Source organism: Mycobacterium novum (genome assembly GCF_010726505.1).
Taxonomy (GTDB): Bacteria; Actinomycetota; Actinomycetes; order Mycobacteriales; family Mycobacteriaceae; genus Mycobacterium; species Mycobacterium algericum.
Window position 1 is genome coordinate 1 of the sequence record NZ_AP022562.1, and the last position, 461,373, is coordinate 461,373.

Consider the following 461,373-nt stretch of genomic DNA (forward strand, 5'->3'; position numbering starts at 1 on the left):
AGGCGAACGCGGAAACCGGTGGCGGCCGTTTCGGTGTCGGTCTGGGCGTCGGTACTCACGCGCCGAATCGGTCGATGACTTCGCGGGCCAGCGCGCGGTAGGCCTGTGCGCCTCCGGACTTCGGGGCCCAGGTGGTGATGGGCTCCCCGGCCACGGTGGTCTCGGGAAACCGGACCGTGCGGGTGATCACCGTGTCGAACACCAGGTCGCCGAAGCGCTCCACCACCCGCGCCATCACCTCCCGGGAGTTGACCGTGCGCGGGTCGCGGGTCAGCAGGATGCCGCTGATCTCCAGCTTCGGGTTCAGCCGGTCGCGGACCTTCTCGACGGTGTCGGTCAGCAACGCCAGCCCGCGCAGCGAGAAGTACTCGCATTCGGTCGGGATCACCACCCCGTCAGCGCAGGCCAGCCCGTTGACGGTGAGCAGCCCCAACGACGGCTGACAGTCCACCAGCAGGTAGTCGTAGCGGTCCAGCACCGGGCGCAGCGCACGGGCCAGCGAGTGCTCCCGCCCACCTCGTTGACGAGCTGGATCTCGGCGGCCGACAGGTCGATGTTGGAGGGCACCAGGTCCAGGTTCTCGACGCGGGTCTGCATCAGCACGTCGTCGATCTCGACCCGCGGCTCCACCAGCAGGTTGTGGACGGTATGCGCCAGTTCGTAGTGCGGCACCCCCAGGCCGGCCGACAGCGCGCCCTGCGGGTCCAGGTCCACCAGCAGCACCTTGCGGCCGTACTCGGCCAGCGCCGCGCCGAGGTTGATGGTCGAAGTGGTCTTGCCGACGCCGCCCTTCTGGTTGCACATCGCGATGACCTTGGCGGGGCCGTGTGTGGAGCAGGGCTGCGGCTCGGGATGTTGCGCGGGGACGCCCGGTCAAGCCGACGGCGGAGCTGTCGTCGTCGCTCATGGCCGAGTCGGCGTGGTCGTGGCGAACATCCGAAGAAGTCTAACCGGTGACCGACGCCCACACCTGCTACATGAACAGTCCGCCGCGGCGTGCCGAGCGCCATAAGATCGCAGCCATGAGCCTGAAACGACGCCTCCCTTCCTGCGGTGGTCGTTCCTGCGGATGGCGACCGGCGGCCGCAACATCACCACCACCGGCCAGATCGGCGACGGCCGCGAAGCCGCCGCCGTCGACTACGTGCTGGCCCATGCCCGAGCGGCGATATCGACGACGTGCTGGCCCGCATCGACGAGTTCGCCTACGAGAAGTCGCTGCTGATCAATATCGGCGACGAGAAGGGCGCCCTGCTCGACGCCGCGGTGCAACGGGTCCAGCCGGCCCTGGCCCTGGAGCTGGGCACCTACTGCGGCTACAGCGCCCTGCGTATCGCCCGCTCCGCACCGGCGGCCCGGATCTATTCGATTGAGCTGGCCGAGGCCAACGCCGACAACGCCCGGCAGATCTGGGCGCACGCCGGGGTGGCCGACCGGATCACCTGCGTGGTGGGCACCATCGGTGACGGCGGGCGCACCCTGGACGTACTGACCGCGCGGCACGGCTTCGCCGCCGGCACGCTGGATTTCCTGTTCCTCGACCACGACAAGGACGCCTACCTGTCGGATCTCCAGAGCATTTTGGACCGGGGCTGGCTGCATCCGGGGTCGGTCGTGGTCGCCGACAATGTCAAGGTGCCGGGAGCGCCGCGCTACCGCGAATACATGCGGGCTCAACAGGGGACGCACTGGGACACCGTCGAACACAAGACCCACGTGGAGTATCAGCGTCTGTTGTCCGACCTGGTGCTCGAGTCGACGTACCTGGGGTAATTCCCTCCGCCGAGCAGTCGCGAAAGCCCCCTCCGCGGGGTGCTTTTGGGGGCTTACGGGTCTGCTCGCGCAGGAGAAACCGCGCGAAAGACCAGAAGAAACTAGCGGGCGCGGGGGTGGGCGCCGGCCCAGACCTCACGCAACGCGTTCACCGTGACCAGCGTGTAGATCTGGGTGGTGCTCACCGAGGCGTGACCGAGCAGTTCCTGCACCACCCGCACGTCCGCGCCACCGTCGAGCAGATGGGTCGCGAACGAGTGCCGCAGCGTGTGCGGTGACACCTTCGCGGTGATCCCGGCGCGTTCGGCGGCGTCCTGCAGCACCTGCCAGGCACTCTGCCGCGACAGCCGGCCTCCGCGGGCGTTGAGGAATACCGCCGCGGTACCGCGCCCGCGCCTCGCCAGGTCCGGGCGGCCGCGCACCAGGTAGGCGTCCAGCGCGGCCACCGCCGGCCGGCCCACCGGCACCAGCCGCTGCTTGCCGCCCTTGCCGCGCAACAGTACCGACCGATCACTGACGTCGACGTCGTCGAGGTCCAGTCCGACGGCTTCCGAGATCCGCGACCCGGTGGAGTACAGCATCTCCAGCAACGCCCGGTTGCGCAGTGTCAGTGGACCGTCCGAGACGCTTTCTCCGCCGGCGCCGGCCAGCAGCGCCGACACCTCGTCGATGGTCAGGCTCTTGGGCAGTCGCCGCCCCGGCGTCGGCGGCTTGACGCCGCGCGCCACATCCATCGGCGCCATGCCCTCGGCGGCGGCGAACCGGTGCAGGCCCGCACCGCGATCAGGGCGCCGGCCGAGACCGCCGACAGCGCCGGTATGCCGTTCTCCGGGTCGCCGCGCCGCAGCACACCAGGAAGTCGGTGACGTCGCTCTCGCCGGCACGTGCCAGGTCGTCGACGCCGCGGGCCAGCAGGTGCTCGCTGTAGCGGCGCAGATCCCGCCGGTAGGAGCTCAAGGTGTTGGCGGCGACCCCCCGCTCGACCGTCAGATGATCCAGGTAGCCCTGCAGCTGCCCGCTCAGCGGATCGACCGGCTGCGCCGCCGCCGTCATGACGGGTTCTTCCTGGCGGCGAACGCGGTAGGCCGGTCGACCCACTCGGCGTCGGGCGCAACGTCGTGAATCCCTGATGATGCAGATAGGCCGCCAGGATCCCTGCCACCGCAAGGGCGTTGACGATCTCACCGCTGAACACCAGCTTGGCGGCCTCGGCGATCGGATACCAGCGCAGCGTGAGATCCGCCTCCTCGTCGTGCGCCTCCGGGCGGTCGACCTCCGAGAGGCCGGTGGCCAGATACACCCGCACCGACTCGTCGCTGAACCCCGGCGTGGAGTCGAGGTCGACGAGCACCTGCCAGGTGGTCGCCGTCAATCCGGCCTCTTCGACCAGTTCGCGGCCGGCGGTCAGGTGCGCCGCCTCACCGCCGAGATCCAGCAGTCCGGCGGGCAGTTCCCACAGCCGCCGGCCGAACGCGTGGCGGTACTGGTAGATCAGCGGGATGTTGCGGCATCGTCCATGGCGACGACGCCGACGGCGCCGTAGTGTTCCACCACGTCGCGGGTGGCCGTAGTGCCGCCCGGCATCCGCACCTCGTCACGGCGCAGCGCGAAAATCTTGCCGCTGTGCAGCAGCGCGACGAGGTGGTCTCGAAGACGTGGTCAGCCACGGGTTACATGTTCCGGCAGGGCTTCTTGCAGCGGGTCGGCCAACGGCTGGGCGCTGCCGCCTCGCCCGTCTGCCCGGTGTTGGAGGTCGGCGGGTTGTTCGTGGTGCTGTTCGGGGATCTCCACCGGCAGCCGCTCGGCGGCCTTGTAATCCATGGCCGCACCGACGAACGCCGCGAACAGCGGGTGCGCCCGGGTCGGTCTGCTCTTGAGCTCCGGGTGTGCCTGGGTGCCCACCAGGAACGGGTGCATCTCGCGCGGGTACTCGACGAACTCCACCAGTTTGCCGTCCGGGGAGGTGCCGGAGAACCGCAGTCCGCTCTGCGCGATCCGGTCCCGGTAGGCGTTGTTGACCTCGAACCGGTGGCGGTGCCGCTCGGAGACCTCGGTGGCCTGATAGGCCTCGGCCACAATCGAATCCGCTTCCAGCACCGCCGGATAGGCGCCAGGCGCATGGTGCCGCCGAGGTCGGCCGTCCCGGCGACCGCGTCCTGCTGGTCGGCCATGGTCGCGATCACGGGGTCGGGGTGTCGGATCGAACTCCGCCGAGCTGGCTTGCGCGATCCCGGCGGTACGGGCGGCGTCGATCACGATGCACTGCAGGCCCAGGCACAATCCGAGCACCGGCAGCCCGTGGGTGCGGGCGTAGGCGATGGCGCCGATCTTGCCCTCGATGCCCCGGATCCCGAAGCCGCCCGGAATCAGCACGCCGTGCATCTCACCGAGCGCGGCAGCCGCCCGGCGGGGTGTCGCACTGATCGGAGGCGATCCAGTTGATCTCGACCTTCGCGTAGTGGGTGAAGCCACCGGCGCGCAACGCCTCGGTCACCGACAGGTAGGCGTCGGACAAGTCGATGTATTTGCCCACCAACGCGATTCGCACCGTCTCGTGGGGCTCGTGGACGCGGCGCAGCAGTTCGTCCCACTCGGTCCAGTCGACATCCTTGAACGGCAGGTTGAGCCGGCGTACCACGTAGGCATCTAGTTCCTCGCGGTGCAGCACCTTGGGGATGTCATAGATCGACGCCGCGTCCGGGGTGGAGATCACCCCGTCGACGTCGACGTCGCACATCAACGCGATCTTGTTCTTCAGCGGTTCGGGTACTTCGCGGTCACAGCGCAGGATCAGTGCGTCGGGGGTGATACCGATGCTGCGCAGCGCAGCCACCGAGTGCTGGGTGGGCTTGGTTTTGAGCTCGCCCGAGGGGGCAAGGTAGGGCACCAGCGACACGTGCAGGAAGAACACGTTGTCCCGGCCGACATCGTGGCGGACCTGGCGGGCAGCCTCCAGGAACGGCTGCGACTCGATGTCGCCGACGGTGCCGCCGATCTCGGTGATGACGACGTCGGGGCGCCGGCCGTCGGCGTCCGGATCGGACATCGCCAGGATGCGCCGCTTGATCTCATCGGTGATGTGCGGGATCACCTGCACGGTGTCGCCGAGGTATTCGCCGCGGCGTTCCTTCGCGATCACCGTCGAATAGACCTGTCCGGTGGTCACATTCGCCGACCCGGACAGGTCGCGGTCGAGGAATCGCTCATAGTGGCCGACGTCGAGGTCGGTCTCGGCGCCGTCCTCGGTGACGAAGACCTCCCCGTGCTGGAACGGGTTCATCGTCCCGGGATCGACGTTGAGGTAGGGGTCGAGCTTCTGCATGGTGACCTGCAACCCGCGGGCGATCAGCAACTGTCCGAGGCTGCTCGCGGTCAATCCCTTACCCAGTGAGGAGGCAACTCCACCGGTGACGAAGAGGTGCTTCGGCTCGGTTTGCGGGTGCTTTCGCAGTGGTGGCAACACCAACCTCCGTGACGACGGCGCAGGGATTGAGGGCCTGCCGACCCACGGAATCTCACCCTAACATCGACGGCGCACCCCGGCCGCTGACACGCCCGGCTCCACCGACCGCGGCCGGCCCGCTACTGCGCAATGGTGACCGAGCCGGCGCCGTGCCCGATGCCGTACTGACCCGAGTGGCCGCCCTCGATGAGGCTGCTCACCGCCATCACCGTGGTGATCCGGCCCGACTCGACGTCGACGTCGTCGACCGTGCTGACCGCCGCGGCCACCGAGTCGGTGCGGGCCATCGCGACCGCCGCAGTACCTGACGCGCAGCCGTCCCGGCCGGCCAGCACCGTCGCCGAGCCGTGCGGGGCCAACGCCGCGGCGAACCGGGCGACGCTCACCCCGGCGCTGCCGGCATCGTCGGGCAGGGCGCCACCGGTGATGACGACGGCCGCGTTGGCCGGCCCGAATCGCTGCTCACGGTAGGTGATGAAGCCGGTGTCGCGCAGCGCGGCCAGCACCGTCGCGCTGCGGGTCATCAACGGGCCCGACGGCCGGGTCGCGATTGATCAGCAGCGCGATACCGAGCAGATCGCCGGCCTGGGCGCCCGAGTCGATGAGGTTGCTGCTCAGCTGGGCACCGGCGGCACGATCCCGGACTCCATCACCGCGCGCAGTTTCTCCTCGGCGTTGCCGTCGACGAACTGCGTCGTCAACGCGACCGTTCCGGTGACGGTTCCGCCGGCCTGGCCGATGATCCGCGCCACCGCGTCGACGTCTTCGTCGGCGGCGTCGGAGTCCGGAAGACGACCGCGGACTTGCCCTGCAGCGCGTCGCGCACGATGCGTGGTGCCATGGCCGCGTCGAAATCGTTTGCGTTGCTGAGCCGCTCACCGAGTGCGTTCTGCTGTTGGTGCAGCGTGTCGATCTGGGCGCGCAACTCCTGCTTGTCGGACTGCAGGCCGCCCATCAGCGGGCCCGACAGCAGCCCGGAGCCCAGCACGACACAACACCAGCGCCAGCAGCACGGCGGTCAGCGACATCGCGTGGTAACGAGGGGTGATCATCGCGGTACCCCGATCCCGTTACGTCACCCAGTGCCGCAGCCACTGCGACAGGTCGTGCCAGTAGTTGCTGAGCCATTCGAGCACCAGGGCGTCGGTCTGCGACACCCAGAGCGCGACGATGACCGCCAGCAGCATCGACAGCACCAGCAGCGCGATCGCGCCGGCGGAGATCCGGCTGCGGTATAGCGTGGCGACCGCGCGGGCGGCCACCAGCTTCTCGCCGACCTTGAGGCGGGTCAAAAACATCGACGGATTCGTCAGCTGACGGGTCCGGTCGAAGAACGTCTCGATGTTGGCGGTGTGCCCGGCCGTCACGAGCAGCGCCGCGCCGTGATGATCGGCCAGCAGCAACGCCAGGTCCATCGCGGACCCGGCCGCCGGGAACGTCATCGCGCCGACACCGAGGTCCTGGATGCGCTCGAGCCCCGGCGCGTGACCGTCGGCGTCAGCGGGCAGCACCACCTGCGATCCGCACCGCAGCACTTCGGCGCTCATCTGATCGGGGTCGCCGACGATCAGCTGCGGCCGGTAGCGGCCTTGCGCAGCATCGGCTCCGGGCCGATGCCGATCAGCACCGGCTGGTACTCCTTGATGAAGGGCTTGAGGCATTTCAGGTCGTCGGCGGCGTCGGGTTCGTCACCGACCAGCACCACGTGCCGACGCCGCAGATCCACATCGATCTCGGGGATCCCGATCCCGTCGATGAGCAGCGGGCTCTCGCTGCGGATGAACTCGATGGTGTTGCCGGCGAAGGACTCCAGGTGCGCCACCAGCCCGCTCTTGGCCTCCAGCATCAGGTCGGCGATCTCGACGTCGCTGCGCTCGACGCCTCGTGCCAGCCGCCGGTCACCGGTAGACGGCGCCGTTGTGCAGCCGGATTTTGGCGCCGTCGCGGATCTTCTTGAACACCGTGGGTCCGGCTTCATCGATCAGCGTGACGCCGTTGGCGACCAGCACCTCGGGCCCGAGGTTGGGGTAGCGACCGGAGATGGACGCCGAGGCGTTGACGACACCGGCGATCTCGGCCTCCACCAAGGCGTCGGCGGTGATCCGGTCCAGATCGAGAATGTCGAGCACCACGATGTCGCCCGGGCCGACCCGCCGCAGCAGTCGGTCGATGTCGTGATCAACCCGGGCCGTGCCGATGACACCGGGCCGGGAGGTGTTACGAGACAGCAGCGCAGACATCTTCATGGCGGCGATTCTGTCCTCGAAACAGCTCAAAACCCGGGAGGCGCGCCGCAACAATAGCCTCAGAAGTTCAATTACGTCACAGTTGTCACACGGTCTTGGCGGCTTATCCGCCGCGGTCTACGTCCCGATCATCCCGGGCGGCGTCGAGCAATTCCGCGCGTGCGCCCGGGCGGTGTCGGTCTCCCCAGCCCGGCCAGCATCCTGGCCAGTTCGCCGACCCGGTCCTCATCCGTCAGCCGCCGCACCGCTGGCGCCGTCACTGCCGGTGGGCTCCACCATCAGGTGCACATCGGCGTAGGCCGCCACCTGCGGCAGGTGCGTCACCACGATGACCTGGTGGGTGCGGGCCAGCCGCGCCAGCCGCCGCCCGATCTGCACCGCCGCGCGCGCGCCGACGCCGGCGTCGACCTCGTCGAACACCATCGTGGTGCCGGCCGAGTCGCGCGACGACGCCGACAAGGACGAGGTGGCCAGCACCACCTCCAGTGCCAGCATCACCCGGGACAGCTCACCTCCGGGCGCTCTTGGCCAGCGGCAGCCCGTCATGCCCCGATGCGCGGCCAGCCCGAACTCGACGTCGTCGATGCCGTCGGCGCCGGCGTGCACCACCTGCGAGGGCAGCCGCAGGGCGGCCGGGTCGTCGTCGGCGGCCGGGCTGTGGTGCACGCCGACGCTGAACTCGGCGTCGGCCATCGCCAGCCCGGACAGCTCTGCGCTGACCGCCTTGGCCAGCGAGCCGGCCGCCTTGCCGCGCGCGGCGCTGAGATCGGTGGCGGTCTTGACCACCCGCTGCCCGAGCTCCTCGGCGCGATCGGACAGCGCCGCCAGGGCTTCTTCGGAGACGTCGAGTTGGGCCAGCCGCTCGCGCGACTCGGCCGCCCATGCCAGCACCTCGTCGACGTCGGCGGCGTACTTGCGGGTCAGCGAGCGCAGCTCGGCCTGCCGCGCCAGCTTGGCGTCCAGCGCGTCGGTGCCGGTGGGCAGTTCGTCGAGGTAACCGCCCAGTTCGCGGGCCACGTCGCCGACCACCGTGAGCGCCTCGCCGAGTTGGTCGCCCAGCGCCTGCAGAGCGCCGTCGTCGGTGCCGGTCAACGCCGTCCTTGCCTGCCCGAGCCGGTCGGTGGCCGAGGTGGGCGCGGTGGCCGCGTCATCGTCGGCGCCGCCTGCCAGGGCCGCCCGCGCGCCGGCCGCCGCGGCGCGCAGTGCGTCGAGTTCGGAGAGCCGGCGAATCTCGACGGTCAGCGCGTCGTCCTCACCGGGGCACGGGTCGACGTCGTCGATCTCGCGCAGCGCGAAGGTGAGCCGGTCGGCTTCCTGAGCCAGTTCCCGGGCGCGGTTGCGGCGGTCGATGAGGTCACGCCGCGCCGACAGCCAGGCCTCCCGCGCGCTGCGGTAGCGCTCCAGCCGGGCGCCGACCGCGGCGAACCGGTCCAGCGCACCGCGCTGTTCGTCGGGGCGCATCAGCCGCAGTTGGTCGTTCTGGCCGTGCAGCGTCAGCAGCCCGCCGGTGAAGCCGCTCAGCGATTTGGCGGGCACCCCGCGGCCACCCAGGTAGGCGCGCGACGGCCCATCGCGGCTGACCGAACGGGCCGCGATCACGCTGCCGTCCTCGTCGCGCTCGGCCCCGGAGGACTCCAGGAGCTCGTCGATCTGCGCGGCCGAGGCCGGTGCCAGGTCAGCGGTGCAGAACCGGCCTTCCACCACGGCGCGGGTGGCCCCCGAGCGCACCCGGTTGGCGTCGGCGCGCGCACCGCCGAGCAGGTGCAGGCCGGTGACGACCATCGTCTTGCCGGTGCCGGTCTCCCCGGTGAGCACGGTCAGGCCGCGGTCGAATTCGGCGGTCGCCGCCTGGATCGCGCCCAGCGACTCGATGCGGATCTCAGTAAGCAACGGCCGGCACCGTCGTCACTGTCCCCGCCAGCCGGTCACCGGCAGCCGGAATTTGCGCACCAGCCGGTCGGTGAACGGGGAGCTGCCCAGCCGCGCCCACTTGACCGGTCTACCGCCGCGCTGCACCTCGAGCCGACCGCCGGCGGCACCAACATCTTGCGGCGGCCGTCGCAGAACACCAGCGCGTTGTGTCCGTCGCTTTCAACCTCGATCGCGATCGTCGAGTCGGGGCTGGTCACCATCGGCCGGGCGAACAGCGCGTGAGCGTTGTTGGGCACCACCAGGATGGCGTCCAGGTCGGGCCAGAGCACCGGCCCACCCGCGGAGAACGCGTAGGCGGTGGACCCGGTCGGCGTCGACACCAGCACGCCGTCGCAGCCGAACGTCGACACCGGCCTGCCGTCGACCTCGAGGACGACACCGAGGACGCCCAGCCGGGGACCCTTCTCCATGCTGGCCTCGTTGAGCGCCCATCCGCGGTCGACGATCTCTCCCGTCGGCGCGCACCACGACGTCGAGCGTCATCCGGTCCTCGACTCGGTAATCGCGGGCGATGACGTGGTCGAGGACCCCGTCGATGTGGTCGGCCTCGGCCTCGGCCAGGAACCCGATCCGGCCGAGGTTGACCCCCAGCACCGGGATGTCGGCGGTGCGGGCCAGTTCGGCGGCCCGCAGGAAGCTGCCGTCGCCGCCGAGCACCAGCACCAGCTCGCAGCCCTCGGCGGCCCGGTTGTCCGGGTCCACCACGTCGATCTCGACTCCGAGGTCGCGCATGTCGTCGGGCGCCAGATGCAGCGAGCCTTTGTCGACGGCCTCGGCGGTCAGCACCCGCAGCGTGATGCCGTGGTCGCCCAACACCTTCTCGACACGGCGGGCGGTGTCGGTGGCTTCTTCCCGCCCGGTGTGCACCACCAACAGGACGGTGCGCTCGCCGTTCCCGCTATTCACTGGGGTCCCTTCGCGACGGCATCCTGGACAGCTGCATCCAGTGCGTCACCGCTTCGCGGTGCGGCGGCGGCGCGCAGGTGCAGAAAGTACTCGACGTTGCCCGACGGCCCCGGCAGCGGACTGGCGGTGACCGCGACGGTGCCCCAGCCGAGCTCAGCCGCGCGGTGCGCCACCGACAGCACCGCGTCGGCCCGCAGCCGCGGGTCCGACACCACCCCGCCGGCGCCCACCTGCGCTCGTCCCACCTCGAACTGCGGCTTCACCATCGGAACCATATCGGCGTCGGGTGACGCGCAGCCAGCCAGCGCGGGTAACACGGTGGCCAGCGAGATGAACGACAGGTCGGCGACGATCAGCTCGGCGAGCCCACCGATGATCTGCGGCGTCAGCCCGCGGACATTGGTGCGTTCGACCACCACGACGCGCGGATCGGTGCGCAGCGACCAGGCCAACTGGCCATAGCCGACATCGACGGCGACCACCCGGGCCGCGCCGCGGTCCAGCAGCACTTCGGTGAACCCGCCGGTCGAGGCGCCCGCGTCCAGGCACTGCCGGTCGGCGACGTCGATCCCGAAGGTGTCCAGCGCGCCGATCAGCTTGTGCGCCCGCGCGACAGCCGCGTTCGCCGTCGCCCGCGACGGCCAGGGCCGCCGAGAGCGTCACGGCGGTCGCCGGTTTCACGGCGGGGATGCCGTCGATGGTGACCTTGCCGGCGCCGATCAATTCGGCGGCCTGCTGGCGGGATCGCGCCAGTCCGCGCCGGACCAGTTCGGCGTCAACACGCGCGCGCCGCGACATCGATGCCCTCAGCCCTTCTCCACCGACTCCAGCGCGGCGACCAACACCTCGTGGGCCGCTTCGAGCCGCTGCGCCAAGGCGTTGAGATCGCTGTGAGCCGGTAGTTCGGCCAGCTCCGCTTCCCCGGGCAGCTCGGCCAGCAAGGCCGCGATACGTTCCCGGACATCATCAATCTCACTGTTCATGGGTGCCACCAACGCTAGACGATGTCAGTTTGAGCCGGTGCGTGCCCCTCAGGGCCAGGTGCCGAGCAAGGACCAGTGTTGCAGGGCCTGCGCGGCGGTGTCATCGGCGGACTCAACGGTGAACGGGCGCCCGGCCAGCTCGGCCTCCGCGACCGCCCCGGCCAGGGCCCGCACGATCGACAGGCCATCGGAGTCGTCTTCCTCGGGCTGCGCCCCGGCCACGGTGAGCGTCGTGCCGTCCACGCTGATCTGCCATTGCGGCTGCGGACCGATCGCCAGCCCGTCGGCGTCGAGAAGTAAGGCCCGCAGGTCGTGGCCGATGTAGGTGGGCCGCTGCTCGGCGACCGCGCCGACCGCGTCGCGCGCCGAGTTGACGCCGGTGAGCACCATCAGGCTGGGCAGCGCGGCGGCGTTGGCGGCGGCGATGTCGGTGTCCAGCCGGTCACCGACCACCAGCGGCGCGTAGAACTCGCCGCGGGTCAGCGCCTCGGTGAGCAGCGCCGGACCGGGTTTGCCGGCCACCTGCGGTTCGGCGTCGGTCGCGGCCCGCAACGCGGCCACCATCGAGCCGTTGCCGGGCAGCAGGCCGCGTTCCGACGGCAGTGTCTTGTCGACGTTGGTGGTCATCCACATGGCGCCGGCCCTGATCGCCAGCGCCGCCTCGGCCAGCTGCGCCCAGCCGGTCTCGGTGGAGAGCCCCTGCACCACCGCAGCCGGCTCATCGGAGGCCAGCCGCACCGGTTCCAGTCCGGCGGCGGCGATCTCAGCGGCCAGCGATTCGGTACCCACCACCAGCACTCGTGATCCGGCGGGAAGCTGCTCGGCCAGCAGATGCGCGGCGATCTGGGCGCTGGTGGCGACATCCTCGGCGGCGGCGGTGAAGCCCAGCCGGTTCAGGTGTGCCGCGACCTCATCGGCGCCACGCGAGGGTGTTGGTGATGAACAGGGCGCGGCTCGGTAGCTCCGCGAGGGTCTCGACGGCGCCGACGGTGGGTTCACCGCCGCGAAACACCGTGCCGTCGAGATCCAGCAGCAGACAGTCGTATTCGTCTGCCAGGGCCGCGCTGCCGCCGAGCTCGGCGATACGGTCCTCGACGTCGGTGACCCCGTCGACGTCGGCGGCGGCGGCCGCAGGAACCATTCCACCGCCTCGGACTCGCGGCCTGGCGCCACCAGCGTCTCGGCATGCGCATAGTGCAGCCGCGCCACCGTCGACCCGGTGCGGTCGGGATCGACTGCCGGGGTCGAGAGCACCGTCAGCGCCTGCTCCAGCTGGCCCAGGTCGGCGCGCGCCCCGGCGACGACGATCCGCAGTTCGTCGGCCTCGTCGCCCTCCAGCTGGGCGGCCTCGTCGCCGGCGGCCAGCTCGATCGCCCGCTGCGGCCGGCCCATGCCGCGCTCACAGTCGGCGATCAGCGGCAACAGCGCGGACTTACTGCCCATGCGGCGTGCCGCCCGCAACTCGGCCAGCGCCTGTGCCCAGTCGCCGCAGTGATAGGCGGCGATGCCGACCGCTTCGCGGACCGCGGTGATCCGCGTCGAGCGGGACCGGGCGGCCCGGCGTGCCGAAGAGCCGCCGGCGGGTCGTCGTCCAGCAGCATCCCGGCGGCCACCAGATGACAGGCGACACCGTCCGCGGTGGCCCGGTTCAGCGTGCTCAGTTCCCGACGCACCTCCGGAGCCAATTGCCTGGGTTCGATCCCGGGGGGAAGCGGTGGATCGTCGTAGCGCGCAGCCGGTTCCGCAGCGGCGGTATGCGGCGGCCGTGAGCCGCCGTCGTGGTCGCGCCGCGGTTGGCTGCGCCGATCCCGATCCCGATCCGGTCCGCCGCCTCGGGTCGTGCGCCGCTGATCGCCGGTGGGTGTGCGCCGCTGGTCGCCAGCTCCCGCCGTTGCGTTGCTGCGGACCGCGTTGGTCGTCCGGCGCCCCGCGCGACTGCCCACGTCCGCCACTTGCTCTGTTGTCGACCACGGAAACCTTTCACCGTAAAACCTCATGTAAGGATACGGCCCGCCGCTAATAGTCCGGCTACTGCACCGACCCGCGCTCTGGTCACGCGTTTCGGCTCGGGCTGTTGGAAATGCCTGTGGCCCCAATTGTTTTGGGGCCACAGGGCTATATTGTGTTCGGCGGTGTCCTACTTTTCCACCCGGTTGGGCAGTATCATCGGCGCTGACAGGCTTAGCTTCCGGGTTCGGGATGGGACCGGGCGTTTCCCTGTCGCTATGTCCGCCGTAACTCTATTTTTTTGTGTGGGTGCGGGCTGGTGGCCGGCACCTGGTGTCACCATTGTTTGTGTTTGGTGGTGGGGTGTGGGTTCTCTATGTTTTGTGGTGTGTGGTTGCGGGCAACACGACAATTATTTTGTTTGTTGTGTGTTGGTAAGTTTTCGGCCGGTTAGTGCCAGTTCCTGCACACCTTGCGGTGCTTCCAGGTCTGGTCTATCGATCCCGTGGTCTGCGGGGGGCCTTATCCCACTGAAATGGGTGAGAATCCTGGTCTTGGAGTGGGTTTCCCGCTTAGATGCTTTCAGCGGTTATCCTGTCCGAACGTGGCCATCCAGCCGTGCTCCTGGTGGAACAACTGGTATACCAGAGGTTCGTCCGTCCCGGTCCTCTCGTACTAGGGACAGGTTTCCTCAAGATTCTGACGCGCGCGGCGGATAGAGACCGAACTGTCTCACGACGTTCTAAACCCAGCTCGCGTGCCGCTTTAATGGGCGAACAGCCCAACCCTTGGGACCTGCTCCAGCCCCAGGATGCGACGAGCCGACATCGAGGTGCCAAACCATCCCGTCGATATGGACTCTTGGGGAAGATCAGCCTGTTATCCCCGGGGTACCTTTTATCCGTTGAGCGACACCCCTTCCACTCGGGGGTGCCGGATCACTAGTCCCGACTTTCGTCCCTGTTTGACGTGTCAGTCTTACAGTCAAGCTCCCTTGTGCACTTACACTCAACACCTGATTGCCGTCCAGGTTGAGGGAACCTTTGGGCGCCTCCGTTACATTTTAGGAGGCAACCGCCCCAGTTAAACTACCCACCAGGCACTGTCCCTGAACCAGCTTCATGGTTCGAGGTTAGAGGTCCAATACGATCAGAGTGGTATTTCAACAACGACTCCACCCACACTGGCGTGCGGGTTTCACAGTCTCCCACCTATCCTACACAAACCGCATCGAACATCAATACCAAGCTATAGTGAAGGTCCCGGGGTCTTTTCGTCCTGCCGCGCGTAACGAGCATCTTTACTCGTAATGCAATTTCGCCGAGTCTATGGTTGAGACAGTTGAGAAGTCGTTACGCCATTCGTGCAGGTCGGAACTTACCCGACAAGGAATTTCGCTACCTTAGGATGGTTATAGTTACCACCGCCGTTTACTGGGGCTTAAATTCTCAGCTTCACCCCCGAAGGGGTTAACCGGTCCTCTTAACCTTCCAGCACCGGGCAGGCGTCAGTCCGTATACATCGTCTTGCGACTTCGCACGGACCTGTGTTTTTAGTAAACAGTCGCTTCTCACTGGTTTCTGCGACCCCCTCCCGCTGCCGGCCGCGAAGGCCATGACGGTATGAGGGTCCCCCTTCTCCCGAAGTTACGGGGGTATTTTGCCGAGTTCCTTAACCATAGTTCACTCGTACGCCTTGGTATTCTCTACCTGACCACCTGTGTTGGTTTGGGGTACGGGCCGTGTGCGTGCTCGCTAGAGGCTTTTCTCGACAGCATAGGATCACCGAATTCGCCACATTTGGCTATGCATCACCTCTCGGAATATATGAGACCCGGATTTGCCTAGATCTCTTCCTACCGGCTTACCCCAGTATTACCACTGACTGGTACGGCTACCTTCCTGCGTCACCCCATCGCTTGACTACTACCAACGAAGGTCCCGCAGCCCCCGCCGCTTCTCTCCCGAAGGATCGAAGTCAGCGAGGTTTTGGGTGGTTAGTACCGCTGATTCATCAGGGACGCCCACACACGGGTACGGGAATATCAACCCGTTGTCCATCGACTACGCCTGTCGGCCTCGCCTTAGGTCCCGACTCACCCTGGGAGGACTGGCCTGGCCCAGGAACCCTTGGTCTTTCGGCGGGCAAGGTTCTCACTTGCCTCATCGCTACTCATGCCTGCATTCTCGCTCCCACACCCTCCACCACTAGATCACTCTGTGGCTTCACCGGATGCAGGACGCTCCCCTACCCAATCCTTGACGGATTGCCGCGGCTTCGGCGGTGTGCTTGAGCCCCGCTACATTATCGGCGCACAATCACTTGACCAGTGAGCTATTACGCACTCTTTCAAGGGTGGCTGCTTCTAAGCCAACCTCCTGGTTGTCTTCGCGACTGCACATCCTTTTCCACTTAGCACACGCTTAGGGGCCTTAGCCGGCGATCTGGGCTGTTTCCCTCTCGACGCACGGAGCTTATCCCCCGCCGTCTCACTGCCACGCTTTGACTCACCGGCATTCGGAGTTTGGCTGACGTCAGTAACCTAGTAGGGCCCATCGGCCATCCAGTAGCTCTACCTCCAGTGAGAAACACGCAACGCTGCACCTAAATGCATTTCGGGGAGAACCAGCTATCACGGAGTTTGATTGGCCTTTCACCCCTACCCACAACTCATCCCCTCAGTCTTCAACCTAAGTGGGTTCGGGCCTCCACGCGGTCTTACCCGCGCTTCACCCTGGCCATGGGTAGATCACTCCGCTTCGGGTCCACAACACGCCACTACACACACCCCAACGGATGCGATACGCCCTATTCAGACTCGCTTTCGCTACGGCTACCCCACCCGGGTTAACCTCGCGACGTGCCGGTGACTCGCAGGCTCATTCTTCAAAAGGCACGCCATCACCCCACCCCAAAAGGGAAGGCTCTGACGGATTGTAGGCACATGGTTTCAGGTACTATTTCACTCCCCTCCCGGGGTACTTTTCACCATTCCCTCACGGTACTCGTCCGCTATCGGTCATCGAGAAGTATTCAGGCTTACCGGGTGGTCCCGGCAGATTCACAGCAGATTCCACGGGCCCGCTGCTACTCGGGAAATCATTGCAAGGCAGGTATCGGGTTTTCACGTACCGGGCTCTCACCGTCTACGGCAGACCATCCCAGGCCACTTCCGCTAACCACAACACTTTCTCACTGCCCTCCAGGCAAGGTAGACCCGGACACAACACTCCCACAACCCCGCACACACAACCCCTACCCGGTATCACATGCATACGGTTTAGCCATCCTCCGCTTTCGCTCGCCACTACTCACGGAATCACAATTGTTTTCTCTTCCTACGGGTACTGAGATGTTTCACTTCCCCGCGTTACCTCCCCACCGGCTATACATTCACCGGAGGGTGACACCACATCACTGATGCCGGGTTTCCCCATTCGGACATCCTCGGATCCACGCTCGGTTGACAGCTCCCCGAGGCATATCGCAGCCTCCCACGTCCTTCATCGGCTCTCGATGCCAAGGCATCCACCATGCGCCCTTACACACTTACAAACACAAAAACCAAGAAACAAAAAATTGCAAAACAAACAGACCACAAGGCCTGCTTGCTAGATGCTCGCAACCACTATCCACAAAACAAACACCACACCCCACCACCAAGATGGAGCGACAACACACCCACCCCCACACGGGGGCACAAACAGGCCTGTTGCCTCAGGACCCAACAGTGTGCCCAACCCGAAAGCCGGCCACCAGAAGCACAAGGCTGCTGGCGGTTGGTGTCTTCACTTGTTGTTGTTCGTAATTCCACTGCACCACCGACCACCCACTACAGGCGCCGGCACAAACTCTCCCAACCGCATCACCCTCACCCCTGTGAGGTACGGGGGAATCATGGTGCTCCTTAGAAAGGAGGTGATCCAGCCGCACCTTCCGGTACGGCTACCTTGTTACGACTTCGTCCCAATCGCCGATCCCACCTTCGACGGCTCCCTCCCAAGGGTTAGGCCACCGGCTTCGGGTGTTACCGACTTTCATGACGTGACGGGCGGTGTGTACAAGGCCCGGAACGTATTCACCGCAGCGTTGCTGATCTGCGATTACTAGCGACTCCGACTTCACGGGGTCGAGTTGCAGACCCCGATCCGAACTGAGACCGGCTTTAAAGGATTCGCTAAACCTCACGGCATCGCAGCCCTTTGTACCGGCCATTGTAGCATGTGTGAAGCCCTGGACATAAGGGGCATGATGACTTGACGTCATCCCCACCTTCCTCCGAGTTGACCCCGGCAGTCTCTCACGAGTCCCCACCATCACGTGCTGGCAACATGAGACAAGGGTTGCGCTCGTTGCGGGACTTAACCCAACATCTCACGACACGAGCTGACGACAGCCATGCACCACCTGCACACAGGCCACAAGGGAAACCACATCTCTGCAGTCGTCCTGTGCATGTCAAACCCAGGTAAGGTTCTTCGCGTTGCATCGAATTAATCCACATGCTCCGCCGCTTGTGCGGGCCCCCGTCAATTCCTTTGAGTTTTAGCCTTGCGGCCGTACTCCCCAGGCGGGGTACCAATGCGTTAGCTACGGCACGGATCCCTAAAGGAAGGAAACCCACACCTAGTACCCACCGTTTACGGCGTGGACTACCAGGGTATCTAATCCTGTTCGCTCCCCACGCTTTCGCTCCTCAGCGTCAGTTACTGCCCAGAGACCCGCCTTCGCCACCGGTGTTCCTCCTGATATCTGCGCATTCCACCGCTACACCAGGAATTCCAGTCTCCCTACAGTACTCCAGTCTGCCCGTATCGCCCGCACGCCCACAGTTGAGCTGTGAGTTTTCACGGACAACGCGACAAACCACCTACGAGCTCTTTACGCCCAGTAATTCCGGACAACGCTCGCACCCTACGTATTACCGCGGCTGCTGGCACGTAGTTGGCCGGTGCTTCTTCTGTACCTACCGTCACCCCGCAGAAAACCACGGAGCTTCGCCGATACTGAAAGAGGTTTACAACCCGAAGGCCGTCATCCCCCACGCGGCGTCGCTGCATCAGGCTTGCGCCCATTGTGCAATATTCCCCACTGCTGCCTCCCGTAGGAGTCTGGGCCGTATCTCAGTCCCAGTGTGGCCGGACACCCTCTCAGGCCGGCTACCCGTCGTCGCCTTGGTAGGCCATCACCCCACCAACAAGCTGATAGGCCGCGGGCCCATCCCACACCGCAAAGCTTTCCACCACAGAACATGCATCCCATGGTCCTATCCGGTATTAGACCCAGTTTCCCAGGCTTATCCCAGAGTGCAGGGCAGATCACCCACGTGTTACTCACCCGTTCGCCACTCGAGTACCCCCGAAAGGGCCTTTCCGTTCGACTTGCATGTGTTAAGCACGCCGCCAGCGTTCGTCCTGAGCCAGGATCAAACTCTCCAAACAAAAAACGTTCAGAACAATCCTGAAAACATCAGTTCCGAAAAACCGACAAAAACAACACCACACCCCCAACACGGGGCGCCGAGAGCATGGCAAAAACAACAACAAACAAAAACCACCAAACACACTATTGAGTTCTCAAACAACACGCCCCACCCGGACGCGCAGTCAACCCGCGGCTAAAAGCCGCGCATCGGCAGTGCGGACAGATGAGATGCCCCCGGAATCGCTCGGTGAATCTCGTCGATTCCGTGGGCTTGTCGCGCTGACCGGGTCTGGCCTGGTCGCGGCGACGTGCACTAAGTTACGCGAGGTGAAACTGGGAGTCAAATCCGCTGCTAGCAGGGGTATTTCGGCGCCTTCAAGATCAACTTCGCGCGGCGCCTGCCCCGTCGGGCTGGCCGGCTCGAGTCCTCGCTAACCACCCTGGACTCGTTGGACGCCGGCCACGTTGCGCTTGCCGCGGCGCACCACCAGCCACCGGCCGTGCAGGAAGTCCCCCGGCTGCGGCGACCATTCCTCGCTGTCGACGCGGACGTTGTTCACCGAGACTCCCCCCTCGCCGATGGTGCGGCGGGCCGCGCCGCGACTGGCCGACAGCCCGGTGGCGACCAGCAGATCGACGATGCCGTCCGGGCTGCCCGGCGCCAGCTGGGCCACCGGCGTCTCCTGCAGCGCCGCGGTCAGCGTTGCCTCGTCCAGCCGGGCCAGCTCCCCCCGACCGAAGAGGGCCTGACTGGCCAGCTCGACGGCTTCGGTGGCCGCCTCACCATGGACCAGGGTGGTGAATTCGCGGGCTAGCCGGCGCTGCGCGGACCGCTCGTGCGGTCGCTCGGCGGTGGCCTTCTCCAGCTCTTCGAGCTCGTCGGCGGACAGGAAGGTGAACCAGCGCAGGTAGCGAACCACGTCGGCGTCGGCGGTATTGAAGAAGTACTGGTACCAGGCGTACGGGCTGGTCATCTCCGGATCCAGCCAGAGGCTGCCGCCGCCGGTGGACTTGCCGAACTTGGTGCCGTCGGCCGCGGTCACCAGCGGCACGGTCAGCGCGTGCACGGTCGCACCCAGCTTCTGACGCACCAGCCGGACACCGGCGATGATGTTGCCCACTGGTCGGAGCCGCCGATCTGCAGTGCGCAGCCGTACCGCCGGTACAGCTCCACATAGTCGTTGGCCTGCAGCAGCATGTAGCTGAACTCGGTGTAGGAGATGCCCTCGGAGTCCAGCCGGCGCCGGATGGTGTCGCGGTCGAGCATCACGTTGACAGAGAAGTGTTTGCCCACGTCACGCAGGAATTCGACCGCCGACAGCGGCGCGGTCCAGTCCAGGTTGTTGACCACCACCGCGCCGGTGGGGCCGTTGTCGAAGTCGACGAAGCGCTCCAGTTGGCCCCGGATCCGCCGGACCACTCGGCCACGGTGTCGGCGCTGTTCAGGCTGCGTTCGCCGGTGTCGCGGGGATCGCCGATCAGGCCGGTGGCCCCGCCGCCAGCACGATGGGCCGGTGGCGGCCCGCTGGAATCGGCGCAACGCCAGTAGCGGCACCAGGTTTCCGGCGTGCAGGCTGGGCGCGGTGGGATCGAATCCGGCATAGACGGTGATCGGCCCGCCGGTCACTTCGGCGGTCAGCGCATCCAGGTCGGTGGATTGGGCGATCAGGCCGCGCCAGCCCAGCTCGTCGAGAATCGTCGTCGGCATGCGTCGATTTTCCCGGATCAGTCGCTGGCGCCGGGCGCCGGTGCCCGCGGGCTTCGTCGGTAGGCCGAAACCTCGGGCTTCCCGGGCGCCCACAATCGCCACGGCCGGTCGGCGGCCTGGCTGACGCCCACCCGTGGCCCGGCCTGCGCCGCCAGCGGCGCACCGAGCCGCAGTTGCACCGGACTGCGTGCGTCAAACAGATCGATTCCGTTGTCCGCCATGGCGATTCCCAGAGCAGAGCAGAGGTTGCCCGGGCCGCGCGCCAAACCGGTGCTCGGCACCGCTTCGCCGCGTCGCGACCGCGCCACCGCCGATCCCTCGTCGATCACCGCCGCCCGCAGCAGCACCGCCGCCGCCGTGCCGTCCGGCCCGCAGGCCACATTGGCGCAGACGTGCATGCCGTAGCTGCGGTAGGTGTACAACCGGCCGGCCGGGCCGAACATCACGGTGTTGCGCCCGGTGGGACCGCGATAAGAATGCGCCGCCGGGTCCGGCCACGGCCCGTCGGGCACGCCGCCATAGGCCTCTACCTCGACGATCGTCGCGCGCACCCCGCGGGCGGTAAGGGTGGCGCCGAGCAGCAGGCGGGCGGCCGCGAGCGGATCGACCGCCAGCTGGGCTGCACTCACCGCCCAGATTCTGCCCGAGCCCCGATTGGGCCTTGACAACGCATCGCAACCGGTCGATATTCATCACATGATGATTTCATCGCGTGATGAATTATCGGGGGCGCGTCCCATCCCGGCCGTCGACATCGAGCACCTGCGGGTGATCCGGGGTAAGCGCCCGGTCCTGCACGATCTGTCGGTGCGGATCGCCCCGGGCACCATCACCGGCCTGCTCGGCCCGTCGGGCTGCGGCAAGACCACGCTGATGCGCTGCATCGTGGGCACCCAGGTCATCACCGGCGGACAGGTCACCGTGCTGGGCGACGCGGCCGGCTCCGCGGCGCTGCGTCGCCGCGTCGGCTACATGCCCCAGCAGGCCACGATCTACGACGACCTGCGGGTCATCGACAACGTCCGCTACTTCGCGTCGCTTGCCGGCGTCGACGCCTCGGCCGCCGACGACGCGGTCGACTCGGTGGATCTGCAGCGGCATCGCGGCGACTACTGCGCGAACCTGTCCGGCGGGCAACGCGCCCGGGTGTCGCTGGCCTGTGCGCTGGTCGGCCGGCCGGACCTGCTGGTGCTCGACGAACCGACGATCGGCCTGGACCCGGTGTTGCGGGCCGAGCTCTGGCACCAGTTCCAGGCGCTGGCCCGGCGCGGCACCACGCTGCTGGTGTCCAGCCATGTCATGGACGAGGCCGACCATTGCGGCGACCTGTTGCTGATGCGCCAGGGCAGGCTGCTGGCGCGCACCACACCGCGACGACTGCGAGAGGAGACCGGATGTACGTCTATGGAGGAAGCGTTCCTGTCCGTCATCCGGCGCAGCACCGCGCCCCGAGCCGCTGACCCGCACCCTGCAGCTGCGGCCGTTCCTGGCCACCACGCAGCGGATCCTGCGGCAACTGGCCGGTGACCATCGCAGCGTCGCGATGGTCCTGCTGGTGCCCAGCCTGATCATCACGTTGATGTACTTCATGTTCGCCAACGTCCCGCATCCGCCGGGTACCCCATCGCCGTTCAACGCCGCGTGCCTGATTCTGCTCGGCCTGTTCCCGCTGTTTCTGATGTTCGTCATCACCGCGATCACGATGCAGCGCGAACGCGCGTCGGGGACGCTGGAGCGCATCCTGACCAGCCCGCTGCGCAGGCTGGACCTGCTCGCCGCCTACGGCACGGCGTTCTCGGTCGCGGCGGCCGCCCAGGCCAGCCTGGCCTGTGTGGTCGCGTTCTGGCTGCTCGGTTTCGAGACCGCCGGCAGCCCGGCGTGGGTGTTTGTGATCGCGATCGTCAACGCGGTGCTCGGCGTCGGCCTGGGGCTGCTGTGCAGCGCCTTCGCCCGCACCGAATTCCAGGCGGTGCAGTTCATCCCGCTGGTGATGGTGCCGCAACTGCTGCTGGCCGGGATCATCGTGCCCCGCGCGACGATGCCCGAGTGGCTGCAGTGGATCAGCAACGCGTTGCCGGCCAGCTACGCGCTGGAGGCACTGCAGCAAGTGGGCGCACATCCGCAACTGACCGGTATCGCGGTACGCGACATGGTCATCGTGCTGGTATTCGCGGCCGCCGCGCTGGCCCTGGCCGCGGTGACACTGCGACGACAGACGCCGTGATGTCCACTGAGGCCAGCAACCGGCGGCCGGGCCGGCCCTCCGGATCCTCGGACACCAGGGAGCGGATCTTGAGCTCGGCCCGGGAGCTCTTCGCCCACAACGGGTTCCAGAACACCTCGATCCGCGCGGTGGCCGCCGATGCCGGCGTCGACGCGGCGCTGGTGCACCACTATTACGGCACCAAACAACAACTGTTCGCCGCGGCGACCGAGCTGCCGGTGGACCCGATGGTCGTGTTGGGACCGTTGCGGGACGCGCCCGTCGAACAGCTCGGCCGCATCCTGCCCGAACTGCTGCTGCCGCTGTGGGATTCGCAGGCCGGTACCGGGCTGATCGCAGCGATGCGCTCCATGCTCACCGGGACCGAAGTTCCGCTGGCGCGTTCGTTTTTCCGCGATATCGTGGTCGCCGAACTCGCCAGTCGCATCGATGTACCGGCCGGAACCGGCGTGTTGCGCGCCGAGTTCACCGCGAGCCAGTTGATGGGCATCGTGGTCGCCCGCTACATCGTCGGCCTGGAACCGCTCGCGTCGCTGCCCGGCGACCAGGTCGTGGCGATGGTCGCCCCGACGCTGCAGCGTTATCTCACCGGGGATCTGCCGGACCGGCTCGGCCGATGAGGCGGGCATGTTCGTCGTCGCCGACGTCGGTGGCCTCGTCGATCAGCAGCACCGGGATACCGTCCTCGATGCGGTAGGCGCGACGCAGCCGCGGGTTGTAGAGCACCTCATCCGCGGAACGTTTCACCCGCAGCAATGGTCCGCGGTCGGCCGGACAGACCAGGATGGCCAACAGCTCGTCGTCGATCACTGGCGGCCCCCGGCCAATTCGGCGCGTACCGCGGCGGTCAACCGCTTGAACTGTCCACTCGCCGCGTCGAAGTACCAGGCGTTGCGCCCGGCCTTGGGCAGCCCGGCTTCGCGCAGCTCACCCAGCGTCGGGCGGTAGACGGCACTCAGCGGCAGATCCGGCACGACATGCACGACATCGGGCCCGGCGCCGACGGGCAATACCGCCACCGCCTCGCTAAGGTCCGCGGCGGTGACGGTCGCCCCCGGCCGCACCGTCACCGCGGACACGACCAGGTCGTCCCCGGAGCCGGCCGTCACCCGATACGTCACCGCCAGATCGACGCCGGTGACGATGCCCAGCGCGTCGGTGATCAGCACCGGATAGGCCATGCCGCGGCCGGTGTGGATGCTCGAACCGCGTCCGCCGGCCAGCCAGTAGTCGCCGTCGGCGTCGCGCCGGAAGAGGTACTCGGTGGAGATCCAGGTGTCGGCGGGCGCGAACACGCCGCGCTTGACCGATGCCGACGGGTCGATCGGCCCGCGTGGCTTGGCCAGCAGCACCCCGACTTCGTTGGTCTCGGCTTTCCGCACGAAGCCCCGCTCGTCCTCGAGGATCAGGTCCTGGTCGGGGTCGTAGGCGGCCAACTCCACCTCCACCGCTCCGGGCAGCGGGCGGCCCTTGCTGCCGACCTTGGCGCCGGAGACGTTGGCCAGCACCGCCTGGCCGTCGGTGGTGGCGAAGAACTCGACGACCTGGGCCGGCGCGAACGCCTCGGTGACCCGGCGCCACAGCCCCACGGGCATGCCGGAACCGATGAACAACCGCACCGGATGGTTGCCCTGCAGCACGAAATTCGGGTCGTCGATGACCTCGCGCAGCATCGCCCAGGTGTAGGACACCACGCTCACCCCGTACTGGCGCACCTCGGCGACGAAGCGATCCGGGTTCAGGCCGCGCGACAGCGCGATGCGGGCCCCACCGACCACGGCGCCGCCGAGGCTGACCAACAGCCCGGACTCGTGGTGCAGCGGCGTCAGGCAGTACAGCGTGTCGGTGGGCCCCAAGGCGGCGGTCGACGCGGTGCCGAACGCCGAGAGCGCCCACCGGTAGTTGGTGATCTGCTTGGCCACCAGTTCGCCGGCCACCGTGCTGAAGGCGACGAACGCCAGATCGCGGGCGAATCCCGGGTTGGGCCGGTACCAGCCCGGCAGGTCGACGGCGTCGGGGTCGATCTGCTCCATGTCGATGACGGCTTCAGCGTCGGCCGGCAAGTCCAGATCACGGGTCTCACCGCCACCGAGGACCAGCACCTGGCAGCCCAGGTCGCGGACGGCGGCCAGCGCCAGGTCGAGGTTGCCGGGGTCGGTGATGATCTCGGAGATGCCACCCAGGCGTGCCGCCGCGCCCAGATCCCCATCCGGCGGCATCAGCACCGCGACCGCGCCCAGGCGCGACAACGCGGCGATCGCGACCATGGCGCTGGGGCGGGTGGCCATCAGCACGCCGACGTGAACACCTTGCCGCACACCGACATCGATCAATCCGCGGACGACGTTGTCGATGCGCTTGTTGACCGCCTCATAGGTGTGCACCCGGCCGTCGAACAGCAGGAATTCGCCGTGGGGCGACTCGGCGGCCTGCTCACCGATGATGCGGCCCAGCGAGATCCGGGTGTGGTCGTTGATCTGTCCGAGCCGGGCCAGCCGGGGCAGGGTGCGTGCGGTCTCGATCGCCATGGTGCGCATCGACTTCTGTGCGGCGACCATGGCGTCGGCGGCGCCGCGGGCCAGCGTCAGCGCGACACCGGAGGCCTCCCCCAGCCCGTGCGCGATCCGCGAGGTCATCGCCACCCCGCCCTTGCTGTCCTCGGGGGCCTGCTCGGCCATCAGCGCCACCCCGGGGGGCTGCGGGCCCTGGCCCTCCTGCCACAGCACCCAGTCGGCGACCGTCGGCCAGGTCAGTTCGGCCGCCTTGGAACCGACCACCAGCCCGAAGTGCCCGGCGCGCAGCAGGTACTCGAAGACCTTGGCGTCGGGCGCCGCGCGCCGGATACCGCGCACCGCGGCCGGCTGGCCGATGTCGTCGACCTCGCCGACGAAGGCCAGCACCGGGCAGGTGATGTCGGTCAGCGTGACGAGTTGGCCGTTGATCGCGAAACCACCGGTCATCATCCGGTTGTGCGCGATGAACTGCTTGAGCAGCTCCGAGATCGCCGGACCCGACCAGGCGATCCAGCCCTCCGACTCCAGGAAACGCCGCTGCGCCTCCCGCGGCAGCAGGGCTTCCCGGTCGTGCAGTTGGCGCAGGAAGTCCATGCGGGCCTTGGCGGTCTTGAGCGGATCCATCATCTGGAAGCCCACGCGCGCCTGCCACCCCGAGATGTCCAGCCGGTTGAAGACGTGGTCGGCCATGAACCCCGCGACGCTGGAGGCGATGTTGGGCGGCACGCCCATCGGTAGCGCGGCCAGGGTGTCCACCGGGGAGCCGAACGCGATGATGGACGCGATGCTCTTCGAATGCCGGTAGGCCCCTGCCTGATAGGCGAACATGCCGCCCTGGGAGTAGCCGGCCAGGTGCACGTCGCGTCCGGCCGTCTCGGCGATGGTGTCGATCGCCTGGCTGAGCCCGACGATGTGGTCGGCCAGGTTGCGTCGCATCCCGCCCTCGACCTCGTCGGGTGAACCGAAGTCGATCACCCAGGGGTCCACTCCCGCCCCGTGCAGGATGCCGACCGCGCCGTCCTCGCGGGTGACGTCCCACATGTTCGCCGACATCATCATCGGGTGCACCAGCAGCACCGGCGGCCCGGGCTGCGGCTGGCCGGGCCGGTTGTCGGGCGGGAAGTAGCGCCGCAGCTTGTACATCGGGGTGCTCTCGACGATCTGGTAGGGCGACGGCACGGTCCCGGTCTCCAGGCCGCCCCAACGCAGCACCTCCAGGCCGTTCTGCGCGGTGGCCATCAGCCACTCGACCGGCCGGGTGATGGCCGACAGATTCAGATCCACGCTGCTCCCCTACGTCGCGTTCGATCGTCAATGACGTGCACATTCTGGCACATCAGCGTGCTTGGTCCGGCTCGTTCAGTCGTCGGCGACCGGCAGGCAGTAGCGTTCTGGCAGTGGCACACCTGCTCGGCGCCGAAGCCCTTCACCTGCGCTATCCCACCGGTGTGGTGCTCGACTCGGTCACCCTCGGGGTGAACGACGGCGCCCGCATCGGCATCGTGGGCCGCAACGGCGACGGCAAATCCTCGCTGCTGCGGCTGCTCACCGGCGCCGCCACACCGGACTCCGGCCGGGTCACCCGCCGCAGCGGCCTGCGGGTCGGGCTGCTCGACCAGGCCGACACCCTCGATTCGGGCCGCACCCTGGGGGCGACGCTGGTCGGCGAGCAGGCCGACCACGAGTGGGCGTCCAACCCGCGGATTCGTGACGTGGTCGACGGCCTGGTCGCCGACATCGCCTGGGATGCCACCATCTCGGAATTGTCGGGCGGGCAGCGCCGGCGGGCGCAGCTGGCCGCGCTGCTGATCGGCGAGTGGGACGTGATCGGCCTCGACGAGCCCACCAACCACCTCGATGTGGAGGGAATCACCTGGCTGGCCGGCCACCTGCAGCGGCGCTGGGCCCGCAACACCGGCGGCCTGTTGGTGGTCACCCACGACCGCTGGTTTCTCGACGAGGTGGCCACCACCACCTGGGAGGTGCACGACCGCATCGTGGAGCCCTTCCAGGGCGGCTACGCGGCCTACGTGCTGCAGCGGGTGGAGCGCGACCGGATGGCCGCGGCCAGTGAAGCCAAGCGGCAGAACGTGTTACGCAAGGAGCTGGCCTGGCTGCGCCGCGGCGCCCCGGCCCGCACCTCCAAACCCAAGTTCCGCATCGAAGCGGCCAACGCGCTGATCGCCGACGTCCCGCCGTTGCGCAACGAGGTCGAGCTGGTGAAGCTGGCCACGGCACGGCTGGGCAAGGACGTCATCGACCTGCTCGACGTGTCGGTCTCCTTTGACGGCAAGCCGGTGCTGCGCGACATCGAGTGGCGGATCGGTCCCGGGGAACGCACCGGGATCCTCGGCGCCAACGGCGCCGGCAAGTCCACGCTGCTGGGGCTGATCGCCGGGACCGTGACGCCCGATGCCGGGCGGGTCAAACGCGGCAAGACGGTTCGGCTGGGCATGCTCGATCAGCAGTCCGGGGAGCTGGCCTCGCTCGCCGAGGACCGGGTCGCCGACGTGCTGGGCCGGCTGCGCAACGACTACCAGGTCGACGGCAAGGAGATGACGCCCGCGCAACTGCTGGAGCGGCTCGGCTTCGGCAGGGCGCAACTGTCGGCCCGGGTCGGCGAGCTGTCCGGCGGGCAGCACCGCCGGCTGCAGTTGATGCTCACCCTGCTGGCCGAACCGAACGTGCTGGTGCTCGACGAGCCGACCAACGACGTCGACACCGACATGCTCACCGCCACCGAGGATCTGCTGGACTCCTGGCCGGGCACGCTGATCGTCGTCTCCCACGACCGGTACCTGCTGGAGCGGGTCACCGATCAGCAGTACGCGATCCTGGACGGTCGGCTGCGGCATCTGCCCGGCGGCGTCGAGGAGTATCTGCAGCTGGCCGCCGAGGCGCGCCGCACGCCGGCCTCGCGCCCGGCGCCGGCTGTTGCCGATTCCGGGACGCTCTCGGGCGCGGAACTGCGTGCGGCACAGAAGGATCTGGCTGCGGTCGAGCGCCGGCTGACGCGGCTCGCCGAACAGATCGAGGCCAAGCATCATGAGCTCGCCGCTCACGACCAGGCCGATCACGTGGGCCTGGCGACACTCACCGGCGAGCTGCGCGCGCTGGAGGACGAGGTGGCCGAGCAGGAGGGCCGCTGGCTGGAGCTGTCGGAGGCCGTCGAATAGCCGGTGCGCCGCCGACTGCCGTCTGCTCAGCGGCGCTCGAAGTGCTGGTAATCCACCGGCGATTTCCAATCGCCGCCCCAGCGCCAGCCGGCGTCGGTGAAGGCGCGCACCGCCGGGTCGCCGGGATGCAGTAAGCCCGGCTCGATGCGGCGGCGGTCCAGATAGACCGCGGCGTTCTTGGGTTCGAATCCGTGGCGGGTGACCGACGGGTTCAGCAACGGGTTGATGTCGATGGCCCGGCCGTAGGCGTGCTGCGCCCAGTTGCCCGATCCCGGGATGCGGCGGCAGTTGAACGCCGAGGTGTTGTTGTCCGCCATCGACAGTTCGTCGTCGCCGCCGCGGTAGTGGGCCGCCGGGCGCATCTTCTCGATCGGGAAATCCAGCCGGTACAGCCGCTCGAAGATCGCGATGACCTGCGGAACCAGTTCTTGGTGCACGATCAGCTCGCCGCGGTGCGGCCGGGCATCGAAACCCAGGTGGGTCAGCGTGACCCGCCGCAGTTGCGCCGGGGCGACCGGGCAGCCGGGGCGCCAGGTGGCGCCGAGGTCGGCTGAAGTGACGGAGGCGACGGCGGCCGGTTCGGGTTGGGTGACGGCAGCTGACGACGGTGTTGGCTCGGGGGCGCCCGTGCATTGCGGCAACAGCCCGCAGACCACGAGGGCCGTCAGCAGGCGCCACATCCTCGGGTTGGTCCGGCGGCCGTTGATCTGCTCACGCTAGCGCAGCACGAGATCCGTTCCGCCGAAGCATGGTTAAGTCGTGGCGAACCCGGCTATCCGTCATCTCATCCCCGGAAAGAGAGGAGGACGTCATGAAGGTTCGTGGGATGACGAAGACGGCCCTGGCGGCAATGGCCATGGCGGTGATCCCGATGACGGTCGCGCCGACCGCGACAGCGGCCTATCCGATCGTCGGCAAGCTGGGCAGCACCCTGCAAGCCACCGACACCGTTGGTCAGGTCGTGTACTCCTGGCGGGTGAGCGGCCTGCAGCCGAGCTCCGACACCATGCCGGGCTACCCGGTCGCGGGCAAGGTGTGGGAGTCCACCGCGACGGTGAACGCGATCCGGGGCAGCGTGACTCCGGCGATCTCCCAGTTCAACGCCGTCGCCCCGGATCGGGCGGCTTACCGGGTGCTGTGGCAGGTGGCAGCTCCGAAGGCGATCAGCGGGGCGACGATCCCGCAGGGCGCACAGTCCACCGGCAAGATCTACTTCGACGTCACTGGCCCGCCGCCCACCACGGTGACGATGAACAACGGCATGGAGGACCTGATGGTCTGGGGACCGTAGTCCCCGGGATGCTCAGCCGCCGACCCACCGGCGCTGACGCGCGGCATGTTCGCGCAGGCCCGCCAGCTGCTCGGCAACCCGTGCTGGCGCGGTGCCACCGCGGGCGTCGCGGGATGCCACCGAACCCGCCACGGTGAGCACCTCGCGCACCTGCGGGGTCAGGTCGGGACTGATGGCCGCCAGTTCGGCGTCGGTGAGTTCGTCGAGGCCGACGCCGCGCTGCTCGGCTGCTCGCACCGCCGCACCTGCTGCTTCATGGGCGATCCGGAACGGAACACCTTGGCGCACCAGCCATTCGGCGATATCTGTGGCCAGCGTGTAACCGGCCGGCGCCAGCACGGCCATCCGTTCGGTGTCGAAGGCCAGGGTGCCGACCAGTCCGGCCATCGCCGGCAGCAGCAGTTCCAGCTGCGCCGCTGAATCGAATACCGGCTCCTTGTCCTCTTGTAGGTCCCGGTTATAGGCCAGCGGCTGGGCCTTCAGGGTGGCCAGCAGGCCGGTCAGGTTGCCGATCAGCCGGCCGGACTTGCCGCGGGCCAGCTCGGCGATGTCGGGGTTCTTCTTCTGCGGCATGATCGAGCTGCCGGTCGACCAGGAGTCGTGCAACACCGCGTAGCCGAACTCCGTTGAGCTCCACAAGATGATGTCTTCGGCCAGCCGCGACAGGTCGACGGCGATCATCGCGAACACAAATGCGGCTTCGGCGGCGAAATCGCGTGCCGCGGTGGCGTCGATCGAGTTGTCCGCGGCGGCGTCGAAGCCGAGTTCGGCGGCGATGGCGTCCGGGTTCAGGCCCAGCGACGAACCGGCCAGCGCGCCCGATCCGTACGGCGAGACCGCGGCGCGGGCGTCGAAGTCGACGATGCGCCCCACATCGCGCAGCAGCGGGTGGGCGTGGGCGAGCAGGTGATGCGCCAGCAGCACCGGTTGCGCGGACTGCAGGTGCGTCTTGCCGGGCATGACGGCGTCCGGGTGGGCGGCGGCCTGGTGGGCCAGCGCGTCGACCACGTCGAGCACCCCGGCGGCGACACGGCGCACGGCATCGCGCAGCCACATCCGAAACAGCGTGGCCACCTGGTCGTTTCGCGACCGCCCAGCTCGCAGCCGGCCACCCAGTTCGGCGCCGACCCGGTCGATCAGGCCGCGTTCCAGCGCGCCGTGGACGTCCTCGTCGGTGACCAGCGGGCCGAAGCTGCCGTCGGCGACGTCCTCGCCGAGGCTGTCCAGGCCGGCCAGCAGCCCGTCACGCTGCTCATCGGTGAGCAACCCGGCGCCGTGCAGCACCTTGGCGTGCGCTTTGGACGCGGCGATGTCGTAGGGGGCCAGCACCCAGTCGAAGTGGGTGGATTTGCTCAGCGCGGCCAGCGCGTCGGACGGACCTTCGGCGAACCGCCCGCCCCACAGCGAGCCTTCGTTGGTGCTCACCGTGCACCCCCGCCGAGTGGGAATTCCACGACGTCACACCGGCGTGTTGCGCCGTGGAATTCCCACTCGCGGCGAAGAAAGCGGAGATTCACGAGCCCAGGTCCCGGCGGGCGGAGATCTTCGAGCTCAACCCGTGGATCTCGACGAAGCCACGCGCGGCGGACTGGTCGAAGGTGTCGCCCTCGTCGTAGGTGGCCAGGTTGAAGTCGTACAGCGACTCACTGCTGCGCCGGCCGTTGACCGCGATGTGGCCGCCGTGCAGCACCAGTCGCACCTCGCCGCTCACGTGCTGCTGGGTGTGGGCGACGAAAGACTCCAGCGCGGCCTTCAGCGGCGAATACCACAGCCCGTCGTAGACCAGCTCGGCCCACTTCTGGTCGGTGTGCCGCTTGAACCGGCCCAGCTCGCGCTCCAGGGTGACGTGCTCGAGTTCGGTGTGGGCGCTGATCAGCACCATCGCGCCGGGGGCCTCGTAGATCTCGCGGCTCTTGATGCCCACCAGCCGGTCCTCGACCACATCGAGGCGTCCCACGCCCTGGGCGCCGGCCCGCCGGTTGAGCTCGACGATGGCCTCCAGCACCGACACTTCCCGTCCGTCGATCGACACCGGAACCCCGCGTTCGAAGCCGATGATCACCTCATCGGGGGTGTTCCAGTTGACGGTCGGGTCCTCGGTGTAGTCGTAGACGTCCTTGGTCGGCGCGTTCCACAGGTGCTCCAGGAACCCGGTCTCCACCGCGCGGCCCCACACGTTCTGGTCGATGGAGAACGGTGAGCGCTTGGTGACGTTGATCGGGATGTCGTTCTGCTCGGCGAACGCGATCGCCTTCTCCCGGGTCCAGGCGTAGTCGCGGACCGGGGCCAGCACCTTGAGATCCGGTGCCAACGAGGCGAATCCGACCTCGAACCGGACCTGGTCGTTGCCCTTGCCGGTGCAGCCGTGCGCGACGGTGCCGCCGCCGTACTCGCGGGCCGCGGCCACCAGGTGTTTGACGATCAGCGGCCGGCTGATCGCCGAGACCAGCGGGTAGCGGTCCATGTAGAGCGCGTTGGACTGGATGGTGGGCAGGCAGTAGCCCTCGGCGAACTCGTCGCGGGCGTCGACCACGACGGATTCGACGGCCCCGCAGTCCAGGGCCCGCTGGCGCACCACGTCCATGTCCTCGCCGCCCTGGCCGAGGTCGATGGCGACGGCCACGACTTCGCGCCCGGTCTCCTTGCCGATCCAGCTGATCGCCACCGAGGTGTCCAGGCCACCGGAATACGCCAGGATGACGCGTTCGGACATCGAGTTCTCCTTGCTGTGTGCTGTATCTACTGCAGGTCGTTGAGGGCGGCGGCGAGCTCGGCGCCGGTCATCGGCTCGCGCGCTGCCACGAAGATGGTGTCATCCCCGGCGATGGTGCCGACGACGTACGGTAGCGCGGCCCGGTCGATGGCACTGGCCAGGTAGTCCGCCGCGCCGGGCGGGGTGCGCAGCACCGCGAGGTTTCCGGTGGCGTCGGTGGACACCAGCAGCTCCCCCAGCAGCCGGCACAGCCGGTCGGTGCCGCCGGCCATACGCAGCGGGTTGCCGTCTTCGGGAATGACGTACCCGCCGACTCCCCCATCGGGGCCCCGCAGTTTCACCGCGCCCAGTTCCTCCAGGTCGCGTGACAGGGTGGCCTGGGTGACCTCGATGCCGTCGGCGGCCAGCAGCGCGGCCAGCTCGGTCTGGCTGCGTACCGGTTCCGCCGACAGCACCTCGACGATGCGGGCCTGGCGGCCCACCCGGGTGATGGGGCTGTCGGCTCGGCTCATCGTGACCGTTCCAGCAACCACACCAACAGCGCCTTCTGTGCGTGCAGCCGGTTCTCGGCCTCGTCCCAGACCGCGCTGCGCGGCCCGTCGATCACCGCGTCGGTGATCTCGTCGCCGCGGTGTGCCGGAAGGCAGTGCAGCACAGTGACGTCCGGGTCGGCCAGTGCAACCAATTCGTCGTTGATCTGATAAGGCCGAAACGGCGCGACCCGGTCCAGGCCGTCGTCTTCCTGGCCCATCGAAGTCCAGGTGTCGGTGACCAGCACGTCGGCGCCGCCGGCCGCCTTGGCCGGGTCGGCGGTGAGGCTGACCGAGGCGCCGGTGTCGGCGGCGCGCTGCTGCGCGGCGGCGACGACGGCCGGATCGGGGGTGAAACCGTCCGGGGCGGCCACAGTGACGTGGATGCCGGCGGTGACGCCGCCGAGCATCAGCGAGTGCGCCATATTGTTGGCGCCGTCACCGAGGTAGGTCATTCTGAGCCCTTTGAGCCCCTTCGGGCCTCCTTTGCGCTCGGCGATGGTCTGCAGGTCGGCCAGCACCTGGCACGGATGGAACTCGTCGGAGAGCGCGTTGATGATCGGCACCGTGGCGGTGGCGGCCATGGCGGTCAGTCGGTCCTGGGCGAAGGTGCGCCACACGATGGCGTCGACATAGCGCGACAGCACCCGCCCGGTGTCCTCCAGGGTCTCGTCGCGGCCCAGTTGGGTGGAACGGCCGTCGACGACGACGGCGTGCCCGCCGAGTTGGGCGATGCCGACCTCGAAGGAGAACCTGGTGCGGGTGGAATTCTTGTCGAAGATCACCGCGACCCCGCGCGGGCCCTCCAGTGGCCGGCGGCTGTGCGGTGCGGCCTTGAGTTCAGCTGCCAGCGCCAGGATTTCGGCCTGCTCGGCGGGGGTGACGTCGTCGTCGCGCAGAAAGTTCCTAAGCATGTGCGGCCTCCTGCGCGGTGTCCAGCACGCCGGGCAGCGCCGTCAGGAAACCGTCGAGCTGTGCTTCGCTGATGATCAGTGGTGGCGCCAGCCGGACGACGTCCGGCGCGGCGGCGTTGACCAGGAACCCGGCCTCGCGTGCGGCCAGCTCGACGTCTTTGGCCTTCGGCGCGGTCAGCACCACACCCAGCAGCAGGCCCTTGCCGCGGACGTGGTCGATCAGCGGGTGATGCAGTTCCTCGATGCCGTGGCTGAGCGTCTTGCCGAGCACCCCGGCCCGGGCGACCAGGTCGCCGTCGGCCAGCGCCCGCAGCACCGCCAGCGCGGCCGCGGTGCAGACCGGGTTGCCGCCGAAGGTGCTGCCGTGGCTGCCGGGGGTCAACAGGTCAGCGGCCGCGCCGACGGCCAGGCACGCCCCGATCGGCAGGCCGCCGCTGAGTCCCTTGGCCAGCGTGACGATGTCGGGGGTGATGCCGTCGTGCTGGTGGGCGTAGAACGCCCCGGTGCGGCCGACGCCGGTCTGCACCTCGTCGAACACCAGCAGTGCGCCGTAGGCCGCGGTGATGCCGCGAGCCTCGGCCAAATAGCCGGCGGGCGGGACGACGACACCGCCCTCCCCCATGATCGGCTCCAGGAAGACCGCCGCGGTCGCCGAGTCGACAGCCTCGGCAAGCGCTTTGGTGTCTCCGTAGGGCACGTGGGTGATGTCGCCGGGCAGCGGTTCGAACGGCGCCCGCTTATCGGGTTGACCGGTCAACGCCAGCGACCCCATCGTCCGGCCGTGGAACGCGCCGTCGGCCGCTACGATCTTCGTCTTGCCGGTGAGCCGGGTCAGTTTGAACGCCGCCTCGTTGGCCTCGGCGCCGGAGTTGCAGAAGAACACTCGCGCCGGTGCGCCCAGCTGGTCGACGAGGCCTTCGGCCAGCGCGACGCCCGGCTCGGTGGCGTACAGGTTCGAGGTGTGGCCCAGGGTGTTCAACTGGGTGGTGACGGCTTCGATCACCGCGGGGTGGCGGTGGCCGAGCAGGTTGACGGCGATGCCGCCGAGCAGATCGAGATAGTCCTTACCCGCTTCGTCGGTCACCACCGCGCCCTGGCCGCTGACCAAAGCCAGCGGCGGGGTGCCATAGTTGTTCATCATCACCGCGGACCAGCGGTCTTGCAGGCTCATGGGTTCACCACCTTGGTTCCGGTGCCGGCGTCGGTGAACAATTCGACGAGCACGCAGTGCTTGACCCGGCCGTCGATGATGTGGGCGCTGGGCACCCCGCCGCGCACGGCGCGCAGGCAGGCTTCGACTTTGGGGATCATGCCCGATTCCAGCGTCGGCAACAGCTGCGCCAGTGTCGCGGTGTCGATCTCGCTGACCAGCGAATCGGTGTCGGGCCAGTCGGTGTAGAGGCCGTCGACGTCGGTGAGCATCAGCAGTTTCTCGGCTTGCAGGGCTTCGGCCAGCGCTGCCGCGGCGGTGTCGGCGTTGATGTTGTGCACCACGCCGTCCGCATCGGGGGCAAGGGTGGAGACCACCGGGATCCGGCCTGCGGCAATGAGATCGCGCACCGCGGCGGTGTTGACCTGGTCGACGTCGCCGACCAGTCCGATGTCGGTGGCGACGCCGTCGACGGTGACACTGCGCCGCACCGCGGTGAACAGCGCGGCGTCCTCACCGGTGATGCCGACGGCATAGGGGCCGTGGGCGTTGATCAGCCCGACGAGTTCGCGGCCGACCTGGCCGAACAGCACCATGCGCGCAACGTCGAGCACTTCCGGTGTGGTGACCCGGAATCCGCCCTTGAAGTCGCCTTCGATCCCGAGCCGGGAGAGCATGGTGCTGATCTGCGGTCCGCCGCCGTGGACCACCACCGGCTGGATACCGCAGTTGCGCAGGAACGCCATGTCGGCGGCGAACGCGTGCTTGAGGGTGTCGTCGGTCATGGCGTTGCCGCCGTATTTGACGACGACGATCTTGCCGTGCAGCTGCTTGAGCCAGGGCAGTGCTTCGGCCAGAACTTGGGCTTTGGTCGCGGTGCTGGTCATGAGCTGTACGCGGAGTTCTCTTCGACGTAGGCGTGGGACAGGTCGGTGGTGCGCACCGTGGCCTGCCCGCTGCCCTGGTTCAGCTCGACGGTGACGTCGATGTCGGGGCCGGACAGGTCGACTTCGCGGGCTCCCGGCATCGGCAGGCCGTCGCTGAATACCGGTGACCCGTTGAATGCCACCGTGATCCGGTCCGGGTCGATGGCGAACGGCACCATCCCGACGGCGGCCAGCACCCGGCCCCAGTTGGGGTCGGAGCCGAACAGCGCGGTCTTGACCAGGCTGTCGCGGGCGACGAGCCGGGCCGCCAGCAGCGCGTCGTCGTCGTTGCCGGCGCCGGTGACGGTGATCGTGACCCGTTTGGTGACGCCTTCGGCGTCGGCCTGCAGCTGGGCGCACAAGTCCTCGCAGGCGGCCAGCACCGCGGCGTCGAGTTCGTCCTGGCTGGGCGTGATCTCGCTGGCACCCGAGGACAGCAACAGCACCGTGTCGTTGGTGGAGCAGCTGCCGTCGATGTCGAGGCGGTCGAAGGTCAGGGCGGCGGCGCGGCGCAGCGCGGTATCGAGTGCGGCCGCGTCGGCTTTGGCGTCGGTGGTGAGCACCACCAGCATGGTGGCCAGCGACGGGGCCAGCATGCCGGCACCTTTGGCCATCCCGCCCAGCGTCCAGTTGTCATCGTGGTGCAGCGCAACCTGTTTGGCCACGGTGTCGGTCGTCATGATCGCGCGGGCGGCCTCGTCGCCACCGACCAGTCCCCCGGCCATCTCCTGCACCACGTCGGTGACTCCGGCCAGCAGCTTGTCCATCGGCAGCCGGTCGCCGATCAGTCCGGTGGAGCAGACCGCCACCTCGACGGCTCCGGTCTCGGTGCCCCACTCCGACAACGCGGCAGCGACGGCCTCGGCGGTGGCGTGGGTGTCTTGGAATCCGCCCGGGCCGGTGCAGGCGTTGGCGCCGCCGGAGTTGAGGATCACCGCCCGCAGCCGGCAGCTTTTGAGCACCTGTTGGCTCCACAGCACCGGGGCCGCCTTGACCTGGTTGCTGGTGAACACTCCGGCGGCCGCGTAGTCGGGCCCCTCGTTGAACACCAGCGCCAGGTCCGGCGCCCCGGAAGCCTTGATGCCGGCGGCGATTCCGGCCGCCCGGAAGCCCGCCGGCGCTGTCACCCCTTGTTCGCGCAGGATCCGTGTCACGGGGCGACACCCACTGTCGAAAGCCCTTCGGACTCCGGCCAGCCCAGTGCCAGGTTCATCGCCTGCACCGCGGCGCCGCCGGTGCCTTTGACCAGGTTGTCGATGGCGGCGATCGCGATGAACGTCGAGGCGTCCTCGTCGACGGCCACCGCCAGGTGCGCGGCGTTACTGCCGATCACCGATCCGGTCTTGGGCAGCTGGCCCTCCGGTAGCAGCCGTACGAACGGCTCTGCCTGGTAGGCCTTTTCGTAGGCGGCGCGCAGCTTGGGCAGCGGCGTGGTGGTTTTGGCGGTGCAGGTGGCCAGGATGCCCCGCGACGCCGGGATCAGCACCGGGATGAAGGAGACGGTGACGTCACGGTGGGTGACCGCCCGCAGGCCCTGGCCGATCTCCGGAGTGTGCCGGTGCGCGCCGGCGATGTTGTAGGCCCGCGCCGAGCCGATCACCTCCGAGCCGAGCAGGTCGACCTTGGCGGCCTTGCCGGCGCCGGAGGTGCCGCTGACCGCGACCACGGAGACGTCCGGCTCGATCAGGCCGGCGGCGACGGCCGGGAACAGCGCCAGCAGCGCCGCCGTCGGGTAGCAGCCCGGCACTGCGATCCGGCGGGCGTCCTTGAGCTGTTCGCGCGCCCCGGGCAGTTCCGGCAGGCCGTAGGGCCAGGTGCCCGCGTGCGACGTGCCGTAGAAGCGTTCCCAGTCGGTCGGGTCGTCCAGCCGGAAGTCCGCGCCGCAGTCCACCACCAGGGTGTCGTCGCCGAGCTGTTCGGCCAGTACCGCCGAATGTCCGTGCGGCAGGCCGAGAAACACCACGTCGTGGCCGGCGAGGACGTCGACCTCGGTGGGCTGGAGGACCCGGTCGGCCAGCGGCATGAGATGCGGGTGCTGTTCGCCCATGGTGCTGCCGGCGTTACCGGCGGCGGTCAGCGCCCCGATCGTCAACCGGCCGTCCGCGTAAGCTGGGTGCCCCAGTAACAGCCGCAGAATCTCACCGCCGGCGTACCCACTGGCACCGGCTACCGCCACAGAAACCATGCGACCAGTGTTGCATTGTTATGCATCAATGCGCAAACCCATTACGTTTATTTCCGGCCAGCGTGCGGGTCCCCGGCCGACACGCCGTGGCCAGAACCGTTTTTGCGCACGCCCGCCGACGGTATCTGAGGCTCAGACCGACACTCAGCTCGGCGCTTGGACCGATGCGGAATCGCGGTAGGCCTCCAGCAGCCGCAGCCAGACCTCGCTGATCGTCGGAAAACACGGCACGGCGTGCCAGAGCCGACTCACCGGCACCCGCCCGGCGACGGCGATGGTGGCCGAGTGCAGCAGGTCGGCGACACCGGGGCCGACGAACGTGGCACCGAGCAGGTACTCATGCTCGGCGTCGACCACCATGCGGGCGCGCCCACGGTAGCCGTCGGCGTGCAGTTTGGCCCCGGTCACCGCCTCGCCGATCTCCACATCCACCACCTGCACCCGCTGCCCGGCCTGTTGCGCCTGCTCGGCGGTGAGCCCCACGGCGGCAGCCTCCGGGTCGGTGAAGAACACCTGCGGCACCGCGTGGTGGTCAGCGGTGGCGGCATGGGCGCCCCAGTCCGCGGTGTCCAGCGGGGCGCCGGTGGCTCGCGCGCCGATGGCGTCGCCTGTAATGCGTGCCTGGTATTTGCCCTCGTGGGTCAGCAGCGCCCGGTGATTGACGTCGCCGCACGCGTACAGCCACCCGTCGTCGACGGCCTGCACCCGGCAGGTGTCATCGACCTGCAGCCAGTCCCCGGGATTCAGGCCGACGGTGTCCAGGCCGATGTCGCCGGTAGCCGGGCTGCGGCCCGTCGCGAACAGCACCTCGTCGACTTCGAGTTCGCCGCCGTCGGTCAACTCCAAACGCACCGGCCCATCACCGTCGCGCCCGAGCCGGGCCACCGAAACACCCGTGCGCACATCGACTCCCGCCTCGGCCAACCCGCGCGCGACGTACTCGCCGACGAACGGCTCCATCCGCGCCAATAACCCCGATCCGCGCACCAGCATCGTCACGGCCGAGCCCAAACACTGCCAGGCGGTGGCCATTTCGACGCCCACACCGCCGGCGCCGACGACCGCGATCCGGCCGGGAACCGACATGGCTTCGGTGGCTTCGCGATTGGTCCACGGCCGGGCCTCGGCGATACCGGGCAGTTCCGGGAGTGCCGCGCGGGTTCCGGTGCAGATCACCACCGCATGGCGGGCGGCCAGCTCCACGGTGTCGTCGCCGGGCGTGGTGACCACCACCCGCCGCGGCCCGTCGAGACGTCCGTGCCCGCGCACCAGCGTCGCGCCGATGCCGTTGATCCAGTCCACCTGGCCGGTGTCGTCCCAGTCGCCCACGAAGTCGTTGCGGCGGCCGAACACTCCGGCGGCGTCGATCGGGGAGCTGACGGCTTCGCGCGCGCCGGCCACGCGGCGGGCGTCGGCCAGCGCGAGCACCGGCCGCAGCAGCGCCTTGCTGGGCACGCAGGCCCAATAGGAGCATTCGCCGCCGGCGAGTTCGCGCTCCACGATCGCCACCGTCAGCCCGGCGGCCCGGGCGCGGTCGGCGACGTTCTCACCGACCGGTCCGGCTCCGAGTACGACGACGTCAAAGGTTTCGGGTTCGTTCATAGCGTTGAACTCCCATCGAGCTTCCCGCTCGGTGACGCGTGGCGCTTCTCAGCATGCCGGAGTACCCGGGGCTCGCGATAGGCCGCGAGAGTGCATAGTTGTACGCCTGACCGCGGCGTGTCGTGTGCAAACACGCCCGCTCGCGCAAAATGAGCAAGGGCCTAGCGCAGGGTGGCGCCGACGCGCTCGGCGGCGCAGGCCACCGCGGCGTCGCGGGCCGCACTCGCCTCGTCCTCGGTCAGGGTGCGATCGGCGGCGCGGAAGCGCAGCGCGAACGCCAGCGACTTGCGGCCGTCGGCGACCTGCGGGCCGGTGTAGACGTCGAACAGGGCGATGTCTTCCAGCAGCGCGCCGGCGCCGGCGCGCACCGCATCGGCCACCGATTGGGCGGTCACCTTCTCATCGACCACCAGCGCGACGTCCTGGAACACCGCCGGGAACGGCGACACCCGCGGCGCCGGCAGCGACGACGCGATGGGCATGGCGTCCAGGTTCAACTCGACCGCGCAGGTGCCCTTGGGCAGCCCGGAGCGTTCGACGACGGCCGGGTGCAGCTGCCCGGCGTAACCGATCACGGTCTCGCCGACGAGCACCTCGGCGCAGCGGCCCGGATGCCACGGCAGGTATGCACCGGCCCGCAGGGTGATCTCGACGCCGGCGGCGCGGGCGATGGTGCGGGCGGCCTCGATGGCGTCGGCGGCCTCGACCGGCCGGCCCGGCCCCCACGGGCCGCGCGGCTCGGCAAGGCCGGTCAGCGCCACCGCGATGTGCTGCGGCTGGCGCGGCAATGCGGCGTCGATCCCGGCGATCTCCGCATCGGTGGGCCGCCGGGCGGGCGTGACGGCCGGGAATTCGGCAGGCCCCACCGACTGCACCACCTGGGCGATGGCAAACAGTGCGACATCGTTGATACCGCGGGACACGTTGCGCCCCAATGCTTCCAGCAGGCCCGGCAGCAGCGTGCTGGCCAGCTGCGGCCGGTCGGCCTCCAGCGGGTTGAGCACGGCGACGGTGGCGCGGCGCGGGTCGTGGTCGGCCAGGCCCCAGGCGTCGAACACCCCGGCGGGCAAAAACGGGCTGGTGAGCACCTCGACGTAGCCGGCCAGCGCCAGCGACTTGCCGATCGCGCGCCGGCGCCGCTGGGTGTCGGTCAGGCCTCGCCCGGCCGGCGCCGTGGGCAGCACCGACGGGATGGACTCCAGGCCTTCGAGCCGCAGCACCTCCTCGACCAGGTCGGCGGGCAGGCGCAGGTCCGGCCGCCAGCTCGGCGGGGTGACGGTCAGTGTCGCGCCGTGAGCCGCCACGGTGCAGCCGACCTGGGTCAGCCGCCGGGCGGTGGTGCCCTCGGGGTAGCTCACCCCGGCGGTGCGGTCCGGCAGGTCGGCGGCGATCTCGATGGGTGCCGGGTTCCAGTTCTCGACGGGCGGGTCACCGCGCCAGTCGGTCAGTGTGGGTTCGACGGCTCCCCCGGCGATCTCGGCGAGCAGCGTCGCACACCGGTCCAGCACGGCCACCGAGATGGCCGGGTCCACGGCGCGCTCGTAGCGGCGGGCGGCCTCGCTGGGCAGGTGCAGCCGCCGCGCGGTCCGCGACACCGCTGCGGGATCCCAGATCGCGGCCTCCAACAGCACGTCGGTCGAGTCGTCGCGCATCTCGGTGCTGCCCGAGCCCATCACGCCGCCGATCGCGGCGGTCGCGACGTCGTCGACGATCAGCACATCGGCCGGGTCCAGCTTGCGTTCGATGTCATCGAGGGTGGTGACGGTCTCGCCGGGCGCCGCGAAGCGCACGCCGAATCCGCCGGTGATGCGAGACCGGTCGTGGGCGTGCATCGGGTGGCCGAGTTCGACCATCACGTAGTTGGTGGCGTCGACGGCCGGCGAGATCGCCCGGATACCGCAGAGCAGCAGTCGGCGCTGCAGCCACCACGGCGACACCGCCGCCGGGTCGATGCCGGTGACGCCGCGTAGCGCGAAGCGGCGCACGCCGGTGTCGGGTTGCACGGTCAGCGGCCAGGCCTCGCCGTCGGCGGGCAGCGGCGGAACGGCGGCCGGATCGGCGAAGTTCAGGTCCAGCGCGCACGCCAGATCCCGTGCCAGGCCCCGCACCGACATGCAGTAGCCGCGGTCGGGGGTGATGGCCAGCTCGTAGACCACGTCGTCGAGGCCGAGGACCTCGGCGGCGTCGGCACCGGGGTCGGCGGTGCCAGCCGGTAGTACCAGGATGCCCGAATGGTCGGTGCTCAGCCGGATTTCGGACGCCGAGCAGATCATCCCATCGCTGGTGCGGCCGTAGGTCTTGCGGGTGGCGATGACGAAGTCGCCGGGCAGCACCGCACCCGGCAGTGCCACCACCACCAGGTCGTCAATCGCGAAATTGGTGGCGCCGCAGACGATCTCACGTGGCTCATCCTCGCCGACGTCGACGCGGCAGGCTCGGATCGGTTTCTTGAACTCGGTGAGCTCCTCGATCTCGACGACCCGGCCGACCTTGAACGGTCCGGTGACCGGACCCAGGGTGTGCACGTCCTCGACCTCGTGGCCGACGCGCAGCAGCGCCTGCTCCATGTCGTGTGCGGTGATGTCCAAGTCGGGCGCGCCTGCGGTCAGGGCCTCACGCAGCCAGCTGTGGGGAATGCGCATCAGGCACCCACTCCGAACGGCAGCGAGAACCGGACATCGCCCTCGACCATGTCGCGCATGTCGGGGATTCCGTTGCGGAACTGCAGGGTTCGCTCCAGGCCCATACCGAACGCGAAGCCGGAGTACTCGTCGGCGTCGATGCCCACGGCGCGCAGCACGTTGGGGTGCACCATGCCGCAGCCGCCCCATTCCACCCAGCCGGGGCCGCCCTTTTTGCCCTCGAACCAGATGTCGACCTCGGCGGAGGGCTCGGTGAAGGGGAAGAAGTGCGGCCGGAACCGGGTGCGCGTCGCCGGCCCGAACTCCGATTGCGCGAACGCGTCCAGGGTGCCGCGCAGGTGTGCCATGGTCAGCCCGCGGTCCACCGCCAGCCCCTCGACCTGGTGGAATACCGGGGTGTGGGTGGCGTCGAGTTCGTCGGTGCGGAAGGTGCGGCCGATCGAGACGACGTAGACCGGCAGCTCGCGGGCCAGCAGGGCGCGGATCTGCACCGGGGAGGTGTGGGTGCGCAGCAGTTGGCGCGAGCCGGGCGGGGCGATGTGGAAGGTGTCCTGGTCGCTGCGTGCCGGGTGGTCGACGGGGAAGTTCAGCGCGTCGAAGTTGAAGTGCTCAGCTTCGACCTCGGGGCCTTCGACCACCTCCCAGCCCATCGCGACGAAGGTGTCGGCGACGTGTTCGGCCAGTTGGGTGATCGGGTGGCGGGCCCCGACGAGTCGCCGCGCTGATGGCAGCGTGACGTCGATGCTCTCGGCGGCCAGCACGGCGGCGTCGCGTTCGGCACGCAACGCCGCCAGCCGCTCGTCGTAGGCCTGCTGGGCTTGGGTGCGGGCGGCGTTGACGCGCTTGCCGGCGTCGGCCCGGTCGGCCTTGTCCAGTTTGGCCAGCGCCTGGCGGGCCAGCGCCAGCGGCGCCTTGTCACCGAGGTGCTCGGTTTTGGCGTGGGCCAGCGCATCCAGGTCGGCGGCGGCGGTGAAGCCGTGCTGCGCTGCTTGCAGTGCCGCGTTCAGGGTCGCGTCGGAGACGACGGACGGGTCGAACTGTTCAGCAGGCTGATTGCCCACGGACGAGACTCCCCCTATTGGCTGTGACTTGGGTTGGGACGCAAGCGTCGATCCTATCGACCCCACGGCGAAAGCCCCGCACGCGGTGTGCGGGGCTTTCGGCCGTTGGGTTAGCTATCGGCGTCCGGGTCCGGGTCCGGGGTCTTGGGCTCAGCGCCCGCGCCGCCGGTGGTGCCTTCGCCTCCAGTGGTTCCGGTGGGCGCGGTTGGCGCGTCAGCGGTCTCGCCGGCTTCGCCGCCGGCCTTGCCGCCGGTACCGCCGGTGCCACCGATGCCGCCCTTGGTGCTGCCGACTCCGCTGCCGCCGTTACCGCCCCGACCGCCGTCGCCGCCGTGGCCCTCGGTGTCGGTATCGGTGCTGCTGCCGCCATTGCCGCCGTTGCCACCCGCGCCGACGGTAACTGCCTGGCCGTTGGTCGGAGCGGTGCCGCCGCCGGTCAGGGACCCGCCGGCACCGCCGTCGCCGCCCTTACCGCCGTTGCCCTCCGTGCTGTTGCCGCCGGCGCCGCCGGCGCCGCCGTTGTGGGCGCGCCAGGTCGCATCGCCGCTGTCACCGCCCTTGCCGCCGTCGCCGCCGTCGCCGGTGGTGCCGGTGCCGCCGGCCCCGCCCGCGCCGCCGGCGCCGGCGGAGCTGAAGACGTTGCCGCCGGTCAGGCCCTTCGCGCCGTCACCGCCGTTACCGCCGTTGCCGCCGTCCACGCCGTTGCCGCCGGCCCCGCCGGCGCCGCCGCTGCCGCCGAAGTTGAGGATCTGGCCCTTGCCGGCCAGATTGCCGTTGGCGTCGTTCCAGCCGGTGCCTCCGGCGCCGGTGCCGCCGTTACCGCCGTTACCGCCGTCGCCGTCGTCGCTGGCGCCGCCGGCGCCACCGGCGCCACCGCTGCCGCCGGTGATGGTGCCCGCACCGCCTTTACCACCGTTGCCGCCATTCCCGCCATTGCCGGATTCGATGGCCGGGGCCTCGGTGTCATCGCCATCGTTCTCGCCGCCGGTGCCACCGTCGCCTTCGCCGCCGTCACCGCTGCCATCGCCGTCGCCGTCATCGGCCGGGACGGTGGCGGCACCACCGGCGCCACCCTTACCACCGGCACCACCCCAGATCACTCGGGTACCGGCGTCGCTGGCGGCGGCACCACCGTCGCCACCGGTGCCGCCGTCACCGCCATTGCCGGTGATGGCGGTGCCACCGGCGCCGCCGTTTCCGCCGGCGCCGGAGACGCCCAGGATGGTGCCGGAGCCGAACTTGCCGCTGAACCCGTCGATGCCCCAGGTGCCGTCGGACCGCCAGCCGCTCGCGGTGCCGCCGTCACCGCCGGCGCCGCCCTTACCACCGTTGTCTTCAATGCCCGTGGCGGTGGCTGCACCGCCCGCACCGCCAGCACCGCCGGTGCCGCCGTACTGGCTGCCCGTGCCGCCGTCACCACCGGCGCCACCCTCTCCACCGCTGCCCGACTCCGTGCCTCCTGCGCCGCCCTTGCCGCCCGCGCCACCATTGCCGCCAGTAGTCGCGAGGCCGGTGTCAGGCGGGGTGACATTGGGCTCAGAAAGGTCGGAAAGATACGCATGGCCGCCGGCGCCGCCCTTGCCGCCATCGCCATGGACACCGCCCGTGCCACCGTCACCGCCGGCGCCGCCGTTCCAGTGGATTTCGTCGCCAGCCGCGCCGGCTCCGCCGTTGCCGCCGCGGACCTCGTCGGTGCTGGCCTCACCTGCGATTCCATCGGTACCAGCTTCGCCACCGATGCCACCGGTGCCCGCGGCGCCCCCGGCGCCGCCGTTGCCTGCCGAGCCGGCATCGCCGGCGTTACCGCCTGTGCCGCCGGAGCCGTAGCCGTACTGGCCCTTCTCATTCCAGTCGCCGTCAGCGCCGTCGCCGCCGTTGCCACCCGCACCGGCGTTGCCGCCGTCGCCGCCCTTGCCGCCGTCGCCGTTGGCGCCGGACTCGGATGCGCCGCCGGCACCGCCGGCGCCGCCATTGCCGCCGCTGTAGCCGTCGCCGCCGTTGCCGCCATTACCGGTGCCGTTTTCGAAGTCGCCGGCTGCGCCCGCCACGCCGTGGCCGCCGTCGCCACCCTTGCCGCCGTCGCCGCCCGTGCCGCCGTTCCCGGTGCCGGCGCCCTTACCGCCGGCACCACCGTCGCCGCCGTTGCCGCCGTCGCTGGTCTTGGCGCCTTCGGCCTCGGCACTGTCGGCTCCCTCGCCGCCCTTACCGCCGTTACCACCGTTGCCATTGCTGCCTTCGAACGCGTCACCGCCGTTACCGCCGCGGCCGCCGTCGCCACCGTAGGCGCCGTCGCCGCCCTTACCGCCGTTGCCGCCGCTGTTGTGCTCCGCGGTGCCGTCGGCGCCATTACCGCCGTTGCCGCCCTTGCTCGCTTCGGAGGGATCGGTGGCGCCCTGGGCGCCCGTAGCACCCTCGGCATCGGAGTTCTCACCCTCGCCGCCCCACTGGCCACCGGCGCCACCATTGCCGGCGAGCTCGCCGTTGGCCCCGGCCTTACCGCCGTCGCCGCCGTTGCCAGTCCCGTCGTCCCAGGTGCCGTTCGCCCCGTTGCCGCCGTCGCCGCCCGCACCGACGGCACCGCCGGCGCCGCCGGCGCCACCGTCACCGGCGGTGCCGTCGGTCCCGGTGTCGGTCTGCGCCTTACCGCCTACGCCGCCCTTACCGCCCTGACCGCCGTCGAAGCCGTTGCCACCCTGGCCGCCATTGCCACCGCTGTCCCCCGTACCGGGGTCAGCGTCATCGCCGGCCTCGCCCTTGAGCCCGTCGTGTCCGGCGCCGCCGACACCGCCGGTGCCGCCGTTGCCGCCATTGCCCGCCTCGGTACCACCGTCACCGCCGGCACCTCCGACACCGCCGGTGCCTCCGACCGTGACCTGATTGCCGTCCTCGTCGACGAGCGGGTTTCCATGCTCGTCGACGGCGGTAGCACTGACACCACCGGCACCACCGGTACCGCCCGTGCCACCGTTGCCGATCTTGCCGCCGTCTCCACCGAGGCCGCCGTCACCGCCCTTGCCGGCGTCATGCCAAGTAGTGGCGCCCGGACCGACCTCTTGACCAGCACCGCCCGCACCACCGGTGCCGCCCTGACCGCCGTTACCGGCGTCACCGCCGCTGCCGCCGTTGCCACCGACACCGCCGGTGCCCGCAGCGTGGTCGGCGGTGGCGTCCACGCCGGCACCACCGGTGCCGCCCTTGCCGCCATCACCGTTGACCGTGCTGGCCTCGCCGGCCGCACCCTTGCTGCCGAACATGCCGCCGTTGCCGCCCGCGCCGCCGGAACCGCCCGAGCCGCCTTCACCGCCGTCGCCGCCCGCGCCGCCGTTGAGGTGCTCGGCATCGCCCGCAGCACCGGTACCGCCCTGGCCGCCGGCGCCACCGGCCCCGCCAGCACCGCCCGCACCACCGCCGCCGAACATTGATCGCGTCGCGTTGCCGCCGGTGCCACCGGAGCCACCGGCGTTGCCGTCACCACCGACACCGCCGACCCCGCCGTCAACCACCCACGCTCCGTCCGCACCATCCTCGCCGGCCGTGCCCGCGCCACCGGCGCCGCCGACACCGCCGATGCCGAACAGCCAGCCCATGGCGTCGCCGCCGTTGCCACCGTTGGCACCCATGCCACCGGCACCACCGGCACCGCCGATGCCCATGATGGTGCCGCCGGCACCACCGTTACCGCCGACCTGGTCGTCCCAGCCGGCACCGCCGGCACCGCCATTGCCGAACAATCCGGCGGCGCCGCCGTCACCAGGCTCGACACCCTCCGAACCGGCGTAGCCGGCGCCGCCGTCGCCGAACCAGATGCCGCCGGCACCGCCATTGACGCTGTCCGCGGTGCCGTCGGCCCCGTCGCCGAGATAGAACTGACCCTCGGGAGCCCAGCCGTTGACCATGTCGACGAGCCAGGAGTTGGCCGGGTTCTCGATAAAGGCGTCGATCGACGAATACAGCGGCTGGTAGAAGAACGTGTTGAACAGCGACGTCATGTCGAATGCGCTGGTGTCGACCGCGATGCCCGGGTCCGCCGACGAGGTGAACCAGGAGCTGATGTCCCAGGTGCTGGTGTCCCAGTCGCTGGTGTCCCAACCCCACGCCGAGTCCGACACCGGCGCGAACAGGTCGGTCAGCCAGTCGAAGTCGAGGTCGGCGTGCGCCGTGGGGGCCGCGGCCAGCGGAGCCATACCGAACGCCAGGAACGCCGCCACCGTGCTGCCGGCACCGACCACCCGACGACGAACCCGGCGGTCGTTCCCGCGGCGCTGCTCCCGACCTGACATGATTTCCCCGCTTCTGCGCTGAAGGCGACCTGTGTAGAACTGCACAATTAGGTGACTTGTTCACGCAGACTATTCCAAGGAACGGGGTTCCTCCACTCGTGTGCGGGAATTCGACCGGCTCACAAGTAAGTTAACGCCACGCTCAGTCGGAAGCGGGGGGCTCGCGGCGAACCGCCTTGAGCCGATACATCATCAGATCGGCCGGGACACCGCTGGTCTTGGCCGACAGCACCTGTCGGCGGGCCCGCTTGGCCGTCACTCCCAACTCCTCGAGGTCCCCGGGCTCGATGCGCTCCAGCGTCGCCCCGGACACCACGATGCCGCCCTTGACGGCCCGCTCCATCACCCGCGCGGCGATGTTGACGTCCACGCCCAGCCAATCATCGGCCAGCCGCTGCGGCCGCCCGGTGTGGATACCGGCCCGCATCCGCGGCGTGAAGCCGTTGACCTCGACCGTCGCGATCGCATCCTGGGCTTCCAGCACCGCGCCGACCGCGATCAGCGGCTCGCGGAACACCGCCATGATCCCGTCGCCCATCCGTTTGACGATGCGGCCGCCGGCGTCCAGCAGCGGCGGTTCGACCGCCTGCGACACCCGCCGCAGCAGGGTGAGGGTGGCGTCGTCGCCGGACCGCAGCGACCACGTCGAGAAGCCGACCAGGTCGGTGAAGACCAGCGTCGCCTCGGCATTGGTGGGGGCGCGGGAAATCCGCTCGGTCAACGCCTGCCATATCTGCAAGGCCCCCAGACTGACCTCGCGCGACGCCGCGGAGCGGTCACCCATCAGCCGACCGGCCGCCCGGGCCGCGGCCTGCGGTCCCCCGTCGCCCGCGGTCGAGAGCGGATCGCCGAACTCGGGGTCGCCGGGTAGCGCCCGGCGCACCCGCCGGACCAAGTCGACCACCCGCACGTCGTTGGTCGTGCGGTTCAACCAGGCCGCGGCGTCGTCGAGGGAGAACGAACGGCGGCGGCTCGACGGGGCATGCTCCGGTATCTCCACCACCTCCTCGAGCTCGTCAGCCTGCCGACCGACCGGCTCGAGGTCCATGCGCCTCAGCGTAGGTGGCGGTTGCGGCCACCGGCAACGGCAGAGACACGTGGCACACGCCACGGTCGGCGATCCCGTCGCGACTCGCCCCCGATAATGTAGACAACATGTGTTGTCACAATTATGGTTGTGTCAGGTTCGCCAGACAGGAGACGTGATGACCGTTACGCCGACCACGTCCGCCGAGCGGGCAGCTGAGCCCGCGGAGCAGAGTGCCCCCGTACCGACCCCGCCCAAACCCGCGGCGGCCGTGGAGCCGTTGAACGCCGAATCGCTGACCTGGAAGTACTTCGGGGATATCCGCACCGGCGTGATGGGCATGTGGATCGGCACCATCGAGAACATGTACCCCGGCCTGGGCGCCGGCGTGGAAGAGCACTCCAGCCTGTGGCGTGAACCGCTGCAGCGGGTGACGCGGTCGGTGTACCCGATCATGGGCGTGGTCTACGACGGCATGCGCTCCCAGGCCACCGGTGCGGCGATCCGCGACTACCACCGCGACATCAAGGGCACCGATGCGCAGGGCCGGCGCTATCACGCGTTGGATCCTGAGACTTTCTATTGGGCGCATGCGACGTTCTTCATGTTGATCATCAAGCTGGCCGAGTACTTCTGCGGCGGGCTGACCGAGGCCGAGAAGCACCAACTCTTCGACGAACACGTGCAGTGGTACCGGATGTACGGCATGAGCATGCGCCCGGTGCCGAAGTCCTGGGACGAGTTCTGTGAGTACTGGGACCGGGTCTGCGAGGAAGAGCTGGAGATGACGCCGGCCGCGCAGGGCATCCTGGACATGCGCATCCCCAAGCCGTGGTTCGTGATGATGCCCACCGGCGTGTGGGATCAGCTGTTCAAGCCGGCACTGGCCGCCCAGCGCTGGGTGGCCGCCGGGCTGTTCGAACCGGTGGTTCGGGAGAAGGCCGGGCTGCGCTGGTCAGAAGGCGACGAGGTGCTGTTCCGGCTGTTGGGCAAGGCCGCCCACCTGGTGTTCAGCGTGGTCCCCGAGGAGATCCGGCTGCATCCGCGTGCGCTGGCCGGCTACAAGCGCGAACAGGGCAAGCTCCCCGCCGACGCACCGCTCATCGAAGCGCCCTGGTTCAGCGGACCGCCCAAGGACCGGCGCGCCAGCGGGATGCACTACGTGCCGCGGGTCAGCCGGGGCATGAAGCTGGTCGAGCGGGCCGGGGCGTTCGTGCACAGCACCTTCTCACTGGCCGCCGGCGGCGGCCTGGCGCCGCGCCCGCCACGCCGTAAGGCCGCCTAGGACCGGGCGCCGCGCTGCGCCCGCGCGCTCTGATACAGGCAGATCGCTGCTGCGGCAGCCACATTCAGGCTCTCCGCGCCGCCGGACATCGGGATGTGCACCCGATGGTCCGCGGCGGCCGCGACGGCAGCCGGCAAGCCGTGGGATTCCGGGCCGAACAGCCACGCGGTAGGCGCGGTCAGCACCGGATCGGCGTCGTCGAGACTCAGGTCGCCGTCCAGCGCCGTGGCCAGCAGCTGCAGCCCCGATTCGCGCAGCGCCGCAAGGACCGCATCGGTGTCGGCGGCCACCACGACCGGAACGTTGAAGACGCTGCCCGCCGAGGCGCGCAGGCACTTTCCGTTGTAGGGGTCGACGCTGTTGCCGGTCAACACCACCAGGGAAGCCCCGGTGGCGTCGGCGATACGGATCAGGGTGCCGGCGTTACCCGGCTCGCCGATGCCCACCGCGACCGCCACCAGGTGCGGCGCGTCGGCCAGCAACCCGCCCAGGTCCGGTTCCGGAACCGTGCATACGGCGACCAATCCGGCCGGGGTGACGGTGTCCGACAAGGCTTTAGCCGCCCGGTCGCTGATCTGGTGCACCGGCGCCCGGACCGACGCCAGCAGCTCGCCGTGCCGTTGCGCCGCCGATTCGGTGGCGAAGACCTCGACGGCCAGCCCGCGACGGATCGCAGCCTCGACCAGATTGGGACCCTCCGCCAGGAAGCGCTGTTCACGCTTCCTGACGACGTGCCGGTGCAGCTTGACCGCCGCGACCACGCGGGCCGAGCGTTCGGTCAGCATCCCAGAAAGACCCAGCAGGGTCAGGCGGCCTCGCCGGAGGGCGCGTTGACATCCTCGGGCAGCGCGGCCTTGGCGACCTCGACCAGCGCGGTGAACGCTGCCGCGTCACTGACGGCGATCTCGGCGAGGTTCTTGCGGTCCACCTCGACACCGGCCGCCTTGAGGCCCTGGATCAGGCGGTTGTAGGTGACGCCGTTGGCGCGGGCCGCCGCGTTGATCCGGGTGATCCACAACTTGCGGAAGTCGCCCTTGCGGGCGCGACGGTCACGGTAGGCGTAGGTCAGCGAGTGCAGCTGCTGCTCTTTGGCCTTGCGGTACAGCCGCGACCGCTGGCCACGGTAGCCTTTCGAGGCCTTCAGGATGGTGCGACGCTTCTTCTGGGCGTTGACTGCCCGCTTCACGCGTGCCATGGGGTGTTCCTACTCTCGTTGGGACGTAAGGGATTTGCGTAGCGCGGAGCGGCTGTCAGCCGTTCAGCATCTTGTTGACGCGCTTGGCGTCGGCAGCAGCCACCTCGGTGCGCCCGGCCAGCCGGCGAGTGCGGGTGCTCGGCTTGTGCTCGAGCAGGTGGCGACGGTTGGCCTTCTGCCGCACGATCTTGCCGGTGCCGGTGCGACGGAACCGCTTCGAAGCGCCACTGTGGGTTTTCGCCTTGGGCATGTTTCCTCAGTTCTGGTATTCGGTGTCAGTTTTCGGGTTTGGGCTCGGCCGCCTCGGCCGCGTTGTCCGGGGCCGAGGCGGGGGGCTTTGCGCCCGCACCGGCATCTTCTGCGGCCTTGGCCCGGGTCTTCGCGCCGCGGTGCGGTGCCAGCACCATCGTCATGTTGCGTCCGTCCTGCTTGGCGGAGGTCTCGACGAACCCGTACTCGGCGACATCGGCGCCCAGTCGCTGCAGCAGCCGGTAGCCCAGCTCGGGCCGGGACTGCTCACGTCCGCGGAACATGATCGTCACCTTGACCTTCGCCCCGGCTTCGAGGAAGCGGACCACGTGGCCCTTCTTCGTCTCGTAGTCGTGGGGGTCGATCTTGGGGCGCAGCTTCTGTTCCTTGACGACGGTCTGCTGCTGGTTCTTGCGAGACTCGCGCTCCTTCTGGGCCGCCTCGTACTTGTACTTGCCGTAGTCCATGATCTTGCAGACCGGCGGTTTCGCGGTCGGGGCTACTTCGACAAGGTCGAGATCGGCATCCGCGGCGACGCGAAGCGCATCCTCGATGCGCACGATGCCTACCTGCTCCCCTCCCGGGCCGATCAAACGGACCTCAGGTACGCGAATGCGCTCGTTGACGCGGATCTCAGTGCTGATGGGACCTCCCTGGGTAGTCTTCCGGTCGCGGCCGCCGCAGTGCTCGTCCGGACGCAGCGGCGCTGAAACCACCCACCAGCAAAAAAGCCCTGCACGAAGCAGGGCCCGATGCCGACCGGTCGCGGCCCGATTACCATCGGGGCGCCTGCGCGCGCTGCGCAGAGCAGGCGGTTCGCACCGCCTGCGACCGGACCACTAGACCTACGGATCGCTCCGCGGCTAGAGGTGGGAGGGAACTCCACTTGCAGTCCTGGCGTACGCCGGGACGGTCGCGGCACACAGTCTAGCAGCAGTTCGGCATTCCTCCAGCCCGGACATTTCGTCCCCGGCGGCGCCCAGCTTGACTGCCTATCCTCGCGGGTTGTGACTCTCGCCGGTATCCGCCGCGCCGTGTTCGCCCGGCACGCCAACCCGTGGAGCGCCTGGAGCCGCTGGGCGACGACGCCGTTGATCCTGGTGCCGGTGTGGCGGCGCTCCTGGCGGGATGCCGCGTGGGTGTCGGTGTGGTTGGCACTGAACCCGGTGATCTTCGGCGAGCCCACCGATCAGGCGGCCTGGTCGACGCGCGCGATGCTCGGTGAGGAGCAGTGGGTCACCGACCGGCCCCGAGACGCCGCCCTGCTGGTGAACCTCGCCGGTAGCGCCGCGACCACATGGGCGCTGCTGAGCGCCCGCCGGCGGCGACTGCTGCCGACGGTGGCGGCCACCGCCGCGGCGATGACGCTGACCATGGGCTACTGGGCGCTGATGGTCCGCTACTTCGATCGCCGGCGGTACCGTGGCGAACATGGGTGACGATCCGGGCGACCCGCAGCCCGACACCGGTTACGACGACACCGGCGTGCCGACCTTCGAATCGGTGCGCGAGAAGATCGAGAACCGGTTCGAGACCTCGATCGGTGCGCAGGAACTGGACGCGGAGACCCCGGAGGGCCGCACCGTCGAGAAGCAGTACCAGGACCGGCAGCGCGCCGCCGCCGACCGGTTGGAGCAGATCCGCGCCTCGATGCGCGATGACGAACACTGACAGGTGCGGGCCTTCACCATCGCCGAACGGCGAAACCGCTTGGCACGCCGGCATTTCCTGGCCCCGGAGACCGCGACCGAGCCGATCACGCAGATAGCGGCCACGCTCATCGGCCTGCACGCCACCGATCCGGCCACCCCGTACCTGTCGCTGTGGGCGCGATCATCGCCGTTCAGCGTCGCCGACCTGGACAGTGCGTTGTATGAGAAGCGGTCGCTGATCAAGCAGCTGGCGATGCGCCGCACGCTGTGGGTGGTCGACCCCGCCGAGCTGCCTGCTGTGCAGGCCGCCGCCGGCGACCGGGTGGCCGACACCGAACGCCGCCGACTCATCGCCGACGTGGCCAAAGCCGGTGTCGCCGACGACGGAGCACGCTGGCTGGCCCGGGCCGGCGCGGCGGTGCTGCGACATCTCGAAGAGCACGGCCCGGCCAGCAGCACCGAACTGCGTGCCGCACTACCCGAACTGGCCGGAACCTACGACCCCGCACCCGGCAAGGCCTACGGCGGCCAGACCCACCTCGCCCCGCGCGCCTTGACCGTGCTCGGCGCCCAGGGCGACATCGTGCGCGGACCCAACGACGCCAGCTGGACCTCGTCGCGGCCCCGGTGGGCGGCCGCCGCCGACTGGCTCGGCGAACCGGGCGAACCGATCTCCGCCGAGGAGGCGCAGGCGCGCCTGGTCGCCACTTGGCTGCGGGCCTTCGGCCCGGCCACCGCCGACGACATCAAGTGGTGGTTCGGCACCACCAAGACGGCGGCCCGAAAAGCGTTGAGCGGCATCGGCGCCGTCGACGTCGACCTGCACGGCACCCCCGGGTACGCGCTGCCCGACGACCTGGAGCCCGAGCCCGAACCCGAGCCGTGGGGTGCGCTGCTGCCCGGACTCGACGTCACCACGATGGGCTGGTATCACCGCGACTGGTACCTCGGCGAGCACCGCGGCCAGCTCTTCGACAACTACGGCAACGCCGGACCCACGGTGTGGTGGAACGGCCGGATCGTGGGCGGCTGGTGTCAGAACGCCGCCGCCGCGGTGCAGCTGCAGCTGCTGGAGGACCCGGGCCGGCCGGCGCGTCAGGTGTTGGAACGGCGGGCGAAGCAGCTCACCGCCTGGCTGGACGGCACGCGGATAGCGCCGCGGTTCCCGTCGCCGCTGGTCAAGGCGCTACGGTAACATATGGCACTGGTACCATAACCATATGGCCCTGAAGAAGACGACGGTGATGGTCGACGAGGACGACCTTGCCGTGATCAAAGCAGCGGCCGCCCGGGACGGGCGGCCCGAATCCGAGTACTTTCGCGAGGCATTCCACCTTGCCGCGTTGCGTGCCCGGCGCTGGCCAGGTGAGTGGGACATTCCCACGCTTGACTACGGGCACGCGGTGACTGCCGACGAGATCCACCGGGTGGTCGCTGAGGCTTCCGTCGACAACGCGGGATGATCGTCGTCGCGGACACCTCCGGGTTGGTGGCGGCATTCAACGCAGGCGACCCAGAACATCGGGCAGCCCGAGAGGCGCTGATCGGGGCGGCGCTGACCGTCGTGTCCCCGCTGGTCCTTCTCGAGATCGAGCACGTCACCACCCGCAATGTCAGTAGATCAGCGGCGCTCGCGATCAACGATTGGTTACTTGCACAGGAGCGCACCGGGCGCGTCGTCATCGCCACCGTCACGGCACCCACATTGCGGATCGCTCGAACTGTCCAAAACCGTTACGCCGCTTTGCGGCTCGACCTCACCGACGCTGTCTCCGTCGTGGTGGCCGAACAATACGAAACCGACGCCGTGCTCACACTCGACCGTCGCGATTTTCGGGCCATCGCGCCCCTGAACGGCGCTCCAGCGTTCCGGTTGTTGCCCGACGATAGGTAAGGCCGCCTCCCATGCAAAGGCTTTACGCCTCGCGAATCACGCCAGCCCGGGCCCGCACCCCGCAAGTGCAGGTATTCTCTATGCATCTTCAGCCCACGACTGGCTAAGGGAACCCAGAACATAGAAAGACGCCATCAATTTGAGCCAAATATCGAGAGGCAGCTAGGGTTCCATTCATATGCACCCAGAAAATTCATCTGTAGGTCATGAAAAAGATAATCGTAGGCCGGTAGGCTCGAAGATGGCTTTGGTCACGAAACTGCTGGTCTTGCCAATTTGCACAGGCGTTATAGGTCTATTCTTTGGAGTAGCGCTAGATCAATCCGACAGCTACATATCCCGTGCAGATGATTGCTATGCCAGCCTCTTAGACTACACGTATGGACTGAGTTATGTCGGTACTATCGCAGGTTCGCTTAACAACGCCGATGCCCGTAACGAGCAAATTGGCACCTACAATATAGAGGCCAACGAGAAGTTCTCTGCGCCATCCAGCAAGATCGCTAACAAATGCGACACTGAATATTTTGATGAACAAAACCTTGCACAGTGGCAGGATAATAATCACGAGATATCCTCACGGTGCTTTGCCAACCGTTCGTGCACAGGATCGGAAGCATTGAGCCTAGCCGCGACAGCCCAAAATTTAACCAACAATCTTCTGAATGATGTGCACGCGGTGACCAAATGGGGAACCGCACGCCGTGTGGCATATATGTTCCGGCACCTCTATTGATCCTACGCTCGGAGAATTCCTCGCAGCCGCGTGCCCGCTCAATACTTTGCAGACCGAAAGGAAAACCCGCCACTACGCTTGCATGCATTTTTTTTGCAGCAGACAAACCAACTGTGAATACAGTTCCCGCCATGTACCCGGTGGGGAGCGTGCGCTCACACCAGTGCTAAGCGCTGGCCTTGCGCCGCCGCTTGGCGGGCTTGGCGGGTTTGGCCGGCGGTGCGCTGAGGATCTCGGCGAGGAACTTACCGGTGTAGCTCTCCGGCACGGCCACCACGTCCTCGGGTGTGCCGGTGGCCACCACCGTTCCCCCACCGGCCCCGCCTTCGGGGCCCATGTCGATGATCCAGTCCGCGGTCTTGATCACGTCCAGGTTGTGCTCGATGACGATCACCGTGTTGCCCTTGTCGACCAGCCCGTTGATGACGCCCAGCAGTTTGGCGATGTCCTCGAAGTGCAGGCCGGTGGTGGGCTCGTCAAGGATGTAGACCGTGCGGCCGGTGGAGCGCTTCTGCAGCTCCGAGGCCAGCTTCACCCGCTGCGCCTCCCCGCCGGACAGCGTCGGCGCGGGCTGCCCCAGCCGCACATAGCCCAGGCCGACGTCGACCAGGGTGCGCAGGTAGCGGTGGATGGCGGTGATCGGCTCGAAGAACTCCGCCGCCTCCTCGATGGACATGTCGAGCACCTGAGCGATGGTCTTGCCCTTGTAGTGCACCTCCAGGGTCTCCCGGTTGTAGCGGGCGCCGTGGCAGACCTCGCAGGGCACATAGACATCCGGCAGGAAGTTCATCTCGATCTTGATGGTGCCGTCGCCGGTGCACGCCTCACACCGGCCGCCCTTGACGTTGAACGAGAACCGGCCCGGCTGATAGCCGCGCACCTTGGCCTCGGTGGTGGCGGCGAACAGGGTGCGGATCTTGTCGAACACCCCGGTGTAGGTGGCCGGGTTGGACCGCGGGGTGCGCCCGATCGGTGACTGGTCGACCCGCACCAGCTTGTCCAGGTGGTCCAGGCCGGTGATGCGGGTGTGCCGGCCGGGCACCAGCCGGGCGCCGTTGAGCTTGTTGGCCAGCACCGACGCCAGGATGTCGTTGACCAGCGTCGACTTTCCCGAACCGGACACTCCGGTGACGGCGGTCAGCACCCCGAGCGGGAACGCCACGTCGACGCCGCGCAGGTTGTGTTCGCGGGCGCCGACCACGCCCAGCTGGCGTTTGGCATCCACCATCCGGCGAAGCTGGGGCACCGCAATGCTTTTCGCGCCGGACAGGTAGGCGCCCGTGATCGAGTCGGTGTTGGCCACCAACTCGGCGTAAGGCCCGCTGTGCACGATCCGCCCGCCGTGCTCCCCGGCCGCCGGACCGATGTCGACGATCCAGTCGGCGTGCGCGATGGTGTCCAGGTCGTGCTCGACGACGATCAAGGTGTTGCCCAGGTCGCGCAGCCGCACCAGGGTTTCGATCAGCCGGCGGTTGTCACGCTGATGCAGCCCGATCGACGGCTCATCGAGCACGTAGAGCACCCCGACCAGACCCGAGCCGATCTGGGTGGCCAGCCGGATACGTTGCGCCTCACCACCGGACAGTGTTCCGGCCGCCCGCGACAGCGTCAGATACTCCAGCCCGACGTCGAGCAGAAAGCTCAGCCGCGACTGGATCTCCTTGAGCACCTGGCCGGCGATGGCCTGCTCCCGCGGGCCCAGCGTCAGCGCGTTGAGGAAGTCGGAGCATTCCGCGATCGACAGATCACTGACCTGCGCAATGGATTTGCTGCCGTAGTCGCCGGCGGTCATGGTCACCGCCAAGATCTCCGGCTTGAGGCGGGTGCCGGCGCACTCCGGGCAGGGCACGTCGCGCATGAAGCCGGCGTAGCGTTCCTTCATCTGTTCGGACTCGGTCTGCTCCATCTTGCGCTGCAGGAACGCCATCACACCTTCAAAATCGGTGTAGTAGGAGCGGGTCCGGCCGTAGCGGTTGCGGTAGCGCACATGGACCTGCTCGTCGGAGCCCTCCAGGATGGCCTTGCGGGCCTTGACCGGCAGCTTGCGCCACGGGGTGTCGACGTCGAAACCCATGGCGTCACCGAGACTGGCCATCATCCTGGTGAAGTACTCGCTGGTGGGGCCCATCGACCACGGCGCCACCGCCCCCTCGGCCAGGGTGCGGTCCGGGTCGGGCACCACCAAGTCGGCGTCGACCTCCTTGCGGATGCCCAGCCCGGCGCATTCGGGGCACGCCCCGTAAGGCGAGTTGAACGAGAACGACCGCGGCTCCAGGTCGTCGACCGCCAGCGGGTGACCGTTGGGGCAGGCCAGCTTCTCGGAGAATCGCTGCTCGCGGTGGGGGTGGTCGTCATCGCGGTCGACGAACTCGAGCACCACGATGCCGTCGGCCAACCCCAGCGCCGTCTCGATCGAATCGGTGAGCCGCTGCTTGGCCGTCTCCTTGACCGTCAACCGGTCCACCACGACGTCGACGTCGTGTTTCTCCTGCTTCTTGAGCTTGGGCGGGTCGGTGAGCGGGTGCACCACGCCGTCGACCCGGACCCGGCTGTAGCCCTGGGTGTTGAGCTTCTCGAACAGGTCGGCGAACTCCCCCTTGCGGGTGCGCACCACCGGCGCCAACACCTGAAAGCGCAGCCCCTCATCCATGGCCAGCACCTGATCGACGATCTGCTGCGGGGTCTGGCGGGCGATGCGCTCACCGCAGACCGGGCAGTGCGGGGTGCCGGCGCGGGCGTACAGCAGCCGCAGGTAGTCGTAGACCTCGGTGATGGTGCCGACCGTCGACCGCGGGTTGCGGTTGGTGGACTTCTGGTCGATGGACACCGCCGGCGACAGGCCCTCGATGAAGTCGACATCCGGTTTGTCCATCTGACCCAGGAACTGGCGGGCATACGCCGACAGCGACTCGACGTAACGGCGCTGGCCTTCGGCGAAAATTGTGTCGAAGGCCAGCGAGGACTTGCCGGAGCCGGACAGCCCGGTGAAGACGATCAACGCGTCCCGCGGCAGGTCCAGGTCGACACTGCGCAGGTTGTGTTCACGCGCACCCTTGACGATCAGCCGGTCAGCCACCCGTCCATGCTAGGTGGCGCTACCGACACGCAGCTCACGGCCAGTACGGTGGCGGATATGACCCCGAAGACCTCGGTTGACGACACCTACACCGGCCATGTCGAGCCCGGCACCGCCGCCCGCCGCACCCTGCCCGGGGCCACGATCATCAAGACCTCGGTGGGTCCCATGGATAACAACGCCTACCTGGTGACGTGCACCAACACCGGCAAGACGCTGTTGATCGACGCGGCCAACGACGCCGAGACGCTGCGGGCACTGGTGCGCGACCACGCGCCGGAGGTAGCGCTGATCGTCACCAGTCACCAGCACTTCGACCATTGGCAGGCACTGGCCGAGCTCGTCGCCGCGACCGGGGCGCCGACGGCGGCGCACGCGCTGGACGCCGAGCCGCTTCCGGTGACCCCCGACCGGCTGCTGGCCGATGGCGACACCGTGACGGTGGGTGACCTGACCTTCGACGTGATCCACCTGCAGGGCCACACCGAGGGCTCGGTGGCACTGGCCCTGGACGGCGCGGCCACCGGAGGAATCACCCAGCTGTTCACCGGCGACTGCCTGTTCCCGGGCGGCGTCGGCAAGACCTGGCAGCCCGGCGATTTCGAGCGGCTGCTCGGCGACGTGAGCGCCAAGGTGTTCGACCGGTTCGGCGACGACACCGTCGTCTACCCCGGACACGGCGACGACACCACCCTCGGGACCGAGCGACCGCATCTGGCGGAGTGGCGCGAACGGGGTTGGTGACGGCGCTACCGGCGTGCGCAACGTGCGGCACCGAACCGCGGGAGGACGCGCGGTTCTGCGACGGCTGCGGTTCGCTGATCGCGCCGGCCGGCGACCGCGCCCGCCGAGGAGAACCTGGCGATCCGGGATATCTGGCTGTTACGACTGCGGGCCCTGCTGGCCAGGGCACGCGACGACACCGCGCAGTACGCCGACTTCCGCGACCGCTACCGCGACATGGCCGAAACGCTTGGCTTCCAAGGGCATCTGGCCTGGGCCGAAGCGATGCCCTGACGACAGATGCCGGCCCGGTCAGCCGGTGGTGTGCACGATCAGCACGTCGACCTTGGCGCGCCGCGACACGTTGGCCGGCACCGACCCGAGCAGCCGCCCGGCAATCGTGCTCAGCCCCACGTTGCCGACCACCAGCAGGTCGGCGTTGACCGACTCGGCCAACTCCACCAGCGCGTCCACCGGGGCGCCGACGATCGCGCGCTCCTCCACCTCGTAGGCCCCGGCGGCAATGGCCCGCTCCTTGGCTTCCTTGAGGATGGCGTAGATCGGGGCACTGCCGGAGGCCTTGTAGCTCTCGTCTTTCAGAGCGTCGACGGCCCGCGGGTCGTCGGCGTGCGGCAGGTAGGCGGTGGCGATGACGACCTTCGCACCCTCACCCGACGCCAGGTGACCGGCACGGTCGACGGCACGCAACGAAGAATCCGAGCCGTCCGTGCCGACCACCACCGTCTTGTAGCCGCTCATCCGTAACCCTCCCGGTGAAAAGTTGCAATGCTCGCTAGTAAGCCATGGCGACATTAACGCGTCGGAGGCCCCGATGGGGGCGATTGGCGTCACATGTCGCCTGCGTCGCTGCACACACATCGCCATTGACCGGCACGAAAACCGCATCTCACCGCCGTCGTGACGTGGCTGACACGGCGTGCCGGGCGGTAGCGTGGACTGTCATAACCGTCATCGCTCGCGATAGCAGACGCCGTTGAGCCTGGTACTGGACCGGGCACCGGTGAGCACCGCGGCGGGTTCGCCCCGCCGGCTGGGCCGGCCCCCGGCCGCGGTCCTGATCGCAGTGGTGGCGACGCTGATCAGCGGCATCGGCGCGAGCCGACCGTCACTGTGGTTCGACGAGTCGGCCACGATCTCGGCGTCGACGCATCGATCGCTGCCGGAACTGTGGCAGTTGCTGACCCACATCGACGCGGTGCACGGCCTGTACTACCTGTTCATGCACGGCTGGTTGGCCGTCTTCCCCGCGACGGAATTCTGGGCGCGGGCGCCGAGCTGTCTGGCGGTGGGCACCGGCGCAGCCGGGGTGGTGGTGTTGTGTCGCCGGTTCGCCGGCCGGCAGGTGTCGGTCTGCGCCGGCGTGCTGTATGCGGTGCTGCCGCGGGTGACGTGGGCCGGGGTGGAAGCGCGCCCGTATGCGTTCGCGGCGGCGTCCGCGGTCTGGCTGACGGTGCTGTGGGTGAGCGCGGCGCGCCGTAACACCCCGGCGCTGTGGCTGGGGTACGGCGCGGCGGTGGTGGCCTCAACGCTGCTGAACACCTTCACCGTGCTCATGGTGGCGGTGCATGCGGTAGGACTGCGGGCGTGCGAGTGCGACCGCTCGGTGAAGCGGCGCTTTGCGGGCGCCGCCGGAATCGCGCTGGCCGTGCTGGCCCCCTTCCTGTGGTTCAGCCGGCAGCAGATCTGGCAGGTCGCCTGGATCCGGCCGGTGAACGCGCACACCGTGATCGAGATCGCGCAGCAGCAGTTCTTCGACAACAGCGTGCCGTTCGCGATCTCGGCCTGGTTGCTGATCGCCGGCGCTGCGGTGGCCGTGCGGGCCGGGATCCGCCCGGCACCCGCCGGCGAGCTGCGGCAGCTGGTGTCGCTCTGCGTCGCCTGGCTGGTCATCCCCACCGTGGCCACCGTGGCCTATTCGGTGATGGTGAAACCCGTCTACTATCCGCGCTACCTGATCAGCACGGCGCCCGCCATGGCGATCACGTTGGCCCTCGCGTTGAACATCGCCGTGATCACACTCGCCCGGCCTCGCCGCGCCATCATCGGCGCCCTGACGGTACTGATCATCGCCGCAGCACCGAATTATGTTGCCAATCAACGTGATCGCTACACCAAAGAGGGCTGGGACTACAGTGCGGTGGCCGACGTGATCGACGCGCATGCCCGGCCCGGGGACTGCCTCCTGATCGACAACACCACCAGGTGGTTGCCCGGCCCGATCCGGGCACTGCCGGCCGGTCGGGCCGAGACGTTCGCCAAGCTGCGAGACCCGGGCCGGGGCCCGCACCGGCAGCAGCTGGGCCGGCTGTGGGACGGGCATCTGGCGGTGTGGGCGCTGACCGATCAGCTCGCCGGCTGCCCGACGATCTGGACGATCACCGATCACGACCGATCCCTGCCGGCCCACCAGGTCGCCGTCAAGCTGCCGTCGGGCACCCGGTTCGCCCGCACTCCCGACGGCCAGGTGCTGCGCCAGCTGGGCTTCCACGTCGTCGAACGCTGGCAGTTCACCTTCTCCCAGGTCATCAAGGCCACCCGGTGATCCGGCTGGAAACGCCGCATCAACCCCTCAGACGTGGGGGCCGACCACCGGATCGGCGCCGCGGGCGGCCCGATAGGCCACCACGCAACCCAGGGCGGCCATGACAGCGAAGATCGCGAACAGCCAGCGGGCCGCCGGAAGGCCGGAGCTCATCGCGGTGTTGACCACCAGGCCGGCGATACCCGCGCCGAATGCCCCGCCGATCAGCGCGACGGTGTTGATCGCGGCGGCGGCCGTACCGCCCTCGGCGGGGTCATCGACGCAGCTCATGGCCCACGCCGACAGATGCGGCCAGCCGACACCGACACCGACACCGACGACCAGCAGCGCCAGCGCCCAGATCGCGCCGACCGCGGTCGGGTTGTAACTGCTCATCCGGGCGAACGCGACCACCGCCAGGCCGCCGGACATCACCAGTGGCCCGCTGATCACCAGCCCGATGATCACCCGCACCTTGCTGACCGAGGCGCTGGCGATCTCGCTGATCGTCCAGCCGGTCGACAGGGCGGCACCCAGAAATCCGGCCATCACCGGCGGCAGGTGAGCCAGTCGCTGCCCGAGCAGCGGGATGTACAGGTTGGCCTTCGTGGTGGCCATCAGCACGCCCAGCGTCAGGTAGATCCACTTCTCCCGGCCGGGGTGGAACGCGCTGGGGGGCAGCACAGCCGCCGACGAGCGGCGGTCCACCACCAGGAACACGCCCAACAGCACCGCGCCCGCGATCAGCAGACTGGCGGCCCCGATGAGGCTGTGCGGCAGTTGGGCGGTGCTGACCACCAGCGCGGCGCCCCCCAGCAACAGCAGCGAGCGCACCGGGACCTTCATCGCGTCGTCCTGCTGGCCACCGCGGCTGGCACGCAGCACCACGCTCACCGCCACGGCCATCACTCCGGACAGCACCGCCATGATGGCGAACGCCCACCGCCAGATGCCGAATTGGGCGAACAGGCCACCGGCCGCCGGCCCCACCAGGGTGCCGACACCCCACATCGCCGACACCAGCCCCGATGCGCGGGTCCACAGCCAGCTGGGCAGGACCGCATTGATCAGCGCATAGCCCAGCCCGGCCAACAGGCCGCCGCCCATGCCCTGCAGGGTGCGGCCGACCAGCAGGATCTCCATCTGGGGCGCCATCGTGCACACCACGCCGCCGACACCGAACGCCAGCAGACCCAGTAGGTAGGCGAACCGGGAACCGATGCGAACCAGCACCGGGTTGGCCGCGGCGGCGGCGAGCACCGACCCCACCAGATACAGCGTGGTGGCCCAGGCGTAATACCGTTCGCCGCCGATCTCTTTAATCGTGCTCGGCAGCAGGCTGATCGTCAGGAACTCGTTGGTGGCGTAGAGCGCCACGCCACCGGCCAGCACGGCTGAAGTGCCTAAGTAGCGCCTTCCGAGCAGCTCGCGCCAGCTGCCAGTGTTTATAGCGGATTCGGTCGTCACCGCTTCAGTCAGATCCACCACCGCTTGCAGTCAATCACGGATCGCCATGACACGCGAAAACGGTCCCCATGCTGGCGCGTCACTTGATTCCGGCCGCGTCCATACCCCGCAACTCTTTCTTGAGGTCGGCGATCTCATCGCGGATTCGGGCGGCGAGCTCAAATTGCAGGTCACGGGCGGCGTTCATCATCTGTTCGGTGAGGTCCTTGATCAGGTCGGCCAGTTCGGCGCGCGGCATGCTCTTGGTGTCGCGGCCCTCGAACACCCCGGCGCTGACGGATTGGCCCGCCCGTCCCGGTGCCCCCTGCGCGCGCCGCCCGCGCGAGGCGTTGCGCCCCGAGCCGGCGACCTCGACGGTTTCGCTGTCGGCCGCCTCCCGATACACCTGGTCGAGGATGTCGGCGATCTTCTTGCGCAGCGGCTGCGGGTCGATTCCGTTCGCCTCGTTGTAGGCGATCTGCTTGGCCCGCCGCCGTTCGGTCTCGTCGATGGCCTCGCGCATCGAGTCGGTGATCTTGTCGGCGTACATGTGCACTTCGCCCGAGACGTTGCGAGCCGCCCGGCCGATGGTCTGGATCAGGCTGCGGGTGGAGCGCAGGAAGCCCTCCTTGTCGGCATCCAGGATCGACACCAGCGACACCTCCGGCAGGTCCAGGCCCTCTCGCAGCAGGTTGATCCCGATCAAGACGTCGTAGTCGCCGAGCCGCAGCTGCCGCAGCAGCTCCACCCGGCGCAGCGTGTCGACCTCGGAGTGCAGGTAGCGCACCCGGATCCCCATCTCCAGCAGGTAGTCGGTGAGGTCTTCGGCCATCTTCTTGGTCAGCGTGGTCACCAGCACCCGCTCGTCGGCCTCGGCGCGCTGCCGGATCTCGCCGATCAGGTCGTCGATCTGGCCCTTGGTCGGCTTCACCACCACCTTCGGGTCGACCAGGCCGGTCGGGCGGATCACCTGCTCGACGAACTCACCGGCGGCCTGGCTGAGCTCGTAGGGGCCGGGGGTGGCCGACATGTAGACCGTCTGCCCGATCCGGTCGGCGAACTCCTCCCAGGTCAGCGGCCGGTTGTCGCAGGCCGACGGCAGCCGGAACCCGAACTCCACCAGGTTGCGCTTCCGCGACATGTCGCCCTCGTACATGCCGCCGATCTGCGGCACTGTGACGTGCGACTCGTCGATGATGAGCAGGAAGTCCTCCGGGAAGTAGTCCAGCAGGGTGGCCGGCGGCGAGCCGGCGCCGCGACCGTCGATGTGACGCGAATAGTTCTCGATGCCCGAGCAGAACCCGACCTGGCGCATCATCTCGATGTCGTAGTTGGTGCGCATCCGCAGCCGCTGGGCCTCCAGCAGCTTGCCGTGGCGCTCCAGCTCGTCGAGCCGGACGGCCAGCTCCTCCTCGATGGTGGAGATGGCCTGCGTCATCCGTTCCGGGCCGGCCACGTAGTGGGTGGCCGGGAAGATCCGCAGCGAGTCGACCTTGCGGACCACGTCCCCGGTGAGCGGATGCAGGTAATAGAGCGCCTCGATCTCGTCGCCGAAGTACTCGATGCGGACCGCCAGCTCCTCATACGAGGGGATGATCTCGACGGTGTCGCCGCGCACCCGGAACGAGCCGCGGGTGAACGCCATGTCGTTGCGGGTGTACTGGACGTCGACCAGCAGCCGCAGCAGCCCGTCGCGCGGCACCTCCGAGCCGACCTGCAGTTCAACGGAGCGGTCCAGGTAGGACTGCGGCGTGCCCAGGCCGTAGATGCACGACACCGACGCCACCACCACCACGTCGCGCCGGGACAGCAGGCTCGAGGTCGCCGAGTGGCGCAGCCGCTCCACATCGTCGTTGATGGAGCTGTCCTTCTCGATGTAGGTGTCGGTTTGGGCGATGTAGGCTTCCGGCTGGTAGTAGTCGTAGTACGAGACGAAGTACTCGACGGCGTTGTGCGGCAACATCTCTCGTAGCTCATTGGCGAGCTGAGCGGCCAGCGTCTTGTTCGGCGCCATCACCAGCGTGGGCCGCTGCAGCCGCTCGATCAGCCAGGCCGCGGTGGCCGACTTGCCGGTGCCGGTGGCGCCGAGCAGCACCACGTCCTTCTCCCCCGCGGTGATGCGCCGGTCCAGCTCGGCGATCGCGGTAGGTTGGTCACCGGCGGGCTGGTAGTCGCTGACCACTTCGAAACGGCCGCCGGCCCGCACGATGCCTTCGACGGCGTCGGCGGGAGGCCGGTACTCCGAATGCGCGACGACGGGGTGTTCGGTTGCGAAAGCCACGAACCCAGAGTAGGCCGGGTGTCTGACAACGCGAGCGTGCGTGCTTCCGGTCCCGACGCGGCGCGTCGGACGGGGGACACGCACGTTGGCGGCAAGAAGGAGGCACGGTGCATCCGCCCAAGCACGAGACTTTTGACCTGGTCGCGAACACCAACACCGACCCGAAAGGGGTGGTGCGCGCCGTCGACGTCTACACCGTGCAGCCGTGGGGTCTCTACCTGGCCCGACCCACCCCGGGACGCGCCCAGTTCCGCTACCTGGAGTCGTGGCTGCTACCCGAGCTGGGGCTGCGCGCGACGATCTTCCACTTCAACCCGGGCCACGAACGCGACCAGGACTTCTACCTCGACGTCGGCGACTACACCCCGGGACCGGAGCAGTGGCGCTCCCGGGACCACTATCTGGACCTGGTGGTGCGCACCGGCCGCGGCGTCGAGCTCACCGACGTCGACGAGTTGATGGTCGCCGTGCGGGAGGGCCTGCTCACCCAGGACGACGCCGAGCGGGCGGTGATGCGGGCGGTCGCCGCCATCGACGGCCTGGCCGGCAACGGCTACGACCTGCAGCGCTGGCTGACCGGCCTGGGAATGCCGGTGTCCTGGCCGGTCAGCGACGGTCTCACCGGGTCGCCGCCGGGAGCGCCCTAGTCAACCGCGACAGCGCCGGCCGTTGGTTAGGTAATCTCGAGAAGATGAACGCCAACCTGCGAATCGGTGTCGCCACCGCGACGACCGCGGCCCTGTTGGGGTGCGGTCAGCTGATCCCGGCGACGGCCGCAGCCGACGAGCTGCACAACGTCACCTACATCGCGCGGGTCGACGCGTGGACCACCGGCAGCGTGGTCACCTTCATGCTCAACGACTATCAGACCGCCAGCGGTGACATCGACGGCTTCGGGGCGCCGTTCCAGGCCAACGCGGTGCTGTCCGACCCGAGCAAGGCGGGCATGGTGATCCGGCTGCGCTGGCCGTCGTCGGCGAACGTGCACTGCGAGATCCACGTGGATGACATCGTGGCCGTGAAGAGCGACCGCTTCGTCACCACCTGGAAAGACAGCAGCGACCCGCGCAACGGCGCGATGCTCTGCGGCGCGCTGATCAGCAGTATGGCCTGACCTGGCGGGGATCGCGAGCTCGGCGGGTCACCGCCATCGGCGCTTAGTAGGGACGCCAGCCGGTGTCGTCGGCCCACGCCCATGCCCGCCGGTAGGCGCCTTCGTCGAGATCGTCGGCGTCGGCGAGACGCTCTTCCGGGTTGGCCGCCAGCCAAGCCGGAACCAGCAGGGCGAACCGCTGGTTGGGCCGGCCGTCCACCCGCAGCTGGATGCGGGTGGGCCGTCCCGGGTCAGCGGAAGCGTGAAACCGCTTCTCCCACAACGCTGGATCGTCGTCGGTGAGCGCGCTGTCGGCGGTGACCCCCTCGACCCGGGGGTAGCCGGCCGCCAGCAGCGGCTCGGCGAGCTCGTCGGCTACCGCCAGGGATTCCACGGTCACCTGCATGTCGATGACGTCGCGGGCGTCGCGCCCGGCCACCGCGGTGTCGCCGACGTGGTCGATGCGCAGCGCCCGGTGCCCGCAGGCGGTCTGCAGCCGGGCGATGATGCGCTGCGCCTGATCCGGCCAGGTCGGGTCGGCCGGCACCGGCTGGGACGGCGGCGACACGGTGCGGCGGGCCGCCAGGTTGTGGGCGAACGGCTCGATGCGCTGCTGCCACAACTGCAGCGCCTGGTCCGCCAGATCGTCGGGATCCCCGGAGTTGTCCAGCCAGACGTCGGCGACCGCCCGGCGCTGCGGCTCGGTGGCCTGTGCGGCCACGCGGGCGCGCGCATCCGCCTCGGGCATGCCGCGGTGGGTGCGGAGTCGGGTTACTCGCGTCTCGACGTCCGCGTGCACCACGATCACCAGCGGGAACATCGGCGCCATCTGCGACTCGACCAGCAGCGGGATGTCCTCGACGATGATCGCATCCTCGCCTGCCGCGGCGATCAGCTCGCTGCGGCGCCGCGCCACCAGCGGGTGCACGATGCCGTTGAGGGTCGCCCGCTTGTCGTCGTCGCTGAAGGCGATCGCGGCCAGCGCCGGGCGGTCCAGGGCGCCGTCGGGCAACAGGATCCCCGGCCCGAAGGCCTCGACCAGTGCGGCCAGGCCTTCGGTGCCGGGTTCGACGACTTCACGGGCGATGACGTCGCCGTCGACGACGACGGCGCCGAACCGGCTGAAGGTGGCCGACACCGTCGACTTGCCGGCGCCGATCCCGCCGGTCAGCCCGATACGCAGCATCTGCGTTGCCGCGTGCCTAGGCGCTGTTACCGGCGAGCTTCTCCCGCAGCGCCGCGAGCTGCTCGTCGCTGGCCAGCGAGCCGCCGGCCGGTGCCTCGTCGCGGTGCGACCCGTTGGCACCCGAGCGGGGCTCGGCGTGCTCGGCGGCGGCGAACTTCTCGATCTGCGCGGTGTGCATCTTGTGCCGGCGCTCGGCCTCGGCGTAGCGGGCCTCCCACTCGGCGCGCTGCTTGTCGAAACCCTCGATCCACTCGTTGGTCTCGGCGTCGAAGCCCTCGGGGAAGATGTAGTTGCCCTGCTCGTCGTAGCTGTCGGCCATGCCGTACTTCGAGGGGTCGAACTCCTCGGTGTAGTCCTCGTTGGCCTGCTTGAGGCTCAGCGAGATGCGGCGGCGGTCCAGGTCGATGTCGATGACCTTGACCATGGCGTCGTCGCCGACCGCGACCACCTGGTCGGGCACCTCGACGTGCTGTTCAGCCAGCTCGGAGATGTGCACCAGGCCCTCGATGCCCTCCTCGACGCGGACGAACGCGCCGAACGGCACCAGCTTGGTGACCTTGCCCGGCACGATCTGGCCGATCGCGTGGGTGCGGGCGAAGTGCCGCCACGGGTCTTCCTGGGTGGCCTTGAGCGACAACGAAACCCGCTCGCGGTCCATGTCGACGTCGAGCACCTCGACGGTGACCTCGTCGCCCACCTGAACCACCTCGGACGGGTGGTCGATGTGCTTCCAGGACAGCTCGGAGACGTGCACCAGGCCGTCCACCCCGCCCAGGTCGACGAACGCGCCGAAGTTGACGATCGAGGACACCACGCCCTTGCGGACGGCGCCCTTCTGCAGCTGGTTGAGGAACTCGCTGCGCACCTCGGACTGGGTCTGCTCCAGCCAGGCGCGGCGGCTCAGCACCACGTTGTTGCGGTTCTTGTCCAGCTCGATGATCTTGGCTTCGATCTCGCGACCGATGTAGGGCTGCAGGTCACGGACCCGGCGCATCTCCACCAGCGAGGCGGGCAGGAAGCCGCGCAGCCCGATGTCGAGGATCAGGCCGCCCTTGACGACCTCGATGACGGTGCCCTTGACGGCCTCGTCCTTCTCCTTGAGCTCTTCGATCGTGCCCCAGGCGCGCTCGTACTGGGCGCGCTTCTTGGACAGGATCAGCCGGCCCTCTTTGTCCTCCTTGGTCAGGACCAGGGCCTCGACCTCGTCACCGACGGACACCACCTCGTGGGGGTCGACGTCGTGCTTGATGGACAGCTCGCGGCTGGGAATGACGCCTTCGGTCTTGTAGCCGATGTCGAGCAGGACCTCGTCCCGGTCAACCTTGACGATCGTCCCTTCCACGATGTCGCCATCGTTGAAGTACTTGATCGTTTTGTCGATGGCGGCGAGAAAATCCTCGGCCGAGCCGATGTCGTTGACGGCTACTTGCGGCGAGGTGACGGTGGGACTTGGCATGTGTTGGGTTGCTCCGGACAAGTTGTGGTCGTAGGGACAGGTGATATCACGCATGCCAGGCATGCGGTGGCCGACGACCCTGCTAGAACTGGCCGAGGACTACCTGTCGAGGCTACTCGACGCGTTGCACGCTGGACAAACCGGTGGTCTACGCTGCGTCGCTATGCCCCAGATGCGGAACCGCCGCAAGGTCGGAGCGCCGCTGTACGTCATCGTCCTGCTCAGCGTCCTCACCGCGTTGCTGCTGCTGTTCTTCACCGCGGCCAACCCGGCCGGCACCCTCACCGCGCTGGTGCTGGCCAGCATGTCAATGCTGGTGGTGCTGCTCTGCTACCGCTGGCTGGACCGCTGGGAACCCGAACCACGCCGGTTGCTGCAGCTGGCCTTCCTGTGGGGCGCGTCGGTCGCCGTGGTGCTGGCGGTGGGGCTGGAGACGTTCGGCTCCTCGGTGGCCACGGTGCGGCCGCTGGTGTCGAAGACCTTCGACATGGCCGCGATCCAGGCGCCGTTCATCGAGGAGGCCGCCAAGGGGCTGTTCCTGCTGATCATGCTGACCGGCCGCCGGCGCCATGAGCTCAACTCGCTGACCGACTGCATGGTCTACGCGGGCGTAGCGGCGGTGGGATTCGCCTGGATGGAGGACATCGTCTACATCGCGCCCGCCGACTCGCCGGCCAAGATGGCCGCGGTGGCCATCGCGCGGCTGGTCGTCGGGCCGTTCGCCCACCCGCTGTTCACCACGATGACCGGCATCGGGGTGTTCTTCGCGCTGCGTCGCCGCGGGTTCTGGTCGAAGGCGTTCGTGATCCTGCTCGGGTACCTGGGGGCGGTGGGCATGCACGCCCTGTGGAACGCGTCGCTGGCGATGGGCGGCGCCCGGTACTTCCTGACCACCTACCTGTTCTGGATGGTCCCGGTGTTCCTGCTGATGGTGGTGCTGGGCGCGGTGAGTCGCCGGCACGAGCAACACCTGGTCTCCACCAAGCTGCCCGCCATGGTGATGGGCGGGCTGATCAGCCCGAACGAGGAGACCTGGCTGGGCTCGATCCGGGCGCGCAAGCACGCGATCCGCGAGGCGCGGCGTATCGGCGGCAAGCCCGCCGCCCGCAGCGTCAAGAAGTTCGCCGCCCAGGTGGTCAAGCTGGCGTTCGTGCGGGACCGCATCGACCGCGGCTTCGGTGATCCCGAGGTGTTCGCACTGCAGCACGAGGACGCCCACGGGGTGCTGGCGGCCCGGGCGGCGGCCCCGGTGCTGCAGGTGATGGCCGGCTACCGCTCGCCAGTGCTCGTCCGCCGGTAGCTCCCGCGCAGAAATCCCGGCTCGGGCCACTCAGTGGATGACTCGCAGCTCGTACCGCGCACCTTCGCTGCAGCAGAACCGGACCACTCCCCTGGCCGCGCGGATATCGGCGCTCTCGTCCGCGCAGAAAAAGGGGTCGGTGGGCTGGGCGGCATCAAACCGCTCGAACACGCTGCGAGCTTCGTCGCAGCGTGCGTCATCGCGGACCACCACCAGGTCGAACACCCCGTTGGCGTTGCTGTAGGTGCCACACGGGTGCTCGACGGGCCGGAACTCGGGTTCCGGGGAAGGCGACGCCGCCGGCGCACAGCCTTCCTGGCCCGGGCCGCGGGTGGCCGACCCGCTGCCGTCGGCGACCGGCTCCAACGGAGCGACGATCGGCACCGTGCACGCGTCGTAGCGCTCCGGGCGCAACGGCCGCTCAGGGGCCGCCTGCACCGGCCCAGCCGCCAGCAGGCCGAAGACCAGCACCAAGAGGACTATTCGACCGCGCCGCCCCACAGTGGTACCTCCCGCCGTCAGGTCATCAGTATGTCAGGCCGTCACACCCGATTCGAGAATGAATTTTCCGGTTCGCCACATCGCTCAATGCGCGGCGGCATCCCAACTGCGCCCGTAGCCGACCGCGACCTCGAGCGGGACGCTCAGCTGGTAGGCGCCGCCCATTTGAGTGCGCACCAACTCCTCCAGCTCCTCGCGCTCGCCCTCGGCGACCTCGAACAGCAACTCGTCGTGCACCTGCAGCAGCATCCGCGAGCGCAGGCCGGAAGCCTTCAAGGCCTGGTCGACGTCGATCATCGCCACCTTGATGATGTCGGCCGCACTGCCCTGGATCGGGGCGTTGAGCGCGGCCCGCTCGGCGGACTCGCGGACCTGGCGGTTGCTGCTGTCGAGCTCCGGCAGGTAGCGCCGCCGGCCCAGCACCGTCGAGGTGTAACCGTCCTTGCGGGCCTGCTCGACGACGTCGTGCAGGTAGTCGCGCACCCCGCCGAACCGGTCGAAGTAGGCGTCCATCTGCTCTTTGGCCTCTTCGGTGGAGATCTTGAGCTGCTGAGACAACCCGTAGGAGCTCAGGCCGTAGGCCAAGCCGTAGGACATCGCCTTGACCCGGCGCCGCATGTCCGCGGTCACCTCGCCGATCGGCACGCCGAACGCCCGTGAGCCGACGAACGAGTGCAGGTCCTCGCCGGTGTTGAACGCCTCGATCAGGCCGTCGTCTTTCGACAGATGCGCCATGATGCGCATCTCGATCTGGCTGTAGTCGGCGGTCATCAGCTCGGTGTAGGCCCCGTCGTCGTTTGAGCCGACGACGAAGCCGTTGCGGATCTGCCGGCCTTCCTCGGTGCGGATCGGGATGTTCTGCAGGTTCGGCTCGGTCGAGGAGAGCCGGCCGGTGGCGGCGATGGTCTGATTCAGCGTGGTGTGAATCCGCCCGTCGGAGGCCACCGCCTTGAGCAGCCCGTCGACGGTGACCTTGAGCCGGGTGACGTCGCGGTGGGCCAGCAGGTGTTCCAGGAACGGGTGGCCGGTCTTGTCGAACAGTGACTGCAGCGCGTCGGCGTCGGTGGTGTAGCCGGTCTTGGTCTTCTTGGTCTTGGGCATGCCGAGCTCGTCGAAGAGCACCACCTGCAGCTGTTTGGGCGAACCCAGGTTGATCTGCTTGCCGATCACCGCGTAGGCGGCCTCGGCCGCGTCACGGATCTGGTCGCCGAAGCGGCTCTGCAGCTGTCCGAGGTGGTCGAGGTCGACGGCGATGCCGACGGACTCCATCTCGGCCAGTACCCGCTGCAGCGGCAATTCGATGTCGTCAAGCAGGCCGCCCGAGTCGATGCGGGCCAGTTCGGCATCCAGCGCGTCGGCCAGATCGGTGACGGCGCGGGCCCGCAGGATCGCGGTCTGCACCGCCTGGTCATCGATCCCGTCGGTGTCGTCGAGCAGCGAGAGTTGTTGCTGCTCATCGGATTCGGCACGCAGTTCGCGGCGCAGGTAACGCACCGACAGGTCGTCGAGGCTGAAACTGCGCTGGCCGGGCCGGACCAGGTAGGCGGCCAGCGCGGTGTCGCTGGTGACACCGTCGAGCGTCCAGCCGCGCCCGGCCAGGTCGTGCATGGCCAGCTTCGCCTCGTGCAGCGCCTTGGGTCTAGCCGGGTCGGCCAGCCAGGCGCCCAGCGCCGCCTCGTCGTCGGCGGTCAGGGTGGCGGTGTCGACGTAGCCGCCCTCCCCGTCGGCGGTGGCGATCGCCAAGGCGGTGGCGTCGCTGTCGTAGCTGCGGTGGGTGCCGATCACCGCCAGTCCCGCACGGCGGCCGTCCGCGGCATGCTGTGCCAGCCAGGACGCCACCGTCCCCGGCTCCAGGGCGCCGCCGCGCACCTCGAAGCCCTCCTCCACCTCCGGCTCGGCGGTGGCGAGCGTCTCGAACAGCCGGTCGCGCAGCACCCGGAACTCGAGGTCGTCGAAGAGCTGATGGATCTGTTCGCGGTCCCACGGCAGCAGCCGCAGCGTGTCCGGTGTCTGGGCCAGCGGCACGTTGCGCACCAGGTCGGTGAGCTCCCGGTTGAGGATCACGCTGGACAGGTTGGCGCGCAACGCATCTCCGACCTTGCCCTTGACGGTGTCGACCTTGTCGACCAGTCCTTCCAGGGAGCCGTACTCGGCGATCCATTTGGTGGCGGTCTTCTCCCCCACCCCGGGGATGCCCGGCAGGTTGTCGCTCGGGTCACCGCGCAGCGCCGCGAAATCCGGGTACTGCGCCGGGGTCAGGCCGTACTTCTCCAGCACGGCGTCGGGGGTGAACCGGGTCAGCTCGCTGACCCCCTTGCGGGGGTAGAGCACGGTCACGTTGTCGTTGACCAGTTGCAGTGCGTCGCGGTCGCCGGTGACCACCAGCACCCGGTAGCCCTCGCCGTCGGCCTGGGTGGCCAGCGTGGCGATCAGGTCGTCGGCCTCATAGCCGGGCTCGGACAAGGTGGTGATCCCCAGCGCATTGAGGACCTCCTTGGTGATGTCGATCTGGCCGCGGAACTCGTCGGGCGTCGACGAGCGGGTGGCCTTGTATTCCGGGTAGCGCTCGGAGCGGAACGTCTGCCGTGACACGTCGAACGCGGCGGCGACGTGGCTGGGTGTCTCGTCGCGCAGCAGGTTGATCAACATGGCGGTGAATCCGTAGACGGCGTTGGTGGTCAGGCCGCTGCGGGTCTTGAAGTTCTCCGCGGGAAGGGCGTAGAAGGCCCGGTAGGCCAGCGAGTTTCCGTCCAGCAGCAACAGCGTCGGTTTGGTCTGGGTTTCTTGCGCAGCGTCGGTCGGGGCGGTCTTGGCTGAGCTCACGGAGACAACTCTATGCACCCGGTGGGCGCGGCCGTCGGCGCCGGCGGAATTGCAACACGTTTCAGTTTTGCGGTCGTGGTTCGGTACGCTGACCTGGTGCCAGATGTAGCCTCGCAGCCGGCCATCGACGGGTGGTACGCCACCGACGACGCCGGCCTCCCCCACCTGATCGGCGCCAAATGCCCGCAGTGCGGCACCTATGTGTTCCCGCCGCGTGAGAACAACTGCCCCAGCCCCGCCTGCGACGGCGATGTGCTCGAACCCGTCGCGCTGTCGCGGCGCGGCACCATCTGGAGCTACACCGAGAACCGGTACCTGCCGCCGGCGCCGTACCCGCCGAGCGAGCCGTTCGAGCCGTTCGCGATCGCCGCGGTGGAGCTGGCCGACGAAGGCCTGATCGTGCTGGGCAAGGTCGTCGAGGGAACGCTGGCCGCGGACCTGAAGGTCGGGATGGAGATGGAGCTGACCACCATGCCGCTCTACACCGACGACGACGGCGTGACGCGCACCGTCTATGCGTGGAAGAAGGTGGGCGCATGAGCACTCCCGAGCCGCTCTACATCCTGGGTGCGGGCATGCACCCGTGGGGCAAGTGGGGCCGTGACTTCACCGAGTACGGCGTGGTCGCCGCCCGCGCCGCGCTGGCCGACGCCGGCCTGGACTGGCGCCAGATCCAGCTGGTCGCCGGCGCGGACACCATCCGCAACGGCTATCCCGGTTTCATCGCCGGTTCGACGTTCGCCCAGAAGCTGGGCTGGAACGGCGTTCCGGTGTCGTCGAGCTATGCCGCCTGCGCGTCGGGTTCGCAGGCGCTGCAGAGCGCCCGCGCCCAGATCCTGGCCGGGTTCTGCGACGTCGCGCTGGTGATCGGCGCCGACACCACCCCCAAGGGCGCGTTCGCCCCGGTCGGCGGTGAGCGCAAAAACGACCCGGACTGGCAGCGGTTCCACCTGATCGGCGCGATGAACCCGGTGTACTTCGCGCTGCTGGCGCGCCGCCGGATGGACCTCTACGGCGCCACCTCCGAGGACTTCGCGAGCGTGAAGGTGAAGAACTCCCGGCACGGCTTGTCCAATCCGAATGCCCGCTACCGCAAGGAGTCCGCGGTCGAAGACGTGCTGGCCAGCCCGGTGGTCTCCGACCCGCTGCGCCAGCTCGACATCTGCGCCACCTCCGACGGCGCGGCGGCGCTGATCGTGGCCAGCGCGGAGTTCGCGCGCAAGCACCTGGGGTCGCTCGACGGCGTGCCGTCGGTGCGGGCGGTGTCAACCGTCACCCCGCAGTACCCGCAGCACTTGCCCGAATTGCCGGACATCGCAACGGATTCCACCGCGGTGGTGGCCGCGCCGGAGCGGGTGTTCAAGGACCAGATCCTGGACGCGGCTTACGCCGAGGCCGGTATCGGGCCGGAGGACGTCAGCCTGGCCGAGGTCTACGACCTGTCCACCGCACTGGAGCTGGACTGGTATGAGCACCTGGGCCTGTGCCCCAAGGGCGAGGGCGAGCAGCTGCTGCGCAGCGGCGCCACCACGATCGGTGGTCGCGTCCCGGTGAACCCGTCCGGCGGGCTGGCCTGCTTCGGTGAGGCGATCCCGGCGCAGGCCATCGCCCAGGTGTGCGAGCTGACCTGGCAGCTGCGCGGCACCGCTACCGGCCGGCAGGTCGAGGGCGCCACCGTGGGTGTGACCGCCAATCAGGGGCTGTTCGGGCACGGCTCGTCGGTGATCGTCGCCCGCTAGCGATCGCCATTCGCGCGAGCGTGCGTGTCCCCCATCGACACGCCGACGTTTGGGCCGGATTTACGCACCTTCGCGGTAGGCCTCGCCTACGCCAGGTCGTCGGGCCGATCCCAACGGATCCCGAATCGGCCGAAATCCGCGTCGTAGGAAACGATTCCGCCGCGGTGCTCGATGGCGAGCGCCGCCAGGTGCGCGTCGTTCACCAGGTTTCCCCCGGCGCCGACGCGGGCGAGCAGCCCGGTCAGGATGTCGGCATGTCGAGGCGTGGGATTGACGACTACCGCACTAGATGCCGCGGTCCACTCGGCCACCCGGTCCACCGCGTCCTCCGGCCGCAGCGGATGGGGAAACAAACCCTCCTTGGTGGAGAGCCGGACGAACGCCAGTAGCGGAACCCAGGCGAAGCCAACCGTGTCCGCTCCGGACAGCGCACGGTCGAGCCAGCGCAGCGAGGCGTCATGGTGCTCTGCGGCAGTGTTCACCGCATAGAGCAACACATTGGCGTCGACGATCTTCATGGTCTGCTAGGCACCGCGGCGTTGCCGGCGGATCAGCTCTTCGTCCTCCAGATCCGCAGCAAGCTGCAGTGCCCTGTCCAGATTGACCGACGGGACCCCGAGATCAGCGGTCCGGGTCTGGAATTGCGGTGTTGCGCGGCCGGCCGATCCGTCGCGGATCGCCTCGTTGAGCGCCTGCTTGAACGACAGCTGACGTTCTGCCATCCGGCGACGAATCAACTGCTCGACGTCATCATCCAATGTCACGGTGGTGCGCATATGACAGCATAGCATCAAACCTATTGATAGCATGCTGTCATCATGTCTCAAAGTGAAACCGTCGTCGTCAAGGTCAAACCCGGCAGCCGCAAAGGCCCGCTGGTGGAGACCGACGACGACGGCCAGCTGACGGTCTACGTGCGCGAGCCGGCCGTCGACGGGAAAGCCAATGCAGCGGTGATCCGGCTGCTGGCGCAGTATTTCGAGGTGCCGCGCAGCCGCGTCGAGCTGGCTTCGGGAGCAGCGGCGCGGGTCAAGCGCTTCCGGATCGGCCGGTAGCCGTCACCCTAGCCGGAAGCGTTGCCGGAGTTCTCCCCCGACGAATCTGCCTGCGGCAACAGTTCTTCCAGCGTCGACCGGGCGATACGGCGAAATGCCCGCTTGGGCCGGTTGGCGTCGAGGATGGCCACCTCGAGTGTTCCCGGACCCAGCTCACGCTGCTCGGCACCGTTGCCGGTGTCGGTCTGCTTGAGCGCGTTGACCGCGATGTGCAGTGCGTCGGCAAGCTCGGCGTTCTCGGTGTAGGACTCCTTGAGCGCGGCGATCACCGGCTCGGTGGTGCCACCCATCACCACGAAGTGCGGCTCGTCGGTGATCGACCCGTCGTAGGTGATCCGGTACAGCTCAGGGGCTTTGGTCTGACCCTGGTAGGCCACCCCGGCCACGCACAACTCGACCTCATACGGCTTGGCCTGCTCGGTGAAGATCGTTCCCAGGGTCTGCGCGTAGACGTTGGCCAACTGGCGCGCGGTCACGTCGCGGCGGTCGTAGGCGTAGCCACGGGTGTCGGCGAACTGGATGCCACCGCGGCGTAGGTTCTCGAACTCGTTGATCCGTCCGGCGGCGGCGAACCCGACCCGATCATAGAGTTCGCTGATCTTCTGCAGTGAGCGCGAAGGGTTCTCGGCGACGAACAGCACGCCGTCGGCGTAGGCCAGTGCGATCACGCCGCGGCCGCGGGCGATGCCCTTGCGCGCGAGCTCACCGCGCTCACGCATCGCCTGCTCGGGCGAGATGAAGTACGGGAAGCTCATTTCTTACCCCGCTTGGTCTTCGCTGCCGAATCCCCTCCGCGAGTTCGGCTCTCGATGATCTCACGGGCCAGTTCGGCAATCCGCGACTCGGGGACATCAACGGCGCCGTCAGCGTCGATGGACACCGCCGTCGGGTAGATGCCGCGCACCAGGTCCGGTCCGCCGGTGGCCGAATCGTCGTCGGCGGCGTCGTACAGCGCCTCGACCGCCACTCGCAACGCCGAATCCGCATCGGCCACCTGCGCGTACAGCTTCTTCATCGACGACTTGGCGAACAGCGAACCGGAGCCCACCGCCTGGTAGCCCTCCTCCTCGACGTTCCAGCCGCCGGCCGCGTCGAACGACACGATGCGCCCGGCATGCTGCCCGTCGGGATCGTCGATGTCGTAGGCCACCAGCAGCGGCAGCGCCAGCAACCCCTGCATCGCCGCACCGAGGTTGCCGCGCACCATGATCGCCAGCCGGTTCACCTTCCCGGCGAACGTCAGCGGCACCCCTTCGAGCTTCTCGTAGTGCTCCAGTTCGACGGCGTAGAGCCGGGCGAACTCGACCGCGATCGCGGCGGTGCCGGCGATGCCGGTGGCGGTGTAGTCGTCGGTAATGTAGACCTTCTGCACGTCGCGCCCGGCGATCATGTTGCCCTGCGTGGAACGCCGGTCGCCGGCCATCACCACGCCGCCCGGGTATTTCAGTGCGACGATCGTGGTGCCGTGCGGCAGCTCAGCCCCGGCGCCGGAGGTCAGACTCGCGTTTCCCGTCGGCAACAGATCCGGTGCCTGGCGGCGCAGGAAATCCGAGAACGACGACAGGTCTACCGGGCTGGACGGCATCCCGGGAAGTGCGGAATTGACAGGAAGGCGATCATGGAACGGCCAGCTCACTGGCCGCCCTTTTGGACGTACGCGCGCACGAAGTCCTCTGCGTTCTCTTCCAGCACGTCGTCGATCTCGTCGAGCAGGTCGTCGGTCTCGCCGGTCAGCTTCTCGCGACGCTCCTGGCCGGCCGCCGCGGGACCGGTGGGATCGTCCTCATCGCCACCGCCACCGCCACGTTTGGTCTGCTCTTGAGCCATCGCTGCCTCCTGCATCTCCATCGACCCACGCATGACGTGCAGGCCGGTTTCTCCACCCTACCGGTCCGTGCCGGTGTTGCCCCGGGTGTATTGCGTGTCGAACGACTCCGCACAAGTGTGGGGAACGACCCCGGCGAAACGTCGTCAATGAATAGAGAATGTATGGTTATTGATATAGACTGTATGCATGAGTTCGCTACTTCAGATCCGCAATGTTCCCGACGCGGTTCGTCGGGAACTCAAGGCGCGGGCGGCCATACAGGGCCAGTCACTGAACGCCTACCTGCTCGACCTGATCAGCCGGGAAGTGAACCGCCCCACAGTCGCCGAAGTCCTGCAGCGCGCCGCGCAACGCGCCGAGCATGCCAGCGGGTCGGCGATCGATGTAGTCGACGCCGACCGAATCGAGCGGGATGCGCAATTGGCCGGCCCCCGCAGATGATCGTCGTCGATGCCGCAGCGCTCGTCGACGCGCTCACCGGCGTCGACGGCACCGACGAACTGCGCAGTGAACTCGCCGACGAGGAACTACATGCCCCGGCGTTGTTGGACTTCGAAGTCGTCTCCGCGTTGCGTGGCCTGACCCGCGGCGGGCAGCTCAGCGCGGCACGGGCGCACGACGCCCTGGCCGACTTCGATGCGCTGGCCATCCGGCGGTGGCCCGGTAGCGCGGAACTTCGGCTGCGGGCGTTCACGCTGCGCGACAATCTGACGGCCTACGACGCGGCTTATGTGGCGCTCGCCGAGGCGTTGGAATGCGCTGTGCTGACCCGTGACCGGCGACTGGCGCGCTCGGGTGGTCACAGCGTAGAGATCCGTGTCCGCTGACGACCCCGCGGCGGACGGTGAAAGCTACGACGCCGTCGCCGATTTCACGAACGTCTACGTAGTGAGTTGTTCGACCAGTTCAGCCGCGCTGTCCACCGAGTCCAGCAGCGCCCCGACGTGGGCTTTGCTGCCGCGCAGCGGCTCCAGGGTCGGAATCCGGACCAGCGATTCCCCGCCCAGGTCGAAGATCACCGAGTCCCAGCTGGCGGCGGCGATGTCGGCGCCGAACCGGCGCAGGCACTCGCCGCGGAAGTAGGCGCGGGTGTCGGTCGGCGGATTGTCGACCGCGTCGAGCACCTGCTGCTCGGTGATCAGCCGCTTCATCGACCCGCGGGCCACCAGCCGGTTGTAGAGGCCCTTGTCGAGGCGGACATCGGAGTACTGCAGATCGATCAGGTGCAACCGCGGCGCCGACCAGCTCAGATTCTCCCGCTGCCGGAAACCCTCCAGCAGCCGCAGCTTGGCCGGCCAGTCCAGCAGGTCCGCGCACTCCATCGGGTCGCGTTCCAGCTGGTCGAGGACCCGGGCCCAGGTCTCGATGATGTCGGTGGCTCGCGCGTCCGGATCGCGCGCATCGACGAGCTTCGCCGCCCGGTCGAGGTAGATCCGTTGCAGCGCAAGGCCGGTCATCTCCCGCCCGTCGGCCAGCGCGACGGTCGCCCGCAGCGTCGGGTCGCGGCTGATCACGTGTACGGCGCGCACCGGGCGGGCCAGCGCGAGATCGCTCAGGTCAATCCCGTGCTCGGGCCCCTCCTCGATGAGATCGAGCACCAGCGCGGTCGTCCCCAGCTTCAGATACGTCGATGTCTCGGCGAGGTTGGCGTCGCCGATGATCACGTGCAGGCGGCGATACTTGTCGGCGTCGGCGTGCGGTTCGTCGCGGGTGTTGATGATGCCGCGTTTCAGCGTCGTCTCCAGCCCCACCTCGACCTCGATGTAGTCGGCGCGCTGCGAGAGCTGGAAGCCCGGTTCGTCGCCGGCCGGGCCCAGACCGACGCGGCCGGAGCCGGTGACCACCTGCCGCGACACGAAAAACGGGGTCAGCCCCGCGATGATCGCCGAGAACGGCGTCTGCCGGCTCATCAGGTAGTTCTCGTGGGTGCCGTAGGAGGCGCCCTTGTTGTCGATGTTGTTCTTGTACAGCTGCAGTTTGGCCGCACCCGGCACGCTGGCCACGTGGCGAGCGGCGGCCTCCATCACCCGCTCGCCGGCCTTGTCCCAGATCACCGCGTCCAGCGGGTCGGTCACCTCGGGTGCGGAGTACTCGGGGTGGGCGTGGTCGACGTAGAGCCGCGCCCCGTTGGTCAGAATCATGTTGGCCGCGCCGACCTCGTCGGCGTCGATGATCGGCGGCGGGCCGCTCGATCGGCTCAGGTCGAATCCGCGGGCGTCGCGCAGCGGTGACTCCACCTCGTAGTCCCAGCGGGTGCGCTTGGCGCGCGGGATTCCGGCGGCAGCGGCGTAGGCCAGCACCGCCTGAGTCGAGGTCAGGATCGGGTTCGCGGTCGGATCCGACGGCGAAGCGATGCCGTATTCGACTTCGGTACCGATGATCCGTTGCATGCCTAGAGCCTAGGCGAGGGGTACGAAGGGCTAACGCAGGTGGCGCGAGCGCCAGTTGGCAAGCACGTCCTCGACATGGTCGTGTACCCGGAGTCGAGCTGCTTCCCGACCCACACCTGCCATCAGCAGCACGTCGTAGTCGGTGTCAGTGTGGCGGACCGAGGCCGCAACCGCCAGCCGAACTGCCTGCGGGTCGAACGCTCGACCCGCGGCGCTTCGCCCCACCCGACCGCTGCCGCGCGTCGCCGCATGACGTGCGATCGCGCCGGCCCGGTCGGCGGGACATCCCGGGAACTGACTACGAATGGCGTCAGCGAATTCGGCGGCGAAACGCTCGTCTTCGTCGCCACGGCGGATAGCGTCGCGCGCTCGGCGCCGTTCGCGCACCTCGGCGTCGGAAAGGCACTCCTGTTCGGCGCGCTCGATCGCCCACGGTTCAACGAGGATGCCTTGGCGTTCATAGCGCTTTCGCGATCGGCTCCAGCGGACTACCACCGCCGAGAGCCGACTGGCCTTCTTCGCGCGTCGGGTCATCGCTGCATCACCCGACGGCAGAAATTCGAGATGGCCCAGGTCTGAGCAGGGCAGGCACAGTGGACCCGCATCTTCCATGATCAGCAGATGGCCGGTGCCCGAACATGACGTACACGCCCATTCTTTGAGCGCGGCGACCACCATGAGGTCCGACGAGCGGTTCACCGGCGATCCGCCATCCAGCTGCGGCGGCGCATCGCCGCCTTACGTGCGGCTTTGGCCAGTTTGCGGTCGGTGAGGTGCTCGCCCAGGACGACGTCGTCAAGCAGCGTGTCCCGGACGGCCGAGGAGGCCGCCTCGTCGTCGAACGGGAAAAACCGTAACCGCATCGAGTCGAGGGTAGCCATGGCCGGGCTCTGCCGTGCACAGTTGTACAGCCATAACGGGCGTGCCGGCGTCACAACCACGAATGCTGGGCGAATCTAGTCGTGGGCGGTCCGCAGGGTGCGGTGGACCATCTCCTTGGCCGCAGCGATGACGGTGTCCGCATCCGGTTCGGCCTGCACCAGGTAGGCGGCGTTCAGCAGGCCATCGACGGCGTAATACAACAGCGCGGCGGTGGTGGGCGGATCGGTCACGGTCGCGGCTCCGGCGGCCACCGCCGCGGCAACGGTGTCGGCGAGCAGCGTGACGACTTTTGCATCGGCCTGGCGCAATTGGCGCAGCCCGTCGCCGGATGCTTGGGAGAACACCGCCCGGTGCAGGGCGGCATTGGCCATGTCGTAGCGGATCATCTGCTCGATCAGCGCATCGAGCGCTGCCGGCCAACCCGGTTCCGGGGCCATCGGTGCGGCGAGTTGGTCTTGCACGGTGTGAAGGAAGGAATCGAGGTAGTCGGCCCACAGCCGCGCCAGCAGGTGGTCTTTGGAATCGAAGTACAGGTAGAACGTTCCCTTGGCGACCTGGGCGGCGGCAGTGATCTTGTCCACCGTCAGCTCGGTCGGCCCGTCGGCCAACAGCAGGCCGCGCGCCACCTCCAACAACTGACTTTCGCGCTGCGCCGCCGGCAGCGTCGTCCGCCGCCGGGACCCCTGCTGCGCCACCGCGCCGCTCCCTTCCCCGGGCGTCGCAGTGCGCGGATCGCACGTTTGACAGCGCCGGAAATCCACCGATACGGTAGCATGACTGACGGTCAGTCAGTAATGGACAAGGCCTGAGGAGGCTCGGATGGCAACAACCCAGACCGCTACCGGCCAGAACCTTTCCGTCGCTGCGCGCCGGCCCGGGCCGCTGCAGGTGATGGCGCTCGGCCGGGTGATCCTCGCTGCGGTATCGCTGGCCGCGCCGCGGCAATTCGCCCGGGCACTCGGCGTGACCCCGTCGCCCGAACTGACCTACCTGACCCGCATCTACGGCGCCCGAGCGTTCGCGATGGGTCTGGGATACCTCACCAGTGGCGCCCGGGAACGCTACCGCTGGAAGCGACTCTCGCTGGCGGTGGACACTATCGACACCGTCAACGGGCTCAGCCACCTGGTGCGCGGCGACCTGCCGCTGCGCGCGTCGCTGGGCATGGTCGCCCTCACCGGCTCGTATGCGGCCATCGGCGCAACCAATGTCGCAGCCGAGGTCGCCACATCGAACTAGTCAGGGGCGCCGGCTGGTTTGTACCTGACGCGAGCGTGCGTACTCCCGGTGATTCTGTCGGCGTATCGACCGGGGACGCGCACGCTCGGCGCGCAAACGGGGACTGCTACAGGTACTGACCGAGGTTGGACTCGGTGTCGATCGCCCGGCTGGCGCTCGACGACTTGCCGGTGACCAGGGTGCGGATGTAGACGATCCGCTCCCCCTTCTTGCCCGAGATCCGTGCCCAGTCATCGGGGTTGGTGGTGTTGGGCAGGTCCTCGTTCTCGGCGAACTCGTCGACGATCGAATCCAGCAGGTGCTGGATGCGCAGACCGGGCTGACCGGTCTCGAGCACCGACTTGATGGCGTTCTTCTTCGCCCGGTCGACGACGTTCTGGATCATCGCCCCGGAGTTGAAGTCCTTGAAGTACATGACTTCCTTGTCACCGTTGGCGTAGGTGACCTCCAGGAACCGGTTGTCGTCGATCTCGGCGTACATCCGGTCGACGACCTTCTCGATCATCGCCTTGATGCACGCGGCACGGTCGCCACCGAACTCGGCCAGGTCGTCGGCGTGCACCGGCAACCCCACGGTGAGGTACTTGGAGAAGATGTCCTGGGCAGCTTCGGCGTCGGGACGCTCGATCTTGATCTTGACGTCGAGCCGGCCGGGCCGCAGGATCGCCGGGTCGATCATGTCCTCGCGGTTGGAGGCGCCGATCACGATGACGTTCTCCAGCCCCTCCACGCCGTCGATCTCACTGAGCAGCTGGGGAACCACCGTGGTCTCCACGTCCGAGGAGACACCGGTGCCACGGGTGCGGAAGATCGAGTCCATCTCATCGAAGAACACGATCACGGGAGTGCCCTCGGACGCCTTCTCCCGGGCCCGCTGGAAGATCAGCCGGATGTGGCGTTCGGTCTCGCCGACGAACTTGTTGAGCAGCTCCGGGCCCTTGATGTTGAGGAAGTACGACTTGGCCTCGTGGGCGTCGTCGCCGCGGACCTCGGCCATCTTCTTGGCCAGCGAGTTGGCCACCGCCTTGGCGATCAGCGTCTTACCGCAGCCGGGCGGGCCGTAGAGCAGCACACCCTTGGGCGGGCGCAGCGCGTACTCGCGGTAGAGCTCCTTGTGCAGGAAGGGCAGCTCCACGGCGTCGCGGATCTGCTCGATCTGGCGGCCCAGGCCCCCGATGTCGCCGTAGCTGACGTCGGGCACCTCCTCGAGCACCAGATCTTCCACCTCGGCCTTGGGGATGCGCTCGAAGGCGTAGCCGGCCTTGGTGTCGACCAGCAGGGAGTCGCCGGGGCGCAGCTTGCGGGGCCGCCGGTCGTCCGAGTCGGAGTCCGGGTTGCGTTCGGGCAGATCCGCCGCGACCAGCGGCTCGGCCAGCCACACGATGCGCTCCTCGTCGGCGTGGCCCACCACCAGCGCCCGGTGGCCGTCGGCCAGCACCTCCCGCAGCGTCGAGATCTCCCCGACCGCCTCGAATGTTGTGGCTTCGACCACCGTCAGCGCCTCGTTGAGCCGTACCGTCTGGCCCTTCTTGAGGGTCACGACCTCGATATTGGGCGAGATGTTCAGCCGCATCCGGCGCCCCGAGGTGAACACGTCGACGGTCTCGTCCTCGTGGGTGGCCAGCAGCACGCCATAACCGCTGGGGGGCTGGCCAAGCCGGTCGACTTCCTCACGCAGCGCCAGCAACTGCTGACGTGCGTCCTTGAGGGTGTCCATCAGCTTGGAGTTGCGCGCGGTCAGCGAGTCGATGTGCGCTTCGAGCTGACGGACGTCACGCCCGACGCGGGCGGTGTCCTGCGGGGCGTTGTCGAGTTGTTCGCGCAGCACAGCGGCCTCGCGGCGCAGCTCCTCCAGCTCGGCCAGGTCGTCGCCGGGCGTGCCGGACCCACTGGAAGCGTCGAAGGCCCCAGAACGCGCCGAGTCTCCCATGTTGTCCATGTTGCGCTCCTTTCCCGAACTGGAAGTTGAAGCGACGGATACCTCAACGCTACCGGCCATTGTGCATTCGCGTGCGCTGTGGCAATCCGACACACCGACAAACGCTGTTAGCCTGGGTGACGATTCAAGCCGTCGAAAGGACCTTTGTGACCGTGAAATACCTAGCCACAGGCATCGCAGCCGCCGCGCTCGTGGGGGCAGCCGCAGCAGGTGTGACCTCGGTTGCAACCGTGACCCCGCAGGTGCAGTTGACGGTTTGGGGCGCGCCCCTGCCGCTCGAGCCGCCGGCCGCCATCCCGGCGCCGGAGCAGCTGACCGACGTGCTGAACACCCTGGCCGACCCCGGCATCCCCGCCGCCGGCAAGTCCCACCTCATCGAGGGCGGCCTCGGCCCGGTCGAGAGCAGCGTGATGGACCGCAAGATGGCCAAGGGCGTCGCCAACGGCAAGTTCCCGCTGTCGATCAGCGTGGCCAATATCGCCCCGGCCGGCCCCGGCGCGGCCACCGCGGATGTCACCGCCTCCGGACCGCAGCTGGAGCCGCGTTCGGTCAACCTGATGTTCGTCGACCAGGGCGGCTGGAAGCTGTCCAAGACGTCGCTGATGACGCTGTCGCAGATGACTTCGTCCAACTGACGTCGAACTGATCGCGGATGTCCCGGCAGCGCATCGCCTTGAGCACCGTCAGCACCGCCCTGGCGGCGGTGCTGGCGCTGTCGGGCTGCGCCGGCCACCCGCAACCGGCTGAGCCGCCGGCCGAGGTCCCGGTGACGGCCACGACAACGGTGGCGGCAGAGCCGCCGTCGTCGCCGCTGCCGGCGCCCGAGGCGCTCACGGATGTGCTCTACCGGTTGTCCGATCCGGAGATTCCCGGCGCCGAGAAGGTCAGCCTGATCGAGAGCGCCAAGCCCACCGACGCCGCGACCATCGACAAGTTCGCCACCGCGCTCAAAGACGGCGGGTACCTGCCGCTGACCCTCGATGCCGCCGGCATCACCTGGTCGGATCGCCACCCGGGCAACGTGACCGCCGACGTCACCGTCAATACCGCCAACCCCGACGCCGGTGGGTTTGCGTTCCCGATGGAGTTCACGCCGCGCGACGGCGGCTGGCAACTGTCGCAGGAGACCGCCAAGACGTTGCTGGCGTTCGGCAAGGCACATGCCGGCTCCACAGCGCCTCCCACGCCGACGCCGTAGCCATGTGGGTCGGCTGGTTGGAGTTCGACCTGCTGCTCGGTGACGTGCACTCGCTCAAGCAGAAGCGCTCGGTGGTGCGCCCGATCGTCGCGGAGTTGCGCCGTAAGTTCAATGTGTCAGCGGCCGAGACGGATTCGGTAGATCTGCACCGGCGCAGCGGCATCGGCCTGGCCGCGGTTTCCGGGGAGCGCCGACATGTGGTCGAAGTCCTCGATGCGGCCGAGCGGCTGGTGGCCGCGCGCCCGGAGATCGAGCTGCTGTCGGTGCGGCGGGGGTTGAGCCGCAGCGACGACTGAGATTGTGCCGCAGGCCGATTCAGTTTTCATATGAGGATGCCGAGCCGACAGTGCCGCGGCGATCCGTCGCGGGCCGGCGCTCAGTTGGACCGGTGGTCAGCGATACGACCGGTATCCGGATGGTGACCGGCTACCGTTGAGACCGATCTGACGAGGAGGCGATCAGCGGATGGCGAGCTGGCGCGACACCGTGTCCGAACAGGCGCAGGCGGACCTTGACGGACTCACCGACGCCGCGGTCAACCTCGCGCTGGAGACCATCGCGGCCCGCGGCGAGTTCCTGCCTTTCGCGCTGGCGGTGTCCGTCGACGGCGAACGCCAGGTGATCGCACCCGACTACCCGACGTCAGCGAAGTTGGCCGTCGTCGAACAACTGGCGGCGCATTGGCGGGCCGTGACCGCGCTCAAGGACAGTCTGCGGGCCGCCCTCGTCGCCTTGAACGTCACGTTGACCGATCCGCACCGCGACGGGATCGAGATCAGTGTCGAGCACCGTGAGGGCGCCGCGGTAGGGCTGATCTTCCCCTACACGACCGGTGCGGATGGCGCCGTGGAACTGCAGGCACCGTCGGCGCATGCCATGAATCCGCGCCTCTGGGGGCCGTAAATCCGACCGGACCCGTCTGCTCACACCGGGCGTTTGCGTCCCAGCCGGGTCGGGGTGACCGTGCCGGGCGCCAGCCTGCGGGCGCAGACCAGGAAGGCGGTGTGGCCGCGCATCGCATGTTGTGGGCGCACCGCCAGCCCGACGACGTTCCAGCCGCGCTGCATGGTCTCCCATGATCGCGGCTCGGTCCAGCACTGCTGCTCGCGCAGCGCCTCGTTCACCTGGGAGAGCTGAGTGACGGTGGCCACATAGATCACCAGCACCCCGCCGGGAATCAGCACCCGCGACACGACGTCGAGCACGTCCCACGGCGCCAGCATGTCCAGCACCACCCGGTCGATCGACCCGTCGGGCAGGTCGCAGTCGGCGACATCGCCCATCACCAGCCGCCAGTTGTCGGGCAGCTGCCCGACGAAGGTCTCGACATTGCGGCGGGCGTGCTCGGCGTGGTCATCGCGCAATTCGTAGGAGACCACCCGGCCCTGCGGCCCGACGGCTCGCAGCAACGACAGCGTCAGCGCGCCCGAACCGGCACCGGCCTCCAGCACCCGGGCGCCGGGGAAGATGTCGCCCTCGTGAATGATCTGTGCGGAATCCTTGGGATAGATCACCTGCGCCCCGCGCGGCATCGACATCACATAGTCGACCAGCAGCGGCCGCAGCACCAGGAACGGGTCACCATTGGCGGACTTGACCACGCTGCCGTCCGGCAGCCCGATCACCTCGTCGTGCGGGATGGCGCCCCGATGGGTGTGGAAGTCACCGCCGGGGACCAGCACCGTGGTGTAGCGGCGACCTTTGGCGTCGGTGAACTGGGCCCGGTCGCCTGCTTGGAAGATCCCGGATTCGGACACAGCCGTTCACCCTACGCAGGGTGGAAGGCGCGGGTTGTCGGCGCATGCCCTCGTCGGGCAGCGCGTCGGCCCAGTCGAAGGCGCTGTTCCAGATGAAGTTCTATGCGGTGGCGCTGCTGCGGTCACGCGGGGTGCTTCCGGCACAGCTGCGGCTGATCTACCTGGCCGACGGCCAGTTGCTGGACTACTCACCCGATCACGCGGGGCTGCTGCGCTTCGAGAAGACCCTGATCGCGATCTGGCGTGCCATCCAAACTGCCGGTGCCACCGGTGATTTCCGGCCGAACCCGTCGCGGTTCTGCGATAGGTGCGCGCACCGCGCGTTGTGTCCGGCGTTCGGCGGGACCCCACCGGCCTATCCCGGCTGGCCGATGGACGGCGCGGCGTGAACGGCCGCTCGGTGGTGCAGTGGCGCTGAACGTCTCAGCTCACAGCACCGCGGTGTAGGCCGCGATCGCGATGCCACCCAGCACCGCGACACTGTCTTCCAGCAGCGCGATCGGCAGGTCGCGCCCGCCACTGACGGCGACCAGGCGCTGCCGCACGGCAAAACCGACCAACGTGCCGATCACCGCGCCGATCATGCCCGCGCCCAGTGCCGTCCAGGTGTAGTTCCAGGCTGTGCCGAGCACTGCACCGGCGAACCCGCCCAACACGATCCGAGCGGTGAACTGCAGCGGCACGGTGCGGTTCGGTGTCTTGGGCAATTGATCGGTGACGAGTTCACCAACCGCCAGCACCGTCAGGATGGTGACGGTCGCCGGGTGGCTCAACCACTGAGCCCAGGTGCCGTCCAGGTTGATCCAGTGCAGTGCGGCCGCCCAGGCCATCACGGCCGGCGCGGTCAGCGCACGCAGTCCGGCGACGACACCGATCAACAGCGCGAGGAGCAGCACAAGGAAATGCGTCACGAGAGCCTCCTAGGTTCTCCCGGACGCTAACACGTCAACAACTCCCCGACCTGCACTGATCAAAATCGGCAGAACCTGATGTCCGAGGCGAGGATGGCCTTGGCCCCGATGGCGGCCAGTTCGTCCATGATCGTGTTGACCTGGCGGCGCGGCACCAGCGCGCGGACCGCGATCCAGTCCGGCTCGGCCAGCGGAGCGATGGTCGGTGACTCCAGGCCGGGGGTGATCGCGGCAGCCTGCTCAAGAGCCGCCCGCGGACAGTTGTAGTCCAGCATCAGGTACTGCTGACCGAAGACCACGCCGCGCACCCGGCCCGCCAGCTGATCGCGGGCTGCGGCCGTCTGTTCACTGCGGCCGTTCGGCTTGGCGGCCTCGATGAGCACCGCCTCCGAATCGCACAGTGTCTCACCGAAAGCCACCAGGTCGTGCTGGCGCAAGGTGCGGCCCGACCCGACCACGTCGGCGATCGCGTCGGCCACCCCGAGCTGTATCGAGATCTCCACCGCGCCGTCCAGACGGATGACGGTCGCCTCGATTCCCTTGGCCGCCAGGTCTTTCCGAACGAGATTGGGATAAGCGGTGGCGATCCGCTTTCCGGCCAGATCCGCCACGGTCCAGTCCCGCCCGGCCGGGGCGGCGTAGCGGAACCGCGACGAGCCGAATCCCAACGCCAGCCGTTCGCGCACCGGCGCAGTGGATTCCAGGGCCAGGTCCCGGCCGGTGACCCCCAGGTCCAGCTCCCCCGACCCGACGTAGATGGCGATGTCCTTGGGCCGCAGGAAGAAGAACTCCACCTTGTTCGACGGATCCAGGACCGTCAGGTCCTTGGCGTCGGCGCGGCTGCGGTAGCCGGCCTCCGCCAGCATCGCCGCGGCGGACTCACTGAGCGCTCCCTTGTTGGGAACCGCGACACGCAACATGATCACAACTTCCGGTACACGTCGGACAACGTCAGCCCGCGCGAGATCATCAGCACCTGGGTCCAATACAGCAGCTGACTGATCTCGCCGGCCAGCGCGTCATCGGACTCGTGCTCGGCGGCCAGCCACACCTCGCCGGCCTCCTCCAGAATCTTCTTGCCGATGGTGTGCACCCCGGCGTCCAGCGCGGCCACGGTGGCGCTGCCGGCCGGTCGGGTGGCGGCGCGGTCACCGAGCTCGGCGAACAGCTCCTCGAAGGTCTTCACGAGCAGGGATTGTTTCATGCCCCGTCCTGGGCAGTCACGGCAGTTTCGCCCGTGGTGGTTCCGGTGCCCGGGCGAGCGTGCACAACGGTACAGCCGTTACGGCGTGTCGGCGGGCAGACGCGCCCGCTCGCGGGAGGAAGAGAGCCGGGTGTAGATCTCGTGCAGGTCCGTCAGCCCGAGCCCGGCCAGCGACCCCACCTGGTGACGCATCGCACCGGGCGGCACCGGTATCGCGTTGGGCACCACCAGCACCGCACAACCGGCCAGTTCGGCCGAGGCGGCGCCGGTCGGCGAGTCCTCCACGGCCAGACACTCGCGCGGATCCAGCTCCAGCAACTCGACGGCCCGCAGGTAGGGATCCGGCGCCGGCTTGCCCCGGCCCACCTCGTCACCGCAGACCACCGCGTCGAAATAGTGCCGGCCGATGGTGTTCAGCGCCCGCTCGGCCAGCAGCCGCGGGGTGTTGGTGACCAGCGCCATGGGCAGGGCCGCCGCCGCGAGTCCCTCCAGCAACTCCTGGGCGCCGTCGCACCAGGGCAGGGCCGCATCGAACAACCCGGCGGTGTAGTCGTGCATCCAGGCCGCCGAGTCGGCCATCGCCGCCGGGTCGGGTGTCAGGCCCAGGTCGTCGTAGACGATGCGGATATTGTCGGCCGCGCTGCCACCGACCGTGGCCGCCCGCACCTGCGGCGTCAGCACCCCGCCGAGGCGGTCGTAGAGCGCATCCATCGCGACATCCCAAAGCTTCTCGGAATCGACCAGGGTGCCGTCCATGTCGCACAGCACCGCGCGCAACTCACCCATCAGGGCACCACCTCAGGACTCAGTCCTCCGGGTTATAGCCGAGGTTGGAGCCGAGCCAGCGCTCGGCTTCGGCCAGCGTCCAGCCCTTGCGCTTCGCGTAGTCGGCGACCTGGTCCTGGGCCAACCGGCCGATCACGAAATACTGCGACTGCGGGTGCGAGAAATACAGGCCGCTGACGGCGGCACCGGGCCACATCGCCATCGAGTCGGTCAGCTCGATGCGGGTCCGCTCCTGGACGTCCATCAACTTCCAGATCGTCGCCTTCTCGGTGTGCTCCGGGCAGGCCGGGTAGCCCGGGGCAGGGCGGATCCCCTGATACTTCTCGGCGATCAGGGCGTCATTGTCCAAGGCCTCGTCCGGCTGGAATCCCCAGAACTCCTTGCGAACCCGCTGGTGCATCCGTTCGGCGAACGCCTCCGCCAGCCGGTCGGCGACCGACTCCAGCAGGATCGCGCTGTAGTCGTCGAGCGCCTCCTTGAACTCCGCGATCTTCTCGCCGCTGCCCAGCCCCGCGGTGACGGCGAAGGCGCCGATGTAGTCGGCCAGACCCGTTTCTTTGGGGGCGATGTAGTCGCCCAGCGACCGGTTCGGGATACCCGGCCGGTGCGCGCCCTGCTGGCGCAAGTTGTAGAACATGGTCAACACCTCGGTACGGGTGTCGTCGGTGTAGACCTCGACGTCGTCACCGACCGCGTTGGCCGGGAAGAACCCGATCACCGCGTTGGCCGTCAGCCACTTCTCCTCGATCGCGGTGTCGAGCATCTGCTGGGCCTCGTTGTACAGCTTGCGCGCGGCCTCGCCGGAAGCCGGGTTGTTGAGGATGTCGGGAAAGCGGCCCTTCATCTCCCAGGCGTTGAAGAACGGCTGCCAGTCGATGTACTCGCGCAACTCGGCGAGGTCGTAATCAAGAAATTCCCACACTCCGGTCCCTATAACGGGCACCGGCGGCGTGTAGCCGTCCCACTCGATGGGAGTCCGGTTGGCGCGGGCCTTCTCCAGCGGCACCATCGGCCGCTCGTTCTTCTGGGCGTGCCGTTCCCGCAGCGACGCGTAGTCGGCCGCGGTCGATTCCAACAGCGCCGGGCGTTGCTTGTCGTCGAGCAGCGCCGCAACCACCGGAACCGAGCGCGACGCGTCCTTGACCCAGATGACCGGAGCGCTACGACGCGGCGCGATCTTGACGGCCGTGTGGGCGCTCGAGGTGGTCGCGCCGCCGATCAACAGCGGGATCTCCAGGCCTTCGCGTTCCATCTCGGCGGCGAAGCCGGCCATCTCCTCCAGTGACGGGGTGATCAGGCCGGAGAGGCCGATCATGTCGGCGTCGTACTCCCGGGCCGCGGTCAGGATCTTCTCGGCGGGCACCATCACCCCGAGGTCGACGACGGTGTAGTTGTTGCACTGCAGCACGACCCCGACGATGTTCTTGCCGATGTCGTGGACGTCGCCCTTGACCGTCGCCATCACGATGGTGCCGTTGGTGTGGTCGTCTTCGCCGGGCTGTTTCTCGGCCTCGATGTAGGGCAGCAGGTAGGCCACGGCCTTCTTCATCACCCGGGCCGACTTCACGACCTGGGGCAGGAACATCTTGCCGGCGCCGAAGAGGTCGCCGACGACGTTCATGCCGTCCATCAGCGGGCCCTCGATGACCTCGATCGGCCGGCCGCCGGCGGCGGCGATCTCGGCCCGCAGCTCCTCGGTGTCCTCGTCGACGTGGGCGTCGATACCCTTGACCAGGGCGTGCGTGATCCGCTCGCGGGCCGGGAGGTTGCGCCACTCCGCAAGATCCGCGTCGCGGGTTCCTTCCCCGGAGGAGTTGAACCGTTCGGCGATCTCCAGCAGCCGCTCGGCCGCATCCGGGCGACGGTTCAGCACGACGTCCTCGATGCGCTCCCGCAGCTCGGAGTCGATCGAGTCGTAGGGCACCAGCGCTCCGGCGTTCACGATGCCCATGTCCAGGCCGGCCTTGATCGCGTGGTACAGGAACACCGCATGGATGGCCTCGCGGACCGGGTTGTTGCCCCGGAACGAGAACGACACGTTCGAGATGCCGCCGGAGATGTGCACCCCGGGCAGGTTCTCCTTGATCCAGGCGCAGGCCTCGATGAAGTCGATCCCGTAGGTGGCGTGCTCCTCGATGCCGGTCGCCAACGCGAAGCAGTTCGGGTCGAAGATGATGTCCTCGGCCGGGAAGCCGACCTGCTCGGTCAGCACCCGGTAGGCGCGCCCGCAGATCTCCTTGCGGCGCTCCAGGTTGTCGGCCTGCCCCTGCTCGTCGAAGGCCATCACGACGACGGCGGCGCCGTATTTGCGGCACAGCCGTGCCTCGCGGATGAACTTCTCCTCGCCCTCCTTCATGGAGATCGAGTTGACGATCGGCTTGCCCTGCACGTTCTTCAGGCCCGCCTCGATGACCTCCCACTTGGAGGAGTCGATCATCACCGGGACGCGGCTGATATCCGGTTCGCTGGCGATCAGTTTGGTGAACCGGTCCATCGCGGCGACGCCGTCGATCATGCCCTCGTCCATGTTGATGTCGATGACCTGCGCACCGACCTCGACCTGTTGCAGCGCGACCGACAGCGCGGTGTCGTAGTCCTCGGCCTTGATCAGGTTGCGGAACCGGGCCGAACCGGTGATGTTGGTGCGCTCGCCGATGTTGACGAACAGCGAGTCGTCGGTGATGTTGAGCGGTTCCAGGCCCGCGAGCCGGGTGGCCACCTCGATGGTCGGCAGCTCACGTGGCGGCTTGCCCTCGACGACCTTGGCGATCTCGGCGATATGCTCGGGCGCCGTTCCGCAGCAACCTCCGACCAGGTTGACCAGGCCGGCCTCGGCGAACTCGGCGATGTAGCTGGCCTGACGCTCCGGGTCCTCGTCGTACTCGCCGAAGGCGTTGGGCAGGCCGGCGTTGGGATAGCAGGACACGTGGGTGTCGGCGATCCGCGCCATCTCGGCGATGTAGGGCCGCATCTCCGGCGCGCCCAGGGCGCAGTTGAGGCCCACCGCGATGGGCCTCGCGTGCCGGATCGAGTTCCAGAACGCCTCGGTGACCTGACCCGACAAGGTGCGCCCGGACGCATCGGTGATGGTGCCGGAGATGATGACCGGCCAGCGGCGTCCACGTTCCTCGAACAACGTCTCGACGGCGAACACCGCTGCCTTGGCGTTGAGCGAGTCGAAGATCGTCTCGATGAGGATGATGTCGGCGCCACCGTCGACCAGGCCATTGGCGGCTTCGAGGTAGGCAGCGACCAACTGGTCGTAGGAGACGTTGCGGGCGCCGGGGTCGTTGACGTCCGGCGAGATCGACGCGGTCCGCGTCGTCGGCCCGATGGTGCCGGCCACGTAGCGGGGCTTGTCGCCGGTGCTGTATTCGTCTGCGGCCTTGCGGGCCAGGGCGGCGCCCGCATAGTTCAGCTCATAGCTGAGGTCCGCCATGTCGTAGTCCGACAGCGAGATCGCGTTCGCGTTGAAGGTGTTGGTCTCCAAGATGTCGGCGCCCGCCTCGAGATACTCGCGGTGGATGCCCTCGATGATCTCCGGTTGCGTCAAGGTGAGCAGGTCGTTGTTGCCCTGCAGCGGGGTGGGCCACTCGCTGAACCGCTCGCCGCGGTAACCGGCCTCATCCGGCCGGTCGCGCTGGATCGCCGTGCCCATCGCGCCGTCGATCACCACGATCCGCCGTCGCAGCGCAGCCGTCAGCTCCTCGGTGCAGTCAGGCTGGATGTTGGGCTCAAAGTTAGTCACGCGGGTCCCTTCCATGACGGAAGGCGTCCTTAACTCCGTCGAGCGTGGCGGCCACCGGCGGGAACCGGCGAACCGTTGCAACGCCTCTCGACGCCGAAAAGTCTACTTGCTCACCCGGCATGGGGACGAATCCCCCGACGAACGAGCCGACTCAGCCGCTCCGGTAGGGCCCGTGATCTCCGCACAGGCCTTACCCTGGCGGTGTGACCCGACCGGATGACGGCACCGCGCTTCCCGACCTGCACGACACCATCGTGGTGGCCGCTTTCGAGGGCTGGAATGACGCCGGCGACGCCGCCAGCGACGCGGTGCAGCACCTGCACGACATCTGGGACGCCCGGCTGATCGTCGACATCGACGACGAGGCGTACTACGACTACCAGGTGAATCGGCCGGTGATCCGGCAGCTCGACGGTGTCACCCGTGAACTGGTGTGGCCGACGATGCGGGTCTCGCACTGCCGGCCACCGGGCAGCGACCGCGACATCGTGCTGATGCACGGCGTCGAGCCCAACATGCGCTGGCGGACGTTCTGCGCCCAGCTGCTGGCGGTCATCGAGCAACTCGACGTCGACACCGTGGTGATCCTGGGCGCGCTGCTGGCCGACACCCCGCACACCCGGCCGGTGCCGGTTTCGGGGGCGGCGTACTCGCCGGAGTCGGCTACCCGATTCGGTCTGACCGAGACCCGCTACGAGGGTCCGACCGGGATCACCGGGGTGTTTCAGGACGCGTGCGTGGCGGCCGGGATTCCGGCGGTGACGTTCTGGGCGGCGGTGCCGCACTATGTCTCGCAGCCGCCCAACCCCAAGGCGACGGTCGCACTGCTGCGCCGCGTCGAGGACGCCCTGGACATCGAGGTGCCGCTGGGCGATCTGCCGGCGCAAGCCGAGGAGTGGGAGCTGGCGGTCACCGAAATGGCCAGCGAGGACGAGGAGATCGCCGACTACGTCACGTCGCTGGAGGAGCGCGGCGATGCCGAGGTCGACATGACCGATGCGCTCAACAAGATCGACGGCGACGCGCTGGCCGCGGAGTTCGAGCGCTACCTGCGGCGCCGCCGGCGCTGACCTCCGTCGCGCCTGTTTTTCGGCTATTTCCGCTTACTTTTCGATGGCCTCGTTGTAGGCGCTGGTGGAACGGCCCAGCGCGGCGACCTCGGCGTCCATCCGCGGCAGCATTTCGGCGGCCACCTTGCCGATCTGGCCCTCCGCGACCCCGCTGGACAGCAGCGGCTTGAGCCAGCGGAACAGGCCCACCCAGCGGGGGCAGTACACCCGGGTGCGACGGTTCTCGATCCCGTCGACGAACGCGTCGACGCATTCGGCCACCGACGTGGTCTTGTTCAGCGGCCAGGGCAGCTTGGCCAGCAACTCACCGAAGGTCGACAGGTCGGACTTGGTGTCGCGCACCAGCGCGGTGTCGATCCAGGACATGTGCGCCGAGCCGACGGTCACCCCGAGGTGGGCGACCTCCAGGCGCAACGCGTTGGCCAGGTGCTCGACACCGGCCTTGGATGCGTCGTAGGGGATCATGCCCGGCGCGGCGGCGAACGCCGCCAGTGACGACACGATCAGCACATAGCCGCGGCGCTCGACGATGGCCGGCAACGTGGCCCGCACCGTGTTGAACACCCCCACCAGGTTGACATCGATCACCCGTCGGAACGCCTCGGGATCGACGGCCAGCAGCGAGCCGTAGCTGGCGATACCAGCGTTGGCGACCACAGTGTCGATCCGTCCGAACCGCTCGACGGCCGCATCGGCGGCGGCCTGCATAGCGTCCAGGTCGCGGACATCGGCGGCCACGGTCAGCACCCGGTCACCGCCGAGTTCGTCGGCGAACGCCGTGAGCTGAGCCTGGTCCAGGTCGGTCAGCACCAGTTTGGCGCCCTGGGCGTGCAGCCGGCGGGCCGTATCGGCGCCGATACCGTGCGCACCGCCGGTGATGAAGATGACTTGGGAGTGAATCGCAACCATGCGGCCAAACTACTCCCGGCGCAGGTGGGTCAGAGCGCCACACCCAACAGGGCGTCGACGGCGGTGGCCACCAGCCCCGGGGTGGCGGTGTCGTGGCCGCCGTACTCCAGCGCGTCGGTCGCCCAAGCGTCCAGCGCGGCAAGCGCCTTCACCGTGTCCAGGTCGTCGGCGAGGTAGCGGCGCAGCCTGGCGATCACGTCGTCGGCGGCCGGGCCGGCCGGCAGGGTGGTCGCGGCGCGCCAGCGGGCCAGCCGCGCTTGGGCCTCCTGGAGGATCGCGTCGTCCCAGAACCGGTCGCTGCGGTAGTGGCCGGCCAGCAGACCCAGCCTGATCGCCGCCGGCTCCACGCCCTGGGCACGCAGCTTGGACACCAGCACCAGGTTGCCGCGGCTCTTGGACATCTTGTGCCCATCCCAGCCGATCATCCCGGCGTGCACGTAGTGCCGGGCGAAGCGCCGCTCCCCGGTGAGCGATTCGGCGTGCGCGGCGGAGAACTCGTGGTGCGGGAAGATCAGGTCGGACCCGCCGCCCTGGATGTCGATTCCGCTGCCGATCCGGCTCAACGCGATCGCGGCGCACTCGACGTGCCAGCCGGGCCGTCCGGCGCCGAACGGTGCGGGCCAGCTGGGTTCGTCCGGCCGGGCGGCGCGCCACAGCAGCGCGTCGAGCGGATCGGTCTTGCCGGCCCGATCCGGATCTCCGCCGCGCTCGCCGAACAGTTCCAGCATGGTGGCGCGGTCAAGACCCGATTCGTAGCCGAACTGGTCGGTGGCGTCGGCGCGGAAATAGATGTCCGGGTGTTCGCCGTCGACGACATAGGCCGATCCGGAGGCCAGCATCTTCTCGACCACCTCGACGACCTCGTCGATCGCCTCGCTGGCAGCCACGTAGTGCTGGGGCGGCAGCACCCGCAGCGCGGTCATGTCCGCCGCGAACAGCTCGACCTGGCCGGCCGCCAGGCGCTGCCAGTCCACACCGTCGCGGTCGGCGCGTTCGAGCAGCGGGTCATCGACGTCGGTGACGTTCTGCACGTAGTCCACCCGGTGGCCGGCGTCGAGCCAGAGCCGGTGAATCAGATCGAAGACCAGATAGGTGGCGGCGTGACCCAGATGGGTGGCGTCATAAGGGGTGATGCCGCAGACGTACATGGTGGCCGTCGGGCCCGGCGACACGGGGCGGACCTGGCGGTCGGCGGTGTCATACAGACGCAGCGCCGGGCCGTGCCCGGGCAGGGCCGGAACGGCCGGCGCGGACCACGATTGCATGCCCTCGACTGTAAGGCCCACTAGCTACAGCAGTGTGCGCCGCATGGCGTCGAGTAGCGTCGGCGCCACCTCGGGCCGGCACATCAGCAGGTCGGGCAGGTAGGGGTCGGGGCGGTTGTAGAGCAGCGGCGACCCGTCGAGCCGAGAGGCGTGCAGCCCGGCCGCCCGCACCACACCGGCCGGGGCGGCCGAATCCCACTCCCATTGGCCGCCGGCGTGCAGGTAGGCGTCCACGTCGCCGCGCACCACCGCCATCGCCTTGGCGCCCGCCGAACCCATCAGCACCGGTTCGACCGGCAGCACCTCCCGGATGATGCGCACCACCGCGGGCATCCGGGTTGCGCTGACCGCCACCCGTATCGGGTTCGGGACCCCGGCCGGCGAGGCGTTCGCGGTGACCGTGTCGGTGGCGAAGACGACGTTGCTCCTGTTGTCATAGGCCGGCAGCGACACCGCCGCGTCGGTGATGGCGCCCAGCCCCGAACCGTCCCGCTGCCACAGCGCGATATGCACCGCCCAGTCATCACGTCCGGGGGTGGTGAACTCCCGGGTGCCGTCGAGCGGGTCGATGATCCAGACCCGGTCGGCCTGCAACCGGGCCAGATCGTCGGGCGATTCCTCGCTGAGCACCGCGTCGTCGGGGCGTACCTCCCGCAGCCGGCTGAGGATCAAACGGTTGGCGAGCGCATCCCCGGCGTCGCCGAGGCGCCACGGGTGGCCGAACCCCACCTCGTCGCGGACCTTGAGCAACAGCTTCCCGGCCTCGACGGCCAATTCGGCGGCCAGCGCCGCGTCGGTCAGCGTCACGTCAGGAAGTATCCCCGACCCGGCCGGCGGGCCCCGCCGCGAGTGTGCGGTGCGTCGTCAGAACGCCGGCCAGGGTATCGGGCGATGACTGTTCGGGCCGGGCATCACCGGATGCTCCAGCAGGTCCTCGACGCGCTGCCGCAGGGCCGCGATCTCGGCCGACGTCAGATGTGGCTCCAGGGCGGTGGCCAGCGGGCCGTCCAGCGCGGCGGCCAAGCGGGCCAGCGCCTGCAACTCGGCCGGGTCGTCCAGCGGCATACCGGCCCAGCCCCACAGCACGGTGCGCAACTTGTCGTGGGTGTGCAGGGTCACGCCGTGGTCGACGCCGTAGACCACACCGTCGGTGCCGCACAGGATGTGTCCGCCCTTGCGGTCGGCGTTGTTGATCACCACGTCGAACACCGCCATGCGACGCAACCGGGGGTCATCGGCGTGCACGAGTACGACCGGGTCGCCGGCGTAGTCGTAGGCCCGCAGCACCGACAGGTAGCCGGCCGGGATCTCGCCGACCGGCGCCAGGTCGACCAGCGCGGGCCCGGCCGGCGGGTCGCCGCCGTCGCCGGGTTGGTCCACCCACAGCTGCACCATTCCCGGACCGGCCGGGCCGTCGCGAATAATGGTGTAGGGCACCAGATTCCAGCCCAGCTCGACGGAGATCAGGTGCGCAACGAGCTCGCGGCCGGCCAGCGTGCCGTCCGGGAAGTCCCAGAGCGGCTGCTCACCGGCGATCGGCTTGTACACGCAGTGGGTGCGCCGCTCCCCCATCGTCGCCTCGCACAGGAAAGTGGCGTTGCTCGCCGAGCGGATGCGGCCCAGGATCTCCAGCTCCCCGGAGCGCAGCGCCTCCCTATCGTCAGAGGTCGGAGTCATCGGGCTCATCGTCGGGCCCGAATGCACCCCGCCGATAGCCATTGGTGCGGACGCAGATGTGGCCGGCCGGATCCAGCGGCTCGTCGCACAGCGGGCACGGCGGGCGGCCCGCGGAGATGACCCGGTTCGACCTGGTGGCGAACTGCCGCGCCGACTCCGGCGTCAGGAACACCCGCACCGCGTCCGGGCCCTCCTCGGTGTCGTCGAGCACCACCGACGCGTCGAATTCGGTGTCGCTGACCGCCAGCAGCTCGACCACCACGGTCTGCGCCTCGGAGTCCCAGCCCAATCCCATGGTTCCGACCCGGAACTCGGCGTCCACCGGCGTCACCAGCGGGTTGAGGTCCTCGATCTCGGTGGGCTCCGGTGGTACCGGGGTACCGAATCGGCGGTTGACCTCCAACAACAGTGCACCGATCCGCTCGGCGAGCACCGCTACCTGCTGCTTCTCCAGCACCACCGAGACCACCCGCTCGTCGTGCACCGCCTGCAGGTAGAAGGTGCGGTTCCCGGGTTGGCCGACGGTCCCGGCCACGAAGCGGTCGGGAGTGCGAAAGACGTGGATGGCTCGGGACATGGCATCTCCAAAATACCGGCAGTCGGCGATGACACCGGTATCCCTGTCGACTAGGTGGTGGACCCACCGACAACGGCGTCGCTCGACGAGCCGTCGGCGGGCGGCGAATTCCTGACCGCGGCGGCCAGTGAGTCCCCGGTGTGATTGAGGTGGATGACGAACGGGCGCAACGGCGTGTAGCGGATCACGCTGGCCGACGCCGGGTCAGCGGTGATGCGCTGAAAGCCGTCCAGGTGGACACCGAGCGCGTCGGCGATCACGGCCTTGATGACGTCGCCGTGGGTGCAGGCCAACCACAGCACGTCGGCGCCGTGCCGCTCGGCCAGCTCGCGGTCGTGATCGCGGACCGCGGCCACCGCCCGGGCCTGCACCTGCGCCAGCCCTTCCCCGCCGGGGAACACCGCCGCGCTGGGCTGCGCCTGCACCACCCGCCACAGCGGCTCGCCGGTCAGCTCACTCATCTTGCGACCGGTCCAGGTTCCGTAGTCGACCTCGACGAGCCGATCGTCGATGAGCGGGTCCAGCCCGAGCGCGGCGGCCAGCGGCTCGACGGTGCTGCGGCAGCGCAGCAGCGGGGAGCGCACCAGCGCCTTGATGGGCAGGCCGGCGAGCCGGTCGACGAGTTGTGCGGCCTGCTCGCGGCCCAACGCGTCGAGCGCGACACCTTCGGAACGCCCGGCCAGCACCCCGGCGGTGTTCGCGCTGGACCGGCCGTGCCGGACCAAGATGACCGTCATGACTGGGCCGCCAATACACCGGTGGCCAGCAGGACCAGGATCGTCGTCCCGACGACCACCCGATACCCGACGAACCAGTACATGCTGTGGGACACCAGGAACCGCAGGAACCAGGCCACCGCCGCCCAGCCCACCCCGAAGGCGATCAGGGTGGCTACCAACAATTGCGGCCCGCTGGCACTCATCCCGGTACCGGCCGGGTGAAACGCATCGGGCAACGAGAACAGCCCGGAGGCGAACACCGCCGGGATGGCCAACAGGAAGCCGAAGCGGGCGGCCAGTTCGCGGTCCAGGCCGGCGAACAGCCCGGCGCTGATCGTGGCACCGGAGCGGGACACGCCGGGCACCAGAGCAAGGGTTTGCGCCGACCCCACCAGTACGGCATCGCGCCAGGTCAGCTGTTTGGCGTGGCGAGTCTGGCGGCCGAGGTATTCGGCGGCGGCGATCACCGCCGAGAACACCACCAGCGCGGTCGCCACCACCCACAGGTTGCGCACCCCGGACCGGATCTGGTCGGTGAACACCAGGCCCAGTACGCAAATCGGGATGGTGCCGATGATGACGTACCAGCCCATCCGGTAGTCGACCTGGCGGTCGGCGGCCAGCGGCGTCCTGGTCAGCGCCGACGCCACCCCGGACAGCCACGCGGTGGCGATCCGCGCGATGTCCTTGGCGAAATAGACCAGGACCGCCACCTCGGTGCCGAGCTGGGTCACCGCGGTGAAGGATGCGCCGGCGTCACCGGCGAAGAACGCCCGCGATACCAGCGCAAGATGCCCGGAGGACGAGACCGGCAGGAATTCGGTGAGCCCCTGAACAATCGCCAGGACGATGACCTGCGGCCACGACATCGCGGCCTCGACTACCGACACGACGAAGACCGTACCGCGGGGGTGGCGACGCCCGGCCGGGTGCCGCACACTTGAATTCACCGCTGCCATCGGCGCCGGCGGTGAACGCGGGGGGCGGATCTGCCGTATTTCCCACCGGAAGGCTGTGAATGGACATTCCGGAAGCCGGTGCCATGCGGATGCTCTACGACCAACACGCGGCCGCGTTGAGCCGCTACGCGCTCCGGCTGACCGGCGACCCCTCCCGAGCCGAGGACGTGGTCCAAGAGACGCTGCTGCGCGCCTGGCAGCACCCCGAGGTCGTCGACGACGTCACCCGCTCGGCGCGGGCCTGGCTGTTCACCGTCGCCCGCAACATCGTCATCGACGAGCGCCGCAGCATGCGTTTCCGCTCCGAAAGTCGTCCCGGTCCGGGAACACCCGACCCGCCGGGACCGGACGAAGCCGGGTTGTCGCTGGACCGGATGCTGATCACCGAGGCGATTGCCCGGCTGTCCGCGGACCACCGTGGCGTGGTTCGCCGTTCCTACTATCAAGGCTGGAGCACCGCACAGATCGCCGACGACCTCGGGATCGCCGAAGGCACCGTGAAATCCCGGCTGCATTACGCACTGCGCGCACTGCGCCACACGCTGGACGAGATGGGGATGACGCGATGACGGGCGAGTTCGACGCGGGTGCCAACTGCGACGATCACCCCTACGCCACGTGGGACGCCGCCTACGTGTTGGGTTCGTTGTCGCGTGCCGACCGCCGGGAATTCGAGGGGCACCTCGACCGGTGTTCCTCGTGCCGAAGTGCGGTCGCCGAGCTGGCCCCGATCCCCCGGCTGCTGTCGTTGCTCTCACGCGACGACCTGGCCGCCCTCGAGGCGGGCCGGGCACTGCCTGCCCGCCGGGTCCCGGCGCCGAGCGGCAACGGGTCGCGGCCGCCGGGCACCGGCGAAACGGCTCAACCGGTCGAGACGGTCATGCCGTTCTTCCGGACCCGCAACTACGCCCCGGTGCCCGACGAGCAGACCGCGTTCGGCCTGCCCGTCGAGGGCGCCATCCCGCCCGAGTTGACCGGCTGGTACCTGCGCAACGGCCCGAACCCGCGCACCGCCACGGGTCATTGGTGTATCGGCGACGGCATGGTCCACGGCATCCGGTTGGAGCGCGGCCGGGCCGCCTGGTACCGCAACCGCTGGGTGCACACCGACAGTTTCGAACGCCCGTTCCCGGTGTACGGGGCCGGAGGCCGCCGCAACCTGCGCTCCAGCGTGGCCAACACCCACGTGGTACGACACGCCGGAAAGACCCTGGCCCTGATGGAGACGTCCCTGCCGTACCAGATCACCAACGACCTGAAGACGTTGGGCGCCTACGATTTCGGCGGCAAATTGGCCGACGCCATGAACGCCCATCCCAAAATCTGCCCGGACACCGGGGAGCTGCACTTCTTCGGCTACGGCAGCCTGGTGCAGCCGCACGTCACCTATCACCGTGCCGACGCCGCCGGCGAGCTCATCCTGAGCCGTCCGATCGACGTTCCGGCGCTGACCCTGATGCACGACTTCGCACTGACCGCCCGGCACATCGTGTTCCTGGACCTACCGGTGCTGTTCGATTTGAGCCTGGCCGTGACCATGGACGCCCGCCAGGACCTGCCCTACCGGTGGGACGACTCCTACGGTGCGCGCCTGGGGGTGCTGCGCCGCGACGACCCGTACGGCGCGGTGCGCTGGTTCGAGGTCGACCCCTGCTACGTCTTTCACATCGCCAACGCCTACGACGTGACGTCAGCAGACGGCTATTCCGTTGTGCTGCAAGTGATCCGATACCCCGAGTTGTGGCGCGACGACAGTGCTTTCGATGACGCCGCCACGCTGTGGCGCTGGACGATCGACCTGGCGGACGGCTCCGTCGAGCAGACCCAACTCGACGACCGCGGGGTGGAATTCCCGCGGATCGACGACCGGCGCTCCGGTCGGCGGGCTCGGTACGCCGTCACCGTCGGCACCAACACGCTGGTCCGCTATGACCTCGACAACGGCATCGCCGAGGAACACCGGTTCGTCAGCGACGGTGTGCGCGGCACCGCCGATGAGGCGATCTTCGTCGCGGCCGACGGCGGGCCCGACGACGAGCTGGCCGGGTGGTACCTGAGCTACGTCTACGATCCGGCCCGCGACGCCAGCGACCTGGTGATCATCGACGCCGCCGATTTCGCTGGTGATCCGGTGGCCCGAATCCGGTTGCCGAGACGGGTACCGCACGGGTTCCACGGCAACTGGCTCAGGGACTGACCGCGCGACGGTGAACCAGCCGGCGTCGCCGATCGTGTCATCACCGGGAGGTCTTGTCGCATGGCCGTCGCCGCCGGAACCGTCACCGACCGCAGCCCGAGAGATGCGCTGGTCGGGGTGCTCTACGCCGAGCACGCGGCCGCCCTCCGGCGATATGCACTGCGGTTGACCGGCGACCGGGGCCGCGCCGACGACATCGTCCAGGAGACGCTGTTGCGGGCATGGAAGCACCTCGAGGTCACCGGCAATTCCGCCCGCGCCTGGCTGTTCACCGTCGCCCGCCACCTGATCATCGACCAGAGCCGCAGCGCCCAGGCACGCCACGAGGTCGGCTTGCTCGACGGCGTCCCCGAGCAGGCCGGCCCCGACGAGATCAACGCGACACTGGACCGGATGCTGATCGCCGAAGCGGTCACCCGGTTGTCGCCCGAGCATCGCGAGGTGATCTGCCGGTCGTACTACCACGGCTGGACCACCGCGCTGATCGCCGCCGATCTCGGGATCGCCGAAGGAACCGTGAAGTCGCGGCTGCACTATGCGGTACGCGCACTGCGACGCGCCCTGCAGGAGATGGGAGTGGCCCGGTGACACAGCAAAGGCCCGATGCGGGCCGCGGGGTTGCGCACACCTACGCGATGTGGGACGCCGCCTACGTGTTGGGGGCGTTGTCGACGGCCGAACGGGCCGAGTTCGAGGGCCACCTGGTCGGGTGTCCGTGGTGCCAGAGCGCCGTCGCCGAACTTGAGGGAATGTCCGAGCTGCTGTCGCACCTGGACCTCGACCTGGTGGCGGCTCTGGACCCGGACGACGAGGATGATCAGCTGCCGGCGCCGGTGCCGCCGGCCCGGAACGGGCGCCGGCTGCGGCTGTCCTGGGTGGGCACCGCGGCCGCGGCTGCGGCGGTGGCGGTGGCCGTGTTCGTGGGTGTCGCCGGTCAGTCCGCTCCGCCGCCGGATGCCACCGCGGTGCCGATGCTCCAGGTGCACACCGCGCTGCTGGCCTCCACGGTGTCGGTGAGCGACATGGACTGGGGAACGCTGATCGAGCTGCGCTGCGTCTGCCTGGCCGACAGCAGCGCCCCGCATGACCTGCTGGCGCTGGTCGTGGTGGGCCGCGACGGCAGCCGTAACCGGCTGGCGAGCTGGGTGGCCCATCCCGGGCACACCGCGACACCCAGCGGCAGCATCTCGATGTCGGTCGATCAGATCGCCTCGGTCCAGGTGGTCTCCGCCGACAGCGACGAGGTGCTGCTGCAACGCACGCTGTGAGTAATCTCAGTGCGCCAGGGTGTGCACCATCCCGCCGAAGACACCCGGCAGGGCCGCACATGCGGGCACGATGGCCCGCCGGGTGGCGCGCGGGGCGCTGGCCAGCACCAGGGCGCGGGTCACCAGGCGGTAGTGGCGGGTGAGCCGATGCCAGGCCCGCTCGTAGGACGCCGGGGCGTCGGCGGCGATCGCGTCCACCGCCGCGGCGGCCTGCTTGACGGCCAGGCTGATGCCTTCGCCGGTCAAGGCGTCCTCGTACCCGGCGGCATCGCCGACCAGCAGCACCCGCCCGGCGACGCGGCGGGCAACGACCTGTCGCAGCGGGCCGCAGCCGCGGGCCGGCCCGGCCTCAGCGTCCCGCAGATGGTGCGCCAGCCACGGGAACCAGTCCAGGTCGGGTCGGCGCGAGGACAAGATGGCCACGCCCACCAGATCGGGCTGCACCGGTGTGACATACGCCTCGCCCCACCGCGACCAGTGCACCTCGACGAACTCCGACCACGCCGGGACGGTGTAGTGCCGGCGCACGCCGTAGCGCCGGGGCGAGCCGGCTACCGCCGGGATTCCGACCGCGCGGCGGACCACCGAGTGCAGCCCGTCGGCACCGATCAACCACCGTGCCCGGATCCCGGCCGCCGCCACCCCGCACCGGTCCTGTTCGACATCGGAGATCCGTCGAGCAACCCATTGGGCGCCTTGCGCTTTGACCTGTTCGGTGAGCGCTGCCTGAAGCGTGGTGCGCCGCACTCCCTGCCCCGGTGGACCGGTGAACCGCGCCTCGGCCCGGTGCCGCTGCCCCACGTAGGCGATGCCCGCGAGCGCCATTCCGGCCGGGTTGACCCCGAGAGCGGCCAGCTCGGCCACCCCACCGGGCATCAGCCCCTCGCCGCACGCCTTGTCGATCGGGTCGGGACGTGGCTCGGCCACGATCACCGAAAGTCCTTGCCGGCGCGCGCACAACGCGGCGGCCAGTCCGCCCGGCCCGCCGCCGGCGACCAGCACGTCGGCGTCACAGGTCGTCATGCATACCCCAGCGCGGTGTTCTCCACCCGGATCCGGACCACCAGCAGCACCGCATTGGCCACACCGAAACCGATGGCGGTCAGCCAGGCGGAATGAACCAACGGCAAGGCCAGTCCTTCAACCATCACCGCCACATAATTGGGGTGGCGCAGCCATCGGTAGGGGCCGCGGCGCACCAGCCGGGAGCCCGGGATCACGATCACCCGGGTGTTCCACCGGGGCCCGAGCGTGCCGATACACCACCAGCGCAGCGCCTGGCCGGCGGCCACCACCGCCAGCATCGGCCAGCCGAGCCGCGGGATGAACACCCGATGCGTGGCCCACACCTCGATCAGGCAGCCGGCCAGCAGGGCCCCGTGCAGCACCACCATCACCGGGTAGTGGCCGCGCCCGAACTCTTCACCACCCTGGGAAAACGCCCAACCGGCGTTGCGTCGCGACACCAGCAACTCCACCAACCGTTCGATCCCGACCGCGACGATCAACAGGGTGTACATCGGCGTCACCAGCGCAACAGGACGAGTTCGGAGCAGAACGCCGGACCCATGGCCATGATCAAGCCGACCGACCCCGGCGGCGGCGGATCGTCCAGCGTCTCGCGCAGCACGTCGAGCACCGACACCGACGACAGATTCCCGTTGTCCCGTAACGAGTTCCGGGTCAGATCCAATGCATCGGTATCCAGCCCCAAGCCGTTCTCGACGGCTTCGATCACCCGTGGTCCGCCCGGATGGCAGATCCAGCAGGCGACGTCGGCGACCGACAGTCCGTTGTCGGAGAGGAATTCGCGCACGTCTTCACCGAGGTATTTCTCGGCGACGGTCGCCACGTCGGCGGACAGGATGATCCGGAATCCGTCGCTGCCGATATGCCATCCCATGACGTCCTCGGTGTCGGGGTACAGGTGACTGCGGGTGGCCAGCACCGTCGGCCCTGACGGCGGGCGTCCGGCGCCGGTCGCGATGACCGCCGCGGCGCCGTCGCCGAATAGGCTGGACGCGACCAGATTGGCGACCGAGTGATCGTTGCGCTGAATGGTCAACGAGCACAGTTCAACTGCGAGCAGCGCCGCCACATGACCGGGAAAGGCCCGCAGATAGTCGTGCATGCGGGCCACCCCGGCGGCACCGGCGACACAGCCGAGCCCGAACAGCGGGACCCGCTTCACATCGGGGCGCAGCCCGACCCGCTTGGCCAGCCGCGCCTCCAGTGTCGGGACGGCGAGCCCGGTCACCGTCGTCGAGAAGACGACATCGACCTCGGTCGGCTCGAGACCGGCCGACTCCAGCGCCGACAACAGTGCTCGCTCACCGAGTTCCAGTGCCACGTCGAGATAGACGTCGTTGGCCTCGGTGAACCCGCTCAGCTCGCGGTAGCGCTCCAACGGCAGCGCCAGCCGCCGGGTGACGACCCCGCTGGCGGCACCGAAGCGCCGAAACTCCGGTCCGGCGAGGCCCGCCAGGGCCGCGGTCAGCTCTTCTTGGCGGTAGCGGTGCGGCGGAAACGCGACGGTGGCCGAGGCGATGGCAGGAAATGTAGTCACATCCGGGATTACGCCGTCACCGACTTCAGGGTTCAACGCGGATCTCAAGTGTGAATCGGGTGAACCAAAGTGCCTTGGATTCCGTATGTGACTCAGGGATCGTGTGACTCAGAGATCGGCGACACCTACTCGGAAGGATCGGCGATGCTGCGCGGGATCACTTGGGCTGCACTCTCCGCGCCGCGACGCATGCTCGCCGTGGCCGGCCTGATCCTGATCGCTTCGGCGATCTTCGGCGCACCGGTAGCCGGGAAGCTGTCGGCGGGTGGGTTCAACGATCCCGGCTCGGAGTCGGCCCGAGCGGCCCGGATTCTGGTCGACAAGTTCGGCCAGAGCGACCAGCAGATGCTGATCACCGTCACCGACGCCGACGGCGCGACGAGCGATCGGGCCGCCTCGGTCGGCATCGCGATCGTCGAACAGCTGCGGACCTCGCCGTGGGTTTACGGGACCTCCTCGACGTGGACCAATTCGCCCGGGCTGGTGAGCACCGACGGCAGATCGGGACTGGTGATCGCCGAGTTGAGGGGCGGGGAGAACAACGCTCAGCACTATGCCAAGTCGCTGCTGGAATCGATGACCGCCCTGGGCGTGTACGACCGGGATGGCGTGACCGTCGCAGCCGGCGGCGAAGCGGTGATCTACGCGCAGATCAACGAGCAGAACCAACACGACCTGCTGGTGATGGAAGCCATCGCGGTGCCGTTGAGCTTTCTGGTGCTGGTCTGGGTGTTCGGCGGGCTGGTCGCCGCGGCGCTGCCGCTCGCGGTGGCCGCCGTGGCGATCGTCGGGTCGATGACCATCCTGCGGGTGATCACCGCCTACACCGACGTGTCGATCTTCGCCCTCAACCTGACCACGGCGATGGGCCTGGCTTTGGCGATCGACTACACCCTGCTGATCATCAGCCGCTACCGCGACGAACTCGCCACCGGTGCCGCACCCGACGCCGCGCTGACCCGAACCATGGTCACCGCGGGCCGCACGGTGCTGTTCTCGGCGACCACCGTGGCGTTGTCCATGGCGTTCATGGTGCTGTTCCCGATGTATTTCCTGAAATCGTTCGCCTACGCCGGGGTGGCCACCGTGGCGTTCGTCGCCTGCGCGGCCATTGTGCTGACCCCGGCGCTGATCGTGGTGCTCGGCGCCCGCCTCGACGCGCTGGACATGCACCGGTTGGCTCGCCGACTGCTCAGCCGCGGCGAGCCCGAACCCAAGCCGGTCGAACAGCAGTTCTGGCACCGGTCGACGACCGCGGTGATCCGCCACGCGGTGCCCATCGCAGTGGCCGGGGTCACCGTGCTGGTGCTGCTGGGGACGCCGTTTCTGGGTGTCAAATGGGGCTTCCCCGATGACCGGGCGCTGCCCCGGTCGGCGTCGGCGCACCAGGTCGGCGACCGGCTGCGCACCGGGTTCGCCGACGACTCGTCGGCCACCATCAGCGCGGTCGTACCCGAGGCCGCCGGGCTGGCCCCCGGCGATCTCGAGCGCTATGCGGCCGCCCTGTCGGCGGTGACGCATGTGTCGGCGGTGACCGCGCCGACCGCCACGTTCGTCAACGGGCAGCCGGCGGGGCCGCCGGCGGCACCGACCGGCCTGGTCGACGGCTTCGCGCTGGTGACCATCGCCAGCACCGCCCCGCTGTTCTCGGCCGACTCCGACGACCAGCTCGATCAGCTGCACCAGATCGCCGGCCCGGCCGGGAAGACGGTCCTGTTCGCCGGGCTGGCGCAGAACAACCGCGACAGCGTGGCCGCCATCACGTCCCGCTTGCCGCTGGTACTGGGGCTGATCGCGGCCATCACGTTCGTGCTGCTGTTCCTGCTCACCGGCAGCGTGGTGTTGCCGGTGAAAGCACTGGTGCTCAACGTGCTCTCGTTGACGGCCGCGTTCGGGGCGCTGGTCTGGATCTTCCAGGACGGCCATTTCGGGGCGTTCGGCACGACACCGACCGGGACGCTGGTGGCCAACATGCCGGTGCTGCTGTTCTGCGTCGCATTCGGATTGTCGATGGACTACGAGGTGTTCCTGATCGCCCGGATCCGGGAGTACTGGCTGGCCTCGGGCCGCACCCCGGCGGACAACGACGCCAGCGTGGCGCTCGGCCTGGCCCGCACCGGGCGGGTGATCACCGCCGCGGCGCTGGTGATGTCGATATCGTTCGCGGCGCTGATCGCCGCGCACGTGTCGTTCATGCGGATGTTCGGTGTGGGGCTGACCCTGGCCGTGCTGACCGATGCCACGCTGGTGCGCACGGTGCTGGTGCCGGCCTTCATGCACCTGATGGGCCGGGCGAACTGGTGGGCGCCGGGATTACTCGCCCGGCTTCACGACCGGGTCGGCCTCAGTGAGGACCACACCCCGGAGGCCTCCGCAGCTGAACGGCACCGCCGGTCCGGGCATCCGCCCGACGAGCCGGTGTTCGCCGACGGAGCCGACTATCGCGGCCCGGTCAACGGGCGACCGACACCGCGTCACGCACGGCCGCAGTCAGGCTCCGCTCGTCGCTGAGGTCGATGTCCACCAGGCTGCGACGCGCCCGCGCCACCACGTCCTCCTCATGCGGGACCGGGCACTCCAGCAGGGGCCGGTAGACGTCGACCACCAGCAGCTGCTGCTCGATGCGGAACGAGAAGCTACGGCCGTCACCGACCTGGCCGAACCCGCTCGCGAACGCGCCGGTCCAGATCTCCTCGACGAGAAACTCCGAACACTCCAGCTGCCAGTCTTCGGCCACAGTCATGACGGGCACGTTACACCTAAGCGAACTTATAGTTACCCCGGACATGCCGATGCGGCGCCGGGGCCTTCCTTAGAATCGGTGGTTCGTCCCGGCGTCGACCGTCGACCGCCCCAGAGCTGGAAGAGCTGCCCGTGCCGATGCACTCCCCCCGCCGGCCCCGCTGGCCGTTCTCCGGCCTGCTGTTGTCGCTGCTGCTGGTCACGGCGTGCTCGGCCAATCCCGTCACCGCGCCGCCGCCGACCATCCCGGCGGCGCAGCCCGCCGTCTCACCGGCGGCGTCGCAACGCCCGGCCGGCACGGTGCGGCCGTTGCACGCTCCGGTCACCGGTGCGGTGTTCGACGCCGCGACCGGCCTGCTGGTGGTGCTGTCTCCCGGACCCGACCCGCAGGCACCCGCGAGCGTCAACCTCATCGGCGCGCCCGGCCGCCCGGCGGTGGCGGTGCCCGGCCCGGCGACCGCGCTGACCGGCGACGGCAGCGGGTTGGCCTACCTGTCCGGCCGCGGCGGCTACTTCACGCTCGACCTGAACACCCGCCGCGCCAGCCGGGTTGACCTCGACGACGCCGCCGACGTCGACTTCACCGCGATCGCCCGGCGTGACGACGGCACGTTGGTGCTGGGCAGCGCGGACGGCGCCGTCTACACCCTGACCGCCGATGGCTCCCGGACCGCCGAGCGGACGACGATCTTCGCCCGCGTCGATCAGATTGTGACGCAAGGCAATACCTCGATTGTGCTGGATCGCGGCCAGACCTCGGTGACCACCGTCGGCGCCGACGGGAAGCCGCAGTACGCGCTGCGCGCCGGCCAGGGCGCGACGACACTGGCCGCCGATCCGCACGGACCGGTGCTGGCGGCGGACACCCGCGGTGGTCAGTTGCTGGTCTACGGCAGCGACCCGCTGATGTTGCGGCAGGCCTACCCGGTGCCGGAATCCCCTTACGGGCTGGCCGGCTCGCGCGGGTTCGCGTGGGTGTCGCAGACCGCGACGAATACCGTGGTCGGCTACGATCTGACCACCGGAATCCCTGTGGAAAAGGTTCGATACCCGACCGTGCAGCAACCCAACACCCTGGCTTTCGACGACACGTCGGACACCCTGTACGTGGTGTCGGGCGCCGAGGCCGGAGTCCAGGTGATCGAGCACGCTACGAGGCAACGATGACCGCGCTGCGCCCACGCCGACTGCCCGCGAGCTGGGAATCCGAATTGTCCGATGAGTACGAATGGATCCCGCTGCGGCTGCCACCGGAGGTCACCCGGATAGGCGCCTCGACCCGGCTGGCGATCGAAGCCGAGTATCGCGGCTGGGAGCTGACCCGGGTGCGGCTGTATACCGATGGGAGCAGGCGGGTGCTGTTGCGCCGCAAAAAATCTCAAATGAACGCGATCAGCGGGAACCGCTGCGTCGACCAGCCCGGACTGTAGCCGGATGGGGTTATACGGCGCACTGCGCCGCGCGCTGTTTCTGGCACCGCCCGAACGCAGCCACACGTTCGCGTTCGCCGCGCTGCGCGGGGCCACTGCACTGTCCCCGACGCGCCGGGTGCTGCGGCGTCGGCTGGCGCCGCACGATCCGATACTGGCCAGCACGGTGTTCGGCGTGCGCTTTCCCGGTCCACTCGGGCTGGCGGCCGGTTTCGACAAGGACGGTATCGGGCTGAAATCCTGGGGCGCATTGGGTTTCGGTTACGCCGAGGTCGGCACCGTGACGGCGGCGCCGCAGCCGGGCAACCCGGCGCCGCGGCTGTTCCGGCTGCCCGACGACCGCGCGCTGCTCAACCGGATGGGGTTCAACAATCAGGGCGCCGGCGCGCTGGCCACCCGGCTGGCCCGCCATCACGCCGACGTGCCGATCGGCGTCAACATCGGTAAGACCAAGACCACCCCGGCCGAGGACGCGGTCGCCGACTACCGGACCAGCGCCCGGCTGCTGGCGCCGCTGGCCGACTATCTGGTGGTCAACGTCAGCTCGCCGAACACCCCGGGGCTGCGCGATCTGCAGGCGGTCGAAGCGCTGCGGCCCATCCTGGCCGCGGTGCGTGCCGAGACCACTCGGCCGGTACTGGTCAAGATCGCACCGGACCTGGCCGACACCGACCTGGATGCCGTCGCCGACCTGGCGGTGGAACTGGGCCTGGCCGGCATCGTGGCCACCAACACCACGGTGTCGCGCGCGGGCCTGGCCACCCCGGGGGTGGCAGACCTGGGGCCGGGCGGTATCTCCGGTCCGCCGGTGGCGCGCCGGGCGCTGGAGGTGCTGCGGCGGCTGTACGCCCGCGTCGGTGACCGGCTGGTGCTGATCAGCGTCGGCGGGATCGAGACCGCCGACGACGCCTGGGAACGCATCACCGCCGGCGCCTCGCTGCTGCAGGGCTACACCGGGTTCATCTACGGCGGTGGCCTGTGGGCGCGCAACATCCACCACGGCCTGGCCGACCGATTGCGTGCCGGCGGGTTCGCGTCGCTGACCGAAGCGGTCGGCTCGGCCGCCCGTTAGCGCGAGCAGACACGAAAGCCCCCAAATCGAGGTCGAAATGGGGGCTTTCGCGTCTGCTGGCCGGGGGTGTCGCTACTTCTGCTCGTAGGTGCCGACGATCACCGCGCGGGCAATCGCGTGCATGAACAGGTTGAAGCCCAGGTAGGCCGGGCTGGCGTCCTCGGCAAGGTCCAGCTTCTCGGTGTCGACGGCGTGCACCGCGACGTAGTACCGGTGCGCACCGTGCCCGGCCGGCGGGGCGGCGCCGACGTAGCGGCGCATCCCGGCGTCGTTGACCAGGGTCAGCGCATCACCGGGCAGCAGGCTGCCGTCACCGACGCCCTCGGGCAGCTCTGTGCAGGTGGCCGGCACGTTGGCCACCGCCCAGTGCCAGAAACCGGATGCGGTGGGCGCATCGGGGTCGTAGACGGTGACCGCGAAGCTGCGGGTCTCCTCCGGGAAGCCCGACCAGCTCAGCTGCGGGCTGGCGTCCTCGCCGCCGGCCCCCATGATCCCGCTGACCTGCGGTTTGGCCAGTGTCCCGCCGTCGGTCAGCGACGACGAGGTCAGCGTGAACGTCGGCAGCTGCGGCAGGGCGGCGTACGGGTCGGGGGCGTTGGTCATGGCTTCGTCCTCTCGTCGGGGTCAACAGTGTGTCAGGAAGTGGTGCAGTACGCGGGTGCCGAACTCCAGTGCGTCGACCGGAACCCGCTCGTCGACGCCGTGGAACAACGCGGAGAAATCAAGATCGGGCGGCAGCCGCAGCGGGGTGAACCCGAAGCAGCGAATACCCAATTGGGCGAACGCTTTTGCATCCGTTCCTCCGGACAGCATGTAGGGCACGGTCCGGGCGTCGGGATCGCAGGCCAGCAGCGCGGCATTCATCGCCTCGACCAGATCGCCGTCGAAGGACGTCTGCACCGGCGGCAGGTTGGTGATCCATTCGCGGGTGACGTCCGGGCCGATCAGCGCGTCGACCTCGGCCTCGAACGCCGCCTGACGGCCGGGCAGCACCCGGCAGTCCAGCACCGCCTCGGCCGTCGCGGGGATCACGTTGGCTTTGTAGCCGGCCTGCAGCATGGTCGGGGTCGCGGTGTCACGCAGGGTGGCGTTGACGATGCGGGCGATCGGCCCCAGCTTCTCGATCATCCCCTCCAGGTCCGGTGAATCGACGTCGATGGCATGCCCGGTCTCCTCGGCGACCGCGGCCAGGAACTGCTCGACGGCCTCGGTGAGCACCAACGGGAACCGGTGTCTGCCCAGTCGGGCCACCGCCTCGGTCAGGATGGTGACGGCATTGTCGTCGTTGATCATCGACCCGTGCCCGGCGCGGCCGTGGGCGCGCAACCGCATCCAGCACAGCCCCTTCTCCGCGGTCTCGATCAGATAGAGCCGGCGTTCTCCCCCGTCACGACGCGGCACCGTCAGCGAGAAGCCGCCGACCTCGCCGATGGCCTCGGTGACCCCGGCGAACAAATCCGGCCGGTTCTCCACCAGCCAGTGCGCGCCGTACTTGCCGCCGGCCTCCTCGTCGGCCAGGAACGCGAACACCAGGTCGCGCGGCGGGGTGATGCCGGCGCGGGCCAGGTGGCGGGCCACCGCGATCATCATGCCGACCATGTCCTTCATGTCGACCGCGCCGCGGCCCCACACGTAGCCGTCGGTGATCGCACCGGAGAACGGGTGCACGCTCCACTCGCTCGCCTCTGCGGGCACCACGTCGAGGTGGCCGTGGATCAGCAGCGCCCCGCGGGACGGATCGCTGCCCTTCAGGCGGGTGAAGACGTTTCCCCGGCCCGGCGCTCCGGACTCGAGGTATTCGGTCTCATAACCGGCTTCCTCGAGCTGGGCGGCCACCCACCGGGCGCACTCGGCTTCCCCCTTGGTGGTTTCGGGCTCGCCGGTGTTGGAGGTGTCGAACCGGATGAGCGCACTGACCAGTTCGACCACTTCGTCGGCAGGATCGGGACAGACCGTCACAGTTACCTTTCCTACCACTTCGCCGTAACGCCCACGGATGGCACCGCGCGGGCTGGGTTTGGGTCCGGCGATCGGCATCCGTTAGCCTTAGCTGCCCGGCCCGAGCCGGGTCGGTCCGAGTGGCGGAATGGCAGACGCGCTAGCTTGAGGTGCTAGTGCCCTATTAACGGGCGTGGGGGTTCAAGTCCCCCCTCGGACACCGCTGTGATGAGTCGCGTCATAGGTGACACTTGAGTCGCGTCATCGGTTACAGATTGCCCCGGTTTGTGCCGGGGTTTTTCTGTTTGTTGGGCCAGTAGTTGTGGTCGGGGTCGATGTGGTGGCTGGCGATGACGTGGTGGCCGGTTTTGCTGATGATGGTGACGGTGGTGGCGGCGATCAGGATGAGTACGGGGGTGCCGGTGTGGGCGCGTCCGATGCCGAGGTGGTGCAGGCGGCTGGCGTGGCGCAGGGTGAGTTTGCCGAATTGGTCGACGACGTCGGTGCGTAGCCGGATGACGGCGTCCGGTTGTGCGGTGGGGGTGGCTTTGGGTCGGGCGAGGTAGGCCTGTGGGGGGGTGATGTTGCCGGGATGGGCGCGGTGGGCGCGTTGGGTGTTGTAGACGGTGCGGAAGTCGTCGAGGAGGTCTTGGAGCTCGGCGACGGTTTGTGGGTGGGGTCGTGCGCTTAGCCAGCGTTTGAGGGTTTGGTGGAAGCGTTCGATTTTGCCTTGGGTTTGGGGGTGGCCGGGGTGGCCGTTTTTCTGGGTGATGCCCAGGGCGGCCAGGAGGCGTTCGAAGTCGTTGTGGCCGCCGGTGAATCGGGAGGTGTAGACCGAGCCGTTGTCGGTCAAGGTGGCTGCGGGTAGCCCGAATTCGTCGGTGGTGGCGGTGAAGGTGGCGACGACGTCGGGGCCGGCGACGCGGTGGTGGGCGGTGCACGACAGTAGGTAGCGGGAGTGGTCGTCGAGCCAGTTGAGGATTTCGGTGTCGGTGCCATCAGCCAGGGTCCCGTGGGTGAAGTCGGATTGCCAGCATTCGTTGGGTTGTTCGGCGGCGAAGCGGTGATAGGAGCTGCGGGGGCGTTTGCGTGGTTGTGGGGTGATCAGGCCGTGGTGGTGCAGGATGCGCCGGATCGTGGAGGTGGACGGGACTAGTAGTCCTTGGCGGGCCAGGTGGGCCTGCAGGGTGACTGGTCCGGCGTCAAGGCCTTCGGCGACGAGGTGTTCGCGCATGTGCACGATCGCGGCGATGACCTCATCGGAAATCCTGCGGGGGTTGCTGGCGGGGCGCCTGGAGCGGGGTTCGAGCGCCTCGAGGCCGCCGGTGCGGTAGCGGGCCAGCAGGCGATAGATGTGTTGACGGGAAATCTTGTAGGTCTCGGCTGCAGCAGTCACCGACAGGTTTCCGCTGACGACTTCCAGGACGACCACACGGGCTTTGGACATGAACCACGACTGTCACCTATGACGCGACTCATCAGCTACCCCCGCAGATGTCACCTATGTCGCGACTCATCTGTCACCTATGTCGTGAACTCACACACCCCCTCGGACACCGCGTGCGATGAGTCGCTTCCGCACTTCGATGCCGCCGGCCTCTGCGACGAGGCAGTTGCCCGGCCAGCAGCGACAATGTGTTCAGCGTCGTAGGCTCGATAAGGACATGACTCGTCCAAGCCGCTCGAACCCGGCGTCGGCTCGCACCTTCCGCGACCGCCGTGACGCCGGCCGGGTGCTGGCCGATCGGCTGGCCGACTACCGCGACGCCGACGGACTGCTGGTGCTGGGTCTGGCCCGCGGCGGGGTTCCGGTCGGCTGGGAGGTCGCAGCGGCGCTCAACGCGCCGCTGGACGTGTTCCTGGTCCGCAAGCTCGGTGTGCCGCAGCAGCCCGAGCTGGCGATGGGCGCGCTGGCCGGCGGGCAGGTGGTGATGAACGACCAGGTGCTCAGCAGCCTGGGTATCGGCGGCGCCGAGGTGCAGTCGGTGATCGACCGCGAATCAGCCGAACTGCGCCGCCGCGAACACGCCTACCGCGGCGACCGGCCACCTGCCGACCTGCATGGCCGGGTGGTGATCTTGGTCGACGACGGCATCGCGACCGGAGCAAGCGTGCTGGCGGCGGTGCGGGCGGTGCAGTCGGCCGAACCGGCCCGCACTGTCGTCGCGGTACCGGTCGGCCCGCTCTCGGCGTGCCGCAAGATCGCCCAAGAGGCCGACGACGTCGTGTGCGCGACGATGCCGGACTCGTTCGACGCGGTTGGCCAGGCCTATCTCGACTTCCGTCAGGTCAGCGACGACGAAGTACGGGACCTGCTGGCCACACCGACCACCACTGCGAGTTAGTCCGCAGGGTGCGCGACCGGCTCCTCCTCGGCCGCCTCCTCGTCGTAGTCCGCGACAACCGCCTCGTCAGCTGCTTCGGCCGCCTCGGACGTTTCGGCCGCCGCTTCGTCGTCCTCGTCGACGACGGCGTCCGAATCTTCGGGTTCCTCACCCGGCTCCGGAGCCGGGGGCCGACTGCCGCGGCGACGTTCCCGCAGCGCGTCGACAATCAGCAACAGCACACCCAGCAAGCTCGCGACAATGCATACCCACGCCACCAACGCATTGCTGGTGACCACGGCGAACACCAACGCAGCAAGCCCTATTGCCGCCAATACCAGTGCAATGATCAGCATCGATTCACCTCCCGCCCGAGGAGCAGACTACTCGATTCCCAGGTGCGGCGGTTCGGTTCCGGGGCTCAGTTCGTCCCGCGGTTGAAATGGTTGAACCCGCCGCCGTCGCTGGCTGCGCTGGTGTCGACCGGTGCCGCCGAGCCCCGCTGGCCCAACTCCTCGAGCTGGGATTCCAGGTAGGTCTTGAGCCGGGTGCGGTACTCACGCTCGAAGGTGCGCAACTGCTCCAGGCGGCCTTCCAGCACGGTGCGCTGCTGGTTGATCGTGCCCATGATCTCGGAATGCTTGCGTTCGGCGTCGGCTTGCAGCGCATCGGCCTTCTCCTGGGCTTGGCGCAGCTGGGTCTCGGAACGCGTCTGCGCATCGGCCAGCATGGCGTCAGCGCGCTGCCGGGCGTCGGCGACGGTCGTCTCGGCGGTTTGCCGTGCCTCACTGAGGATCTGGTCGGCGTTGGCACGGGCGTCGGCCATCAGCTTCTCGGACTCGGCCCGGGCGGTACCGGTCAGCCGGTCGGCGGTGTCCTGAGCCAGGCTCAGCACGCGGGCCGCTTTGAGGTGCTGGTCTTCGGTGGGGGGCTCCGGCGCGGCGGCGGCGACCGGCTGCGGCGCCGACGGCTCGGGAGACGGCTCGTAGACCGGGATCGCGGTGGTGGGCTGCTGGCCGCCGCCACCGGCGCGGGCCGCGGCGAGCTCCTGGTCGAGTTCGCTGACGCGCTGGCGCAGGTCTGCGTTCTCCTCGATGAGGCGGGTCAGTTCGCCTTCCACGAGGTCGAGAAAGGCGTCGACCTCGTCCTCGTTGTAGCCGCGCTTCCCGATGGGCGGTTTGCTGAACGCGACGTTGTGCACGTCTGCCGGTGTTAGTGGCATGGTCTGCCCCCTTGAGTCAGGTAGTTAGCACCGATCGGGCAAGTCTAGGTCGACCGGGAATACGCTAGCCGTGTAGTAACTGCCGTCCATCCTGTCACATCAGGAGCTGGGCTCGGCAATGAGAATGATATTAAGAGCGAATTTCAAATTGCTGCCACAGAAATCACGTTTCGGCAAACACAACTGATGACGGCGTTCGCCGATCGCTGCCGGTAGAGCGGTCCCGGATCCGGGTCGTATCCCGGACCCGCGGTCTACCGGGCCGGCCATCCGGGCCGTATTATCTACAAGGCCTACCCGTAAATATTGAAGGTAGGTGGCTTGGAAGGCCGACGCAGGTGACGACCAATCGGAAGGACTCTCGAGGATGACAACCAACGACGTGGTCGTGGCGACCAGCGCGGCGGATTCAGCCGCCGTCGATGACGTACGGTCCGCCTACGCCGAGCTGCTCGGCCGCCAGGCCGCGCTCGGGGCGGCGGTGTTCGCCGCGGTGGGCACGGCCGGTCCGGCATTCGACGACGCCCACCGCACGGTGCAGGCGTTCATCGAGCAAGCGGTGCGGCCACAGCTGCGGGCAGCGGTGGAACTGATCTATCCGGCCGCAGCCGGTGTCGAGCGGTCACGGCTGCTGATCGAGGGGCTGCTCGGCGAGACCCACCTGATCGAGCAGGCCGCGGCGCGCATCGCCCGTGACACCGACCGGGTACAGATCGCCGCGCACGTCGAGGCGCTGCGGGTGCTGCTGGAGGCACTGCTGGGCAAGGTCGCCGACCTGCTGCTGCCCGCGCTCGCGGAGGCCAGCGGCGTCGCGCTGGCCGATCTGGCCGCCCAGCTGCCGGCGATCCCCACCGAGCGGGGCGCCCCCGCTCAGGCCCCCGGGCCGGCCGCCCACGGCCACGGTCACGGCCACGGCGGTTGCGGCTGCGGCGAAGAGGACGAGGAGATGCCCGAGCTCGACGTGCGCGAGATCCCGCACGCGATTCGGCACGCGACGGTGTTCGGGGCCTTCGATGCGGTTCCGGCGGGCGGCTCGATGCTGCTGGTGGCGCCGCACGACCCGATCCCGCTGCTGCACCAGCTCGCCGAGCGCAGCGGTGGCCGGCTGGCCGTCGGTTATGAGGAGCGTGGCCCGGAGGCGTGGCGGTTGCGGCTGACCCGGGTCTGATGACGCCCGGGGTGGCCCGGCACCCGAATCCGGGTCACCCCGGCGCTTGGGCGCCGTTGCTCACGCGGCGTGCTGTAGCGCCAGTTCCATCCCGATGAACGCGATCAGCAACAGCACCATGATCGACAGGTCGATGCGCACCGCCCCGATGGTCAACTGCGGTATCAACCGCCGCAGCAGTTTCACCGGTGGATCGGTGATGCTCATGATCAGCTCCAGGATCACCACGGTGGCGCCGCGCGGGTGCCAGTCCCGGCTGAACGAGCGGACGAACTCGATGACGATCCGAGCGATGAGCAACAGCCAGAAAACGAACAGCGCGATACCGAGAATCGTGAAGAACAGCGCCAACGGAATGCGACCTTACTGACGAGGGTGTGCCCGCATCAGCATCGCGCTGACCGGCCCGACTGTTGCCCCAGCCTACCGATAGGCGTAGAAGCCGGTTTCGGCGATGCGGCGACGCTCCTCGGGCGTCACGTCGACGTCGGCCGGCGACAGCAGGAACACCTTGGTCGCGACCTTGTCGAACGAGCCACGCAGGGCGAATGCCAGACCCGCCGCGAAGTCGACCAACCGCTTGGCGTCGGCGTTGTCCATCGACACCAGATCCATGATCACCGGGGTGCCGTCGCGGAACCGCTCACCGATGGTGCGGGCCTCGCTGTAGTCCTTGGGGCGCAACGTGGTGATCTTCGACAGCGGACTGCTCTCGTCGAACATCATCGCCATCCGGCGCGGGTCCATCGCCAGGGCGCCGCGGGTGGAACCGCGCAGCGAGGCGAACCGTGAACGCTCGAAGTCGCGGGGGCGGTCGAAGTCGCGGCCCCGGTACCGCGGGTCATCGTCGTAGCCGCCCCGGTAGCCCGCCGGCGCCTCGTCGTACTCGCGACCGTCGAATCGTTCGTCGTAGCGACCGTCGGAGCGACCCGCGACCCGGTCGAAGACGTCCTCGGAGAACCGCTCCCCCCGGGGTGCGTAGTCGCGCGACGAGGCGCGCTCATCGCCGTCGTCGTAGTAGTCGTCGTCGTAGTCCTCCATAGGAGCCATCCCGAAGTAGGCCTTGACCTTGTGGAGTGTGCTCATCATTGGACCCTTCTCTGATGACTGTGATGAAGGTGTGACTGAAGTGACTAATTATGGTGACGGTAATGGCCGAGTGCGCCGTGGCGCGGCAACGACACGCGGACAGGCGCAACCGGTTTCACGGTCGCTCCGCCGGCACCCCGGTACCGCCGGCTCATTCCAGCCACACCAGTGACGCGAGCCGGCCGGTGCGGCCGTCCCGCCGGTGACTGAACAACTTCGGGTCGGCCGCCGTGCAGCGGGGGTCGGCGTCGATGGCCTCGACGCCCAATTCCCGTAATTGCCGGGTGATTCCGGCCCGCAGGTCCAGGCCGGGGGTGCCGGCCGAGGTGCGGGTGCGACTACCCGGCAGTGCCGCCTCGACCTCCTCGGCCATCGCCGCGGGCACCTCATAGTGCGGTCCGCTGATCGCCGGGCCGAGCAGCACCGAGATGTCACCGAGCTGCGCCCCCGCCGCGAGCATCCCCTCCAGCGCCCGGGCGACGATGCCGCGCTGGGCGCCGACCCGGCCGGCGTGTACCGCCGCCACCACGCCGGCGCGTGCATCCGCCATCAGCACCGGTACGCAGTCGGCGGTCACCACCACCATCGCCAGCCGGGGCACGCCTGTGATCAGCGCGTCGGTTGCGTCTACCGGGGTGTCGCGCGGTTCGTCGACGACCACCACCTGATCCCCGTGCACCTGGTTCATCCACACCAGGCGGTCGGGACCGAGTCCGGTGGCCTTGGCCAACCGCGCGCGGTTGGTCGCCACCGCCGCCGGATCGTCGCCGACATGATCGCCGAGGTTGAAGCTGTCGAACGGAGCCGCCGAGACGCCACCGGACCGGGTGGTGGTCACCCGCCGGACGCGGAACGTCACCGACTCAGGGCCGAACGCTAGTGGCGCATGAACGGCGGGACGTCGACGTCGTCGTCATCCACGCCGTCATCGCCGTTGCGCCCGCCGACGCTGACCGTCGCACCGTTGGTCGGGGCGGGCACGCTGACGGCGTCGACCGGGTCGAACAGCGACGACGTGACCTTGCCGGCCTGCCCGGGCGCCACGGCGTGCCGTGGTTGGCCCGTTGCGCCGGTCACCGGTTTGCGGCCCGCACCGGCCGAGTCGAAGCCCGCCGCGATCACGGTCACCCGGACCTCGTCGCCGAGCGAATCGTCGATCACGGTGCCGAAGATGATGTTGGCCTCGGGGTGCGCGGCGTCCTGCACCAGCGACGCCGCCTCGTTGATCTCGAACAACCCCAGGTCGCTGCCGCCGGCGACCGACATCAGCACACCCTGGGCGCCCTCCATCGAGGCCTCCAGCAGCGGCGAGTTGATCGCGATCTCAGCGGCCTTGAGCGCCCGGCCGTCGCCGCGAGCCGACCCGATTCCCATCAGCGCGGTGCCCGCGCCGCTCATGATGCCCTTGACGTCGGCGAAGTCGACGTTGATCAGGCCCGGCGTGGTGATCAGGTCGGTGATGCCCTGGACGCCGTTGAGCAGCACCTCGTCGGCGCTGCGGAAGGCGTCCATCAGCGAGACCTGCGCGTCGCCCATCTGCAGCAACCGGTCGTTGGGGATCACGATCAGGGTGTCGCAGCTCTCCCGCAGCGTGTTGATCCCGTTCTCGGCCTGGTTGCTGCGGCGTTTGCCCTCGAAGGAGAACGGCCGGGTGACCACGCCGACGGTCAGCGCCCCGAGCTTGCGCGCGATGGTGGCGACGACCGGCGCGCCACCGGTGCCGGTGCCGCCGCCCTCGCCGGCGGTGACGAACACCATGTCGGCGCCGCGCAGTAGCTCTTCGATCTCGTCCTTGGCGTCTTCGGCGGCCCGGCGCCCGACTTCGGGGTCGGCGCCGGCACCGAGGCCGCGGGTCGAGTCGCGCCCGACGTCGAGCTTGACGTCGGCGTCGCTCATCAACAATGCCTGTGCGTCGGTGTTGATCGCGATGAACTCGACGCCCTTGAGGCCCTGCTCGATCATCCGGTTGACGGCGTTGACGCCGCCACCACCGATACCCACGACTTTGATGACGGCCAGATAGTTGTGCGGTGGGGTCATCGTTCGTCTTCCTCCCTGGTGGGATCTGATCCCTCTCTGGGGCCTGGCTTACCGCTGAACTCCCTGAACTGCCTTTCGAAGAAACTGTGGCAAACCCTCAACCTCAACCAAAGGCTTAGAGTTATGTCAAGTTGTTCCGCGTAACCGCCACAGTAGGGCCGCCCCGCCCGTCCTCGGCTCCGACGCGCCGAGACACACCGGGCGAATTTTCCCGGCTACACCGCACCCGTTCCGGCCCAACCCCGTCGAGCCGGAATATCGCGTCGGTCTGTCACACGCCGCGGGCGCGTCGCCGTATTCCGGCTCGGCAGACAGTACCGACTGCGCTAGCGGACGGTCGGCAGATCCGGACTCGAGACGTCGTAGGTGTGACCGGGCTGGGTGAGCAACGCCGCCAGCTTCTGGGCCTTCTCCGCGGTGCGATCGGTGCTGCCCCAGACCACCACCCGGCCGTCGGCCAACGTCAGGGTGATGGAAGCGACCGACGGGGCGGCCACCCGGCTGACCTGGCCGGCGACCTCGGGGGCCAGCGCGGTCATCACCTGCAGCGCGGCCCGGCTGGCCGGATCCGTCGGGCCGGGGTTCTCGACGTCGAAGACCGGCAGCGGCCCCGGCGGCGGCGCCGTCGCGAAATCGACGCCGTCGCGGTCGAACAGATGCGGGCCGTCCGGAAAATCCTTGAACACCACGGCGACCCGCTCCACCACCGTGATCGACAACACCGAGGGGTACTGCCGCTGCACCCGGGTGCTGGCGACCCGGCGGATCGCCGCGACTCGCTCGGCGACGCTGCCGGTGTCGATTTGCAGCAGCGGGGTGCCGAGCCGCACCTTCGCGACGTCGATGACCTCCTCGCGAGGCACCGCCGCGATCCCGGTGACCTCGATGTCGCGCACCGACATCACCGGCGTGAAATACAGGATGAGGCCGAGCCCGACCACCAGCACCACCGCAAGGAATGTGGCCAGCACCATCTTCAAGCCCCGGATGGCCCCCCGCGGAACGCCCTGCTGCGGCTCGGCGGAACCGGCCCGTAGTCGGCGCTTGGCATCCCGGCGGGCTTGTTCGATCGCCTCGGCGCGCGCCTGTGCCGCACGGCGCTCGGCGCGCTCCCGCCGTGCGCGCCGCCGCGGGCCCTCGGCCTCCGCGGGCTCCTCGGACTCCGCGCCGGCCGCGGCGTCACCGGTGGCCCGGCCGGCTTCGGTGTTCTGGCCGGCTTCGGTGTTCTCGACGTGCTCGGTTTCTTCGATGTCCCGCGCGGCGCCGTCGCCCACCGGGTCTTCCGGTGTCACGTCAGGTTCGTCGGGTGGCGTACTCACAGCGCGCCCGGGCGGCCGGGAAGGGTCCGGTCGGACCGCGCCCGCAGCGCGGTCACGATCTCCGGGCCCAGCACGGTCACGTCGCCGGCGCCCATGGTGACGATCACGTCACCAGGCCCGGCCGCCGCGGCCACCGCCTGCGGCACCGCGGCGAAGTCCGGCAGGTAGTGCACCGGAACGCTGACATGCTCGGCGACACTCGCCCCGCTCACGCCGGGCAACGGCTGCTCACGCGCACCGTAAACGTCAAGCACGAACACCTCATCGGCGCCGTTCAGCGACCGGCCGAACTCGGCAGCGAAAGCCTTTGTCCGCGAGTACAGATGCGGCTGAAACACCACCAGGCTGCGGCCCGTGCCACGCTCGGCGAGCAGGGCGCGGACCGCGGTCAGCGTCGCGGCGATCTCGGTGGGATGGTGTGCGTAGTCGTCGAAGACCCGCACCGACCCCGACGAGCCCGCCGAGCCCACCAATTCGAACCTGCGTCGTACCCCGTCGAAGCCAGCCAGGCCGTCGAGCACGGCCTGCAGCGACGCGCCGACCTCGACCGCAGCCAGCAACGCACCCAGCGCGTTGAGCGCCATGTGCCGGCCCGGCACCGCCAGGCGCATCGCCTCCCGGGAAGCGGATCCCGCCAGCGCGATCTCGGCGACCGCGCCGGTCCCCTGCTGTTCCCAGCTCAACAGCGAACCGGCCAGCTCCTGCTGTCCGGGCCGCTCGGTGCCGTAGCGCAGAACCCGGATGCCCTGTGCCGCAGTGCGATCGGCCAGCTCGGCGGCGCCGGGGTCATCGACGCACACCACCGCCGCGCCGCCCGGCGTGATGCGCTCCATGAACGAGTCGAACACCCGGGTGTAGGCCTCGGCACTGCCGAAGAAGTCCAGGTGGTCGGCTTCGACGTTGGTCACCACCGCGACGTTCGGGGTGTACTCCAGCAGCGAGCCGTCGCTCTCGTCGGCCTCGGCGACGAACAACGGTCCGCTGCCGTGATGGGCGTTGGTGCCGGCCTCGGCACCGGCCGTACCCAATTCGCCACCGACCGCGAACGACGGATCCAGCCCGCAGTGCTGCAACGCGACCACCAGCATCGACGTGGTGGTGGTCTTGCCGTGCGTGCCGGTGACCATCAAGGTGGTGCGCCCGGCCATCAGCATGGCCAGCACCGCCGGCCGCAACACCACCGGAATGCCGCGGCGGCGGGCCTCGACGAGTTCGGGGTTGGTCTTGGGGATCGCCGCGTGGGTGGTCACCACCGTGGTGACACCGCCCGGCAACAGATCCAGCGCCGAGGCGTCGTGGCCGATCCGCACCTGCGCGCCCCGGGCCCGCAGCGCGTGGGTCCCGCGCGACTCCTTGGCGTCGGACCCCGACACCAGGCCGCCCCGGTCCAGCAGGATGCGGGCGATACCGGACATGCCCGCTCCTCCGATGCCGACCATGTGCACCCGGCTCAGCTCCGGCGGCAGCTGATCAGTGCTCATTACGGCTCCGAGACCGCCGGTCGGCCGCCACGTCCAACGCCGCCTGCGCCACCCGCTGCGCCGCTTCCGGGTGCCCGGCCAGCCGGGCGGCGCTGGTCATCGCGGCGAGCCGCGCCCGGTCGGTGAGCAGCCCGGCGACCGTGCCGGCCACGAAGTCCGGGGTCAGCGCGGCGTCGTCGACCAGCTCACCGCCGCCCGCGTCGACGACCGGCAGCGCGTTGAGCCGCTGCTCACCGTTGCCGATCGGCAACGGCACGTACACCGCCGGCAATCCGACCGCCGACACCTCGGCGACCGTCATCGCCCCGGACCGGCAGATCGCCAGATCGGCGGCCGCATATGCCAGGTCCATCCGGTCCAAATAAGGCACCGCGACGTACGGCGGATCGCCCTCGGCGGGCCGCGGCAGATCCAGCGTGTTCTTCGGGCCGTGCGCGTGCAGCACCGAAACCCCGGCCGCAGCAAGATGTTTGGCCGCACCGGCGACCGCCTGGTTGATCGACTGGGCGCCTTGGGAACCGCCGAACACCAGCAGCACCCGAGCGTCGTCGGCGAAGCCGAAGTGGGCGCGGGCCGTTGCCCGCAGCGCCGCCCGGTCCAGCGTGGTGATCGCCGCGCGGACCGGCACCCCGACCACCTCCGGGCGCGACAGGCCGCAATCGCCGACGGCGGAGAGCACCCGCGCGGCGCCGTGGGCGCCGACCCGGTTGGCCAGCCCGGCGCGCGCGTTGGCCTCGTGGATCACCACCGGAATCTGCCGCCGGCCGATACCACGCGCGGCCAGATACGCCGGCAACGCCACGTAGCCGCCGAACCCGATCACCACGTCGGCCCGCACGGCGCGCAGCACCGCCCGGGTCTCGCGAACGGCCCGCACCACCCGGGCCGGCAGCCGAATCAGATCAGCGTTGAGTTTGCGCGGCAACGGCACCGGGGTGATCAACTCCAGGTCATAGCCGCGAGCGGGCACCAGCCGGGTCTCCAGGCCGCGTGCCGTGCCCAGCGCGGTGATGCGGACACCTGCGTCCACGGCGCGCAGCGCGTCGGCGACGGCCATCGCGGGCTCGACGTGGCCTGCGGTACCGCCGCCGGCCAGAACCACCGATATCGGCGCACCGCGGTCCGGCTTGCTGACCGAGTCGTTCACTCCCCTAATGCTGACCTTCCAGTGCGCGTGCGCGCCCGACTGTCGGACGCCGCTCGGCCGACGCCGGTTGTCGGGACGCCGCTTGTACGGACGCCGCCCGGCGACGTCGGCCGGCTCCATTTTGCCCTGCCCGGCCCGTGCCGCGGCTCGCCGCCCGCTTCGTCGGCTGCCCGGCTGCGCGTTGCCGCCCGGCCGACCGGGACGGTGCCCGCCCGGTGCCGCGCTGCCCGCCGGCGGATTGCGGCCGAGACCGCAGCCGGTCACGCAGTGCCTCGATCCGGGTCGGTGCATACGGCTCCGGCAGCGGCAACCGCAGCATCCGGTTCATCCGGTCGTCGGCGCCGGCGCGCAGCGCAGCCACCGCCTCCGGTTCGTGCCGGGCCGCATTGGCCATGATGCCGATCATGAACAACGTTGTCGCCGTGGAGGTTCCACCGGCCGATATCAGCGGTAGCTGAATCCCGGTGACAGGCAGCAGCCCGATCACGTAGCCGACGTTGATGAAGGACTGGCCGATCACCCACATCGTGGTGGTGGCCGCCAGCAGTCGCAGGAACGGGTCGGCGGAGCGCTTCGCGATGCGCATGCCGGTGTAGGCGAACAGGCCGAACAGCGCCAGCAACCCGAACCCGCCGATGAAGCCGAGTTCCTCGCCGATGATGGCGAAGATGAAGTCGTTGTGCGCGTTGGGCAGGTAGTTCCACTTGGCGGTCCCCTGGCCCAGGCCGTCGCCGAAGATGCCGCCGTTGGCCAGTGCGAACTTCGCCTGCCGCGCCTGGTACCCGGCGTTCATCGGGTCGGCATCTGGGTCCAGCCAGGACCGCACCCGGTCGGAACGGTAACCCTCCGAGACGGCCAGGATGCCGGCCGCCACGATCACCGCCGCCAGCGAGCTGGTGAACACCCGCAGCGGCAGGCCGGCGTACCACAGCAGCGCCAGCAGGATGATGCCCAGCGAGACCGTCTGCCCCAGGTCCGGTTGGGCGACGATCAGCGCCAAAGCGACCACCGCGGCCGGCACCAGCGGAATCAGCATCTCGCGCAGCGTCGCGCGTTCCATCCGCCGGGCCGCCAGCAGGTGGGCGCCCCAGATGGCGAACGCGATCTTGGCCAGTTCGGAGGGCTGCATGGAGAATCCGGCGACGACGAACCAGCCCCGGGAGCCGTTGGACAGCGTGCCGATACCGGGGATCAGCACGAGCACCAGCAACACGACGGTGAACGCGAATCCCAGAAAAGCCATGCGGCGCATGAACCGCACCGGCATCCGCAACGCCACATAGCAACCGATGAGCCCGATCACCGTCCAGAGCACCTGCTTGCCGAAGATCCGCCAGGCCGAGCCGTCGACACCGTAGGACTCCACCCCCGACGCGGACAGCACCATGATCAGACCGAGCGTGGTCAGCAACGCGGCAATGGCGATGATGAGGTGAAACGACGTCATGGGCCGGCCCAGCCAGGCCCCGAACCGGGTGCGCGGCTCGGTGTTGGCGGGCTTCGGCGGCGTCGTCTCGTCCTCGGCGGCCGCGGCCCCGGCGTCTCGCCGCAGCCGGGCCAGAATCCCGATCACACCGCCCCTGCCGCGGCGCGCGCGGCGGCCGCGAAGGCATCGCCCCGGGCGCCGTAGCCGGCGAACTGGTCGAAGGACGCCCCCGCCGGGGCCAGCAGCACCGTGTCGCCGGGCCTTGCCAGGTCACGGGCGGCGGCGACCACCGCGGTCATCACTCGCGAGCCCAGCGACTCGTCGGACCCATCAGCTACTCGTGTCACACGAGTAACTGGAGACACAGCAGTCTCACCCATAACTTGCATATCAGCATCCTGACCCGTCTCAACGAAGACGAGGGGGACATCCGGTGCGTGTCGTGATAACGCCTTGGCAACCTCGCCGCGATCGCGGCCGATCAGCACCGCCCCGGCCAGGTGATCGGCGATGCGGGCGACGGTCGCCTCGACCGAGGCGCCCTTGAGCAGACCACCGGCCACCCAGACCACCCGCGGGTAGGCCAGCACCGAGGCTTCGGCGGCGTGCGGGTTGGTGGCCTTGGAGTCGTCGACGTAGCTGATGCCGTCGGCGACGACCACCAGTTCGGCGCGGTGCCGACCGACCTGAAACGATGCCAACGCGGCCGCGATCGCCTCCGGCGGCACCGCCACGCTGCGGGCCAGCGCCGCCGCGGCCAGCGCATCCAGCACGCCGACCGGCCCGGGCACCGAAATCGAGGCCACCGGCGCCAGCGCCACGGCTTCCGCGCCGGCGAACGCGCGGTCGACCAGCATGCCGTCGATGACGCCGAGCTCGCCGGCCGCCGGCTCCCCGAGCCGGAAACCGGCCTTCACCGCCGCGGGCGACCCGCCCAGCAGCGCCGCCGCGCGGGCGTCGTCGAGGCCGACCACCGCCACCCGGCCGGCCAGTGCCCGCGCCTTGTCGGCGGTGTAGGCGGCCATGCTGCCGTGCCAGTCCAGGTGGTCTTCGGCGATGTTGAGCACCGCCCCGGCCTCCGGACGCAGCGACGGCGCCCAGTGCAGCTGGAAACTGGACAGCTCGACGGCCAGCAGTTCGGATTCATGCGGCGGTCCCAGCTTCCGCTCTCCTCCGTCGAGCCTCGCTGAACCGCCGGCGGGCTCGCCGAGCACATCGAGCACCGGGCTGCCGATGTTGCCGCACAATGCGGCGCGCCGGCCCGCGGCGGTCAGCATGGCGTGCAGCATCGACGTCGTGGTGGTCTTGCCGTTGGTGCCGGTCACCACCAGCCAGCGCCGTGGCGGACCGTAACGACCAGCCGCATCGAGCTGCCAGGCCAGTTCCACGTCACCCCAGATCGGCACCCCGGCTTCGGCCGCCGCGGCCAGCACGGGTGTGGTGGGCGCAAACCCGGGGCTGGTGACCACCAGGGTGTAGTCGGCGATCTGGGACCCGGCCTGGGCCGGGCTGCACGTGGTGACCCCGGTGTGGGCACGCAGCGCGGCCGGGTCGTCGTCGCAGAGTGTCAAGTCCAGGCCCAGCGGCGCCAACGCGTTCAGCACCGCCCGGCCGGTCACCCCGGCGCCGGCAACCAGCACCCGGGCGCCGGAGGACAGCACGCCGGTCATGTCAGCCGCCGACGGCGGTGAACCACTCGCCGTAGAACATGGAGACGCCCAGCCCGCAGGCGATGGCCGTCAGCAGCCAGAACCGGATGATCACGGTGGTCTCCGCCCAGCCGGCCAACTCGAAGTGATGATGGAACGGCGCCATCCGGAACACCCGGCGGCCGGTGCTGCGGAACGCCAGGATCTGCACGACGACCGAGGTGATCTCGGCGACGAAGAGCCCGCCGAGCACCACCGCGAGGATCTCGGTGCGGGTGGTGATCGACATCCCGGCGATCACCCCGCCCAGCGCCAGTGATCCGGTGTCGCCCATGAAGATCTTCGCCGGCGCGGCGTTCCACCACAGAAACCCGATGCAGGCGCCCGCCGTGGCGGCGGCGATCAGCGCCAAGTCGAGCGGGTCGCGCACGTTGTAGCAACCCAGTCCGGGCGCGATGGCACAGGCGTTGCGGTGCTGCATCACGGTGATCAGCACGTAGGCGGCACTGACCATCGCCATCGATCCGGCGGCCAGGCCGTCCAGGCCGTCGGTGAAGTTCACCGCGTTCGACCAGGCGCTGACGATCAGGATGACGAACAACACGAAAATCGCCGGTGGCAGTGTGACGGTGGCGATCTCGCGCACGTAGGACAGCTGCTGGGAGCCCGGGGTCAGCCCGGAGCTGTTGCGGAAGTTGAGCACCAGCAGACCGAACAGGGTCGCCGCGGTGACCTGCCCGACGGTCTTGGCGGTCTTGTTCAGGCCGAGATTGCGTGACCGGCGGATCTTGATCAGGTCGTCGATGAATCCGACGCCGCCCAGCGCAGTCGCCAGCCCCAACACCAGTAGCCCGGAGGCCGTCGGTCCGGTGCCGTAGAAGACCAGGCCGGCCAGTTGAGCCGTCAGGTAGCCCGCCCAGATCCCGGCCACGATCGCCACGCCACCCATCGACGGGGTGCCCCGTTTGCTCTGATGGCTGGCCGGGCCGTCCTCGCGGATCTCCTGACCGAAGCCCTGCTTGGTGAACACCCGGATCAGCACCGGGGTCAGCAGGATCGCGACCAACAGCGCGACACCGGCCGCGACGAGGATCATGATCATCGGCGATCTCCCGGGTCGTCGCTGACCAGCGCGTCGGCCAGGGCCGTCAGCCCGGCGGAGTTGGACGCCTTGACCAGCACCACGTCACCCGACCGCAATTCGGCGCGCAGCAGGGCCAGGGCGGCATCGACGTCTTGTACCGCAGTGGCCTCGGCGCCCCAGGATCCCTCCATGACCGCGCCGTGGTGCATCGCCCCCATTGCTCTCCCTACGCCGACGACAATGAGACGAGACACATCTAAGCGCACCGCGAGCCGGCCGATGCGGTCATGCTCAGATATCGCGTCCTCGCCCAGCTCAGCCATCTCGCCGAGCACCGCCCAGCTGTGGCGCTTCGCCCCCGGATTCTCACCGCGGGCGATCCAGGCCAGCGCCTGCAGCGCCGCCCGCATGGAGTCGGGGTTGGCGTTGTAGGAGTCGTCGATCACGGTGACGCCGTCGGCGCGGGTACTGACCTGCATCCGGTGCCCCGAGGCCGGCCCGGCGCCCGCCAGGGCGTCGGCCACCTGCTGCGGCGTAGCACCGCATTCCAAGGCCACGGCAGCGGCGCACAGCGCGTTGCCGACTTGGTGGTCTCCGGACACCCCGAGTGACACCGTGACGTCGGCTTCGCCACCGGCGTGCAGGGCGAACCGCGGGCGGGCCAACTCGTCGAGGACCACGGCATCGGCCCACACGTCGGCGGGCGCGGAGCGGCTGACCCGCACCACCCGTGCGACGGTCTTGTCCGCCATCGCGGCCACCGCGGAATCGTCGACGTTGAGGATCACCACGCCGGACTCCGGAACGGCTTGCACCAGTTCGGCTTTGGTCTCCGCGATCGCCTCGCGGGAGCCGAACTCGCCCAGATGCGCGCTGCCGACGTTGAGCACCACCGCCAGTTGCGGCGGGGCGATGGCAGCCAGTTCCGCGATGTTGCCGCGATGCCGCGCGGACAACTCCAGCACCAGAAAGTCAGTGTGCTCATCGGCCCGCAGCACCGTCCACGGGTGGCCCAGTTCGTTGTTGAACGATCCGGGCGGCGCCACCACCTGACCCAGCGGCGCCAGCACCGTGGCGATCAGGTCTTTGGTGGAGGTTTTGCCCGACGAGCCGGTAACGCCGATGATCCTCAGGCCCTCGGCGACCAGTCGGGCGGCCACCGCGGCGGCGAGTGTGGCCAGCGCGGCCAGCACCGTCGCCCCGGATCCGGACGCGTCGTCGTGCTCGAGCGCACCGGATCTGCTGGCGGCCTTCGGGCCAGGGTCTACCACGATCGCCGGCACCCCGACCGGACGGGCCGCCAGCACCGCCACCGCGCCGGCGGCCACCGCCGACGCCGCGTGGTCGTGGCCGTCGGCACGCGCACCGGGCAGAGCCAGGAACAACGAGCCCGCGGTGATGCGACGGGAGTCGAACTCCACGGTCCCGCTGACCACGGTGCGCGCGGCCTGCTCCGGTGAGATGTCGGCGAGCCGGCCACCCACGATCGCGGCGATCTCCGCGACGGTCAGCGCGATCATCGGTGCTGCTCGCGCGCTTCGAGCGCCTGGGCCAGCTCGATTCGGTCGTCGAAGGGCTGCGTTCGTCCCCCGGCGGTCTGCCCGGTTTCGTGGCCCTTGCCGGCGACGAGCACCACATCGCCGGGCCGCGCCCAGCGCACCGCGTGCTCGATCGCCGCCCGGCGATCACCGATCTCGACCACCGCCGCGCTGCCGTCGGCCGCACCGGCCAGAATCGCGCGCCGGATGTCGGCGGGGTCCTCGCCCCGCGGGTTGTCGTCGGTGATGACCACCAGGTCCGCGGTCTCGGCGGCGATCCGCCCCATCGGCGCACGCTTGCCGTGGTCGCGGTCGCCGCCGGCGCCGAACACCACAGCCAGCCGCCCGGCCGTTTCGCGCAGGTCCTGGCGCAGTGTCTGCAAGACCGCGGCCAGCGCACCCGGCTTGTGCGCGTAGTCGACCAGTGCCAGGAAGTCCTGGCCGCGATCGATCGGCTCCATCCGGCCGGGCACCCGGGCGTCGCGCAGGCCCGGCGCCGCCTGCTCCGGCGACACCCCGACCACGTCGAGAATCGCCAGCGCCACCAGACAATTGGCGACGTTGTAGTCCCCGGGCAGCCCGATTCCGACCGGATGGTGCACCCCGGCGGGGTCCACCGCCACGAACTCCCGGCCACCTGGGCCCGCAGCCGCGCTGACGCCTTCCACACCCCAGCCCGCGGGCCGGCCGGTAACGCTGACGGTGACCGGTGCGCTCGCGCGCGCCGCCATCGCCTCGCCGGCCTCGTCGTCGATACAGACCACCGCCCGGGCGGCGTGCAGCGGTGAGGCCGGATCGAACAGCCGCGCCTTGGCCTCGAAGTAGTCCGCCATGCTCGGGTGGAAGTCCAGGTGGTCACGCGACAGGTTGGTGAACGCGCCCACCGCAAAGCGGGTGCCGTCGGCCCGGCCCAACGTCAGGGCGTGGCTGGACACCTCCATCACCACGGTGTCGACCCCGCGCTGCGCCATCACTGCCAGCAGCGCCTGCAGCGCCGGCGCCTCGGGGGTGGTCAGCGCGCTGGGCAGATCGACCCCGTCGATTCGGACCCCGACGGTGCCGATCAGCCCCGGGGTCCGGCCGGCGGCCCGCAACCCGGCCTCCACCAGGTAGGCGGTGGTGGTCTTGCCCGACGTCCCGGTGACACCGATGACCGTGAGCCGCTCGCAGGGATGCCGGTAGACGGTGGCCGCCACTTCGCCGAGCACCGCGCGAGGAGCCGGATGCACCAGCACCGGTATCCCGGGCGCCACTGCGCCGCTGGTGATCTCGGCGGCCCCGTCGCCATCGGAGAGCACCGCGACCGCGCCGCGCGCCACCGCGTCGGCGACGAACCGCGCCCCGCGGGTGGTCGCGCCGGGCAGCGCCGCGAACAGGTCCCCCGGCTGCGCATCCTGGGCGCGCAGCGTCAGCCCGGTGATCGGCAGCTCCGGCACCACACCGCCGGTCGCGGAGACCGCCCCGACGCGGTCGGCCAGGACGCGCAGCGGCGTACCCGTCCCGACCTCAGGGCGCATTGCGGCAGACACCGCGATCACCTCCATCCGCTGCGGCCAGGTCACCAGAACCGGACCTGAGACTACCCAGGCGGGCACCCATAGCGGGGTGGCCGACCGGCATTTCGCAGTCGGCGCGGGGACGACCGCTACATCGCCTGCAGCACGAGTGGCGGTCCCGGGTCCGGCGACAGCGGAACATTGTGCCGCTGCAACAGCCAGCCGGCGATGTTGTGGAACAGCGGCGCGGCCGACGTGCCCGGCGATCCGTCGGCGGCACGATGGGGGTTGTCCATCATCATTCCGATGACGTAGCGCGGATTGTCCACCGGCGCGATCCCGGCGAAGGTGATCCAGTAGACGTCGTCGTAATAGCAGCCGCAGCCGGGATTGATCTGCTGGGCGGTGCCGGTCTTCCCGGCGATCTGGTAGCCGTCGACGGCGGCCTGCCATCCGGTGCCCTGCTGAACACCGGTCGGGTCGCGCTGGGTCACCGAGCGCAGCATGTTGCGGACGGTCTGCGCGGTCTGCTCCGAGACGACCCGCACCCCGTCCGGGCGGGGTTCCTCGGTGCGGGCGCCGTCGGGGGCGATGGTGGCCTTGATGATTCGCGGCGGAATGCGCAGCCCGTCGTTGGCGATGGCCTGATACATCCCGGCCATCTGCAGCAGCGTCATCGAAAGGCCTTGGCCGATCGGAAGGTTGGCGAACGAGCTGCCCGACCACTGGTCAACCGGCGGAACCAGCCCGGCGCTCTCGCCGGGAAGGGCGACGCCGGTGCGCTGCCCCAGACCGAATTTCTCCAGCATCTCGAACCAACGCTCGGGGCCTACCCGCTGCGCCAGCATCAGGGTGCCGACGTTGGAGGACTTCCCGAAGATCCCGGTAGTGGTGTAGGGCGCCACCCCGTGCTCCCAGGCATCGCTGACGGTGACATCGGCGATGTTGATCGAGCCCGGAACCTGTAGCACCTCATCGGGGTTGCTCAGGCCGTACTCGATGACCGAGGCGGCGGTGATGATCTTGTTCACCGAGCCGGGCTCGAACGGCGACGACACCGCCGGGTTTCCCAGCTGCCGGTCCTCCTGTCGCCCGATGTCCTGGGACGGATCGAAGGTGTTGTCGCCGGCCATCGCCAGCACCTCGCCGCTCTTGGCATCGAGCACCACCGCGGTGACGTTGCGGGCGCCGGAGACGTTCTTGGCCTGCTGAACCTGCTGCTGGACGTAGAACTGGATGTCGTCGTCGAGGGTGAGCTGGATCGTCGAGCCGTTGACGGCCCGGTGCCGGTTGCGGTAGCTGCCCGGGATCACCACGCCGTCGGAGCCGCGGTCGTAGGTGATCGAGCCGTCGGTGCCGGCCAGCACGGCGTCCATCGAGTCTTCCAGCCCCAGCAGGCCGTGGCCGTCCCAGTCGATGCCGCCGATGATGTTGGCGGCCAACGATCCGCCCGGATACTGCCGCAGATCCTGGCGCTCGCTGCCGACCTCCGGGTATTTGTCGGTGATCGCCTCGGCCAGCGCCGGATCGACGGCACGGGCCAGATAGACAAAGGTCTCGTTGCTGCGCAATTTCTTCAACAGCGTCGCCGCATCCGGCTTGTTCCCGAGTCGGCCGGCGACGTCCTTGGCGATCTCCTGAAAGCGCCGCTGGGGATCGGGGGCGGCCGGATCCTTTTTCCGGGCCTCCGCGAGTTGCTTGCCGACCTTGACCGGCTGGAAGGTCAACGCCCGGGCTTCGATGGTGAACGCCAACTTGTCACCGGTGCGGTCGATGATGTCGCCGCGCATGGCCTGCTGGACGTCGGTGACCTTGAGTTGTCCAGCGGCCTCGGCCCGCAATCCCGACGCCCGCGGCACCTGCAGATAAAACAACTGGGCCGCGGACAGCGCCAGCACCAGGAAGATCACGGCGTTGCCGGTGCGGTGCCGGAAGACGAACGATGCGCTGCGCAGCCCCAGGTCGGTGGCCGGCCGGGTACGACGGTCGCGCGCCGAATGTCCCGTCTGCTGGGCCACTTTGGTCGTTTTGGCCGACTTGGCCTGCTTGGTGGGCTTGGCGGATCGGCCGGCCCTGCGCGTGCCCGCCTTGATCGAGCCGTCGGCGCGCCGCGTCGGTCCTGTGCTCCGAGCCGACCTTCTCATCGCGGGGCTCCCGGAAGCACCGGTGGCAGGACGGGCTGCTGCGGCAGCTCCGGTTGCGCCGGCAAGGCGGCCTGCGGTGGAAATACGGCCGCGGGGGGCAGCGCGGCCTCCGGCGGCAGCGCGACGGGCGGGATCTCGAGCGCGGGACCCGGCGGCGGCCCGGACAGCGGCGCACCGGCCGGGCCGGGCATTCCCGGCAGCCCCGGGATGATCAGCGGCGCACCGGGTACAGCGGGCGCCGGCGCGGCCGGGGTGGGCAGATGCCGGCTGTCCAGCTTCGGCCCGGCGGGCGGCACCCGCACCGGAACCTCGGCCGGCGGTGTCGCCGGTTGCTCGTCGGGCAGCTTGGTGTTCAGTGGCGGCGGCGGCACACCCTCGGCCGGTTTCGGTTGGCCGACGACCACCCAGTTGCCGGCCGGGTCCTGGACCAGGTGGGCGGTGTCGCGGGTCGGGATCATGCCCAGTTCGCGGGCCGCCTCGGCCAGCGCCGGCGCCGACTCGGCGGTGAGCACGTCACGCTCCAGCGCCTCCTTCTGCTGCAGCAGCACCCGATTGCGCTCCCGGATGTTGCCCAGCTGATAGGAGCGCTCGGCGGCATCGGTCGACAGCCACAACGTGATGCCCAGCCCGATGCCGAGCGAACCGATGATCAACACCACGAACGGGACCTTGGCCGCCAAGGAGCGCGGTCGCAGATCGATCGACGCCAGTCGGGTGATCAGGCGTTCCCGCAGCGGTACGCGCACCACCTTGGGCGCCTTGGCCTTTCGCGCCTTGGCACGCGCCTTGGCCTGCTTGGTGTTCTTCGGCGGCACCGGCCGGGCATCGGTGCGTGAGAGCACCGCGTTCTGCGGCCCCGACCGCGGCCGCGATTCACGCCCCGGGGCGGGCGCAGTCCCGTGCTGCCGCCGAGAGCGCCGTGCCTGCGGCGCCTCACTCGAACGGCGCGGCCCGGTGCGGGTGGCGCCCTCTGGGCCGCGGCGGCGATCGCCTTGCCTGGCCGCAGGTTTGCGGTTGGTCGCCATCAATCCCCCCTCGCTGTCGAAGCCGGCCCGGCCGCAACGCGCTGCACGGCCCGCAACCGGACCGATCCCGCTCTCGGGTTGTGCTCGACCTCATCCGGTTGGGCACGCTCGGCGCCCCGCGTCAACGTCGTGAACCTCGGTCTGTCACCGGGCAATTCGACCGGCAGATCGACCGGCGTGCGCGACGTGGTCACCGCGGCGAACAACTGCTTGACGATGCGATCCTCCAGTGACTGATAGGACATCACCGCGACGCGCCCACCCACCGCCAGCGCGTCCAGGGCGGCCGGGAGGGCGCTGCGCAGCGACTCGAGCTCGCCGTTGACCGCGATGCGCAGTGCCTGGAACGTCCGCTTGGCCGGATGCCCCCCGGTGCGTCGAGCGGGCGCCGGAATCGCCTCGTAGAGCAGCGCTGTCAGCTGCCCCGTCGAGGTGAACGGTGTCTGCGACCGCCGGCGGACGATATGGGCGGCGATGCGTGACGCGAAGCGCTCCTCGCCGAAACGGCGCAGGATGTCGGTCAGCGCGGCCGCGTCGTAGGTGTTGACGATCTCCGCGGCCGTCAGCTCGGCCTCGGGGTCCATCCGCATGTCCAGTGGGGCGTCCTGGGCGTAGGAGAAGCCCCGCTCCGCCCGGTCGAGCTGCATCGACGAGACGCCGAGATCGAACAGCACCCCGTCGACCGAACCTGTTGGCGCCAACCCCACTTCCGTCAGCGCTGCGCCGATCGCGTCGTAGCGGGTCCGGACGGTGCGCAGCCGATCGGCGAACCGGTCCAACCGGGTGCCGGCGATCTCAAGCGCGGTGGTGTCCCGGTCGAGGCCGATGACCCGCAGGCCGGGGAACTGACTCAGGAACCGTTCGGTATGGCCGCCGGCCCCGAGGGTGGCGTCGACGAGAGTGGCGCCACGGCCGTCGGGTGATTCCCGGGTCAGCGCCGGGGCCAGCAGTTCCACGCAACGCTCCAGCAGTACCGGTACGTGCCCGAATTCGCCCTGCTCGGCCACCGCAACACCTCCCCTCCGATGTGGGCCCCGCCATGCCGACGATCGTCCGGGGATCGCCCCCGCCTCGAGGTCCCTGCCCGACGGCGCGAACCTGACGTTGGGGAAGTACGTCAGGGTCGGTTCGGACAGAGGCCACGAGGCACGGGCGCGCGCCTCAGATGATGTCGCTGAGGGCTTCATCGCTGGCCGCGGAGAAGTTCTCTTCATGGGTCTGCTGGTAGTCGCTCCACGCCTGCGCATCCCAGATCTCGAGGTAGTCGACCGATCCGATGACCACGCAGTCTTTGGAGAGGTTGGCGTAGCGGCGGTGGTCGGGCGACAAGGTGATCCGGCCCTGCCCGTCGGGATGCTGTTCGTCGGTGGCGGCGGCCAGGTTGCGCAGGAATGCCCGCGCTTCGGGATTGCTGCGCGACGCCTTGGCCGCGCGGCGGGCGAGTTGCTCGAACTCGGCCCGCGGGTACACGGCCAGGCTGTAGTCCTGGCTCTTGGTGACCATCAAACCTCCTGCCAGCGCGTCGCGAAACTTCGCGGGCAGTGTCAGCCGCCCCTTGTCGTCGAGCTTGGGCGTATAGGTGCCGAGGAACATCGGCCACCTCCCGCCACCACGTCGACAACGTCAGCCCACAATACCCCACAATCCCCCACTCTGCACCATTTAATGCGCTGCTGTCGCCCCCTTTCCCCACTGAACCGGGGGTTGGTCGGCTCTACTGCGGCAAAATCAGCAAGCTGGATCGGAAAAACCCCAGGTCACACCGTCAGAATTGGAGTGGGGCGAAGTGGGGAATCAGGCCGTTGCCGGACCCGGGACGCGCCGGCGCGACGGCGAACGCACACGAAAAAGGGGCAGCCGATCGGCTGCCCCTGTCACGTCAAACGTGCCGCGCTACGGCTCGAAACGACGGCGGAACCGGTCCTCCATGCGACTGGCGAACGTACCGCTGCCACCCTTGACCCGACGCTGCTGACTCCCGCCCGTCTTGGCCACCCCGTCGCCGACCGCGGTCGCGTGGTTTCCGGTGATGGCGAACACCACGCCGCCAAACATCACCACGAAACCGACCACGCTCAAGATCAGGAATCCGGGGTTGACGGTCGAATAGAACGGAATACCGGAAACCAGCATCACCAGCCCGGTCAGGAACATTGCCATGCCCTGCACCCGCCGCCGCGTGGTGGGAGTGCGCAGCGCACCACCACGGACGCTGGACGCGAACTTGGGGTCCTCCGCGTAGAGGGCGCTCTCGATCTCGTCGAGCATGCGCTGTTCATGATCGGAGAGTGGCATCGTCCCTCCTTGCCGACGGCCGGTCACATCACTGCCCACGGCTGGCTACGGACTGTGCGGGCAACTAACACTGATAATACGAGGTCGGCCTGTGGTGTACCACAGGCTTCGTCAGCCGATTGTAGCCCCGGTCCGGCGATGCCGATCGGTAACCGCCCGACGTCCGGGAACCGAAGCTCCGATAATGGGTGCGCGCGCCCAAAACCATCGACCGGGAGAGGAACCGTTGGCGACATTGCTCATCGACCTGTCGCCGCGCGACATGGCGGACCGGCTCAGCGAGGCATTGCGGGTATACGTCACCGCGATGGGCTACCCGCCCGGCACCGAGAACCAACGAGCCTCGATGTGGCTGGATCACACCCGCCGCCGTGGCTGGCGGGCGGTGGCCGCCCTGCAAGACGGGGCTACCGGGGGCGGCGCCGAACTGCTGGGGATCGCCTATGGCTACTGCGGTGCACCCGACCAGTGGTGGCAGCAGCAGGTGGTGGCGGGTCTGCACCGCCGCGGCATCCCCCGCCCCGACATCCAGCGGCTGACGACCAGCTACTTCGAGCTGACCGAGCTGCACGTGCTGCCGCGTTCACAGGGCAGCGGCTTGGGCGAGGCACTAGCGCGGCGGCTGCTGACCGGACGGGCCGAGGCCAACGTGCTGCTCTCCACACCGGAGATCAGCGGCGAAGGCAACCGCGCCTGGCGGCTCTACCGGCGGCTGGGCTTCGCCGACGTCATCCGCGGGCACCACTTCGCCGGCGATCCCCGGCCGTTCGCCATCCTGGGCCGGGCGCTGCCGCTGGAGCAGCCAACCGCCGCGTCGTCGGCCGACCAGCCCGCCGGTCTGGCACGATGACCTCCGTGCACGTTCGGCGCTCGCTACCGACTTTCCGGCGGTTCACCGCATACCGTCGACTGCTGGCGCTGGTGGTGCTGGTGCTGATCACCGCGCCCATGGTGGCCGGGTGTGTGCGCGTCAAGGCCACCATCACCGTCTCCCCCAACGACCAGGTCTCCGGACAGATCATCGCGGCGGCCAAACCCCGCAACGACAACGACACCGGACCCAAGCTCAGCGCCGACGTGCCGTTCGCGCAGAAGATCGCGATCACCAGCTACAACCGCGACGGCTACGTCGGTTCGCAGGCGGTGTTCTCCGACCTGACCTTCGCCGAACTGCCGCAGCTGGCCGAGATGAACCGCGACGCGGCCGGGGTGAACCTCGCGCTGCGCCGCGCCGGGAACCTGGTGATCCTGGAGGGCCGGGTGGACCTCACCTCGCTGAGCGACCCGACGGCCGACGTCGAGCTGAGCGTCGCGTTCCCCGGGGAGGTGACCTCGACCAACGGCGAGCGACTCGGCGACGATACGGTGCAGTGGCGACTCAAGCCGGGCGTGGTCAGCACCATGAGCGCACAGGCTCATTACACCGACCCCAGCACTCGATCGTTCGCCCGCGCCGCCATGTGGCTGGTGTTGTCGACGTTCGCCGTGGCCGGAGCGGTGGCGCTGATCGCCTGGGGCGGCCGCGACCGCTCACCGCGCTTCAGCTCCCCGCACGACGACGCCGGCTGAGCGCCGAGCCGGCTCAGCGAGCCGCCGGCGACCAGTAGTCGAGCATCTGGGCGAAGGTGGTGAACGCAGCGGCGGACACCCCGTAGGTCGCCTCGAGGTGGATGCTCAACGGAAAGCCCAGGTCGGCGACACCGTCGATGACCCGCTTGTACAGGTCGAGCATCAACTTGCGGCGCTGCTCGGGCTCGCTGTCGGCGAGGGTTCTGACGAAGGCCTGCTCGGCCGCGACCGCCGCGTTGCCGGGGTCTTGGATCAGCCAGTTGATCAGGCCGACCCGGTTCTCGAACGTCGGCACGAAACCGAAGGACAGCAAGATCTCCGGGCGCGCGTCGCTGTGCTGGGCGAACTCGGTCAAGAACGGCACGATCGCATCGGAGTACAGCAGCTGGGTCAGCCCGAAGGTGGCACCCCGGTCGCATTTGAAATCGAACCGGCCGATCTCGTCGGCGCGGGTCGGGATCAGGATGACGCCGCGGTTGGCGACATCGGCGCGGAAGGTCGCCAGCGCGTCGGTGGGCGGCACGCCGGAGCCCTCACCGTCGGCCATGGTGCGCGGCACGCCGACGAACACGACGCCCTCGATACCGGCCCCGGTCAAATCGCCGAGCCGACCACGCAGCGCCGCTTCGTCCGAGAACGCGGTCACCTGGGTGCACAGCCCGGACATGCCCGGCAGCTGCGGCCCGATGGTCTTCCAGAAGTCCAGCACGTCGAGCTTGGGCTTCATCTCCACGGGCCGGTCGTCGTCCTCGGCGATCATCGCGGGCATCAGGATGTGCCGGATGCGGCCCTCGATACCGACCTCGGCCGCAAACCGCCGGACCTTGTCGGCGTCCTCGCAGGCTTTCTCGTGGGCCTGCTCTGGCCCACGATCCAAGTTCGGCGGGACAAGCTCGAGTGCGACGGTGTTCAAGGTCACGGGTTGCTCCTGATCGAAGGCGGTTGCCATGGGGCGGGTCCGCGGGCCGGCTTCGCCGGCTCGCTTCGCCAGAAGCAGCAGCGGCATTGCGGCCGACACGGACGCAATGCCCCGAGCCTATCGAAGCGACCGGTGCCGGCGGGCAATCGGTGTGACCCCACCCGGGCGTCGCCGCCGGTCTGAGCCTCCCCCGGGCGTGGTGGCACACTCTACGCTGAACGCACGCCGGGAGTCCCGGGCCGGCCGAGTGAGGAAGGGGCGCCGAGCTGAGCTTCAAGGCAACAGCAGCAACCGCACCCTCGGCCGTCGAACTGGCCGGTGCGGTAACCGAGCAGCTGCGCTCCTACCTGCGCACCCGCCGTACCGACACCGGCTACATGGGCGAGGACTACCAGGGGCTGATCGCGGGGCTGGAGGAGTTCGTCCTCAGCGGCGGCAAGCGACTCCGTCCGGCGTTCGCCTACTGGGGCTGGCGGGCCATCACCGGTCGGGATGCCGTCGACGACGAGCTGCTGCTGTTCTCGGCACTGGAACTGCTGCACGCCTGCGCGCTGGTGCACGACGACGTGATCGATGCCTCGGCGACCCGGCGCGGCAGCCCCACCACGCACCACAAATTCGCCGATCTGCACCGCGCCCGCGGGTGGCGGGGACCGGCCGACCAATTCGGGATCTCGGCCGCCATTCTGCTCGGCGACCTGGCACTGGTGTGGGCCGACGACATCGTCGCCGGCGCCGGCCTACCGGCGGACGCGCAACGCCGGGTGCGGCGGGTCTGGTCGGACATTCGCACCGAGGTGTTGGGCGGGCAGTACCTCGACATCGTCGCCGAGGCCAGCGGTGACGAGTCGATCGCGGCGGCGATGACGGTCAACACCTACAAGACCGCCTCCTACACGGTGGTGCGGCCGCTGCAACTGGGGGTCGCGGCCGCCGCCGACCGGCCCGACATCCAGGCGCTGTTTCACGAGGTCGGCACCGATCTCGGGGTGGCGTTCCAGCTGCGCGACGATGTGCTGGGCGTGTTCGGCGACCCCGCCGTGACCGGCAAGCCGTCCGGGGACGACCTGCGCTCAGGCAAACGCACCGTGCTGGTCGCCGAGGCCGTCGAGTTGGCCGACAAGTCGGATGCGGCGGCCGCCGAACGGTTGCGCGCATCGCTCGGCTCCGCGTTGACCGACGTGCAGGTCCGCGAATTGTGCGACCTGATCGAGGCGGTGGGCGCGCTCGCCGCCGTCGAGGACCGTATCGACAGCCTGACCCGCCGGGCCATGACGGCGCTGGCGGCCGCCCCGATCGACGAGGCCGCCAAGGACGGACTGACCGACTTGGCCCGACTGGTCGCCGACCGGAAGGCCTGAGGAGCCCCCAGCGCCATGTCCATCCCCAGCACATCGACGGTTCCGGCGGGCCCGACCCGGCCGCTGACCCGGCTGCGCGAGTTCGCCACCAGCGAGCAGGCCGCAGCGGCGTGGCTGGGGTGCGCGGGCGCGATGCTGATCACGGTGGGCGGCCTGGGTGCCGGCAGCACCCGGATCCAGGACCCGGTGCTGGAGGCGGTGCATCTGTCCTGGCTGCGGTTCGGTCACGGGCTGGTGTTGTCGTCGGTGCTGCTGTGGACCGGTGTCGCGGTGATGCTGTTGGCCTGGTTCGGCCTGGGCCGGCGGGTGATCGACGGCGCCGCAACCGAATACACGCTGATAGCCACCACCGGATTCTGGCTGGCGCCGCTGCTGCTGTCGGTTCCGGTGTTCAGCCGCGACACCTACTCCTATCTGGCCCAGGGCGCACTGCTGCGGGACGGTTTGGATCCCTACCAGGTGGGTCCGGTCGAGAACCCCAACCCGCTGCTCGACGACGTCAGCCCGATCTGGGCGGCGACGACGGCACCTTACGGCCCGGCGTTCATCCTGGTCGCCAAACTCGTCACGATCCTGGTGGGCAACAACGTGGTGGTCGGCACCATGGTGTTGCGGTTGTGCATGCTGCCCGGTTTGGCGCTGTTGATCTGGGCGGCACCGCAAGTCGCCCGCCGGGTCGGCGGCAGCGCCCCGGCGGCGCTGTACCTGGCGGTGCTCAACCCGCTGGTCATCATCCACCTGATGGGCGGCGTCCACAACGAGATGCTGATGGTGGGCCTGATGGTCGCCGGGATCGCACTGACGCTGCAGGGCCGGCCGCTGGCGGGCATCAGCCTGGTGGCCCTGGCCGCCGCGGTGAAGGCCACCGCGGTGATCGCGTTGCCGTTTCTGGTGTGGGTGTGGATGCGCCGGCTACGTGAACCTCGCGGTTCAGCGAGGCTCGACGAAGGAGAGCCGAAGCTGGAACCGCGACATGAACGCCGCGGTTCAGCGAGGCTCGACGAAGGAGAGCCGAAGCTGGAACCGCGACATGAACGCCGCGGCTACCCGGCGGCGAAGGCGTTCGCGGTGGCGGCGACCATCTCCGCGGCGATCGTCGTCGCAGCCTTCGCGGCGCTGTCGGCGCTGGCCGGTGTGGGCCTGGGTTGGCTGACCGCGCTGCTGGCCGGCAACGTCAAGATCATCAACTGGCTCACCGTGCCGACCGCCGCGGCCAACCTCGTCCACGCCGTCGGCGGACTGGTCGCGCCGATCAATTTCTATGCCGCACTGCACATCACCCGGATCAGCGGGATCGTGGTGATCGCGCTGGTGCTCCCGGTGCTGTGGTGGCGGTCGCGCCGCGACGACCGGGCGGCGGTGACGGGGATCGCCTGGGGCATGCTGGTCGTGGTGCTGTTCGTGCCGGCGGCGCTGCCCTGGTACTACACCTGGCCGCTGGCGGCCGCGGCCACCCTGGTCCGCTCACCGACGGCGATCGCCGCGATCGCCGCGGCCTCGACCTGGATCATGGTGATCTTCAAACCCGACGGCTCACACGGCATGTACTCCTGGCTGCACGTGATCGGCGCGACCGGTTGCGCCGTGTTCGCCTGGTATCGACTGTCGAAAAGCGCGCCGGAAGTCCCGTCGCCGGCCGGCTGAGCTCAGTACGCCATGGCCTGCGCCCGGCGCATCACTTCACGGGCCTGATGGGCATGCAGCGCGTCGATCGGGCGGGCGTTGGCGACCGACTCGCGCGCACCGTCGCGGGTCAACGACAGCGACGGGTCGTGGGTGAACAGCCAGCGCACGATGTCGGTCTGCTGATAGCCGCCGTCGTGGAGCACCGCCAGCAAACCCGGCAGGCTCTTCACGACCTCCCCGGCCGCGGTGAAGAACACCTGCGGCACCACCAGCACACCGCCGCGTCGCACCGCGAGCAGATGGTTGTCACGCAGGTACTGGTGCACTTTGGTGACCGGCACACCGAGCATTTCGGCGACCGTTGGCAGGTCGAACATCGGTTCGTCGGGTTCCAGGATGTCTTCGGCGGCCGGGATGCTGCTCACCACACGAGTCTAGAACCGCCGGATCGGCGACCCGCCCGCATACCATGACCAGGTGACCGCAGCGTGGGGCCCAGACGCACTCGAGGGCGCCCTGCTCGACGGCCGGTATCGCGTCGGCACCCGGATCGCCACCGGCGGCACCTCCACGGTGTATCGCGGTCTCGACGAACGGCTGGACCGCCCGGTCGCGTGCAAGGTGATGGATCTGCGCTACGCCGGCGACCAGCAGTTCCTCACCCGATTTCAGCTCGAGGCGCGGGCGGTCGCCCGCCTCAAGGACCCGGCTCTGGTCGCGGTGTACGACCAGGGTTTCGGCACGCCGCACGACCCCGGCCAGCCGTTTCTGATCATGGAACTCGTCGAGGGCGGGACGCTGCGCGAACTGCTCAACGAACGCGGCCCGATGCCGCCGCATGCCGTCGTCGCGGTGCTGCGCCCGGTGCTGGGGGCGCTGGGTATCGCACACCGCGCCGGCCTGGTGCACCGCGACGTCAAGCCGGAGAACATCCTGATCTCCGACGACGGCGAGGTGAAGGTGGTCGACTTCGGGCTGGTTCGCGCCCTCGCGGCGGCCGGGATCACCTCGACCAACGTGATTCTGGGCACCGCGGCCTACCTGTCACCCGAGCAGGTCCGCGACGGCAACGCCGGGCCGGCCAGCGACGTCTACGGGGTCGGCATCCTGGCCTACGAGCTGCTGACCGGTCGCACACCGTTCGCCGGTGACTCCCCGCTGACCGTGGCCTACCAGCGGCTGGATCACGATGTTCCGCCGCCCAGCGCCGCCATCGAGGGAGTGCCCACAGAGTTCGACGAATTGGTGGCGCGCGCCACCGCACTCGAGCCGGCTGACCGCTACGCCGACGGCCTCGAGATGGCCCAGGATGTCGCGGCGATCGCCGAACGGTTGGGGCTGCCGGCGTTTCGGGTTCCGGCCCCGCGCAACTCGGCCCAGCACAGCTCGGCGCCGCAGCAGCGCGGACGCGGGCCTGCCGCGCCGCCGCAGCGGCCGACGCTGCACATGACGCGCGGCCCGCAGGATTGGACAGCCGATACCGACACCCAATACCAGGTGGTGACAGGCCAATTCGCCGGAATCGAACTGAGTCAGTTCGTGCTGCAACGTCAGCACGCGCGCCGGATGGTGGCGATCTGGCTGACCGTGGTGTTCGCCCTTACCGGACTGGTCGCCGCGGTGGCGTGGACGCTGGGCAACAACGTCGGCGCGCTGCTGTAGTCACCCGTTACCCGTTGCGCGAGCGTGCGCAGAAACGGTGTTCACCCCGGCGTGTCGGCCGGGGACGCGCACGTTCGCGGCAAAAGACCTAACCGCGGAGCATCTCGGCGACCAGGAAGGCCAACTCCAGGCTCTGCTGGGTGTTGAGCCGCGGGTCGCACGCGGTCTCGTAGCGCCCGCCCAGGTCCGCATCCGAAATGTCTTGCGCGCCACCGAGACACTCGGTGACGTCCTCGCCGGTGAACTCCAGGTGGATGCCGCCGGGGTGGGTGCCCAGCGCGTGGTGCACCTCGAAGAACCCCTGTACCTCGTCGACGATCCGGTCGAAGTGCCGGGTCTTGTGACCGGTGGAGGCCTCATGGGTGTTGCCGTGCATCGGGTCGCACTGCCAGATCACCTGGTGACCGGTGGCCTGCACCTTCTCGATGATGCCCGGCAGCAGATCGCGCACCTTGGAGTTGCCCATCCGGCTGACCAGGGTGAGCCGGCCCGGTTCATTGTTGGGGTCGAGCCGTTCGACGTACTCGACGGCCAGCTCCGGGGAGGTGGTCGGCCCGAGCTTGATGCCGATCGGGTTGGCGATCACCTCGGCCAGGCCGACATGTGCGCCGTCGAGCTGGCGGGTCCGCTCACCGATCCACACGTAGTGCGCCGACAGGTCATAGAGCTTCGGTTCGCCCTCGATGTCGGCCATCCGCAGCATGGCGCGCTCGTAGTCGAGCACCAGTGCCTCGTGGCTGGCGTAGATCTCGGCGGTCTGCAGTTCCCGGTCGGCGACCCCGCAGGCGTTCATGAACCGCAGGCCGCGGTCGATCTCCCCGGCCAGCGCCTCATAGCGCGCACCGGCCGGCGAGGTGCGGACGAACTCCCGGTTCCAGTCGTGCACCAGTTCCAGCGACGCCAGCCCCGACGAGGTCAGTGCCCGCACCAGGTTCATCGCCGCGCTGGCGTTGGCGTAGGCCCGCACCAACCGGGACGGGTCGTGTTCACGCACGGCGGCATCCGGGGCGAATCCGTTGACCATGTCACCGCGGTAGGACTTCAGCCCGAGTGCGTCGATGTCGGCCGAGCGGGGCTTGGCGTACTGGCCGGCGATGCGGGCCAACTTGACCACCGGGGTGGACGCCCCGTAGGTGAGCACCACCGCCATCTGCAGCAGGGTGCGGATGTTGCCCTTGATGTGCGGCTCGGTGTTGTCGGCGAAGGTCTCGGCGCAGTCGCCGCCCTGCAGCAGGAAGGCCTCCCCGCGGGCGACCTCGGCCAGCAGCCCCTTGAGCCGGACGATCTCGGACGCCACCGTGATCGGCGGGACACTCTCGAGCACCGTGCGCATCGCCTTGGCCTGGTCGGCGGGCCAACTCGGCTGCTGAACGGCCGGGCGGGACAGCGCGGCGTCAAGGCGCTCACGCAGGTCCGCGGGCAGCGGCGGCAGCGCCGGCAGCTGGTCGATCGGTACATCAACGGTCCAGTTCACCCGACCATGGTAGCCGGGGAACGACCCGCGCTGATCAGGCCTGTTCGCTCTGGGTGATCACCTGGAAGCGTCGCAACTGGTCGCGGGCGTCCACCAGCGCGTCATGGCTGCCTGCCGACCGCGGTGGCAGCCGCGGCCGGCCCCGGTCCTCCCAGAGTTGACGCAACTCGTGGGTGAAGCGCGGGATCGACTGCGGCAGGTCGGGCATCGTGCCCCACAGCTGGCACAACACCACGTGGTCGTAAGCCGCCAACCAGGCCCACAACTCGATCGACTCGCCGTCGTCGACTGCGAAGAACTCCTCGAGGTCGTCGCGGATCCGGCGCCGTGATCGCCACGCCGGGGATGCCGGGGAGGGCAGCTTGGGCAGCACGTGGGTGCGGACCCACGGACCGGCCCGGCCCGGATCGAATTCGGTGGAGACCGCGTAATATTCGCGCCCGTCCTCGGCGACCACGCCGATCGAGATCAACTCGATGGTGCGGCCGTCCTCGATGAACTCGGTGTCGTAGAAATATCTCACCGCCCGCTCATCTCCCGGGACCGCCGGGGCGCTGTAGCGGATGGGCCGGTAGCGGCGTGGAAAAGGGCACCGTGGGTGCCGACGCATCGGCGACCGCGCGGTTGGGCGCAGACCGCCCGGCCGACGCCGACCGGCCGGGCAGCCGTCCGGGGTAGGCCGGGCGGTCGGAGCCGGCGGCCCGCCCGGCGGGCGGGCGGGCGGGCGATACTCTCGGCCGCCCGATCATGATCGGTTGCGTCGGCGCCGACGCCGCGCGCACCTCGCGGTCGAGCTCGGCGTCAACGACCCGCTCGTCGGGCAGCTGCGGCCGGCCCGCGACGGCGTCCTGCAGCCAGAGCTTGGCCTGGATCACCGGGCGTCGCAGCCGGCGTTCGCGCAGCAACGCGCGGCGCATCCGCTCGCGTTGGGGCAGGTAGCGCCAGCGGGCCCACGGCGCGTGCGGCCGGGACAGCCGGATCGCGCCGACCACCAGCAGCGGAAAGAAGAACATCCCGATCAACCCGGTCCACACCTTGCCCTTCAACAACACCACCACGCCCAGCGGCAGCGACATCACCAGCCCGGCGAAGACCCCGGCGCGGATCAGCGGCGAAGAGGTGTCGTGCCACAGCGACAACAGAAAGGCCAGCGGGTGAAAGCCCAACACCAGCAGGCCGGCCACCGCCGTCGCGGCGAAGACGGCATCCACCGAGGCGCGCCCGTCCTCTTCCCAGTACACGTCGGACAAGTGCAGGATCAGCGCGTACTCGTCGAGCACCAACGCCGCGCCGATGCCGAACGAGATCGCGGCGAGGCTGAACGCCGGTTCGTGCCCATGGGGGCCGGCGGCCACCAGCGTCACCCCGGCGGCCATCACCAGCAGCACCCCGAAGACCACGTGGTGGATGTGCTTCGACCCGATGTGGATGTTGCGCGGCTGCCACCATCGGGGGGCGCCGACGCGACCGGCGGTGCTGCGGATATAGCGGACAACGGAGCGGGTCACCAGAAACGTCGCCAGGAACGCGAGCAGGCAGCACAGCAGCGGCAATCTGCCGCGTCCGATGATGTCGTCGCGGAACCATTCGAGCACCTAATGCAACGTACGCCCTCACCACACTCCGCGCCGGGATCACCACCGGCATGGCCCGGGAAAACCTCACCACCCGATAGGCTGTGCTGCGACATGACTACATCGCGGCCGCCCGAGCCGGGCCGTCGGCACGGGGGCGGTTCCGTCTGGTGGATCTTCGCCCTGCTGGCGATCGGAGCCCTGGGCTACACGACGTGGCGGGCGCTCGGCAGCACGCCGTACCACATCGACGTCGACGTCTACCGGATGGCCGCGCAGGCGTGGCGGGACGGGAAACCGCTCTACGGCGACGCCTGGTTCCCCACCCAGATCGACGGCACGGTGTTGCCGTTCACCTATCCCCCGATCGCGGCCGTGTTGTTCGCCCCGCTGACCTGGGTGTCGCTCGGTTCGGGCACCGCCGCGCTGACGATCGTCTCGACGCTGCTGCTGGTGGTGTCGATCACCGTCGTGCTCGCCGGGTTGGGCGTCGCAGTGGGCCGCGGCAGCGGCCCGCAGTGGTGGCGACGGGGTGTGCTGGCAGCGGCGATCGTCGCGGCGGCCATCTGGCTCGACGCCGAACCGATCTGGTCCAACTTCGATTTCGGCCAGGTCAACGCCGTGCTGATGACGCTGGTGATCGCCGACTGCGTACCGCGCCGCACCTACTGGCCGCGGGGCGCGCTGCTGGGACTGGCGGTGGCACTGAAGCTGACACCGGCGGTGTTTCTGCTGTACTTCCTGCTGCGCCGCGACGGGCGCGCCGCGGTGACCACCGTGGCATCGTTTCTGGTGGCGACCCTGGCGGGCTTCGTGCTGGCCTGGAGCGACTCCTGGCAGTACTGGACGCACACGGTCCGCAACACCGACCGCATCGGCGGGGCAACGCTGAACACCAACCAGAATCTGGCCGGCGCGCTGGCCCGGCTGCCGCTGAGCGACCATCAGCGCTCCGCACTGTGGCTGCTGGGCAGCCTGTTGGTCCTGGCGGTGACGGTGTGGGCGGCCCGCCGACTGCTCAGCCGGGATGTCGGGGAGCCGATTCTGGCGCTGATCTGCGTGGCGCTGTTCGGACTGGTTGTGTCACCGGTGTCATGGTCGCACCACTGGGTGTGGATGCTGCCGACCGTGGTGGTGACCGCCGTGGTGGCCTACCGGCACCGCGCGATCGCGCTGGGCGTGCTCAGCGCGCTGGGTGTGGCGTTGATGATGCGCAGTCCGATCGACCTGCTGCCCGAGCATCACGAGGCGGGCGCGGCGTGGTGGCGCCAGTTGGCCGGCACATCATATGTGTGGTGGGGGCTGGCGGTGATCGTCACGGCCGGCGCGACGCTGCGTCCGGACCGCCGGAGCACTCCGGATCAGCCTGCGGCGGTTTCCGGAAACCGGGCGACCGGCTGAGCCGTTGCCCCATCCTGTTGTGCGGCACCATTTTTGAGGCTCGCCGCGTAGATGTCGACGTACTCCTGGCCGGAGAGCCCCATCAGCTCGTAGATGACCTCGTCGGTGACCGCCCGCTCGATGAAGCGGTTGTCGGCCATCCCCTCGAAGCGGGAGAAGTCCATCGGCTTGCCGAAGCGGACGGTGACCCGGCTGAACCGCAGCATCTTGGTGCCGGGCGGGTTGACGACGTTGGTTCCGATCATCGCGACCGGAATCACCGGGACGCCGGTGTGCAGCGCGAGCCGGGCCAGGCCGGTCTTACCCTTGTACAGCCTGCCGTCGGGTGACCGGGTGCCTTCCGGGTAGATGCCCAACAGCTTGCCGGCGTTCAGGATCCGCTGGGCGGTGGTCAGCGCGGCTTGTGCGGCGTCGGAGTCGCTGCGGTCGATGGGCACCTGCCCGACCGCGGTGTAGAACCAGCGGGTGAACCAGCCTTTGATCCCGGTGCCGGTGAAGTATTCGGACTTGGCCAGAAAGGTGATCCGGCGGCGCACCACCAGCGGCAGGTAGAAGCTGTCCATGACGGCGAGGTGATTACTGGCCAGGATCGCCGCACCGTGCTCGGGGATGTTCTCCAGACCCTCGACTTTCGGCCGTCCGATCAGGGTCAGCAGAGGCCCGAAAAATACGTATTTCACCAGCCAATACCACATGGCCCCTCCCTCCCTGTTGCCCGCGAACACCGGCCGTGTTCGCGCCAACTTTACCGACCAGCGGTGGCTACGGCCACACGGTGATTCGTCACAGCGGAGATTCCGGGGAATTCCTTAGCTTTCCGCGTTCAGTGCTCGATCGTGACGGGGATGTGCTCATAACCGGTCTTGGCCGACGCGCCGCCGGCTCCGCCCGGCGGCGGGCCGTCGGGCGGGCCCGGCCTGTCCCCGGTCTCACCGACCACCGCTCGGATCACCTCGAACAACGCAACGCTGTGCTCGGCGACGACGCTGAGCAACGGGTGCTCCTCCCCCGTCGCCAACGCCGCCAGCGCACACACCGGACACCACACCTGTTGGCACTTACCCGGCGCGTCGGCCGCCGCCAGCATCGCCGCCGCCCGCACCGCCGGGTCGAGGCGATCCAGGATCGCCTGGGCGAGTTTGCGCAACTCCGGCCCCAGCTCACCCAGATCACGGTGCGCGCCAGCGCTCAACGTCGCACCTCCTCGTCACTGCTCACCGGCCACACCTCCGGGTTCGGCCGGAAGCGCACCGTCAGTTCGCTGCCGCGCAGCGTCGCGTCCAAAACCGTGCATCGTCGCAGCACCGACGCCAATCGGACCCGGCGTCTGGTGCCGCCGGCACCGATGACCAAGTCGTCACCGGAGCGGCCCAGGCTGAGCGCACCGGAATCGACCTGGGGCAACTCTAACCGCAACCGGTACACCGCCCCCAGTCCGGAACCCGACTCCCGGTCGACCACCGGCCGCACCGGCCCCGGCGGTGCCGAACCGCCGCGTCGGCGGCTGCCCTCGAGCAGCTCGCCGAGCGCCTTGGGGCCGATCGGTTCGCCGGCCAGGTGCGGGACCAGCACCATCGCCACGTCACCGATGGCGCGGTCCAAGTCCTCCAGAACGCCGTGCTGTTCACGGATCCGCTCGGCGTACCAGTCGAACGCCGGATGAGCGGGCAGATTCGTGTAGACGTACGAATCATCCTGCAACAGAATCTGATTCACGATCAGCTCGTCGACGCGCACCCCGGTCAGCGCCAGCGTCCCCAGGGTCCGGACCGCTTCGGCGGCCACCACGCGCTCGGCGGTCAGCACCAGGTGGGCCCCGACCAGCGCCTCGTCGGTCAGCAGCGTGGCCAGCCGTTCGGCGGCGCCGCTGATCCGCTCGACCAACTCGACCAGTGCGTCCGACGTGCCATCGGGCCCGCTGAGCCTGCGGTGCCGGGGCCAGGACCGCTCGGCATACAGCGCGACCGTGGCGGGCAGTGTCAGCATCCGCATCGCATCGGCGGTGGACGCGCAGTCGACGACCACCCGGTCCCACCGACCGCTGCCGGCCAGCTCGCCGACCTCATGCAGGCCGAGCACCTCCTGGACGCCGGGAAGCGCCGAAAGCTCTTCGGGGGCAACGCTACCCAGATCCGACTCCGGGAATCGCCCGGCCAGCACCTCGACCACCTCGACCCAGTGCGCCTCGAGCAGTGCCAGCGTGTCCAGCGCCAGCACGTCAAGCCCGCCGGGCCCGGCGTCGTCGAGCGCCATCGCCACCGGGTCACGGCCGGCGCCGGGCACCACCGAGACGCCCAGCACGTCACCGACCGAGTGCGCCTGGTCGGTGGAGACCAGCAGCACCCGGTTCCCGGCGCGCGCATCGGCGACGGCGGTCGCCGCCGCCAGCGTGGACTTACCCACGCCGCCCTTGCCTACGAACAGACTGATCGGCGCGACCGGGAGCACTGGGGGCGTTGCTGCCTCAGACGGCGTCACTCAGCCTCGGCTCGCTTCTTCAGGTCCTTCAGCGCGGTGTCGGTCAGTCGCCGCTCCGCCTTGCGCTTGAGCAGTCCGATCATCGGGATCAGCAGATCGACCGACAACTCGTAGACGACTTCCGTGCCGGATCCCTTGGGCGCCAAGCGGTATTCGCCGTCAAGTGCCTTCAACAGCGAACTGGACACCAATGACCAGCGCACGCTGCGACGGTCTTGCGGCCAGTCGTAGGCCAGCACCATGGTGTCCTTGAGCACCGCGGCGTCGAGCACCAGCCGGGCCTGCTTCGGGTATCCGTCGGAGTCGGTTTCGAGCACCTCGGCCTCGGTGTACTCCGACACCCATTCGGGGTAGGCGCCGATGTCGGCGATCACCTTCATCACCGTGTCCGGATCCGCCTCGATGAAGATGGTCTGAGCTGTCTTGTCCGCCACGTGGTTACTTCCCTAACTCATTCGCCTGCCACCAGCCCTCGGCAGAGACGCTACCTCGCCGCGCCCGGCGCCCGCCCCTTCAGCCCGGCTCAGCTCACAGCGGCCGGGGCGACACCCACGGGTCGGGCCTGCTCGAGGCGGGCCTTCACCTCGAAGGCCATCCGTTTGCCCGCCACCCGGCGGCGGTGGTTGAGCTTCGCCAGGTTCATCTTGGCCAGCTGGCGGCCGGTCACCCCGCTGGGTTCGGCGTGCAGGAAATAGTGCAGCAGCACCCCGTCGAGCATCGGATCCAGCCAGATCTCCATGGTTCCGGTCAGCGGCCCGCCCACCGTCCATCGGACGCCCTTCTCGGCGCGGTCTTCGACCAGCTGCAGCTGCAGGTCCGGCCACCACCGTCGCCAGCTCGACCGGTCGCCGACGAGGGCCCCCACCTGTGCGCCGGATGCGGCGATGAAGGTCTCATCGGCAACCTGGATACTGTTCATCGCCCCAGCTTCACATATGACGTCCCCGGGGCGGAACGCCGCCGGTGCACACCGCCGGGCTTCTCCCGCCCGACAGTGAACACCGTCACATCTGCCGGGGCGCGCCTATTAGGCTGGTCGGACACACACCCGGGCTGCCAGAGAGGTCATTCGAATGCGTGAGTTCAGTGTTCCGGCGCCGTTCACCGTCGAGGAGCACGACAACGTCGCCGCGATCGTCTTCGAACACGAGCGCGACAATCCCGACCACGTCATCTACCAGCGTCTCGTGGACGGCGCGTGGACCGACGTCAGCTGCGCCGCCGCCGCCGCGCACATCCGTTCGGCCGCACTGGGTCTGATCGCGCAGGGGGTGGCCGCCGGCGACCGGGTGGTGATCTTCTCGGCGACCCGCTACGAGTGGGCGATCCTGGACTTCGCGATCCTGTCCATCGGCGCGGTGACCGTCCCGATCTATGAGACGTCCTCGGCGGAGCAGGTGCGTTGGGTGATGGAGGACTCCAGCGCGGTGCTGGCGTTCGCCGAGACCGACGCCCACGCCCAACTGGTCAACGAACTCGCCGGTGAGCTGCCCTCGCTGCGGCGGGTGCTGACCATCGACGGGTCGGGCGCCAAGGCCTTCGATGAACTCGCCGAGGCCGGCGCGGGCCAGGACCCGGCGCAGCTCACCGCGCGCGGGGACGCCCTGAAGGCCACCGACCCGGCGACGCTGATCTACACCTCGGGCACCACGGGCCGCCCCAAGGGCTGCCAGCTCACCCACTCCAACCTGCTCCACGAGGTGCGCGGCACCAAAGCGGCCCTGCCGACCCTGCTGGGTCCCGACCAGCGCCTGCTGATCTTCCTGCCGTTGGCTCACGTGCTGGCCCGCGCCCTGACCCTGGCGGCATTCACCAACCGGGTCACGGTCGGATTCACCAGCGACATCAAGAATCTGGTGCCGATGTTCGCGGTCTTCAAGCCGACCGTGGTGGTGTCGGTGCCGCGGGTGTTCGAGAAGGTTTACAACACGGCCGCGCAGAACGCCGCCAACGATGGCAAGGGCCGAATTTTCGAGATGGCCGCCCAGACCGCGGTGGACTGGAGCGAAGCCCTCGACCGTGGCGGCCCCGGTCTGCTGTTGCGGCTCAAGCACGCGGTGTTCGACAAGCTGGTCTACCACAAGCTGCGCGCGGCGCTGGGGGGCGACTGCCGGGCGTCGGTGTCTGGTGGCGCGCCGCTGGGCGAGCGGCTCGGCCACTTCTACCGCGGCGTCGGCCTGTCCATCTACGAGGGCTACGGGCTGACCGAGACGACCGCCGCGGTGACCGTCAACCCGGTCGGCGGCATGAAGGTCGGGACCGTCGGAAAACTGGTGCCGGGCAACAGTATGCGCATCGCCGAGGACGGTGAGTTGCTGGTCCGCGGCGGGGTGGTGTTCAGCGGCTACTGGCGCAACGACCAGGCCACCGCCGAGGCGTTCACCGACGGCTGGTTCAAGACCGGCGACCTGGCCGACATCGACGCCGACGGCTACCTGAAGATCACCGGCCGCAAGAAGGAGATCATCGTCACTGCGGGCGGCAAAAACGTCGCACCCGCGGTGCTCGAGGACCAGCTGCGCGCGCACCCGCTGATCAGCCAGGCGATGGTCGTCGGCGACGCCCAGCCGTTCATCGGGGCGCTGATCACCATCGACCCGGAAGCCCTGGAAGGCTGGAAGCAGCGCAACAGCAAGGCCGACATCGCCACCGCCGCGGACCTGGCCACCGACCCGGACCTGCTGGCCGAGGTGGACGCGGCGGTCAAACAGGCCAACCTGGCAGTCTCACACGCCGAGTCGATCCGCAAGTTCCGGATCCTGCCGGTCGACTTCACCGAGGCCACCGGTGAGCTGACCCCGACGATGAAGGTCAAGCGCAAGGTGGTCGCCGAGAAGTTCGCCGACGCCATCGAGGCGATCTACACCAAGGACTGACCGGCGGTTCCCGGCGCCCAGTGAGCGGTTTGGTCGGCTTTTCGTGGAAAAACGCGACCATTCCGCACCATCGGCGTCCTCACGCCTGCAGCAGGTCGGCCATGCGTCCGGCCAGGGTTTCCCAGCGCCAGTCACTCATCACCCACTCCCGCCCTGCGGCGCCCATCGCGGCGGCGCGGTCGGGGTCGGCCAGCAATCCGCTGACGGCATCACCGATCTGCTCCACGGACCGGCCGTCTACTACCCGCCCGGTCCGGTTGTCCAGCACGGTCTCCGGTGCGCCGCCCGAGTCACCTGCGACCACCGGCACTCCCGCCGCCGACGCCTCCAGGAACACGATGCCCAGCCCCTCGACGTCGAGCCCGGCGCCACGCGTGCGGCATGGCATCGCGAAGACGTCGCCGAGCAGGTAGTAGGCGGGCAGCTCGGCGGCCGGCACGCCACCGGTGAACGTCACCGCATCGGCGACCCCGCACTCGACGGCCAGCCGCCGCAGTGTGTCGGCATACGGGCCGCCGCCGACGATCACCAGCGCGGCGCCGTCGACCCGGCGCCGGATCGCCGGTAACGCGCGGATCAGCATGTCCTGGCCCTTGCGCGGCACCAGCCGCGACACGCACACCACGGTGGGCCGACCGCCCAGCCCGTGGCGGGCCCGCAGTTCGGTGCGGGCGCCGGGGTCGGGGCGGAAGCGGTCGGTGTCCACCCCGGGCGGCAGGTGCTCCAGCGCGGCGTGGGGACCGAACGCCGATGCGAACCGGCCGCGGGTGTAGTGGCTGACGAAGGTGACGGTGTCGCAGGACTCGCCGATCCGGCGCAGCACCGAGCTCGCCACCGGCAGCATCGACCAGCCGACCTCGTGGCCGTGGGTGCTGGCCACCACCCGGCCGGCACCGGCGGCGCGCGCCCGCTGCGCCAGCAGCGCCAGCGGCGCGGCCGCGCCGAACCACACCGTGTCGACGGCCTGTTCGGCGACCAGGCGGCGCATCCGGGTATCGACGGCGCGACCCGGCAACATCAGCGTGCCCGGGTGGCGGACCACCTGGTAGCCGGTGGATTCCGCCGCCTCGTCGAAGGCGTCGGCGCCCTTCCACTGCGGCGCGTACACCGTCACGTCGTGGCGGCCTGAACCGGCAATACGGCGCACCAGCTCTTCCAGATAGCTCTGAATGCCGCCGGGGCGCGGCGGAAAATCGTTGGTAACCAGCAGCACCCGGCTCACTGCAGGGATGCTAGCCGGATGACGATGCGGACCGCCCGCGGCCCGGCGAGGAATCGGGCGATCAGGCTCAGCCGCGCCACTGCTGCCATCCCGCGAGCAGGTCCGGTAGATCCACGCCCAGCACCAGCGGCACGGCGACGGCGGGCTCGACGTGCCCGGGACCACAGGCCGACAGGTAGAGCTCGCGCAGCTTGGCCGGTCCGAACCGGGCGGCGACGAACCGGGCGAAGTGCCACGCCCGGTCGTAGGCCTGGCTCCGCCGCGGCCCCGGTACGACCAGGTCGGCGTCCGACGGCAGGTCGGCCGTGGCCAACGGCGCCGGGGGCGCCCCGGCCGGTTCCCGGGCGGGACGGGCCACGAAATCGGCGACGCCCTCGACCAGCCAGCGCGGCGCGTCGAGAGCGGTGTCGGCGCGGGCCGCGTAGTGGAAAAGCTCGTGGCTCAACACGATTCGCAGCGCCGGAGTGCTCATCGCGGCCGCGCCGGGGGCGAAGACGATCCGCTGACCGGCGGCCACCCGGCGTTCGGGATCCACCCGGTCGGCCACCGCGACCGCCGCGACGTCGGACCACTGCGTGACATCACCGGCTGCGCCGCCGGCCAGCGTGGCGAATTGCCGATCCGAGCCGGTGGCCGTCAGTCGGATGTGGTGCGACCAGTCGGTCCCCCAGAACGCTTCGACCGCCTCGACGGCAGATCCGATGTCAGCGGCCACCCGGGACAGCAACGCCTCACCGGGCGGGCCACCGCGATTCTCCAGGACGACGCTGCGGTGATCCCCGACGATCAGCGGCGCATCCGCCGGCGGCGGTGCCGGGACGGCCAGCATCGCGGCGCCGCCGATCAGCTCGGCCGCCAGCAGCGCGGCCAGCAGGCGGCGGAGTCCGCGGCGCTCAGTAACGGCGCGCGTTGTGGATCGGGCCGGATGAGGTCATCGGCACCACCCGGACCGGCTGGCCGTAGGTGGACGAGTGGATCATCATGCCGTCGCCGACGTAGATGCCGGAGTGGGAGGCATCCGAGTAGAAGGTCAGCACGTCGCCCGGCTGCAGATCCGACAGCGCCACCGGCTGTCCGCCGCTGGCCTGCGCCTGACTGGAGTGCGGCAGGTTGATCCCGGCCTGGTTGAACGCCCACATCACCAGCCCCGAGCAGTCGAACCCACCCGGCGCGGCCCCGCCCCAGACGTACGGGGTGCCGACCTGGGTCAACGCGGCTTGGACGGCGGTCGCGGCACCGCCGCTTCCACCACCGGGCGCGCCCATCTCCATCGGGGGTGGCGCATCGGAGCCGGGGATCGGGAACCCGGGGATTCCGAATCCGGGAGCCGGGGGCTGTCCGTCGGGGCCGGGCTCGCCCGGTGCGGCTTCCGGGACCGGCCCGGGCTCGGCCATCGCGGTGCGCTGCTGCGGCGTGAGCGCGTAGTACTGCGATTTGACCACCGAGATCTGCAGCTGCAGCCGGCTCTGCTTGGCCTGTAGTTCGGCGCGCACCGCGGCGGCCTGCTCGGCCGCGGTCCGGGCCTCCTCGGCCGACTTGGCGGACGCCTGCTCGGCCTGGTCGGCCTGCTCGCTGGCGACCCGGAACCGCTCCAGCTGCACCGACAGGTCGCTGGCAACCACCCGCTGCACGGCGAGCTTGTCGATCAGCTGCTGCGGTGACTCGGCGGTCAGGATGGCGTCCATGCCCCCGACCCGGCCACCCATGTAGGTGGTGGCGGCGAACCTGTTGACCGCCGAACGGTAGCTGGACAGTTGTTCCTTGGCGGCGGCGAGCGCGGCCTGGTCGTCGGAGTGTGCCCGGTCCGCGGCCTGCTGTTCGGCCAGTTTCCGGTCGAGGTTGAGCTGTGCGGTGTGCATCGCCTCGGTGGTCTGCTCGGCCTGGCGGGACAACTCGCTGAGTTTCGCCAGCGCGTCGTCGGCCGGATCGGCATACACGCTGCCGGCCCAGGTGCCGGTCAGAGTCGTAGCGCCGACCACCAGGGCCGTTGCGACACCGAGAGCAGGACGCCTAAAAGCACGCAGATTCCACCGCATACGTTCGAGCTTCAAGATTGCATCCTTAACACTGCCCAGGGAGGTACGTGGCCGTGCCGCCGCCGAAAGTACGTAAGGTCTCGAACAGGTTACGAAATGGCAACGGCGTTGTCCATCGCGAGCTGCCACTTTAACACCCGGCTTCGGCTGAGCCCGAAGCGGTGGGCCCCTGGGGTCAGGCCACGCCGGAGCGGCGCGCCGGGCTGCCGTCCCGGCGGATCGGGACCAGACGCAACCGCGGCGCCATCCCGGCCTCGGCGAGCACGTCCAGGGCCGCCCGCTCGTCCTCCAGCAGCTCGGTGGGCACTCCCAGCAGCACGCTGACCACGCAATCCCGGCAGGCGGGTCCCCGTACCGCGCAGTGGTCACAGTCGATCACCACCAGCTCCGGGTCGACGCGCGGTGCATCAGTGCGCTCCGAGTGGCCCGAGTGGCCCGTGCGCTCTGAGTAGCCCGAGTGGCCCGTGCGCTCCGAGTGGCCCGAGTGGCCCGAGATCTGTCCCATTAGTGATTCCTCTCGATCGGTTGCCGGCACGCTAACCGTGCCCACCGACAGCTGAGTTCCTAACCGGAGTCAAGCCACGTGTTGGCTCGTAGGCTGGGTGTCGGCGGGCCCGGATGTTGGAGCGCTTGGCGACTCCTGTGACTCCTGGCCCGCCGCCTCCTTGCGACGTTCGCGCATTCTCTTGTGCCGGACGTTGTCGCGTCGGCGCGGTTCGAGTTGGTAACGCTGCTGGACGATGATGCGACCTTCGGCCTCGGTGATCACGGTGCCGTCGACATCGCGCAGGACGTAGTGCTCTCCGTTGCGCATGCAGGCCGCGATCCGGGTCAGCATGATCGTTGCCAGGTGGCAGATCGCCGAGGAATGGTGCCGGTCGCCGGCCATCAGGCGCTGGTACTTCGCTGCGATCTGGGGATCGACCTTGCGGGCGTGGTCGGCGGCCGCGAACAGCATCTCACGCAGCAGTGGGTCGCCGGCTTTAGTGATGCTGGACTCGACTTTGCTGACCCCGGATTGGCTGACTCTAGGCACCAGGCCGGAGTAGGCGCGGACCGCGGCCAAGGACGTGAACCGGTGGGGATCGCCGATCCGGCCGGCGATCACGGCGCTGATCGTGGGACCGACGCCGGGTGCTGAGGCGACGATGCCGTCGGGGTCGGCGTCGGCGTAGAGGTTCGCGAGCCGCTCGTCGATCTCTTTGATCTGACCGGTCAGGAACAGCGCCTGTTCGGCCTCGTGGGCGATGTCGGCGGCCAGTTCGGCGAAGTCCATCCCGTCGCCATCCCCGGTGTCCCACAGTGCGAGAGTCTCTTTCGCCGCGAGAATTAGCGCAGCGGCCCGGTCCTCGCGCCAGGCGCCGCGGGAACGGCCGATCAGGAACCGGGACAGGCGGGCCTGGCCGAGCCGGATCACCACGTGCGGGTCGGCGTAGCGGGCCAGGAACTCCAACGCCGCGATGCCATAGCGAGCGTTCATGGCCTCGTACCAGGCCGGGCCGAGAAGCTCGGTCAGCGCATCGAGTCGGGCGAAGACTGCAGTACGGCGTTTCACCATCGTCGAGCGCTGCTTAGTCAGCCGGCGCAACGGATCGGCCGGCCCCTGCCCTGAATACTCGCGCAGCCCTTCGGGATGCAGCAGCGGCAGCCGCGCCAGGAGCTCGGAGTCGATCCGATCGTTCTTGGTGTGCTTGGAGTAGTACTTACGCAGGTCCGACGACTGCGTTGTAGGGACCATCACCACCTTCGTGCCGCGGCGGCGGAACCACTCCGCGACCACGATCCACGCGTTCCTCGTAGGCTCGACCACCACGGTCAGCTCGCCCGGGTCTTCAAGGTCGAGGTCGTTCCAGAGCCGCTCCAAATCCGCCGGCCTGGTCCAGAACTTCCGGCCCCGCCACACCGTCTTCCCGTCAGCGGCGAGGGTCGCCTGATGCGCAGCCCGACAGGCCACGTCGATACCTAACGTCAACGCCATCGTCGTCCTCCTGTCAGTCACTTCGGATTCCCAGGTGACTGACCACCACGGCCACGGCCCAGACATTCTCTAAGCAGGAGTCCCGCACCCAGGCTGGCTCCAAGTTCCCGAACAGGGACACCGCTCGACCAGACACCGGGCCCGCGGGCGGCCACTCAGATGCCAGGGATCACCACGTGTCCCGGTCGGTAGCCTCGACCGCCCACGGACCCACTCAAAGGCTAAATGTCGGTGCGTCGGCCTAGGTTCGGGCCATGACGTCGCGCGCTGACGCCGGGCAGCTGAGTTTTGTGCAACTCCAGGCCCAGCTCGAAGCCACACCGGCCGCCAAGGCACTGCGGGAGACCACCTTCGTGGTGGTGGACCTGGAGACCACCGGCGCGCGCGCCTCCCCCGGCGTCGACGGCGCCGTCGACGCCATCACCGAGATCGGCGCGGTCAAGGTGCGCGGCGGCGTCGTCGAGGGGGAGTTCGCCACCTTGATCAATCCGCAGCGCGGCATCCCGCCGCAGATCGTCCGGTTGACCGGGATCACCACCGCGATGGTGCACGACGCGCCCACGATCGATGCCGTCCTGCCGATGTTTCTGGAGTTCGCCGGGCTCGGCTCGGCCCGCAAGGGCGGCGATGACACCGTGCTGGTCGCTCACAACGCCGGGTTCGACGTCGGGTTCCTGACCGCCGCCGCGCAACGCTGCGGGCTGGGCTGGCCGCGGCCGCCGGTGCTGTGCACGGTCCGGCTGGCACGCCGGGTGCTCAGTCGTGAGGAGGCGCCCAGCGTGCGACTGGCCGAGTTGGCCCGGCTGTTCGCGGTCAGCACCACACCCACCCACCGGGCACTCGATGATGCCCGCGCGACCGTCGACGTCCTGCACGCCCTCATCGAGCGGGTCGGCAACCAGCGGGTGCACACCTTCGCCGACCTGCGCGCCTATCTGTCGCACGCCACCCCGGCCCAGCGCCGCAAACGCACCCTGGCCGAGGCGCTTCCGCACCGGCCGGGTGTCTACCTGTTCCGCGGGCCGTCCGACGAAGTGCTCTACATCGGCACCGCCACCGACCTGCGCCGCCGGGCCGGTGGGTACTTCAACGGATCCGATCGGCGCAGTCGCATCACCGAGATGGTGGCCCTGGCGACGCGGATCGACCACGTCGAATGCGCGCACCCACTGGAGGCCGGGGTACACGAGCTGCGCCTGCTGGCCGCACACGCCCCGCCGTACAACCGGCGGTCGAAGTTTCCGCGGCGGTGGTGGTGGATCACGCTGTCGCAGGAGGCCTTCCCACGGCTGTCGGTGGTGCGCGCACCCCGGCACGACCGGGTGATCGGCCCCTTCCGTTCCCGCGCCGACGCCGCCGCGACCGCCGCGCTGCTGGCACGCTTCACCGGAATCCGAACCTGCACAACGCGGTTGAGCCGTACTGGCCGGCACACCTGCCCGCCGGCCGAAGTCAGCCCGTGCCCCGCCGCGCCCGACATCACCGCCGCGCAGTACGCCGCAACCGTCCAGCGGGCCGCCGCGTTGATCGACGGCGCCGACAACAGCGCGTTACGCTCCGCGGTGCACCAGGTGACCGCGCTGGCCGCTCGGGGCCACTACGAGAGCGCCGCACGACTGCGCGACCATGCGGCGACCACCATTGAGATCCTGTGGCGAAGCCAGCGCGCCCGCGCGCTGGCCGCGCTGCCGGAGTTGGTGGCCGCCGCCCCGGACGGCACCGGCGGGTGGCGGCTCGCGGTGATCCGTCATGGCCGGCTGGCCGCCGCCGGCAACGCGCCGCGCGGCGTGCCGCCGATGCCGGTCGTCGACGCGATCACGCTGGGCGCCCAGGCGGTGAGGCCCGAGCCCGCCCCGGCCGGCGGGGCACTGGTCGAGGAGACCGCGCTCATCGCCCGCTGGCTGGCGGCTCCCGGAGTGCGCATCGTGCGGGTCGAGGGCGCCGCCGAAGGCGGCGGCTGGGCAGAGCCGCTGGCCTCGGCCGGGGCGTGGATGGCGTGGGCGGCCCAGGCCCGCTCGGCCCGACTGGCCTCAGAGCTGAGTGCCGAAGCGGACCCAACGAGCGAGCAGTTGTTCGGCCGCACCGCTGTCTATCGCCGCGACAGCGCGCTGCAGCCCGTCCTCCCAGGCCGGCAGCCATTCAGCGCTGCTGGATAGCCCGGCATACGCCACGATCGCACCGGCGGCATTGAGCACCACGGCGTCGCGTACCGGACCCGGCGCCCCGGCCAGCACCGACCGGGCCTCCTCGGCGTTGGCCTGCGCGTCGCCGCCGAGCAGCTCGTGCACCTCGGCGCGGGCGAACCCGAACCCGGCCGGGTCGAAGGTCAGCCGGTCGATCGTCCCGGCCTGCACCCGCCAGATGGTGCTGGTCGTGGTCGTGGTCAGTTCGTCGAGGCCGTCGTCGCCGTGCACCACCAGCACGCTGGCCCGCCGGGCGGCGAACACCCCCGCCATCACCTCGGCCAGATCACCGAACGCGCAGCCGATCAGGCCGGCCCGCGGCCTGGCCGGGTTGGTCAGCGGGCCCAGCAGGTTGAACACCGTCGGCACGCCGATCTCGCGCCGCGCCAGCGATGCGTTGCGGTAGGACGGCTGGAACTGCGGCGCGAAGCAGAACCCGATGCCGACCTCGGCGACGCTGCGCGCGACGGCGTCGGGGCCCAGATCGATGCGCACCCCCAGCGCCTCGAGCGTGTCGGCGCCGCCGGACAGCGAGCTGGCCGACCGGTTGCCGTGTTTGACCACCGGCACCCCGGCGGCGGCCACCACGATCGCGGCCATCGTGGACAGGTTCACGGTGTTGGCGCCGTCCCCGCCGGTGCCCACCACGTCGACGGTCTCGGTGCCGATCTCCTCGGTGGGAACCTTGCGACCGTGCGCCAACATGACGTCGGCCAGCTCCCCGACCTCGGCAGCGTTGGGGCCCTTCATCTGCATCGCCACACCGAAGGCCGCGATCTGGGCCGACGTGGCGGCACCGGCCATGATCTGCTCCATCGCCCAGGCCGCCTGGCCCCGGGGGAGGTCCGCGCCGGACGTGAGGCACCCCAGCACCTGCCGCCACTGTGCTATCTGCGCTATCGGCTGCGCCTCACCACCGGGCTCGACCACGCGCAGATCGTCGCACGCGGCCCACCGGCCACCAAAGCCGCCCGGAAATACCGCAGGTGACGGCCTACACCACACCATTTCTGATGAATTGCCCGCCCCGGGTGGAGATCTACAACTACATAGCGTCATACTTGCGGATGTGACGAGCGCTGTGGGGTCCTCGGGTACTGCCATCACGTCGCGTGTGCATTCGCTGAACCGTCCCAACATGGTCAGCGTGGGCACCATCGTGTGGCTGTCCAGTGAGTTGATGTTCTTTGCCGGGCTTTTCGCCATGTATTTCACGGCCCGGGCACAGTCCGGTGGCGCCTGGCCGCCACCACCGACTGAGCTGAACCTGTGGCAGTCGGTGCCGGTGACGCTGGTGCTGATCGCCTCGTCGTTCACCTGCCAGATGGGCGTGTTCGCCGCCGAGCGCGGCGACGTGTTCGGACTGCGCCGGTGGTATCTGGTGACATTCCTGATGGGCTTGTTCTTCGTCTGCGGTCAGGGCTACGAGTACTACCACCTGATCTCGCACGGCACCACGATCCCGTCCAGCGCCTACGGCACCGTGTTCTACCTGACCACCGGGTTCCACGGCCTGCACGTCATCGGCGGGTTGATCGCATTCGTCTTCCTGATGCTGCGCACCACGATGAGCAAGTTCACCCCGGCGCAGGCCACCGCGTCGATCGTCGTGTCGTACTACTGGCACTTCGTCGACATCGTGTGGATCGCACTGTTCGCCACGATCTACTTCATCCGATGACCAACCGCCCGATGAACAGGAGTGTCCGGTTGAAGACACTGAGGAAGTGGGCCCGACCTCACCACAACCAAACCGTCGCCCGGCGTCGGCTCCGGCGTCGACTGTCCGGCGGCCTGCTGCTGCTGGTCGCGCTGGCCATGGCCGGTGGACTGGCCGCTGTGGTGACCCCGACCCCGCAGGTGGCCGTCGCCGACGAGTCCGCCTCGGCGCTGCTGCGCACCGGCAAGCAACTGTTCGACACCTCGTGTGTGAGCTGCCACGGCGCCAACCTGCAGGGTGAGCCCGGACGTGGACCGAGCCTGATCGGCGTCGGCGAGGCCGCCGTCTACTTCCAGGTCTCGACCGGGCGGATGCCCGCAGCCCGCGGTGAGGCCCAGGCACCCCGCAAGTACCCGCTCTTCGACGACAACCAGATCGACGCCCTGGGCGCCTACGTGCAGGCCAACGGCGGCGGCCCCACCGTGGTCCGCGACGCCGACGGCAGCATCGCGCAGGCCTCGCTGCGCGGCGACGACCTGGGCCGCGGCGGCGACCTGTTCCGGCTCAACTGCGCGTCCTGCCACAACTTCACCGGCCGGGGCGGCGCACTGTCCTCGGGCAAGTACGCCCCGGACCTGGCACCGGCCAACGAGCAGCAGATCCTGACCGCGATGGTGACCGGCCCGCAGAACATGCCGCGCTTCTCCGACCGGCAGATCTCCATGGAGGAGAAGAAGGACATCATCGCCTACGTCAGAGCCGTCACCGAGGAACATGATCCGGGCGGTTACGGGCTCGGCGGCTTCGGTCCGGCGCCGGAGGGCATGGTGATGTGGATTGTCGGGATGGTCGCCGCCATCGGCGCGGCTTTGTGGATCGGGGCACGCTCATGACCGAGGTCGGCAAGGACACCGCCATTCCCGACGGGGCCGAGCTGGCCGCGATGAACACCGAGGAGCTGCTGGCACTCGGGGGCCGCATCGACGGCGTGGAGACGATCTTCAAGGAGCCGCGCTGGCCGGTCGAGGGCACCCGGGCCGAGAAGCGGGCCGAGCGTAGCGTCGCCGGCTGGTTTCTGGCCGCCGGCGGCTTCGGCCTCGCCCTGCTGCTGATCTTCGTGTTCTGGCCCTGGGAGTACGCCTCGGTGGACTCCGCGGGCGGGTTCGCCTACTCGTTGGCCACTCCGCTCTACGGGCTGACCTTCGGGCTCTCGGTGCTGCTGCTCGGCATCGGCGCGGTGATGTTCGTCAAGAAGTTCATCCCCGAAGAGATCACCATCCAGGAGCGCCACGACGGCAGCTCCGCCGAGCTGGACCGTAAGACGGTCGCGGCACAGCTGACCGACGCATTCGAGGGCTCGACGATCGGGCGGCGCAAGCTGCTCGGGGCGTCGCTGGGCATCGGATTCGGCGCGTTCGGGCTGGGCACCCTGGTGGCCGGGGCCGGCGGCCTGATCAAGAACCCGTGGAAGCCGGTCGTCGACACCGCCGAAGGCAAGAAGGCCATGCTGTGGACCTCGGGATGGACCCCGCGCTACCACGGCGAGACCATCTACCTGGCCCGCGCCACCGGTCACAGCACCAATTCGCCGTTCATCAAGATGCGTCCCGAAGACCTCGACGCCGGCGGCATGGAGACCGTCTTCCCGTGGCGGGAGTCCGACGGCGACGGCACCACCGAGGAGTCGCGCGAGAAGCTCACCGAGATCATGATGGGCGTCCGTAACCCGGTGATGCTGATCCGCATCCGGCCCGACGACATGCCCAACGTGGTCAAGCGTAAGGGCCAGGAGAGCTTCAACTTCGGCGACTTCTTCGCCTACACGAAGATCTGCTCGCACCTCGGCTGCCCGTCATCGCTGTTCGAGCAGCAGACCTACCGGATTCTGTGCCCGTGCCACCAGTCGCAGTTCGATGCGCTGCACTTCGCCAAGCCGGTCTTCGGCCCGGCGGCGCGCGCACTGGCCCAGCTGCCGATCACCATTGACACCAATGGGTATCTGGTCGCCAACGGCGACTTCGTCGAACCTGTCGGACCGGCCTTCTGGGAGCGCACCTCATGAGCCCTGCAATCGGCGATCTGCTCGCCCGCCAAGCAGACGACATCGACACCCGCTACCACCCGGCGGCGGCACTGCGACGCCAGTTCAACAAGGTCTTCCCGACGCATTGGTCGTTCCTGCTCGGCGAGATCGCGTTGTACAGCTTCATCATCCTGTTGCTGTCCGGTGTCTACCTGACACTGTTCTTCGACCCGTCGATGGCCGAGGTCATCTACCACGGCGTCTATCAGCCGCTCAACGGGGTGCAGATGTCGCGCGCCTACGAAACCGCACTGAACATCTCCTTCGAGGTGCGCGGCGGGCTGTTCGTCCGGCAGCTGCACCACTGGGCGGCGCTGATGTTCGCCGCGTCGATCATGGTGCACCTGGCGCGCATCTTCTTCACCGGCGCGTTCCGCCGGCCTCGCGAGGCGAACTGGGTGGTCGGGTCACTGTTGTTGATCCTGGCCATGTTCGAGGGCTACTTCGGCTACTCGCTGCCCGACGACCTGCTGTCCGGTATCGGCATCCGGGCCGCACTGTCGTCGATCACGCTGGGTATGCCGGTCATCGGCACCTGGTTGCACTGGGCGCTGTTCGGCGGCGACTTCCCGGGCACCATCCTGATCCCCCGGCTCTACGCCCTGCACATCCTGCTGCTGCCGGGCATCATCCTGGCCCTGATCGGCGTGCACATGGCGCTGGTGTGGTTCCAGAAGCACACCCAGTTCCCCGGGCCCGGCCGCACCGAGAGCAACGTGGTCGGCGTGCGGGTGCTGCCGGTCTTCGCGATCAAGTCCGGTGCGTTCTTCGCCATCATCACCGGCATCCTCGGCCTGATGGGCGGGCTGCTCCAGATCAACGCGATCTGGAACCTGGGGCCCTACCGGCCATCTCAGGTGTCGGCAGGCAGCCAGCCGGACTTCTACATGATGTGGACCGAAGGGATGGCGCGGCTCTGGCCGGCATGGGAGTTCTACCCCTTCGGGCACACCGTGCCCGGCTCGGTCGGCGTTGCGCTGATCATGGGCGCGGTCTTCATCCTGCTGATCATCTACCCGTTCCTGGAGAAGCGGTTCACCGGGGACTACGCCCACCACAACCTGCTGCAGCGTCCGCGGGACGCTCCGGTCCGGACCGGGATCGGTGCGATGGCGATCAGCTTCTACATGGTGCTGACCCTGGCGGCGATGAACGACATCATCGCGTGGAAGTTCCACATCTCGCTGAATGCGACGACCTGGATCGGACGCATCGGGATGGTGATACTGCCGCCGATCATGTTCTTCGCCACCTACCGGTGGTGCCTCGGGTTGCAGCGCAGTGACCGCGACGTGCTCGAGCACGGTGTCGAGACCGGCATCATCAAGCGGTTGCCGCACGGCGCCTACATCGAATTGCACCAGCCGCTGGGACCGGTCGACGAGCACGGTCACCCGATTCCGCTGGAGTACGCCGGTGCGCCGCTGCCCAAGAGGATGAACAAGCTCGGCTCGGGCGGCGCGCCCGGCCGGGGCAGCTTCCTGACCGCGGACCCGGCTTCCGAGGACGCCGCGCTCAACGAGGCCGCCCATGCCAGCGAACGGCGCGCGCTGACCGCGCTGGCCGAGCGCCAGGACGGCGACGGCAACGGCCAGCAGCACTGACCCCGCGCGATCGGGCGAGCTGCGCGGCCTGCTGCGCGGGCTTCCGGTTCTGACCGGTTCCGCGCCGGAGTTCGATCCGGCGCGGGCACCCGGGGATCCGGTGGAGCTGTTCACCCAGTGGCTGCTGCACGCCGTCGACACCGGTGTCGCTGAGCCGCACGCCATGACAGTGTCGACGGTGTCCGGATCGGCCGGGCCGCGCCCGTCGGCGCGGGTCCTGATCCTCAAGGACGTCGACGGCGCGGGATGGCATTTCGCGGTCAGCTCGGTGAGCCGCAAGGGCGCCGAGCTGGCACGCAATCCCGCTGTGGCGCTGACGTTCTACTGGCCCGCACTGGGCCGGCAGGTCAGGGTCGAGGGAGTTGCGCATGCCGACCCACCGCAGCTGACGGCCGAGGACTTCCGGGCCCGCTCCGAGGGCGCCCGCGCGATGGCGTTGACCGGGCGCCAGAGTCAGCCCTACTGCGATCCCATCGAGATCAGTGAGGCACTGGCGAAGGCCCGCCTGGAGCTGGACCGGTCCCCCACCCTGGTCCCCGGCGACTGGGTCTCCTATGCGGTACGCGCCGACACCGTCGAATTCTGGCAGTCTGACCCGGATCGGCGCCACCGCAGGCTGCGTTACGAGCGCGACGGCGAGAGCTGGGCCACGACGCTGCTGTGGCCGTAAGGGGCGTCAGCCGAACCGGGACGGCAGTTCGAGCACCTCGCCCAGCCGGCGCAGATACAGCCACGGGATCACCGGCATGGCGAGCGTGATCGCGCCGGCCAGCCCGTAGCAGACCCACGAGCCGGTGTCCTTGCCGACCGCCATCAGATAGGTCGCGGCGGCGACCATGGTCAACGCACCGCCGAAGGCGCTGCCGAGTACCGTGACGCCGCGCAGCAGCACCCGGTCCACCTGCGCCTGGTTGGGCAGCAACGCCGGTCGCGTGGCGGCCGACCGGCGACCCGGAGCGTCGAACCCGCGTTGTGGCAGCGGTGCCCCCGGCCGTGGCCGCGGCCCGGCCGCCGCCGGCGGCGCGAAGCCGGCGGATCGCCGCGCCGGCCCGGCCTGCCGGGCTCGCAGCAGCACCGGGATCGCGGCCAGGATGACCAGAGCGGAGACGCCGATGACGATGTACAGCAGACCGGTGTGGGAACTCTCCGTGGGCTGGTCGAAACCCCGCCCGAGGTCGACGAGTGCGACCGTGGCCGCCACGCTCATGCCCAGCAGTGCCAGCCAGATCGCCGCGCAGACACCGAGCAGCACGCGGTCGGTGACCTCCGGGGACTGCCCCGGGTGGCCGAATCGGTCCGCGATGTTTCTGCCGACCATCAGCAGCTCGTCGCCGGTGCGTCGTTGCTGTTGGAGGACAGCACCCTGCCGTCACTGCTGGTGATCGAGCAGTTGAGCTTGCTCAGCCGCAGCATGCTGGACGCCTCCACCGAACCGATCTCCGACTGGGAGATCGGCGTCAACGTCAACGACCACGGAATGTAGGCGTTACGCTGCGTCCGCCGTTGCCCGGATGCGTCGACGTAGGTGATCGTGATCTGGTCGAACGGTGCCTTGGTGCCGGTGACCGAGTAGGTCACCTGCATCGGCTTGGCCTGCGTGGTCGTGGTGGGCTCCGGTGTCGTAGTGGACGGTTCGGGGGCGGGGGTCTCAACCGGCGGGGGCGGCGGTGGCGGCGGCTCCTCGCTCGGCGGCGGCGGGGGCGGCGGCTCCTCACTCGACGGCGGCGGGGGCGGCGGCACGGTGGTGGTCGGGATGCTGGTTTTGGTGATCTCGTCCTGCACCGGCGGCTGCGACACGGTGGTGCTGGTCGTGGCAGGAGTGGCCAGGTCGTGCGTTTCGGTGCGGGCGAACAACAGTGCCACCGACACCACCAGGGAGATCGCGGCGATGATCACGGTGACCCCGACCACCCAGGGCCAGCGCGGCGTCTTGGCGTGCGGGTCCGGCTCGTCGGGCGCGTTGTAGTTGTCGTAGTCGTACAACCGCGGGTCGGCCGGCACGTAAGGGCCGCTCAGGAATTGCTCGGACTCCGGCGCCGAATAAGCCTGCGAGTACGCCGTGTTGTCGGGGGTGGCCGCAACATCGTCGATCGCCGGGATGTCCCTGCCGCCGACCGCGCCCGGGACCGCTTCCGGAGCCGGTTCAGCGACCGGCTGACCGTTGCCGGGGACGTCGTCTCCAGAGCCCGACTCCGGGGGATTCGGCCCGCTCATTCCCGCCTATCCTGTTCCAACCTGTGCGCCCACCCGCGCGCCACCCACCGCGGTCGAATTCGACCGCCGGTGGTCATTGTGCACCGGCAACCCTACCCAAACGGGTCGACACGGCGGCGCGTGCGGACCGGCTCAGTGTTTCTCGGGGCCGATGTAGTACTCGAAGACCAGCCCGGCCACGCTCGATATCACCAGCACCACGCCGGCGGTGATCAGCCACGGCAGCCACAGCGCGATCCCGACGGCGGCCACCGATCCGGACAGCGCGATCAGGATCGGCCACCAGCTGTGGGGGCTGAAGAAACCTAGCTCCCCGGCGCCGTCACTGATCTCGGCCGCCTCGTAGTCCTCGGGACGGGTGTCGAGCCGGCGAGCCACGAACCGGAAGAAGGTGGCCACGATCAGGGCCATCACCCCGGTCAGGATCAGCGCCGTGCTACCGGCCCACTCCACGCCGCCGGTGGCGAACAACGAAGTCAGTACGGCATAGACCACCCCGACCACCACGAAGAAGGTGGCCACGAACTCGAACAGCCTGGATTCGATGCGCATGGATCGTCCCTACTTGTCGCTGGCCTGCGGGGCCAGCAGGCCGCGCCGGCTATCGAACGGTTGCGTGGTGATGGCCAGGGGCTCCTGGTTGATCGCCTCGAGCGCCTCGGCGTTGCTCTTCCCGGCGATGCGCTGGCCGAGGTAGGCCTTGAAGTCGTTGGGCGAGACCACCCGGACCTCGAAGTTCATCATCGCGTGGTAAGTGCCGCACATCTCGGCGCAGTGACCGACGAACGCCCCTTCCTTCTGGATCTCGGAGACCTGGAAGGTGTTCACCTGATTGTTGCGCTCGGGCCAGGCGATCACGTCACGCTTGAACAGGAACTCCGGCACCCAGAAGGAGTGAATGACGTCGGCGGAGTTCAGCACGAACTCGATGCGCTTGCCGCTGGGCACCACCAGCACCGGCACCTCGTTCGTGGTGCCGAGTGTCTCGACCTTGTCGAAGTTGAGGTAACTGCGGTCCTCGGCGTTGAGGCCGCGGATCGGCCCGACCAGCTCCTCGCCGTGCTCGTCGACGCCTTCCGGCTTGGAAATCAGCGCGTCCTTACGCTGCTGGTCCGCGCCGTCGTAGCTCAGCGTGCCGTCGCGGAAGTCGACCTTCTGGTAGCCGAATTTCCAGTTCCACTGGAACGCGGTGACGTTGACGACCACCTCAGGGTCGGGTTCGTGGTGCAGCATCTTCTCCTGCACCACGACGGTGAAGTAGAAGATCACCGCGATGGCCAGGAACGGCAGGACGGTCAGCCCCAGTTCCAGCGGCATGTTGTAGCCGAACTGGCGCGGCAGTTCGGTGTCGGTCGCCTTCTTGCGGTGGAAGAACGCCGACCAGAAGATCATTCCCCAGACGATCCCGCCGATCACCACCGAGGCGATGACCATGCCCAGCCACAGCTTGTAGTTGGCCTCGGCCTCGGGCGTGATGCCTTTGGGCCAGCCGAAACCGACCACGTCGGTCCAGTCGAAGCTGCAGCCGCTGAGTGTCACCGCCAGTAGCCCGAGCACGCCGGCCCCCGCCAGCGGCCGAAGCAGACGGCTGAGCACAACGCCCTGCCCGCGACGTGTCACGTTGGTGCCTCCTCGAGTCACAGACCGGGCCGGCCAAAACCGGCGGAGCAGTCGAATACTACGCAGCGTAGACCACCCGAGTCACCCCGGTTCGGCTGACCTGCCGGTTGGCCGGTCCGGACGGGCCCACCACCGGCCCTGGGCAGGCCTACGCGGCCTGAGACCGATCCCGGTGCGGCATACTGAGACCCGATGTGTGGACTGCTGGCCTTCGTGCGTGCCCCGGCCGGCACCGCCGACCCCGCCGCAGCGGATTCGGGCGACCTCACCGACATCGTCACCTCGGTCGAACGGGCGGCGCACTTGATGCGCCATCGGGGGCCCGACGAATTAGGCACCTGGACCGGCGACGGCGTCGCCCTGGGCTTCAACCGGTTGTCGATCATCGACATCGAGCATTCACATCAGCCGTTGCGCTGGGGGCCCGCTGAACAGACGGACCGCTACGTTCTGGTGTTCAACGGGGAGATCTACAACTACCTCGAGCTGCGCGAGGAGTTGGCCGCAACCCACGGCGCCGCCTTCCACACCGACGGTGACGGGGAGGCGATCGTCGCCGGCTACCACTACTGGGGCGCCGACGTGCTGCCGCGGCTGCGCGGCATGTTCGCCTTCGCACTGTGGGACACCGTGCGCGGCGAACTGTTCTGCGCTCGCGACCCGTTCGGGATCAAGCCGCTGTTCATGGCCAGCGGGTCGGGCGGCACCGTGGTGGGCAGCGAGAAGAAGTCGCTGCTCGACATGGCCGCCCTGGTGGGCTTCGACGTCGGCGATGCCGGCATCGACAGGCGGGCACTGCAGCACTACACCGTGCTGCAGTACGTGCCCGAGCCCGAAACACTGCACCGCGGGGTGCGGCGGCTGGAGTCGGGCTGCTGGGCGCGGATCAGCCCGGACCGGCCGATCCCGGAGATCACCCGCTACTTCAAGCCCCGATTCGACGCCACCCCGATCAGCCGCGACACCGAACAGGCCCGCTACGACGAGATCACCGCGGTGCTGGAGGACTCGGTCGCCAAGCACATGCGGGCCGACGTCACAGTGGGCGCGTTCCTCTCCGGCGGGATCGACTCCACTGCGATCGCCGCGTTGGCGATGCGCCACAACCCGAAGCTGATCACGTTCACCACCGGGTTCGAGCGGGAGGGATTCTCCGAGATCGACGTCGCCGCGGCGTCCGCCGAGGCGATCGGCGCCCGGCACGTGGTCAAGGTGGTCAGCCCGGCCGAGTTCGTCGCCGCCCTGCCCGAGATCGTCTGGTACCTCGACGACCCGGTCGCCGACCCGGCCCTGGTCCCGCTGTACTTCATCGCCGCCGAGGCCCGCAAGCACGTCAAGGTGGTGCTCTCCGGGGAGGGTGCCGACGAGTTGTTCGGCGGCTACACCATCTACCGCGAGCCGCTGTCGCTGCGGCCGTTCAACTACCTGCCCGCACCGGTACGCCGGTCGATGGGCAAGCTGTCCAAGCCGCTTCCGGACGGGATGCGCGGCAAGAGCCTGCTGCACCGCGGGTCGCTGACGCTCGAGGAGCGCTACTACGGCAACGCCCGCAGTTTCTCCGACGAGCAGCTGCGCGCGGTATTGCCCGGCTTCTCCCCCGAGTGGACGCACACCGATGTGACCGCGCCGCTGTATGCCGAATCAGCAGGCTGGGATCCGGTGTCCCGGATGCAGCACATCGACCTGTTCACCTGGCTGCGCGGCGACATCCTGGTCAAGGCGGACAAGATGACCATGGCCAACTCACTGGAGTTGCGGGTGCCGTTCCTGGACCCGGAGGTGTTCGCGGTCGCCTCCCGGCTGCCAGTGTCGGCCAAGATCACCCGTACCACCACCAAGTACGCGCTGCGCCGTGCGCTGGAGCCGATCATCCCCGCGCACGTGCTGCATCGGCCCAAGCTCGGTTTCCCGGTGCCGCTGCGGCACTGGCTGCGCGCCGGTGAACTGCTGGAGTGGGCCTATGCCACGGTGGGCGCCACCGGCGCGGGCCACCTGATCGACGTCGCCGCGGTGCGCACCATGCTCGACGAGCACCGGGCCGGCACCGCCGATCACAGCCGGCGGCTGTGGACCATGCTGATCTTCCTGCTCTGGCACGCGATCTTCGTCGAGCGCTCGGTGATCCCGCAGATCAGCGAGCCGACGTACCCGGTCCAGATTTAAGGCCGAGCGGGCTATTTGAGTGCGGCGCCGATCTCCGCGGCGGGGGCGTCGCCGTAGGCGTCGGCCAGCCGGGCGAGCGCGACGTCGCGGTCCCACGTCCACTCCTGGGTTCCGGTGGATTCGAGCACCAGCACCGCGACGAGGGAACCGAGTTGCGCGGAGCGCTCCAGGCTCAGCCCGGCGCTGCGGCCGGTCAGGAAACCGGCCCGGAAGGCGTCGCCGACCCCGGTCGGGTCGGTCTGCGACTTCTCGGGTACCACGCCGACATGGATCCGCGAACCGTCGGGGTTGACGATGTCCACGCCGTTGCCGCCCAAGGTGGTGATCCGCAGCCCCACCTGCTTCATGACGTCGGCCTCGGTCCAGCCGGTCTTGGACAACAGCAGGTCCCACTCGTAGTCGTTGGTGAACAGGTAGGTGGCACCGTCGATGAGCCGGCGGATCTCCTCGCCGGTCAGGCGGGCCAACTGCTGGGACGGGTCGGCGGCGAACGCCAGGCCCAGCTTGCGGCACTCCTCGGTGTGGCCGAACATCGCCTCGGGGTCGTTGGCCCCGATGATCACCAGTTCGGGGGTGCCGACGCTCTCCACCACCTGGGCCAGCGAGATGTTGCGTGCCTCCGACATGGCCCCCGGATAGAACGAGGCGATCTGGGCCATGTCGATATCCGTGGTGCAGGTGAAGCGCGCGGTGTGCGCCGTCGTGGAGACCAGCACGTTGTCGCAGTTGACGCCGTGGGAGGCCAGCCAGTCGCGGTAGTCGGCGAAGTCGTCGCCGGCCGCGCCGACCAGCGCGGCATCACCGCCGAGCACGCCGATCGCGTACGCGATGTTGCCCGCCACACCGCCGCGGTGCACCACCAGGTCGTCGACCAGGAAGCTCAGCGAGACTTTCTGCAGGTGATCGGCCAGCAACTGTTCGGAGAACCGACCCGGAAAACGCATCAAATGGTCGGTCGCGATCGAACCGGTCACCGCAATCGTCACTGACTATCCCCCTCGTGTTGCCAACGTGGACCTGAATGTGGGTTCCCACGGTAGCGGTCCGTTGAACCTGAGGCATCGGCGGGCAGCACGAAGCCGGACAACGCCAAGCCGTCGGGCCCAGGTGGGGGTGAGCCTGCCGGCGCCCGGCGGTCGCGGGAGCCGGTCGCTGCTAACCGGTCAGTTGAACGAGTCGCCGCACGAGCAGGAGCCGCCGGCGTTGGGGTTCTCGATGGTGAAGCCCTGCTTGTCGATCTGGTCGGCGTAGCCGATCTCCGCGCCCTGCAGGTACGGCGCGCTCATCCGGTCGACGGCCAACTTGACGCCGTTGAACTCCGCGATCACGTCACCGTCGAGAGTGCGGTCGTCGAAGAACAGGTTGTAGCGCAGGCCGGCGCAGCCGCCGGGTTGGACCGAGATGCGCAGCGTCAGGTCGTCACGTCCCTCTTGGGCCAACAGCGATTTCACCTTGGCTGCGGCTTCATCGGTCAAGACCACGCCATGAGACTCGGTGGTCGACTGATCCTGAACAGTCATTGCGTCTCCCTATTGCGGTTGATCACGGGGCGGGCTCCCCCTGTTACCAGCGCCTCGGCTCCGAGGCGTCGAAGCCCACCATCACAACGATACCCTGCGCCGACGTGTTCCCTATTGCGCCGCCGGGCCCTGGGAATCGGCCGGTCGGCTGCCGACCTGGGACGCGAGCACGGTGGTCAGACCGATCAGCTGGTTGGCGGCGTCGACCAGCGCCAGGCCCACCGAGCCGGCGTGGTCGGCGATCGCGCGGGCGGCCACCACACCGGCCGACCGCAGCGCCGGCTCGTCCAGGCTGATCTGGCCGGCCAGCACCAGCACCGGCAGCTGCCGGGTCCGGGCCGCGGCGCACAGCGACCCGATCACCTTGCCGTGCAGGGACTGTTGGTCGAACCGGCCCTCACCGGTGACCAGGACATCGGCGTCGGCGAGGCCAGCCGCCAAATCGGTGTGGCGCGCCACGATGGCGGCGCCCGATTCGGCGACGCCGCCCAGTGCGAGCAGGGCGGCGCCGATCCCGCCGGCGGCGCCGGCCCCCGAGGCGGCGCTGACCTGCCGGCCCGCGGCGCCGTCGAGTTCGGCCGCCCAGGCGGTCAGCCGGGTTTCGAGTACGGCGACCGTGGCAGCGTCGGCGCCCTTCTGCGGACCGAACACCCGTGCCGCGCCCCACGGGCCCAGCAGCGGGTATTCGACGTCGCAGGCCGCGATCAGCTCGACATCGGCGAGCCGCTGCCTGGCGGCGGTCAAGCCGCCCAGTTCATCGACCATGCCCTTTCCGCCGTCGGTGCTGGCGCTTCCCCCGAGCCCCACGACGATGCGCCGGGCCCCGGCGTTCAGCGCCGTGTCGATGAGGTGCCCCACCCCGGCGCTGTGGGCCGCCAGTGCGGTCCGCGGCGACGGTGAACCGTCCAGCAGCGCCAACCCGCACGCCTGGGCACATTCCAGGTAGGCCGTCTCGGCCGCCGCGTCCCAGAACCATTCCGCCTCGACCGGTGTGCCCAACGGCCCAACGACCCGGCACCGCTGCACCGTGCCCGAACCGGCGTCGCCCAGCCGGGCTGCCAGCACCGCGACGAAACCCGGCCCGCCGTCGGACTGCGGGGCGATCGCCAACCGGTCGTGGGGGCGGCTGCGATGCCAGCCGGTCGAGATCGCGGCGGCGGCCTGCACCGCCGTCAGGCTCTCGCCGTAGCAGTCCGGTGCGATCAGCACCCGCAGCCCCGCCGCCCCGGACGAGGAGCCACCAGCACCGGGGTGGTCAGCCATACCGGCAGGGTATAGAGCCACATCGGCGGCCGGGAAGACCGGCCAAGTAATCTGGCGGGCGTGAAGCTGCCGGGACGCAGGAAAGACGAAGCGGGGTCCGCCGGCTCCGCTGACTCCGCCGGCGGTGCCGTCGACCTCGACAGCACCGAATCCGAGGCTGCTGCCCGGTCGGGCCTCACCGCGCCCAAGGGCCGGCCCACGCCCAAGCGCGATGCACGCGGCCGGCGTCGCGGACCGGTGGCGCCGGCTCCGATGACCGCCGCGGAGGCCCGGGCCAGGCGCAGGAGCCTGGCCGGACCGAAGCTCAGCAAGGAGGAGCGCCGCGTCGCGAAGGCCCAACGGCGCGAGCGGATGGCGCAGCGCCGGGAGCGGATGCTCGCCGGTGACGAGTCGGCCCTGCTCGAGCGCGACCGCGGCCCGGTGCGCCGCTACGTCCGGGACATCGTCGACGCCCGCTACAACCTGCTCGGGCTGTTCATGCCGGTGGCGTTGGGATTGATGTTCGTGATGATCGCCGTCCCGCAGGTCCAGTACTACATCTCGCCGGCGATGATGCTGCTGATGATCCTGATGGCCGTCGACGGCGTCCTGCTGGCGCGCAAGGTCGGCAGACTGGTCGACACCAAGTACCCCGACAACACCGAAGCCCGCTGGAAGCTGGGCATCTACGCCGCCAGCAGAGCATCCACGCTGCGCCGGATGCGGGCACCGCGCCCGCAGGTGCGGCGCGGCGAACGCCTCGACTGAGGTCGGCTCGGGGGCCGTCAGCCTTGGATCTGCAGGAATTCCCGCCGGTAAGCCCACCCGATGCGTCGGCGGCTGCCGCCGCCCGGGCACGGCAGGACTCGCTGACCAAACCGCCCGGCTCACTGGGCCGCCTCGAGGAGCTTTCGGTGTGGGCGGCCGCCTGTCAAGGCCGTTGCCCGCCAAGGCAGTTCGACCAGGTCCGGGTGGTGGTGTTCGCCGGTGATCATGGCGTGACCCGGGAACGGGTGTCCGCTTACCCGGCGGAGGTGACGGCGCAGATGGCAGCCAACATCGACCGCGGCGGCGCCGCCATCAACGCGCTGGCCGACGCCTGCGGCGCCGGCGTGCGCGTGGTGGACATCGCCATAGACAGTGATGCCTTCGAGCTCGCCGGCGAGGTCTCGGCATCGATGAGCGCCTACAAGGTGCGCCGCGGCAGCGGTGATATCGCCGGCGAGGACGCCCTGAGCCACGAGGAGACCCTGGCTGCCGTGACCGCGGGCCGCCGGATCGCCGACGCCGAAGTCGACGCCGGTGCCGAGCTGCTCATCCCCGGCGACATGGGGATCGGGAACACCACTGTCGCAGCAACTTTGATTGCCGCAGTGACCGGCGCTGAGCCGGTCGTGGCGGTCGGCCCCGGGACCGGTATCGACGACGCCGGCTGGGCGCGCAAGACCGCTGTGGTGCGCGACGCACTGTTCCGTGCGCGCGGGGTGTCGGACCCATGGGGGCTGCTGCGCTGCTGCGGCGGGGCCGACTTGGCCGCACTGGCGGGTTTCTGCGCCCAGGCCGCCGTCCGACGCACGCCGGTCCTGCTCGACGGTCTGGCGTCGACGGCCGCCGCCCTGGTGGCCGAGCGGCTGGCCCCCGGCGCCCGGGCGTGGTGGCAGGCCGGCCATCGCTCCCCCGAGCCGGCCCACGCGTTGGCGTGCGCAGCGCTGGAACTGGAGCCGATCCTCGACCTGCGGATGCGGTTGGGTGAAGGCACCGGCGCCGCGGTGGCGCTGCCGGTACTGCGGGCGGCGGTGGCCGCGCTGGCGTCGATGTCCACCTTCGCCGAAGCCGGCGTCTCCGGCCCCGCCGCAGCGACGGCCGAGGCCGACGGGTGATCCGGTCACTGGCCTCGGCGATCACGTTCGGGACGGCGGCGCGGCTGCCCGCGGCCACTGGTGGCGTGCCGGGACGCGGCACGTTGACGGCACTACCGGTGGTCGGGGCCGGCCTGGGGGCGCTGGCGGCGGGCGCGGTCTGGACCGGCGGCTTCGCGTTCGGTCCGGGTAATGCCGTGACCGGGCTGCTCGCGGTGGCCGTGCTACTGGCCGCCACCCGCGGGCTGCACATCGACGGGGTGGCCGACACCGCAGATGGCCTGGGCTGCTACCGGCCCGCCGAGCAGGCACTGCAGGTGATGCGCGACGGCGCGACCGGGCCGTTCGGGGTGGTCGCGGTGGTGCTGGTGGTCGGCCTGCAGGCATCGGCGTTCCCGATGCTGGACACTGCGGGCATCGTCGTCGCGGTCTGCGCCGGCCGGGTGGCGGCCGTACTGGCCTGCCTGCGTTCGGTGCCCGCCGCGCCGGGCAGCACGCTGGGCGCCGCCGTGGCGGGCAGCCAGCCGGTACCGGTGGCGATCGCCTGGGTAGCGGTGCTCGCTGCCGGGTCGACGCTCGCCGGTGCGGCGCCGTGGCACGGGCCGGTCGCCGTGGCGGTGGCGCTGGTCGGCGCCGCGGTGCTGGTCAGGCACTGTGTCCGCCGCCTGGGCGGTGTCACCGGCGACGTGCTGGGCGCGGCCGTCGAATGGACGACGGCGCTGGCCGCCGTGCTGCTGGCCGCGTTCTGACCCGGCCGAAAGCATCGAAAACTCTCCGGACTTAGAGACATTTCTCCCCCAAGGTCACAGCTCCGAGGTAAGTTTAGAAAAGTAGGAACTGTTATTAACATTTTGGCCTTCTCGCGACTCGGGAGGAACGCGGATGCCTCGCCATCATCGCTACAGCAAAAGAAGCCGAGAATCGCGCAAGGCGATGACCGACGGGGCTGGCGACGCGCCGGACTACCCCGACGCCGAGGACGCCCTGGCCGAGGACTGGCCACCCGGTCCGGAGGAATCCGACCCCCCGCCCGGCTCGGCGGGTTGAGCCCGGCGGGATCAGTCCAGCCGAGCCATCCAGCCGTGAGTGTCGGCGAAGGTACCGCGCTGGATGCCGGTCAGCGTGTCCCGCAGCGCCATGGTGACCTCGCCCGGCTCACCGTCGGCGATGGTGAACTCCCCGGCCGCGGACTTGACCCTCGACACCGGAGTGATGACGGCGGCGGTGCCACAGGCGAAGACCTCGGTGATCTCGCCGGCGGCGGCCTTCTGCTGCCATTCGTCGACGTCGATCTTGCGTTCCTGGACCGCGAACCCGGCGTCAGTCGCCAACTGCAGCAACGAATCCCGAGTGATTCCGGGCAACAGTGAGCCGGACAGCTCCGGCGTGACCAGCCGCGCCGAGCCGCCGGTGCCGAACACGAAGAACAGGTTCATCCCGCCCATCTCCTCGACGTAGCGCCGCTCGGCCGCGTCCAGCCACACCACTTGATCGCAGCCGTTGTCGGCGGCCTGCGCCTGGGCGACCAGCGAAGCGGCGTAATTACCGCCGAACTTGGCCGCGCCGGTACCGCCCGGGCAGGCCCGCACATACTCGGTCGACAACCAGACGCTCACCGGCTTGATGCCACCCTTGAAGTACGCGCCGGCCGGTGAGGCCATCACCAGGCAGCGATACTCGTTGGCCGGACGCACGCCCAGTCCCGGCTCGGTGGCGAAGATGAACGGCCGCAGGTACAGCGACTCCTCTCCCCCGGCGGCCGGCACCCAGGCGGAGTCCACCGCGATCAACTGCCGTAGCGACTCGATGAACAGTTCGTCGGGAAGTTCCGGGATTGCCAGCCGCCGAGCCGACGCGCGCATCCGGGCGGCGTTGGCCTCCGGCCGGAACGACACGATCGGTCCGTCCGTCCAGCGGTAGGCCTTCAGCCCCTCGAAGACCTCCTGCGCGTAGTGCAGGACGACCGCCGACGGGTCCAGTTCGATCGGCCCGTAGGGCATGACCCGCGCGTTGTGCCAACCTGCATCGCGGGTGTAGTCGATCGACACCATGTGATCGGTGTGGAACTTGCCGAAACCCGGCTCAGCCAAAATGGTTTCACGTACCTCGTCGGGAGTCGGGTTCGCCGTGACCGACACCTGGAACTCGAGGAGGCCGCTTTTCATGCAGCGATTGTATAACCGGTGCGCTAGCGGGTTTTTGCCGTCACGAACGGCGGCCGCACCAACTGGCACTCGACGGCCCGGCCGCGCACGTCGACGGTGACCAGTGCGCCGTCGTCGATGCCGGCATCCGCGTCGATCAGCGCCAGCGCGATGCCGGCCTTCAGCGTCGGCGAGAAGGTGCCCGACGTGGTGACCCCGACCTGCCGGTCGCCGTCGAGCACCGCCAACTCGGCTCGCAACACGCCGCGTCCGGTGGCGCGCAGCCCGCGCAGCAGCCGCGCCGGGCCTGCCGCCTTCTCGGCCAGCAGCGCCTCGCGGCCGAAGAACGCCGCCTTCTGCCAGCCGATCGCCCAGCCGCAGCGCGCCTGCAGCGGCGAGATGTCCGGCGACAGTTCGTGGCCGTGCAGCGGGTAGCCCATCTCGGTGCGCAGCGTGTCGCGGGCGCCCAGACCGGCCAGTTCGCCCCCGGCCTGCGACACGGCCGCCACCAGCGCGTCGAACACCACCGCCGCCGACTCCCACTCCGGCAGCAGTTCGTAGCCGTGCTCACCGGTGTAGCCGCTGCGGCACACCCGTACCGGCACCCGGGTGCCCGCCGCGTCCACGGTGGCATCTTCAAAGCCCATGTAGTCCATCTCGGTCGGTAGGCCGAGGCCGGCCAGCACCTCGGTCGACCGCGGCCCCTGCACCGCCAGCACCGCACGCGAGCGGTGCTCGTCGCTGACCGTGACCCCGTCCGGCGCAGCCTCGGTCAAGGCGGCCACCACCGCCCCGGTGTTGGCCGCGTTGGGCACCAGGAAGATCTCGTCGTCGGCGATGTAGTAGGCAATCAAGTCGTCGATGACGCCCCCGGATTCGTTGCAGCACAACGTGTATTGCGCCTTGCCGGGTCCGATCCTGGTCAGGTCGTTGGTGAGTGTCGCATTGACGAACTCCGCCGCGCCCGGACCGGCCACAGTCGCCTTGCCCAGATGGCTCACATCGAACAGACCCACGGTGCTGCGGGTGGCGTTGTGCTCGGCGACGGTGCCGGCGTAGGACACCGGCATGAGCCAGCCCCCGAACTCCGCGAAGCTGGCGCCCAACTCGCGGTGGCGATCTTCCAGGGGTCCGTGTTGCAGTTCGCTCACGACGAGCCACCTTAATCGGCAAACTTGTGTAGGTGGTCGACTGGGACGCGCTGACAGCCGCGGGAATCTCCGACGCGCGGCAGCGCGCCGACCTGCTTGAGTACCTCGACGGGCTCGGTTTCAGCACCGAGCAGATGGCCGAGGCCGAACGCCAGGGCCGGCTGTTCGGCCTGGCCGGTGACGTGGTGGGGCGCTCGGGTCCGCCCGACTACACGCTGCGGACCGCCGCCGAGGCCTTGCGGATACCGGTCGGCGATGTCGAACGCGCCTGGACGATGCTCGGGCTCAGTGTCGACAGCCCCGACACGCCGGCGCTGAGCCAGGCCGACGTCGACGGGTTGGCCACCTGGGTCCAGATGCGGTCCTATCTCGGCGAGCCGGTCGACGGCTTCCTGCGGGTGCTGGGGGCGACGATGGCCCGGCTGGCCGAGGCCGAGTCGTCGATGATCCGGATCAGCGAGCCCGACATGTGGCTGGGCCACACCCACAGCGAGCTGCGCACCGCCCGCGCCTGGCGGACGGTCGCCGAGTACATCCCCCGGATCGGCGCGATGATCGACGCCGTCCACCGCCAGCACCAGGTCAGCGCCCGGACATTCCTCGAGGGCCTGGCCGGCGGGCCCACGTCGAGCATGGTGTGCGGGGTGGGCTTCGCCGACCTGACCGGCTTCACCGCCCTGACCCAGGTGCTCACCTCCGAGGAGTTGGCGACGCTGCTCACCGACTTCGGCGGCAGCGTCGCCGACGTGGTGCACGCTGATGGGGGGCGGGTGGTCAAGTTCATCGGCGACGCGGTGATGTGGGTGAGCGCGAGCGGGGAGCTGCTGGCGAAAGCGGCGACCGACCTGGTCGACCATCCCAAGGCCCGCAAGGTGGGTCTACAGGTGCGGGCCGGGCTGGGCTACGGGGAGGTGCTGGCCATCAACGGCGACTACTTCGGCACCCCGGTGAACCTGGCCGCGCGCCTGGTGGACGCCGCCGAACCCGGGCAGGTACTGGCCTGCGCCGGCGTGGTCAAGGAATTGCCGGACTGGCCCGTGGTGGAACGAGGACCCTTGAAACTCAAGGGATTCGACGAGCCCGTCCCGGCGTACGAGCTGGAGCTGCCCGCCGATCGTTAGGGTGAGTGCTTGTGAGCACCCAACCCGGATACCCCGCCCCCGCCGTCACCGTCACCGACTCGCTGCCCACCGCCGAGGAGGCCGTGCTGATCGTGCCGGTCGTTTCGGCCGGCGATGAGCCGGATGAGTCCGGCGGTTCAGCGAGGCTCGACGAAGGAGAGGCGAAGCTGGGAACGCCGCCTCAACAGGGTGCCGTGGTCGCCGCGACCGAGCCGGCACTGCCGGCCGAAGCGGTCGCCGAGATCGAGGCCGGACTGCGGGCGCTGAACGCCAAGGGCGGCAGCGAACAGGTGCATCGGCTGGTGGTGGCATCACTGCCGGTGGCCAGCGTACTGACCGTCGGACTGGGCAAGGCCCGCGACAGCTGGCCCGCTGATGTGATCCGGCGCGCGGCGGGGACCGCGGCACGCTCGCTCAACGGCACCGCCGCCATCGTCGACACCCTGGCGGGGCTGCCCGGCGTCCCCGACGAGGACGTGGTGGCAGCCGGCGTCGAGGGCCTGCTGTTGGGCGGCTACCGCTTCACCGCGTTCCGCACCGACAGGACCGCCCCGAAGGATCCGGGCCTGCAATCCCTCACGGTGGTCAGCGCCGCGCCCGACGCGGCGGCACGCGCGGCCCACGGGGCGGATGTCGCCGCCGCGGTGGCCACCGCGCGGGACTTCGTCAACACCCCGCCGAGCCACTTGTTCCCGGCCGAGTTCGCCGACCGGGCCAAGGCGCTGGGCGAAGCCGCCGGCCTGCAGGTCGAGGTGCTCGACGAGCAGGCACTCGCCGACGCCGGCTTCGGCGGGGTGATCGGTGTCGGCAAGGGATCGTCGCGGCCGCCGCGGCTGGTGCGGCTGACGTACCGGCCGGCCGTCGAGCACGAGGTCAAGAAGGTGGCGCTGGTGGGCAAGGGCATCACCTTCGACACCGGCGGCATCTCGATCAAACCGGCCGCCTCGATGCACCACATGACCTCCGACATGGGCGGGGCTGCGGCCGTGATCGCGACCGTGGTGCTGGCTGCGCGCCGCGAACTCCCGGTCGAGGTGACCGCCACCGTCCCGATGGCCGAGAACATGCCGTCGTCCACCGCGCAGCGGCCCGGTGACGTGCTCACCCAGTACGGCGGCACCACCGTCGAGGTGCTCAACACCGACGCCGAGGGCCGGCTGGTGCTGGCCGACGCGATCGTGCGGGCCTGCGAGGACAACCCGGACTATCTCATCGAGACCTCGACGCTGACCGGTGCGCAGACGGTGGCGCTGGGTGCGCGCACCCCCGGGGTGATGGGTTCGGACGAGTTCCGGGACCGGGTGGCGGCGATCTCGCAGGCCGTCGGCGAGAACGGCTGGCCGATGCCGCTGCCCGACGAGCTCAAAGAGGACCTGAAGTCGACGGTGGCCGATCTGGCCAACGTCAGCGGGCAGCGCTTCGCCGGCATGCTCGTCGCCGGGGTGTTCCTGCGCGAGTTCGTGGCCGAGGGCGTGGCCTGGGCGCACATCGATGTGGCCGGGCCGGCCTACAACAGCGCCGGCCCGTGGGGCTACACCGGCAAGGGCGGCACCGGAGTGCCGACCCGCACCATGTTCGCGGTGTTGGAGGATATCGCCGAGAACGGTTAACCGGTTACCGCCCGATCATGCCGGTTGCTTTTCGACGACCGGATCGGAAATTTCGACGCCGCTCTGAAAGGACAGCGCGGTGCTCTGCAGCAGCACCACAACGGTCAGCAGAGTCACCCACATCCAGCCCTCGCCGGGGGTGATGTGCGAATGCGGATCAATGGTCGGTAACGCCACGACGGACCGAATCCGCGCGTACATCACGAAGGCGATGGTGATATACGGCAGCGCCGTTTGGCTGGTGCGCACGATGCGGCCACGTGGTGACGGCGAACGGCGCCGTTTTGCTCCGGCGAACCAGAGGGCACCGCTGACGGCCATCACCGTCAGCCCGAGCGGTGCCGCGAGCCGGTTCGCGTGATCCCACAACGGCTGCAGCGGCTGCCGGTCCTCCGGCGAACCGAGCGAGATGGCCAGATCCATGAGCTTGATTTCGGCGAACGCGAAGACAACCGGCGGGACGAGCACCACCACGATGAATCGCGCATGTTTGGCGAGAGCCGCCGATGAGCTCGCCGCGAACTGCACCAGGCCGTAAACCAGGATGGAGATCGATGCCGCGAACATGACGTCGCCCAACAGTTCTTCGGATGCCGCCCGGCCACCGGTCAGCGCGCAGCCGCGCTCACCGGCCAGGATGCCGTACTGGAAACTGGCGAACAGCAGGCCGAGGAACGCCGCCACCAACGCGATCCCGGTCAATTTCTCGTACTCGGCGCCGCGCACGTCGACCGGATGCCCGCCGGCGTGCTTGCGATGCGAGCGGTCGAGCACGACCGTGACGGCAGCAAATGTGAAGCCCGCGAGAATTCCGGCTATTGCCTGGTAGTTACTGGCCACACCCGATATGTCGAAACCGGACCACAGCTCGCAGTTATCGCCGCCATTTCCGGAGCCCATCACCGGGATGCTCGTTCACCGATACGGCCATCGGCCCCTGGATGTGTAAGCGAGCCGGGGCAATGACAGGATGGTTTCGGCAGTCCGCGACAGTCCGCCGCCTAGCAGCGAAAGTCCGCCCGGATACGCCGCTCGATGCACCCGCTGTGGTAAGCCGGAGGGCGAGCCAAGGCGGCCCACCGACCGATCGAGGAGTCAACTGCGATGGCGTTCTCAGTTCAGATGCCGGCCCTCGGTGAGAGCGTCACCGAGGGAACCGTGACCCGCTGGCTCAAAAAAGAGGGCGACACCGTCGAGGCTGATGAACCGCTGCTGGAGGTCTCCACCGACAAGGTCGACACCGAGATCCCGGCGCCGGTGTCCGGCGTGCTGACCAAGATCATCGCCGAGGAGGACACCACGGTCGAGGTCGGCGGCGAGCTGGCACTGATCGGCGAGGCCGGCGAAAGCGCTGCGGGCGACGGCGAGCCCGCCCAGCAGGCCGCCGCGGCCGAGCCCGCCGAGCAGGCGCCCGAGCCCGCCGCCGAGTCCAAGCCGGAACCGGAGCCCGAGGCCGCCGAGTCCGGGGCCGAGTCCAAGCCCGCTGCGGCCGCGCCGGCCGGCGACGGCACCCCGGTGCTGATGCCCGAATTGGGCGAATCCGTCACCGAGGGCACCGTGACACGCTGGCTGAAGCAGGTCGGCGACTCGGTGGAGGTCGACGAACCGCTGGTGGAGGTCTCCACCGACAAGGTCGACACCGAGATCCCCTCCCCGGTGGCCGGTACGCTGCTGTCGATCACCGCCAGTGAGGACACCACCGTCGAGGTCGGCGGCGAGCTGGCCAAGATCGGTTCGGCTTCCGCCGCGGCGGCAGAGCCGGCAACCGCCCCCGCCCCGAAACCGGAGCCCGAGCCGGAACCCGAGCCCGAACCCGCGCCGGAAACGGAGCCCGCCCGGCAGGCCCGGCCCGAGCCCACGCCGGCTCCCGCACCGGCCGCCCCGAAACCCGCCGCCGAGGCGCCGGCCGCCGGCGGCTCCGACGCCACGCCGTACGTCACCCCGCTGGTGCGCAAGCTCGCCGCCGAGAACGACGTCGACCTCAGCCAGGTCACCGGCACCGGGGTCGGCGGGCGGATCCGCAAGCAGGATGTGCTGGCCTTCGCTGAGCGGCAGGCCGGACAACGGCAGGCACCGGCCGCACCGGCCGCCCGGTCGGCGACCCCGGCGCCCGCCGCCCCGGCGCTGGCTCACCTGCGGGGCACCACCGCCAAGGCCAACCGGATCCGCCAGATCACCGCCAAGAAGACCCGCGAATCCCTGCAGGCCACCGCTCAGCTGACCCAGACCCATGAGGTCGACATGACCAAAATCGTGTCGCTGCGGGCCAGGGCCAAAGCGGATTTCGCCGAGCGCGAGGGCGTCAACCTGACCTACCTGCCGTTCATCGCCCGCGCGGTGATCGACGCGCTGAAGGCCCACCCGAACGTCAACGCCAGCTATAACGAGGAAGCCGGCGAGATCACCTATTACGACGCCGAGCACCTCGGCTTCGCAGTGGACACCGAGCAGGGGCTGCTGTCGCCGGTGATCCACAACGCCGGGGACCTGTCGCTGGCGGGGCTGGCCCGGGCCATCGCCGACATCGCCGCCCGGGCACGCTCCGGCGGCCTGAAGCCCGACGAGCTGTCCGGCGGCACCTTCACGATCACCAACATCGGCAGCCAGGGCGCGCTGTTCGACACCCCGATCCTGGTGCCGCCCCAGGCCGCCATGCTCGGCACCGGGGCCATCGTCAAGCGGCCACGGGTCATCGTCGACGACGCCGGCAACGAATCGGTCGGTGTGCGGTCGGTCTGCTACCTGCCGCTGACGTATGACCACCGGCTGATCGACGGCGCCGACGCCGGACGGTTCGTGACCACGATCCGCACCCGACTCGAAGAGGGCGAGTTCGAGGCCGAACTGGGGCTTTAGCGGACCTGAGGAGTATCGGGAAGGGCTGCAAGAGGATTCAGCTGTGGGCAACCTCATCGTCGCTATCGCCGGGTCCTCCGGCCTGATCGGCTCCGCGCTGGTCTCGGCCCTGCGGACCGACGGTCACCAAGTGCTGCGGATCGTGCGGCGTACCCCGGCCAACGGCGGCGAGCTGCGCTGGGACCCCGAGGCCGGAGACATCGACGCCGATGCGCTGGCCGGCGTCGACGCCGTGGTGAATCTGTGCGGCATCGGCGTCAGCGACCGCCGCTGGTCCGGGGCGTTCAAACAGACCCTCCGCGACAGCCGGATCACCACCACCGAGGTGCTGTCGGCCGCGGTTGCCGAGGCTCGGGTGCCGCTGTTGATCAACGCCAGCGGGGTCGGCTTCTACGGCGACACCGGCGCTCGCACGGTCGACGAATCCGCGCCGGCCGGCCGAGGGTTTCTGGCCCGGCTGGCACAGGACTGGGAGGCCGCGACCGCGCCCGCCCGCGCCGCCGGCGCCCGGGTGGTGCTGGCCCGCACCGGCCTGGTGCTGGCCCGCGCGGGTGGGCTGCTGGCGAGGTTGCGCCCGTTGTTTTCGCTGGGGCTGGGCAGCCGACTGGGCAGCGGCCGCCAGTACATGTCCTGGATCAGCCTGGACGACGAGGTCCGGGCGTTGCGGTTCGCGATGACCGAGCCGGCGCTCAGCGGTCCGGTCAACCTGACCGGGCCGGCGCCGGTGACCAATGCCGAGTTCACCGCGGCGCTGGGCCGGACGCTGAACCGGCCTGCCCCGCTGCTGGTGCCCGGATTCGCAGCGCGGGCAGTCTTCGGCGAGTTCGCCGAGGAGGGTCTGCTGGCCGGTCAGCGTGCCATCCCCGCCGCGTTGGAGCAGGCCGGCTTCCAGTTCCGGCACAACACCATCGGCGAGGCCCTCAGCTATGCCACCGAGCGCCCGACCCCGCTCTGATGTTTTCCGCAGGACCTCCCCGCGGTCCCGCTCCGGCGGCCGTTGCCGAGCCGGGTAGCCTGCGAGCATGAGGTCCATCCGGTCTGACACCGCGCCGCTCGACGTGCGCCAGCTCGGTACCGTCGACTACAGCACCGCCTGGCAGCTGCAGCGTGACCTGGCCGACGCCAGGGCCGCCGGCGGCCCCGACACGCTGCTGCTGTTGGAGCATCCGTCGGTCTACACCGCCGGCCGGCGTACCGAGCCGCACGAACGCCCGCTGCCATCGGTTCAAGGCACCCCGGTGGTCGACGTCGACCGGGGCGGCAAGATCACGTGGCACGGCCCGGGACAGCTGGTCGGCTATCCGATCATCGGCCTGACCGAACCGATGGACGTCGTCAATTACGTTCGCCGCCTTGAGGAATCACTCATCGAGGTATGTAACACGTTGGGACTCAACGCACTTCGCATCGACGGCAGATCCGGAGTATGGCTGCCGGCCGACGGTAGCCGTCCCGCCCGCAAGGTCGCCGCGGTCGGTGTCCGGGTGGCACGCGCGATCACCCTGCACGGCTTCGCGCTCAATTGTGATTGTGATCTCAGCGCGTTCGGGTCGATCGTGCCATGCGGGCTCACCGATGCGGGTGTGACGTCGCTGTCGGCGGAATTGGGGTTCGCGACCGGTGTCGAAGACGTTCGGCGCGCGGTCGCCGGCGCGGTCGTCGACGCGCTCGACGGCGTGCTGCCGGTGCGCGACCACTTCGAGTCGCGCGTAACATCGACACGGTGAGCGCCGCCGGAGAAGGCCGGAGATTACGCCGCGCCGAAGCACGCAACGCCGAGACACCGATCGAGCGCAAACCGTCGTGGATCAAAACCCGCGCCCGAATGGGTCCGAACTACACCGACCTCAAGCTGCTGGTAAAGCGGGAGAAGTTGCACACGGTGTGCGAGGAGGCGGGCTGCCCCAACATCTACGAGTGTTGGGAGGACCGGGAGGCCACGTTCCTGATCGGCGGCGAGGTCTGCACCCGCAACTGCTCGTTCTGCCTGATCAAATCGGGCAAGCCCAGCGAGCTCGATCGCGACGAGCCACGTCGCGTCGCCGAGAGCGTGCAGGCGATGGGGTTGCGGTATTCGACGGTGACCGGGGTCGCCCGCGACGACCTGGCCGATCAGGGCTCCTGGCTCTACGCCGAGACGGTGCGTGCCATCAAGGCGCTCAACCCGTCCACGGGCGTCGAACTGCTGATCCCCGACTTCGGCGGTCGACCCGACCTGCTGGGCGAGGTGTTCGAGTCCCGCCCGGAGGTGCTGGCGCACAACGTCGAGACCGTGCCCCGCATCTTCCGGTTGATCCGGCCTGGATTCAGCTACGAGCGCAGCCTGAACGTATTGACCCAGGCGCGCGACGCCGGGCTGGTCGCCAAGAGCAACCTCATCCTGGGCATGGGTGAGACACCCGAGGAGATCCGGGCGGCGCTGGCCGACCTCTACGACGCCGGCGCCGAACTGGTCACCATCACCCAGTATCTGCGCCCCACCGAGCGGCACCACCCGATCGACCGGTGGGTCAAGCCGGAGGAGTTCGTCGAGCACGCCCGCTACGCCGAAGAGCTCGGGTTCGCCGGGGTGATGTCCGGGCCGTTGGTGCGCTCGTCGTATCGGGCCGGCCGGCTCTACCAGCAGGCCATGGCTCGTCGCGCCGAGCGGGACCGCACTCCGGCCCCCGGCTGACGAGAAGCCCGGCTGCGTATCCTTGGTAACTATGCCCAGACCGCGCACCACCGCCGAGAACAAGGCTGCCCGGGAGGCCGCGAAAGCCACCCGCAAGGCCGCCAGCAAAGAGCGCCGCACCCAGCTGTGGCAGGCCTTCCAGCTGCAGCGCAAAGAGGACAAGCGGCTGCTGCCGTACATGATCGGCGCATTCGTGCTGGTCTCGGGGGTGACCACGGCGTTGGCGCTCAACGGCGGGACGTTCGCCAAGGTGACCACGATTCCGCTCGGCCTGCTGTTGGGCGCGCTGCTGGCGTTCGTGATCTTCGGCCGGCGCGCACAGCGGACGGTCTACCGCAAGGCCGAGGGGCAGGCCGGGGCGGCGGCGTGGGCGCTCGACAACATGCGCGGCAAGTGGCGGGTCACCCAGGCGGTCGCCGCCACCGGCCAACTGGACGCCGTCCACCGCGTGATCGGGCGCCCCGGTGTCATCTTCGTCGCGGAAGGCTCCGCCACCCGACTCAAACCGCTGCTCGCCCAGGAGAAGAAGCGCACCGCGCGACTGGTCGGCGATGTACCGATCTACGACGTCATGGTGGGCAATGGCGACGGCGAGGTGCCGCTGGCCAAGCTGGAACGGTTCCTGACCAAGCTGCCGGCCAATATCTCGGCCAAGCAGATGGAATCGCTGGAGTCGCGGCTGGCGGCGCTGGGCTCGCGGACCGGTACCGCGGCCATGCCCAAGGGCCCGCTGCCCGGCGGCGCGAAGATGCGCGGCGTGCAGCGCGCGGTGCGCCGCCGGTAGGCCGCAGATAGATTCAGCGGCTGCGCACCACGGCGGTTGCGGTGGCGCGATCCTGCAGACCGCGACCGTCGGCGTCGATGAACAGCGCCGGGACCACCAGCGCGATCGACAGGCCGCGTACCACCGCGCGGACCAGTCCCACGCCGGTGCCGTCCACCGCGACCACCCGCAGCCCGCACACATACTGACCCGGCGTGAAACCGAACAGCCGCACCGCGGCCACGCCCAGCACCAGCCAGATGACCAGCACCGCGGTCGCGAGCAACGGCGGGGTCACCAGCCCCAGCGTGACCCCCAGTCCGGCCAGGCCGTAGGCGACCAGCCAGTCGACGGCCAGTCCCAGCGCCCGGCGTCCCGTCGAGGCCAGCGACCCGGGACCGGTGGGCGGCAGGCCCAGGTCCTGCCCCGGGGCGCCTTCGGGGGGCTGCGGTCGAGCCGACTCCGGCCCGGACAGCCACGAGGAGAAAGTGCGGCTCATGCCTCCTACGATAAGCGGGCTGGAACCCGACCCGGCTTGGGCGGGTCCCGCCGCGGTTGCGTAACGTCAGCAACGGCAACCCCGCCGTCCGACCGGGGCTACCAGCGGAGGAGAACACTTCTGTGACCGACAAGACGGCCGACGACATTCTCAAGCTCGTGGCCGACGAGAACGTGGAGTACATCGACATCCAGTTCTGCGACTTGCCGGGCATGATGCAGCATCTGACGATCCCCGCGGCCACGCTCGACGCCAGCGTGTTCGAGGACGGGTTGGCCTTCGACGGTTCCTCGATCCGCGGCTTCCAGTCCATCCACGAGTCGGACATGATGCTGCTGCCCGACTTCTCCACCGCCCAGATCGATCCGTTCCGGGCGGCCAAGACGCTGAACCTGAACTTCTTCGTCCACGACCCGTTCACCCGCGAGCCCTACTCCCGCGACCCGCGCAACGTCGCCCGCAAAGCGGAGAACTACCTGACCAGCACCGGCATCGCCGACACCGCCTACTTCGGCGCCGAAGCCGAGTTCTACATCTTCGACTCGGTGAGCTTCGACTCGCAGATGAACGGCACCTTCTACGAGGTCGACTCGGACTCGGGCTGGTGGAACACCGGCTCGCCGACCGAGATCGGCGGCGGCGTCAACCGCGGCTACAAGACCCGCCCCAAGGGCGGCTACTTCCCGGTGGCGCCCAACGACCATTACGTCGACCTGCGCGACGCCATGACCACCAACCTCGCCAACGCGGGCCTGACCCTGGAGCGCGGGCACCACGAGTGCGGCTCCGGCGGGCAGGCCGAGATCAACTACCGGTTCAACACGCTGCTGCACGCCGCCGATGACCTGATGCTGTTCAAATACATCATCAAGAACACCGCCTGGGCTAACGGCAAGACCGTCACCTTCATGCCCAAACCGCTGTTCGGTGACAACGGCTCGGGCATGCATGTGCACATGTCGCTGTGGAAGAACGGCGATCCGTTGTTCTACGACGAGGCCGGTTACGCCGGGCTGTCCGACATCGCCCGGCACTGCATCGGCGGCATCCTGCACCACGCCCCGTCACTGCTGGCGTTCACCAACCCGACCATCAACTCCTATAAGCGCCTGGTGCCGCACTACGAGGCGCCGATCAACCTGGTCTACAGTCAGCGCAACCGCTCGGCCTGTGTGCGCATCCCGATCACCGGTACCAACCCCAAGGCCAAGCGGCTGGAGTTCCGCTGCCCGGACTCCTCGGGCAACCCGTACCTGGCGTTCGCGGCGATGCTGATGGCCTGCGTCGACGGCGTCAAGAACAAGATCGAGCCGGCCGCTCCGGTCGACAAGGACCTCTACGAGCTGCCGCCCGACGAGGCAGCCGGCATCCCGCAGGCCCCGACCACCCTGGCCCAGGTGATGGACAACCTGGAAGCCGATCACGAATACCTCACCGAGGGCGGGGTTTTCACGCCGGATCTGATCGAGAACTGGATCCGCTACAAACGCGACCACGAGATCACCCCGATCAACCTGCGCCCGCACCCCTACGAGTTCGCGCTGTACTACGACTGCTGAGTCGAGTTCCGGCGCGACACCATCGGCGGCGCAAATCGCGCAAAGTTCAGGGCGGGAATCAACCGGCCAGCAGGAATGTCGCGAGGAAGGCCAAGCGGCCGGCGGACGATCGTTGCGTCAGAACCCGAAGTCGAAGAAGTCCGTCATGGCCACGGCATCGTCGAAGAGGCTGCCGATCCAGACCACGGGAGCCGACGCGAGCGCGAGCGGGATCACCTCACCGAAGCTGATCCCCAGCATCTGGAATCCCGCGGACATGGTGTCGGCCATCGAGCCCTCGGCGACCGCACTCTCGAACGCCTGCGAGGCATCCAGCATCGATGCGCCGGCATCCGCCCACTGCTGGTTGAGCGGCGCGAAGAACAACTGGTCGATCAGCGACGACATCGACCCGGAATGCTCGAGGATCGTCGCTTCGGCCGGCGCGAGTTTGTCGTCGATGATGTCGACCGCCCGGTCCATGATGCTCGGAAAACGATGCATCGCCTCCACAGCCGACAGCAAGGTTCCGGATAGCTCTGAGGTGTCGATCCCGGTGATGACGTCGCTGGCGTCCCCGAAATTCGTACTCGCGATGATCAACAGCTCGGTCGAATCGGCGTTCTCGCCGGCGACTGCGATACCGGCGAGCTGATCGGCGGCGCCGGCGTGGGCGCCGCCCAGTCCGACCGTCACCGCAACCGCCACGGCCCCGCTGACCAGGCCGACTCCCACACCGAAACGACGCCCATAAGCCGACATCAGCAAGATCCTCGTCCCCGAATCCCCACCGCGACCCTGACAACCTCGCGGACATGAGTGTTTCTGAAGAAAACCCTAGCAAATGATCAGGTCCATCCGAAGAATTCCTGCGCAACGCATTCTCCCCGACTGCTGCGCCAGCCCTCACTCCACCGCGTCGCGGGCCCAGGACGGCATGATGAAGACCCCGTCGGCCTCCACGGTCACCCCGGACGCGTCGGAGATGTGCCCGCGGGCATAGGTCTTGAAGCCCTCCTTGCGGTAGATCGAGGCTTCGGCGTGCAACGGCCCCAGCGGGGTGCCGCGCAAGTACTTCACGGTGATGGTGCCGGTGTAGAGCGCCTTGGTCAGGCCGTCGCTGGCGGCCTCCCCCAGCAGGTGGTCGAGGACCAGGGCGCTGACCCCGCCGTGGACCAGGCTCGGCGGCCCTTCGTAGGCCGCCCCGAGATGGAAATCGGTCCAGCAGTGACCGTTTTCGCCGTGCTCGATCACCAGCGGAGGAGCGATCGGGTTGCGCAGCCCGATCACGGCGTTGCCCCATGCCAGCGGCCGCCCGTCGACCACGTAACGCATTCCGGGCGAGTCGCTCAGCGTATCGGCCTGCAGCCGCTCGGTCAGCTCGCGCAGTTGAGCGGTCACCTCGCGAGCCGTGGTGTCGTCGGTTTGGGTGCGGATGGTGGCGTCGATCAGCTCGCGCACCGCCTGCGCCAGTGGTCCGTAACGCTCCAACAACCGCGCACTCTCATCGGTACTGATCGTCGGCACGTTCGAGCCCGGCCTGAATTGCACCACAAACGTACTCCTTCTAGTCTCCGAATACCTTGCGCACCACAACCTTCGCGCGCCGCGTCACCCGCAGATAATTGTCCAGGAATTCACCGCCGTCACCGCCGGGCCAGCCGGCGGCCACCGCCACCGCGTTGAGCGCCCGCCCCGCCCCGGGCAGCTGGTCGGTCGGTTTGCCCCGCACCAGCACCAGCGCGTTGCGGGCCCGGGTCGCGGTCAGCCAGGCCTGCCGGAGCCGGTCCACGTCGTCTTCGTCGACCAGCCCGGCATCGGCGATGGCGTCCAGCGTCTCCAGCGTCGACGTGTTGTGCAGCGCCGGGACCTCGTGTGCGTGGCGCAGCTGCAGCAACTGCACGGTCCATTCGACGTCGGCCAGCCCGCCGCGGCCCAGTTTGGTGTGGGTGTTGGGATCGGCGCCTCGCGGCAGCCGCTCGGCGTCGACTCGGGCCTTCACCCGGCGGATCTCCCGCACCGCATCGGCCGACACCCCGCCGGCGGGGTACCGGGTGCGGTCGACCATCAGCAGGAACCTGCGGCCCAAGTCCGCATCGCCGGCGACCCGGTGCGCCCGCAGCAACGCCTGGATCTCCCACGGCTGCGCCCACTGGTCGTAGTAGGCCGCATATGAGGCCAGGGTGCGCACCGGCGGGCCGCTGCGGCCCTCCGGCCGCAGGTTGATGTCCACCTGCAGCGGCGGGTCGGCGCTGGCGGTGCCCAGCAGTGCCCGGACCTGCTCGGCGATCGACGTCGCCCAGCGCACCGCGTCGGCATCGCTCACCCCCGCCACCTGTTCGTTGGCCTCGCAGACGAACATCACGTCGGCGTCCGAGCCGTAGCCCAGCTCCCGCCCGCCGAGCCGCCCCATGGCGATGACGGCGATCCGTGCCGGAGCCGACTCCGCCTGGCCGTCTGGCAGGTTGACCCGGATGATCGCGTCCAGGCTGGCCTGCAACACCGCCACCCACACCGACGTCAACGCCGCGCAGACGTCGCGGACATCGAGCATGCCCAGCAGGTCCGCCGAGGCGACCCGGGCCAGCTCGTGACGGCGCAGGCTGCGAGCGGCGGCGATCGCGCGCACCGGATCGGCGTGGCGGGCCGCCGAGGCGATCAGCGCCCGCGCCACCGCGTCCGGCTCGGGGTCCAGCAGCTTCGGCCCGGCAGGCCCGTCGCCGTAGGCCAGCAGGACATCCGGCGCGCGCAACAACAGTTCCGGAACATAAGCCGAGGTGCCCAGCACCCGCATCAGCCGCTTGGCGACGGCGCTGCTGTCGCGCAGCGTGCTCAGATACCAGCGGTGGGCGGCCAACGCCTCGCTGAGCCGCCGGTAGGCCAGCAGCCCGGCATCGGGATTGGGGGTGTCCGACAGCCAGTAGAGCAGCTTGGGCAGCAGCACCGTCTGCACCCGCCCGCGGCGGCCGCTCTGGTTGGTCAGCGCCGCCAGGTGCGTCAAGGCGTTCTGCGGCGCGTCATAGCCGAGCGCGGCCAGTTGCCGCTCGGCGGCGCCGGGCGTCAGACCGCCGGCCAGCTCCAGACCCGCGGGTCCGACCGCTTCCAGCAGCGGTTGGTAGAACAGCTTGGCGTGCAGCCGTGATACCCGCAGGTTCTGCGCCTTGAGCTCCTCGCGCAGCACTCCCAGCGCATCATGGCGGGCGTCCGGGCGGACGTGGGCGGAGCGGGCCAGCCAGCGCAACGCCTCGTCGTCGTCGGGCGGCGGCAGCATGTGGGTGCGCTTGAGCCGCTGCAACTGCAGCCGGTGTTCGAGAAGCCGGAGGAACTCATACGACGCGGTCAGGGTGGCCGCGTCCTCGCGGCCGATGTAGCCGCCGGCGCCCAGCGCCGCCAGGGCGTCGACGGTGGAGGCCACGTGGAGCGACTCGTCGCCGCGACCGTGGACCAGTTGCAACAGTTGCACCGCGAACTCCACATCACGCAGTCCCCCGTTGCCGAGCTTGATCTCCCGGTCCCGGATCTCAGCGGGCACCAGCTGTTCCACCCGCCGGCGCATTGCCTGCACGTCGGCGACGAAATCCTCACGCTCGCAAGCGGTCCACACCATCGGCAGCAGCGCGTCGACGTAGGCTCGCCCCAGCTCGGCATCACCGGCGGCCGGGCGGGCCTTGAGCAACGCCTGAAACTCCCAGGTCTTGGCCCACCGCTGGTAGTAGGCGATGTGCGACTCCAGCGTCCGCACCAGCGCACCCTGCCGGCCCTCCGGCCGCAGCCCGGCATCGACCTCGAAGAACGCCTCACCGGCCACCGCCATCAGCTCGCCGGCAACCCGGCTGCTCACCGCGTCGGCTTCCTCGGCGACGAAGATGACGTCGACGTCGCTGACGTAATTCAGTTCCCGCGCACCGGATTTGCCCATCGCGATCACGGCCAGCCGCGGCACGACGGCGGTGTCGTCCGCGCCGCACACGTTCCGCTCGGCCACCTGCAGGGCGGCAGCCAGCGCGGCATCGGCCAGGTCGGCCAGGTGCGCCCCGACGGCCACGAACGGCAGCGCCGGCAGTGGCTCCACGGTCGGCGCCAGATCCAGCGCCGCCAACACCAGCAGCCGGTCGCGGTAGAGCACCCGCAGCCGCTCGATGCAGCCGCCGTCCGTCGTCTCGGCGATGCAGTCGGCGAACATGGCGCGCAACGCATCCGCCGACGGCAACGTGATCACCCCGTCAGCGCCTTCGGCTCCCTCGGGGGTCGCCAACAGCTTCCACGACTGCGGGTGGGCGATGAGGTGATCACCCAGTGCCAGTGAGGATCCGATCACCCCGAACAGCCGCCCGCGCAGACCGCGGTCGGCCAGCAACGCCGCACTCAGTTCGGCCCAGTCGATTCCCGGCGTCTCCGACAGCCGGACCAGGGTGCGCAGCGCGACGTCGGCGTCGGGTGCCCGCGACAGTGCCCAGAGCACGTCGACGTGCGGTTGGGTGTAGGCGCTGTACCACCCCAGTGCCGTCAGGTCCGCCGCGGCGTACCGGTCGACCAAACCGAGCCGCCCGACGCTGGGCAGCTTGCGGCGCTGCGCTCCGGGATAGGCCACGAGGCGTCCGGACTAGAGCGCCAGGTAGTTCTGCAGCTCGTAGGGGGTCACGTGGCTGCGGTAGTTGGCCCACTCCTGGCGCTTGTTACGCAGGAAGAAGTCGAAAACCTGCTCCCCCAGCGCTTCTGCGACCAGCTCGGAGTTCTCCATCTCGGAAAGGGCGCGCTCCAGGGTGCCGGGCAGTTCCCGATAGCCCATCGCCCGGCGTTCCTCGGGCGTCAACGCCCACACGTTGTCCTCGGCTTCCGGGCCGAGCTCGTAGCCCTTCTCCACCCCGCGTAGCCCCGCGGCCAGCAGCACGGCGAAGGTCAGGTAGGGGTTGCACGCCGAGTCCGGACTGCGCACCTCGACGCGCCGCGACGACGTCTTGTGGGGGCTGTACATCGGTACCCGCACCAGCGCCGACCGGTTGGAGGCACCCCAGGATGCCGCGGTGGGCGCCTCCCCGCCGTGGATCAGCCGTTTGTAGGAGTTCACCCACTGGTTGGTGACGGCACTGATCTCGTTGGCGTGCTCGAGGATTCCGGCGATGAACGACTTGGCGGTATCGGAAAGCTGCAGTGGGTCATCTGGGCTGTGGAAGGCATTGACCTCGCCCTCGAACAGGCTCATGTGGGTGTGCATGGCCGAACCGGCGTATTCGCGGAACGGCTTGGGCATGAACGATGCCCGCACTCCTTCTTTGAGCGCGATCTCTTTGATCAGGTAGCGGAACGTCATCACGTTGTCGGCCATCGACAGCGCGTCGGCGTAGCGCAGGTCGATCTCCTGCTGACCCGGGGCGTTCTCGTGGTGGCTGTACTCCACCGAGATGCCCATGGTTTCCAGCGCCTCGATCGCGTGCCGGCGGAAGTTCGCGGCCGAGCCGTGGATCGCCTGGTCGAAGTAGCCGGCGTCGTCGGCCGGTACCGGCGTCGACCCGTCGTACGGGCCGGGCTCAAGCAGGAAGAACTCGATCTCGGGGTGCACGTAGCAGGCGAAGCCCAGCTCGCCGGCCTTGGCCAGTTGCCGGCGCAGCACGTGCCGCGACGACGCCCACGCCGGCGACCCGTCCGGCATGGTGATGTCGCAGAACATCCGGGCCGAGTACTGCCGGCCGGCGTCCGATGTCCACGGCAGCAGCTGGAACGTGGACGGGTCGGGGTGGGCGACCATGTCCGATTCGAAGACCCGGGCGAAGCCCTCGATCGCCGAACCGTCGAAGCCCACGCCCTCCTCGAAGGCACCCTCGAGCTCAGCCGGTGCGATCGCGACCGACTTCAGGTATCCCAGGACGTCGGTGAACCAGAGCCGGACGAAGCGGATGTCGCGTTCCTCCAGCGTGCGGAGCACAAACTCCTTCTGACGGTCCATACCGCGAAGCGTAGCAGCGCTCAGCACTTCGCATCGGTCGGCGGCAACGTGCCTTCGATCAGGTAACGCGTGGCGAACCCGTCGACGCATTCGTTGCCCTGAAACACCACCGTGTGCTGGGTTCCGTTGAACGTCAGCAGGCCGCCGCGCAACTGCTTGGCCAGGTCAACACCCGCCTGATACGGGGTGGCCGGGTCACGGGTGGTCGACACCACCATCGTCGGCGGCAGATCCGGCACCGAGATGGTGTGCGGCTCGCTGGTCGGGGGCACCGGCCAGAACGCGCAGGTGCTCAGTGGCGCGTCACCGGTGAACTTCCCGTAACTCATGAACGGCGCCAATTCACGCGACCGCCGGTCCTCGTCGATCACCTTGGCGCGGTCGGTGATCGGCGGCTGGTCGACACAGTTGACCGCCACCCGGGCGTCGGTGGCGTTGGTGTACTGGCCCTTGGCGTCGCGGCGCATGTACAGATCGGACAGGCTGAGCATGATGTCGCCGCGCCCGCCGGCCAGATCCGACAGCCCGTCGTTGAGGTGCGTCCAGAACGTCGGCGAGTACAGCGCCATGATGGTCCCGACGATGGCGTCGCTGTAGGACAGCCCGCGCGGGTCCTTGGTCCTGGCGGGCTTGTCCACCAGCGGGTCGACCAGGCTGTGGTAGACGTCGACGGCCTTGTCCGGATCGGTGCCCAGCGGGCACTCCGGCTCCTTGGCGCAGTCCGCCGCGAAGTCGTCGAAGGCGCCCTGAAAGGCCTGCGCCTGGCGCAGGTCCTCCTCGATCGGGTCGGCGTTGGGGTCGACCGCGCCGTCGAGGATCATCGCGCGCACATTCTGCGGGAAGGCCTCGGCATAGGCCGAGCCGATCCGGGTGCCGTAGGAATATCCCAGGTAGGTCAGCTTCTCGTCGCCCAGCCCAGCCCGGATCGCGTCGAGGTCACGGGCGACGTTGACGGTGCCGACGTTGGCCAGGAACTCCTTGCCGGTCTTCTCCAGGCAGCGCTCGACGTATTCCTTGGTCTCGTTCTCGATGCGTGCCACGCCCTCGGGGCTGTAGTCCACCTGGTTGAGGGCCCGCAGCCGGTCGTTCTCCTTGTCGGAGTTGCACCAGACCGCCGGCCGGCTCGACGCCACCCCCCGCGGGTCGAAGCCGACCAGGTCGAAGTGCTCGCGGACCTTGCGCGGCAGCGTGGTGACCAGACCCACCGCGGTTTCGATGCCGGACTCGCCCGGCCCGCCCGGGTTGATCACCAGCGAGCCGATCTTGTCCTTGGTGGCCGGGAACCGGATCATGGCCAGCCGGGCCACGGCGCCCTGCGTGTCGGAGTAGTCGACCGGAACCGCGATGAATCCGCACTGGGCGTCGTCGGGCACCTTGATGTTGGTGTCGGCGGTGAACCGGCACTTGTCCCACTGCACCGGCTGGCCGACCCGCGGCGCGGCCAATACCGCGTGCCCCGGCGTCATCCTGGTGCAGCTGCCGACCGTGAGCGCCACCATCGCGATCGCGAGGCAGGTCAGAGTCGTACGCGCGATCCTGTCGCGGCGGGTCGGCGGGGTCATGACACCACATGCTGCCATGCACGGTCGGTCGGCTCCGGGCACCCGGTCGCTCAGCGCGTGGCGTCGAGCAGGCCCGCCGCTGATCGGGCCGGCCGGTTCGGGTGTGAGGAAATCCACTCCACCTGGTGGTTCAGCAGCACCGCGGCAGGTGGCACACTGGCTGATGTCAGACGACCCGGGGACCCTGCGCAGGGCTTCGAGGATCGACCCGACCAATTCGAGGGACAACGATGTCTGAGCACGTTTACGGCGCTTCGCGCGATGACAAGCCCCAACCGACCCGCATTGCTCCGCAGACCCGCGTTCATCATCTGCAACAGCTGAAAGGCGAGGGCCGCAAGTGGGCGATGCTCACGGCCTACGACTACTCCACGGCCCGGATCTTCGACGATGCCGGCATCCCGGTGCTGCTGGTGGGCGACTCGGCGGCCAACGTGGTCTACGGCTACGACAGCACCGTGCCGATCTCCATCGATGAACTGATCCCGTTGGTCCGGGCGGTGGTGCGCGGCGCCCCGCATGCACTGGTGGTCGCCGACCTGCCGTTCGGCTCGTATGAGGGCGGACCGGCGGCGGCGCTGGCCACCGCCACCCGCTTCATGAAGGAGGGCGGCGCCCACGCGGTCAAACTGGAAGGCGGAGAGCGGGTGGCCGAGCAGATCGCGACGCTGTCGGCGGCCGGCATCCCGGTGATGGCGCACATCGGCTTCACCCCGCAGAGCGTCAACACCCTCGGCGGTTTCCGGGTGCAGGGTCGCGGTGACGCCGCCGAGCAGACCATCCACGATGCGATCGCCGTCGCCGAGGCCGGTGCGTTCGCCGTGGTGATGGAGATGGTGCCCGCCGAACTGGCCACCCAGATCACCGGCAAGCTGACCATTCCCACCGTCGGGATCGGCGCCGGACCCAACTGCGACGCGCAGGTGCTGGTATGGCAGGACATGGCCGGGATGACCACCGGCAAGACCGCCCGGTTCGTCAAGCGTTTCGGCGATGTCGGCGCTGAATTACACCGTGCGGCAACCCGGTACGCCGACGAGGTGTCGGCCGGTACCTTCCCCGCCGAGGAGCACTGCTTCTGACACGGCGCCACTCGCGGTGTGACACGCTGAGCTATGGCCGGTGACAACGCGGGCGATCCGATCCGCTGCGCCATTGCCGAGCAGGTCGCTTCGCTGCCGGTGATCGAGCGCGCCGTGCGGGCCGATGCCGACGACGCGGTGCATCAGCTGCGGGTGAGCATCCGCCGGATCCGCAGCCTGCTGCGGGCCGTTCCCGGCGGTTCAGCGAGGCTCGACGAAGGAGAGCCGAAGCTGGGACCGCCGCACGAACACAGCGGTTCAGCGAGGCTCGACGAAGGAGAGGCGAAGCTGGGACCGCCGCACGAACACAGCGGTTCAGCGAGGCTCGACGAAGGAGAGGCGAAGCTGGGACCGCCGCACGAACACCGCGGTTCAGCGAGGCTCGACGACGAGCTGCGCTGGCTGGCCGGGGTGCTCGGCACGGCGCGGGACGCCGAAGTGCTGGCCCAGCGCTACCGGCGGGCACTCCACCGGATCGCACCGTCACTGGTGCGGGGGCGGGTCGCCGAACGACTGGTGGACGCCGCCGCGCAGCGCTACCGGGCCGGGTGGGCGCAATCGGTGGCCGCGCTGGACTCGCCCCGGTATCGCCGACTGCTCGCCGGCCTTGAGACCGTGGCCGCCGGGCAGAGCACCGCCCCGGCCGACGAGTCGGCCGGCAGCGACACCGCGACCGTCGCGGCCGCCTATCGGCGGGTGCGCAAGGCCGCCAAGGCCACCCGGGTCGGCGGTACCGGCCACGACGACGAAGCGCTGCACCGGATCCGCAAGGCGGCCAAGCGGCTGCGCTACACCGCGGCGGCGATGGGTGCACCCTCGATCGAGGAGCAGGCCAAGACGATCCAGAACCTGCTCGGCGAGCATCAGGACAGTGTGGTCAGCCGGGAACATCTGCTTACCGAGTCTCGGGCCGCCGAAGCAGCCGGTGAGGACACCTTCACCTACGGGTTGCTCTACCAGCAGGAACGCGACATCGCCCGCACCTGCCGGGCCCAACTCGATCAGGCGCTCGACGAACTCGCCGAGTCGATGGCAGTGCTACGGGGCGGACGAGCCGGCCTGTAATCCCGCCGCGGTGAACGCCGCACACGGCCACATCTGGGCACGTGCGAACTCGACGACCGTCCACCGCCAAGCCCACCAGCGAGAGAACCCGGGCCCTTTCGGCCGGTGCACCACGTTGGCATTCCCCGGCGGGGACACGTGGCCCCGCCCCGGTCGGATGCTGACACCGACCAACCAACGAAATACACTGCATCAAAAGGTATTTCACGAACAATCAATGACCAGCCATCGCCCGCTGATCGAGCCACTGTCGACCACGCCAACTCAGCCAAGCCGGAAGGGAAATACCCATGAGCGCACTAACCCCGGGATCGTCACCACCGACGCCGAGGTGTTCAAAGCCGAAGCCGGCCGCAGGCGCATGAAGGCCATCCTCCGCCGCCAGCCAGCACGCTTGCGGGCGGTCCTCTACTGAGAGGGCGCCTAGTCCCCGGCGGATGTGCCCGCCAGTGCGCCCAGTACCCGATCGATGAACCGGTCGGCGCTGCCACGAAGACTGTCGTTCGTGTGTTGGGTCGTGTCGACCTCGATCGGATTCCCGGATGCAAAGCGCACCACCACTGCGCGCCGGTACGTTCGCTCCCCGAAAGTGTCCGCCGGACCATAGGCGTTGACTTCGACCCCGATGACCTGGCTCAGCGGCCGGATCAGCGCAACGAGATCCTGCTCCTCCGCAGCGTCCGCGATGTAGTCCAGCTGTCCGATCGCGTGCCCGTCGATCCACACAAGACGGCGCTGCTGATCCGGCAGCATCTCGCGTGCGAAGCCATCAACCGGCCATCGCCTAACCAGCTCGCCGATCTGCTCAACCACGATCCTGGGCGGCCGCGACCAGTCCGGGAATACGTCCCTGGCTATCTGCCGGAGTCGTTCTTCATTCGTCATGGACGACAAGTTAACCCGCAATGCTCCCTCGCGCAGGCCGCCGATCAGCCCGGGATGACGGTGGCCCGTCAACTTGTGACGGTGCTGGGCACGGCTCGAAGCTCGCGCCACCCAAAACGGCCGCCAGCAACCGGATCCGCTTCCCCCACGCTCAGGCCTGCACTTGCTCCGCCACTACTACGCCAGCCGGTTGATCCGGCACGGCGAGAGCGTCAATGGGTGAACGCACTGGTCAAACCTACGGGGCGGACGAGCTGGCCTGTAAGCCGGAATTTGGTCGCTGGGCTTTTGTTGCGTTTGCTGCCGTTGGTCATGTTGGCGCAGTGCTGGTCAAGGCGTTGGTTGTGTTGGCTAACGATGGACGCGGCTAAATCTGCTGCGGACTGACTGCGGACTGGCGGGCCGGGTGCAGGTACACGCTCGGGGGAAAGGTGCCCGTCATGGAGTGCCCTTGCCGGGTCATGGCTCCCCCGGTTGACACCCGGCCCGCCTGGTCTGCGAGGCGGTTCCCGGTTCCCGCAATAGGTGTTGGGAACCGGGAACCGCTCGATCTACTGCGCCCGAACGCGGTACCGGTTGAGGACGAACTGCTCGGCCAGCGACCAGCCGGTGAAGCCACCACGGATTGATCGGCTGAACACTCCGGCGGTCTCGTCGACCGCGATCTGTGCGCCGTTGGCGGCGAGGCGGGCCGCGGCGGTGGTGACCACCGCGGCCAGCTCGTCGTTGGGCTCGCCGTTGCTGAAGCCGTTGCCGCGGGTGTAGGCCTTGGCCATGATCGTGATCACGCTGACGATCTGCTCAAGATCGCCGGCCGCCAGCGCGGTCACGTCGGCCGGGTCGACCTCGGCCACTATCAGGCCTCGGTCAGCAGGGTGACGGCCTTGTCCTGCAGCAGGCCCACGTCCCAGCGGCTGACCACGCGGATGCCGATGGAGTCGTAGTCACCCCAGGTCTGGTCGAGGATTTTGACCTCGGCGTTCACGTCGCGGGCAACGACCACCTTGGAGAAGTCGACCAGCCCGACACGGGCCTTGCCGGGTGCGGTACCGCTGTTGGGGATGCGGTCGGTGACGATCACCGGCAGGCCAAGCAGCCGCAGGTCGGTGCCGTTCTGGATCGTGTTGGGGTCGATCACGTACCGCTTGTCGGTGGTGCCGACCTTGATCTTGCGGATCGCGGCGAAGCTGGCCGGGGTCATCACCCAGTGCGACGGGCTGACGTGATTGCCCTGGGCCTTGGCCAGGCCGTCGATCAGGCTGTCGGGGTCTGCCAGGTCCAGGGTGCCGGTGGCGATCCCGCTGGCCTTGAAGATGCCCTTGACGGAGTTCGTGGTGCCTGCACCGTCCCACAGGGCGGTGTCGAGGGCATTGGCCACGTCGGTGACCAGGCGGGTCCGCAGCACGGCCTCCAGGCCGACCACGCTGGTGCGGATCAGCTCGTTGGACAGGCGGACCAGAACCTTGAGGCCCTTCAGGGTGGACGGCAGCAGGGTCACCTCGTCGAAACCGACGTCGCCGTCGGTGATCTGGGCGCCCTCGGCGACGAATCCGGCGCTGACACCGCTGGTGATGCGGGGAACGCGCACGGGGCTGCTGGAGTCGAGGACGACGGGGCCGGCGGCCAGGAACGTGCTGGCCTGTTCCAGTGGCTGCACGAGCAGGCTGGCGACCTGGGACTGAATGAGAGTGGAGTTGTCTCCGGTGACTTCGATGGTCATGGGTTGTCCTAACGGTTTGCGATGGGATTCGGAATACCCGTGCCGCCAGGACAGTGAAGGGGTCGCACACCAGGCGCGACCCCTTCATCATATACCCCCCGGGGGTTAGGTTCGTTCTTTGAGCATCCCCAGCAGGGAGAAGTCGCCGCCACCGTTGCCGTGCTGGCCCTGACCGATGTCGCCCACCGGTCGCCGTGACGCCAGATGCGGCTTGACGGTAAGCAGCTCGTCGACCGCACCAGCCAATTTGTCGGGGTCGGCAAGATGGTCCTCGTCGAACTCGAGGTCGCTGGGATCGGCGAGGCGGCCGGTGGCCCTCACCAGTTCGGTGTGCAGCCGATGAGCCAGATCGTCGGCCCGCTGCGCCCGCTGGCGATACTTGCCGTTCTCCTGGCGCAGCTTCTCGACAACCTCGCGGGGGAAGGTGTCGTCCTCGGTTTCGTCACCTGACGTTTCCGGGGCCTCGGTGTCGACCTGTTCGACAGCCTCGTCGGGTTCGGTGGTGATGTCGTTATCCATTGCGGTGCAACCTTTCTGTGAACTTTGTTTCCTTGATGTGTTCGGCCAGCACGATGCGCTGAGAACAGTTACAGCCCTGGTGTGTGGGCATCGGGTGATCCGCCGGCCAGATGCGGCCGCCCCTGGCCCACCACGTACAGAGCTGGCAGGGATCGTCGTCGAACTCGCGGACCCATCCCTGAACTAACACCTGTTTGGTCATTGCCTCGGTCGTGGCCCGCTGACCGGCCTCCAGGGGTTCGGAATGCCCGACCCGGCCGGTCTGCATCCGACCCGCGTCGGCGTCGATCTCCTTGTGTCGGAACCGGCCGAAGATCGTGCCCACCGCCTTGCGTAGCCGCGGGAAGTGATCGCGCGGGGTGATGCCGGTCGTCGGGGTCGGCTGACGGGTGGCTTCTTCGATCTGCCGTGACAACCAGCGGTCGGCCAGCCCGACCGCCCTGGCGATCCCGACGTTCACCGCCTGGGCGATCAGGTCGGCGGCCACGTCCTCCACGAGGTCGCCATCGGTATGTGCGACCCACAGTCCGGTCGCCCGGTCACGGGTCGCGTTCGCCAGCTGCATCGTGGCGGCCTGGTATTCGCCGATCAGGGTCATGCTGGCCTGCCAAGGTCGAGGCCAGCGGTGTCGAGGGCTTCAGCGCGGCGGGCCACCCTGATCTCGGCGATCTCGTCGGCGGAGTATCCGAGCTTCGCCAGCGCCGTCGACACCGGCAGCAGACCAGCCTGGTGCAGCTTCACTACGGCGTCGGCCTCCTGGGCGACGGATCGGGTTGCGGCATCAGCCCACTGGACCCGCACGTCGTCGATCAACTGCGGATCACGACCATCCCGGACGGCGATCATCAGCTTGGCCACCTGCTCCCAGGACCGGCCGAACGTGGCCTGTCGTGCCTCAGCGCGGGCCGTCAGTGATGCCTCGGCGGCACGTAGCGCGTCGGCGCTGGCCGGGTTGTCGGTGAACACCCCGACGTAATGCGCGGGAAGTGTTGATACCGCCATGATTTGGCCGAGGATGACCCGGACGCTGGCCTCGTAGCCCTGGAGGTCGGCGGCTTGGAGCTGGCCGAACTTTGAGTCAGGACTCTCGGAGATCATCATGCGATGCGACTCGGGCAGCGGATTGACCTCTACCGTCTCACCCGTCTCGTTGCCGTCCTCGTCGAGGACCGGCTCCTCGGTGAGTTCGATGCCGGTCGCCCACCGTCGGGGCCGGCCGACGTACTCGCTGGTGGTCATCAGGTCGGCCAGACTCTTGTTCAGTGCGTCGACCAGTGGTATGAGGTCGTCGATCTCGGAGTGCCCGCGGCCGTCGAACTCGCTGTGCCAGTGGCGGTCGAGGATGCGATCAGAGTTGTGCAGCCGCACGACCGGGACCGTGCCGAGCGGGTTGGCGATCTCGTCAACGACCTTGAAGCCCGACCCGACCGCGCCGATCTGATTGGCGACCAGGCGGGTGATCCGATCCGGCTCGTACAGGACTGCGGTCGAGGTCTTGGCGATCCGGTCCTCCCAACGCTTCACCGCCGCGGTGATCTGCCGGGTGCCCGGATCGGTCATGACCGTGACCTGCTTGGCGGACTCCACCGACACCGCTGGCCGGCCAAGCCGATCCGCCCACACGATCACGTAGGCGTCACCGAGCAGCAGGGCCTCCCGGTGCGCGGTGCCCGATGTCTGATCGAGGTCGCACCGCACCCAATCGGCCCACAGTGCCGGATCGGAGAAGCCGGTGATCCGCAGCCGTTCGGCCAGGGCGGTCACCGCCAGGCGCGGGATGTTGCTGGCCATGCGCCCGAAGCGGCTGCCCAGCGCCGTGCGGGCCTCCGGCGACAGGAACGCCAACGGTTGCCGGCCCTCGTAATATTTGTCCAGCTCGGCGTAGCGATGCGCTGAGGCATCGAGCTTCTGAAGTAGGTAGGTCAGTTGATCGGTCATGCGAAACTCCTTGTTCTCTTGCGGTTTTTGGTTGTGTGCCAGGCGGCACGGTCGAACGCGACGATGGCGGCCACTGCGGCGTCGATCTTGCGGGGAGAGCCTCGCTTGTCCTTGGATACGAGGTCGCCCATCGGTGTGCGCTTGGCTACGCAGTGGGCGATGTGGGCGGCCAGGCGTTCGTCGCCGTCGTGGGTGACAGCGCGTGTCGTCACCGCCTGGAACAGTCGGTCGGTGGCCGGGGCCATCCGCTGCGCGGCACCGGTATTCCACTCCAGCACCCGCTTCTCACCGTGCCGCTGCGCCCAGGATTCGATCTCAGATCGCCACCCCCACGGGTCACAGGCCAGCTCGGCGACGTCGTAGCGGTCGAACGCGACGTCGACAGCGTTGGACACGTCCTCACGGGGTACGCGCCAGCGCGGGTCGCCGGGGTTCTCCCACAGACCCTCAACCCACAGATGGCCGTCGAGGGTGCAGCCGACCAGGGCGGTGGAGTCACCGCTGGCGCTGCCGTCGAACGCGAGCACCACCCGTTCCCCCGGCGGTACCCGGCGGTCAACGGCACAGTCGGTCCAGGCTCCCCACGGCAACCAGGACTCCACGCCAGTCACCCACTGGCCGAGACGAAGCTGACGAAACACCGGCTCTCGGATCGTCTTCCGGGCAGCCTCCAGGCCGTCCTCCGATAAGAACGGGTCACGGCACGCCAGCGCCGGGTTGCCGACCCTCCAGGCTTTCCGGTCGTCGACCGCACACCCGTCCGGGGCGGCGTACTCACGGAAATAGAACGTCGGGTCACTGCCGGAGCGACCATGCTCGACGAGCCGCCACATGATGCTGTCGGGCGAGCTGGCCGGCGTCGAGATCGCCAGGGTCAGGCTCTCGGGTCGCTTGCCGGTCACGCTGGTGACGGCTTCCCAGACTGCCTCGGTGACGACGTGCAGCTCATCCACGATCAGCAGGCTCGGGTCGTGACCGTGCAGGGCACCGGGTTCGGCTGGCAGCGGCAGCAGCGTGGCGTCGTTTTCGGGCAAGTACAGCCGGTCGACATAGACCTGGACCCGCTCGGCCAGCTCCGGGTTGAGCTCCACCATGCGCTTGGCGTACTTCAGCGTGATGGCACTCTGCCGCTGGTCGCTGGCGACGACCAGCACCTCGGCCGACGCATCCCCAACGAATAGTTCGGCCAGGCCCAACGCGGCCGCCAGCATGGTTTTTCCGTTGGCCCTCGGCAAGCTCACCAGGGCGGTGCGGATACCGGGACCGAACGCGCCCGTGATGATCTCCCGCTGGAACGGGCGCAGCTTGAACGGCTCCTTGGCCCCGACTCCTCGCGGGGTGATCAAGTAGTCGGTGATGAACCGCTCGCGGCGCTTCGCCCTGGCGGTCGGCCAGCCGGTCAGGACTAGCGGATCAGCCGTTACCGTGCCCTTCGGTCCCGCCCTCATGTGAGAATCTCCGAATGCGGGAGCTGACACCGGACCAGCACGAGGCGGCTCAGAAGGCATTGGACTACCTCCACAGCCACCTTCTCGAATCCGAAGCAGGAATGGGCTACGGTCCGGGCACCGCCGAAGCGCTGGAAGAATTTCTTAGCGCTCACGCGGAAAGCGATTACGATCTCGCCCGCAATGCGTTGGGCCTCGCGCTCGGCATGACTGATGTCGCAATCAGTCTCATAAAAACTCGGCAGTCCGAGACTCAGCGCGCGCCGGCGGAAACACTCGCGGATCTGAGGCACGGTTTCACCCCTCCCGCCGAGTGAGTAACTCAAATTCTGCCTTGGGCACGGGTGCCTCTTTGGCCCCCCTCGGGGCATCCCCCCTGGTCAGGGCGTTGCCGCGGGCTGCGCCGGCTGCGCGGTTGCACGGGCCGCACAGCACGTCCACGTCGGCCAGTCGGACCGCCTTGCCCTCGGCCTTGCGCTGCCACGCGCTCGGCTTGTGGTCGCACTGCAGATCCTCGGTCGATCCACACCCCGAACACCACGGCTGCAGTCGACGAGCACGGCGGCTCAGTCGATCCCAGGCGGCGTCGTAGCCGTGGTTGCGAGGTGACTTAGGCGGGTGCTTCGGGGTGTGCTCATCGCAGTGGCTGCGCGGTGACGGCTCACCGCACCGCAGGCAGGGGCGCAGGGTCATCGTCCACCACCCGCCTCGGTGCGCAGGACGACGTTGCGGAGGATCTGCAGGATCTCGTGCGGCTCCCCCGGCACGGATCTCAGCAGGCTGTCGAATGCACCGAGCAGGCCGAACACCAGAGGAAGGGCGTCGGTGCGGTGCATCGTGAGGATGGCCTGGAGGGCACCCATGTTGCCGTCGTGGTAGGCAGTGGCGGCGGTGAGGGCAGCGTGGATGCCGTCGATCTCGGCCTGGGCTTCGGGTGTCATTTCGACCACCAGTTGCGTGCCGTCACGAATGTGGTGCCGGGTTGCGGGTTGTGGTAGCCGTTGCACCGGGTGCACAGCTCTCCGTCAGGCGCGCAATCTTCGTCAATGTCGACACGCCCCCACGCCAACCACTTTTCCTCCAGTGCGTTGTACCTGTACTCCACCCGGTCGTAGACGAATTGGTCGGCGCGGGAAGCGGCAAGGATCTGCAGGACCGAACCGGGGTCGGGTTCAGCCGGCCCCCGCTTGAGTTCCGTGCGTGCTCGGTTGAGGGCGTCGAGGTCGTCGCGGTCGAACATGACGATCATCGGCTGGTCCTCGTCGGGGCCGGTGACGGTGACGTACACCAGGCCCTCATGCGGGCTGGCCTGGTAGGCGAGGACGGTGCCATCTACAAGGTCGATCTCGCTGTCGGTCATGCGGGGTTTCCTTTCTCGGTGGTGGTGCGCCAGGTGCGCATTGCGTTGACGGTGCGTTGTTTCTGCCATGCCAGGCGTTTTCGGGCGTCCTCGACGGTTTCCGGCGGTGGGTCGAGTTCGGCGATCGCGTTCACGTCGGCAGTGGGTGCGGCTTCGTCCTCATTGCGCTCACCATCAGCGGGCGGATAGATGGCCCACTCCAGCACGCCATCGGTGAAGGCAAGCAGCTTGAACGTGCCCGCGACCGGTTCCCGGTCACCGACCGGGCAGTGTGCCCGCAGGCCGCCGTGGCGATCCTTGTTGATCAGCAGGGTGGCGGCTCCACCGTGACCCGGCGTGAAGGGCTGCTTGATCTTGACCCGCAGCGAAACCCCACCGATAGCGCGCCGCTTCGCGGCGGTGCCGCCGGGGCCGGCCGCTCGGGAGTCGGCGCTCTTGGCGAGGTGGTCGTTCGCCAGGACGGCCGCACCGGCCTTGGCGAGCGGCTTGAGGACGTTGGTGTGAGCCAGGGTGAAGTCGTCGCTGGAGTTGCTGCTGGCCCCGTACATCGGCAGCAGTTCGCCCACCGAGTCGACCAAGGCGACGGCTGGCCGCCACTGCATGGAGTCGTCGATGACACGGCGTAACTCGGCGCGGTCTTCGGGTTCGGTGTACCGGAACCGGTCGAGGTCGCGCAGTGCGTGGGCGGGTGCGCCGAGATCAAGCAGTCGCCGAACGGTGGCCGGTGCGCCGTTGTGGTCGAGGTCGATGATCAGCGCCTTCCGGCCAGCCTGGAGTGCCTCGGTGACACACGCCAGGCACAGCCATGACTTGCCCACTTCGGGGTCGCCGAAGATCCAATTGACCTGACCGGCATAGAACAGGGCGTGTCCATCGGTTCGGCGGCCTAGTTGCGGCTCCGGGGGGTCGGGAACCGTGCCGTCGAGCAAAGCGGATACGTCCACGTAGATGGAGGTTTCGTCTGCGGTTCCCGGTTCCCGCATAGTGGGTTGGGAACCGGGAACCGCGCCGTTGTGTTCGGTTCCCGAGCGGTTCCCGGAACCGGGAACCGCGCGAAGTTCAGTCATCGTCACCGCCGTAGTCGGCGGCGATAACGGCAACCAGGCCGCGCAGATCGTCGGGCACGATGCCCCACACACGGCGAAGGGCATCACATCCGCCGCGGGCAAAGCCTTCACGGAATGTGCGTGCGGCTAGGCCGGCGGGGGCGGTGTGATACCGCTGCGGGCCGATTTCGCGAGCTGCCATCGGGATCGGCGTTGCGTGCCACGCCTGCTCGACTGGTGTTGCGGTACCGTGGTCGTAGTCCGCTGCCAAGGACTTTGAAGCCGCTCCGGTGTCGCCGCCGGGGCGGCTTTTCTGTCGTTGAGTCATCAGGCATCGGCCTCCTGCGCGGCGAGCCAAGACAGGACAGTTGACTTTTTCCAGACGCGGCGTCGGCCCAACTTGAAGCTGGGCGGGCCGCTCCCGATGTGAGCCCAATAGCGCCAGGTCGAACTGGGCGTGCCGGTCAACTCCTCCAGATCGGTGGAGTTGAGATATTCACTGCGGTCCATAAGGACAGTCCTCCCTGATATCGGTACAGTTCCGATTTGCGGAATGACACGAGTGTTGTCCGTGTTGGTTGCGCTGGTCAACCGATTACAGGTATGTTTCCGAATATGGGTAAGCAATCATCGGTTGAGACCCGATTTAGGGAGCGCGTCAAGCGGGAACGCGAGCGCCGCGGTTTGTCACAGTCCGACCTCGCAAAACAGTTGAGCGCCAAAGGGATTCACAGCATCTATGCGACGACGGTTGCCAAGATCGAGTCCGGTGAGCGGGCGGTGAGGATCGACGAGGCCGCGGCACTCGCGGACTTGTTCGGCGTATCGACGGACGCGCTGATGGGGCGCGCGACCACTGCGGAGCGTGACCGGCTCTACGCGGTGCGCGACGCCGCCCTGCAGGCACGTTTCACCCTTGGCGGGATCAGTACGACGCTGATCAACACGTTCCCCGAACTCGATGGGCTGGAGTTCGACAACCGTGAGGTGGTCGTCGCGGCTGCCGAACTCGCGGTCGACTCGATAGACGCGGCGATAACCGCACTCCTGGTCGTTGACGATCCGACCGTGCCCCAGATGCCGCAGCGGTCCTACAAGGTGTCGACGTACGGAAAGAGGTCGGAGCGATGATGCGACGTAATCGACGTGCCGGGGTCGAGGATCGGTGGACGAAAACTGTTCGGGTTGACGGGGAGTCGCGCACGGCACCCAGCTCTCGGCACGGCAAGGGGCTGCGGTGGCTGGCCCGCTACGTTGACGACGCCGGCCGGGAGCACACCAAGAGCTTCGCCCGCAAGGTCGACGCGAGCCGGTGGCTTGAAGGCCAGACCGCTGCTGTGGTGTCCGGTACGCATGTCGATCCGAGGGCGGGCGAAGTCACCTTCCGCGATTACGCCGAGCGGTGGCGCAAGATGCAGGTTCAGCGACCTAGCTCGCAGGCGCACGTCGAGACGATGCTGCGGCGGCACACGTACCCGGTGTTCGGGGATCGTCAGCTCGCCTCGATCATGCCCAGCGACGTACAGGCATGGGTTAAGGGCCTGGCGCTGGCACCAGCCACGGTCGCGGTGATTCATGGGATCGCCTCGACGATCTTCAAGTCGGCGGTGCGGGATCGCCGGGTCGCATCGAATCCGTGTGAGGGCACCAAGCTGCCGAAGGTGCAGCGAGCGCCGGTGGTGCCGTTGACCACGGAGCAGGTGGAGGCGGTGCGGGCTGCCTTACCGGCGGAACTCCAGGCGCTCGTCACCTTGGCGGCGGGTACCGGGATGCGGCAGGGTGAGTGCTTCGGGCTGACGGTGGATCGGGTGCGGTTCCTTGAGCGTGCAGCAACGGTGGATCGGCAACTGGTGACGGTGCAGGGTAAGGCACCGGAGTTCGGGCCACCCAAGACGCAGGCCAGCAACCGGGTCATCCCACTGCCCCAGGTCGTCGTGGACGCGCTCGCGGCGCATCTGGCGGCATTCCCCGCCGGCCCTGATGGCCTGATGTTCACCTTGAAGGGCAAGCCCCTGACCCGAGCCACGTTCGGCCATGCGTGGAGACCAGCCGCCAGGAAGGCCACCCTCCCGGCCGGCACCGGATTCCACGCGCTGAGGCACTACTACGCGAGCCTGTTAATCCGGCACGGCGAGTCGGTGAAGACGGTGCAGGCGCGGCTCGGGCACGCCTCCGCGGTGGAGACGCTGGACACCTACAGCCACTTGTGGCCGGATTCCGATGATCGGACCCGTGACGCTATCGATTCGGTGCTCGGTAAACCTGCTGCGGACCAATTGCGGACCAGCACCCCATCTGAGGGGTGAATCAGCAGGTCAAAGAGTTAGCGCGGACGAGTTGGCCTGTAAGCCGGATTCTGTTCCGCACCGCGGGCGCGGTGCGGCGGCGACCATCCATCTGGGCACACCGTCGCCGGGTACCTCGAGCGGCCTACCCGCAGATTCGGGCGAGCAGCCCTCGAACACCTGCGCGACCGCACGAAGTGCGGTCTTCTTGGCCTTGCTTCGGGTGGGGTTTACCAAGCCGTACCGGTCACCCGGCACGCTGGTGCGCTCTTACCGCACCGTTTCACCCTTACCACCTCGCGGTGGCGGTCTGTTTTCTGTGGCACTATCCCGCGAGTCACCTCGGATTGCTGTTAGCAATCACCCTGCTCTGTGAAGTCCGGACTTTCCTCGACCCACTCTCGCGAGCCGCGGCCGCCCGGCCAACTCGTCCGCGCTGATCACCGTACCGGCAAGCCGTCCGGTGAGCCACCCCCAGCGCCCCGCCGCCGAGCCGGCCGGGCTTAGGCTTTGCGGTGATGACAACGACACCGTGGCAGCGGCGGGTGGACGCCGGCGACTGGGACGCCATCGTCGCCGAACTCGACGAGGTCGGCGGCGCGCTGTTGCCGCGGCTGCTGACGGTGTCGGAGGCTGCGCGGCTACGCGGTATCTACAAGGACGACGAGCGCTTCCGCGCCACCGTCGACATGCAGCAACAGCGCTACGGATCCGGGCAATACCGGTACTTCGGCGCGCCGGCACCGGATCCCGTCGATGCGCTCAAACGGGCGCTGTATCCGCACCTGCTGCCGATCGCGCGGAACTGGGCGGCGCGGCTGCGGCGAGACGCCCCGTGGCCCGACGACTTCGACGAATGGCTGGATCACTGTCACCGGACCGGGCAGACCAAACCCACCGCGCTGATGTTGCGCTACGGTCCCGGCGACTGGAACGCACTGCACCGGGACCTGTACGGCGACTTGGTGTTTCCGCTGCAGGTGGTGATCAACCTCAGCGACCCGGGCACCGACTACACCGGCGGGGAATTCCTGCTGGTCGAACAGCGGCCGCGCGCCCAGTCCCGGGGCACCGCCACCCAGTTGCCGCACGGACACGGCTATCTGTTCACCACCCGCGACCGGCCGGTGCGCTCCACCCGGGGCTGGTCGGCGTCGCCGGTGCGCCACGGCGTTTCGACGGTCCGCTCCGGCGAGCGCTACACCCTCGGGCTGATCTTTCACGACGCCGCTTGAACGTCGCCGTTCGGCGTGCGGCGCAGCAGAATCACGTTGTCGGTCAGCGTGGCGGTCTGGCCGTCGGGCCCGACGGCGTCACGCTCGGCGGTGCCCACCCGCAGCCGCTCCCACCGCGCATGGTCGAGGCGCAGCCCCGCCAGCACCTCCTCCGCCGCGGCGAAGTGGTGGGCGTGGGCCTGCTCCCCAGCCCACGGTGGCGCGGCACCATGGTCGACGATCAGCAGCAGCCCGCCCGCCGCCACCGCCTCGGCGGCCCGGCGCAGCACCGTGTCGCGTTCCAGTCGCGCCGGGGAGTGTAGGAACTGCGCCGACACCAGGTCGAACCGGCCGGCCGGAAAGCTGTCGGACAGATCGTGCCGCTCGAAATGAATGTGCGGCAGCACTTCTCGTTGCCGCGCTGCGGCCCGAGCCCGGTCCAAGGCGTTGGCCGAGACGTCGACGGCGAGCACCTGCCAACCCTTTTCGGCCAACCAGATCGCATCAGCGCCCTCGCCGCAGCCCAGGTCCAGCGCCCGGCCCGGCGCCAGGCCGGCGGCAATCAGTGCGAGGTGGACGTTGACCCAGCCGCTCCATATCCGGTCGTCGCCGTCGTAGAACTCGTCCCAGAACTCCTGCGCGTCGCGCTGCGGTTCAGACATCGCCTACCGCCAGACTCTGCACCACTGCGGCTGCGGCCCGAGCCCCCGCCGCGATCGCCACGGCGACCTGCGGCATCTCGCCGGTCAGGTCTCCGGCGGCGAACACCCCGGGAACCGAGGTGCGGTACAGCGGATCCACGCCGATCGGGTCTTGGGCGACCGGGCTCGGCGCGGTGATGTCCACGCCCAGTTGGGCCGCCAGCCGATCGCGCTGCCGGGTGCCCGTCGCGACCAGCAGCCCGCGCCGCGGCAGCCGGCTGCCGTCGGCGAACACCACCGCCGACAATTCACCGTCAGCTGCATCCAGCGCCGCTACCGGCCGCTCGTCGACCCCGACGCCGGCACCGGCCAGCCGGGCGCGGCCAGCGTCGTCGAGGTCGGCCGAGCCGTCGGCCAGCAGCACGATGTCGTCGCTCCAGCACCGCAACAGCAACGACAGCTGCACGGCTTTCTCACCGCGGGCCAACACCGCCAGTGGTTGATCGGCCACCTCCCAGCCGTGACAGAACGGACAGTGGAAGACCGACCGGCCCCACAGCGGCGCCAGGCCGGGCAGCTCCGGTGGCAGGTAGGCCATTCCGGTGGTCAGCAGCACCCGGCGGGTGCGCTCGTTGGCCCCGTCCGCCGAGCGCACGACGAAGTCATCGTCCAGACGGCCGATGTCGGTCACCTCGCCGGAGCGGATCTGCACACCATAGGACGCGATTTCGCTGCGTCCGATCCCATACAGTTCGGCCGGCGGGCGCCCGTCGTGACCCAACAGGCCGCCGATACCGATGGCGGGCAGGTTGCTCTGCTCCCCCGCGTCGATCAGCAACGTCCTGCGTCGGGCCCGGCCCAGCACCAAGCCGGCGCTGAGCCCGGCCGCCCCGCCGCCCACCACAATGCAATCCCAGATCTCTGCCATGCAGCCGAGCGTGCCGGGACACTGCGGCCACAGCAAGTTGACTTGCTATCTAGGCAAGTACGCGAATGGGTTCACATCCCGGTCGATGTCAAAATCGAGGTGTTCTTCCGGGCCATTCGTCGCACCGAAGCAGCGGGCTCCTAGCATCGTTTACGGGGTCTGTTTTTGTGTGGCCACGACGCAGCACCGGACGAGCAGCGAGAGATAAGGTCTCCTATGGGCAGGATCTACGACAACGTCACCGAACTGGTCGGGCATACGCCGCTCGTCCGGCTCAACCGGCTCACCGATGGCCTCGGCGCGAAGGTGCTGGCCAAGTTGGAGTTCTATAATCCGGCGCACAGTGTCAAAGATCGCATTGGGGTGGCGATCGTCGACGCCGCCGAGCGCTCCGGTGAGCTGCGGCCCGGCGGAACCATCGTCGAGGCCACCAGCGGCAACACCGGCATCGCGCTGGCGATGGTCGGTGCGGCGCGCGGGTACAAGGTGATCCTCACCATGCCGGACACCATGTCCACCGAGCGCCGGGTGATGCTTCGCGCGTTCGGCGCCGAGATCGTGTTGACCCCCGGCGCCGAGGGCATGTCCGGCGCGGTGGCCAAGGCGAAGCAGATCATCGCCGACACCGACAACTCGGTGGCAGCCGATCAGTTCGCCAACCCCGCCAACCCGGAGATCCACGCGACGACGACCGCCGAGGAGATCTGGTCGGACACCGACGGCGCGGTCGACATCTTCGTCGCCGGGATCGGCACCGGCGGAACACTGACCGGGGTGGGTCACGGGCTCAAGGAACGCAAACCCGGGGTGAGGATCGTCGGCGTCGAACCGAAAGACTCCCCGATCCTCACCGGCGGAGACCCCGGGCCGCACAAGATCCAGGGTCTCGGAGCGAATTTCGTGCCCGAGGTGCTCGATCCGGAAGTCTACGACGAGATCATCGATGCCACCTTCGACGATGCCGTCAAGGTCGCCCGCCGGCTCGGCACCGACGAGGGCATCCTCGGCGGAATCTCCGCGGGTGCGAACGTCTGGGCCGCAATCGAACTGGCCAAGCGCCCGGAGAACGACGGCAAGCTCATCGTCACGGTCATCCCCGACTTCGGCGAACGCTACATCTCGACGCCGCTGTTCGCGCACATCAGGGAATAATCGCCTCATGAGCCTGATATCGGCGGTACGCGAAGACCTGAAGAACGCCCGGGCCCACGATCCGGCAGCGCGTGGGAACGTGGAGAACGCCTTGGTGTATTCAGGTCTGCACGCCATCTGGTCACACCGTGTGGCACACCGGCTTTGGGCCCGGCCCGCATTGCGGGGCACCGCACGGCTGCTGGCCCAGTTCACCCGGTTGCTGACCGGGGTCGAGATCCATCCGGGTGCGACCATCGGCCGGCGGTTCTTCATCGACCACGGGATGGGCGTGGTGATCGGCGAGACCACCGAGATCGGCGACGACGTGATGCTCTACCACGGCGTGACGCTGGGCGGCCGCTCGATGAAGCGGGGCAAGCGCCATCCCACCGTGGGCGACCGGGTCACCATCGGTGCCGGGGCAAAAGTGCTCGGGCCGATACGCATCGGGGACGACTCAGCGGTGGGCGCCAATGCCGTCATCACCCGTGACGTACCGGCGAACTCGATCGCGACCGGAATCCCGGCGGTGGTGCGCCCCCGGGCCGAGACCCAGCGTGAGCCCGGTGTCGACCCGACGGCCTACATCGACCCCGCGATGTACATCTGACCCGGGCCCGATTGCGCTGACTGGCATCCGTCGGCAAACTGGTTTGCCGTGGCGGCAACTGATGAGAACAGCGTCGACCTGCGGGTGCGCCGTCGGCTGCGGGAACTACGCACCCAGCAGGGGCTGACACTCGAGGACGTGGCAACGCGCGCCCGCATCGACGTCTCGACGCTGAGCCGGCTGGAGTCCGGCAAACGGCGCCTGGCACTGGATCACCTGCCCCGGCTGGCCGAGGCGCTGTCGGTCAGCACCGACGAGTTGCTGCGCGCCCCCGAACACCGCGACCCGCGGGTGCGGGGCGCCGCGCAGACCCGCCACGGCATCACCTACTGGCCGCTGACCCGGCACGGCCCGGCCGGTGGCCTGCATGCCTTCAAGATCCGGGTCAACGTCCGGCGTCGGCGTCCGGCCGAGTTGCCGGTTCACGAGGGGCACGAGTGGATGTACGTGCTGTCGGGCCGACTGCGCTTGGTGCTCGGCGACGACGACTTCCTGATCGGGCCGGGCGAGGCCGTGGAATTCTCCACCTGGATCCCGCACTGGTTCAGCGCGGTCGACGGGCCGGCGGAGGCGATCATGATCTTCGGCGCCCACGGTGAGCGGGTGCACCTGCGCGACTGAGCGCGCCCCGTTAGAGGTAGGCGGTCTGATTCACCAGTCGCACCGACGCGGGCCCGTCAGCGAAGAACTCGGCGATGCTCAGCGAGGCCAGGTCCAGGTGCAGCCGGTAGAGAATGGCCGGACCGGCGTCCAGCGCCAGGCGCAGCATCGTCTTGATCGGCGTCACATGCGACACCACCAACACGGTGGTGCCGGCGTGCTCGGCGATGATCCGGTCGCGTGCGCGCCGTACCCGCCGTTGCACCGCGTCGAAACTCTCCCCGCCTGGCGGCTCGGTAGCGGTGTCGGTCAGCCACCGCCGGTGCAATTCCGGGTCGCGTGCGGCCGCCTCGGCGAACGTCAGGCCCTCCCAGGCGCCGAAGTCGGTCTCGATCAGGTCCTCATCGACGGCCACGTCCAGGCGCAGCAGCTTCGCCGCGGCGGTGGCCGTGTCATGGCAGCGCTGCAGTGGCGAACTGATCACCGTCGAAATGCCGCCGCGCTGCGCCAGGAAGCGCGCCGCCGCATCGGCCTGGCGCCGGCCCGTGTCGGTCAGTTCCGGATTACCGCACCCGGAGTAGCGCCGTTGCACCGACAGTTCGGTCTGTCCGTGCCGCAGCAGCAACAGCCGGGTGGGGGTCCCCGTGGCGCCCGTCCAGCCGGGCGCCGTGGGCCTATCCGGCCCCGGTTTCCCGGGATTCTCGGCCATCGGCTCCCCGATGGCCGGGGGGCTGCCTTTCGCGGCGGCGTCCATCGCCTCATTCGCCAGCCGGTCGGCGTGAGAGTTCTTCTCCCGCGGAATCCAGTTGTAGCGGACGTGGTCAAACTTGGCCGCCAGCTCACGGGCGCGGGTGTGTAGCGGGATCAGATCCGGATGCTTGACCTTCCATCGGCCGGCCATTTGTTCGACCACCAACTTGGAGTCCATGAACACCGCCACCTCGGCGGCGCCTAGTCGTGCCGCCTCGGTCAGACCGGCGACCAGGCCGCGGTATTCGGCCACGTTGTTGGTGGCCACGCCGATCGACCCCTTGGTCTCGGCGAGCACCTCGGCGCGATCCGCCGACCACACCACCGATCCGTAGCCAGCGGGCCCCGGGTTGCCGCGCGATCCGCCGTCGGCCTCGACTACAACCTTCATCCCACGACCTTCATCGGCGGCGCTCTACCCGAAGTCCTTGACGCGCAGCAAGACCGCGCTGCACTCCGGGCACCGCAGCACCTCCTCGGGCGGGGCCGCCGAGATCCGGGCCAGCTCCCCGCGGTCAATCTCGATCCGGCAGGCCCCGCACTGGCCGCCCCGCAGCGGTCCCGCCCCGACGCCACCGGAGGCCCGCTGCCGCTCGTAGAGCGCGAGCAGCTCGCCGTCGATCGTGCCGGCCAGCTCCGCACGGGTCGCCGCGCGCTGGGCACGAGTGGTCTCGAGCTCGGCCGACGCGGTCTGCAGGGTCTCCTCCACCCGGGCCAGCTCGGTGGCCAGCTCGTCGACCACACCGGATTCGGCGGTCGCCTGCGCCTGCAGTTGCTCGCGCTGTTCCAGCAGCTCCAGTAGCGAATCCTCCAGGCTGGCCTGGCGCCGCTGCAGTGTCTCGAGCTCGTGCTGCAGATCGGCGACCTGCTTGGCGCTGGTCTGCCCGGAGTCCAGCAGCGCGCGGTCGCGGTCTGCCCGCTGGCGTACCGCGTCGATCTCGGACTCGAATCGGGCGGCTTGGCCGTCCAAGTCCTCCAGTGCCAATTCCAGGGCGGCCAGCCGGTCGGCGGCGGTGGTGTGCTCGGCCAGGATGCGGTCGCGCTCCTGCTGCTCGGGAAGATGACCGGACCGGTGCGCGATCCGGGCCAGTTCGGCGTCGAGTTCCGACAACTCCAGAAGCGAACGTTGCTGTGCCACTTCAGCCTTCATCGCCGGTCTCCTTCGAACGCGAGATTCCAGGGGTCGGTGCGCAACGCGCTGACGCGCACCGGCAGGGCAGCACCGAAGTGCGACCGGAGCACGTCGGCCGCCTGCGCGCACCACGGGTATTCACTGGCCCAGTGCGCCACGTCGACCAGCGCCACCGTCGACCGGCGGGCGTGCTCGTCGGCCGGGTGGTGGCGCAGATCCGCGGTGACGTAGGCCTGTGCGTCAGCCGCGGCCGCAGCGTCCAGCAAGGAATCGCCGGCGCCGCCGCAGACCGCCACCCGCGACACCGGCAGATCCGGGTCCCCGGCCGCGCGCACCCCCCACGCGGTGGCCGGCAGCCCCGCGGCGACCCGGGCGACGAACGTGCTCAGCGGCTCCGGGACCGCCAGGCTGCCGATCCGGCCGATCCCGACCCCGGCGGGCAGCGGCTGCAGCGCGAACACGTCGAACGCCGGTTCCTCGTAGGGATGCGCGGCCAGCAGCGCCGCCCGGACCCGGCCGCGGGCGCGGGCCGGAGCCACCACCTCGATGCGATCCTCGGCGACGCGCTCCACCGCGCCCACCCGCCCGATCGTCGGGTCCGCGCCGTCGCCGGGCAGGAACTGTCCGGTCCCGGTCACCCCCCAACTGCACTGGGTGTAGTCGCCGATGTGCCCGGCTCCGGCGGCGAACACCGCGGCCCGCACCGCCTCGGCGTGCTCGATCGGGGTGTAGATCACCCACTTGTCGGTGTCGGGGGCCTGCGTGGCCGGTTCCAGCACGGCCTCCACGGTCAGGCCCAGTGCGTCCGCCAGCGCATCCGACACCCCCGGTGAGGCCGAGTCGGCATTGGTGTGCGCGGTGAACAGGGCTCGCCCGGAACGGATCAGCCGGTGTACCAGCGAGCCCTTGGGCGTGCTCGCCGCCACGGTGTCCACCCCGCGCAGCAGCAACGGGTGATGGGCCAGCAGCAGACCGCCGTCGGGCACCTCGTCGACCACCGCAGCCGTCGCATCGACCGCGATCGTCACCGAGCCCACCACGTCGTCCGGGTCACCGCAGACCAGCCCGACGGAATCCCACGACTGGGCCAGTTCCGGGGGGTAGGCGGCGTCGAGCACGTCGATGACATCAGCCAGCCGCGCAGTCACACTCCAAGACAGTAGTGCGCCACTCGGCGAGGCCGCCGCCCACGTCGGGGACAATGGGGCCGTGACGCGCACTACCACTGTCAGCGCCGAACTGGTGATCTTCGACCTGGACGGCACTTTGACCGACTCCGCAGCCGGGATCGTGGCCAGCTTCCGCCACGCGCTGGACCACATCGGGGCGCCGGTTCCCGGCGGGGATCTCGCCCAGCGGCTCGTCGGGCCGCCGATGCACCACACGCTGGCCGCGATGGGCCTCGGCGAGCAGACCGACGCGGCGATCGCCGCCTACCGCGCCGACTACACCAGCCGCGGCTGGCTGATGAACACCATGTTCGACGGTGTCGCCGCGCTGCTGGGGGACCTGCGAGCCGCCGGGGTGCGGTTAGCCGTGGCCACTTCCAAGGTCGAGCCGACCGCGCGCAGGATTTTGGCCCACTTCGGGCTCGACGGGCACTTCGAGGTCGTTGCCGGCGCCAGCGTCGACGGCAGCCGGGCGGCGAAGTCCGAGGTGCTGGCCCATGCGCTGGCGCAGCTGGCGCCGTTGCCGGCCCGGGTGCTGATGGTGGGCGACCGGCGTCACGACGTCGACGGCGCGGCCGCCCACGGTATCGACACCGTGCTGGTCGGCTGGGGCTACGGCCAAGCCGACTACCAGGACACCGCCGACTCCGGCCCTGATTTCCCCGGCGGTCCCGTCGCTCGGGTGCAGACCGTCGCCGAACTGCGGGAGGTGCTCGGTGTCTGACCCGGCGCTGCATGTCACGTTCGTCTGCACCGGCAACATCTGCCGGTCTCCGATGGCCGAGAAGATGTTCGCCCACCAGCTCACGCAACGCGGCCTGGGCGAGCTGGTGCAGGTGAGCAGCGCCGGAACCGCCGACTGGCATGTCGGCAAGTGCGCCGACGAACGCACCAACCGGGTGCTGCGCGACAACGGCTACCCGGTGGAGCATTCCGCCGCCCAGGTCGGTCCGCTCCACATGGCGGCCGATCTGGTGGTGGCGTTGGGACGCAACCACGTGGGGCTGCTACAGGGACTGGGGATCCCGGCCGACCGGATCCGGATGCTGCGGTCGTTCGATCCGCGTTCGGGTGCGGCCGTGCCCGACGTCGACGACCCGTATTACGGCGGACATGACGACTTCGTGGCGGCCTACACCGTCATCGCGGCCGCGTTGCCGGGCCTGCACGACTGGGTCGACGGACGGCTGGCGTCCCGCGAGGGCAGCTGATGCGGCGGCTGGCCTTCCTGCTGCGCCCGAGCTGGCTGGCCCTGGCGGTGGTGGTGCTGGCCTTCGCCTACCTGTGCTTCACCGTGCTGGCGCCGTGGCAGCTGGGCAAGAACACCACCACCACACGCGCCAACAGCCAACTGGAGCGGGCGCTGACCGCGGAACCGGTGCCGCTGACGACGGTGCTACCGCACCAGGATTCGTCGGCGCCCGATGAGCAGTGGCAGCCGGTGACCGCCACCGGCCGCTATCTTCCCGACGCGCAGGTGCTGGTGCGGTTGCGGCTGATCGACGGCGCGCCGGCCTTCGAGGTGCTGACACCGTTTGCGGTCGCCGGCGGGCCGACGGTGCTGGTCAACCGCGGCTATGTGCGCACCGACGACGGCGGCTCGCGGATGCCGGAGATTACGCCGCCGCCGGACGGGCAAGTCAGCATCACGGCACGGCTGCGGGATTCACAGGCGGTGATTCCCGGTAAAAATTCGTTCCGCGAGAACGGCTTCCGCCAGGTGTACTCGATCAACACCGAACAGGTCGCGGCGGTGACCGAGGTTCCGCTGACCGGGTCCTATTTGCAACTGGTCGACGACCAACCGGGCGGGTTGGGTGTGATCGCGCTGCCCCGCCGCGATGCCGGCCCGTTCTTGTCCTACGGCATCCAGTGGATCGCGTTCGGGATCCTCGCCCCGATCGGCCTGGGCTACTTCGCGTTTGCCGAACTGCGCGCGCGGCGGTCGGAGAGTTCGGCCGCCGCCGACGCCGATTCGGATGAGCCCGCACCACCGATGACCGTCGAACAGAAGCTCGCCGACCGGTACGGCCGGCGCCGCTGACCACTGCCGGCACGCCATCGGCCCGAGTGCGGCATACCGGACCCCGCATTCGGGCATACTCCAGCCATGGAGCAGCCCCGATGAAGCGGCCCACCCGGGTCGTCGACCTGCTGAATCCCGCGGCGATGTTGCTTCCGGCCGCCAACGTGATCATGCAGTTGTCGCTGCCCGGGGTCGGCTACGGAGTGCAGGAAAGCCGGGTGGACAGCGGCAACGTGTACAAGCACCCGTTCAAGCGGGCGCGGACCACCGGCACCTACCTGGCGGTAGCCACCATCGGCACCGACGAAGACCGTGAGCTCTATCGCGAGTGGGTGGACGGGGTGCACCGGCAGGTACGTTCCACGCCCGAAAGCCCGGTGCGCTACCACGCGTTCGACCCCAGGCTGCAATTGTGGGTAGCGGCCTGCCTCTACCGCTACTTCGTCGATCAGCACGAGTTCCTGCACGGCCCGCTCGATGCCGCGGCTGCCGACGCGATCTACGCCGACGCCAAGAAGCTCGGCACGACCCTGCAGGTGAGCGACGAGATGTGGCCGGCCGACCGGGCGGCGTTCGACGAGTATTGGAAGCGCTCGCTGGACGAGCAGCGCATCGATCCGCCGGTGCGCGAGCATCTTTACGGAGTGGCGTCGATGGTGTTCTTGCCCTGGCCGCTGCGGCTGGCCGGCCCGCTCAACCTGTTCGCCACGACCGGATTCCTGCCCGCCGAGTTCCGCCAGCTGATGAAGCTGGACTGGTCGGCCTCGCAGCAGCGCCGGTTCGAGTGGCTGCTGTCCGCGCTGCGGCTCGCCGACCGGTTGATCCCACAGCGGGCCTGGCTGCTGGGTTACCACGTGTACCTGTGGGACATGCGTTTTCGGGCCCGTACCGGTATGCGCGTGGTCTAGCCTCGCCGGCGCTGTGCCATCCTGGCCTGATGGTCGACATCTCGGGTGTGGGGATCTGGAGTGCGCCGCTGCGTTACGGCGATCAGGGTGAGGCCGCCGAGGCGGCCGCCGAACTGGAGGAACTGGGCTTCACCGCACTGTGGATACCCGACGTCGGCGGTCCGGTGTTCGACGCGGTGGGCAACCTGCTGTCGGCCACCCGGCGGGCCGTCATCGCCACCGGCATCCTAAACCTGTGGATGCACACCCCGGCCGACGTCGCGGCGTCGTACGCATCGCTGACGGCAACCCACGGTGACCGCTTCCTCCTCGGGATCGGTGTCAGCCATGCGCCGCTGATCGACGCCGGGGATCCCGGCCGCTACCGCCGGCCGCTGCGGGCGATGACCACCTTCCTGGACGGCCTCGACGCCGCCGACACCCCCGTTCCGGTGGGTTCCCGGGTGCTCGCCGCGCTGGGTCCGAAGATGCTCGGGCTGGCCGCCACCCGCAGTCGCGGCGCGCACCCCTATCTGACTACCCCCGACCACACCCGGTTCGCCCGCGAACAGCTGGGGTCCGGCCCGTTGCTGCTGCCCGAGCAGACCGCGATCCTGTGCGCTGACCGGGCCGAGGCGCGCGAGATCGGCACCAAGTGGCTGGGTTCGTACCTCGCGCTGCCCAATTACGCCAACAACCTGCTGCGTTCGGGCTTCACCGAGGACGACATCGCCTCGGTCAGCGACCGGCTGTTCGACGCGATCATCGCCTGGGGGACCGTCGAGGCCGTGACCGGCCGGATCGCCGAGCACCGGGCCGCCGGCGCCGACCATGTCTGCGTGCAGCTGCTCGACGCCGACCCGCGCGCCTTCCCGCGGGACCACTGGCGCCGGCTGGCCGAAGCCGTGTGCTGAACTGCATTAACACTGGTGGGCGCGGACGGTATCGAACCGCCGACCGCTGGTGTGTAAAACCAGAGCTCTACCACTGAGCTACGCGCCCCAACCCGGGCAGGTTACCCGCACCGCTGCAAGACACCCAAACCGCCACGGCCCTCGGCGAGTGTGCGCAGAATTCCGGCCACACCGGCGTGTCGGTGTGCAAACGCGCCCGCTCGCGCCGGGGGTTACCCCTGGAGGGCGGCCAGTGCGTCGATCCACAATTGCTGGTCGCGCGCTTCGCCGGGAGCCTTCATCTCGGCGAACCGGATGACGCCGGACTTGTCGACGACGAACGTGCCGCGGTTGGAGAACCCGGTGTCGGAGTTGAACACCCCGAACGACTGGCTGACCGCGCCGTGCGGCCAGAAGTCCGACAGCACCGGGAACAGGAACCCGCTCTGGGTCGCCCAGATCTTGTGGGTGGGCGGCGGGCCCACCGAGATGGCCAGCGCCACACTGTCGTCGTTGACGTAGGTGGGCAGGTGATCACGCAACCGGTCCAGCTCGCCCTGGCAGATACCGGTGAAAGCCAGCGGGAAGAACACCAGCAGCACGTTCTTATCACCGCGGAAGTCACTGAGGGTGACCTGCTGCTGGTCCTGGTCTTTGAGCGTGAAATCGGGGGCTTCGGTTCCGACTTCCAACATCAACGCTTTCCCATCCTGGATTTGGGCTGAACCAACCGGCTGGCACTCCAGTCGCCGAGGTTGACCGACGAGGTCGGCATGAGGCCGGCGGTCGGCGCCGACTCGGCGATCTCGGCGGGCCGTACATGGCCGGACTTCCCGGTCTTGGGCGTCAGCACCCAGATCACGCCGTCATCGGCCAGCGCGGTGATCGCGTCCATCAAGGTGTCCACCAGATCACCGTCGCCCTCGCGCCACCACAGCAGTACGACGTCGACCACCTCATCGGTGTCCTCGTCGAGCAACTCACTACCGCAGGCCTCTTCGACGTCGGCACGGATATCGTCGTCGGCGTCTTCGTCCCAGCCGAACTCCTGGACCAACTGGTTGCTTCCGATGCCCAATTTGCGGGCGAAGTTCGGGGCGTTATCCGCCGCGACCACCGTGTAACCTCCCTAGACCGTCACCGCGCCGTTTGTAGAGCATCATCGTTGCACAGCAGGCCGCATAGCACGGGATCGACGGGCTCAGAAGGCGCGACACAGCTGCATCCCCTTCTCCCGTGCCCGGTTGAGCTCATCCTTGCGGGCGTTGTACACCGAAACAGGCGCCTTACTGGAAATCGCATTCGCCACGCCACGCGCAGCTTCGACGTAGGTGTTGAACGCGTCGGTGAGTTCGGCCGACAACTTCTCGTTGATGGCGCCGGCCACTTCGTCGGCGCTGTGGTTGAGCGCCTCGACCGCCGGCCCGGCGGTACCGGGGATGTCCCCACCGTTGTTGAACGCCTCGACGTACTTGTTCACGGTGTCGACGGCGTCGCTGCTGCTCGAGGCGAACCTGCCGCACGCGCCGCGCACCGCCTGGGTCGTCATGGATTGCTGACGCTGAGTCTCGCGGATGCTCGACGTCGCCTCCGACGCCGACACCGACGCCGACACCGAGGAGCGGTACGCCGGTGCCGCCGAGGTGTCCGCCTGCGGGTTCCCGCCGATGATGCTGGTGCAGCCGACGACGCCCATCGCCAGAGCCGCGGTTCCACCGGCCACCAGGGCACCCACCCGGGCGTGTCGCCGCGCCCGCCCCCGCGGGACGGTCCGCCATCCGGTCAGCACAACCTCAGACGTTACCGCGTAGTCGCGAGCAGGCCGAGATCAGCCCACCCGCAGCCGACTCACCCACCGCCGGACCCGGCTGCGGTGGGGCAGGATAGAAAAGACAGGACCGACGAAGCGATCGGTTCCCGTGTCGTGCCGGCCACAAGCCGACAGGCACATCTTCACCTCCAAACCAAGGAGTAATGCGTTGACTACCGAGGCCGTGCACCAGGATCTGGGCAAAACACCAAGCGGCACAACCGAAGCCGATCGGGTCCGAGTGATCCGCGAGGGGGTGGCGTCCTACCTGCCCGACATCGACCCCGAAGAGACCTCCGAGTGGCTGGAGTCCTTCGACGGCCTGGTGGCCCGCTCCGGTCCGGCACGCGCCCGCTACCTGATGCTGCGGCTGCTCGAACGCGCCGGCGAGCAGCGCGTGGCGATCCCGGCACTCACCTCGACCGACTACGTCAACACCATCCCGACCGAACTGGAGCCGTGGTTTCCCGGCGACGAGGACATCGAACGCCGTTACCGGGCGTGGATCCGCTGGAATGCCGCGGTCATGGTGCATCGCGCCCAGCGGCCCGGGGTCGGCGTCGGTGGTCACATCTCGACCTACGCATCGTCGGCCTCGCTCTACGAAGTCGGGTTCAACCACTTCTTCCGCGGCAAGGCCCACCCCGGCGGCGGGGACCAGATCTTCATCCAGGGCCACGCCTCCCCCGGCATCTACGCGCGCGCGTTCCTGGAGGGCCGGCTGAGCACCCATCAGCTCGACGGCTTCCGGCAGGAGCACAGCCATCCCGACGGCGGCCTGCCGTCCTACCCGCACCCGCGGCTGATGCCGGACTTCTGGGAGTTCCCCACGGTGTCGATGGGGCTGGGCCCGATGAACGCCATCTACCAGGCGCGGTTCAACCACTACCTGCACGACCGGGGCATCAAGGACACCTCCGACCAGCACGTGTGGTGCTTTCTGGGCGACGGCGAGATGGACGAGCCGGAAAGCCGCGGGCTGCTGCACGTCGGCGCGCTGGAGGGCCTGGACAACCTGACCTTCGTGATCAACTGCAACCTGCAGCGCCTCGACGGCCCGGTGCGCGGCAACGGCAAGATCATCCAGGAGCTGGAGTCGTTCTTCCGCGGCGCGGGCTGGAACGTGATCAAGGTGGTGTGGGGCCGCGAGTGGGACGCACTGCTGCACGCCGACCGGGACGGCGCCCTGGTCAACCTGATGAACGTCACCCCCGACGGCGACTACCAGACCTACAAGGCCAACGACGGCGGCTATGTGCGGCAGCACTTCTTCGGCCGCGACCCACGCACCAAGGCGCTGGTCGAGAACCTGTCCGATCAGGACATCTGGCACCTCAAGCGCGGCGGGCATGACTACCGCAAGGTCTACGCCGCCTACCGCGCGGCCGTCGAGCACCAGGGTCAGCCGACGGTGATCCTGGCCAAGACCATCAAGGGCTACAGCCTCGGCAGCTACTTCGCCGGCCGCAACGCCACCCACCAGATGAAGAAGTTCCGCCCGCAAGACCTCAAGGACTTCCGCGACGAGATGCGAATCCCCATCTCCGACGCCGAGATCGAGGAGAACCCGTACCTGCCGCCGTACTACCACCCCGGCGAGGACGCACCGGAGATCCGCTACCTGCTCGACCGCCGCCGCGCCCTGGGCGGTTTCGTCCCGCAGCGCCGCACCCGGGCCCGCGCGCTGACCCTGCCGGGCCCCGAGGCGTACGCGGCGGTCAAGAAAGGGTCGGGGACCCAAGAGGTCGCCACCACCATGGCGACCGTGCGGGTGTTCAAAGAGTTGTTGCGCGACAAGGAAATAGGCACCCGACTGGTCCCGATCATCCCCGACGAGGCCCGCACCTTCGGGATGGACTCCTGGTTCCCGTCGTTGAAGATCTACAACCGCAACGGGCAGCTCTACACCTCGGTCGACGCCGAGTTGATGCTGGCCTACAAGGAAAGCGAAGTCGGCCAGATCCTGCACGAGGGCATCAACGAGGCCGGCTCGACGGCGTCGTTCACCGCGGTCGGCACGTCGTACGCCACCCACGACGAGCCGATGATCCCGATCTACATCTTCTACTCGATGTTCGGCTTCCAGCGCACCGGCGACAGCCTCTGGGCCGCCGCCGATCAGATGGCGCGCGGTTTCATCCTCGGCGCCACCGCCGGACGCACCACGCTGACCGGTGAGGGCCTGCAGCACGCCGACGGGCACTCGCTGCTGCTGGCGGCCACCAACCCGGCGGTGGTCTCCTACGATCCCGCGTTCGCCTTCGAGGTCGCCCACATCATCGAAAGCGGCCTGCAACGCATGTTCGGGGAGAACCCGGAGAACGTGTATTTCTACGTCACCCTCTACAACGAGCCCTATATTCAGCCCGCCGAGCCCGACGGCTTCGACGCTGAAGACGTCGCCGGCCTGCTGCGCGGGATCTACCGCTACCAGAAGGCCGCGGAGCCGAAGTCCCATGCCGCCCAGATCCTCGCCTCCGGGGTGTCGATGCCCGAGGCGCTGCGCGCCGCCGAGCTGCTGGCCGCCGACTGGGATGTGGCCGCCGACGTGTGGTCGGTGACCAGCTGGGGTGAGCTCAACCGCGACGGCGTGGCACTCGAGCGCGAGCGCCTGCGTCACCCCGAGCGCCCGGCCGGCGAGCCGTACGTGACGCGGGCGCTCGCCGACGCCGCCGGCCCGGTCGTCGCGGTGTCGGACTGGATGCGCGCGGTACCCGAGCAGATCCGGCCCTGGGTGCCGGGCACCTTCGTCACGCTGGGCACCGACGGCTTCGGCTTCTCCGACACCCGGACCGCCGCGCGGCGCTACTTCAACACCGACGCGGAGTCGGTGGCCGTGGCGGTACTGGCCGCCTTGGCCCGCGACGGTGCCATCGACGCGTCGATCCCGGCGACCGCCGCCGACCGGTACCAGATCGACGATGTGATGGCCGCCCCGGAGCAGACGTCGGACTCGGGCGTGGCTTAGTTGTCCGGTCCCGCCAGAAAATTGGCGTAGCTTTTAGGGATGGCCGACAACAGTGCGGGGCCGGTTCTGCCGAGGTCCACGCTTGATCTGCTGAGCGCTGTCCCGGACACCCTGCTGCGCAGGCTGAAGCACTACTCGGGCCGACTGGCCACCGAGGCGGTCTCGGCGATGGGCGACCGGTTGCCGTTCTTCGCCGAACTGGAGGCGTCCCAGCGCGCCAGCGTCGCCCTGGTGGTGCAGGCCGCGGTGGTCAACTTCGCCGAGTGGATGCACGACCCGCACGGCAATGTCGGCCACACGGCGCAGGCGTTCGAGTTGGTGCCCCAGGACCTGACCCGGCACATCGCGCTGCGCCACACCGTGGACATGGTGCGGGTGACCATGGAGTTCTTCGAAGAGGTCGTGCCGATGCTGGCCCGCTCCGAGGAGCAGGTGACCGCGCTGACGGTGGGCATCCTCAAGTACAGCCGCGACCTGGCCTTCACCGCCGCCTCCGCCTACGCCGACGCCGCCGAGGCCCGCGGCACCTGGGATTCTCGGATGGAAGCCAGCGTGGTCGACGCCGTGGTGCGCGGTGACACCGGGCCGGAGTTGCTGAGCCGCGCAGCGGCGCTGAACTGGGACACCAACGCCCCGGCCACGGTCGTGGTGGGCACCGCGCCGCCCGGCCCGGACGCGTTCTCCGGCCAAAAGGCCAGCCAGGATGTCCGCGACGTCGCCGAGCGCCACGGCCGCGCCGCCCTGACCGACGTGCACGGCACGTGGCTGGTGGCGATCGTGTCCGGCCCGCTGTCGCCGACCCAGAAATTCCTCGCGGATCTGCTCGCCGCGTTCTCCGACGGGCCGGTGGTGATCGGCCCGACCGCCCCGAGCCTGACCGCGGCCTACCACAGCGCCAGCGAGGCGATCTCGGGCATGAACGCCGTGATCGGCTGGACCGGGGCGCCGCGGCCGGTGCTGGCCCGCGAGCTGCTGCCCGAGCGCGCCCTGATCGGGGACGCGTCGGCGATCGCGGCCCTGCACACCGACGTGATGCGGCCGCTGGCCGAGGCCGGACCGTCACTGACCGAGACGCTGGACGCCTATCTGGACTGCGGCGGGGCGATCGAGGCCTGCTCCCGAAAGTTGTTCGTTCATCCAAATACCGTCCGCTACCGACTCAAGCGGATCGCCGACTTCACCGGACGCGATCCCACCCAGCCGCGCGACGCCTACGTGCTGCGGGTCGCAGCCACGGTGGGCCGGCTGGCCAATCAGGCGCAGCACGCCAGCTTCAGCAGCGCACAGGTGACCTATGCCACCGCGGCCATGCCCCCGACGCCCGGCCCCGGACTCGACGAGCATCACGTCGGGTGAGACCGGCGCGGTCCGGCGGAGCCGAGGCGGCGCCGTCGACGGTAGTTGTCGCAGGACGGTATCGAACATGTCGCGTCAGATGACTGTTTTGTAGGACCTCCACAAAAACATAAGACAATGTTCATAATCTAGGACATCCTGCAAAACCCGCTTCACAATGTTCTCTTAAAGACGTGATTGCGTTGCTCGCTCCCGGACAGGGATCGCAGACCCCCGGCATGCTGTCGCCGTGGCTGGAGCTGGCCGATTCCGGCGACGTCCGGGCCCAGTTGGCCGCTTGGTCAGAGATCAGCGGCCTGGACCTGGTCGCGCTGGGCACCACCGCGACCGCCGAGGAGATCACCGACACGGCGGTCACCCAACCACTGGTGGTGGCGGCGACCCTGCTGGCCCACAGCGAACTGGCCAAGCGCAACGACGGCTCGCTGACCAGCGGTGACGTCGTGGTGGCCGGTCACTCCGTCGGCGAGATCGCCGCGTACGCCATCGCCGGCGTGATCTCCCCCGACGACGCCGTCATGCTGGCCGCCACCCGCGGCCGCGAGATGGCCAAGGCCTGCGCGCTCGAGCCGACCGGCATGGCGGCCGTGCTGGGTGGCGACGAAACCGAAGTGCTGACCCGTCTCGAGCAGCTCGACCTGGCGCCGGCCAACCGCAACGCCGCCGGGCAGATCGTGGCCGCCGGCCCGCTGACCGCACTGGACAAGCTCGCCGAGGACCCGCCCGCCAAGGCCCGGGTGCGTAAGCTGGCTACCGCGGGGGCCTTCCACACGCAGTACATGGCCCCGGCGCTGGAGGCCTACTCCGCGGCGGCGGCTCAGGTCACCACGAACGAGCCCACCGCCACCCTGTTGTCCAACCGCGACGGGCAACCGGTGACCACGGCGGCCGCGGCGATGGACCAGCTGGTCGCGCAGCTGACCCGGCCGGTGCGCTGGGACCTGTGCACCGCGACGCTCCGCGCCCGGGCAGTCACGGCGATCGTGGAGTTCCCGCCCGCGGGAACGCTCGCCGGGATCGCCAAACGTGAACTTCGGGGGACCCCGACGCACGCCGTCAAGTCCCCCGCGGATCTGGACGGGCTCCCCGAGTTCTAACGCCCGATTCCAAACTGCACAACCAGATACACGCAGTAATCAACCCGCACACCCCGTGCGGAACCAACCGAAGGGAACACACTGTGCCTGCCAGTCAGGAAGAAATCATCGCCGGTCTCGCCGAGATCATCGAAGAGGTGACCGGTATCGAGCCGTCTGAGGTGACCGTCGAGAAGTCGTTCGTCGACGACCTGGACATCGACTCGCTGTCGATGGTGGAGATCGCCGTCCAGACCGAGGACAAGTACGGCGTGAAGATCCCCGACGAAGACCTCGCCGGTCTGCGCACCGTCGGCGACGTGGTCGGCTACATCCAGAAGCTGGAGGCCGAGAACCCCGAGGCCGCCGCCGCACTGCGCGAGAAGTTCGGTTCAGAGAGCAACTGACCGTGTCTTCCAAGCCTTCTACGGCCAACGGCGGTTACCCCAGTGTGGTGGTAACCGCCGTTGAGGCCACCACATCGATCGGTGCGGACATCGAGAGCACGTGGAAAGGCCTGTTGGCCGGTGAAAGCGGAATCCACGTCCTCGAAGACGAGTTCGTCACCAAGTGGGACCTGCCGGTCAGGATCGGCGGGCATCTCAAAGACCCGGTCGACGACCACATGGGCCGGTTGGACCTGCGGCGCATGTCGTACGTCCAGCGGATGGCCAAGCTGCTCAGCGGCCGACTCTGGGAGAACGCCGGCACCCCGGAGGTGGACCCGGACCGGTTCACCGTGGTGATCGGCACCGGCCTGGGCGGCGGCGAGAAGATCGTCGAGACCTATGACCTGATGAATGAGGGCGGCCCCCGCAAGGTGTCGCCGCTGGCCGTTCAGATGATCATGCCCAACGGCGCCGCCGCAGTGGTCGGGCTGCAGCTCGGCGCCCGCGCCGGGGTCATCACCCCGGTGTCGGCCTGTTCGTCGGGCTCGGAGGCGATCGCGCACGCCTGGCGCCAGATCGTCATGGGCGACGCGGACTTCGCCGTCTGCGGCGGGGTCGAAGGCGGCATCGAGGCGCTGCCGATCGCGACGTTCTCGATGATGCGCGCGATGTCGACCCGCAACGACGACCCCGAGGGCGCCTCCCGGCCGTTCGACAAGGACCGGGACGGCTTCGTGTTCGGCGAGGCCGGCGCGATGATGATCATCGAGACCGAGGAGCACGCCAAGGCGCGCGGCGCCAAGCCGCTGGCCCGGCTGATGGGCGCCGGCATCACTTCCGACGCCTACCACATGGTGGCGCCGGGACCCGACGGCAAGCGGGCCGGCCGGGCGATGACGCGGTCGCTGGAGTTGGCGGGCCTGTCCGCCAAGGACGTCGACCACATCAACGCGCACGGAACGGCGACCCCGATCGGGGACACCGCCGAGGCAAACGCGATCCGGGAAGCGGGCTGCCAGCACGCCGCGGTGTACGCACCCAAGTCGGCACTCGGCCACTCCATCGGAGCGGTCGGCGCGCTGGAATCGGTGCTGACGGTGCTCTCGTTGCGTGACGGGGTCATCCCCCCGACGCTGAACTACGAGACCCCGGACCCGGAGATCGACCTCGACATCGTCGCCGGCGAGCCCCGCTACGGCGACTACAAGTACGCCGTCAACAACTCATTCGGTTTCGGTGGGCACAACGTCGCGCTCGCCTTCGGGCGGTACTGATACCAGTACCAAGAGAGGGAAGTTCGCAACAGCCATGTCAACGCAGACCCAGTTGACTACGGGGAATGGTTTCCCCAACGTCGTCGTCACCGGTTTTGCCATGACGACCGCTCTGGCCGCCGACGCAGAATCCACTTGGAAGGCTCTGCTCGACGGCCAGAGCGGCATTCGCAAGCTCACCGATTCGTTCGTCGACGAGTTTGACCTGCCGGTCCGCATCGGCGGGCATCTCGTCGAGACGCCCGAGTCCTTCGACGAAGGGCTCAGTCGGACCGAGCTGCGCCGGTTGTCCTATCTGCAGAAGGTGGCATTGGTGCTGAGCCGGCGAGCGTGGGACCACGCCGGCTCGCCCGAGGTCGACACCACGCGCCTGATGGTGTCGGTCGGCACCGGTCTGGGTTCCACCGAGGAACTGGTCTTCGCCTACGACGACATGCGAGAGCGGGGGCTCAGAGCGGTCTCGCCGCTGACCGTGCAGAAGTACATGCCCAATGCGGCCGCGGCCACGATCGGCTTGGACCGCAAGGCCAAAGCCGGGGTGCTCACGTCGATTTCGGCGTGCGCGTCGGGGTCGGAGGGCATTGCCCGGGCCTGGCAGCAGATCGTGCTCGGCGAAGCCGACATCGCGATCTGCGGCGGGGTGGAACAGCGCATCGAGGCGGTGCCGATCGCCGGCTTCGCCCAGATGCGCATCGTGATGTCGACGAACAACGATGACCCGGCCGGTGCCTGCCGTCCGTTCGACCGTGACCGCGACGGGTTCGTGTTCGGCGAGGCCGGCGCCCTGCTGGTGATCGAGACCGAAGAGCACGCAAAGGCCCGCGGCGCCAACATCATCGCGCGGATCATGGGTGGTGCCGTCACCTCCGACGGCTACCACATCGTGGCCCCCGACCCGAATGGTGAGCAGGCCGCCCACGCGATGAAGCGGGCGATCGAGTTGGCCGGGCTGACCCCGGGCGACATCGACCACATCAACGCCCACGCCACCGCCACGACGGTCGGTGACATCGCCGAATCCCACGCCATCGACAACGCGCTGGGCAAGGGCGGCGGCGGCGCCGCGGTCTACGCGCCCAAGTCGGCACTGGGGCACTCGGTGGGGGCGGCCGGCGCGGCGGAATCCATCCTGACCGTGCTCACGTTGCGCGACCAGGTCATCCCGCCGACCCTGAACCTGAAGAATCTTGACCCCGAGATCGACCTGGATGTGGTGGCCGACAAGCCGCGACCGGGTGACTACCGGTATGCGATCAACAACTCGTTCGGATTCGGCGGGCACAACGTCGCGCTCGTCTTCGGCCGCTACTGACGGCCGCACAGCGGCCCAAGCATCAAACGACAAGGAGAGGCGCGATGACGACCATGGCTCCCGAAACGGTGGGCGAATCCCTCGACCCGCGCGATCCCCTGCTGCGACTGTCGACGTTCTTCGACGACGGCACCGTGGAACTGCTGCACGAGCGCGACCGCTCCGGAGTGCTGGCCGCCGGCGGCAACGTCAACGGCGTGCGCACCATCGCGTTCTGCACCGACGGCACCGTGATGGGCGGTGCGATGGGCATCGAGGGCTGCGACCACATCGTCAACGCCTACGACACCGCGATCGCCGAGCAGAGCCCGATCGTGGGCCTGTGGCACTCCGGCGGCGCCCGGCTGGCCGAAGGCGTGCGGGCGCTGCACGCGGTGGGCCGGGTCTTCGAGGCGATGATCCGGGCGTCCGGTTACGTCCCACAGATCTCGGTGGTGGTCGGCTTCGCCGCCGGCGGTGCCGCCTACGGTCCGGCGCTGACCGACGTCATCGTGATGGCCCCGGAGGGGCGGGTCTTCGTCACCGGTCCCGACGTGGTGCGCAGCGTCACCGGTGAGGACGTCGACATGGCCGCCCTCGGCGGCCCCGACACCCACCACAAGAAGTCGGGTGTGTGCCATATCGTCGCCGACGACGAGCTCGACGCCTACGAGCGGGGCCGCCGATTGGTCGGATTGTTCTGCCAGCAGGGCCATTTCGATCGCACCAAGGCCGAAGCCGAGGACACCGACCTGCACGCGCTGCTGCCGGAGTCGGCGCGGCGCGCCTACGACGTGCACCCGTTGGTGGCAGCGCTGCTCGACGAAGACACACCGTTCGACGAATTCCAGGCCAAGTGGGCGCCCTCGATGGTGGTCGGCCTCGGCCGGCTGTCGGGGCGCACCGTCGGGGTGCTGGCCAATAACCCGCTGCGGCTGGGTGGTTGCCTGAACTCCGAGAGCGCCGAGAAATCGGCACGTTTCGTGCGGCTGTGCGACGCATTCGGGATTCCGCTGATCGTGATCGTCGACGTGCCCGGCTACCTGCCGGGTGTCGGCCAGGAATGGGGCGGCGTGGTGCGCCGCGGCGCCAAGCTGCTGCACGCCTTCGGTGAGGCCACCGTTCCGCGGGTCACGCTGGTCACCCGTAAGACCTACGGCGGGGCCTACATCGCGATGAACTCGCGATCGTTGGGCGCCACCAAGGTGTTCGCCTGGCCGGACGCCGAGGTCGCGGTGATGGGCGCCAAGGCCGCGGTCGGCATCCTGCACAAGAAGAAGTTGGCTGCCGCCCCCGATCACGAACGCGACGCACTGCACGAGGAGCTGGCGGCCGAGCACGAGCGGATCGCGGGCGGAGTCGACAGCGCCATCGACATCGGCGTCGTCGACGAGAAGATCGACCCGTCGCACACCCGCAGCAAGATCACCCAGGCACTCGCCGAGGCCCCGGCGCGCCGGGGCCGCCACAAGAACATCCCGCTGTAGGGCCGGCCGCGCGGTGGGGCCCGCCGCTACCTCGTGGTGTAGCCGCCGTTGGCGAAGATGGTCTGCCCGGTGATCCAGTGCCCGCCCTCCAGCAGGAACACCACCAGCGGCACGATGTCCTCGATCTGTGTCAGCCGGTTGCCCATCCCCTGCGACTTGTGGAACTCCACCCGCTCCGGGGTTTCCTGCGGGTAGAAGAACGGGGTGTCCATGGGGCCGGGCGCCACGCTGTTGACGTTGATGCCCCGGGTCCCGAACTCCTTGGCGGCCGCACGGGTGAAGTGCTCCACCGGACTCTTGGATCCCGCATAGGTGGCGTAACCGTCAGTGAACGCACCCAGTAGCGCGGTCACGATCGTCACCACCGAGCCGTTGTCGTTCAGACGCTCACCGGCCTGCTGCAGGAAGAAGTAGGCGGCCTTGGCGTTGATGTCGAACATCGAATCATATTCGGCCTCAGTGGTTTCCAGTATGGGCTTGCGCAACACCTTGCCGACGGTGTTGACCGCGAAGTCCACCCCGCCGAACGCGTCCACAGCGGCGTCGAACAGTGCGGTGACATTGGCCGGAATGGTCAGATCGCCTTGCACCTTGATGGCCTTGGCGCCCGCGTCCCGCACCGCGGCGACGGTCTTGTCGGCGTCGGATTCGGAGCCATCACTGTTGTAGTGCACCGCGACGTTGACGCCGCTGCGCCCCAACGTCGTGCTGATCAATCCGCCCAGGTTCTTGGCCCCGGCGGCCACCACCGCGGATCTGCCGGTCACGCTGCTCATCGGTTTCCCCTCCTGTCTCGATCACGAAATTAGCCCGCTACAGAACAAATGAAAAACAGTGATTTACGGCCTTCTCACAAATATTGCTTGTGCTTAACTGTGGCGATGTCGCCAGACCTGCGCCGCCTGAGCCACTTCATCGCCGTCGCCGAAGCCGGCGGATTCACCAGCGCAGCCAAGCGCTTGCACCTGTCCCAGCAGGCGCTGTCGCATTCGGTGCAACAGCTGGAGAGGGAGATCGGCGCGACGTTGCTGGCGCGCTCCGGTCGCCGCATCGCCCTGACGCCGGCGGGCAAGACCTTGCTCGACGAGGGCGGCGCCCTGCTGGCCGCGGCGGCAACCATCGCCAGCCACACCCGAGCCGCGGCCAGCCGGCAACCGGACGCCTTCGTCATCGGGCACTCCCCGGCGATCAGCAACTACGAGGTGTACGCCCTGATCGAACCGGCCATCACCGCGGCGCCCGCCACATCGTTCACCGTCGTGCAGATGTTTCCCGACCGGCTCACCACCGGAGTGCGCGACGGCGACGTGCAGCTGGGGCTGCGTCGCGCCGTCGTGCCCCAGGAACGGCTCGCCGGTGCGGTGGTCCGCTACGACGCGGTTCGGGTCGCGGTGCGCAGCGAGCACCCGCTGGCCACCCGCGCCCGCATCACCATCTCGGACCTGGCGACGGAGACAATCGCCCTGTGGGCGCCGCCGGGTGCCTCCTATTACAGCGACTTTCTGGTCAACGCCTGTCGGCGCGCCGGGTTCGAGCCCCAGTACCGCGTCAGCCGGGTGCAGGGCTGCCCGCCCGAAGTGGCGGCCATGACCGAGAACGCCGCCGCCTTCGTCACCGCACCGGCGGGACCGGCCCTCGACGGCTCCGTCACAGTGCTGGATCTCGATGAACCGCTGCTGGTCCCGCTACAGGCGCTGTGGCAGCCGCACACCAAGTCGGCGGTGCGGGATCTGATTCTGCACCGGCGCTCTTGACAGCCGGCGCACCGCCAACCGACAATTCATCATTCGATGAATTACCCGGCTGGGCCGGGTACGAGGAAGGGACATCAGATGCCCGGATACCTGGCTGCCCTGGCACTCACGCTCTGCCCGGTGCTGGTCGTCGCCCGCCTGATCATGCTGCGGCGCAGCGGAACACGCGCACTGCACTTCGGGAACATCGACAAGAAGGACTTCCTGATCCCGCCCTTCGCATTGCTCTACTTCTACGTCATTTTCGCCAACGCGTTCGGTTGGCCGCTGGTGGCCGCCGGGCGGTTCTTCTCCTCCGACGTGGTCGCCTGGGCCGGCGTCGCGCTCTGCGTCGGCGGCCTGCTGTTTCTGTTGCTGAGCCTGATCGCCTTCGGCACCAGTTTTCGGGTCGGTATCGACGTCGACTAACCGGACGAGCTGGTGACATCGGGCGTGTTCGCGGTCAGCCGTAACCCGATCTACGTCGGATTCGCCCTGGTGCTGCTGGGTCAGTTCCTGGTCTTCCCCAGCTGGATTCCGTTGATCTATCTGCTGGCCGCGGTGTGGCTGTTCAACCGGCAGGTGGTGCGGGAAGAAGCCTTCCTACGGCAACACTACGGTCAGGAGTTCGCCGACTATTGCAACCGGGTTCGCCGATACCTCTGACTCAATCGGCGCCATCGACGAATTCCCGCGCCACATCCAGCACCCGTTCCCGGTCGGCGGCGACCAGCCCGATCCGGGTTCGGCGATCCACGATGTCCTCGGCGGTCAGTGCTCCCTCGTGGCTGACCGCGTACTCGAATTCGGCACGGGTGACGTCGATTCCGTCCGCGACCGGTTTCTCCGGCCGCTCGCAGCCGGCGGCCGCCAGCACGTTGGCCGCCTCGGCGCCGTAGCGCGCCACGACGGACTCCGGCGGCCGGCGCGCCGGCGACCCGGTCGCCCCCGGATTGCCCGGCGCTCCCAGCAGCGGCAGATCGCGGGTGCGGCACGGCGACGCGGCCAGGCCCCGCGACAGCACCGCCCGGTCCAGCACATCCTGGGCCATGTACCGATACTCGGTCAGCTTGCCGCCGATCACGCTGAACACCCCGGACTCCGATTCGATGACGGCGTGGTTACGCGAGACGTCGGCGGTGCGCCCCGCCCCGGTGTCGATCAGCGGTCGCAGCCCGGCGTAGGCGCCGCGGACATCAGCTGTGCCCAGCGCGGTGCCGAGCGCGGTGTTGACGGTTTCCAAAAGGAACGCCACCTCCGCCGAAGTCGGTTGCGGCACATCCGGAACCGGGCCGGGCGCATCCTCGTCGGTGAGCCCCAGATAGACCCGGCCGAGTTGTTCGGGCATGGCGAACACGAAGCGGTTCAGCTCGCCCGGTATCGGCACGGTCAGCGCGGCGGTCGGGTTCCCGAAGGCCGGCGCGTCGAACACCAGGTGGGTGCCCCGGCTGGGGCGCAGCCGCAGTGCGGGGTCGATGTCGGCTGCCCACACCCCGGTCGCGTTGATGACCGCGCGGGCTCGCAGGTCGAACGACTCGCCGGAGAGCTGGTCGGTCAGCCGCACCGCGTCGCCGGCGGCCCGTGACGCCGCCGTATAGGTCAGGATCGTCGCGCCGTGCTGAGCTGCGGTGCGGGCCACCGCCGTCACCAGCCGGGCGTCGTCGATCAATTGGCCGTCGTAGGCCAGCAGCCCCCCATCCAGGCCGTCACGGCGCACGGTCGGCGCCAGATCGATGACCTGTTCGCGCGAGATCCGTTGCGAACGCGGCAGCACCGTCGCCGACGTGCCGGCCAGTCGGCGCAGGGCGTCACCGGCGAGGAAGCCGGCGCGCACCAGGGCCCGGTCGCGGCGGCGCATCGAACCCAGCAGCGGCACCAACTGCGGCATCGCCCGCACCAGGTGAGGAGCGTTGCGGGTCATCAGGATTCCGCGTTCGATGGCGCTGCGCCGCGCGATCCCCACGTTGCCGGTGGCCAGATAGCGCAGCCCCCCGTGCACCAGTTTGGAGCTCCACCGGCTGGTGCCGAAGGCCAGATCGTGCTTTTCGGCCAGCACCACCCGCAGGCCCCGGCTGGCCGCGTCCAGGGCGATGCCGGCACCGGTGATGCCGCCGCCGATCACCACGACATCAACGGCCGGGCACTCCGCCAAAGCCGACAGCTCGGCGGTGCGGCGGGCGGCATTGAGGGTGGCGGCGTCGGCATTCACGACAGATACCTGTTCAAGTTGTAGGTCAGCTCGGCGGCCAGGGCGTCCTCATCCAGAATGGGCGCCACGATCTGCGCAGACTGGATCGCCGACTGGGTGATCAGCAAGCACATCGCGGCGAGCTGGCGCGGTTCACCCGCCCGTACGCTGCCGCCCTGCTGGGCATCGGCGAGCTCGGCGGCCACCACATCGACCAGGTGCCGCTGGCTGGCCCCCATCCGCTCGGCGATATAGACCATCGCCAGCTCCGGCGCATGGTGCAGCACCTGCATCACCACCGGGTCGTGGCGGACCCGCACCGCCACCGCGACGATTCGGTCAACCAGCGCCGCACGCCCGGATCCCGGTGCCCTCACCTGCATCCAGGCGTCGGTGATGCGGGCGGTCAGCAGCGCGGCGATCACCGATCGGCTGTCGGGCCAACGCCGGTAGACGGTGGGACGGCTGACCCCGGCGCGGCGCGCGATGGCCGCCAGGGTCACCCGCTCGACTCCCAACGCCAGTAGACAGCTCGCGGCGGCGTCGAGGATCCGGTCCCCGACATCAACCTGCTCGTCATTACTGGTTGACAACATATGTAATACTGTAACGCGTGACTTCCTCTGATGCGCAGGATGCCCTCACGCCCCCGATGAAGTGGAATGCCTGGGGCGATCCGGCGGCCGCCAAACCGCTGTCCGACGGCATCCGGAAGCTGCTCACCGCGGCGCTCGGCATCGAGGGAACCGACTCCGCGGAGCCCGACCCCGACCAGGTCGAGCTGCGGCCGTCGGCGCTGGCCGAGGACGACCACAAGGCGCTGGCCGCCATCGTCGGCGAGCAGTTCTACCGGGTCGACCAGGCCGGAAGGTTGTTGCACGCCGGCGGTAAATCCACGCTGGATCTGCTGCGGCGCAACGGATCAGGAATCCAGGATGCACCGGATGCGGTGCTGCTGCCGGGGTTCGAACTCGATATCGCCGCGATCCTGGAGTACTGCAGCCGGCACAACATCGCGGTGGTCCCGTTCGGCGGCGGCACCAGCGTGGTCGGTGGCCTCGACCCCATCCGCGGTGCGTGTAAGGCCGTGGTGTCGCTGGACCTGCGCCGCTTCGATCAGCTGCTGGAACTCGACGAGGTCTCCGGCGAGGCGGAGTTCGGCGCCGGGGTCACCGGACCCGAGGCCGAACGACTACTCGGCGAGCACGGCTTCTCACTCGGCCACTTTCCGCAGAGCTTCCAGTTCGCCACCCTCGGCGGGTTCGCCGCCACCCGCTCGTCGGGCCAGGATTCAGCCGGCTACGGCCGGTTCGACGACATGGTCCGCGGGCTGCGGATGATCACCCCGGCCGGCGTGCTGGAGCCCGGGCGCGCCCCGGCGTCGGCGGCCGGACCGGATCTGCGCCAGCTGCTGCTCGGCTCCGAGGGCGTGTTCGGCGTCATCACCCGAGTACGGGTGCGGGTGCACCCGGTGCCGGCGACCACCCGCTACGAGGCGTGGTCGTTCCCGGACTTCGCCACCGGCGCCGCGGCGCTGCGGGCCATCACCCAGACCGGCACGGGCGCGACCGTCGTCCGGCTCTCCGACGAGGCCGAGACCGGTGTCAACCTGGCCAGCACCGAGCAGATCGGGGAGCAGCAGATCACCGGGGGCTGCCTGGCCATCACCCTGTTCGAGGGAACCGCCGAGCACACCGAGAGCCGGCACGCCGAGACCCGCGCGCTGCTGGCCGCCCACGGCGGCACCTCGCTGGGCGAGGAACCGGCACGCGCCTGGGAACACGGCCGGTTCTCCGCGCCGTACCTGCGCGATTCGCTGCTGGCCGCCGGGGCGCTGTGCGAAACCCTGGAGACCGCCACCGACTGGTCGAATGTGCCGGCACTCAAGGCGGCCGTCACCGAGGCGCTGACCACATCGCTGGCCGACACCGGCACACCGGCACTGGTGCTCTGCCACATCTCGCATGTCTACGCCGGCGGCGCGTCGCTGTACTTCACGGTCGTGGCCGGGCAACGCGGAAACCCGATAGAGCAGTGGCGGACCGCGAAAACCGCTGCCTGCGAGGCGATCATGCGCACCGGCGGCACCATCACCCACCACCACGCCGTCGGCGCCGACCACCGGCGCTGGATGGTCGACGAGGTGGGCGAGCTCGGGGTGCAGGTGCTGCGGGCGGTCAAGGCAACACTGGATCCGGCCGGCATCCTCAACCCCGGCAAGCTGATCCCGTGACACGCCGGATCGGGCGGGTCACGCTGCTGACCAATCCGGCGGCCGGGCACGGCAACGCCCGGCATGCGGCCGAGCGGGCCCTCGCCCGCTTCCAGCAGCGCGGCGTGGACGTCAACCACATCGTCGGCTCCGATCCCCGGCACGCCCGGCAGCTGCTCGACGAGGCGCTGGCCGCCGGCACCGACGCCGTGGTGGTGGCAGGCGGCGACGGGGTCATCTCGTTGGCGCTGCAGGCGCTGGCCCTCGGCGCCGTGCCGTTGGGAATCATCCCGGCCGGCACCGGCAACGATCACGCCCGCGAATACGGTCTGCCCACCGGGAACCCCGAGGCGGCCGCCGACGTCGTCGTCGACGGATTCACGGAAACGGTCGACCTGGGCCGCATCACCGCCGACGGCGGCGCCCAATCGTGGTTCGGCACCGTGATGGCGGCCGGTTTCGACTCACTGGTCAGCGATCGAGTCAACCGGATGCGCTGGCCGCACGGGCGGATGCGCTACAACCTGGCCATGGTGGCCGAGATGTCCAAGCTGCGGCTGCTGCCGTTCCGGCTGACCTTCGACGACGACGAGCCGATGGACATCGATCTGACGCTGGCGGCGTTCGGCAACACCCGCAGTTACGGCGGCGGGATGCTGATCTGCCCGGGCGCCGACCACGCCGACGGCCTGCTCGACGTCACGATGGTGCATTCGGGGTCGCGCACCAAGCTGATCCGGCTGTTCCCCACCGTGTTCAAGGGCACCCATGTGGGCCTCGACGAGGTGAGCACCCGGCGGGCGGCCTCGGTCCGGGTGGAATGCCCGGGCATCAACGCCTACGCCGACGGAGACTTCGTCGCCCCCCTTCCGGTGACGGTGACGGCGGTGCCGGGCGCACTGCAGATCCTGCGCCCCGAGTGACGCCGAGCAGTCCCCCGCAAGCGGGAGGTGCCCCCAGCGAACGCCCCTAAATTCAGGCCAAAATGGGGGCTTTCATGTCTCACTCGCCAAAGAAATCAGCCCACGCCGCGGCTGAGCCAGGACACCTCCGCGCCGTCGCCGCCGTCGCGGAAGGCTTCCAGGGCCTCATCCCAGGCGGTGCCCAGCACCGTTTCCAGCTCGGCGGCCAACGCATCGGCGCCGGCCGCCATCATGGTGCGCAGGCGGTTCTCGCCGACCATCACGTCACCGTTGGCGCTCATCGATCCACTCCACAGCCCCAATTGAGGGGTGTGGCTGAACCGGTGCCCGTCGACGCCGGCGCTGGGGTCCTCGGTGACCTCGAATCGCAACACCGACCAGGAGCGCAGCGCGCTGGCCAGGCGAGCACCGGTCCCGACCGGCCCGACCCAGTTGACCACTGCGCGCAGTTGCCCGGGCATGGCCGGCTGTGGTGTCCAGTTGAGTTTGGCCTGCGCGTTCAACGTCGAGGTCAGCGCCCATTCGACATGCGGGCACACCGCCGCGGGCGACGCGTGGATGTACACCACGCCGCTGGTCACGTCGGCGAATTGATTCGTCGCGCGCATCAGTTGCTCCTTCGGATCCACGAGGGACGTCTTCCCCAACGACCTGACGGAACCGAGTGGAACGGTGCTGATGCTGCTGTTTATTTAGTGTCGTATGTGTCTATTGTGCCTCGTGAGACGCCTGTTGGCTAGTCCCCGCCGTACTCCGACACGACCGCGTCGGCCAGCGCCGGCCAGCGCGGCGTCACCCAGTCGCCGAAGTCGCGGTCGGTGAGCACCACCAACACCCGCTCGATCACCGGATCAGCCCAGATCAGCGTGCCTGACTGGCCGAAATGACCGTAGGTGCGCGCCGAGTTGGCCGAGCCGGTCCAGTGCGGCGATTTGCCGTCACGGATCTCGAAGCCGAGCCCCCAGTCGTTCGGCCGTTGCCGTCCGTAGCCGGGCAGCACGCCGTCCAGTCCGGGGAACTGCACGGTGATGGCCTCGGCGTGCAACTGCGGCGACACCGTCACCGGTGCCAGCAGGTCGCCGGCGAAGGCAGCCAGGTCGGCCACGGTCGAGGTGACCCCGAAACCGGCCGCCGCGGCGCCGCCGTCCAGCCGGCTGGCCGACATGCGTAGCGGTTCGAACACCGCCTCGGTCAGGTAGCGGCCGAATTCGATCCCGGACGCCTGCTCGACCGCCTCGGCCAGCACCGCAAAGCCGTGGTTGGAGTACACCCGCCGGGTGCCCGGCTTGGCCAGCACCCGGTCGGAGTCCGCCGAGAGCCCGGAGGCGTGCGCGAGCAGATGTCGCACCGTGGCGCCGGGCGGCCCGGCCGGGGTGTCCAACTCGACGGCGCCCTCCTCGACCGCGACCTGCACCGCCCGCGCAACCAGCGGTTTGGTCACCGACGCCAGATAAAACGAGCGCGTGGTGTCGCCGCGGTCGGCCAGCACGCCCTGCGGACCGATGACCGCCGCGGCAACGTGGTCGACGGGCCAGTCATCGAGGGCATCGAGGGCTGCAGACATCGGCCGCCAGCCTAGCCTCGAACCGCCTTGCGGTAGCTACTCGCGCTGCACCCGAACCAGCGACGGCAGGACCGGCTGAGCACGCTCTGCTCGGCGTACCCGAGTTCGCGGGCCAGGTGCGACAGGCTGATGTCGGTGTCGCGCAGATATCGGTCTGCGGCGTCTCGGCGGACACCGTCGACCAGGGCGGCGAACGTGGTCTGCTCGGCGGCCAGCCGCCGGTGCAGCGCCTTGGGGTGCAGGCCGAGCTCGTCCGCGATCAGCTCCAGGCTCACCGTCCCGGTGGGCAACAGCTGGCGGGCCATCACGCGCACCGACGCGGCGATGCCGGGCGACTCGTCGGTCATGGCGCGCAGGTAATGCACCATGGCCTGGTGCGCCTGGTCGTCGCGGTGCAGCGGGCGGTTCAGGTCGGCGGTACGGAAGGTGAACCCCGCGACCGGTTGCGCGAAGTAGGGGCGGCAGCCGAAGTAAGCCAGGTACTCACGCACCGGGGTCAAGGGTTCATGCGGAAGGTGCACCGACAGCGGCGCATACGGGCTGTCGAACATCATCCGCATGATGCCCAGCGACACCCCGAGCGACAGCTCGGTGGTCTGCGGGTGCGGCGGCGAGCGCTCGAGCAGGACGTCGAAGGCATAGAACGACTCGCTGCTCTTCGCCCCCGGGGTGATGCGGGCCGAGATCGCCGGGCTGTAGGCGGACATGAACCGCTCCACGATCGAGAACCCCCCGCCGACGGTGGCCGCGGTGCGCGCAGCCACGCCGAGCGGCCCGAAGATGTCGATGTCCTGGCGCAGTGCCAGCCGTCGCCCGAAATCCGGGCAATCGACTGCATTCGCTGCACCTTCAATGGCGAGGATTACCGCGCGGTACGGCACGAACAGCTCGTGAGTTCCGGCCGCACCGGAAGGCACCCCGGCCGCCGCCAGTAACGCCGCCGGATCGCCGCCGAGTTCGGCGACCAGCTCCGGATAACCGGACAACGCGGTGCCGCGCACCACCGACATGTCCGCAAATATCAAAGAAATGTCCGCAGTTGTCAAGACTTCGCCTGCCGGGCAGGCCATGCTGAATCAGGCATCGATCGGAAGGAACGTCCCGTGAGCTTTGACACCGTGATTCGTGGCGGCCGGTGGTTCGACGGCACCGGCGCGCCGTCGGCGATCCGCAACATCGGTATCCGCGACGGTCATGTCGCCGCGATCTCGGCCGAACCGCTCGACGAAGCGGGCTGCGGCCAAGTGATCGACGCCGCCGGCAAATGGGTGCTGCCGGGACTGCTCGACATCCACACCCACTACGACGTCGAGGTGCTGGTCGCCCCGTCGCTGTCGGAGTCGGTCCGGCACGGTGTCACCACGGTGCTGGTCGGATCGTGTTCGCTGTCGACCATCCACGTCGACGGCCAGGACGCCGGCGACCTGTTCGGCCGGGTGGAGGCGATCCCGCGCCAGTACGTCGTCGACACCATCGACAAGCACAAGGCCTGGTCGAATTGCGCGGACTACATCGCCGGCCTGGAGCGGCTGCCGCTCGGACCGAACGTGACCGCATTCATCGGACATTCCGATATGCGCGCCGCAACCATGGGCCTGGACCGCGCCACCCGCGGCGACGCTCGGCCCACCCCGGCTGAGCAGGCCCGGATGGAGCAGATGCTCGACGAGGCGCTGCAGGCCGGGTTCGTCGGGATGTCGTCCCAACAGCTGCTTTTCGACAAGATGGACGGTGACGTCTGCCGGTCACGCACCCTGCCGTCGACGTACGCCAAGCCGAGAGAACTGCGCCGGCTCAAGGCGAAGCTGCGCCGCAGCGGACGGATCCTGCAGGCCGGCCCGGACGTCAAGAACCCGTTCGATGTGGTCTCCCAGTTGGCGCAGGCGCTGGGCATCTTCCGCCGGCCGCTCAAAACCAGCCTGCTGGCCGCCGCTGACGTCAAGAGCAACCCGCTTGCGGTTCCGGCGATGGTCAAGGCCTCGCGCGTGCTGAACAAGCTGGGCGCCGACTTCCGCTGGCAGCACCTGCCGGTGCCGTTCGAGGTCTACGCCGACGGCATCGATCTGGTGATCTTCGAGGAGTTTGGCTCCGGCGCCGAAGCGCTGCACCTGCGCGAGTCGGTCGAACGCGACGAGCTGATGCGCGACGAGGGCTACCGGCGGCGCTTCCGCAAGGACTACCAGAACAAGTACGGCCCACGGGTTTGGCACCGCGACTTCTTCGACGCCGAGATCGTCGAGTGCCCCGACGCGTCGGTGATCGGGAAGTCCTTCGGTCAGGTCGGGGTGGACCGCGGCGGGGTGCATCCCGTCGACGCCTTCCTCGACCTGGTGCTGGAACACGGAACCGCGCTGCGCTGGCACACCACCATCTCCAACCACCGTCCCGACATGCTCCGCAAGATCGCCCGTGAGCCGGGCGTCCAGATGGGCTTCTCGGACGCCGGCGCACACCTGCGCAACATGGCGTTCTACAACATGGGCCTGCGGCTGCTGCGCCACGTCCTCGACGCCCAGCAGGCCGGGCAGCCGTTCCTGTCGATCGAGCAGGCGGTGCACCGGCTGACCGGTGAACTGGCCGACTGGTACCGCATCGACGCCGGCCACCTGCGGGTGGGTGATCGCGCCGACGTCGTGGTGATCGACCCCGCCCACCTCGACGACACGCTGGATGCCTACGTCGAGGAGACCTTCGCCGCCTACGGCGGTATGTCGCGCATGGTCAACCGCAACGACGCGGCCGTCACCGCCGTGTTCATCTCGGGCCGCGCGGTGGTCCTCGACGGGCAACCCACCGGCGTGCTCGGCACGCAACGCACCGGAAGCTTCCTGCGCGCCGACACCCGCACCCCGGCCGTCACCGCGCAGGCCACGGTGCCGGCGGCGGGCGCCCCACCCGCAACATAAGGTTGGCATCATGAGTCAGACAGTGCGCGGCGTGATCTCCCGCGAAAAGGGCAAACCGGTCGAAGTGGCCGACATCGTCATCCCCGACCCCGGCGCCAACGACGTCGTCGTCGCCATCACCGCCTGCGGGGTGTGCCACACCGACCTGACCTACCGGGACGGCGGCATCAACGACAGCTACCCGTTCCTGCTGGGCCACGAGGCCGCCGGCACCGTCGAGTCGGTGGGCTCGGCGGTGACCGCGGTCGAGCCCGGTGACTTCGTGGTGCTGAACTGGCGCGCGGTGTGCGGACAGTGCCGGGCCTGCAAGCGCGGCCGCCCACACTTGTGCTTCGACACCTTCAACGCCTCGAAGCCGATGACGTTGGCAGACGGCACCGAGCTGACCCCGGCGCTGGGCATCGGGGCGTTCGCCGACAAGACACTGGTCCACGAGGGTCAGTGCACCAAAGTCGATCCGGCCGCCGACCCGGCGGTGGCCGGACTGTTGGGCTGCGGGGTGATGGCCGGCGTGGGCGCGGCGATCAACACCGGCGGCGTCACCCGCGACGACACGGTCGCGGTGATCGGCTGCGGCGGCGTGGGCGATGCCGCGATCGCCGGTGCGGCCCTGGTCGGCGCCCGCCGGATCATCGCCGTGGACACCGACGACACCAAACTGGACTGGGCCCGCGGCTTCGGCGCGACCGACACCATCAACGCGGCCACCCAGGATCCGGTCGAGATCATCCAGGAGCTCACCGACGGCTTCGGCGCTGACGTGGTGATCGACGCCGTCGGGCGCCCGGAGACCTGGAAGCAGGCGTTCTATGCCCGTGACCTGGCCGGAACCGTTGTGCTGGTGGGGGTTCCGACCCCCGACATGCGGCTGGACATGCCGTTGATCGACTTCTTCTCCCATGGCGGGTCGCTGAAGTCGTCCTGGTACGGCGACTGCCTGCCCGAGCGCGACTTCCCCACGCTGATCAGCCTCTACCTACAGGGACGGCTGCCGCTGGAGAAGTTCGTCTCCGAACGCATCGGCCTCGACGACATCGAGGAGGCCTTCGAAAAGATGCACGACGGTAAGGTGCTGCGCTCGGTGGTGATGTTGTGAGCACCATCCAGCGTGTCGTCACCAGCGGCACCTTCGAGCTCGACGGCGGCAGCTGGGACGTCGACAACAACATCTGGATCGTCGGCGACGACTCGGAGGTGGTGGTCTTCGACGCCGCCCACACCGCCGCGCCGATCATCGAAGGCGTCGGCGGCCGCAAGGTGGTCGCGGTGGTGTGCACGCACGGCCACAACGACCACATCACCGTGGCGCCGGAACTCGGCGAAACCTTCGACGCTCCGGTGCTGCTGCACCCCTCCGACGAGATGCTGTGGCGGATGACGCATCCGGACAAGGACTTTCGGCCGCTATCGGACGACCAAACGCTGCGGGTGGCCGGCACCGAGCTCCGGGCTCTGCACACGCCGGGCCACTCGCCGGGATCGGTGTGCTGGTACGCGCCCGAACTGGGCGCGGTGTTCAGCGGCGACACGCTGTTCTGCGGCGGGCCGGGGGCGACCGGACGCTCGTTCTCGGACTTCCCGACGATCCTGGCGTCGATCTCCGAGCAGCTCGGCAGTCTGCCGGCCGACACCGTCGTCTACACCGGCCACGGCGACAACACCCGCATCGGCGACGAACTGGTCAACTACGACGAGTGGGTGGCGCGCGGCCACTGACGATGCACCGCGAGGAACGAGCGGTGCGGAGGAAGCGGCCCACCCGGCACGGCCACTGAGCCTCAGCGTTCGTCGAGGATTCGCCGCTTCTCGGCCTCGAACTCGGCCGCCGTCAACGCGCCGCAATCACGCAGTGCCGTAATCGTTTTGAGCTGCTCGATACGGATGCCCTCGCCGTCGGGGACCAACGCCGCGCCCACCGTCGGCCGGCTGCGGTCGCGGACCGGCCAGAATCGTGCTCCGATCAGACCCACCGTGCCCAGCCCGAACACCGCCGCGAACGCCCACGGAAGCGAACCGTGGGCACCGGACCTGCCGAAGGCCAGCCGCGGGGCGATGAATCCGCCGACGTCGCCGTCCGTGCTGATCTGGTAGTCGCCGGCCGCCGCCACCTGGACCCGCCACAACCGCCGCCGGGAGTCGTTGTTGACCGTCGTCGTGATCCCGACGCTCTCGGTAAACTCCGGATCGGCCGCCCCGGCCGGTGCCACCACTCCCAGGCTCAACGGCGGCACCGGCAGGCCGCCGCCGCTGGGACTGGAGATGACCCGGGTGTGCAGGCTCACCGTCACCTCGCCGGCCGGAAGGTGGACGGTGCCCGTCCCCGGGATCGGCACCTCGCCGTAGGCGTTGTAGCGATCCAGCACGAAAATGTTGAGCATCAGCGCAACCACGAACCCGATGACACCGATGGCCATCAGGACCGCCGCGACCACGACCGGAACCCGTCGGGTCGCCCGCACGCCGCTCACCTGGGCAGTGTGCCACGGTGATCACCGGCAGCGGCACACCCGCTACCGTCGGAGGTGGTGTCCGCGAATGCCCGCAACGGTGGGAGGTGCACATGCGGGAGTCGAGCATCGTCGTCCGCCCGGAGGCTGCCGGCACCCCCTCGAGGCGATTGCAGGCAGCCGGCCTGGCCCATGCCACCGCCGTGTTCGAACAGCTGGCGGCGGCGGTCCCGCTACCGCGCGCCCCGCGGCCGATCGTGGTCGCCGACTACGGCGCGGCGACCGGCTACAACTCACTGCTGCCGATCTGTGCCGCCATCGCGGCGTTCCGGCGGCGCACCCGGCCCGACCACGCCGTGCTGGTGGCACACACCGACCTGCCCGACAACGACTTCACCGCGCTGTTCAGCACGCTTGCCGACGACCCGGACAGTTACACCCGCAAGGACGCGGCCAGCTTCCCCTCGGCGATAGGCCGGTCGTTCTACGCCCAGATCCTGCCGTCGCAGAGCGTCAACCTGGGCTGGACTTCGTGGGCGACGATGTGGCTGCGCCGACCCGCCGAAGAACTGCCCGAATTTGATGATCACGTCCATGTCGACCACAGCGACGACGCCGGCGTCCGGCAGGAGTACACCCGCCGGGCCGCTCAGGACTGGCACGACTTTCTGGCCTTCCGCGGCCGGGAACTGGCCCCGGGCGGCAAACTGCTGGTGTTGACCGCGGCCGTCGACGCGCAGGGCCGGTCCGGCTACCAGCCCGTGCTGGACGCCATCGTCGCGGCGCTCGACGAACTGGTGCACGACGGCTTGCTGAGCCGCGACGAGGTCACTCGGATGACCATCCCGGTGCTCGGCCGCAGCGAAAAAGAGCTTCGCGCGCCGTTCGCCCCGGCCGGGCGGTTCGAAGCACTGACGATCGACCGACTCGAGGTGTTCGACGCCGAGGACCGGTTCTGGGAGCGCTACCTGCTCGACGCCGACGCGCGTGCGCTGGGCGCCCAGTGGGCCGCGTTCACCAGCGCCGCGATCTTTCCGACGCTGGCCGCCGCACTGGCCGGCGGGGCCGGCGACCCGCGGGCAGCCGACTTCGTGCAGCGTCTGCAGGCCGGTGTCGCCGCCGAGCTGGCAAGCAGCCCGCAACAGGTGCAGATTCCGCTGGCGCTGGTGGTGCTGTCCAAAAGGGCGGCGTAGCGCTACGGGACGGCCGGGACCTCGGCGGGTTCCGGGCCCGGCGGCAGGGCCGGCGCCTCGGGAAGATGCGGGAAGGCCGGCGGGGCCGGTTGGGGGTGCGGCGCGTACGCCGGCGGCAGTTCGACGGTGGTCGTGGGATGGGTCGTCGACACCGTCGTCAGCACACCGGAACCCGGTCCCTCATCGGCGGCGTGCCGCAACACCAGCACGGCCACGGTGCCCAACAACATCGCGACCAGCGCAGCCAGGATCACCACCGGCGCCGGTCGCCGGTACCACGGCACTCCGCCCCGGTCGCCGATCTCCACCGGCTCGGGTGCGACAGGCTGCGGTACGGGCGCGGGACGGGCCACCGGCGGCGGCGTGATCAGGGGTTTGAACGCCGCGTTGGGCGGGTTGGCCACCGGCGGCGGTGGTGGTGGTGGGGGTTCGACCGGCGCGGTTTCGGGCAGCGGTGGCGGCTCGGCCGGCGGCGCAGCTTTTCTCGGCGTGGCCACCGCGTTGCCGGCAACGCTGAGCGCCGCGCCGATCGCCGCCGTCAACTGTGGCCGGGGCGAGCTGATGACGGCGGCACCGAAGCGTTGCGACAGGCCGTTCGTGACCGTCGGCATATTGGCCCCACCGCCGACCGACACGATCGCTGACAACTCGCCGGGAGCGATCTCGTTGTCGTCCAAGGTCTCTTGTAATGCGGTGAAGAAGCCGTCGAGCGGTTGACGCAGCGCCTCGTCGAGTTCTGCGCGGGTCAGCCATACCCCACCGTGGAATCCCGCAAGTTCGGCGACCGTCTCCGTCGACAGGTGCTCCTTGGCGTCTCGGCACTGGCTGCGCAACCGGGTCAACGACCCGACCGTCGGGGGCCCGTCACTGTTGCCGCCCAGATCGGCCACCACATGATCGAGCAACGCCTGATCGATCACATCACCGGAGAACGTCGTGATGCGGCGGGTGGCGCCGATGGGTTCGTAATCGCGTCGGGCGTCGACGAGGGTGATATTGCTACCGCTGCCGCCGAAGTCACACACCGCGATGATGCCGTGGTCGGGCAGGCCCGGATTGGCCCGCAGGGCCGTCAACACCGCAGCGGTGTCCGAGATCAGCGTCACCGGATGCTGCGCCCATTCCGACACCCGCCCCAAGGCGGTGCGCAGCGCGCCGATGGCTTCCCGCGACCAGTGGGCCGGATGGCTGACCGCAACCGCGGGCGGTATCGGGCGTCCCTCGGTCGCGGCGTAGGCCAGCGCGTGCAGCCCGTCGCCGAGCAGTTGCTCGGCGCGGTGTGTGGATCCGTCGCCCGCCACCACCGGCTCCCGGCCGCCGACGCGATCGACGAAATCGGTCACCACCAGCCCGCGCTCGACCAGGTCGACGTTGACGGCGGAATTCTCCGACGGCATGCCGATCTGGGACGGCCGGTCCCGGAACAGCGTGAGCACCGGCCGGCGGGTGATCGCGCGATCGGCGGTGACCGCCGCCAGAGTGGTCGCTCCGACAGACATGCCCATCGCGGGGCCTGTGTCATGCGCCATGCTGTCCCATCCACAGTGTCCACCGGCGATCGGAACGCACCGGATCCATGCAATTTTATCGATGCGTCTCCGATTTCCTCCGCATTGCAGCGCCATTGGTGCGCCGAACCGCTCGCAGCGCTTCGCGCGGCAACCCCCGAACACCTGCGGCCCCCGGCTTCCGGCAGTCGATGACACCGTGTCGGGAGCGGGCTGGCGGCACCCCGCGGCGGCGTCCGGTTCCGAGTTTGCTCCGGCAACACAGTGCGGTGGCCGCTCCGCCGACACCGGGCCGACATGCCGTGGTAACCGCCCGCTCACTTGCGCGTGGTCCGGTGATGATCCAAATCCTGAACACGACATGCGAGTCGGGGCGCGACGCGCCGGCAACCGCCTCCGCTATTACGTGAATTCCCAGGGCAGCTTGCTTACGTCGCGGCACGAGTTATGCCACCATGAACGGGTGAACACACGTCGGATTCTTCGCTCCCTCGGTGTTGTGCCGGCACTGACCTGGCTGCTGCAGAGCACCGCTGTCACCCCTCCCCTCGCCTATGCCGAACCCTGCCCGGACGTCCAAGTCTTGTTTGCTAGAGGCACCGATGAAGCGATCGGCCTCGGTGAGACCGGGCAAGCATTCGTCGATGCGCTGCAGCGCCGGCTCGGCGAGCGCTCCATGGCGGTCTACGCCGTCGACTACCCGGCCACCAACGACTGGCCGACCGGTATCCAGGGCATCCGTGACGCCACCACGCACATCCAGGCCACCGCCGCGAACTGCCCCAAGACCAAGATGGTGCTCGGCGGCTTCTCGCAGGGCGCCGCGGTGATGGGTTTCTCCACCGCCAACGCCATCCCGGACGGGGTGGTAGGAGTCGATGTACCACAGCCGATGCCCCCCGAGGTGGCCGACCACGTCGCCGCCGTCGTGCTGTTCGGCACCCCGAACGAGCGGGCGATGAACTTCCTGGGTCAACCACCCCTGGCCATCGGCCCCGCCTACCTGGCCAAGACCATTCAACTGTGCGCGCCGGAAGACCCGGTTTGCTCAGAGGGAATGAATTTCGCGGCGCACGCCCCTGGCGCCTACGACGGGATCGCCGACGAGGGTGCGGCCTACGCGGCAAACCGGCTGTAATCACTGTCTTCGCAGCGTGACGTCGGCATTGCTGTTTGCTGGCGGCGCCGGTCGGCTGCGATTGCCGGCGTGCGGGCGATGACCTGACCGGGCCGGCACGGCGCCGAATGTCGACCCGCGGGCCGGTCGGGCGACCGCGACATGTCAGCATTTGACCATGACCTTGCGTGACACTGTTCGCACCGTCACTGTCGCGGTGATGCTGATGGGAACCCTGCTGGGCTCGCCGACGGGCATTCCGGCCGCCGGCGCCGAGCCCTGCCCGGACACCGAGGTGGTGTTCGCGCGCGGCTCCGGGCAGCCCGTCGGGCTCGGTGACGTCGGCGAGGCGTTTGTCGCGTCGCTCACCGAACAACTGCCCGGTCGCGACGTGCGCGTCTACCCGGTCGACTACCCGGCGAGCACCGACTACCGCAACAGCGCGCTGCTCGGTGAGAGCGACGCCACCGCACGCATCCAGGCCACCGTCGCCAACTGCCCGAACACCAAACTCGTGCTCGGCGGTTACTCCCAGGGCGCCAGCGTCATCGAGATGTCCAGTAATTCGCTGCCGCCGGCGGTCGCTCAACGGGTGGCCGCAGTGGCCCTCTTCGGTCCACCGTCGAGTCCGTACTCCACCTCGTTGTGGGGCGGTCCGCTGCCGGTCCTCGCCGCCTCGTACCAGCCGATGACCATCACCTTCTGCCTGGCGGGTGACATCTACTGCGAAGACAACGGCAGCGTCGTCCCGCACCTGATGTATGTGCAGGACGGCAAGGCCGACGAGGGCGCCGCCTTCGCCGCGAATCGCCTGACGAGCGGTTAGTACGACTCGGTCAGAACACGCTCGGCATCCGCGCATCGATGAGGTGCGGGCCCGGTTCGGCCAGCGCCCGGCGGAACTGTTCGGCGAGTTCCTCACAGGTGGTCGCCACGCTCGCCGGCACCCCGAAACCCTCGGCGATCTTGGCGAAGTCCATGTTCGGCCGCGAAAGGTCCAGCAGCGCTTCCGCTTTGGGACCATAACGCCCACCTTCAGCTTCGGCACCCACCCGGGCCAGTTCCATGCGCAGGATCGCGTAGGAGCTGTTGTTGATCAGCACCGTGGTCACGTCGGCGTTCTCCCGCGCCATCGACCACAACGCCGAGATGGTGTAGGCCGCGCTGCCGTCGGCTTGCAGCGCGATCACCGGCCGGTCCGGCGCGGCGACGGCAGCACCCAGCGCGACCGGCAGTCCCTGCCCGATCGCACCGCCGGTGAGGGTGAGCACATCGTGGCGCGGCGCGCCGGCGGTGGCCGCGGGAAGCATCAGGCCCGAGGTGTTGGACTCATCGGAGATGATCGCGTTCTCGGGCAGCAGCGCCCCGATCACCTGCACCCAGTTCTGCGGGGTGAGCTCCCCCGCCGGCAGCTGCGGGGCGGCGGCGGGTGCGGGCCGCGGCTGCACCCCCGGCGCCACCGCCTCGGCAAGTTGTGCCAGCGCGGCGGCCACGTCCGTCTCCAGGCCCGCCAACTGGTGCACCGCACAGCCTTCGGGCACCAGGTCACTGGGCTTGCCGGGGTAGGCGAAGAACGACACCGGGGCTCTGGTGCCGGCGACCACCAGGTGCTTGATCCCGTCGAGCTGGAACGCAGCCTGCTCGGCCAGGTAGCCGAGCCGGTCGATGGCCGGCACCCCGGCGCCGCGCGCCAACCGGGCCGGGAACGTCTCGACCAGCGCACGGGCTCCGGTCGCCGCGGCGATCCGGTCGGTGGCCTGCAGTGCTGCCACCTCGGCGGCCGCCGGCCCGCCGATCAGCAGCGCCACCGGCTCGCCGCTGCGCAGCACGTCGGCGATCTCGGCGACGGCATGTGGGTCGGGGGCGGCCGCGGCGACCGCTTCGACCGGTCCGGCCGCCTGCGCCCCGTCGTCCCAGGAGATGTCGGCGGGCAGGATCAGGTTGGCCACCTGCGCCGGACTGGCCATCGAGGCGGCCACCGCTTCGGCCGCATCCCGGCCGATGTCGGTCCCCGCGCCGGTGCGACGCACCCAGCCGTGGGTCCAGTCCGTCAGCGGCTCGATGTCGGATTCCAGTGGGGCGTCGTACTTTTTGTGGTAGGTGGCGTGGTCACCGATGACGTTGACCACCGGCACGTGCGCCCGGCGGGCGTTGTGCAGATTGGCCAGGCCGTTACTCAGCCCGGGTCCCAGGTGCAAAAGGGTGGCCGCGGGCTTTCCGGCGATGCGGGCGTAGCCGTCGGCTGCGCCGGTCACCACTCCTTCGAACAGGCACAACACCCCGCGCATCTGCGGCACCGAATCCAGCGCGGCCACGAAATGCATCTCAGACGTGCCGGGGTTGGCGAAGCAGACCTGCACGCCGCTGTCGACCAGGGTGGTGATCAGGGCCTGTGCTCCGTTGGTCATGAGGTTGCCTTTCTTCGTCCCGCCGAGTGGGAACACTGCGACGCGACACGCCGTCCGGGGGCCGCGACGTTCCCGGTCGCAGAGGTCGTCCTATAGAAGCACGCCGGGGTTGAGGATCCCGGCGGGGTCGAAGGCGTCCTTGATCCGGCGCATCAGCGCGATCTTGACCGGGTCCTCCAATTCCAGGAAGTGTTGCGTCTTGGCCCGGCCGAGGCCGTGCTCGCCGGAGATCGCACCGCCCAACGCCATCGCCGCCGCGAAGATGTCGTGCAGCAGTTGGTGCCGGGCCTCATCGTCGGCGCAGAACACCGCCAGGTGCACGTTGCCGTCTCCGGCGTGCCCGCATCCGACCACGCCCGCGCCGGCCGCTTGCGCGGATTGCTGAGCCCGGGTGAAGAACTCGTGCATGACCGCACGCGGAACCACCACGTCGATGACGTCGTGGGCGCCGGCGGCCTTGGCCGTCCAGAACGCCTTCTCGCGCGCCTCGATCAGCGTGTGCGCCGAGTTTCCTTCCAGTACGTAGACATCGACTGCCCCCAGTGAGCCCAGCAGTTCGCCCAGCATCGCCACGTCGTCGTCGAGGCGGGCACGGTCGCGGTTCTCCAGCCCGATCACCAGGTGCGCTTCGGCGCTGTCACGGACCTCGTCGGGGATGCCCAGGTTGAGGTGCTGTGCGTAGCTGATCGCGGCCAGGGTGAGTTTATCGACGTATTCCAGGATCACCGGGTCCACGCCGCTGCGCACCACCGTCGGCACCGCGCGCATCACCGCGGGCAGGTCGGGGAACGGCGCCAGCAACGTCGCCGAGTGGGCCAGCCGCGGGTAGAGCCGCACCGTGATCTCGGTGGCCAGCGCGCAGGTTCCCTCGGAGCCGATGATCAGCTGGGTCAGGTCGTATCCGGTGGACAGTTTGGTGATCCGGCCGCCGGTGCGGATCAGCTCGCCGGTCGGCAGCGCCGCCTGTAATCCGAGCACGTTGTGGCGGGTCACCCCGTATTTCACCGCGCGCATCCCGCCGGCGTTGGTGCCGACGTTGCCGCCGACACTGGCCGACAGCTCCCCGGGGAAGACGGTGTACATCAACCCCGCCGCGGCGGTTGCGGTGTCGAGGTCGGCCAACGTGACCCCGGGCTGCACCACGGCGACCTGGTTGTCGGTGTCGATCTCCAGGATGGCCGCCATCTTCTCCAAGGAGATCAGCAGGCCGTCGGCGCACGGTCGCGCGCCGGCCGACAGCCCGGTGCCCGACCCGCGGGCGGTCACCGGGATCTTGTCGTCGGTCGCGGCGGCCAGCAGCGCCGCGACCTGTTCGGCGGTCTGCGGGCGAGCGACGTAGCGCGGTGTCACCGGCGCCCCGACCAGTGCCTCATCGTGGGTGTAGTCCGGGCCGATCTGCTCCCCGGTGAGCAGATCGGCCGCGCCGACGATGTCAGCGAACCGATGGGCGGCGTCGGCCTGCGCGCTGTCCAGCATGCCCATGCCTGCCCCTCACTTTCCGAATCCGGCGTCCCGCAGCGCCTGGGCCATCGACCCGCCGGCCGGGGCCGCGTCCCGGCGCCCGGCACCGTTACCGGGTCGCCGCCCCCGATTCTGCTTGCCGGTGTCGCGGCCCGCAGCCGGTTTGGCGGCCGAGCCGCGATCCGGCTTGTCCCGCAGCCGCAGGCTGAGCCCGATCCGCTGGCGGTCGACGTCGACGTCGACGACCTTGACCTTCACCACCTGGCCGGAACGGACCACCTCGTGCGGGTCGGAGACGAAACGGTCCGCCATCGCCGAGACGTGCACCAGGCCGTCCTGGTGGACTCCGACGTCGACGAAGGCGCCGAAGGCGGCGACGTTGGTCACCACCCCTTCCAGAACCATGCCCACTTTCAGGTCGGCCACCTTCTCCACGCCCGCGGCGAACGTCGCCGTGGAGAACGCCGGCCGCGGGTCGCGGCCCGGCTTCTCCAGCTCGGCGAGGATGTCGGTCACCGTGGGAACCCCGAAGCGGTCGTCGGCGAAATCGGCGGGCCGCAAAGACCGCAGCAGTCGTTCGTCGCCGATGATCTCGGCCAGTGCGACACCCGCGCGGTCCAGGATCCGGCGGACCACCGGGTAGGCCTCCGGATGCACGCCGGAGGAGTCCAGCGGGTCGTCGCCATCGCGGATGCGCAGGAACCCGGCGCACTGCTCGAATGCCTTGGGCCCCAACCTCGGCACGTCGCGCAGGGCGGCCCGACTCCGGAACGGTCCGGCCTGTTCGCGGTGCGCCACGATGGCTTCGGCCAGTGATTCCGAGACGCCCGACACTTTGGCCAGCAGGGGCGCGGACGCGGTGTTGAGGTCGACGCCGACGGCGTTCACGGCGTCTTCGACCACCGCGTCGAGGCTGCGCGCCAGGTTGCCCGGCGAAACGTCGTGCTGGTACTGGCCGACGCCGATGGACTTCGGTTCGATCTTGACCAGCTCGGCCAGCGGGTCCTGCAGCCGCCGCGCGATCGACACCGCCCCGCGCAGCGTGACATCGAGGTCGGGTAGTTCGTGTGCGGCGTAGGCCGACGCCGAGTAGACCGAGGCGCCGGCCTCGCTGACCATCGCCTTGACCGGCGCGGCGGCGCCGGCCGCTTTGAGGTCGGCGATCAGCTCGCCGGCCAGGGCGTCGGTCTCCCGCGAGGCGGTGCCGTTGCCGACGGCGATCAGGTCCACGCCGTGGCGGGCGATCAGCGCAGCCAGCATCGCCTTGGCCTGGTCCCACTGCCGTTGCGGCTGGTGCGGGAAGATCGCGCAGGTGTCGAGCACCTTGCCGGTGCCGTCCACCACGGCCACCTTGACGCCGGTGCGAAACCCCGGGTCCAGTCCGAGGGTGGTGCGGTTGCCGGCCGGGGCGGCCAGCAGCAGGTCCTTGAGGTTGGTGGCGAACACCGTCACCGCATCGGCTTCGGCGCGTTGCTTCAGCCGCATCCGGGCGTCGACGGCGGCCGAGAACGCCAGCCGGGTCTCCCACGCCCACCGCACCGTCTCGGCCAGCCAGGGCGTCGCCTGGCCGGGCGCGGCCATGTCCACACCGAGCGACTCGGCCACCATCGCCTGGTAGGGCTCGGCGTCGCCGCCGCCAAAGGTCAGCGCGAGGGCCTCCTCCTTCTCGCCGCGCAGCACCGCCAGCACCCGGTGCGACGGCATCGTCTCCAACGCCTCGCTGAACTCGAAATAGTCACGGAATTTCTGTGCGGCAGCGTTTTTCGCAGCCTCGTCTGACCGAGGCGCGGTGCGCAGCGACCCGCAGGACCAGAACTTCTCCCGCACGGCCCCTACCAGTTCGGCGTCCTCGGCGGCACGCTCGACCAGGATGGCACGCGCGCCCTCCAGCGCCGCCGCGGCGTCGGCGACGTCCTCGCCGGTGAATTCCCCGGCGAGCTGTTGCGGGTCCAGCATCGGGTCGGCCAGCAACCGGTCGGCCAGCGGTTCCAGACCGGCCTCGCGGGCGATCTGCGCCTTGGTGCGGCGCTTCGGCTTGTACGGCAGGTAGATGTCCTCGACCCGCGCCTTGGTGTCAGCGGCCAGCAGCGCGGTGCTGAGCTCATCGGTGAGCTTGCCCTGCTCCTCGATCGAGGCCAGCACGGCGGCCCGGCGGTCGTCGAGTTCACGCAGGTAACGCAGTCGCTCCTCAAGCGTTCGGAGCTGTCCGTCATCCAGGCTGCCGGTGACCTCCTTGCGGTAGCGGGCGATGAACGGCACCGTCGCCCCCTCGTCGAGCAACGCGACAGCCGCGGCGACCTGTCGTTCTGCCACCGCCAATTCCTCGGCGAGGCGGGCGTTTACCGGTTTGAGGGCGAGGTTCGCGGTCACGCCGACGGACCCTACCGAACGCCGCTGACAGTTCCTTGGTGCGGGACGGCGTGGTTTTTGACCGTGCGCAGGATGTCTACGATGCCGCCCACCTCGGCGTCGCCGAACATCCCTTCCGGCCCGCGCGGTGCGTGGTCGGTGTAGGGCGATTCATAGAGACGTGCGGGTTCCATCACCCCGTTGGCGGTCACCTCATCGATGATGAGGTTGACGAATCGGATCTGCTCGACGGTGAACTTTGTGCCATCCAGGTAGGCGCCGAAAGCCTCGACTGCAGCCTGTCGATCCAGGCCCACCAGCGACCGGATGAACAAACCCAACCCGCTGTCAATCAGCATCTGCTCCAATGCCTCCAGGTCGCTGCCGGTGAGCTGTTTGTTCCGCCGCAGCCGCTGCAGTGCGACGTCGCAACCACCGTGGACTGTTCGACGGCGATGCCGCAGCGCGGTTTCAGGAGATCTATCCACAGTTGCCCGGTTCATCCACAGAGCACCGCACGACCCCCAGTATTCGCACAATTGTTCGATACGTTGGAGGTGTGTCCGAACCCGATCAGGTCCTGCCTCCCGCCGCGGCGGCCCGCGCAGCCATCCGCGCGGACCTGGCCCTGATCGATGATGCCCAGGCCCGGCTGCGGCGCGCGGACACCGACATCGTCGGCAACGCGTTTCGCGTCGAGGTCGCCGAACACCTCGAAACCCAGCATCGAGTCAATCGCGGTCTGTCCTACCGCATATTCGGCGAGATCGCCGACCCGGCCGACGGTCCTGAGGACCCCCGACTGCCAGCCGACACCAAGATCACAGACCTGTTGTGGTCGCGCCTGCGCATTACCCGAGCCGAGGTCCGGCGCCGGTTCCGCATCGCCGCACGAATCCGGCCGCGACGCAACCTGACCGGACCCCCAACCCCACCCGAACTTCCCGAAACCGCCGCCGCTGTCGAGGACGGCCGCATCGGCGACGACCACATCAAAGCGGTCACCAAAGCCCTCGACGAACTACCCGCGAAGGTCGCGCCGGCCGATCGTGAGGCTGCCGAGCGTACCCTGGCACGCCACGCCACCGAACAGGACGCCGCGTTTGTCACCGCCATCGGACACGCCATCGCCGACCGCCTCAACCCCGACGGGAACTTCACCGACGAAGACCGGGCGCGGCGACGCAACCTTGTCCTGGGCCGCCAAGGCCCCGACGGGATGAGCCGACTCTCCGGCTGCGTCGATCCCGAAGCCCGCGCCCACCTCGAGGCCGTCTTCGCCGCCGTCCGCCCCGGTCATCGCCAGCCCGACGGCTCCGCTGGCCGCGATACCCGTTCGTCGGGACAACGTGACCACGATGCGCTCAAACTCGCGCTGCGCCATGGCATCGAATCCGGCGCCATGGGCACCCACCGCGGCGTTCCGGTGACGGTCATCGTCACCACCAAACTCGCCGACCTCGACCAGGCGGCCCGCACCATGGCCGACCCGGATGTCCCCATGCCCGCCCCGGCCCGCACCGGCGGCGGCAGCCGCCTGCCCATGCGTGACCTGATTCGCATGGCGGCCAACTCGATTCATTACCTGGTGGTCTTCGACGACCACTCCGAGCGCCCGTTGTACCTGGGCCGCAGCAAACGGATCGCCACCCTGGATCACCGGATCATCTGCCACGCCCGCGACCACGGCTGCACCAGGCCGAACTGTTCGGAGTCCGGCTACCATTGCGAGGTCCACCATTCGCCGGACTGGGACCCCGACGGCCGCACCGACGCCGACGCACTCTACTTCGCCTGCGGCGCCGACCACGGCGCTGCCACGCGCGGCGACCTTCAAACTCACGTCACCGAGCAAGGCCGGCTGGCCTGGACCGACGGCACCAGCCCACCGCAGATCAACCATCTGCACCATCCGGAGGAGCTCCTGGATGATCCGCACGCAGATCCATAGCTGCGAGTTCAGGTATCGCGGCCCGAACCGCGAGAGGATGCCACGGTGACGACCTACACCGAGATCCGCAACAATGCGCCGCTGTGGCCGGGCGTGATGGACCGCTCGCTGCTGGGCAACCGGCAGGCGCAGGCCGCGTTGTATCTGGCCGACGCCGCCAAGCGAGGCAAGTGGCGCAAGGTGGTTCGCGAACTCGACCGCGGCGACCACGTGGTCGACGTCAAGGCCTGGCGTCCCGGCGGCAAAACCTGGCTGACCGTGCTGCATCAGGCCGGCTGGCACGGGGCGTCCCCGGACGTTGCGTCATGGCTGATCGAGCGGGGCGCGCTGCGCAGCCAGCCCGACGCCGCTGGTCGTACCGCCTATGACATCGCCGTCGAGCATCACCGGCCTGCCGAGCTGTTGGAGGTACTCAAGCCCCCGGCGGCGCCGCTGGACCGCGACCGGATCGCCGCGCTCAACACCCAGCTCACCGGAATCATCGACGACCTGATTCAGCAACTGTTCCGCGGTGTCGATCTGCGACAGATGTTCCGGTATCCCCCGGTCGAGGTGCTGCACGAGCTGCCGGGAAAGCAGCTGTGGTTCCCGGTTCCCTACCTGTGGGGCGGCTTCCGGGTAGGCCTGCAGGACGGCGACGTCGAACTGTTCGGCGGCTACCGCGAGATCGACCCGGTCGGCGACGTGCACATCGCGACGGTGGGCTATCTCATCACGCCCGACGGTCCATCGCAGGTCTACGAGGGCTACGAGTGACCGCTGATCTGTCGCAGCTGCCCTTTGGCGATCTTGCCGCCGGAGGACCGCGGCAGTTCGTCGACGACGACGAGGCGTTCGGGCAGTAGTTCTTTCGATACCCCGAGGGCCAGCAGATGCTCGACGAGCTCGGGCAATTCAAGGTTGCCGGTGCCGGCGACTTTCGCGTCGGCGAGTTCGGCGAACACGCACACCTTCTCGCCGAACACCTCATCGGGCATCGGCACCGCGGCGGCCACCGCGATCGCCGGGTGGGTCATTACGGCGTCCTCGACCTGCGCGGCGCTGATGTTCTTGCCGCCCCGCAGGATGAAGTCCGATGTCCGGCCGGTCACGCTCAGATAGCCGTCGGCGTCGATCTCGCAGATGTCGCCCATGCGCATCCAGCCGTCCGCGGTGAACAGTTTGTCGTGATCGGCACCGCCCAGATAACCGAGACTGGTGGCCGGTCCCCGGCAGGCGGGTTGGCCGCGACCGCTATCGGTCACGTCGGTGTCGCCGTCCTCGCCGCCGAAGAGCCGGACCGCCATCTCCGGAACGATCCGTCCCCCGGTGCGCAGCCGCCGCTCCAGCGGGTCGTCGAGGGTGGTCGCGCTGAGCAGGCCGGTCTCGTTGGAACCGTAGAACTGCAGGATCGTGGCCCCGGTGAGTTCCTCGAACTCCGCGGCCGGCCGGTAGGGCAGCGCCTCGCCGCCGGTGAACACCACCCGCAGCGAGCTCAGGTCGAACTCCCGACTCGCCGGATCGGCCATCATCATCGTCAATTGCGTGCTGACACAACACAACACGCTGACGCGGTGTTCGGCGATGGCAGCGCAGGTCGCCGCGGCGGTGAACCGGTCCAGCAGGACCGCCGTGGCACCCAGGTGGATCGGGGTGGTGTGGCTGGTCCAGAGCCCGAAACCGAACGGGGTCGGAATGATCGGCAGAAAAATATCGTCGCCGCTCAGCTGACCGTTGGCGACGGCCAGCTGATGGAAATAGTGCCACCGGTTCTGGGTGTGCACGACGCACTTGGGCAGCCCGGTGGTGCCGGAGGTGGAGTTGATCAAGAAAACGTCGTCGGCGCCGAGTTGCGGCCCGGGCAGCCCGATCTCGGCGGCGGCGTTCAGCGCATCGATGTGCACCGTGTGGATCTCGAGGTCGGCCGCGGCCGCCTGACGCGGCTCGTCGGTGATCAGCAGCTCGGCCTGCGCTGCGGCCAGGATTGCCGTCACCTCTCGGATCCCGGCACGCGCACCGATGCCCACCACCACCGCGCCGCACCGCTCGATCGCCACGAACAGCACATGGATGGCTGCGGAATCGCCGTGCCAGACCGCGATACGGTCACCCGGCGACACTCCTGCGCCGGCGAGCCTGGCCGCCAGGGTGTCCGCCGCCGCGTCGAACTCCCGCCACGTCAGTTCCGCGCCGGGATGGTCGACGTAGGCGGCGCGGGCCGGGAAATGCTGCGCGTTGCGGCGGACCGCATCCGACAGCGTGGTCTGCGACCACCACCCGGCGTCGTGATAGCGGGCCACCTCGGCCGCGGTGAACGCCGGCGAATCCCAGTCAGGCATAACGCTCCTGCAGTCGTCCCTTGACCAGCTTGCCGGTGGGTGTTCGCGGCAGGTCGGTGCTGAATTCGTAGCGGCGGGGCACCTTGTAGTGGGCCAGGCGCTCCCGCAGGAACCGATCGAGCGCTGCGGTCAACTCGTCGCGCGGGCCGGCTTCGGCAGCCGGGTGGACCACCGCAAGCACCGACTGCCCCATCTCCTCATCGGGGACGCCGATGACGGCCACATCCAGCACCGCCGGGTGCAGCGCCAGCGCGTTCTCGATCTCCTGCGGGTAGATGTTGACCCCACCGGAGATGATCGTGAACGACTTACGGTCGGTGAGATACAAGTAGCCCTCGGCGTCGAGGTATCCCACGTCACCGGTGGTGGTCCAGTTCGGATGGTTCCGGTGGCGGGTTTCGGCGGTGCGCTGCGGGTCGTTGTGGTATTCGAAAGGCGCGGCGTCACGTTCGAAGTAGACGGTGCCGTGCGCTCCCGTCGCGACCTCGGCGCCGGTGTCGTCGCAGATGTGGGCAACGCCCAGTACCGGTTTGCCGACCGAGCCGGGATGCCGCAGCCAGTCGTGACTGTCGATGATGGTGGTACCGGCAGCTTCGGTGGCCGAGTAATACTCCAGCAGGATCGGCCCCCACCAATCGATCATGGCGTGTTTGACCTCCGCCGGGCAGGGCGCTGCGCCATGTACTGCGCAGCGGTGCGATGACAGGTCATAAGAGTCACGAAGCCGCCGGTCGAGTCTGAGCATCCGGACGAACATCGTCGGCACCCACTGACTGTGGGTGACCCGATACCGCTCGATGAACCCCAGCGCGTCCGCGGCGTCGAAGTGCCGCATCATCACCACCGTGGCGCCGACCCGGTGTGCCATGGCCATGAACCGCAGCGGGGCCGAGTGGTAGACCGGGGCCGGCGACAGGTACACCGAATCGGCAGCCAAACCCATCGGCGGCGCGAACAAGCCCGTTATCCGGTCGCCCGGCGCGTCGACGTCGCGGCCGGGCAACGGCACCTTGACCCCCTTGGGGAACCCGGTTGTGCCCGACGAGTACAGCATGTCCGCACCGCACGGCTGCGCCGGCAACGGTTGCGCCGAGGCGGCCGCCACCAGGGTCTCGTAGTCGTCGAAACCATCGATGGGCCCGAGTCCGACCCGGCGAGCGACCCGGGGTGTCCGGGCGACCACCGCACCGGCGATGCCGGCGTACTTCTCGGCGATCACCAATGTCTGCGCATCGCAGTCGTTGACGACGTAGCCGACCTCCCCGGCGGTCAGGTGCGAGTTGATGAACGTGATGTAGAGCCCGGAACGCATGGCGGCCCAGTAGATCTCCAATGCGCGCGGCTGGTTGTCGCAGAGCACCGCGATGTGGTCGCCCGGCCGGACCCCGACGTCGTAGAGGTGGCGGGCGAACCGCCGCGAGCGGGCGTCGAGTTGGCCGTAGGTGAGGGTCTCTGCGGTGTCGGCGACGATGATCGCCGGCTTGTCGGGCGTGGTCGCCGCATGAGCGCCGGGATACATCGTGACGGCCGCCTCGGTGTCAGTAGATGTAGTCTTCGCCGCTTGCCCGCACGGTGATGTCACTGATGCTGATCCCCCACGGCTGGTCGATCACTGCGACTACGGCCGCGGCGAGGTCGTCGGGGGTGATCAGCCAGTACTTCACCGAGTCGACGTCGGTCTGCTCGGCCGCCAGGGTACCGTTGGCGAATGCGGTCATCGACTGCATGTAGTTCTCGGCACGCGAACCGACGATGCCCATGATCGCCGCGCCGTTGACGACCCCGCTGCCGAGATTGGTGCCGAGCACGCCGGTCGGTTTGACCGTGGTCACCTTGATCTTGCCCTTGGCCTCGCTGCGCAGCGAGTCCGACAGCACGGTGACCGCGGCCTTGGTCGCGCTGTAGACCCCGGAACCGGCCACTCCGGCGTTGCCGTAGATCGAGGAGATGTTGACGACGTGGCCGCGGCCCTGGGCGATCATTTGGTCGTAGACGGCCGAGATCCCGTTCACCACGCCCTTGATATTGATGTCGATGGCGCGGTGCCACTGCTGCCAGGCTTTGTCGTGGTCGGCGAAGTACGCCAACGGCATCACGCCGGCGTTGTTGACGATGACGTCTACCGCGCCGAAGGTCGCCACGGCGTGCTCCACGGCGGCTTTCATCTGCCCCATGTCGGTGACGTCGGCGATGTGGTGGGTGCCCGACAGCCCGGCGGCGCGGATGCCGTCGAAGACCGCAGCGAGGTTCTCGGCACCGATGTCCACGCCGACCACACGGGCGCCGCCGGCGGCGCACTTCTCGGCGATCAGTTTGCCGAACCCACCGCCGGCGCCGGTGACGACGACAACTTTGTCCTGCAGGTGCTGCGACATAGTCGGCCTCCCGGCAACGCGACTCGGACGGACAAGTTTCGATGAGTGTAGGTGGCCACTGTTGCATCTGTGACGCGCGCCCGATTTGCCCGGCGACAGGCCGGACATCCACCCGCCGCACCGGCGAGCCGGGCGCTATGGTCACTGCGTGAAGCGTCGAACGGCACTGGGGCTGCCGCTCCTGTTGGCGGCAGGTCCCGCCCTGAGCCGGATCCCGCGGGCCGGTGCCGACGCCGGCCGGTGGTCGATCGACCGGGCCAACCGCTGGTATCAGGCGCAGGGCTGGCCCGTCGGCTCCAACTACATCACCTCGACCGCCGTCAACCAGCTCGAGATGTTTCAGCCCGGAACCTTCGACCTGCGGCGCATCGACGCCGAGCTGGGCTGGGCCCGCTCGGCGGGGTTCAACACGGTGCGGGTGTTCCTGCACGACCAGCTCTGGGCGGCCGACCGTAAGGGCTTCCAGTACCGGCTGGCCCAGTTCGTCTCCGTCGCTGCCCGGCGCCGGATCAAGCCGATGTTCGTACTGTTCGATTCCTGCTGGGACCCGCACCCCAAGGCGGGCCAGCAGCTTGCGCCCCGGCCCGGTATCCACAACTCGCGGTGGGTGCAGAGCCCCGGCGCCGAGCGGCTCGGTGACCGCAACTACTACCGCACCCTCTATGACTACGTCACCGGCGTGATGACCCAGTTCCGCTACGACGAACGGATTCTGGCCTGGGACCTGTGGAACGAGCCGGACAACATGGCTCGGGAGTACAGCAGCGTCGAGCGCTCCGACAAACTCGACCTCATCAGCGACCTGCTTCCCCAGGTCTTCAGTTGGGCGCGCGCGGTCGACCCTCGTCAGCCGTTGACCAGTGGCATCTGGGAGGGCTCGCGGCAGGGCAGCACGATCGTCAACACCCAGCTCAACAGCTCCGACATCATCACGTTCCACTCCTATGACAGGCCGGCGGCGTTCAGTGAGCGGATCGCCGAGCTCGCTCCGCTGGGCCGGCCGATGATGTGCACCGAGTATCTGGCGCGCACCAAGGGCAACACCATCGATGGGATTCTGCCGATCATGAAGCGCCACAATGTGGGCGCCTACAATTGGGGTTTCGTCGCCGGGCGAACGCAGACCTACCTGCCGTGGGACTCCTGGGACAGCCCCTACACCGCGGAGCCGCAGGTCTGGTTCCACGATCTGGTGCAGCCCACCGGGCGCGCCTACCGCAACCTGGAGATCTTGACGATCAGCAACTTGACCGGCCGGTGACCGCAGACCGCCTTTCGGGGCAGGTTGGCACGACCGGCTGATAGCCGCTGGATTCAATGGTGAAATTATTGGCGGCAATGTCATCAACCGCCGGTTCGGTGGTCGGTGTTCACGGGTCTGCTTGAGGAGTCGATGATGGGCGAGACCGCGCCGGGTTCGCGGGCTGGGTCACGTGTTGGGCGCTACCTCCTCAAACGACTGCTGGGCCGCGGCCCCACCGGCGAGGTTTACGAAGCCGTCGACACGCAGAAGGATCGCCCGGCCGCGCTCAAACTGCTCGCACCGGCGTTGGGCCGCGACCCGGCGTTCCGGGAGTGGTTGCAGCGTGAGGCGCTGACCGTCGGGCGGGTTCAGGAACCGCACGTGGTGCCGGTCCGCGATTACGGCGAACTGGACGGCGAGGTCTTCATCGACATGCCCCTGGTCCACGGCGCCGACCTTTCCGCGCTGCTGAAACGCACCGGGGTGCTGCCGCCGTCGCGCGCCGTCAACATCGTGTGGCAGGCCGCCTCGGCGCTGGATGCCGCGCACGCCGCCGGGGTGATCCACCGCGGCGTCAAACCGCGGAACCTCCTGCTGACCGGTGACGACTTCGTCTACCTGGTGGACTTCGGCATCGCCGGGGCGCCCGGGGCGAACGCCGGTGACGCCGACCACGCGGGCGCTCGCTGGAAGTACTCGGCGCCGGAGCTGTTCTCCGGCGGCGACTTCGGCCCGGGCGTCGATGTCTACTCGCTGGCGTGCGTGCTCTACCAGTGCTTGACCGGCTCACCGCCGTACCGGGCCGACAGCGTCAAGATGCTGGCCAATGCTCATCAGACCAAGCCCATTCCGCGGCCCAGCCATGCCGGGTCCACGATCCCGCCCACCTTTGACGCGGTGATCGCCAAGGGCATGGCCAAGGATCCTCAGGAGCGCTATGGCAGCGCCGCCGAACTGGCGACCGCGGCCTATCAGGCGCTCGGTGCGCCCGATCAGCACCGGACGCTGCAGATCTACGAAGCCAGTCAACAGTCCACCCCGCCGTTGATCGAGCAACCGAAGCCGAGCGTGCCGCCAGTGGTGCCGACTGCGCAGCCGCCCGAACAACCGAAACCACCGGCGGCACCGACCGCGACGTCGCCGGCAGGTCCGGTGCCGCCCGCCCCGCCGGTGTCGCCCGCCCCGCCGATGTCGCCCGCCCCGCCGGTGTCACAGGCTGCGACCCAACCGAGCACCCCGCCGCCCACCGCGCCGGCCGCACCGGAAACCGAACCCGCTCCGGCACCGGAACCGGTGGGTGCCGCCGTCCGCGCCACCGGACAGCCGAGCATTCCGCGCATCTCGGCCCCCGACCATGACTGGTTCAGCTCGCCGCGACCGGTGCCCGCCTATCGCGATCCCGTCAAACGCAAGAAACTGCTGCGTCTTGCCGCGGCGCTGGCCGTGGTCGTGGGGCTGATCACCTGGCTGACGAACCGGTCGGGTTCCGATGAATTCGCCGCCGACGGCGACCTGCCGGGGTCCGCCGCCGCTGCCAGTGAGCCCGCATCGCCGGCGTCGAACGCCGAAGCCCAGGCGCGGTTGCTCAAACTGCTGCCCGCCGGTTATCCGCAGGACGCCTGCGCGTCGACCACACCGATGGGCGGCGCCATCGCGGAGGTGACCTGCGGCCGCAACGTCGATGTGGACGGCCCGCCCTCGGCGACCTACTCGCTGTTCCCGAATGCCGGCACGTTGCGGCTGAGTTTCGATAACACCGTGCAGGCCACCAACGTCGTCACCTGTCCGGGCCGGATCCAGTCGCCGGGGGCGTGGCACCGGACCGCCACACCGGACAAACCGAGCGGAATGCTGTTGTGCGGCACGCGACAGGGCTCGCCCACGCTGGTGTGGACCAACGATGCCGACCTGATGATGGCGGCGCTGCGCACCGAACACAGCACCCCGAGCCTGGAGCAGTTCTATTCCTGGTGGAGTTCGCATTCCTGACCGGCCGTGCCGCGCCGACGCAACGAGATGTATCGCAACTCTGAGACGCGGGCAAACAACAAGGTCAAATCCGTTAAGATCTGCGGTCTGGACTGCATAACCCCCGAGATCCAGTCGAACCGAGGAGTCAACCAATAATGAAGTTGATCACTACTGCCGTCGCAGCAGCGGGAGCGTTGGCCGCGGCCGGCGCCCTCAGCGTCGCAACCGCCGGCGCCGACGCCGGTGACGTCACTCCGACGACCCACCCGATCGGAAGCCAGGCCACCATCGACAACGGCGGGGTCATCCAGGGCTGGACCATCAGCGACCTGCGGCCCAGCTCGGACGCCATCCCCTACCAGCCCCACGGCACGCTGTGGGAGGCCACCGCCACCGACGTCGCCATCCAGGGCACCGTCACCCCGGTCGTCGCCAACCTCGGCGCCCGGTCGCCCAGCGGTCAGACCTACCCCGCGCTGTTCGGTGTCGCCACCCCGCAGGGCGTGAACCCCTCGAACCTGGCGCAGGGCCAGAAGACCACCGGCAAGGTGTACTTCGACGTCACCGGCGACGCGCCCAACAGCGCGGTCTACCAGTTCGCCGGCAAGGACCAGCTGATCTGGGTGCAAGCAGCGCCGACCAACGGCGGTTCGTCGGCCCCGGCGGCCGGCTCGCAGCGCAACCCTGCGGCCACCAGCGGAAAGCCGGCGCAGTCGGGCAGCCAGACCACCCCGGCGCCCGCCGGCAACCAGACCACCGGCAGCGAGGGCGCCCCGTCGGCCACCGGCAGTCAGGGCACGCCGCTGAACTCCGGCAGCCAGGGCACCCCGCTGCCGGCCGAGGCCGACGGCACGCCGGCGACCACGGGAAGCACCGAGGGCACCCCGGCAGCGGCAAGCGGCTCGGAGACGCCGACCTCGGCGGGCACCCCCGAGGCGTCCGCTCCGGCCAACACCCCGGCGGCGGCCGGCAGCTCCGGCACGCCGCTTCCCGCCGAGACCCCCGGCGCCCCGACCTCAGGGTCGGAAAGCCCGGCTGCGGCCAGCTCGCACGGCAGCGACGCCGGCGGCGCGACGGCTTCGGGTGGAAACCAGGGCACGCCGCTTCCCGCCCCGGGTGCGCCGGCAGCCAGCGGCACGAGCAACGTGACCGGGTCGAACTGACCGCGCCATAGGTCGTTCATCCGGCCCGGCCTCCGCTTCCGCGGGGCCGGGCCGGACTCGTTTCCGCGGCGGCCCGGTCGGCGGCCCGTTAGGATTCAGTACCTGAGTACCAATCACCGGGATGCCGCCGAACCGAGGAGTCAGACCACATGAAGTCCATCTCGACCGTCCTGGCAGCCGGCGCATTGGCCGCCGCCGGTGCGTTCAGCACCGGAATCGCCGCCGCGGACGAGCCTGCCCCGGCCACTCACCCGCTCGGCACCCAGGGCACGCTGCCGGAGGGTCCCGGAGTGCACGGCTGGACAGTCGCCGACCTACGGCCCAGCTCGGATGCCATCCCTTACCAACCGCGCGGCACGCTGTGGGAGGCCACCGCCACCGACGAGGCGATCCAGGGCACCGTGTTCCCGATCGTCGCCAATCTCAGTGCCCGCTCCGCCAGCGGCCAGGATTACCAGTCGCTGTTCACCGTGCCCACTCCGCAGGGCATCGTGCCGACCGGCCTGACCCAGGGCCAGAAGACCAGCGGCAAGGTCTATTTCGACGTCACCGGCGACGCGCCGAACAGCATGGTGTATCAGGCCGGCGGCGCCGACCTGATCCGGTGGGTGGTTCCGGCGCCGCAACCGCAGTCCCGGCCGGCCGCGCCGCAGCCGCAGGCTCCGGCCGGAGCCGGATCGCAGTCCCCCGCGAGTGGCGGCAGCCATCGGGCGCCGGCCCCGGCTCAAGGCCCGTCATCGCGCCCCGCCAATCCGGCGCCGGCTTCACCGCCCGTTGGCAGCTCCGGCACGCCGCTACCCGAAGGCAGCTCCGGCACGCCGCTGCCCGATTCGTCGGCGACAGCGGGCGGTTCGGCGGGGACCCCGGCAAGTCCCTGACGCTCGGCCGGGCCTCGGACCGATCAGAGTTTGAAGCGGCCGGCGAAACCCCGCAACGGCAGGTCGGCACTGGTCAACAGGCCCGGACGGGCGGCCACCACCGAACTGATCGCGTTGAGTGCCGGCAGCCCGGTCACGGTCATCCCGATCGAGGCGAAGTTGTCCGGATCGGACAGGTCGACGCCGGGCTTCGGCAAGATCATGTGCTTGTTGTACACGCACGGATCGCCGGTGACCCGGGTGATGTAGCAGCCCTTGATCTTCCAGTTCGGTTCGGTGTACGGGGTCATCTGCCATTCCAGGTGCGTTTCGACGCGCGGCACACCGTCGACCATGCCCTGGTACTTGATGTAGTTGCCGCCCAACGAACCTTTGGGCAAGGTGTACCAGCCCAAGTCGACGTCTTTGGTGCACACCCCCAGCTCATAGCCGAAGGTGACCTCGTCGAGTGTCACGTCGAAGCAGTCGGCCATCATCAGCACGCTGTCTGCGAAGACGCGGGTGAACTTCTCCAGCTTGGCCGGGATCTCCGGATCATCGGCCGGCTGGCCGTAGCCGACCTCGATCCAGGTCTCCTTTGAGTGATGGCATGACACGTCGACCGATTCGATGGTGGTGACGTTCTCGATCTCGGCGACGTCGGCCGCAGCGACCACGCCCAGGATCTGGTTGAGGCCCGGGTTCATCCCGGTGCCGTAGAAGGTCGACCCGCCCTTTTTGCACGCCTCGGCCAGCAGTTGTGTCACCGGCTTCCCCGACGGGTGCGGGTGGTTGTGGTCACGATGCCAGCCGGTGATCCAGTCCGCGGTGGTGACGATGTTGATGCCCGCCTCCAGAACCTTGACGTAGAGGTCCTCATCGGGGAACACGCCGTGGAAGGTCAGCACGTCCGGCTTGGCGGCGATGATCTCCTCGACGGTCCCGGTCGCTATCACCCCGTTGGGCGAGATCCCGGCCAGCTCGCCGGCGTCCTTGCCGACCTTCTCGGGCGAATAGCAATGCACGCCAACAAGTTCGAGATCGGGGCGAGGCGCGATCCGCTTGATCATCTCGGTACCGACATTGCCGGTGGCGACCTGGAACACGCGGATCGGTGCGTCGGATGCGGTCATGCGGGTGAGCCTTTCTGGGCCGTGGCTTCAGCGACCTCGGCAGCACTGCCGCCGATGCCGTCCGGATAGAACTGCTTGGCCCACTGCCGGATTGCGGTGAAGCCCTCGTACTCGGCGCTGGCCAGGGCCGGTGGGTCCGAATAGCGCTGGTGCGACCAGATGTGGATGTCCTGTTCGAATTGGCGGATCACTTCCCGCCCGAACTCGGCGCCCCGGGCCTCGGCGCGCACGGGGTCGGCGCCCGGCGTCCGGCCGATGTAGACCATGAACCGGACGTCGGAGGTGCGGTCGTCGACCGGGGTGATCGCCGAGATGGTGCGGTTGTCGATCATGCCCCAGCTCTTGGTCACCGCGATGCCCAGGCCGCCGTTGATGGCCTCCACCCCACTGTTGACATCTTCGATCCGCTGACCGTCGTCGCCTTCGAAGGTGATGGTGAAGTCCACGTAGGACACCGGTTCCGCGAAGTCGTGGCGGGTGAACACCGGCACGATCGGGGTGCGGTGCACGTATTTGAAGTGGGCGAAATCCACCCCGTTCTCCAGCACATACTGCGGGTGCATCTCGAGAGACTGCCGGTAAAGCCGCTGCTGCGGGTAATAGTCGGCGGCGGTGCGGTCATCGAAACTCGCGAACACGTCGGGCGGGTCGAAATACGGCTCGCGTCGGTCCACGTCATGCCAGATGTAGACCGACTCGTTGCGCTCGACGACCGGGTAGGTGCCGATCCGCCGGCCGCGGTTGGGCTTGTCCTGGTAGGGGATACAGACGTTGCGGCCCTGGGCGTTCCACTGCCAGCCGTGAAACGGGCACTGCAGCACCTCGCCGCAGACGGTGCCGCCGTAGCCCAGGTGCGCCCCGAGATGCTCGCAGTAGGCGTTCATCACGGTGAGCTGGCCGGATTCGGCACGCCAGGCGACCATCTCCTGATCGAAGTACTTCATGCTGTGGACCTCGCCGATACCGATCTCGTCGGACCAGGCGACCTGAAACCAGCCGGTCGGCTTCATCGACAGCGGCGGTTTAGCCATGCGCAAATGTCCTCTCCGAAGTCTCGACCGGGCCGACTTCCGCAGCATAGTTCGACCCGCACCAGAATCATAGTGGGTGCTATGGAAATGTTGCTAGGATTCCCGGGATGACGCAACCGGCGCCACGGCGCAGCAACAAGCGGGGGCTGGCGACCCGCGAGGCGATGCTCGACGCCGCAGTGCGCTCACTGGCCACCGGCGATCCGGGAGCGGTGTCGGCCAGCCGGATCGCCAGGGAGAGCGGCGCCACCTGGGGTGCGGTGCAGTATCAGTTCGGCGACGTCGACGGCTTCTGGGCGGCGGTGCTGCATCGGACCGCCGAACGCCGCGATGCGGCGATGTCGGCATTCGCCGGTGTGAAAACGGATGCGCCGCTGCGGGATCGGGTCGCCGCGATCATCGACACGCTCTATGACGGGTTGGCGTCGCAGGATTCGCGGGCGATCGAGAACCTGCGGGCCGCGCTCCCGCGCGATCACAGTGAGCTGGAACGGCTGTACCCGCGCACCGCGGCGGAGTTGTTCTCCTGGGGCAGAAGCTGGCTGCAGACCTGCCACAGCGCGTTCGCAGGCCTCGGGGTCGACCCACAGCGGGTGCGCGAGGTGGCCGCTCTCATTCCGGGTGCGATGCGCGGGCTGGTCTCCGAGCGCCAACTGGGCTCGTACGCCGATCTCGAGGAGGCCCGCCGCGGACTGACCAACGCGCTGGCGGCCTATCTCGAAGAGTCGCGGGTCAGCTAAGGCGGCGCGACGCGCCGTCGCTGGACGAGGTGTGTCGACCGAGTCCGACTCGGTGGCGACGGTGCGTCGGCGGACCACTACTATCCACTTCGTGAGCGTTTTTTCGGCCCGCCGATTGCGACTCGCAAGTCGGGTCACTGTGCTGGCGGCAGCCCTACTGACCGCCCCCGTCGTGATCCCCGCCGGGGCACCCGGCGCGGTTGCACCGGCCAGCGCGGCCTGCCCCGACGTCGAAGTGGTCTTCGCCCGTGGGCGTTTGGAATCGCCCGGGGCCGGCGCGGTCGGCAACGCGTTCGTCAGCGCGCTGCGCTCCAAGACCTCCAAACACGTCAGTCTGTATGCGGTGAACTACCCCGCTGACAATCAGATCGACGTGGGCGCCAACGATATGAGCGCCCACATCCAGAACACGATCAACGGCTGCCCGAACACCCGCATTGTGGCGGGGGGCTATTCACTGGGCGCCGCAGTCACCGACGTAGTGCTTGCCGTTCCCTTCCAGGCGTGGGGCTTCACCAATCCCCTGCCACCCGGCGCCGACGAGCACATCGCCGCGGTCGCACTGTTCGGCAACGGCAGTCAATGGGTCGGTCCCATCACGAACTTCAACCCGATCTACAACGATCGGACCATCGAGCAATGTCATGGCGCCGACCCGATCTGCAACCCCGCCGACCCGAATACCTGGCAAGAGAATTGGCCGCAACACCTGGCCAGCGCCTATATCTCGGCAGGGATGGTCAACGAGGCTGCGGACTTCGTCGCCGGAAAGCTGTAGCCGGCGCCCACGATCTCGGCGGCGTTACGGCCCGGGCCGCATATTGCACCATGCGATGCACCACGATGGCGTCGACGCCGACGAGTTCGGTGTGACGCTCAGCCTCCTGCGAGGCCGCCTGCGGTTTGCTAGGCGTAACCGCGCTTCACCAGATGGCGTGCACCGGCCTGCATCGCAGCCGGGTCGGCCACCTCGAAGTCGAATGCGTTGGCCAACCGGTCGGTGACGTTGAAGACCAGGCTTACCGCCAGGGCGTCTTTCACCTGCTCAGGAGTAACGCCGGCCGTCAGTACGGCTCGCACGTCATCGGCATCGATGCTGTGCTCGCGCGTGAGCTTGCCGAGCAGGCGAAGCGTCGCCCGCAGCGGCTCGGCGATCGGAGCCGTCTCCAGATCGGCGAGTGTGGCCGCGGCCGTCGCGTCGTCGTAGCAAATGTTGGAGGTGGCGGTGTGCGCGGCGACGCAGAACGGGCACTGGTTGACCTTGGAGACATAAGCGGCCATCAGTTCCCGCTCCCCGATGGACCACGCCGACGGCCCGCGCATCGCCTCGTTGGTGAGGGCACCGCCGCCGTAGAACTCCGGGCGATAGAAGGCCAGCTTGACAGCGTCGACGACGGGCTGGCGCGACACCAGCCGAATGATTCCCAGCACGGCTTTGGTGCGCAGGCGATGTCCGTGATCAAGGATGGCGAGTCTCATGGCTTGCCCCGTTCGCCGGCGGCGGCCAACGCTTCCAGCGCGCTGGTGTACTGGCGTGTCGCCTGGCCGACGGCGGCGCACACCACGATCTCGAAGATCTGGTCCTCGCTCAGGCCTGCCGCGCGGGTGGCGGAGATGTCCTCGTCGGTCACCCGGTAGGACCGAAGCGCCACCGTGTCGATCAAGGTGCTGATCGGTTCGTCGAGCCCGGTGTCTTCGAAAGCGGCCCGGCGCAGCTCAAGCGGCGCAGTTGCATTGGTGTCGAAGACGCGTGCGAGTAAGGCTTGGTGCAACTCTGTGATGTCGGACATGGTGTTTGCAGACCTTCTATTCCAGGGCTGTCGGGAACGCCGGCCACCCCGTTCACCACCGGGCGAACGGATCGGCGTAGCGAGATCGGGGCATGTCCACCGGATACCCGCGCCACCACCGTCATCAACCATCCGGTCAGGTTGTCGACGCCGCCGACATCGGGCCAGCCGCAGCCCGGCCTCCCGCACCGCGCCGTCGGCTTCGGCAAGCGACCCCAGCATTCGTCAGCCGACGTGAACGTGACAAGGCCTTCAGGAATCCGGGGTGCGTCAGGGGCTCTCTTCCAGCCGAGCGCCGTGCTCGTTGCTCTCCTGCCGATACTGTCGCAACTCGGCCCGCACCGCTGCATCGAACGCGCGGTCCAGACTGGCGTGCGCTGCCCGCCTGGCCACCCGGCGCATGGCATCGACCAAATCGGCGGCCCAGGCGAGTTCGTCGTCGTTGGCGGGTAACCACCCAGCCCCCCGCTGGCGCACCACCTCCGAGTAACCGCTGCGAGTGAGAACTCGGGCCGCTTCGTCCAGCTTCTTGTCGACGGCGCTCGTGGCCTTCAGCAGTGCCGACAATGGCATACCACGCGAGATCAGCGTGGCCAGGTCATCGACGAGGCGCAGATCGATCACCCGGTAGTTGTTGTCGGTGGCGCTCGGCTCGATCACTCCGTCATCGGCGAGCCGACGCAGCATCGGGTCGTCCAGGCTGCCGAGCCGCGTTTCCAGCTGTTCGCGGGTCATAGTCTGCGACACCGGGTTCGACCACGGCGCAGTCACCAGCTCGCCCAGATCGGCCAGATCCAACACCTCGACCAGATCCTCGCCGCGTTGCAGACCGGTGAGGAACTTCAGGATGTGCTTGACCGTGAAGCCCTCGCCGAGCAAGCGAATGATCGCCTTCAGCTGCTTGAGGTGCCGGTCGGTGTAGATCGCGACGCGGCCCCGGCGCTGCGGCCGGGGCAGCAGACCGTTCTCCTGGTAGACCCGAACGTTGCGGGTGGTCGTTCCCGCCTCCCGTGCGAGGTCGTCGATCCGGTACTCGGCCACCAGTGCAGCCTATGTGCTCAGAACCGGGTCGCGGCTGGTCTCGGCCACAGTGATCTTGAACTCCTTCAAGTCAACCGTCTTGAGCTGGTTGACGTATTGGGTGGCAAACCCCGGGAACATGGTGGCGTTGAAGCCGTCCTCGGTCAGATACCAGCTCTGGCATCCGGAGTTCCAGGTGGTCGATTCCAGGCGCCGCTGAATGTCCTTGTTGTAGCGGGACTGCACCTCGGGCCGTACATCCAGCGACTTCCAATCGAACTGCAGCAGTTTGGAGATCGCCCCGACGATGTAGTCGATCTGGGCCTCCATGTAGACCAGCGCTGAGTTGTGGCCGGGACCCGAGTTCGGACCGAAGGTGAAGAACAGGTTCGGATAACCCGATACCGCGACGCTGCGGTAGGCGTAGGCGCCGCGGCTCCATTCCGAAGCCAGATCGCGACCGTCCAGGCCGGTGACCGGGAATGGGGTCCCGGCCTTGGAAACATCGAAGCCGGTGGCGAATACGATGGCGTCGAATCGGTGCTCGATGCCCTCAACGGTGCGGATTCCCTTGGGCGACAAGCGGGCGATAGGCCAGGTCACCAAGGTGCAGTTGTCCGCCTGCAGTGCCGGGTAGTAGTCGCTGGTCATCAGCAGCCGCTTGCATCCGGCCGAGAAGTCCGGTGTCAGTTGGCGACGCATCCAGGGGTCCTTCACCTGCAGACGCAGATTGGCGGTGCTGAGGGCTTCGACGAGCCGGGTCAGCGGGGTGTCCCATACCACCCCAAGGGCTACCGACTCGTGGCCCCAGTACCAGGCGGACCGCATCAGCTTCTCGGCCAGCGGCACGTTCTTGTAGACCCATTTGAGCGGACCGCTGGTCGAGGTGTTGACCTTGGGCAGCACCCAGCCCGGCGTGCGCTGGAACACCTTGACCGACTTGGCGACCTTGACGAGCTCCGGAATGATCTGCACACCGCTGGCGCCGGTGCCGATGACGGCGACCTTCTTGCCGGCGAAGTCGTAGTCGTGATCCCAACGGGCGCTATGGATCTTGCGGCCCTGGTAGTCGTCGATTCCGGGGATATCCGGGAGGCTGGCATTGGCCAGCGGGCCGGAGGCCACGATCACGGCACGGGCCCGCACCGGTTCCCGATCCGCGATGTCGATCGTCCATTCGCCTGCCTCGGCGTCATAACCGAGCGCGGTCACGTTGTGCTGGAATCGGATATGTGGGGCGATCCCGGCGGACGCGACCATCCCGTCGATGTAATCGAGTATCTCAGCGCTACCCGAATACGTCTGCGACCAGTCGGGGTTGAGCGCAAAACTGTAGGAGTACAGCCGTGACGGGATATCACATTGCGCGCCGGGATAGGTGTTGTCCCGCCAGGTGCCGCCGACACGCGAATCACGTTCGAAGATCACGAAATCGGTGATGCCCTGATTCTTGAGGCGAATGGCGGCGCCGATGCCGGCGAACCCGGCGCCGACGATGGCTACAGATATCGTCATGCGACTGCTCCTTCAGGCGACCGGCTCATAGGTCAGTTCCCGCGACCAACTCGGCTCGTGGCGGACCAATGACGCCGGGATGAGTCCCGTGACCTTGACCAGTGAGTCTGCCAGCCAGTGGTACTTCGAGCTGCGGTCGATCACCTTCTTGCCGTGCCAGGAGATCAACCGGTACATCGGCACCCGGCGGGCGAATGCGCTTCGTTCACCGACGTTTTGGAACCGGCGCATCGCCTGGTAGAGCCGTTCCTCATTGACACCCATCGCCACGATGTTGTCGCGCATCTTGTTCAGCAGCGGGAAGTAGCTCAACGTGCCGATCACCAGCGCCGGGTTCACCCAGCTGCCGACGAGCTCGACAGCCAGCTTGCGGATGCTGGCGTGGCCCAGGATGTCCATCACCTCGAAGTCGACCGCCAGATGACGCGATTCGTCGGAGTTGATCCGCTTGAACACCTCTTGGGCCACCGGGTCTTTGACCTCGTCGGTGATGAACTTGATCAGCGCGCCGTCGAGGGCTACTTCCAACATGGGGATGACGGTGCCCAGAATCGACAACGACATGCCGTCGGAGAACTTGTCGAGCCAGGTGATCACCAGCTGCACGTTGACGCTCGGCGGCGGGACTTCGTCGTCCTCCAGCATGCCCCACCGTCGCATCAGCGCGAGCTCGGCGTTGGCGTGCTTCTGCTCCTCGGCGTGGAAGTGCTCGTAGATGCTCTTCAGTGTCGGGGTCGGCGCCTTCTTGGCCAGCGCCGCGAATCCGCGGGCACCAACGTTCTCGATCCACATCAGGTCGGTCATGAACGGTTTGAGCTTGGCCCACAGCTCCGGCTCGATGAGCTCGGCTCCCGGGGCATCCCAGTCGATATCGACCAGAGCCCATTGCTTGTCCTTGATCTTCTGCAGCATGTCGTCCAGGTCCATCGCCATGATCGGCTGTATTCCTTTCGTGAGACGGTTCAGTTCTTGGGAAGGACGCGGCCGAGCAGGCCGGCGCCACGGGCATACAGCGCGGGGAAATGTCGCTTGAGGTGCCAGATGACGGTGGCGTCGAACTGTGGCACCACATACAGCCGCCCGCTGTCGTGCGCGTCCAGCGTGCGCGCCGCGACACTGTCCGCGGACAATCCGGTCCAGCGGGCCAGCTGCTGGCTGAGGCTCATCGAGCCGGGAGTGATCCGGCCGTCGGTGAAGACGTTGGTCTTGACGAAGGTCGGGCACAACATGGTGACCGCGATGTCGGTCCCATCGAGTTCGGCGGCCAGCGTCTCCGACAGCGACATGACGCCGGCTTTGGACACGTTGTAGGCCGCCATCGAGGGCGCGGCAGCGAATCCTGCCGCCGATGCCACGTTGATGATCCCGCCGCGGCCGGCCTCGCGAAGGATCGGTGTGAAGATCTCACAGCCGTGGACCACTCCCCACAGGTTGATCCCGAGCGCCCACTCCCAGTCCTCGAAGCCGATGTCGCCGACCGGCTTTCCCCCGATGCCGACGCCGGCATTGTTGATCACCAGGGTCGGCGCACCGCCGAAGACCTCCAGGGCATGCCGGGCCAGCTGCTCGACTGCGGCACGGTCGGATACATCGCACTGCACCGCATGTCCGATGCCGGTGGGAAGCTGCTCGATCAGCGCCACGGTCTCGGCCGCGCGGGCGGCGTCGATGTCGGCGCAGAGGACGTCGCCGCCGCGGCGGACCAGTTCCAGGGCGAAGGAACGTCCGATACCGCTGCCGGCACCGGTGACCACCGCCTTGGCCTTGACCGAGCGCCGGTCGGTCCGGAAGGCGTTGAGCACCGTGTCGATGCCGAAGATCACGACACCCCCTCGAGGGCGTCGGATCGCTCGTCGCCGTAGGCATCGGCGATGAAGGCCGCCGCCCGCCGCAGCGCCGATGCGGCTTCCGGCGCCAGCCGAGGCAGCGCTTGGAAGACGTGCACCATCCCCGGCCAGATCTCCAGGGTGCTCGTTGCGCCGGCCCGGCGCAGTTCGGCGTCCAGGTACCGTGCGTCAGCGCTGAGCATCTCGTATTCACCGACCTGAATGAGCGTCGGCGGCAGCCGATCCGCTCGAGCGAAGTCGAGCCGGAGACGCGGGTCGGCCTGGTCATGTCCGCGCATGTAGAGGCTCACCATGCGGCGCGCGGCGCGGGCCGACATCGCCGGGTCGCGGCGCACCACTTCCTGCTGTAGGGCCAGACCCAGGCTCAGGTCGATCAACGGCGAGAACAGCACCACAGCGGCGGGCCGGAAATGCGGGTCCTCGGCGTGCGCGAGCAACATGTCACAGGCCAGGTGACCGCCGGCGGAGTCCGCACCGATCACGATGTCGGATGCTGCATACCCCTGGGCCAATAGCCACCGGTAGCCGGCTTCGACATCGTCGGCCGCCGCCGGAAACCGGTGCTCGGGCGCCAGCCGGTAATCCACCACGAACATCGGTAGGCCAGTGGCCTGTGACCATCGCGCGACCAGCTTGCGGTGGGTCCGCGCCGAGCAGATCACGTAGGCACTGCCGTGCACGTAGTAGCCGGCGCGCTTGCCGAACTCCACGCCCGGTCCGAGCACCCACTCCCCGCGCAACCCGGGACCGGTCACCGGCACGATCCGTGTGCCGCCGGGCATCGACCCGAACGCCGCCATGATGGTGGCGATCAACCTGCGTCCGAACCAGACACCGGGTCGATTCATCGGGATCGCGCTGGTGAGACATCCCAGCGTCCAGCGGGTGGTGGCTGACAGCACGGCCCGCAGGGGCGCACGGGTGGGTATGGCGGGCAGCGCCGCGCCGTGGGGTTCCGTCACGTTTGAGATGACATCACTGATTGTGCCATTTGTCAATGGCATAGTTAACCGCGGTAAAGCTCAATAGTCCTTTTCCATGGACGTTCGTCCGCTTATCTTCCGCTTATGTTCCAGAGGCCATTCACTTAGTGCATCAGGAGACTTGGCATCGGTAATCGGTGGGCGATTATTTCGATTCCGGGGACTAAATTGACGCCACCGGCAATAATCCGTATGTCGGCAACCGGTGCCGCCACAGCAGGATTCACATCTACACCGGGGAGGTGTCGATCGATGTATTCACATGCCGAGCAGAACAGCCGGACGACATCATCTGGGATCTTTGCGAAAAAGGGGGAGCTATGAAGCGACTGATAATCGGCGCCGCGCTGTGTGGCGCCGCGATGGCATTCGCCGCCACAGCCAACGCAGCCGACGAGAATAACTACGAATTCCTCTACGGCTCGACCGACGCGTTGGTCCTGGGCCCGACCGGGATCCCGACACCGAGTGCCAACTACATCAGCAACGGGATCGACCTGTACTTGGAACCGCTGGGGTACCAGGGCACCGTTGCATCGTCGGAGGCGCTGACGCTGCCCAACTCTTATGACTTCTTCGAGAGCGTCCCGGGCGGCGAAAAGATCCTCATCGACGCGATCCTCACCGACTACAACGCCGGCGCGATGGGCTGCGATGACGCAGGCGTGTGCACCGATCCGCTGACCATCTTCACCTACTCCCAAAGCAGCCTGGTGGCCGCCCACGCCCAAGATGACCTCATCGAAGCGGGCGTGCCCACCGACGCGTTACGTTTCGTGATGCTCGGTGCCAACCCCGACGCCGTCCCCACCAACTTCTACGAAACCCAAATATTCAACATCGACGGCGACATCTTCACGAACAACGTGTACGAAAGTTGGTGGGACCTGCTGTTCGGCGGGAACACAAGCTTTGAGGATGTGCTGATCGGGTTGGCCCTCCACAACTCCTACCTCGGCTTGACCGAAGCCCAAATCGACGCTGCCACATCAGTTACCGAGGGAATGACCACGATCAACGAGATTCCGACGCTCACCATCCCGGAGCTGTTCCAAGCGTTGCTGGCTTCGTTCTTCAACGTGTAACCGCGCAGCGGGCTTGCGGCAGGCACGACGTCACAAGCCGGTGACGCGATTGCCGAACCACGACGGGGATGACTGCGGTGATTCCGGCCGCCGAGCCGCGGCCGGAATCACCGCAGTCAGGACACCCGGCCGGGGAACTGCGCGACGTATCGGCCTTTACGGTGGGGCGGGCGGGGCTCGAACCCGCGACCAACGGATTATGAGTCCGCGGCTCTAACCGACTGAGCTACCGCCCCCGGCACCAACTAGCTGCGGATGACTGTCCCGCAAGATCGTCGGTCGGCGTCGGCGCGAAGCCTCCGCACGACCAAGACATTAGCGCGCGGGATGACCGCCGACCACGCCCCGGTGCGCCCCAACAGTCCGACGTTCACCTCCGTGGCCGCTGATGGGCGCTGGCGGGCGCTTGGGGATCCTGCGGCAGATCCATGCCGGCCAGCCGCGCCGGGTCCGCGATCGAGACGATGCCCACCAGGCGGCCGGCTCGCACAGTGCAGGCCATCAAGCTCAGCGGCCGGCCTGTCGGCCCCCAGGCCAGGATGCCTGGTTCGCCATTGACCAGCACGCGACGAGCGGTGATCCGCGCCCCCTGGCCCCGGCGAACCGCCTCCGCGATCGCGGAGGACCCCGTCATGACCGTCACCCCGCGCGACGTGTGTTGACGCCATGTGACGTCGGGGTCGAGCACCCGCAACAGGGCGTCGAAATCGCCTCCCTGCGCGGCCGCCAGAAAGGCGTCGACGACCTCTCGCTGCGCCCGCCGGTCCCCCGCCGGCTGCGGCACGTCCTGCACCTTGCGGCGCGCCCTGCTGGCGACCATCTTGGCCGCGTCGGCCGACCGTCCGAGGAGCTGCCCGATCTCGGCGAACGGCACCGCGAACATGTCGTGCAGCACGAACGCAAGGCGCTCATCGGGACGCAGCGATCCCAGCACAACCAGCAGCGCCAGGCCGACCGACTCCGACAGCACCGCGGTGTCTTCGGGGGTCTCGGCGTCATCGCTCACCACGAGTTCCGGAAGATCCTGATCGATCGGGATCTCGGGCCGGGAAGCACGCGACCGAAGGGCGTCGATGCAGATGCGGCCGGTGACGGTCGTCAACCATCCCGGCAGGTGGTCGATTGCGTCGGCGTCCTGACGGGCGAGCCGCAGCCATGCCTCCTGCACGGCATCTTCGGCATCCGACCACGAGCCCAGAACCCGGTAGGCCAGGGCCCGCAGCCGAGGACGATGCTGCTCGAAAATCTCGGCCAGCTGCGACTCGCTCGTCATCGGTTACCTCTCGTCGTACCGGTCCGTCATAGGTGATGACGAGCCTCACCCGACCGACGTAACCACGAAGGAGCAGCCATGAATACCACCCTGTGGATCATCGCCGGTGTCGCCGCCGCCGGGTATGCCATCGGCGGCGCGATCCTGTTGCTGATGCCGAAGGACAAGTACCGGTCGCTGGGCACCAACCAGCACTGGGTCGACGACTTCACCACCGGCCACTTCAAGGCCATCGGCACGATCAAGCTGATCGCTGCGCTCGGTCTTGTCCTGCCGGCGGTCCTCGGCGTGGCACCGCTGCTGGTGCCGATCGCCGCCTGCGGCCTGATGCTCTTCATGGCCGGGGCCGCTACGACGAGGTTCCGGCGCAGCGAGTGGGGACTCATGGCCGGCGACGCGATGTTTCTCGCCGTGTTCGCCTTCCTCGCCTGGGGGCGGTTCCTCCTGCAGCCGTTCGCCTGAACTACCGCGACGCGACGTCGCGCCTGGGGACCGGAATCAGCATCCGCACCCGGCGACGGTACTGCCGATATTCCTCACCGAGCATCCCCGACAGATCCCGTTCCTCCAGTTGCAGCGCGATCAGGATGTAGCCGGTGGTCGCCGCCGCGAACAGCAGGTGGCCGGCGGTCATGGTGGGCGCGGCCCAGAACGCGATCACGAACCCCAGCATCAGTGGGTGGCGCACCACCCGGTACAGCGCCGAGGCGCGGAATCCGACCGGCCGATAGGGCCGTTCGCGCCACGCGAGGTAAACCTGTCGCAGCCCGAACAGGTCGAAGTGGCTGATCATGAACGTCGACGCCAGCGCGATCGCCCAACCGATCCAGAACAGCACCCACAGCGCGGTCCGCCCCACCGGCGACGCGACATCCCAGATGATCGGCGGGACCGGACGCCACTGCCAAAAAAGCAGGGCCAGAACGAGATTCGACGCCAGAACGTAGGTGCTACGTTCGATGTCCGGCGGTACCAGTCGCGTCCACCATCGCTTGAACGCCGGTCGCGCCATCACGCTGTGCTGCACGGCGAACAAGCCCAGCAACAGCACGTCGACCACGATCGCTCGGGCGATCGGCGCCGGCGGGCCGTGGTTTACGGTGCGCGGCACCACGAGGTCGCCGACGAAGCCGACGGCGTAGAGGAAAACCGCCAGGAAGACCAGATAGTTGAGCACCGCGTAGGCCAGTGCGAGAAATCGGGCCATGGCGCCCTCCCCAGCCGGTGAGTCCCCCATCGTAGTCCGGAAACAAGCAGCTCAACAAGGGTTTTTGCTGGGCAAGTGAGCAGCGCCAATCGGCACCGGCTTACGATCCCACCATGACCGCGGAAACGTTCGTCACCCACACACCCGGCGATGTCCGGATCATCGCCGACCGTCACGGTGATCCCGACGCACGCGCGGTGGTGTTCCTGCACGGCGGCGGGCAGACCCGGCGCTCGTGGGGCCGCGCGGCCGCCGCGGTGGCCCAGCGTGGCTGGCAGGCCATCACCGTCGACTTGCGTGGCCACGGCGAATCGGATTGGGCGAGCGAAGGCGACTACCGGCTGGTCAGCTTCGCCTCCGACGTTAACGAGGTGCTGCGCACGCTGCCGCCGGATCCGGTGGTGGTCGGCGCCTCCCTGGGCGGGTTCACCGCGATGCTGCTGGCCGGCGAGCTGGCGCCCGGCGCGGCCAGCGCGGTGGTGCTGGTCGACATCGTGCCCAACATGGATGCCTCCGGCGCCGAACGGATTCAGGCGTTCATGGCCGAGCGGATGGATTCGGGTTTCGACTCCCTCGACGAGGTCGCCGACGCGATTGCCGCCTACAACCCGCACCGGCCCCGCCCCGCCGACCTGGAGGGCCTCACCACCAACCTGCGCCGCCGGGGAGACCGCTGGTATTGGCACTGGGACCCGAAATTCGTCAGCGGCTCAGACGAGTTCTCGCCGCTGGAGATCCACGACGTCGACCGGCTCAACGCCGCGGTGGGCAATATCCTCGGCGACGGCGTGCCGATGCTGCTGGTGCGCGGCCAGCTCAGTGATCTGGTCAGTGCCGAGAGCGCCGAGCTGTTCCTGACCCGCTTCCCGCAGGTGGAGTTCATCGACGTGGCCGGTGCCGGGCACATGGTCGCCGGCGACCGCAACGACATCTTCGCCGACGCAGTGTTGGGCTTCCTCGCCCGTCACACCGACTGAGTCAGCTGAAGACTGTCTGGCCTTCCGCGTTGAGCAGGTAGGGCTCGGTTCCGTCGGCGACCCGCGGCGCATCGGCACCCAGCGACACCGCGATCTTGTTGCCGGCGTTGCGCATCACATCCAGCGTCAGCTCGATGATCTGGTCGTCGGTGAAGTGTCGGCGTACCCCGGCGGCGACGTCGGCATCGATGCGCGCCGGCGTCCAGATCAGCGCGTCGACGTAGCGCAGCGCCGCCTTCTGCGGCTCGCTCAGCATCCGGGAGGACTCGAAGCGTTCGATCTCGTCGTAGAGCCTCTCGGATCCGCCGGCGTCCAGGGCGGTCGTCTCCCGCAGCGACTTGCACAACCGGCAGTTGTGCTGGGCCGCACCGCGCAACCGGACCACCTCGGAGGTCACCGCGTCCAACGACCGTAGCCGGGCCACGGCGGGCATGAACCGGTTGAACAACGCCTCGCCCGGGTGGCTCGAGTGGTCCCACACGATGTCCTCCGACCACGACACCGAAACACCCACCGCTGCTAGCCCGGCACGCACCCGCGGCACGAAGTCGGCGATGTACATCTGCACCACGGCGTCAAAGGCCGCGTCCCCCAGGGCGTCTCGCAGCCGGTCACGCTGGTCTTCGGTGATCACCGAAACGTCGACGCTGAACTGTTCGGCGAACTCGGCCACCGCCGGATCGGCCCCGAGCCGGTCACCGTCCACCTCGGCCGGCAGCGGCGGCAGGCCCAGCGTGCGGGCGCACACCGCCCGCACCGCTGCGCCGACGGCACCGCCCGACAACGCCACCAACGCGTTCAGCTCAGCGAGAACGTCCATGGCAAGGATTATGGACCCAACGGCAATAGGCTGAAACCCATGCGCGTCGTCGTCATCACCAAACACGGGCCTCCCTCGGTGCTGCAGGTGCAGGATCGCCCCGACCCGCTGCCACCGGCGAGCGGCCAGGTCCGTATCGCGGTACGTGCGGCGGGAGTGAACTTCGCCGACCACCTCGCCCGGGTCGGGCTGTATCCGGATGCGCCGAAGGTGCCCAGCGTGGTCGGCTACGAGGTGGCCGGGACCGTCGAAGCGGTCGGTGACGGCGTGAATCCGGCACGTATCGGCGAGCGGGTGCTGGCCGGCACCCGCTTCGGCGGGTACGCCGAGATCGTCAACGCCGACGCCGCCGACACCGTGGCGCTGCCACCGTCGATGAGCTTCGAACAGGGCGCTGCGGTACCGGTGAACTATGCGACGGCGTGGGCGGCGCTGCACGGCTACGGGTCACTGCAGGTCGGCGAACGCGTGCTGGTGCATGCGGCCGCCGGCGGCGTCGGTATCGCGGCGATCCAGCTGGCCAAGGCCGCCGGCGCCGTCGTGGACGGGACCTCGTCACCAGGTAAGCATGCACAGCTCGAAGCACTGGGCATCGACCGCGCCATCGACTATCGACGCAACGGCTGGTGGAAAGGGCTGCCGCCCTACGACATCGTGCTCGATGGGCTCGGCGGCACCTCGCTGCGGCGGTCGATGGCGTTGTTGCGCCCCGGCGGACGGCTCGTCGCCTATGGCCTTTCGTCGCTGCAACAGGGCGAGAAGCGATCGCTGCGCCGGGCGGCCCCGCAGGCGCTGGCGATGCTGCGCGGCTTCAGCCTGCTCACTCAGATGGAGCAATCCAAGACCGTGATCGGCCTGAACATGCTGCGACTGTGGGACGACCGCGGCACGCTCGAACCCTGGATCGCACCGCTGTCGCAGGCGCTGGCCGACGGCACCGCGGCGCCCATCGTGCACGCGGCGGTGCCGTTTGCGAACGCCCCCGAGGCCCACCGCATCCTGGCCGCGCGGGAGAACGTCGGCAAGGTGGTGCTGGTGCCCTGAACCGAATGCACGACGGCGGCGCCCACAACAACGACACCGCCACCAGCACAACGGCTTTGACAACATTGAACGGTGACACTTTCGCGAGCGGCCCGACCATGCCGATGATGCCAGCCAGCTGGTCCCGGGACGCGGAACAGCCATCCGACACTCCGAATGAAAGCTGAGCATCGGTGGTCGGCGGCGGCAGTGGTTATCCGGCCGCAGGCGGCCGGGGCATCCGAAAACGCCGATCCCGCATGCGGTACATCAGGGTGCCGTCGCTGCGAGGCGCCTGACGGGCCATCGGTCCCATTACCGGTGGCATCGCGGCGTGGCCCACCGAATTGGCGACCGCCACGGGTGGCGTACGGACGGTCGCCGGTCGTGGCGATCGAGCAGCCGGATCGGCGGCAGCGGATGTCTGCGCTGCGGTCAACCAGTTTTGCGGCACCGACAACTTTCCCACCGGCGCCGCCTTGCCTACCCCCGCCAGCACGCCGGCCGGGGCACCCGCCGAGACGGTTGGGTGCGCATCGACCAAGACGGCCGCAGGAAACAGCTCGGCCTCCAAGGCCGCCTCTGCTTGGGTGTTGAGAATCGCCATCCCGAAGATTCCCAGCGATCCGGTGGTGAACACCACCTGTTGAGCTACGCCCAGGACCCCTAATGGGGGGCCCAGGCCGGCAAACACGCTGACGACCGGCCACGACGACGCCTGGGCAGGTCCCGCCTGCGGGGCCAGCGCCGGTGCCGCGGTGAGGAGCTGTGACTGTTGCGGCGCACCGGCGACAACATCGGCAGCAGCCCGCGCCACCGCGGCGTGCTGGGCGGATTGCCCGCCCGGGTTGCTCGTCTGCGGCGGCTGTTGAAACGGCGTCAGCGTGCCCGCCGCGCCCGAGGCTGCGGCGTAGCCGTACATCGCGGTGGCATCTTGGGCCCACATCTCGGCGTAGACGGCCTCGGTGGCTGCGATCGCCGGCACGTTCTGGCCGAAGAAATTCGTGGCCACCAGCATCGCCAATTGGGCCCGGTTGGCCGCTACCGCCGCGGGTGGCACGGTTGCGGCGAATGCCGTCTCGTAAGCGCCCGCCACCGCCCGGATGTGGGCGGCGGTCTGTTCGGCCTGCGCCGCGGTCGCCGTGGCCCACGCCATGTAATGGGTGGCGGCCGCCGCCATCGCGTCCGAGGCTGGACCCGACCAGTGCTGGCCCTGCAGCGTCGAGATCGTTGCGGAGTAACCGGTTGCCACCGACTCCAGTTGCGCGGAGATACCGTCCCAGGCCGCAGCCGCCGCCAGCATCGGCCCCGACCCCGGACCGGAATACATCCTGGTCGAGTTGATCTCGGGGGGCAGGACGCCGAAATCAAACATCAACTGCCCCGTCGCCGGGCATCAGCTATCCGCCGCAGGACGGACGGGGCATCTTGAAGCGGCTGGGCGCGACCCGCAGGGCGCCGGCGACCGTTTGACGCCCCGCCGCCCCGCCGGCCATCATTGCCGCCATCGGCCCCATGCCCACCGCCGGAGAGGCGCCGGGCATGTCCGCCACCGCACCACCCTCCGACGTGTCCGCAAGCTCTGCGTCCGACAGCCACACCGGTTCTTTGGTGGCGGCGCCGACCGGGGTAGCGTCCGCCCAGGCTGGCGGCACCGACAGCTGTCCCACTGGTGCCGCGTCGCCACCCATATGGGCAAGCACCGCAGGGCGATTGCCCGCGGCACCCGCCTCGGCTACCGGTACCGCTTCCTTCGCCAGGACCGGCGCCACAGCACTGGCCGCACCGATGCCGGCATTGCCGTGGGTGAGCATGTAGGCATTTCCGGCCAGCGAGAAGGAGCCGACCGCCGAGATGGTCCGGGCAGTCTGCATGCCGAACGATGCCGGCCCCAGCAGGATGTTCATCGCCTCGATGCCCGCCAGCGGCAACAACGGATCGGCTTGGGCGGGCAGCGCTGCGGCTGCCCCGGTGGAGAGGCCGCCGAGTTGCTGCGGCAACCCCGCAAGCAGCTGCGACAAAAAGTTCTGGGAGTTCGACACACCGGTGGCGCCCGCGGAACCGGCGACCGCGGCGGCCTGGGCAGCGGCACCGGCTGGGCTGGTGGTCGGCGGCGGCGGCTGAAACGCCGGCAGCTGCGTCGCCGTCGACGCCGACGCCGCATAGCCATACATCCCCAGGCTGTCTTGGGCCCACATGTCGGCGTACTCGAACTCGGTGGCCGCGATCGCCGGGGTGTTCTGCCCCAAGATGTTGGTCGCGGCCAGGCCCGCCAGCCGCGCGCGGTTCGCCGTCACCAGCGCCGGCGGCACGATCGCCAGACGAGCGTTCTCGTAGGCGGCCGCCGCCGCGCGGGCCTGACCGGCGGCACGTTCGACCTGCCCCGCCGTTGCCGCCGCCCACTCGGCATACCGTGTCGCCGCAGCCGCCATCGCCGCCGACGCCCGGCCGGTCCAACTTTCACCCTGCAGGTCCGCGATCACCGAGAAATAGCCGGCAGCAAATGTGTTCAGTTGCGCCGCAAGAGCATCGTACGACGCCGCAGCAGCCAACAGTGGGCCCGAGCCGGGCCCGGCATAGATCTTCGCCGAGGTGACCTCGGGCGGGGACATTCCAAAATCCAACACGTCACACAACCCCTCTAGTTGCCGTTCTATCGGCGACCAGCGGTGCCGGACTCACCCCGCGTTTGGAGTTCAGAGAGCTGAGCGACCAACGCTGGCTCTACCGGACCGGATCGTGTGGCGGCCTTGCCGCCGCTCAGTTCGACGTCCCTTCTTCGAAAATGTCACCGGCCTGGAAGAAATCTCCTTCTACCTGGCACCAGCGTTCCTGGCGAACCGGCCGCCCGCTATCGGATATGACTCCCAATCACGGGGGGAGGCGACCTGTATACGCGCTCAGGCGCCCGCTTGCGTCCGGTCCGCCGCCGGTTGAGCTCAGATGGTGCTGGCCAACCGTTGCGCGAGCAGCTGGGCGAACCGCGCCGGATCCTCCAGCGCCCCGCCCTCGGCCAACAGCGCTGTCCCGTAGAGCAATTCCGCGGTGTCGGCCAACCCGGCATCTTCGCCGCGCTCACCGTGCGCCTGGCGCAGACCGGTCACCAGCGGATGGGCCGGGTTGAGTTCGAGGATCCGCTTACCGACCGGCACCTCCTGCCCGTTGGCGCGGTAGATACGCGCCAAGGCCGGGGTCATCTCGAAGGTGTCGGTGATCAGACAGGCCGGTGATTCGGTCAGCCGAGTGGACAACCGCACCTCTTTGACGTGCTCGGTCAGGGTCTGCTGCAGCCAGCCGATCAGGTCGGCGAACTCTTTTTCCTGCTCCTTGCGCTGCTCCTCGTGGGCGGTCTTGTCCTCCTCGGAGTCCAGGTCCACCTCGCCTTTGGCCGTCGACTGCAACGGCTTGCCGTCGAACTCGGCGACGGTGTTCACCCAGAGTTCGTCAACCGGATCGGTCAGCAGCAGCACCTCATAGCCCTTGGCCTTGAACGCCTCCAGGTGCGGCGATTTCAGCAGCTGCTGACCCGACTCGCCGGTGGCGTAGAAGATCTGCTCCTGGCCGTCCTTCATACGTCCGACGTACTCGGCCAGCGTGGTCGGCTCGGACTCGCTGTGCGTCGAGGCGAACGAGCTGATCGCCAGCAGCGTCTCCTGGTTGTCGAAGTCGGAGAGCAGTCCTTCCTTGACGACGCGGCCGAACTCGGTCCAGAAGGTGCGGTAGTCCTCGGGCCGCTGGGACTGCAGTTCTTTGATGGTGGACAGCACCTTCTTGGTCAGCCGCCGCCGGATCGCGTTGATCTGGCGGTCCTGCTGCAGGATCTCCCGGGACACGTTGAGCGACATGTCGGCCGCGTCGACCACGCCTTTGACGAAACGCAGGTACTCGGGCATCAGCTGGTCGCAGTCGCCCATGATGAACACTCGTTTGACGTAGAGCTGCACACCAACCTGGGCGTCCCGGTTGAACAGGTCGAACGGGGCGTGCGACGGGATGAACAGTAGCGCCTGATATTCGAAAGTGCCCTCGGCCTTCATCGCGATGACCTCGAGCGGGTCGTCCCAGGCGTGCGCGACGTGTTTGTAGAATTCGTTGTACTCCTCTTGCGCGACTTCGTCTTTGGACCGCGCCCACAGCGCCTGCATGGAGTTCAGCGTCTCGGTCTCCACTGTGACCGTCTCTTCTCCGCCTTCTTCGGTCGGCGGGGTGCGGCGCTCGACCTGCATGCGAATCGGCCAGGCGATGAAGTCGGAGTACTTCTTGACCAGACCCCGGATCGTCCACTCCGCGGTGTAGTCGGGCAGCTGGTCCTCGGCGTCTTCGGGCTTGAGGTGCAAGGTGATGGAGGTTCCCTGCGGGGCATCCTGAACCGACTCGATGGTGTAGCTGCCATCACCGGTGGATTCCCACCGGATGGCTTCGCTCTGGCCGGCCTTGTGGGTGAGCATCTCAACCCGGTCGGCGACCATGAACACCGAGTAGAACCCGATTCCGAACTGCCCGATCAGTTCCTCCGAAGCCGCTGCGTTTTTCGCGTCCTGCGCCTCCCGGAGCTGCTGGCGCAGCTCGGCGGTGCCGGAGCGGGCCAAGGTGCCGATCAGGTCCACCACCTCCTCGCGCGACATGCCGACCCCGTTGTCGCGGACGGTCAGCGTGCGGGCCGCCTTGTCCACCTCGATCTCGATGTGCAGGTCGGAGGTGTCGACGTCGAGATCCTTGTTGCGGAATGCCTCGAGCCGGAGCTTGTCGAGCGCATCGGAGGCGTTGGATATCAGTTCCCGCAGGAACGCGTCTTTATTGGAGTAGACCGAGTGGATCATCAGATCCAGCAGTTGACGGGCCTCGGCCTGAAATTCCAGCTGTTCAACACGCTCGCTCATAAGTGCCGAATTTTACCGATGGCCTCGTGGCGCGCCACGGCGGGCCGAGCCTTTACCGGATCTTGACCGGGTGTTGAATCGCCTCGCCGACGATGGCTGACGTGACTACCATTCAAGCCGTGGAGCTGGGGGTTTTGGGACCTCTCCAGGCCCGGCGGGACGGCGCCTCGGTCACAATCCCGGGCGCCAAGCCGCGTGCGATCCTCAGCATGCTCGGGCTGCACGGCGGTGCTGTCGTGGCGGCCGAGACATTGATCGATCTCCTCTGGGGCGACGGGCCACCGCGCACCGCCGCCAAGGCCCTGCAGACCCACATCTCCGCACTGCGTCGGGCGCTGGGCGACGGCTTCGTGCTGACCGAAGGCACCGGCTGGATTCTCAGCACGACCGAGGTCGACGCCTCGCGTTACAAGCTCGCCACCAAGGCGGGCCGGGATGCCGTGGCCATCGGCGACACCACGCAAGCGGTGGCCTGCTTCGAAGAGGCGCTGACGCTGTGGCGCGGAACTCCCGAGCTGCCCGATTCGCGCCGAGGGCTGTCCGAGAAGACACGCTGGATCGAAGGCCATGCCGCGCTGGTCGAGGACCGTGCCGACGCGCTGCTCGCCGCCGGCCGGGCCGCAGAAATCATCGGCGAGCTCGAGGCCGCGGTTGCCGACGCACCGCTGCGGGAGCGGCGATGGTCCCAGCTCATGCTCGCCCTCTACCGCGCCGGCCGACAGGGTGAGGCGCTGGGCGCCTATCAGCGGGCGCGGTCGCTGCTGGCCGACGAGCTCGGCGTCGACCCCGGCCCGGAACTCCGCCGCCTTGAGGCCGCCATCGTCGCTCAGGACACGGCGCTGGAATACCCGGTGGCACAGCCCCCCTCGTCGGTGACACGCGCGGTGACCTTTTTGCTGACCGACATCGAGGGCTCGACTGCTGCGTGGGAGGCCAATGCGGGCGCGATGGCTGTTGCTTTGGCACGACACGACAAGCTCGCCGAACTTGTCGTCACGTCCCGCGGCGGCCGGCTGATCAAGACACGCGGTGAAGGCGACGCCACGTTCTCGGTCTTCGAACGGCCATCAGCGGCGGCCGCCGCCGCGCTGGAACTGCAGGACGCGATCCGCCACGAGCCCTGGGCCCTGCAAGAGCCCATGCGTATCCGGATCGCATTGCACACCGGCGAGGTGGAGCTGCGCGACGGCGACTACTTCGGCCGGGCGGTCAACCGCGCCGCCCGGCTGCGCTCGCTGGCCGTCGGCGGCCAGATCCTGTGCTCGGGCGCAACTGCCGAACTGGTCATCGACACACTGCCCGACGACGTGCTGCTCGCCGACCTCGGGATGCGTCAGCTCCGCAACCTGCCACGCCCGGAACACGTCTTCGAGCTCCGGCTGGAGCTCGCCGAGCGACCCGCGGAGACCAGCGATGCTCCGCTGCAGCGGCCCGACCTTCCCGCGATACTGACCGGCCCCGGCGGTTCAGCGAGGCTCGACGAAGGAGAGGCGAAGCTGGGACCGCCGCATGAACCCGGGCCGTTCGTGGGGCGCGGCCGCGAATTGGAGCGCCTCGCGTCGGCGTGGCAGACCACGCTCACCGTTGGCGTTCACGCGGTGCTGATCGCCGGTGAACCCGGTATCGGAAAGACCCGCTTGGCCGGGGAATGGTCTCGACAGGCCTACGAGCACGGCGCCTTGGTGCTGTATGGCCGATCCGACGAGGATCTCGGCGCGCCCTATCAGCCTTTCGCCGAGGCGCTGCGTTCGCTCGTGCCATGCATCGAAGCCAAACGGCTGCGGGGGCTGCGCGGTCTCGAAGCACTGCTTCCGCTGGTTCCCGGGCTGATCGATGTGCTGCCCGACCTGGTCACGCCACCCCGTGCCGACCCGGACACCGAACGTTACGCACTGTTCGACGCCGTCCTCGCGCTGTTGGAACTGGCCGCCGCGAGCGCACCGGTGGTCCTGGTTCTCGACGACCTGCACTGGGCGGCCAAACCCACGCTGCTGTTGCTGCGGCATCTACTGCGCTTCGGTGACCACACCCGGGTGCAGGTCGTCGCGACGTACCGCAGCACCGACCTCGACCGCTCCCACCCGCTGGCGGCGATGCTCGCCGATCTGCACCGGGACGGCACCGCCGATCGCCTCGCGCTGGGCGGCCTCGACGAAGACGACGTGACCGCTTATGTCACCGAGGCCGGACACGATGACGAAGAACTCGCACGGGCGTTGGCGTCGGTCACCGGCGGCAACCCGTTCTTCCTGATCGAAGCGCTGCGCCATGTCGCCGAAAGCGGCGGCGTCTGGGATCCGAGTACCTTGCCGCAGGGTGTTCGTGAAGCCGTGAGCCGCCGGCTGTCCCGGCTTCCGGCGGAGACGAACAAGGCTCTTGCCGCGGCCGCGGTGGTCGGCAGTCACTTCGCGTTGGAACTTGTCGAGCGGGTGGTCGACCAGGATCTCATCGACGCGTTCGATGAGGCGCGCCAGGCCGGCATCGTCGTCGAAGAACCCGGCGGGCGTTACCGGTTCAACCACGCGATCGTCCGACAGTCGCTGCTTGCCGAGCTGGCGTCGGTGCGTCGCATGCGGCTGCACCAGCGCATCGCCGCGACGTTGGAGGCCCAGCCGGGTGCGGACGACGACCTGCTCGCGGAACTGGCGTATCACTACTTCGAATGCGCCTGGGCGGGCAATGCGGCCAAGGCCGTTGGTTACTGCCGGCGTGCCGCGGACCAGGCGATGGCCCGCCTGGCCTATGAGGGTGCCGCCGATCTGTACGACCACGCCCTGCACGCACTGGAGGAGATCGACGACGAACTTCCCGACCGGGACGAGCAGGCCGCGGAGCTGCTGATCGCGCGCTGCGAAGCGCTGCTGGCCGCGGGCGATGTGGCGTCGGCGGCCGGAGCGATCGCGCAATTGCAGGCAGCCACAGTCGATTCGGCCCGTCTGGCAGCGTGGGCAACGTGCTTCAATGGCCAGCTCTCGATGCTGACCCACCCGGAACGGCTGGACAGCGTTGAGGCCGCCGTGGGGGCCGCCGCCGGCACGCTGGCTCAAGTTGCCGACGCCGCAGGCGAAGCCAAGGCGCACACCGTGCGTGCCGGGTGCCTTGCCCGCCTCGGTCGCATCGGCGACTGCGAGATCGCTTTGGACGACGCCCTCACCGCCGCGCGGCGCGCCGGTGACCACCGCCGGGTCAACGCCGTGCTGGCGGGTGCCCCGCTGGCGGCACTGTGGGGCCCCAACCCGGTCCCGCGGGCGGGCGGACGGTGCCTGGACGTGGTGCGGCTGCTGCGGATCACCACGGACGCCCCCGCGGTCGAAGCCACATCGACGCGGTGCCAGGCCGTGTTGGAGGCCTTTCGGGGCCGCGCTGAGGCAGCGCGGCGGATGATCGACTCGGCACGGCGCACCGTCACCGAACTGGGCTTGCGCCATGCGCTGCTCGAGGTTGAGCAGTTCGCCGGGATCGTCGAGTTGGTCGTCGGCGATCCCGAGGCGGCCGAGCCTTATCTGCGTCAGGCCTACCGTGGTTTTCGCCGCATGGGCCTGGACGCCGACACCGCCGAGACCGCGGCGCTGCTGGGCCGTGCGTGTCTCGCGCTCGAACGGGATGCCGAGGCCGCGGAGTTGTGTTCGGAGAGTGAGCGTCTGGCCGGGCACGCGTTGAAGGCGTCGATCGCCTGGCGCACGCTTCGGGCACTGCTGTTGGCGCGTCGCGGCGAGCACGCCGAAGCCCGGCAGGTCGCGGAGGCTGCGGTCGGCCTGGCCGAGCGCACCGACGGCCTGGTCGATCACGGCGACGCGTGCCTTTCGCTGGCAACGGTGTTGGGCGCTGCCGGCGACGAGGCGGGAGCACGGGGCGCCGCCGAGCAGGCGGTGGACCTATACGAGCGGAAAGGGGCGGCGGCACTTGCCGAGAAAGCGCGGCTGGCGCTGGGAGAGCGCGTCCCGCCACCCGCCGCGGATCGGCCCGAAGAGCCAGCAGTCGAATTGGACACCGCTGCCGTGCGAGTGGGCGAACACGTGATGGCTGCTATTCATCGGAAAGCCTGGGACGAGTTCGAGCGACTTTTCGCGCCCGACCTCGTCGTCGAGAGTCGCCGGAAAGTCGTCGGCCTTTCGCTGCCATCTGACGCGGTGCGACTGGTAATGCGGCGTGAACTCGAGGCGGGAGCGCAAATCGACCACGCCATGATCGCCGCACGAGGTGAGCGGCTCGCTTTATCCCACATGATCACGACCATTCCCGACGCGCGTCCCGGGGCGCCCCAGGACGAGCTGCTCCAGCTGTACGGCATCGATGAGGAGGGCCGCGTCACATTGCAGATCTGGTTCGACGTCGACGACATGGATGCCGCGATCGCCGAACTCGATGCCGCGTATGCCCGGTTGGAGGGCGAACGCGTGCCAGCGCGGCTGGAAAACGCGGCCGCGCGCGTATACCGGCGCAACCTGGCGCATTACGCCGCTCGCGACTGGGACGCGTTGTCAAAGACATTCGCGCAGAACATCGTCGAAGACGATCGTCGTCGAGTGGCCAATGCCGGTCTCCGACGAGGCAGAGACGCCGTCACCGCAGGAAACAGGGCACTGGCCGAGCTCGGGGTGACCTTCGCGCTAGACACCATCGCGACCCGTGGAGAACGCCTCGCATTGAGTCATGGCCGAGCCTCGGCGGGCCAGCCCCCCGATGACTTCCACGGCGATTTCCTCGACGTGGCCGAAATCGACGCCGACGAACAGGTCGTGGCACACGTCATATTCGAGGCCGATGACTTCGAGGCCGCCATCGCCGAACTCGACACCCGCTACCTCGCCGGCGAGGCCGCGACCTATGCACAGACGTGGTCAGCCCTGACACAGACGTACGCCGCGGCGAACAGGAAACAACTCCAACTGACGCCGGACTGCGTCAACATCGATCACCGCCGACTCGCGACCATTGAGACCGGTCACCTGGCCGCGTACCTCCGCTCTTCATGGGACGACGCGCAGAACTTCGTCGTCTACATCGAGGCGGTGCACCGGCTCAGCGCACGCGGCGCGGTGTTCACCCAGGCAGCGCGTGGGACGTCAGACCGCGGCTTCGACGCCGAGTGGCGGGAAGTCATCGTTGCTACCTTCGACGGCGACCTGGTCAACCGCTGCGAGCTGTTCGATGAGGCAGACCTCGACGCCGCGCTCGCGAGGTTCGATCAGCTCGGAAGGCCAGTACCGCGGCTGGAGAATGCGGCCGCGCACGTCTACCAGCGCATCCTGGCGCATTACGCTGCCCGCGACTGGGCCGCGCTGGCAGAGATCCTGGCCGAAGACTGTTCCTCCATGGATCGTCGTCCGGTGGTCAATGCCGGCCACCGACAGGGCAGAGACGCCATCGTCGCCGAAGTTGCAGCAATCGCCGAAGCCGGGCTGATCCTCACGTCAGACGTCATCGCGACCCGTGGAGAACATCTCGTCTTGTGCCGTGGACGTGCCTCCGAGGGGGGCCGGCGACCCGATGCATTCCGCTCCGATCTCCTCGACGTGGTCGAGATCGATACCAACGCACAGGTGGTAGCACGCGTCATATTCGATATCGATGACTTCGATACCGCCATCGAGGAGCTTGATATCCGGTATCTCGCCGGGGAGGCGGCGGCCCATTCGGATGTCTGGTCAACCGTTGCAGCTAGCTACGCAGCACTCAACCGGCATGAGCTGCCGTTGACCACGCCGGATTGTGTCAATGCCGACCACCGAAGGGAGACAGCCTTCGGGCCGGGTGATGTGACCGCATACATCCAAGGCGGGTGGGATACCGAGCAAGACATCGATATCTACGTCGAGCAGGTGCATCGACTGAGTGGCATGGGAGCGGTCGTCACGTACATGGCGCGGGAGACCTCGCATGAGGGGCTTGCCGCCGAGTGGCGCGGCGTCGCGGTCTTCACGGTCAACGGCGAGAAAATCAACCGCACTGAGGTATTCGACGGGTCAGACCTCGACGCCGCACTCGCCCGGTTTGACCAACTCAGTGCGCCGGTACGTCGGCTGGAAAACGCGGCGAGCCAAGCGTACGAGCACTTCCGGGCATATTTCGCTACCCGCGACTGGGACGCCATGGCGGAGCTACTGACCGTCGACACGTCTGTCTACGACCATCGACGGGTCGTCAACGCCGAAATCCAGCGCGGTCGGGACGGCGAAATCGCGAACATGCAGGCCTTCGCCGACATCGACGCGACGAGAAGTACATCGATGGTCCTCGCGACTCGAGGTGAACGCCTTGTCCTCTGCCGGACGTGTATCTCGGACGAAGACCACCAAGCTGGAGGGTTCCGCATCGAGCTGCTCATTGTCGTCGAAACCAACGCCGACAAACGGATCCTGGCACGCGTCGCGTACGACCCCGATGACATCGATGCCGCCTTCGGCGAACTCGAGACACGGTATCTCGCTGGTGAAGCCGCCGCGTTCGCACACACGTGGTCGGTGATCGCCCAGATCTACGCCGCATACAACCGGCACGAACTCCCGGCAGCAGACTGGATCAACGTCGACCACCGGCGGAGCACGCCGTTTGCGACCGGCGACGTAACCGCCGTCATCCGCGCGTGGCGGGAACTCACACCGGACTTCAGCATGCACATCGAGACCGTGCACCGGTTGAACAATTTCGGAGCGGTGATCACCCATACGTCATCTGGGACCTCGCAAGAAGGCTTCGACGCCGAGTGGCGACAGATCCAACTGCTGACCGTCGAAGGCGACCGGATCAATCGCTGCGAAATCTTCGACGAGGCAGACCTCGATGCCGCGCTGGCTCGGTTCGACGAACTCAGCGCGCAAACGCGGCAACTGGAGAACGCCGCGACCCGGGCCTGCGCACACGCAGCCGACGCATACAACCGTCGTGACGGGGCTGCGCTGTTCGCGCTCACGAGCGCGGACAGCCGACTTGACGACCGACGAAAAGGCCTGCGCGACACACATGAGGGTGCAGAAGTACAGAAAGTCGTTGCTGTCACGTTGGAGACGACACCCGGCAGTTGGCGGATGGAGATCCGGCCCATCGCGACCAGAGGGTCTCGCCTGGCCCTGACCCGCAGGAGCTACCGCGACAGCGATGATCCCGATCAGGCGGTCACCGTCGACCTGTTGAGTGTCGTGGAAGTCGGCGCCGACGGCCTGATGAACCACACCGTGACTTTTGATCCCGAAGATTTCGACGCCGCCGTCGCGGAGCTCGACGCCCGCTACCTCGCCGGCGAAGCGGCCGCCCACGCGCACACCTGGTCAATCGTCATGGGCGCCTACGCCGCTCTGAACCGACACGAGATCGCCCCGACGACGCCGGATTGGGTGAACATCGACCACCGTCGCGGTGCAGCTTTCGAGCCCGGCGACATGGTTCCGTATCTCCAGGCCGCCTGGGACGACTCCCCTGACACCAGGATGTACATCGCAGCGGTGCATCGCCTCAGCGACATCGGAGCGGTAATTACCCATGTGGCACGCGGGATTTCGCAAGACGGCTTCGACGCCGAATGGCGCGATGTCACGCTAATGACCCTTGACGGCGATTCGTTCGATCGTTCCGAGCTGTTCAACGAGGCAGACCTCGACGCCGCACTCGCCCGCTTCGAGGCAGTGCACGCGCACGACGCCGAGATCAACGCGAAGGGGGCTGCGTCCGCGTTGGACTAGCCGCTTGCATAATTGCTATCATCATTGATAGCATGGTGCATGCCTAATGTACTGATACGCGATGTTCCCGTTGCCGACCTGGATCAAATCCGGTCAGCGGCCACCGAGCGCGGCGTTTCGTTGCAGGCATATCTGCTTGAGACGATGCACGCCCAGGCGGCGCATCTTCGCCGCAGGGCTGCTCTGAACCGCACTGCGGCACGCCTGGCGCAGCAGCCTGCTGTCGCCGAACAAGACCGGGCAGCCGTGCTCGACGCCATCGATGAAGCCCATGCCGACCGTGGCGCACAGTTGAGTCGTCCAACGTGATCGTCGACGCGTCGGTCGTCATCGACGCCGTCACCGACTCCGGCCCCCGAGGCCAAGCGGCCCGCCAAGCGCTCGCCGACCACCCCGCCTCAGAACCGCTGCTCGCACCCGGACATCTGGCAGTCGAAATCCTGTCCGGACTGGTGGCGGCAGCACACCGACCATCCCATCCGCTGCAGCCCGACCAGATCGAACAAGCGCTACTTGACGCTGCCGCGTTGGAGATTGCCATTGAGGGCACGCCCTGGGACGACGTCCGGCGCGCCTGGGAGCTGGCCCAAGCCGCGTTGCGCTACCCAGACGCCGTCTACGTCGCCAGTGCCGAACGCCACCGGTGTCCGCTGCTCACCAGCGACGCACGCATCGAACGATCCGGCGCACCGATCCGCTGTGCCGTCATCGCGATCCGCCCCGACGAGGGCTGAATCACTGCGCCTGACTCACCGATGACATGTGGAAGTCGGGAATCCGCAGTGACGGCATCACCGCCCGAGTCGCCCAGTCACCCCATTCCCGCGGCAGGGTCGGCTCGGCGATACCGGCCTGGGTGGCGCGGCGCAGCAGATCCAGCGGGCTCTCGTTGAACCGGAAATTGTTCACCGCCGCGCGCACTTGGCCGTCCTCGACCAGGTAGACCCCGTCGCGGGTCAGCCCGGTCAACAGCAGGGTGGTCGGGTCGACCTCGCGGATGTACCACAGCGTGGTCAGCAGCAGCCCGCGCTCGGTGGAGGCGATCATCTCCGCCATGCTGGCCGAACCGCCCGTCATCAACAGGTTGTCGGCGGCCAGCGCGACCGGGGCGCCGAACTCCGCGGCGGCGGCGCGCGGGTAGACCAGTGCGTTGATCACCCCGCCGCGGATCCAGTCCACGCAGCCGATGTCCAGGCCGTTGTCGAACACCGACGCCGTCTCCGATGAGGCACCGGTGGCCACGAAGGGCGCACACTCGAGTTCGAACGCGTGCGGGTCGGAGTACAGCGTTAACGGCAACTCGGTGAGCCGCTCGCCTACCCGGGTGCCGCCGCCGGGCGCCGAGAGCGCGGTGCGGCCCTCCTGGGCGCCGCGGCCGCTCATCGTCCAGCCCAGGTAGATCATCATGTCGGCCACCGTGGACGGCGGCATCAACGTCTCATAGCGACCGGCCGGCAGCTCGACGGTGCGCGCCGCCCAACCGAGCCGGGTCGACAACTGCTCCAGCAGCGAATCGCATCGCACATCAACGAAGTCCGGGCTGCTGATCCCCGCCCAGGCGCTCGCACCGTCACGTTTGGCGTTGATCTCGACCGTCCCGGTGGGCTGGGTGAAGCGCCGCCGCAGCCCGGCCGACGACGCCAGGAACGTCGTCGACACCTCGTGGCGCGCGAAGCCGTACAGCTGGTCGGCGCCCCGAAAGCCACGGCTCAAACCGGCCGCCAGCTCGGCGAACACCTCGGCGCCGGTTCCCGGCACGTCGGCGTCCCAGTCGTCGGGCGCCCCGGTGCCGGCTACCAGCTCGGCGGCGTCGCGGGCTTCCGGCGCACCGGCGGCCGCCTCCTGCGAGGCCGCCACCAGTTCCGGGATCAATGCCGGATCCACCTCGGCCGAACACAGCGAACCGACGCGGGGCCCCTCGTCGTCGCGGACGATGGTGACCACCGTGGTGGTCCGGCTGCTGGACACCCCGTTGGTGGTCATGGAGTTGCCCGCCCACCGCAACGACGCCTCGGCCTTATCGGTGACCAGCACGATGGTCTCGGTGTCGGCGCCGGTGGCCGCGGCCAGCGCGGTGTCGATAACCTGTTGCGCGGGAATCATTCCCGGCCCCCTTCAGCCCGTGTGTTGAGCACATTGATCCCACGGAACAGCGCCGACGGGCAGCCGTGGCTGACCGCGGCCACCTGACCGGGTTGGGCTTTGCCGCAGTTGAACGCCCCGCCCAGCCGCCACGTCGAGGCACCGCCGACGGCCTCCATCGCGTTCCAGAAGTCGGTGGTGGTCGCCTGGTAGGCGACGTCACGCAGCTGCCCGTCGAGCCGGCCGTCGCGGATCCGGAAGAACCGCTGCCCGGTGAACTGGAAGTTGTAGCGCTGCATGTCGATCGACCACGATCGGTCCCCGACGATATAGATGCCGTCGTCCACCCGGGCGATCAGGTCGGCGGTGCTCACGTTTTCGGCACCCGGCTGCAGCGACACGTTGGCCATCCGCTGGATCGGGACATGGTGCGGCGAGTCGGCGTAAGAACACCCGTTGGAGCGGGTCTGGCCCAACCGGGGCGCGAACACCCGGTCCAGTTGATAGCCGACGAACACCCCGTCGCGCACCAGGTCCCAGCTCTGGGCGGCCACCCCCTCGTCGTCGTAGCCGATGCTGGCCAGCCCGTAGGGCACGGTGCGGTCGGCGGTCACATTCATCACCGGCGACCCGTAGCGCATCGTGCCGAGCTTGTCCGGGGTGGCGAACGAGGTGCCGGCATAGGCCGCCTCGTAGCCGATGGCGCGGTCGTATTCGGTTGCGTGCCCGATGGATTCGTGAATCGTCAACCACAGATTGGTCGGGTCGATCACCAGGTCGGTCGGGCCGGCGGCCACGCTGGGGGCCTTCATCTTCTCGGCGAGCAGCACCGGCAGCTGCCGCAGCTCGTCTGACCAGTCCCACACCTCGTCGCCGGCCACGGCCTCCCAACCGCGCGCGGTGGGTGGCGCCAGCGTGCGCATCGAGTCAAAGCCCTCCGGGCCCACCGTGACCGCTTCGCAGACGGGCATCACCCGCACCCGCTGTTGGGTGATCGACGAGCCGAACGTGTCGGCGTAGAAGGTCTGCTCCTTGACCGCGGTAACGGAAGCGGACACATGGTCCACCCCGGCCCCTCCCTTTTTGGAGGCCAGCAACCGCCCGGAGTAGTCCTCCAGCACGTCGATCTTGTCGGCGGTGGGCACTGCGAACGGGTCGATCGCATACTGCGACACCCAGCTGGCGTCGCGGTAGACCGGTTCGGTCGCCAACTCGACGCGTTCGGCGTTGAGGGTGCTCAGCGTCTTGGCCACCTGCACCGCCCGGCGGGCGGTGTCGGCCGCGACGCCCGGCGCCAGTTCGGCATGCGAAGCGAAGCCCCAGGTGCCGCCGACGATCACCCGCACCGCAAAGCCCAGTTCGCGGTTGACCACCGCGGTCTCCAGTTCGCCGTCACGCAGCCGGACGACCTCGGTGGCGATCCGGTGAATTCGCAGGTCGGCGTGCTCGGCACCGGCCGCTCTGGCCGCCGAGAGCGCGGCATCGGCCAGCTCGTGGCGGGGCAGCGCCAGAAATTCGGCATCGATCCCCCGGTTCGGTGTCACCCGTCCACGGTATCGAGCGGTTTTAATACCTGCATGGCAGACTCGCCGCGCCGCTCCACTTCCCTGGCCTACGCGTTGCTGGCCCCAAGCCTATTCGGGGTGGTCGCGTTCCTGCTGTTGCCGATGCTGGTGGTGGTATGGCTGAGTCTGCACCGCTGGGATCTGTTGGGACCGATCAGCTACGTGGGTGCAGAGAACTGGCGATCGGTGCTGACCGACCCGGTGTTCGGTAATTCGCTTGCGGTGACGGTGCTTTTCGTGGTGATCGTCGTACCCGTCCAAACCGCCCTGGGCCTCGCGGTGGCGGTGCTACTGGCCCGCGAACTACCCGGCAGCGGCGCTTTTCGAACCATCTACGTGCTGCCGTGGATCTGCGCGCCGCTGGCGATCGCGGTGCTGTGGCGGTGGATCCTGAGCCCCACCGACGGCGCGGTGAGCACTGTGCTCGGGCATCGCATCGAATGGTTGACCGATCCCGGGCTGGCGCTGCCGGTGACCGCGGCGGTGGTGGTGTGGACCAACGTCGGCTACGTCGCGCTGTTCTTCCTGGCCGGCATTCTGGCCATTCCCGCCCAGGTGCTGTCGGCGGCCCGCATCGACGGAGCGAACGGCTGGCAGCGGTTCTGGCGGGTCACGTTGCCGATGCTGCGGCCCACCATGTTCTTCGTGCTGGTCACCGGAGTGGTCAGCGCGGCGCAGGTGTTCGACACCGTCTATGCGTTGACCGGGGGCGGGCCGGCAGGCCGCACCGACCTGATCGCACACCGCATCTACGACGAGGCGTTCGGGGCGGCGGCGATCGGACGCGCAGCGGTGATGGCACTGGTGCTGTTCACGGTGCTGGTCGGTGTCACGGTGGTGCAGCAGCTGTCGTTGGGACGGCGGGTCAGCTATGACCTCACGTAACGCCGTCATCTACGCCCTGCTGACACTCGGCGCGTTGATCACGTTGGCGCCGTTCGGCCTGGGACTGTTGACGTCGTTCACTCCGGCCCACCAGTTCGCCACCGGCACCCCGCTGGCATGGCCGAACCCGCCGACCCTGGACAACTTTCGTGATCTGGGCGGTGCCGGGTTCGGCCGCGCAGCTGCGGTCACCACTCTGATGACGGCGGTGATCGTGCTCGGGCAGCTGAGCTTTTCGGTGCTGGCCGCCTACGCGTTCGCCCGGCTGGAATTCCCGGGCCGCGACAAGCTGTTCTGGCTCTACGTCGCGACCTTGATGGTGCCGGCCACGGTGACGGTAGTGCCGTTGTATCTGATGATGGCGCAGTTGGGTCTGAGGAATACGTTCTGGGCGTTGGTGTTACCGTTCGTGTTCGGCTCCCCGTATGCGATCTTCCTGTTGCGCCAGTACTTTCGTTCCGTCCCCGATGACCTGGTCAACGCCGCGCGGCTCGACGGTGCGAACACCCTGGATGTGATCGTGCACGTGATGGTGCCGGCCAGTCGGCCGATCCTGGTCACCCTCGGACTGATCACCGTCGTCTCGCAGTGGAACAACTTCATGTGGCCGCTGGTGATCACCAGCGGCGACAAGTGGCGCGTGCTGACGGTGGCGACCGCCGCCCTGCAGTCCCGCTACAACGCGCAGTGGACGCTGGTGATGGCGGCCACCACGGTGGCGATGATCCCGCTGATCGTGTTGTTCGTGGCGTTCCAGCGCCGGATAGTGGCCTCGATCGTCGTGACGGGGATCAAATGAACCGGCCGCGGTTCTCGACCCTGTTCGCGATCGCGGTGGTGTTATTGGCCGCGCTGTTCGGTGTGACGGCGGTGCTGCTCGATCACGCCTCAACCCGCTCGGCCGGCGCCAAGACGGTGGTGACGGTGCGACTGTGGGACGAGCAGGTCGCGGCCGCTTATCGGCAGTCGTTCGCCGCGTTCCACCGCGCTCACCCCGATATCGAGGTACGCGCCAACGTGGTGTCCTATGCGACGTATTTCGACACGCTGCGCACCGACGTGGCCGGCGGCGGCGCCGACGACATCTTCTGGCTCTCCGACGCCTATCTGGCCGGCTACGCCGACACTGGGCGGCTGCTGAAAATTGATGGAACCGGCGCGGATTGGGAGCCGTCCGTGGTCAGCCAGTTCACCCGGGGCGGGACGCTGTGGGGGGTACCGCAGCTCACCGACGCCGGTATCGCGCTGTACTACAACGCGGATCTGCTGAGAACTGCCGGAGTCGACCCCGCCCGGTTGGTGCGGCTGCGCTGGGATCCGCGCGGCGGCAGTGACACGCTGCGGCCGGTGCTGGCCGAGCTCACCCGCGACACTGCCGGGCGCAACGCGGGCACACCGGGTTTCGACCCGCGCCGCATCCGGCAGTGGGGCTACAACGCCGCCAACGATCCGCAGGGCATCTACCTGAACTACATCGGGTCAGCCGGCGGAATGTTCCAGCGCGACGACCAGTTCGCTTTCGACAACCCCGCGGCCGTGGCCGCATTCGAATACCTGGTTCGGCTGATCAACGAAGATCACGTGGCACCGCCGGCCTCCGACACCAACACCAACGGTGACTTCTCCCGCAACCAGTTCCTGGCCGGGAAGATGGCGCTGTTCCAGTCCGGCACCTACAACCTGGCCGCCGTAGCCGAGCAGGCCGCGTTCAATTGGGGGGTCGCGATGCTGCCGGCCGGACCGGCCGGCCGGGTCAGTGTCACCAACGGCATCGCCGCCGCCGGCAACGCCGCCTCCCCGCACCCGCAGGCGGTGCGAGACGTGTTGGCCTGGCTCGGCAGCCATCAGGGAAACGAATACCTGGGCCGCCAGGGGGCGGCGATCCCCGCCGTGCTCAGCGCGCAACACGTTTACTTCGATTACTGGGCGCGCCGCGGCGTCGACGTCACCCCGTTCTTCGCCGTACTGGACGGACCGCGCATCCCGGCTCCCGGCGGGTTCGCGGGATTTCCGGCCGGCAACCAGGCGATCAAACCCTATTTCGACGAAATGTTTCTGGATCGCACCGACGTCGCCGCCACGCTGCGCCGGGCTCAAGACGCCGCCAACACCGCAGCCGCCCGGTAACGGCCTCCGTAACAACTCCGAGATTGCAACCCTGCAGGAAAATTCGCGAAATCACCTGCGTGAGTGCAATCTCGGGGTGAGGGTGCCCCGCCAACCTCGGGACCGCAACGCGCGATCGACGCGGTCGATCACGTCGTCGGGCCGGTCTTCGGCGATCACCTTGACGCTGAGCCAGCCGAGCTGCGGCAGCTTGCGCTGACGGCGTTCACCACGGACGTATTCACGGCGGTCGGTGCGGTGCTGATCCCCGTCGTACTCGGCAGCGACGCGAAACTCTTCCCACCCCATATCGAGCATGGCGAACAACTGGAAGTTGATGTGAACGGGGATCTGCGTCGTCGGGATCGGGAATCCCTCGTCGATGAGCAGCAGCCGCAACCCACTCTCTCTCAGTGATGCCGCACCGCCGTCGACCAGTGGCAGCAGTTCCCGAAGCTGCTGCAATCCCCTGGCCCCGGGATACCGATCGGCGAGCGCCAGAACACGCTCGACTGCGAACGGCGTCGCCCGCATCAGGGCGTCCAGCCGGGCCAGCGCCTGCCCCCGCGGCAGGTGGCGCCCCAAATCGAAAGCGGTGCGGGCAGGCTTGGTGACCCGGATGCCCCGCACAACAGTCACCTCGTCATCGGCGAACGTCTCATTTCGCGTCGTTACTCCCCTCGGCGGCCGACCATTACACAGCAGCATCTCGATCACCACGTCGTCGTCGACCCAGCGCGCTCCGTGCAGTGCCGATGCCGCCACGCCGGCGATGACCCCGCGGCGCCGCGACCAGAGCCAGGTGCCTTCGATTCGGTCCCGCAGCGTGGGGACAGCCTGGCCTGCGGGGAGGTAGACGTCCGGAAAGATCCGTCGGCACCGCCCCAACCGATGCCGGGAGACCGTGCCTTCGGCGACCGCTTCGCTGCCGAGAAATGCCTTCATGCCCGGCGAGCATGCTCGTGGGCACCGACAACTCGCCGAGATTGCAACCATGCAGGAAACACAGCCGGAAAGCCTGCGTGAGTGCAATCTCGCGGTGGGAAGCAGGCAGGAAGCGGGTGGCGGGAGGCGGAAGACTCACCCCGCGGTTGTCAGCACCGTCAGCTCGAGGGCCAGCGACGCACCGCACGTCAGGGTGACCAGTGCCAGCGCCACCGCATCGGCCAGCTTCGGCCGCGCCGGCGATGCCGAGATCTGGCCGATGCCACCGCGAGCGGTGATCGCATCGCCCATCTCGTCTGCCCGGCGCAGCGTGACGGTGATGGCCGCGGTGATCAGGTCGATCGCCTCACGGGCCCAGCGGCGCCGACGTTCCCGGCGGGTCCGCGGCCGCGTCTTGGGACGCAGCCCACGCGCGGCGTAGAGCACCCTGAACTCATCGATGAGCATCGGGAAGGCACGCAGCGCCAACGCCAGCGCAACGGCCCACTCGTCGACCGGAATGCGCAGCAGCCGCAATGGCCGGCCGAGTGTGGCTACCGCGGGCGCGATTTCGGCGACGTTGGTGGTCCACGACACCATCGCGCCCAAGCCCAGCAGCACGATCGACAGCGCGGTGATCCGCAGGAAATTCAACAGTCCGCCCAGACCGGCCGGTTCGCCGCCGGCCATGGCGGCGGTGGCACCGCCGACCACCAGCAACACCCACAGCCAGCGCGGCACCGACGGCAGGGCGCCTCGCGGTATGCGGGCAACCCGGGCCGCGGTGAACACCAACAGGCCCACCGCACCGATCGTCACCCAGCCCGGATAGAAGGTCAGCAGTACCGAGATGCCGAAGACGACGAGCAGTTTGGTCCCCGCCCACAACCGGTGCACGACGGAGGTGCCGGGCACCGGGCGCAGCAGCACCACCGGGCGTGGGTTTCGGCGTGGGTTTCGGCGTGCCTCCCCGGTCATGCCGCACCCGCCGGTGCCGCCACCAGCACACCGTCTTGCAGGTGCAGGGTCCTGGGACACAGTTCGCCCAGCCCGGCGAAGTCATGCGAGATGACCACCACGGTCAGGCCGGTCTCGCGCCGCAGGCCCTCCAGCAGCCGCAGCAGCCCCAGCCGGCTGGTGGCGTCCAGGCCGGCGAGCGGTTCGTCGAGGATTAGGGCCCGCGGCGAGCGGGCCAACAGGCCCGCCAGCACCAGTCGGCGCATCTGACCGCCACTGAGTTGGTCGATGCGCCGGCCGGCCAGCGCCGCGTCCAAACCGACGGCCGCCAGCGCGGCGCTGACACGGGCGTGGTCGTGTGGTGAGAAGCCGGCGGCCGACGCCACCTCCAAGCCCACGTGGCTGCGCATCAGCTGCAGCCGGGCCGCCTGGAACGACAGAGCCACCGCCCCCACCTGTTCGTCGGCCGGTCGCCCGCCGAGCAGGCAGCGGCCGGTGGTGGGCGTGGTCAGGCCGGCCATGACCCAGGCCAACGTCGACTTGCCGGAGCCGTTGCCGCCGTGGATCAGCAGGCCGTCGCCGTCGTCGACGGTGAAACTGATGTCACGCAGCGCGGTCTTGGCCCATGGGGTGCCGCTGCCGTATTCGTGTCCGACACCGGCCAGTTCGAGCACCGGGCGGCCACTGCGCCCGGCGATGGCGCCACCGGACGCCGCGACAGGAACCTCGGCCGTCTCCACCATGGCGGTGTTGTCGCGCGAGCCGGATAGATCGATGACCCGGTCGGCGCTGCCGACCTCATCGTTGTAGTGGGTGATGTGCACCAGGGACGTGCAGCGCCGTTCGGAAGAGCCCGCCAGCCCCGAGAGCACCCCCAGCAGGACTTCACGCCCCTTCGGGTCGACCATGCTGGTGACCTCGTCGGCGATCAGCAGTGCCGGTTCGCGGGCCAGGGCCGCGGCCACCGCCAGGCGCTGCAGCTCACCGCCGGACAACCCGCCGGTGTCGCGCTCGGCGAAACCGCTCAGACCGACCTCGCCGAGGAGCCGGTCGATATCGGTGGTGGCCCCCGCGGGCAGGCCCCACACCACGTCGTCGGCGACCCGGGTGCCCAGCACCTGGCTCTCGGGATGCTGCATCACGACTGCGGTGCCGCCGGGCGCGCCCAGCCCGACCGCTCCGGGGCGCTCAACGGTGCCTGCGGTGGGAGCACGCCCGGCCAGCAGCAGCATCAGGGTGGTCTTGCCCGAGCCGTTGGCCCCGGTGACCGCGACGTGTTCGCCCGCTTGGACTTCCAGGCTCACCGGCCCCAGGGCGTCGTGGCTGGTCTGCGGATAGCGGAAGCGCACCTGATTCAGCCGCACCGGGACCGGCGCTACCGGCCCACTCTCGGCCGGCAGGTCCAATTTGTGCACGTCGGGAACGCCGCGCAGCCGGTCGAGCACCCGCGACAGCGCCCACCAGCCGAGCAGCGAGACGATCATCACGCTGATCGTCGACTGCACCAGCAACAGCCACTGCCAGTAACGCAGCACCACGCCGAGCAGGCCGGTGAGGTCCGCCGCGGCCCGCTGGAATTCCGGCAGCGGGACCTTGTCCATCGCGGCGGCGACGCCGTGCACATTGGCGGTGATCGCATCGAAGATCAGGTGGCGCAGCCGCGACAGGACGGTCAACGCCGCCACGGCGGCGGCTCCGAAGATTCCGCCGGCCACCGCCGAGGCCACGACCACGGTCGGCAGGCCGCGGCGGTGACGCTTGATGACGCCGGTCAACCCGCCGATGTAGGCACAGTTCACCACCGTCATGAAGCCGCCCATCCCCGCGATCAGGAACGCGATGGTTGCGGCGGCCACCGTGGCGGCGGTCAACACCCGAAACCGGTGGCGGTAGGCCAGCAGGCCCATCGGCACCGTCCCGAGCAGCGCCAATCCACCGGCAAAGGGCACGACGACCGCGATGATCGCCGTCGCTGCGCACAGCGCCGCCATCACCGCGGCCTGCGCGATCTCGACGGGTCGCATCGACCGCGCCCGAATTCGGCTACCACCCTGGCCGGTCTTCGTCACCCGTCGATTCTGCCAGCCGCTCCGGCAGCCGCCCGATACGCGGCCGGCCGAGATGATCCACTGCTGTCCACTCTTGTGCCATACTCGCGCGATGGCAGCCCCCGCCCATATCAGCCTGGGAGCCGACCTGCTCAGCGTCGTCGCCCGCCTCAACCGCGTGGCCACCCAGCGGGTCGCCCTGCCGATTCCCGGCGCCCAAGCCCGGCTGCTGTCCACCATCGAGGATCTGGACGAGGCCCGTATCTCCGAGTTGGCCGCGGTCGACCACTGCTCTCAGCCGACGATGACCACCCAGGTGCGGCGACTCGAGGACGCCGGGCTGACCACCCGCACCCCGGATCCGCAGGACGCCCGCGCCGTGCTGATCGGGATCACCGAAAAAGGCGTGCAGACCCTGGACCAGGTTCGCCGCGACCGGGCCGCGGCGATCGACCCGGAGTTGGACCGGCTGTCCGCGGAAGACCGCCGGACGCTCGCCGAGGCCGTCGAGGTGCTACGGCGTTTCCTGGCCGAGACCGCTCCGAGCAGACCGGGGCGTTAACAGCCGGTTCACCTGAGATGTTCCAGCCTGGGCGGTTTGTCGAATATGCTCACTGCGACATCAACCCGACGCGAGCCCAGGCGTGCTGCGGCCCGTGCGGTTCCCGCGCGGGGCTGGCGGTCTTCGGGGGAAGGACATCGTGGCGGATAGATTGGCGCTGGTCACTTCGATCGCCGCCCAGCTGATGGCCACCACACCGGCCACGGCGCCCGCTGTCAGCGAGCGGGTACTGCAGACGCTGGTGGAACAGCTCAACGTCGATGCCGGATTCCTGCGCCACAACGACCACGAGATCCGGGCGTCCAAGCTGGTGGCGGAGTGGCCGCCGCGTACCGATCCGCCCGACCCGGATCCGCTGGCGGTCGTCTCGTTCACCACCGCCGATCCGGTCTTCACCACCTGCGCGCACGGCAAGCGGGTGGCGGTCATCCGGCCAGAACCGTCGGAGTCGGGCTATGTGCGCCAGCTGGCGATCGATCATGCGATCGAATCACTGTCGGTGGCGACCGCACCGCTGATCTCGGGGCCGGTGACCACCGGCATGCTCGGCCTGGTCAAGTTCCGCCGGCCAAAGTGGCGGCCGGAAGAACTCAACACGATCGAAGCGATCGCGTCGCTGTTCGCGCAGTTGCAGGCCCGGGTGGTCGCCGAGGAGCGGCTGCGCTACCTGGCCGACCACGACGACCTGACGGGGCTGCACAACCGGCGCGCGCTCGTCGCTCATCTCTCGGACCGGCTGGTCGCGGGAAATCCCGGGCCGGTCGGCGTCTTCTATATCGACCTGGACCGGCTCAAGCCGATCAACGACTATCTCGGGCACGCCGCCGGCGACTGGTTCATCCAGGACTTCGCCCGGCGGCTCCGAGCATATGCCGGGAACCGCACAATGACGGCCCGGATCGGCGGTGACGAGTTCGTCGTCATCCCGGACTGGCCCATGTCGATGGCCAGCGCGGAGACCTTCGCCGATCGGCTGCAGGGTGCACTGCGCGACAAGGTGGAGATCCAGGGCCATACCGTGACCAGCACGGTCAGTGTGGGCGTTACCGTGGGGCTGCCGGGCGAGGACACCAGCGCGGGCCTGTTGCATCGCGCCGACGAGGCGGTGCTGGCCGCCAAACGCGGTGGTGGTAACCAGACCGTCAGCTCCACCGATGACATGTCGCTGAAGAGCTTGTTCCGCAAGGACATCGAGCTGCACCTGCAGGGCAAAATCGACGACGAGTCCCTGTTGCTGTACTACCAGCCCGAGGTCGACTTGTGGAGCGGGGCGATCGTGGCGGTCGAGGCGCTGGTGCGCTGGCGGCATCCGACCCGCGGGTTGTTGCTGCCCGGCTCGTTCATCAGCATCGCCGAATCCGCCAACCTGGCCGACGACCTGGGCCGGTGGGTGATGCGCAGTGCGTGCGCGGAATTCAGCTCGTGGCAGGCCAACGGCGTCCGGACCAACGCCACCTTGCGCGTTAACGTCTCCCCGGTGCAGCTGGCCGCTCGAGGATTCGTTCAGAACGTGGTGGACACCGTCGAGGAGTTCGGCCTGCGGCCGGGGTCGTTGTGCCTGGAGATCACCGAGCGCGCGGTGGTGCAAAACATCGAGACCACCCGGCGCACCCTGGCCGAGCTGCGCGAGGCCGGAGTGCAGATCGCCATCGACGACTTCGGCACCGGCTACGCCGTGCTGTCGCACCTGAAGGATCTGCCGGTCGACACGCTGAAAATCGATACCGTATTCGTGCGGGAATTGGGCGTCAACGCGGGCGATCTGGCGATCGTGCGGGCGATCATCGCCCTCGCCGAGGCGTTCGGACTGCAAGTGGTCGCCGAGGGCGTGGAGACGTCAGCTGCCGCGCTCACCTTGATGCGTCACGGATGCCACCGCGCGCAGGGGTTCCTGTTCTCGCGCCCGGTGCCCGGCGCCGCAGCGGAATCAATGCTGGCGTCGCGCTGGATGGCCATGCCTTTCCTGGCCGACAGCCAGGCTTTGGTGATCTGAAAAGAACAACGCCCGGTAGAAAGCGGCACACAACCGCACCCCCGGCTGCCGGCCGGCGAGCTCTGCAGCCGGTGCGGTGCACCAGCGCGTCTCGGCGTACGGCGGCAATCGGCGGTGCGGACCCCTCGAGGTGCCCCGGGCGAAGCTGTGGGAGGAACTCACCGGCGCCGGCCACGGCGCGCGCTGTTGCGCACCCCCGCCTTGCAAACCAGTCCCTCGCATAAATGGAGATAGTACATACCTTTCGTATGATGTCCAACTATCACAAGACCGGTCGTTAGGGCTTGTGTGACTGCTGTGCGTCGACGGCGCACTCCCGGCCTCGCCGGGACCGGAAAGGATGCCCGCGGGCAGGACCCCGCCCGTCATAATCAGATGCATGGAGCGACGGCGAAACGCGCAAACCCCCCAGACCCCGATGGAGACGCTGCGGCAGTTGCCGGCCCTGGTCGCGCTCGAGCGGATACCGGTGCCCGTGCTCGCGATCGCCGACGACGGCACCATCTTGTTCGCCAACACCGGCTTCGCCGGCATGCTCGGCTACACCCAGGAAGAAGTGCTGGCCCTGGAGTTCCGGCAGATCTTCGGCGAGGTCCCGCCGGCTGAGGAGTCCGCATTGTCGGTAATGCACTCATTGGCCAATCTGGTTGTCTCCCTGGAACATCGGGACGGTTCAACCGTGCGGGCCTTGATGAGCAAGTCGGCGCTCGAACGTGCCGACGACCGGGTTGCGCTCGCCACCTTCCAAGACCTCACCGAGCAACTGTGGACGGACGAGCGCTAGCGACTCAGTCGACGGCGGCCGAGTCCTCGTCGCCGCCCCCCGGTCCGGGCTCGGCCTGGTGACGCAGTGCCTCGCGAGCCAGGAATTGCTGAAAGTACGCCAGCGAGTCCGGCGCCACGATCGCGGGCAGCAGCATCTCCCACATCCGGGTCAATCGGGCGATGCCGTCCTCGCAGCTCGACAGCAGCCACGTCCCGAGCATCGCGCCGGTGATCGGTTCGGCGACCTGAGCGGGATCGAGGCCCTCGCGCAAATCCCCCTCGGCGATCGCGCGTGCGGTCTGGGCGGCCACCGCCGCCGCCCATTCGTCGGCGACGTCGCCGCCCAGTTCGTTGGATTCCGACAGTGCGAAAACCAGGTGGCCCGCCGCTCGCGCCTCTTTGTCGACGGCCAGCACCGCGGTGACGGCGAACATGCCGTGGATCATGCCTTCCAAGGCAGGCGACGACGGCTGGCACATGTTCCGGAAGGTGCTCAGCATGGTGCTGAATCCACCCTCGATGATGGCCATCACCAGTGATTCCATCGAATCGAAGTGGTGGTACAGGGCGCCTTTGGTCACTCCCGCGCGCTCGATGATCGCGGTTCGGCTGGCGGCGACGTAGCCCACCTCGCCGAAGACGTCGATGGCTGCGTCGAGCAGCTTCCGTCGGGTCGCCTCGGATCGAACCTGACGTGCCATCAGCCCGCCCGGTCGTCGGCCACGGTGGGGTTCGCCGACGCGGTCTTGATGGCCAGCGCGGTGCGCCGCCGGATGAACTGGAGAAAATAGTCGATGCGGTCGTCCGGCACCATTCCGGGCAGCACGACGATGAAGCCCCGCTCGATCTGCCCCAGAAACTGTTCGGGGTCGTCGAGATCGCCCGCCTGCCGCAACCCCAGGTACAGTGCCACCAGCATCCGGGCCACATCCTGCGGTTCCCTGCCGACGATGTCCCCTTCGGCGACTGCGCGTTCGGTCACCACACTCAGCGCTTGGACCGCGTTGTTGAGCACCGTGGTCTGCAGTCCCTCGCCACGACCGACAACCGGAAGCAGATGCAGCACCGCGCGCGCGGTGTCGCGACAGATGTCTTCGACCGCCATCAGATAGCCGACGTCGATCAGGGTTTCCAGGCCGGAAAGCTTCCGGTCGACCAGCGACTGTACCGCCGCTCCGGCCCTGGCGAGTTGTTCGTCGATGACGGCAAGTGCGAGAGCATGCTTGGAGCGGAAATGGAAATACATTGCGCCCTTGGTCAATTCCGCTTCCGCGAGGATATCGTCAAGGCCGACGTCGTGATAGGGCCGCTGGGCGAACTGGTGCGCAGCGGCGCGGATGATCTGCTGACGCGTCGCATCGGCGCGCCGGTCGGTGGAGTCAGCCAACGCGCGATCTCAGCCTCGTCACTGACCGGCAGTCGTACCGCATTGCGCTAACGCTATCAGGGCACTGTGCAAATTAAACCTTTTCGATACCCGCAATCGCCAATAACGACAGCCGGCATTCGGAAAATATCAATTAGCGGCTGTCGGGTTATATTTAGTCTCCCAGGTGGCCGGCCTGCCCCCCCGATGATAGTGCCCGTCCGAGCGGGCGGTGTCCGGCCCGGGTTGTTCCTCGCCGGCGCGTCACCGCATCGACTCAGCGCGCGGACATCGCGAACACCACGAACTGCGTCAGCTGGCGCGGCGAGAAGTTGTCGTCGCTGACGAGCACCAGCGTTTGACGCCCGTCGGGCAGTTTGGGGCCCAGCGTGATCCCCTCGATGTTGTCCAGCGGTTCCAGGCCGGGCGTGGTCGACAGGTCGGCCACCAACGTCTTGACCATCGGGGTCACGGCCGCCCCGGCAAGGGCCGGCACGCCCAACACATCGGTGGCGTCCCCGATTTCGGCCCGGAACAACCGCACCGTCGGGCGCACGCTGAACGCCCGCTCGATCACCAGGAACGCGGTGTCCGACAACGCCACCAGGTCGGTCAGACCGTTGGTCTCGGCGGGGGCCGTGGCCGGCTCCAGCGGATAGGCGTATTGGGCGACCGGTGCGGCCGAGTCGGCGCCCGGGTCGACGCGGTAGGCGGTGATGCGGGTCAGCGCGCCGCGGGCCTGATCCGGCAGGGCACCGTCGTCGTAGCCGGGTCCTTCCATCGCGGCGAACAGCGACCGGCCGTCCGGGCTCAGCGTCAGCCCCTCGAGCGTCTTGTTGCGGCGCGGCCCGGTGCGCTGCGCCGACATCGCCAATTGCGGTGGCGTGGTCAACCGACCGAGATAGCTGCCGTCGAGCCCGGCGATCCTGACCCAGGGATCGGCCAGCACCGGACCACGCGGCCCGTCGGTGCGCCGCTCCCCCTCCGACGACCAATACAGCCGCTGCCGGCCGCTGTCGAACGCGATACCTTCCGGGTCCGGTGGCACGACCGGCGGCGAACTGTCGAACGACCGCGGTTCGAACTGCCGCCCGTGTTCGTCCAGCAGTGGGTGGACGGCCATGATCGCCACGGCATCGATGCCGCGATCGGACACCGACAGCCGTACCGTGTAGAACCGGGCCGGTCCGCTGGCCGACCGGTCGTCACTGATGACGTAGTAACAATCCCGCTGCGAGTCGTAACTGATCCCCGACAATCCGCCCACCGTCGTACCGGCGAACACGGTGCTCGGCGCCAGGTGGGCCTGACCCAGGTATTCCACTCCCGGCGCCGCGACCGGCGCCTCGCACGGTCCGCAGCCGGCGACGAGTATCCAACACAGCGACAACAGCCGGGCCAGCTTCCAACGCACACCGTAATTTAAACCCGGTTTACCGGTCGCCCAGCCCGGCTACCGTGCAGGGGTGACCATCTCCGCAGCACTCTGTGACACCTTGGATGGCCGTTGGCGCGCGGTGAAGAACCGGGTCCGAGCCACCCTGTCCGATGAGAAATTCCGTCCGCACCACACGCCGAACACGGTGATCGCGCGCGCCAAGGTCGCCGAACAGCTCAGGATCATGGCCGGCACCGGTGTGGCCGCCGACAGCTTCCGCAAGGAACACGGTGGAACCGGCGATGTCGGCGCGGCGGTCAGCATGATCGAGATGCTGGCGATGTCGGATCTGTCGCTGATGGTCAAGGCCGGCGTGCAGTGGGGGCTGTTCGGCGGCGCCGTGGAGAACCTGGGCACCGAGCGGCACCACCGCGCCTACGTCCAGAAGATCATCGACCTCGACCTGCTGGGCTGCTTCGCGATGACCGAGACCGGCCACGGCAGCGACGTACAGGCGCTGGAGACCACCGCCACCTACGACCCGGCGACCGAGGAGTTCGTCATCGATTCGGCCACCGGTACGGCACGCAAGGACTACATCGGCGGGGCGGCCGAAACCGCCACCATCGCGGCGGTTTTCGCCCAGTTGAGAACACCGGGCCCGGGCGGGGAAGAGCAGGGGCACGGCGTGCACTGCCTCCTGGTGCCGATCAGGGATTCCGAGGGGAACGACCTGCCCGGCGTCACCACCTCGGACTGTCATTACAAGGGCGGTCTGCCCGGGGTGGACAACGGTCGCATCGTCTTCGATCACGTCCGGGTTCCGCGCGAGAACCTGTTGAACAGGTACGCCGATGTCGACCCCGACGGCAGTTATCGGTCATCGATCGAAAGCGACGGCCGGCGATTCTTCACCATGATCGGCACCCTCATCCGCGGCCGGGTTTCGGTGGGCGGCAGCGCGGGCGCGGCCGCCCGGGTCGCACTGGACATCGCCACTCGATACGCCTTGCAGCGCAGGCAGTTCAGCGCGCCGAGCGACGACGGCGCCGAGCACGAGGTGCTTATCATGGACTACCTGGTACACCAGCGCCGGCTGCTGCCGCTGATCGCACGGTCATACGCGCTGCAGTTCGCTCAGAACGAACTGGTGAGCAAATGCCATGACCTGCAGACCGCCGACGACCCCGACCCCGAGGAACAGCGGGAGTTGGAGGCGCGGGCGGCGGGGCTGAAGGCCGCCAACACCTGGCACGCGTCCCGGGCGATCCAGGAGGCGCGCGAGGCCTGCGGCGGCGCGGGCTACATGGCCGAGAACCGGCTGATCGCGTTGCGCGCCGACACCGACGTGTTCACCACCTTCGAGGGCGACAACCACGTGCTGACCCAACTGGTGGCCAAGCAACTGTTAACCGCCTACGCCGACGACATCGCCGGTATGAGCCCGGTCGACTGGGTGCGTTTCGCCGCCGAGACGGTCAGCGACCGGGTGCTGAAACGTACCGCCGCAGAGACGATCATCCAGACCTTCGTCGACGCCCGGCAAGACAGCGAGGAAGAAGGCAGTCTGTTCAACCGGGGTACCCAGCTGCACATGTTCACCGACCGCGAAGAGTATCTGCTGACGTCGGTGGCGCGCCGGTTGCGGGCCAAGTCCGAGCAGATGAGCGACTTCGACGCCTTCAACGCCGTTCAGGACCACGTGCTGCACGCCGCGGCCGCCCACATCGACCGGGTGGTGCTGGAGGCCTTCGTCGCCGGCATCGAATCCTGCCCGGACGCGGCTGCCCGCGAGCTGCTGGAGCTGGTGTGCGACCTGTACGCGCTCAGCGTCATCGAGGACGACAAGGCGTGGTACATCGAGCACCGCTACCTGTCCACCGATCGGGCCAAGGCGGTGACCCGCGGCATCAACGACCGGTGCCGGAAGTTGCGGCCGCACGCCGAGACCCTCGTCGACGGGTTCGGCATCCCGGAGCAGCTGCGATACGCCGAGATGCTGCATCCGGAACACTTGGCTGAGACTGCCCGCCGGTGAATCCACCGGCCGACCGTCATAGGCTGTCCGCATCGATGCTCAAACAAAGGAGTACCAACCATGGCGTGGTTCCTCGCGCTGAATGCCACACCGACCAAGGGCGTCCAGGCACCGACCTATGAGCTGCAGGACTCCGCCGACATCGAGCGGATTACCGAGGAGATGGCCAGCTTCGCCGCCACCGACCGGGCGGTGGCGGTTCCCGCCGTCTTCAACAACGGCCGGCAGAAGGTCACGCTGTATGTGCGGCCGGCCGCCTGGGGCGCGTGGGCGATTTACGAGCTGACCGACGAGGAGCGCCGCGAGATGATGGCCAACAGCCCGCTGGTCAGTGCGCTCGCCCAGGCCCGCGCGGCTCAGCAGCAGCAGTCCCAGTCACAGCAGACGCCCCCGATGTTCGCACCGCAACAGCCGCCTTCGCAGGCCGGTCCCTCGGTGATTCCCCGGCTGGACTGACGCCGGTACAACGTGGTGGCTCCCCCGGGTGGACTCGAACCACCAACCCTCCGGTTAACAGCCGAATGCTCTGCCAATTGAGCTACAGGGGACTGCTGTCCGCGTGGACTTGCACGACTCTAGCGCATCCGGATAGCACCGCCTCCCGACGGGGGTCGCACCGAAACGCGCCGCCGCCGCGTGAGGCAGGATGGAAACACCGCACGATGTAGGGAGCAGCATTTGATCGGGTACGTCGTCGTGATGGGCGTCGGCTACGTGATGGGCACGAAAGCCGGCCGTCGGCGCTACGAGCAGATCGTCGGCACCTACCACGCGCTGACCAGCAGCCCGATCGCCAAATCGGTGATCGACAAGGGACGGCGCAGCATCGCCAACCGGATCCATCCCGACCAGAAGATGGTGACGCTGACCGAGCTCGAGGACGGCACGGCGGTGCTGCGGCCCGAAGACCCGGACGAATCCGGCCCGCGCTGACCCGCTCAGGCGGTCAGGTCGTCGCCGCTGGCCTGCTCGAGCAGACTGCGCCGGTAGGCCTCCATCGCAACCAGGTCCCCGAACAGGGCGTGGTATTCGTCACTGTGTTCCACCGGTGACATGCGCTGCAGCTTGGACTTGACCTCGGCGATCTGCCGGCCCACCCAAACCTCCTGCAACCGGGCCAGCACACCGCCGATGTAGCGGGGCAGTTTCTCGTCGTCGACGCGGATGGACTCCACGCTCAACTCGTGGATGAGGCCGATCGTCAGCGGCGAGGTGGTCTGCTCGCGCACCGTCTCGATCCACTGCGCGCCCGCGGCCGCCCCGGCGGTTCCGCCGGCGGTGTCGATCGCCGAGCGCACCGCCGCGTAACCGGGGTGGGTGAAACTCTCCACCGTCAGGCTGTCGAACACCGGCCCGGCCAGCGTAGGAAACTGCAGCGCCGCCTTGAGCGCCTCCCGCTGCGGCCACAGCGTCGGATCGGCCGGATTGGGGCGTGCGACCGGCGGCTGGGCGGCCGCCGCGGCCGGGGTGTTGGACATGCGCTTCGCGGCGCCCCGGGAATCCTTGGCCGCGGCGCGCACCCTTCCGATGACCTGCGCGACGTCGTCCCATCCCACCCAGCCGGCCAGTTGGCGGGCGTATTCGTCGCGCAGCGTCGGGTCCTTGATCGCCGCGACCATCGGTACGCAGCGACGCAGCGCAGCGACCCGCCCCTCGGCGTTGTCCAGGTCCATCTCGGCCAGCGCGGTTCGGACTGCGAACTCGAACAACGGGGTTCGGCGTGCCACCAGGTCGCGCAGCGCCTCGTCGCCGTGGGCCAGCCGCAGATCGCACGGGTCCATGCCGTCGGCGGCCACCGCGACGAACGACTGTCCTGCCAGTTGTTGTTCACCCTCGAGGGCCTTGACCGCCGCCGCACGCCCGGCCGCGTCGCCGTCGAAGACGTAGATCAGCTCGCCCCGAAAGAACTTGTCGTCCATCATCAGTCGACGCAGCATCGCCAGGTGCTCGTCGCCGAAGGCCGTGCCGCACGACGCGACGGCGGTGGTCACCCCCGCCAGGTGCATCGCCATCACATCGGTGTAGCCCTCCACCACGATGGCCTGGTGCCCGCGCGCGATGTCCCGTTTGGCCAGGTCGAGACCGAACAGCACGTTGGACTTCTTGTACAGCGTCGTTTCCGGGGTGTTGACGTACTTGGCCTCCATCGGATCGTCGTCGAACAACCGGCGAGCGCCGAACCCGATCACCTCCCCCGCCGAGGACCGGATCGGCCACAGCAGCCGACGGTGAAACCGGTCCATCGGGCCGCGGCGTCCCTCCCGAGACAGGCCTGCGGCTTCCAGCTCCTTGAACTCGAAGCCCTTACGCAGCAGGTGTTTCGTCAGGCCGTCCCACCCCGAAGGGGCGAACCCGCAGCCGAACCGCTGGGCCGCGGCGGCGTCGAAGTTACGTTCGGTGAGGTACTTGCGCGCCGGTGCGGCCTCGGGGCTGCCCAACGCCGCGGCGTAGAACTCCGCTGCCGCGGCGTTGGCGGCGATCAGCCGGCTGCGGCCGCCGCGCTCGCGCTGGATGTTGGTGGCCGATGCCCCGGTGTAGGTGATGGTGTGGCCGACCCGGTCGGCCAACAGTTCGACCGCCTCGACGAAGCTGGCGTGCTCGATCTTCTGCACGAACGCGTAGACGTCACCGCCCTCCCCGCAACCGAAACAGTGGAACAGGCCGTGATTGGGCCGGACGTGAAACGACGGCGACTTCTCGTTGTGGAACGGGCACAGGCCCTTGAGCGAGTCGGCTCCGGCCCTCCTGAGCTGCACGTAATCGCCGACCACATCCTCGATCCGGACACGTTCGCGGATGGTGGCGATGTCGCGATCGGAGATACGGCCGGGCACCGGGTCAGTCTAGAGTGCACCGCCGGTCGCCAACCCCGATGTTTTAAGCTCGGTCCGTCAACGTCGAGGTCCGGGAGCGCCCATGAGTCTGTCCGAGCAGCCAACGGCGGCGAAATCCAAGCGACCTCGCCTCCTGCTGGCGATCGCTGTCGTCGTGCTGGCCGTGGTGGGGCTGGTGCTGTGGCTGGTCTTGCCCGACCGCTCCCGTGGCGCCGCATCGGGTATCTCCGGCGAGACCGTCAAGCAGGTCCTGCTCGACGGCGCCGAGCTCACGAAGATGCTGGACCAGCCCTTCACCACTGTCACCGGGCCGCCCGCCTACGGCGGCCTGGAGGCGATGGAGGACTCGTCGGCGACCGGCGAATGCGTGGGCGTCGTGGACGTCGCACCGAAGAGCGTCTACTCCGCGGCCGACGTGCAGAGCTATGCACGCGAGACGTGGATCGACTCCGAACCCCACCGGGACGGCTTCACGCCACTCACCACCCGGGTGATGTTCGTCAAGGAGGCCGTGGTCGCGCTGCCCAGCGAGGCCGACGCCCAGGAGTTGTTCGCGAGCTTCGCCGAGCAGTGGAAGCGCTGCGACGGGCGTCCGGTCAACACGACCGACCCGGTTTCGGGAGCGCAGCCGCACCTGCACGGCACCGAAATGCACATCACCGACGTGCGGGTCACCGATGACGTGCTGGCGGCGTCCATCGTGCTCGACAAGAGCCCCAAGGCCCCCGACACCCGGGCCATCGGCGTACGCGGCAACTACATCGTCGGGGTGCTGATCGCGTTCACCGGCACCGAGAACGCCACCGGTTCCGCCGATCCCCAAACCAGCAGCATCCAGGCCGTGCAGGCGATGATGGACAAGGTCACCGAACTCAGCTGAGGCCACTCAGCCCGCCGCGAGACGCTCCAATCGTCCCTCGGTGCACGACGCGATCTGATCGATGACGACCCGCAGCCGCGCGCCGTCGTCCGCAGCGGCGACGAACGCCGGGACGAAGATCGGATCCAGGCTCTCCGGCGCCCCGGCAAGCAGCCGGTGCGCCACCTCGTGAATCCGCTCACGCTGGGCGGCCTGAATCTTCCGGTGCTGATCTTCGGACATGATGAACTGCACCGCAAGGGTTTTCAGCACGGCTACTTCGGCCCGAACGAGTTCAGGCACCTCCAAGTCGGCCTGGTAGCGGGTCAGCGGTCGGCGGCCGGCGGTGGCATGGGTAGCGCTGATCGCCGCGGAGGCGAACCGGCCGACCAGCTCGCTGGTGAGTCGCTTCAACGCCACGGACGCCGACAGTGTGACCACGAATTTGCCGTAGCCGGCGACCGCGGCCACCACCGGCAGTTCGGTGAGTCGTTGAGCGGCCGCGGCCAGATCATGCTCCCCGTCGGGATCGCCGAGCCGCGCCAGTTCGGCCACCGTCGAGGCGTCGCCGAGCACCCGCAGGTCGATGCGGCCCGCGATGACACCGTCTTCGACGTCGTGCACCGAGTAGGCGACGTCGTCGGCCCAGTCCATGATCTGCGACTCCAAGCAGACCCGGCCCTCCGGCGCTCCTCGACGCATCCATTCGGCGGCGGCACGGTCGTCGTCGTAGAACCCGAACTTGGTTCGGTCCGGGCCGTTTTCCGACCGTCGCGGCCACGGATATTTGGTGACCGCGTCCAGCGCCGCCCGGGTCAGATTCAGTCCCGCGCTTGCGCCGTCCGGCCCCAGGACTTTGGGTTCCAGGCCGGTCAGAATGCGGAAGTTTTGCGCGTTGCCTTCGAATCCGCCGCAACCGGAGGCGATTTCGTTGAGTGCCTGCTCGCCGTTGTGACCGTACGGCGGATGCCCGATGTCGTGAGCCAGTCCGGCCAGGTCGACCAGGTCAGGGTCGCAGCCCAATCCGATCGCCATCCCCCGCCCGATCTGAGCCACCTCCAGCGAATGGGTCAGCCGGGTGCGCGGCGTATCGCCGTCGCGAGGCCCGACGACCTGGGTCTTGTCGGCCAACCGGCGCAGTGCGGCGCTGTGCAGCACTCGGGCCCGGTCCCGGGCGAAGTCGGTCCGGTGCTGTCCGCCGGTTCCGGGCAGGCCGGCCGTCTTCGACGTCTCCGCCACGATGCGATCGCGATCGTGCGCGCCGTAGCTGTCGTATGAGTTCATGGCCACCGGCGCCAGTCTATTTAGCGCGTCCCACATCGATGACACGCCGGCCCGAAGTCCGGCGCCGCGCCGCCCGAGCCACCCGAGCCGTCCAGGCCGGCCGCAGAATTCCATCGATCGCCCAGGGATCGCATATACATTGACCAGCATGCGAATCACGCGCCTGATCAGCGCCGTCCTGGCGATCCTCACCGCGGCGCTGCTCGTGGCGCCGAGCGCCGCGGCGCAGCCACCGCTGCGGCTGCCCAGTTCGATCACCGACAGCGCCGGGGTGCTGTCGCAATCCGACCGCGCCGAGGTGCAGGCCGCGATCGACAAGCTTTACGCCGACCGGCACGTCCGGCTGTGGGTGGTCTACGTCGAGGTCTTCTCCGGGCAGACCGCCGACGGGTGGGGCCGCAGCACCGCCCAGCTCAGCGACCTGGGCAACAACGACGCCCTGCTGGCGGTGGCCACCGCCGACCGCAGCTACGCGTTCCTGGTGTCCAATGGCATCTCCGAGATCAGCACCGGCAAGGTCGACGCGCTGCGGCGCAACCAGATCGAGCCGGCCCTGCACCGCGGCGACTGGGCCGGGGCGGCCGCTGTCGCCGCCGACGGGTTGGACGCGGCGGCAGCTCCGGCCGAGGTGAACTGGGCGCCGATCTTGATCGCTTTGGCCGCGGTGGCGGCCGCCGGCGTGGTGGTGTGGCTGGTGGCACGTCAGCTGCGGCGTAGGCGTCACGCCGCGGCGCTGGCCGCAGCCCGGCGCGTCGACCCGACCGATCCCAACGCGTTGGCCGCCGTGCCGGTGTTCGCATTGGATGCGCTGTCGCGCGAGAAGGTGGTCGAGGTCGACAACGCGGTACGTACTAGCGCCAACGAGTTGCAGCTGGCGGTCGATGAGTTCGGGCAGGAACGCACCCGGCCGTTCGCACAGGCGGTCGCGAGCGCCAACGCCGCCATGGAGCACGCCTTCACGGTGCGTCAGCAACTCGACGACGACATCCCCGAGACACCGGCCCAGCAGCGCGATCTGCTGACCGGGGTGATCGTCACCGCCGCCAAGGCCGACCGCGAACTGGAGACCCAGCGTGCGTCGTTCGAGCAGTTGCGTGACCTGGTGCTCAACGCACCGGCACGCCTCGACGACCTGACCCGACGGCTCGTCGAGCTGACCGGGCGCATTCCGCTCTCGGAGCAGAACCTGGTCGAGTTGCATCGCGAGTTCGACGCCACGGCACTCAGTTCGGTGTCCGGCAACGTCAAGACCGCGCAGGACCGGGCGGCCTTCGCCGAACGCAACATCACCCGGGCGCGCGGGCTGGCCGATCGCCCGGTGACCGGCGGGCAGAGCGAACTGGTGGACGCCGTGCGGGCCGCGGAGTCCGGATTGGGCCAGGGCCGGGCACTGCTCGACGCGGTGGACAACGCCGCCCGCGACATCAGGCACGCGGTCGCCACGCTGCCGGAGGCGATCACCGACGCCGAAGCCGGCATCGCACAGGCCAATGCACAGCTGCAGCGCGGCGCGGGCCCACACAGGTCCGAGCTGACCTCGGCCCGCGACACCGCGGTCAGGGCTGTCGCCGCCGCGCGGGCCAGCGGAGATCCGCTGGGGGCGTTCACCGCGTTGACCAAGGCCGACGCTGATCTGGACCGGCTGCTGGACACCGTGGCCGAGGAGCGCGCGGCCGCCGAGCGACTGGCCCGCACGCTGGAGCAGGCGCTGTTCACCGCGTCGTCGCGGATCCGCGCCGTCTCGGATTACATCGACACTCGCCGCGGCAGCGTCGGCCCGGAGGCCCGCACCCGGCTGGCCGAGGCCCGCCGCCGGCTCGAGGCCGCCCAGGACACGCGCAGCACCGACGTCGCCGGCGCCATCAGCCAGGCCAACGGTGCGGCCACACTGGCCGCCGCGGCCCAGTCACTGGCCAAGGCCGACGTGCAGGCCGCGCAGCGGGCCTACTACGGGCGCTACGGCGGCGGCCCCGGTCGTGGCGGTGACACCGGCGCCATGCTGGGCGGCATCATCATCGGCAACATCCTCAGCGGTGGCGGTATGGGTGGCGGCTTCGGCGGCGGTAGCAGCGGCGGAGGTTGGAGTCCGACCTCGTTCGGCGGCTCCTCGGGCGGCGGTGGCTTCTTCGGCGGCGGCGGCCGCTTCTAGCCCAACCACCGCGAGCGTGCGCGTCCCCGGTCGACACGCCGGGGAAATCCCCGGAATTCCGCACGTTCGCGCCGGCGATCACGCGGCCCGCGACCGGGACATCTCCCCCTCGATGCGGCGCACCATGTCCCAGGGACGACGCCGAACGTCGTCGTCGACAAGCGACAGTACCGTCCACCCCACGTCCTGCAATGCCGCGCGCTTGCGCCGATCGCGGCGCAGGGCCTCAGGGCTGCTGTGGAAATCGAAACCGTCGTACTCGACCGCAACCCGGTAGGCCGGCCACGCGAAGTCGACCGTCCAGATCTGGAAGTTGCGATCGACGATCTTGTATTGCAACTCCGGCACCGGCAGGCCGCCATCGATCATTCTCAGCCGTGCTTCGCTCTCCATCGCCGAGTCCGACCGCCCGTCGGCCAGCGGAATCAAGTCACGCACCGCCACTATCCCCCGCCGCCCGCCCTGGCGGGCTGCCGCCGAGCGCAACTGTCGACGATCACAGGTCCCGCTGCGCAACGCCGCGTCGAGAGTGGCCAATGCCCTCGGCCGGCGAAGGCTGCGGGCGACTTCGACTGCTGTCCACGCGGGTTCGGTTGCCAATCGGCCGTCGACGAAGGCCAGCGGCGCTGCGTCGCGGCGGTGCACCACCAGCCCATCGGAGTTGCGTAACTGATGCCCGACGGGGTTCAGTACGTGGAGGTCGGTTACCTCTTCGGTATCGAAACCGTATGCCGCAGCGGCGGTCCCGAGGCAGACCGCGACTTGCTCACCGGCACGCAGATCCAGGCCCGCCAGCCGGAGCGTGGTATCGGGGTCGCTTCGGGAATACACGCCGAACCACACCTGGGTGAGCTCACCACGGGCGACGCCCGTTTCGAACGCGGCGCGGCCAAGGTGGCGTTGAAACTGTCCGGCGGTTGCCACCCCGCCCTGCTTAGCCAGCAGCATGTCCAGTTCGTTGGTCATCGCCGCAGCGTGCGGCGCGAACGACAACCACGCCAGTCACGGCTGTGGATAACCGGCGGCTACCGCTGCCCTGCCGGTGGCGAGCGTGCGTGGATCCGGCGCCGGCACGGAGTGTCGGGCCGGGGACACGCACGCTCGCGCAAGCGGGAGATGCCCCCCATGCTCGCGCGAAGGTCAGCAGCCCTTGAGGCGCACGGCCAGGTAGTCGGCCACCCCGTCGATGGCCACCCGCTCCTGGGCCATGCTGTCGCGCTCGCGCACGGTGACGGCGTGGTCCTGCAGGGAGTCGAAGTCGACGGTGATGCAGAACGGGGTGCCGATCTCGTCCTGGCGCCGGTAGCGCCGGCCCACCGCCCCGGCGTCGTCGAACTCGACGTTCCAGGACTGGCGCAACTCGGTGGCCAGATCCCGGGCCTTCGGCGACAGGTCGGCGTTGCGGCTCAGCGGCAGCACCGCGGCCTTTACCGGCGCCAGTCGCGGGTCCAGGCGCAACACCGTGCGCTTGTCCACCCCGCCCTTGGCGTTGGGGGCCTCGTCCTCGTGGTAGGCGTCGATCAGGAACGCCATGAACGAGCGGGTCAGGCCGGCCGCCGGCTCGATCACGTACGGCGTGTAGCGGGTGTCGGACGCCTGGTCGTAGAACGACAGGTCGACACCGGAGTGCTTGGTGTGGGTGGACAGGTCGAAATCGGTGCGGTTGGCGATGCCCTCCAGCTCGCCCCACGGGTTGTTCTGGAAACCGAACTTGTACTCGATGTCGGTGGTGCCGGCGCTGTAATGCGACAGCTTCTCCAGCGGATGTTCGAACAGCCGTAGCTTGTCGGCGTCGATACCGAGGTCGACGTACCAGGCCAGCCGGGTATCGATCCAGTACTGGTGCCACTCGCGGGCGGTGGACGGCTCGACGAAGAACTCCATCTCCATCTGCTCGAACTCGCGGGTCCGGAAGATGAAGTTGCCCGGGGTGATCTCGTTGCGGAAACTCTTGCCGGTCTGGGCGATTCCGAACGGTGGTTTGCGCCGCGCGGTGGTGACCACGTTGGCGAAGTTGACGAAGATGCCCTGCGCGGTCTCGGGGCGCAGATAATGCAGCCCCTCCTCGGTCTCGATCGGGCCGAGATAGGTCTTGAGCATCATGTTGAACTCACGCGGCTCGGTCCACTGGCCCTTGGTACCGCAGTCCGGGCAGGCGATCTCGCTCATCGGAACGTCATCGGGGTCGACCTGCTCCCCTTTTGCAAGCCGCTTGGCGGCTACCGCCTCCTGCATGTGGTCCTGGCGGTGACGCTTGTGGCAGGACAGGCACTCCACCAGCGGGTCGTTGAAGACGTCCACGTGACCGGAGGCCACCCACACCTCGCGCGGCAGGATGATCGACGAGTCCAGGCCGACGACGTCCTCGCGGGCGGTCACGACCGAGCGCCACCACTGTCGTTTGATGTTCTCTTTGAACTCCACGCCGAGCGGACCGTAGTCCCACGCGGATTTGGTGCCGCCGTAGATTTCGCCGGCCGGAAAAACCAGGCCGCGGCGCTTGGCCAGGTTGACGACGGTGTCGATGACGGACGCCACGAGGGGGTGCACTCCTGTCTTGTCGGGACCGCGCCGGCACCGCCGGCACGCAAAGCAACCGATATCGTATCGACCTCGCAACGGTTCTTTGACATGCATCATTACGCATGGAACAGTGGGAGTCAGCTGAAAACGGTTTCCAACATGGGCGGAGGTGGTGACATGGCGCCCGCGATGACCGGTCTGGTAACCGATGACCACCAACACACCGGGCCCGCCTACCCCGCCACACCGCCGCGTGAGATCCTCGACGCCGCTGGCGAATTGCTGCGGGCATTGGCCGCTCCGGTGCGCATCGCGATCGTCTTGCAGCTGCAGGAGTCGCATCGCTGCGTCCACGAACTCGTCGACGCGCTGGGGGTGCCTCAGCCGCTGGTCAGCCAGCATCTGAAGATACTCAAATCGGCCGGGGTGGTCACCGGGGAACGGTCGGGCCGCGAAGTGCTCTACCGGCTGGCCGACCACCACCTGGCGCACATCGTCATCGACGCGGTGGCCCACGCCGGTGAAGACCATTGACCGCCCCCGGGGTGCGCTCCACCCGGCAGCGCACAGCGATCTCGGCGCTGCTGGAGACCATCGACGACTTCCGTTCGGCCCAGGAGTTGCACGACGCGCTGCGTGAGCGCGGCGAGAACATCGGGCTGACCACCGTGTATCGCACGTTGCAGGCGATGGCGTCGGCCGGTCAGGTCGACACCTTGCGCTCCGACACCGGTGAATCGGTGTACCGGCGCTGCTCGGAGGACCATCACCACCACCTGGTGTGCCGCAACTGCGGCGCCACGGTGGAGGTGGCCGACCACGAGGTCGAGACGTGGGCCGCCCAGATCGCCGCCGAGCACGGCTTCTCCGACGTCAGCCACACCATCGAGATCTTCGGCACCTGCGCGGATTGCCGGAAGTAGGACGCTCTCGGCGCAACACCCGGCCTCAGCCGATCAACGCCTGCCGGATGTCGACACCCTTGGCAAGAACCAACAACACCAGTGTGCACAGCGCATCGTCGGTCAGGCCCGAGCCCGGAAAGTTGTAGCGCAGCATCACATCTGCGACTTTGGCGTTCTTCTCGACCAGGGTGACCGTCCCGAGCTGACTCAGGCGCGCCTGCTCGGCCGCTCGCTCACGCAACTTCTTGGTCAGCGCCAGGTCCCAGGCCAGGATCTGGGTGAGCGACACCAACTCCAGTTCGTCGGTGATCGGTACTACCCGCAATGACGCCAGCGTGCCGTCATGATGGACGGTCAGCGCACCGTCAGGTTCGGCGTCGGTGGGCACCGCCGCGGCGGTGAGGACTGTGTGGAGACGGTGGGCCAGATCCGTCATCACGCCGTCCCGAATCGCCGCTGCCGGGAGGCGTACTGTTCGCAGGCCTCCCACAGGTCGCGGCGGTCATAGTCCGGCCACAGCTTTTCTTGAAAGATGTACTCGGCGTAGGCCGCCTGCCACAGCATGAAGTTGGACGACCGCTGCTCACCGGAGGTGCGGATCAACAGGTCGACGTCGGGCATGTCCGGGCGGTGCAGATGCTGGGAGACGGTGGCCTCATTGATCCGGTTCGGGTTCAGCTTGCCCGCAACGGCTTCGGCGGCGATAGCCCGTGCGGCCTCGGCGATCTCGGTGCGCCCCCCGTAGTTGACGCAGTAGTTGATGGTGATGACGTCGTTGCCGACTGTCATGGCCTCGGCGATCTCGAATTCCTTGATGACGCTGCGCCACATCTTGGGTCGCGAACCCACCCAGCGCATCCGCACACCCATTGCGTTGAGGTTCTCCCGGCGGCGGCGCACCACCTCGCGGTTGAACCCCATCAGGAAGCGGACCTCCTCGGCGGAACGTTTCCAGTTCTCCGTGGAGAACGCATACACGGTCAGCCATTTGATGCCGATCTCGATGGCACCACAGGTGATGTCGATCAGCACCGCCTCGCCCATCTTGTGGCCCTCGGTGCGGCCCAGGCCGCGCTGAGTGGCCCACCGGCCGTTGCCGTCCATCACGACCGCGACGTGATTGGGCAGCGCCTCGGCCGGAATCCGGGGGGCGGCGGCCTTGGAGGTGTGCTGCGGCGGACGGCACGGCCCCCCGCCCGGTGGTGACGGCAACTGCGGGAACACCACCGGCCAGGTGGACGTGTCCGGGAACACCGGATAGTCCTCGGGTGCCGCGGGCAACTGCGGGCAGCCGCCCTTGCGATCGGCCCGATTCAACACCATGCGTCCAATCCTGCCCGACCGGGCCGGCACCGCCTGCGGTGACCGCTCGTTCGCTGCGGCGGTTTACCGGCCATGCCGACGATCAGGAATCGGTACTCAGGTCCATCGCGACGAAGTCCAGGCGCCACAGCGATTGGAACAGCTTGCGGCCGAACTTCTCCAGATCGGCTGTGCTCCCCCGCGACGGCCCGCCGGCCTGCGCCAGGCTCGAGGCGATCTCACGGATGCTCCGGCGCCCGTCGATGCTCTGCACGAACGGCAGCTGGGCCGGGTTGAGCTGCATGCGCCAGCCCGGACGGAAGATCTCGCTGCCGTTCAGCCCGCACTTGAAGCGGAACAGCGGCACGTAGTCGAGACTCTCGGGTGTCGAGAAGTCGATCGCATAGGTGTTCTTGGGACGGTCGGGGCGAGTGGCAAGGAAGAAGTGCCGCGCGTTGAGGGTGTGGATGCGCTCCATCACCGACCAGATCTTGGCCTCGGGCAGCGCGTTCACCACGTCGTAGAAGCCTCCCGACGGCGCGGCGATGTCGTGCGCGTAGTACGGCGCCTTGAGCAGCCAGCCCTGGAAGTCCAGCCCGGCCGAGTTGGCCAGGTCGATGCAGCCGTCGACGTCGTAGCTCTTTGCCCTACCGTGCAGGAAGGTGTCCACCAGGCCGGAGTCCGAAACCAGGTCGCCGGCGATCTTCAGATACGACTGGACGGGATGGTCCGGAGACAGCATCCGGATGGCCTGCCGCACGGTCTGGATGGAGGCGTCGCTCTGCTCCAATCCCAAGTCCTGGAAGACCGACTCGAGGATCTCGATGCCGATCCGGCCGTAGCGCGCGTACAGCATGATGGCGGCGACGCCATCGGGCCGCAGCCGCTCCGCGATGGCCTTCATCCCCACCTTCGGGTCAGCCATGTGGTGCAGCACGCCGGTGGACACCGCGAGGTCGAAGTCCATGCCCAGCGTGGACAACTCCTCGATCGGGAGCTGGTGCAGCTCCAGATTCCACAGCCCGTGCTTGTCCTTGAGGTACTGCTGGTGTCCCAGCGACGCCTGGCTGATGTCGACGGCCACCACCCTGGCCTTCGGGTTGTTGTATGCGAAGACTGCCGCCTGGTTGGTGCCGCAGCCCGCGATGAGGATGTCGAGGTCGGGCCGGTACTCCCGGTCCGGCCACAGCACCCGGTGGGCATGGCTCGGGTCGAACCACTCCCAGTTCCCGGCCGACCACGCCTGCAGGTCGTGGATGGGCGGCGGGTAGGTCCACCGCTCGTACTGCCGGGATACGACATCTGCGCGTGGGTTCTCAGTCACTTCTTTGTGGCTCCTTGTTACGTTGCCCCCCGGCGATCGAGTCAGACTCTAGCGGGGGTGGTTGGGGCCGGCGCGACGGGTGCCACTCCCATCGGAGCAGCGTGCCGGACGCGTCGGTTCGCTCTTATCGGCTCAGTCAGCCGGCGCGTCCGGGCTGTCCGGGTTGACCTGGCTGACCAGGCGTTCCACCCGGCCCGGGCGCTCCGCCGGCACCCCCGGCACCGCCCGCACCAGGCTGGCCGCCCGGGCCGGACGCACCACCGGCGCCCCCGGCACCGCCGTGCCCGCCGGCACCGCCCTTGCCGCCGTCACCGCCCTTACCTCCGGCGCCGCCTTGGCCGCCCTTGCCGCCTTGGCCGCCCTTGCCGCCCTGCCCGCCTTTGCCGCCTTTGCCGCCCTTACCGCCCTGGCCGTCGGCACCCGGAGCACCGTCGGCCCCGTCGGCGCCGTCGGCCCCATCGGCACCCGGGGCATGAGTCGACAACGGCGCCATGGCCCCGACACCCGGCCCGAAGCCCGCCTGCGCGACCGGGCCGACCGCCGGGAGCATTCCCGCAACCAGCAGGGCTCCCGCCGCTGCGCCGAGGCCGGCCGCGTACCGCGGCGCGGTGTAGTGCGCCCAGCGTCCCCACCCGGTGTCGTGAATCATTCGGCCTGCCTTCCAGATTGAGCCTTCGGATCGTGAAGTCGCATCAGCCTACCGCCGACCCGCGAATGGTCCACGGAAACGAACACAATTGCCAGGTCGGTGCCCGTGGGCCGGTGCCCGCGGGGTCAGCCGTCGCTGCCGGTGGCCTCCGATACCGCCTCGGCCTCCACCGCGCCCTGCCCGGCCGCCGCCCGCTGAACGCGCTCCACCAGCGGCAATGTCCGCAGCCGGCGCTCCAGATGCCACTGCAGATGGGCGGCCACCAATCCGCTGGCGTGGCTGCGGTGCGCCGACACTGAACGTTCAGCAAGCTCCCAATCCCCGTCGTGCAGCGCCGCCATCAGATCCAGCACCCCCATCGGCGGGGTGGTCGACCCGGCCGGGCGGCAGTGGCCGCAGACGCTGCCGCCGGCCGCGACATGAAACGCCCGATGCGGGCCGGGGGTGGCACAACGGGCACATTCGGTCAGTGCCGGCGCCCAGCCGGCCACCGACATGGCGCGCAGCAGATAGGCGTCCAGCACCAGCTCGCGGGGGCGACGGCCGTCGGCCACCGCCCGCAACGCGCCGACGGTCAGCCGGTGCAACGCCGTTGCCGGTGCCCGCTCGGTGCCGGCGAGACGTTCGGCGGTCTCCAGCATCACGCAGGCGCACGTGTAGCGGCCGTAGTCGCTGACGATGTCGCTCGCGAACGCGTCCACCGACACCACCTGGGTGACGATGTCGAGGTTGCGGCCCGGATGCAGCTGCACGTCGATGTGGGCGAACGGCTCCAGTCGGGCACCGAACTTACTGCGGGTACGGCGCACCCCTTTGGCCACCGCGCGGACCAGCCCGTGGTCGCGGGTGAGCAAAGTGACGATCCGGTCGGCTTCGCCGAGCTTGTGCTGGCGCAGCACCACCGCCCGGTCCCGGTACAGCCGCATCGCACCAGTTTCGCATCATCGCGGGGGCGTTTCGAGGACGGTCACCGGCGTGGCACGCCGGATAGTCTCGTCACCGATGACCCTCCCGCCCGCGGCGCCCGGCACCCGCTTTCCCACCCTCACCGAACAGCTCTACCAGCTGGCCAGCGGCGAGGTGGCCTCCGTCGACCTGGTCCGCCGCTCGCTGCACGCCATCGACGCCAGCCAGTCCACACTGAACGCCTTCCGGGTGGTGTTCACCGAGTCGGCGCTGCGCAGTGCCACCGAAGCCGACCGGCGCCGCGCCGCCGGCGATCGCGCCCCGCTGCTGGGCGTCCCGATCGCGGTCAAGGACGACACCGACGTCGCGGGCGTACCCACGTCGTTCGGCACGTCCGGCTACGTCGAGCCGGCCGGCCACGACGCCGAGGTGGTGCGGCGGCTCAAAGCCGCCGGCGCGGTGATCGTCGGCAAGACCAACACCTGCGAGTTGGGCCAGTGGCCGTTCACCGGCGGCCCCGGGTTCGGCGACACCCGCAATCCCTGGTCTCGCCGACACACCCCGGGCGGATCGTCGGGAGGCAGCGCCGCCGCGGTCGCCGCGGGGCTGGTCGCCGCGGCGATCGGTTCCGACGGAGCCGGCAGCGTGCGCATACCCGCCGCGTGGACGCATCTGGTCGGCATCAAACCGCAGCGGGGCCGCATCTCCACCTGGCCGCTGCCGGAGGCGTTCAACGGCATCACCGTCAACGGAGTGCTCGCCCGCACGGTCCAGGACGCGGCGCTGGTGCTGGACGCGGCCTCCGGCAATACCGCAGGTGACCTGCACAAACCGCCCCCGGTCACGGTGTCCGACTTCGTGGGACGCGCGCCGGGCCAGCTGCGGATCGCGATGTCCACCCGATTTCCCTACACCGGGTTCGGCGCCCGGCTACATCCCGAGATCAGGGCCGCACTCGAGCAGGTCGCCGCGCAGCTTCGCCTGCTCGGGCACATCGTGGTTCCGGGTAATCCCGACTACGGGGTGCGGCTGTCGTGGAACTTCCTGTCCCGCTCCACCGCTGGGGTGCTGACCGCCGCGAATGCGCTCGGCGGCGCGGTGGACCTCGACCCGCGCACGCTGGCCAACATGCGCACCGGCCGGCTGTTGTCGCAGGCGGTGCTGCGCAAGGCCCGCGCCCACGAGGCAAAGGACCGGCGACGGGTGGGTTCGATCTTCCGGATCGTCGACGTGGTGCTCGCCCCCACCACCGCCCAGCCGCCGCCACTGGTGCACGCGTTCGACGACCTGGACGCCCTGGCGACCGACCGCGCCATGATCGCGGCCTGCCCGGTGACCTGGCCGTGGAACCTGCTGGGCTGGCCGTCGATCAACGTGCCGGCCGGGTTCACCTCCGAGGGCCTGCCGATCGGGGTGCAATTGATGGGGCCGGCCAACAGTGACGGTCTGCTGATTTCACTGGCCGCGGAACTGGAGGGCATCAGCGGCTGGGCGGCGCAACAACCCACACCGTGGTGGCGCACCGATCCCAACCCCTGCCCGTAACGCCCGAAAAGGCTGTGACCACGGACTTCGGCGACGCCATCGGCTGTCCGCTAAGCTTGGTCCGTCTTCGAAGTAAGACCTCATATCCACACGTGAAATGCACTGGGGAAAGGCGTCTGCAAAATGGCCGCTCTGTCGTTGACCAGGATCGCTGTCGCAGCCGGCAGTCTGGCTTTGTCGCTGTCTGCTGGAGCCGGGTTCGCGTCCGCGGATCCCGACCTCGGGCCGATCATCAACACCACCTGCAACTACTCGCAGGTGAACGCGGCGCTGAACGCGGAGAACCCCGCGGCCGCCGCGGAGTTCAACGCCTCGCCGATGGCCCAGACCTGGCTGCGGTCCTTCCTGTCCTCGCCGCCGGACAAACGGCAGCGCATCGCCACCCAGATCCAGGCCATGCCCGAGGCCCAGCAGTACATCGGCACCATCACCTCGATCGCCACCTCCTGCAACAACTACTGAGCAGAGCCCAGCGGTGAACCCGCGCGACAAGGTTCTGATCACCGCCACCGAGCTGGCTGAGCTGTTGCGTGCCGGTGATCCGGTGACGATTCTCGACGCCCGCTGGAGCCTGGACGCACCGGACGGACACCAGGCCTACCTGCAGGGTCATCTGCCGGGCGCGGTGTACGTCTCGCTCGAGGACGAATTGTCCGACCGTGCCGTCACCGGCCGGGGCCGCCATCCGCTCCCGACCGGTCGCAACCTCGAGGCCGCCGCGCGCCGGTGGGGGGTGCGGCGCAACACGCCGGTAGTGGTCTACGACGACTGGAACCGGGCCGCGTCCGCACGATTGTGGTGGCTGCTGTCCACCTCCGGGGCGGCCGGAGTGCGCATCCTCGACGGTGGGTTGTCGGCCTGGACGGCGAACGGCGGCGTATTGCAGGCCGGGGAGGTCTCCCCCGAACCGGGCAACGTCACCCTGCTACCCGAGGATCTCTACGACGGGCTTCGACCCACCCTGACCGCTGACGAAGCCGGCGACGGCGCCGGGTCCGGCACGTTGGCGCTGCTGGATGCCCGCGCCCCGGAACGGTTCCGCGGCGACGGGGAACCCGTCGACGCGGTCGCCGGCCACATCCCGGGTGCGAAGAATCTGCCGTTCACCGCGTTGTTGCACGCCGACGGGACTTTCCTGCCAGATGCCGCGGTCGCCCGACTGCTCGCCGACCGCGGTGTGGGAGCCGACGACGCGGTGGGCGCCTACTGCGGATCGGGTATCAGCGCGACGGTGATCGTGGCGGCGCTGGCCGCCGCCGGCCGGTCCGCCGCGATGTTTCCCGGGTCATGGTCGCAGTGGAGTTCGGACCCGTCCCGGCCGGTGGCGCGCGGCGAGGACTGAGCTCCGCCTCAGCTCAGGTGGAAGTCCGCCAGGTCCGGACCGGCCAGCATCGCGTTCATCGTCGCGCGGTCGAACGGCCACAAGTCGACGGCGCCGCCCTCGGTCAGATACCACGAGTTGCAGCCGGTGTTCCAGACCGTCGGGCCCATCGCGGCGGCGACCTCGTCGTTGAACCGTGCCGTCGCCTCCTCGGTGACCTCGACGCTCGCCAACTCTCCGTCCCGGAACTTCTCCAGCCACTGCGCGATGTAACGCGCGGTCAGCTCGGAGGTGTACTGCAACGAGATCGACCCGGTGGGCGAGTTCGGGCCCAATACCGTGAACAGGTTGGGGAAGCCCGGGATCGCGGTCATCCGGTAAGCGCGCGGGCCGGCGGACCACGCGTCGTCGATGCTGAGCCGGTCGCGGCCGAGCAACCGCATCGGGCGCATGTAGTTGTGGGCGTGAAACCCGGTCGCCAGCACGATGACGTCGGTGTCGCGGTGGGCGCCGTCGGCGGTGCGGATCCCGCTCGGGGTGACTTCGGCGATGTCGCCGGTGACGAGGTTGCTGTTGTCGGCGCGGATCGCCCGATAGTAGCTTCCCGACACCACTTGGCGCTTGCACAACGGCTGGTAGTCGGGTGTGAGTTTGGCCCGTAATTCTTTGTCCCGCACTTGAATCCGCAGACATGCTCGGGCATAGGCCTGGACCGCCCGGCGTCGCCAGGACGGGCGGGTGGTGACGTCGGTCAACAGCGCCGACCCGCCGAAGGTCATGAGCCGGTACAGCGCCCGGTGCAGCGTCGGGAACCGCGCCAGCACCGCTGCAGCACCCGGGATTTGCCGCAGCGACGTGGGCGCCCACAGGATCCACTGCGCCGAACGCACGTAGTGGTCGATCGACGCCGCAGCGGGCTGCAGCGCGGACACCACTTGCACACCGGTCGACCCGGTACCGATCACCGCGATCCGCTTCCCGGCCGTGTCGAGTCCGTCGTCCCAGCGGGCGGTGTGCACAACCGGGCCGGCGAAATTCGCCAGCCCCGGGATGTCGGGGGTGAACGGATGGTGCAGCACACCGGTCGCGCAGACCACGAAGTCGGCGACCAGCTGCTCACCGGCGGCGGTGGTGAGGGTCCAATGTCGACGCTCATCCCACTGTGCGGCGGTGACCTCGGTATCGAGCCGGATCAGCGGCGCCAGCCCGAGCCGGTCGACGACATCGCGGTGGTAGCGCTGGATCGCCGTGCCGGTGGCCCAGGCATGCCGCCAGTCGGGTTTCGGCGCGAACCCGAACTGATAGATCTGCGACGGCACGTCACACCGCAGCCCCGGATAGCGATTCCAGTGCCAGACGCCGCCGACGTCGGAACCCTTTTCCAGCACGGTGATGTCGGTGAACCCGCGCTCACGCAGCACATGCGCGGTCGTGATGCCGGCGATGCCCGCACCGATCACGATGACGCGGGGCTCGCGCGCGTTCACCGCCGATCCCGCGCCGACGGCGTGCGCATCTAGCTGCGCAGCGCGGACACCGCGTCGGCCAGCAGCTGGCGCGCCCGATCGGCGTCGACCATGCCCGGCGGCTGACCGCGTACCGCCTGCGGGTTCGCGGTCACCTGCACCAGGGCGCTGCCGAGGTAGGCGGTGAACGTGTAGGACTCGCGGGACTGCTGTTGGCCGTCCTTGCCGGTGATCTCGATCTCGGAGTGCGAGCCCACCGTCTTGGCGTGATCGATCTCGGGCGCATCCGTCTCATCCAGGTAGCCGGTGAGCTTGCCGGCCTGGAAGGAGACGTGCTTGCACCTCTCGGCGGCGGACTCGTCGTAGGGCAGGTCCTGGTCGGCCTGCATGGCGATGGCGACCAGTTGGTTGCCGTTGCCGACGATCGAGACCATCGACATCTTGCCGCGGATGCCCTTGGGCGGGCGACCGCTGCTGGCCGCGTAGTCGGCGCAGTCCGAGGGATCGAACGTCACGCCGGGCGGCATCTTCTGCGGCCCGAGGATCTTGGGATCGATATCGTTGGGACCCTTGGTCTGGGTCTTGTATTCCGAGCCGAACGTCGACTCGACGTTGAACAGCTTGGTGGTATCGATCGGCTTTTGGCCGCCCCCGCAACCGGTCAGTGCTTGCGCGCACATGAGCAGGCCAACAGTGGAGACAACCAGCGACTTGGGTTCCAGCACCCCTGGAATGTACCCAATGGCGCCTGCCGGCGAGGGAATGTGTCCCCGGTCCGGCCACGAGCGGGGACCGTCCGGGGTCTCGCGCCCCGGCCGGCGGAGCTGTCCGCCGGCTCGCGCGGCGGCGTACGCCGGTTCTAAAACCCCAGCCGGCCGAGCTGTTTGGGGTCGCGCTGCCAGTTCTTGGCCACCTTGACCCGCAGATCCAAGAAGACCTTCGTGCCCAACAGCTTTTCGATCTGGGAGCGGGCGGCGGTTCCCACCTCGCGCAGTCGGGAGCCGCCGCGGCCGATCACGATCCCCTTCTGGCTGTCGCGTTCGACGTAGAGCACCGCGTACACCTCGATCAGGTCGTCACGGTCTTCACGCGGGCGGACTTCCTCGATCACCACCGCCAGCGAATGCGGCAGTTCGTCGCGCACCCCCTCCAGGGCGGCTTCCCGGATGAACTCGGCCATCAGGGTCTCTTCGGGCTCGTCGGTCAACTCGCCGTCGGGGTAGAAGGCCGGGCCGACCGGTAGCGCCCCGGCCAGCACGCCGATGAGTACGTCAACCTGCTCGCCGCTGACGGCCGAGACCGGGACGATCTCGGCCTCGGGGGCCAACTCACCGACGGCGACCAGTTGGGCGGCGATCTTATCTCGGGAGGTCTTGTCGATCTTGGTGACAACGACCAGCAGTTTCGTCTTGGGGGCGACAGCGCGGATCTGCTCGATGATCCAGCGGTCCCCCGGGCCGATCGCCTCATCGGCCGGGATGCACAGGCCGATGACGTCGACTTGCGCGTAGGTGTCCTTGACCAACTCGTTGAGCCGCTTGCCCAGCAACGTTCGGGGGCGGTGCAGGCCGGGGGTGTCGACCAGGATGATCTGGAAGTCCTCGCGGTGCACGATGCCGCGGATGGTGTGTCGGGTGGTCTGTGGCCGGTTGGAGGTGATCGCCACCTTCGCGCCGACCAGAGCGTTGGTCAAGGTGGACTTTCCGGTGTTGGGCCGGCCGACGAAACACACGAAGCCGGAATGGAATTCGCTCACGAGCGACCTTTCGCCGAACGTGTACTCAGCGCGAGTTCTCGCGGAGACTTTCGCAATGAGTGCACGCTCTGCGCACTCGCGGCGGGTTGTCCGCCCGGCAGATCACTGCTCAACTGCGGCCTCCTGACCGTCGTGGTCGACCGGGCTGACCAGAACGGTGCTGATCCGCACCCGCCCGCGGCTGTCGCGGCTGCCCTCGGCCCGCAACCGCAGTCCGTGCGACACTACCTCGGAGCCGGGCAGCGCAACCCGGCCCAGTTCCAGCGCCAACAAGCCGCCGACGGTCTCGACGTCGAGGCCGGCGTCGAACTCCATCCCGTAGAGTTCACCGACGTCCTCAATGGGCAGTCGCGCCGAAACCCGGAACCTGTTGGCCCCCAAAGCCTCCACCGGCGCCACTTCGCCTTGGTCGTACTCGTCGGCGATTTCGCCGACGATCTCCTCGAGCACGTCCTCGATGGTGACCAGCCCCGCTATCGCGCCGTATTCGTCGACCAGCAGCGCCATGTGGTAGCGGGCGCGCTGCATGTCATGCAGCAAGGCGTTGAGCGCCTTGGAGTCGGGCATGAACACCGCTGGGCGCATCACCTGCGCCACGGTGGTGTCCCGCCCGCCGTTTGTCGAGTAATAAGTTTGTTGGACAAGGTCTTTCAGGTAGACGACGCCGAGGATGTCGTCGACGTTCTCCCCGATCACCGGGATCCGGGAGTGACCGCTTCGCACCGCCAAAGAGGTGGCTTGGCCGGCTGATTTGTCGTGTTCAATCCAGACCATCTGGGTGCGCGGCACCATCACCTCTCGGGCGGGTGTGTCGGCGAGCTCGAAAACCGACTGGATCATCCGGCGCTCGTCGGCGGCGACCACCCCGCGCTGCTGCGCCATATCGACCACCTCGCGCAACTCGATCTCGGAGGCGAACGGCCCGTTGCGGAATCCCCGGCCCGGGGTCAGCGCGTTACCCAGCAGCACCAGCAGACCGCTGATCGGGGCGAGCAGCACCGAAAGGACTTGCAGCGGAAGCGCTGATGCCAGGGCGATCGAATAGGCGTTCTGCCGCCCCAGGGTGCGGGGCCCCACCCCGATCACGACGAAGCTCACGACCACCATGGCGGCCGCGGCCGCGAACAGTCCCCAGTCCAGCCCGAGCACCGCGTGCAACAGGAACACCAGCAGCGCGGTGGCGGTGATCTCGCAGATGATGCGCAGCAGCACCACCAGGTTGATGTAGCGGGGCCGTTCGGCCATCAGCTTGGCCAGCCACACCGCACCCGGCCGTTTCGCGCGGACCAGTTCGGCGACGCGCGCCACCGAGACGGTGCTGACCGCGGCGTCGATCGCCGCGAACAGCCCGCCCAGACCGATCAGCGCGATCACGCCGACTACCAGCGGTGTTTCGGTCACGGTTCGTCGAAGTACCGGGACTTGTCCAGCAACCGGCGGTCCTTCTCGCTCTGGGTCTGCACCCGGTAGCTCTCCACCTGGTCGGCGACCCACTCCTCAAGCAGCCGGCGCTGCAGCGCGAACATCTCTTTTTCCTCGTCGGGCTCGGCGTGGTCGTAGCCCAGCAGGTGCAGCACGCCGTGCACGGTCAGCAGCGCGAGTTCCTGACCGAGCGAATGCCCAGCCGCCGCGGCCTGTTCGGCGGCGAACTCCGGGCACAGCGCGATGTCGCCGAGCATCGAGGGCCCGGGCTCGGGGGCGTCCGGGCGCCCGCCGGGCTCGAGTTCGTCCATCGGGAAGCTCATCACGTCGGTGGGTCCGGGCAGATCCATCCAGCGCATGTGCAGGTCGGCCATCGCGGCGGTGTCCAGCAGCACCATCGACAATTCGGCGCCGGGGTTGACGTCCATCCTGGCCAGCACGAACTTGGCGACGCTGACCAGTTCGACCTCGGAGACGTCGAGACCGGATTCGTTGGAGACCTCGATGCTCACCGGCGCGACCGGCCCTGAGACGCCCGCCGGGCCGCCCGGTTCATCGTCAGTCCCGGCTGGGATTGTTCGGCTTCATGGCGTGAGTAGGCGTCGATGATCTCGGAGACCAACCGGTGCCGGACGACGTCGGCGCTGCTCAGCTCGGCGACATAGATGTCATCGATGTCGTCGAGAATGTCCACGGCCGCCCGCAGCCCGGATCTCGCGCCGCCGGGCAGGTCGATCTGGGTGACATCGCCGGTGACCACGATCTTCGAGCCGAAGCCGAGCCGGGTCAGAAACATCTTCATCTGCTCGGCGGTGGTGTTCTGTGCCTCGTCGAGGATGATGAACGCGTCGTTCAACGAGCGTCCCCGCATGTAGGCCAGCGGCGCCACCTCGATCACCCCCGAGCTCATCAGCTTGGGGACCAGCTCCGGATCCATCATGTCGTACAGCGCGTCGTAGAGCGGACGCAGATACGGGTCGATCTTCTCGCTCAGGGTGCCGGGCAGAAAACCCAGCCGCTCACCGGCCTCCACCGCCGGACGGGTCAAGATGATCCGGGTGACCTGCTTGGTCTGCAGGGCGTTGACGGCCTTGGCCATCGCCAGGTACGTCTTGCCGGTACCGGCGGGCCCGATGCCGAACACGACGGTGTGGGCGTCGATGGCGTCGACGTAACGCTTCTGATTGAGCGTCTTGGGCCGGATCGTCTTGCCGCGCCGCGACAAGACGTCGAGGGTCAGGACTTCCGCGGGCGAGGCGCTGGCGGCGCCGGCGCCGGTCAGCATGTCGACGCTGTGGCGCACCGTTTCCGGGGTCAGCGCCTGGCCGCCGGCCACGATCGCGATCAGTTCGGAGACGATCCGCTCGGCCAGGGCAACGTCGGCCGGCTCCCCGGAGAAGGTGACGGCGTTGCCGCGTACATGCAGGTCGGCGGCCAGCAGGCGTTCCAGGGCGCGCAGGTTCTCATCTGCGGAACCCAGCAGACCCACGACGAGGTCGGGTGGAATATCGACACTGCTGCGAACCTGCGAGGCCGGCACGGCAGCGGGGGTATCGCGGGGCGTCACGGGGTTTTCGATGCCTGCTTTCTGGTCAGCGCCGGGTATCAGCGGGTCAGCCGGTTGCTGTGAGTCTACCGTCGGCCGCCGTCAGCTCCCAGCGCTTGTACGCGGGCCGGCCTCCCGGCGCTGCCGCAGCGTATCGGCGGTCGGAGCGAGCGATTCGTTCAAGACGCGAACGGTCGCGGCGCGGAGACTCGCGGCCATGAGCGAGAACGCCTTCACTCCTGCCCTGGGCCGACTGGCGCCGGCCCGTTTCTTCGACGCCGTCGTGGCGATGACGCGAGAGCGGCTGTGGCGAGGCCTGACGGTCGAGCACCTGGCGCCACAACCGGACGAGGCGATCCTCGACGTGGGCTGCGGCACCGGGTCGCTGGCGGTGCTGGCCGCCCGGGTGCAGCCGCAGGCTCAGGTGACCGGCTTGGACCCCGACCCCGAGATCCTGGCGGTGGCGCGGGGCAAGGATCCCGGCCGCCGGGTGCGCTGGCTGACCGGGATGGGCGACGCGCTGGTGGAGGCGGTGGGCGCGGAATCGGTGGACGGGGTGATGTCCAGCCTGGTGCTGCACCAGTGCCCGATGGCGATGAAGCGCGCCATATTGGCGTCGATGTTCGCGGTGTTGCGGCCCGGCGGCCGGCTGGTCATCGCCGACTACGGCTTGCAGCGGACCCGGTTGATGCGCACCGCGTTCCGAATCGTCCAGTTGGCCGACGGCAAGATCGACACCCAACCCAACGCCGACGGGGTTCTCCCGGAGCTGATCTCGGCAGCCGGCTTCGCCGAGGTGGCTGAAGCTGAGGTGGTGGCGACCGTCACCGGGTCGATCTCGGTCTATGTCGCCCGGAAACCGTGAGAGCCCAGCGCCTGCAACACGACCGACGGCGTCAGCCCCATCATCTCCCGCATCTGCCGGGTGAAGTGGGCTTGGTCGGAGAACCCGGCCGCCACCGCGGCCTCGGCCATCGGCATACCTGACCGCAATCCCCCGACGGCCCGGCGCAACCGGGACCAAATCCGCCACCGGGTCAGCGGCATGCCCAGCTCTCGTCGCGCCAAGGCACGCAGCCGCTGCGGCGAAACATCCAGCGTCGCCGCCAGTTCCGGCAACGAGATGTGCTCCCTGTCCAGCAGTGCCAGCGCAGCCACCAGTCGGGGGTCGAGCTGATGCGACGGCGCTCGGCACGCGTCGACGATGTCTTGATCACGCAGCTGCGCCAGTTCCGGGGCGATCGCGATGCCGGTCTGGTATCGCTGCCGCAACCGGTCGGCAAACCGGCAGTGCGGGTCGATGTAGTAGGTGACCAGATCGGGCGCGGCGATGATCCGGTGCGGCACCATCGGGGCCACCACCAGCGCGGGGCCCTGATGACGGGTTCCGCAAGGATCCACCAGCGCGACCTCGCCGCATTCGCTCATCACGATTTGGAAGGCGCCGTGACGGTGTATGGGTCCACCGCTGCCTATCGGGCCTCGATACACCGCGTAGCCGTCGCCGATGGCCAGGTCCACCGCCTCACCCCCAGCGCGGCGTCAGCACCCCGAGCGCCCCGAGCGCAACCGCCGCCGCGGTGGAGGTGCGCAGCACCGTCGGACCGAGTCGGGTGACAACAGCGCCGGCATCGGTCAGCGCCGCCAGCTCGGTGTCGGTGATACCGCCTTCCGGGCCGACGATCAGCGCCAACGCCGACGCGGCAGCCACCGCCGGCAACCCCGCGCCGGCCCCGTCGTGCAGCGCCAACACCGTGGTACCGCCGGCCACCCGTTCACGCACCCACGAGACCAGCTCGGCAGTCCCCAGCACGCCCTCCACCGGCGGAATGTGGGCGCGCCGCGATTGCCCGGCCGCCGCCCGGGCAACGGCCCGCCACCGCCGCAGGCCCTTGTCGGCCCGCGCACCGTCCCAGCGGGCGACGCAGCGGTCGGCCTGCCACGCCACGAACCCGTCGGCGCCGGCCTCGGTGGCCAGCTCGATCGCCAGCTCGGACCGTTCGGATTTGGGCAGCGCCTGCACCACCGTGACCGGTGGGGCGGGCGCGTCGACAACCTTGCGCTCGACTACCCGAACCCGCAATCCGGCCCGGTCGGTGTGCTCGACCCGGCATTCGGCCAGCACGCCGACGCCGTCGCCCAGCGTCAGCTGCTCGCCGGGGCGAATCCGGCGCACCGTCGCGGCATGGAACCCGGCGTCACCGTCGATGTCGGCCAGCGCACCCACCTCGGGCAGCGCCTCGACATAGAACAGGCCGGCCAAGTCTCAGCGGCCGCTGAACGTCTCGCGCAGCCGGCTGAACAGTCCGCCGCCGTGCGATGCGTGTGATGTGCGGACTTCGGCGGTCTCGCGTTCCCGGTGCTGTTTGAGCTGCTGCAGCAGCTCGATGTCGTGCTGGTCCAGCCGCTCGGGCACCACCACCTCGACGTGGGCGTGCAGGTCACCGCGCGCGCCGGAACGTAGCTGCGGCATGCCGTGGCCGCGCAACACCAGGGTCGCCCCCGGTTGGGTGCCGGCCGGGATGGTGATGTCGGTCGGGCCGTCGAGGATCGCGTCGACGACCACCGTGGTGCCCAGCGCCGCGTCGACCATCGGCACCGAGAGGTGGCAGTGCAGGTCGTCGCCGTCGCGGGCGAAGATCTCGTGGGGCTGCTCGTGCACCTCGACGTAGAGGTCGCCGGCCGGTCCGCCGCCGGGCCCCACCTCACCCTGAGCGGCCAGCCGGACGCGCATCCCCTCGCCGACACCGGCGGGGATCTTCACACTGATGTCACGGCGGGCCCGCACCCGGCCGTCGCCGGCGCACTGGTGGCACGGGTCCGGGATCACTTCACCAACCCCGCGGCAGGTGGGGCACGGCCGCGACGTCATCACCTGGCCGAGCAGCGAGCGCTGCACGGTCTGCACCTCGCCGCGGCCGTGACAGGTGTCACAGGCCATCGGGCGGGAATCGCCGTGGGTGCCGCGCCCCTGGCAGCGATCGCAGAGCACCGCGGTGTCGACCGTCACCTGCTTGGTCACCCCGGTCGCGCATTCGGTGAGGTCCAGACGCATCCGCAGCAGTGAGTCCGACCCCGGCCGGACCCGGCCGACCGGACCCCGCGAGGTGGTGCCGCCGCCGAAGAAGGCTTCGAACACGTCGCCGAGGCCGCCGAAGCCCGAGTAGCCGCCGAATCCGTTCCCGGCAGCGCCGCCGTTCTCCAGCGGATCGCCGCCGAGGTCGACGATGCGGCGCTTCTCCGGGTCGGACAACACCTCGTAGGCGGCACTGATCTCCTTGAACCTGGCCTGCGCCGCCTCGTCGGGGTTGACGTCGGGATGGTATTTGCGAGCCAGCTTGCGATATGCGCGCTTGAGCTCGGTGTCGCTGACGCCCTTATCGACGCCCAGCAGTCCGTAATAATCGCGTGCCACGACTGACCTTTCCCAACTACTTCCGATCGGAGATTATCGAGCCCCGAGCACTTCACCGATGTACATTGCAACCGCAGCGACACTGGCAATGGTTCCCGGATAATCCATCCGGGTGGGACCCAGTACCCCCATACCTCCGTACACGGTGCCCTGCGAGCCGTAGGCGGTGGACACCACCGAGGCGCCGGCCATCTCCTGCGCCTCGGTCTCGTGACCGATGCGCACCGTGACTTTACCGGCTTCTTGCTGCACCGCGAGCAGCCGCAGCACCACGACCTGCTCCTCGAGTACTTCCAGCACCGACCGCAGCGAATCACCGAAGTCGGCGGCATTGCGAGTCAGGTTGGCGGTACCGCCGAGCAGCAGTCGCTCCTCGCGGTGCTCGACCAGCGATTCCAGCAGCACCGTGGCCGACCGCCCGACCGCGTTGGCCAGGCCGGGCGACAGCCCGCTGCGCCCGTCCAGGTGCCCGGCGAGCTCGGCAACGGCGGTGGAGGCCGCCGAGATCCGCTTGCCGTCCAAGGCCGCGCCGAGCAGTTCGCGCAGCTGGGACAGCTGGTGGTCGTCGATGGCGTCACCGAGTTCGACGATGCGCTGGTCGACCCGGCCGGAGTCGGTGATGACCACCAGCAGCAGCCGCGCCGGGGTCAGCGCGATCACCTCGAGGTGGCGCACCGTGGACACCGACAGCGTCGGGTACTGCACGACGGCCACCTGGCGGGTCAGCTGTGCCAGGGTGCGCACCGCCCGGCGCAGCACGTCGTCCAGGTCGACTCCGGAGTCGAGGAACGACAAGATCGCCCGGCGCTCCGCGCTCGAGAGCGGTTTGACCTCGTCGATGCGGTCGACGAACTCCCGGTAACCCTTCTCGGTGGGCACCCGCCCGGAACTGGTGTGCGGCTGGGCGATGTAGCCTTCGGCCTCCAGCACGGCCATGTCGTTGCGCACCGTCGCCGAGGAGACCCCGAGGTTGTGCCGCTCGACCAGTGCTTTGGACCCGATCGGTTCCTTTGTCGCGACGAAGTCTGCGACGATGGCGCGCAGCACCTCGAAGCGACGATCATCAGCCACACCCATAGGCACTAGATTACTTTCTGGGACGTTTCCCGGCGCGAACGTGCGCGTTTGCACGCCGACACGCCGGGATCCCGGTACATCTGCGCACGCTCGCGCAGAAGAGAGGAACGGCATGTCCGACTTCCCCTACGCCGATCGCTTCACGGTGAACCGCGTGCTACCCGAACGCGGCCGCTCGCGCGAGGAGGTGCTCGCCGAACTGCGGGAGATGGCGCAGGCCGAAGACCCGACCTGGGAGACCGGCAAGGTATCCGGGACCATGTACTGCGGCGACCACGAGCACTACCGCTTCCTCGACGAGGCGTTCGGGCTGTTCGCCCACGTCAACGTGCTGCAGCGTGACATCTGCCCGTCGGCGACCAAGTTCGAGGGCGAGATCATCGCGATGGCCCTGGACCTGATGCACGCCGACGCCGTAAGCGATGGCGAACCGGCCGGCATGGTCACCACCGGCGGCACCGGCAGCATCATCCACGCGCTGCTGGCCTACCGTGAGCACGCCGCCAAGCACCCTAAAAAGCGAAGCGTCGCCCGGCCCAACTTCATCAAGCCCGAGACCGGTCACCCGGCCTTCGACAAGGGCTGTCACCTGTTCGGCATCGAGCTTCGCCGGGCGCCGATTGATCCGCAGACCACGCAGGTCGACGTGGACTGGGTGGCGAACAACATCGACGAGAACACCATCGCGATCATGGGGTCGGCCTGTAACTACGGCTACGGCACCGTCGACCCGATCCCGGAGCTGGGAGAGCTGGCCGTCGACCGCGGGGTGGGCCTGCACGTCGACGCCTGCCTCGGCGGATTCGTGCTGCCGTTCGCCCAGGAGCTGGGCTACGGGGACGCTGTACCCCTTTTCGACTTCCGGGTGCCCGGCGTCACCAGTATCTCGGCGGACAACCACAAGTACGGCTACTCCTTGAAGGGCGCGTCGACCCTGCTTTTCCGCGACAAGGCCTACCGCAACGCGCAGTACTTCTACCTGCCGGACTGGAGCGGCGGAAAATACCATTCACCGGGCATCGAGGGCTCCCGCTCCGGCGGGTTGATCGCCGCCGCGTGGGCCTCGATGGTGCAGCTGGGCCGCGGGGGATACCGCGACTACGCCAAGGCGATCCTGCAGACCGCGTTTGTGATGCAGGACGCGGTGCGCAGCCACCCGGAGCTGATGATCATGGGTTCGCCGACGTTCTGCTTCGCGTTCCGCTCCAACGAGTTCGACATCTACCACGTCGCCGACGCCATGAAGGCAGGCGGCTGGCGGTTCAACGGCCAGCAGTACCCCAACGCGATCCACATGGCGGTCACCCGGCCGCAGACGCAGCCCGGGGTGACCGCGGCGTTCGCCGCCGACCTCGACGACGCGGTGGCGTACGCCAAGCAGAAGACCGCCGCCGGCGAGGCGCCGATCAGCGCCGCGATCTACGGCGGGGTCCCCGGTGGAATGACCGACGAGGCAGCCCAATTCATCGAGGGGTTCATGGAGCGGATGCTCGACACGCAGCAGTCTCTGCCCCCTGTTTCATGACGCGGCTCTCATGACACCGCGCGCCGATCGCGTCGTCCTCGCCGTCGACCTCGGTACCGGCGGACCCAAGGTCGGGTTGGTGGCGCTGGACGGCACCGTGCTGTGGTCGGACCTCATCTCGGTGCCGACCAGCTACGGCCCCGGCGGCGCGGCCACCCAGGACGCCAGGCTGTGGTGGGCGATCATCCGCGACGCCACCCGACGCGGCCTGGCCGACAGCGGCGTGCGCGGCGACCAGGTGGCCGGGGTGTCGATCACCGGGCAGTGGGCCAGCACCGTCCCGGTCGACGCCGACGGCCGCCCGGTCGGTCCGTGCGTGATGTGGATGGACACCCGCGGGGCGCCCCACAGCCGCAAGGTGTTCGGCGGCCCACTGGCCGGCTACCGCCCGCGGGCGTTGCTCAGTTGGCTTCGCCGCAACGGCGGCATCCCGTCGCCCAGCGGCGATGACCCGGTCGGGCACATGCTGCACCTGCAACACGACGACCCGGTGGTCGCCGGCGCGGCCCGCTGGTTCCTGGAGCCGGTGGACTACTTGAGCATGTGCTTCACCGGCCGGGCCGCGGCGTCTCGCGCTTCGATGATGGCCTCGTGGCTCACCGACAACCGCGACCTGGCAGTGCTCGACTACGACGACGTGCTGGTACGACTGGCAGGTGTCGAACGGGCCAAGCTGCCGCCGCTGGTGCCGACCGGCTCGATCATCTCCCGCGTGGCACCGGCGGTCGCTGCCGAACTCGGCATCTCCGCTGCGGCGCAGGTGGTCACCGGCACCCCGGATATGCACAGCGCGGCAGTGGGTTCCGGCGCGGTGCGACCGGGCGAGTTGCACCTGACCATCAGCACCACGTCGTGGATCAGTTGCCCGATGACAGTCAAGAAAACCGATGCGTTTCACCAACTCGCCACGGTGCCGGGCCTGGACCCGGCGAGCTACCTGCTGGTCAACAATCAGGACACCGCCGGCCGGGCGCTGCAATGGTTGCGCGACAACCTGTTCGACGACCTGGATTATCCCGCGCTGACCGCGTTGGCCGCCGGTGCGCCGGCCGGTTCGAACGGGGTGATCTTCACCCCCTGGCTCAAAGGCGAGCACTCCCCCATCGACGATCGCAATGCCCGCGGCGGCTTCCACAATCTGTCACTGGACACCACCCGCGCCGATCTGGTGCGGGCGGTGCTGGAAGGGGTGGCCTACAACAGCCGCTGGCTACTCGACTGCGTCAACCGGTTCACCACCACTACCGGACCCATCCGGATCGTCGGTGGCGGAGCCCGCTCGGAGCTGTGGTGCCAGATCATCGCCGACGTGTGCGGCCGCACCTGCGAACGGGTCGCCGATCCGCTCAACGCGCAGTTGCGCGGTGCGGCCTTGTTCGCCGGTATCGGGATGGGCGAACTCGACCGCGACGAACTACACGACCTGATCCCCCTCGACGGCGTCTTCGAGCCGGACGCGGGCAACCGTGCGGCCTACGACCGGCTCTTCGCCGAATTTCCCCGCCTCTACAAGACGCAGAAGGGTATGTTCGCCCGGCTCAGCCGTTCTTGAGCGCTCCCGCGCTGGGCCGTTCTTTGATCGCTGCCCGACTCAGTGCGGCAGCCGGCCGACGATCTCCTCCATCAGCTCGTCGGCCCCGTTCTGGGACAGCATCCAGCCGTTCTGGTCGGTGAAGGTCACCGGCTTGGTGATCGGGGCCGGCAACCCGGGTCCGGTGGCGGTGATATCGGCACTGACGGTGTCGGGACCGGTCGACGCGATGTCGGTCGCGGTGAAGGTCAGCGGAAGCCCACCGTGGTGGCCCAATCGGCGCAGCTGATGGTCCAACACATCGGCTTGGTGCCGCTGCAGACCACCGGCCACCAAGCCGCTTTTCACCTCCGCGGGAACCTGCGGATCGACCAGGTTGTCGAGGATTCCGGTGAGTTGCTCGGTGCTCGGCAGGTTCGTGGCCGGCGGCGGGTCCTGCGGATGCGGCGCGTGAAACACCGTGAGCGGGGGCTGGTTCGGCACTTCAGCGACCGCCACGCCCGGCACGGCGATCGCGGCCGCCAAGCCCATACCGACGGTGAGCAGTTTCACGGACATAACCACGCCTTTCTGATTGCGTCGAGCAAAAACCATGGGGTGAGTCTTCATCCGAGGGTAGTGGCATCGACACAAGCGTGGCCGGGTTACCCCCGTTCGGCCGCCATGGCATCACGAAGGCTCTTCGGCCGCAGGTCAGTCCAACGTTGTTCGACATACTCCAGACAGGCCGCGCGGGCCGCGCCCTGCTCGCCGCCGTAGACCACCCGCCACCCGGCGGGAACGTCGGCGAAACTGGGCCAGAGGCTGTACTGGTCCTCATCGTTGATCAGCACGTAAAAACTACCGTTGTCGTCGTCAAAGGGGTTGGTGCTCATCACTTCTCCTCGATATCGTTGCGTCGGACGGTAACCAGGTGGTTGCCGAGGGCGGGGGCAGTCGGGCGGGCGCCCAGGATCCGGTCGGACAGCAGACCCAGGCAGCTCAGGTTAGGGAAACCCGGCCCCTGGGTCAGTCCGGCAAGGTTGGGCAGGAACAGTTTCGGGGTGACTCCGGCGACGGCCAGATCGTGGCCGACCGCCTCGGCCAACCGGTCCCCCGACAGCGGCCCGCCCAGGCCCAGCTCCAACAGGTCCAGGGTGTCCTGCCCGAACAGCGACACGAACCACAGCGGGTCGGCCCCGGAACCGTCGATCACCAGGTCGAAGCCGTGCACGGTCTCGAAGTTCTCGCCGCCCCGATTGGTGCTCAGCGTCAACCGGATCCGGCCGTCACGAGCCACTGCGTGCGCCACCCGACCACGGAGGTGCCGGATCCGGTCGTCGGCCAGCAGTGCGTCTTGCACCCGTGCCGAGAACACACCTCGGTCGGTGCGGGCCAGCGCATCCCGTCGCTCGGCCAGTGTCAGCGCGGACCAGTCGGTCGGATCGGAGAACAGCGCGTTCTCGAAGAAGCCTTCTCCGCGGGTGAATAGCGTCACCTGCGGGGAGATCACGGTGATCGTCGAGACACGGTGTCGAAACAGTTCGTTGAGCATCGACGCGGCGGTTTCACCACCACCGATGACGGCCACCCGCGCAGCGCTGATCCGGTCGGCCGCGGCCCGGTGCCAGAACTGCGCGATCGAGAGCACCAGTGGGTTACCGGGCAGGATCGACTTCTCGGCCTGGCCCGGACCGGTGATCATCACCGCGTCGGCGGCCACTTCGGCCTCCCGAGTGTGCAGCGCCCAGCCGTCGCCGGCCACGGCCAGCCGATCGACCTCGCCGGGGACCACGGTCAGCGCCACGGCATCCGCGACCCAACGAAGGTACTGGCTCCATCGCAGATGGGTGGGAGCCGGACGGCCGCGGTCCACCCATTCGGCGAACTGGCCGGTGGCGATCAGGTAGGACTGCCAACTGTAACGGGTCATCCGCTCGTCGAGTTCGGCGTTGCGGCCCGCCACCAGCGCCGAGCGGTACGGGAAGCCGACGTCCTTCTCCGGGCTGGTTCCCAGTCGGTGTGCCCCGTCGGTCCACCCGCCGGTCGCCCGCCAGTTGGCGGCCACCTCGGTGCGTTCGACGGCGACGATTTCCGGTGTCGCGACGCCCATCTCACGCAACACCGCGGCCTTCGCGGCCACCGCGACCGCCTTGGCGCCTGCGCCTACCACTGCCAGGGTGCTCATCACAGCTCCTCCACCAGGTCGCGCAGGGCCCCGGTGAACAGTTCCTGCAGTTCGGTGATCTCGGCGCCGCCGAGGATGTCGGGCAGTGTCCGCCACTGGGTCATCACCACCGGGCCCGCCCCGAGGTCGGCCACCGCGGCGAAGATACCGAGCTCGTGACGCACCGCCTGATCGGGTTCGGGCACCGACGGCAGGCCGGCGATCAGGTCGGGCGCCAGGGCCGGCCCGTCCCCGACCCGGTCGACGCGGCCGAGGTAATTCAGCAGTAGTTGCGGACCCGGCTGGCCGGCGAACCGGGCTGCGGTGTCGTCACGCAGATAGGCCAGCAATCCGTAATCGATTCCGCTGCCGGGGATCTCGGCCAGTGCCCGCGCGACCCCAATCGGGTCGGCCTGATGAATCCGCAGCGGGTAGATCGACGTCAGCAACCCGGCGATGTCGGCGGAGTCGACGCGGCGGCCCTCGTACACCAGGTCTTCGGCGCGTCCGTGGGTCTCCAATGCCAGCAGCGGCGCCGGGTCCTGCTGTCCGCGCCGAGTCCGCCAGGCCCGGATCATCCGCGCGGTCGCCGCCACCAGCAGATCATGCATCGGCGCACGCGACGCCAGCAACGCTGCGGTGACTTCCGGGTCGGCGACGGCCACCGAAACCGTGAGGTCACCGGCGCGGTCGTGGTCCGGACGGACCCTCCGAGCGCCCAGTTGGGGATCGTGCCCGGTGATCTGGTCGGCCCAGAAGTCCACGGTGTCCAGGTTTTGCGCCCGCGCGCTCAGCGCCGCCGCCCAGCGCCGGTAGCCACTCCGCTCGGGCAGCGGATCTGCGCCGGCCAGCGCGGCGTGCAACTCGCCCAGAACCACCTGCCATGACACCGGGTCGAGTGCCAGCACGTGTGCGCACAGCAGCAGCACGCCGGTCCCGGTCGGCGGACGCAGCCATACCGCGCGCAACAGCACCCCGTTCTCGGGGTCCAGATCCGCCAGCAGCTTGGCGCCGTGCTCGGTGACCGCAACGAGGTCAGCCGGCCCGTCGGCGCCGACGGTGATTTCGGTGAGGATGTCGGCGGGTTCGACCGGGCACAACGTCATGGTGTCCGGGTCGAGGCGTGTCCGCAGCACCGGGTGCGCGGCGACGATCGCGGCCAGCGCCGACCGCAACTGTCCCGCTTCGATGTCAGCCGGCACCCGAACCGCCTCGACCTGCCCGAGCCGGCGCGGGCTGCCGTACTGGTAGAGCCAACGGCCGGCGGGCAGCAGCGGGATCGGCCCGTCATCCGCGACGGCCACCGCGTCCGATTGGCCGGCCGCGGCGGCTTCAGCGGCTTCAGTATCCATGGCGGCGGCCATGTCCCGGATCGTGGTACAGGTCAATGCGGTCCGCGGACGCATCGGCAGTCCGGCCCGGCGAGCCGCCCGCACCATCGCCAACGCCACGATGCTGTCGAGGCCCAGGTCGCGTAGATCGGTCTCGACGCCGGGCGCCGGGCTTTCCGGGCCGGCGAAGATCTCGGCCATCAGCTCGACCAAAATCCGCTCGGTCTCGGTAGCCGGCTCATCGCCGGGCCCGACAACGGGCCCGGCGCGGGCGAGTAGCGCCAGCAGCTCTTCAGCGTCCAGCTTTCCGTTGGGGGTCAAGGGCATCGACTCCACCACGACGATCCTGGCCGGCACCAGGTACGCCGGCAGCCGGGCACTGACCGCTGTCCGCACCCGGGCCGCGTCCAGGCCGGTGCCGGTGACGAATCCGGCCAGTTGCGTTCCAGTGGCGCCGTCCACGGGCAGCACCGCTGCTGCCGCCACCCCGGTCGCCGCGGCCAGCGCTGCTTCGACTTCGGCGATCTCGACCCGGTAGCCGCGCACCTTGACCTGGTCGTCGGCACGGCCCAGGTAGATCAGCCGGCCGTCGGTGCGGCGCCGGACCAGGTCCCCGGTGCGATACATCCGGCCGCCGGCGTGAAACGGGTCGGCGACGTAGCGGGCCGCGGTCGCGCCGGCCCGGCCCAGATAGCCGCGGGTGACCTGCGCGCCGGCCAGGTACAGCTCGCCGGCCACCCCGTCGGGCACCTCCCGCAACGCGGAGTCCAGCACGTGAGCGGTCATGCCCCGCACCGGTTCTCCGATCACCGGCACCTCGGTGTGGGCGACGTCGGCGACGACGGCCTCCACCGTGGTCTCGGTGGGGCCGTAGCAGTTGTGCACGGCGACCGACGATGCCGCCGAGACCCGACGCAGCCTCGTCCAGACGTGCGGGGCGATCGCCTCGCCGCCGAGCGCCAGCACGGTGAGGCGGTGGGCGGCGTGCGCGTCGAGCAGGCCGGCGTCGAACAGCTGGGTGAACATCGACGGCGACGTGTCGATCATGTCCAGCCGGTGTCGGCGGACACCGTCGATGATCGCCTCGGCATCGCGCATCTCCTCGGCCGAGAACAGGTGCACGGCCTGTCCGCCCAGCAGACCGACCAGCGGCTGCCAGCTCGCGTCGAAACTCAGTGACCAGGCGTGCGCGACGCGCAGGGGCCGTCCCAGGCGGGCCATCGCCGGCGCGTACATGCGCTGCTGATGGTCGGCGAAGTACGACGTCAGTGCCCGGTGGGTGCCGATGACGCCTTTGGGCTCGCCGGTGGAACCGGAGGTGAAGATGACATAGGCGGTGGAGTCCGGGTGGATCCCCGCCGGTGTGGGGCACCGCTGCGCAGCATCGGATCGCAACTCGGCCAACAGCTCGGCGGTCAGTGTGAGCTTCGGATCGGCTTGGCGCAGAATCGATTCGATCCGTTCCTTCGGAAGATCGACATCGACCGGCACGTAGGCTGCTCCGGACTGCAGCACGGCCAGGATGGCGATGACCGAATCGGCCGAGCGCGGTAGCGCAATCGCAACCCGGTCCTCGGGACCGATTCCGCGCCCGGCCAGTGCCTGCGCCAGCCGGCTCGACTCGGCCTCCAGCTCGGCATAGGTCAGGATCTGCTGCTCGCCGGTGAGCGCCGGGTTGTCCGGGTGGCTTGCTGCGGCGACGGCGAACAGTGCGGGCACGGTCGCCGCCGGCGCAGCCACTGGCGAGTCGTGGCGGGAGCGTTCGACGGGCAACAGTACGTCCAGGTCGGCGACGCGCGGCCGCGCCGGGTCGACCAGTTGGCGCAGCAGCTGCAGCAGTCGCCGGCCCAGGTCCGGCGCCGACAGTTCGCCCAGGGCCTCCGGCACCGCTTCCAACAGCAGGGTGAGCCTGCCGTCGCGGGGCGGATAGCTGACCACGGTCAGCGGGTAGTGGGTCAGGCTCTCCACGGTGACCGGGATGAACTGCACCCCGTCCGGCGTGGTCACCCCGGCTGCCGCCGACCCGATCGGGGCGTTCTCGAACACCAGCAGGGTGTCGAAGACAGCGTTACGTGCGGCCCGTTGCACAGCTGCCAGGCTGAGGTAGCTCAAGTCGCGCATCGCCGCGGTATCCCGTTGCAGGGCTTGGCAGACGGTGACCACCTCGGCGCCGGCCGGTGTGGCGGCGACCACGGGAACGGTGTTGATGAACAGGCCGACCATGGATTCGACGCCGGTGAGTTGCTGGGGCCGGCCCGACACCACCGCACCGAACGCCACCTCGCGACGGTCGGTGAGTCGTCCGAGTAGCACCGCCCAGGCGAACTGCAGCACGGTGTTCAAAGTCAGGCCGTTTCGGCGGGCCCACTCGGTCAGCCGGGCGGTGTCGTCGGGATCCAGGGCCATTTCGTGGGTCTGCGGCATGACGCTGCCCAGCTCGGTTCGCTCGCCGTCGGCCAAGATGGTCGGCGCGGTCAGTGGCGCCAGGTACTCGCGCCACCGCTCGGTGGCGGCGGTGACATCCTGGGCGGCCAGCCAGCCGATGTAATCGCGGTAGGGACGCGGCGCGGGCAACGGGTCGGTGCCGCCGGCGCGGTAGATCGCCACCAGTTCGTCGAAGAACACCGCCATCGACCAGCCGTCGACCAGCAGGTGGTGCACGGTGAGAATCAGCCGGTGCCGATCGGGCGCCGAGCGGGCCAGCACGAAGCGCAGCAGCGGGCCGCGGGCCAGGTCGAAGTTGGTGGTGCGTTCACTACGTGCTATCTCATCGAATTCATCTGGCGTCGCGTTGATTTCCCGCCATGGGACCGTGACGTCGACCGGTACGATCTGCACCGGGTGCGGCAGGTCGACATCCCAGAACGACGCCCGCAGGTTGGCGTGCCGGCTCAGCATGGCCTCGGCGCTCCGGCGCAGCAGTTGCGCGTCGACGGTCCCGACGATGTCTATGACGAACTGCACGGTGTAGACGTCGACCCCGTCGTCGGCTGCCAACCCGTCAGTGGCCAGCTTTGCCAGCGAGAACAGTCCCTGCTGCAGCGGGGACAGTGCCAGCACGTCCTCGATCGATGACGCGGTGTTGCGCTGTGTTGAGGCCTCCGTCACGGTGAGTCGCCCCAACTCGCGGTGAGATCGGCCAGCGCGTCGCTGCTCAACCCCGAGACACTCATCGGGGCGAACGCCGTGTCGGCGGCACTATCGGTGCCGCCTCCGGCCGCGGCAAGGCGGTCGGCCGCGGCGGCCAGTCCGGCGAATGTCGGGTGCTCGAAGATCATCCGCGGGTCGATGTCCAGTCCGGCGGCGCGCGCCCGGGCGGCCAGTTGCACCGAGAGGATGCTGTCGCCGCCGAGCTCGAAGAATCCGTCACTGCGGCCGATACGTTCGACGCCGAGCAACTCGGCGCAGATACCCACCAGTGTCTTCTCGGTGGCAGTCACCGGCGGGTCGGCCTCGCCGCGCGTGGCCACCGTCGGCTGCGGCAGGGCCGGCCGGTTCAGCTTCCCCGAGTCGGTCAGTGGCATGGCTTCCAGCACCGTCAGCGACGACGGCACCATGTAGCCGGGCAGTTCCGCCGCCAGCGCGGCGCGCACCGACGCGACGAACGGCGCCGCGTCGGCGACCGGTGCGGCCGGCACCAGGTAGCCCGCCAGGGTGGTGGCACCCCGCTGCTCCCAGGTCCGGGCGGCAGCCGTCGCCACCCCGGGGGCAGCGCGCAACGCGGCCTCGACCTCGGCCAGCTCGACCCGGAAGCCACGCACCTTGACCTGGTGGTCGGTGCGGCCGACGAACTCGAGTACTCCGTCGGTACTCCAGCGGGCCCGGTCCCCGCTGCGGTAGAGCCGGTCACCGGGGCTGAACGGGTTGGCCACGAATCGGGTGGCGGTCAGCCCGGGCCGCTTCCAGTAGGCCTGCACGATCTGCGGACCTGCATAGTAGACCTCGCCGACGACGCCGGGCGGCACCGGCCGCAGCGCGTCGTCGAGCAGGTAGGCCTGCGAGCCGGGTGTGGGTCGCCCGAGTTTCGGTGTGGGAGGCGTCAACTCGCCGCGCACCGCGGCCCCGGATGTCTCGGTGGCACCGAAGTTGTTGAGCAGTTGGCTGTTTGAGTCGAGCACCGCGGTCAGCCGGGCCAGCAGGTCTGCCGAGACCGGCTCGCCGCTGCAGACCAGGCGGCGCAGGCCGCGTACCGCATCCGGTGCCGAATCCACCAGCACCGAGATCAGGCTGGCCACCGCGGTCACCTGGGCCACCCGCTCGGTTGTGATCAGCCGGGCCAGGGCTTCGGGATCGCGGAACTCGTTGTCGTCGGCCAGGATCATCGTCGCCCCGGCCGCCAGCCCGGCCAGCAACTCCATGCCGCCCTCGAGGAACGTCATCGACGACTGGGCCAGTCGGATGTCGTCACCACCGTGCACCGGGTAGTGGGCCAATTGCCAGTTGAGGCGGGCGCTCATCGAGCGGTGGGTGCCCAGCACCCCCTTGGGCACGCCGGTGGATCCGGAGGTGAACACCAGATACATCGGGTCCTCCGGGTGCGGCACCGGAAGGTTCGTTGCGGGAGGGTCTTTCGCCAGCTGGTCCTGCACGTCCGCGTCGTCCAGGCACAGCAGTGTCGGCCCGTCCGGCATCGCGGCACGGGTCGTCGAGCTGACGACGATCACCTTCGGCGCGACGGGGTCGGAAAAAACGTCGTCGACCATGAACTGCAGGCGCTGCCGCGGATAGCCGGAGTCCAGCGGGAAGTAGCCGGCGCCTGCCTTCATGATCCCGACCAGCGCCACGGCCAGGTCCAGGTCACGCCGAACCGACAGACCCACCAGGGTTCCGGGCTGCACGCCCGCCTCGATCAGCAGCCCGGCGAGCCGGTCGGAGCGGCGGTGTAGGTCCGGATAGCTCAGCTCGGCTCCGGCGCAGCGCACCGCGACACCGTCGAAGCTCCGGCTCGGCGCGAGCACCTCGGCGATCGTCTGCGGATCACCGTCGCCTATCGGCGCGCCCTTGCTCCATTGGTTGAGGATGCGGTCGCGTTGTTCGTCGTCGATCAGGCCGATGTCGCGCAGTCTGCGCTCCGGTGCGCCGGCCATCGCCGCCAGCACCCGGCCCAGCCAGTCGGCCAGTCGCTGCACGGTGGATCGTTCGTAGAGGTCGGTGCGGTAGATCAGGCGGCCGTCGTAGCCGGCGCCGTTGGCGGTAGTGGCGAACAGGTTCACCGACAGGTCGGCGTGCGCGATGTCGAACGTCGGCATCACGGTGCGGAAGACCAGGTCGTCTTCACCATCGCCGCTGTCTCCGCTGTTGATGAGATGGGTGACCTCGGCAGCGTCGCGTACGTGCACCACCACCTGGAACAGCGGGTTGCGCGACAGCGTCCGGACTGGGTTGAGCGCCTCGACCAGTCGATCGAAGGGCAGGTCGGTGTTCGCGTAGGCCCCCAGCGCCACTTCGCGTGCCCGCAACACCACATCGCGCAGTGTCGGGTTGCCGTCCAACCGGTTTCGCAGCACCACGATGTTGACGAAGAACCCGACCAGGTTGTCCAGGGCGTTGTCGGTTCGGCCGGCGACCGGAACACCGAGCGGGATATCGTCGCCGCTGCCCGCCAGGTGCAGCAGCACCGCGACCGCGGCCTGCACCACCATGAACTCGGTGGCGCCGGTGTCGCGGGCCAACGCCGCCAGCCCGGCCCGTACCTCCGGGGTCACGGTGAAGGCGACGGAGTCGCCGGCCCCGTCCGCGGTGGCCGGCCGCGGGAAATCGGGTCGCGGGCCGGTGTCATCGGCCAGTCCGGCAAGTTGTTCCATCCAGTAGCGGCGCTGCGCGTCGATCAACCCGGATTCGTCAAGCAGCAACTCCCCCTGCCAGTGCGCGAAGTCGGCATACCGCAAAACCGGCGGCGGCCACGACGGCGCACTGCCGGCAGCCCGGGACCGGTACGCGGTCAGCAGGTCGGTGAAGAGCACCTCGACGGACCAGTGGTCGGCGGCGATGTGGTGCACCACCAGTGACAGCACCCGCTCATCGCCGGGTAGGTGCAGCAGTGCCGTCCGGATCGGCCAGTCGTGCTCCAAGTCGAATGCGCCGGCACGCTGTTCGTCGAGCCGGTCTCCGGTCCACCGCTCGACCGCCTCCGGATCGCTTTCCGGGCACCGCAATTGGGCTACCTCGACCGGTACGGGCGGGTTGATGATCTGGTGGGGCACTCCGTCGATCTCACAGAACGTGGTGCGCAGGCTGTCGTGGCGGGCCACCACGTCGTTGATCGCAGCGGTCAGCGCGGCGGTGTCGCAGGGACCGGTGAGCCGGGCCGTCAGCGGGATGTTGTCGCCGGTCGCCCGCGGGTCGAGCCGGTAGGCGAACCAGGTGCGCAGCTGGGACGCCGATACCGGAAGCGGCCCGGTTCGGTCGACCGCGACCAGCGGCGGGCGACCCGGCCCGGTCTCCCCGGCCGGCGCCCGATCGATCGCGGCGGCCAGCCGGGTCACCGTGCTTGCCTCGAAGATGTCGCGGATGCCGATCTCTACGCCGCACCGGGCCCGGATCTCGGCGACCAACTTGGTGGCCAGCAGCGAGTGACCACCGAGGTCGAAGAACGAGTCGTCGGCGCCAACCTGCTCTCGGTCCAGTAGCTGCGAGAACAGTTGCGCCACCGTGTGTTCAGTGTCGGTCTGCGGCTCGCGGTAGGGGGCCGACTCGATGGGCTGCGGGTCGGGCAGGGCGGCTCGGTCGATCTTGCCGTGAGCGGTGATCGGGATGTCGTCGACCACCACATAGGCCGCCGGGGCCATGTACTCGGGCAGCGCGGCGGCGACCCGGGCCCGGATTCGGGGGATCTCAACCGTGTCTTCGTCCGCGCCACGCTCCGCGGGTGTCAGGTAGGCGACCAGGCTGCGGCCGAGCCCGGGCAGGTCGGAGACGACTACCACGCACTGACCCACACTGGGGTCGACCGAAATGGCCGAGGCCACCTCGCCGAGTTCGATGCGAAAGCCGCGGACCTTCACCTGGTCGTCGGCGCGGCCGATGAACTCCAGGTCGCCGGCGACGTTGCGGCGGGCCAGGTCACCGGTGCGGTACAGCCGTCCTCCCGGCGTCCACGGGTCGGCGACGAAGCGTTCCGCGGTCAGGCCGGGACGGTCGAAGTAGCCGCGGGCGACATGTGTTCCGCCGATGTAGATCTCGCCGATCACCCCGACCGGCACCGGCTGCAGCGCGTCGTCGAGCAACCACATGGTGGTGTTGATGTTGGGACTGCCGATCGGCACGACCCGGTTGCCCTGCGCGCCCTCCACCTTGTAGCGCGACGAGTTGACCACCGTCTCGGTGGGGCCGTAGAAGTTGTGCAACATCGCATCGAAGGTGGCATGGAACTTATCCGCCAGCTCGCCCGGCAGCGGCTCGCCGCCGATCGGGATGCGTCGTAGGGTGCGCCACTGTTTGACCCCGGGCAGCGACAGGAACAGCCCCAGCAGTGAGGGTACGAAGTGCATGGCGGTGACGCCCTCGCGCTGCAGCAGATCGGTCAGGTAGCCGATGTCGCGCAGCCCGTCGGGGCGTGGAATCACCAGCCGGGCGCCGTTGCCCAGCGTGCCGAACAGTTCACCGATAGACACATCGAAGCTGGGCGAGGCGACCTGCAGCAGTACGTCGGTGTCGTCGATGCCGTACTCGTCCCCGAACCAGGTCAGGTACTCGGTGATCGGAACGTGGGACACCTCGACACCCTTGGGCAGGCCGGTCGATCCCGAGGTGTAGATGAGGTAGGCCAGATTATCCGGCCGTAGCGGGCGCACCCGGTCGGCATCGGTCGGGTCGGTGTCGGGACGATCGGCCAACGCCTCGGGCGGGAGGGGCTCGCGCATCACCAGGGCGGCCCGGGCGTCGCCCAGGATGAACTCGATGCGGTCCGGCGGATATTCGGGGTCGACGGGAACGTAGGCCGCGCCGGCCTTGGCGATACCCAGCGCCGTGACCACCAGGTCGACCGAGCGACCGAAGAGCACCGCAACCTTGTCCTCGGTGCCGATACCGGCGGCGATCAGGTGATGTGCGATCCGGTTGGCACGGGCGTTGATCTCGGCGTAGGTGTAGCGGCCGTGATCGTCGACGACAGCGATGGCGTCCGGGGTCAGCGCCGCCCGGTCGGCGACCAGTGCGCCGAGCGTCGTCGGAGTGGCGCTGAAGTCCGGCCCGCGAGAAGCCGCCTCCAGCCAGCGGCGATCGTCGTCTCCGAGCATGTCGAGTTCGCTGACGGCCGCCTGCGGTTGTGCGACGGCGGCACCCAGCAGTTGCACCAGGTGTCGCAGCAGTTGGTCGACGAGCGCTTCGTCGAGTACGTCGTGCAGGTATTCGGCTTCGATCAGCGCGCCGCCGTCGTGGGAGCCACCGGCCTCAACCATGATCCCCAACGGCAGTTGGGCGATCTTGCCGCGGTAATCGGCTCGGACACAAGTGATTCCGTCCGGGTGGAAACCGTCACCGCCGCCGGACCGGAATCCGAAGCTGAGCCGGGTGAGCCGCTCCACGCCCCCGTGGCGGCGGTCCGGGTTGAGCTCACGGACCACCCGGTCGAGATTGATGCCTTGGTGGGCGAACGCACCCAGTGCGGTGTCGCGGGTGCGGGTCAGCAGGTCGCTGAATCGGTCGGATGCGCTGACCCGGGCACGCAGCACCACGGTGTTGCCGAAGTAGCCGATGGTCTCCTCGGTGCCGGCCGTTCGGTTGAGAACGGGTGAGGCGATCAGGAAGTCATCGGTGCCGGTGTAGCGGTAGATCAGCGCGGAGAGCGCCGCCGCGACCACCATGTAGGGCGTTGCGCCGTTGTCTCTGGCCAGATCGGTGATGCCATCCATCAATTCGGCCGGCAGCGGCCGGGTGCACAGCCCGGCTCGCAGGGTGTGGGGCACCGCGGAACCGCGCGGGCCCGGCAGTTCCAGCGGGTCGGGCGGCTCGGCCAGCAGGGTGCGCCAGTAGTCCAGGTCGGCGCCGTGATCGGAGACCGGTGGCGTGCTGACCACAGGCGCGGGCGGGCGGGCGGCGAACGCATCGGGGTCGGTGTAGGCGGCGGTCAGATCGGCGAAGAAAACCGGCCAGCAGGCGTCGTCCCAGGCGATATGGTGGGCGACCAGCAGCAGAATGTGTTCGTCGGGCCCGAGCCGGATCACGTTGAGCCGCAACGGGGAATCGGATTCCAGTCGGAACGGAGTGGCGAACTCGCGCTGGGCCAGCACCTCCAGGCGCAGTGCCCGGGCCTGTCCGGCGAGCTCGGTGAGGTCGTGTTCGGTGCAGGCCGGCGTGACCGCTGCGAGCACCGGTCGCGGCTCGCCGTTGTCGTCGACGCGATACGTGGTGCGTAGCAACGGGTGACGGTCGGCCACCGCGGCCAGAGCTGTACGCAACCGGTCGCTGTCCAGTCGGCCCGACAGCCGATAGGAGACCGAGATGTTGGCGACGGTGCCGTCGGGGTCCAGCGCCTGGACGAACCACATCCGGCGCTGCCCGTCGTTCATCGCGGGTTCGGCGGGTTCGGTGGTCGGCGCGGTTCCGGCCAGCCCGCGTTCGGCGAGCCGGCGGCGCAGCAACTCCAGTCGCAACTCGGTCGCGTCGGTCGACTGGTCGACGGTGTCGGTCATGGGTTAAAACAGTCCTTTCGCGTCGCCGCGGCAGCAGCGGTGTCATCACGGAGCGTCGCGGTCAGTTGCGCCGCGGTCATGCCCGCCAGCAGCGGTCCGAGCGCCACCCTTCTCCCGGTTGTCCGGGCCAGCCGCTTGCGCAGGTCCAGGGCGAGCAGTGAATCCATGCCGAGGTCGACCAATGCCCGATGCATGTCGATGTCGTCGGTGCGGTCCAGGCCGAGCACCGCCGCGAGTTCGCCGACCACGACGTCGCCGACCGGGCGATCCCCCGATATGGCACTCGCGGGTGCCGCGGTGACGTCGAAGGGAGAGGGAACGCCCTGGCTGTCGAAGAACACCCCCAGCCGGTCGAAGTCGGCGGCCAATATCGCCGGGTCGTTCGGCGTGGCGCTGAGCCCCGCGGTGATCGCGGCCTCGGGCGCCATCGGGGTCAGACCGGTCCGGGCGATCCGGTTCTTCTCCTCGCCGCTCACCACGGCCACGCTCTGCCACAATCCCCACCGGATCGAGTTGGCGCTACGGCCCTGCGCCCGCAGTCGGCTCACCAGGGTGTCGGCCATCCGGTTGGCCGCTGCGTAGAGGCCGTGTCCCGAGCCGCCCCACAGCGCCAACACCGACGAGCAGACCAGCACCTGGGCGTCGGCGCGCTGCGGCCAGTGCCGCACCAGATTGTCCAGGCCGATCACTTTGGCGCCGAGGGCGTCCCTAACCGCTGCCTCGGTGATCTGCTCGGCGGCGACCGCTTCCGCCGACGCGGTGTGCACCACGAGCCCGGCCGGGGCCGGGTGGTGCTCGGCGATCAGCGCCGCAAGTGCGGCATCGTCGGTGATGTCGCACCGGATTGCGGTGATGCGAGCCCCGGTACGCATGCGCAGGGCAGCCAATCGGTCCACGGTGGCGTCGGTGTCGCCGCTGCGGCTGAGCAGGCTGATGTCGCGGGCGCCGTGGTCGGCGCAGAACGCCGCGAAGGCCATCCCGATGGCGCCGGTGCCGCCGCTGATCACCACGTTCTCCGGGATCGCGGGCACGGCCGGGGCGGCATCGGATCGCACCAGTCGGCGCACCGAAAGGCGGCCGGCGCGCACCGCGACTTCGGTGTCGGTCAGGCTCAGCGCGGCCACCGCGGCGCCGATGTCGTCGGCGGTCGGATCGACTGGCAGATCCAGGTGCGCGAACGTCTGGTCGGGGTGGGCGAATCCGGTGCTGCGGTGCAGTGCCGCCAGCGCGGCGGCCTGGGGCCGCGGCGGCAGGTCACCGTCGAGTTGCTCGGCGCCGGCGGTGATGAGCCAGACCCGTCGGCAGTGGACTCCGAGCGCCGGCGGCGCCTGGGCCACGGCAGGACCAGTGAACGCGGTAGCCACCGCGGTGATCTCGATATCGTCGGCGGGGGGTGCGACGAGCACCAGCTGTTCGGCATGTGCCGGGTCCACGGGGTCGGCGCCCATCGCGGCGATCAGTTCTGCTGCGAGCTCCGGCGATTGCCCGGTGTAGTCGATGACGGCCATCCCGGCGGGCCGATCTTCCGGGACCTCGATCGATTGCCATTGTTCGCTCATGACCACCGGCAGCCGGTGGCGCGGCGCGGGGGTTTTCCTGCCGGCCCACAGCCGGGTGGTGTGCATCGGCGCGTGCGGGAAATGGCGCAGCGGCGCGGCAGCCGGCGCGGCGAAATCCCGCCAGCGGTAACCGGGGTCGGTGATGGCCGCGGCGGCGATGTTGGCCGCCAACGCCTCGCCGGCCGGCTGATCACGGTCGGTGCTGGCCAGCACCTGAGCGGTGCCGGCGACATCTCCGAGAGGCACGAGCAGGGTGGGATGCGCCGACATCTCGATGAAATTGGTGACACCGCGCGCCACTGCGGCGGCGGCGGCCAGGTCGAACCGCACCTGCTGGCGGAGATTGTCGAACCAATACTGCCGGAAGGTCTTTCCCGGCGGGATCGGCCCGCCGTACACCGATCCGATGAATTCCACCGGGGCGCCGTGGAATTGCGCATCCGGTAACCGCGCGGTCATGCGGTCGCGCAGCGGCTCCAAGACGCTGGTGTGCGCCGGGTAGCGTACCGCCAGCTCGCGGGCGAACACCCCGCGCCGGTCGGCGCGTTCCAGGATCTGCTGCACCGCAGCCCATTCGCCGGAAACCACGACCGACTCGGGACCGTTGATCACCGACAGCTCCAGCCAGCCCGAGATGCCGGCGATGAGTTCGGCGGCGTCGTCGGCGGCCAGGGCGATCATCGCCATGCCGAAGCGGCCAGCGGCGTTGTCGGCCAGCAGATCGGTCAGTTCCGCACGCGCGATCACCACCGCCGCCGCGGCATCCAGGTCCACCGCTCCGGCGGTGTAGGCGGCGGCGAGTTCCCCCAGGCTGTGACCGACGGTGATGTCGGGCAGTACGCCGAAATGTCGCCAGGTGGCGGCCAGCGCCGCGGCGTGCGTGAACTGGGCGGCCTGCACCACCACCGGATCCGGGTCGTCGGCGCCGCGCAGATAGGTCAGCGGCGAGGCGTGCCCGGCGCGGCGGAAGGCATGCTCGCAGCGGTCCGCCTCGGCGCAGTAGGCCGCAATTTCGAACAGGTCGGCGCCCATGCCCGGCCACTGGTTGCCCTGCCCGGGAAACACGAAGGCGATGCGGGCGGCCTCCTGACGGTGCGACCGGGCCACCAGCGGATGCTCGACATCGTGGTAGACGGCGTCCAGGCCGCTGATCAGTTCGTCGGTGTCGCGCGCCCGAATCACGGTGCGGTACCGGCGGATCGGGCGGGTGGCCCGCAGCGTTTGTGCGACGGCCCCGACGCCGGCGGGCCGGTTGCGCAGGTAGCGTGCCAGCGCGCCGGCTTCGGCCTGTACCAGGTCGCGGGCGTGTGCCGAGATGAGGACGGGGGTGCGGCCGTCGGGCAGCGTGGCCGGGTGACTGTTCAGCACGCTGCCACCGCCTGGCTGTCGCGGGTGTCATCGACAGCGACGATCACATGCGCGTTGGTGCCACTCATCCCGAACGCCGAGACCGATCCGATCCGGCGGCCGTCGCTCGCCGGCCAGGCGGTCAAGGCGTCGGCCAATGTGACGCCCCCGCCCTCCCCGCCGTCCCAGTCGACGCCGTCGTGCCACCCGTCGTCGACGTGCAGCGTCGGTGGTATCGCCCGGTTTTCGGCGGCAAGCAGCACCTTGCTCAGGCCGAGCGCACCGGCCGCGGCCTGCGTGTGCCCGATGTTGGACTTGACCGACCCGAGCCGCGGTCCAGCGCCCGGCTCGGTGGCTGCGCCGTACACGTTGATCAGCGACCGCAGTTCGACGGGGTCACCGACCCGGGTGCCGGTGCCGTGCCCCTCGATCATCCCGACCTGGCGTGGGTGCACGTCGGCGTCGGCAAGCGCGTGCCGGAACAGCCGCTGCTGCGCCTGCTCACTGGGGGTCAGCAGCCCGGTCGTGTGCCCGTCCTGGTTGAGCCGGCTGGCCAGAATCTCGCCGTAGATGTGGCGATGTTCGCGCAGGGCGGCCGACTTGCGCTGCAGCACAAATATTCCGGCGCCTTCGGCCCATACCGTTCCCGAGGCGGCAGCACTGTAGGGTCGGCAATGGCCATCGTCGGAGAGCGCGTGCTGCTTGGAGAACTCGACGAAAAATCCGGGTGAGCCCATCACGCACACACCACCGGCGAGCGCCATGTCGGTGTCGCCGGTCCGAATGGCCTGTATCGCCAGGTGCAGCGCCGACAGCGCTGACGAGCAGGAGGTGTCGACGGTGATCGCCGGTCCGGCCAGCCCGAGGGTGTAGGCGACGCGGCCGGAGATCACCGACAGTGCGGTGCCGGGTAGCAGGTGACCGCTGTGCTCGGAGAACTGAGCCATGTCCGGGCCATAGCCGGTAACGGATGCGCCGAGGTAGACGCCGACGTCGTGGCCGGTGAGTTCGTCCGGGTTGATGCCGGCGTCCTCGCACGCACGCCAGGCCACTCGCAGCGCAACCCGCTGCTGCGGGTCCATCGCAACGGCTTCGCGTGGCGCGATGCCGAAGAAGCCGGGGTCGAATTCGGTGGCGCCGGACAGGAACCCCCCGGAGTCGCAGAGCGGTTTGAAACCGTCGCGGTGTGATCCGTCGATGAGTTCGTGCACCGCCCAGTCCCGGTCGTCGGGAATGGTGCTTAGTGCTTCGCGCCCGTCAGCCAGCAGTGACCAGTACTGCTCGGCGGTCTCGATACCCCCGGGCGCTTCGACACCCAGACCGACTATGACGACCGGATCCTCGCACCGGTCAGGCATTGGCGATGATCCGATTCGCGAGAGCGTCAATGTGCTCGTAATGGTAGAAATGCCCGCCGTCGTACAGCGAGAGCGTGCAGGCGCCGGTGGTGTGATCGGCCCAGCGCTTCAGCAGGTCAGTGCCCACCCGGTCGTCAGATCGGCCGCCGAGCACGTTGATGTCCGCGCGGATGGTCACCTCCGGCGCGCACCGGTAACGGTTGAACGCCTGGTAGTCCGCGCGCACGGGGGTCAGCAGCAAGGCGAGGAACTCCTGGTCGGCGAGGATTCGAGGGTCAGTGCCGCCGAGTTGCTCCAACTCCGCGCGCAGGTCGGCGTCCCCGGTCGGCACCTTGCGCAGCCCGGCCACCGCGCCCGGTGCCGGCCCCGCCGAGGCCCACAGCCGCTGGACCTCGATACCGCGCTGTTCGGCAAGGCGGGCGAACTCGAATGCGACGATGGAGCCCATGCTGTGGCCGAACAGCCGCAGCGGGCCGAGTTCCTCCCAGGGGCCGGCGTCGAACAGTCCTTGAGCCAGCTCCGGCAGGGTCTCGGCGGCAGGTTCGCGAAACCGGTCGGCGCGCTGCGGATACTGCATGACGTAGGTGTCGACGCCGCCGGCCAACGCCAGCGCCAGCGGGCGGTAATTGACGGCCGCTCCGCCGGCGTGCGGGAAGACCAGCGTTGCCGGGCCGGGGCCGGAGAAGTGGCCGATCCAGGTGGGAAAACGCGCGACGGCCGAGATGTCGTCGCCGGCCATCCGATCTCCTCCGCACACTCGCTGGGTGTTAGTAAAGGCTGCCCTAATTTCCCCGGGTAAGGTTACCCCCATCGCGGGCGGCCGGGAAATCCGGGCGAGCGCTCCGCCGCACGGAACGCGCGTTCGGCAACAGCGGGGCCGCCACGTGGGCCACACTCCTGCCCATGATGGATGTCCGCGCCACGATCGACACCTACCTGCGCGCCTGGATGCAGCAGGACCCAGACCTCATCGTCACGATCTTCACCGACGACGCGACCTACCACGAGCGGGTACTCCAGGAACCGATTCGCACTCGGGCCGGGATCCGCGACTATTGGCGGACCAAGGTCGTGGAAGGCCAAGCCGACATCGACGCCCGGCTGCTCAACCTCTACACCGCCACTGACGGCACCACGGTGATCGCCGAATGGGAAGCCACCTTCGATGACCGCGTCCAAGGGCAGCGCAAGCGGATGCGCGAAGTCGCCATTCTGGAGTTCGCCGGGGAGCAGATCGCCAGCCTGCGCGAATACTGGGCGTCAGACGTCATCGGCTGAGGGCGTCGGGCCGGATCGGATTCCACGGCCGGCCGAGCCGCCTCAACCACGTACGACGACGTTGTCGAACCCGGAGGTGCTCACCTCGGGATCCCCGAAGCGGTAGGTCACCCGGTTGTCGACACCGGATGTGGTGATCGCTGGGGTGAAGTCGACGGTGATGACGTTGCCGATGCCCGAGACGGTCAACCCCGCGCACCGGCCGGTGAGCGTGATCGTATTGCGGACGCCGCTCACCGAGACCTGGTTACCGGCGCATGCCAGGGTCTTGTCTTGCCCGGCGCCGGAGACGGTGATGGTGTCGGCGCGGCCAGGCGTCGGATTGGCCGGCGACGCCGAGGCGGGCGGCACCACCGGGACCGATCGCGATGGTGTCGGCGCCGCAGTGCTGGGCACGGTGGGGAACCCGGGCGTCGTACCGGTCGGGCCGCGGGAGATCAAGAACATCGCTGCGGCGGCGACCGTCACGAAGACCGCCGCCATCGCACGGACCGCGACGCCGATCCCGCGCCCGTTGCCTGCCGTCGGCGATACCTGCTCGGCGCCGGCCGAGGAGACGGTGACTTCGGCGGCTTTGGCGAAGTCCGACAGCGGGCGCTCCAGTTCCCGGATCCGGGCCTCGGGGTCGTCGTCGGCGCTCACCCTAGGAATGATCGCACAGGCGATCAATGGCGATGGCCCGCTGCGCCCGGCTCCGCCGTTCTTGCGGCCATCGCTAGCCGGCGTGGATGCGCCATCCGGAGGCATCGTTCTGTTGCCGCCAGAATTCGTCGAAACGCCCGCCGGCGCACTGCAATTCCTCGATCGTGCCGTCCTCGATGACCCGACCGTCGTCGAGGAACAGCACCCGGTCGGCTTGTGCGATGCTGGCCAGCCGGTGCGCGACGATCACTCGGGTGCGCGGCCGCAGCTCGGCGCTGAGCGCATCGACGACCGCGGCCTCGTTCTCGGTGTCCAGGGCACTGGTCGCTTCGTCGACCAGCAGCACCGGTGCGGGCTTGAGCAGGGCGCGAGCGATGCTGACCCGTTGGCGCTCGCCGCCGGACAGCGCCGCGCCGGCTTCTCCTACCCGCGTGTCGGTGCCGTCTGGCAGTCGGGCCACCAGCTCGTCGACCCGGGCCAGTTCGGTGGCCCGCTGGACAGACTCCTGATCGGCGTCGGGGTCTCCGACCAGGATGTTGTCCCGGATCGTGCCGTCCAGCAGGTAGGGATGCTGGAACACCATGGTGCTCGCCGCTCGGCGTGACAGCGCGTCGAGTTCGGCGGCGTCGGCCCCGTCCAGCAAGACCCGGCCGCCGGTCGGTTCGTGCAGACCGGCGATCAGGGCCAGGATGGTGCTCTTTCCCGACCCGGACGGCCCGACGATAGCGGTCGTGGTGCCCGGCTCCAGTGTGAAACTGACTCGGTCCAGCACCGGCTCGCCGCCCGACTCATAGCCGAAGGTGACGTTGTCGAACTCGATGCGGGGAGCCCCGGCACCACCGGGAAGCTCACGATCGCCGACCTGCAACGCCGGTGCGGTCAGCACGGCCCGGATCCGCTCCAGGCTGGCACGCGTCGATTCCAGTGCCGGTCCCAGCTCGCTGATGGTTGTGAAGGGTTCCAGGTAGCGGGCAGTCACAACGATGAGCGCAATCGCTTCCGGAACGCCCAGGGTGCCGCGCACGGTCAGCGCAGTGGTCGCGCCGGCGAGCAGGATCAATGCCCCCTGGCTGGCCAGGCTGAACAACAGCTGGCCGGGAATCTGCATGAGCAGCAGCCGCATTGCCGCGCCGTGCTGGGCGGTCAGGGCCGCACCGACGGTGCTGCGTTCGGGTTCGACCCGCCGCGCCGCGCGCAGTGCCTGCTGGGTGCGGGCGAACTCGATGATGCGCTCGGTCAGCGCGGTGTTGGCTTCTGCGGCGGCGACGTCGGCGCGGGCACTGAGCCGGTTGGCCGCCCACAGCGCCCCCAGCAGCAGCGGCACGCCGCCCAGGGCGGCCAGACCCAGCTGCCACGAGACGCCGAGCAGCGCCACCGCGATCGCCGGCGGCAGCAGGATGGCGCTGATCAGCGGGGTCAGCAGGTTGACGACCAGGCTGACCAGTTCGGGGCCGGTGGCCGCGATCGCCTGCCGCGCGGTGGCGGTGTTGTCGGCGGTGAACCAGTCCAGCCGGACCGCCGGCAGCCGGTCGGCGACATCGTGCTGGGTGTGATCGAGGACGGCGAACCCGACATCGAATCCGATTCGCGCGCACGCGAAGTCGATCAGCCAGCCGGCAATGGTCACCGCGGTCAGCCAGCCCAGCCAGCTCAGCGCACGGCTCGGGTCATCGGAGAACAGCGCGGCCACCAGTGGGACGAGCAAAACGGTGCCCACCGCCCGCGCCACCACCGACAGCAGCGTCAGCACGGTGTAGCCGACGAGCCGGCCGCGACGGTCTGGCGGAATCAGCCGGATCAGGGTGCGGATCACGGTGTCGCCTCCGCTCCGACGCCGACCGCCCGGCGCCCGGTCTCCCACAGCTGCAGATAGCGTCCCCCCGCTGCGAGCAGTTGGTCGTGGCGGCCTTGTTCGACGACGGCGCCGTGGTCGAGCACCACGATCTGATCCGCGCCGGTGACGGTGTGCAGCCGGTGGGCGATGACCAGCACGGTGCGGTCCTTGGTCAGCTGGTTCAGGGCTTGCTGCACCAGGTATTCCGATTCGGGGTCGGCGAAGGCGGTGGCCTCGTCGAGGATGAGCACGCCGGTGTCGGCGAGGATGGCGCGTGCGATGGTGAGCCGTTGGCGCTCACCGCCGGAGAGTGCCGCGGCGGCGCCGAGCACGGTGTCGTAGCCGTTGGGCAGCCGCAGGATCCGGTCGTGGATCTGGGCTTGGCGCGCAGCATGGTGCACCTGCTGGTCGGTGGCATCGGGCACCGCCAACGCGATGTTGTCGCGGACACTGCCGTGAACCAGCTGAGTCTCCTGCAACACGAACCCGACACGATGATAGAGGTCGTCAGCAGACAGGGACCGAATATCCTGTCCGTCAACGGTTATCGCGCCCTCCTGCACGTCATGGAAGCGGGCCAGCAGAGCGGCCAGCGTGGACTTGCCGGATCCTGACGGGCCGACCAGCGCGGTCACCGTGCCGGGCCGCAGCGTCAGCGACACATCGCGAATCACCGGCACACCCGGGCGGTAGCCGAAGCTGACCGCTTCGAAGCGCACCGTCCCGGCCGGCTGCGGATCCTCCACTGCCGGCGAAGCAGGCTCGGTCACGGCGAGTTCGGGTTCGTCCAGGGCGATCTGCAGGCGCCGGGCTGCCAGCATGCCGCCGCGGATTCCGCCGACGCCCAGGCCGATACCCAACAGCCGGGCACCGAAGGTGGTCCCCAGTAACAGGAACGGCAGCAGGCTCACCGGGTCCATCCGGCCGAGAACGATGAGCGGGGTCCCGGTCAGCATGATCAGCCACAGGAAGGTGGACGGGCGCGTGACCAGATCCATCAGCGTCTTCTTGCCGATAAAGGGCCGCTGCCAGTCCACCAGAAAATTGATGTACTCGTCGAGGCGGCGGCGGAAGCTCGAGGCCGCCGCCCCACCGAACACCCGGATCACCGGCTGCCCCTCCAAGTAGGTGCCGGCTTCGCCGTTCATCCGCTCGGCCCAGCGCTGCGCCTGACTGATCTTGGGACCCGACTGGGTCATCATCACCGACATCAGCACCAGGTAGATCAGCACCGGCACAAACAGCACGAGCGCCACCCGCCAGTCCACCACAAACAGGTAGACCAACACCGCGACCGGTGCCACGACCGCGGCGACGGCATCGGGGATGGCGTGGGTCACCAGATAGTGCAGCGACAGGGTGTCGTCGGCGACCAGTTGCTTGATCGAGCCGGATCCGCGCGCGGTGAACCAGCCCAGCGGCAGCCGAGACAGCTTGCTCAGCAATCGCGTACGCAGCGCGCTGGCAAAGCGGGCGTCGACCACATGCAGCCACAGCGTCAGCCCCGCCCCCAACAGCGTCCCCAGGCCGAGCAGCGAAACCGCGGCGATCGCGAGCGTCCACAGCCGCGACTCGTCGGCGCCGGCGACCAACAGCCTCGCCAGCTCCACCAGCAGCACGAAGGGTGCCAGCTGCAGCAGCGTGATCACCGCCTGCAGCACGCCGGAGACGATCAGCGGCGCCTTCAGCGGGGCGAGCAGCCGACCCGCAGCCTGGGCACGCCACGCCCCCTTGGTGTTGACGCTGCGCTCACCAGGCACCTCACTCGCACTTTTGTCTGGTGGCGGCAGAGTCAACGACGTTTCGGTGGGCCCGCGTTGAGTGCCCATGGCACGCCCGGCGGTCCAGTAGGCCTGCGCGTGGACCTCAGATTTGGGAAACCCGAACTCGTTGCGCAACCGGGTCCGCAGCGCCTTGAGCGTCGCGGCTTCGGGGGTGGCCCAGGCATACCAGTCCGACCAGTCGCGAGCCTCGATGGCTGCGGCCAGCGAACTCGCATCACGGCGGGGCACCCAGTGCACCCGCAGCCGGGGGTGCTCACGCAGCGGAATCAGCAGGTCGTCGTCGTGGTGCTGTTCGAGATAGAGCTCGATCGGTATCTCCGGCGCGACGGTCCCGATGATGCCGTTGATTCCGGGAATCGACGCCGAGTCCCCCATCAGCAGGTAGCCGGCGGGCTGGGCGTCGGCCTCAGGCGCCTCGAAGCGCGAGGAGCCCATCAGCGACACCGCCGCGATGGTGGCTCCGGGTTCCACGGCGCGGGCCCAGCGGCTGGCGGGCCCGGCCGGTTCGTGCAGCACCATGTCGATCGCGAAACGCCCGGTAGCGGCGTCGCCCTCGGCGATGGTGTAGGCGCGCTGGAATTCGGTGTCCGAGCCGTCCGGGTCGGGGAACCAGAACCGCAGCCAGGCCGCGGGTTCGACACTCGCCTCGGTGAACAGGGTCGGTGAGTGCATCCAGATGCGGATGAAGTGCGGGGTGATCCGGCTGGTCTCGAGCACCGTCACGACGTGGTCCCGGGCGCCGAAGCCCCTAAGTATCGCGCCCTGCAAACCGCGCGCCATCAAGGTCCTTTCGCCGACGGTTACCCGCCCCGCGGGGGTGGGGCCTGGCGCTGCCGCCCAGCCCGACCGAGGTTACCCTATCCTCACTTTGACGGACAGGGCCTCCGGTAGGCTAACGGTTCGTTATGACTGATGCCGCCGCCATCCTGCACCGCGAGCTGACCGACATATCCGACGAGGTTCGCCGCGTTCCTGCGCCCCCGATCCCAGTGCTGGCCGAGCCGTATGCGATCCGGGTGGCCGATCCGGATGCCGATGCGGAGCTGATGTCGGAGTGGATGAACCGGCCGCACCTGGCGGAAACCTGGGAGTCCGCCTGGCCGCCGGAACGCTGGCATCGGTACCTGAGCGCCCAGGTGGCCGGCAGTTTCACTCGGCCGCTCATCGTCAGCCGACACGGACGAGACTATGGCTATATCGAGTTGTACCGGGCCGCAAAAGATTCCATCGCCAAGTACTATGCCGCCGACCCGCACGATCTGGGCATGCACGGAGCCGTCGCCGATGCCGCGGTGGCCAATCGGGGCTTCGCGGCCATCCTGCTGCCGCGCGTCATGACAAGCGTGTTCGACCTCGAACCGCAGTGCCGGCGGATGATGTTCGAGCCCGAGTACCGCAATACGGCGATGCGTCGGCTGGCCGAGTATGTGGGCGGCACCTTCCTCGGCGAATACGACATGGGTTATCGCAAGATGGCGCTGTATGCGGTGCTGCGCTACCCCGACGACGACCCGCTGTCGAACAGCTCGTCGTAACCGTCATAGTCGGGTCGCATCCCGGCGGCCACCAACTCCCAGAGCACCTCGTCGGTACCGCCGCCGACGCGGGCCAGCTTCATGTCCCGCCACCAGCGCCCGATCGGGGTCTCGTCGACCAGGTAGCCCGAACCGCCGAAGATGTGCATACATTCGGAGAACACCTCTTCACCGAGCCGGGCGGCGGTGACCTTCATGGCCGCGGCGGTACGCAGATCGAGCCGCCCGTCGGCGGCGATGCCGTTGAGTGCGTGGCGGAGCAGATCGACACGGGCTTGCAGGTCAGCCACGCGCATCCGCAGCGCCTGGTGCTCGAACAGGGTGGCACCGAACTGTCGGCGGCGCATCATCCGGGCGTGCGTGAGCCCCAGCACCAGCTGACACGACGCGGCGACCTGCCCGGCGATCGACATGCGTTCATGGGCCAGCCCCCAGGAGATCGCGGCCAGGCCGGTACCCGGGCGGGCGATCAGGGCATCAGCGGGCACCCAGGTGTCGATATCGACCGCGGCGGTGTCCAGCGGTCCGGCCCCCACCTTGCGGTAGGGCTCGTTGACGTGCACCTGGGAAGTCGGGACCGCGATCACCAGGACGTTGCCGTGTCGGCTGTGCTCATCGTGGTCCATGCCGCGCGCCACCACCACGATGTGATCTGCGATCGGCGACAGCGACACGAACTTCTTGCGGCCGCGGACGTCGAACCCGTCTCGCGCGGAACGGACTTCGGTCTCGACGATCTGGAGGTCGGAGCCTCCGGACTCCTCAGAGGCTGCGATGCACAGCACCGCCTCGCCACGAATGGCCTGCTCGCAGATGTCCTTCAGGTATTCCGATCGCCCGAATCGGCGCAGGATCGCGATCGCGGAGTCATGCAGGCTCACCCCGACACCGATCCCGGCCGACCGCAGCTGTCCCAGTTTGAACGCCAGCGCCACCAGCTTGGCGACGTCGGGGTGCTGGCCGTTGCTCCATTTGCCGGCGAACACACCGCTGCGGCCTAGGTGTTCGATCAGGTCGCGCGGAAAACGCTCGGTGGCTTCGGCTTCGGCGGTCCAGTCGGCCACCTGCTGGCCGAACACCTCGTCCAGCAAGGCGCGATACGTGGCGATGTCGGGCCCGGCGGTCACGTCGGTCACTTCATCACCTCCAGGTTCCGTTTGACTTCCAGCCGCCGCAGCTTCCCCGACGATGTCCGCGGCAGCGAGCCCGGCGCCAGGAACACCACATCTGCGGGCACCACCCCGCACTGCGATGCCACCCGGGAGATCACGTCGGCGCGCGCGCCGGCCTCGTCGCGGCCGCGGAACTCCGCAGCGATCACCAGTCCCGCCCGGATCCCGGCTGTGCCGACCGCCACCACCGCGCCATCGCGGACGCCGCGCACCTCGGCGGCCACGCGCTCGATCTCGGTGGGAAACACGTTGCGTCCGGCGATCGAGATGATCTCTTTGGCACGGCCGCAGACCACCAGTCCGGCGTCGGTGAAGTAGCCGAGGTCGCCGGTGGCGAACCAGCCGTCCGGGTCCAACGCCGGCTGGTCGACATAGCCGGACATCATCGAGGTTCCGCGGATCTCGATCTCACCGACCTCGCGCTGCGACAGCTCCTCGTGACGTTCGGCTACCGGACTGATCCGGACCTGCATTCCGGGAATCGGTTCGCCGAGCACCGCATGCCTGCGCACCGCTGGCGCGTCATCGCTTGCCGCGCCGATGGTTTCGTCGTACTGCAGGCCGGTACCTGGCTGTGGTGCGGTCACCGCGCAGGTGGCCTCGGCCAGGCCGTAAGACGGCATGAGAGCACCGGGGGCGAGGCCGTATCTGCCGAGTTCGGCGACGAATCGCTCCAGTCCGGCACAGTCGACCGGCTCGCCCCCGTTGATCGCGACCCGCAGCCGGCCCAGGTCCACTTCGGGAACCCGACGGGCGTACTTGCCGATCACGCCGTAAGCGAAGTTGGGTGCGGCAGTCATGGTGGCCCGGCTGTCGTGCAGCCAGCTCAGCCAGCGAAACGGCGACGCGGCGAACGCCGCGGTGGGCGCCAGCCACAGCGCAGACCCGGTCAAGGCCGCGCTGAGCAGAAAGGTCAGCCCCATGTCGTGGTACAGCGGCAGCCAACTGCAGCCGGCGTCGGTCGCCGGGTCGACGCCGAGGTGCTCGGCCAGGCCGGAGACGTTGGCCAGCACCGCTGCCGGTGACAGCTGGGCGGTGCGGGGGGTGCCGGTGGAGCCTGCGGTGCCCTGCAGCACGGCCGGCACGTCCGGTGCGGCGGTCACCGGGGTGAAGGCGGTCGACGGCTCGATGGCGGCGGCGGTGACGTCGTGCACGGCGATGGCGGTGCCGGCCTCATCCAGCAGCTGCCGAGGTCCGCCGTGAGTGAAGACGGTGTCGACACCGATACCGCTGAACCGGTTTCGGGTCGCCTGGGCCCATTGCTGCGGATCGGAGCCGCGGACCGGTCCGGGCAGGATCGACACGCTGCGCCCGGCCAGCCAGGCGCCCTGGATCGCGGCGACCAGTTCGACGGTCGGCTCCCCGACCAGGCCCACCGCACCGGTGCGGCCGGTGTCGAGAATTCTCGACGCCACCCCCTGGGCGCGGGCGTGTACCTGCGCCCACGGGTGACGCTGCCAGCTGCCACTGGCCTGATCGAAGACCGCCAGGTCCTCATCCGAGGCGGTCATCGCCCTGGTCAGGGCGCCTGCCAGCACGCTCACGCGTCGGCGGGGGCTTTCGCCCGGATGGCGGCCTCGAGGTCTCCGACAGTGTCGCAGGTCAGCAGATCTTCCTCGGATAGTGCCACGCCCAGCCGATCCTCGATGGCGACCATGCCGATCGCGAAGGCCACCGAGTCCAGTCCGACTTCATCGACCAGCCGCGACTCCGGAGTCACCTTGGCCAGGTCGACATTCAGATCATCGCGGAGGATCTCCCGCAGCGCGACGCTGACGGCATCCGATGGCGAGGCACTCATGCCGAGGGACGCTACACCACCACCGGAAGTAAGGTTAGCCTTACCCTAGTTTGTGACGCTGGACACACGGTTAGGTAAGGCTTGCCTATCGGATAAAGATGTGTCTAAGGTAAGCCAGCGTTTACAAATACACAGGTACCTCATGCCAGTTGAGGTCACGATAAGGAGAAGCAATGCAGCTCGCTCTCGCCGCCGGCTCGACCGACCGCGGCCCCGAATCTCCCGCCCGGACCACCGGGCTCTTGGCCGCCGGGATCGCACTGGCCGGCGCCGGCATGCTCGCCGTCAGCCCGGTCGCCCCGCTGGCTCCTGCGGTCGTCCACCAGCCCGCCGTGGAGCTCACCGCGACCACGTCAGAGAACCTCGACTACATCATGGACCTGCTCAATGGCCCGAACCCGATCACCACGGCGCTGGGTGAGTTGTCCAGCTACTACGGCGAGGTCGCCCAGAACAGCTTCGACGGCGTGCAGGCCGGCCTCGAAATCATGTGGTCCGGGGGCGGTCGGGTCCTCGGCCTGGAGACCATGATCCCGCAGGTGATGGAATTCCTGCAGCAGGGTGACCTCACCAGTGCCTGGAACCTGATCAACAACGACTGGCTGTTCAATATGAACAACATCTTCCAGCCGCTCTTCGACCACATTCCGCGCGGTGAGGATGTCGAGGTCCCCGGCGTGATGGGCATCGGCGCCGACATGACCCATGTCTGGGCGAACGTGCAGGAGCTCTTCGGCGACTTCAGCTTCTGGAAGAGCACCGCCAAGTACCTGATGGAGCCGCTCACCGGCTTTGCATTCGCCTTGTCGGAGAATCTGAGCGGTGTGCCCGACGGCGTGGCACACGTGGCGCAGGACCCGTTCGACGCGTTGCTCAACGGTTACATCACCTGGGACTCGGAGACCGGCGAAGACACCGGCCAGTGGTGGGGGCTGCTCACCGAGCAGGGCACCTTCTCCTACTTCCTCGACGTGCTGCCCAGCCGGATCGCCGAGGCGTTGACCTCGACCATCCCAGTGGACGAGGTGGTGGACCCTGACGTCGGCGCCTCACTGGCAGACCCGAGCCTGTTCGACCTGGACTGGCTGACCGGCCTGTTCAACTAACTGCACACCGCCTGCGCGCACACGCAGGTACCGCCTCCTGCGCGAGCGTGCGTGTCTGCGGTAGACACGCCGGTGTTCACCGCGAATGCACGCACGCTCGCGCAGTGCGGATGCCGGGCTCGGGTAGCAGCTACCCGAGCCCGGCTCAATGCATTGCCGGCCCTTGGTGGCCGTTAACTCAATTCAGGTTTTCCGCGGTCGCTACAACGCAGCCACATCAGCGACGTCGCCTCAGCCGCACAGCTCAAGCCCAGGATCAGCCGGCACGGCTGAATCCCATCACTCGTTGGCCGAACCCGCATCGAGGGCCACCATGACGTCGGCCTCCGACATCGCCGCAACCTCGAGATACGCCTCGGCGACCGACTCCATTCGTCCGGTGTCACTTTCCCGGCCGATGAGTACCTCGGCCAGCGCAGCGACCGTCCGGGCAGCGAACATGTCTGACACCATCGTCCGCGGCGAATCGAGCCACACCCGGATCTCGGCCACGGCCTTCGTTGCAAGGACCGAATCACCGCCGAGCGAAAAGAAGTCGTCGTGGACATCCATGGCGTCACCATCACGGCCCAAGACCCCCGCGACGATATGACACAGCGCCCGCTCCAAGGTCGATCGCGGCCCGGTGACAGATCCTGTCGCGCCGCCGAGCTGGCCGAACTCCTGGTCAAGTCGGCAGGCAACGGCCGCACGGTCGATCTTGCCGCCATCGGTGAACGGGATTCGATCCACCGGCGAGATCCAACGCGGAATCATGTGCGCGGGAACGAGATCGATCAGCGCATCGCGAATCCGGCCTGCCGTCAAGCCCGAATCATCATCCACCCGGACCAGCGCCGCCAGCCCGTCTGAGCCACCCGCGGCGGGCAGTACCGCAGCCACCGCGGCATGGACGCCGGGAATTCTTCCCAGCGCGGCCTCAACCTCACCGAGTTCGACGCGGTAGCCGCTGATCTTGGTGCGGTGATCAGCGCGGCCGACGAATTCCAGCGTGCCGTCCGGCCAGTACCTGGCGAGGTCTCCGGTTCGGTACCAGCTGCGCGTCACACCGTGCAGCGGATACTCGACGAAGCGCTCCCCAGTGAGGTCGGGGCGACCGCGGTAGCCGCGGGCGATGCCGCGTCCGGTCACCCAGAGTTCGCCGATCACCCAATCCGGGCAATCGCTGCCGCTTTCGCTGACCACCCGGCAAGCCATGTTCGGCAACGGCACACCGTAGGGCACCGAGCTGCCGTTCGGCAGTAGACCCGCCGCCTCATCCACCTCGAAAATGGTGGCGTGCACCGCTGTTTCGGTGGCGCCACCCAACCCCGCGAAGCGGGCTCGGGGCGCCTGCAGCCGCAGCCGGCGGGCCAACTCCGGGCGCACCCAGTCCCCGCCGACGGCCACCGCCCGCAGCGACGACAACCGTCCATCACCGACCGCGAGCAGCATCTCGAGCCAGCCGGGCATGAAGTTGAGGGCGGTGACCCGGTGCGCGTGGATCAGGCTGGCCCAGGCATCGGGGTCACGGCGCTGGTCTTCGTCGACCACGACGATCGCCCCACCTGCACGCAGGTTGGCGAAGATGTCCGGCACCGACATGTCGGACTCCAACGTCGCCAGCGACAGCCAGCGGTCGCTCGCCCCGATGTCGAAATGCCGGAGCAGAAACTCGACGGTGTTCATCACGGCGTCGTGCGTGAGCTCCACGCCCTTGGGCTCTCCGGTGGAGCCCGAAGTGAACAGAACGTAGGCCAGCGCTTCGGGATCGCTTGCGACAGAGATCGATTCATCCGGGCTCGTCGGACCGGAAAGCACCTCGGCTAGGCGGAGCGCGGGCACCGACGACGGTGTCTGCTGCGCGCCGGACAACAGCGCCAAGCGGACCGATCCGGTCTGCAGTAGACGTTCCGCCCGCTCGCGGGGCTGGTCGGCACCGATGGGCAGATACACCGCCCCCGCGGCCAGGATCCCCAGCACCGCCGGCACCTGTTCGGCGTTCTTCGGTCCCAGCACCGCGATCGTGTCACCGGCCCGCACCCCCTCAGCGCGCAGGGCGGCGGCCACCGCCAGGGCCTGATCACGCAACTGCCGGTAGCTCAGATCGCCGGAACGGGCGAAGACCGCAGGAGCATCGGGCTGGCGCTCTGCCTGCCGAAAGAACCCAGTGTGCAGCGCCTCGCCGCTCGGGCCGGCGACCGTGCTGTTCACCGCCGCCCGCACGACACGCTGGGATTCGGGGACCTCCGGCGAATCGGGCGTCGTCCAGGCGTCTGGGTCGGCAAGCCGGTGCAGTTCATCGAGTTGGTGACCGAACATCGCGTCAACGACACCGGGCTGGAACGCCTCCTCACGGACGTCCCAGTTCACCAGCAGGCCGCCGCCCAGCGGTGTCACCTGAGCATCCAGCAACACCTGCGGCCCCTGGGAGATCGTCCACACCGGCGCGCCGAAGATCTCGGTCACCTCACCACCGAACAGATCACCTAGACCGAGCCCGCTGGTGAACACGAACGGGGCCAGCGTCTGGACACCGCGGTGGCGGCTCAGATCGCGCAGCACCGACAACCCGGAATAGCCGAGGTGACGGGCGCTGGAGTGCAGCGCCTGCTGTACTGCGACCGCCCGCGACAACGGGGAGTCCGCCTGCGTCAGATCGACATCGAGCATCAACGACGACGTGAAGTCGCCGACCAGCATGTCTACCTGCGGGTGGAACGGCTCACGGCCGAACATCGGCAGGTTCAGCAAGAACCGACGACTGGTGGACCATCGGGCCAATGTCCCGGCGTAAGACGCCGCGAACGCCATTGCCGGCGTGACGCCGTGGCTGCGGGCCGCAGCGAACAATGCCTCGCGGGCTGCTGCGTCGAACCAGTGCCAACGCCGAACGCTGCGTCGCGGATCGGACTGCTCAGATGTCGGGACGAGCGGCAACGAGGGGGGGCCGGGCAGGCTCGGTATCCGTTCGCTCCACCAGGGCTGATCCTGAGCTGACCGTGCCGCCTCCAGCCGGCTCATGGCGGCGCGATACTCCCGGTAGGTGTAGTCCAGCTGCGGCGGGGTTCCACCTGCGTACAGCACCGCGAGGTCGGACATGAATCTGCGGTAACTCACGGCATCACCCGCCTGCATGTCCAGATCGACATGCAGGCGCGTTCGCCCGCCCGGCAGCAGAGACAGGCTCAGCTCGAGCACCTCGCCGTCGAGCAGCTGGTGAGACTTGGCCTCGCGCGTCGCAAGCAGTTGCCGCTCGACGGCCTCGGCGTCCAGCTCGCGCAAGTCACTGATCTTGACCGGCAGCTCACGGTCTCCGATGCGTTGGGTGCCGTCGGACATGATCTCGACCCGCAACATCGGGTGGCGGACGGCCAGTTCGGCAGCCGCCGCGGCCAGGCGCCCGGGATCGACGCCGGTGCCGTCGAATTCGACGTACAGGTGTGCCGCAACCCCGCCGAGTTGCTGCTGGTCGTTTCGGCCCACCCAGTAGGCGTGTTGCAGCGGCGCAAGGGGGAACGGCGCCGCGGGGCCGCCGTGATCCGCGGACGAGGCGCCGCCGTCCGGCGCGGCGTCGAGCGCGTCGGCCCCCGGAGCGTGCGCGGCAACCAGGTCCGACCACGCCGCAACGGTGGGATCGGCCGCCAGGGTCGCGAAATCGACGTCGATCCCCCGTTTTCGCCAGCGGCCCGACAACGACATCATTCGGATCGAATCCAGGCCCGACGCGATCAGATCCTGCGCCGGATCAATGGTGTCTGGACTCACGCCAAGGAGTTCGGCGACCTCGTCACGAACCGACTGTGAAGGTGTCGCACCACCGCGCACGCCGTCTCCTTAAGTTAGTATAGGATGGCCTAACTTTACGAAGGCTATCTCATGGGGTCGCTCGCACACCACCATGATTGACCGAGGGGTGGTTCGACTGGATGGGTGCTGTGCTCCAGCCCGAACCCGGCGGTTCAGCGAGGCTCGACGAAGGAGAGCCGAAGCTGGGACCGCCGCATCAACACCGCGGTTCAGCGAGGCTCGACGAAGGAGAGCCGAAGCTGGGACCGCCGCATCAACACCGTGGACTCTTCGCCGGCTTCACGCCCTTCCCGGCTGACCGCGCCGCCGAGTATCGACAAGCGGGTTACTGGACCGGACGCCCCTTGGACTCGATCCTCACCGAGGCGGCGAGCAACTGGCCACAGCGGCCCGCTGTCATCGATGCGGGCCGCAGCTATTCCTTTGCCGAACTCGATTCGGCTGCTGACCGATTCGCGGCAGGCCTGGCGCGGCTCGGCATCGCTGCAGGCGATCGTGTACTGCTTCAGCTGCCGAACTCGACGCAATTCGCGCTGGCGTTTTTCGGCGTATTGCGGGCCGGCGCCGTGCCGGTGATGTGCTTGCCGGGTCACCGTGCCGCCGAGCTGGGCCACTTCGCCGACGTGAGTGACGCGGTGGCTCTGATAATCGCCGACCGTGCAGGCGGTTTCGACTACCGCGAACTTGCCGCGCGCGTCACCGAGGGCCGCTCGAGGCTGCAGCACGTCATCGTCGATGGAGATCCCGGACCGTTCACTGTGTGGTCGACAGTCGCCCAATGCGCAGGCCCCGCCGTCCAGCGTGCCGATGTCGACACCACCACGCCCGCTCTGCTGCTGGTATCGGGCGGTACGACCGGCATGCCCAAGCTCATTCCCCGCACCCATGACGACTACCTCTACAACACGACGGCCTGCGCTCAGGCGTGCGGACTGACCGGGGACGACGTCTACCTGGTGGCGCTGCCCGCCGGTCATAACTTTCCGCTGGGATGCCCGGGAATGTTGGGCGCGATGACGGTGGGCGCCGCCACGGTGTTCACCGCCGATCCCAGCCCCGAAGCCGCTTTTGCGCTGATCCACCGGCACGGCGTGACCGCTACCGCGTTGGTCAACGCCTTGGCGAAGTTGTGGGCGCAGGCCTGCGATTGGGAGCCGAACCCGCCGACAGCGCTGCGATTGCTGCAAGTGGGTGGATCACGGATGGCGCCCGACGAAGCCCGCTATCTCCGAGAGACCCTGGGTCCGGGACTGCAGCAGATTTTCGGAATGGCCGAGGGGATGCTGAATTTCACTCGCCCCGGCGACCCCGTCGAGGTCGTCGAGCAGACCCAGGGCCGGCCGATGTCACCGCACGACGAACTGCGCGTCGTGGACGACAACGGCGAGGACGTGGCCCCGGGCGAGGAAGGCGAACTGCTGGTCCGCGGACCGTACACCCTCAACGGCTACTACCGGGCGGATCAGGCCAATGCGCGGTCGTTCAGCCCCGATGGATTCTTCCGGACCGGAGACCAGGTGCGTATCTTTGCCGACGGTCCGCTCGCCGGCAACGTCGAAGTCACCGGGCGGATCAAGGACGTGATCCACCGTGGCGGGGAGACCGTTTCGGCGTCCGACATCGAGGAGCACATCCTTACCCATCCGGCCGTCTCGGCTGCCGCGGCGATCGCGCTGCCAGATGAATTTCTGGGTGAAAAGATCTGCGCCGCAGTGATCTTCAAGAGCGAACAGATCTCCCTCGCCGAACTCAACCGCCACCTGGACGAGCGCGGAGTCTCTGCCCATTCGCGCCCGGACATGCTCGTTGCGATGCCCTCGCTGCCCATCACCGCCGTCGGGAAGGTCGACAAGAAGCAGATCGTCGCCCAGGTGGGCAGCAGATGACGACGCACGGCGCCCACCGGAACGCCATCCCCTCCAACGACACTGCCGAACCTATCGCCATCATCGGCATCGGATGCCGACTGGCCGGTGATGTCACCACACCGGCGGACTTCTGGCGGTTTCTGCTCGACGGTCGCAGTGCGGTTCGGCAGGTACCTGCCGAACGCTGGGAGCCGTATCTGCGGCGTGACCCGCGAAACGCCGCGGTGCTGCGGGACACCACACCGTGGGGCACCTTCTTAGACGATCTTGCCGGCTTCGACGCGGAGTTCTTCGGCGTCTCGCCGCGCGAGGCCGAACTGATGGATCCGCAGCAGCGTCTCGCGCTCGAAGTGTGCTGGGAGGCACTCGAACACGCCGGGATCGCGCCGCGGTCGTTGGCGGGCAGCGACACCGCCGTGTTGATGGGGGTCAACGCCGACGACTACGGCAAGTTGATCATGGAAGACCTGCCCGGTATCGAGGCCTGGGCCGGCATCGGAACAGCACTGTGCGGAGTCGCCAACCGGGTCTCACACCTACTTGATCTTCGTGGTCCCAGTGTCGCCCTCGACGCGGCGTGCGCCGCGTCGTTGGTGGCGGTACATCAAGCGTGTCAGCAATTGCGTACCGGTGAAACGTCACTTGCGCTGGCAGGCGGTGTGAGCGCGCTGATCGGGCCGGGTTTGACCCGGGTACTCGATCAGGCCGGTGCCACCGCACCGGACGGTCGGTCCAAGACCTTCGACATGGCGGCCGACGGCTACGGCCGCGGAGAGGGCGCGGCGGTGGTGGTCCTCAAGCGTCTCGACGACGCCAGGCGGGACGGCAACCCGGTGCTGGCCGTGGTCCGTGGTGGCGCTGTCGCCCATGACGGCAACACGCCGGGCATCATGTCGCCAAACGGTAGGGCCCAGGAAGATCTGTTCCGGCTTGCCTGCGCATCCGCCGGCATCGAGCCCACCAGCGTTGACTTCGTCGAGGCGCACGGGACCGGTACACCGGTCGGCGATCGGGTCGAGCTGGCCGCTCTTGCGGCGGTATACGGCGCCGGACGCCCCTCGAACGCGCCCTGCCTGATCGGATCGGTGAAGCCCAATACGGGCCACCTCGAAGGCGGGGCGGGGGTAGTCGGCCTCATCAAGGCGGCGCTGGCGCTCCATCAGGAGACGATCCCGCCGACAGCCGGGATCAGCAAACTCACGACAGCCATCGACTGGGCGGACAGCTGCCTGCGGGTGGCCACCGAAGTCGAGGCCTGGCCCCGACAGCCGGACAGCCGGCGCCGCGCCGCGGTGTGCAGTTACGGCTATGGGGGCACCATCGCCCACATCATCCTGGAAGAAGCACCACCGCGGCCCGCCGAGCACCTCGGGCCGGTCACGGCGCCCGCTGCCGTGCCGGTCGTCGTTCCGATCTCGGCGCGCACGCACGCCCGCCTCGCTCGCCAGGCCGATGCATTGGCCGACCACCTGCGAGCCCGCGACTGCTCCGTGGATCAGGTGGCGGCGACACTGTGGACCCGACGCTCGCACGAACGGATCCGCGCGGCCGTGCTCGCCGACAACTGCGACGAGCTGGTGGGCGGTCTGGACTCGCTGGCAAACGACGGGCAACAGCCCGCCGTGGTCACCGGCGCGGTGGTTTCCGGCGCACGGGACGGCGCCGTCTGGGTTTTCTCCGGCCACGGATCGCACTGGGAGGGCATGGGCAGCGAACTGCTGGCACATGAGCCCGCCTTCGCCGCGGTCATCGACGAGATCGATCCGGTGTTTCAAGCTGAGTTGGGATTCTCCGCCCGGCAAGCGCTGAGCACCGGTGAACTGGGCGCCACCGATCGGGTGCAGGCGTTGACCTTCGCGATTCAAGCCGGGCTCGCCGCATTGTTGGCCGAGCGCGGCGTGCGGCCCGCAGCCATCATCGGTCATTCGGTCGGCGAGGTCGCCGCATGCGTGGCAGCCGGTGTTCTCGACTTGGCGCAGGGAGCCAAAGTGGCGTGCTACCGGGCGCGCGGTTTCAGACACGTCGCCGGACACGGGGCGATGGCGCTGGTGGGGCTCTCACTCGAGGAGGCACAACGGCGGCTGTGCCAGCGCAGCGACGTGGTCGCGGCGATCAGCGCCACACCTGAGTCCGCGGTGGTCTCCGGCACCGTCGAGGCCATCGAGCAGATCTGCCAACGCTGTTCGGACGACGGCATTTCGGCGCGTCGGGTGAACACCGACGTGGCCTTCCACAGCCCGCAGATGGACGCACTCACCGACGACCTTGCCCGGCTTACCGCAGGGCTCCCGCCGGCCGATGAACCCGCCGTCCCGCTGTACACGACCGCGCTGGCCGATCCTCGCTCGACGGCACCCCGCGACTCGCGCTATTGGGTGGCCAACCTACGGGGTCAAGTGCGCTTCGCTGAGGCCGTTATCGCCGCGGCCGAGGACGGGCACCGACTGTTTCTGGAGATATCAGCCCATCCGGTGGTCTCGCACTCGATTGCCGAAACGTTGTCACACCTCGGGCTCGACGAGCACGGCGTGGTCCCCACTCTCCGACGTCAGCAGCCCGAGCTGCGTGCGGTCACCCGTGCGCTGGCTTCGCTGTACTGCCACGGGGCGCCGTTTCCGCACGGCGTCACGGCCACCTCGCCCTGGACCGACAACCTGCCGGTCACCCAATGGGAGCATCAGCACTTGTGGCGCACCCCGACTCCCCCGCCGTCCGGCGGTGGGATTCACGACGTCGATTCCCACACGCTCCTGGGCGGCCAAGTGGATATCACCAGCGCCGTTCCCACCCGCATGTGGCAGACCCGACTGGATATGTCCAACCGGCCCTATCCCGGCGATCATCCCGTGCAGGGTACGGAGATCGTGCCCGCCGCCGTTCTGCTGAACACGATGCTGACCGCCGCCACAACGGATTTGGCGGATGTGCGGCTGCGCACGCCGGTCGCACCCGGACGGACCCGCGATATCCAGGTGGTGTTGCAGGAGCACTGCCTGAGCCTGGCCTCACGCCTCGTGGATTCAGACGACGCGCCTACCGCGGGTGGTTGGCTGACCCACTGCACCGCGGTGGCCGAGATCAACAACGACGGCGCGGCGCCGGTCTTCGAACTACCGGCCGTGCAACGACGTTGCACGGAGGTGTTGCCTTCGACCCATGTCACCGACCTCCTGGAATCGCTCGGTGTCACCGCCATGGGATTCGAGTGGGAGATCCTGGAACTACGTTGCGGCGACGGTGAATTGCTGGCGCGGGTCAACGCCGAGCCGGACGGATCGACTCCGGCGACCTGGGCCGGACTTCTCGATGCCGCGACGTCGACGGCGTCGGTCCTTTTCAGCGACCCCGGACGCCTCAAGATGCCGGCGCGTATCGAGCGGGTGGCGGTGCACGGCCCGCCTTGTGGCGAGGCCCTGCTCCACGCGCGGCGCCGCGCAGCAGGAGCGATCACCGACGTCGTGATCACTGACCGCGCCGGCACGGTGCTGGCCTCGATGACCGGGTTGGCCTTCGAAGATCTCGAGCGTTCGACAGAACGTGAATCCAGCCGCCTGGTACACAGATTGGCGTGGCACCCGACACCCTGGCGTGACACCGATCGCCCCGACCACGTCACCTTGATCGGCGGCACCGACGAAACGCGAGCATGGTGTACGCGCGATCTGGCCGCTGCCGGAGTGCCTACCCGCAGCGTCGCAGACCCTGCGGAGCTGCCGTCCGGTGACGCAGGCTCTGGTTCCGGTGCCGTGGTCCTGGTATTGACCGAGCCGCGCGATGAGCCGAGGGTGTCCATCGAATTGGTCCTGCGGACACTGAAATGTCTGGTAGGACAGGGCTCTAAGGCACGGCTTTGGGTGCTGACCCGAAACGTGCATGAAGGCACCGATATCGAGCAGGCGCCGCTATGGGGTCTGTCCCGGGTGGCCGCGGCCGAACACCCCCAACTCTGGGGCGGTGTCTTGGACCTGTTTGAGGAGCTGTCCGAGCCCCACCTGCCCGTGCCCGCGCTGAGTTCTCTGACCGGACACGGGGTGGTCGTGGTGCGTGACGGCATCGCCTACACCGCCCGCCTGGCGTCCGCGCCGTGCGTCGGTGAATCGATGCATTGCTCGCCGGGCGGTACCTACTTGATCACCGGGGGCACCGGCGCCCTCGGACGGCAGATGGCCCACCGGTTGGTCGATCTCGGCGCCAGGCGCCTGGTGCTCGTGTCGCGTTCGGGGATGCCGGACAGGACAGTTGCGGATGCCCCGACCAACCCGGGGTTGGTCCAGACGGTCCGATCGCTGGAGGAACGCGGGGTGTTCGTGCGGGTGGCCGCCACCGACATCGGTGCAGCCGGGGCTGCGGCGGCCCTGCAACACGCGTTGAGGGATCTGCCGCCGGTACTCGGTGTGGTGCATGCAGCCGGTATCGAGACCGGTGCGCTGCTGACTGACACCACGCTTGCCCAGGTCGACGCTTCCATGCACGCAAAAGTCACCGGCGCACGGGTGCTTGATGAAGTGTTCCCGCCGGGGACGCTGAACTGGATGCTGCTGTTCTCGTCATGTGGCTATCTCACCGGCTTTCCGGGTCAGGGCGCCTACGCGTGCGGAAATGCGTTTCTCGATGCGTTCGCCCGGCAACGCCGCAACCTCGGCGACCGAACCATCAGCGTCGCCTGGACCGCGTGGCGTGGTCTGGGGATGGGGTCGACCTCCGAGTACGTTGCCGCGCAGCTCGAGTCCATGGGCATGGAAACCATCAGCGCCGACGACGCGATGTGGGCCTTGGACCTGGCGATGCGCGATGACCAAGCCAACACTGTCGTACTGCCGGTCACGCCGCTCGCGGCGTCGGTGGCCATGCTTGCCGACATCGCTCCCGCGGAATCCGACGTCGTCGAATCGCAGGATCCGGTGCAGGCGGGCTTGCCCGAGGATCCCGCCGAGGCCTCCGATTGGGTGGCGGAACGGGTATCCGCCGCGATAGCGGGCCAACTCGGTCTCCCCGACGACGGCGTAGACCCCCACCTTCCGTTGATCGAAATGGGCGTCGACTCGATCATGACCGTCGCCGTGCGACGTCGATTGGAGAAGCAGATCGGGCTGACGCTGTCGCCGACGCTGCTGTGGGAGCATCCGACGGCGGCCGCGGTGACGAAAAAGATCCTCGAACTGCTCGCGTAACCCTCGGCCCGGATTCGATGACGCAGTAGCGCGCCTCGGATCCCCCCGTTAGGCCAGGGCGAGGAACAGTTTTTCGAGTTCCTCCTCGGTGAGCGGGGCTTTTCCGCTGTCGGATTCGCCGGTCAGGCATTCGCGAAGCCCACTGGCGACGATCTTGAAACCTGCCCGATCCAGCGCGCGCGAGACCGCGGCAAGCTGCGTGACGACTTCCTTGCAGTCCCGGCCGCTTTCAATCATCGCGATCACGCCGGCAAGCTGGCCGTGGGCACGGCGCAGCCGGTTCAACACCGCCTTGAGGCTCTCGTCGTCACCAACCACGTCAGACCCTTCCCGCACCAACCATTTATACCCTGCAGGGTATCCCACCCGACGGGTGTCAGCTGGATTCAACGGACGGCGACCGGGTACGGCGCCGCGGTGGCTGTGCGCACACTCAGCCCGGCATCAGTGCCAGGAACTTCGCCCGCGCCTTGACGTGCAGCTGCTCGAATCTGGAGTTGCGCTGCCGCTCCATCTCCGCGAGCATCCGGTTGCCCAGCTCGTCCAACTCGGCGTCGGTCAGGTCGATCGGCGCAGGCGGAGGCACCAGATCGCGCTCCTCCTCGTCGGCGTGCGCCTCCAAGACGATGAGGAAGGAATTCCACTCGTCCACGTGGCGCGGTGAGTGGGCCGGTGTCCGCAGCGCCACCGCAAGCTGGTCGTAGATCTGCCGGTGTTCGGCGTGCGCGATCGCGATCAGCCGGCTGGCCGCCGCCAGCGCCGGATAGTAGATGTCATCCTCGATGCGCATGTGGATGGTGAACTCCCGCAGGAGTTCATCGAGGATCGCCTGGCGCTCGACCGATCCGACCGGGGCGGCCTTGAACCTGCCACCCAGGCCCCGCAGCACGTTGTGGTGATCCCGCAATACGTCGTAGGCGTTGCTCACTGTGCGATCTCCTTAACGTCCGAAGCGTCCGGGATTTCCGGGCATGGCACAGCTGCCGAGTCCAGGTACTTCTCCCGGGCCACGCCGAGCGGGGTCGGGGCGCCATCGCGCAGTTCGACCATCCCGTCGCGTAGCCGCGCCTGGTAACAGGGCAGCGGCGAGGCCGCCGGTCCGCGCACCACCGCACCGGTCTGCACGTCGAACTGCGAGCCGTGCCACGGGCAGACGACCCGGCCTCGGTCGAGCCAACCGTCCGCCATAGGCGCGGCCAGGTGCGGGCACAGACCGGCGAACGCCGACACCTGCTCGCCGTCACGGCACACCACTACGCCCACGCCGTCGACCTCGACCCGCTTGAGCCGCTGGTCCGCCGGCAGTTCCGCCTCCGGAAGCACCGGGGTCCAGTCGTCGATGCGCAGCCGGTCACCGGACTGATCCATGCCGATACCGGAACCGAACACCAGCGCGCCTCCCAAAAAGCCACTGCCGCTGGTGATCCCGTAGCCGATCGCACTGGTCACGATCCCGCGCAGCTGCCGTCCCCGGTGCCGGTCCCGCCAGGACTGGAGGTACAGGCCCGTCGCGACCAGATTCAGCACCCCGTGCACCAGGCCGATCCGCCGATCGTTTTCGTGGGTGTGCTGCCAGTCGGTCACACCGGTGGCCGCGGCGGCGAAGTTGGCCAGGATCCCCAGACCCAGGGCGCGCTGGGCGAACCGGGACGCATCGAGCATCTCGGTCGACGACTTGGCCGGCAACAGACTCAGCGCGTCCAAGGCCACCGTCGTCCCGATGGCACCCGTGGTCAGCGAGGCCAGCGGCGGATGTACCGGGTGACCGAGCCAGACGCCGTTCAAGAAGTTGGTCACCCGGTTCCGTGCCCCGCCGAACGCGTTGAACACGAAGCTCAGCACATTCTCCAGCCGGTAGCTCGGCCGATCGAGCCACTCCTGACGCCCGAGAAACTCCAGCAGCCGGCCGCCCACGCCGTGCGCCCGGTTCGGGGCGCGTCGCGCCCGTTGAACTGCCATCCCGTTGGCCCTCCATCCCATCTCGCGGCTTCCTCAGTTGCGGTATTACCGCGCGAGTGTATCCGCATTTGCGGTTCACAACAAACCGCGGATTGCGATATTGCTGCCGCGTCGGCTGTCCACGTGGCCACCACCGTGGCCGCCGGTTTCGCTGTGCCGCGATAACTGTTGCATACCAGTTATTTTCGTAACCGATCAGGTCGCCATAGCTCCCAGCAGAAGAAAGCTTCCAGCTTGATGTCAAGCTTGCTGTGAATCCATTGTCAGCGGTATTGCCGACGCACAACATGCGGTGATCTCGCGCCCTTTATCCGCAGATCGGGATCTCTATCTTCCACCTCGGAGCCAATCGGCCCGGGCCCGCCGGATCGTGACGCTCACCGCTGCACCACTGGCGCGGTGATGTGTTACGGGCATTCACGATTCGGTCTCGGTCCTCACACAACGGTTGGCAAGGCGGGCGTCGGTATGGAATATGGAGTCATGCTAAGTATTCGAAAGTTCGTGGGTTCGATGTTCATAGCGACAGCCGCGGCGGCGATCGCCGTCGCCCCGACCGGCGTGATGGCGATGAGCGCACCGGCGGTTGTGGCCCAACCGCACGGTGCCGGCGGCCCCGACGGCAACGGCGGCGGCAGCGGCTGTGGTCACGACGCCGGCTGGCAGGGCTGCGGCGGCTTCATTCCCGGCCAGGGCGGCTTCGGTCACGGCTGCATCGGCGGAGTCTGCGGCAGCTGGGACGGCGGCCGCGGCTGGTTCAGCGGCTGACCTGTCGCTCCCGCTCCGGCGGCTACCCCAGCAGCGAACGCACCACCGCATCGGCCAGCAACCGCCCGCGATCGGTGAGCACCAGCCGATCGCCATCGACGCACAGTAAGCCATCGTCGACGGCGGACTCGGCGCGTTCCCGCTCACCCGGGTCCAGAACCGCCAGCGCCAGCCCCTCGCGCATGCGTAACCCCAACATCACCTCTTCGGTGTGCCGGTCGGCCTCGGAGAGCTCCTCGAAACCCGCGATCGGCAGCGTCATCTCACCCAGGAGCTGCGCGTAGGCGTTGGGGTGCTTGACGTTCCAAAAACGCAGCGTGCCGTCGTAGCCGTGAGCACCCGGGCCCGCGCCCCACCATCGGCCGCCGCTCCAGTAGCCCAGATTGTGCCGGCAGGCCGCTCCGGCCCGGCCCCAGTTCGACACCTCGTACCAGTCCATCCCGGCTGCCCGAAGCCGGCTGTCGACCAGCTCGTAGCGATGCGCCATCACGTCGTTGTCGGGCACCGGGAGTTCGCCGCGCCGCACCCGACGGGCCAGCGCGGTGCCGTCCTCGACGATCAGGCTGTAGGCCGAGACGTGGTCGACGCCTGCCTCCAGCGCGGCGTCCACCGAGCGAAGCAGATCATCTTCGGTTTCACCCGGGGTGCCGTAGATCAAGTCGATGTTGAGGTGTTCGAAGCCGGCGGCGCTCGCTTCGCGCGCGGCGGCCACCGGCCGGCCCGGCGAGTGGATGCGGTCCAGGGTGGCCAGCACCCGCGGCGACACCGACTGCATGCCCAGCGACACCCGGGTGTAGCCGGCGGCCAGGATCGATTCGAAGAACTCCGGCGACGTCGACTCGGGGTTCGCCTCGGTGGTGACCTCGGCGTCGTCGGAGAGCCCGAAGTGCTCCCGCACATGATCGAGCACCGCCGCCAGCCGCGCTGAGCCCAGCAGCGATGGTGTGCCGCCGCCGACGAACACGGTGTCGGCGCGCGGGCCGCCCAGCCGGGCGGCGGCCAGCTCCAGTTCCCTGGCCAGCGCCGCCACCCAGGCGTCGGGGTTGGCCCCGCCCAGTTCGGCCGGGGTGTAGGTGTTGAAGTCGCAGTATCCGCAGCGGGTGAAGCAGAACGGGACGTGCACATACACCCCGAACGGGCCGTGCTGGTCAAACCGGGCCGGCGCCAGTTCGGGCAGCGCTACCGCGGTCGCGGTGGTCATAGGGCCCGATCATCCCACGACGCCGGGGACGCCGCTGGCGGGTAGCTGCTCAGTCGGCCGGTACGCCCGGCCCTCCGCTGTCCTCGAACAGTGCCGACAGATAGTGGGTCAGCGAGCCGACCGGGGCCGCCCCGGCACCGGTGGTGGCCGCGGCGCCGCGGGACGCGCAGGCCGGCCAGGCGCCGGGCCCCTCGCTGGCCATGATGCGCTTGGCCACGGCGATCTGCTGCTGCCGGCTGGCGTCCGACGGGAGCCCGACTCCGCCGTTGGCGTCCCAGGTCGCGGCACTGATCTGCAATCCGCCGTAACCGCCGTTGCCGGAATCGGCCGCCCAGTCGCCACCGGATTCACAGTTGGCGATGGCCTCCCAGTTGATCGGCTCGGCGTGGGCCGCCGCTGTCAGTTCGGCGGTACCGATCAGCAGCGCACCGGCCGCCAGCGCTGTGAGTTTCCTCATACCAACTCAACCTTGCTGGCCAGCCACCGGCCGTCGATCCGGTCCATGGTCATCCGGATCCGGCTGCGGTCCATCACGGGTTCGGGGTTGTCGGCGTTGCGTACCGCCTGGTTGACCAGCAGCACCACCACGGCATGGTTCCGGTCGGCGGATTTGACCACCGCCTCGGCGACGTGGCCGCGGGCGGTCGCCTTGTTGTCGATCAGCAGCTGGCGCTGCCTGGCCGCGGACCGGGCGTGCATCGCGTCGAACTCTCCGGTGGCGCCGTCGGCGATGTCGGCGAAGTTCCGGTCGACGTCGTCCGCGTCGATGTCGGTCAGCCGCAACACATATGCCTCGGCGACATCGAGGGCTTGCTGGCCGGCGACATGAGTTTCGTAGTGCTGCGCGGCCAGCCAACCGCCGCCGCCCACCGCGGCGACCAGGGTCGCGATGGCCAGCCAGCGTCGCAGCATGGCGCGTCCGTTGGTCCGCGGCGGCGGTTCAGGCGCCGGTGGCGGTTCCCACACCGGCTCCCATCCGAAGTCGACGACACTCACCTGTCCCACCCGCCTTCCGATCGGCTTCCAATCAGCTCGTTGTGTGCGGTCCGCATCCCGGTCCGTACCGGCCCGGGCTGTCCCGGTCCGGTCCTCCCGTACCGACCGCTTCGCCCTCGGGCCCCAACTGAGTTTTACGCACGCTGATCACAACTTTGCGCCGGTAAGGAAGATTTTCGGCATCCATGGCATAATCGCCCGTGTGACTGCCGCCTACTGCACCGCATCCGGGGTTGCCTTGGTGGCTCGGCGGCACATCGATTTCAAGCGGGTTTGCACCTGTCGCTGTCTGCCTTGATGTCGTAGAACCGCCCACCTGTACTTTCCCAGCTGGCCGCCGGATCTGCGCCGCCGGACTCAGCCACCGGTGACCTGCGCTCAATCCCTGCCGGCTCCTTTTCCGAAGGAGAATCGATGACCGCCACCCCGTCCGCGCCGAGCAAGGGCCGGCAGCGCAGCGAGGCCCAGTGGGCGCTCGGTGAGACCGAACCGGTCAACAGCAACGAGCAGTTCAAGAAGGACGACCCGGCGCTCAATGTGCAGGCGCGCATCATCGACGTCTACTCCAAGCAGGGCTTCGACAGCATCCCCAAGGACGACCTGCGTGGCCGGTTCCGCTGGATGGGTCTCTACACCCAGCGTGAGCAGGGTTACGACGGCACCTTCACTGGCGATGAGAACGCCGACCTGCTGGAGGCCAAATACTTCATGATGCGGGTGCGCTGCGACGGCAAGGCGCTGTCGGCCACCGCGATGCGCACCCTCGGTCAGATCTCGGTCGATTACGCCCGCGGCACCGCCGACATCACCGACCGGCAGAACCTGCAATACCACTGGATCGAGATCGAGAAGGTTCCCGAGATCTGGGATCAACTGGCCGCCGTCGGTCTGCAGACCCTGGAGGCCTGCGGCGACTGCCCGCGCGGCATGCTGGGCTCGCCGCTGGCCGGGGAGTCCCTCGATGAGGTGCTCGACGCCTCCCCCGCGCTCGACGAGATCGTCCGGCGCTACATCGGCAAGGCCGAGTACGCCAACCTGCCGCGCAAGTACAAGACCGCGGTATCGGGCCTGCAGGACGTCGCCCACGAGATCAACGACATCTCCTTCATCGGCGTCAACCATCCCGAGCACGGCCCCGGCCTGGACCTGTGGGTCGGAGGCGGCCTGTCGACCAACCCGATGCTGGCCAAGCGGCTCGGCGCGTGGGTGCCGCTGGACGAGGTCCCGGACGTCTGGGAAGCCGTCACCCGGGTCTTCCGCGACTACGGCTACCGCCGGCTGCGGTCCAAGGCCCGGCTGAAGTTCCTGGTCAAGGACTGGGGTGTGGAAAAATTCCGGGAAGTTCTCGAAACCGAGTACCTGGGCCGCAAGCTGATCGACGGCCCGGCGCCCACGCAGCCCACCGCGACCATCGACCACGTCGGGGTGCAGAAGCTCCGCAACGGCCACAACGCGGTCGGGGTGGCCCCGATCTCCGGCCGGGTCAACGGCGCCACGCTGCTCAAGATCGCCGAACTGATGGAGCAGGTCGGTACCGACCGCGCCCGGTTCACCCCGTATCAGAAGCTGATCATCCTCGACGTCCCCGACGAGAAGCTCGACGGCCTGCTGGCCGAACTCGATGCGCTGGGCCTGCCAGCCGACCCGTCGCCGTGGCGGCGCAACCTGATGGCCTGCACCGGCCTGGAGTTCTGCAAGCTGTCGTTCGTCGAGACCCGGGTGCGCGCGCAGAGTCTGGTGCCCGAACTCGAGCAGCGGCTGGATGACCTCAATGCGCTGTTGGACGTCCCGGTCACCGTCAACATCAACGGTTGCCCCAACTCGTGCGCCCGCATTCAGGTGGCCGACATCGGGTTTAAGGGCCAGATGATCGACGACGGTAACGGCAACTCGGTCCCGGGTTTCCAGGTGCACCTCGGCGGCAGCCTGGGCGCCGACAGCGGTTTCGGCCGAAAGCTGCGTCAGCACAAGGTGTTCAACGACGACCTCGGTGACTACATCGACCGGGTGGTGCGCAACTTCATCAAGCAGCGCAACGCCGGCGAGCGATTCGCGCAGTGGGCGGTGCGGGCCGAGGAAGACGACCTGCGATGAGGCCTCATAGCGAAGACGAGCTGCGCGAACTGGCCGCCAAGGGTGCGGCCGAACTCGACGGCGCCACCGCCACCGAGCTGCTGGAGTGGACCGAGGCGAACTTCGGCGGGGTGAATGGCCCGCGCGGCGGCGCGACGTGCAACTACGTGGTGGCCTCCAATATGGCCGACGCGGTGCTGGTGGATCTGGCGGCCAAGGTCCGCGCCGGGGTTCCGGTACTGTTCCTCGACACCGGGTACCACTTCGCCGAGACCATCGGCACCCGCGATGCCGTCGAGGCGATGTACGACATCCAGTTGGTCAACGTGACCCCGGAGCAGACCGTCGCCGAGCAGGACGCCGGCCACGGCAAGGATCTGTTCGCGTCGAATCCGGCGCTGTGCTGCCGGCTGCGCAAGGTCGAACCGCTGGCCCGCACGCTGGGCGGCTACTCGGCGTGGGTGACCGGGCTGCGCCGGGTGGAGGCGCCGACCCGGGCCAACGCCCCGCTGATCAGCTTCGACGAGCAATTCGGTCTGGTGAAAATCAACCCCATCGCGGCCTGGAGCGACGAGGAGATGGACGCCTACATCGCCGAGCACAACGTCCTGGTCAACCCGCTGGTGGACGAGGGCTACCCGTCGATCGGGTGCGCGCCGTGCACCGTCAAACCGGCGGCCGGCGCCGATCCGCGCAGCGGCCGCTGGGCCGGTAGTGCCAAGACCGAATGCGGGCTCCATGCTTCGTGACGCATTCAGGACCACAGTGGTCTTGACGGCGCACGGCAGCCGGGATCCGCGCTCGGCCGCCAACACCCGGGCGATCGCCGGGCACCTGCGCCGGGTGGCGCCCGAACATGATGTGCGGGTGGCGTTCTGCGAACACAACGCCCCGAATTTGCGCGACGTGCTCGCCGACGTCGGCGACGACGCCATCGTGGTGCCGTTCCTGTTGGCCAGCGCGTACCACGCCCGCATCGACATCCCGGGGATGATCGAAGAATCCGGGGCGGCCGTCCGGGTGGCTCCCACGCTGGGCGAAGACCGTCGACTGGTGCAGGTGCTCGGTGAGCGGCTGACGTCGGCCGGGGCGTCGCGGTTCGACCCGCAGCTGGGTGTAGTGGCGGTCGCGGTCGGATCGTCGGATGCTGCCGCCAACGCGGGCACCGCACGCGTCGCCGACCGGTTGTCGCGCGGAACCCGTTGGGCGGGTGTAGAAATGGCTTTCGCCACCATGGCGGGCTCGGTGCCGCAGGCAGTTGAGCGGCTCCAGGCGCGCGGCGCCGAGCGGCTGATGATCGCGCCGTGGTTCCTGGCGCACGGCACGATCACCGACGGCATCGCCGAATACGCGCGCCGCGAGGGCATTCCGATGGCCGAGCCGCTCGGCGCGCACCGCCTGGTGGCCGCGACCGTGCTGGACCGGGTGGAGACGGCGCTGGCCGATCGCCTCGCAGCCTGACGGGACCTCGAACCACACGCGCAATAGTGAAAGCGATCACAGCTGCTCCGCCCATGGATGGTCTTGAGTATGGTTAGCCTAACCTACTTAAGGAGGTCCGGTGGCGCCGAGGGGCGAGAACCCACTCACCGCGGGAATGGACGATCAACGGCCACTGGCACTGCATGAATCCTGCCAGCGCCTTCGTGAACTACATCCGCTGTACCCACGAACCTACGGTGTCGCGGTGCTGGCCGAGGTCAACAAGCGTCGCTGGTGCCCGATGGACTCCGTCCTGACCATCGACCGGCTGGGCAGCGTCTTCGACGAGACTGCCACGGTCGCGGGCCGGCGCATGGCGGGAAATCTGCTGGCGGGCCGGCTGACCCACGAAGTGCTCGGGCGGGTGCTACCGGTGGTGCTGCTGGAGGGCAGAGCATGGGACACCGGCCTGGAGAACCTGTGGGTGCACTTCGACAGCGACAACGACATCGACTGGGCGGCCGTGGTGGATCCCACGATGCGTGTACTTCCCGACGACCCGGCCATCGGGCATGATGGCCGCCCCCTGCACCGGGACGCGGTGGTGGTGTTGCCGACGAGTCGGCCCTGATCACCTGGGTGGCACACCGGTGCCACCGCGCCCTGGCGCCACTGTTCGTCTGGCTACACGGGGTGAGCGAACGAGCGGTTCCCGTCGCCTCGATGTGGCAGGCCGTGGGCTCGGCGGTGGTCATGGCCGCCTCCCAGCTCCGGCGCCTCCCGGGCAACAACGAGGCTGTCAGCTTCCGGCGCAGCCAGGCCATGCTCGACGTGATGGCCGGATTCGGTCTGCCGGTACGCGGGACGACCGCGCCGTCCCGACGGGTGGAATCGCTGGCATGCACGCTGGCAGCACATGAGCGCCCGCAACCGGCGGGACGGCACCTGCGGGCGCTGAGCCATGTCCCCGCGCCGGCCGCCGCGGGCCGCGGCGACCGAACCCCACGATGACGGCCGGCTACGCCGTCACCGACGCGTCAGTGATCGGCGTCTCCGCCAGCGGCGGCACCCGGGTGGCCCGCACATAGACGGTGTCCCCTTCGACCAAGGCCAGCGCCTCGGCGTCGCCACGGGTGATCTGGGCGATGAAGGGCGCATGGGTGGCGGCGTTGATCAGCTCGACACGGACCTCGAAGCCCAGCGCCACCACCCGGTGCACTACCGCGCGCAGCACCGCGGACGCCTCGTCGGTGTCGCCGGCGGCGGCCACCGCCATCTCCGGGGTGCGACCGACCCGGATGTCGTGCGGGCGCACCAGGGCGCCGTTGAGCGAGGACACCGCCCCGAGGAACGACATCACGAACGCGTTCGCCGGAGCGTCATAGACCTCGGTCGGGGAGCCGAGCTGTTCAATACGGCCCTGATTGAGTACCGCGATACGGTCCGCGACATCCAGCGCCTCGGCTTGGTCGTGGGTGACGAGCACCGTGGTGACGTGGACCTCCTCGTGCAGCCGGCGCAGCCACGCCCGCAGATCCTCCCGGACCTTGGCGTCCAATGCCCCGAACGGCTCGTCGAGCAGCAACACCTGCGGGTCCACCGCCAATGCCCGCGCCAACGCCATCCGCTGCCGCTGCCCACCGGAGAGCTGGTTGGGGTAGCGGGCCTGAAACCCGCTGAGCCCGACCACTTCCAGCAGGTTGTCCACCTTCTCCTTGACCTCGGACTTGGGCCGCTTGCGGATCTTGAGCCCGAACGCCACGTTGTCGCGCACCGTCATGTGCTTGAACGCCGCATAGTGCTGGAACACGAATCCGATGCCGCGCCGCTGCGGCGGGACACCGGTGACGTCGACGCCGTTGATCGTCACCGTTCCGCTGTCCGGGTGGTCCAGGCCGGCGATCGCCCGCAACAGTGTGGACTTGCCCGAACCGCTGGGACCCAGCAGTGCGGTGAGGGACCCGGACGGCACCGCGAAGTCGACGTTGTCAAGTGCAACGAAGTCGCCGTAGCGTTTGTTGGCTCCGCGCACGGTGATCGCGTCGGTCATCTGCTCCCCTTCCCGGCCCGCCGCATGTCAAGCGCGACAGAGACGATCAACACCAGCGCCGAAACCGTCATCAGCAGCGTCGATAAGGCGTAGGCACCGTATTCGGCGCCGCGGTTGTAGCGGTCGGACACCAGCAGTGTCAGCGTCTGGGATGTGCCGGGCAGATTGGATGACACGATCAACACCGCGCCGTACTCGCCCAGGGTGCGCGCCACGGTCAGCACGATTCCGTAGGTCAGTCCCCACCGGATGGACGGCAGTGTGATCCGCCAGAACGTCTGCCACGAGCTCGAACCCAGCGTTGCGGCCGCTTCCTCCATATCGGTGCCCAGTTCGTGCAGCACCGGTTCGACTTCCCGAATCACGAACGGCAGGGTGACGAAAATGCTGGCCAGCACGATGCCGGGCAGGCCGAAGATGATCTTGAGACCCCAGTTGTTCTCCACGAAACCCAGCAACCCGGCCGATCCCCACAGCACGATCAGCGCGACACCGACGATGACCGGCGACACCGCGAAAGGCAGGTCGATGATCGCCTGGAGCGCTCCCTTGCCGCGGAACCTGTTGCGGGCCAGCACCAGTGCCGTCGGGATACCGAAGGCGACGTTCAGCGGCACCACGATCGCCACCACCAGCAGCGACAGCTGCAACGCCGAAATCGCGGCCGGAGTGGAGATGTAGGCGAAGAAATGTCCGAATCCGGGCGCGAAGCTGCGCCACAGGATCAAAGACACCGGAACGATCAGCAACAGGCCGATGTAGGTCAGCGCCAGAAAGCGGATGAGGTAACGGACTTTCGGTGACGGTGTCATCAGGACCGCTCCTGTCGCTTGGCCACCCGCGCACCCAGCACCCGCAGTGCCAGCAACACCAAGAACGAAACCGTGAGCAGTACAAGGGAGATCGCCGCGGCTCCGGTGCGGTCGTCGTTCTCGATCAGGGTCCGGATCCACTGCGAGGACACCTCGGTCTTACCGGGCACCGCCCCACCGATCAACACCACCGAGCCGAATTCGCCGATGGCCCGGGAGAACGCCAGGCCCGCTCCGGTCAGCAGCGCCGGAGTCAACGACGGCAACACCACCGAACGAAAGATCGTCGCACCGGAGGCGCCCAGCGACGCGGCGGCCTCCTCGACCTCCCGATCGATCTCCAACAGCACCGGTTGCACCGCGCGCACCACGAACGGCAGCGTGACGAAGGCCAGCGCCAAACCGACGCCCCAGGCGGTGTGCTGCAGGTGCACGTTGACCGGGCTGGCCGGGCCGTACAACGCCAGCATCACCAGGCTGGCGACGATGGTGGGCAACGCGAACGGCAGGTCGATGATGACGTCGATGAAACGCTTGCCGACGAAGTCGTCACGCACCAGCACCCAGGCGATCAGCAGCCCGAACGCGAGGTTGACAACGGTGACCCCGGTCGCGATCGTCAGCGTCACCCGGAAGGACTCCAGCGCGGCGTGCGAGGTGACCGCCAGCCGGAACGCCTGCCAGCCACCACCGGCGGCCTGCCAGCTCACCGCGGCCAGCGGCGCCAGCACGATCAGCGACAGCCACACCACCGCAGCACCCACCCGCAGCGAGACGCCTTCGCGATGCACCCCGGTGTGCACCGGCGGCTCGTCTCCGCCGGTGCGGGTCGCCTCGGTGACCACGATCTCGGTCATCCGGTGGCCCGGGTGTAGATCTTGGTGATGGCGCCGCTGTCCTTGTCGAACAGGCCGCCGTCGACGACCTCCCAGCCGCCCAGATCGGCGACCGTCCACAGCTTGTCCGGCGCCGGGAACTCCTCGCGGAACTCCGCCGCCACGCCCGGGTCGACCGGACGGAAGCCCGCCTGCGCCCACAGCCGTTGCGCGGCGGGCGTGTACTGGAAGTTCTTGAACGCGGTGACAGTGTCGAGGTGTCGGCTGGAGGTCACCACCGCCAGCGGATTCTCGATCTTGAACGTCTGCGACGGATTCACGTGCTCCACCGGTTTGCCCTTGCGCTCGACGGCGATCGCCTCATTCTCGTAGCTGATCAACACGTCGCCGCTGCCCTGCAGGAACACATCGGTGGCCTCCCGTCCCGAGCCCGGGCGCAGCTTGACATGGTCGGTGACGAGTCTGTCGACGAAGTCCAGGCCCGCCTGCGGATTCTTGCCACCCTCACTCTTGACGGCGTACGGGGCCAGCAGATTCCACTTCGCCGATCCGGAGCTCAGCGGGCTGGGAGTGATGACCTCGATGCCGGGCGCCAGGAGGTCGTCCCAGCCCTTGATGTGCTTGGGATTGCCCTGCCGCACCATCAGGGTCACCACCGAGCCGAACGGGATGCCCTTGGTGACGTCGGCGTTCCAGTCCTCGCCGATCTTGCCGGCGTTGACCAGCCTGGTGATGTCGGGTTCCACGGAGAAGTTCACGATGTCGGCGGGCTTGCCGTTGGCAACGCCACGGGACTGGTCGCCCGAGGCTCCGTAGGAGGTGACGACCTGCACGTCGGCGCCCGCCTCGGTGTCGTAGAAGGCCGGGATCACCTTGCTCCAGCCGGGTTCGGGCACCGCGTATGCCACCAGGGTCAACGTGGTGTGAGCGTCGGACCGTTCGCCGCCGCCCACGACGTCGCTGGGGCCGCCGCCGCACCCGGCGATCAGAATGGCGGCCAGACCGAGGGCAGCGCGGCGGGTGGCGGTGTGAGGCATTGGTGACCTTTCCGTGCAGACTGAGGAAATCGGTTCCCGTCGCGTGGCAAAGGTGGTGGCCCGATGAATGAGAAGCCGGGCATTGCGACCCCAGAGCGCCGACGGGCGGGAGTCAGCGACAACAGTGCACGTCGGCCACAGCGCAAGTACCCACGGCGACATACACCCGGAGGGCCGGGCCGCGGCACACTCCATCACCGGACGCTGCGAACATGCGGGGAAGCCTAACAGAACCCCGCGGTTCAGTGAGGCTCGACGGAGGAGCGCCGAAGCTGGAACCGCGGTATGAACCCCGCGGTTCAGCGAGGCTCGACGGAGGAGCGCCGAAGCTGGAACCGCGGTATGAACCCCCGGCAGTTCAGCGGGTCAGCAGCCAGCTGACGATCACCAGCGCGATCAATCCGACCAGAATCAACGTCACCTGCGAGCGCGGCATCTACCGGGCCTCGCCGTCGTCGGGGCGGACCCGTTCCAGTACCCGAATCCCCTGCCCCAGCATCGCGTCCAGGACCACCGCCAGGATGTAGGCCAACGCCAGTACCACCGGCATCACCACTGCGGTCTGGATCACGAAGCCGAGTCCGGACAGCCACAGCTCAACGCCGTCCCACCAGCTCAGGAAGCCAACCACCCCGCCCACCTTAGCGGCGATCGCGAGCGCGGCGAAGCCGGGCGAAGCGGATCACCGCCATCAGCACCGCGGCGATCGAAGCGGATCACCGCCATCAGCACCGCGGCGATCGCCGACAAGGGGCGGGTCAGGTGGACTCACGGCAGGGCGCCAGAGATGATGTCGGAATGGTCCTGCACACCCCGCCGGGCGATGCACCCGACAAGACCGCTCCCGAAGTCACCGGAAAAGCCTCCGATGCCCGTGTCGCGACCAAAATGACCCCGCCATTGTCGGCCACTGCGCCGGTGCCTTATACGGCGGCGCCGGGGCAGGTCCGCAACTCGTTCCCACCGATCGCCGACTATGCGTTTCTGTCGGACTGCGAAACGAACTGCCTGATCTCGGCGGCCGGCTCGGTGGAGTGGATGTGCGTGCCACGGCCCGACTCCCCCAGCGTCTTCGGGTCGATCCTGGACCGCAGCGCCGGGCACTTTCGGCTCGGACCGTACGGGGTTTCGGTGCCTGCGGCGCGGCGTTACCTTCCCGGCAGTCCCATCATGGAGACCACCTGGCAGACCCACACCGGCTGGCTGATCGTGCGCGACGCGCTGGTGATGGGCAAGTGGCACGACATCGAGGCGCGGTCGCAGACCCACCGGCGAACCCCTACCGACTGGGACGCCGAGCACATCCTGTTGCGCACGGTGCGCTGCGTCAGCGGCACCGTCGAATTGACCATGAGCTGCGAACCGGCGTTCGACTACCACCGCACCAGCGCCACCTGGGAGTACTCGTCCAACGCCTACGGCGAGGCGATCGCGCGGGCCCGGCAGAACCCGGACGCCCACCCGACACTGCGGTTGACGACGAATCTGCGGCTGGGTCTGGAAGGCCGCGAGGCGCGGGCCCGCACCCGGCTGACCGAGGGCGACGACGTGTTCGTGGCGTTGAGCTGGTCCCGACACCCGGCACCGCAGACTTACGCCGAGGCCGCCGACAAGATGTGGAACACCACCGAGTGCTGGCGGCAGTGGATCAACATCGGCAACTTCCCCGATCATCCGTGGCGGTCCTACCTGCAGCGCAGTGCGCTGACGCTGAAGGGACTGACCTATTCGCCGACCGGCGCCCTGCTGGCCGCAGCCACCACGTCGCTACCGGAAACCCCACAGGGCGAACGCAATTGGGATTACCGCTACGCCTGGGTGCGCGATTCGACTTTCGCATTGTGGGGTCTCTACACACTGGGGCTGGACCGCGAGGCCGACGATTTCTTCTCGTTCATCGCCGATGTGTCCGGCGCCAATAACGGCCAGCAGCGCCCGCTGCAAGTGATGTATGGCGTCGGCGGCGAACACGAACTCGCCGAAGAGGAACTGGAGCATCTGTCGGGCTACGACAACGCTCGCCCGGTGCGAATCGGCAACGGCGCCTACAACCAGCGGCAGCACGACATCTGGGGCACCATGCTCGACTCGGTGTATTTGCACGCCAAGTCCCGCGAACAGATCCCCGAAACGCTGTGGCCGGTGCTCAAACGTCAGGTGGAGGAAGCCATCGACCACTGGCGCGAACCGGATCGCGGAATCTGGGAGGTCCGCGGCGAACCGCAGCACTTCACCTCGTCGAAGGTGATGTGCTGGGTGGCGCTGGATCGCGGCTCGAAGCTGGCCGAGTTGCAGGGCGAGGTCTCCTACGCCCGGCAGTGGCGGGTGATCGCCGAGGAGATCAAGGCCGACGTGCTGGCCAACGGGGTGGATTCGCGAGGTGTGCTGACGCAGAGTTACGGCAGCGATGCGCTGGACGCCTCACTGCTGCTCGTGGTGCTCACCCGGTTCTTGCCGGCCGACGATCCGCGGGTGCGTGCCACCGTGATGGCGATCGCCGAGGAACTCACCGAGGACGGCCTGGTGCTGCGCTACCGGACCGAGGAGACCGACGATGGCCTGTCCGGCACCGAGGGCACCTTCACGATCTGCTCGTTCTGGCTGGTTTCGGCGCTGGTGGAGATCGGTGAGGTCAGCCAGGCCAAGCATCTGTGCGAGCGACTGCTGTCGTTCGCCAGCCCGCTGCACCTGTATGCCGAGGAGATCGAGCCGCGCACCGGTCGGCACCTGGGCAACTTCCCCCAGGCGTTCACTCACCTGGCGCTGATCAACGCCGTGGTGCACGTAATCCGCGCCGAAGAAGAGGCCGACTCCACCGGGGGCTTCCAACCCGCGAACGCACCCAACTAGGGGCGGCCCATTTGGCGCGAGCAGTCGCGAAAGCCACCAAATCGGACCGTTTTAGGGCGCTTTCGCTGGGGGCACCTCCCGCTTGCGGGGGACTGCTCGGCGTGGAGACCGCCCGGTCTGGGTCAGCCGCTCAGGTTGCGGACCTTGTCCAGCATCGCTCTGGCCAGGTCGGCCGCGGTGGTGTCCCCGGCCGGTGGGGCGTCGGCATGGTCCTCCTCGCCGACGAACCAGAACACGTCGACGTCGACGATGCAGTTCACCAGAACCGCCACGGCGCGTGACACCCGCAGGCCCACCTCGCCGTCCACGGTGGTCCGTACGGTGGCGGTCAGTACCGTGTCGCTGGTGGAGACGTCGATGATCTCACCGCTGGCCTCGCCGTCGGCCTCGTCGCCGCGGGTCACCGTGACCCCGTCGCAGCGGCCCCATTGCTGGGTGAACTTCTCGAAGAGCGCGTCGGCGTCGGCGGGGGTGGCCAAGGCGATCACGGCCTCACCGACCCCGGTCAATGCCGAGTCACCGGTGGTAGAGGTGGAGTCCCAGAACTCGTGGGCGACATCCTGCACGCCGGCAGATTTGTAGACCGCCTGCTGTCCGCCCACCGCAGCGCCGACGCAGTCTTCCGGCCCCGCGGTGTCCCAGGCATCGGGCAGACTGTCGACGCCGCCGAACCGTGGCGGCAACGAGGGGTCGCTGCGGAAGGGCTGACCGATCAGCTTCGACAACTCCGCGTCGTCGAGCAACACCTGCCGGACCGCGATTCCGGTCACCGGGGTGGGCGCCAATCCCGGTGCCGGCCTGACTGTTCCGCTGACCACCGTGGTGCACCCGCTCGCCAGCAGCGCCAGCGCCGCCGCACTGGCAGCGGTTCTGCCCGCCCGGTTGGCCACTATTTCTTGGCTCTTTCCGCGGCGGTCCCACCGCCGTCGGTGGACAGTGCCGCGACGAACGCCTCCTGCGGTACGTCGACCCGACCGATGGTCTTCATCCGCTTCTTGCCTTCCTTCTGCTTTTCCAGCAGCTTGCGCTTACGGCTGATGTCACCGCCGTAGCACTTGGACAGCACGTCCTTCCGGATGGCCCGAATATTCTCGCGGGCAATGATTTTCGAGCCGATTGCAGCCTGCACCGGCACCTCGAACTGCTGGCGCGGAATCAACTCCTTGAGCTTGGTGGTCATTTTGTTGCCATAGGCCGACGCCGAGTCCTTGTGCACGATCGCGCTGAATGCGTCCACCGCCTCGCCCTGCAGCAGGATGTCGACCTTGACCAGATCGGCCTCCTGTTCGCCGGCCTCCTCGTAGTCCAGGCTGGCGTAGCCGCGGGTGCGTGACTTCAGCGAGTCGAAGAAGTCGAAGATGATCTCGCCCAACGGCATCGTGTAACGCAGCTCGACGCGTTCCGGCGACAGATAGTCCATGCCGCCCAGTTCACCGCGCCGGGACTGGCACAGTTCCATGATGGTGCCGACGAATTCGCTCGGCGCGATGATCGTGGTCTTGACGACGGGCTCGAAAACGGTGCGGACCTTCCCTTCCGGCCAGTCCGACGGATTGGTGACGATCACCTCGGTGTTGTCTTCGCGAATCACCCGGTAGACAACGTTGGGTGAGGTGGAAATCAGATCGAGGTCGAATTCGCGCTCGAGGCGTTCCCGGGTGATCTCCATGTGCAGCAGCCCCAGGAAGCCGCAGCGGAAGCCGAAACCCAGCGCCACCGAGGTCTCCGGCTCATAGGTCAGGGCGGCGTCGTTGAGCTGCAGCTTGTCCAGCGCGTCACGCAGGTTCGGGTAGTCCGAGCCGTCCACCGGGTACAACCCGGAGTAGACCATCGGCTTGGGTTCGCGGTAGCCGGTGAGCGCCTCGGCGGCGCCGCCCCGCGCGGTGGTGACGGTGTCGCCGACCTTGGATTGGCGCACGTCCTTCACGCCGGTGATCAGGTAGCCGACCTCGCCGACGCCGAGCCCCTTGGTGGCCTTGGGTTCCGGGGAGACGATGCCGACTTCCAGCAACTCGTGGGTGGCGCCGGTGGACATCATCGCGATCTTCTCGCGCGGCGTGATCTTGCCGTCGACGACGCGGACATAGGTGACCACGCCGCGGTAGATGTCGTAGACGGAGTCGAAGATCATTGCCCGGGCGGGCGCATCGGCGTCGCCGGTGGGCGGGGGCATCTGTTTGACGACCTCGTCGAGCAGGTCGGCCACCCCTTCGCCGGTCTTGCCGGACACCTTGAGGACATCGCCCGGTTCGCAACCGATGATGTGAGCCAGTTCGGCGGCGTAGCGCTCCGGGTCGGCGGCGGGCAGGTCGATCTTGTTGAGCACCGGGATGATGGTCAGGTCACGGTCCAGCGCCAGGTACAGATTCGCCAGGGTCTGGGCCTCGATCCCCTGGGCTGCGTCGACCAACAGGATGGCGCCCTCGCAGGCCTCCAGCGCCCGGGACACCTCGTAGGTGAAGTCGACGTGGCCGGGGGTGTCGATCAGGTGCAGGACGAACTGTTCACCGTCGACCTCCCAGGGCAGCCGCACATTCTGTGCCTTGATGGTGATGCCACGTTCCCGCTCGATGTCCATCCGGTCCAGATACTGGGCGCGCATCGACCGGTCGTCGACGACGCCGGTCAGCTGCAGCATCCGATCGGCCAGCGTGGACTTGCCGTGGTCGATGTGGGCGATGATGCAGAAGTTCCGTATCTGCGCCGGCGCGGTGAAGGTCTGGTCGGCGAAGCTGCTGATGGGAATCTCCTGGTGAAGCGGGTGGTGTGGCGGTGTGTGCCTACTGTCCTGTCAGGGTAGCGAGGCGACGGCCCCAAAACGAAACCCCCGGAGGCGGCGGCACCTCCGGGGGTTTGCGTTCGCAAGCGACGATCACATGTCGAGCGCGCCCAATCCGAAGTACCCGAACAGGTCGGCCACGCCCGCCTGGAAGAAGTTGCCGAAGTCGGCGAAGAAGCCGTCACCGGCCAAGCCGTCGGCGATTCCGGCTTCGCTGCCGAACAGGTAGTCGCCGGCGTCTGCGACGTCGATCTCGCCGCCACCGGTCAGCAGCGCGTACGTCAGCACGTTGCTGGCGTCGTAGAACTGCGTCAGCGCGCCGTTGAACAGGCTGTAGGCGCCCGGGTCGGAAGACATCTCGTCTTCCCAGTTCGGGCCGAACAGCATCGCCGCGAAGGCCGGGTTGTCCGTCAAGTCGTCAGCGGAGATGGTGCTGAATGACAGCGGGTTCTCGGTCGTCGGGTCGCCGGCGGTGATGAGGTCGCTGTCGACCCCCGAGGCCGTGGCCTGAGCGCCGAAGAGCCAGTTCATCGACTGCACCTGGCCCACCAGGATGTTGCTGAAGTCGGGCGGCGCCGGGGTGTCACCCGTCTCCGCGGCCGCCAGCGGCGCCAATGCGAATGCCGCGCCCGCTGCGAAAGCCCCCACTACGCCGATTTTGCGAATGTTCATAGCCTCATTTGCCTTTCACGATGTCCAACCGGCGGGCCGTTTTGCCACCGCCGGATGCTCCCCCAGCACCGTCCGCTGCAAAGCTAGTCAAATCTAACAGATACCTGTGATTAGGCACAACTACCCGTTCACATAGCTGTGTGCCAGCGAGGTTCTTGCGAGCCTTTCCCCAGGTAGATACGCTGAACGGTCCGTGTTTGTCGCTTCTTAGCCCACCTAAGTCGGCGCGTCACATCCGGCCCGGGAACGTCGCCGAAGCCCTCGCCCGGGGCGGGGCCGCGAGGCAACCGGCACTCAGCTTTCGCCCAGTTCTTGGGGCGCTTCCACGTGCACAGCACCCGAGCGTTCCGGCACCGAACTCGGTACACCGGCGCCCGACCCCGTTTCGCCTATGCTGCGAACATGGCTTCCCCGCGGAAGACCCCATGGCAGACGGTGCAGCGATTCGCGGAGAACCTGGTGTTCAACGAAGCTCCACGGTTCATCCGCCAACTCGAGCAGGCGCCGCTGGTGCAGCAGCGCATCCAGCGGGGCATCGAGCAGGGCATCAAGCTCGGCCTGGAAGTGCTGACCGGCACGGCGTCGGACCCGTCGCCGGCGATTCCGGCCGGCCGCCCGGTAACCAATAGCAGTGTCCCCACCGCGCACCGCGCACGCCGCCTGGTGTACGCGCCCGATCTCAACGGCCGAGCCGACCCGGGCGAGATCGTCTGGACCTGGGTGGCCTATGAGGACGATCCGCGCGAAGGAAAGGACCGGCCGGTGCTGGTCGTCGGACGTGACCGCAGCGTGCTGCTGGGACTGATGTTGTCCAGCCAGCCGCGCCACGCCGAGGACACGAATTGGTTGGGCATCGGCGCGGGCAGTTGGGACGAAGCCCACCGGCTCAGCTGGGTACGGCTGGACCGGGTGCTCGACGTGCCCGAGGAGTCGATCCGGCGCGAGGGCGCCATCCTGGAACGCACGGTGTTCGACGTGGTGGCCGCGCGGCTGCGCAGCGACTACGCCTGGAGCTGAGCCCTGCCGGGGGCGGGATCCGCTATCCCTGGCTGATGTAGGAGCGCAGCTGCGCGTGCTCGGCCTGCAACTCCTCCATCCGCGACTTGACGACGTCGCCGATGCTGACGATCCCGGCCAGCCGGCCGTCTTCGAGCACCGGTATGTGGCGTGCCCGGTGCTCGGTCATCAGCACGCTGACCTCGTCGGCGGTGTCGGATTTGGTGCAGGTCGCCACCAACCGGGTCATGATCGCCGACACCGGCCGGGCCAGCAGGCTGGCGCCGTGGACGTGCAGTTGCCGAACCACGTCACGCTCGGAGGCCACCCCCTGCAGGCCGTCGGTTCCGATCACGACCATGGCGCCGATGTTGTGCTCGGCCAACCCCGCCAGCAACTCCATGACGGTGGCATCCGGATGGATGGTCACCACCGCCGCGCCCTTGTTCCGCAATACATCCGCGATCCGCATAGAAGCCTCCCGCCGCAGTGATCTGCTTCACACCAGGCTAGGCCATTTTGCCCGGTCGCGGGGCGGCGATGCCGAAACTCTGTCGATCAGCCAGCGGCAGACGGAGTTCTGTGGCATATGTGACGTCATGACGATCGAGATCACCCTGCTGGGCACCGGAAGCCCGATCCCCGACCCCAACCGTGCCGGTCCGTCGACCCTGATCCGGGCCGGCGGCCAGGCGCTGCTGGTCGACTGCGGGCGCGGGGTGTTGCAGCGGCTGGCCGCCGCGGGCGCGTCGGCCAACACGCTGGCCGCGCTGCTGCTCACCCACCTGCACAGTGACCACATCGCCGACCTCGGCGACCTGTTGATCACCCGGTGGGTCACCACGTTCACCCCCGACCCCGCACCGCTGCCGATCATCGGGCCGCCGGGTACCGCCGATGTCGTGGCGGCAATGCTGCGGGCGTTCGGCCATGACATCGGCTACCGCATCGCCCACCACGACGACCTGACCGCCCCGCCCCCGGTCGACGTGCAGGAGCACACCGCCGGCCAGGTCTGGGATCGCGACGGCGTGCGGATCACCGTGGCGCCCACCGACCACCGGCCCGTGACACCGACCATCGGGTTCCGCATCGAGCACACCGACGCGTCGGGAACCGCCTCGGTGGTCATGGCCGGCGACACCGTGCCCTGCGACAGCCTCGACGAGCTGGCCTCCGGCGCCGACGCGCTGGTGCACACCGTGATCCGTAGCGACCTCATCGCTGCGCTGCCGCAACAGCGGATCCGCGACATCTGCGACTACCATTCCTCGGTCGCCCAAGCCGGCGCCACCGCCCGGCGCGCCGGAGTCGGCACGCTGGTGCTGACCCATTACGTGCCCGCCATCGCCCCCGGGCAAGAGGAACAGTGGCGGGCGTTGGCGGCCGCGGAGTTCGACGGGCCGATCGAGCTCGGCGACGACCTGCACCGGGTCGACGTGGTCGCACGAGGCTGAGCACAGTAGTCACAGTTGAGCCAAGTTGGGGAGTTGACCGGCCAGCTGGTAACCTGAACAGCCGTTGCTCCCATCTCGGGAGGCGAACCCAACCAAGCTTTTAAGAAGGAACTACTTCGTGGCCAACATCAAGTCGCAGGTCAAGCGCAACCGGACCAACGAGCGCGCCCGGCTGCGCAACCAGTCGGTGAAGTCGGCGGTGCGCACCGCGATCCGCGCCTTCCGTGAGGCAGCCGAGGCCGGCGACAAGGAGAAGGCCGGCGAGCTGTTGGTGTCGACCGGCCGGAAGCTCGACAAGGCCGCCAGCAAGGGCGTGATCCACAAGAACCAGGCCGCCAACAAGAAGTCGGCGCTGGCGCGGGCTCTCAACAAGCTCTGATCCACTCGCGAGCAGTCGCGAAAGCCCCCGTTCCGGTCGGAATTCGGGGGCTTTCGCGACTGTTCGGCACTCCTCAGCGGGCGGCCAGTTCGGCGACCTTGCGCACCGCTGCCTCCAGCGCGTAGTCGGCGTCGGCTGCGGCGCCCTTGACGTCGGCGTTGAGGCCCGCCACCAGCCGCACCGCGGCGGCGACCGATTCCTGCGACCAATGCCGGGCCTGTTTCTGTGCCCGCTGCACCCGCCAGGGCGGCATGCCCAACTCGCCGGCCAGCCGGTAGGGGTCTCCGGATTTGGGCCGCACCCGGGCGATGGTGTGGATAGCCTCGGCCAGCGCGTCGGCCAGCACCACGTGCGGCTCGCCCCGGATCATCGCCCATCGCAACGCCTCGGTGGCGCCTTCGACATCCCCGACGACCGCCCGATCGGCGACGTCGAAGCCCTTCACTTCGGCTTTGCCGCTGTGGTAACGGCGCACCGCGACGGCGTCGACATGCCCGCCGGTGTCGGCAACCAGCTGTGAGCAGGCCGCGGCGAGCTCGCGGATGTCGGAGCCGACCGCGTCGAGCAGCGCCGTGACGCAGGCGTCGTCAACCCGGACCTTGAGCCGGCGGAACTCGGCGCGGACGAAGTCGGCGCGTTCGGTGGCCTTGGTGATACGCGCGCACGGATGCACCTCGGCGCCGAGCTGCCGCAGCTGCCCGGCCAGCGCCTTGGCCCGTCCCCCGCCGGAATGCGCCACGACCAGCACGGTGCCCGGCGGGACGTCGGCGGCCGTCGCGCCGATGAGGGTCACCGCATCCTTGCCGGCCTCGCCGGCGGCTTCCAGCACCACCACACGTTCATCGGCGAACAGCGACGGGCTGAGCAGTTCGGCCAGTTCGCCGGCCTCGACCTCGCCGGCCCGCAACCGGTCAACCGGGATGTCGGCACTGCCGGCCTGGGCCCGCACCGCCGCCAGCACCTGCGCGACGGCCCGTTCGACCAGCAGTTCCTCGTCACCGAGGATCAGGTGTAGCGGCGAAACCGGTTGGCTCACCCGCCAATCGTGTCACGCAGCCCCGACAACCGCCCAGCCGGTCAACACCTCCGTGACCGACCACGCCAGCAGGCATACGACCAGGACGGTCAGCATCCGCCGGCAGCACCGCCAGCGCCAACAGCGCACGATCGCGACGGCAGCGGCGCCGACGCCGAATACCCCGGCCGCCCCTGCCGGCACGGACACGGTGGCGGCAGGGACCCCGGCGGTCCAGTGGGCAACGTGGCCCAGCCACCACAGTTCGGGGCCGGTGAACCGGATCAGCAGTTCGGCGGCCGCCGGCCACCACCCGCACAGCGCCGCCGCCGCGCTGCCCAGCACGGTGATGGGCGCGACGAGCACCGCGACCGCGAGGTTGGCGAGCGTGCTGACCAGGCTGAGCCGACCGGAGATACCGGCGATCAGCGGCGCGGTGACCAAGTTTGCCGCCCATGCCACGGCTACCGCGGCAGCCAAGGGTTCGGGCCAACCGCGCGCCACCAGCCGCGCCGTCCACACCGGCGCGATGAGCACCAATGCCGCCGTCGCCACCACCGACAGGGCGAAGCCGACGTCGACGGCCAGCTGCGGGGCCAGTGCGAGCAGCACCAGCACGCTGGCGGCCAGACTCGGAATCGCTTGCCGCCGTCGCGCCGACAGCACGCCCAGCAGCGCGATCGCCCCCATCACCGCCGCCCGCACCACGCTGGCCGTCGGTTGCACCACGATGACGAACCCCAGCAACGCGACCCCGGCCAGCACCGCCGCAGCGCGCGGCCCGACCAGCCGCGCCGAAAACAACACCGCACCACAGACGATGGTGACGTTGGCGCCGGAGACCGCCATCAGGTGCGTCAAGCCCGCGGCCCGGAACTCTCGCCCGGTCGCGGCGGTGATCGCCGAGGTGTCACCGAGCACCAGCGCGGGCAGCATCCGGGCCTGTTCGCCGGGCAGTACCCGCCCGGCGGCGGCCGCGAACCGCGCGCGCACCTGATGTGCACTCCGCGCAACAAGTCCGGGATCGCCCCACGTCGGCTCGCCGGTGGCGGTCAGCACCGCCGCCGTCAGGTCGCGCCGCGTCGGACGGGCGATTTTGGCGCGGAACGCCATAGACCGGCCCACCATTACGTCACCGAATTCGATATTGGACGCGAAAACCACTACCCGGCCCGAGGATTCTGCACCATCGAGATACTGCAGGGTGGCCCGGAACATCAGCCGACGGGCGCCGGCCGGCAGTGGACTCTCGCTGGGGGTGACCGTGACCGGGGCGGTGCGGCCGAATGCGGCGGTGATCGGGTGGTGGCTCAGCGACTCGGTGCGCAGCGCGACAGCCCAGCCGAACCCCACCCCCACCGTTGACGCCGCCGCCAGGACCGCACCGGCCAGCCGATAACCGGGCCGCCGCGTGCGCCCGCCGTGCCGCCACAGCAGCGCCGCCGAGACGCCGATCAGTGCGCACAGCGCCGCCAAGGTGCCGCCGATCTGCCACTGGATGCCGGCGGCGGTGACCACCCAGCCGGTCAGGGCCGCCGGCACCAACCGAACGTCCAGCCGGGCCGCCGGTGGCGCCGGGGCCGGTGGCTGAGCCACGCCTCAGACACGCACCAGGGCACGCAGCTTCTCCAGCCGCGCCGGGCCGATCCCGTCGACATCGCCGAGTTGGTCCACGTCGGCGAACTTGCCGTGGGCTTCCCGCCAGGCCACGATGGCTGCCGCGGTCACCGGCCCGACGCCGGGCAGGGCATCGAGCTGTTCGACGGTCGCGGTGTTGAGGTTGACCGGTTCGCCGCCCTTCGGCTCGGGTTTGGTCGCCGTCGCCGTCGGCGCGGTACTGCTGCGGGGAGCCTCCGGTGGCGGCGATGCCGCACCGACGGAGCTGCCTAGTACCGGCGGCCCGGCCGGCGGCGCCAGGCCGACCACGATCTGTTCGCCGTCCACCACCGGGCGGGCCAGGTTCAACCCGATGGTGTCCGCACCGTCGAGCGCCCCGCCGGCTGCGGTGAGCGCATCGGCGATCCGGGAACCGGGTGACAACGTCGCCAACCCCGGCTTATGGACCAACCCCACCACGCTGACCACCACCTGATCCGCGACCGGCGCAGGATCTGCCGATGGCTCCGCGCCGCGCGTGCTGGCAGTCGAAACCATCTCCACCGGAGGCAGTTTGGCGCTGAGCACCGGCGCAGGCCGGTCGCGGACCACCGTGAACACGGTGATGAGCACTGCGACCGCCGCGATCACCGCCAAGGCGATCGCGCCGGCGCGGCCCGGATCAGCCCGCACCTTGGCGAGCCAACCGGCGTCCGTGGCGTCGGGCAGCCAGCGCGGCAGCAACGAGTTCGGGTCTGCTTCGTCGCCGGGCTCGGCGGCTTTCTCGGTGCGGTCGGGTTCGGGCAGCAGGCCGAGCCGCCGCTGCAGCCGCTCGCCGGGTGGTTCTGGTGCCATGCGCCGACCGTAGATGCCGGCGCCGGCGGCCGACCCGGTCCGGCGCCGGGCGCGGCCCGCGATTGTGGATCAACGCGCCACTGTGCAGAAAGCCGCTGCTACGGGTTCAACCACTCGCCGACATCCTGGGAGATGCCCGAGGACGGTGAGTAACGCACCTTCGTCGCGGTGACCCCCGACGGCAGCGCGAACACCACGCAACCGGTGCTCGACGAACCGGCGGCGATCAGGAACCAGCCGTAGCCGACGTCCTGGCATTCGGTCACGGTGGCGAAATCAGCCTGGTAGTCGTGGTCGTCCGAACCGACCACCGAGACATCGCTGTTGCTGTTGCCGACGATGGTCGTCGTTCCGGCGTTCTCGATCCGCAGTTTGGCCGCGACGTAGGTCTTGCCAGCCTCGCCCCAGCCGTTGGGGACGGTGGCCGGGTCGATGACCTCGGTCAACGTCACAGCGATCTTTTGCCCGCCGATCCGCATCAGGTCCAGCGTCTGGCCGATGTGCGCGGCCGGTTTGGCGGCCGGCGACTCCGACGGCCGCGGCGCCGGTTCGGCGGGCTTGGCCGGTTCCGGCGAACACGACACCGCCGACAACAGGACGCACAGCGCGAACAACGACCGCCTCATGCGGTCAAGCGTACAAAAACGCACGATACCGGCCTTGTGGACCGGCCATGGCGGGCTCGGATTAGTGTGCATACCAGTCTGCGTTTCCATCCCGACCCAGGAGTCCGCCGTGCAACTGGCACTCACCGACGAAGAATCCGCATTCCGCGACGAACTGCGTACCTTTTTCACCTCCGAGATCCCCGCCGAGATCCGGGAACGCAGCCAGCGGGGCGAGTCGATCTTTCCCGACGACATCGTCACCACCCAGCGGATTCTCAACGCCCACGGTCTGGCGGTGCCCAACTGGCCGACCGAGTGGGGCGGCAAGGACTGGACGCTGACCCAGCACCAGATCTGGCTCGACGAGATGCAATTGGCATCGGTGCCCGAGCCGCTGACCTTCAACGCCAAGATGGTCGGACCGGTGATCGCCGAATTCGGTTCCCAGGCAATAAAGGAACGCTTCCTGCCGGCTACCGCCAACCTGGACATCTGGTGGTGCCAAGGTTTTTCCGAACCCGATGCGGGCTCCGACCTGGCAAGCCTGCGCACCACGGCGGTGCGCGACGGCGACAGCTACATCGTCAACGGCCAGAAGACCTGGACCACGCTCGGCCAGTACGCAGACTGGATCTTCTGCCTGGTGCGCACCGACCCGCAAGCACCCAAGAAGCAGGCCGGTATCTCCTTCCTGCTGTTCGAGGTATCCACACCGGGTGTCACCATGCGACCGATCAAACTCATCGACGGCGGCTACGAGGTCAACGAGGTGTTCTTCTCCGACGTGCGGGTGCCCGCCGATCAGCTCGTCGGCGAGGAGAACCACGGCTGGACCTACGCGAAGTTCCTGCTCGGCAACGAGCGCACCGGAATTGCCGGGGTGACCCGCACCAAAGTCCGGCTCGCCGAGGTCAAGGCGCGCGCCAAGGAGCTCGGTGCACTCGACGACCCGCTGTTCGCGGCGCGACTCGCCGAGACCGAAAACGATTTGCTGGCATTAGAACTTACCCAGATGCGGGTATCGAGCGACTCGGTGGACGGCAAGCCCAACCCGGCGTCGTCGGTGCTCAAACTGCGCGGGAGCCAGCTGCAGCAGGCCGTCACCGAACTGTTCGTCGAGCTGGCCGGCCCCGACGCGCTGCCCTACGAGGCAGGCGAGGACATCGCGTCACCGGGGTGGGCCCAGCACGCCGCCCCGACCTACCTGAACTACCGCAAGACGTCGATCTACGGCGGCAGCAACGAGGTGCAGCGCACCATCATCGCGTCCACCATTCTCGGCCTGTAGGAGGTACCACGGTCATGGACTTTCAACTCAGCGACGAGCAGGTTCTGCTGCGCGACACCACCCGTTCGATGTTGTCGGGCTACGACACCGAGACCCGCAACGACGTCATCGAGGCCGACCCCGGCTTCAATCCACAGGTGTGGAAACAGTTGGCCGACACCGGGATTCTCGGTCTGGGCTTCGACCCGGACGAATCCGGTCCGCTGGAGATCATGGTGGTCCTCACCGAGATGGGCCGGCGGCTGGCCCCTGAGCCGGTCATCCACGGCGCGCTCGGGCCCGGCGCGCTGATCGCCGAACGTGGCACTGCCGACCAGCGGGAACTGCTCGACGCCGTCGCCGGGGGCGAGCACATCCTGGCGTTCGCCCACACCGAGCCGGGGATGCGCGGCGTGGCTGCGCAGGTCTCCACCACCGCGGTGCGGCAAGGGGATTCGTGGGTGTTAAGCGGGCGCAAGAACCCCGTACTGACCGGGGACCGCGCCGACACGCTGGTGGTCAGCGCCGCACTTCCGGACGGTGGGACCGGGCTGTTTGTGGTCGACGGCAGCGCCGACGGCCTGACCCGCCGGCCCTACCGGACCTTCGACGGCCAGCGCGGCGCCCAGATCGACCTGGACGATGCGCCGGGCAGCCCGCTCGGCGAGGCGACCGACGCCACCGGGGCCATCGAGCACGCGATGATCCGGATCTCCTCGGCGGTGTGCGCCGAGGCGGTCGGCGCGATGGAAGAGGCACTGCGGCTCACTACCGATTACCTCAAGACGCGCAAGCAGTTCGGGGTGACGCTCAACACCTTCCAGACCCTGACTCAGCGTGCCGCCGACATGTACGTGTCGCTGGAACTGGCCCGTAGCATGAACCTCTACGCGGCCATGTCGATCACCGACGGCAACCTCGACCCGGTGATCGCGGCACGCACTAAGCTGCAGGTCGGCCGGTCCGGGCGGCATATCGCCCAGGAGTCCATCCAGTTGCACGGCGGAATCGGGGTGACCTGGGAGTACCCGGTCGGCCACCTGGCAGCCCGGCTCACCGCGATCGAGCACACCCTGGGCTCATCGCAGGACCAGCTACACGTGCTGATGGACAACCTGGGCAGCTACGACCTGGCCAAGCTGTAGGCTCCGGGCAAGGACACGCTTTAGAAGAAGAATCCGAGCTGCGCCGGGACGTCGCTGACGAAGGCGGTGTCCAGCCGGCGCACCACGGCCTCGTCGTCGCACCGCAGCCGGCCGGCCCTGACCATCACCGACGCCCGGTGCACGCCCAGATACAGCATGCCCAGCACATCGAGATCCAGCTCGGCGTCAACCGGCGCCTCGGTGCGCTCACAGCTTGCCTGTCCGTCGCGGACCGTCAACGCGAATCGCCCACCGTCGCTACGGAATCCGTCATTCAGCTGCAGGACAACGGACAGCTCGCAGGCGTAGCGGCGAGCCTGCAACACGGCCGGGACGTCCATCGCGCGCAACCACATGTGGTCCTTGCGGCCGGTGGTGCGTGCCAGCCGGGTATCGGTCAGCAGGTACGGCAGCGGATCGTCGGGATAGGTGCCGATGGCGACCTCCTGAATCAGATCCAGCCCCAGCAGCGCGCGCCACAGCGCCGCGTGCGCCTCGGCGGTCACCGCCCGGAACTCCTCGACCCGCGCCGTCTTCGGGTGTTCACCGTGCACCCGGTACAGCGCGTAACCGTCGGGATGCAGCAGCGCGAACAGCGCGGTGCCGCCGGCCCGCTCCTCCGGCCGGTCGGCGAGCAGGTCGTTCCAGAGCGGCTGTGGGCGCAGCAGTCCGCCCGGAGTGATGACGCGCCACCGGTCATAGATGGCGGCGAATTCGCCGCCACACTCGGCGGTCTCGACCAGCCGCACACCTCCGGGGTCGGGCGCGTCGGCATGCAGCACTGCGAATCGCCGATCCACGCTCAGCCCGTGGTCGACGGTCGCCGGGCCGTAACCGAACCGGCCGTAGATCCCGCCCTCGCTGGCCGTCAGCGCTGCGATCGGATAGCCGGCATCAGCTATGCGGCGGTGCAACTCGTCGTACATCGCCCGCAGCACCCCGCGCCGGCGGTGGGTCGGCGCCACCACCACCCCACTGATTCCAGCGGCCGGCAGAATCGCCCCACCGGGAACGGTCAAGCGCAGGTCCAGATAGAACGCCACGCCGATCACCGTGGCGCCCTCGCAGGCCACCACCGTGCCGCCGGCCGGCACCAGATCGCGGAAGGCGGCAAGGTCATCAGGATGGTGGACCGTCCCGAAGCCGGTATTTTCCAATAGCACGATTGCCGGCCAGTCGCCGTCGGTCGCGGTACGCACCTGCACGCCGGTCACAAGATCCGACGGTGCCACAACAGCCGTCTCGGCGCACCCGAATATGGTGGTGGGCCATGAACACACCGTTGCGCGTCATCCAATGGACCACCGGCAACATCGGGCAGCGCTCGCTGCACGCCATCATCGGCCGTCCCGACATGGAGCTGGTCGGTGTGTATGCCCACGGCAAGGACAAGGTCGGCGTGGATGCCGCCGAGCTGGCCGGCTGCGCCGCCGAGACGGGTCCCACCGGGATCACCGCCACCAACGACATCGACGCGCTGATCGCGCTCAAACCCGACGCCTGCTGCTACAACCCCCTGTGGCCGAGCATCGACGAGTTGGTCCGGCTACTCGAAGCCGGGGTCAACGTGTGCTCCACCGCGGCGTGGATCACCGGCGGCAAGCAGACCCCGCAAGACCGCAACCGCATCGAGGACGCCTGCCGGGCGGGCAACTCGACGATGTTCGGCAGCGGCGCGCACCCCGGGCTGACCAACATGGTCGGCATGGTGCTGTCCGGGGCGTGCGAACGGGTCGACGAGATCCGGATCACCGAGTCGGTGGACTGCTCGACCTATGAGTCGGCGGCCACCATGGCGGCGATGGGTTTCGGCCAGGATCCCGGCATTCCCGGGCTCGCCGAAAGTGTCCGCGTCGAAAGCGAGGTGTTCGCCGAGTCTGCGGCCATGATGGCCGACGCGATCGGCGCGCAACTGGACAAGATGACTTTCGACGTGCAGTTCACCGCCGCGACCGGTGACAGCGACCTGGGCTTCATGAAGATCCCCGCCGGCACGGTGGGCAGTGTCTTCGGGTATCACCGCGGCTGGGCCGGCGACCGCAACGTCGTCAGTGTGGGGTTCAACTGGATCATGGGCAGCCACGTCACTCCGCCCAAGCCGGTGGCGCACGGCCACGTGATCCAGGTGTTCGGGCTGCCGAACATGCGCACCGTCATCAACTGCCTGCCACCGAAGGACTGGAGCGAGCCGAACCTCAACGGCCTGGGCTCGATCTATACGGCGATGCCGGTGACCAACGCGGTGCCGGCTGTGGTCGCCGCCCCGCCGGGCATCGTCACGCTGGCCGACCTGCCACCCGTCACCGGCCGCGCCGGCGGTTAGCGAGGCTCGACGAAGGAGAGCCGAAGCTGGACCGCCGACTCAGACCTACCGGTCGGTGGTGATCGCCCCGGACGCCGCGTCGACGGTGACGTCGCGTTCGACCAGGTCGGTGTCCCAGACGTCGGCATCCCAGACGACGGTGCCGTTCATGTCGAGCAGACTGAGCTCGGTGATCGAGGCGTTGGGAACCGCGGTCAACACCCTGTTCACCGCCGCCCGATAGTCCAGGCGGGCGCCTTCGACGTTCGCGCGGCGCTTGGCCTTGTCGGCGTCGCTGTCCTCGGTCGCAGTCGGGCCGACCAGCACCGCCACCCCGTCGGATCCGATCTTGAGTTGCCGTTCGGCGCCGTCGGAGGTGACCACTCGGGCCTTCCAGGTTCCGGCGTCACTGGACTGGCTCTCGATGAAGATCAGCACGCTCTCGGGCACCTGCGAAACGGCGAGGTCACCGGCCCGAAGCAAGGTCCGCGGGTCCGGCGGCGCGTCCGGACCCGACCAGGACGCTTCCGGCGTGGTCGACTCCACCGCTTTCGAGCCTGACCTGCCGCTGCAACCAGCCAACGCCAGCGCTACCACGATGACCACTGCGCCGAATCGGACGCCATTCACCAGACCGTGCATCAGCGGCCATGCTACTGAAGCCTGGTCGTCGGTGCCGCGCTACCGGCCACTTACGAACCGGCGAGCCTCGAAAAAGGCTTGTTGCGATCGTTAGCCAATCGAAGGTTATGCTGCCCGGGGACGATTTTGCGGCAGCCTTCGACGCTTCCGGCCGAGCCGGGGAACAAACTGTCCGCTGCCCGCGTTCGACCGCACTATCGACCAGCGGAAGGCGGTGATATGAAGACGATCCCGATCGGCGGAATACTCAGACGGTATTGGATTCCCTTGGTCTTCATCGTGGTCATCTTCGTATCCAGTGTGATCGTCACTCGACTGCACAAGGTGTTCGCCTCTCAGGAGCTCAACCCCCACGCCGGCGCCGGCATCGAGATCGTGCAGTTCAACCCCAAGTACGTCGCATACGAGGCATTCGGGCCGCCGGGCACCAGAGCCGACATCAACTACTGGGACGCCGAGGCCAACGTCCACCAGATCAACGACGTGCCGCTGCCGTGGTCCTACACCGTCGTCACGGTGCTTCCCGCCGTGCAGGCCAACATGATCGTGCAGGGCAACTCCGGTGAGATCGGCTGCCGGATCAAGATCGATGACCGGCTGCTCGATGAGCGGCGTGCCACCGGTATCAACGCCCAGACCTTCTGCCTGGTGAAGTCCGGATGATCAAACGCATCCGCAACCAGCTCGATCAGCAGCAGGACCCGCACGTCAAGCGACCGTTCTTCGCGCACATGCTGCGCGTCTTCGCGGTGCCGATCATCATCGCCTGGATCGTGCTCACCGTCATCGTGAACGTTCTTGTGCCCCAGCTGGAAGTGATCTCCGAGGAGCACTCCGCACCGCTGGCGCCGATGGACGCGCCGTCGATGATCGCCAGTCAGCTGGTCGGTGAGAACTTCCAGGAGTACAAGTCCAACAGCACCGTGATGATGGTCGTCGTCGGCGAGGACGAGCTCGGCGACGATGCCCACCACTACTACGACGAGATCGTCAAGAAGCTGGTCGCCGACACCGACCACGTCGAGCACGCGCAAGACTTCTGGCGAGACCGGCTGACCGCGGCGGGCGTGCAGAGCTCCGACGCCAAAGCGGCCTACATCATGCTCAACCTGGTCGGCAACCAGGGCATGACCGAAGCCAACGATTCGGTGGTGGCGGTCCGCAAGGCCATCGACGACACACCGGCGCCACCCGGAGTGCAGGCCTACGTCGCCGGGCCGGCGGCGCTGACGGCCGACCTGCGGGAGATCGGCGACGCCAGCCTGGTGAAGATCACCCTGTTCACCATCGCCGCGATCGCGGTCATGCTGCTGATCGTCTTCCGCTCGTTCGGCGCGATGTTGACGCAGCTGTTCCTGACCCTGTTGGAATTGATCTGCGCTCGTGGTGTCGTCGCCTTCCTCGGCTTCAACAACGTCATGGGCCTGACGACGTTCGCGGTCAACATCATGGTGATGCTGGCCATCGCCGCCGGCACCGACTACGGCATCTTCTTGATCGGCCGCTACCGCGAGGCCCGGCTGGCCGGCGAGGAGCGGGTCGACGCCTACTACACCACCGTGCGCAGTGTCACCCCCGTCGTGCTCGGATCGGGGCTGACCATCGCCGGGGCGTCGGCGGTGCTGTACTTCACCCGGCTGCCCTACTTCCACACCATGGGCATTCCGGTATCGGTGGGCATGATCGTCGTGGTCGCCGCGGCGCTCACCCTGGGACCCGCCATGCTGGTCGTGGTCACCAGCTTCGGGCTGCTCGACCCCAAACCGGCCAAGCCGGGCGGGTTCTGGCGCCGTGCCGGGATCTCGGTGGTGCGCTGGCCCGCACCGATCATGGTGGCGAGCCTGGCCATCATCATGATCGGGCTCGTCGCCCTACCCGGCTTCAAACCCGGCTACGACGACCGGCAGTATCTGCCCAAGGACACACCGGTCAACGTCGCCTATGCCGCCGCCGAGAAGCACTTCTCGGCGGCCCGGATGGCGCCGGACATCACCATGGTGACCTCCGACCACGACATGCGTAACCCGGCCGACATGCTGGTCCTGGACCGGGTCGCCAAGAACATCATGCGGGTACACGGCATTGCGATGATCCAGGACATCACCCGCCCGCTGGGGATTCCGCTTCAGCACAGCTCGATTCCGTTTCAGCTGAGCGCCGCCAACCAGCTGATGATGCAGAACATGAAGACGCTCAAGGACCGGATCAAAGACATCGACACGATCTCCCAGCAGTTGGACAAGGACATCTCGCTACTCATCGAGATGTACGGCTACCTGCAGGAGGTGGACCGGACCTTCGACGACACCGCCGAAGTCACCCGGCGCACGGTGGAAGTCACCGATCGGATCCGCGATCACCTCGCCGACTTCGACGACCAGTTCCGGCCGCTGCGCAGCTACTTCTACTGGGAACCACACTGTTTCGACATCCCGATGTGCTGGGCACTGCGGAGCACATTCGACACCACCGACGGCGTCGACCAACTCTCCGAGGAGATGCACAACCTCTCCGCAGACATCACCAAGACGGCCCGACTGCTGCCGCAGGCGGTCGAGTTGCTGCCGGCCGTGGTGGACACCATGAAGATCATGCGCGGTCTGGTGTTGACCGTGCACTCGACGTTCTCGGCGTTCATCAACCAGATGGAGGATCTGAGCAACACCCAGATCATGATGGGCCAGAGTTTCGACGACTCGAAGAACGACGATTTCTTCTACCTTCCCGCAGAAGCCTTCGACAACAAGGACTTCCAGACCGGGCTGCGGTTGTTCATGTCGCCGGACGGAAAGTCGGCGCGCTTCTTCGTAACCCACCAGACCTATCCGGCCACCGCCGAGGGCATCAAGCGGGTCGAACCGGAACGGATCGCCGCGCAGGAGGCCCTCAAGCAGTCGTCGTTGTCGGACGCCAAGGTCTACGTCGGCGGGATGGCCGCCCTCTACGAGGACATGCAGAACGGCGCCAAGTATGACCTGTTGATCGCGGTGGTCGCGTCGCTGACGCTGATCTTCCTGATCATGATGATGATCACCCGTTCGCTGGTGGCCGCCGCGGTGATCCTGGGCACCGCGTCCAGTTCGATCGCCGCGTCCTTCGGTATCTCGGTGCTGATCTGGCAACACATCTTCGGTCAACATATCTACTGGGTGACCTTGGTGCTGGCGGTGATCGTGCTGCTGGCGGTCGGGTCGGACTACAACCTGCTGCTGGTCTCCCGGTTCGAAGAGGAGATCCATGCCGGGCTCAAGACCGGCTATATCCGGGCGATGGCCGGCAGCGGTGGCGTGGTGACGTCGGCGGGCATGGTGTTCGCGGCGACCATGGGCATCATGTTCTTCTCCGATCTCAAGGCGATCGGCATGTACGGCACCACCGTGGCGATCGGGTTGCTGCTCGACACCTTCGTGGTCCGCGCATTCTTCATGCCGTCGATCGCGACGCTGTTGGGCAAGTGGTTCTGGTGGCCGCAGGTGGTCCGGCCGTGGGGTCCCAATAAGAACATCCGCGGCATCGCGGCGCACCGTCCGCATTCCGAGCCCACCGCCGACACCGACAGGTTTGCCACGCAGTAGAACGTGGTCAGACCTGGCCGGGGCCCGCGGTGGGATCGACGTCGACACAGACCGCCACCGCGCCCGCCCCGACGTGAAGCGCCAACGTCGAACCCAGGCCGGTGATGAGGGCCGGTGCGCAGGCCGGTAACCGCTCGGCCAACGCGTCGGCCACCTCACGAGCCCCTTCCGGATTGGCGACGTGATGCACGGCCAGTGCGGCCGGCCGATCGCCTACCACCTCACAGACGCGGTCGATCATCGAGGCGACGGCCTTGCCGACAGTGCGGATGCGCTGTGCCAACACGAGTTTTCCGTCATCGACGGCGAGCAGCGGCTTGAGCGACAACGCGGTGCCCAGCCAGGCCGCCGCGCTGCCGATCCGGCCGCTGCGGCGCAGGTTGTCCAGCCGGTGCACGACCAGATAGGCGTGGCTGCGCAGCACAGCCGCATCCGCCGCGGCCACCACGGCGTCGATGTCGGCGCCGCCGGCGGCAGCGCGCGCGGCGGCCAGCGCCGCGAACCCGGTGCCCATCGCCGCAGACCGCGAGTCGACGACCCTGACCCCGGAGAACTGGGTGGCGACGTGTTCGGCGGCGCCGAACGTGCCGGACAACGCCGCCGAGATGTGGACCGCCACCACGCCGTCGCCACCGCTGTCGGCCAGCGCGGCCCGGTAGGCGTCGGTGAGTTCCTCCGGATTGGTTCCGGCCGTGCTGACGCCGTCGCGGGCATAGATGTCCTCGGGCACCTCATCGATGCCGTCGCGCAGATCGGCGCCGTCGAGCAGAATGTGCAGCGGAACCACCCGGATACCCCATCGGTCGCGCAGCTCCACGGGCAGGCACGCCGACGAATCGGTGATGACGGTGACGGTCATGGACAGGTCATGCCGACGATCCGGGCACGCCCGCCTCAGCCAGCGCTTTGAGCATCAGTTCGGCGACGGCCCGGTGCGCTTCGAAGTTCCAGTGGATGCCATCCGGGTTGGCCCGCCCGCTCATGACCTCGTCGGCCACCGCCGCCTTCAGATCGACCAGCGTGATGTCCTGGCGCTGCGCCCACTGCGTGATCGCGTGCACCGTCGGCTCCCGCCCCTGGTGGGCCCGACCATAGGTGTCGGCGATGTGAACTGACGGCAGGCAGGCCACAATCGGGATTCCTGGCCGGTTGAAGTCGATTGCGCCCCTGGTCATCTCGAGATAGTCGGCGGTAAGCTGCGGCGGCAGTGCCGCTCGCGCCCGCGGCGAGAACCTCGGCTGCAGCCAGCCGTATCCATCGCGGACCCAGCGCCGCAGCCGGGGCGGGCGCACATACCGGATCAACTCGCGCAGCGCAGTCGGCCACACCGAGGGCAGCGAGTCCATCCCGCTGGTGGCGATGATGACGGCCCCGGCACGAGGCAGGGCGGCCCAGGCGCGCGGGTCCTGGGTGGCCGCCCACCACACGTCCCGGCTGGTCCAGCCGATCCGTCCGATCAGCTCGACGTCCCAGCCGAGTTGCGCGCCGACGATGTTCGGCCATATCCGCGGGTCGTCGGCCGGCAGCCCGCCGGTGGGTCCGTAGTACGACAGCGAGTCGGCAAAGATCAGCAACGCGGGGCGCTTCTCGGCCGGCGGCAGCGGTTCAGAGGACATCGCCGGCCACCTGCGCTGAAGCGTTCCAGACATCGAGACGCCAACGCACGTCAGCGAAGTCGTCAGCTCCGCCGGAATCGTCGGAATACCCGCTGAGCTGGGTCCAACTGGCGTTGGCCATCCCGCCCAGCGCCGGCCAGTTCTCGACCGGAAGACGCAGCAGCGCAGCGGTCAGCGCAGCGATCAGGCCGCCGTGGGCGACGAGCACCGCCGGCCGGTCCGCCTCGTCGGCGCTCCCCCAGGCCGGCTCACCGGCCACCAACTCGGCGACCAGCGGTTCGCTGCGCGCGGCCACGTCCACCCTGCTCTCCCCGCCGTGCGGAGCCCACCGGGCATCATCGCGCCACGCCAACCGCGCACCCGGTGCCGCGGCGTCGACCTCTTCGTGGGTCAGCCCCTGCCAGTCACCCAGGTGCGTTTCGCGCAACCGCGTGTCGACCCGGACCGGCAGCCCGTTGTGCTCGGCCAGCACCGTGGCGGTGTCGTAGGCGCGCCACAGATCCGACGACACGATCAGCAACGGGTGGCGCTTGCGCAACACCTCGGCCGCCGCTTCCGCCTGCGCGCGACCGAGGTCGCTCAGGACGGTGTCCAGCTGGCCTTGCATGCGGCTGCCGGCGTTGAACTCGGTCTGGCCGTGCCGTAACAGGATCAGCCGCCGGACCCTCACGACGCGTCCTCCGGGGCCGGGGCAGGACCCAGGTCGACCGGCACCACGGGGCAGTCCTTCCACAGCCGGTCGAGCGCATAGAAGTCGCGCTCGTCCTGATGTTGGATGTGCACGACGATGTCGACGTAGTCCAGCAGCGTCCAGCGGCCCTCGCGGGTGCCCTCGCGGCGCGCCGGCTTGTAGCCGGCCAGCCGCATCTTCTCCTCCACCTCGTCGACGATCGCGTTGACCTGCCGTTCGTTGGACGCCGAGGCGATGACGAAGCAGTCGGTGATGACCAGCTGGTCCGAGACGTCGATGACGACGACATCGGTGGCCAGCTTGGCGGCGGCGGCCACCGCGGCCACCCTCGCCATGTCGATCGCCTCTGAGCCGGCCGTCATGCGTTGTTCCCGGCGGCCAGGCTGGTGGATCGGCCCACCGCCTTGTTGGCGTCCGAGCCGTCGCCGCCACGGTAGAGCCGGCGTTTGGACACATACTGCACAACGCCGTCGGGCATCAGGTACCACAGCGGCCGACGCTGCTCGGCGCGCTCGCGACAGTCCGTCGACGAGATCGCCAACGCCGGAATCTCCACCAGTGTCAACGCATGCTCCTCCAGTTCGCCCAGCACACCGGTGATGTGGTCATGCCGCAGCTCGTATCCGGGCCGGCTGACCCCCACGAACCGCGCCAGGTCGAACAGCTCCTCCCAGCCCTGCCAGGACAGAATCGACGCCAACGCGTCGGCACCGGTGATGAAGTACAGCTCGGAATCGGGGTTCAGCGCATGCAGGTCTTGCAATGTGTCGCGCGTGTAGGTGGGACCGGCCCGGTCGATGTCCACCCGGCTCACCGAGAAGCGCGGATTGGACGCTGTGGCGATCACCGTCATCAGGTACCGGTCCTCGGCCGCCGAGACGTGCCGATCCTTCTGCCAGGGCTGGCCGCTGGGCACGAAGACGACCTCGTCCAGCGCGAATTTGTGGGCTACCTCGCTGGCCGCGACCAGGTGGCCGTAATGGATGGGATCGAACGTCCCGCCCATCACCCCCAGCCTGCGTAGCCCGACATGCATGGTTGGCCAGCTTACTGGACCAGCAGAAACGGCATCACCGGACGGCCGCCGGCCGGTTAGCGCCGTTGGCGCGGCAAAGCGTCCCCGGATCGTGTAGAAGAAGGCGGTGGAAGATTTCTCTCCGAGATCAGATGTGGCGCGATCGGCGAAGGACGCCATGCGGCGGCGTTTCTACACCCGGGCCCAGATCAACGGCGACATCCGGCTGCCGGCGGTGCCGAGCTTGCTCGACGAGTACGTGTCGATGTGCGACGCGGTATTCGCGGGACTGGGCAAACCCTTCAATGAGCAAGAACTTGCGCATCTTAGGAGCGTGATACAGGGCCAACTGGCCGCCGCCTATGCGGCATCGGTGCGTTCACACATTGTCATCTCCTACAACGCTCCGGTCGGCCCATCGCTGAACTACACGGTCCGTGCGCAATGGTCCTCGGTCGCAGCGGCATACGAGAGTTGGCTGTCGACGCGGGAACCGCCGTTGTTCGGCACGGAACCGGACGCCCGGATCTGGCAGATCTCCGGCGAAGTCGACGATCCATCCGCTCATCGGATACTCGAAATCGGCGCGGGCACCGGCCGTAACGCGCTGGCGCTGGCACGTCGCGGGCATCCTGTCGACGTCGTGGAGATGACCCCGAAGTTCGCCGAGATCCTCAGGCAGGAGGCGGAACGCGAATCGTTGGACGTGCGAGTCATCGTCCGCGACGTGTTCGCCGACGCGGACGACCTGCGCGACGATTACGACCTGATCGTGCTCTCGGAGGTGTTGACCGATTTCCGGTCGACGCAACAGCTACGCAGTCTTTTCGAGCTCGCCGCTCAGCGCCTTGTTCCCGGTGGACGGCTGGTTTTCAACAGCTTCCTGGCATGCGACGGGTACCAGCCCGACGAGGCCGCTCGCGAATTTTGTCAGCAGGTGTACTCGGGCCTGTTCACCCGTGATGAGATGTCGATCGCCACGGCCGGCTTACCGCTCGCACTGCTGTCTGATGAGTCGGTCCACGATTACGAGAAAGCACATCTGCCCGACGGCGCCTGGCCACCCACCAGCTGGTACATCGACTGGGTGAGCGGGCTCGACGCGTTCAGGACCTCGCGCGAGGACAGCCCGATCGAGTTGCGCTGGCTGGTGTTCGAGCGGACACGCTGACCGGCGGAGCGGGTAGCCGCCACCGCTCGGTGATCACTCGCCCTGGCAAAGCATTCCCGGGGCGCATTCGCAGCTGCCTCCCAAACGTTTTTACGCATTCGTCAACGTTTGTATTTCAAGCCGGAAACGTATGTTCCCCCCGGTACCGCAGCGTAACTTTGGCGGCACGCAGTTGTCCCGGGGGAGGTCGGAACTTTTGCGCACAACGGCTGAGACTTCGTCCGCGTGGCCGATCGTCGGTCGCGACGACGAACTGCGCGCAGCGCTGGCGACGCTCGGGCCGGATTCTGAGTACCAGGGCATCGCGTTGGTCGGGGACAGCGGCGTCGGCAAATCGACGCTCGCCCGCGCCCTCGGTGCCCGCCTCACCGCGGCCGGGCGCGCGGTCCGGTTCGTGCTGGGCACCCAGACCGGGTTTGACGTACCGCTCGGGGCATTCTCCCGGTCGGTGACGGTCGATGCGACCTGCGAACCGGCTGCGATGTTGGCGATAGCGCACCAGAACCTCGCGGCCGCAGAGCGCCCGGTGATCGTCGTCGACGACGCCCAACTGCTGGACCCATTGTCTGCCACCCTGATCTATCAGCTTGCCGCCGAGGGTACCGCGCAACTGATCGTGGTGATCCGTTCCGGCGAAACGCTCCTCGACGCGGTGACCGCGCTGCTCAAAGAACAGCTGCTGTTGAACATGCGCATCAACCCGTTCACCCGCGAACAGACCGGTGAGCTCGCACGCCGTGTGCTCGGTGGTGTCGTCAGCGCACAAGTGGTCAACCGGTTACACGACCGAAGTGGGGGAAGCCCGCTGTATCTGCGCGGACTGCTGCGGGCCGGCCGCGACGACGGCGTGCTGGTGTTGGACGAGTACGGCTGGCAGCTCAAGGGGCCACTGCACGCCGACCAGGAACTCTCTGTCCTGCTGGGGTTTCGGCTCCAAGCACTCACTCCGGACGAGCTGGAGGCACTCGAGATTCTCGCGGTCGCCGAGTTGCTGGACTGGGAAGTCTTCCGCGAACTCTGTTCTTCCGAAGCTGTTTCCGGACTGGAACGTCATCGCTTGATTCACCTGACCTCCGACGGCGGGGGAACTCTGGTCCAGGTGACCCACCCGATTTTCGGCGAGGCGGTGCTCGAACGTATCGGTGTGGTGCGCTCGCGCCGACTCAATGGGTTGCTGTTCAACGCCTTTGACAAGTACCTGCGGAGAGGCGGCCGGCGGCTGCGGTTGCCCGACGTTCGCGGCAGAATCCGGATGGCCCAGTTCATGATCTGCAGCGACCTGGAGCCCGACTTCGAGTTGATCATCGGCGCAGCGGTGCGGGCGGCGGCGATGTCCAACCTCGCCCACGCAGAAGAGCTGGCCCGCTTTGCATTTGACCGCGACGGTGGCTTACCGGCGGCACTCGTGCTCGGAGACACACTGTTGTGGCAAGGCCGAGGAGACGAAGCCGAATCGGTACTGACCGATGTCGACCTCGACGGTGCCGACAGCGTCTCGATCGTTGACTGGGGTTGCGTTCGCGCATCGAATCTATTCTGGAACTGCGGTGAGATCGATTCAGCACAGCAGGTTCTGGCCGAGGCCAAGGGCCGCGCCCACTCGGAAGTCAGCACCGCGCTGGTTCACGCTCTCGAGACGGCTTTCGCGTTCTTCACCGGCGACCTGGCAACGGCACTCCGGGCCGGACCGTCGTTCTGCGAAGCAGATGTATCGCCGACGGCGACGGCCTTGGCCGCCCTGCCGACCGCACACGCACTCGCCAAAACAGGGCGCTTCGGCGAAGTGACCGGAATCGCTCAGATCGGATTGCACGCCGCTGCGCGCAGTCGCTCCGGGATGATTCGATTCGGTCTCGGTGTCGCCGAGGTCACCGCACTCGTCGACGCCGGTGATTACTCCGCCGCTGAACGAGCCGCGGAACGCTATGCCACCATGGCTGCCGGGGTGCCGGAACCCGATGCGATGGTCGGTGTGCTGGTCGGCCTGGTACACCTGGCACGCGGCCAATTGCCATTGGCAGCTTCGCTGTTTCAGGACTCGACGCCGGTATTGACAAACGCCGCTCCATCGCTGTGGCCGATGCTGGCGAACGCTTGGTCCGCTCAAGCCGAAGCGGCGCGGGGCAACGCCGTGTCGGCGTCCATCGCACTGCGACATTGCGAAGAGGCCTACGGGCCGCAAATCGCTGCGTTCCTACCGGAAGTGGAGCTTGCCCGAGCCTGGGAGCGGGTAGCGCACGGTCAGACCTCCGATGCCCGGTCCCTCGCGCTGCGAGCGGCACAGATCGCCCGCCGATCCGGGATGGCCGCTGTCGAGATGCGCGCGCTGCACACCGCGGTCCGATTCGGCGACCGATCGCACGCCGATCGGCTGGCAGATCTCGCGGAGACGCTGGACGCCCCGTTGCCGAATGCGATCGCCGCGCATGCTCGTGGCTTGGCCGACCGCAACGCCGATCTGTTGAGCGCCACGTCGGACCGGTTCGCGATCATGGGTGCCTTCGCATCCGCCGCCGATGCGGCGGCGCAGGCATCGAGCGAGTACGGCCGCGCCGGTCAACGCGGCAAGCAGTTGGAACTGTCAACACGGACCCAATGGTTGGCCGGGCAGGGCGAGATCCGCACACCCGCCGTCGCGGCGGTGACTCAGCCACTGCCAATCACCGACCGTGAACGCGAGATCGCGATGCTCGTTGCAGCGGGCCTGGCCAACCGTCAGATCGCCGATCGGCTTTCCGTTTCGGTGCGGACCGTGGACGGTCATCTCTACCGGATGTTCGCCAAACTGGGTATCACGCGGCGCGATGAGCTGATCCGGCTGCTCGACGGGGTCCAATCGCGGGCTTGAGCCCAACACCTGGCGCTGACCATGGTCCATTCATGACCCGACCGCGGTCGCCGGATGTTCTCCGACGACCGCGGTCGTGCCGTGGCCGGTCTCAGCCGACCATCATGCGGGCGGTGCCGGCGTGCCGTCAGCGCCGGCGTTACCGTTGCCGCCGGGGGTGGTGCCGGCACTGCCGCTAGAGCCGTTTCCACCGCCGTCGGTCCCCGCACCTCCGGTTCCGCCGCCACCGACTGCACCGCCGGCCGCGCCGTCGCCCCCGTGGCCGCCGACACCGCCGAGTGCGGCATTGGTGGCGTCGCCACCGTCGCCCCCGTCTCCGCCGTCGCCACCGTCTTGGCCATTGCCACCGTTGCCGCCGGCACCGCCGCCGGTGCCGTTGACGCCCGCACCGCCGGTGCCACCGTCACCGCCACTGCCGCCAGACCCGCCGGTGGCACCGGCGCCGCCATCACCGCCGTTTCCGGTTCCGGCGGCGTTGCCGCCGGCACCGCCGGTGCCACCGTTGCCCCCGGGGCCTCCGGTGCCGTACCCGGCGATTCCGCCGGCGCCACCCTCACCACCGTCGCCGGCGAAGCCGGTCCCGGCCGCGGCCGCACCACCGGTGCCGCCGTCGCCGCCGGCGCCGCCACCACCGTTCCCGCCGGCGTTACCGCCATACCCACCGTCGCCGGTCGCGGCGACGGTGGTGCCGGTGGAGTCGCCGCCCGCACCGCCAGCTCCGCCGACGACGCCGACACCGCCCTTGCCGCCGCCCCCGCCGGCGCCTGCCGCTTGGTGGTTGCCGGGGGTCCCGGCGTTGCCCTCACCACCGGTGCCGCCGTTACCGGCGTCGCCGCCAGTTGCCCCGACGCCACCATTACCACCGGTCCCGCCGTCGCCGTTGAGCGAGTTACCGCCAGCGCCGCCAGCGCCGCCCTGGCCAAAGTTGTACGGCGGGAAGGGCTGGAAGTTGTTCTGGTTGCCGTCACCACCGTCGCCGCCCGCGCCGGCGGCGTGGGTGGCAGAGGCGTTGCCGCCGTTGCCGCCCTGGCCTCCGGTGCTGTTGGTTCCGGCGTCGCCGCCGTCACCGCCGGTCCCACCGGTGCCGGATCCGGCGGCGTTACCACCGGCCCCGCCCTCCCGGCCGACGCCGCCCCAGCCGCCTTCACCGCCCTGACCGCCGGCGGTGCCGTCGTCGGTGCCAGTGGCATTGCCGCCGTTGCCGCCGGTGCCTCCGGTGGCGGTGGTGTTGCCACCGTTGCCGCCGGACCCGCCGGCCCCGCCGTTTCCGGCGGCGCCGAGTGCGTCGCCACCGGCACCGCCCCTACCGCCCCAGCCGCCTAAGCCGCCCCAACCACCGTCACCTGCGGTCCCGGGTGCGTTCGCGGCGCTGCCGCCGTTGCCGGCGATCTCTCCGCCGTCGCCGCCATTGCCGCCGTTACCGCCGGCGCCGCCGTCACCACCGACCGAGTCACCGCCACGGCCGCCCTGGGCGCCGCCCAGGTGGTTCGTCCCGCCGGCATCGCCGCCGTCGCCACCGTTGCCGGTGCCGGTGGCGTTGCCGCCGTTGGCGCCGCTACCGCTCTGGCCGGCATTGCCGCCGTCGCCGCCGGTGCCACCGGCGCCGGTGCCCCAGGCCTTGCCGCCGTCGCCGCCTTGGCCACTGCCGGCACCCAACTGGGCGTCACCGCCGCTGCCACCCCTGCCACCGTTGCCACCGTTGCCGCTGGCGTTGGTGGCGTTCGAGCCGGCCCCGCCGTCGCCGCCGTCACCGCCGTCACCGGAGCGGCCGCCGGCACCGCCGTCGCCGGACCCGAGTGCGTCACCACCGCGGCCACCGCCGCCGGCGGTACCGCCGTCACCGCCGTTGCCGCCGGTTTGGCCGGCACTACCACCGTTGCCGACGATTGATACGCCGGCCGATCCGTTGCCGCCATCACCGCCGTCACCACCGCGACCACCGGCACCGCCGTTACCGGAGCCGGCTCCTTGACCGCCGCCGCCGCCAGCGCCGCCGGCCCCGCCCATCAGCCCGCCGTTGCCGCCGTTGCCGGCCAGGGCCGCCAGGCCGTTGCCGCCGTCGCCACCGTTACCGCCGATACCACCGGCACCACCTGTGCCGTCAGTGCTGACGTTGCCGCCGGTGCCACCGTTGGCGCCAGTACCCGCGGTGCCACCAGCACCGGCGTTGCCGCCGCTGCCGCCGTTACCGCCAGCACCACCGTCGCCGATGACTGCGTTTCCACCGATGCCACCTTGAGCACCATTGCCGCCGTTTCCGGCCGGGCCATTTCCGCCGCTGCCGCCGTTACCGCCCTTGCCGCCGTCACCGTGGCCAAGGGCGTTACCGCCCGCCCCGCCCAGGTTGCCGCTACCACCGTGACCGCCGGTCGGGCCGCCGTCACCACCGTTCCCGGCGTTGCCGCCGTCGCCGCCATTACCGCTGGCTCCGGCGACGTTGAAGATGGAACCACCTGCGCCGCCCTTGCCGCCATCGGCTCCGTTGCCGCCACCGCTGGTCGTGCTGCCGCCGTTGCCGCCGTTGCCACCGTCACCGGCGTCACCGACCTTTGCCCAGCCGCCCGCGCCACCGTTACCACCGTTGGTCGGGAAGGGTCCGTCACCGCCTTCACCACCGTCACCGCCGTTGCCGCCGTTGCCGGATTCCGTGCTGTCACCGCCGTTGCCGCCGAACGAACCGGAGTACACGCCGTTGCCGTCGCCACCGTCGCCGCCGTCACCGCCGTTACCGACCTTGGCGTCCCCGCCGTCGCCGCCGTAGTAGCCGGTGCCGCCGTCGCCGCCGTCGCCGCCGTTGCCCGTGACGAAGCTGTCGCCACCGGCGCCACCGTGGGCGTTGACCGCGCCGCTGCCGTCACTGCCGTTGCCGCCATCACCGCCGTCGCCGGTCTGGGCGTCGCCGCCGTCGCCACCGTAGTTGCCGGCGCCCAGCGCGGCACCGGCCAGACCCGCACCGGCTGCACCAGCGTTGCCGCCGTCCCCGCCGTTACCGACCTGGTTCAGACCCGGGCCGCCGTAGCCATTGCCACCGTTACCACCGTGGCCCGCGCCGCCGCCCTGGGCGCCGGCGCCATGACCGGATCCACCGTTGCCGCCCTGACCTCCGTCGGCCCCGGCGGCCTGCGTGCTGCCGGCCTGGCCGGTCACGCCGCCCACTCCGCCTGCCGCGCCACCGTTTCCGGCGATCGCCGAGTTGGCCCCGCCGTTACCGCCGTTACCGCCGTTGCTGCCGTTCGCGGTGCCGGTGGTGGCATTCCAACCGTTACCACCGTTACCGCCGGCGCCGGCCACACCGGCGTCGCCACCGTTGCCGCCGTTGCCGGCCAACCCGATCGCGCCCTGTCCGCCGGCCGCACCGGCCGCACCGCCGGCGCCGCCACTACCGCCGTTGCCACCGACCGCGCCGTTGCCGCCGTTGGTGCCGTTGATGCCGGGACCGGTGCCGTCATGGCCCGGACCACCGACGCCGCCATTGCCGCCGTCGCCGCCGTCGCCGCCGACACCACCGGCGCCGCTGACACCCGAGATGGTGCCGGCCGCGCCACCGGTGCCGCCCGTGCCGCCGGTCGCGCCGTTGCCGCCGGCGATCCCATTGCCGTCGCCGGCGGTGACGCCGTTGACACCGTCGGCGCCGTCGCCGCCGGTACCGCCGACGCCGCCGTCGCCGTAGGTGCCGCCGGTACCACCGACACCGCCCTTGCCGCCGACGCCGTTGGAGGCGGCCACATTCCAATCGCCCTTGGCGCCGGTACCGCCGTTACCACCGTGAGCCGTTCCCGCCGCGGGAACAGTGCCTCCGGCACCGGTGTTGCCGGCGTTGCCGCCGGAACCGGTACCGGCCGCGCCGCCGGCACCGCCGTTACCGGCGACCCCGATGGCGGATCCGGCGTTGCCACCGGCACCGCCGACGCCGTTGGAAGCGGCCACATTCCAGTCGCCCGTTGCGCCGTTACCGCCGTTACCAGCGGCCCCCGCGTTACCGCCGGCGCCACCGTCACCGCCGTCACCGGCCGTGCCTGCGTTGCCGTGCGCAGCCGTGCCGGCATTACCGCCGTGGCCGCCGGCGCCGCCGTCGTAGCCCTGGCCGCCGGCGCCACCGTCTTGTCCGGCCCCTAGACCGTTGCCGTAGTCGGTGGCCCAGTTGCCGTTGGCTCCGGTGCCGCCCTGAGCTCCGGCAGCACCGGCACCGCCGACGCCACCGTCACCGCCGTTGCCGCCGTTGCCGGACTGCGAGCCGCCAGCACCACCGTTACCACCGGCGCCACCGTTGCTGCCGACGCTGGCCACCCCGGCCGCGCCGTCGCCGCCGGAGCCGCCGTTGCCGCCGTTGCCGGTCGCACCGCCGTCACCGCCATTACCGCCGGCACCACCGGCAACACCCGCAGTGGTCGAGTTGAGGCCGTCCTGTCCATCACCGCCGTTACCACCGCCGGTTCCGCCCGCGCCGGCCGCGCCACTTGTGCCACCGCTACCAGCACCGGCCGCGCCACCGGCGCCGCCCTTACCGACGTCACCGCCGTTACCACCGTTGCCGCCGCCGAGGTGGGCAGCATTGGCGAGCGCACCGTCGCCGCCGTTACCGGCCGCGGCGCCGGAGCCGCCGTCGCCACCGTTGCCGGCATGCCCGCCGAGGAGGAAGTTCAGCCAACCCGAGGCGGCGCCACCGTTGCCGCCGGCACCACCGTTGCCGCCGTCGCTGCCGTCCTGGCCGGCGCCGTCGACGCCGCCGGCACCGGCGACGCCCCACACGCCGTTGTCGCCGTCGGTACCGGCTAGGCCGTCACCGCCGCGACCGCCGTCACCGCCGCTGCCGAAGATCGAGCCACCCGCGCCGCCGTCACCACCGTCCGCGCCCGCACCACCGGCACCGCCGGCACCGCCGTCGCCCCAGAAGTTGGCGTCGCCGCCGTTGCCGCCGGCTTCGCCGGCCACCGTGCTGTTCCAGCCATCACCGCCGTTGCCGAACAGCCAGCCGCCGTCCTGGCCGTCCGGGTCGGCGGCCGTACCCGCCACACCGTTGCAGATGAATCCGCAGCTGTCCGCGGACGCCCATGCCGCGCCCAGCGGGTTGATCAGGTTGTTGTCGACCCAGTCGCCGAACTGCGTGCCGATCCAGTTGGTGGCGACCCAGCTGTTGACGTCGCTCATGAACGAGTTGAATGCAGCATCCAGCCCGAACGGGTCGGCAGTTGCGGTTCCCACAGCGGTGGCGTCGAAGGCCGCGGCGTCGAACAACGACGACCAGGCCGCCGGGTCGACGAAAGAACCCCAGTCGATGTCGTCGTACGGCAACGCCCAGGTCGAGGGGTCGAACAGGTCGGCCAGCCCGAAATCATCAGCCTGAGCCTGCGGTGCACACGTCAATGGCGTCATCCCGAACGCCAGAAACGCACTTACCGCTGCGCCGGCACCGGCCGCTCGGCTCGCGCGACGCGCCGTGCCCTTTCGCGCAGAGTTCCGCCTCGCACTGCGGTTCCTGTCAGACATCACACAACCTCCCCGTGAAACAACCAGATGCTTAAAGCTCGCTAAGACGCCTTAGGTTATTTCGATGGTCGGCGGGGTTCATAGAGTAATGAACTACTCTAGTTTTTCGCAGAAAGGTCACTTGCTTGCTCGTTTAGGGTGCGCGGGGACCGGCGGGTTGAGGTGAGCGTGCACAGTTGCGCGGCCCGCCCGGCGTGGTGCCGGACAGACACGCACGTTCGCGATTTGGGGTCAGACCGGTAGGAGTTGGTCGATCACCGTGGCCAACTGCTTGGCGGAGCGACATTCATGCATGGGGATGACATCCTCATACCGAGGCACGGCGGAATCGCCACTGCCCCAAAGGTGCCGGGGCTCGGGGTTGAGCCAGTGCGCGTGACGGCTCGCCGTCACCAGGTGCGACAGCACGCCCACCCCGGGGTCGCGGTAGTTGGTGCGGCCGTCGCCCAAGACCAGCAGCGAACTGCGCGGTGACACCACACTCGGATACTTCTCGGCGAACGAGACGAAGGCATTGCCGTAATCGGAGTGGCCGTCACGGGTGTACACGCCCGACTCGCGGGTGATCCGCTGAATGGCCACCGCCAGGTCGGCCTCGGGCCCGAACAGGTGGGTGACCTCGTCGGTGGTGTCAATGAAAGCAAAGACGCGAACTCTTGAGAACTGTTGGCGCAGTGCATGTACCAACAGCAGGGTGAAGTGACTGAACCCGGCCACCGATCCGGACACGTCGCACAACACCACTAGTTCCGGCCGGGCCGGACGCGGCTTGCGCAACACCACGTCGATCGGCACACCCCCGGTGGACATCGAGCGGCGCAGCGTCTTACGCAGGTCGATGGTGCCGGCGCGGGAGCGTCGCCGTCGCGCCGCCAGCCGGGTGGCCAGGGTGCGGGCCAACGGGGCCACCACGCGGCGCATCTGGCGCAGCTGCTCACCGGAGGCGCGTAGGAACTCGACGTTCTCGCTCAGCTGCGGAATGCCGTACATCTGCACATGCTCGCGACCCAACTGTTCCGCGGTACGCCGCTTGGTTTCGGCGTCGACGAGCTTGCGCAGCTGCGCGATCCGCTGGGCTGCAACGGACTTGGCGATCTGCTCCTGAGTGGGACTGGGCTCGTCCCCGTAGGGGGCGAGCAGGCCCGCCAGCAGCCGACCCTCCAATTCGTCGAGCTCGAGCGCCTTGAGCGCCTGGTAGGCCGAGTACGACGGACCCCGGCTGGAGCGGTATTGCCCGTAGGCGCCGACGATCGCGGCGATCATCGCCGACAACCGTGCGTCGGTCTCGGCCAAGTCGGGATTGGCGGTCAGCAGATCGACCAACATCGCGCGCATCTGTTCGGCGTCTTCCGGCAGCGGAATGTCGTCGGCGGACTGCGGTTCATCCGAAACGACCACGGTCCGCCCACCCAACGCGGCGGGAAACCACAGGTCGAACATGGCGTCGTAGGTGTCGCGGTGATCGGGCCGGCGCAGCACCGCGCACGCCAGGCCCTCACGCAACACCTCGCGATCAGCGAGCCCGAGCGCGGCCAACACCCGCCCGGCGTCGACGGTCTCCGACGGCCCCACCGAGATCCCCTGGTCGCGCAGCGCTTCGACGAACCCCACCAGGTGACCCGGGATACCGTGCGGGGCCAGCGGCTGCGGCGGGCGGATGCGGCGAACCATCTACTGCACCATCAGTTCAGTCGCAGTTCCCCCGATGCGCGCACCTGGTCGGACTGGTGCTTGAGCACCACCCCGAGGGTGGCCGCAACGGTGGCGTCGTCGATGGTGTCCATGCCCAGCGCCAACAGCGTCCGTCCCCAGTCGATGGTCTCGGCCACCGAGGGCAGCTTCTTGAGCTGCATGCCGCGCAGCACGCCGATGATGCGCACGAGTTCGGCTGCAAGGTGTTCGGGCAGCTCGGGTACGCGCGACAGCAGGATGCGCCGCTCCAGGTCCGGGTCGGGGAAGTCGATGTGCAGGAACAGGCAGCGCCGCTTGAGCGCTTCGGACAGTTCCCGGGTGGCATTGGAGGTCAACACCGTGAACGGTGTCCGGGTCGCGGTGATGGTGCCCAGTTCCGGCACGGTGACCGCAAAGTCGCTGAGCACCTCCAGCAGCAGGCCCTCGATCTCGATGTCGGCCTTGTCCGTCTCGTCGACCAGCAGCACGGTGGGATCGCTGCGCCGGATCGCGGTCAGCAGCGGGCGCGAGAGCAGGAACTCCTCGGAGAACACGTCCATCTTGGTGGCGTCCCAGTCGCCGCCCTGATCGGCAGTGTTGCCGGACTGAATACGCAGTATCTGCTTGGCGTGATTCCACTCGTAGAGCGCCCGGGCCTCGTCGACACCCTCGTAGCACTGCAGCCGCACCAGCTCGGCGCCGGTGGCGGCAGCCACCGCGCGGGCCAGTTCGGTCTTGCCGACACCGGCCGGCCCCTCCACCAACAGCGGTTTGCCCAGCCGGTCGGCCAGGAAGACCGCGGTGGTGGTGGCGGTGTCGGCCAGGTAGCCGGTCTCGGCCAGCCGCCGGGCCACGTCGTCGATGTCGGTGAACAACGAGGCGTGCCGGGCCGGGGTGGCGGGAATGCCGGGCTTTTCCATGCGAGGGTATGGCTCCTTTTAGACGGGACGGGTGTGACCGTCGCCCCACACAATCCATTTGGTCGATGTCAGCTCTGGCAACCCCATCGGGCCGCGGGCGTGCAGCTTCTGGGTGGAGATTCCGATCTCGGCGCCGAAACCGAACTGCTCGCCGTCGGTGAACGCCGTGGAGGCGTTGACCATGACCGCCGCGGCGTCGACCTGCTCGCTGAAGCGCTGGGCGGCGGCCATGTTGCTGGTGACGATGGCCTCGGTGTGCCCGGTGCCGTATTCGTTGATGTGGTCGATGGCGTCCTCGAGCCCGTCGACCACCGAGAGGGCGATGTCCATAGCCAGGTATTCACGGCGCAGGTCGTCCTCGGCCGCGGCGGCGCCGGCGTCCCCGTGCACCGCAACCCCGGCGGCCGTCAACGCGTCGACCAGTCGCGGCACCGCGGAGCCGGCGATGGCCCGGTCGATCAACAGCGTCTCGGCGGCGTTGCAGACGCTGGGTCGCCGCGTCTTGGAGTTCAACAGCACCTCTTCGGCGATGTCGAGGTCGGCCGCCTCATGGACGTAGACGTGACAGTTGCCGACGCCCGTCTCGATGGTCGGCACCAGCGCATCGCGCACCACGGCCTCGATCAGCCCGGCCCCGCCGCGCGGAATCACCACGTCGACCAGTCCGCGGGCCTGGATCAGGTGGGTAACGGTGGCGCGGTCGGCCGCAGAGAGCAACTGGACGGCGTCGGCGGGGAGGTCCTCGTCGGTCAGGGCCTTGCGCAGCACCTCGACCAGGGCCCGGTTGGAATGCGCCGCTGACGAGCTGCCGCGCAACAGCGCGGCGTTGCCTGACTTCAGCGTCAGGCCGAACGCGTCCACGGTGACGTTGGGCCGGCCCTCATAGACCATGCCCACCACGCCGAGCGGAACCCGCTGCTGACGCAACTGCAGCCCATTGGGCAGGGTGTAGCCGCGCAGCACCTCGCCGACCGGGTCGGGCAGCCCCGCGACCTGGCGCAGGCCCGCGGCGATCCCTTCGACGCGCTGCGGGTTCAGCGCCAGCCGGTCGAGCATGGCCTCCGGAGTGCCGGCGGCCCTGGCCGCGGCCAGGTCCTCCACATTGGCGGCCAGGACGTCGTCGGCATGGGCCAACAGCGCATCAGCCGCGGCGTTCAACGCACTGTTCTTGGCCACCGTGGACAGCGACGTCAGCGCACGGGAGGCGATCCGAGCCCGGCGGGCGGCGTCGTGGACCTCTTGGCGCAGGTCGGGAAGTACGGGGACGCTCATCGTCCCAGCGTATCGACGAACGGTGATTGGGGCGAAACGGCCCCATTCTGGCGGCGGCGCTAGGCCGGCACCGCGCGACGCTGGTCGATGATCCGGCCCAACTCCTGCAGCAACAGCGGCTTGGCCATCACCAGCTCCTCGATGTGTTCGCGGTCGATCACCACCGCGGTCACTTCCTCCACCGCTCGGGCGTCGAACTGGCTGGCCTGCCGGGTCAGCGTGGTGACCCCGAGGAAGGCGCCGTGGCGCAGTGTGGCGCCCGGCACCGCCGGATCCTCGGTGGTGAGCCGGACACTGCCCTCGGTCAGGAAGATCATCGCGGTCGGCACGTGGCCGGCCTGCTCCAGGACTTCATCCGCGCCGTAGCGGACCACCGCGGCGTAGGGCGCCACGGCCTGCTGGTCGGCGTCGGTCAGCCGCAGCGCAGGCGCCACCACCGTGCGCAGCGCCTCGGCCACCCGCTCGGGTGTCGAGAACACGTCGTCGGAGTCGTCGAGGTGCAGCCCCTCGCGGCGGGCGGCATACCAGAGCCACCGCAGGAAGGTGGCCTGCGCAGGACCGTCGTCATCCGGGGAGTCGAGGGCGACCGTGGTCCGGTACTCGCCGCCGCCGAGCGCCACCGAACCGGGCGCCTCGCCGGTGGTACGCAGCGGCAGTGCGGTGGCGACCCGCGACAGCAACGCGCACACCCGGTCCGGCGGGTCGGAGACCGCGAACGTCGTCGTGATCGACACCCGATGCGCACCACCGGACCGGCTGACGTTGGTGAACGACGTGCTCGCCAGCACCGAGTTCGGGGTGACCTGCAGGCCGCCGGCGGTGCTGATGTGCACCGCCCGCCAGTTCACCTCGACGACGCGGCCGCGCGCGGTCGGGGTGGACAGCCAGTCGCCGATCCGGAACGGTTGCTCGAACAACATGAACAGCCCCGAAACAATCTGACCGACCGAATTCTGCAGCATCAGGCCGATGACCACCGAGGTCACGCCCAGCGCGGTGAACAGACCGCCGATCTTGGCGCCCCAGACGTAGGACAGGATCAGCGCCAGACCGACACCGATCAGCAGGAAGCGGGCGACATCGACGAAGATGGTCGGGAACCGGCCGCGCCACGAGCCTTTCGGGGCACTCTGGAAAAAGGTGACGTTCAGCCCGGACAACAGCAACACCAGCAGCACAAAGCCGAACAGGGTGTAGATGACCCGCACCGTCGGGTCCTGCGCGGGTACTGCGGCCACCTGCCCGAGCAACACCAGCAACGCACCCAGCGGCAGCAGGTAATTCCGCACCAACGCCACCGGCCGGGCCAGGTAGCTGCCCCTGCGGGTCAACGCCACATGCCATTCGGTCAGCAGGATCAGACCGGCGGGAAACCCCGCGGCCACGCCGACCGCCCAGTAGAACCACGGCCCGAGGATGTTCACGTCGGCTCCGACAAGCGCCAGGCCTGCTCTTCGGTGTCACCGATGGCCACGGTGCCGGCCGGGGTGAACTCCCCGCCGCCGCCAAGCATGTCGCGCACCGCCCCGGTGACGTAGATACCGGATTGCGGTGTACCCCTGCGTAACTGATAGGCGAGGTTGACGGCCGACCCCCACAGGTCGTAGGTGACCCCGGATCTGCCCACCAGACCGCTGACGACTTCGCCGGTGTTGACACCGGCCCACAGGCTCAGCCGGTGACCGGATTTGACGTTGAACCGGTCGACGATGCGCTGCATCTCGCTCGCGAACTCGACGATGCGGTGCACGCCGTCCAGCCGCGGGGTGGTCAAACCGCAGCCGGCGAGGTAGCCGTTGTACATGGTTCGAATTCGTTCGACTCCAACGACTTCGGCCGCCGCATCGAATTGCCGGACCAGCTCGTCGACGACCGTCACCAATTCGTTCGCGGCGACCTCGCCGGAGAGCTGGTCGATCCCCTGCAGTTCGGCGTAGACGACGCTGACGTTGTGGTGCTCTTCGGCGATGGCCTGCTCACCGCCGCGGTAACGCCGCACCACCGACTCCGGCATCAGCGACAACAGCAGCTCGTCGTTCTGCTTGCGCTGCTCGTTGAGCAGTTCCTCCTTCGTCCGCAGGCTGCGGCCCATGTCGTTGAAGGCCCTGGTGAGATCGCCGATCTCGTCAGCCGTTCCGCTGGGTACCGCAGCGGTGTAGTCGCCGGCACTGATCCGCTGGGCGGCGGCCTGCAGCCGTCGGATCGGCCGCAGGAAAAGCCGCGCCAGCAGCATCGCCAGCACGCAGATGGCGACGATAACCCCGGTGGTGGCCAGCACCACCCGCTTGCTGAACGAGGTGACCCCGGCGTATGCGTCGGAGTAGTCCCTGGTCGCCAGGATCGACCACTGTAGATCCGAGTTGGGGATGGTCAGTGGCGCGTACGCGGCAAGTTCGCGGTTGCCGAGGTAGTCGTATCCGGTGTTGAGCGTGCCGGTCTGGCCGCGTTGCGCGGCACGCAGACCCGGGGAGCTCACCGGTTGAACCAGGGTGGTGGTCCCCAGCTTCAGGGCCCTGTCCACCGTGGCAACCGGAGTGCCCGCCGCCACCGCTTCGCTGCGGTACCGCTCCGGGTCCTCCAGAAACAGCCGCGAATCGGAGCGCATCAGGTCGTCGGGTCCGGCCAGATAGGTCTCGGTGGTGCGCCCGACCTGGGCGGCCTTCCAGTCGCGGTTGGCGGTCATGATCCGGTTGACCTTCGCGCTGGGCAGCGGCAGGGCCAGCACCCCCTCGACCGTGCCCTTGACACCGACCGGCGATACCAGCCAGGCGGTCGGCGTGTCGAGGTTGGGTTGATAGGGCTGGTAATCGGTGATCCAGACGAAGTTGACCGCGTTGGAGGCCAGCGCTTTACGGTAGGCGTCACGCAGCACGGACTCGCGGTAGGGGCCGGTCAGCACGTTGGTGCCCAGGTCCACTCCCTTGTTCGCGGAGTAGACCACATTGCCCCTGGTGTCCAGCAGCAGCGCATCCAGGTACTCGTTGCGCTTGACGATCTCCGCGAAAAAGCTGTTGAATTCGGCGTTTGCCGCTGACCAGGCGCTGCCGTCGCCGGCGTCTTCGGGCTTATCGGATTCCCCGGTATAGCCGGCGGTGTAGTGCGCCTGCAGGTAACGCTGCGCGGTCGACGCCGGCAGCAGCGCGGCGATGTCTGCCCGCTCCCCGGTCCGCTCGGCCAGCTGCTCGATGAAGTTGTCGCGATAGTGGCCCACGATCGCGCGTTGCTGCTCGGGAGTGACTGTGGCGCGCGCAAGTTCGTCGAAACCTGCGGTGAACGCGTGGAGCGCGTTGGAGGCCATCGCTCCCCCGCTGAAGATGATCAGCGAACTCGTCATCTCCGCGAACAGGCTCGAGACCGCTCGGCGCTGCGCCTCACGGGCCTGCACCAGCTTGCTCGTCGCCGAACGTTGCAGTTCGGCTGCGCCGTACTGGAACTCGACGAAGCCCACCACACCAACCGACACAATGCTGGTCAGCAGCAGGATGAGCATCAGTTTGGTCTGGATGCTGAGCCGAGACGGCAGCCACCGGCGCCGTCGCTCAACGTTCGCGGTGTCGTCCGCGGCTGCCGACGGTGCCGAGTCCACCCGGCCGCTCCCTTCCCCGGTTACCAGACGGTTCCCCACCCTAAGGGATGCGCGACATTACGAGGTCACGAATGCGAAGCTGGACAGTATGGTGGCGCAGCTGTGCGTGGTGGGCAGTGTGAATCTGGATACCGTGTTCACGGTGGCTGCGCTGCCCGCCCCCGGCGAAACGGTCCTCAGCTCGGCGCCGAGTAGCCACCCCGGCGGCAAGGGTGCCAACCAGGCGGTGGCAGCCGCGCGCGCCGGCGCCGACGTCTCGTTCATCGGCGCGGTGGGTAACGACGACGCCGGTCTGCGGTTACGCCGGCACCTCCGGGACAACGGCGTCGGCACCGACGGATTGACGACCGTCGCGGGTCCCAGCGGATCGGCGGTCGTCACGGTGGATCCGGCCGGCGAGAACACCATCGTGGTGGCGCCGGGGGCCAACGGCGCGCTGACGCTGGACTCCGACCACCGTGAGCTGATTACCAAGGCGCAAGTGGTGCTGCTGCAGCTGGAGATTCCGGTCACGACGGCCATCACGGCGGCCCGAGCGGCCCGCCGGGTGGGGGCGACCGTGATCGTCAATGTCTCCCCGGTCGGTGAAGACCTGACCGAGTTGGCGGGGCTGATCGATGTGGCGGTCGTCAATGAGACGGAATCAGCGCGGTTCAGCCATCCGGTACCGCATCGGGTGGTCACGCTCGGAGCGCGCGGCGCCCGCTACAGCGGGGCTGATGGCATCGTCGAGGTACCGGCTCCGGTGGTGGCCGCTATCGACACCTCCGGTGCCGGCGATGTCTTCGCCGGCGTGCTGGCAGCCGAGTGGCCCAGCGGCAAGGCACATGCGCTGCGGCTCGCCTGTGCGGCCGGGGCGCTGGCGACGTTGGTTTCCGGCGCCGGAGATTGCGCCCCGACCGCCGAAGCGATCCGTGCGGCGCTGGCGACCGGCCAACCGGGTGGCTGAACGCCGGCGGGGCTGGTTCCAGCCGCGTTGAGCCTGCGCTCAGGGCGGTAGTCGTCGGCGTGTCGCCGACCTGGACGCAGTCTCAACGCTTCTGCTCACACCCGAACGTTGAACCCCAACTCGACGTCGGATGCGGCCTGCCCGCCGCGGATCCCCCAGTTCTCCCGGTCCACCTCGTGCAGCGTGATCATCACGTGGTCGATCGGGATACCCAGCGTCGCAAGGCGTTCGACGATCTCCGCGTAGAGTTTCCGCTTGGCTTCCAGGGTGCGGCCGGTGAAGCAGTCGATCGAGACCAGAGTGCGGTACTCGGGTCGGGTGAACTTTTCCGGGACTGCGAACCGGTGCGGCTCATGAACCACCAGCCGGACGTTCTTGTCGTCGGCGGGCGTCTGGAAAGCCGCCACCAGCGCGCCGTGAACAGCGTCGATGATGGCAACTTCCTCGGCTTGCGAGTAGCGGCGGCGAACCTCGATCAGCACGGTCGGCATGGGCTACTTCCTACCAGAACCGCAGCGCAGCGCGGTCTCATTACGGGCGCAGCTCGACGAATCTAGCACCGCTGGGCTACTGCTCCGGGATCTCCCGTTCGATCTCGTCGAGCCAGATCCGCGCCGACATGTCCGACGGTGCCCGCCATTCCCCCCGCGGCGACAGCGAACCACCGTGGGAGACCTTCGGGCCGTTCGGCAGCGCCGAGCGCTTGAACTGGCTGAACGAATAGAACCGCTGCGCAAAGACTTTCAGCCAGTGCCGGATGTCCGCCAGGGAATAGGCCTGCCGTTTGTCCGACGGGTAGCCGGGCGGCCAGGACCCAGCTGCAGCGTCACGCCAGGCGTGCCAGGCCAAGAACGCGATCTTGGCCGGCGAAAACCCGTAGCGCAACGCTTGAAACAGTGCGAAGTCCTGCAACGAGTACGGCCCCACCTTGTCCTCGCTCCGCTGAATCTCCTCGCCGTCGGTCGCCGGCACCAGTTCCGGGCTGATCTCGGTGTTGAGCACCGAGGCCAGCACGGCGCACACGTCGGCGTCGAATTCGCCGGAGTTGATCACCCAGCGGATCAGGTGCTGGATCAGTGTTTTGGGCACCCCGCCGTTGACGTTGTAGTGCGACATCTGATCGCCCACGCCGTAGGTGGACCAGCCCAGCGCCAACTCCGACAGGTCACCGGTGCCCAGCACGATGCCGCCGCGCTGGTTGGCGATCCGAAACAGGTAGTCGGTGCGCAGCCCGGCCTGCACGTTCTCAAACGTCACGTCGTAGACGGCTTCGCCACGAGCGAACGGATGGCCCAGCTCGGCCAGCATCAGCCTCGCGCTGTCGCGGATATCGATCTCGGCGAAGGTCACCCCCAGCGCCCGGCTCAGCGCAGCCGCGTTGGCCTTGGTGCGCTCGCCGGTGGCGAAACCGGGCATGGTGAACGCCAGAATGTCACTGCGCGGCCGGTTCTCCCGGTCCATGGCCCGCGCAGCGACGATCAGGGCGTGGGTCGAATCGAGTCCACCCGACACCCCGAGCACCACCTTGGGATAGTCCAGGGCACGCAGCCGCTGCTCCAGGCCCGATACTTGGATGTTGTAGGCCTCGTAGCAATCCTGTTGCAAGCGCTGGGGATTCGACGGCACGAACGGGAACCGCTCGATCACCCGGCGTAGCCCGATGTCCCCGGAAGGCGGGTCCAGCGCGAACTCCACCCGCCTGAAGGACTGGACCGCATCGCGGTGATGGCGGCGGTTGTCGTCGAAGGTACCCATCCGCACGCGCTCCGCGCGCAGCAGCCCGAGGTCGACATCGGCGACCGAGCGACGGGCGCCGGTGGGAAAGCGTTCGCTGTCATCGAGCAGCGTGCCGTTCTCCCAGATCATCGTCTGGCCGTCCCAGGCGAGGTCGGTGGTCGACTCCCCCTCCCCGGCGGCGGCGTAGATGTAGGCGGCCAGGCATCGCGCCGACGCCGACCGCGCCAGCAGGCAGCGATCCTCGGCGCGCCCGACGGTGATGGGGCTGCCGGAGAGATTCGCCAGCACCGTCGCGCCGGCCAGCGCGGCCTGGGCACTCGGGGGCACCGGCACGAACATGTCCTCGCACACCTCGACGTGCAGCACGAACCCGGCCAGGTCGGTCGCGGCGAACAGCAGGTTCGGCCCGAACGGCACCTCGAGGCCGCCGAGCCGGATCATCCCGCGTTCGTCGGCGCCGGCGGCCAACTGGCGCCCCTCATAGAACTCCCGGTAGGTGGGTAGATACGACTTCGGCGCCACCCCGAGAATGCGCCCGCGGTGGATCACCACGGCGGTGTTGTAGACGCGGTGGGCATAGCGCAGCGGCGCCCCGACCACCAGCACCGACAGTAGCGGCGTCGAGGCCGCGACCACTTCTAGCAGCGCCGTCTCGACAGCGCCGAGCAGGCTGTCCTGCTGCACGATGTCCTCGATGGAGTATCCCGACAGCGTGAGCTCGGGAAAGACGGCCAGCGCGACGCCGTCGTCATGGCATTCCCTCGCCAGGCGCAGCACCGACTCGGCGTTGGCGGCCGGGTCGGCGAGCGTGGTGCGGTGCGTGCAGGCGGCAACTCGCGCGAACCCGTGCCGGTAGGCGTTGTAGAAGTCCCCAGAATTCTCCATGGCCTCCCATTCTCGCCCGGATGGTGTCAACGTGCAGCTTTCGGGTATCACCAGGGCCATGAGCGATACCGCGGTGGCCGTCGTCGACATGCTCAACGCGTACCGACATCCCGACGCGGCGCAACTGGCCGACAATGTCGCGAAGATCATCGAACCGCTGGCCGACCTGGTCGAACGCAGTCGAGCCGACGAGCAGGTCGACCTGATCTACGTCAACGACAACCACGGCGACTTCACCGCCGGGTTCACCGACATCATCGGGTCGGCCCTGGAGGGCGCACGCCCCGAGCTGGTTCGCCCCATCGTGCCGACCTCCGGCGATCGGGCGGTGAGCAAGGTGCGACACAGCGCCTTTTATTCCACTCCGTTGGAGTACCTGCTGGGCCGGCTCGGCACCCGGCGGCTGATCCTGACCGGGCAGGTCACCGAACAGTGCATTCTCTACACCGCCCTGGACGCCTACGTTCGGCACCTTCCAGTGGTGATACCGGTCGACGCCGTCGCCCACATCGACGCCGCACTGGGCGATGCGGCACTGGAGATGATGTGCCGCAACATGGCTGCCGAACGGTCGACCGCGGCGCAGTGCCTACGCTAGCCGGATGGGCGGAGCCGAACCGACGGTCTGCGACCTGCTCACGCTGCTGGCGGGCCGGCGGACCGCGGTGCTCACCGGCGCCGGCATCTCCACGGACTCGGGCATTCCGGACTATCGCGGCCCCGATTCCCCACCGAGCAACCCGATGACGATCGCCCAGTTCACCGGCGACCCGGTTTTCCGTCAGCGCTACTGGGCGCGCAACCATCTCGGCTGGCGACACCTGGCAGGCGCCGCGCCCAACGCAGGGCACACGGCGCTTGCCACCCTGGAAGCGTCCGGCGTCGTCACCGGGGTGATCACCCAGAACGTCGATCTGCTGCACACCCGGGCCGGCAACCGCCGTGTCATCGACCTGCACGGCAGTTACGCGGCGGTGGTGTGTTTGAGGTGCGGAACCATGATGAGCCGGTCTTCGCTGGCCGAGCAACTGGAGGAGCTCAACCCGGGATTCATCGCCCGAACCGGGCCGCTCGGCCCCATCGCGGTGGCCCCCGACGCGGACGCCGTCGTGACCGACACCGCATCTTTCCGCTACCTCGACTGCCACGCCTGCGGCGGGATCCTCAAGCCGGACATCGTCTACTTCGGCGAGAGTGTTCCCAAAGACCGTGTCGCCCAGGCGTATGCCGTTGTCGATGAGGCCGAGGCGTTGCTGGTGGCGGGATCGTCGCTGACGGTTTTCTCCGGCTACCGGTTCGTCCGCCACGCCGCGGCGCGCGGTATCCCGGTCGCCATCGTCAACCGTGGCCCCACTCGCGGCGACGGGTTGGCCGACGTCAAGTTCGACGGCGGCTGCTCGGCGGCACTGACCGTGCTGGCCGCTGAGCTTGGCGCCGTTTCGGTGCGTTAGTGCCCGACGAATGGGGCAGGATGTCCCGGTGAAACAGCGCCTCACCTCCGATCAGCGCAACTCTTTCCTGGCCGCCCTGCTGGGGTGGTCGATGGACGCCTTCGACTACTTCATCGTGGTGTTCGTCTACGCCGATATCGCCAAGACCTTCGGCCACACCAAAACCGAGGTGGCGTTTCTGACCACCGCCACGTTGGCGATGCGCCCGGTCGGGGCGCTGCTGTTCGGCCTGTGGGCCGACCGGGTGGGCCGTCGGATACCACTGATGGTGAACGTGATCTTCTACTCGACGGTGGGGTTCCTGTGCGCGTTCGCGCCGACCTTCACCGTGCTGGTGGTGCTGCGCCTGCTCTACGGCATCGGCATGGGCGGCGAATGGGGCCTGGGCGCCGCGTTGGCCATGGAGAAGATCCCGCCGGAGCGACGCGGCTTCTTCTCCGGACTGCTGCAGGAGGGCTACCTGTTCGGCTACCTGGCCGCCAGCTTGGCCTCGCTGCTGGTGAACGACTGGCTCGGGTTGTCCTGGCGCTGGCTGTTCGGGCTGTCCATCCTGCCGGCCATGATCAGCCTGCTCATCCGTTATCGGGTCACCGAATCCGAGGTGTGGCAGGCTACCCAGGACCGGATGCGGTTGACGCGCACCAGGATTCGCGACGTATTCACCGACGCCAAGGTGATCCGCCGGTTCTGCTATCTGGTGTTGTTGATGACGGCGTTCAACTGGATGAGCCACGGCACCCACGACATCTACCCGACATTCCTGAGCTCGAACGATGGCGCGGGGCTGTCCCATGTCACGGCGAAGTGGATCGCGGTGATCTACAACATCGGCGGCATCATCGGCGGGCTGATCTTCGGCTCGCTGTCGCAACGGCTGGGCCGCCGCTACGCGATCATCTGGGCGGCGGTGATGGGCCTGCCGATCGTGCCGCTGTTCGCGCTGTCGCACAGCGCCGGCATGCTGTGCCTGGGATCGTTTCTGCTCCAGGTCTGTGTGCAGGGCGCCTGGGGCGTGATCCCGGCGCACCTGACCGAGATGTCACCGGACGCGATCCGCGGCTTCTATCCGGGCGTGACCTATCAGCTGGGCAATCTGCTGGCCGCGTTCAACCTGCCGATCCAGGAGCACCTGGCGGCCGCGAACGGCTACCCGTTCGCCCTGGTTGCCACCGTGGTACCGGCGCTGATCGCCGTCGTGGCGCTGACCGCGGTCGGCAAGGACGCCACCGGCCGCAGGTTCGGGCCGACCTAGCCGACGCCCCTGGTCGAGGACCCGGTCTCCCGGCCGGTCACGCGCTAAAGCTTGCTGTTGACAGCGCCATTTCGACTGCCCTAGCGTCTACAAAAACCTGCCGTGTTCTAAACAAGTATGAGGGTCGGATTATGCATCATGGCCGAGTGGCCCTCATTCTCGGAGCCAGCCTGGGAATCGCGCTGAGTGGCGCGCTTGCCGCCAGTACGGTCGCCGCTGCGGACGCTGTCGAAGACGCCTGGCCGTATCTTCAACCGCCGTCGCCGGTGTTCCCGTATTACTACGCGACGGGGCTTCCGAGCATCCCCGGCACCGATCCGTGGTACACGGTCGACCGCGATTTCGCCAGTGTCCCGTATCTGTACAACTACTTTCACAACGTCGTCACCGCCACCCTCGACGGCCCGGAATACCCCCACGTCGGAACAGTTTCAGATGCCCTGATTTTGTTGCCAACCTTCCCCGCGGTCGGCGGACTCGTCGGAGCCCCGTTGTTCACGAACTACTATCTGGAGGATCCACAGCTGGGGTTCGCGGACGCCTTCAGCGTGCTGAACCTATTCACCAACACCTACCTCAGCGACACCGCGGGCGTGAAAGACGTGCTCAGCATTAATGGCCTGCCGCCGCTGACCCTGTTCGAATTCCCCACCGTCGACGCCGGCGGGCCGGCAACGGAATCGGCCGACGGATTCGCGCAACTGCTGGCAGAACTCGCAGACACCACTTCGAGCCTGTAGCGGCCGCGGCGTCGCCGTCAGAAGGTGCAGGGCATGGCGCGGATGCCGTGAATGAAGCTGCCCGCCAGATATTCCGGGTCCCCGGCTTCGATACCGGGTAGCTCCCGGAGCAGTTCGCCGAAGATGGCGCGCAACTGGGCTCGCGCCACATGGGTCCCCAGACAGTAGTGCTGCCCGCCGCCGCCGAACCCGACGTGCGGGTTGGGATCACGGCTCAGGTCGAGGCAGTCCGGCCCGGCGAACACCGTCTCGTCCCAGTTGCCGGAGGCATAGAACATGGCGACCTTCTCGCCGGCCCGGATGGTTTGGCCGCCCAGCTCGCAATCGGTTGCCGCGGTGCGGCGAAAGGTCATCACCGGGGTGGCGTAACGGATGAACTCCTCCACTGCGACGCCGATGCGCCGGTCGAAATCCTCCAGTAGCCAGCCACGTTGGGCGGGGTAGTCGGTGAGCGCCTTGACCGCGTGACTGGTGGTCTGGCGGGTGGTGTCGTTGCCGGCCACGCACAGCAATACGAAGTACGCCGCGATCTCGGCGTCGGTGAGCCGGTCACCGTCCACCTCGGCGTTGACCAGGCTGCTGAACAGGTCGTCGCCGGGTTTGTCACGCCGCGCGGCCGCCAGCGAGCCGGCCAGCTGGTGCAGGTACATGATGTTCTCGCCCATCACCGCCAGCGGGTCGCGCCCGTCGAGGAACACCGGGTCGTTGGTCGACACCAGCGCGTCGGCGGCACGCGCGACGGCTTCACGCTCGGACTCCGGGATCCCCACCATGTCCGCCAAGGTGCGCAGTGGCAGTTCCTTGGCGCAGCATTCGACGAAGTCGGCCCCGCTGCCGGCGGCCTTCAGTTCGGCGACGATCGCCGTGGCGCTCGCCTTGATCGCGTCCTCGATGCGCCTGATCTGCCGGGGGGTGAACGCCGCGGTGGCCAACTTGCGCAGTTTGGTGTGCCGGGGCGGGTCCATCGCCAGGAAGGACTGGGTGGTCTCGAGCAACTCGGCGGGAAAGTTCTCGAACATGACGCCCTTGCCCGACAGGAACACCTCGTTGGTGCGGCTCACCGTGACGATGTCGGCGTGCCGGGTGACCGCCCAGAAGCCGGGGTCGTCGGGATCGTTGAGCATGGCGTCCTCGACCGGAGGATGCCAGCTCACCGGCCGTTCGACGCGCAGCACCGCGAACGAGCGTTCGCGCTCGGCGGCGGTGGTGGACCAGAACGCGCGAGAAGACAGGTCAACAGCGTCGTAGCTGCGGGTGGACAGTGACGGCGCTGGCATGGATGCCCCTTCGCTATGACGACGATCACAGGCTGGTTCTGCTAACACTACGTCTAGACAGTATGTCTAGTCAATATGTCTGCCCAGCCGCTACGCTGGTCGGCATGGCATCGGTGACCCGCAAGCCCCCGACCAGCCGCCAACAACGGCGCGAGGAGATCGAGCGTCGGCTGCTCGACGCCACCGAGCGGCTGATGGGCGAAGGCACCAGTTTCACCGAACTCAGCGTGGACCGGCTCGCGACCGAGGCGGGGATGTCGCGCGCCAGCTTCTACATCTACTTCGAGGACAAGGGCCATCTGCTGCGCAGGCTCGCGGGCCAGGTGTTCGGCGATCTGGCCTCGGGGGCCGAACGCTGGTGGCAGGTGGCAGGACGTCGCGATCCTGACGATGTCCACGCCGCCATGACCGCGATCATCGCCAGCTACCGCCGACACCAGCCACTGCTGATCGCACTCAGCGAGATGGCCGGCTACGACCCGCTGGTGGCGGCCACCTACCGGGAGTTGCTGACGGGCATCTCAGGCCGGGTGGCCCGGGTCATCGAGGAGGGCCAGGCCGACGGTTCCATTCGCCGCGCACTACCCGTCGCCGCCACCGCCAGTGCACTGACCTGGATGGTGGAGCGGTCCTGCCAGCAGAACCTTCCTGCGCAGGACTCCGGCTACGACGCTGAACTCGCCGCTGCGCTGACCGAAATCGTGTGGGGCGCACTCTATCTTGCTGACGCCGGGCCGCCCCAGGCCGAGCGGTCGTAGCTGCTCTCGATCCGCTGACGCCTCCTACGCCGGGTGGGACACAACACGTAGGTGATGTTGCCGCGGTGGACCCGCAGGTTATCGCGGGCCTGGATGTCGACTCGGAAGTAGTTGTTGTGGACAGTCACCAGACCCAGCAAGGCATTGCGCACGGCCAGTGAGTTGACTTGTGCAGCAGGACGATTGGGGAAGTCGGCCATGCCGTCGTACTGGCGGCACAGGTCCGTCACCGCGAAGGGCGTGTGCTGCGGCACCCCGACGCCGCCGTAGTCGGGCAGCGTCATGAACTTCACCAGTTTGGGATCGGCCCGGTAGATGCCGTGGAAGGGCTGCTCAGGGTTGGCCAACAGCAGAAACGACACCTTGGCCGCTGGGACCGTCGAGGTCGGGCCGCGCTCGCGCAGCCATTTGCAGGCGACCTGCGCCCCCATGCTCACGGCGTAGACCAGCACGTCGTCGGCGTCAGGACGGCCGTCGAAGTGGGCGGTGAGCATGTCGTCGAGGGCCTGTGCGCCTCGTTCCACCGCTTTGACCGCGGGGACGTAGCGCAGGCCGTCGACGTAGGTGTTGGGGTACTTGACCCTCCGGATCTTCTTGCCCTTGGTGACCGCACCGCGGCACATGAATCGCAGCAACCCGCTCCATCCCGCCCCGTCGATGGTGAAAACGGTGCTCATCGGCGGCGGTCCTACACCGCCACCAGGTCGTCGGCGTGGACGACGGGGCGGCGCGCATCCGGCGCTAACTCCGCGGTGGAATGACCGATCATGGCCGCCAACTCCGTCGCGTCGTAACCGACGACACCGCGGGCCACCACCGCGGCGTCCGGGCCGCACAGGTCGACCACGTCGCCGCCATGAAACTTGCCCGCCACCGCGGTGATCCCGGCCGCCAACAGTGAGCGCCGCCGTTGCAACACCGCCTCGACCGCCCCGGCGTCGAGCGTCAACGTGCCCGCCGCGTCGGCGGCGTGGCGCACCCAGAACCGGCGCGCCGACAACCGTTGCGGCCGGGCCGCGAACACGGTGCCCACCGATGCGTGCGAGAGGGCTGCGGCAGCGTCGGCGGCGGCGGCCAGCAACACCGGAACGCCGGCATCGGCGGCCAGCAACGCCGCCGACAGTTTCGACACCATGCCGCCGGTGCCCAGCTGACTGCCCTCACCGGCCACCACACCGGTGAGATCCTGCGGGCCGGACACCTCGGGAACCAGCCGGGCCGGCCCCTTGCGGGGGTCAGCGTCGTAAAGGCCGTCGATGTCGGAAAGCAGCACCAGCGCGTCGGCGCCGACCAGGTGCGCCACCAACGCCGAGAGCCGGTCGTTGTCACCGAACCGGATCTCGTTGGTGGCCACCGTGTCGTTCTCGTTGACGATCGCCACCGCGTGCAGTGCCCGCAGCCGGTCCAGGGTGCGCTGCGCGTTGGTGTGCGACACCCGCATCGAGACGTCCTGGGCGGTGAGCAACACCTGCCCGACGGTGCGGCCGAACCGGCCGAAGGCCGCGCTCCAGGCGTTGACCAAAGCCACCTGACCCACGCTGGCGGCGGCCTGCTTGGTGGCCAGATCGGTGGGCCGTTTGGCTAAGCCGAGCGGTTCCAGACCGGCGGCGATCGCACCGGACGACACGATGACCACGTCCGAGCCGGCTTTCATCCGGGACTCGATCGCCTCGGCCAGCCCGGCCAGCCGGTCCGGGTCGAACATGCCGTTGTCGGCGGTCAGCGCGGTGGTGCCGATCTTGACGACGACGCTGCGTGCGGTGCGGATCGCCGCTCGGGCCGTGCTGGTCATGCCTCGTCCGACTGCTCACGCCGCTGCTTGCGCGCGATCTTGCGTTCGGCGGCCCCGACGCGTTCGGTGCGCTCCAGCCGGCTGTCGGTGCCCCGCCCGGACAGCGTGACGTCCACGCCGGCCGGCGTGGCCGGCTCCCAGTCGAAGGTCATCTCCCCGATGGTCACCGCGCAGCCCGGCGTGGCGCCCAGCCGCAACAACTCGTCCTCGACCCCGAGCCGCGCCAACCGGTCACCCAGGTAGCCGACCGCCTCGTCGTTGTCGAAGTTGGTCTGGTGCACCCAGCGCTCCGGGCGCGACCCTCGCACGACGAAACCGCCGTCGCCGTCGGGCTCCACGCTGAACCCGGTCTCCCCGGCGCGTATCGGCCGGATCACCGGCCGGCGCGCAACCGGCTCCGGCTGCGCCGCGCGGTAGGCCGAGACCATCTCGGCAAGCGCGAATGTCAACGGCCGCAGCCCCTCCCGGCTCACGGTCGACACCAGGAAAACCGGCCAGCCGCGCTCGGCCACGATGTCGTCGCGGACGAATTCGGCCATCTCCCGCGCTTCGGGCACGTCGATCTTGTTGAGCACCACCGCGCGCGGCCGATCCACCAGGTCGCCCAGCACCGAATCCCCTTGCATGGTCGGGGTGTAGGCGGCCAGTTCGGCTTCGATCGCCTCGATGTCGGAGAGCGGATCACGGCCCGGCTCGGCGGTCGCACAATCCACGACGTGCACCAACACCGCGCACCGTTCGATGTGGCGCAAGAAGTCCAAGCCCAGCCCGCGTCCCGCCGAGGCGCCTGGGATCAGGCCGGGCACATCGGCGGTGGTAAAGGTGTTGTCCCCGGCCGAGACCACGCCCAGGTTCGGTGCCAGCGTGGTGAACGGGTAGTCGGCGATCTTCGGCTTGGCCGCCGAGATCACCGACACCAGCGCGGATTTGCCGGCCGAGGGAAACCCGATCAGGCCGACGTCGGCGACGGTCTTGAGTTCCAGCGTGAGGTCGCGGGTCTCACCCTTCTCCCCGAGCAATGCGAAACCGGGAGCCTTGCGGGCCCGCGACACCAACGCGGCGTTGCCCAGCCCGCCGCGGCCGCCGGCGGCGGCCTCGAAGCGGGCGCCGGCGCCGACCAGGTCGGCCAGCAGCCGGCCGTGCTCGTCGAGCACGACGGTGCCGTCGGGCACCTTGATCTCCAGGTCCGATCCGGCAGCGCCGTCCTTGTTGCTGCCCTGGCCCTGCTTGCCGGACGCGGCCTTGATGTGCGGCCGGAAATGAAAGTCCAACAGGGTGTGCACGCCCGGGTCGACGACCAGCACGACACTGCCGCCGCGACCACCGTTACCGCCGTCCGGGCCGCCCAGCGGCTTGAACTTCTCCCGGTGAATCGACGCGCAGCCGTTACCCCCGTCGCCGGCGCGCACATGAATGACGACGCGGTCGACGAACCGGGACATCGAGCTTTCCTCTCACCCAACCCACACGCCGAGCGTGCAACCACTGCGAAATTTGTCGCCCATTTTCGCAGTCAGTGCACGTTCGCGGCGCGGGGCCGGTTGGTTAGCTCTCGACGCGGGCGACAGGAACAATGTTGACGGTCTTGCGGCCGCGCTTCAGGCCGAACTCGACCGCACCGGGAGCCGTGGCGAACAGCGTGTCGTCGCCGCCGCGACCGACGTTGATGCCGGGGTGGAAGTGGGTGCCGCGCTGCCGCACCAGGATCTCGCCGGCTTTGACGACCTGGCCGCCGAACCGCTTGACGCCGAGTCGCTGCGCGTTCGAGTCGCGCCCGTTGCGTGAGCTGGAAGCGCCCTTCTTGTGTGCCATCTCGTTCGCTCCCTACTTGATTCCGGTGACCTTGAGCACGGTCAGCTGCTGACGGTGACCCTGCCGCTTGTGGTAGCCGGTCTTGTTCTTGAACTTGTGGATGCGGATCTTGGGGCCCTTGGTGTGCTCGAGCACCTCGCCGGTGACCGCGACCTTCGCCAGCTT

Annotated in this window: 399 protein-coding genes, 4 tRNA genes, 3 rRNA genes, 1 other RNA gene and 17 pseudogenes (1 of these 424 only partly in view); 162 read left to right on the plus strand and 262 right to left on the minus strand. The window is 68.8% G+C overall.

Annotated elements, in window-relative coordinates; all coding sequences use genetic code 11:
* Positions 1 to 55 precede the first annotated feature (55 nt).
* Positions 56 to 907, minus strand: a pseudogene (locus G6N19_RS00005) (ParA family protein).
* Positions 908 to 1,022: 115 nt separating this feature from the next.
* Here G6N19_RS00005 and G6N19_RS00010 point away from each other — a divergent pair.
* Positions 1,023 to 1,773, plus strand: a pseudogene (locus G6N19_RS00010) (O-methyltransferase).
* A gap of 101 nt (positions 1,774 to 1,874) precedes the next feature.
* On the opposite strand, the pseudogene G6N19_RS00015 reads toward G6N19_RS00010, so the two are convergent.
* The 17 genes and pseudogenes from G6N19_RS00015 to G6N19_RS00090 form a co-directional block, all read right to left on the minus strand.
* Positions 1,875 to 2,826, minus strand: a pseudogene (locus G6N19_RS00015) (site-specific tyrosine recombinase XerD).
* A pseudogene (locus G6N19_RS00020) lies at positions 2,823 to 3,440 on the minus strand (NUDIX domain-containing protein). Before G6N19_RS00020 ends, G6N19_RS00015 begins: the two co-directional pseudogenes overlap by 4 nt.
* Positions 3,433 to 4,146 (minus strand): glutamine amidotransferase-related protein, encoded by a 714-nt coding sequence (locus G6N19_RS20990; protein ID WP_232062450.1) that lies wholly within the window; start codon positions 4,144 to 4,146, stop codon positions 3,433 to 3,435. Before G6N19_RS20990 ends, G6N19_RS00020 begins: the two are co-directional and overlap by 8 nt.
* Before the next feature lie 10 nt (positions 4,147 to 4,156).
* Complete coding sequence (locus G6N19_RS20995; RefSeq protein ID WP_232062451.1) at positions 4,157 to 5,149, minus strand: CTP synthase; 993 nt, start codon at positions 5,147 to 5,149, stop codon at positions 4,157 to 4,159.
* Between the two features lie 206 nt (positions 5,150 to 5,355).
* A pseudogene (locus tag G6N19_RS00030) lies at positions 5,356 to 6,191 on the minus strand (copper transporter).
* A gap of 115 nt (positions 6,192 to 6,306) precedes the next feature.
* A pseudogene (gene steA / locus G6N19_RS00035) lies at positions 6,307 to 7,482 on the minus strand (putative cytokinetic ring protein SteA).
* 225 nt (positions 7,483 to 7,707) lie between these two features.
* Entirely contained in the window at positions 7,708 to 9,372 is a 1,665-nt protein-coding gene (recN, locus tag G6N19_RS00040; RefSeq protein WP_408632455.1) for a DNA repair protein RecN, read from the minus strand.
* Positions 9,373 to 9,387: 15 nt separating this feature from the next.
* Positions 9,388 to 10,320 (minus strand): annotated as a pseudogene (locus G6N19_RS00045) (NAD kinase).
* Positions 10,317 to 11,118 (minus strand): annotated as a pseudogene (locus G6N19_RS00050) (TlyA family RNA methyltransferase). The pseudogenes G6N19_RS00045 and G6N19_RS00050 overlap by 4 nt, the downstream one beginning before the upstream one ends.
* An 8-nt stretch (positions 11,119 to 11,126) precedes the next feature.
* Entirely contained in the window at positions 11,127 to 11,303 is a 177-nt protein-coding gene (locus G6N19_RS00055) for a hypothetical protein (RefSeq protein ID WP_013828785.1), read from the minus strand.
* A gap of 48 nt (positions 11,304 to 11,351) precedes the next feature.
* Positions 11,352 to 12,387 (minus strand): annotated as a pseudogene (locus G6N19_RS00060) (HAD-IIA family hydrolase).
* Positions 12,373 to 13,300 (minus strand): annotated as a pseudogene (locus G6N19_RS21000) (hypothetical protein); the annotation flags it as partial. The pseudogenes G6N19_RS00060 and G6N19_RS21000, both read right to left, overlap by 15 nt.
* Positions 13,301 to 13,427: 127 nt before the next feature.
* Positions 13,428 to 13,540 (minus strand): 5S ribosomal RNA (gene rrf / locus G6N19_RS00070).
* Positions 13,541 to 13,680: 140 nt separating this feature from the next.
* Positions 13,681 to 16,805 (minus strand): 23S ribosomal RNA (locus G6N19_RS00075).
* Between the two features lie 356 nt (positions 16,806 to 17,161).
* Positions 17,162 to 18,691: ribosomal RNA gene (locus G6N19_RS00080) — 16S ribosomal RNA — on the minus strand.
* Together the 16S, 23S and 5S rRNA genes form the textbook arrangement of a ribosomal RNA operon.
* A 414-nt stretch (positions 18,692 to 19,105) precedes the next feature.
* A pseudogene (gene tyrS, locus G6N19_RS21725) lies at positions 19,106 to 20,382 on the minus strand (tyrosine--tRNA ligase).
* 17 nt (positions 20,383 to 20,399) lie between these two features.
* On the minus strand, positions 20,400 to 21,011 hold the full coding sequence (locus G6N19_RS00090; protein ID WP_013828782.1) for a DNA-3-methyladenine glycosylase: 612 nt from the start codon (positions 21,009 to 21,011) through the stop codon (positions 20,400 to 20,402).
* Positions 21,012 to 21,078: 67 nt separating this feature from the next.
* Between G6N19_RS00090 and G6N19_RS00095 the strand changes: the two genes are divergently transcribed.
* From G6N19_RS00095 to G6N19_RS00105, 3 genes are read left to right on the plus strand one after another with little or no spacing between them, the layout of a single operon-like run.
* Complete coding sequence (locus tag G6N19_RS00095; protein WP_232062456.1) at positions 21,079 to 21,909, plus strand: ABC transporter ATP-binding protein; 831 nt, start codon at positions 21,079 to 21,081, stop codon at positions 21,907 to 21,909.
* A gap of 16 nt (positions 21,910 to 21,925) precedes the next feature.
* Entirely contained in the window at positions 21,926 to 22,606 is a 681-nt protein-coding gene (locus G6N19_RS00100) for an ABC transporter permease (RefSeq protein ID WP_013828780.1), read from the plus strand.
* Positions 22,606 to 23,226: a TetR/AcrR family transcriptional regulator gene (locus tag G6N19_RS00105; RefSeq protein WP_083040009.1), complete on the plus strand. Its 621-nt coding sequence runs from the start codon at positions 22,606 to 22,608 to the stop codon at positions 23,224 to 23,226. Before G6N19_RS00100 ends, G6N19_RS00105 begins: the two co-directional genes overlap by 1 nt.
* Here G6N19_RS00105 and G6N19_RS00110 read toward each other — a convergent pair.
* Both G6N19_RS00110 and G6N19_RS00115 read right to left on the minus strand, forming a co-directional pair.
* Complete coding sequence (locus G6N19_RS00110) at positions 23,192 to 23,416, minus strand: Trm112 family protein (RefSeq protein ID WP_013828778.1); 225 nt, start codon at positions 23,414 to 23,416, stop codon at positions 23,192 to 23,194. The genes G6N19_RS00105 and G6N19_RS00110 overlap by 35 nt on opposite strands.
* Entirely contained in the window at positions 23,413 to 26,358 is a 2,946-nt protein-coding gene (locus tag G6N19_RS00115; RefSeq protein WP_232062614.1) for an acyl-CoA synthetase, read from the minus strand. The genes G6N19_RS00110 and G6N19_RS00115 overlap by 4 nt, the downstream gene beginning before the upstream one ends.
* 158 nt (positions 26,359 to 26,516) lie before the next feature.
* Here G6N19_RS00115 and G6N19_RS00120 point away from each other — a divergent pair, with 158 nt between their 5' ends.
* A complete protein-coding gene (locus G6N19_RS00120) occupies positions 26,517 to 28,295 on the plus strand; it encodes an ABC-F family ATP-binding cassette domain-containing protein (protein ID WP_193465539.1) in 1,779 nt (592 codons plus the stop codon).
* A gap of 26 nt (positions 28,296 to 28,321) precedes the next feature.
* On the opposite strand, the gene G6N19_RS00125 is transcribed toward G6N19_RS00120, so the two are convergent.
* Positions 28,322 to 28,975: a M15 family metallopeptidase gene (locus G6N19_RS00125; protein WP_193465540.1), complete on the minus strand. Its 654-nt coding sequence runs from the start codon at positions 28,973 to 28,975 to the stop codon at positions 28,322 to 28,324.
* 131 nt (positions 28,976 to 29,106) lie between these two features.
* On the opposite strand from G6N19_RS00125, the gene G6N19_RS00130 reads away from it, so the two are divergent.
* A complete protein-coding gene (locus G6N19_RS00130) occupies positions 29,107 to 29,586 on the plus strand; it encodes an MPT63 family protein (RefSeq protein ID WP_013828774.1) in 480 nt (159 codons plus the stop codon).
* Between the two features lie 12 nt (positions 29,587 to 29,598).
* Here the strand turns inward: G6N19_RS00130 and argH are convergent, their stop codons facing one another.
* The 13 genes from argH to G6N19_RS00195 all read right to left on the minus strand — a co-directional run bounded on the left by argH (position 29,599) and on the right by G6N19_RS00195 (position 48,637).
* Entirely contained in the window at positions 29,599 to 31,011 is a 1,413-nt protein-coding gene (argH, locus tag G6N19_RS00135; protein ID WP_193465541.1) for an argininosuccinate lyase, read from the minus strand.
* 88 nt (positions 31,012 to 31,099) lie between these two features.
* Entirely contained in the window at positions 31,100 to 32,299 is a 1,200-nt protein-coding gene (locus G6N19_RS00140; protein ID WP_013828772.1) for an argininosuccinate synthase, read from the minus strand.
* A gap of 26 nt (positions 32,300 to 32,325) precedes the next feature.
* Positions 32,326 to 32,811 carry an arginine repressor gene (locus G6N19_RS00145; protein WP_041317769.1) on the minus strand — a complete coding sequence of 162 codons (486 nt, stop codon included), beginning with the start codon at positions 32,809 to 32,811 and terminating at the stop codon, positions 32,326 to 32,328.
* Positions 32,808 to 33,743: an ornithine carbamoyltransferase gene (argF, locus tag G6N19_RS00150; RefSeq protein WP_013828770.1), complete on the minus strand. Its 936-nt coding sequence runs from the start codon at positions 33,741 to 33,743 to the stop codon at positions 32,808 to 32,810. Before argF ends, G6N19_RS00145 begins: the two co-directional genes overlap by 4 nt.
* Entirely contained in the window at positions 33,736 to 34,914 is a 1,179-nt protein-coding gene (locus tag G6N19_RS00155; RefSeq protein ID WP_193465542.1) for an acetylornithine transaminase, read from the minus strand. Before G6N19_RS00155 ends, argF begins: the two co-directional genes overlap by 8 nt.
* The gene (argB, locus tag G6N19_RS00160) at positions 34,911 to 35,780 is read right to left on the minus strand and encodes an acetylglutamate kinase (protein ID WP_013828768.1); all 870 of its coding nucleotides are present in this window, start codon (positions 35,778 to 35,780) and stop codon (positions 34,911 to 34,913) included. Before argB ends, G6N19_RS00155 begins: the two co-directional genes overlap by 4 nt.
* Entirely contained in the window at positions 35,777 to 36,973 is a 1,197-nt protein-coding gene (argJ, locus tag G6N19_RS00165) for a bifunctional glutamate N-acetyltransferase/amino-acid acetyltransferase ArgJ (RefSeq protein WP_013828767.1), read from the minus strand. Before argJ ends, argB begins: the two co-directional genes overlap by 4 nt.
* Positions 36,970 to 38,004, minus strand: coding sequence for an N-acetyl-gamma-glutamyl-phosphate reductase (argC, locus tag G6N19_RS00170; RefSeq protein WP_041317765.1), 1,035 nt, complete (start codon positions 38,002 to 38,004; stop codon positions 36,970 to 36,972). The genes argJ and argC overlap by 4 nt, the downstream gene beginning before the upstream one ends.
* 144 nt (positions 38,005 to 38,148) lie before the next feature.
* A complete protein-coding gene (locus G6N19_RS00175; protein WP_193465543.1) occupies positions 38,149 to 39,606 on the minus strand; it encodes a dihydrolipoyl dehydrogenase family protein in 1,458 nt (485 codons plus the stop codon).
* A 161-nt stretch (positions 39,607 to 39,767) separates the two neighbouring features.
* The gene (pheT, locus tag G6N19_RS00180; protein ID WP_193465544.1) at positions 39,768 to 42,248 is read right to left on the minus strand and encodes a phenylalanine--tRNA ligase subunit beta; all 2,481 of its coding nucleotides are present in this window, start codon (positions 42,246 to 42,248) and stop codon (positions 39,768 to 39,770) included.
* Positions 42,248 to 43,309 (minus strand): phenylalanine--tRNA ligase subunit alpha, encoded by a 1,062-nt coding sequence (pheS, locus tag G6N19_RS00185; RefSeq protein WP_193465545.1) that lies wholly within the window; start codon positions 43,307 to 43,309, stop codon positions 42,248 to 42,250. Before pheS ends, pheT begins: the two co-directional genes overlap by 1 nt.
* A 110-nt stretch (positions 43,310 to 43,419) precedes the next feature.
* Positions 43,420 to 47,589, minus strand: a complete 4,170-nt coding sequence (locus G6N19_RS21500) for a PGRS repeat-containing protein (RefSeq protein ID WP_193465546.1) — start codon at positions 47,587 to 47,589, stop codon at positions 43,420 to 43,422.
* A gap of 142 nt (positions 47,590 to 47,731) precedes the next feature.
* On the minus strand, positions 47,732 to 48,637 hold the full coding sequence (locus tag G6N19_RS00195) for an adenylate/guanylate cyclase domain-containing protein (protein ID WP_013828761.1): 906 nt from the start codon (positions 48,635 to 48,637) through the stop codon (positions 47,732 to 47,734).
* Between the two features lie 157 nt (positions 48,638 to 48,794).
* Between G6N19_RS00195 and G6N19_RS00200 the strand changes: the two genes are divergently transcribed.
* Positions 48,795 to 49,901 carry an oxygenase MpaB family protein gene (locus G6N19_RS00200; RefSeq protein WP_232062463.1) on the plus strand — a complete coding sequence of 369 codons (1,107 nt, stop codon included), beginning with the start codon at positions 48,795 to 48,797 and terminating at the stop codon, positions 49,899 to 49,901.
* On the opposite strand, the gene G6N19_RS00205 is transcribed toward G6N19_RS00200, so the two are convergent.
* The 4 genes from G6N19_RS00205 to infC are packed head-to-tail and all read right to left on the minus strand — an operon-like array spanning position 49,898 to position 51,989.
* A complete protein-coding gene (locus tag G6N19_RS00205) occupies positions 49,898 to 50,686 on the minus strand; it encodes a TrmH family RNA methyltransferase (protein WP_193465547.1) in 789 nt (262 codons plus the stop codon). The two genes, G6N19_RS00200 and G6N19_RS00205, sit on opposite strands and share 4 nt — an antisense overlap.
* Before the next feature lie 20 nt (positions 50,687 to 50,706).
* Positions 50,707 to 51,096, minus strand: coding sequence for a 50S ribosomal protein L20 (gene rplT, locus G6N19_RS00210; RefSeq protein ID WP_013828758.1), 390 nt, complete (start codon positions 51,094 to 51,096; stop codon positions 50,707 to 50,709).
* A 55-nt stretch (positions 51,097 to 51,151) separates the two neighbouring features.
* The gene (rpmI, locus tag G6N19_RS00215) at positions 51,152 to 51,346 is read right to left on the minus strand and encodes a 50S ribosomal protein L35 (RefSeq protein ID WP_013828757.1); all 195 of its coding nucleotides are present in this window, start codon (positions 51,344 to 51,346) and stop codon (positions 51,152 to 51,154) included.
* A gap of 25 nt (positions 51,347 to 51,371) precedes the next feature.
* On the minus strand, positions 51,372 to 51,989 hold the full coding sequence (infC, locus tag G6N19_RS00220) for a translation initiation factor IF-3 (protein WP_193466264.1): 618 nt from the start codon (positions 51,987 to 51,989) through the stop codon (positions 51,372 to 51,374).
* Positions 51,990 to 52,352: 363 nt separating this feature from the next.
* Between infC and G6N19_RS00225 the strand changes: the two genes are divergently transcribed.
* The 6 genes from G6N19_RS00225 (at position 52,353) to G6N19_RS00250 (ending at position 55,627) form a co-directional block, all read left to right on the plus strand.
* Positions 52,353 to 52,784 carry a DUF6653 family protein gene (locus tag G6N19_RS00225; RefSeq protein WP_332101761.1) on the plus strand — a complete coding sequence of 144 codons (432 nt, stop codon included), beginning with the start codon at positions 52,353 to 52,355 and terminating at the stop codon, positions 52,782 to 52,784.
* On the plus strand, positions 52,777 to 53,016 hold the full coding sequence (locus tag G6N19_RS00230) for a hypothetical protein (protein WP_013828754.1): 240 nt from the start codon (positions 52,777 to 52,779) through the stop codon (positions 53,014 to 53,016). Before G6N19_RS00225 ends, G6N19_RS00230 begins: the two co-directional genes overlap by 8 nt.
* 3 nt (positions 53,017 to 53,019) lie before the next feature.
* Positions 53,020 to 54,192, plus strand: coding sequence for a winged helix DNA-binding domain-containing protein (locus tag G6N19_RS00235; protein ID WP_193465548.1), 1,173 nt, complete (start codon positions 53,020 to 53,022; stop codon positions 54,190 to 54,192).
* A 25-nt stretch (positions 54,193 to 54,217) separates the two neighbouring features.
* Positions 54,218 to 54,460, plus strand: coding sequence for a CopG family transcriptional regulator (locus G6N19_RS00240; RefSeq protein ID WP_013828752.1), 243 nt, complete (start codon positions 54,218 to 54,220; stop codon positions 54,458 to 54,460).
* The gene (locus G6N19_RS00245) at positions 54,457 to 54,891 is read left to right on the plus strand and encodes a type II toxin-antitoxin system VapC family toxin (RefSeq protein WP_013828751.1); all 435 of its coding nucleotides are present in this window, start codon (positions 54,457 to 54,459) and stop codon (positions 54,889 to 54,891) included. Before G6N19_RS00240 ends, G6N19_RS00245 begins: the two co-directional genes overlap by 4 nt.
* 241 nt (positions 54,892 to 55,132) lie before the next feature.
* Positions 55,133 to 55,627 carry a hypothetical protein gene (locus tag G6N19_RS00250; RefSeq protein WP_158019459.1) on the plus strand — a complete coding sequence of 165 codons (495 nt, stop codon included), beginning with the start codon at positions 55,133 to 55,135 and terminating at the stop codon, positions 55,625 to 55,627.
* A gap of 166 nt (positions 55,628 to 55,793) precedes the next feature.
* On the opposite strand, the gene uvrA is transcribed toward G6N19_RS00250, so the two are convergent.
* The gene (gene uvrA / locus G6N19_RS00255; protein WP_013828750.1) at positions 55,794 to 58,703 is read right to left on the minus strand and encodes an excinuclease ABC subunit UvrA; all 2,910 of its coding nucleotides are present in this window, start codon (positions 58,701 to 58,703) and stop codon (positions 55,794 to 55,796) included.
* A gap of 57 nt (positions 58,704 to 58,760) precedes the next feature.
* On the opposite strand from uvrA, the gene G6N19_RS00260 reads away from it, so the two are divergent.
* Complete coding sequence (locus G6N19_RS00260; protein WP_013828749.1) at positions 58,761 to 59,447, plus strand: MBL fold metallo-hydrolase; 687 nt, start codon at positions 58,761 to 58,763, stop codon at positions 59,445 to 59,447.
* Between the two features lie 291 nt (positions 59,448 to 59,738).
* On the opposite strand, the gene G6N19_RS00265 is transcribed toward G6N19_RS00260, so the two are convergent.
* Complete coding sequence (locus tag G6N19_RS00265) at positions 59,739 to 60,185, minus strand: universal stress protein (protein WP_013828748.1); 447 nt, start codon at positions 60,183 to 60,185, stop codon at positions 59,739 to 59,741.
* A gap of 235 nt (positions 60,186 to 60,420) precedes the next feature.
* On the opposite strand from G6N19_RS00265, the gene G6N19_RS00270 reads away from it, so the two are divergent.
* Entirely contained in the window at positions 60,421 to 61,989 is a 1,569-nt protein-coding gene (locus G6N19_RS00270) for a glycosyltransferase family 39 protein (protein WP_193465549.1), read from the plus strand.
* A 27-nt stretch (positions 61,990 to 62,016) separates the two neighbouring features.
* On the opposite strand, the gene G6N19_RS00275 is transcribed toward G6N19_RS00270, so the two are convergent.
* Entirely contained in the window at positions 62,017 to 63,456 is a 1,440-nt protein-coding gene (locus G6N19_RS00275) for an MFS transporter (protein WP_049792878.1), read from the minus strand.
* Positions 63,457 to 63,514: 58 nt separating this feature from the next.
* Positions 63,515 to 65,695, minus strand: coding sequence for an excinuclease ABC subunit UvrB (gene uvrB, locus G6N19_RS00280; RefSeq protein WP_013828745.1), 2,181 nt, complete (start codon positions 65,693 to 65,695; stop codon positions 63,515 to 63,517).
* A gap of 107 nt (positions 65,696 to 65,802) precedes the next feature.
* Between uvrB and G6N19_RS00285 the strand changes: the two genes are divergently transcribed.
* Both G6N19_RS00285 and G6N19_RS00290 read left to right on the plus strand, forming a co-directional pair.
* Positions 65,803 to 66,342 (plus strand): DUF402 domain-containing protein, encoded by a 540-nt coding sequence (locus G6N19_RS00285; RefSeq protein ID WP_013828744.1) that lies wholly within the window; start codon positions 65,803 to 65,805, stop codon positions 66,340 to 66,342.
* A gap of 44 nt (positions 66,343 to 66,386) precedes the next feature.
* A complete protein-coding gene (locus G6N19_RS00290; protein ID WP_013828743.1) occupies positions 66,387 to 66,809 on the plus strand; it encodes a hypothetical protein in 423 nt (140 codons plus the stop codon).
* A gap of 43 nt (positions 66,810 to 66,852) precedes the next feature.
* Here the strand turns inward: G6N19_RS00290 and coaE are convergent, their stop codons facing one another.
* Both coaE and rpsA read right to left on the minus strand, forming a co-directional pair.
* Positions 66,853 to 67,974 (minus strand): dephospho-CoA kinase, encoded by a 1,122-nt coding sequence (gene coaE, locus G6N19_RS00295; protein ID WP_013828742.1) that lies wholly within the window; start codon positions 67,972 to 67,974, stop codon positions 66,853 to 66,855.
* Positions 67,975 to 67,990: 16 nt separating this feature from the next.
* A complete protein-coding gene (rpsA, locus tag G6N19_RS00300) occupies positions 67,991 to 69,430 on the minus strand; it encodes a 30S ribosomal protein S1 (RefSeq protein ID WP_013828741.1) in 1,440 nt (479 codons plus the stop codon).
* Positions 69,431 to 69,593: 163 nt separating this feature from the next.
* Between rpsA and G6N19_RS00305 the strand changes: the two genes are divergently transcribed.
* Positions 69,594 to 70,730 (plus strand): PrsW family intramembrane metalloprotease, encoded by a 1,137-nt coding sequence (locus G6N19_RS00305; RefSeq protein WP_408632456.1) that lies wholly within the window; start codon positions 69,594 to 69,596, stop codon positions 70,728 to 70,730.
* Between the two features lie 30 nt (positions 70,731 to 70,760).
* Here the strand turns inward: G6N19_RS00305 and G6N19_RS00310 are convergent, their stop codons facing one another.
* Together G6N19_RS00310 and polA are read right to left on the minus strand one after the other, a co-directional pair.
* Positions 70,761 to 71,201, minus strand: coding sequence for a hypothetical protein (locus tag G6N19_RS00310; protein ID WP_193465550.1), 441 nt, complete (start codon positions 71,199 to 71,201; stop codon positions 70,761 to 70,763).
* Between the two features lie 114 nt (positions 71,202 to 71,315).
* Positions 71,316 to 74,054, minus strand: a complete 2,739-nt coding sequence (polA, locus tag G6N19_RS00315) for a DNA polymerase I (protein WP_193465551.1) — start codon at positions 74,052 to 74,054, stop codon at positions 71,316 to 71,318.
* Positions 74,055 to 74,150: 96 nt separating this feature from the next.
* Between polA and G6N19_RS00320 the strand changes: the two genes are divergently transcribed.
* Entirely contained in the window at positions 74,151 to 74,594 is a 444-nt protein-coding gene (locus G6N19_RS00320; RefSeq protein ID WP_083038228.1) for a Zn-ribbon domain-containing OB-fold protein, read from the plus strand.
* Positions 74,591 to 75,793, plus strand: a complete 1,203-nt coding sequence (locus tag G6N19_RS00325; RefSeq protein WP_083038134.1) for a lipid-transfer protein — start codon at positions 74,591 to 74,593, stop codon at positions 75,791 to 75,793. The genes G6N19_RS00320 and G6N19_RS00325 overlap by 4 nt, the downstream gene beginning before the upstream one ends.
* Positions 75,794 to 75,879: 86 nt before the next feature.
* On the opposite strand, the gene G6N19_RS00330 is transcribed toward G6N19_RS00325, so the two are convergent.
* Both G6N19_RS00330 and G6N19_RS00335 read right to left on the minus strand, forming a co-directional pair.
* A complete protein-coding gene (locus tag G6N19_RS00330) occupies positions 75,880 to 76,311 on the minus strand; it encodes a type II toxin-antitoxin system VapC family toxin (RefSeq protein WP_013828735.1) in 432 nt (143 codons plus the stop codon).
* Positions 76,312 to 76,317: 6 nt separating this feature from the next.
* The gene (locus tag G6N19_RS00335; RefSeq protein WP_013828734.1) at positions 76,318 to 76,569 is read right to left on the minus strand and encodes a hypothetical protein; all 252 of its coding nucleotides are present in this window, start codon (positions 76,567 to 76,569) and stop codon (positions 76,318 to 76,320) included.
* A 42-nt stretch (positions 76,570 to 76,611) separates the two neighbouring features.
* On the opposite strand from G6N19_RS00335, the gene G6N19_RS00340 reads away from it, so the two are divergent.
* Positions 76,612 to 76,848 carry a DUF167 domain-containing protein gene (locus G6N19_RS00340; RefSeq protein WP_013828733.1) on the plus strand — a complete coding sequence of 79 codons (237 nt, stop codon included), beginning with the start codon at positions 76,612 to 76,614 and terminating at the stop codon, positions 76,846 to 76,848.
* An 8-nt stretch (positions 76,849 to 76,856) separates the two neighbouring features.
* On the opposite strand, the gene prcA is transcribed toward G6N19_RS00340, so the two are convergent.
* Genes prcA through G6N19_RS00355 form a run of 3 tightly spaced genes read right to left on the minus strand, consistent with a single transcriptional unit; the run spans position 76,857 to position 78,675 of the window.
* Positions 76,857 to 77,603 carry a proteasome subunit alpha gene (gene prcA / locus G6N19_RS00345; RefSeq protein ID WP_013828732.1) on the minus strand — a complete coding sequence of 249 codons (747 nt, stop codon included), beginning with the start codon at positions 77,601 to 77,603 and terminating at the stop codon, positions 76,857 to 76,859.
* Positions 77,600 to 78,484: a proteasome subunit beta gene (gene prcB / locus G6N19_RS00350; RefSeq protein ID WP_193465552.1), complete on the minus strand. Its 885-nt coding sequence runs from the start codon at positions 78,482 to 78,484 to the stop codon at positions 77,600 to 77,602. Before prcB ends, prcA begins: the two co-directional genes overlap by 4 nt.
* Complete coding sequence (locus tag G6N19_RS00355; protein WP_013828730.1) at positions 78,481 to 78,675, minus strand: ubiquitin-like protein Pup; 195 nt, start codon at positions 78,673 to 78,675, stop codon at positions 78,481 to 78,483. The genes prcB and G6N19_RS00355 overlap by 4 nt, the downstream gene beginning before the upstream one ends.
* Positions 78,676 to 78,862: 187 nt before the next feature.
* Between G6N19_RS00355 and G6N19_RS00360 the strand changes: the two genes are divergently transcribed.
* A complete protein-coding gene (locus tag G6N19_RS00360) occupies positions 78,863 to 79,117 on the plus strand; it encodes a FitA-like ribbon-helix-helix domain-containing protein (RefSeq protein WP_013828729.1) in 255 nt (84 codons plus the stop codon).
* Entirely contained in the window at positions 79,114 to 79,503 is a 390-nt protein-coding gene (locus G6N19_RS00365; RefSeq protein ID WP_013828728.1) for a type II toxin-antitoxin system VapC family toxin, read from the plus strand. Before G6N19_RS00360 ends, G6N19_RS00365 begins: the two co-directional genes overlap by 4 nt.
* Positions 79,504 to 79,557: 54 nt before the next feature.
* Here the strand turns inward: G6N19_RS00365 and dop are convergent, their stop codons facing one another.
* The 4 genes and pseudogenes from dop to G6N19_RS00385 form a co-directional block, all read right to left on the minus strand.
* Complete coding sequence (gene dop, locus G6N19_RS00370; RefSeq protein ID WP_013828727.1) at positions 79,558 to 81,066, minus strand: depupylase/deamidase Dop; 1,509 nt, start codon at positions 81,064 to 81,066, stop codon at positions 79,558 to 79,560.
* Between the two features lie 30 nt (positions 81,067 to 81,096).
* A pseudogene (locus G6N19_RS00375) lies at positions 81,097 to 81,762 on the minus strand (DUF2293 domain-containing protein); the annotation flags it as partial.
* Positions 81,762 to 81,929 (minus strand): hypothetical protein, encoded by a 168-nt coding sequence (locus G6N19_RS00380; RefSeq protein WP_158019458.1) that lies wholly within the window; start codon positions 81,927 to 81,929, stop codon positions 81,762 to 81,764. The pseudogene G6N19_RS00375 and the gene G6N19_RS00380, both read right to left, overlap by 1 nt.
* A gap of 93 nt (positions 81,930 to 82,022) precedes the next feature.
* Positions 82,023 to 82,643: a TetR/AcrR family transcriptional regulator gene (locus G6N19_RS00385; protein WP_193465553.1), complete on the minus strand. Its 621-nt coding sequence runs from the start codon at positions 82,641 to 82,643 to the stop codon at positions 82,023 to 82,025.
* 124 nt (positions 82,644 to 82,767) lie between these two features.
* Here G6N19_RS00385 and G6N19_RS00390 point away from each other — a divergent pair, with 124 nt between their 5' ends.
* A complete protein-coding gene (locus G6N19_RS00390) occupies positions 82,768 to 83,187 on the plus strand; it encodes a hypothetical protein (protein ID WP_193465554.1) in 420 nt (139 codons plus the stop codon).
* Positions 83,188 to 83,293: 106 nt separating this feature from the next.
* Here the strand turns inward: G6N19_RS00390 and arc are convergent, their stop codons facing one another.
* Positions 83,294 to 85,117 carry a proteasome ATPase gene (gene arc / locus G6N19_RS00395; RefSeq protein WP_083038229.1) on the minus strand — a complete coding sequence of 608 codons (1,824 nt, stop codon included), beginning with the start codon at positions 85,115 to 85,117 and terminating at the stop codon, positions 83,294 to 83,296.
* Positions 85,118 to 85,272: 155 nt separating this feature from the next.
* On the opposite strand from arc, the gene G6N19_RS00400 reads away from it, so the two are divergent.
* The 4 genes from G6N19_RS00400 (at position 85,273) to G6N19_RS00415 (ending at position 87,227) form a co-directional block, all read left to right on the plus strand.
* Positions 85,273 to 85,761 carry a hypothetical protein gene (locus G6N19_RS00400; RefSeq protein WP_041317756.1) on the plus strand — a complete coding sequence of 163 codons (489 nt, stop codon included), beginning with the start codon at positions 85,273 to 85,275 and terminating at the stop codon, positions 85,759 to 85,761.
* Between the two features lie 17 nt (positions 85,762 to 85,778).
* A complete protein-coding gene (locus G6N19_RS00405) occupies positions 85,779 to 86,324 on the plus strand; it encodes a hypothetical protein (protein WP_013828720.1) in 546 nt (181 codons plus the stop codon).
* 2 nt (positions 86,325 to 86,326) lie between these two features.
* A complete protein-coding gene (locus G6N19_RS00410) occupies positions 86,327 to 86,620 on the plus strand; it encodes a DUF503 domain-containing protein (RefSeq protein ID WP_013828719.1) in 294 nt (97 codons plus the stop codon).
* 169 nt (positions 86,621 to 86,789) lie between these two features.
* Positions 86,790 to 87,227: a hypothetical protein gene (locus G6N19_RS00415; RefSeq protein WP_193465555.1), complete on the plus strand. Its 438-nt coding sequence runs from the start codon at positions 86,790 to 86,792 to the stop codon at positions 87,225 to 87,227.
* Positions 87,228 to 87,247: 20 nt separating this feature from the next.
* On the opposite strand, the gene G6N19_RS00420 is transcribed toward G6N19_RS00415, so the two are convergent.
* Positions 87,248 to 88,081, minus strand: a complete 834-nt coding sequence (locus G6N19_RS00420) for a tRNA (adenine-N1)-methyltransferase (protein ID WP_013828717.1) — start codon at positions 88,079 to 88,081, stop codon at positions 87,248 to 87,250.
* Positions 88,082 to 88,149: 68 nt separating this feature from the next.
* Here G6N19_RS00420 and G6N19_RS00425 point away from each other — a divergent pair.
* Positions 88,150 to 88,470: pseudogene (locus G6N19_RS00425) on the plus strand (PD-(D/E)XK nuclease family protein); the annotation flags it as partial.
* A gap of 39 nt (positions 88,471 to 88,509) precedes the next feature.
* Here G6N19_RS00425 and G6N19_RS00430 read toward each other — a convergent pair.
* From G6N19_RS00430 to metH, 5 genes are all read right to left on the minus strand, one after another.
* Complete coding sequence (locus G6N19_RS00430; protein ID WP_013828715.1) at positions 88,510 to 88,992, minus strand: DUF4126 family protein; 483 nt, start codon at positions 88,990 to 88,992, stop codon at positions 88,510 to 88,512.
* Positions 88,993 to 89,051: 59 nt separating this feature from the next.
* Positions 89,052 to 89,912, minus strand: coding sequence for an ATP phosphoribosyltransferase (gene hisG, locus G6N19_RS00435; protein ID WP_013828714.1), 861 nt, complete (start codon positions 89,910 to 89,912; stop codon positions 89,052 to 89,054).
* A gap of 2 nt (positions 89,913 to 89,914) precedes the next feature.
* Entirely contained in the window at positions 89,915 to 90,196 is a 282-nt protein-coding gene (locus tag G6N19_RS00440) for a phosphoribosyl-ATP diphosphatase (protein ID WP_041317750.1), read from the minus strand.
* 78 nt (positions 90,197 to 90,274) lie between these two features.
* Positions 90,275 to 90,982 (minus strand): HAD family hydrolase, encoded by a 708-nt coding sequence (locus G6N19_RS00445; protein WP_013828712.1) that lies wholly within the window; start codon positions 90,980 to 90,982, stop codon positions 90,275 to 90,277.
* A 19-nt stretch (positions 90,983 to 91,001) separates the two neighbouring features.
* Entirely contained in the window at positions 91,002 to 94,730 is a 3,729-nt protein-coding gene (metH, locus tag G6N19_RS00450) for a methionine synthase (RefSeq protein WP_232062464.1), read from the minus strand.
* A gap of 203 nt (positions 94,731 to 94,933) precedes the next feature.
* Here metH and G6N19_RS00455 point away from each other — a divergent pair, with 203 nt between their 5' ends.
* Positions 94,934 to 95,800, plus strand: coding sequence for a PAC2 family protein (locus tag G6N19_RS00455; protein ID WP_193465557.1), 867 nt, complete (start codon positions 94,934 to 94,936; stop codon positions 95,798 to 95,800).
* 33 nt (positions 95,801 to 95,833) lie between these two features.
* Here the strand turns inward: G6N19_RS00455 and G6N19_RS00460 are convergent, their stop codons facing one another.
* The 7 genes from G6N19_RS00460 to G6N19_RS00490 are packed head-to-tail and all read right to left on the minus strand — an operon-like array spanning position 95,834 to position 101,816.
* On the minus strand, positions 95,834 to 96,709 hold the full coding sequence (locus G6N19_RS00460; RefSeq protein WP_013828709.1) for an SDR family oxidoreductase: 876 nt from the start codon (positions 96,707 to 96,709) through the stop codon (positions 95,834 to 95,836).
* A gap of 29 nt (positions 96,710 to 96,738) precedes the next feature.
* Complete coding sequence (gene mshC, locus G6N19_RS00465; protein WP_013828708.1) at positions 96,739 to 97,974, minus strand: cysteine--1-D-myo-inosityl 2-amino-2-deoxy-alpha-D-glucopyranoside ligase; 1,236 nt, start codon at positions 97,972 to 97,974, stop codon at positions 96,739 to 96,741.
* Between the two features lie 24 nt (positions 97,975 to 97,998).
* A complete protein-coding gene (locus G6N19_RS00470) occupies positions 97,999 to 98,781 on the minus strand; it encodes a 3'(2'),5'-bisphosphate nucleotidase CysQ (protein ID WP_109559505.1) in 783 nt (260 codons plus the stop codon).
* A 57-nt stretch (positions 98,782 to 98,838) separates the two neighbouring features.
* Positions 98,839 to 99,651, minus strand: coding sequence for an SCO1664 family protein (locus G6N19_RS00475; protein WP_193465558.1), 813 nt, complete (start codon positions 99,649 to 99,651; stop codon positions 98,839 to 98,841).
* Positions 99,635 to 100,228: a DUF3090 domain-containing protein gene (locus tag G6N19_RS00480; RefSeq protein ID WP_013828705.1), complete on the minus strand. Its 594-nt coding sequence runs from the start codon at positions 100,226 to 100,228 to the stop codon at positions 99,635 to 99,637. The genes G6N19_RS00475 and G6N19_RS00480 overlap by 17 nt, the downstream gene beginning before the upstream one ends.
* A gap of 50 nt (positions 100,229 to 100,278) precedes the next feature.
* Positions 100,279 to 100,965 carry a histidine phosphatase family protein gene (locus tag G6N19_RS00485; RefSeq protein WP_083038157.1) on the minus strand — a complete coding sequence of 229 codons (687 nt, stop codon included), beginning with the start codon at positions 100,963 to 100,965 and terminating at the stop codon, positions 100,279 to 100,281.
* The gene (locus tag G6N19_RS00490; protein WP_193466267.1) at positions 100,962 to 101,816 is read right to left on the minus strand and encodes an undecaprenyl-diphosphate phosphatase; all 855 of its coding nucleotides are present in this window, start codon (positions 101,814 to 101,816) and stop codon (positions 100,962 to 100,964) included. The genes G6N19_RS00485 and G6N19_RS00490 overlap by 4 nt, the downstream gene beginning before the upstream one ends.
* A 149-nt stretch (positions 101,817 to 101,965) precedes the next feature.
* Between G6N19_RS00490 and G6N19_RS00495 the strand changes: the two genes are divergently transcribed.
* Genes G6N19_RS00495 through G6N19_RS00510 form a run of 4 tightly spaced genes read left to right on the plus strand, consistent with a single transcriptional unit; the run spans position 101,966 to position 105,371 of the window.
* A complete protein-coding gene (locus G6N19_RS00495; RefSeq protein WP_013828702.1) occupies positions 101,966 to 102,475 on the plus strand; it encodes a sigma-70 family RNA polymerase sigma factor in 510 nt (169 codons plus the stop codon).
* A complete protein-coding gene (locus G6N19_RS00500; protein ID WP_193465559.1) occupies positions 102,472 to 104,103 on the plus strand; it encodes a carotenoid oxygenase family protein in 1,632 nt (543 codons plus the stop codon). The genes G6N19_RS00495 and G6N19_RS00500 overlap by 4 nt, the downstream gene beginning before the upstream one ends.
* A 60-nt stretch (positions 104,104 to 104,163) precedes the next feature.
* A complete protein-coding gene (locus G6N19_RS00505; protein WP_083038165.1) occupies positions 104,164 to 104,691 on the plus strand; it encodes a sigma-70 family RNA polymerase sigma factor in 528 nt (175 codons plus the stop codon).
* Positions 104,692 to 104,738: 47 nt separating this feature from the next.
* Positions 104,739 to 105,371, plus strand: a complete 633-nt coding sequence (locus G6N19_RS00510; protein ID WP_193466268.1) for an anti-sigma factor family protein — start codon at positions 104,739 to 104,741, stop codon at positions 105,369 to 105,371.
* Between the two features lie 6 nt (positions 105,372 to 105,377).
* On the opposite strand, the gene G6N19_RS00515 is transcribed toward G6N19_RS00510, so the two are convergent.
* Genes G6N19_RS00515 through G6N19_RS00525 form a run of 3 tightly spaced genes read right to left on the minus strand, consistent with a single transcriptional unit; the run spans position 105,378 to position 107,937 of the window.
* The gene (locus G6N19_RS00515; RefSeq protein WP_193465560.1) at positions 105,378 to 106,394 is read right to left on the minus strand and encodes an NAD(P)/FAD-dependent oxidoreductase; all 1,017 of its coding nucleotides are present in this window, start codon (positions 106,392 to 106,394) and stop codon (positions 105,378 to 105,380) included.
* Complete coding sequence (locus G6N19_RS00520) at positions 106,391 to 106,891, minus strand: isoprenylcysteine carboxyl methyltransferase family protein (RefSeq protein ID WP_193465561.1); 501 nt, start codon at positions 106,889 to 106,891, stop codon at positions 106,391 to 106,393. The genes G6N19_RS00515 and G6N19_RS00520 overlap by 4 nt, the downstream gene beginning before the upstream one ends.
* 5 nt (positions 106,892 to 106,896) lie before the next feature.
* Positions 106,897 to 107,937, minus strand: a complete 1,041-nt coding sequence (locus tag G6N19_RS00525) for a type III polyketide synthase (protein WP_193465562.1) — start codon at positions 107,935 to 107,937, stop codon at positions 106,897 to 106,899.
* Positions 107,938 to 108,081: 144 nt separating this feature from the next.
* Between G6N19_RS00525 and G6N19_RS00530 the strand changes: the two genes are divergently transcribed.
* Positions 108,082 to 110,448, plus strand: coding sequence for an MMPL family transporter (locus G6N19_RS00530; RefSeq protein ID WP_193465563.1), 2,367 nt, complete (start codon positions 108,082 to 108,084; stop codon positions 110,446 to 110,448).
* Here the strand turns inward: G6N19_RS00530 and G6N19_RS00535 are convergent.
* On the minus strand, positions 110,390 to 110,680 hold the full coding sequence (locus G6N19_RS00535) for a hypothetical protein (RefSeq protein ID WP_041317739.1): 291 nt from the start codon (positions 110,678 to 110,680) through the stop codon (positions 110,390 to 110,392). The two genes, G6N19_RS00530 and G6N19_RS00535, sit on opposite strands and share 59 nt — an antisense overlap.
* Before the next feature lie 137 nt (positions 110,681 to 110,817).
* Here G6N19_RS00535 and G6N19_RS00540 point away from each other — a divergent pair, with 137 nt between their 5' ends.
* Genes G6N19_RS00540 through G6N19_RS00550 form a run of 3 tightly spaced genes read left to right on the plus strand, consistent with a single transcriptional unit; the run spans position 110,818 to position 113,181 of the window.
* Entirely contained in the window at positions 110,818 to 111,846 is a 1,029-nt protein-coding gene (locus tag G6N19_RS00540; protein ID WP_041317736.1) for a YncE family protein, read from the plus strand.
* Positions 111,843 to 112,109, plus strand: a complete 267-nt coding sequence (locus tag G6N19_RS00545) for a DUF5703 family protein (RefSeq protein ID WP_013828693.1) — start codon at positions 111,843 to 111,845, stop codon at positions 112,107 to 112,109. Before G6N19_RS00540 ends, G6N19_RS00545 begins: the two co-directional genes overlap by 4 nt.
* 4 nt (positions 112,110 to 112,113) lie before the next feature.
* Entirely contained in the window at positions 112,114 to 113,181 is a 1,068-nt protein-coding gene (locus tag G6N19_RS00550) for a quinone-dependent dihydroorotate dehydrogenase (protein WP_193465564.1), read from the plus strand.
* Between the two features lie 72 nt (positions 113,182 to 113,253).
* On the opposite strand, the gene G6N19_RS00555 is transcribed toward G6N19_RS00550, so the two are convergent.
* Complete coding sequence (locus G6N19_RS00555) at positions 113,254 to 113,784, minus strand: YbhB/YbcL family Raf kinase inhibitor-like protein (protein ID WP_193465565.1); 531 nt, start codon at positions 113,782 to 113,784, stop codon at positions 113,254 to 113,256.
* Between the two features lie 21 nt (positions 113,785 to 113,805).
* Positions 113,806 to 115,158 carry a M20/M25/M40 family metallo-hydrolase gene (locus G6N19_RS00560; protein ID WP_193374463.1) on the minus strand — a complete coding sequence of 451 codons (1,353 nt, stop codon included), beginning with the start codon at positions 115,156 to 115,158 and terminating at the stop codon, positions 113,806 to 113,808.
* 95 nt (positions 115,159 to 115,253) lie between these two features.
* Here G6N19_RS00560 and G6N19_RS00565 point away from each other — a divergent pair.
* Positions 115,254 to 115,339, plus strand: a tRNA-Leu gene (locus G6N19_RS00565).
* A gap of 48 nt (positions 115,340 to 115,387) precedes the next feature.
* Here G6N19_RS00565 and G6N19_RS00570 read toward each other — a convergent pair.
* The gene (locus G6N19_RS00570; RefSeq protein WP_193465566.1) at positions 115,388 to 116,566 is read right to left on the minus strand and encodes an IS481 family transposase; all 1,179 of its coding nucleotides are present in this window, start codon (positions 116,564 to 116,566) and stop codon (positions 115,388 to 115,390) included.
* A 217-nt stretch (positions 116,567 to 116,783) separates the two neighbouring features.
* Here G6N19_RS00570 and G6N19_RS00575 point away from each other — a divergent pair, with 217 nt between their 5' ends.
* Positions 116,784 to 117,464 carry a phosphoribosyltransferase gene (locus G6N19_RS00575; RefSeq protein WP_193465567.1) on the plus strand — a complete coding sequence of 227 codons (681 nt, stop codon included), beginning with the start codon at positions 116,784 to 116,786 and terminating at the stop codon, positions 117,462 to 117,464.
* On the opposite strand, the gene G6N19_RS00580 is transcribed toward G6N19_RS00575, so the two are convergent.
* Together G6N19_RS00580 and wag31 are read right to left on the minus strand one after the other, a co-directional pair.
* Entirely contained in the window at positions 117,461 to 117,799 is a 339-nt protein-coding gene (locus tag G6N19_RS00580; RefSeq protein WP_193465568.1) for a hypothetical protein, read from the minus strand. The two genes, G6N19_RS00575 and G6N19_RS00580, sit on opposite strands and share 4 nt — an antisense overlap.
* Positions 117,800 to 117,864: 65 nt before the next feature.
* Positions 117,865 to 118,665, minus strand: coding sequence for a DivIVA-like cell division protein Wag31 (wag31, locus tag G6N19_RS00585; RefSeq protein ID WP_013828687.1), 801 nt, complete (start codon positions 118,663 to 118,665; stop codon positions 117,865 to 117,867).
* A 367-nt stretch (positions 118,666 to 119,032) separates the two neighbouring features.
* Between wag31 and G6N19_RS00590 the strand changes: the two genes are divergently transcribed.
* Positions 119,033 to 119,833: a DUF2249 domain-containing protein gene (locus G6N19_RS00590; protein ID WP_013828686.1), complete on the plus strand. Its 801-nt coding sequence runs from the start codon at positions 119,033 to 119,035 to the stop codon at positions 119,831 to 119,833.
* 60 nt (positions 119,834 to 119,893) lie between these two features.
* Here G6N19_RS00590 and G6N19_RS00595 read toward each other — a convergent pair whose 3' ends face one another.
* The 17 genes from G6N19_RS00595 to G6N19_RS00675 all read right to left on the minus strand — a co-directional run bounded on the left by G6N19_RS00595 (position 119,894) and on the right by G6N19_RS00675 (position 139,566).
* A complete protein-coding gene (locus G6N19_RS00595) occupies positions 119,894 to 120,184 on the minus strand; it encodes a YggT family protein (RefSeq protein ID WP_013828685.1) in 291 nt (96 codons plus the stop codon).
* A gap of 72 nt (positions 120,185 to 120,256) precedes the next feature.
* On the minus strand, positions 120,257 to 120,919 hold the full coding sequence (locus G6N19_RS00600; protein WP_041319770.1) for a cell division protein SepF: 663 nt from the start codon (positions 120,917 to 120,919) through the stop codon (positions 120,257 to 120,259).
* A gap of 154 nt (positions 120,920 to 121,073) precedes the next feature.
* Positions 121,074 to 121,781 carry a peptidoglycan editing factor PgeF gene (gene pgeF, locus G6N19_RS00605; RefSeq protein WP_013828683.1) on the minus strand — a complete coding sequence of 236 codons (708 nt, stop codon included), beginning with the start codon at positions 121,779 to 121,781 and terminating at the stop codon, positions 121,074 to 121,076.
* A 17-nt stretch (positions 121,782 to 121,798) separates the two neighbouring features.
* On the minus strand, positions 121,799 to 122,962 hold the full coding sequence (gene ftsZ / locus G6N19_RS00610) for a cell division protein FtsZ (RefSeq protein ID WP_013828682.1): 1,164 nt from the start codon (positions 122,960 to 122,962) through the stop codon (positions 121,799 to 121,801).
* A 326-nt stretch (positions 122,963 to 123,288) separates the two neighbouring features.
* The gene (locus G6N19_RS00615) at positions 123,289 to 124,254 is read right to left on the minus strand and encodes a cell division protein FtsQ/DivIB (protein WP_232062465.1); all 966 of its coding nucleotides are present in this window, start codon (positions 124,252 to 124,254) and stop codon (positions 123,289 to 123,291) included.
* Between the two features lie 23 nt (positions 124,255 to 124,277).
* Entirely contained in the window at positions 124,278 to 125,762 is a 1,485-nt protein-coding gene (murC, locus tag G6N19_RS00620) for a UDP-N-acetylmuramate--L-alanine ligase (RefSeq protein WP_193465569.1), read from the minus strand.
* The gene (murG, locus tag G6N19_RS00625) at positions 125,752 to 126,819 is read right to left on the minus strand and encodes an undecaprenyldiphospho-muramoylpentapeptide beta-N-acetylglucosaminyltransferase (protein WP_408632475.1); all 1,068 of its coding nucleotides are present in this window, start codon (positions 126,817 to 126,819) and stop codon (positions 125,752 to 125,754) included. Before murG ends, murC begins: the two co-directional genes overlap by 11 nt.
* Positions 126,820 to 126,913: 94 nt before the next feature.
* The gene (gene ftsW, locus G6N19_RS00630; RefSeq protein ID WP_013828678.1) at positions 126,914 to 128,482 is read right to left on the minus strand and encodes a putative lipid II flippase FtsW; all 1,569 of its coding nucleotides are present in this window, start codon (positions 128,480 to 128,482) and stop codon (positions 126,914 to 126,916) included.
* Complete coding sequence (murD, locus tag G6N19_RS00635; protein ID WP_193465570.1) at positions 128,479 to 130,005, minus strand: UDP-N-acetylmuramoyl-L-alanine--D-glutamate ligase; 1,527 nt, start codon at positions 130,003 to 130,005, stop codon at positions 128,479 to 128,481. The genes ftsW and murD overlap by 4 nt, the downstream gene beginning before the upstream one ends.
* 1 nt (position 130,006) lies before the next feature.
* Entirely contained in the window at positions 130,007 to 131,086 is a 1,080-nt protein-coding gene (gene mraY, locus G6N19_RS00640) for a phospho-N-acetylmuramoyl-pentapeptide-transferase (RefSeq protein WP_013828676.1), read from the minus strand.
* The gene (locus tag G6N19_RS00645) at positions 131,083 to 132,588 is read right to left on the minus strand and encodes a UDP-N-acetylmuramoyl-tripeptide--D-alanyl-D-alanine ligase (protein ID WP_193465571.1); all 1,506 of its coding nucleotides are present in this window, start codon (positions 132,586 to 132,588) and stop codon (positions 131,083 to 131,085) included. The genes mraY and G6N19_RS00645 overlap by 4 nt, the downstream gene beginning before the upstream one ends.
* Positions 132,585 to 134,150, minus strand: coding sequence for a UDP-N-acetylmuramoyl-L-alanyl-D-glutamate--2,6-diaminopimelate ligase (locus G6N19_RS00650; protein WP_193466271.1), 1,566 nt, complete (start codon positions 134,148 to 134,150; stop codon positions 132,585 to 132,587). The genes G6N19_RS00645 and G6N19_RS00650 overlap by 4 nt, the downstream gene beginning before the upstream one ends.
* 101 nt (positions 134,151 to 134,251) lie before the next feature.
* Positions 134,252 to 136,246 (minus strand): peptidoglycan D,D-transpeptidase FtsI family protein, encoded by a 1,995-nt coding sequence (locus tag G6N19_RS00655; protein WP_193465572.1) that lies wholly within the window; start codon positions 136,244 to 136,246, stop codon positions 134,252 to 134,254.
* Positions 136,243 to 137,274 (minus strand): hypothetical protein, encoded by a 1,032-nt coding sequence (locus tag G6N19_RS00660; RefSeq protein ID WP_408632457.1) that lies wholly within the window; start codon positions 137,272 to 137,274, stop codon positions 136,243 to 136,245. Before G6N19_RS00660 ends, G6N19_RS00655 begins: the two co-directional genes overlap by 4 nt.
* Positions 137,271 to 138,458: a 16S rRNA (cytosine(1402)-N(4))-methyltransferase RsmH gene (rsmH, locus tag G6N19_RS00665; protein WP_081465514.1), complete on the minus strand. Its 1,188-nt coding sequence runs from the start codon at positions 138,456 to 138,458 to the stop codon at positions 137,271 to 137,273. The genes G6N19_RS00660 and rsmH overlap by 4 nt, the downstream gene beginning before the upstream one ends.
* Complete coding sequence (gene mraZ / locus G6N19_RS00670) at positions 138,433 to 138,864, minus strand: division/cell wall cluster transcriptional repressor MraZ (RefSeq protein ID WP_013828670.1); 432 nt, start codon at positions 138,862 to 138,864, stop codon at positions 138,433 to 138,435. Before mraZ ends, rsmH begins: the two co-directional genes overlap by 26 nt.
* Before the next feature lie 300 nt (positions 138,865 to 139,164).
* The gene (locus G6N19_RS00675) at positions 139,165 to 139,566 is read right to left on the minus strand and encodes a DUF3040 domain-containing protein (protein WP_013828669.1); all 402 of its coding nucleotides are present in this window, start codon (positions 139,564 to 139,566) and stop codon (positions 139,165 to 139,167) included.
* Positions 139,567 to 139,792: 226 nt separating this feature from the next.
* Here G6N19_RS00675 and G6N19_RS00680 point away from each other — a divergent pair, with 226 nt between their 5' ends.
* Both G6N19_RS00680 and G6N19_RS00685 read left to right on the plus strand, forming a co-directional pair.
* Complete coding sequence (locus G6N19_RS00680; protein ID WP_193465574.1) at positions 139,793 to 140,416, plus strand: GNAT family N-acetyltransferase; 624 nt, start codon at positions 139,793 to 139,795, stop codon at positions 140,414 to 140,416.
* 98 nt (positions 140,417 to 140,514) lie between these two features.
* Entirely contained in the window at positions 140,515 to 141,135 is a 621-nt protein-coding gene (locus tag G6N19_RS00685) for an LppM family (lipo)protein (protein ID WP_408632476.1), read from the plus strand.
* 13 nt (positions 141,136 to 141,148) lie between these two features.
* Here G6N19_RS00685 and G6N19_RS00690 read toward each other — a convergent pair whose 3' ends face one another.
* On the minus strand, positions 141,149 to 142,054 hold the full coding sequence (locus tag G6N19_RS00690) for a mycobacterial-type methylenetetrahydrofolate reductase (protein ID WP_193465576.1): 906 nt from the start codon (positions 142,052 to 142,054) through the stop codon (positions 141,149 to 141,151).
* Positions 142,055 to 142,365: 311 nt separating this feature from the next.
* On the opposite strand from G6N19_RS00690, the gene idsA2 reads away from it, so the two are divergent.
* Together idsA2 and G6N19_RS00700 are read left to right on the plus strand one after the other, a co-directional pair.
* Positions 142,366 to 143,415: a bifunctional (2E,6E)-farnesyl/geranyl diphosphate synthase gene (gene idsA2, locus G6N19_RS00695; protein ID WP_193466272.1), complete on the plus strand. Its 1,050-nt coding sequence runs from the start codon at positions 142,366 to 142,368 to the stop codon at positions 143,413 to 143,415.
* Between the two features lie 15 nt (positions 143,416 to 143,430).
* The gene (locus G6N19_RS00700) at positions 143,431 to 145,059 is read left to right on the plus strand and encodes an alpha-(1->6)-mannopyranosyltransferase A (protein ID WP_193465577.1); all 1,629 of its coding nucleotides are present in this window, start codon (positions 143,431 to 143,433) and stop codon (positions 145,057 to 145,059) included.
* Positions 145,060 to 145,061: 2 nt separating this feature from the next.
* Here the strand turns inward: G6N19_RS00700 and G6N19_RS00705 are convergent, their stop codons facing one another.
* Entirely contained in the window at positions 145,062 to 145,466 is a 405-nt protein-coding gene (locus G6N19_RS00705) for an Rv2175c family DNA-binding protein (protein ID WP_197912078.1), read from the minus strand.
* A gap of 52 nt (positions 145,467 to 145,518) precedes the next feature.
* On the opposite strand from G6N19_RS00705, the gene G6N19_RS00710 reads away from it, so the two are divergent.
* The gene (locus G6N19_RS00710; protein ID WP_232062470.1) at positions 145,519 to 146,703 is read left to right on the plus strand and encodes a protein kinase domain-containing protein; all 1,185 of its coding nucleotides are present in this window, start codon (positions 145,519 to 145,521) and stop codon (positions 146,701 to 146,703) included.
* An 88-nt stretch (positions 146,704 to 146,791) separates the two neighbouring features.
* Here G6N19_RS00710 and G6N19_RS00715 read toward each other — a convergent pair whose 3' ends face one another.
* The 3 genes and pseudogenes from G6N19_RS00715 to G6N19_RS00725 all read right to left on the minus strand — a co-directional run.
* On the minus strand, positions 146,792 to 148,177 hold the full coding sequence (locus G6N19_RS00715; protein ID WP_013828661.1) for a class II 3-deoxy-7-phosphoheptulonate synthase: 1,386 nt from the start codon (positions 148,175 to 148,177) through the stop codon (positions 146,792 to 146,794).
* Between the two features lie 34 nt (positions 148,178 to 148,211).
* Positions 148,212 to 148,700 (minus strand): polyadenylate-specific 3'-exoribonuclease AS, encoded by a 489-nt coding sequence (locus G6N19_RS00720; RefSeq protein ID WP_013828660.1) that lies wholly within the window; start codon positions 148,698 to 148,700, stop codon positions 148,212 to 148,214.
* A gap of 220 nt (positions 148,701 to 148,920) precedes the next feature.
* Positions 148,921 to 149,772: pseudogene (locus tag G6N19_RS00725) on the minus strand (hypothetical protein); the annotation flags it as partial.
* A 93-nt stretch (positions 149,773 to 149,865) separates the two neighbouring features.
* On the opposite strand from G6N19_RS00725, the gene G6N19_RS00730 reads away from it, so the two are divergent.
* Positions 149,866 to 151,152, plus strand: a complete 1,287-nt coding sequence (locus G6N19_RS00730) for a glycosyltransferase 87 family protein (protein WP_193465579.1) — start codon at positions 149,866 to 149,868, stop codon at positions 151,150 to 151,152.
* Here G6N19_RS00730 and G6N19_RS00735 read toward each other — a convergent pair.
* The 5 genes from G6N19_RS00735 to G6N19_RS00755 form a co-directional block, all read right to left on the minus strand.
* Positions 151,113 to 151,847, minus strand: coding sequence for a lysophospholipid acyltransferase family protein (locus G6N19_RS00735; RefSeq protein WP_013828657.1), 735 nt, complete (start codon positions 151,845 to 151,847; stop codon positions 151,113 to 151,115). The two genes, G6N19_RS00730 and G6N19_RS00735, sit on opposite strands and share 40 nt — an antisense overlap.
* A 128-nt stretch (positions 151,848 to 151,975) precedes the next feature.
* Entirely contained in the window at positions 151,976 to 152,344 is a 369-nt protein-coding gene (locus G6N19_RS00740) for a hypothetical protein (RefSeq protein WP_193465580.1), read from the minus strand.
* Complete coding sequence (locus G6N19_RS00745; RefSeq protein ID WP_193465581.1) at positions 152,341 to 153,630, minus strand: ArsA family ATPase; 1,290 nt, start codon at positions 153,628 to 153,630, stop codon at positions 152,341 to 152,343. The genes G6N19_RS00740 and G6N19_RS00745 overlap by 4 nt, the downstream gene beginning before the upstream one ends.
* Positions 153,627 to 154,064, minus strand: coding sequence for an SRPBCC family protein (locus tag G6N19_RS00750; protein ID WP_013828654.1), 438 nt, complete (start codon positions 154,062 to 154,064; stop codon positions 153,627 to 153,629). The genes G6N19_RS00745 and G6N19_RS00750 overlap by 4 nt, the downstream gene beginning before the upstream one ends.
* An 89-nt stretch (positions 154,065 to 154,153) precedes the next feature.
* The gene (locus G6N19_RS00755; protein WP_013828653.1) at positions 154,154 to 154,549 is read right to left on the minus strand and encodes a hypothetical protein; all 396 of its coding nucleotides are present in this window, start codon (positions 154,547 to 154,549) and stop codon (positions 154,154 to 154,156) included.
* 154 nt (positions 154,550 to 154,703) lie between these two features.
* On the opposite strand from G6N19_RS00755, the gene G6N19_RS00760 reads away from it, so the two are divergent.
* Positions 154,704 to 156,506, plus strand: a complete 1,803-nt coding sequence (locus G6N19_RS00760; RefSeq protein ID WP_193465582.1) for an AMP-dependent synthetase/ligase — start codon at positions 154,704 to 154,706, stop codon at positions 156,504 to 156,506.
* Between the two features lie 79 nt (positions 156,507 to 156,585).
* Here G6N19_RS00760 and G6N19_RS00765 read toward each other — a convergent pair whose 3' ends face one another.
* From G6N19_RS00765 to G6N19_RS00785, 5 genes are all read right to left on the minus strand, one after another.
* Positions 156,586 to 157,728: a glycosyltransferase family 4 protein gene (locus G6N19_RS00765; RefSeq protein WP_013828651.1), complete on the minus strand. Its 1,143-nt coding sequence runs from the start codon at positions 157,726 to 157,728 to the stop codon at positions 156,586 to 156,588.
* A 67-nt stretch (positions 157,729 to 157,795) separates the two neighbouring features.
* Positions 157,796 to 158,557 carry a hypothetical protein gene (locus G6N19_RS00770; RefSeq protein ID WP_013828650.1) on the minus strand — a complete coding sequence of 254 codons (762 nt, stop codon included), beginning with the start codon at positions 158,555 to 158,557 and terminating at the stop codon, positions 157,796 to 157,798.
* Positions 158,558 to 158,621: 64 nt separating this feature from the next.
* Positions 158,622 to 159,779: a peptidoglycan hydrolase RipC gene (ripC, locus tag G6N19_RS00775; protein ID WP_232062472.1), complete on the minus strand. Its 1,158-nt coding sequence runs from the start codon at positions 159,777 to 159,779 to the stop codon at positions 158,622 to 158,624.
* A 160-nt stretch (positions 159,780 to 159,939) separates the two neighbouring features.
* Entirely contained in the window at positions 159,940 to 160,149 is a 210-nt protein-coding gene (locus tag G6N19_RS00780; protein ID WP_041319764.1) for a hypothetical protein, read from the minus strand.
* A gap of 189 nt (positions 160,150 to 160,338) precedes the next feature.
* Positions 160,339 to 161,742 carry an IS110 family RNA-guided transposase gene (locus tag G6N19_RS00785; RefSeq protein ID WP_193465583.1) on the minus strand — a complete coding sequence of 468 codons (1,404 nt, stop codon included), beginning with the start codon at positions 161,740 to 161,742 and terminating at the stop codon, positions 160,339 to 160,341.
* Positions 161,743 to 161,996: 254 nt separating this feature from the next.
* On the opposite strand from G6N19_RS00785, the pseudogene G6N19_RS00790 reads away from it, so the two are divergent.
* Positions 161,997 to 163,835 (plus strand): annotated as a pseudogene (locus G6N19_RS00790) (DEDD exonuclease domain-containing protein); the annotation flags it as partial.
* Here G6N19_RS00790 and trpD read toward each other — a convergent pair.
* On the minus strand, positions 163,773 to 164,855 hold the full coding sequence (gene trpD / locus G6N19_RS21030) for an anthranilate phosphoribosyltransferase (protein ID WP_162097227.1): 1,083 nt from the start codon (positions 164,853 to 164,855) through the stop codon (positions 163,773 to 163,775). The pseudogene G6N19_RS00790 and the gene trpD sit on opposite strands and share 63 nt — an antisense overlap.
* A 139-nt stretch (positions 164,856 to 164,994) precedes the next feature.
* Here trpD and ctaE point away from each other — a divergent pair, with 139 nt between their 5' ends.
* The 5 genes from ctaE to G6N19_RS00815 are packed head-to-tail and all read left to right on the plus strand — an operon-like array spanning position 164,995 to position 169,942.
* Complete coding sequence (ctaE, locus tag G6N19_RS00795) at positions 164,995 to 165,606, plus strand: aa3-type cytochrome oxidase subunit III (protein ID WP_041317714.1); 612 nt, start codon at positions 164,995 to 164,997, stop codon at positions 165,604 to 165,606.
* On the plus strand, positions 165,603 to 166,478 hold the full coding sequence (gene qcrC, locus G6N19_RS00800; RefSeq protein ID WP_041317711.1) for a cytochrome bc1 complex diheme cytochrome c subunit: 876 nt from the start codon (positions 165,603 to 165,605) through the stop codon (positions 166,476 to 166,478). The genes ctaE and qcrC overlap by 4 nt, the downstream gene beginning before the upstream one ends.
* The gene (gene qcrA / locus G6N19_RS00805; protein ID WP_013828644.1) at positions 166,475 to 167,647 is read left to right on the plus strand and encodes a cytochrome bc1 complex Rieske iron-sulfur subunit; all 1,173 of its coding nucleotides are present in this window, start codon (positions 166,475 to 166,477) and stop codon (positions 167,645 to 167,647) included. The genes qcrC and qcrA overlap by 4 nt, the downstream gene beginning before the upstream one ends.
* Positions 167,644 to 169,272 carry a cytochrome bc1 complex cytochrome b subunit gene (gene qcrB, locus G6N19_RS00810; RefSeq protein WP_013828643.1) on the plus strand — a complete coding sequence of 543 codons (1,629 nt, stop codon included), beginning with the start codon at positions 167,644 to 167,646 and terminating at the stop codon, positions 169,270 to 169,272. Before qcrA ends, qcrB begins: the two co-directional genes overlap by 4 nt.
* Positions 169,273 to 169,321: 49 nt before the next feature.
* Positions 169,322 to 169,942, plus strand: a complete 621-nt coding sequence (locus G6N19_RS00815; protein WP_085975708.1) for a pyridoxine/pyridoxamine 5'-phosphate oxidase — start codon at positions 169,322 to 169,324, stop codon at positions 169,940 to 169,942.
* Positions 169,943 to 169,948: 6 nt separating this feature from the next.
* Here the strand turns inward: G6N19_RS00815 and G6N19_RS00820 are convergent, their stop codons facing one another.
* The 4 genes from G6N19_RS00820 to ctaC form a co-directional block, all read right to left on the minus strand.
* On the minus strand, positions 169,949 to 170,590 hold the full coding sequence (locus G6N19_RS00820) for a DUF2561 family protein (RefSeq protein WP_041319761.1): 642 nt from the start codon (positions 170,588 to 170,590) through the stop codon (positions 169,949 to 169,951).
* Complete coding sequence (locus tag G6N19_RS00825) at positions 170,590 to 171,486, minus strand: MmpS family transport accessory protein (protein WP_163762318.1); 897 nt, start codon at positions 171,484 to 171,486, stop codon at positions 170,590 to 170,592. The genes G6N19_RS00820 and G6N19_RS00825 overlap by 1 nt, the downstream gene beginning before the upstream one ends.
* 132 nt (positions 171,487 to 171,618) lie before the next feature.
* Entirely contained in the window at positions 171,619 to 172,038 is a 420-nt protein-coding gene (locus G6N19_RS00830; protein WP_013828639.1) for a cytochrome c oxidase subunit 4, read from the minus strand.
* A 9-nt stretch (positions 172,039 to 172,047) separates the two neighbouring features.
* A complete protein-coding gene (gene ctaC, locus G6N19_RS00835; RefSeq protein WP_081465510.1) occupies positions 172,048 to 173,106 on the minus strand; it encodes an aa3-type cytochrome oxidase subunit II in 1,059 nt (352 codons plus the stop codon).
* A gap of 192 nt (positions 173,107 to 173,298) precedes the next feature.
* On the opposite strand from ctaC, the gene asnB reads away from it, so the two are divergent.
* Positions 173,299 to 175,269, plus strand: coding sequence for an asparagine synthase (glutamine-hydrolyzing) (gene asnB, locus G6N19_RS00840; protein WP_013828637.1), 1,971 nt, complete (start codon positions 173,299 to 173,301; stop codon positions 175,267 to 175,269).
* A gap of 11 nt (positions 175,270 to 175,280) precedes the next feature.
* On the opposite strand, the gene G6N19_RS00845 is transcribed toward asnB, so the two are convergent.
* The 3 genes from G6N19_RS00845 to G6N19_RS00855 all read right to left on the minus strand — a co-directional run bounded on the left by G6N19_RS00845 (position 175,281) and on the right by G6N19_RS00855 (position 178,052).
* The gene (locus G6N19_RS00845) at positions 175,281 to 176,255 is read right to left on the minus strand and encodes a carbohydrate kinase family protein (protein ID WP_193465585.1); all 975 of its coding nucleotides are present in this window, start codon (positions 176,253 to 176,255) and stop codon (positions 175,281 to 175,283) included.
* Positions 176,256 to 176,432: 177 nt separating this feature from the next.
* Positions 176,433 to 176,789 (minus strand): HesB/IscA family protein, encoded by a 357-nt coding sequence (locus G6N19_RS00850; protein WP_013828635.1) that lies wholly within the window; start codon positions 176,787 to 176,789, stop codon positions 176,433 to 176,435.
* A 111-nt stretch (positions 176,790 to 176,900) separates the two neighbouring features.
* The gene (locus tag G6N19_RS00855) at positions 176,901 to 178,052 is read right to left on the minus strand and encodes a glycerate kinase family protein (RefSeq protein WP_081465509.1); all 1,152 of its coding nucleotides are present in this window, start codon (positions 178,050 to 178,052) and stop codon (positions 176,901 to 176,903) included.
* Between the two features lie 60 nt (positions 178,053 to 178,112).
* On the opposite strand from G6N19_RS00855, the gene G6N19_RS00860 reads away from it, so the two are divergent.
* From G6N19_RS00860 to G6N19_RS00870, 3 genes are read left to right on the plus strand one after another with little or no spacing between them, the layout of a single operon-like run.
* A complete protein-coding gene (locus tag G6N19_RS00860; RefSeq protein WP_193465586.1) occupies positions 178,113 to 178,799 on the plus strand; it encodes a DUF3043 domain-containing protein in 687 nt (228 codons plus the stop codon).
* A gap of 29 nt (positions 178,800 to 178,828) precedes the next feature.
* A complete protein-coding gene (cobT, locus tag G6N19_RS00865) occupies positions 178,829 to 179,911 on the plus strand; it encodes a nicotinate-nucleotide--dimethylbenzimidazole phosphoribosyltransferase (protein WP_041319757.1) in 1,083 nt (360 codons plus the stop codon).
* Complete coding sequence (locus G6N19_RS00870) at positions 179,908 to 180,639, plus strand: adenosylcobinamide-GDP ribazoletransferase (protein WP_193465587.1); 732 nt, start codon at positions 179,908 to 179,910, stop codon at positions 180,637 to 180,639. The genes cobT and G6N19_RS00870 overlap by 4 nt, the downstream gene beginning before the upstream one ends.
* Positions 180,640 to 180,948: 309 nt before the next feature.
* Here G6N19_RS00870 and G6N19_RS00875 read toward each other — a convergent pair whose 3' ends face one another.
* Entirely contained in the window at positions 180,949 to 182,055 is a 1,107-nt protein-coding gene (locus G6N19_RS00875; protein ID WP_193465588.1) for a branched-chain amino acid aminotransferase, read from the minus strand.
* A gap of 23 nt (positions 182,056 to 182,078) precedes the next feature.
* Positions 182,079 to 183,185: a glycine cleavage system aminomethyltransferase GcvT gene (gcvT, locus tag G6N19_RS00880; RefSeq protein WP_013828628.1), complete on the minus strand. Its 1,107-nt coding sequence runs from the start codon at positions 183,183 to 183,185 to the stop codon at positions 182,079 to 182,081.
* 32 nt (positions 183,186 to 183,217) lie between these two features.
* On the opposite strand from gcvT, the gene G6N19_RS00885 reads away from it, so the two are divergent.
* Positions 183,218 to 184,306 carry an adenylate/guanylate cyclase domain-containing protein gene (locus G6N19_RS00885; protein ID WP_013828627.1) on the plus strand — a complete coding sequence of 363 codons (1,089 nt, stop codon included), beginning with the start codon at positions 183,218 to 183,220 and terminating at the stop codon, positions 184,304 to 184,306.
* 11 nt (positions 184,307 to 184,317) lie between these two features.
* Positions 184,318 to 185,916 carry a leucyl aminopeptidase gene (locus G6N19_RS00890; protein ID WP_193465589.1) on the plus strand — a complete coding sequence of 533 codons (1,599 nt, stop codon included), beginning with the start codon at positions 184,318 to 184,320 and terminating at the stop codon, positions 185,914 to 185,916.
* Positions 185,917 to 185,931: 15 nt separating this feature from the next.
* Here the strand turns inward: G6N19_RS00890 and G6N19_RS00895 are convergent, their stop codons facing one another.
* Positions 185,932 to 186,816 carry a hypothetical protein gene (locus G6N19_RS00895; RefSeq protein ID WP_232062618.1) on the minus strand — a complete coding sequence of 295 codons (885 nt, stop codon included), beginning with the start codon at positions 186,814 to 186,816 and terminating at the stop codon, positions 185,932 to 185,934.
* A 204-nt stretch (positions 186,817 to 187,020) separates the two neighbouring features.
* Between G6N19_RS00895 and sucB the strand changes: the two genes are divergently transcribed.
* The 5 genes from sucB to G6N19_RS00920 all read left to right on the plus strand — a co-directional run bounded on the left by sucB (position 187,021) and on the right by G6N19_RS00920 (position 192,230).
* On the plus strand, positions 187,021 to 188,772 hold the full coding sequence (gene sucB, locus G6N19_RS00900; protein ID WP_193465590.1) for a 2-oxoglutarate dehydrogenase, E2 component, dihydrolipoamide succinyltransferase: 1,752 nt from the start codon (positions 187,021 to 187,023) through the stop codon (positions 188,770 to 188,772).
* A 43-nt stretch (positions 188,773 to 188,815) separates the two neighbouring features.
* The gene (locus tag G6N19_RS00905) at positions 188,816 to 189,727 is read left to right on the plus strand and encodes a TIGR01777 family oxidoreductase (RefSeq protein WP_013828623.1); all 912 of its coding nucleotides are present in this window, start codon (positions 188,816 to 188,818) and stop codon (positions 189,725 to 189,727) included.
* A gap of 67 nt (positions 189,728 to 189,794) precedes the next feature.
* Entirely contained in the window at positions 189,795 to 190,499 is a 705-nt protein-coding gene (lipB, locus tag G6N19_RS00910) for a lipoyl(octanoyl) transferase LipB (protein ID WP_013828622.1), read from the plus strand.
* Positions 190,496 to 191,446 (plus strand): lipoyl synthase, encoded by a 951-nt coding sequence (gene lipA / locus G6N19_RS00915; protein WP_041317702.1) that lies wholly within the window; start codon positions 190,496 to 190,498, stop codon positions 191,444 to 191,446. The genes lipB and lipA overlap by 4 nt, the downstream gene beginning before the upstream one ends.
* Before the next feature lie 31 nt (positions 191,447 to 191,477).
* Positions 191,478 to 192,230 (plus strand): DUF4191 domain-containing protein, encoded by a 753-nt coding sequence (locus G6N19_RS00920; protein WP_013828620.1) that lies wholly within the window; start codon positions 191,478 to 191,480, stop codon positions 192,228 to 192,230.
* Positions 192,231 to 192,243: 13 nt separating this feature from the next.
* On the opposite strand, the gene G6N19_RS00925 is transcribed toward G6N19_RS00920, so the two are convergent.
* The gene (locus G6N19_RS00925; RefSeq protein ID WP_013828619.1) at positions 192,244 to 192,708 is read right to left on the minus strand and encodes an RDD family protein; all 465 of its coding nucleotides are present in this window, start codon (positions 192,706 to 192,708) and stop codon (positions 192,244 to 192,246) included.
* Positions 192,709 to 192,830: 122 nt separating this feature from the next.
* Between G6N19_RS00925 and glnA (G6N19_RS00930) the strand changes: the two genes are divergently transcribed.
* Positions 192,831 to 194,267, plus strand: a complete 1,437-nt coding sequence (gene glnA, locus G6N19_RS00930; RefSeq protein WP_013828618.1) for a type I glutamate--ammonia ligase — start codon at positions 192,831 to 192,833, stop codon at positions 194,265 to 194,267.
* Positions 194,268 to 194,384: 117 nt separating this feature from the next.
* Here the strand turns inward: glnA (G6N19_RS00930) and G6N19_RS00935 are convergent, their stop codons facing one another.
* The 5 genes from G6N19_RS00935 to G6N19_RS00955 form a co-directional block, all read right to left on the minus strand.
* Positions 194,385 to 195,008: a hypothetical protein gene (locus G6N19_RS00935; protein WP_193465591.1), complete on the minus strand. Its 624-nt coding sequence runs from the start codon at positions 195,006 to 195,008 to the stop codon at positions 194,385 to 194,387.
* Between the two features lie 144 nt (positions 195,009 to 195,152).
* Positions 195,153 to 195,800 (minus strand): PaaI family thioesterase, encoded by a 648-nt coding sequence (locus tag G6N19_RS00940; protein ID WP_193465592.1) that lies wholly within the window; start codon positions 195,798 to 195,800, stop codon positions 195,153 to 195,155.
* Between the two features lie 13 nt (positions 195,801 to 195,813).
* The gene (locus tag G6N19_RS00945) at positions 195,814 to 198,837 is read right to left on the minus strand and encodes a bifunctional [glutamine synthetase] adenylyltransferase/[glutamine synthetase]-adenylyl-L-tyrosine phosphorylase (protein WP_193465593.1); all 3,024 of its coding nucleotides are present in this window, start codon (positions 198,835 to 198,837) and stop codon (positions 195,814 to 195,816) included.
* Between the two features lie 12 nt (positions 198,838 to 198,849).
* Positions 198,850 to 200,190 carry a type I glutamate--ammonia ligase gene (gene glnA / locus G6N19_RS00950; RefSeq protein WP_041317699.1) on the minus strand — a complete coding sequence of 447 codons (1,341 nt, stop codon included), beginning with the start codon at positions 200,188 to 200,190 and terminating at the stop codon, positions 198,850 to 198,852.
* A 20-nt stretch (positions 200,191 to 200,210) separates the two neighbouring features.
* On the minus strand, positions 200,211 to 201,752 hold the full coding sequence (locus G6N19_RS00955) for an alpha/beta hydrolase (protein ID WP_193465594.1): 1,542 nt from the start codon (positions 201,750 to 201,752) through the stop codon (positions 200,211 to 200,213).
* A 230-nt stretch (positions 201,753 to 201,982) separates the two neighbouring features.
* Between G6N19_RS00955 and panB the strand changes: the two genes are divergently transcribed.
* The 4 genes and pseudogenes from panB (at position 201,983) to G6N19_RS00970 (ending at position 204,314) form a co-directional block, all read left to right on the plus strand.
* Entirely contained in the window at positions 201,983 to 202,834 is an 852-nt protein-coding gene (panB, locus tag G6N19_RS00960) for a 3-methyl-2-oxobutanoate hydroxymethyltransferase (protein WP_041317696.1), read from the plus strand.
* Positions 202,835 to 202,888: 54 nt separating this feature from the next.
* Positions 202,889 to 203,020: pseudogene (locus G6N19_RS21670) on the plus strand (CHAD domain-containing protein); the annotation flags it as partial.
* Between the two features lie 159 nt (positions 203,021 to 203,179).
* Positions 203,180 to 203,899 (plus strand): CHAD domain-containing protein, encoded by a 720-nt coding sequence (locus G6N19_RS21675; RefSeq protein WP_408632477.1) that lies wholly within the window; start codon positions 203,180 to 203,182, stop codon positions 203,897 to 203,899.
* A 157-nt stretch (positions 203,900 to 204,056) separates the two neighbouring features.
* The gene (locus G6N19_RS00970) at positions 204,057 to 204,314 is read left to right on the plus strand and encodes a hypothetical protein (protein ID WP_193465596.1); all 258 of its coding nucleotides are present in this window, start codon (positions 204,057 to 204,059) and stop codon (positions 204,312 to 204,314) included.
* Between the two features lie 8 nt (positions 204,315 to 204,322).
* Here the strand turns inward: G6N19_RS00970 and G6N19_RS00975 are convergent, their stop codons facing one another.
* From G6N19_RS00975 to G6N19_RS01005, 7 genes are all read right to left on the minus strand, one after another.
* Positions 204,323 to 204,784 (minus strand): hypothetical protein, encoded by a 462-nt coding sequence (locus G6N19_RS00975; protein WP_081465508.1) that lies wholly within the window; start codon positions 204,782 to 204,784, stop codon positions 204,323 to 204,325.
* Between the two features lie 551 nt (positions 204,785 to 205,335).
* Positions 205,336 to 205,638 carry a hypothetical protein gene (locus tag G6N19_RS00980; RefSeq protein WP_193465597.1) on the minus strand — a complete coding sequence of 101 codons (303 nt, stop codon included), beginning with the start codon at positions 205,636 to 205,638 and terminating at the stop codon, positions 205,336 to 205,338.
* A 2-nt stretch (positions 205,639 to 205,640) separates the two neighbouring features.
* Positions 205,641 to 206,504 carry a phage major capsid protein gene (locus tag G6N19_RS00985; RefSeq protein WP_193465598.1) on the minus strand — a complete coding sequence of 288 codons (864 nt, stop codon included), beginning with the start codon at positions 206,502 to 206,504 and terminating at the stop codon, positions 205,641 to 205,643.
* Positions 206,505 to 206,609: 105 nt separating this feature from the next.
* On the minus strand, positions 206,610 to 207,023 hold the full coding sequence (locus tag G6N19_RS00990; protein WP_193465599.1) for a hypothetical protein: 414 nt from the start codon (positions 207,021 to 207,023) through the stop codon (positions 206,610 to 206,612).
* Positions 207,016 to 207,621 (minus strand): hypothetical protein, encoded by a 606-nt coding sequence (locus G6N19_RS00995; protein ID WP_193465600.1) that lies wholly within the window; start codon positions 207,619 to 207,621, stop codon positions 207,016 to 207,018. Before G6N19_RS00995 ends, G6N19_RS00990 begins: the two co-directional genes overlap by 8 nt.
* A complete protein-coding gene (locus G6N19_RS01000) occupies positions 207,618 to 208,961 on the minus strand; it encodes a phage portal protein (RefSeq protein WP_193465601.1) in 1,344 nt (447 codons plus the stop codon). Before G6N19_RS01000 ends, G6N19_RS00995 begins: the two co-directional genes overlap by 4 nt.
* Positions 208,958 to 210,409: a terminase large subunit domain-containing protein gene (locus G6N19_RS01005; RefSeq protein WP_193465602.1), complete on the minus strand. Its 1,452-nt coding sequence runs from the start codon at positions 210,407 to 210,409 to the stop codon at positions 208,958 to 208,960. Before G6N19_RS01005 ends, G6N19_RS01000 begins: the two co-directional genes overlap by 4 nt.
* 14 nt (positions 210,410 to 210,423) lie before the next feature.
* Between G6N19_RS01005 and G6N19_RS01010 the strand changes: the two genes are divergently transcribed.
* Positions 210,424 to 210,726, plus strand: a complete 303-nt coding sequence (locus G6N19_RS01010; RefSeq protein ID WP_193465603.1) for a hypothetical protein — start codon at positions 210,424 to 210,426, stop codon at positions 210,724 to 210,726.
* Between the two features lie 372 nt (positions 210,727 to 211,098).
* On the opposite strand, the gene G6N19_RS01015 is transcribed toward G6N19_RS01010, so the two are convergent.
* From G6N19_RS01015 to G6N19_RS01030, 4 genes are read right to left on the minus strand one after another with little or no spacing between them, the layout of a single operon-like run.
* Complete coding sequence (locus G6N19_RS01015) at positions 211,099 to 211,350, minus strand: hypothetical protein (RefSeq protein ID WP_193465604.1); 252 nt, start codon at positions 211,348 to 211,350, stop codon at positions 211,099 to 211,101.
* A complete protein-coding gene (locus tag G6N19_RS01020) occupies positions 211,347 to 211,769 on the minus strand; it encodes a hypothetical protein (RefSeq protein WP_193465605.1) in 423 nt (140 codons plus the stop codon). Before G6N19_RS01020 ends, G6N19_RS01015 begins: the two co-directional genes overlap by 4 nt.
* Positions 211,766 to 212,836, minus strand: coding sequence for an AAA family ATPase (locus G6N19_RS01025; RefSeq protein ID WP_193465606.1), 1,071 nt, complete (start codon positions 212,834 to 212,836; stop codon positions 211,766 to 211,768). The genes G6N19_RS01020 and G6N19_RS01025 overlap by 4 nt, the downstream gene beginning before the upstream one ends.
* Entirely contained in the window at positions 212,829 to 213,017 is a 189-nt protein-coding gene (locus G6N19_RS01030) for a hypothetical protein (protein ID WP_193465607.1), read from the minus strand. The genes G6N19_RS01025 and G6N19_RS01030 overlap by 8 nt, the downstream gene beginning before the upstream one ends.
* A gap of 344 nt (positions 213,018 to 213,361) precedes the next feature.
* Here G6N19_RS01030 and G6N19_RS01035 point away from each other — a divergent pair, with 344 nt between their 5' ends.
* Entirely contained in the window at positions 213,362 to 213,946 is a 585-nt protein-coding gene (locus G6N19_RS01035) for a helix-turn-helix domain-containing protein (protein ID WP_193465608.1), read from the plus strand.
* A 206-nt stretch (positions 213,947 to 214,152) separates the two neighbouring features.
* Positions 214,153 to 215,121 carry a tyrosine-type recombinase/integrase gene (locus G6N19_RS01040; RefSeq protein ID WP_232062474.1) on the plus strand — a complete coding sequence of 323 codons (969 nt, stop codon included), beginning with the start codon at positions 214,153 to 214,155 and terminating at the stop codon, positions 215,119 to 215,121.
* A 23-nt stretch (positions 215,122 to 215,144) separates the two neighbouring features.
* Here the strand turns inward: G6N19_RS01040 and rnpB are convergent.
* An RNA gene (gene rnpB, locus G6N19_RS01045) (RNase P RNA component class A) lies at positions 215,145 to 215,530 on the minus strand.
* An 88-nt stretch (positions 215,531 to 215,618) separates the two neighbouring features.
* On the opposite strand from rnpB, the gene G6N19_RS01050 reads away from it, so the two are divergent.
* A complete protein-coding gene (locus G6N19_RS01050) occupies positions 215,619 to 216,335 on the plus strand; it encodes a 2OG-Fe(II) oxygenase (RefSeq protein WP_041317691.1) in 717 nt (238 codons plus the stop codon).
* On the opposite strand, the gene G6N19_RS01055 is transcribed toward G6N19_RS01050, so the two are convergent.
* Both G6N19_RS01055 and G6N19_RS01060 read right to left on the minus strand, forming a co-directional pair.
* Positions 216,320 to 216,976, minus strand: a complete 657-nt coding sequence (locus G6N19_RS01055) for a class I SAM-dependent methyltransferase (RefSeq protein ID WP_193465609.1) — start codon at positions 216,974 to 216,976, stop codon at positions 216,320 to 216,322. The two genes, G6N19_RS01050 and G6N19_RS01055, sit on opposite strands and share 16 nt — an antisense overlap.
* Positions 216,969 to 217,883 carry an NAD(P)/FAD-dependent oxidoreductase gene (locus tag G6N19_RS01060; protein WP_041317687.1) on the minus strand — a complete coding sequence of 305 codons (915 nt, stop codon included), beginning with the start codon at positions 217,881 to 217,883 and terminating at the stop codon, positions 216,969 to 216,971. Before G6N19_RS01060 ends, G6N19_RS01055 begins: the two co-directional genes overlap by 8 nt.
* Positions 217,884 to 218,099: 216 nt before the next feature.
* Here G6N19_RS01060 and cysK point away from each other — a divergent pair, with 216 nt between their 5' ends.
* The 3 genes from cysK to G6N19_RS01075 are packed head-to-tail and all read left to right on the plus strand — an operon-like array spanning position 218,100 to position 220,248.
* Positions 218,100 to 219,035 carry a cysteine synthase A gene (gene cysK, locus G6N19_RS01065; protein WP_013828605.1) on the plus strand — a complete coding sequence of 312 codons (936 nt, stop codon included), beginning with the start codon at positions 218,100 to 218,102 and terminating at the stop codon, positions 219,033 to 219,035.
* Between the two features lie 7 nt (positions 219,036 to 219,042).
* Complete coding sequence (gene epsC / locus G6N19_RS01070; RefSeq protein ID WP_013828604.1) at positions 219,043 to 219,627, plus strand: serine O-acetyltransferase EpsC; 585 nt, start codon at positions 219,043 to 219,045, stop codon at positions 219,625 to 219,627.
* A gap of 48 nt (positions 219,628 to 219,675) precedes the next feature.
* Positions 219,676 to 220,248, plus strand: a complete 573-nt coding sequence (locus tag G6N19_RS01075) for a helix-turn-helix domain-containing protein (RefSeq protein ID WP_013828603.1) — start codon at positions 219,676 to 219,678, stop codon at positions 220,246 to 220,248.
* 10 nt (positions 220,249 to 220,258) lie between these two features.
* Here the strand turns inward: G6N19_RS01075 and G6N19_RS01080 are convergent, their stop codons facing one another.
* The 3 genes from G6N19_RS01080 to G6N19_RS01090 are packed head-to-tail and all read right to left on the minus strand — an operon-like array spanning position 220,259 to position 223,257.
* Positions 220,259 to 221,368, minus strand: coding sequence for a bifunctional RNase H/acid phosphatase (locus G6N19_RS01080; protein ID WP_013828602.1), 1,110 nt, complete (start codon positions 221,366 to 221,368; stop codon positions 220,259 to 220,261).
* A 24-nt stretch (positions 221,369 to 221,392) separates the two neighbouring features.
* Entirely contained in the window at positions 221,393 to 222,127 is a 735-nt protein-coding gene (locus tag G6N19_RS01085) for a zinc ribbon domain-containing protein (protein ID WP_193465610.1), read from the minus strand.
* Complete coding sequence (locus tag G6N19_RS01090) at positions 222,124 to 223,257, minus strand: Nif3-like dinuclear metal center hexameric protein (RefSeq protein ID WP_193465611.1); 1,134 nt, start codon at positions 223,255 to 223,257, stop codon at positions 222,124 to 222,126. The genes G6N19_RS01085 and G6N19_RS01090 overlap by 4 nt, the downstream gene beginning before the upstream one ends.
* Before the next feature lie 61 nt (positions 223,258 to 223,318).
* Here G6N19_RS01090 and G6N19_RS01095 point away from each other — a divergent pair, with 61 nt between their 5' ends.
* The 5 genes from G6N19_RS01095 to G6N19_RS01115 all read left to right on the plus strand — a co-directional run bounded on the left by G6N19_RS01095 (position 223,319) and on the right by G6N19_RS01115 (position 227,105).
* Positions 223,319 to 224,002, plus strand: coding sequence for an HAD hydrolase-like protein (locus G6N19_RS01095; RefSeq protein ID WP_013828599.1), 684 nt, complete (start codon positions 223,319 to 223,321; stop codon positions 224,000 to 224,002).
* A complete protein-coding gene (locus G6N19_RS01100) occupies positions 223,995 to 224,489 on the plus strand; it encodes a low molecular weight protein-tyrosine-phosphatase (RefSeq protein WP_013828598.1) in 495 nt (164 codons plus the stop codon). The genes G6N19_RS01095 and G6N19_RS01100 overlap by 8 nt, the downstream gene beginning before the upstream one ends.
* The gene (locus tag G6N19_RS01105) at positions 224,489 to 225,322 is read left to right on the plus strand and encodes an SURF1 family cytochrome oxidase biogenesis protein (RefSeq protein WP_193465612.1); all 834 of its coding nucleotides are present in this window, start codon (positions 224,489 to 224,491) and stop codon (positions 225,320 to 225,322) included. Before G6N19_RS01100 ends, G6N19_RS01105 begins: the two co-directional genes overlap by 1 nt.
* An 80-nt stretch (positions 225,323 to 225,402) precedes the next feature.
* A complete protein-coding gene (locus tag G6N19_RS01110; protein ID WP_193465613.1) occupies positions 225,403 to 226,212 on the plus strand; it encodes an oxygenase MpaB family protein in 810 nt (269 codons plus the stop codon).
* Between the two features lie 29 nt (positions 226,213 to 226,241).
* On the plus strand, positions 226,242 to 227,105 hold the full coding sequence (locus G6N19_RS01115) for an LLM class F420-dependent oxidoreductase (protein ID WP_193465614.1): 864 nt from the start codon (positions 226,242 to 226,244) through the stop codon (positions 227,103 to 227,105).
* Between the two features lie 13 nt (positions 227,106 to 227,118).
* On the opposite strand, the gene G6N19_RS01120 is transcribed toward G6N19_RS01115, so the two are convergent.
* From G6N19_RS01120 to G6N19_RS01135, 4 genes are all read right to left on the minus strand, one after another.
* Positions 227,119 to 227,193 (minus strand) — tRNA-Val (locus G6N19_RS01120).
* A 124-nt stretch (positions 227,194 to 227,317) separates the two neighbouring features.
* Positions 227,318 to 227,779 carry a peroxiredoxin gene (locus tag G6N19_RS01125; protein WP_013828594.1) on the minus strand — a complete coding sequence of 154 codons (462 nt, stop codon included), beginning with the start codon at positions 227,777 to 227,779 and terminating at the stop codon, positions 227,318 to 227,320.
* Complete coding sequence (locus tag G6N19_RS01130) at positions 227,779 to 228,201, minus strand: DUF3052 domain-containing protein (protein WP_013828593.1); 423 nt, start codon at positions 228,199 to 228,201, stop codon at positions 227,779 to 227,781. Before G6N19_RS01130 ends, G6N19_RS01125 begins: the two co-directional genes overlap by 1 nt.
* 84 nt (positions 228,202 to 228,285) lie before the next feature.
* The gene (locus G6N19_RS01135; protein WP_041317684.1) at positions 228,286 to 228,873 is read right to left on the minus strand and encodes a hypothetical protein; all 588 of its coding nucleotides are present in this window, start codon (positions 228,871 to 228,873) and stop codon (positions 228,286 to 228,288) included.
* Between the two features lie 190 nt (positions 228,874 to 229,063).
* Between G6N19_RS01135 and aceE the strand changes: the two genes are divergently transcribed.
* From aceE to G6N19_RS01170, 7 genes are all read left to right on the plus strand, one after another.
* A complete protein-coding gene (gene aceE / locus G6N19_RS01140) occupies positions 229,064 to 231,862 on the plus strand; it encodes a pyruvate dehydrogenase (acetyl-transferring), homodimeric type (protein WP_193465615.1) in 2,799 nt (932 codons plus the stop codon).
* A 39-nt stretch (positions 231,863 to 231,901) separates the two neighbouring features.
* Entirely contained in the window at positions 231,902 to 233,218 is a 1,317-nt protein-coding gene (locus G6N19_RS01145; RefSeq protein ID WP_013828589.1) for a PucR family transcriptional regulator, read from the plus strand.
* 173 nt (positions 233,219 to 233,391) lie between these two features.
* Positions 233,392 to 234,315: an ACP S-malonyltransferase gene (locus G6N19_RS01150; RefSeq protein ID WP_081465507.1), complete on the plus strand. Its 924-nt coding sequence runs from the start codon at positions 233,392 to 233,394 to the stop codon at positions 234,313 to 234,315.
* A gap of 83 nt (positions 234,316 to 234,398) precedes the next feature.
* Positions 234,399 to 234,701: a meromycolate extension acyl carrier protein AcpM gene (acpM, locus tag G6N19_RS01155; protein WP_013828587.1), complete on the plus strand. Its 303-nt coding sequence runs from the start codon at positions 234,399 to 234,401 to the stop codon at positions 234,699 to 234,701.
* A 2-nt stretch (positions 234,702 to 234,703) separates the two neighbouring features.
* A complete protein-coding gene (gene kasA / locus G6N19_RS01160; RefSeq protein WP_041317676.1) occupies positions 234,704 to 235,957 on the plus strand; it encodes a 3-oxoacyl-ACP synthase KasA in 1,254 nt (417 codons plus the stop codon).
* 34 nt (positions 235,958 to 235,991) lie between these two features.
* Positions 235,992 to 237,269, plus strand: coding sequence for a 3-oxoacyl-ACP synthase KasB (gene kasB / locus G6N19_RS01165; RefSeq protein WP_041317673.1), 1,278 nt, complete (start codon positions 235,992 to 235,994; stop codon positions 237,267 to 237,269).
* A gap of 44 nt (positions 237,270 to 237,313) precedes the next feature.
* A complete protein-coding gene (locus G6N19_RS01170) occupies positions 237,314 to 238,735 on the plus strand; it encodes an acyl-CoA carboxylase subunit beta (protein WP_013828584.1) in 1,422 nt (473 codons plus the stop codon).
* A gap of 26 nt (positions 238,736 to 238,761) precedes the next feature.
* Here G6N19_RS01170 and G6N19_RS01175 read toward each other — a convergent pair whose 3' ends face one another.
* The gene (locus tag G6N19_RS01175; RefSeq protein WP_013828583.1) at positions 238,762 to 239,511 is read right to left on the minus strand and encodes an SDR family oxidoreductase; all 750 of its coding nucleotides are present in this window, start codon (positions 239,509 to 239,511) and stop codon (positions 238,762 to 238,764) included.
* Between the two features lie 105 nt (positions 239,512 to 239,616).
* On the opposite strand from G6N19_RS01175, the gene G6N19_RS01180 reads away from it, so the two are divergent.
* The 3 genes from G6N19_RS01180 to G6N19_RS21040 all read left to right on the plus strand — a co-directional run bounded on the left by G6N19_RS01180 (position 239,617) and on the right by G6N19_RS21040 (position 241,134).
* Positions 239,617 to 240,489: a LysR family transcriptional regulator gene (locus G6N19_RS01180; RefSeq protein ID WP_041319748.1), complete on the plus strand. Its 873-nt coding sequence runs from the start codon at positions 239,617 to 239,619 to the stop codon at positions 240,487 to 240,489.
* Positions 240,490 to 240,567: 78 nt separating this feature from the next.
* Positions 240,568 to 240,897, plus strand: coding sequence for a hypothetical protein (locus G6N19_RS21035; protein WP_232062476.1), 330 nt, complete (start codon positions 240,568 to 240,570; stop codon positions 240,895 to 240,897).
* 12 nt (positions 240,898 to 240,909) lie between these two features.
* A complete protein-coding gene (locus G6N19_RS21040; RefSeq protein WP_232062478.1) occupies positions 240,910 to 241,134 on the plus strand; it encodes a methyltransferase family protein in 225 nt (74 codons plus the stop codon).
* Between the two features lies 1 nt (position 241,135).
* On the opposite strand, the gene G6N19_RS01190 is transcribed toward G6N19_RS21040, so the two are convergent.
* Both G6N19_RS01190 and G6N19_RS01195 read right to left on the minus strand, forming a co-directional pair.
* A complete protein-coding gene (locus G6N19_RS01190; RefSeq protein WP_013828580.1) occupies positions 241,136 to 242,677 on the minus strand; it encodes a glycerol-3-phosphate dehydrogenase/oxidase in 1,542 nt (513 codons plus the stop codon).
* The gene (locus G6N19_RS01195) at positions 242,674 to 243,252 is read right to left on the minus strand and encodes a TetR/AcrR family transcriptional regulator (protein ID WP_013828579.1); all 579 of its coding nucleotides are present in this window, start codon (positions 243,250 to 243,252) and stop codon (positions 242,674 to 242,676) included. Before G6N19_RS01195 ends, G6N19_RS01190 begins: the two co-directional genes overlap by 4 nt.
* A 56-nt stretch (positions 243,253 to 243,308) precedes the next feature.
* Between G6N19_RS01195 and G6N19_RS01200 the strand changes: the two genes are divergently transcribed.
* Positions 243,309 to 244,889, plus strand: a complete 1,581-nt coding sequence (locus tag G6N19_RS01200) for an FAD-binding oxidoreductase (protein ID WP_013828578.1) — start codon at positions 243,309 to 243,311, stop codon at positions 244,887 to 244,889.
* Positions 244,886 to 245,791, plus strand: coding sequence for a diacylglycerol kinase (locus G6N19_RS01205; RefSeq protein ID WP_013828577.1), 906 nt, complete (start codon positions 244,886 to 244,888; stop codon positions 245,789 to 245,791). The genes G6N19_RS01200 and G6N19_RS01205 overlap by 4 nt, the downstream gene beginning before the upstream one ends.
* Before the next feature lie 95 nt (positions 245,792 to 245,886).
* Here the strand turns inward: G6N19_RS01205 and G6N19_RS01210 are convergent, their stop codons facing one another.
* From G6N19_RS01210 to G6N19_RS01220, 3 genes are all read right to left on the minus strand, one after another.
* Entirely contained in the window at positions 245,887 to 246,399 is a 513-nt protein-coding gene (locus G6N19_RS01210) for a DUF3145 domain-containing protein (RefSeq protein WP_041319746.1), read from the minus strand.
* A 128-nt stretch (positions 246,400 to 246,527) separates the two neighbouring features.
* The gene (locus G6N19_RS01215; RefSeq protein ID WP_193465616.1) at positions 246,528 to 247,355 is read right to left on the minus strand and encodes a serine hydrolase domain-containing protein; all 828 of its coding nucleotides are present in this window, start codon (positions 247,353 to 247,355) and stop codon (positions 246,528 to 246,530) included.
* A gap of 11 nt (positions 247,356 to 247,366) precedes the next feature.
* Entirely contained in the window at positions 247,367 to 248,365 is a 999-nt protein-coding gene (locus tag G6N19_RS01220) for an AraC family transcriptional regulator (RefSeq protein WP_013828574.1), read from the minus strand.
* A gap of 93 nt (positions 248,366 to 248,458) precedes the next feature.
* Here G6N19_RS01220 and G6N19_RS01225 point away from each other — a divergent pair, with 93 nt between their 5' ends.
* From G6N19_RS01225 to G6N19_RS01235, 3 genes are read left to right on the plus strand one after another with little or no spacing between them, the layout of a single operon-like run.
* A complete protein-coding gene (locus G6N19_RS01225) occupies positions 248,459 to 250,261 on the plus strand; it encodes an N-acyl-D-amino-acid deacylase family protein (RefSeq protein ID WP_193465617.1) in 1,803 nt (600 codons plus the stop codon).
* Between the two features lie 10 nt (positions 250,262 to 250,271).
* Positions 250,272 to 251,357 (plus strand): S-(hydroxymethyl)mycothiol dehydrogenase, encoded by a 1,086-nt coding sequence (locus G6N19_RS01230; protein ID WP_193465618.1) that lies wholly within the window; start codon positions 250,272 to 250,274, stop codon positions 251,355 to 251,357.
* Entirely contained in the window at positions 251,354 to 251,977 is a 624-nt protein-coding gene (locus G6N19_RS01235) for an MBL fold metallo-hydrolase (RefSeq protein ID WP_013828571.1), read from the plus strand. Before G6N19_RS01230 ends, G6N19_RS01235 begins: the two co-directional genes overlap by 4 nt.
* Positions 251,978 to 252,039: 62 nt before the next feature.
* Here G6N19_RS01235 and G6N19_RS01240 read toward each other — a convergent pair whose 3' ends face one another.
* Entirely contained in the window at positions 252,040 to 252,720 is a 681-nt protein-coding gene (locus G6N19_RS01240) for an SHOCT domain-containing protein (RefSeq protein ID WP_013828570.1), read from the minus strand.
* 101 nt (positions 252,721 to 252,821) lie between these two features.
* On the opposite strand from G6N19_RS01240, the gene G6N19_RS01245 reads away from it, so the two are divergent.
* Positions 252,822 to 253,901 carry a class I SAM-dependent methyltransferase gene (locus tag G6N19_RS01245; protein ID WP_013828569.1) on the plus strand — a complete coding sequence of 360 codons (1,080 nt, stop codon included), beginning with the start codon at positions 252,822 to 252,824 and terminating at the stop codon, positions 253,899 to 253,901.
* 2 nt (positions 253,902 to 253,903) lie between these two features.
* Here G6N19_RS01245 and G6N19_RS01250 read toward each other — a convergent pair whose 3' ends face one another.
* On the minus strand, positions 253,904 to 255,430 hold the full coding sequence (locus tag G6N19_RS01250; protein WP_193465619.1) for an Hsp70 family protein: 1,527 nt from the start codon (positions 255,428 to 255,430) through the stop codon (positions 253,904 to 253,906).
* A 442-nt stretch (positions 255,431 to 255,872) separates the two neighbouring features.
* Here G6N19_RS01250 and G6N19_RS01255 point away from each other — a divergent pair, with 442 nt between their 5' ends.
* Both G6N19_RS01255 and G6N19_RS01260 read left to right on the plus strand, forming a co-directional pair.
* Positions 255,873 to 256,547, plus strand: coding sequence for a cutinase family protein (locus G6N19_RS01255; RefSeq protein WP_041317663.1), 675 nt, complete (start codon positions 255,873 to 255,875; stop codon positions 256,545 to 256,547).
* Between the two features lie 157 nt (positions 256,548 to 256,704).
* Entirely contained in the window at positions 256,705 to 257,352 is a 648-nt protein-coding gene (locus G6N19_RS01260; RefSeq protein ID WP_013828566.1) for a cutinase family protein, read from the plus strand.
* A gap of 10 nt (positions 257,353 to 257,362) precedes the next feature.
* On the opposite strand, the gene G6N19_RS01265 is transcribed toward G6N19_RS01260, so the two are convergent.
* From G6N19_RS01265 to G6N19_RS01280, 4 genes are all read right to left on the minus strand, one after another.
* Complete coding sequence (locus tag G6N19_RS01265) at positions 257,363 to 258,934, minus strand: acetolactate synthase large subunit (RefSeq protein ID WP_013828565.1); 1,572 nt, start codon at positions 258,932 to 258,934, stop codon at positions 257,363 to 257,365.
* 90 nt (positions 258,935 to 259,024) lie between these two features.
* The gene (locus tag G6N19_RS01270; protein ID WP_013828564.1) at positions 259,025 to 260,416 is read right to left on the minus strand and encodes an FAD-binding oxidoreductase; all 1,392 of its coding nucleotides are present in this window, start codon (positions 260,414 to 260,416) and stop codon (positions 259,025 to 259,027) included.
* Positions 260,417 to 260,425: 9 nt separating this feature from the next.
* On the minus strand, positions 260,426 to 262,765 hold the full coding sequence (locus G6N19_RS01275; RefSeq protein WP_193465620.1) for a Tex family protein: 2,340 nt from the start codon (positions 262,763 to 262,765) through the stop codon (positions 260,426 to 260,428).
* Positions 262,766 to 262,776: 11 nt separating this feature from the next.
* Entirely contained in the window at positions 262,777 to 263,247 is a 471-nt protein-coding gene (locus G6N19_RS01280) for a type I restriction-modification enzyme R subunit C-terminal domain-containing protein (RefSeq protein WP_193465621.1), read from the minus strand.
* Positions 263,248 to 263,303: 56 nt separating this feature from the next.
* On the opposite strand from G6N19_RS01280, the gene G6N19_RS01285 reads away from it, so the two are divergent.
* Together G6N19_RS01285 and G6N19_RS01290 are read left to right on the plus strand one after the other, a co-directional pair.
* Positions 263,304 to 264,695, plus strand: coding sequence for a DUF222 domain-containing protein (locus G6N19_RS01285; protein WP_193465622.1), 1,392 nt, complete (start codon positions 263,304 to 263,306; stop codon positions 264,693 to 264,695).
* Between the two features lie 45 nt (positions 264,696 to 264,740).
* Positions 264,741 to 265,451: an ankyrin repeat domain-containing protein gene (locus G6N19_RS01290; RefSeq protein ID WP_013828560.1), complete on the plus strand. Its 711-nt coding sequence runs from the start codon at positions 264,741 to 264,743 to the stop codon at positions 265,449 to 265,451.
* On the opposite strand, the gene G6N19_RS01295 is transcribed toward G6N19_RS01290, so the two are convergent.
* Genes G6N19_RS01295 through G6N19_RS01305 form a run of 3 tightly spaced genes read right to left on the minus strand, consistent with a single transcriptional unit; the run spans position 265,442 to position 269,388 of the window.
* The gene (locus G6N19_RS01295) at positions 265,442 to 267,013 is read right to left on the minus strand and encodes a class I adenylate-forming enzyme family protein (RefSeq protein ID WP_193465623.1); all 1,572 of its coding nucleotides are present in this window, start codon (positions 267,011 to 267,013) and stop codon (positions 265,442 to 265,444) included. The genes G6N19_RS01290 and G6N19_RS01295 overlap by 10 nt on opposite strands.
* The gene (locus G6N19_RS01300) at positions 267,006 to 268,532 is read right to left on the minus strand and encodes an acyl-CoA synthetase (protein ID WP_193465624.1); all 1,527 of its coding nucleotides are present in this window, start codon (positions 268,530 to 268,532) and stop codon (positions 267,006 to 267,008) included. The genes G6N19_RS01295 and G6N19_RS01300 overlap by 8 nt, the downstream gene beginning before the upstream one ends.
* Positions 268,533 to 268,551: 19 nt before the next feature.
* Positions 268,552 to 269,388: an SDR family oxidoreductase gene (locus tag G6N19_RS01305; protein WP_013828557.1), complete on the minus strand. Its 837-nt coding sequence runs from the start codon at positions 269,386 to 269,388 to the stop codon at positions 268,552 to 268,554.
* A gap of 148 nt (positions 269,389 to 269,536) precedes the next feature.
* Between G6N19_RS01305 and G6N19_RS01310 the strand changes: the two genes are divergently transcribed.
* The 4 genes from G6N19_RS01310 to G6N19_RS01325 all read left to right on the plus strand — a co-directional run bounded on the left by G6N19_RS01310 (position 269,537) and on the right by G6N19_RS01325 (position 274,643).
* Complete coding sequence (locus G6N19_RS01310) at positions 269,537 to 270,649, plus strand: cellulase family glycosylhydrolase (protein WP_013828556.1); 1,113 nt, start codon at positions 269,537 to 269,539, stop codon at positions 270,647 to 270,649.
* Between the two features lie 135 nt (positions 270,650 to 270,784).
* Positions 270,785 to 272,620: a serine/threonine-protein kinase gene (locus G6N19_RS21505; RefSeq protein ID WP_041319739.1), complete on the plus strand. Its 1,836-nt coding sequence runs from the start codon at positions 270,785 to 270,787 to the stop codon at positions 272,618 to 272,620.
* A gap of 137 nt (positions 272,621 to 272,757) precedes the next feature.
* Positions 272,758 to 273,765, plus strand: coding sequence for an MPT63 family protein (locus tag G6N19_RS01320; RefSeq protein WP_193465625.1), 1,008 nt, complete (start codon positions 272,758 to 272,760; stop codon positions 273,763 to 273,765).
* A gap of 149 nt (positions 273,766 to 273,914) precedes the next feature.
* Positions 273,915 to 274,643: an MPT63 family protein gene (locus G6N19_RS01325; RefSeq protein WP_013828553.1), complete on the plus strand. Its 729-nt coding sequence runs from the start codon at positions 273,915 to 273,917 to the stop codon at positions 274,641 to 274,643.
* Between the two features lie 23 nt (positions 274,644 to 274,666).
* Here G6N19_RS01325 and G6N19_RS01330 read toward each other — a convergent pair whose 3' ends face one another.
* Positions 274,667 to 275,755: an NAD(P)H-dependent amine dehydrogenase family protein gene (locus G6N19_RS01330; protein WP_013828552.1), complete on the minus strand. Its 1,089-nt coding sequence runs from the start codon at positions 275,753 to 275,755 to the stop codon at positions 274,667 to 274,669.
* Complete coding sequence (locus G6N19_RS01335) at positions 275,752 to 276,786, minus strand: Rieske 2Fe-2S domain-containing protein (protein WP_013828551.1); 1,035 nt, start codon at positions 276,784 to 276,786, stop codon at positions 275,752 to 275,754. Before G6N19_RS01335 ends, G6N19_RS01330 begins: the two co-directional genes overlap by 4 nt.
* A 107-nt stretch (positions 276,787 to 276,893) precedes the next feature.
* Between G6N19_RS01335 and G6N19_RS01340 the strand changes: the two genes are divergently transcribed.
* Positions 276,894 to 277,526, plus strand: coding sequence for a TetR/AcrR family transcriptional regulator (locus G6N19_RS01340; RefSeq protein WP_013828550.1), 633 nt, complete (start codon positions 276,894 to 276,896; stop codon positions 277,524 to 277,526).
* A gap of 91 nt (positions 277,527 to 277,617) precedes the next feature.
* Entirely contained in the window at positions 277,618 to 278,304 is a 687-nt protein-coding gene (locus G6N19_RS01345; RefSeq protein ID WP_041319737.1) for a cutinase family protein, read from the plus strand.
* A gap of 128 nt (positions 278,305 to 278,432) precedes the next feature.
* Here the strand turns inward: G6N19_RS01345 and G6N19_RS01350 are convergent, their stop codons facing one another.
* The 7 genes from G6N19_RS01350 to G6N19_RS01380 form a co-directional block, all read right to left on the minus strand.
* The gene (locus G6N19_RS01350) at positions 278,433 to 279,005 is read right to left on the minus strand and encodes a carboxymuconolactone decarboxylase family protein (protein ID WP_193465626.1); all 573 of its coding nucleotides are present in this window, start codon (positions 279,003 to 279,005) and stop codon (positions 278,433 to 278,435) included.
* Complete coding sequence (locus tag G6N19_RS01355) at positions 279,002 to 279,316, minus strand: hypothetical protein (protein ID WP_013828547.1); 315 nt, start codon at positions 279,314 to 279,316, stop codon at positions 279,002 to 279,004. Before G6N19_RS01355 ends, G6N19_RS01350 begins: the two co-directional genes overlap by 4 nt.
* A gap of 270 nt (positions 279,317 to 279,586) precedes the next feature.
* Entirely contained in the window at positions 279,587 to 280,357 is a 771-nt protein-coding gene (locus G6N19_RS01360; protein WP_193465627.1) for a MerR family transcriptional regulator, read from the minus strand.
* A 9-nt stretch (positions 280,358 to 280,366) separates the two neighbouring features.
* Positions 280,367 to 281,851, minus strand: a complete 1,485-nt coding sequence (locus tag G6N19_RS01365) for a flavin-containing monooxygenase (protein ID WP_193465628.1) — start codon at positions 281,849 to 281,851, stop codon at positions 280,367 to 280,369.
* A 12-nt stretch (positions 281,852 to 281,863) separates the two neighbouring features.
* Complete coding sequence (locus G6N19_RS01370) at positions 281,864 to 282,784, minus strand: ferritin-like domain-containing protein (RefSeq protein ID WP_193465629.1); 921 nt, start codon at positions 282,782 to 282,784, stop codon at positions 281,864 to 281,866.
* Positions 282,785 to 282,813: 29 nt separating this feature from the next.
* Positions 282,814 to 283,671, minus strand: a complete 858-nt coding sequence (locus G6N19_RS01375; RefSeq protein ID WP_408632478.1) for an SDR family NAD(P)-dependent oxidoreductase — start codon at positions 283,669 to 283,671, stop codon at positions 282,814 to 282,816.
* Positions 283,671 to 284,660, minus strand: coding sequence for an alpha/beta hydrolase (locus G6N19_RS01380; RefSeq protein WP_232062479.1), 990 nt, complete (start codon positions 284,658 to 284,660; stop codon positions 283,671 to 283,673). Before G6N19_RS01380 ends, G6N19_RS01375 begins: the two co-directional genes overlap by 1 nt.
* Before the next feature lie 341 nt (positions 284,661 to 285,001).
* Between G6N19_RS01380 and G6N19_RS01385 the strand changes: the two genes are divergently transcribed.
* Positions 285,002 to 285,766: a PE-PPE domain-containing protein gene (locus G6N19_RS01385; protein WP_193465632.1), complete on the plus strand. Its 765-nt coding sequence runs from the start codon at positions 285,002 to 285,004 to the stop codon at positions 285,764 to 285,766.
* A gap of 162 nt (positions 285,767 to 285,928) precedes the next feature.
* On the opposite strand, the gene G6N19_RS01390 is transcribed toward G6N19_RS01385, so the two are convergent.
* Together G6N19_RS01390 and G6N19_RS01395 are read right to left on the minus strand one after the other, a co-directional pair.
* Positions 285,929 to 286,002: transfer RNA gene (locus G6N19_RS01390), tRNA-Ile, on the minus strand.
* A 134-nt stretch (positions 286,003 to 286,136) separates the two neighbouring features.
* Positions 286,137 to 287,039 carry a sigma-70 family RNA polymerase sigma factor gene (locus G6N19_RS01395; RefSeq protein ID WP_193465633.1) on the minus strand — a complete coding sequence of 301 codons (903 nt, stop codon included), beginning with the start codon at positions 287,037 to 287,039 and terminating at the stop codon, positions 286,137 to 286,139.
* A gap of 78 nt (positions 287,040 to 287,117) precedes the next feature.
* On the opposite strand from G6N19_RS01395, the gene G6N19_RS01400 reads away from it, so the two are divergent.
* Positions 287,118 to 287,501 (plus strand): DoxX family protein, encoded by a 384-nt coding sequence (locus tag G6N19_RS01400; protein WP_193465634.1) that lies wholly within the window; start codon positions 287,118 to 287,120, stop codon positions 287,499 to 287,501.
* A gap of 1 nt (position 287,502) precedes the next feature.
* Here the strand turns inward: G6N19_RS01400 and mddA are convergent, their stop codons facing one another.
* Positions 287,503 to 288,246 carry a methanethiol S-methyltransferase gene (gene mddA, locus G6N19_RS01405; protein ID WP_013828538.1) on the minus strand — a complete coding sequence of 248 codons (744 nt, stop codon included), beginning with the start codon at positions 288,244 to 288,246 and terminating at the stop codon, positions 287,503 to 287,505.
* Between the two features lie 113 nt (positions 288,247 to 288,359).
* On the opposite strand from mddA, the gene G6N19_RS01410 reads away from it, so the two are divergent.
* Complete coding sequence (locus tag G6N19_RS01410) at positions 288,360 to 289,223, plus strand: alpha/beta fold hydrolase (RefSeq protein ID WP_013828537.1); 864 nt, start codon at positions 288,360 to 288,362, stop codon at positions 289,221 to 289,223.
* A gap of 1 nt (position 289,224) precedes the next feature.
* On the opposite strand, the gene G6N19_RS01415 is transcribed toward G6N19_RS01410, so the two are convergent.
* Entirely contained in the window at positions 289,225 to 290,043 is an 819-nt protein-coding gene (locus tag G6N19_RS01415; RefSeq protein WP_013828536.1) for a carboxymuconolactone decarboxylase family protein, read from the minus strand.
* 39 nt (positions 290,044 to 290,082) lie between these two features.
* Between G6N19_RS01415 and G6N19_RS01420 the strand changes: the two genes are divergently transcribed.
* Complete coding sequence (locus G6N19_RS01420) at positions 290,083 to 291,087, plus strand: zinc-binding dehydrogenase (RefSeq protein ID WP_193465635.1); 1,005 nt, start codon at positions 290,083 to 290,085, stop codon at positions 291,085 to 291,087.
* Between the two features lie 5 nt (positions 291,088 to 291,092).
* Positions 291,093 to 291,254, plus strand: coding sequence for a PPW family C-terminal domain-containing PPE protein (locus G6N19_RS21730; protein WP_220096108.1), 162 nt, complete (start codon positions 291,093 to 291,095; stop codon positions 291,252 to 291,254).
* A gap of 26 nt (positions 291,255 to 291,280) precedes the next feature.
* On the opposite strand, the gene G6N19_RS01425 is transcribed toward G6N19_RS21730, so the two are convergent.
* The 3 genes from G6N19_RS01425 to htpG form a co-directional block, all read right to left on the minus strand.
* The gene (locus tag G6N19_RS01425) at positions 291,281 to 292,441 is read right to left on the minus strand and encodes a PPE family protein (protein WP_193465636.1); all 1,161 of its coding nucleotides are present in this window, start codon (positions 292,439 to 292,441) and stop codon (positions 291,281 to 291,283) included.
* Positions 292,442 to 292,466: 25 nt separating this feature from the next.
* Positions 292,467 to 293,678, minus strand: coding sequence for a PPE family protein (locus G6N19_RS01430; RefSeq protein WP_013828533.1), 1,212 nt, complete (start codon positions 293,676 to 293,678; stop codon positions 292,467 to 292,469).
* A gap of 327 nt (positions 293,679 to 294,005) precedes the next feature.
* Positions 294,006 to 295,946: a molecular chaperone HtpG gene (gene htpG, locus G6N19_RS01435; RefSeq protein ID WP_013828532.1), complete on the minus strand. Its 1,941-nt coding sequence runs from the start codon at positions 295,944 to 295,946 to the stop codon at positions 294,006 to 294,008.
* 119 nt (positions 295,947 to 296,065) lie between these two features.
* On the opposite strand from htpG, the gene G6N19_RS01440 reads away from it, so the two are divergent.
* Genes G6N19_RS01440 through G6N19_RS01450 form a run of 3 tightly spaced genes read left to right on the plus strand, consistent with a single transcriptional unit; the run spans position 296,066 to position 304,359 of the window.
* On the plus strand, positions 296,066 to 303,625 hold the full coding sequence (locus G6N19_RS01440) for a BTAD domain-containing putative transcriptional regulator (protein ID WP_232062481.1): 7,560 nt from the start codon (positions 296,066 to 296,068) through the stop codon (positions 303,623 to 303,625).
* Positions 303,626 to 303,664: 39 nt separating this feature from the next.
* Positions 303,665 to 303,934: an antitoxin gene (locus tag G6N19_RS01445; RefSeq protein WP_193465637.1), complete on the plus strand. Its 270-nt coding sequence runs from the start codon at positions 303,665 to 303,667 to the stop codon at positions 303,932 to 303,934.
* Entirely contained in the window at positions 303,931 to 304,359 is a 429-nt protein-coding gene (locus G6N19_RS01450) for a type II toxin-antitoxin system VapC family toxin (RefSeq protein ID WP_013828530.1), read from the plus strand. Before G6N19_RS01445 ends, G6N19_RS01450 begins: the two co-directional genes overlap by 4 nt.
* Before the next feature lies 1 nt (position 304,360).
* On the opposite strand, the gene G6N19_RS01455 is transcribed toward G6N19_RS01450, so the two are convergent.
* Both G6N19_RS01455 and G6N19_RS01460 read right to left on the minus strand, forming a co-directional pair.
* Entirely contained in the window at positions 304,361 to 305,728 is a 1,368-nt protein-coding gene (locus G6N19_RS01455) for a metallopeptidase TldD-related protein (protein ID WP_193465638.1), read from the minus strand.
* Positions 305,725 to 307,251: a TldD/PmbA family protein gene (locus G6N19_RS01460; protein WP_193465639.1), complete on the minus strand. Its 1,527-nt coding sequence runs from the start codon at positions 307,249 to 307,251 to the stop codon at positions 305,725 to 305,727. Before G6N19_RS01460 ends, G6N19_RS01455 begins: the two co-directional genes overlap by 4 nt.
* A gap of 33 nt (positions 307,252 to 307,284) precedes the next feature.
* Between G6N19_RS01460 and G6N19_RS01465 the strand changes: the two genes are divergently transcribed.
* The 3 genes from G6N19_RS01465 to G6N19_RS01475 are packed head-to-tail and all read left to right on the plus strand — an operon-like array spanning position 307,285 to position 310,284.
* Positions 307,285 to 308,157: a carbohydrate ABC transporter permease gene (locus G6N19_RS01465; RefSeq protein WP_041317642.1), complete on the plus strand. Its 873-nt coding sequence runs from the start codon at positions 307,285 to 307,287 to the stop codon at positions 308,155 to 308,157.
* Entirely contained in the window at positions 308,144 to 308,956 is an 813-nt protein-coding gene (locus tag G6N19_RS01470) for a carbohydrate ABC transporter permease (protein WP_013828526.1), read from the plus strand. Before G6N19_RS01465 ends, G6N19_RS01470 begins: the two co-directional genes overlap by 14 nt.
* Positions 308,953 to 310,284 (plus strand): ABC transporter substrate-binding protein, encoded by a 1,332-nt coding sequence (locus tag G6N19_RS01475; protein WP_193465640.1) that lies wholly within the window; start codon positions 308,953 to 308,955, stop codon positions 310,282 to 310,284. The genes G6N19_RS01470 and G6N19_RS01475 overlap by 4 nt, the downstream gene beginning before the upstream one ends.
* Before the next feature lie 51 nt (positions 310,285 to 310,335).
* Here the strand turns inward: G6N19_RS01475 and G6N19_RS01480 are convergent, their stop codons facing one another.
* The 3 genes from G6N19_RS01480 to G6N19_RS01490 all read right to left on the minus strand — a co-directional run bounded on the left by G6N19_RS01480 (position 310,336) and on the right by G6N19_RS01490 (position 314,168).
* Positions 310,336 to 311,208: a hypothetical protein gene (locus tag G6N19_RS01480; RefSeq protein ID WP_013828524.1), complete on the minus strand. Its 873-nt coding sequence runs from the start codon at positions 311,206 to 311,208 to the stop codon at positions 310,336 to 310,338.
* A gap of 135 nt (positions 311,209 to 311,343) precedes the next feature.
* Positions 311,344 to 312,165 (minus strand): energy-coupling factor transporter transmembrane component T family protein, encoded by an 822-nt coding sequence (locus G6N19_RS01485; protein WP_041317639.1) that lies wholly within the window; start codon positions 312,163 to 312,165, stop codon positions 311,344 to 311,346.
* Positions 312,162 to 314,168, minus strand: coding sequence for a DUF2232 domain-containing protein (locus tag G6N19_RS01490; RefSeq protein WP_193466277.1), 2,007 nt, complete (start codon positions 314,166 to 314,168; stop codon positions 312,162 to 312,164). Before G6N19_RS01490 ends, G6N19_RS01485 begins: the two co-directional genes overlap by 4 nt.
* Before the next feature lie 136 nt (positions 314,169 to 314,304).
* Between G6N19_RS01490 and G6N19_RS01495 the strand changes: the two genes are divergently transcribed.
* From G6N19_RS01495 to G6N19_RS01505, 3 genes are all read left to right on the plus strand, one after another.
* Complete coding sequence (locus G6N19_RS01495; RefSeq protein ID WP_013828521.1) at positions 314,305 to 314,754, plus strand: MarR family winged helix-turn-helix transcriptional regulator; 450 nt, start codon at positions 314,305 to 314,307, stop codon at positions 314,752 to 314,754.
* Positions 314,755 to 314,938: 184 nt separating this feature from the next.
* The gene (locus tag G6N19_RS01500) at positions 314,939 to 316,747 is read left to right on the plus strand and encodes a putative bifunctional diguanylate cyclase/phosphodiesterase (RefSeq protein WP_049793013.1); all 1,809 of its coding nucleotides are present in this window, start codon (positions 314,939 to 314,941) and stop codon (positions 316,745 to 316,747) included.
* Between the two features lie 418 nt (positions 316,748 to 317,165).
* Complete coding sequence (locus G6N19_RS01505; RefSeq protein ID WP_013828518.1) at positions 317,166 to 317,531, plus strand: PAS domain-containing protein; 366 nt, start codon at positions 317,166 to 317,168, stop codon at positions 317,529 to 317,531.
* Between the two features lie 4 nt (positions 317,532 to 317,535).
* Here G6N19_RS01505 and G6N19_RS01510 read toward each other — a convergent pair whose 3' ends face one another.
* The 3 genes from G6N19_RS01510 to G6N19_RS01520 all read right to left on the minus strand — a co-directional run bounded on the left by G6N19_RS01510 (position 317,536) and on the right by G6N19_RS01520 (position 320,292).
* The gene (locus tag G6N19_RS01510; RefSeq protein ID WP_193465641.1) at positions 317,536 to 318,213 is read right to left on the minus strand and encodes a TetR/AcrR family transcriptional regulator; all 678 of its coding nucleotides are present in this window, start codon (positions 318,211 to 318,213) and stop codon (positions 317,536 to 317,538) included.
* Entirely contained in the window at positions 318,213 to 318,899 is a 687-nt protein-coding gene (locus G6N19_RS01515) for a TetR/AcrR family transcriptional regulator (RefSeq protein ID WP_193465642.1), read from the minus strand. The genes G6N19_RS01510 and G6N19_RS01515 overlap by 1 nt, the downstream gene beginning before the upstream one ends.
* 256 nt (positions 318,900 to 319,155) lie before the next feature.
* Positions 319,156 to 320,292, minus strand: coding sequence for an esterase-like activity of phytase family protein (locus G6N19_RS01520; RefSeq protein WP_013828515.1), 1,137 nt, complete (start codon positions 320,290 to 320,292; stop codon positions 319,156 to 319,158).
* A gap of 52 nt (positions 320,293 to 320,344) precedes the next feature.
* Here G6N19_RS01520 and G6N19_RS01525 point away from each other — a divergent pair, with 52 nt between their 5' ends.
* A complete protein-coding gene (locus G6N19_RS01525; protein WP_193465643.1) occupies positions 320,345 to 322,294 on the plus strand; it encodes an acyl-CoA dehydrogenase family protein in 1,950 nt (649 codons plus the stop codon).
* A gap of 60 nt (positions 322,295 to 322,354) precedes the next feature.
* Entirely contained in the window at positions 322,355 to 322,750 is a 396-nt protein-coding gene (locus tag G6N19_RS01530) for a hypothetical protein (RefSeq protein WP_013828513.1), read from the plus strand.
* 16 nt (positions 322,751 to 322,766) lie between these two features.
* Here the strand turns inward: G6N19_RS01530 and G6N19_RS01535 are convergent.
* Positions 322,767 to 322,842, minus strand: a tRNA-Asn gene (locus G6N19_RS01535).
* A gap of 130 nt (positions 322,843 to 322,972) precedes the next feature.
* Between G6N19_RS01535 and G6N19_RS01540 the strand changes: the two genes are divergently transcribed.
* A complete protein-coding gene (locus tag G6N19_RS01540; RefSeq protein ID WP_013828512.1) occupies positions 322,973 to 323,227 on the plus strand; it encodes a hypothetical protein in 255 nt (84 codons plus the stop codon).
* A gap of 5 nt (positions 323,228 to 323,232) precedes the next feature.
* Here the strand turns inward: G6N19_RS01540 and dnaG are convergent, their stop codons facing one another.
* A complete protein-coding gene (gene dnaG / locus G6N19_RS01545; protein ID WP_193465644.1) occupies positions 323,233 to 325,128 on the minus strand; it encodes a DNA primase in 1,896 nt (631 codons plus the stop codon).
* Between the two features lie 82 nt (positions 325,129 to 325,210).
* On the opposite strand from dnaG, the gene G6N19_RS01550 reads away from it, so the two are divergent.
* Positions 325,211 to 326,008 carry a sensor domain-containing protein gene (locus G6N19_RS01550; protein WP_232062483.1) on the plus strand — a complete coding sequence of 266 codons (798 nt, stop codon included), beginning with the start codon at positions 325,211 to 325,213 and terminating at the stop codon, positions 326,006 to 326,008.
* Positions 326,009 to 326,014: 6 nt separating this feature from the next.
* Here G6N19_RS01550 and G6N19_RS01555 read toward each other — a convergent pair whose 3' ends face one another.
* Positions 326,015 to 327,277 carry a deoxyguanosinetriphosphate triphosphohydrolase gene (locus G6N19_RS01555; RefSeq protein WP_013828509.1) on the minus strand — a complete coding sequence of 421 codons (1,263 nt, stop codon included), beginning with the start codon at positions 327,275 to 327,277 and terminating at the stop codon, positions 326,015 to 326,017.
* Positions 327,278 to 327,419: 142 nt separating this feature from the next.
* Between G6N19_RS01555 and G6N19_RS01560 the strand changes: the two genes are divergently transcribed.
* Entirely contained in the window at positions 327,420 to 329,420 is a 2,001-nt protein-coding gene (locus G6N19_RS01560; RefSeq protein WP_193465645.1) for a TPM domain-containing protein, read from the plus strand.
* 78 nt (positions 329,421 to 329,498) lie between these two features.
* On the opposite strand, the gene G6N19_RS01565 is transcribed toward G6N19_RS01560, so the two are convergent.
* Both G6N19_RS01565 and G6N19_RS01570 read right to left on the minus strand, forming a co-directional pair.
* Positions 329,499 to 330,386 (minus strand): DUF559 domain-containing protein, encoded by an 888-nt coding sequence (locus G6N19_RS01565; protein ID WP_193465646.1) that lies wholly within the window; start codon positions 330,384 to 330,386, stop codon positions 329,499 to 329,501.
* Positions 330,387 to 330,560: 174 nt separating this feature from the next.
* Entirely contained in the window at positions 330,561 to 331,970 is a 1,410-nt protein-coding gene (locus G6N19_RS01570) for a glycine--tRNA ligase (protein ID WP_193465647.1), read from the minus strand.
* A gap of 150 nt (positions 331,971 to 332,120) precedes the next feature.
* On the opposite strand from G6N19_RS01570, the gene G6N19_RS01575 reads away from it, so the two are divergent.
* On the plus strand, positions 332,121 to 332,477 hold the full coding sequence (locus G6N19_RS01575) for an ArsR/SmtB family transcription factor (RefSeq protein ID WP_013828505.1): 357 nt from the start codon (positions 332,121 to 332,123) through the stop codon (positions 332,475 to 332,477).
* A complete protein-coding gene (locus G6N19_RS01580; protein ID WP_013828504.1) occupies positions 332,474 to 332,866 on the plus strand; it encodes a Fur family transcriptional regulator in 393 nt (130 codons plus the stop codon). The genes G6N19_RS01575 and G6N19_RS01580 overlap by 4 nt, the downstream gene beginning before the upstream one ends.
* A gap of 25 nt (positions 332,867 to 332,891) precedes the next feature.
* Here the strand turns inward: G6N19_RS01580 and G6N19_RS01585 are convergent, their stop codons facing one another.
* From G6N19_RS01585 to recO, 5 genes are all read right to left on the minus strand, one after another.
* Complete coding sequence (locus G6N19_RS01585) at positions 332,892 to 333,284, minus strand: hypothetical protein (protein ID WP_193465648.1); 393 nt, start codon at positions 333,282 to 333,284, stop codon at positions 332,892 to 332,894.
* Positions 333,284 to 334,171, minus strand: coding sequence for a decaprenyl diphosphate synthase (locus G6N19_RS01590; RefSeq protein WP_013828502.1), 888 nt, complete (start codon positions 334,169 to 334,171; stop codon positions 333,284 to 333,286). Before G6N19_RS01590 ends, G6N19_RS01585 begins: the two co-directional genes overlap by 1 nt.
* A gap of 82 nt (positions 334,172 to 334,253) precedes the next feature.
* On the minus strand, positions 334,254 to 335,474 hold the full coding sequence (locus G6N19_RS01595) for a class I SAM-dependent methyltransferase (protein ID WP_013828501.1): 1,221 nt from the start codon (positions 335,472 to 335,474) through the stop codon (positions 334,254 to 334,256).
* Positions 335,475 to 335,610: 136 nt separating this feature from the next.
* Positions 335,611 to 336,123, minus strand: a complete 513-nt coding sequence (locus G6N19_RS01600; RefSeq protein ID WP_193465649.1) for a hypothetical protein — start codon at positions 336,121 to 336,123, stop codon at positions 335,611 to 335,613.
* A gap of 125 nt (positions 336,124 to 336,248) precedes the next feature.
* A complete protein-coding gene (gene recO / locus G6N19_RS01605) occupies positions 336,249 to 337,049 on the minus strand; it encodes a DNA repair protein RecO (RefSeq protein ID WP_013828499.1) in 801 nt (266 codons plus the stop codon).
* A 76-nt stretch (positions 337,050 to 337,125) separates the two neighbouring features.
* Here recO and G6N19_RS01610 point away from each other — a divergent pair, with 76 nt between their 5' ends.
* The 3 genes from G6N19_RS01610 to G6N19_RS01620 all read left to right on the plus strand — a co-directional run bounded on the left by G6N19_RS01610 (position 337,126) and on the right by G6N19_RS01620 (position 339,916).
* Entirely contained in the window at positions 337,126 to 338,574 is a 1,449-nt protein-coding gene (locus G6N19_RS01610) for an amidase (protein ID WP_083036288.1), read from the plus strand.
* Between the two features lie 123 nt (positions 338,575 to 338,697).
* On the plus strand, positions 338,698 to 339,036 hold the full coding sequence (locus tag G6N19_RS01615) for a hemophore-related protein (protein WP_013828497.1): 339 nt from the start codon (positions 338,698 to 338,700) through the stop codon (positions 339,034 to 339,036).
* A gap of 13 nt (positions 339,037 to 339,049) precedes the next feature.
* Complete coding sequence (locus G6N19_RS01620; RefSeq protein WP_083036289.1) at positions 339,050 to 339,916, plus strand: sulfurtransferase; 867 nt, start codon at positions 339,050 to 339,052, stop codon at positions 339,914 to 339,916.
* A gap of 8 nt (positions 339,917 to 339,924) precedes the next feature.
* Here the strand turns inward: G6N19_RS01620 and G6N19_RS01625 are convergent, their stop codons facing one another.
* From G6N19_RS01625 to G6N19_RS01650, 6 genes are all read right to left on the minus strand, one after another.
* On the minus strand, positions 339,925 to 341,382 hold the full coding sequence (locus G6N19_RS01625; protein WP_193465650.1) for a flavin-containing monooxygenase: 1,458 nt from the start codon (positions 341,380 to 341,382) through the stop codon (positions 339,925 to 339,927).
* 29 nt (positions 341,383 to 341,411) lie between these two features.
* Positions 341,412 to 342,086, minus strand: a complete 675-nt coding sequence (locus G6N19_RS01630; protein ID WP_041317626.1) for a DUF5642 family protein — start codon at positions 342,084 to 342,086, stop codon at positions 341,412 to 341,414.
* A gap of 134 nt (positions 342,087 to 342,220) precedes the next feature.
* Entirely contained in the window at positions 342,221 to 343,117 is an 897-nt protein-coding gene (era, locus tag G6N19_RS01635) for a GTPase Era (protein WP_013828493.1), read from the minus strand.
* A 102-nt stretch (positions 343,118 to 343,219) separates the two neighbouring features.
* Positions 343,220 to 344,518 (minus strand): hemolysin family protein, encoded by a 1,299-nt coding sequence (locus tag G6N19_RS01640; RefSeq protein ID WP_013828492.1) that lies wholly within the window; start codon positions 344,516 to 344,518, stop codon positions 343,220 to 343,222.
* Positions 344,515 to 345,051: an rRNA maturation RNase YbeY gene (gene ybeY, locus G6N19_RS01645; protein ID WP_013828491.1), complete on the minus strand. Its 537-nt coding sequence runs from the start codon at positions 345,049 to 345,051 to the stop codon at positions 344,515 to 344,517. The genes G6N19_RS01640 and ybeY overlap by 4 nt, the downstream gene beginning before the upstream one ends.
* Positions 345,048 to 346,106, minus strand: a complete 1,059-nt coding sequence (locus G6N19_RS01650) for a PhoH family protein (RefSeq protein ID WP_193465651.1) — start codon at positions 346,104 to 346,106, stop codon at positions 345,048 to 345,050. Before G6N19_RS01650 ends, ybeY begins: the two co-directional genes overlap by 4 nt.
* Before the next feature lie 196 nt (positions 346,107 to 346,302).
* On the opposite strand from G6N19_RS01650, the gene G6N19_RS01655 reads away from it, so the two are divergent.
* Complete coding sequence (locus tag G6N19_RS01655) at positions 346,303 to 346,950, plus strand: class I SAM-dependent methyltransferase (RefSeq protein ID WP_083036291.1); 648 nt, start codon at positions 346,303 to 346,305, stop codon at positions 346,948 to 346,950.
* Here G6N19_RS01655 and G6N19_RS01660 read toward each other — a convergent pair.
* Genes G6N19_RS01660 through hrcA form a run of 4 tightly spaced genes read right to left on the minus strand, consistent with a single transcriptional unit; the run spans position 346,929 to position 350,577 of the window.
* On the minus strand, positions 346,929 to 347,606 hold the full coding sequence (locus G6N19_RS01660; protein WP_041317622.1) for a helix-turn-helix domain-containing protein: 678 nt from the start codon (positions 347,604 to 347,606) through the stop codon (positions 346,929 to 346,931). The two genes, G6N19_RS01655 and G6N19_RS01660, sit on opposite strands and share 22 nt — an antisense overlap.
* Positions 347,607 to 347,610: 4 nt before the next feature.
* A complete protein-coding gene (locus G6N19_RS01665) occupies positions 347,611 to 348,348 on the minus strand; it encodes a 16S rRNA (uracil(1498)-N(3))-methyltransferase (protein ID WP_013828487.1) in 738 nt (245 codons plus the stop codon).
* Between the two features lie 3 nt (positions 348,349 to 348,351).
* Positions 348,352 to 349,500, minus strand: a complete 1,149-nt coding sequence (gene dnaJ, locus G6N19_RS01670; protein WP_013828486.1) for a molecular chaperone DnaJ — start codon at positions 349,498 to 349,500, stop codon at positions 348,352 to 348,354.
* 33 nt (positions 349,501 to 349,533) lie between these two features.
* On the minus strand, positions 349,534 to 350,577 hold the full coding sequence (hrcA, locus tag G6N19_RS01675; protein WP_013828485.1) for a heat-inducible transcriptional repressor HrcA: 1,044 nt from the start codon (positions 350,575 to 350,577) through the stop codon (positions 349,534 to 349,536).
* A gap of 112 nt (positions 350,578 to 350,689) precedes the next feature.
* Here hrcA and G6N19_RS01680 point away from each other — a divergent pair, with 112 nt between their 5' ends.
* Together G6N19_RS01680 and G6N19_RS01685 are read left to right on the plus strand one after the other, a co-directional pair.
* Positions 350,690 to 352,102 (plus strand): pyridoxal phosphate-dependent decarboxylase family protein, encoded by a 1,413-nt coding sequence (locus tag G6N19_RS01680; protein ID WP_193465652.1) that lies wholly within the window; start codon positions 350,690 to 350,692, stop codon positions 352,100 to 352,102.
* Between the two features lie 10 nt (positions 352,103 to 352,112).
* Positions 352,113 to 353,654, plus strand: a complete 1,542-nt coding sequence (locus G6N19_RS01685) for a xylulokinase (protein ID WP_013828483.1) — start codon at positions 352,113 to 352,115, stop codon at positions 353,652 to 353,654.
* Positions 353,655 to 353,693: 39 nt separating this feature from the next.
* Here G6N19_RS01685 and G6N19_RS01690 read toward each other — a convergent pair whose 3' ends face one another.
* The 8 genes from G6N19_RS01690 to G6N19_RS01725 form a co-directional block, all read right to left on the minus strand.
* Positions 353,694 to 354,191, minus strand: coding sequence for a hypothetical protein (locus tag G6N19_RS01690; protein WP_193465653.1), 498 nt, complete (start codon positions 354,189 to 354,191; stop codon positions 353,694 to 353,696).
* Positions 354,192 to 354,277: 86 nt separating this feature from the next.
* Positions 354,278 to 354,508, minus strand: a complete 231-nt coding sequence (locus G6N19_RS01695) for an MbtH family protein (protein ID WP_013828481.1) — start codon at positions 354,506 to 354,508, stop codon at positions 354,278 to 354,280.
* Positions 354,508 to 355,803, minus strand: coding sequence for an NADPH-dependent L-lysine N(6)-monooxygenase MbtG (gene mbtG / locus G6N19_RS01700; RefSeq protein ID WP_232062485.1), 1,296 nt, complete (start codon positions 355,801 to 355,803; stop codon positions 354,508 to 354,510). The genes G6N19_RS01695 and mbtG overlap by 1 nt, the downstream gene beginning before the upstream one ends.
* Positions 355,800 to 360,218, minus strand: a complete 4,419-nt coding sequence (locus tag G6N19_RS01705) for a non-ribosomal peptide synthetase (protein ID WP_193465655.1) — start codon at positions 360,216 to 360,218, stop codon at positions 355,800 to 355,802. Before G6N19_RS01705 ends, mbtG begins: the two co-directional genes overlap by 4 nt.
* A complete protein-coding gene (locus G6N19_RS01710) occupies positions 360,215 to 366,742 on the minus strand; it encodes a non-ribosomal peptide synthetase (RefSeq protein ID WP_193465656.1) in 6,528 nt (2,175 codons plus the stop codon). The genes G6N19_RS01705 and G6N19_RS01710 overlap by 4 nt, the downstream gene beginning before the upstream one ends.
* A complete protein-coding gene (locus G6N19_RS01715) occupies positions 366,739 to 369,669 on the minus strand; it encodes an SDR family NAD(P)-dependent oxidoreductase (protein WP_193465657.1) in 2,931 nt (976 codons plus the stop codon). Before G6N19_RS01715 ends, G6N19_RS01710 begins: the two co-directional genes overlap by 4 nt.
* The gene (locus tag G6N19_RS01720) at positions 369,663 to 371,006 is read right to left on the minus strand and encodes a beta-ketoacyl [acyl carrier protein] synthase domain-containing protein (RefSeq protein WP_193465658.1); all 1,344 of its coding nucleotides are present in this window, start codon (positions 371,004 to 371,006) and stop codon (positions 369,663 to 369,665) included. Before G6N19_RS01720 ends, G6N19_RS01715 begins: the two co-directional genes overlap by 7 nt.
* Positions 370,999 to 371,745: a thioesterase II family protein gene (locus tag G6N19_RS01725; protein ID WP_013828475.1), complete on the minus strand. Its 747-nt coding sequence runs from the start codon at positions 371,743 to 371,745 to the stop codon at positions 370,999 to 371,001. Before G6N19_RS01725 ends, G6N19_RS01720 begins: the two co-directional genes overlap by 8 nt.
* Positions 371,746 to 371,909: 164 nt before the next feature.
* On the opposite strand from G6N19_RS01725, the gene G6N19_RS01730 reads away from it, so the two are divergent.
* Positions 371,910 to 372,284, plus strand: coding sequence for a nuclear transport factor 2 family protein (locus G6N19_RS01730; RefSeq protein ID WP_232062487.1), 375 nt, complete (start codon positions 371,910 to 371,912; stop codon positions 372,282 to 372,284).
* A gap of 42 nt (positions 372,285 to 372,326) precedes the next feature.
* Here G6N19_RS01730 and G6N19_RS01735 read toward each other — a convergent pair whose 3' ends face one another.
* From G6N19_RS01735 to G6N19_RS01745, 3 genes are all read right to left on the minus strand, one after another.
* Positions 372,327 to 372,926, minus strand: coding sequence for a DUF3060 domain-containing protein (locus G6N19_RS01735; RefSeq protein WP_163762311.1), 600 nt, complete (start codon positions 372,924 to 372,926; stop codon positions 372,327 to 372,329).
* Between the two features lie 73 nt (positions 372,927 to 372,999).
* A complete protein-coding gene (locus G6N19_RS01740) occupies positions 373,000 to 374,739 on the minus strand; it encodes an ABC transporter ATP-binding protein (protein WP_193465659.1) in 1,740 nt (579 codons plus the stop codon).
* A complete protein-coding gene (locus G6N19_RS01745) occupies positions 374,736 to 377,324 on the minus strand; it encodes an ABC transporter ATP-binding protein/permease (protein WP_193465660.1) in 2,589 nt (862 codons plus the stop codon). Before G6N19_RS01745 ends, G6N19_RS01740 begins: the two co-directional genes overlap by 4 nt.
* A gap of 125 nt (positions 377,325 to 377,449) precedes the next feature.
* On the opposite strand from G6N19_RS01745, the gene G6N19_RS01750 reads away from it, so the two are divergent.
* Positions 377,450 to 378,079 carry a GNAT family N-acetyltransferase gene (locus tag G6N19_RS01750; protein WP_013828470.1) on the plus strand — a complete coding sequence of 210 codons (630 nt, stop codon included), beginning with the start codon at positions 377,450 to 377,452 and terminating at the stop codon, positions 378,077 to 378,079.
* On the opposite strand, the gene mbtN is transcribed toward G6N19_RS01750, so the two are convergent.
* Genes mbtN through G6N19_RS01765 form a run of 3 tightly spaced genes read right to left on the minus strand, consistent with a single transcriptional unit; the run spans position 378,040 to position 381,052 of the window.
* Positions 378,040 to 379,206, minus strand: a complete 1,167-nt coding sequence (mbtN, locus tag G6N19_RS01755) for a mycobactin biosynthesis acyl-ACP dehydrogenase MbtN (RefSeq protein ID WP_041319723.1) — start codon at positions 379,204 to 379,206, stop codon at positions 378,040 to 378,042. The two genes, G6N19_RS01750 and mbtN, sit on opposite strands and share 40 nt — an antisense overlap.
* A gap of 5 nt (positions 379,207 to 379,211) precedes the next feature.
* Positions 379,212 to 380,795 carry a long-chain-fatty acid--ACP ligase MbtM gene (gene mbtM, locus G6N19_RS01760; RefSeq protein ID WP_193465661.1) on the minus strand — a complete coding sequence of 528 codons (1,584 nt, stop codon included), beginning with the start codon at positions 380,793 to 380,795 and terminating at the stop codon, positions 379,212 to 379,214.
* Complete coding sequence (locus G6N19_RS01765; RefSeq protein ID WP_193465662.1) at positions 380,792 to 381,052, minus strand: acyl carrier protein; 261 nt, start codon at positions 381,050 to 381,052, stop codon at positions 380,792 to 380,794. The genes mbtM and G6N19_RS01765 overlap by 4 nt, the downstream gene beginning before the upstream one ends.
* Positions 381,053 to 381,225: 173 nt before the next feature.
* Here G6N19_RS01765 and G6N19_RS01770 point away from each other — a divergent pair, with 173 nt between their 5' ends.
* On the plus strand, positions 381,226 to 382,158 hold the full coding sequence (locus tag G6N19_RS01770; RefSeq protein WP_013828466.1) for a hypothetical protein: 933 nt from the start codon (positions 381,226 to 381,228) through the stop codon (positions 382,156 to 382,158).
* 279 nt (positions 382,159 to 382,437) lie between these two features.
* On the opposite strand, the gene G6N19_RS01775 is transcribed toward G6N19_RS01770, so the two are convergent.
* Entirely contained in the window at positions 382,438 to 385,965 is a 3,528-nt protein-coding gene (locus G6N19_RS01775) for a non-ribosomal peptide synthetase (RefSeq protein WP_013828465.1), read from the minus strand.
* A gap of 101 nt (positions 385,966 to 386,066) precedes the next feature.
* On the opposite strand from G6N19_RS01775, the gene G6N19_RS01780 reads away from it, so the two are divergent.
* Together G6N19_RS01780 and G6N19_RS01785 are read left to right on the plus strand one after the other, a co-directional pair.
* Positions 386,067 to 387,833, plus strand: a complete 1,767-nt coding sequence (locus G6N19_RS01780; RefSeq protein ID WP_232062493.1) for a (2,3-dihydroxybenzoyl)adenylate synthase — start codon at positions 386,067 to 386,069, stop codon at positions 387,831 to 387,833.
* Positions 387,830 to 392,986, plus strand: a complete 5,157-nt coding sequence (locus G6N19_RS01785; protein ID WP_193465663.1) for a type I polyketide synthase — start codon at positions 387,830 to 387,832, stop codon at positions 392,984 to 392,986. The genes G6N19_RS01780 and G6N19_RS01785 overlap by 4 nt, the downstream gene beginning before the upstream one ends.
* Positions 392,987 to 393,034: 48 nt before the next feature.
* Here G6N19_RS01785 and G6N19_RS01790 read toward each other — a convergent pair whose 3' ends face one another.
* The 3 genes from G6N19_RS01790 to G6N19_RS01800 form a co-directional block, all read right to left on the minus strand.
* A complete protein-coding gene (locus G6N19_RS01790; RefSeq protein WP_013828462.1) occupies positions 393,035 to 393,304 on the minus strand; it encodes a metal-sensitive transcriptional regulator in 270 nt (89 codons plus the stop codon).
* Between the two features lie 115 nt (positions 393,305 to 393,419).
* A complete protein-coding gene (locus G6N19_RS01795) occupies positions 393,420 to 393,914 on the minus strand; it encodes a hemerythrin domain-containing protein (RefSeq protein ID WP_013828461.1) in 495 nt (164 codons plus the stop codon).
* On the minus strand, positions 393,911 to 394,945 hold the full coding sequence (locus tag G6N19_RS01800; protein WP_081465500.1) for a Rieske 2Fe-2S domain-containing protein: 1,035 nt from the start codon (positions 394,943 to 394,945) through the stop codon (positions 393,911 to 393,913). Before G6N19_RS01800 ends, G6N19_RS01795 begins: the two co-directional genes overlap by 4 nt.
* 513 nt (positions 394,946 to 395,458) lie before the next feature.
* Between G6N19_RS01800 and G6N19_RS01805 the strand changes: the two genes are divergently transcribed.
* Complete coding sequence (locus tag G6N19_RS01805; protein ID WP_408632458.1) at positions 395,459 to 395,713, plus strand: hypothetical protein; 255 nt, start codon at positions 395,459 to 395,461, stop codon at positions 395,711 to 395,713.
* A gap of 22 nt (positions 395,714 to 395,735) precedes the next feature.
* Here G6N19_RS01805 and hemW read toward each other — a convergent pair whose 3' ends face one another.
* Genes hemW through G6N19_RS01820 form a run of 3 tightly spaced genes read right to left on the minus strand, consistent with a single transcriptional unit; the run spans position 395,736 to position 397,910 of the window.
* Complete coding sequence (hemW, locus tag G6N19_RS01810; RefSeq protein WP_232062495.1) at positions 395,736 to 396,914, minus strand: radical SAM family heme chaperone HemW; 1,179 nt, start codon at positions 396,912 to 396,914, stop codon at positions 395,736 to 395,738.
* A gap of 49 nt (positions 396,915 to 396,963) precedes the next feature.
* On the minus strand, positions 396,964 to 397,371 hold the full coding sequence (locus G6N19_RS01815) for a transglycosylase family protein (protein WP_013828457.1): 408 nt from the start codon (positions 397,369 to 397,371) through the stop codon (positions 396,964 to 396,966).
* Entirely contained in the window at positions 397,368 to 397,910 is a 543-nt protein-coding gene (locus tag G6N19_RS01820) for a hypothetical protein (RefSeq protein ID WP_232062497.1), read from the minus strand. Before G6N19_RS01820 ends, G6N19_RS01815 begins: the two co-directional genes overlap by 4 nt.
* 414 nt (positions 397,911 to 398,324) lie before the next feature.
* Between G6N19_RS01820 and G6N19_RS01825 the strand changes: the two genes are divergently transcribed.
* The 4 genes and pseudogenes from G6N19_RS01825 to G6N19_RS01840 all read left to right on the plus strand — a co-directional run bounded on the left by G6N19_RS01825 (position 398,325) and on the right by G6N19_RS01840 (position 402,416).
* Positions 398,325 to 400,004 carry a nitrite/sulfite reductase gene (locus G6N19_RS01825; protein WP_013828455.1) on the plus strand — a complete coding sequence of 560 codons (1,680 nt, stop codon included), beginning with the start codon at positions 398,325 to 398,327 and terminating at the stop codon, positions 400,002 to 400,004.
* Complete coding sequence (locus G6N19_RS01830) at positions 400,001 to 400,732, plus strand: phosphoadenylyl-sulfate reductase (RefSeq protein ID WP_013828454.1); 732 nt, start codon at positions 400,001 to 400,003, stop codon at positions 400,730 to 400,732. Before G6N19_RS01825 ends, G6N19_RS01830 begins: the two co-directional genes overlap by 4 nt.
* Positions 400,722 to 401,444 (plus strand): sirohydrochlorin chelatase, encoded by a 723-nt coding sequence (locus tag G6N19_RS01835; RefSeq protein ID WP_041317611.1) that lies wholly within the window; start codon positions 400,722 to 400,724, stop codon positions 401,442 to 401,444. The genes G6N19_RS01830 and G6N19_RS01835 overlap by 11 nt, the downstream gene beginning before the upstream one ends.
* Before the next feature lie 136 nt (positions 401,445 to 401,580).
* Positions 401,581 to 402,416: pseudogene (locus tag G6N19_RS01840) on the plus strand (iron reductase).
* Positions 402,417 to 402,423: 7 nt separating this feature from the next.
* Here the strand turns inward: G6N19_RS01840 and G6N19_RS01845 are convergent.
* From G6N19_RS01845 to G6N19_RS01865, 5 genes are all read right to left on the minus strand, one after another.
* Positions 402,424 to 403,455, minus strand: a complete 1,032-nt coding sequence (locus tag G6N19_RS01845) for a sulfate/molybdate ABC transporter ATP-binding protein (RefSeq protein ID WP_013828451.1) — start codon at positions 403,453 to 403,455, stop codon at positions 402,424 to 402,426.
* Complete coding sequence (gene cysW, locus G6N19_RS01850) at positions 403,452 to 404,267, minus strand: sulfate ABC transporter permease subunit CysW (protein ID WP_193465664.1); 816 nt, start codon at positions 404,265 to 404,267, stop codon at positions 403,452 to 403,454. The genes G6N19_RS01845 and cysW overlap by 4 nt, the downstream gene beginning before the upstream one ends.
* Positions 404,267 to 405,124 carry a sulfate ABC transporter permease subunit CysT gene (cysT, locus tag G6N19_RS01855; protein ID WP_013828449.1) on the minus strand — a complete coding sequence of 286 codons (858 nt, stop codon included), beginning with the start codon at positions 405,122 to 405,124 and terminating at the stop codon, positions 404,267 to 404,269. Before cysT ends, cysW begins: the two co-directional genes overlap by 1 nt.
* Positions 405,121 to 406,140 carry an extracellular solute-binding protein gene (locus G6N19_RS01860; RefSeq protein ID WP_193465665.1) on the minus strand — a complete coding sequence of 340 codons (1,020 nt, stop codon included), beginning with the start codon at positions 406,138 to 406,140 and terminating at the stop codon, positions 405,121 to 405,123. The genes cysT and G6N19_RS01860 overlap by 4 nt, the downstream gene beginning before the upstream one ends.
* Before the next feature lie 436 nt (positions 406,141 to 406,576).
* Positions 406,577 to 406,780 carry a hypothetical protein gene (locus G6N19_RS01865; RefSeq protein ID WP_443093857.1) on the minus strand — a complete coding sequence of 68 codons (204 nt, stop codon included), beginning with the start codon at positions 406,778 to 406,780 and terminating at the stop codon, positions 406,577 to 406,579.
* 158 nt (positions 406,781 to 406,938) lie between these two features.
* Between G6N19_RS01865 and G6N19_RS01870 the strand changes: the two genes are divergently transcribed.
* A complete protein-coding gene (locus G6N19_RS01870; protein ID WP_013828446.1) occupies positions 406,939 to 408,990 on the plus strand; it encodes a glycoside hydrolase family 15 protein in 2,052 nt (683 codons plus the stop codon).
* Positions 408,991 to 409,112: 122 nt separating this feature from the next.
* Here the strand turns inward: G6N19_RS01870 and G6N19_RS01875 are convergent, their stop codons facing one another.
* From G6N19_RS01875 to G6N19_RS01885, 3 genes are all read right to left on the minus strand, one after another.
* A complete protein-coding gene (locus tag G6N19_RS01875) occupies positions 409,113 to 409,880 on the minus strand; it encodes a sensor domain-containing protein (RefSeq protein ID WP_083036318.1) in 768 nt (255 codons plus the stop codon).
* Positions 409,880 to 411,736: a translation elongation factor 4 gene (gene lepA, locus G6N19_RS01880; protein WP_081465499.1), complete on the minus strand. Its 1,857-nt coding sequence runs from the start codon at positions 411,734 to 411,736 to the stop codon at positions 409,880 to 409,882. The genes G6N19_RS01875 and lepA overlap by 1 nt, the downstream gene beginning before the upstream one ends.
* Before the next feature lie 126 nt (positions 411,737 to 411,862).
* Positions 411,863 to 412,417: a hypothetical protein gene (locus G6N19_RS01885; protein WP_232062498.1), complete on the minus strand. Its 555-nt coding sequence runs from the start codon at positions 412,415 to 412,417 to the stop codon at positions 411,863 to 411,865.
* A gap of 426 nt (positions 412,418 to 412,843) precedes the next feature.
* Here G6N19_RS01885 and G6N19_RS01890 point away from each other — a divergent pair, with 426 nt between their 5' ends.
* Complete coding sequence (locus tag G6N19_RS01890; protein WP_041317606.1) at positions 412,844 to 413,458, plus strand: type II toxin-antitoxin system PemK/MazF family toxin; 615 nt, start codon at positions 412,844 to 412,846, stop codon at positions 413,456 to 413,458.
* Positions 413,459 to 413,480: 22 nt separating this feature from the next.
* Here the strand turns inward: G6N19_RS01890 and G6N19_RS01895 are convergent, their stop codons facing one another.
* A complete protein-coding gene (locus tag G6N19_RS01895; protein WP_013828441.1) occupies positions 413,481 to 413,909 on the minus strand; it encodes a CBS domain-containing protein in 429 nt (142 codons plus the stop codon).
* A gap of 127 nt (positions 413,910 to 414,036) precedes the next feature.
* Between G6N19_RS01895 and G6N19_RS01900 the strand changes: the two genes are divergently transcribed.
* Positions 414,037 to 414,894, plus strand: a complete 858-nt coding sequence (locus G6N19_RS01900; protein ID WP_193465666.1) for a ribonuclease Z — start codon at positions 414,037 to 414,039, stop codon at positions 414,892 to 414,894.
* 118 nt (positions 414,895 to 415,012) lie between these two features.
* Positions 415,013 to 415,273: a 30S ribosomal protein S20 gene (rpsT, locus tag G6N19_RS01905; RefSeq protein WP_193465667.1), complete on the plus strand. Its 261-nt coding sequence runs from the start codon at positions 415,013 to 415,015 to the stop codon at positions 415,271 to 415,273.
* A 73-nt stretch (positions 415,274 to 415,346) separates the two neighbouring features.
* Here the strand turns inward: rpsT and holA are convergent, their stop codons facing one another.
* The 4 genes from holA to G6N19_RS01925 all read right to left on the minus strand — a co-directional run bounded on the left by holA (position 415,347) and on the right by G6N19_RS01925 (position 419,365).
* Positions 415,347 to 416,309, minus strand: coding sequence for a DNA polymerase III subunit delta (holA, locus tag G6N19_RS01910; RefSeq protein WP_083036321.1), 963 nt, complete (start codon positions 416,307 to 416,309; stop codon positions 415,347 to 415,349).
* 12 nt (positions 416,310 to 416,321) lie between these two features.
* Positions 416,322 to 417,884: a ComEC/Rec2 family competence protein gene (locus tag G6N19_RS01915; protein WP_193465668.1), complete on the minus strand. Its 1,563-nt coding sequence runs from the start codon at positions 417,882 to 417,884 to the stop codon at positions 416,322 to 416,324.
* A gap of 3 nt (positions 417,885 to 417,887) precedes the next feature.
* Positions 417,888 to 418,739 carry a ComEA family DNA-binding protein gene (locus tag G6N19_RS01920; protein ID WP_083036323.1) on the minus strand — a complete coding sequence of 284 codons (852 nt, stop codon included), beginning with the start codon at positions 418,737 to 418,739 and terminating at the stop codon, positions 417,888 to 417,890.
* Between the two features lie 98 nt (positions 418,740 to 418,837).
* Complete coding sequence (locus G6N19_RS01925; protein ID WP_041317602.1) at positions 418,838 to 419,365, minus strand: DUF4352 domain-containing protein; 528 nt, start codon at positions 419,363 to 419,365, stop codon at positions 418,838 to 418,840.
* A 109-nt stretch (positions 419,366 to 419,474) separates the two neighbouring features.
* Between G6N19_RS01925 and G6N19_RS01930 the strand changes: the two genes are divergently transcribed.
* Together G6N19_RS01930 and G6N19_RS01935 are read left to right on the plus strand one after the other, a co-directional pair.
* Positions 419,475 to 420,635 (plus strand): acyl-CoA dehydrogenase family protein, encoded by a 1,161-nt coding sequence (locus G6N19_RS01930; protein WP_013828434.1) that lies wholly within the window; start codon positions 419,475 to 419,477, stop codon positions 420,633 to 420,635.
* 14 nt (positions 420,636 to 420,649) lie between these two features.
* A complete protein-coding gene (locus tag G6N19_RS01935; RefSeq protein WP_013828433.1) occupies positions 420,650 to 421,759 on the plus strand; it encodes an acyl-CoA dehydrogenase family protein in 1,110 nt (369 codons plus the stop codon).
* 20 nt (positions 421,760 to 421,779) lie between these two features.
* Here the strand turns inward: G6N19_RS01935 and G6N19_RS01940 are convergent, their stop codons facing one another.
* Positions 421,780 to 422,991, minus strand: a complete 1,212-nt coding sequence (locus tag G6N19_RS01940) for an enhanced intracellular survival protein Eis (RefSeq protein WP_013828432.1) — start codon at positions 422,989 to 422,991, stop codon at positions 421,780 to 421,782.
* Between the two features lie 38 nt (positions 422,992 to 423,029).
* Between G6N19_RS01940 and G6N19_RS01945 the strand changes: the two genes are divergently transcribed.
* Positions 423,030 to 424,082, plus strand: a complete 1,053-nt coding sequence (locus G6N19_RS01945; protein ID WP_193465669.1) for an NAD(P)H-dependent amine dehydrogenase family protein — start codon at positions 423,030 to 423,032, stop codon at positions 424,080 to 424,082.
* 45 nt (positions 424,083 to 424,127) lie between these two features.
* On the opposite strand, the gene G6N19_RS01950 is transcribed toward G6N19_RS01945, so the two are convergent.
* Complete coding sequence (locus G6N19_RS01950; RefSeq protein ID WP_049792870.1) at positions 424,128 to 424,703, minus strand: PepSY domain-containing protein; 576 nt, start codon at positions 424,701 to 424,703, stop codon at positions 424,128 to 424,130.
* Positions 424,704 to 424,922: 219 nt separating this feature from the next.
* On the opposite strand from G6N19_RS01950, the gene G6N19_RS01955 reads away from it, so the two are divergent.
* Both G6N19_RS01955 and G6N19_RS01960 read left to right on the plus strand, forming a co-directional pair.
* A complete protein-coding gene (locus G6N19_RS01955; protein ID WP_013828429.1) occupies positions 424,923 to 425,366 on the plus strand; it encodes an MmpS family transport accessory protein in 444 nt (147 codons plus the stop codon).
* Entirely contained in the window at positions 425,363 to 428,278 is a 2,916-nt protein-coding gene (locus G6N19_RS01960; RefSeq protein WP_013828428.1) for an MMPL/RND family transporter, read from the plus strand. Before G6N19_RS01955 ends, G6N19_RS01960 begins: the two co-directional genes overlap by 4 nt.
* Positions 428,279 to 428,285: 7 nt before the next feature.
* Here G6N19_RS01960 and G6N19_RS01965 read toward each other — a convergent pair whose 3' ends face one another.
* The 5 genes from G6N19_RS01965 to nadD are packed head-to-tail and all read right to left on the minus strand — an operon-like array spanning position 428,286 to position 431,591.
* Entirely contained in the window at positions 428,286 to 429,137 is an 852-nt protein-coding gene (locus tag G6N19_RS01965) for a DegV family protein (protein ID WP_013828427.1), read from the minus strand.
* 7 nt (positions 429,138 to 429,144) lie between these two features.
* Positions 429,145 to 429,894: a diglucosylglycerate octanoyltransferase gene (octT, locus tag G6N19_RS01970; RefSeq protein ID WP_013828426.1), complete on the minus strand. Its 750-nt coding sequence runs from the start codon at positions 429,892 to 429,894 to the stop codon at positions 429,145 to 429,147.
* Entirely contained in the window at positions 429,884 to 430,564 is a 681-nt protein-coding gene (gene gpgP / locus G6N19_RS01975) for a glucosyl-3-phosphoglycerate phosphatase (RefSeq protein WP_013828425.1), read from the minus strand. Before gpgP ends, octT begins: the two co-directional genes overlap by 11 nt.
* Positions 430,561 to 430,947 carry a ribosome silencing factor gene (rsfS, locus tag G6N19_RS01980; RefSeq protein ID WP_013828424.1) on the minus strand — a complete coding sequence of 129 codons (387 nt, stop codon included), beginning with the start codon at positions 430,945 to 430,947 and terminating at the stop codon, positions 430,561 to 430,563. Before rsfS ends, gpgP begins: the two co-directional genes overlap by 4 nt.
* Positions 430,944 to 431,591: a nicotinate-nucleotide adenylyltransferase gene (gene nadD, locus G6N19_RS01985; protein ID WP_013828423.1), complete on the minus strand. Its 648-nt coding sequence runs from the start codon at positions 431,589 to 431,591 to the stop codon at positions 430,944 to 430,946. The genes rsfS and nadD overlap by 4 nt, the downstream gene beginning before the upstream one ends.
* A gap of 187 nt (positions 431,592 to 431,778) precedes the next feature.
* On the opposite strand from nadD, the gene G6N19_RS01990 reads away from it, so the two are divergent.
* On the plus strand, positions 431,779 to 432,771 hold the full coding sequence (locus G6N19_RS01990) for a class I SAM-dependent methyltransferase (protein ID WP_013828422.1): 993 nt from the start codon (positions 431,779 to 431,781) through the stop codon (positions 432,769 to 432,771).
* A gap of 196 nt (positions 432,772 to 432,967) precedes the next feature.
* A complete protein-coding gene (locus G6N19_RS01995; protein WP_013828421.1) occupies positions 432,968 to 435,619 on the plus strand; it encodes a helix-turn-helix transcriptional regulator in 2,652 nt (883 codons plus the stop codon).
* Positions 435,620 to 435,721: 102 nt separating this feature from the next.
* Here the strand turns inward: G6N19_RS01995 and G6N19_RS21510 are convergent, their stop codons facing one another.
* From G6N19_RS21510 to G6N19_RS02025, 6 genes are all read right to left on the minus strand, one after another.
* The gene (locus tag G6N19_RS21510; RefSeq protein WP_013828420.1) at positions 435,722 to 440,992 is read right to left on the minus strand and encodes a PGRS repeat-containing protein; all 5,271 of its coding nucleotides are present in this window, start codon (positions 440,990 to 440,992) and stop codon (positions 435,722 to 435,724) included.
* 345 nt (positions 440,993 to 441,337) lie between these two features.
* Positions 441,338 to 442,777 carry a vWA domain-containing protein gene (locus tag G6N19_RS02005; RefSeq protein WP_193465670.1) on the minus strand — a complete coding sequence of 480 codons (1,440 nt, stop codon included), beginning with the start codon at positions 442,775 to 442,777 and terminating at the stop codon, positions 441,338 to 441,340.
* Positions 442,778 to 442,788: 11 nt separating this feature from the next.
* The gene (locus tag G6N19_RS02010) at positions 442,789 to 443,697 is read right to left on the minus strand and encodes an AAA family ATPase (protein ID WP_013828418.1); all 909 of its coding nucleotides are present in this window, start codon (positions 443,695 to 443,697) and stop codon (positions 442,789 to 442,791) included.
* Positions 443,698 to 443,715: 18 nt separating this feature from the next.
* Positions 443,716 to 444,969, minus strand: coding sequence for a glutamate-5-semialdehyde dehydrogenase (locus G6N19_RS02015; protein ID WP_013828417.1), 1,254 nt, complete (start codon positions 444,967 to 444,969; stop codon positions 443,716 to 443,718).
* 59 nt (positions 444,970 to 445,028) lie between these two features.
* Positions 445,029 to 446,393: a mechanosensitive ion channel domain-containing protein gene (locus G6N19_RS02020; RefSeq protein ID WP_013828416.1), complete on the minus strand. Its 1,365-nt coding sequence runs from the start codon at positions 446,391 to 446,393 to the stop codon at positions 445,029 to 445,031.
* A complete protein-coding gene (locus tag G6N19_RS02025; protein WP_408632479.1) occupies positions 446,390 to 448,582 on the minus strand; it encodes an adenylate/guanylate cyclase domain-containing protein in 2,193 nt (730 codons plus the stop codon). Before G6N19_RS02025 ends, G6N19_RS02020 begins: the two co-directional genes overlap by 4 nt.
* A 61-nt stretch (positions 448,583 to 448,643) precedes the next feature.
* Here G6N19_RS02025 and G6N19_RS02030 point away from each other — a divergent pair, with 61 nt between their 5' ends.
* On the plus strand, positions 448,644 to 449,504 hold the full coding sequence (locus G6N19_RS02030; protein WP_193465672.1) for a ribokinase: 861 nt from the start codon (positions 448,644 to 448,646) through the stop codon (positions 449,502 to 449,504).
* A 95-nt stretch (positions 449,505 to 449,599) separates the two neighbouring features.
* On the opposite strand, the gene G6N19_RS02035 is transcribed toward G6N19_RS02030, so the two are convergent.
* The gene (locus tag G6N19_RS02035) at positions 449,600 to 449,995 is read right to left on the minus strand and encodes a tautomerase family protein (RefSeq protein WP_013828413.1); all 396 of its coding nucleotides are present in this window, start codon (positions 449,993 to 449,995) and stop codon (positions 449,600 to 449,602) included.
* 76 nt (positions 449,996 to 450,071) lie between these two features.
* Positions 450,072 to 452,126: an NAD(+) synthase gene (locus G6N19_RS02040; protein WP_193465673.1), complete on the minus strand. Its 2,055-nt coding sequence runs from the start codon at positions 452,124 to 452,126 to the stop codon at positions 450,072 to 450,074.
* Between the two features lie 58 nt (positions 452,127 to 452,184).
* Between G6N19_RS02040 and G6N19_RS02045 the strand changes: the two genes are divergently transcribed.
* The 4 genes from G6N19_RS02045 to G6N19_RS02060 all read left to right on the plus strand — a co-directional run bounded on the left by G6N19_RS02045 (position 452,185) and on the right by G6N19_RS02060 (position 455,569).
* Positions 452,185 to 452,724, plus strand: coding sequence for a cysteine hydrolase family protein (locus tag G6N19_RS02045; RefSeq protein WP_041317594.1), 540 nt, complete (start codon positions 452,185 to 452,187; stop codon positions 452,722 to 452,724).
* 4 nt (positions 452,725 to 452,728) lie between these two features.
* Positions 452,729 to 453,577, plus strand: coding sequence for a Sir2 family NAD-dependent protein deacetylase (locus G6N19_RS02050; protein ID WP_013828410.1), 849 nt, complete (start codon positions 452,729 to 452,731; stop codon positions 453,575 to 453,577).
* A 10-nt stretch (positions 453,578 to 453,587) separates the two neighbouring features.
* The gene (locus tag G6N19_RS02055) at positions 453,588 to 454,829 is read left to right on the plus strand and encodes an MFS transporter (RefSeq protein ID WP_193465674.1); all 1,242 of its coding nucleotides are present in this window, start codon (positions 453,588 to 453,590) and stop codon (positions 454,827 to 454,829) included.
* 146 nt (positions 454,830 to 454,975) lie between these two features.
* A complete protein-coding gene (locus G6N19_RS02060; RefSeq protein WP_193465675.1) occupies positions 454,976 to 455,569 on the plus strand; it encodes a hypothetical protein in 594 nt (197 codons plus the stop codon).
* A 17-nt stretch (positions 455,570 to 455,586) separates the two neighbouring features.
* On the opposite strand, the gene G6N19_RS02065 is transcribed toward G6N19_RS02060, so the two are convergent.
* Complete coding sequence (locus G6N19_RS02065; RefSeq protein ID WP_193465676.1) at positions 455,587 to 456,846, minus strand: cytochrome P450; 1,260 nt, start codon at positions 456,844 to 456,846, stop codon at positions 455,587 to 455,589.
* A gap of 104 nt (positions 456,847 to 456,950) precedes the next feature.
* Here G6N19_RS02065 and G6N19_RS02070 point away from each other — a divergent pair, with 104 nt between their 5' ends.
* A complete protein-coding gene (locus tag G6N19_RS02070) occupies positions 456,951 to 457,604 on the plus strand; it encodes a TetR/AcrR family transcriptional regulator (RefSeq protein ID WP_193465677.1) in 654 nt (217 codons plus the stop codon).
* Here G6N19_RS02070 and G6N19_RS02075 read toward each other — a convergent pair.
* The 5 genes from G6N19_RS02075 to rplU all read right to left on the minus strand — a co-directional run.
* Positions 457,562 to 458,281, minus strand: a complete 720-nt coding sequence (locus tag G6N19_RS02075) for a PE-PPE domain-containing protein (RefSeq protein ID WP_193465678.1) — start codon at positions 458,279 to 458,281, stop codon at positions 457,562 to 457,564. The genes G6N19_RS02070 and G6N19_RS02075 overlap by 43 nt on opposite strands.
* Positions 458,282 to 458,292: 11 nt before the next feature.
* Positions 458,293 to 459,396, minus strand: a complete 1,104-nt coding sequence (proB, locus tag G6N19_RS02080; RefSeq protein ID WP_193465679.1) for a glutamate 5-kinase — start codon at positions 459,394 to 459,396, stop codon at positions 458,293 to 458,295.
* Positions 459,393 to 460,838 (minus strand): GTPase ObgE, encoded by a 1,446-nt coding sequence (gene obgE, locus G6N19_RS02085; protein ID WP_193465680.1) that lies wholly within the window; start codon positions 460,836 to 460,838, stop codon positions 459,393 to 459,395. The genes proB and obgE overlap by 4 nt, the downstream gene beginning before the upstream one ends.
* 103 nt (positions 460,839 to 460,941) lie before the next feature.
* Positions 460,942 to 461,208 carry a 50S ribosomal protein L27 gene (gene rpmA / locus G6N19_RS02090; RefSeq protein WP_013828401.1) on the minus strand — a complete coding sequence of 89 codons (267 nt, stop codon included), beginning with the start codon at positions 461,206 to 461,208 and terminating at the stop codon, positions 460,942 to 460,944.
* 12 nt (positions 461,209 to 461,220) lie between these two features.
* A protein-coding gene (gene rplU, locus G6N19_RS02095; protein WP_013828400.1) for a 50S ribosomal protein L21 crosses the window boundary here: on the minus strand, positions 461,221 to 461,373 show its final stretch. 159 nt of this gene lie beyond the right edge of the window; only the last 153 of its 312 coding nucleotides appear in the window; its start codon lies off the right edge, out of view — the gene reads right to left on this strand; the stop codon is at positions 461,221 to 461,223.

Excerpts from the sequence above, each read along its gene's own strand:
- G6N19_RS00990 (WP_193465599.1), bottom strand. The coding sequence starts at position 207,023 with ATGGATAACGACATCACCACCGAACCCGACGAGGCTGTCGAACAGGTC.
- G6N19_RS00260 (WP_013828749.1), top strand. The coding sequence starts at position 58,761 with ATGACCCCGAAGACCTCGGTTGACGACACCTACACCGGCCATGTCGAG.
- G6N19_RS00820 (WP_041319761.1), bottom strand. The coding sequence starts at position 170,590 with ATGGTCGGCAGAAACATCGCGGACCGATTCGGCCACCCGGGGCAGTCC.
- G6N19_RS01080 (WP_013828602.1), bottom strand. The coding sequence starts at position 221,368 with ATGAAGGTTGTAGTCGAGGCCGACGGCGGATCGCGCGGCAACCCGGGG.
- G6N19_RS01180 (WP_041319748.1), top strand. The coding sequence starts at position 239,617 with ATGTCGCCAGACCTGCGCCGCCTGAGCCACTTCATCGCCGTCGCCGAA.
- G6N19_RS00145 (WP_041317769.1), bottom strand. The coding sequence starts at position 32,811 with ATGAGCCGAGCCGACAGCCCCATCACCCGGGTGGGCCGCCAGGCCCGC.
- G6N19_RS01215 (WP_193465616.1), bottom strand. The coding sequence starts at position 247,355 with ATGTCTGCAGCCCTCGATGCCCTCGATGACTGGCCCGTCGACCACGTT.
- panB (WP_041317696.1), top strand. The coding sequence starts at position 201,983 with ATGTCTGAGCACGTTTACGGCGCTTCGCGCGATGACAAGCCCCAACCG.
- G6N19_RS00205 (WP_193465547.1), bottom strand. The coding sequence starts at position 50,686 with ATGCTGACCGAACGCTCGGCCCGCGTGGTCGCGGCGGTCAAGCTGCAC.
- G6N19_RS01005 (WP_193465602.1), bottom strand. The coding sequence starts at position 210,409 with ATGAGGGCGGGACCGAAGGGCACGGTAACGGCTGATCCGCTAGTCCTG.
- G6N19_RS02030 (WP_193465672.1), top strand. The coding sequence starts at position 448,644 with ATGGTGGCGCAGCTGTGCGTGGTGGGCAGTGTGAATCTGGATACCGTG.
- G6N19_RS01610 (WP_083036288.1), top strand. The coding sequence starts at position 337,126 with ATGACCCTCCCGCCCGCGGCGCCCGGCACCCGCTTTCCCACCCTCACC.
- G6N19_RS21730 (WP_220096108.1), top strand. The coding sequence starts at position 291,093 with ATGCACGACGGCGGCGCCCACAACAACGACACCGCCACCAGCACAACG.
- G6N19_RS01030 (WP_193465607.1), bottom strand. The coding sequence starts at position 213,017 with ATGGCAGCTCGCGAAATCGGCCCGCAGCGGTATCACACCGCCCCCGCC.
- G6N19_RS00920 (WP_013828620.1), top strand. The coding sequence starts at position 191,478 with ATGCCCAGACCGCGCACCACCGCCGAGAACAAGGCTGCCCGGGAGGCC.
- G6N19_RS01320 (WP_193465625.1), top strand. The coding sequence starts at position 272,758 with ATGAAGTTGATCACTACTGCCGTCGCAGCAGCGGGAGCGTTGGCCGCG.
- G6N19_RS01955 (WP_013828429.1), top strand. The coding sequence starts at position 424,923 with ATGAAGACGATCCCGATCGGCGGAATACTCAGACGGTATTGGATTCCC.
- G6N19_RS00290 (WP_013828743.1), top strand. The coding sequence starts at position 66,387 with ATGAACGCCAACCTGCGAATCGGTGTCGCCACCGCGACGACCGCGGCC.
- G6N19_RS01720 (WP_193465658.1), bottom strand. The coding sequence starts at position 371,006 with ATGCCTGACCGGTGCGAGGATCCGGTCGTCATAGTCGGTCTGGGTGTC.
- G6N19_RS00245 (WP_013828751.1), top strand. The coding sequence starts at position 54,457 with ATGATCGTCGTCGCGGACACCTCCGGGTTGGTGGCGGCATTCAACGCA.
- G6N19_RS00685 (WP_408632476.1), top strand. The coding sequence starts at position 140,515 with ATGGTGGCCGGGTGTGTGCGCGTCAAGGCCACCATCACCGTCTCCCCC.
- argC (WP_041317765.1), bottom strand. The coding sequence starts at position 38,004 with ATGGTTTCTGTGGCGGTAGCCGGTGCCAGTGGGTACGCCGGCGGTGAG.
- G6N19_RS01500 (WP_049793013.1), top strand. The coding sequence starts at position 314,939 with ATGGCCACCACACCGGCCACGGCGCCCGCTGTCAGCGAGCGGGTACTG.
- G6N19_RS00390 (WP_193465554.1), top strand. The coding sequence starts at position 82,768 with ATGGCAACAACCCAGACCGCTACCGGCCAGAACCTTTCCGTCGCTGCG.
- G6N19_RS01425 (WP_193465636.1), bottom strand. The coding sequence starts at position 292,441 with ATGTTTGATTTCGGCGTCCTGCCCCCCGAGATCAACTCGACCAGGATG.
- G6N19_RS00365 (WP_013828728.1), top strand. The coding sequence starts at position 79,114 with ATGATCGTCGTCGATGCCGCAGCGCTCGTCGACGCGCTCACCGGCGTC.
- G6N19_RS00130 (WP_013828774.1), top strand. The coding sequence starts at position 29,107 with ATGAAGGTTCGTGGGATGACGAAGACGGCCCTGGCGGCAATGGCCATG.
- G6N19_RS01945 (WP_193465669.1), top strand. The coding sequence starts at position 423,030 with ATGAACACACCGTTGCGCGTCATCCAATGGACCACCGGCAACATCGGG.
- G6N19_RS01025 (WP_193465606.1), bottom strand. The coding sequence starts at position 212,836 with ATGACTGAACTTCGCGCGGTTCCCGGTTCCGGGAACCGCTCGGGAACC.
- G6N19_RS00550 (WP_193465564.1), top strand. The coding sequence starts at position 112,114 with ATGGGGTTATACGGCGCACTGCGCCGCGCGCTGTTTCTGGCACCGCCC.
- G6N19_RS01590 (WP_013828502.1), bottom strand. The coding sequence starts at position 334,171 with ATGGTGTTGAATCGGGCCGATCGCAAGGGCGGCTGCCCGCAGTTGCCC.
- recO (WP_013828499.1), bottom strand. The coding sequence starts at position 337,049 with ATGCGGCTGTACCGGGACCGGGCGGTGGTGCTGCGCCAGCACAAGCTC.
- G6N19_RS01265 (WP_013828565.1), bottom strand. The coding sequence starts at position 258,934 with ATGACCAACGGAGCACAGGCCCTGATCACCACCCTGGTCGACAGCGGC.
- G6N19_RS00925 (WP_013828619.1), bottom strand. The coding sequence starts at position 192,708 with ATGAGCCGCACTTTCTCCTCGTGGCTGTCCGGGCCGGAGTCGGCTCGA.
- G6N19_RS00405 (WP_013828720.1), top strand. The coding sequence starts at position 85,779 with ATGTCCCGGCAGCGCATCGCCTTGAGCACCGTCAGCACCGCCCTGGCG.
- G6N19_RS01195 (WP_013828579.1), bottom strand. The coding sequence starts at position 243,252 with ATGTTGTCAACCAGTAATGACGAGCAGGTTGATGTCGGGGACCGGATC.
- pheT (WP_193465544.1), bottom strand. The coding sequence starts at position 42,248 with ATGCGCATTCCCCACAGCTGGCTGCGTGAGGCCCTGACCGCAGGCGCG.
- G6N19_RS02055 (WP_193465674.1), top strand. The coding sequence starts at position 453,588 with ATGGGGCAGGATGTCCCGGTGAAACAGCGCCTCACCTCCGATCAGCGC.
- G6N19_RS01335 (WP_013828551.1), bottom strand. The coding sequence starts at position 276,786 with ATGGCTAAACCGCCGCTGTCGATGAAGCCGACCGGCTGGTTTCAGGTC.
- G6N19_RS01585 (WP_193465648.1), bottom strand. The coding sequence starts at position 333,284 with ATGACGGATCTGGCCCACCGTCTCCACACAGTCCTCACCGCCGCGGCG.
- G6N19_RS21510 (WP_013828420.1), bottom strand. The coding sequence starts at position 440,992 with ATGACGCCATTGACGTGTGCACCGCAGGCTCAGGCTGATGATTTCGGG.
- G6N19_RS01600 (WP_193465649.1), bottom strand. The coding sequence starts at position 336,123 with ATGATTCACGACACCGGGTGGGGACGCTGGGCGCACTACACCGCGCCG.
- G6N19_RS00115 (WP_232062614.1), bottom strand. The coding sequence starts at position 26,358 with ATGGCCACCGCGCAGAACGGCCTGGAGGTGCTGCGTTGGGGCGGCCTG.
- G6N19_RS01925 (WP_041317602.1), bottom strand. The coding sequence starts at position 419,365 with ATGAGGCGGTCGTTGTTCGCGCTGTGCGTCCTGTTGTCGGCGGTGTCG.
- G6N19_RS00355 (WP_013828730.1), bottom strand. The coding sequence starts at position 78,675 with ATGGCTCAAGAGCAGACCAAACGTGGCGGTGGCGGTGGCGATGAGGAC.
- G6N19_RS01510 (WP_193465641.1), bottom strand. The coding sequence starts at position 318,213 with ATGGCACGTCAGGTTCGATCCGAGGCGACCCGACGGAAGCTGCTCGAC.
- G6N19_RS02070 (WP_193465677.1), top strand. The coding sequence starts at position 456,951 with ATGGCATCGGTGACCCGCAAGCCCCCGACCAGCCGCCAACAACGGCGC.
- G6N19_RS01960 (WP_013828428.1), top strand. The coding sequence starts at position 425,363 with ATGATCAAACGCATCCGCAACCAGCTCGATCAGCAGCAGGACCCGCAC.
- G6N19_RS00575 (WP_193465567.1), top strand. The coding sequence starts at position 116,784 with ATGACTCGTCCAAGCCGCTCGAACCCGGCGTCGGCTCGCACCTTCCGC.
- G6N19_RS21505 (WP_041319739.1), top strand. The coding sequence starts at position 270,785 with ATGGGCGAGACCGCGCCGGGTTCGCGGGCTGGGTCACGTGTTGGGCGC.
- G6N19_RS01560 (WP_193465645.1), top strand. The coding sequence starts at position 327,420 with ATGCGAATCACGCGCCTGATCAGCGCCGTCCTGGCGATCCTCACCGCG.
- G6N19_RS01825 (WP_013828455.1), top strand. The coding sequence starts at position 398,325 with ATGACCGCCACCCCGTCCGCGCCGAGCAAGGGCCGGCAGCGCAGCGAG.
- G6N19_RS01200 (WP_013828578.1), top strand. The coding sequence starts at position 243,309 with ATGAAGTGGAATGCCTGGGGCGATCCGGCGGCCGCCAAACCGCTGTCC.
- G6N19_RS01220 (WP_013828574.1), bottom strand. The coding sequence starts at position 248,365 with ATGTCGGTGGTGCGCGGCACCGCGTTGTCCGGTTATCCGGAGCTGGTC.
- G6N19_RS01325 (WP_013828553.1), top strand. The coding sequence starts at position 273,915 with ATGAAGTCCATCTCGACCGTCCTGGCAGCCGGCGCATTGGCCGCCGCC.
- G6N19_RS01145 (WP_013828589.1), top strand. The coding sequence starts at position 231,902 with ATGGCCGACAACAGTGCGGGGCCGGTTCTGCCGAGGTCCACGCTTGAT.
- G6N19_RS01400 (WP_193465634.1), top strand. The coding sequence starts at position 287,118 with ATGAATACCACCCTGTGGATCATCGCCGGTGTCGCCGCCGCCGGGTAT.
- G6N19_RS01785 (WP_193465663.1), top strand. The coding sequence starts at position 387,830 with ATGACGACGCACGGCGCCCACCGGAACGCCATCCCCTCCAACGACACT.
- hisG (WP_013828714.1), bottom strand. The coding sequence starts at position 89,912 with ATGTTGCGTGTCGCGGTTCCCAACAAGGGAGCGCTCAGTGAGTCCGCC.
- G6N19_RS00155 (WP_193465542.1), bottom strand. The coding sequence starts at position 34,914 with ATGAGCCTGCAAGACCGCTGGTCCGCGGTGATGATGAACAACTATGGC.
- G6N19_RS00360 (WP_013828729.1), top strand. The coding sequence starts at position 78,863 with ATGAGTTCGCTACTTCAGATCCGCAATGTTCCCGACGCGGTTCGTCGG.
- G6N19_RS00195 (WP_013828761.1), bottom strand. The coding sequence starts at position 48,637 with ATGGACCTCGAGCCGGTCGGTCGGCAGGCTGACGAGCTCGAGGAGGTG.
- G6N19_RS00535 (WP_041317739.1), bottom strand. The coding sequence starts at position 110,680 with ATGACTGTGGCCGAAGACTGGCAGCTGGAGTGTTCGGAGTTTCTCGTC.
- G6N19_RS01845 (WP_013828451.1), bottom strand. The coding sequence starts at position 403,455 with ATGACCGACGCGATCACCGTGCGCGGAGCCAACAAACGCTACGGCGAC.
- G6N19_RS00125 (WP_193465540.1), bottom strand. The coding sequence starts at position 28,975 with ATGTGGCGCCTGCTGACGGCCCTCGTGGTCTGCGGGCTGTTGCCGCAA.
- G6N19_RS00440 (WP_041317750.1), bottom strand. The coding sequence starts at position 90,196 with ATGAAACAATCCCTGCTCGTGAAGACCTTCGAGGAGCTGTTCGCCGAG.
- cysT (WP_013828449.1), bottom strand. The coding sequence starts at position 405,124 with ATGACCGAGATCGTGGTCACCGAGGCGACCCGCACCGGCGGAGACGAG.
- coaE (WP_013828742.1), bottom strand. The coding sequence starts at position 67,974 with ATGCTGCGTATCGGGCTGACCGGCGGGATCGGCGCCGGCAAGTCGACG.
- htpG (WP_013828532.1), bottom strand. The coding sequence starts at position 295,946 with ATGAGCGAGCGTGTTGAACAGCTGGAATTTCAGGCCGAGGCCCGTCAA.
- G6N19_RS00380 (WP_158019458.1), bottom strand. The coding sequence starts at position 81,929 with ATGCGGTTACGGTTTTTCCCGTTCGACGACGAGGCGGCCTCCTCGGCC.
- G6N19_RS00955 (WP_193465594.1), bottom strand. The coding sequence starts at position 201,752 with ATGACCCCGCCGACCCGCCGCGACAGGATCGCGCGTACGACTCTGACC.
- G6N19_RS01420 (WP_193465635.1), top strand. The coding sequence starts at position 290,083 with ATGCGCGTCGTCGTCATCACCAAACACGGGCCTCCCTCGGTGCTGCAG.
- G6N19_RS00655 (WP_193465572.1), bottom strand. The coding sequence starts at position 136,246 with ATGAGAAGGTCGGCTCGGAGCACAGGACCGACGCGGCGCGCCGACGGC.
- mddA (WP_013828538.1), bottom strand. The coding sequence starts at position 288,246 with ATGGCCCGATTTCTCGCACTGGCCTACGCGGTGCTCAACTATCTGGTC.
- G6N19_RS00555 (WP_193465565.1), bottom strand. The coding sequence starts at position 113,784 with ATGACCAACGCCCCCGACCCGTACGCCGCCCTGCCGCAGCTGCCGACG.
- G6N19_RS01270 (WP_013828564.1), bottom strand. The coding sequence starts at position 260,416 with ATGGGCATGCTGGACAGCGCGCAGGCCGACGCCGCCCATCGGTTCGCT.
- G6N19_RS01085 (WP_193465610.1), bottom strand. The coding sequence starts at position 222,127 with ATGAAGGCTGAAGTGGCACAGCAACGTTCGCTTCTGGAGTTGTCGGAA.
- rpmA (WP_013828401.1), bottom strand. The coding sequence starts at position 461,208 with ATGGCACACAAGAAGGGCGCTTCCAGCTCACGCAACGGGCGCGACTCG.
- asnB (WP_013828637.1), top strand. The coding sequence starts at position 173,299 with ATGTGTGGACTGCTGGCCTTCGTGCGTGCCCCGGCCGGCACCGCCGAC.
- G6N19_RS01365 (WP_193465628.1), bottom strand. The coding sequence starts at position 281,851 with ATGACGATATCTGTAGCCATCGTCGGCGCCGGGTTCGCCGGCATCGGC.
- G6N19_RS00510 (WP_193466268.1), top strand. The coding sequence starts at position 104,739 with ATGTGGGACGCCGCCTACGTGTTGGGGGCGTTGTCGACGGCCGAACGG.
- G6N19_RS01280 (WP_193465621.1), bottom strand. The coding sequence starts at position 263,247 with ATGAACCGGGCAACTGTGGATAGATCTCCTGAAACCGCGCTGCGGCAT.
- G6N19_RS00995 (WP_193465600.1), bottom strand. The coding sequence starts at position 207,621 with ATGACCCTGATCGGCGAATACCAGGCCGCCACGATGCAGCTGGCGAAC.
- G6N19_RS00200 (WP_232062463.1), top strand. The coding sequence starts at position 48,795 with ATGACCGTTACGCCGACCACGTCCGCCGAGCGGGCAGCTGAGCCCGCG.
- G6N19_RS01170 (WP_013828584.1), top strand. The coding sequence starts at position 237,314 with ATGACGACCATGGCTCCCGAAACGGTGGGCGAATCCCTCGACCCGCGC.
- G6N19_RS00410 (WP_013828719.1), top strand. The coding sequence starts at position 86,327 with ATGTGGGTCGGCTGGTTGGAGTTCGACCTGCTGCTCGGTGACGTGCAC.
- G6N19_RS00460 (WP_013828709.1), bottom strand. The coding sequence starts at position 96,709 with ATGGTTGCGATTCACTCCCAAGTCATCTTCATCACCGGCGGTGCGCAC.
- G6N19_RS01115 (WP_193465614.1), top strand. The coding sequence starts at position 226,242 with ATGGTCGACATCTCGGGTGTGGGGATCTGGAGTGCGCCGCTGCGTTAC.
- G6N19_RS02005 (WP_193465670.1), bottom strand. The coding sequence starts at position 442,777 with ATGGTTCGCCGCATCCGCCCGCCGCAGCCGCTGGCCCCGCACGGTATC.
- ftsZ (WP_013828682.1), bottom strand. The coding sequence starts at position 122,962 with ATGACCCCACCGCACAACTATCTGGCCGTCATCAAAGTCGTGGGTATC.
- G6N19_RS01690 (WP_193465653.1), bottom strand. The coding sequence starts at position 354,191 with ATGTCCGTGAAACTGCTCACCGTCGGTATGGGCTTGGCGGCCGCGATC.
- G6N19_RS00735 (WP_013828657.1), bottom strand. The coding sequence starts at position 151,847 with ATGTGGTATTGGCTGGTGAAATACGTATTTTTCGGGCCTCTGCTGACC.
- G6N19_RS00540 (WP_041317736.1), top strand. The coding sequence starts at position 110,818 with ATGCACTCCCCCCGCCGGCCCCGCTGGCCGTTCTCCGGCCTGCTGTTG.
- G6N19_RS01730 (WP_232062487.1), top strand. The coding sequence starts at position 371,910 with ATGATGGATGTCCGCGCCACGATCGACACCTACCTGCGCGCCTGGATG.
- G6N19_RS00850 (WP_013828635.1), bottom strand. The coding sequence starts at position 176,789 with ATGACTGTTCAGGATCAGTCGACCACCGAGTCTCATGGCGTGGTCTTG.
- G6N19_RS01330 (WP_013828552.1), bottom strand. The coding sequence starts at position 275,755 with ATGACCGCATCCGACGCACCGATCCGCGTGTTCCAGGTCGCCACCGGC.
- G6N19_RS00485 (WP_083038157.1), bottom strand. The coding sequence starts at position 100,965 with ATGACGGTCATCTTGGTCCGGCACGGCCGGTCCAGCGCGAACACCGCC.
- rpmI (WP_013828757.1), bottom strand. The coding sequence starts at position 51,346 with ATGCCCAAGGCGAAAACCCACAGTGGCGCTTCGAAGCGGTTCCGTCGC.
- G6N19_RS01565 (WP_193465646.1), bottom strand. The coding sequence starts at position 330,386 with ATGACCAACGAACTGGACATGCTGCTGGCTAAGCAGGGCGGGGTGGCA.
- G6N19_RS01300 (WP_193465624.1), bottom strand. The coding sequence starts at position 268,532 with ATGTATCCCGGCGCTCATGCGGCGACCACGCCCGACAAGCCGGCGATC.
- G6N19_RS01495 (WP_013828521.1), top strand. The coding sequence starts at position 314,305 with ATGGCAGCCCCCGCCCATATCAGCCTGGGAGCCGACCTGCTCAGCGTC.
- G6N19_RS01710 (WP_193465656.1), bottom strand. The coding sequence starts at position 366,742 with ATGACCGACACCGTCGACCAGTCGACCGACGCGACCGAGTTGCGACTG.
- G6N19_RS00520 (WP_193465561.1), bottom strand. The coding sequence starts at position 106,891 with ATGTACACCCTGTTGATCGTCGCGGTCGGGATCGAACGGTTGGTGGAG.
- G6N19_RS00175 (WP_193465543.1), bottom strand. The coding sequence starts at position 39,606 with ATGAACGAACCCGAAACCTTTGACGTCGTCGTACTCGGAGCCGGACCG.
- arc (WP_083038229.1), bottom strand. The coding sequence starts at position 85,117 with ATGGGAGACTCGGCGCGTTCTGGGGCCTTCGACGCTTCCAGTGGGTCC.
- G6N19_RS01770 (WP_013828466.1), top strand. The coding sequence starts at position 381,226 with ATGCAGCTCGCTCTCGCCGCCGGCTCGACCGACCGCGGCCCCGAATCT.
- G6N19_RS01340 (WP_013828550.1), top strand. The coding sequence starts at position 276,894 with ATGACGCAACCGGCGCCACGGCGCAGCAACAAGCGGGGGCTGGCGACC.
- G6N19_RS00480 (WP_013828705.1), bottom strand. The coding sequence starts at position 100,228 with ATGTCCCGAGCCATCCACGTCTTTCGCACTCCCGACCGCTTCGTGGCC.
- G6N19_RS01305 (WP_013828557.1), bottom strand. The coding sequence starts at position 269,388 with ATGTCGCAGCACCTGCAGGACAAAGTTGTCGTCGTCACCGGCGCCGGC.
- G6N19_RS00855 (WP_081465509.1), bottom strand. The coding sequence starts at position 178,052 with ATGGCTGACCACCCCGGTGCTGGTGGCTCCTCGTCCGGGGCGGCGGGG.
- G6N19_RS00095 (WP_232062456.1), top strand. The coding sequence starts at position 21,079 with ATGATGATTTCATCGCGTGATGAATTATCGGGGGCGCGTCCCATCCCG.
- G6N19_RS01050 (WP_041317691.1), top strand. The coding sequence starts at position 215,619 with ATGACAACGACACCGTGGCAGCGGCGGGTGGACGCCGGCGACTGGGAC.
- G6N19_RS01830 (WP_013828454.1), top strand. The coding sequence starts at position 400,001 with ATGAGGCCTCATAGCGAAGACGAGCTGCGCGAACTGGCCGCCAAGGGT.
- proB (WP_193465679.1), bottom strand. The coding sequence starts at position 459,396 with ATGACCAGCACGGCCCGAGCGGCGATCCGCACCGCACGCAGCGTCGTC.
- G6N19_RS01965 (WP_013828427.1), bottom strand. The coding sequence starts at position 429,137 with ATGACCGTCACCGTCATCACCGATTCGTCGGCGTGCCTGCCCGTGGAG.
- mraY (WP_013828676.1), bottom strand. The coding sequence starts at position 131,086 with ATGATCATGATCCTCGTCGCGGCCGGTGTCGCGCTGTTGGTCGCGATC.
- G6N19_RS00730 (WP_193465579.1), top strand. The coding sequence starts at position 149,866 with ATGACTACATCGCGGCCGCCCGAGCCGGGCCGTCGGCACGGGGGCGGT.
- murD (WP_193465570.1), bottom strand. The coding sequence starts at position 130,005 with ATGACCGGCGTGCTGTCCTCCGGCGCCCGGGTGCTGGTTGCCGGCGCC.
- kasB (WP_041317673.1), top strand. The coding sequence starts at position 235,992 with ATGTCAACGCAGACCCAGTTGACTACGGGGAATGGTTTCCCCAACGTC.
- G6N19_RS01725 (WP_013828475.1), bottom strand. The coding sequence starts at position 371,745 with ATGGCCGGCGACGACATCTCGGCCGTCGCGCGTTTTCCCACCTGGATC.
- G6N19_RS02035 (WP_013828413.1), bottom strand. The coding sequence starts at position 449,995 with ATGCCGACCGTGCTGATCGAGGTTCGCCGCCGCTACTCGCAAGCCGAG.
- G6N19_RS00580 (WP_193465568.1), bottom strand. The coding sequence starts at position 117,799 with ATGCTGATCATTGCACTGGTATTGGCGGCAATAGGGCTTGCTGCGTTG.
- G6N19_RS02045 (WP_041317594.1), top strand. The coding sequence starts at position 452,185 with ATGAGCGATACCGCGGTGGCCGTCGTCGACATGCTCAACGCGTACCGA.
- G6N19_RS00055 (WP_013828785.1), bottom strand. The coding sequence starts at position 11,303 with ATGAACAGTGAGATTGATGATGTCCGGGAACGTATCGCGGCCTTGCTG.
- argB (WP_013828768.1), bottom strand. The coding sequence starts at position 35,780 with ATGACCAGCACCGCGACCAAAGCCCAAGTTCTGGCCGAAGCACTGCCC.
- G6N19_RS02065 (WP_193465676.1), bottom strand. The coding sequence starts at position 456,846 with ATGCCAGCGCCGTCACTGTCCACCCGCAGCTACGACGCTGTTGACCTG.
- epsC (WP_013828604.1), top strand. The coding sequence starts at position 219,043 with ATGAGCCTGATATCGGCGGTACGCGAAGACCTGAAGAACGCCCGGGCC.
- G6N19_RS01750 (WP_013828470.1), top strand. The coding sequence starts at position 377,450 with ATGACTGATGCCGCCGCCATCCTGCACCGCGAGCTGACCGACATATCC.
- G6N19_RS00760 (WP_193465582.1), top strand. The coding sequence starts at position 154,704 with ATGCGTGAGTTCAGTGTTCCGGCGCCGTTCACCGTCGAGGAGCACGAC.
- G6N19_RS00505 (WP_083038165.1), top strand. The coding sequence starts at position 104,164 with ATGGCCGTCGCCGCCGGAACCGTCACCGACCGCAGCCCGAGAGATGCG.
- G6N19_RS01245 (WP_013828569.1), top strand. The coding sequence starts at position 252,822 with ATGCGGGAGTCGAGCATCGTCGTCCGCCCGGAGGCTGCCGGCACCCCC.
- G6N19_RS00935 (WP_193465591.1), bottom strand. The coding sequence starts at position 195,008 with ATGTCGGCTTATGGGCGTCGTTTCGGTGTGGGAGTCGGCCTGGTCAGC.
- qcrB (WP_013828643.1), top strand. The coding sequence starts at position 167,644 with ATGAGCCCTGCAATCGGCGATCTGCTCGCCCGCCAAGCAGACGACATC.
- rsmH (WP_081465514.1), bottom strand. The coding sequence starts at position 138,458 with ATGAAGCCCTCAGCGACATCATCTGAGGCGCGCGCCCGTGCCTCGTGG.
- G6N19_RS01805 (WP_408632458.1), top strand. The coding sequence starts at position 395,459 with ATGTTCATAGCGACAGCCGCGGCGGCGATCGCCGTCGCCCCGACCGGC.
- G6N19_RS01355 (WP_013828547.1), bottom strand. The coding sequence starts at position 279,316 with ATGTCCGACATCACAGAGTTGCACCAAGCCTTACTCGCACGCGTCTTC.
- G6N19_RS01230 (WP_193465618.1), top strand. The coding sequence starts at position 250,272 with ATGAGTCAGACAGTGCGCGGCGTGATCTCCCGCGAAAAGGGCAAACCG.
- G6N19_RS01175 (WP_013828583.1), bottom strand. The coding sequence starts at position 239,511 with ATGAGCAGCGTGACCGGCAGATCCGCGGTGGTGGCCGCCGGGGCCAAG.
- nadD (WP_013828423.1), bottom strand. The coding sequence starts at position 431,591 with ATGGGCGGGACGTTCGATCCCATCCATTACGGCCACCTGGTCGCGGCC.
- G6N19_RS01530 (WP_013828513.1), top strand. The coding sequence starts at position 322,355 with ATGGCGTGGTTCCTCGCGCTGAATGCCACACCGACCAAGGGCGTCCAG.
- hrcA (WP_013828485.1), bottom strand. The coding sequence starts at position 350,577 with ATGGGTGTGGCTGATGATCGTCGCTTCGAGGTGCTGCGCGCCATCGTC.
- G6N19_RS02010 (WP_013828418.1), bottom strand. The coding sequence starts at position 443,697 with ATGGAAAAGCCCGGCATTCCCGCCACCCCGGCCCGGCACGCCTCGTTG.
- G6N19_RS01800 (WP_081465500.1), bottom strand. The coding sequence starts at position 394,945 with ATGGCAGTTCAACGGGCGCGACGCGCCCCGAACCGGGCGCACGGCGTG.
- G6N19_RS01110 (WP_193465613.1), top strand. The coding sequence starts at position 225,403 with ATGAAGCGGCCCACCCGGGTCGTCGACCTGCTGAATCCCGCGGCGATG.
- G6N19_RS01350 (WP_193465626.1), bottom strand. The coding sequence starts at position 279,005 with ATGAGACTCGCCATCCTTGATCACGGACATCGCCTGCGCACCAAAGCC.
- G6N19_RS02050 (WP_013828410.1), top strand. The coding sequence starts at position 452,729 with ATGGGCGGAGCCGAACCGACGGTCTGCGACCTGCTCACGCTGCTGGCG.
- G6N19_RS01870 (WP_013828446.1), top strand. The coding sequence starts at position 406,939 with ATGGTCCTGCACACCCCGCCGGGCGATGCACCCGACAAGACCGCTCCC.
- G6N19_RS00230 (WP_013828754.1), top strand. The coding sequence starts at position 52,777 with ATGGGTGACGATCCGGGCGACCCGCAGCCCGACACCGGTTACGACGAC.
- G6N19_RS01680 (WP_193465652.1), top strand. The coding sequence starts at position 350,690 with ATGTCCGACTTCCCCTACGCCGATCGCTTCACGGTGAACCGCGTGCTA.
- G6N19_RS00100 (WP_013828780.1), top strand. The coding sequence starts at position 21,926 with ATGGTCCTGCTGGTGCCCAGCCTGATCATCACGTTGATGTACTTCATG.
- G6N19_RS01575 (WP_013828505.1), top strand. The coding sequence starts at position 332,121 with ATGGCGCCCGCGATGACCGGTCTGGTAACCGATGACCACCAACACACC.
- G6N19_RS00675 (WP_013828669.1), bottom strand. The coding sequence starts at position 139,566 with ATGCCACTCTCCGATCATGAACAGCGCATGCTCGACGAGATCGAGAGC.
- G6N19_RS00500 (WP_193465559.1), top strand. The coding sequence starts at position 102,472 with ATGACGGGCGAGTTCGACGCGGGTGCCAACTGCGACGATCACCCCTAC.
- G6N19_RS01370 (WP_193465629.1), bottom strand. The coding sequence starts at position 282,784 with ATGGCGATGGACCTGGACGACATGCTGCAGAAGATCAAGGACAAGCAA.
- G6N19_RS00700 (WP_193465577.1), top strand. The coding sequence starts at position 143,431 with ATGTCCATCCCCAGCACATCGACGGTTCCGGCGGGCCCGACCCGGCCG.
- G6N19_RS00825 (WP_163762318.1), bottom strand. The coding sequence starts at position 171,486 with ATGAGCGGGCCGAATCCCCCGGAGTCGGGCTCTGGAGACGACGTCCCC.
- G6N19_RS01125 (WP_013828594.1), bottom strand. The coding sequence starts at position 227,779 with ATGTTGGAAGTCGGAACCGAAGCCCCCGATTTCACGCTCAAAGACCAG.
- G6N19_RS00650 (WP_193466271.1), bottom strand. The coding sequence starts at position 134,150 with ATGGAGGTGATCGCGGTGTCTGCCGCAATGCGCCCTGAGGTCGGGACG.
- G6N19_RS00340 (WP_013828733.1), top strand. The coding sequence starts at position 76,612 with ATGTCTCAAAGTGAAACCGTCGTCGTCAAGGTCAAACCCGGCAGCCGC.
- G6N19_RS01430 (WP_013828533.1), bottom strand. The coding sequence starts at position 293,678 with ATGTCCCCGCCCGAGGTCACCTCGGCGAAGATCTATGCCGGGCCCGGC.
- octT (WP_013828426.1), bottom strand. The coding sequence starts at position 429,894 with ATGTCCTCTGAACCGCTGCCGCCGGCCGAGAAGCGCCCCGCGTTGCTG.
- qcrA (WP_013828644.1), top strand. The coding sequence starts at position 166,475 with ATGACCGAGGTCGGCAAGGACACCGCCATTCCCGACGGGGCCGAGCTG.
- G6N19_RS00570 (WP_193465566.1), bottom strand. The coding sequence starts at position 116,566 with ATGTCCAAAGCCCGTGTGGTCGTCCTGGAAGTCGTCAGCGGAAACCTG.
- G6N19_RS02075 (WP_193465678.1), bottom strand. The coding sequence starts at position 458,281 with ATGAGCACCGTTTTCACCATCGACGGGGCGGGATGGAGCGGGTTGCTG.
- G6N19_RS01490 (WP_193466277.1), bottom strand. The coding sequence starts at position 314,168 with ATGCGACCCGTCGAGATCGCGCAGGCCGCGGTGATGGCGGCGCTGTGC.
- G6N19_RS01860 (WP_193465665.1), bottom strand. The coding sequence starts at position 406,140 with ATGCCTCACACCGCCACCCGCCGCGCTGCCCTCGGTCTGGCCGCCATT.
- G6N19_RS00895 (WP_232062618.1), bottom strand. The coding sequence starts at position 186,816 with ATGGGCTCCGGAAATGGCGGCGATAACTGCGAGCTGTGGTCCGGTTTC.
- cysW (WP_193465664.1), bottom strand. The coding sequence starts at position 404,267 with ATGACACCGTCACCGAAAGTCCGTTACCTCATCCGCTTTCTGGCGCTG.
- G6N19_RS00445 (WP_013828712.1), bottom strand. The coding sequence starts at position 90,982 with ATGGGTGAGTTGCGCGCGGTGCTGTGCGACATGGACGGCACCCTGGTC.
- G6N19_RS01935 (WP_013828433.1), top strand. The coding sequence starts at position 420,650 with ATGGACTTTCAACTCAGCGACGAGCAGGTTCTGCTGCGCGACACCACC.
- G6N19_RS01385 (WP_193465632.1), top strand. The coding sequence starts at position 285,002 with ATGAAGCGACTGATAATCGGCGCCGCGCTGTGTGGCGCCGCGATGGCA.
- argF (WP_013828770.1), bottom strand. The coding sequence starts at position 33,743 with ATGCTTAGGAACTTTCTGCGCGACGACGACGTCACCCCCGCCGAGCAG.
- G6N19_RS21500 (WP_193465546.1), bottom strand. The coding sequence starts at position 47,589 with ATGTCAGGTCGGGAGCAGCGCCGCGGGAACGACCGCCGGGTTCGTCGT.
- G6N19_RS00495 (WP_013828702.1), top strand. The coding sequence starts at position 101,966 with ATGGACATTCCGGAAGCCGGTGCCATGCGGATGCTCTACGACCAACAC.
- G6N19_RS00335 (WP_013828734.1), bottom strand. The coding sequence starts at position 76,569 with ATGCGCACCACCGTGACATTGGATGATGACGTCGAGCAGTTGATTCGT.
- hemW (WP_232062495.1), bottom strand. The coding sequence starts at position 396,914 with ATGACCACCGCGACCGCGGTAGCGCTGCCCGAACTGGCGCCGGCCCGG.
- G6N19_RS00530 (WP_193465563.1), top strand. The coding sequence starts at position 108,082 with ATGCTGCGCGGGATCACTTGGGCTGCACTCTCCGCGCCGCGACGCATG.
- G6N19_RS01505 (WP_013828518.1), top strand. The coding sequence starts at position 317,166 with ATGGAGACGCTGCGGCAGTTGCCGGCCCTGGTCGCGCTCGAGCGGATA.
- G6N19_RS00490 (WP_193466267.1), bottom strand. The coding sequence starts at position 101,816 with ATGTCGTGGCCGCAGGTCATCGTCCTGGCGATTGTTCAGGGGCTCACC.
- G6N19_RS00330 (WP_013828735.1), bottom strand. The coding sequence starts at position 76,311 with ATGAAGATCGTCGACGCCAATGTGTTGCTCTATGCGGTGAACACTGCC.
- G6N19_RS01015 (WP_193465604.1), bottom strand. The coding sequence starts at position 211,350 with ATGACACCCGAAGCCCAGGCCGAGATCGACGGCATCCACGCTGCCCTC.
- qcrC (WP_041317711.1), top strand. The coding sequence starts at position 165,603 with ATGACCAACCGCCCGATGAACAGGAGTGTCCGGTTGAAGACACTGAGG.
- G6N19_RS01250 (WP_193465619.1), bottom strand. The coding sequence starts at position 255,430 with ATGGCGCATGACACAGGCCCCGCGATGGGCATGTCTGTCGGAGCGACC.
- wag31 (WP_013828687.1), bottom strand. The coding sequence starts at position 118,665 with ATGCCACTAACACCGGCAGACGTGCACAACGTCGCGTTCAGCAAACCG.
- G6N19_RS01010 (WP_193465603.1), top strand. The coding sequence starts at position 210,424 with ATGCGGGAGCTGACACCGGACCAGCACGAGGCGGCTCAGAAGGCATTG.
- G6N19_RS01835 (WP_041317611.1), top strand. The coding sequence starts at position 400,722 with ATGCTTCGTGACGCATTCAGGACCACAGTGGTCTTGACGGCGCACGGC.
- G6N19_RS01475 (WP_193465640.1), top strand. The coding sequence starts at position 308,953 with ATGAACCGGCCGCGGTTCTCGACCCTGTTCGCGATCGCGGTGGTGTTA.
- G6N19_RS01395 (WP_193465633.1), bottom strand. The coding sequence starts at position 287,039 with ATGACGAGCGAGTCGCAGCTGGCCGAGATTTTCGAGCAGCATCGTCCT.
- G6N19_RS00265 (WP_013828748.1), bottom strand. The coding sequence starts at position 60,185 with ATGAGCGGCTACAAGACGGTGGTGGTCGGCACGGACGGCTCGGATTCT.
- G6N19_RS01020 (WP_193465605.1), bottom strand. The coding sequence starts at position 211,769 with ATGACCGACAGCGAGATCGACCTTGTAGATGGCACCGTCCTCGCCTAC.
- G6N19_RS01920 (WP_083036323.1), bottom strand. The coding sequence starts at position 418,739 with ATGGCACCAGAACCACCCGGCGAGCGGCTGCAGCGGCGGCTCGGCCTG.
- G6N19_RS01480 (WP_013828524.1), bottom strand. The coding sequence starts at position 311,208 with ATGAAGGCATTTCTCGGCAGCGAAGCGGTCGCCGAAGGCACGGTCTCC.
- G6N19_RS01415 (WP_013828536.1), bottom strand. The coding sequence starts at position 290,043 with ATGGACGTTCTCGCTGAGCTGAACGCGTTGGTGGCGTTGTCGGGCGGT.
- G6N19_RS01890 (WP_041317606.1), top strand. The coding sequence starts at position 412,844 with ATGGCTTCCCCGCGGAAGACCCCATGGCAGACGGTGCAGCGATTCGCG.
- G6N19_RS01485 (WP_041317639.1), bottom strand. The coding sequence starts at position 312,165 with ATGACCGGGGAGGCACGCCGAAACCCACGCCGAAACCCACGCCCGGTG.
- G6N19_RS01815 (WP_013828457.1), bottom strand. The coding sequence starts at position 397,371 with ATGAGGAAACTCACAGCGCTGGCGGCCGGTGCGCTGCTGATCGGTACC.
- obgE (WP_193465680.1), bottom strand. The coding sequence starts at position 460,838 with ATGTCCCGGTTCGTCGACCGCGTCGTCATTCATGTGCGCGCCGGCGAC.
- G6N19_RS01470 (WP_013828526.1), top strand. The coding sequence starts at position 308,144 with ATGACCTCACGTAACGCCGTCATCTACGCCCTGCTGACACTCGGCGCG.
- G6N19_RS01895 (WP_013828441.1), bottom strand. The coding sequence starts at position 413,909 with ATGCGGATCGCGGATGTATTGCGGAACAAGGGCGCGGCGGTGGTGACC.
- G6N19_RS01695 (WP_013828481.1), bottom strand. The coding sequence starts at position 354,508 with ATGAGCACCAACCCCTTTGACGACGACAACGGTAGTTTTTACGTGCTG.
- G6N19_RS01655 (WP_083036291.1), top strand. The coding sequence starts at position 346,303 with ATGAGCGAGAACGCCTTCACTCCTGCCCTGGGCCGACTGGCGCCGGCC.
- sucB (WP_193465590.1), top strand. The coding sequence starts at position 187,021 with ATGGCGTTCTCAGTTCAGATGCCGGCCCTCGGTGAGAGCGTCACCGAG.
- G6N19_RS01410 (WP_013828537.1), top strand. The coding sequence starts at position 288,360 with ATGACCGCGGAAACGTTCGTCACCCACACACCCGGCGATGTCCGGATC.
- G6N19_RS00755 (WP_013828653.1), bottom strand. The coding sequence starts at position 154,549 with ATGAACAGTATCCAGGTTGCCGATGAGACCTTCATCGCCGCATCCGGC.
- G6N19_RS01455 (WP_193465638.1), bottom strand. The coding sequence starts at position 305,728 with ATGATTCCCGCGCAACAGGTTATCGACACCGCGCTGGCCGCGGCCACC.
- rplT (WP_013828758.1), bottom strand. The coding sequence starts at position 51,096 with ATGGCACGCGTGAAGCGGGCAGTCAACGCCCAGAAGAAGCGTCGCACC.
- G6N19_RS01055 (WP_193465609.1), bottom strand. The coding sequence starts at position 216,976 with ATGTCTGAACCGCAGCGCGACGCGCAGGAGTTCTGGGACGAGTTCTAC.
- G6N19_RS01210 (WP_041319746.1), bottom strand. The coding sequence starts at position 246,399 with ATGCGCGCGACGAATCAATTCGCCGACGTGACCAGCGGCGTGGTGTAC.
- murC (WP_193465569.1), bottom strand. The coding sequence starts at position 125,762 with ATGAGCACTGATCAGCTGCCGCCGGAGCTGAGCCGGGTGCACATGGTC.
- G6N19_RS02040 (WP_193465673.1), bottom strand. The coding sequence starts at position 452,126 with ATGGAGAATTCTGGGGACTTCTACAACGCCTACCGGCACGGGTTCGCG.
- G6N19_RS00770 (WP_013828650.1), bottom strand. The coding sequence starts at position 158,557 with ATGCTGGCCGTCCCGGCACCGCCGCCGGCGGATGCGCCGCTGATCGTC.
- G6N19_RS00325 (WP_083038134.1), top strand. The coding sequence starts at position 74,591 with ATGAGCACTCCCGAGCCGCTCTACATCCTGGGTGCGGGCATGCACCCG.
- G6N19_RS01990 (WP_013828422.1), top strand. The coding sequence starts at position 431,779 with ATGCGGCGGCGTTTCTACACCCGGGCCCAGATCAACGGCGACATCCGG.
- G6N19_RS00985 (WP_193465598.1), bottom strand. The coding sequence starts at position 206,504 with ATGACCATCGAAGTCACCGGAGACAACTCCACTCTCATTCAGTCCCAG.
- G6N19_RS00305 (WP_408632456.1), top strand. The coding sequence starts at position 69,594 with ATGCCCCAGATGCGGAACCGCCGCAAGGTCGGAGCGCCGCTGTACGTC.
- G6N19_RS00475 (WP_193465558.1), bottom strand. The coding sequence starts at position 99,651 with ATGACTCCGACCTCTGACGATAGGGAGGCGCTGCGCTCCGGGGAGCTG.
- G6N19_RS00970 (WP_193465596.1), top strand. The coding sequence starts at position 204,057 with ATGCTGACACCGACCAACCAACGAAATACACTGCATCAAAAGGTATTT.
- G6N19_RS01060 (WP_041317687.1), bottom strand. The coding sequence starts at position 217,883 with ATGGCAGAGATCTGGGATTGCATTGTGGTGGGCGGCGGGGCGGCCGGG.
- G6N19_RS00590 (WP_013828686.1), top strand. The coding sequence starts at position 119,033 with ATGACAACCAACGACGTGGTCGTGGCGACCAGCGCGGCGGATTCAGCC.
- G6N19_RS21035 (WP_232062476.1), top strand. The coding sequence starts at position 240,568 with ATGCCCGGATACCTGGCTGCCCTGGCACTCACGCTCTGCCCGGTGCTG.
- cysK (WP_013828605.1), top strand. The coding sequence starts at position 218,100 with ATGGGCAGGATCTACGACAACGTCACCGAACTGGTCGGGCATACGCCG.
- G6N19_RS01780 (WP_232062493.1), top strand. The coding sequence starts at position 386,067 with ATGGGTGCTGTGCTCCAGCCCGAACCCGGCGGTTCAGCGAGGCTCGAC.
- G6N19_RS00105 (WP_083040009.1), top strand. The coding sequence starts at position 22,606 with ATGTCCACTGAGGCCAGCAACCGGCGGCCGGGCCGGCCCTCCGGATCC.
- mraZ (WP_013828670.1), bottom strand. The coding sequence starts at position 138,864 with ATGTTCCTCGGCACCTATACGCCCAAGCTCGACGACAAGGGGCGGCTG.
- G6N19_RS01465 (WP_041317642.1), top strand. The coding sequence starts at position 307,285 with ATGGCAGACTCGCCGCGCCGCTCCACTTCCCTGGCCTACGCGTTGCTG.
- G6N19_RS00600 (WP_041319770.1), bottom strand. The coding sequence starts at position 120,919 with ATGAGCACACTCCACAAGGTCAAGGCCTACTTCGGGATGGCTCCTATG.
- G6N19_RS01950 (WP_049792870.1), bottom strand. The coding sequence starts at position 424,703 with ATGCACGGTCTGGTGAATGGCGTCCGATTCGGCGCAGTGGTCATCGTG.
- G6N19_RS00515 (WP_193465560.1), bottom strand. The coding sequence starts at position 106,394 with ATGACGACCTGTGACGCCGACGTGCTGGTCGCCGGCGGCGGGCCGGGC.
- G6N19_RS00830 (WP_013828639.1), bottom strand. The coding sequence starts at position 172,038 with ATGCGCATCGAATCCAGGCTGTTCGAGTTCGTGGCCACCTTCTTCGTG.
- lipB (WP_013828622.1), top strand. The coding sequence starts at position 189,795 with ATGAGGTCCATCCGGTCTGACACCGCGCCGCTCGACGTGCGCCAGCTC.
- G6N19_RS01000 (WP_193465601.1), bottom strand. The coding sequence starts at position 208,961 with ATGACCGATCAACTGACCTACCTACTTCAGAAGCTCGATGCCTCAGCG.
- G6N19_RS00785 (WP_193465583.1), bottom strand. The coding sequence starts at position 161,742 with ATGGCGTTGACGTTAGGTATCGACGTGGCCTGTCGGGCTGCGCATCAG.
- G6N19_RS01745 (WP_193465660.1), bottom strand. The coding sequence starts at position 377,324 with ATGGCGCGCGGTTTGCAGGGCGCGATACTTAGGGGCTTCGGCGCCCGG.
- G6N19_RS01685 (WP_013828483.1), top strand. The coding sequence starts at position 352,113 with ATGACACCGCGCGCCGATCGCGTCGTCCTCGCCGTCGACCTCGGTACC.
- G6N19_RS00875 (WP_193465588.1), bottom strand. The coding sequence starts at position 182,055 with ATGAAAAGCGGCCTCCTCGAGTTCCAGGTGTCGGTCACGGCGAACCCG.
- G6N19_RS01445 (WP_193465637.1), top strand. The coding sequence starts at position 303,665 with ATGCCTAATGTACTGATACGCGATGTTCCCGTTGCCGACCTGGATCAA.
- G6N19_RS01900 (WP_193465666.1), top strand. The coding sequence starts at position 414,037 with ATGACGATCGAGATCACCCTGCTGGGCACCGGAAGCCCGATCCCCGAC.
- G6N19_RS00240 (WP_013828752.1), top strand. The coding sequence starts at position 54,218 with ATGGCCCTGAAGAAGACGACGGTGATGGTCGACGAGGACGACCTTGCC.
- murG (WP_408632475.1), bottom strand. The coding sequence starts at position 126,819 with ATGGCCGTCGCCGACGCGCTGCGCGCCGTGGACGCAGGTGTCCGCATC.
- glnA (WP_041317699.1), bottom strand. The coding sequence starts at position 200,190 with ATGGACCGTCAGAAGGAGTTTGTGCTCCGCACGCTGGAGGAACGCGAC.
- dop (WP_013828727.1), bottom strand. The coding sequence starts at position 81,066 with ATGCAACGGATCATCGGTACCGAAGTCGAATACGGCATCGCTTCGCCG.
- rsfS (WP_013828424.1), bottom strand. The coding sequence starts at position 430,947 with ATGACGGCCGGCTCAGAGGCGATCGACATGGCGAGGGTGGCCGCGGTG.
- G6N19_RS00140 (WP_013828772.1), bottom strand. The coding sequence starts at position 32,299 with ATGTCCGAACGCGTCATCCTGGCGTATTCCGGTGGCCTGGACACCTCG.
- G6N19_RS00250 (WP_158019459.1), top strand. The coding sequence starts at position 55,133 with ATGGCTTTGGTCACGAAACTGCTGGTCTTGCCAATTTGCACAGGCGTT.
- G6N19_RS01105 (WP_193465612.1), top strand. The coding sequence starts at position 224,489 with ATGCGGCGGCTGGCCTTCCTGCTGCGCCCGAGCTGGCTGGCCCTGGCG.
- G6N19_RS00415 (WP_193465555.1), top strand. The coding sequence starts at position 86,790 with ATGGCGAGCTGGCGCGACACCGTGTCCGAACAGGCGCAGGCGGACCTT.
- G6N19_RS00975 (WP_081465508.1), bottom strand. The coding sequence starts at position 204,784 with ATGACGAATGAAGAACGACTCCGGCAGATAGCCAGGGACGTATTCCCG.
- G6N19_RS01615 (WP_013828497.1), top strand. The coding sequence starts at position 338,698 with ATGGCCGCTCTGTCGTTGACCAGGATCGCTGTCGCAGCCGGCAGTCTG.
- G6N19_RS01550 (WP_232062483.1), top strand. The coding sequence starts at position 325,211 with ATGAGTCTGTCCGAGCAGCCAACGGCGGCGAAATCCAAGCGACCTCGC.
- G6N19_RS00645 (WP_193465571.1), bottom strand. The coding sequence starts at position 132,588 with ATGATCGCGCTGACCGTCGCGGAGATCGCCGCGATCGTGGGTGGCCGG.
- G6N19_RS02015 (WP_013828417.1), bottom strand. The coding sequence starts at position 444,969 with ATGAGCGTCCCCGTACTTCCCGACCTGCGCCAAGAGGTCCACGACGCC.
- rpsA (WP_013828741.1), bottom strand. The coding sequence starts at position 69,430 with ATGCCAAGTCCCACCGTCACCTCGCCGCAAGTAGCCGTCAACGACATC.
- prcA (WP_013828732.1), bottom strand. The coding sequence starts at position 77,603 with ATGAGCTTCCCGTACTTCATCTCGCCCGAGCAGGCGATGCGTGAGCGC.
- G6N19_RS00545 (WP_013828693.1), top strand. The coding sequence starts at position 111,843 with ATGACCGCGCTGCGCCCACGCCGACTGCCCGCGAGCTGGGAATCCGAA.
- G6N19_RS01260 (WP_013828566.1), top strand. The coding sequence starts at position 256,705 with ATGACCTTGCGTGACACTGTTCGCACCGTCACTGTCGCGGTGATGCTG.
- G6N19_RS01295 (WP_193465623.1), bottom strand. The coding sequence starts at position 267,013 with ATGCCTGACTGGGATTCGCCGGCGTTCACCGCGGCCGAGGTGGCCCGC.
- mshC (WP_013828708.1), bottom strand. The coding sequence starts at position 97,974 with ATGCAATCGTGGTCCGCGCCGGCCGTTCCGGCCCTGCCCGGGCACGGC.
- G6N19_RS01765 (WP_193465662.1), bottom strand. The coding sequence starts at position 381,052 with ATGAGTGCCTCGCCATCGGATGCCGTCAGCGTCGCGCTGCGGGAGATC.